394 protein-coding genes, 6 rRNA genes, 3 pseudogenes, 5 riboswitches and 1 other annotated feature (2 of these 409 running past the window's edge) are annotated in these 461,373 nt (G+C 48.4%); of the genes and pseudogenes, 291 read left to right on the forward strand and 112 right to left on the reverse strand.

Translation table 11 applies throughout. The features are described 5' to 3' along the window. On the forward strand, positions 1-2,501 hold the 3' portion of the coding sequence (locus tag AC3RCI_RS02510; protein WP_492529777.1) for an S-layer homology domain-containing protein. It extends 211 nt beyond the left edge of the window; the window shows 2,501 of its 2,712 coding nt (coding positions 212-2,712); its start codon lies beyond the left edge, outside the window; its stop codon occupies positions 2,499-2,501. 166 nt (positions 2,502-2,667) lie between these two features. Here the strand turns inward: AC3RCI_RS02510 and AC3RCI_RS02515 are convergent, their stop codons facing one another. Then, complete coding sequence (locus tag AC3RCI_RS02515; RefSeq protein WP_492527456.1) at positions 2,668-3,555, reverse strand: hypothetical protein; 888 nt, start codon at positions 3,553-3,555, stop codon at positions 2,668-2,670. 111 nt (positions 3,556-3,666) lie between these two features. On the opposite strand from AC3RCI_RS02515, the gene AC3RCI_RS02520 reads away from it, so the two are divergent. The 3 genes from AC3RCI_RS02520 to AC3RCI_RS02530 all read left to right on the forward strand — a co-directional run bounded on the left by AC3RCI_RS02520 (position 3,667) and on the right by AC3RCI_RS02530 (position 6,730). Then, positions 3,667-4,092, forward strand: coding sequence for a GNAT family N-acetyltransferase (locus tag AC3RCI_RS02520; RefSeq protein ID WP_492472326.1), 426 nt, complete (start codon positions 3,667-3,669; stop codon positions 4,090-4,092). A 251-nt stretch (positions 4,093-4,343) separates the two neighbouring features. After that, positions 4,344-4,976 (forward strand): NAD(P)-dependent oxidoreductase, encoded by a 633-nt coding sequence (locus AC3RCI_RS02525; RefSeq protein WP_095361535.1) that lies wholly within the window; start codon positions 4,344-4,346, stop codon positions 4,974-4,976. 80 nt (positions 4,977-5,056) lie between these two features. Continuing rightward, positions 5,057-6,730: an NAD(P)H-hydrate dehydratase gene (locus tag AC3RCI_RS02530; protein WP_492527457.1), complete on the forward strand. Its 1,674-nt coding sequence runs from the start codon at positions 5,057-5,059 to the stop codon at positions 6,728-6,730. A gap of 144 nt (positions 6,731-6,874) precedes the next feature. Here AC3RCI_RS02530 and AC3RCI_RS02535 read toward each other — a convergent pair whose 3' ends face one another. The 4 genes from AC3RCI_RS02535 to AC3RCI_RS02550 form a co-directional block, all read right to left on the reverse strand. Then, the gene (locus AC3RCI_RS02535; protein ID WP_492527458.1) at positions 6,875-8,527 is read right to left on the reverse strand and encodes a methyl-accepting chemotaxis protein; all 1,653 of its coding nucleotides are present in this window, start codon (positions 8,525-8,527) and stop codon (positions 6,875-6,877) included. A 26-nt stretch (positions 8,528-8,553) separates the two neighbouring features. Then, positions 8,554-9,561 (reverse strand): BMP family lipoprotein, encoded by a 1,008-nt coding sequence (locus tag AC3RCI_RS02540; RefSeq protein WP_492472329.1) that lies wholly within the window; start codon positions 9,559-9,561, stop codon positions 8,554-8,556. A 405-nt stretch (positions 9,562-9,966) separates the two neighbouring features. Then, entirely contained in the window at positions 9,967-11,577 is a 1,611-nt protein-coding gene (locus tag AC3RCI_RS02545; protein WP_492529779.1) for a gamma-glutamyltransferase family protein, read from the reverse strand. Between the two features lie 167 nt (positions 11,578-11,744). Continuing rightward, the gene (locus tag AC3RCI_RS02550; protein ID WP_153976719.1) at positions 11,745-12,644 is read right to left on the reverse strand and encodes an SDR family oxidoreductase; all 900 of its coding nucleotides are present in this window, start codon (positions 12,642-12,644) and stop codon (positions 11,745-11,747) included. A gap of 155 nt (positions 12,645-12,799) precedes the next feature. Here AC3RCI_RS02550 and fosB point away from each other — a divergent pair, with 155 nt between their 5' ends. Together fosB and AC3RCI_RS02560 are read left to right on the forward strand one after the other, a co-directional pair. After that, entirely contained in the window at positions 12,800-13,219 is a 420-nt protein-coding gene (fosB, locus tag AC3RCI_RS02555) for a metallothiol transferase FosB (protein WP_095291785.1), read from the forward strand. 23 nt (positions 13,220-13,242) lie between these two features. Further along, positions 13,243-13,563, forward strand: a complete 321-nt coding sequence (locus AC3RCI_RS02560) for a hypothetical protein (protein ID WP_251643316.1) — start codon at positions 13,243-13,245, stop codon at positions 13,561-13,563. Between the two features lie 96 nt (positions 13,564-13,659). Here AC3RCI_RS02560 and AC3RCI_RS02565 read toward each other — a convergent pair whose 3' ends face one another. Next, positions 13,660-14,910 carry a helix-turn-helix domain-containing protein gene (locus AC3RCI_RS02565; protein ID WP_492527459.1) on the reverse strand — a complete coding sequence of 417 codons (1,251 nt, stop codon included), beginning with the start codon at positions 14,908-14,910 and terminating at the stop codon, positions 13,660-13,662. A 185-nt stretch (positions 14,911-15,095) separates the two neighbouring features. Between AC3RCI_RS02565 and AC3RCI_RS02570 the strand changes: the two genes are divergently transcribed. The 17 genes from AC3RCI_RS02570 (at position 15,096) to AC3RCI_RS02650 (ending at position 33,034) form a co-directional block, all read left to right on the forward strand. After that, positions 15,096-15,317, forward strand: a complete 222-nt coding sequence (locus AC3RCI_RS02570) for a hypothetical protein (RefSeq protein WP_492527460.1) — start codon at positions 15,096-15,098, stop codon at positions 15,315-15,317. 117 nt (positions 15,318-15,434) lie between these two features. Further along, positions 15,435-16,403, forward strand: a complete 969-nt coding sequence (locus AC3RCI_RS02575) for a 3-oxoacyl-[acyl-carrier-protein] synthase III C-terminal domain-containing protein (protein ID WP_492527461.1) — start codon at positions 15,435-15,437, stop codon at positions 16,401-16,403. Further along, on the forward strand, positions 16,384-17,772 hold the full coding sequence (locus AC3RCI_RS02580; protein ID WP_492527462.1) for a preATP grasp domain-containing protein: 1,389 nt from the start codon (positions 16,384-16,386) through the stop codon (positions 17,770-17,772). The genes AC3RCI_RS02575 and AC3RCI_RS02580 overlap by 20 nt, the downstream gene beginning before the upstream one ends. Beyond that, positions 17,773-19,062, forward strand: a complete 1,290-nt coding sequence (gene lysA / locus AC3RCI_RS02585) for a diaminopimelate decarboxylase (protein ID WP_492527463.1) — start codon at positions 17,773-17,775, stop codon at positions 19,060-19,062. It abuts the gene before it with no gap. Between the two features lie 15 nt (positions 19,063-19,077). Beyond that, complete coding sequence (locus tag AC3RCI_RS02590) at positions 19,078-19,338, forward strand: acyl carrier protein (protein WP_336783730.1); 261 nt, start codon at positions 19,078-19,080, stop codon at positions 19,336-19,338. Then, on the forward strand, positions 19,338-20,210 hold the full coding sequence (locus AC3RCI_RS02595; RefSeq protein WP_492527464.1) for a hypothetical protein: 873 nt from the start codon (positions 19,338-19,340) through the stop codon (positions 20,208-20,210). The genes AC3RCI_RS02590 and AC3RCI_RS02595 overlap by 1 nt, the downstream gene beginning before the upstream one ends. 31 nt (positions 20,211-20,241) lie before the next feature. Next, entirely contained in the window at positions 20,242-21,192 is a 951-nt protein-coding gene (locus AC3RCI_RS02600; protein WP_492527465.1) for a 3-oxoacyl-[acyl-carrier-protein] synthase III C-terminal domain-containing protein, read from the forward strand. A gap of 22 nt (positions 21,193-21,214) precedes the next feature. Then, positions 21,215-21,949, forward strand: coding sequence for a hypothetical protein (locus AC3RCI_RS02605; protein ID WP_492527466.1), 735 nt, complete (start codon positions 21,215-21,217; stop codon positions 21,947-21,949). After that, the gene (locus tag AC3RCI_RS02610) at positions 21,946-23,103 is read left to right on the forward strand and encodes an acyl-CoA dehydrogenase family protein (RefSeq protein ID WP_492527467.1); all 1,158 of its coding nucleotides are present in this window, start codon (positions 21,946-21,948) and stop codon (positions 23,101-23,103) included. Before AC3RCI_RS02605 ends, AC3RCI_RS02610 begins: the two co-directional genes overlap by 4 nt. After that, positions 23,096-24,070, forward strand: coding sequence for a hypothetical protein (locus AC3RCI_RS02615; RefSeq protein WP_492472338.1), 975 nt, complete (start codon positions 23,096-23,098; stop codon positions 24,068-24,070). Before AC3RCI_RS02610 ends, AC3RCI_RS02615 begins: the two co-directional genes overlap by 8 nt. A 19-nt stretch (positions 24,071-24,089) precedes the next feature. Then, complete coding sequence (locus tag AC3RCI_RS02620) at positions 24,090-25,475, forward strand: MATE family efflux transporter (protein WP_492527468.1); 1,386 nt, start codon at positions 24,090-24,092, stop codon at positions 25,473-25,475. A 30-nt stretch (positions 25,476-25,505) separates the two neighbouring features. Beyond that, positions 25,506-26,678 (forward strand): arginase family protein, encoded by a 1,173-nt coding sequence (locus tag AC3RCI_RS02625; protein ID WP_492527469.1) that lies wholly within the window; start codon positions 25,506-25,508, stop codon positions 26,676-26,678. After that, positions 26,675-27,652: an LpxL/LpxP family acyltransferase gene (locus AC3RCI_RS02630; RefSeq protein WP_492527470.1), complete on the forward strand. Its 978-nt coding sequence runs from the start codon at positions 26,675-26,677 to the stop codon at positions 27,650-27,652. The genes AC3RCI_RS02625 and AC3RCI_RS02630 overlap by 4 nt, the downstream gene beginning before the upstream one ends. A gap of 23 nt (positions 27,653-27,675) precedes the next feature. Next, positions 27,676-29,031 (forward strand): M16 family metallopeptidase, encoded by a 1,356-nt coding sequence (locus AC3RCI_RS02635; protein WP_492527471.1) that lies wholly within the window; start codon positions 27,676-27,678, stop codon positions 29,029-29,031. Positions 29,032-29,046: 15 nt separating this feature from the next. After that, positions 29,047-30,273 carry a M16 family metallopeptidase gene (locus AC3RCI_RS02640; protein ID WP_492527472.1) on the forward strand — a complete coding sequence of 409 codons (1,227 nt, stop codon included), beginning with the start codon at positions 29,047-29,049 and terminating at the stop codon, positions 30,271-30,273. Between the two features lie 170 nt (positions 30,274-30,443). Further along, positions 30,444-31,094 (forward strand): 4'-phosphopantetheinyl transferase family protein, encoded by a 651-nt coding sequence (locus AC3RCI_RS02645; protein ID WP_492527473.1) that lies wholly within the window; start codon positions 30,444-30,446, stop codon positions 31,092-31,094. A gap of 122 nt (positions 31,095-31,216) precedes the next feature. Beyond that, positions 31,217-33,034: a S9 family peptidase gene (locus tag AC3RCI_RS02650; RefSeq protein ID WP_492527474.1), complete on the forward strand. Its 1,818-nt coding sequence runs from the start codon at positions 31,217-31,219 to the stop codon at positions 33,032-33,034. A gap of 118 nt (positions 33,035-33,152) precedes the next feature. Here AC3RCI_RS02650 and AC3RCI_RS02655 read toward each other — a convergent pair whose 3' ends face one another. The 4 genes from AC3RCI_RS02655 to AC3RCI_RS02670 all read right to left on the reverse strand — a co-directional run bounded on the left by AC3RCI_RS02655 (position 33,153) and on the right by AC3RCI_RS02670 (position 39,065). Next, positions 33,153-34,187: an aminoglycoside phosphotransferase family protein gene (locus tag AC3RCI_RS02655; RefSeq protein WP_492527475.1), complete on the reverse strand. Its 1,035-nt coding sequence runs from the start codon at positions 34,185-34,187 to the stop codon at positions 33,153-33,155. Positions 34,188-34,204: 17 nt separating this feature from the next. Next, positions 34,205-35,176: an SMI1/KNR4 family protein gene (locus AC3RCI_RS02660; protein WP_336783715.1), complete on the reverse strand. Its 972-nt coding sequence runs from the start codon at positions 35,174-35,176 to the stop codon at positions 34,205-34,207. Positions 35,177-35,329: 153 nt separating this feature from the next. Beyond that, positions 35,330-36,361, reverse strand: a complete 1,032-nt coding sequence (locus AC3RCI_RS02665) for a ribonucleotide-diphosphate reductase subunit beta (protein WP_095291792.1) — start codon at positions 36,359-36,361, stop codon at positions 35,330-35,332. A gap of 370 nt (positions 36,362-36,731) precedes the next feature. Then, complete coding sequence (locus AC3RCI_RS02670) at positions 36,732-39,065, reverse strand: ribonucleoside-diphosphate reductase subunit alpha (RefSeq protein ID WP_183525542.1); 2,334 nt, start codon at positions 39,063-39,065, stop codon at positions 36,732-36,734. 753 nt (positions 39,066-39,818) lie between these two features. Between AC3RCI_RS02670 and AC3RCI_RS02675 the strand changes: the two genes are divergently transcribed. Continuing rightward, complete coding sequence (locus AC3RCI_RS02675; RefSeq protein ID WP_095291795.1) at positions 39,819-40,145, forward strand: MTH1187 family thiamine-binding protein; 327 nt, start codon at positions 39,819-39,821, stop codon at positions 40,143-40,145. A gap of 69 nt (positions 40,146-40,214) precedes the next feature. Here AC3RCI_RS02675 and AC3RCI_RS02680 read toward each other — a convergent pair whose 3' ends face one another. Further along, complete coding sequence (locus AC3RCI_RS02680; RefSeq protein WP_492529781.1) at positions 40,215-40,733, reverse strand: stalk domain-containing protein; 519 nt, start codon at positions 40,731-40,733, stop codon at positions 40,215-40,217. A gap of 485 nt (positions 40,734-41,218) precedes the next feature. Here AC3RCI_RS02680 and AC3RCI_RS02685 point away from each other — a divergent pair, with 485 nt between their 5' ends. From AC3RCI_RS02685 to AC3RCI_RS02710, 6 genes are all read left to right on the forward strand, one after another. Continuing rightward, complete coding sequence (locus AC3RCI_RS02685) at positions 41,219-41,323, forward strand: sporulation protein YjcZ (protein ID WP_192262833.1); 105 nt, start codon at positions 41,219-41,221, stop codon at positions 41,321-41,323. 50 nt (positions 41,324-41,373) lie between these two features. Continuing rightward, complete coding sequence (locus tag AC3RCI_RS02690) at positions 41,374-41,478, forward strand: YjcZ family sporulation protein (RefSeq protein WP_212677023.1); 105 nt, start codon at positions 41,374-41,376, stop codon at positions 41,476-41,478. Positions 41,479-41,712: 234 nt separating this feature from the next. Further along, a complete protein-coding gene (locus AC3RCI_RS02695) occupies positions 41,713-42,030 on the forward strand; it encodes a hypothetical protein (protein WP_183525959.1) in 318 nt (105 codons plus the stop codon). Positions 42,031-42,551: 521 nt separating this feature from the next. Beyond that, positions 42,552-43,148: an RNA polymerase sigma factor gene (locus AC3RCI_RS02700; protein ID WP_492527476.1), complete on the forward strand. Its 597-nt coding sequence runs from the start codon at positions 42,552-42,554 to the stop codon at positions 43,146-43,148. Next, positions 43,145-44,128 (forward strand): anti-sigma factor domain-containing protein, encoded by a 984-nt coding sequence (locus AC3RCI_RS02705; protein ID WP_336783711.1) that lies wholly within the window; start codon positions 43,145-43,147, stop codon positions 44,126-44,128. The genes AC3RCI_RS02700 and AC3RCI_RS02705 overlap by 4 nt, the downstream gene beginning before the upstream one ends. A gap of 232 nt (positions 44,129-44,360) precedes the next feature. After that, positions 44,361-45,884, forward strand: coding sequence for an HD domain-containing phosphohydrolase (locus AC3RCI_RS02710; protein WP_154896593.1), 1,524 nt, complete (start codon positions 44,361-44,363; stop codon positions 45,882-45,884). On the opposite strand, the gene AC3RCI_RS02715 is transcribed toward AC3RCI_RS02710, so the two are convergent. Beyond that, positions 45,877-46,530, reverse strand: a complete 654-nt coding sequence (locus AC3RCI_RS02715) for a phosphatase PAP2 family protein (protein WP_492472349.1) — start codon at positions 46,528-46,530, stop codon at positions 45,877-45,879. The two genes, AC3RCI_RS02710 and AC3RCI_RS02715, sit on opposite strands and share 8 nt — an antisense overlap. A 231-nt stretch (positions 46,531-46,761) precedes the next feature. Between AC3RCI_RS02715 and AC3RCI_RS02720 the strand changes: the two genes are divergently transcribed. From AC3RCI_RS02720 to AC3RCI_RS02735, 4 genes are all read left to right on the forward strand, one after another. Next, a complete protein-coding gene (locus AC3RCI_RS02720) occupies positions 46,762-48,177 on the forward strand; it encodes a sensor histidine kinase (RefSeq protein ID WP_336783709.1) in 1,416 nt (471 codons plus the stop codon). A 205-nt stretch (positions 48,178-48,382) separates the two neighbouring features. Beyond that, positions 48,383-49,543 (forward strand): MFS transporter, encoded by a 1,161-nt coding sequence (locus AC3RCI_RS02725; protein WP_336783884.1) that lies wholly within the window; start codon positions 48,383-48,385, stop codon positions 49,541-49,543. 25 nt (positions 49,544-49,568) lie between these two features. Continuing rightward, positions 49,569-50,249 carry an oxidoreductase gene (locus tag AC3RCI_RS02730; protein ID WP_492527477.1) on the forward strand — a complete coding sequence of 227 codons (681 nt, stop codon included), beginning with the start codon at positions 49,569-49,571 and terminating at the stop codon, positions 50,247-50,249. A 72-nt stretch (positions 50,250-50,321) separates the two neighbouring features. Continuing rightward, positions 50,322-50,696: a RidA family protein gene (locus AC3RCI_RS02735; RefSeq protein ID WP_127539207.1), complete on the forward strand. Its 375-nt coding sequence runs from the start codon at positions 50,322-50,324 to the stop codon at positions 50,694-50,696. A 106-nt stretch (positions 50,697-50,802) separates the two neighbouring features. On the opposite strand, the gene AC3RCI_RS02740 is transcribed toward AC3RCI_RS02735, so the two are convergent. After that, positions 50,803-51,561, reverse strand: a complete 759-nt coding sequence (locus AC3RCI_RS02740) for a TspO-related membrane protein (protein ID WP_336783707.1) — start codon at positions 51,559-51,561, stop codon at positions 50,803-50,805. A gap of 226 nt (positions 51,562-51,787) precedes the next feature. Here AC3RCI_RS02740 and AC3RCI_RS02745 point away from each other — a divergent pair, with 226 nt between their 5' ends. Further along, a complete protein-coding gene (locus AC3RCI_RS02745) occupies positions 51,788-52,735 on the forward strand; it encodes an arsenic resistance protein (protein WP_336783883.1) in 948 nt (315 codons plus the stop codon). Positions 52,736-52,744: 9 nt separating this feature from the next. Here AC3RCI_RS02745 and AC3RCI_RS02750 read toward each other — a convergent pair whose 3' ends face one another. Genes AC3RCI_RS02750 through AC3RCI_RS02760 form a run of 3 tightly spaced genes read right to left on the reverse strand, consistent with a single transcriptional unit; the run spans position 52,745 to position 56,704 of the window. Further along, complete coding sequence (locus AC3RCI_RS02750) at positions 52,745-53,230, reverse strand: AAA family ATPase (protein ID WP_492527478.1); 486 nt, start codon at positions 53,228-53,230, stop codon at positions 52,745-52,747. Between the two features lie 4 nt (positions 53,231-53,234). Continuing rightward, positions 53,235-54,869, reverse strand: coding sequence for a response regulator (locus AC3RCI_RS02755; RefSeq protein ID WP_492472353.1), 1,635 nt, complete (start codon positions 54,867-54,869; stop codon positions 53,235-53,237). Positions 54,870-54,874: 5 nt separating this feature from the next. Further along, entirely contained in the window at positions 54,875-56,704 is a 1,830-nt protein-coding gene (locus tag AC3RCI_RS02760) for a cache domain-containing sensor histidine kinase (RefSeq protein ID WP_336783704.1), read from the reverse strand. Between the two features lie 143 nt (positions 56,705-56,847). Here AC3RCI_RS02760 and AC3RCI_RS02765 point away from each other — a divergent pair, with 143 nt between their 5' ends. From AC3RCI_RS02765 to AC3RCI_RS02820, 12 genes are all read left to right on the forward strand, one after another. Then, a complete protein-coding gene (locus tag AC3RCI_RS02765; RefSeq protein ID WP_095361509.1) occupies positions 56,848-57,729 on the forward strand; it encodes a carbohydrate ABC transporter permease in 882 nt (293 codons plus the stop codon). Then, the gene (locus AC3RCI_RS02770) at positions 57,730-58,566 is read left to right on the forward strand and encodes a carbohydrate ABC transporter permease (RefSeq protein WP_095291844.1); all 837 of its coding nucleotides are present in this window, start codon (positions 57,730-57,732) and stop codon (positions 58,564-58,566) included. 613 nt (positions 58,567-59,179) lie between these two features. Beyond that, positions 59,180-60,481, forward strand: a complete 1,302-nt coding sequence (locus tag AC3RCI_RS02775) for an ABC transporter substrate-binding protein (protein WP_492527479.1) — start codon at positions 59,180-59,182, stop codon at positions 60,479-60,481. A 407-nt stretch (positions 60,482-60,888) separates the two neighbouring features. After that, positions 60,889-61,509, forward strand: a complete 621-nt coding sequence (locus tag AC3RCI_RS02780) for a TetR/AcrR family transcriptional regulator (protein WP_492527480.1) — start codon at positions 60,889-60,891, stop codon at positions 61,507-61,509. 60 nt (positions 61,510-61,569) lie between these two features. After that, positions 61,570-63,537 (forward strand): alpha/beta fold hydrolase, encoded by a 1,968-nt coding sequence (locus AC3RCI_RS02785; RefSeq protein WP_492527481.1) that lies wholly within the window; start codon positions 61,570-61,572, stop codon positions 63,535-63,537. A 117-nt stretch (positions 63,538-63,654) separates the two neighbouring features. After that, positions 63,655-64,602, forward strand: a complete 948-nt coding sequence (locus tag AC3RCI_RS02790) for an aminopeptidase (protein WP_492527482.1) — start codon at positions 63,655-63,657, stop codon at positions 64,600-64,602. A gap of 527 nt (positions 64,603-65,129) precedes the next feature. After that, positions 65,130-65,573: a chemotaxis protein CheW gene (locus AC3RCI_RS02795; protein WP_336783700.1), complete on the forward strand. Its 444-nt coding sequence runs from the start codon at positions 65,130-65,132 to the stop codon at positions 65,571-65,573. 229 nt (positions 65,574-65,802) lie between these two features. Further along, positions 65,803-69,003, forward strand: a complete 3,201-nt coding sequence (locus AC3RCI_RS02800) for a DEAD/DEAH box helicase (RefSeq protein ID WP_336783699.1) — start codon at positions 65,803-65,805, stop codon at positions 69,001-69,003. Positions 69,004-69,050: 47 nt separating this feature from the next. Then, entirely contained in the window at positions 69,051-69,818 is a 768-nt protein-coding gene (locus AC3RCI_RS02805) for a hypothetical protein (RefSeq protein ID WP_492527483.1), read from the forward strand. 62 nt (positions 69,819-69,880) lie between these two features. Next, positions 69,881-70,057, forward strand: a complete 177-nt coding sequence (locus AC3RCI_RS02810) for a hypothetical protein (RefSeq protein WP_164764301.1) — start codon at positions 69,881-69,883, stop codon at positions 70,055-70,057. An 81-nt stretch (positions 70,058-70,138) separates the two neighbouring features. Next, positions 70,139-71,104 carry a M15 family metallopeptidase gene (locus AC3RCI_RS02815; protein WP_492527484.1) on the forward strand — a complete coding sequence of 322 codons (966 nt, stop codon included), beginning with the start codon at positions 70,139-70,141 and terminating at the stop codon, positions 71,102-71,104. 217 nt (positions 71,105-71,321) lie between these two features. After that, positions 71,322-71,723 (forward strand): RidA family protein, encoded by a 402-nt coding sequence (locus AC3RCI_RS02820; protein ID WP_336783696.1) that lies wholly within the window; start codon positions 71,322-71,324, stop codon positions 71,721-71,723. 136 nt (positions 71,724-71,859) lie between these two features. Here AC3RCI_RS02820 and AC3RCI_RS02825 read toward each other — a convergent pair whose 3' ends face one another. Next, entirely contained in the window at positions 71,860-72,936 is a 1,077-nt protein-coding gene (locus AC3RCI_RS02825; RefSeq protein WP_336783695.1) for a copper amine oxidase N-terminal domain-containing protein, read from the reverse strand. A gap of 284 nt (positions 72,937-73,220) precedes the next feature. On the opposite strand from AC3RCI_RS02825, the gene AC3RCI_RS02830 reads away from it, so the two are divergent. Then, on the forward strand, positions 73,221-73,697 hold the full coding sequence (locus AC3RCI_RS02830) for a GNAT family N-acetyltransferase (RefSeq protein ID WP_127539222.1): 477 nt from the start codon (positions 73,221-73,223) through the stop codon (positions 73,695-73,697). Between the two features lie 42 nt (positions 73,698-73,739). Then, complete coding sequence (locus AC3RCI_RS02835; RefSeq protein WP_336783694.1) at positions 73,740-74,810, forward strand: Gfo/Idh/MocA family protein; 1,071 nt, start codon at positions 73,740-73,742, stop codon at positions 74,808-74,810. Positions 74,811-74,895: 85 nt separating this feature from the next. Here AC3RCI_RS02835 and AC3RCI_RS02840 read toward each other — a convergent pair whose 3' ends face one another. From AC3RCI_RS02840 to AC3RCI_RS02850, 3 genes are all read right to left on the reverse strand, one after another. Beyond that, entirely contained in the window at positions 74,896-75,264 is a 369-nt protein-coding gene (locus AC3RCI_RS02840; RefSeq protein ID WP_492527485.1) for a hypothetical protein, read from the reverse strand. Between the two features lie 98 nt (positions 75,265-75,362). Continuing rightward, positions 75,363-75,677, reverse strand: coding sequence for a hypothetical protein (locus AC3RCI_RS02845; protein ID WP_492527486.1), 315 nt, complete (start codon positions 75,675-75,677; stop codon positions 75,363-75,365). A 205-nt stretch (positions 75,678-75,882) separates the two neighbouring features. Next, on the reverse strand, positions 75,883-78,459 hold the full coding sequence (locus AC3RCI_RS02850) for a UvrD-helicase domain-containing protein (RefSeq protein ID WP_492527487.1): 2,577 nt from the start codon (positions 78,457-78,459) through the stop codon (positions 75,883-75,885). A 338-nt stretch (positions 78,460-78,797) separates the two neighbouring features. Between AC3RCI_RS02850 and AC3RCI_RS02855 the strand changes: the two genes are divergently transcribed. Together AC3RCI_RS02855 and AC3RCI_RS02860 are read left to right on the forward strand one after the other, a co-directional pair. Continuing rightward, entirely contained in the window at positions 78,798-79,592 is a 795-nt protein-coding gene (locus tag AC3RCI_RS02855) for a zinc ribbon domain-containing protein (protein WP_154896613.1), read from the forward strand. 67 nt (positions 79,593-79,659) lie between these two features. Continuing rightward, positions 79,660-80,457 (forward strand): TrmB family transcriptional regulator, encoded by a 798-nt coding sequence (locus AC3RCI_RS02860; protein ID WP_492527488.1) that lies wholly within the window; start codon positions 79,660-79,662, stop codon positions 80,455-80,457. A 250-nt stretch (positions 80,458-80,707) separates the two neighbouring features. Here AC3RCI_RS02860 and AC3RCI_RS02865 read toward each other — a convergent pair whose 3' ends face one another. Beyond that, a complete protein-coding gene (locus tag AC3RCI_RS02865; RefSeq protein WP_492527489.1) occupies positions 80,708-81,367 on the reverse strand; it encodes an NUDIX hydrolase in 660 nt (219 codons plus the stop codon). Positions 81,368-81,447: 80 nt separating this feature from the next. Between AC3RCI_RS02865 and AC3RCI_RS02870 the strand changes: the two genes are divergently transcribed. After that, positions 81,448-81,750 (forward strand): hypothetical protein, encoded by a 303-nt coding sequence (locus tag AC3RCI_RS02870; RefSeq protein WP_095291879.1) that lies wholly within the window; start codon positions 81,448-81,450, stop codon positions 81,748-81,750. Positions 81,751-81,903: 153 nt separating this feature from the next. Here AC3RCI_RS02870 and mscL read toward each other — a convergent pair whose 3' ends face one another. Then, positions 81,904-82,398: a large conductance mechanosensitive channel protein MscL gene (gene mscL, locus AC3RCI_RS02875; RefSeq protein WP_095291881.1), complete on the reverse strand. Its 495-nt coding sequence runs from the start codon at positions 82,396-82,398 to the stop codon at positions 81,904-81,906. A gap of 244 nt (positions 82,399-82,642) precedes the next feature. Next, positions 82,643-82,742, forward strand: a riboswitch (purine riboswitch). A gap of 249 nt (positions 82,743-82,991) precedes the next feature. On the opposite strand from mscL, the gene AC3RCI_RS02880 reads away from it, so the two are divergent. Both AC3RCI_RS02880 and AC3RCI_RS02885 read left to right on the forward strand, forming a co-directional pair. Then, complete coding sequence (locus AC3RCI_RS02880) at positions 82,992-83,579, forward strand: xanthine phosphoribosyltransferase (protein ID WP_336783687.1); 588 nt, start codon at positions 82,992-82,994, stop codon at positions 83,577-83,579. Between the two features lies 1 nt (position 83,580). Then, on the forward strand, positions 83,581-84,942 hold the full coding sequence (locus tag AC3RCI_RS02885) for a nucleobase:cation symporter-2 family protein (protein ID WP_095291884.1): 1,362 nt from the start codon (positions 83,581-83,583) through the stop codon (positions 84,940-84,942). Between the two features lie 191 nt (positions 84,943-85,133). Here AC3RCI_RS02885 and AC3RCI_RS02890 read toward each other — a convergent pair whose 3' ends face one another. Both AC3RCI_RS02890 and AC3RCI_RS02895 read right to left on the reverse strand, forming a co-directional pair. Continuing rightward, positions 85,134-85,472 (reverse strand): DUF4870 domain-containing protein, encoded by a 339-nt coding sequence (locus AC3RCI_RS02890; protein WP_336783686.1) that lies wholly within the window; start codon positions 85,470-85,472, stop codon positions 85,134-85,136. 243 nt (positions 85,473-85,715) lie between these two features. Continuing rightward, positions 85,716-85,997 carry a transposase gene (locus tag AC3RCI_RS02895; protein ID WP_095291887.1) on the reverse strand — a complete coding sequence of 94 codons (282 nt, stop codon included), beginning with the start codon at positions 85,995-85,997 and terminating at the stop codon, positions 85,716-85,718. 398 nt (positions 85,998-86,395) lie between these two features. Here AC3RCI_RS02895 and AC3RCI_RS02900 point away from each other — a divergent pair, with 398 nt between their 5' ends. The 19 genes from AC3RCI_RS02900 to rrf (AC3RCI_RS02990) all read left to right on the forward strand — a co-directional run bounded on the left by AC3RCI_RS02900 (position 86,396) and on the right by rrf (AC3RCI_RS02990) (position 106,041). Beyond that, positions 86,396-86,584 (forward strand): hypothetical protein, encoded by a 189-nt coding sequence (locus AC3RCI_RS02900; RefSeq protein ID WP_017690840.1) that lies wholly within the window; start codon positions 86,396-86,398, stop codon positions 86,582-86,584. A 192-nt stretch (positions 86,585-86,776) separates the two neighbouring features. Further along, positions 86,777-87,538, forward strand: a complete 762-nt coding sequence (map, locus tag AC3RCI_RS02905; protein WP_095361486.1) for a type I methionyl aminopeptidase — start codon at positions 86,777-86,779, stop codon at positions 87,536-87,538. A 583-nt stretch (positions 87,539-88,121) separates the two neighbouring features. After that, complete coding sequence (coxB, locus tag AC3RCI_RS02910) at positions 88,122-89,174, forward strand: cytochrome c oxidase subunit II (RefSeq protein WP_095361485.1); 1,053 nt, start codon at positions 88,122-88,124, stop codon at positions 89,172-89,174. A gap of 71 nt (positions 89,175-89,245) precedes the next feature. Beyond that, on the forward strand, positions 89,246-91,096 hold the full coding sequence (gene ctaD / locus AC3RCI_RS02915; protein ID WP_419720066.1) for a cytochrome c oxidase subunit I: 1,851 nt from the start codon (positions 89,246-89,248) through the stop codon (positions 91,094-91,096). After that, the gene (locus AC3RCI_RS02920) at positions 91,093-91,719 is read left to right on the forward strand and encodes a cytochrome (ubi)quinol oxidase subunit III (RefSeq protein WP_095291892.1); all 627 of its coding nucleotides are present in this window, start codon (positions 91,093-91,095) and stop codon (positions 91,717-91,719) included. The genes ctaD and AC3RCI_RS02920 overlap by 4 nt, the downstream gene beginning before the upstream one ends. A 3-nt stretch (positions 91,720-91,722) precedes the next feature. Next, positions 91,723-92,043: a cytochrome C oxidase subunit IV family protein gene (locus AC3RCI_RS02925; RefSeq protein WP_095291893.1), complete on the forward strand. Its 321-nt coding sequence runs from the start codon at positions 91,723-91,725 to the stop codon at positions 92,041-92,043. A gap of 107 nt (positions 92,044-92,150) precedes the next feature. Next, a complete protein-coding gene (gene ctaG / locus AC3RCI_RS02930) occupies positions 92,151-93,071 on the forward strand; it encodes a cytochrome c oxidase assembly factor CtaG (RefSeq protein WP_492527490.1) in 921 nt (306 codons plus the stop codon). Between the two features lie 36 nt (positions 93,072-93,107). After that, entirely contained in the window at positions 93,108-93,572 is a 465-nt protein-coding gene (locus AC3RCI_RS02935) for a DUF420 domain-containing protein (protein ID WP_154896621.1), read from the forward strand. 113 nt (positions 93,573-93,685) lie between these two features. Further along, positions 93,686-94,057 (forward strand): hypothetical protein, encoded by a 372-nt coding sequence (locus AC3RCI_RS02940; protein ID WP_127539234.1) that lies wholly within the window; start codon positions 93,686-93,688, stop codon positions 94,055-94,057. 342 nt (positions 94,058-94,399) lie between these two features. After that, complete coding sequence (locus AC3RCI_RS02945) at positions 94,400-95,113, forward strand: hypothetical protein (protein ID WP_154896622.1); 714 nt, start codon at positions 94,400-94,402, stop codon at positions 95,111-95,113. Positions 95,114-95,200: 87 nt separating this feature from the next. Next, positions 95,201-95,599, forward strand: a complete 399-nt coding sequence (locus tag AC3RCI_RS02950; protein WP_336783882.1) for a GntR family transcriptional regulator — start codon at positions 95,201-95,203, stop codon at positions 95,597-95,599. Between the two features lie 6 nt (positions 95,600-95,605). Next, positions 95,606-96,499: an ATP-binding cassette domain-containing protein gene (locus AC3RCI_RS02955; protein WP_336783683.1), complete on the forward strand. Its 894-nt coding sequence runs from the start codon at positions 95,606-95,608 to the stop codon at positions 96,497-96,499. A 20-nt stretch (positions 96,500-96,519) separates the two neighbouring features. Continuing rightward, entirely contained in the window at positions 96,520-97,422 is a 903-nt protein-coding gene (locus tag AC3RCI_RS02960) for an ABC transporter ATP-binding protein (RefSeq protein ID WP_127539257.1), read from the forward strand. Then, positions 97,415-98,713 (forward strand): ABC transporter permease, encoded by a 1,299-nt coding sequence (locus AC3RCI_RS02965; protein WP_336783682.1) that lies wholly within the window; start codon positions 97,415-97,417, stop codon positions 98,711-98,713. The genes AC3RCI_RS02960 and AC3RCI_RS02965 overlap by 8 nt, the downstream gene beginning before the upstream one ends. A 97-nt stretch (positions 98,714-98,810) precedes the next feature. Next, positions 98,811-98,993 (forward strand): hypothetical protein, encoded by a 183-nt coding sequence (locus AC3RCI_RS02970; protein ID WP_154896625.1) that lies wholly within the window; start codon positions 98,811-98,813, stop codon positions 98,991-98,993. Positions 98,994-99,128: 135 nt separating this feature from the next. Beyond that, entirely contained in the window at positions 99,129-100,346 is a 1,218-nt protein-coding gene (locus AC3RCI_RS02975; protein WP_492527491.1) for a TraB/GumN family protein, read from the forward strand. 524 nt (positions 100,347-100,870) lie between these two features. Beyond that, positions 100,871-102,422: ribosomal RNA gene (locus tag AC3RCI_RS02980) — 16S ribosomal RNA — on the forward strand. A 307-nt stretch (positions 102,423-102,729) separates the two neighbouring features. Next, positions 102,730-105,779, forward strand: a 23S ribosomal RNA gene (locus AC3RCI_RS02985). Between the two features lie 145 nt (positions 105,780-105,924). Next, positions 105,925-106,041 (forward strand): 5S ribosomal RNA (gene rrf, locus AC3RCI_RS02990). Together the 16S, 23S and 5S rRNA genes form the textbook arrangement of a ribosomal RNA operon. A gap of 614 nt (positions 106,042-106,655) precedes the next feature. Here rrf (AC3RCI_RS02990) and AC3RCI_RS02995 read toward each other — a convergent pair. Then, positions 106,656-107,982: pseudogene (locus AC3RCI_RS02995) on the reverse strand (MATE family efflux transporter). 167 nt (positions 107,983-108,149) lie between these two features. On the opposite strand from AC3RCI_RS02995, the gene AC3RCI_RS03000 reads away from it, so the two are divergent. The 10 genes from AC3RCI_RS03000 (at position 108,150) to AC3RCI_RS03045 (ending at position 116,649) form a co-directional block, all read left to right on the forward strand. Further along, positions 108,150-108,881: a class I SAM-dependent methyltransferase gene (locus AC3RCI_RS03000; protein ID WP_336784328.1), complete on the forward strand. Its 732-nt coding sequence runs from the start codon at positions 108,150-108,152 to the stop codon at positions 108,879-108,881. Between the two features lie 190 nt (positions 108,882-109,071). Next, complete coding sequence (locus tag AC3RCI_RS03005) at positions 109,072-109,650, forward strand: RNA polymerase sigma factor (protein ID WP_336784327.1); 579 nt, start codon at positions 109,072-109,074, stop codon at positions 109,648-109,650. Beyond that, positions 109,647-110,897: a hypothetical protein gene (locus tag AC3RCI_RS03010; protein ID WP_492527492.1), complete on the forward strand. Its 1,251-nt coding sequence runs from the start codon at positions 109,647-109,649 to the stop codon at positions 110,895-110,897. Before AC3RCI_RS03005 ends, AC3RCI_RS03010 begins: the two co-directional genes overlap by 4 nt. A gap of 57 nt (positions 110,898-110,954) precedes the next feature. Further along, positions 110,955-111,413 carry a 2-thiouracil desulfurase family protein gene (locus AC3RCI_RS03015; RefSeq protein ID WP_492527493.1) on the forward strand — a complete coding sequence of 153 codons (459 nt, stop codon included), beginning with the start codon at positions 110,955-110,957 and terminating at the stop codon, positions 111,411-111,413. 231 nt (positions 111,414-111,644) lie between these two features. Then, positions 111,645-112,322 carry an NAD(P)H-dependent oxidoreductase gene (locus AC3RCI_RS03020; protein WP_492527494.1) on the forward strand — a complete coding sequence of 226 codons (678 nt, stop codon included), beginning with the start codon at positions 111,645-111,647 and terminating at the stop codon, positions 112,320-112,322. 144 nt (positions 112,323-112,466) lie between these two features. After that, positions 112,467-112,889, forward strand: a complete 423-nt coding sequence (locus tag AC3RCI_RS03025) for a MarR family winged helix-turn-helix transcriptional regulator (protein ID WP_492527495.1) — start codon at positions 112,467-112,469, stop codon at positions 112,887-112,889. 115 nt (positions 112,890-113,004) lie between these two features. Continuing rightward, entirely contained in the window at positions 113,005-113,586 is a 582-nt protein-coding gene (locus AC3RCI_RS03030) for an NAD(P)H-dependent oxidoreductase (RefSeq protein ID WP_154896892.1), read from the forward strand. A 92-nt stretch (positions 113,587-113,678) separates the two neighbouring features. Further along, the gene (locus AC3RCI_RS03035) at positions 113,679-113,990 is read left to right on the forward strand and encodes an ArsR/SmtB family transcription factor (RefSeq protein ID WP_492473796.1); all 312 of its coding nucleotides are present in this window, start codon (positions 113,679-113,681) and stop codon (positions 113,988-113,990) included. 160 nt (positions 113,991-114,150) lie between these two features. Then, the gene (locus AC3RCI_RS03040; RefSeq protein ID WP_336784321.1) at positions 114,151-115,185 is read left to right on the forward strand and encodes an LLM class flavin-dependent oxidoreductase; all 1,035 of its coding nucleotides are present in this window, start codon (positions 114,151-114,153) and stop codon (positions 115,183-115,185) included. A gap of 303 nt (positions 115,186-115,488) precedes the next feature. After that, a complete protein-coding gene (locus AC3RCI_RS03045; protein ID WP_492527496.1) occupies positions 115,489-116,649 on the forward strand; it encodes an AI-2E family transporter in 1,161 nt (386 codons plus the stop codon). A gap of 104 nt (positions 116,650-116,753) precedes the next feature. On the opposite strand, the gene AC3RCI_RS03050 is transcribed toward AC3RCI_RS03045, so the two are convergent. Then, positions 116,754-117,125: an ArsR/SmtB family transcription factor gene (locus AC3RCI_RS03050; RefSeq protein WP_095362085.1), complete on the reverse strand. Its 372-nt coding sequence runs from the start codon at positions 117,123-117,125 to the stop codon at positions 116,754-116,756. 227 nt (positions 117,126-117,352) lie between these two features. Between AC3RCI_RS03050 and AC3RCI_RS03055 the strand changes: the two genes are divergently transcribed. From AC3RCI_RS03055 to AC3RCI_RS03085, 7 genes are all read left to right on the forward strand, one after another. Then, positions 117,353-119,722 carry a heavy metal translocating P-type ATPase gene (locus tag AC3RCI_RS03055; RefSeq protein ID WP_492527497.1) on the forward strand — a complete coding sequence of 790 codons (2,370 nt, stop codon included), beginning with the start codon at positions 117,353-117,355 and terminating at the stop codon, positions 119,720-119,722. 108 nt (positions 119,723-119,830) lie between these two features. After that, a complete protein-coding gene (locus tag AC3RCI_RS03060) occupies positions 119,831-120,193 on the forward strand; it encodes an SdpI family protein (RefSeq protein WP_095362087.1) in 363 nt (120 codons plus the stop codon). 178 nt (positions 120,194-120,371) lie between these two features. After that, complete coding sequence (locus AC3RCI_RS03065; protein WP_154896888.1) at positions 120,372-120,827, forward strand: MerR family transcriptional regulator; 456 nt, start codon at positions 120,372-120,374, stop codon at positions 120,825-120,827. A 159-nt stretch (positions 120,828-120,986) separates the two neighbouring features. Then, positions 120,987-122,204: an MFS transporter gene (locus tag AC3RCI_RS03070; RefSeq protein WP_492527498.1), complete on the forward strand. Its 1,218-nt coding sequence runs from the start codon at positions 120,987-120,989 to the stop codon at positions 122,202-122,204. Between the two features lie 17 nt (positions 122,205-122,221). Further along, the gene (locus AC3RCI_RS03075) at positions 122,222-122,644 is read left to right on the forward strand and encodes a universal stress protein (protein ID WP_492473804.1); all 423 of its coding nucleotides are present in this window, start codon (positions 122,222-122,224) and stop codon (positions 122,642-122,644) included. Between the two features lie 154 nt (positions 122,645-122,798). Then, positions 122,799-124,223 (forward strand): aldehyde dehydrogenase family protein, encoded by a 1,425-nt coding sequence (locus AC3RCI_RS03080; RefSeq protein WP_492527499.1) that lies wholly within the window; start codon positions 122,799-122,801, stop codon positions 124,221-124,223. Positions 124,224-124,517: 294 nt separating this feature from the next. After that, positions 124,518-125,309: a MerR family transcriptional regulator gene (locus AC3RCI_RS03085; protein WP_492527500.1), complete on the forward strand. Its 792-nt coding sequence runs from the start codon at positions 124,518-124,520 to the stop codon at positions 125,307-125,309. Positions 125,310-125,465: 156 nt separating this feature from the next. On the opposite strand, the gene AC3RCI_RS03090 is transcribed toward AC3RCI_RS03085, so the two are convergent. Further along, the gene (locus AC3RCI_RS03090) at positions 125,466-125,945 is read right to left on the reverse strand and encodes a GAF domain-containing protein (protein WP_492527501.1); all 480 of its coding nucleotides are present in this window, start codon (positions 125,943-125,945) and stop codon (positions 125,466-125,468) included. A 198-nt stretch (positions 125,946-126,143) separates the two neighbouring features. Between AC3RCI_RS03090 and AC3RCI_RS03095 the strand changes: the two genes are divergently transcribed. The 4 genes from AC3RCI_RS03095 to AC3RCI_RS03110 all read left to right on the forward strand — a co-directional run bounded on the left by AC3RCI_RS03095 (position 126,144) and on the right by AC3RCI_RS03110 (position 129,687). Further along, complete coding sequence (locus AC3RCI_RS03095) at positions 126,144-126,440, forward strand: hypothetical protein (protein WP_095293227.1); 297 nt, start codon at positions 126,144-126,146, stop codon at positions 126,438-126,440. Positions 126,441-126,636: 196 nt separating this feature from the next. After that, positions 126,637-127,209: a GNAT family N-acetyltransferase gene (locus tag AC3RCI_RS03100; RefSeq protein ID WP_186812161.1), complete on the forward strand. Its 573-nt coding sequence runs from the start codon at positions 126,637-126,639 to the stop codon at positions 127,207-127,209. A gap of 45 nt (positions 127,210-127,254) precedes the next feature. Then, positions 127,255-128,781, forward strand: coding sequence for an MDR family MFS transporter (locus AC3RCI_RS03105; protein WP_336784333.1), 1,527 nt, complete (start codon positions 127,255-127,257; stop codon positions 128,779-128,781). Positions 128,782-129,507: 726 nt separating this feature from the next. Beyond that, the gene (locus AC3RCI_RS03110; protein WP_153976809.1) at positions 129,508-129,687 is read left to right on the forward strand and encodes a hypothetical protein; all 180 of its coding nucleotides are present in this window, start codon (positions 129,508-129,510) and stop codon (positions 129,685-129,687) included. Positions 129,688-129,772: 85 nt separating this feature from the next. Here the strand turns inward: AC3RCI_RS03110 and AC3RCI_RS03115 are convergent, their stop codons facing one another. Further along, the gene (locus AC3RCI_RS03115; RefSeq protein WP_095362097.1) at positions 129,773-130,234 is read right to left on the reverse strand and encodes a MarR family winged helix-turn-helix transcriptional regulator; all 462 of its coding nucleotides are present in this window, start codon (positions 130,232-130,234) and stop codon (positions 129,773-129,775) included. A gap of 490 nt (positions 130,235-130,724) precedes the next feature. Here AC3RCI_RS03115 and AC3RCI_RS03120 point away from each other — a divergent pair, with 490 nt between their 5' ends. The 4 genes from AC3RCI_RS03120 to AC3RCI_RS03135 all read left to right on the forward strand — a co-directional run bounded on the left by AC3RCI_RS03120 (position 130,725) and on the right by AC3RCI_RS03135 (position 134,795). After that, complete coding sequence (locus AC3RCI_RS03120) at positions 130,725-132,044, forward strand: MFS transporter (RefSeq protein ID WP_492527502.1); 1,320 nt, start codon at positions 130,725-130,727, stop codon at positions 132,042-132,044. Between the two features lie 281 nt (positions 132,045-132,325). Beyond that, positions 132,326-133,057, forward strand: a complete 732-nt coding sequence (locus tag AC3RCI_RS03125) for an ABC transporter ATP-binding protein (RefSeq protein ID WP_492473814.1) — start codon at positions 132,326-132,328, stop codon at positions 133,055-133,057. A gap of 19 nt (positions 133,058-133,076) precedes the next feature. Continuing rightward, positions 133,077-134,327, forward strand: a complete 1,251-nt coding sequence (locus AC3RCI_RS03130; RefSeq protein WP_492527503.1) for an ABC transporter permease — start codon at positions 133,077-133,079, stop codon at positions 134,325-134,327. Between the two features lie 84 nt (positions 134,328-134,411). After that, complete coding sequence (locus AC3RCI_RS03135; RefSeq protein ID WP_127540773.1) at positions 134,412-134,795, forward strand: hypothetical protein; 384 nt, start codon at positions 134,412-134,414, stop codon at positions 134,793-134,795. A 77-nt stretch (positions 134,796-134,872) separates the two neighbouring features. Here the strand turns inward: AC3RCI_RS03135 and AC3RCI_RS03140 are convergent, their stop codons facing one another. Next, entirely contained in the window at positions 134,873-136,147 is a 1,275-nt protein-coding gene (locus tag AC3RCI_RS03140) for a BaiN/RdsA family NAD(P)/FAD-dependent oxidoreductase (protein ID WP_492527504.1), read from the reverse strand. Positions 136,148-136,446: 299 nt separating this feature from the next. Here AC3RCI_RS03140 and AC3RCI_RS03145 point away from each other — a divergent pair, with 299 nt between their 5' ends. The 5 genes from AC3RCI_RS03145 to mutY all read left to right on the forward strand — a co-directional run bounded on the left by AC3RCI_RS03145 (position 136,447) and on the right by mutY (position 141,835). Next, positions 136,447-138,144: a two-component system sensor histidine kinase NtrB gene (locus AC3RCI_RS03145; RefSeq protein WP_492527505.1), complete on the forward strand. Its 1,698-nt coding sequence runs from the start codon at positions 136,447-136,449 to the stop codon at positions 138,142-138,144. 221 nt (positions 138,145-138,365) lie between these two features. Beyond that, on the forward strand, positions 138,366-138,800 hold the full coding sequence (locus tag AC3RCI_RS03150) for a BrxA/BrxB family bacilliredoxin (protein WP_095293217.1): 435 nt from the start codon (positions 138,366-138,368) through the stop codon (positions 138,798-138,800). Positions 138,801-138,938: 138 nt separating this feature from the next. Next, a complete protein-coding gene (gene nadE / locus AC3RCI_RS03155; RefSeq protein ID WP_127540767.1) occupies positions 138,939-139,748 on the forward strand; it encodes an NAD(+) synthase in 810 nt (269 codons plus the stop codon). 319 nt (positions 139,749-140,067) lie between these two features. After that, positions 140,068-140,466: a holo-ACP synthase gene (gene acpS / locus AC3RCI_RS03160; protein ID WP_127540765.1), complete on the forward strand. Its 399-nt coding sequence runs from the start codon at positions 140,068-140,070 to the stop codon at positions 140,464-140,466. Between the two features lie 52 nt (positions 140,467-140,518). Next, positions 140,519-141,835 carry an A/G-specific adenine glycosylase gene (mutY, locus tag AC3RCI_RS03165; protein WP_492527506.1) on the forward strand — a complete coding sequence of 439 codons (1,317 nt, stop codon included), beginning with the start codon at positions 140,519-140,521 and terminating at the stop codon, positions 141,833-141,835. A 68-nt stretch (positions 141,836-141,903) separates the two neighbouring features. Here the strand turns inward: mutY and AC3RCI_RS03170 are convergent, their stop codons facing one another. Next, the gene (locus AC3RCI_RS03170; RefSeq protein WP_153976821.1) at positions 141,904-142,515 is read right to left on the reverse strand and encodes a superoxide dismutase; all 612 of its coding nucleotides are present in this window, start codon (positions 142,513-142,515) and stop codon (positions 141,904-141,906) included. Between the two features lie 521 nt (positions 142,516-143,036). Between AC3RCI_RS03170 and AC3RCI_RS03175 the strand changes: the two genes are divergently transcribed. The 8 genes from AC3RCI_RS03175 (at position 143,037) to AC3RCI_RS03210 (ending at position 149,863) form a co-directional block, all read left to right on the forward strand. Continuing rightward, positions 143,037-143,462, forward strand: a complete 426-nt coding sequence (locus AC3RCI_RS03175; protein ID WP_095293213.1) for a GNAT family N-acetyltransferase — start codon at positions 143,037-143,039, stop codon at positions 143,460-143,462. Positions 143,463-143,690: 228 nt separating this feature from the next. Continuing rightward, complete coding sequence (lepB, locus tag AC3RCI_RS03180) at positions 143,691-144,296, forward strand: signal peptidase I (RefSeq protein ID WP_261780176.1); 606 nt, start codon at positions 143,691-143,693, stop codon at positions 144,294-144,296. A 171-nt stretch (positions 144,297-144,467) separates the two neighbouring features. After that, positions 144,468-146,303, forward strand: a complete 1,836-nt coding sequence (gene queG / locus AC3RCI_RS03185; protein ID WP_127540759.1) for a tRNA epoxyqueuosine(34) reductase QueG — start codon at positions 144,468-144,470, stop codon at positions 146,301-146,303. A gap of 15 nt (positions 146,304-146,318) precedes the next feature. After that, the gene (locus tag AC3RCI_RS03190) at positions 146,319-147,350 is read left to right on the forward strand and encodes an HD-GYP domain-containing protein (RefSeq protein WP_336784305.1); all 1,032 of its coding nucleotides are present in this window, start codon (positions 146,319-146,321) and stop codon (positions 147,348-147,350) included. A gap of 225 nt (positions 147,351-147,575) precedes the next feature. Further along, a complete protein-coding gene (locus tag AC3RCI_RS03195) occupies positions 147,576-147,839 on the forward strand; it encodes a YneF family protein (protein WP_095293210.1) in 264 nt (87 codons plus the stop codon). Between the two features lie 93 nt (positions 147,840-147,932). Next, on the forward strand, positions 147,933-148,526 hold the full coding sequence (folE, locus tag AC3RCI_RS03200; protein ID WP_336784304.1) for a GTP cyclohydrolase I FolE: 594 nt from the start codon (positions 147,933-147,935) through the stop codon (positions 148,524-148,526). A 178-nt stretch (positions 148,527-148,704) separates the two neighbouring features. Continuing rightward, the gene (locus tag AC3RCI_RS03205; RefSeq protein WP_492527507.1) at positions 148,705-149,568 is read left to right on the forward strand and encodes a lipoate--protein ligase family protein; all 864 of its coding nucleotides are present in this window, start codon (positions 148,705-148,707) and stop codon (positions 149,566-149,568) included. 70 nt (positions 149,569-149,638) lie between these two features. Beyond that, positions 149,639-149,863 (forward strand): hypothetical protein, encoded by a 225-nt coding sequence (locus AC3RCI_RS03210; protein ID WP_095293207.1) that lies wholly within the window; start codon positions 149,639-149,641, stop codon positions 149,861-149,863. 153 nt (positions 149,864-150,016) lie between these two features. On the opposite strand, the gene AC3RCI_RS03215 is transcribed toward AC3RCI_RS03210, so the two are convergent. Further along, complete coding sequence (locus AC3RCI_RS03215; protein ID WP_492473832.1) at positions 150,017-151,315, reverse strand: Fe-Mn family superoxide dismutase; 1,299 nt, start codon at positions 151,313-151,315, stop codon at positions 150,017-150,019. Positions 151,316-151,474: 159 nt separating this feature from the next. Continuing rightward, positions 151,475-152,503, reverse strand: coding sequence for an alpha/beta hydrolase (locus tag AC3RCI_RS03220; protein WP_154896871.1), 1,029 nt, complete (start codon positions 152,501-152,503; stop codon positions 151,475-151,477). Between the two features lie 361 nt (positions 152,504-152,864). Between AC3RCI_RS03220 and AC3RCI_RS03225 the strand changes: the two genes are divergently transcribed. Then, entirely contained in the window at positions 152,865-153,608 is a 744-nt protein-coding gene (locus AC3RCI_RS03225) for an IclR family transcriptional regulator (protein ID WP_095293204.1), read from the forward strand. Between the two features lie 121 nt (positions 153,609-153,729). Next, positions 153,730-153,843, forward strand: a riboswitch (TPP riboswitch). Positions 153,844-154,196: 353 nt separating this feature from the next. Continuing rightward, on the forward strand, positions 154,197-156,002 hold the full coding sequence (gene thiC, locus AC3RCI_RS03230) for a phosphomethylpyrimidine synthase ThiC (RefSeq protein WP_492527508.1): 1,806 nt from the start codon (positions 154,197-154,199) through the stop codon (positions 156,000-156,002). An 80-nt stretch (positions 156,003-156,082) separates the two neighbouring features. Here thiC and AC3RCI_RS03235 read toward each other — a convergent pair whose 3' ends face one another. The 4 genes from AC3RCI_RS03235 to AC3RCI_RS03250 all read right to left on the reverse strand — a co-directional run bounded on the left by AC3RCI_RS03235 (position 156,083) and on the right by AC3RCI_RS03250 (position 159,609). Beyond that, positions 156,083-156,772, reverse strand: coding sequence for a hypothetical protein (locus AC3RCI_RS03235; protein WP_492527509.1), 690 nt, complete (start codon positions 156,770-156,772; stop codon positions 156,083-156,085). Positions 156,773-156,951: 179 nt separating this feature from the next. Continuing rightward, positions 156,952-157,119, reverse strand: coding sequence for a hypothetical protein (locus AC3RCI_RS03240; protein ID WP_176476234.1), 168 nt, complete (start codon positions 157,117-157,119; stop codon positions 156,952-156,954). Positions 157,120-157,811: 692 nt separating this feature from the next. Further along, positions 157,812-158,585 (reverse strand): zinc ribbon domain-containing protein, encoded by a 774-nt coding sequence (locus AC3RCI_RS03245; protein ID WP_492527510.1) that lies wholly within the window; start codon positions 158,583-158,585, stop codon positions 157,812-157,814. A gap of 73 nt (positions 158,586-158,658) precedes the next feature. Next, positions 158,659-159,609 (reverse strand): helix-turn-helix transcriptional regulator, encoded by a 951-nt coding sequence (locus AC3RCI_RS03250; protein ID WP_336784296.1) that lies wholly within the window; start codon positions 159,607-159,609, stop codon positions 158,659-158,661. 84 nt (positions 159,610-159,693) lie between these two features. Between AC3RCI_RS03250 and AC3RCI_RS03255 the strand changes: the two genes are divergently transcribed. The 4 genes from AC3RCI_RS03255 (at position 159,694) to AC3RCI_RS03270 (ending at position 163,013) form a co-directional block, all read left to right on the forward strand. Continuing rightward, the gene (locus AC3RCI_RS03255) at positions 159,694-160,389 is read left to right on the forward strand and encodes a response regulator transcription factor (protein ID WP_336784295.1); all 696 of its coding nucleotides are present in this window, start codon (positions 159,694-159,696) and stop codon (positions 160,387-160,389) included. Continuing rightward, entirely contained in the window at positions 160,382-161,470 is a 1,089-nt protein-coding gene (locus AC3RCI_RS03260; RefSeq protein WP_336784294.1) for a HAMP domain-containing sensor histidine kinase, read from the forward strand. The genes AC3RCI_RS03255 and AC3RCI_RS03260 overlap by 8 nt, the downstream gene beginning before the upstream one ends. Positions 161,471-161,569: 99 nt before the next feature. Beyond that, positions 161,570-162,433: a M15 family metallopeptidase gene (locus tag AC3RCI_RS03265; RefSeq protein WP_492527511.1), complete on the forward strand. Its 864-nt coding sequence runs from the start codon at positions 161,570-161,572 to the stop codon at positions 162,431-162,433. A gap of 28 nt (positions 162,434-162,461) precedes the next feature. Then, a complete protein-coding gene (locus AC3RCI_RS03270; RefSeq protein WP_354479500.1) occupies positions 162,462-163,013 on the forward strand; it encodes a VanZ family protein in 552 nt (183 codons plus the stop codon). Positions 163,014-163,252: 239 nt separating this feature from the next. Here the strand turns inward: AC3RCI_RS03270 and acnA are convergent, their stop codons facing one another. Then, positions 163,253-165,967 (reverse strand): aconitate hydratase AcnA, encoded by a 2,715-nt coding sequence (acnA, locus tag AC3RCI_RS03275; RefSeq protein WP_095362124.1) that lies wholly within the window; start codon positions 165,965-165,967, stop codon positions 163,253-163,255. 383 nt (positions 165,968-166,350) lie between these two features. Here acnA and AC3RCI_RS03280 point away from each other — a divergent pair, with 383 nt between their 5' ends. The 14 genes from AC3RCI_RS03280 to AC3RCI_RS03345 all read left to right on the forward strand — a co-directional run bounded on the left by AC3RCI_RS03280 (position 166,351) and on the right by AC3RCI_RS03345 (position 181,928). Then, a complete protein-coding gene (locus AC3RCI_RS03280; RefSeq protein ID WP_336784288.1) occupies positions 166,351-167,349 on the forward strand; it encodes an amidase domain-containing protein in 999 nt (332 codons plus the stop codon). A gap of 132 nt (positions 167,350-167,481) precedes the next feature. After that, entirely contained in the window at positions 167,482-168,582 is a 1,101-nt protein-coding gene (locus AC3RCI_RS03285; protein WP_154896862.1) for a D-alanine--D-alanine ligase, read from the forward strand. Positions 168,583-168,644: 62 nt separating this feature from the next. Beyond that, positions 168,645-168,968, forward strand: a complete 324-nt coding sequence (locus tag AC3RCI_RS03290; RefSeq protein ID WP_095362127.1) for a hypothetical protein — start codon at positions 168,645-168,647, stop codon at positions 168,966-168,968. 156 nt (positions 168,969-169,124) lie between these two features. Next, positions 169,125-170,126 carry a UV DNA damage repair endonuclease UvsE gene (uvsE, locus tag AC3RCI_RS03295; protein WP_336784287.1) on the forward strand — a complete coding sequence of 334 codons (1,002 nt, stop codon included), beginning with the start codon at positions 169,125-169,127 and terminating at the stop codon, positions 170,124-170,126. Between the two features lie 107 nt (positions 170,127-170,233). Next, positions 170,234-171,097, forward strand: coding sequence for an inositol monophosphatase family protein (locus tag AC3RCI_RS03300; protein ID WP_419720075.1), 864 nt, complete (start codon positions 170,234-170,236; stop codon positions 171,095-171,097). A gap of 231 nt (positions 171,098-171,328) precedes the next feature. Continuing rightward, positions 171,329-171,595: a hypothetical protein gene (locus tag AC3RCI_RS03305; RefSeq protein WP_492527512.1), complete on the forward strand. Its 267-nt coding sequence runs from the start codon at positions 171,329-171,331 to the stop codon at positions 171,593-171,595. A 221-nt stretch (positions 171,596-171,816) separates the two neighbouring features. Then, positions 171,817-173,139 (forward strand): stalk domain-containing protein, encoded by a 1,323-nt coding sequence (locus AC3RCI_RS03310; RefSeq protein ID WP_492527513.1) that lies wholly within the window; start codon positions 171,817-171,819, stop codon positions 173,137-173,139. A 208-nt stretch (positions 173,140-173,347) separates the two neighbouring features. Then, on the forward strand, positions 173,348-175,135 hold the full coding sequence (locus AC3RCI_RS03315; RefSeq protein WP_492527514.1) for a sensor histidine kinase: 1,788 nt from the start codon (positions 173,348-173,350) through the stop codon (positions 175,133-175,135). Beyond that, positions 175,110-176,663 carry a response regulator transcription factor gene (locus tag AC3RCI_RS03320; protein WP_492527515.1) on the forward strand — a complete coding sequence of 518 codons (1,554 nt, stop codon included), beginning with the start codon at positions 175,110-175,112 and terminating at the stop codon, positions 176,661-176,663. Before AC3RCI_RS03315 ends, AC3RCI_RS03320 begins: the two co-directional genes overlap by 26 nt. A gap of 222 nt (positions 176,664-176,885) precedes the next feature. Then, the gene (locus tag AC3RCI_RS03325; RefSeq protein WP_492527516.1) at positions 176,886-178,169 is read left to right on the forward strand and encodes an ABC transporter substrate-binding protein; all 1,284 of its coding nucleotides are present in this window, start codon (positions 176,886-176,888) and stop codon (positions 178,167-178,169) included. Between the two features lie 138 nt (positions 178,170-178,307). Then, positions 178,308-179,210: a carbohydrate ABC transporter permease gene (locus tag AC3RCI_RS03330; RefSeq protein WP_492527517.1), complete on the forward strand. Its 903-nt coding sequence runs from the start codon at positions 178,308-178,310 to the stop codon at positions 179,208-179,210. A gap of 2 nt (positions 179,211-179,212) precedes the next feature. After that, positions 179,213-180,052, forward strand: a complete 840-nt coding sequence (locus tag AC3RCI_RS03335) for a carbohydrate ABC transporter permease (protein WP_095293181.1) — start codon at positions 179,213-179,215, stop codon at positions 180,050-180,052. Positions 180,053-180,171: 119 nt separating this feature from the next. Further along, on the forward strand, positions 180,172-181,335 hold the full coding sequence (locus AC3RCI_RS03340) for a rhamnogalacturonan acetylesterase (RefSeq protein WP_492529783.1): 1,164 nt from the start codon (positions 180,172-180,174) through the stop codon (positions 181,333-181,335). A 176-nt stretch (positions 181,336-181,511) separates the two neighbouring features. After that, positions 181,512-181,928 (forward strand): sensory rhodopsin transducer, encoded by a 417-nt coding sequence (locus tag AC3RCI_RS03345; protein WP_336784281.1) that lies wholly within the window; start codon positions 181,512-181,514, stop codon positions 181,926-181,928. A 65-nt stretch (positions 181,929-181,993) separates the two neighbouring features. Here the strand turns inward: AC3RCI_RS03345 and AC3RCI_RS03350 are convergent, their stop codons facing one another. The 5 genes from AC3RCI_RS03350 to AC3RCI_RS03370 form a co-directional block, all read right to left on the reverse strand. After that, positions 181,994-183,151: a Ger(x)C family spore germination protein gene (locus tag AC3RCI_RS03350; RefSeq protein WP_492527518.1), complete on the reverse strand. Its 1,158-nt coding sequence runs from the start codon at positions 183,149-183,151 to the stop codon at positions 181,994-181,996. After that, positions 183,148-184,617, reverse strand: coding sequence for a spore germination protein (locus AC3RCI_RS03355; RefSeq protein ID WP_336784279.1), 1,470 nt, complete (start codon positions 184,615-184,617; stop codon positions 183,148-183,150). Before AC3RCI_RS03355 ends, AC3RCI_RS03350 begins: the two co-directional genes overlap by 4 nt. Then, positions 184,598-185,704, reverse strand: a complete 1,107-nt coding sequence (locus tag AC3RCI_RS03360) for a GerAB/ArcD/ProY family transporter (RefSeq protein WP_492527519.1) — start codon at positions 185,702-185,704, stop codon at positions 184,598-184,600. The genes AC3RCI_RS03355 and AC3RCI_RS03360 overlap by 20 nt, the downstream gene beginning before the upstream one ends. A 127-nt stretch (positions 185,705-185,831) precedes the next feature. Beyond that, complete coding sequence (trpS, locus tag AC3RCI_RS03365) at positions 185,832-186,827, reverse strand: tryptophan--tRNA ligase (protein WP_492527520.1); 996 nt, start codon at positions 186,825-186,827, stop codon at positions 185,832-185,834. A 157-nt stretch (positions 186,828-186,984) separates the two neighbouring features. Next, positions 186,985-187,312: a binding site (T-box leader), on the reverse strand. 27 nt (positions 187,313-187,339) lie between these two features. Beyond that, positions 187,340-188,275, reverse strand: coding sequence for a DMT family transporter (locus tag AC3RCI_RS03370; RefSeq protein WP_492473859.1), 936 nt, complete (start codon positions 188,273-188,275; stop codon positions 187,340-187,342). A 168-nt stretch (positions 188,276-188,443) separates the two neighbouring features. Here AC3RCI_RS03370 and AC3RCI_RS03375 point away from each other — a divergent pair, with 168 nt between their 5' ends. Then, positions 188,444-189,814, forward strand: a complete 1,371-nt coding sequence (locus tag AC3RCI_RS03375) for an aminotransferase-like domain-containing protein (RefSeq protein ID WP_336784275.1) — start codon at positions 188,444-188,446, stop codon at positions 189,812-189,814. A gap of 93 nt (positions 189,815-189,907) precedes the next feature. On the opposite strand, the gene AC3RCI_RS03380 is transcribed toward AC3RCI_RS03375, so the two are convergent. Further along, entirely contained in the window at positions 189,908-191,227 is a 1,320-nt protein-coding gene (locus AC3RCI_RS03380) for a glutamate-1-semialdehyde 2,1-aminomutase (RefSeq protein ID WP_127540695.1), read from the reverse strand. A 95-nt stretch (positions 191,228-191,322) separates the two neighbouring features. Then, entirely contained in the window at positions 191,323-192,366 is a 1,044-nt protein-coding gene (locus tag AC3RCI_RS03385; RefSeq protein ID WP_127540692.1) for an LCP family protein, read from the reverse strand. Positions 192,367-192,579: 213 nt separating this feature from the next. Here AC3RCI_RS03385 and AC3RCI_RS03390 point away from each other — a divergent pair, with 213 nt between their 5' ends. The 4 genes from AC3RCI_RS03390 to bcp are packed head-to-tail and all read left to right on the forward strand — an operon-like array spanning position 192,580 to position 195,721. Continuing rightward, positions 192,580-193,626 (forward strand): ABC transporter ATP-binding protein, encoded by a 1,047-nt coding sequence (locus AC3RCI_RS03390; protein ID WP_336784274.1) that lies wholly within the window; start codon positions 192,580-192,582, stop codon positions 193,624-193,626. Next, entirely contained in the window at positions 193,627-194,421 is a 795-nt protein-coding gene (locus tag AC3RCI_RS03395) for an ABC transporter permease (protein WP_336784273.1), read from the forward strand. It abuts the gene before it with no gap. 4 nt (positions 194,422-194,425) lie between these two features. Beyond that, entirely contained in the window at positions 194,426-195,211 is a 786-nt protein-coding gene (locus tag AC3RCI_RS03400; protein WP_336784272.1) for an ABC transporter permease, read from the forward strand. A 45-nt stretch (positions 195,212-195,256) separates the two neighbouring features. After that, positions 195,257-195,721, forward strand: a complete 465-nt coding sequence (gene bcp / locus AC3RCI_RS03405) for a thioredoxin-dependent thiol peroxidase (protein ID WP_336784271.1) — start codon at positions 195,257-195,259, stop codon at positions 195,719-195,721. 57 nt (positions 195,722-195,778) lie between these two features. Here the strand turns inward: bcp and AC3RCI_RS03410 are convergent, their stop codons facing one another. Genes AC3RCI_RS03410 through AC3RCI_RS03430 form a run of 5 tightly spaced genes read right to left on the reverse strand, consistent with a single transcriptional unit; the run spans position 195,779 to position 201,022 of the window. Next, positions 195,779-196,897 (reverse strand): GerAB/ArcD/ProY family transporter, encoded by a 1,119-nt coding sequence (locus tag AC3RCI_RS03410; protein WP_336784270.1) that lies wholly within the window; start codon positions 196,895-196,897, stop codon positions 195,779-195,781. Positions 196,898-196,912: 15 nt separating this feature from the next. After that, complete coding sequence (locus AC3RCI_RS03415) at positions 196,913-198,025, reverse strand: GerAB/ArcD/ProY family transporter (protein ID WP_336784269.1); 1,113 nt, start codon at positions 198,023-198,025, stop codon at positions 196,913-196,915. 17 nt (positions 198,026-198,042) lie between these two features. After that, a complete protein-coding gene (locus AC3RCI_RS03420; RefSeq protein ID WP_095293165.1) occupies positions 198,043-198,276 on the reverse strand; it encodes a hypothetical protein in 234 nt (77 codons plus the stop codon). A gap of 7 nt (positions 198,277-198,283) precedes the next feature. Further along, positions 198,284-199,486, reverse strand: coding sequence for a Ger(x)C family spore germination protein (locus AC3RCI_RS03425; RefSeq protein ID WP_336784268.1), 1,203 nt, complete (start codon positions 199,484-199,486; stop codon positions 198,284-198,286). A 21-nt stretch (positions 199,487-199,507) separates the two neighbouring features. Beyond that, a complete protein-coding gene (locus tag AC3RCI_RS03430; RefSeq protein WP_336784267.1) occupies positions 199,508-201,022 on the reverse strand; it encodes a spore germination protein in 1,515 nt (504 codons plus the stop codon). Between the two features lie 176 nt (positions 201,023-201,198). On the opposite strand from AC3RCI_RS03430, the gene AC3RCI_RS03435 reads away from it, so the two are divergent. Beyond that, positions 201,199-202,452, forward strand: a complete 1,254-nt coding sequence (locus AC3RCI_RS03435; RefSeq protein ID WP_336784266.1) for an MFS transporter — start codon at positions 201,199-201,201, stop codon at positions 202,450-202,452. A gap of 41 nt (positions 202,453-202,493) precedes the next feature. Here AC3RCI_RS03435 and AC3RCI_RS03440 read toward each other — a convergent pair whose 3' ends face one another. Next, the gene (locus AC3RCI_RS03440) at positions 202,494-203,144 is read right to left on the reverse strand and encodes a DedA family protein (protein ID WP_095362154.1); all 651 of its coding nucleotides are present in this window, start codon (positions 203,142-203,144) and stop codon (positions 202,494-202,496) included. A 307-nt stretch (positions 203,145-203,451) separates the two neighbouring features. Here AC3RCI_RS03440 and AC3RCI_RS03445 point away from each other — a divergent pair, with 307 nt between their 5' ends. From AC3RCI_RS03445 to guaA, 5 genes are all read left to right on the forward strand, one after another. Beyond that, a complete protein-coding gene (locus AC3RCI_RS03445) occupies positions 203,452-204,771 on the forward strand; it encodes a polysaccharide deacetylase family protein (protein WP_492527521.1) in 1,320 nt (439 codons plus the stop codon). Positions 204,772-204,870: 99 nt separating this feature from the next. Further along, complete coding sequence (locus AC3RCI_RS03450) at positions 204,871-205,863, forward strand: AAA family ATPase (RefSeq protein WP_336784263.1); 993 nt, start codon at positions 204,871-204,873, stop codon at positions 205,861-205,863. Then, the gene (locus AC3RCI_RS03455) at positions 205,860-207,134 is read left to right on the forward strand and encodes a DUF58 domain-containing protein (protein WP_336784262.1); all 1,275 of its coding nucleotides are present in this window, start codon (positions 205,860-205,862) and stop codon (positions 207,132-207,134) included. The genes AC3RCI_RS03450 and AC3RCI_RS03455 overlap by 4 nt, the downstream gene beginning before the upstream one ends. Then, positions 207,121-209,433 (forward strand): DUF4129 domain-containing transglutaminase family protein, encoded by a 2,313-nt coding sequence (locus tag AC3RCI_RS03460; protein ID WP_492527522.1) that lies wholly within the window; start codon positions 207,121-207,123, stop codon positions 209,431-209,433. Before AC3RCI_RS03455 ends, AC3RCI_RS03460 begins: the two co-directional genes overlap by 14 nt. A 286-nt stretch (positions 209,434-209,719) precedes the next feature. After that, on the forward strand, positions 209,720-211,258 hold the full coding sequence (gene guaA / locus AC3RCI_RS03465; RefSeq protein WP_154896834.1) for a glutamine-hydrolyzing GMP synthase: 1,539 nt from the start codon (positions 209,720-209,722) through the stop codon (positions 211,256-211,258). A 196-nt stretch (positions 211,259-211,454) separates the two neighbouring features. Here guaA and AC3RCI_RS03470 read toward each other — a convergent pair whose 3' ends face one another. Then, on the reverse strand, positions 211,455-212,378 hold the full coding sequence (locus AC3RCI_RS03470; protein ID WP_127540658.1) for an ArsR/SmtB family transcription factor: 924 nt from the start codon (positions 212,376-212,378) through the stop codon (positions 211,455-211,457). Between the two features lie 296 nt (positions 212,379-212,674). Between AC3RCI_RS03470 and AC3RCI_RS03475 the strand changes: the two genes are divergently transcribed. The 9 genes from AC3RCI_RS03475 to AC3RCI_RS03515 all read left to right on the forward strand — a co-directional run bounded on the left by AC3RCI_RS03475 (position 212,675) and on the right by AC3RCI_RS03515 (position 226,035). After that, positions 212,675-213,658, forward strand: a complete 984-nt coding sequence (locus AC3RCI_RS03475) for a glycoside hydrolase family 43 protein (protein ID WP_336784260.1) — start codon at positions 212,675-212,677, stop codon at positions 213,656-213,658. Between the two features lie 309 nt (positions 213,659-213,967). Further along, positions 213,968-215,185 carry an extracellular solute-binding protein gene (locus AC3RCI_RS03480; RefSeq protein ID WP_492473873.1) on the forward strand — a complete coding sequence of 406 codons (1,218 nt, stop codon included), beginning with the start codon at positions 213,968-213,970 and terminating at the stop codon, positions 215,183-215,185. Positions 215,186-215,294: 109 nt separating this feature from the next. Beyond that, on the forward strand, positions 215,295-216,170 hold the full coding sequence (locus tag AC3RCI_RS03485; RefSeq protein WP_095293154.1) for a carbohydrate ABC transporter permease: 876 nt from the start codon (positions 215,295-215,297) through the stop codon (positions 216,168-216,170). 45 nt (positions 216,171-216,215) lie between these two features. Next, positions 216,216-217,061 (forward strand): carbohydrate ABC transporter permease, encoded by an 846-nt coding sequence (locus AC3RCI_RS03490; RefSeq protein WP_095293153.1) that lies wholly within the window; start codon positions 216,216-216,218, stop codon positions 217,059-217,061. A 213-nt stretch (positions 217,062-217,274) separates the two neighbouring features. Further along, a riboswitch (purine riboswitch) is annotated at positions 217,275-217,375 on the forward strand. 178 nt (positions 217,376-217,553) lie between these two features. Continuing rightward, positions 217,554-218,930: an NCS2 family permease gene (locus AC3RCI_RS03495; protein ID WP_492527523.1), complete on the forward strand. Its 1,377-nt coding sequence runs from the start codon at positions 217,554-217,556 to the stop codon at positions 218,928-218,930. Positions 218,931-219,714: 784 nt separating this feature from the next. Continuing rightward, a 16S ribosomal RNA gene (locus AC3RCI_RS03500) occupies positions 219,715-221,266 on the forward strand. A gap of 271 nt (positions 221,267-221,537) precedes the next feature. Further along, positions 221,538-224,464 (forward strand): 23S ribosomal RNA (locus AC3RCI_RS03505). 184 nt (positions 224,465-224,648) lie between these two features. Further along, positions 224,649-224,765: ribosomal RNA gene (gene rrf, locus AC3RCI_RS03510) — 5S ribosomal RNA — on the forward strand. A 265-nt stretch (positions 224,766-225,030) separates the two neighbouring features. After that, positions 225,031-226,035 (forward strand): ketoacyl-ACP synthase III, encoded by a 1,005-nt coding sequence (locus AC3RCI_RS03515; RefSeq protein ID WP_492527524.1) that lies wholly within the window; start codon positions 225,031-225,033, stop codon positions 226,033-226,035. Positions 226,036-226,162: 127 nt separating this feature from the next. Here the strand turns inward: AC3RCI_RS03515 and AC3RCI_RS03520 are convergent, their stop codons facing one another. Next, positions 226,163-228,100, reverse strand: coding sequence for an amidase family protein (locus AC3RCI_RS03520; protein ID WP_492527525.1), 1,938 nt, complete (start codon positions 228,098-228,100; stop codon positions 226,163-226,165). Positions 228,101-228,449: 349 nt separating this feature from the next. Between AC3RCI_RS03520 and AC3RCI_RS03525 the strand changes: the two genes are divergently transcribed. The 25 genes and pseudogenes from AC3RCI_RS03525 (at position 228,450) to AC3RCI_RS03645 (ending at position 258,060) form a co-directional block, all read left to right on the forward strand. Further along, entirely contained in the window at positions 228,450-230,579 is a 2,130-nt protein-coding gene (locus tag AC3RCI_RS03525) for a DNA topoisomerase III (RefSeq protein ID WP_492527526.1), read from the forward strand. A gap of 125 nt (positions 230,580-230,704) precedes the next feature. Further along, a complete protein-coding gene (locus AC3RCI_RS03530) occupies positions 230,705-230,842 on the forward strand; it encodes a hypothetical protein (RefSeq protein ID WP_167301682.1) in 138 nt (45 codons plus the stop codon). A 130-nt stretch (positions 230,843-230,972) separates the two neighbouring features. Continuing rightward, a complete protein-coding gene (locus tag AC3RCI_RS03535; RefSeq protein ID WP_095288452.1) occupies positions 230,973-231,236 on the forward strand; it encodes a DUF1294 domain-containing protein in 264 nt (87 codons plus the stop codon). A 151-nt stretch (positions 231,237-231,387) separates the two neighbouring features. Next, the gene (locus tag AC3RCI_RS03540) at positions 231,388-231,822 is read left to right on the forward strand and encodes a universal stress protein (RefSeq protein ID WP_095288453.1); all 435 of its coding nucleotides are present in this window, start codon (positions 231,388-231,390) and stop codon (positions 231,820-231,822) included. 268 nt (positions 231,823-232,090) lie between these two features. Then, positions 232,091-232,192: riboswitch (purine riboswitch) on the forward strand. Between the two features lie 193 nt (positions 232,193-232,385). Further along, the gene (gene purE, locus AC3RCI_RS03545; RefSeq protein WP_336781495.1) at positions 232,386-232,871 is read left to right on the forward strand and encodes a 5-(carboxyamino)imidazole ribonucleotide mutase; all 486 of its coding nucleotides are present in this window, start codon (positions 232,386-232,388) and stop codon (positions 232,869-232,871) included. Further along, on the forward strand, positions 232,868-234,064 hold the full coding sequence (purK, locus tag AC3RCI_RS03550; protein WP_492527527.1) for a 5-(carboxyamino)imidazole ribonucleotide synthase: 1,197 nt from the start codon (positions 232,868-232,870) through the stop codon (positions 234,062-234,064). Before purE ends, purK begins: the two co-directional genes overlap by 4 nt. After that, entirely contained in the window at positions 234,061-235,359 is a 1,299-nt protein-coding gene (gene purB / locus AC3RCI_RS03555; RefSeq protein WP_492527528.1) for an adenylosuccinate lyase, read from the forward strand. The genes purK and purB overlap by 4 nt, the downstream gene beginning before the upstream one ends. Before the next feature lie 235 nt (positions 235,360-235,594). Beyond that, entirely contained in the window at positions 235,595-236,467 is an 873-nt protein-coding gene (locus tag AC3RCI_RS03560) for a phosphoribosylaminoimidazolesuccinocarboxamide synthase (RefSeq protein ID WP_492527529.1), read from the forward strand. A gap of 555 nt (positions 236,468-237,022) precedes the next feature. Continuing rightward, positions 237,023-237,268 carry a phosphoribosylformylglycinamidine synthase subunit PurS gene (gene purS, locus AC3RCI_RS03565; protein ID WP_090904903.1) on the forward strand — a complete coding sequence of 82 codons (246 nt, stop codon included), beginning with the start codon at positions 237,023-237,025 and terminating at the stop codon, positions 237,266-237,268. A 4-nt stretch (positions 237,269-237,272) separates the two neighbouring features. Beyond that, a complete protein-coding gene (purQ, locus tag AC3RCI_RS03570) occupies positions 237,273-237,962 on the forward strand; it encodes a phosphoribosylformylglycinamidine synthase subunit PurQ (protein WP_095288457.1) in 690 nt (229 codons plus the stop codon). Continuing rightward, positions 237,940-240,183, forward strand: a complete 2,244-nt coding sequence (gene purL, locus AC3RCI_RS03575; protein ID WP_127538321.1) for a phosphoribosylformylglycinamidine synthase subunit PurL — start codon at positions 237,940-237,942, stop codon at positions 240,181-240,183. The genes purQ and purL overlap by 23 nt, the downstream gene beginning before the upstream one ends. Beyond that, complete coding sequence (gene purF, locus AC3RCI_RS03580; protein WP_492527530.1) at positions 240,168-241,646, forward strand: amidophosphoribosyltransferase; 1,479 nt, start codon at positions 240,168-240,170, stop codon at positions 241,644-241,646. The genes purL and purF overlap by 16 nt, the downstream gene beginning before the upstream one ends. Before the next feature lie 12 nt (positions 241,647-241,658). After that, positions 241,659-242,102 (forward strand): immunity 26/phosphotriesterase HocA family protein, encoded by a 444-nt coding sequence (locus tag AC3RCI_RS03585; protein WP_492527531.1) that lies wholly within the window; start codon positions 241,659-241,661, stop codon positions 242,100-242,102. A 207-nt stretch (positions 242,103-242,309) separates the two neighbouring features. Beyond that, the gene (gene purM, locus AC3RCI_RS03590) at positions 242,310-243,350 is read left to right on the forward strand and encodes a phosphoribosylformylglycinamidine cyclo-ligase (RefSeq protein ID WP_095360921.1); all 1,041 of its coding nucleotides are present in this window, start codon (positions 242,310-242,312) and stop codon (positions 243,348-243,350) included. After that, complete coding sequence (gene purN, locus AC3RCI_RS03595) at positions 243,350-243,967, forward strand: phosphoribosylglycinamide formyltransferase (RefSeq protein ID WP_492472891.1); 618 nt, start codon at positions 243,350-243,352, stop codon at positions 243,965-243,967. The genes purM and purN overlap by 1 nt, the downstream gene beginning before the upstream one ends. A 221-nt stretch (positions 243,968-244,188) precedes the next feature. Continuing rightward, positions 244,189-245,736, forward strand: coding sequence for a bifunctional phosphoribosylaminoimidazolecarboxamide formyltransferase/IMP cyclohydrolase (gene purH / locus AC3RCI_RS03600; protein WP_127538326.1), 1,548 nt, complete (start codon positions 244,189-244,191; stop codon positions 245,734-245,736). Between the two features lie 119 nt (positions 245,737-245,855). After that, complete coding sequence (gene purD, locus AC3RCI_RS03605) at positions 245,856-247,121, forward strand: phosphoribosylamine--glycine ligase (RefSeq protein WP_154893027.1); 1,266 nt, start codon at positions 245,856-245,858, stop codon at positions 247,119-247,121. 650 nt (positions 247,122-247,771) lie between these two features. Then, on the forward strand, positions 247,772-249,109 hold the full coding sequence (locus AC3RCI_RS03610) for a hemolysin family protein (RefSeq protein ID WP_492527532.1): 1,338 nt from the start codon (positions 247,772-247,774) through the stop codon (positions 249,107-249,109). A 257-nt stretch (positions 249,110-249,366) separates the two neighbouring features. Continuing rightward, positions 249,367-250,449 (forward strand): hemolysin family protein, encoded by a 1,083-nt coding sequence (locus tag AC3RCI_RS03615; RefSeq protein WP_492527533.1) that lies wholly within the window; start codon positions 249,367-249,369, stop codon positions 250,447-250,449. A 269-nt stretch (positions 250,450-250,718) separates the two neighbouring features. Next, positions 250,719-251,669 (forward strand): ring-cleaving dioxygenase, encoded by a 951-nt coding sequence (locus tag AC3RCI_RS03620; RefSeq protein ID WP_492527534.1) that lies wholly within the window; start codon positions 250,719-250,721, stop codon positions 251,667-251,669. Between the two features lie 14 nt (positions 251,670-251,683). Further along, positions 251,684-252,289: an alpha/beta hydrolase gene (locus AC3RCI_RS03625; RefSeq protein WP_492529785.1), complete on the forward strand. Its 606-nt coding sequence runs from the start codon at positions 251,684-251,686 to the stop codon at positions 252,287-252,289. Positions 252,290-252,698: 409 nt separating this feature from the next. Beyond that, a pseudogene (locus AC3RCI_RS03630) lies at positions 252,699-254,990 on the forward strand (beta-glucosidase family protein). A gap of 215 nt (positions 254,991-255,205) precedes the next feature. Further along, entirely contained in the window at positions 255,206-256,066 is an 861-nt protein-coding gene (locus AC3RCI_RS03635) for an alpha/beta fold hydrolase (RefSeq protein WP_492472896.1), read from the forward strand. A gap of 93 nt (positions 256,067-256,159) precedes the next feature. Next, the gene (gene ilvA, locus AC3RCI_RS03640; RefSeq protein WP_095360928.1) at positions 256,160-257,452 is read left to right on the forward strand and encodes a threonine ammonia-lyase IlvA; all 1,293 of its coding nucleotides are present in this window, start codon (positions 256,160-256,162) and stop codon (positions 257,450-257,452) included. 11 nt (positions 257,453-257,463) lie between these two features. Further along, complete coding sequence (locus AC3RCI_RS03645; RefSeq protein WP_492527535.1) at positions 257,464-258,060, forward strand: GNAT family N-acetyltransferase; 597 nt, start codon at positions 257,464-257,466, stop codon at positions 258,058-258,060. An 85-nt stretch (positions 258,061-258,145) separates the two neighbouring features. On the opposite strand, the gene AC3RCI_RS03650 is transcribed toward AC3RCI_RS03645, so the two are convergent. Further along, positions 258,146-259,114, reverse strand: a complete 969-nt coding sequence (locus AC3RCI_RS03650) for a hypothetical protein (protein ID WP_492527536.1) — start codon at positions 259,112-259,114, stop codon at positions 258,146-258,148. A gap of 290 nt (positions 259,115-259,404) precedes the next feature. On the opposite strand from AC3RCI_RS03650, the gene AC3RCI_RS03655 reads away from it, so the two are divergent. Continuing rightward, positions 259,405-262,617 carry a stalk domain-containing protein gene (locus tag AC3RCI_RS03655; RefSeq protein WP_492527537.1) on the forward strand — a complete coding sequence of 1,071 codons (3,213 nt, stop codon included), beginning with the start codon at positions 259,405-259,407 and terminating at the stop codon, positions 262,615-262,617. Positions 262,618-262,829: 212 nt separating this feature from the next. Continuing rightward, positions 262,830-263,738, forward strand: coding sequence for a helix-turn-helix domain-containing protein (locus tag AC3RCI_RS03660; RefSeq protein ID WP_492527538.1), 909 nt, complete (start codon positions 262,830-262,832; stop codon positions 263,736-263,738). Positions 263,739-263,811: 73 nt separating this feature from the next. Here the strand turns inward: AC3RCI_RS03660 and AC3RCI_RS03665 are convergent, their stop codons facing one another. Next, entirely contained in the window at positions 263,812-264,621 is an 810-nt protein-coding gene (locus AC3RCI_RS03665) for a DUF1129 family protein (protein ID WP_492527539.1), read from the reverse strand. A gap of 122 nt (positions 264,622-264,743) precedes the next feature. Between AC3RCI_RS03665 and AC3RCI_RS03670 the strand changes: the two genes are divergently transcribed. Both AC3RCI_RS03670 and AC3RCI_RS03675 read left to right on the forward strand, forming a co-directional pair. Then, on the forward strand, positions 264,744-264,899 hold the full coding sequence (locus AC3RCI_RS03670; protein ID WP_492527540.1) for a hypothetical protein: 156 nt from the start codon (positions 264,744-264,746) through the stop codon (positions 264,897-264,899). A gap of 137 nt (positions 264,900-265,036) precedes the next feature. Next, complete coding sequence (locus AC3RCI_RS03675) at positions 265,037-265,285, forward strand: hypothetical protein (protein WP_492527541.1); 249 nt, start codon at positions 265,037-265,039, stop codon at positions 265,283-265,285. 16 nt (positions 265,286-265,301) lie between these two features. Here the strand turns inward: AC3RCI_RS03675 and AC3RCI_RS03680 are convergent, their stop codons facing one another. Both AC3RCI_RS03680 and AC3RCI_RS03685 read right to left on the reverse strand, forming a co-directional pair. Next, entirely contained in the window at positions 265,302-266,765 is a 1,464-nt protein-coding gene (locus AC3RCI_RS03680) for a HAMP domain-containing sensor histidine kinase (RefSeq protein ID WP_492527542.1), read from the reverse strand. Further along, positions 266,762-267,460, reverse strand: a complete 699-nt coding sequence (locus AC3RCI_RS03685; RefSeq protein WP_492527543.1) for a response regulator transcription factor — start codon at positions 267,458-267,460, stop codon at positions 266,762-266,764. Before AC3RCI_RS03685 ends, AC3RCI_RS03680 begins: the two co-directional genes overlap by 4 nt. Positions 267,461-267,844: 384 nt before the next feature. Between AC3RCI_RS03685 and AC3RCI_RS03690 the strand changes: the two genes are divergently transcribed. Together AC3RCI_RS03690 and AC3RCI_RS03695 are read left to right on the forward strand one after the other, a co-directional pair. Continuing rightward, on the forward strand, positions 267,845-268,675 hold the full coding sequence (locus tag AC3RCI_RS03690; protein ID WP_336781473.1) for an alpha/beta hydrolase: 831 nt from the start codon (positions 267,845-267,847) through the stop codon (positions 268,673-268,675). Positions 268,676-268,843: 168 nt separating this feature from the next. Beyond that, the gene (locus tag AC3RCI_RS03695) at positions 268,844-269,632 is read left to right on the forward strand and encodes a DODA-type extradiol aromatic ring-opening family dioxygenase (RefSeq protein WP_336781472.1); all 789 of its coding nucleotides are present in this window, start codon (positions 268,844-268,846) and stop codon (positions 269,630-269,632) included. A gap of 149 nt (positions 269,633-269,781) precedes the next feature. Here AC3RCI_RS03695 and AC3RCI_RS03700 read toward each other — a convergent pair whose 3' ends face one another. Together AC3RCI_RS03700 and AC3RCI_RS03705 are read right to left on the reverse strand one after the other, a co-directional pair. Next, positions 269,782-269,994: a hypothetical protein gene (locus tag AC3RCI_RS03700; RefSeq protein ID WP_336781471.1), complete on the reverse strand. Its 213-nt coding sequence runs from the start codon at positions 269,992-269,994 to the stop codon at positions 269,782-269,784. A 137-nt stretch (positions 269,995-270,131) separates the two neighbouring features. Beyond that, complete coding sequence (locus AC3RCI_RS03705; protein ID WP_336781470.1) at positions 270,132-270,671, reverse strand: DoxX family protein; 540 nt, start codon at positions 270,669-270,671, stop codon at positions 270,132-270,134. A 341-nt stretch (positions 270,672-271,012) separates the two neighbouring features. Here AC3RCI_RS03705 and AC3RCI_RS03710 point away from each other — a divergent pair, with 341 nt between their 5' ends. The 4 genes from AC3RCI_RS03710 to corA all read left to right on the forward strand — a co-directional run bounded on the left by AC3RCI_RS03710 (position 271,013) and on the right by corA (position 275,308). Continuing rightward, positions 271,013-272,089 (forward strand): DUF3048 domain-containing protein, encoded by a 1,077-nt coding sequence (locus AC3RCI_RS03710; RefSeq protein WP_492472904.1) that lies wholly within the window; start codon positions 271,013-271,015, stop codon positions 272,087-272,089. A gap of 282 nt (positions 272,090-272,371) precedes the next feature. After that, a complete protein-coding gene (locus AC3RCI_RS03715) occupies positions 272,372-272,986 on the forward strand; it encodes a DUF47 domain-containing protein (protein WP_095288482.1) in 615 nt (204 codons plus the stop codon). 14 nt (positions 272,987-273,000) lie between these two features. Continuing rightward, positions 273,001-273,990 (forward strand): inorganic phosphate transporter, encoded by a 990-nt coding sequence (locus AC3RCI_RS03720; protein ID WP_154893010.1) that lies wholly within the window; start codon positions 273,001-273,003, stop codon positions 273,988-273,990. A 358-nt stretch (positions 273,991-274,348) separates the two neighbouring features. Continuing rightward, positions 274,349-275,308: a magnesium/cobalt transporter CorA gene (corA, locus tag AC3RCI_RS03725; protein WP_492527544.1), complete on the forward strand. Its 960-nt coding sequence runs from the start codon at positions 274,349-274,351 to the stop codon at positions 275,306-275,308. Between the two features lie 137 nt (positions 275,309-275,445). Here corA and AC3RCI_RS03730 read toward each other — a convergent pair whose 3' ends face one another. The 4 genes from AC3RCI_RS03730 to AC3RCI_RS03745 form a co-directional block, all read right to left on the reverse strand. Further along, positions 275,446-275,916: a MerR family transcriptional regulator gene (locus tag AC3RCI_RS03730; RefSeq protein WP_492527545.1), complete on the reverse strand. Its 471-nt coding sequence runs from the start codon at positions 275,914-275,916 to the stop codon at positions 275,446-275,448. Further along, a complete protein-coding gene (locus AC3RCI_RS03735) occupies positions 275,888-276,616 on the reverse strand; it encodes an SDR family oxidoreductase (RefSeq protein ID WP_492472906.1) in 729 nt (242 codons plus the stop codon). The genes AC3RCI_RS03730 and AC3RCI_RS03735 overlap by 29 nt, the downstream gene beginning before the upstream one ends. A 261-nt stretch (positions 276,617-276,877) precedes the next feature. Beyond that, positions 276,878-277,960, reverse strand: coding sequence for a DNA alkylation repair protein (locus tag AC3RCI_RS03740; protein WP_492527546.1), 1,083 nt, complete (start codon positions 277,958-277,960; stop codon positions 276,878-276,880). Between the two features lie 186 nt (positions 277,961-278,146). Then, the gene (locus AC3RCI_RS03745) at positions 278,147-278,788 is read right to left on the reverse strand and encodes a tyrosine protein kinase (protein ID WP_492527547.1); all 642 of its coding nucleotides are present in this window, start codon (positions 278,786-278,788) and stop codon (positions 278,147-278,149) included. Between the two features lie 458 nt (positions 278,789-279,246). On the opposite strand from AC3RCI_RS03745, the gene AC3RCI_RS03750 reads away from it, so the two are divergent. Together AC3RCI_RS03750 and AC3RCI_RS03755 are read left to right on the forward strand one after the other, a co-directional pair. Then, on the forward strand, positions 279,247-279,537 hold the full coding sequence (locus AC3RCI_RS03750) for a YerC/YecD family TrpR-related protein (RefSeq protein WP_017690665.1): 291 nt from the start codon (positions 279,247-279,249) through the stop codon (positions 279,535-279,537). Between the two features lies 1 nt (position 279,538). Next, positions 279,539-280,324, forward strand: coding sequence for a sirohydrochlorin chelatase (locus tag AC3RCI_RS03755; protein WP_492527548.1), 786 nt, complete (start codon positions 279,539-279,541; stop codon positions 280,322-280,324). A gap of 90 nt (positions 280,325-280,414) precedes the next feature. Here AC3RCI_RS03755 and AC3RCI_RS03760 read toward each other — a convergent pair whose 3' ends face one another. Beyond that, complete coding sequence (locus AC3RCI_RS03760) at positions 280,415-280,984, reverse strand: TetR/AcrR family transcriptional regulator (RefSeq protein ID WP_492527549.1); 570 nt, start codon at positions 280,982-280,984, stop codon at positions 280,415-280,417. A 209-nt stretch (positions 280,985-281,193) separates the two neighbouring features. Here AC3RCI_RS03760 and AC3RCI_RS03765 point away from each other — a divergent pair, with 209 nt between their 5' ends. The 6 genes from AC3RCI_RS03765 (at position 281,194) to AC3RCI_RS03790 (ending at position 287,680) form a co-directional block, all read left to right on the forward strand. Beyond that, positions 281,194-282,117: a ketopantoate reductase family protein gene (locus AC3RCI_RS03765; protein ID WP_492527550.1), complete on the forward strand. Its 924-nt coding sequence runs from the start codon at positions 281,194-281,196 to the stop codon at positions 282,115-282,117. Positions 282,118-282,216: 99 nt separating this feature from the next. Further along, the gene (locus tag AC3RCI_RS03770) at positions 282,217-282,633 is read left to right on the forward strand and encodes a DUF4395 domain-containing protein (RefSeq protein ID WP_492527551.1); all 417 of its coding nucleotides are present in this window, start codon (positions 282,217-282,219) and stop codon (positions 282,631-282,633) included. Between the two features lie 429 nt (positions 282,634-283,062). Continuing rightward, positions 283,063-283,944: a diacylglycerol kinase gene (locus AC3RCI_RS03775; protein WP_095288492.1), complete on the forward strand. Its 882-nt coding sequence runs from the start codon at positions 283,063-283,065 to the stop codon at positions 283,942-283,944. A gap of 150 nt (positions 283,945-284,094) precedes the next feature. Next, positions 284,095-285,837 carry a 23S rRNA (uracil(1939)-C(5))-methyltransferase RlmD gene (gene rlmD / locus AC3RCI_RS03780; RefSeq protein ID WP_492527552.1) on the forward strand — a complete coding sequence of 581 codons (1,743 nt, stop codon included), beginning with the start codon at positions 284,095-284,097 and terminating at the stop codon, positions 285,835-285,837. Positions 285,838-286,874: 1,037 nt separating this feature from the next. Further along, on the forward strand, positions 286,875-287,444 hold the full coding sequence (locus AC3RCI_RS03785) for a TetR/AcrR family transcriptional regulator (RefSeq protein ID WP_492527553.1): 570 nt from the start codon (positions 286,875-286,877) through the stop codon (positions 287,442-287,444). 14 nt (positions 287,445-287,458) lie between these two features. After that, entirely contained in the window at positions 287,459-287,680 is a 222-nt protein-coding gene (locus AC3RCI_RS03790; RefSeq protein ID WP_492472914.1) for a hypothetical protein, read from the forward strand. Between the two features lie 212 nt (positions 287,681-287,892). Here the strand turns inward: AC3RCI_RS03790 and AC3RCI_RS03795 are convergent, their stop codons facing one another. Further along, positions 287,893-289,659: a leucine-rich repeat domain-containing protein gene (locus AC3RCI_RS03795; protein ID WP_492527554.1), complete on the reverse strand. Its 1,767-nt coding sequence runs from the start codon at positions 289,657-289,659 to the stop codon at positions 287,893-287,895. A gap of 283 nt (positions 289,660-289,942) precedes the next feature. Beyond that, positions 289,943-290,824 carry a GNAT family N-acetyltransferase gene (locus tag AC3RCI_RS03800; protein WP_492527555.1) on the reverse strand — a complete coding sequence of 294 codons (882 nt, stop codon included), beginning with the start codon at positions 290,822-290,824 and terminating at the stop codon, positions 289,943-289,945. 423 nt (positions 290,825-291,247) lie between these two features. Between AC3RCI_RS03800 and AC3RCI_RS03805 the strand changes: the two genes are divergently transcribed. From AC3RCI_RS03805 to AC3RCI_RS03815, 3 genes are all read left to right on the forward strand, one after another. Next, positions 291,248-295,723 carry an endo-1,4-beta-xylanase gene (locus AC3RCI_RS03805; protein ID WP_492527556.1) on the forward strand — a complete coding sequence of 1,492 codons (4,476 nt, stop codon included), beginning with the start codon at positions 291,248-291,250 and terminating at the stop codon, positions 295,721-295,723. A gap of 335 nt (positions 295,724-296,058) precedes the next feature. Then, the gene (gene cysD / locus AC3RCI_RS03810; RefSeq protein ID WP_110755561.1) at positions 296,059-296,958 is read left to right on the forward strand and encodes a sulfate adenylyltransferase subunit CysD; all 900 of its coding nucleotides are present in this window, start codon (positions 296,059-296,061) and stop codon (positions 296,956-296,958) included. Between the two features lies 1 nt (position 296,959). Continuing rightward, complete coding sequence (locus AC3RCI_RS03815; RefSeq protein WP_492527557.1) at positions 296,960-298,633, forward strand: GTP-binding protein; 1,674 nt, start codon at positions 296,960-296,962, stop codon at positions 298,631-298,633. A 216-nt stretch (positions 298,634-298,849) separates the two neighbouring features. Here the strand turns inward: AC3RCI_RS03815 and AC3RCI_RS03820 are convergent, their stop codons facing one another. Continuing rightward, positions 298,850-299,056 (reverse strand): DUF2536 family protein, encoded by a 207-nt coding sequence (locus AC3RCI_RS03820; RefSeq protein ID WP_154892995.1) that lies wholly within the window; start codon positions 299,054-299,056, stop codon positions 298,850-298,852. A 244-nt stretch (positions 299,057-299,300) separates the two neighbouring features. On the opposite strand from AC3RCI_RS03820, the gene AC3RCI_RS03825 reads away from it, so the two are divergent. The 3 genes and pseudogenes from AC3RCI_RS03825 to AC3RCI_RS03835 all read left to right on the forward strand — a co-directional run bounded on the left by AC3RCI_RS03825 (position 299,301) and on the right by AC3RCI_RS03835 (position 301,227). Then, positions 299,301-299,825 carry a hypothetical protein gene (locus AC3RCI_RS03825; RefSeq protein WP_492527558.1) on the forward strand — a complete coding sequence of 175 codons (525 nt, stop codon included), beginning with the start codon at positions 299,301-299,303 and terminating at the stop codon, positions 299,823-299,825. A 61-nt stretch (positions 299,826-299,886) separates the two neighbouring features. Next, positions 299,887-299,970, forward strand: a pseudogene (locus AC3RCI_RS03830) (SF0329 family protein); the annotation flags it as partial. A 264-nt stretch (positions 299,971-300,234) separates the two neighbouring features. Continuing rightward, entirely contained in the window at positions 300,235-301,227 is a 993-nt protein-coding gene (locus AC3RCI_RS03835; protein WP_492527559.1) for a tRNA dihydrouridine synthase, read from the forward strand. Positions 301,228-301,374: 147 nt separating this feature from the next. On the opposite strand, the gene AC3RCI_RS03840 is transcribed toward AC3RCI_RS03835, so the two are convergent. Beyond that, entirely contained in the window at positions 301,375-302,286 is a 912-nt protein-coding gene (locus AC3RCI_RS03840) for an endonuclease NucS domain-containing protein (RefSeq protein ID WP_492527560.1), read from the reverse strand. 124 nt (positions 302,287-302,410) lie between these two features. Here AC3RCI_RS03840 and AC3RCI_RS03845 point away from each other — a divergent pair, with 124 nt between their 5' ends. Beyond that, complete coding sequence (locus AC3RCI_RS03845) at positions 302,411-302,977, forward strand: SF0329 family protein (protein WP_492527561.1); 567 nt, start codon at positions 302,411-302,413, stop codon at positions 302,975-302,977. Between the two features lie 219 nt (positions 302,978-303,196). Here the strand turns inward: AC3RCI_RS03845 and AC3RCI_RS03850 are convergent, their stop codons facing one another. Further along, positions 303,197-303,256 carry a putative holin-like toxin gene (locus tag AC3RCI_RS03850; protein ID WP_492529787.1) on the reverse strand — a complete coding sequence of 20 codons (60 nt, stop codon included), beginning with the start codon at positions 303,254-303,256 and terminating at the stop codon, positions 303,197-303,199. Positions 303,257-303,489: 233 nt separating this feature from the next. On the opposite strand from AC3RCI_RS03850, the gene AC3RCI_RS03855 reads away from it, so the two are divergent. The 3 genes from AC3RCI_RS03855 (at position 303,490) to AC3RCI_RS03865 (ending at position 308,789) form a co-directional block, all read left to right on the forward strand. Continuing rightward, complete coding sequence (locus tag AC3RCI_RS03855; protein ID WP_492527562.1) at positions 303,490-304,650, forward strand: cobalamin-independent methionine synthase II family protein; 1,161 nt, start codon at positions 303,490-303,492, stop codon at positions 304,648-304,650. A 341-nt stretch (positions 304,651-304,991) separates the two neighbouring features. After that, entirely contained in the window at positions 304,992-308,363 is a 3,372-nt protein-coding gene (locus tag AC3RCI_RS03860) for a HEAT repeat domain-containing protein (RefSeq protein WP_492527563.1), read from the forward strand. Positions 308,364-308,459: 96 nt separating this feature from the next. Continuing rightward, positions 308,460-308,789 (forward strand): ATP-binding cassette domain-containing protein, encoded by a 330-nt coding sequence (locus AC3RCI_RS03865; RefSeq protein ID WP_492527564.1) that lies wholly within the window; start codon positions 308,460-308,462, stop codon positions 308,787-308,789. Between the two features lie 373 nt (positions 308,790-309,162). Here AC3RCI_RS03865 and AC3RCI_RS03870 read toward each other — a convergent pair whose 3' ends face one another. Both AC3RCI_RS03870 and AC3RCI_RS03875 read right to left on the reverse strand, forming a co-directional pair. Further along, positions 309,163-309,867: a hypothetical protein gene (locus AC3RCI_RS03870; RefSeq protein WP_492527565.1), complete on the reverse strand. Its 705-nt coding sequence runs from the start codon at positions 309,865-309,867 to the stop codon at positions 309,163-309,165. A 63-nt stretch (positions 309,868-309,930) separates the two neighbouring features. Beyond that, a complete protein-coding gene (locus AC3RCI_RS03875) occupies positions 309,931-310,521 on the reverse strand; it encodes a hypothetical protein (protein WP_492527566.1) in 591 nt (196 codons plus the stop codon). A 600-nt stretch (positions 310,522-311,121) separates the two neighbouring features. Here AC3RCI_RS03875 and AC3RCI_RS03880 point away from each other — a divergent pair. The 11 genes from AC3RCI_RS03880 to AC3RCI_RS03930 all read left to right on the forward strand — a co-directional run bounded on the left by AC3RCI_RS03880 (position 311,122) and on the right by AC3RCI_RS03930 (position 323,009). Beyond that, positions 311,122-311,706, forward strand: a complete 585-nt coding sequence (locus tag AC3RCI_RS03880) for a TetR/AcrR family transcriptional regulator (RefSeq protein ID WP_492527567.1) — start codon at positions 311,122-311,124, stop codon at positions 311,704-311,706. A gap of 38 nt (positions 311,707-311,744) precedes the next feature. After that, on the forward strand, positions 311,745-313,034 hold the full coding sequence (locus tag AC3RCI_RS03885) for a cytosine permease (RefSeq protein WP_492472926.1): 1,290 nt from the start codon (positions 311,745-311,747) through the stop codon (positions 313,032-313,034). Positions 313,035-313,038: 4 nt separating this feature from the next. Then, entirely contained in the window at positions 313,039-314,154 is a 1,116-nt protein-coding gene (locus tag AC3RCI_RS03890) for an S-methyl thiohydantoin desulfurase family protein (RefSeq protein ID WP_492527568.1), read from the forward strand. Then, positions 314,151-315,734 (forward strand): ROK family protein, encoded by a 1,584-nt coding sequence (locus AC3RCI_RS03895; RefSeq protein ID WP_492527569.1) that lies wholly within the window; start codon positions 314,151-314,153, stop codon positions 315,732-315,734. The genes AC3RCI_RS03890 and AC3RCI_RS03895 overlap by 4 nt, the downstream gene beginning before the upstream one ends. Before the next feature lie 494 nt (positions 315,735-316,228). Further along, positions 316,229-317,407 (forward strand): DUF4317 family protein, encoded by a 1,179-nt coding sequence (locus tag AC3RCI_RS03900; protein ID WP_154892986.1) that lies wholly within the window; start codon positions 316,229-316,231, stop codon positions 317,405-317,407. Between the two features lie 33 nt (positions 317,408-317,440). Further along, positions 317,441-317,833, forward strand: a complete 393-nt coding sequence (locus tag AC3RCI_RS03905) for a hypothetical protein (RefSeq protein WP_492527570.1) — start codon at positions 317,441-317,443, stop codon at positions 317,831-317,833. A 51-nt stretch (positions 317,834-317,884) separates the two neighbouring features. After that, positions 317,885-318,592: a DNA alkylation repair protein gene (locus tag AC3RCI_RS03910; RefSeq protein WP_492527571.1), complete on the forward strand. Its 708-nt coding sequence runs from the start codon at positions 317,885-317,887 to the stop codon at positions 318,590-318,592. A gap of 252 nt (positions 318,593-318,844) precedes the next feature. Beyond that, on the forward strand, positions 318,845-319,654 hold the full coding sequence (locus AC3RCI_RS03915) for an ABC transporter ATP-binding protein (protein ID WP_095360968.1): 810 nt from the start codon (positions 318,845-318,847) through the stop codon (positions 319,652-319,654). A 52-nt stretch (positions 319,655-319,706) separates the two neighbouring features. Then, positions 319,707-320,501, forward strand: a complete 795-nt coding sequence (locus AC3RCI_RS03920; protein WP_492529789.1) for an ABC transporter permease — start codon at positions 319,707-319,709, stop codon at positions 320,499-320,501. A gap of 104 nt (positions 320,502-320,605) precedes the next feature. After that, positions 320,606-321,616 (forward strand): ABC transporter substrate-binding protein, encoded by a 1,011-nt coding sequence (locus AC3RCI_RS03925; protein ID WP_492527572.1) that lies wholly within the window; start codon positions 320,606-320,608, stop codon positions 321,614-321,616. Between the two features lie 34 nt (positions 321,617-321,650). After that, positions 321,651-323,009, forward strand: coding sequence for an LLM class flavin-dependent oxidoreductase (locus AC3RCI_RS03930; protein ID WP_492527573.1), 1,359 nt, complete (start codon positions 321,651-321,653; stop codon positions 323,007-323,009). 112 nt (positions 323,010-323,121) lie between these two features. On the opposite strand, the gene AC3RCI_RS03935 is transcribed toward AC3RCI_RS03930, so the two are convergent. Beyond that, positions 323,122-324,063: an AraC family transcriptional regulator gene (locus AC3RCI_RS03935; RefSeq protein WP_336781442.1), complete on the reverse strand. Its 942-nt coding sequence runs from the start codon at positions 324,061-324,063 to the stop codon at positions 323,122-323,124. A gap of 401 nt (positions 324,064-324,464) precedes the next feature. Between AC3RCI_RS03935 and AC3RCI_RS03940 the strand changes: the two genes are divergently transcribed. The 4 genes from AC3RCI_RS03940 (at position 324,465) to AC3RCI_RS03955 (ending at position 329,020) form a co-directional block, all read left to right on the forward strand. Next, the gene (locus AC3RCI_RS03940; RefSeq protein ID WP_336781441.1) at positions 324,465-325,484 is read left to right on the forward strand and encodes a glycoside hydrolase family 88/105 protein; all 1,020 of its coding nucleotides are present in this window, start codon (positions 324,465-324,467) and stop codon (positions 325,482-325,484) included. Between the two features lie 12 nt (positions 325,485-325,496). Beyond that, a complete protein-coding gene (gene gnpA / locus AC3RCI_RS03945; protein WP_336781440.1) occupies positions 325,497-327,677 on the forward strand; it encodes a 1,3-beta-galactosyl-N-acetylhexosamine phosphorylase in 2,181 nt (726 codons plus the stop codon). A gap of 166 nt (positions 327,678-327,843) precedes the next feature. Next, positions 327,844-328,305: an NUDIX hydrolase gene (locus AC3RCI_RS03950; protein WP_336781439.1), complete on the forward strand. Its 462-nt coding sequence runs from the start codon at positions 327,844-327,846 to the stop codon at positions 328,303-328,305. Beyond that, positions 328,289-329,020, forward strand: coding sequence for an SMI1/KNR4 family protein (locus AC3RCI_RS03955; RefSeq protein ID WP_336781438.1), 732 nt, complete (start codon positions 328,289-328,291; stop codon positions 329,018-329,020). The genes AC3RCI_RS03950 and AC3RCI_RS03955 overlap by 17 nt, the downstream gene beginning before the upstream one ends. A 105-nt stretch (positions 329,021-329,125) precedes the next feature. On the opposite strand, the gene AC3RCI_RS03960 is transcribed toward AC3RCI_RS03955, so the two are convergent. Continuing rightward, complete coding sequence (locus tag AC3RCI_RS03960; protein ID WP_492527574.1) at positions 329,126-330,046, reverse strand: alpha/beta hydrolase; 921 nt, start codon at positions 330,044-330,046, stop codon at positions 329,126-329,128. A gap of 215 nt (positions 330,047-330,261) precedes the next feature. On the opposite strand from AC3RCI_RS03960, the gene AC3RCI_RS03965 reads away from it, so the two are divergent. Then, positions 330,262-331,251: a phosphotransferase gene (locus tag AC3RCI_RS03965; RefSeq protein WP_492527575.1), complete on the forward strand. Its 990-nt coding sequence runs from the start codon at positions 330,262-330,264 to the stop codon at positions 331,249-331,251. A 103-nt stretch (positions 331,252-331,354) separates the two neighbouring features. Here AC3RCI_RS03965 and AC3RCI_RS03970 read toward each other — a convergent pair whose 3' ends face one another. Continuing rightward, entirely contained in the window at positions 331,355-332,347 is a 993-nt protein-coding gene (locus AC3RCI_RS03970) for a DUF4003 family protein (RefSeq protein ID WP_492527576.1), read from the reverse strand. Positions 332,348-332,381: 34 nt separating this feature from the next. Further along, positions 332,382-332,531, reverse strand: a complete 150-nt coding sequence (locus tag AC3RCI_RS03975) for a DUF6713 family protein (RefSeq protein ID WP_492527577.1) — start codon at positions 332,529-332,531, stop codon at positions 332,382-332,384. 198 nt (positions 332,532-332,729) lie between these two features. On the opposite strand from AC3RCI_RS03975, the gene AC3RCI_RS03980 reads away from it, so the two are divergent. The 7 genes from AC3RCI_RS03980 (at position 332,730) to AC3RCI_RS04010 (ending at position 340,692) form a co-directional block, all read left to right on the forward strand. Continuing rightward, positions 332,730-334,109, forward strand: coding sequence for an amino acid permease (locus AC3RCI_RS03980; protein ID WP_154892969.1), 1,380 nt, complete (start codon positions 332,730-332,732; stop codon positions 334,107-334,109). A 225-nt stretch (positions 334,110-334,334) separates the two neighbouring features. Next, positions 334,335-334,754, forward strand: coding sequence for a hypothetical protein (locus AC3RCI_RS03985; protein ID WP_095288570.1), 420 nt, complete (start codon positions 334,335-334,337; stop codon positions 334,752-334,754). 15 nt (positions 334,755-334,769) lie between these two features. Next, the gene (locus AC3RCI_RS03990) at positions 334,770-335,117 is read left to right on the forward strand and encodes a hypothetical protein (protein WP_095288571.1); all 348 of its coding nucleotides are present in this window, start codon (positions 334,770-334,772) and stop codon (positions 335,115-335,117) included. 598 nt (positions 335,118-335,715) lie between these two features. Beyond that, positions 335,716-336,618, forward strand: coding sequence for an SDR family oxidoreductase (locus AC3RCI_RS03995; RefSeq protein ID WP_095360984.1), 903 nt, complete (start codon positions 335,716-335,718; stop codon positions 336,616-336,618). A 260-nt stretch (positions 336,619-336,878) separates the two neighbouring features. Next, entirely contained in the window at positions 336,879-337,298 is a 420-nt protein-coding gene (locus AC3RCI_RS04000; protein WP_492527578.1) for an ester cyclase, read from the forward strand. A 224-nt stretch (positions 337,299-337,522) separates the two neighbouring features. Then, positions 337,523-339,904, forward strand: coding sequence for a GH36-type glycosyl hydrolase domain-containing protein (locus tag AC3RCI_RS04005; protein ID WP_492527579.1), 2,382 nt, complete (start codon positions 337,523-337,525; stop codon positions 339,902-339,904). A gap of 104 nt (positions 339,905-340,008) precedes the next feature. After that, on the forward strand, positions 340,009-340,692 hold the full coding sequence (locus AC3RCI_RS04010; protein WP_492527580.1) for a 2'-5' RNA ligase family protein: 684 nt from the start codon (positions 340,009-340,011) through the stop codon (positions 340,690-340,692). Positions 340,693-340,779: 87 nt separating this feature from the next. Here AC3RCI_RS04010 and AC3RCI_RS04015 read toward each other — a convergent pair whose 3' ends face one another. Further along, positions 340,780-341,547 carry a GNAT family N-acetyltransferase gene (locus tag AC3RCI_RS04015; RefSeq protein WP_492527581.1) on the reverse strand — a complete coding sequence of 256 codons (768 nt, stop codon included), beginning with the start codon at positions 341,545-341,547 and terminating at the stop codon, positions 340,780-340,782. A gap of 174 nt (positions 341,548-341,721) precedes the next feature. Between AC3RCI_RS04015 and AC3RCI_RS04020 the strand changes: the two genes are divergently transcribed. From AC3RCI_RS04020 to AC3RCI_RS04035, 4 genes are all read left to right on the forward strand, one after another. After that, a complete protein-coding gene (locus AC3RCI_RS04020) occupies positions 341,722-342,384 on the forward strand; it encodes a M48 family metallopeptidase (RefSeq protein WP_492527582.1) in 663 nt (220 codons plus the stop codon). A 50-nt stretch (positions 342,385-342,434) separates the two neighbouring features. Next, a complete protein-coding gene (locus AC3RCI_RS04025) occupies positions 342,435-342,821 on the forward strand; it encodes an iron chaperone (protein WP_492527583.1) in 387 nt (128 codons plus the stop codon). Positions 342,822-342,992: 171 nt separating this feature from the next. Then, the gene (locus AC3RCI_RS04030) at positions 342,993-344,576 is read left to right on the forward strand and encodes a glycosyltransferase family 39 protein (protein ID WP_492527584.1); all 1,584 of its coding nucleotides are present in this window, start codon (positions 342,993-342,995) and stop codon (positions 344,574-344,576) included. 4 nt (positions 344,577-344,580) lie between these two features. Further along, on the forward strand, positions 344,581-345,165 hold the full coding sequence (locus AC3RCI_RS04035) for a hypothetical protein (RefSeq protein ID WP_492527585.1): 585 nt from the start codon (positions 344,581-344,583) through the stop codon (positions 345,163-345,165). A gap of 121 nt (positions 345,166-345,286) precedes the next feature. On the opposite strand, the gene AC3RCI_RS04040 is transcribed toward AC3RCI_RS04035, so the two are convergent. Continuing rightward, positions 345,287-345,703: a hypothetical protein gene (locus tag AC3RCI_RS04040; protein ID WP_492527586.1), complete on the reverse strand. Its 417-nt coding sequence runs from the start codon at positions 345,701-345,703 to the stop codon at positions 345,287-345,289. Positions 345,704-346,113: 410 nt separating this feature from the next. Here AC3RCI_RS04040 and AC3RCI_RS04045 point away from each other — a divergent pair, with 410 nt between their 5' ends. The 7 genes from AC3RCI_RS04045 to AC3RCI_RS04075 all read left to right on the forward strand — a co-directional run bounded on the left by AC3RCI_RS04045 (position 346,114) and on the right by AC3RCI_RS04075 (position 351,165). Further along, positions 346,114-346,686, forward strand: coding sequence for an RNA polymerase sigma factor (locus tag AC3RCI_RS04045; RefSeq protein ID WP_492527587.1), 573 nt, complete (start codon positions 346,114-346,116; stop codon positions 346,684-346,686). Next, positions 346,661-347,515, forward strand: a complete 855-nt coding sequence (locus tag AC3RCI_RS04050; protein ID WP_492527588.1) for a hypothetical protein — start codon at positions 346,661-346,663, stop codon at positions 347,513-347,515. The genes AC3RCI_RS04045 and AC3RCI_RS04050 overlap by 26 nt, the downstream gene beginning before the upstream one ends. After that, positions 347,496-348,371: an ABC transporter ATP-binding protein gene (locus AC3RCI_RS04055; protein ID WP_492527589.1), complete on the forward strand. Its 876-nt coding sequence runs from the start codon at positions 347,496-347,498 to the stop codon at positions 348,369-348,371. Before AC3RCI_RS04050 ends, AC3RCI_RS04055 begins: the two co-directional genes overlap by 20 nt. Next, positions 348,368-349,438, forward strand: a complete 1,071-nt coding sequence (locus tag AC3RCI_RS04060) for an ABC transporter permease (protein WP_336781420.1) — start codon at positions 348,368-348,370, stop codon at positions 349,436-349,438. The genes AC3RCI_RS04055 and AC3RCI_RS04060 overlap by 4 nt, the downstream gene beginning before the upstream one ends. 144 nt (positions 349,439-349,582) lie before the next feature. Next, positions 349,583-350,242 (forward strand): hypothetical protein, encoded by a 660-nt coding sequence (locus AC3RCI_RS04065; RefSeq protein WP_492527590.1) that lies wholly within the window; start codon positions 349,583-349,585, stop codon positions 350,240-350,242. Positions 350,243-350,272: 30 nt separating this feature from the next. Next, the gene (locus AC3RCI_RS04070; protein WP_336781419.1) at positions 350,273-350,722 is read left to right on the forward strand and encodes an SMI1/KNR4 family protein; all 450 of its coding nucleotides are present in this window, start codon (positions 350,273-350,275) and stop codon (positions 350,720-350,722) included. Further along, positions 350,719-351,165, forward strand: a complete 447-nt coding sequence (locus AC3RCI_RS04075; RefSeq protein ID WP_127538397.1) for a hypothetical protein — start codon at positions 350,719-350,721, stop codon at positions 351,163-351,165. The genes AC3RCI_RS04070 and AC3RCI_RS04075 overlap by 4 nt, the downstream gene beginning before the upstream one ends. 125 nt (positions 351,166-351,290) lie before the next feature. Here the strand turns inward: AC3RCI_RS04075 and AC3RCI_RS04080 are convergent, their stop codons facing one another. From AC3RCI_RS04080 to AC3RCI_RS04100, 5 genes are all read right to left on the reverse strand, one after another. Beyond that, positions 351,291-352,502 carry an alginate O-acetyltransferase AlgX-related protein gene (locus AC3RCI_RS04080; protein ID WP_492527591.1) on the reverse strand — a complete coding sequence of 404 codons (1,212 nt, stop codon included), beginning with the start codon at positions 352,500-352,502 and terminating at the stop codon, positions 351,291-351,293. 16 nt (positions 352,503-352,518) lie between these two features. Beyond that, positions 352,519-353,940: an MBOAT family O-acyltransferase gene (locus tag AC3RCI_RS04085; protein ID WP_492527592.1), complete on the reverse strand. Its 1,422-nt coding sequence runs from the start codon at positions 353,938-353,940 to the stop codon at positions 352,519-352,521. Positions 353,941-354,046: 106 nt separating this feature from the next. Continuing rightward, entirely contained in the window at positions 354,047-355,204 is a 1,158-nt protein-coding gene (locus tag AC3RCI_RS04090) for a hypothetical protein (protein WP_492527593.1), read from the reverse strand. Positions 355,205-355,222: 18 nt separating this feature from the next. Beyond that, complete coding sequence (locus AC3RCI_RS04095; RefSeq protein WP_492527594.1) at positions 355,223-357,499, reverse strand: glycosyltransferase; 2,277 nt, start codon at positions 357,497-357,499, stop codon at positions 355,223-355,225. 364 nt (positions 357,500-357,863) lie between these two features. Next, positions 357,864-358,268 (reverse strand): CBS domain-containing protein, encoded by a 405-nt coding sequence (locus tag AC3RCI_RS04100; RefSeq protein ID WP_095288594.1) that lies wholly within the window; start codon positions 358,266-358,268, stop codon positions 357,864-357,866. 148 nt (positions 358,269-358,416) lie between these two features. On the opposite strand from AC3RCI_RS04100, the gene pbp4 reads away from it, so the two are divergent. The 6 genes from pbp4 (at position 358,417) to AC3RCI_RS04130 (ending at position 365,651) form a co-directional block, all read left to right on the forward strand. Further along, complete coding sequence (gene pbp4, locus AC3RCI_RS04105; RefSeq protein WP_492527595.1) at positions 358,417-360,534, forward strand: penicillin-binding protein PBP4(5); 2,118 nt, start codon at positions 358,417-358,419, stop codon at positions 360,532-360,534. 77 nt (positions 360,535-360,611) lie between these two features. Beyond that, a complete protein-coding gene (locus tag AC3RCI_RS04110; protein ID WP_336781542.1) occupies positions 360,612-361,031 on the forward strand; it encodes a VOC family protein in 420 nt (139 codons plus the stop codon). A gap of 186 nt (positions 361,032-361,217) precedes the next feature. Next, on the forward strand, positions 361,218-362,462 hold the full coding sequence (locus AC3RCI_RS04115; RefSeq protein ID WP_492527596.1) for an FxLYD domain-containing protein: 1,245 nt from the start codon (positions 361,218-361,220) through the stop codon (positions 362,460-362,462). Between the two features lie 14 nt (positions 362,463-362,476). Continuing rightward, entirely contained in the window at positions 362,477-363,625 is a 1,149-nt protein-coding gene (locus AC3RCI_RS04120) for a S1C family serine protease (RefSeq protein WP_492527597.1), read from the forward strand. Positions 363,626-363,738: 113 nt separating this feature from the next. Continuing rightward, positions 363,739-364,338 carry a TetR/AcrR family transcriptional regulator gene (locus AC3RCI_RS04125; RefSeq protein WP_336781409.1) on the forward strand — a complete coding sequence of 200 codons (600 nt, stop codon included), beginning with the start codon at positions 363,739-363,741 and terminating at the stop codon, positions 364,336-364,338. A 92-nt stretch (positions 364,339-364,430) separates the two neighbouring features. Then, on the forward strand, positions 364,431-365,651 hold the full coding sequence (locus AC3RCI_RS04130; protein ID WP_154892943.1) for an MFS transporter: 1,221 nt from the start codon (positions 364,431-364,433) through the stop codon (positions 365,649-365,651). A gap of 98 nt (positions 365,652-365,749) precedes the next feature. On the opposite strand, the gene AC3RCI_RS04135 is transcribed toward AC3RCI_RS04130, so the two are convergent. The 3 genes from AC3RCI_RS04135 to licT all read right to left on the reverse strand — a co-directional run bounded on the left by AC3RCI_RS04135 (position 365,750) and on the right by licT (position 370,152). Continuing rightward, positions 365,750-367,159 carry a glycoside hydrolase family 1 protein gene (locus tag AC3RCI_RS04135; RefSeq protein WP_492527598.1) on the reverse strand — a complete coding sequence of 470 codons (1,410 nt, stop codon included), beginning with the start codon at positions 367,157-367,159 and terminating at the stop codon, positions 365,750-365,752. Positions 367,160-367,198: 39 nt separating this feature from the next. After that, positions 367,199-369,106: a beta-glucoside-specific PTS transporter subunit IIABC gene (locus AC3RCI_RS04140; RefSeq protein WP_492527599.1), complete on the reverse strand. Its 1,908-nt coding sequence runs from the start codon at positions 369,104-369,106 to the stop codon at positions 367,199-367,201. A gap of 185 nt (positions 369,107-369,291) precedes the next feature. Continuing rightward, a complete protein-coding gene (gene licT, locus AC3RCI_RS04145) occupies positions 369,292-370,152 on the reverse strand; it encodes a BglG family transcription antiterminator LicT (RefSeq protein ID WP_095288603.1) in 861 nt (286 codons plus the stop codon). Between the two features lie 308 nt (positions 370,153-370,460). Between licT and AC3RCI_RS04150 the strand changes: the two genes are divergently transcribed. Beyond that, positions 370,461-370,628, forward strand: coding sequence for a DUF3934 family protein (locus tag AC3RCI_RS04150; protein WP_127538405.1), 168 nt, complete (start codon positions 370,461-370,463; stop codon positions 370,626-370,628). An 83-nt stretch (positions 370,629-370,711) separates the two neighbouring features. Here AC3RCI_RS04150 and AC3RCI_RS04155 read toward each other — a convergent pair whose 3' ends face one another. Then, the gene (locus AC3RCI_RS04155; protein ID WP_492529790.1) at positions 370,712-372,451 is read right to left on the reverse strand and encodes a methyl-accepting chemotaxis protein; all 1,740 of its coding nucleotides are present in this window, start codon (positions 372,449-372,451) and stop codon (positions 370,712-370,714) included. Between the two features lie 430 nt (positions 372,452-372,881). On the opposite strand from AC3RCI_RS04155, the gene AC3RCI_RS04160 reads away from it, so the two are divergent. The 3 genes from AC3RCI_RS04160 (at position 372,882) to AC3RCI_RS04170 (ending at position 374,877) form a co-directional block, all read left to right on the forward strand. Further along, positions 372,882-373,505: a deoxynucleoside kinase gene (locus AC3RCI_RS04160; RefSeq protein WP_127538406.1), complete on the forward strand. Its 624-nt coding sequence runs from the start codon at positions 372,882-372,884 to the stop codon at positions 373,503-373,505. Further along, positions 373,502-374,158, forward strand: a complete 657-nt coding sequence (locus AC3RCI_RS04165; RefSeq protein WP_110755678.1) for a deoxynucleoside kinase — start codon at positions 373,502-373,504, stop codon at positions 374,156-374,158. Before AC3RCI_RS04160 ends, AC3RCI_RS04165 begins: the two co-directional genes overlap by 4 nt. A gap of 236 nt (positions 374,159-374,394) precedes the next feature. Beyond that, positions 374,395-374,877 carry a hypothetical protein gene (locus tag AC3RCI_RS04170; protein ID WP_251641164.1) on the forward strand — a complete coding sequence of 161 codons (483 nt, stop codon included), beginning with the start codon at positions 374,395-374,397 and terminating at the stop codon, positions 374,875-374,877. Positions 374,878-375,076: 199 nt separating this feature from the next. Here AC3RCI_RS04170 and AC3RCI_RS04175 read toward each other — a convergent pair whose 3' ends face one another. The 7 genes from AC3RCI_RS04175 to AC3RCI_RS04205 all read right to left on the reverse strand — a co-directional run bounded on the left by AC3RCI_RS04175 (position 375,077) and on the right by AC3RCI_RS04205 (position 381,055). Beyond that, the gene (locus AC3RCI_RS04175) at positions 375,077-375,820 is read right to left on the reverse strand and encodes a MerR family transcriptional regulator (protein WP_492527600.1); all 744 of its coding nucleotides are present in this window, start codon (positions 375,818-375,820) and stop codon (positions 375,077-375,079) included. A gap of 182 nt (positions 375,821-376,002) precedes the next feature. Next, positions 376,003-376,668, reverse strand: a complete 666-nt coding sequence (gene thiE / locus AC3RCI_RS04180) for a thiamine phosphate synthase (protein WP_492527601.1) — start codon at positions 376,666-376,668, stop codon at positions 376,003-376,005. Next, a complete protein-coding gene (gene thiD, locus AC3RCI_RS04185; RefSeq protein WP_492527602.1) occupies positions 376,668-377,480 on the reverse strand; it encodes a bifunctional hydroxymethylpyrimidine kinase/phosphomethylpyrimidine kinase in 813 nt (270 codons plus the stop codon). The genes thiE and thiD overlap by 1 nt, the downstream gene beginning before the upstream one ends. Then, positions 377,477-378,289 (reverse strand): hydroxyethylthiazole kinase, encoded by an 813-nt coding sequence (gene thiM, locus AC3RCI_RS04190; RefSeq protein ID WP_492527603.1) that lies wholly within the window; start codon positions 378,287-378,289, stop codon positions 377,477-377,479. The genes thiD and thiM overlap by 4 nt, the downstream gene beginning before the upstream one ends. Before the next feature lie 50 nt (positions 378,290-378,339). Beyond that, entirely contained in the window at positions 378,340-379,401 is a 1,062-nt protein-coding gene (locus AC3RCI_RS04195) for an ABC transporter substrate-binding protein (protein WP_492527604.1), read from the reverse strand. A 93-nt stretch (positions 379,402-379,494) separates the two neighbouring features. Then, the gene (locus tag AC3RCI_RS04200; RefSeq protein ID WP_492527605.1) at positions 379,495-380,307 is read right to left on the reverse strand and encodes an ABC transporter permease; all 813 of its coding nucleotides are present in this window, start codon (positions 380,305-380,307) and stop codon (positions 379,495-379,497) included. Next, positions 380,294-381,055, reverse strand: coding sequence for an ABC transporter ATP-binding protein (locus AC3RCI_RS04205; protein ID WP_492527606.1), 762 nt, complete (start codon positions 381,053-381,055; stop codon positions 380,294-380,296). Before AC3RCI_RS04205 ends, AC3RCI_RS04200 begins: the two co-directional genes overlap by 14 nt. Positions 381,056-381,221: 166 nt before the next feature. Beyond that, positions 381,222-381,324: riboswitch (TPP riboswitch) on the reverse strand. Positions 381,325-381,526: 202 nt separating this feature from the next. Here AC3RCI_RS04205 and AC3RCI_RS04210 point away from each other — a divergent pair. Continuing rightward, complete coding sequence (locus AC3RCI_RS04210; RefSeq protein ID WP_336781539.1) at positions 381,527-382,402, forward strand: radical SAM/SPASM domain-containing protein; 876 nt, start codon at positions 381,527-381,529, stop codon at positions 382,400-382,402. A 347-nt stretch (positions 382,403-382,749) separates the two neighbouring features. Further along, positions 382,750-383,418 carry a pectate lyase gene (locus tag AC3RCI_RS04215; protein WP_336781400.1) on the forward strand — a complete coding sequence of 223 codons (669 nt, stop codon included), beginning with the start codon at positions 382,750-382,752 and terminating at the stop codon, positions 383,416-383,418. Between the two features lie 166 nt (positions 383,419-383,584). Here the strand turns inward: AC3RCI_RS04215 and AC3RCI_RS04220 are convergent, their stop codons facing one another. Beyond that, on the reverse strand, positions 383,585-384,538 hold the full coding sequence (locus tag AC3RCI_RS04220; protein ID WP_492527607.1) for a copper amine oxidase N-terminal domain-containing protein: 954 nt from the start codon (positions 384,536-384,538) through the stop codon (positions 383,585-383,587). Positions 384,539-385,021: 483 nt separating this feature from the next. Here AC3RCI_RS04220 and AC3RCI_RS04225 point away from each other — a divergent pair, with 483 nt between their 5' ends. The 7 genes from AC3RCI_RS04225 to AC3RCI_RS04255 all read left to right on the forward strand — a co-directional run bounded on the left by AC3RCI_RS04225 (position 385,022) and on the right by AC3RCI_RS04255 (position 392,790). Beyond that, positions 385,022-385,615, forward strand: a complete 594-nt coding sequence (locus AC3RCI_RS04225) for an ECF transporter S component (RefSeq protein WP_095288623.1) — start codon at positions 385,022-385,024, stop codon at positions 385,613-385,615. Beyond that, on the forward strand, positions 385,616-387,139 hold the full coding sequence (locus tag AC3RCI_RS04230) for an ABC transporter ATP-binding protein (RefSeq protein ID WP_492472981.1): 1,524 nt from the start codon (positions 385,616-385,618) through the stop codon (positions 387,137-387,139). Beyond that, complete coding sequence (locus AC3RCI_RS04235; RefSeq protein ID WP_492527608.1) at positions 387,114-387,908, forward strand: energy-coupling factor transporter transmembrane component T family protein; 795 nt, start codon at positions 387,114-387,116, stop codon at positions 387,906-387,908. The genes AC3RCI_RS04230 and AC3RCI_RS04235 overlap by 26 nt, the downstream gene beginning before the upstream one ends. Positions 387,909-388,006: 98 nt before the next feature. Further along, positions 388,007-390,292: an outer membrane protein assembly factor BamB family protein gene (locus AC3RCI_RS04240; RefSeq protein WP_492527609.1), complete on the forward strand. Its 2,286-nt coding sequence runs from the start codon at positions 388,007-388,009 to the stop codon at positions 390,290-390,292. A 130-nt stretch (positions 390,293-390,422) separates the two neighbouring features. Next, complete coding sequence (locus AC3RCI_RS04245) at positions 390,423-391,211, forward strand: methionine ABC transporter ATP-binding protein (protein ID WP_492472985.1); 789 nt, start codon at positions 390,423-390,425, stop codon at positions 391,209-391,211. After that, positions 391,184-391,876 (forward strand): methionine ABC transporter permease, encoded by a 693-nt coding sequence (locus tag AC3RCI_RS04250; RefSeq protein WP_492472986.1) that lies wholly within the window; start codon positions 391,184-391,186, stop codon positions 391,874-391,876. Before AC3RCI_RS04245 ends, AC3RCI_RS04250 begins: the two co-directional genes overlap by 28 nt. Before the next feature lie 74 nt (positions 391,877-391,950). Continuing rightward, positions 391,951-392,790 (forward strand): MetQ/NlpA family ABC transporter substrate-binding protein, encoded by an 840-nt coding sequence (locus tag AC3RCI_RS04255; RefSeq protein ID WP_153977011.1) that lies wholly within the window; start codon positions 391,951-391,953, stop codon positions 392,788-392,790. 121 nt (positions 392,791-392,911) lie between these two features. Here the strand turns inward: AC3RCI_RS04255 and AC3RCI_RS04260 are convergent, their stop codons facing one another. Next, complete coding sequence (locus AC3RCI_RS04260) at positions 392,912-393,778, reverse strand: helix-turn-helix transcriptional regulator (RefSeq protein ID WP_492527610.1); 867 nt, start codon at positions 393,776-393,778, stop codon at positions 392,912-392,914. 140 nt (positions 393,779-393,918) lie between these two features. Here AC3RCI_RS04260 and fabF point away from each other — a divergent pair, with 140 nt between their 5' ends. Next, the gene (gene fabF / locus AC3RCI_RS04265) at positions 393,919-395,163 is read left to right on the forward strand and encodes a beta-ketoacyl-ACP synthase II (protein WP_492527611.1); all 1,245 of its coding nucleotides are present in this window, start codon (positions 393,919-393,921) and stop codon (positions 395,161-395,163) included. Between the two features lie 72 nt (positions 395,164-395,235). Here the strand turns inward: fabF and AC3RCI_RS04270 are convergent, their stop codons facing one another. Then, positions 395,236-396,465: a nitrate/nitrite transporter gene (locus AC3RCI_RS04270; protein WP_095361195.1), complete on the reverse strand. Its 1,230-nt coding sequence runs from the start codon at positions 396,463-396,465 to the stop codon at positions 395,236-395,238. Positions 396,466-396,896: 431 nt separating this feature from the next. On the opposite strand from AC3RCI_RS04270, the gene nirB reads away from it, so the two are divergent. The 7 genes from nirB to AC3RCI_RS04305 all read left to right on the forward strand — a co-directional run bounded on the left by nirB (position 396,897) and on the right by AC3RCI_RS04305 (position 412,452). After that, a complete protein-coding gene (gene nirB / locus AC3RCI_RS04275) occupies positions 396,897-399,080 on the forward strand; it encodes a nitrite reductase large subunit NirB (RefSeq protein ID WP_492527612.1) in 2,184 nt (727 codons plus the stop codon). A 31-nt stretch (positions 399,081-399,111) separates the two neighbouring features. Beyond that, positions 399,112-401,244, forward strand: a complete 2,133-nt coding sequence (gene nasC, locus AC3RCI_RS04280) for an assimilatory nitrate reductase catalytic subunit NasC (RefSeq protein WP_492527613.1) — start codon at positions 399,112-399,114, stop codon at positions 401,242-401,244. Between the two features lie 282 nt (positions 401,245-401,526). Beyond that, positions 401,527-401,946, forward strand: coding sequence for a hypothetical protein (locus AC3RCI_RS04285; protein ID WP_492472993.1), 420 nt, complete (start codon positions 401,527-401,529; stop codon positions 401,944-401,946). Between the two features lie 22 nt (positions 401,947-401,968). Then, on the forward strand, positions 401,969-406,939 hold the full coding sequence (locus AC3RCI_RS04290) for a DUF4132 domain-containing protein (RefSeq protein ID WP_492527614.1): 4,971 nt from the start codon (positions 401,969-401,971) through the stop codon (positions 406,937-406,939). A gap of 641 nt (positions 406,940-407,580) precedes the next feature. Beyond that, positions 407,581-410,292 (forward strand): beta-glucosidase, encoded by a 2,712-nt coding sequence (locus tag AC3RCI_RS04295; protein ID WP_492474162.1) that lies wholly within the window; start codon positions 407,581-407,583, stop codon positions 410,290-410,292. A gap of 12 nt (positions 410,293-410,304) precedes the next feature. After that, a complete protein-coding gene (locus tag AC3RCI_RS04300; protein WP_492527615.1) occupies positions 410,305-411,909 on the forward strand; it encodes a glycoside hydrolase family 30 protein in 1,605 nt (534 codons plus the stop codon). A 108-nt stretch (positions 411,910-412,017) separates the two neighbouring features. Further along, positions 412,018-412,452, forward strand: a complete 435-nt coding sequence (locus AC3RCI_RS04305) for an acetyltransferase (protein ID WP_492527616.1) — start codon at positions 412,018-412,020, stop codon at positions 412,450-412,452. A 55-nt stretch (positions 412,453-412,507) separates the two neighbouring features. On the opposite strand, the gene AC3RCI_RS04310 is transcribed toward AC3RCI_RS04305, so the two are convergent. The 5 genes from AC3RCI_RS04310 to AC3RCI_RS04330 all read right to left on the reverse strand — a co-directional run bounded on the left by AC3RCI_RS04310 (position 412,508) and on the right by AC3RCI_RS04330 (position 415,630). After that, the gene (locus AC3RCI_RS04310) at positions 412,508-413,296 is read right to left on the reverse strand and encodes a formate/nitrite transporter family protein (protein ID WP_095288637.1); all 789 of its coding nucleotides are present in this window, start codon (positions 413,294-413,296) and stop codon (positions 412,508-412,510) included. A 141-nt stretch (positions 413,297-413,437) separates the two neighbouring features. Then, a complete protein-coding gene (locus tag AC3RCI_RS04315) occupies positions 413,438-413,845 on the reverse strand; it encodes a hypothetical protein (protein ID WP_492527617.1) in 408 nt (135 codons plus the stop codon). Further along, entirely contained in the window at positions 413,842-414,357 is a 516-nt protein-coding gene (locus AC3RCI_RS04320; RefSeq protein WP_492527618.1) for a HEAT repeat domain-containing protein, read from the reverse strand. The genes AC3RCI_RS04315 and AC3RCI_RS04320 overlap by 4 nt, the downstream gene beginning before the upstream one ends. A gap of 29 nt (positions 414,358-414,386) precedes the next feature. After that, positions 414,387-414,605 carry a bacteriocin immunity protein gene (locus AC3RCI_RS04325; protein ID WP_492474156.1) on the reverse strand — a complete coding sequence of 73 codons (219 nt, stop codon included), beginning with the start codon at positions 414,603-414,605 and terminating at the stop codon, positions 414,387-414,389. 35 nt (positions 414,606-414,640) lie between these two features. Beyond that, positions 414,641-415,630 (reverse strand): zinc-binding dehydrogenase, encoded by a 990-nt coding sequence (locus tag AC3RCI_RS04330; RefSeq protein ID WP_492527619.1) that lies wholly within the window; start codon positions 415,628-415,630, stop codon positions 414,641-414,643. A gap of 135 nt (positions 415,631-415,765) precedes the next feature. Between AC3RCI_RS04330 and AC3RCI_RS04335 the strand changes: the two genes are divergently transcribed. After that, on the forward strand, positions 415,766-416,632 hold the full coding sequence (locus tag AC3RCI_RS04335; protein WP_492527620.1) for a LysR family transcriptional regulator: 867 nt from the start codon (positions 415,766-415,768) through the stop codon (positions 416,630-416,632). Between the two features lie 234 nt (positions 416,633-416,866). On the opposite strand, the gene AC3RCI_RS04340 is transcribed toward AC3RCI_RS04335, so the two are convergent. Continuing rightward, complete coding sequence (locus AC3RCI_RS04340) at positions 416,867-417,907, reverse strand: PocR ligand-binding domain-containing protein (protein ID WP_154892905.1); 1,041 nt, start codon at positions 417,905-417,907, stop codon at positions 416,867-416,869. A gap of 317 nt (positions 417,908-418,224) precedes the next feature. Here AC3RCI_RS04340 and AC3RCI_RS04345 point away from each other — a divergent pair, with 317 nt between their 5' ends. From AC3RCI_RS04345 to AC3RCI_RS04370, 6 genes are all read left to right on the forward strand, one after another. Continuing rightward, on the forward strand, positions 418,225-419,364 hold the full coding sequence (locus tag AC3RCI_RS04345; protein ID WP_095361055.1) for a glycerol dehydrogenase: 1,140 nt from the start codon (positions 418,225-418,227) through the stop codon (positions 419,362-419,364). Continuing rightward, on the forward strand, positions 419,364-421,133 hold the full coding sequence (dhaK, locus tag AC3RCI_RS04350) for a dihydroxyacetone kinase subunit DhaK (RefSeq protein ID WP_492527621.1): 1,770 nt from the start codon (positions 419,364-419,366) through the stop codon (positions 421,131-421,133). The genes AC3RCI_RS04345 and dhaK overlap by 1 nt, the downstream gene beginning before the upstream one ends. A gap of 214 nt (positions 421,134-421,347) precedes the next feature. Further along, the gene (locus AC3RCI_RS04355; protein WP_492527622.1) at positions 421,348-422,526 is read left to right on the forward strand and encodes an alanyl-tRNA editing protein; all 1,179 of its coding nucleotides are present in this window, start codon (positions 421,348-421,350) and stop codon (positions 422,524-422,526) included. A 172-nt stretch (positions 422,527-422,698) separates the two neighbouring features. Then, a complete protein-coding gene (locus tag AC3RCI_RS04360; protein WP_492527623.1) occupies positions 422,699-424,003 on the forward strand; it encodes a DUF1963 domain-containing protein in 1,305 nt (434 codons plus the stop codon). A gap of 229 nt (positions 424,004-424,232) precedes the next feature. Continuing rightward, on the forward strand, positions 424,233-425,537 hold the full coding sequence (locus tag AC3RCI_RS04365; RefSeq protein ID WP_492527624.1) for a WXG100 family type VII secretion target: 1,305 nt from the start codon (positions 424,233-424,235) through the stop codon (positions 425,535-425,537). Between the two features lie 19 nt (positions 425,538-425,556). Continuing rightward, complete coding sequence (locus AC3RCI_RS04370) at positions 425,557-426,012, forward strand: hypothetical protein (RefSeq protein WP_492527625.1); 456 nt, start codon at positions 425,557-425,559, stop codon at positions 426,010-426,012. A gap of 359 nt (positions 426,013-426,371) precedes the next feature. Here the strand turns inward: AC3RCI_RS04370 and AC3RCI_RS04375 are convergent, their stop codons facing one another. Both AC3RCI_RS04375 and AC3RCI_RS04380 read right to left on the reverse strand, forming a co-directional pair. Continuing rightward, positions 426,372-426,713, reverse strand: coding sequence for a DUF1801 domain-containing protein (locus tag AC3RCI_RS04375; RefSeq protein WP_492529792.1), 342 nt, complete (start codon positions 426,711-426,713; stop codon positions 426,372-426,374). A 5-nt stretch (positions 426,714-426,718) separates the two neighbouring features. After that, positions 426,719-427,291: a GNAT family N-acetyltransferase gene (locus tag AC3RCI_RS04380; protein ID WP_336781375.1), complete on the reverse strand. Its 573-nt coding sequence runs from the start codon at positions 427,289-427,291 to the stop codon at positions 426,719-426,721. A 253-nt stretch (positions 427,292-427,544) separates the two neighbouring features. Here AC3RCI_RS04380 and AC3RCI_RS04385 point away from each other — a divergent pair, with 253 nt between their 5' ends. The 5 genes from AC3RCI_RS04385 to AC3RCI_RS04405 all read left to right on the forward strand — a co-directional run bounded on the left by AC3RCI_RS04385 (position 427,545) and on the right by AC3RCI_RS04405 (position 431,826). Next, positions 427,545-428,012 carry a GNAT family N-acetyltransferase gene (locus tag AC3RCI_RS04385; protein WP_492527626.1) on the forward strand — a complete coding sequence of 156 codons (468 nt, stop codon included), beginning with the start codon at positions 427,545-427,547 and terminating at the stop codon, positions 428,010-428,012. 213 nt (positions 428,013-428,225) lie between these two features. Further along, positions 428,226-429,578, forward strand: coding sequence for an amino acid permease (locus tag AC3RCI_RS04390; RefSeq protein WP_492527627.1), 1,353 nt, complete (start codon positions 428,226-428,228; stop codon positions 429,576-429,578). A 490-nt stretch (positions 429,579-430,068) separates the two neighbouring features. Further along, positions 430,069-430,167, forward strand: coding sequence for a hypothetical protein (locus AC3RCI_RS04395; RefSeq protein WP_492529794.1), 99 nt, complete (start codon positions 430,069-430,071; stop codon positions 430,165-430,167). Continuing rightward, positions 430,145-431,008, forward strand: coding sequence for a prohibitin family protein (locus tag AC3RCI_RS04400; RefSeq protein ID WP_492527628.1), 864 nt, complete (start codon positions 430,145-430,147; stop codon positions 431,006-431,008). Before AC3RCI_RS04395 ends, AC3RCI_RS04400 begins: the two co-directional genes overlap by 23 nt. A 68-nt stretch (positions 431,009-431,076) precedes the next feature. Then, positions 431,077-431,826, forward strand: a complete 750-nt coding sequence (locus AC3RCI_RS04405; RefSeq protein WP_492527629.1) for an endonuclease V — start codon at positions 431,077-431,079, stop codon at positions 431,824-431,826. Positions 431,827-432,022: 196 nt separating this feature from the next. Here the strand turns inward: AC3RCI_RS04405 and AC3RCI_RS04410 are convergent, their stop codons facing one another. Continuing rightward, entirely contained in the window at positions 432,023-432,934 is a 912-nt protein-coding gene (locus tag AC3RCI_RS04410; protein WP_492527630.1) for a LysR family transcriptional regulator, read from the reverse strand. 131 nt (positions 432,935-433,065) lie between these two features. On the opposite strand from AC3RCI_RS04410, the gene AC3RCI_RS04415 reads away from it, so the two are divergent. After that, a complete protein-coding gene (locus AC3RCI_RS04415) occupies positions 433,066-434,109 on the forward strand; it encodes a 2,3-butanediol dehydrogenase (protein ID WP_492527631.1) in 1,044 nt (347 codons plus the stop codon). Between the two features lie 130 nt (positions 434,110-434,239). Here AC3RCI_RS04415 and AC3RCI_RS04420 read toward each other — a convergent pair whose 3' ends face one another. Continuing rightward, positions 434,240-434,752 carry a GNAT family N-acetyltransferase gene (locus AC3RCI_RS04420; RefSeq protein WP_492527632.1) on the reverse strand — a complete coding sequence of 171 codons (513 nt, stop codon included), beginning with the start codon at positions 434,750-434,752 and terminating at the stop codon, positions 434,240-434,242. A 159-nt stretch (positions 434,753-434,911) separates the two neighbouring features. Then, a complete protein-coding gene (locus tag AC3RCI_RS04425) occupies positions 434,912-435,679 on the reverse strand; it encodes a helix-turn-helix transcriptional regulator (RefSeq protein ID WP_341173928.1) in 768 nt (255 codons plus the stop codon). Positions 435,680-435,882: 203 nt separating this feature from the next. On the opposite strand from AC3RCI_RS04425, the gene AC3RCI_RS04430 reads away from it, so the two are divergent. From AC3RCI_RS04430 to AC3RCI_RS04450, 5 genes are all read left to right on the forward strand, one after another. After that, positions 435,883-438,204 (forward strand): beta-L-arabinofuranosidase domain-containing protein, encoded by a 2,322-nt coding sequence (locus AC3RCI_RS04430; protein WP_492527633.1) that lies wholly within the window; start codon positions 435,883-435,885, stop codon positions 438,202-438,204. A 78-nt stretch (positions 438,205-438,282) separates the two neighbouring features. Continuing rightward, entirely contained in the window at positions 438,283-438,849 is a 567-nt protein-coding gene (locus AC3RCI_RS04435; protein WP_492527634.1) for a Uma2 family endonuclease, read from the forward strand. Positions 438,850-439,221: 372 nt separating this feature from the next. Continuing rightward, the gene (locus AC3RCI_RS04440) at positions 439,222-439,959 is read left to right on the forward strand and encodes a hypothetical protein (protein ID WP_492529796.1); all 738 of its coding nucleotides are present in this window, start codon (positions 439,222-439,224) and stop codon (positions 439,957-439,959) included. A gap of 12 nt (positions 439,960-439,971) precedes the next feature. Beyond that, positions 439,972-441,660 (forward strand): vWA domain-containing protein, encoded by a 1,689-nt coding sequence (locus tag AC3RCI_RS04445; protein WP_492527635.1) that lies wholly within the window; start codon positions 439,972-439,974, stop codon positions 441,658-441,660. Positions 441,661-441,877: 217 nt separating this feature from the next. Beyond that, positions 441,878-443,017, forward strand: a complete 1,140-nt coding sequence (locus tag AC3RCI_RS04450) for a toxic anion resistance protein (protein ID WP_492527636.1) — start codon at positions 441,878-441,880, stop codon at positions 443,015-443,017. 176 nt (positions 443,018-443,193) lie between these two features. Here AC3RCI_RS04450 and AC3RCI_RS04455 read toward each other — a convergent pair whose 3' ends face one another. Beyond that, on the reverse strand, positions 443,194-443,808 hold the full coding sequence (locus tag AC3RCI_RS04455; RefSeq protein ID WP_492527637.1) for a hypothetical protein: 615 nt from the start codon (positions 443,806-443,808) through the stop codon (positions 443,194-443,196). A gap of 160 nt (positions 443,809-443,968) precedes the next feature. After that, positions 443,969-444,562 (reverse strand): TetR/AcrR family transcriptional regulator, encoded by a 594-nt coding sequence (locus AC3RCI_RS04460; RefSeq protein ID WP_492474134.1) that lies wholly within the window; start codon positions 444,560-444,562, stop codon positions 443,969-443,971. 192 nt (positions 444,563-444,754) lie between these two features. Between AC3RCI_RS04460 and AC3RCI_RS04465 the strand changes: the two genes are divergently transcribed. After that, the gene (locus AC3RCI_RS04465) at positions 444,755-445,513 is read left to right on the forward strand and encodes an SDR family oxidoreductase (protein ID WP_492527638.1); all 759 of its coding nucleotides are present in this window, start codon (positions 444,755-444,757) and stop codon (positions 445,511-445,513) included. A gap of 150 nt (positions 445,514-445,663) precedes the next feature. On the opposite strand, the gene AC3RCI_RS04470 is transcribed toward AC3RCI_RS04465, so the two are convergent. Further along, entirely contained in the window at positions 445,664-446,698 is a 1,035-nt protein-coding gene (locus AC3RCI_RS04470; protein ID WP_492527639.1) for a LacI family DNA-binding transcriptional regulator, read from the reverse strand. A gap of 444 nt (positions 446,699-447,142) precedes the next feature. Here AC3RCI_RS04470 and AC3RCI_RS04475 point away from each other — a divergent pair, with 444 nt between their 5' ends. The 4 genes from AC3RCI_RS04475 (at position 447,143) to AC3RCI_RS04490 (ending at position 452,103) form a co-directional block, all read left to right on the forward strand. Continuing rightward, entirely contained in the window at positions 447,143-448,432 is a 1,290-nt protein-coding gene (locus tag AC3RCI_RS04475; protein ID WP_492527640.1) for a sugar ABC transporter substrate-binding protein, read from the forward strand. Between the two features lie 45 nt (positions 448,433-448,477). After that, complete coding sequence (locus AC3RCI_RS04480; RefSeq protein WP_492527641.1) at positions 448,478-449,833, forward strand: carbohydrate ABC transporter permease; 1,356 nt, start codon at positions 448,478-448,480, stop codon at positions 449,831-449,833. Then, positions 449,830-450,666 (forward strand): sugar ABC transporter permease, encoded by an 837-nt coding sequence (locus tag AC3RCI_RS04485; RefSeq protein ID WP_127538467.1) that lies wholly within the window; start codon positions 449,830-449,832, stop codon positions 450,664-450,666. Before AC3RCI_RS04480 ends, AC3RCI_RS04485 begins: the two co-directional genes overlap by 4 nt. Positions 450,667-450,816: 150 nt before the next feature. Continuing rightward, positions 450,817-452,103, forward strand: coding sequence for an MFS transporter (locus tag AC3RCI_RS04490; RefSeq protein ID WP_492527642.1), 1,287 nt, complete (start codon positions 450,817-450,819; stop codon positions 452,101-452,103). An 82-nt stretch (positions 452,104-452,185) separates the two neighbouring features. Here AC3RCI_RS04490 and AC3RCI_RS04495 read toward each other — a convergent pair whose 3' ends face one another. Next, on the reverse strand, positions 452,186-454,342 hold the full coding sequence (locus AC3RCI_RS04495; protein ID WP_492527643.1) for an alpha-amylase family glycosyl hydrolase: 2,157 nt from the start codon (positions 454,340-454,342) through the stop codon (positions 452,186-452,188). Positions 454,343-454,841: 499 nt separating this feature from the next. Here AC3RCI_RS04495 and AC3RCI_RS04500 point away from each other — a divergent pair, with 499 nt between their 5' ends. From AC3RCI_RS04500 to AC3RCI_RS04510, 3 genes are read left to right on the forward strand one after another with little or no spacing between them, the layout of a single operon-like run. Further along, positions 454,842-456,218: an alpha/beta hydrolase gene (locus AC3RCI_RS04500; RefSeq protein ID WP_492527644.1), complete on the forward strand. Its 1,377-nt coding sequence runs from the start codon at positions 454,842-454,844 to the stop codon at positions 456,216-456,218. A 2-nt stretch (positions 456,219-456,220) separates the two neighbouring features. Continuing rightward, positions 456,221-457,654: a cysteine peptidase family C39 domain-containing protein gene (locus AC3RCI_RS04505; RefSeq protein WP_492527645.1), complete on the forward strand. Its 1,434-nt coding sequence runs from the start codon at positions 456,221-456,223 to the stop codon at positions 457,652-457,654. After that, the gene (locus tag AC3RCI_RS04510) at positions 457,651-459,072 is read left to right on the forward strand and encodes a class I adenylate-forming enzyme family protein (RefSeq protein WP_492527646.1); all 1,422 of its coding nucleotides are present in this window, start codon (positions 457,651-457,653) and stop codon (positions 459,070-459,072) included. Before AC3RCI_RS04505 ends, AC3RCI_RS04510 begins: the two co-directional genes overlap by 4 nt. Positions 459,073-459,282: 210 nt before the next feature. Here AC3RCI_RS04510 and AC3RCI_RS04515 read toward each other — a convergent pair whose 3' ends face one another. Next, a complete protein-coding gene (locus tag AC3RCI_RS04515; protein WP_492527647.1) occupies positions 459,283-461,055 on the reverse strand; it encodes an alpha-glycosidase in 1,773 nt (590 codons plus the stop codon). Positions 461,056-461,300: 245 nt separating this feature from the next. Next, positions 461,301-461,373, reverse strand: the 3' end of a protein-coding gene (locus AC3RCI_RS04520) for a hypothetical protein (RefSeq protein WP_492527648.1). 506 nt of this gene lie beyond the right edge of the window; the window shows 73 of its 579 coding nt (coding positions 507-579); its start codon lies off the right edge, out of view — the gene reads right to left on this strand; it ends in the stop codon at positions 461,301-461,303.

The raw sequence follows: 461,373 nt of genomic DNA on the forward strand, positions 1-461,373 counted from the left end.
CGAGAGCAGAATTTATGAATCTGGTGAATGGTGCTTTTGGATATGCGGGACAAGCTGCAATTAACTTTAATGATGTTTCTGAGGATGCATGGTATTATCAGGCCGTTTCTACAGCTAGTGCGGCTGGATATATGGATGGTTATGCGGATCAAACGATGAAACCTCAACATCCGATCACACGTCAGGAAGCGGCCAAAATCATCGCTGGCATTCTGAATCTGGACCTGAATGAGGGAGCAGCGAATGCATTTAGCGATGCTTCGTCCATAGCGGATTGGAGCAGAGGAGCTGTAGGTGGAACTGCAGCAGCCAAAATTATATCCGGATATTCAGATGGAAGCTTCAAACCACTGCAATCGATCACTCGGGCAGAAGCGGTAAGTGCACTTTTTAATGCCTTGGAAATAGACTCGAGCGCAGATGCTAAACCATTCAAGCCAAAGGGCACGGCTAATGTGCTGAATGTGGAACCCCCTGCCGAAGAAGCTCGTCTGTCTGCAGTCGAACATGGAGCCAATGCGGACGACGGCACGTTGAAAAATATTGCGGCAACGAATCCATTTATTGATATTTTGGACGGTTTCGAACAAGTCTGGTCCATGAACCAATCGGATTGGAGAGATGGAACAGCAGCGACCAAACCGGGAGTTAAGGGAGAGGTTGCAAAGTATGGCGATGGACCGACCCCCTATTATGATGGCTTTAAAAATGATCAAAAGACAGCAGTCGCAGACCAAAAAACATTTGCGAACGAAGAAATTCGAAATCAAGCGACTTGGGTTGCTAACATCAAATATGTAGAAGATGTGACGCAAAATCGTACCGATGAAGAGGCGTTAGCAGCGTATTACGATGACCAGAGAGATAAGATCTACAGTATGATGGAAGCTTTTGGCCCACTGGCTAACACATATGTAGACATCGTCAAGCCAACGACAAGCGTCGAAAGAGATATCAAGGATATGGATGTTGTCTTGACAGAAGAAACGGCAGAAGACCAAAGCCAGGGAATGGGAAGTGATTGGGCTAAGACGGAGCTTGCAGACATGGTAGCTCTGGTGGATCTGGTTCGATTCAAAATTCCTTCATCCTCCAACCCTTCGAAATACTTCTACTCTTCCCCAAGACCATGGAGAATGAATTCGAACGGAGAAGTGAAAGAGGTTGTCGATGAGAATGGTTTGGCTGTGTGGGAAACCTTAGGCAAGGGTGAAGTGACAGAAGAGCCTTTGGCTTCAGGAGGAACAAAAACAACGGGAGAAAAGCATTTCCAACAATACGAAAGCAACGTGGAAATTATCCCTGCATTAAGCTATGTACGAAGAATAGCGGAGGATGGACGAGGTAAGGATGGAGCATTCCCAAGCGGTCATACCAGTGCTTCGTATCTGTCTGTGCTTCCTTTTGCCTACGCTACGCCAGAACGATTCTCTGAATTTTTAACAAGAGCTGCTCAAATGGGTGAAAATCGCATTGTGACCGGGATGCACTCGCCGCTTGATGTCATAGGTGCAAGAATTCAAGCGACAGCTATGGCAGCATATGCATTCAACAAGGAAGAAAACCAGGAATTGATGGAAAAGGCATATACCAATGCAGGAGAAGTGTTCGGAGCATTGGCAGAAAAAGAAAATATGAGTTTGTACGAATATGCACACACGGTAACAGAGGATTATACCTTCAAAAGTGCATATGACGAAAAGAAATGGGAAGATCATGACGCCAATAAAGCCTTCTATCGCGATAAACTCACATATGGACTGCCACAAACAGGAATCAAAGGTTTGGCTCCTGAAGTACCATTAGGAGCAGAGGCGCTATTGAAGACACGCCAGCCTTATTTGACCGATGAGCAGCGTAGAGAAGTGTTGTATACGACATCCATTGATTCCGGTTATCCGGTTCTGGACGAGTCTAACGGTTGGGGCAGATTGGACTTGGTGACGGCAGCGGATGGCTACGGTGCATTCATAAACAATGTAACTGTGGATATGGATGCTTCCAAAGGGCGCTTCAATGCAGAGGATTGGTGGAGAAATGATATCTCCGGCAGTGGGATGCTGACGAAAAAGGGAACAGGAACACTTACCATGACAGGCAATAACAGTTACACAGGCGGAACGCTGCTGCAGGCAGGAACGCTGGTGGCTGAATCTGCAACTGCCTTTGGTCTAGGTGATCTGTATGTGGAGAATGGAAAAGTCATCGTTCATGCGGATGGAGCACTAAAATTAAACAGAAACCTTACCATGGACAATGGAACGTTGGAATTGGTTATGGACGATGATCACAGTAAGGTTAATGTTGGCAAAAAGCTGTATCTGGATGGAGGAAGCCTCAATCTGGACTTGTCCAATTATAAGATCGAAGGTTCCAAAGATATTACTTTAATTACGGCTGGCGTAATTAAAGGTGAATTCGACCAAGTCACAGCGGATGGTTATGACGTTCAGGTTACTTACGAAAAGGATCGCATCATTGCACATGTTGTAGCCAAATAAGCTATGTCATTGATTGAAGTAATACTATTATTATATGGAAAAGGACTGAACTACGTTGTAGTTCAGTCCTTTTTCCATCTTGAGCAACACGAGGGATCAGTAGTGAGAGTTCTGCTTTACCCATTTGATTATCATAGATTACATGAAAAAAAGGGAATGGTCCTCACTATTCGCCCGTGTAGGCACCAGCTTTACGTGCTGCACTCACTTCGATTTCAGTAGGTGGCTCATTCGTTGGCTCCAGCTCGGTATGACCTACATAAGGGCGATCACTCCGTGGGCGAGTTCCAGTAAACCCGAAACCTGAAGTGAACAGGACCAGCTGTAATCCCAAGGCATAAGGAGCAGCAGCAGGCCCAATCAGATGGAGCAGCGAGCATAGCACGATCAGCAAGAAGAGTAATTTGTTAACTGTACCTGATGGTTCGCGGCGAAGGCTGGCCCAGAGCAGATAACCATACATGATGGCAATCATCAAGGAAACTGCACGCAACCACGGGAGGACGCTCTCCCATGAATCTACAGAAACGTCCAACAGTCGCTGACGGAACACAAGATCAACAACCAGCAACAGGGTAGCTGCCAGTGCAGCTGGTTCGGCCAGAGGCCGAAAGATTGTCCAGATGGCCTCGCCCCAATGATCTGTTCGGGTATCTTGACCAAGTTCATCTGATAATGCGGTGCATTCTCGTTCCAATGCTCTGTGCATCAGCGCGAGTCTGGCAGGATCATGCTCCTTGATGCAGTCGCGGATCTGATCCTGTAACGTAGAGGAGAGGTCAGATGCTGATTTGCAGGCCAGCATGGCCATGAACAGATCATGTTGTTCATTTTGTGAGAATGAATACTTTTTATGTTCCAGAATGGTGAGTTTTCCCAACAGGGTTGTGCTTATGTATAATGTATTTTGTATCCTTCGCATTCGCCTTTCGTGGCTGCGGCGAACTTTAGTGGCGGACCATATATATATCCCAAGCAGCAAAGCTATGACTCCAAACAGCACAGCCTCAGCGCCGGGGCGCGATAGTAGCTCTTTGATCCAGGGTTGAAACACACGTTTTCCTCCTTTGCACAAACTTGACGTATCTTGAAACACGCTTCACGTAAGCTTTCTCTCACTATTACACAGGAAGTAGATGAATTCAAGCAGAAAGGGGCACAATTCATGGACCAGATCAGCATGGAACACATTCCACCCACAGCAGCAGAGTATCTTGCCTTGCGACAGATGGCGGGTCTCAGTGCGATGAGCAAGGAGGGAGCAGAAATTGGACTGCCGAACAGTCTTTTTGCCGTATGTTTACGTAATAAAGATGCACTCGTAGGCATGGGTAGGGTTATTGGGGATGGCGGTTGTTTCTTTCAGGTGGTGGATATTGCTGTTCACCCGGATGTTCAAGGCAGGGGATATGGCAAGTTGATTATGAGCGAGATCATGAAATACTTGCGTGAACATGTGCCTGCTCGAGGCTTGGTGAGTCTTCTTGCAGATGTACCTGCAGATCGCCTTTACTCCCAATTTGGTTTTACCTATACCAGCCCGAAATCGGAAGGCATGTGGTGGAGGCAGGGAGAGGATGAACGGATATAATTAAGATATCCCGATCTTGAAGCCGCTATAGCGGCTTTTTTTGCTGTGTAAAAAATGCAGTGGATGCAGAAGATAGGTGCAGCGCTGCTTATTGGATGTGTGAAATTTGTCGGTTTATTAACTTTGGTTTACAAGTGACTACATACGGTTTAAGATGGCGTGAGCCGTTTAAGGTATATAACAATAGGATTAAGTATTACAATATAACGGTATGTTGACGAGATGATATCTACTGAAAAGAGGGATTGAATATGAAAGTTGCGATTTTTGGTGCGACCGGAACAATTGGAAAGACGATACTGTGGGAGCTTATGGACCGCGGGCATGAAGTGACTGCGATTGTGCGTGATCCGTCCAAAGTGGAAATGGTTCATGAACGTCTGCGTGTGGAAAAGGGCGATTTGTTGAACCCGGATCAGGTAGCCGATTTTACAGCAGGCCAGGAAGCTGTCGTTAGTGCCTATGGTCCGAAATTTGGAGAAGAAGAGGAGCTGCTGGAAGTTACACGTTCACTGATTGAGGGTGTTCGCCGCGGCAAAGCCAGCCGTCTGGTTGTTGTTGGCGGAGCTGGCAGCTTGCTGACCGATTCCGGTGAGATGCTGATGGATACGCCTGGATTTCCGGAGGAAGTTAGAACCCTGGCTAAGGCACATGTGGATGCTTATGGCTTAATCGAGGAATCGGATATCCACTGGACGTATATGAGCCCAGCGGCAACAATTACATCCGGACCGCGGACAGGCCATTTCCGGATCGGGATGAATCGTTTGGTCACCGATGATCTGGGAGAGAGCACGATCTCGGTTGGCGACTTTGCTGCGGCATTGGTGGATGAGCTTGATGATCCGCAGTTTATTGGTTCCCGTTTTACGGTAGCTTATTAAGGGAAAGTGTGCCGGGAGCTAGTAGAATTGAATGATGCCAAACGCAGAATGAGAAGTTACTCACCGTGGAGGGATGAACCTTGTTTATCGTCACCGCTGAACAGATGCGAGCTGTAGATGAGCACACCATCCATAAGTTGGGCATTCCTGCTGCGAGTCTGATGGAGAACGCGGGCAGAGCCATAGCGGAGGAAGTTATCGCCTTGTGCCGGGAAGAGGCTACGGACGGTAGGGTGGCTGAACACAAAAGGCGCCGGGAGCAGGGAGATGCACAGCGAGCACACACCGGGCCCGGTGATCGCCAAGGCTCCGGGGGCGACATCATCGCGGATCCGGCGCTGGTGATGGCGCACCCCGCTGATCAGCATTGGTACATGCTGATCGGTAAGGGCAATAATGGCGGGGACGGGCTGGTTGCGGCCCGCCATCTGCTTGAAGCGGGGCTCGGCGTGACCTTGATCTACGCCGATGCGCCCGAGTCACTGCGGGGCGAAGCCGCAGTGCAGCGGGATGCCGCTGCGCAGCTCGGCATCCCTGCCCTTGTCCACGGCCGTGAAGCCGTGGACTTCAGCCGGTGCACAGGCATCGTCGATGCACTGCTGGGCACCGGCTCGCGGGGGGCGCCGCGAGGAGCTTACGCGGTGCTGATTGAGGCAGCGAACGACAGCGGCAAGCCGGTCGTGTCCGCCGATGTGCCAAGCGGGCTGAATGCCGACACCGGGGAGGTATACGAGCCTTGCATTCAAGCGCGGGTGACTGTATGCCTCGCGCTGCTGAAGCGCGGACTTGTACAGTATCCGGGCGCGACGGCCGCAGGGCGCATCGTGGTGCGCGCCATCGGCATTCCGGCACGGCTTGCGCCGGAGCAAGGTCCTTCCGTTCGTCTGTTGACGGAGGAAGTGATGCGTGGTGCCCTGAAGGTGGATACGGATCGTCTGCGGGCACCTGACGGGCACAAGGGTACCTACGGCCACGTACTGCTGGCCGCAGGCAGTCTGCCGATGAGCGGCGCAGGTCTGCTCTCGGCCAAGGCTGCGCTGCGCGCTGGCTGCGGACTCGCCACATGGGTGCTGCCGGCGGCACTGCTGCCGCATGTCATCGGCAGTGTGCCTGAGCTCATGCTCGCAGCCGCGGCAGATGGCGACAGCGGCGAGTGGAACGCGGCTTCCGCCGAAGCCGTGCTTCGTCTTGCGGAGAGCCGCGACGTGATTGCAACCGGGCCAGGCCTCGGCCGCTTCGAGGGCGACACCGGCTGGCTGCGCCGGCTGTGGCAGCAGACGGATCGCCCGCTCGTCATCGACGCGGACGCTCTCAACATGCTTGCAGACGCGGGCAGAGCCGGGCCTCGCGACTGGGGCCGGCGCAGTGCGGCGACCATTCTGACGCCGCACCCCGGAGAGATGGGCCGCCTGCTGGGCATGCCGACCCCCGAAGTGCAGCGTGACCGAATTGGTCACGCTGCACGGTACGCCCGCGAGCAGGGCGTGACCCTGGTGCTCAAAGGAGCACGTACGGTCATCGCAACGCCTTCCGGCGAGGCGTACATTAACACCACCGGGCACGCCGGTATGGCAACGGGCGGCGCCGGGGACGTATTGACCGGCATCATCGCCGGTCTGCTCGCTCAAGGACTCAGCGCGGAGCAGGCCGCCGCTTTTGGTGTATACCTGCACGGCCAGGCCGCCGAGCAGGCTGCGCAGCGGCGCGGCGACCCGGCGTCTCTGCTGGCAGGAGACATCATTGACGCCCTGTGATGCTCTTCGCAGAGAGAGCCTTAATCTCTACGGGTGACCTGAATAATAATCTGTGTATTCGCACGCTCATTAAAAACCTCCACTTCTCTCATACCAAGAGAAGTGGAGGTTTCTTGTTTAGATTATTGAGGCTGAGGCATACCTTTACAAGCGGAAACGCTGCAGCTCCTGATGCATTTCCTCACTGATGTCACGCAGCGATTTGACCTTGATGCTGGCTTCTTCAAACGAGCGCTGCTGTTCCGTCGTCGAAGCCGTAATCTCTTCACTGCTGGCTGCTGATTGCTGCGTAATCGCACTGATGTTTTCAATGGCCTGCTGCACCTGTGTACTTAGCTGACTGGATAGCTGCATATCTTCGGCCAGCTGGTTAATGCCCGTACTGATCTGATCTACGCTGTCACGAATAGCGGAGAAGGAATCCCGGGTTTGTCCGGTCGCCTTTTCCTGTTCAGCGAAGAGCTGTATACTCTGCATCACAGAACCTTTCACCTTGTTCATGGCGCTTGTGATTTCACCCACAGCCGCATAGATATGCTGCACGGATTGTGCAGACTGCTCTGCGAGCTTGTTGACTTCCCCTGCAACCACGGCAAAACCGCGACCGGCTTCGCCGGCACGAGCCGCTTCGATTGAAGCGTTCAGGGAGAGCAGCGTGGTCTGCTTAGCGATCTCGGATACATAGCCTGTCATCGTGGTAATGCGCGCTGCGCTTTCTTCCAGCTCCTGTACAGTCTGTTCAACCTCAGACATGGCTACACGGTTCATTTCAGCGAGGCGAAGCTGCTCCTCAATGGCCGTGTGTCCTTCCTCAACCGTGCTCATCACCTCGTTGCCATGGATCGCCGATTGGGAAGTGGCATGAAGGTTGCTGCCGAACGTGTGCTGCATCTTGTCCACGACCATCACCGTTTCACTCAGATCCTCCGCGATCTTCTGGCTGCCGATGGACAGCTCTTCCGTCGTACGTGAGACCTGCTGCACAATGGCCTGCATGGTGTCGTTGCCGCGGTCAATGTCCTGAGCCATGCCATCCACCCGTTTCCCGGCGGTATCAATCGATTGGATAATATTGCGAATGTTTTCTGTCATAAGACGGAAGGAGCGGTTCAGCTCATCCAGTTCATCCTTGCCCCGGGTTTCAGGCAGCTGCTGGGTAAGGTCGCCAGCTGCAATCTGTCCTGCAGCGATCTTCAGCACTCCAATACGTTTGGCTAGCTTCCGGGAAGTATACATGTTGAACAGCATCGCAGCGACGAGCAGGAGGACAGCGCCGCCCAATGCAATTTGCCAGGTCTGCTGAATGTCCTGCTCCAGATTAATCGTGTATTGATCATACCGTTCCTTGGTTATTTCATCGAGCATGTAGATATCATTTTGAATGCCCTGCACACGTGTGCTGTACCGTTTGGCTTCCGAGCTGTCCAAGGCTTGCATGGCTTCAGCTGCCCCCTGATCCAGTGCAGTCAGTTTCGTCTGAATGGACCCCATGAGTCGAAGCTGTTCATCGGTTTCCAGTAATCCTTCGGTAAGTTCTTGAATCATCGTTTTACCTTCGTCCAACAAGCTGCGTACGGCATTCTGATTGCCGGCTGTCATCGAGAAAGAGAACACATCCAGCGCCTGCTGTGTCTGAATCTGATTGGCTTTAAGCTCACTGACCTTGAGCATGGCAGGCACTAAATTTTGATTTTTGGCGTTGATGCCCAGTAACTGAAAAATGATATAGGCTACCAACACAAGACATAAAAGCAATGAAATTAACGCATTAATAATCAGTTTGCCTTGCAATTTCATAAGCGTATCTCCTCTAATCCGTCAATTTAGGGTTCAAGTGTAATTTTGGTTTTGCCGGATATGATCTCAGCTTTCCGATCTTCGAAGGTTTGCTGCTGTTCCGCGCTGAGTGTGATGTTATGTAATGCGGTCAGGCCTACGGCATCTTCTGCCAGCCCCTCAACCATGTTCTGCTCCGGGAAGGAGTGATTGTTTTTCGTAAATGTGTTAACAGCGTTGTAGATGGAGACATTGACATTTTTCAGCATCGAGGTGAGGACAGCCTTTTCCGCCAAAAAGAATTGATCCGTATCCACACCGATGGCGTATTTCCCCAACTTCTGAATCTCGGTTAGTGAGCCTACTCCGGTGAGGCCCGCTGCGACATAAATAACATCGACGTCTTGCTCCTGGATCATTTTCGCTGCCAGCTCCTCGCCAAGCTTTGAATTACCGAAGTCTCCTGCATAAACGACCTGAACTGTAGCATCCGGATTAACGGCCTGTACCCCTTGTTCGAAACCCTGTTGAAAATCGCGGAGAAGGGGAATCTCCATTCCACCCAAAAAGCCTACGTGATTCTCGGTTGTCGCGAAGCCAGCGATCATGCCAGCAAGATAACTGCCTTCTTCACTGCGGAATGACATGGAAGTCACGTTTGGCAATTCGGAGTGTCCGTCGACAATAAGAAACGGCTGCTCCGGATATTTTTGAGCGACCTTTTCCAGATCGGGCAGAAGGGTGTCGCTAAGTCCGATAATCAAGTCCACACCATCCTGAGCGAATTGTTCAAATGCTGTTTCTGCCGTTAAATCTTTTCCGGGCTCCTTATAATCAAACCGAATCGTGTTTTCATTTCTGGCCTGAACCAGTCCTTCAAAGGCAGCATCATTGAATGAACGATCGCCAAGGCCGACTTCAGTAAGGACAATACCTACTTTGGTCCGCTCGTCCTCTGCCGTTTCATTTTCTGTGGAAGAACATGCCCCCAGCATCAAAACCATGACAACCAAAATCATGCTCCATAAAGCCTGGGTGACCCTTTTTGTTTTCATGTTATACCCTCGTTTCTATAGATGTGTGATGTGAGAGGTGAGTCTTTTGCCCTATATGTATATCGGTCAGGAGGAGGATGGGGATTATGGTTAATGATGAAAATTTACGAAAATCTTAAACGATTTCATGATTTATTCATTCCTGTTACAAAATCTGGCAGGGTTGATTAACATACCGTATCTCCATGCCGATCATCTAACCCAAAAAGGCAAAGAAAAGATCAGCGAATGATCTCTTCTTTGCCTTTTTATCTGGATATCTAGTGATGTGAGGATGATAGCTATTCATGAATAATCATCCTATCGATGAAAACCCTCTATATATCAACGGTTTCTCCTGCCACCGAAGCAAGTGGCCAGCTTATGGTTGCTCCTGCTTTAAACTCAGTTCTAAGCTGAGCTGTATTACCATGCCGCCACCGATCCGTCTGTCCGGCTTTCGGTGCCAGCGCATAGTACCCCGCTACCTGGGTCACGCCATATAATCTGGCCGCGTCCAAACATGGAAGGGTCGAGAGCAACCTGAATATCATGCCCTTTGCGGGCAAGTGCTTGTGCAATATGCTGCGGAAAGCCGGTCTCCACCAGTATCGTTTTGCCTTTTGTCCACTGCCACCTTGGAGAATCCAGGGCTGCCTGCGGATTCAGGTGGAAGTCGACCGTGTTCATGACAACCTGCACGTGGCCCTGAGGCTGCATGAACCCGCCCATGACCCCGAATGGGCCAACTGCTTCATCGTCGCGCGTAAGGAACCCTGGAATGATCGTATGATACGTGCGTTTGCCTGGCTCCAAGGCGTTGGCCTGATCCGGATCGAGTGTGAAGTTATGACCTCGATTCTGCAGGGAGATACCTGTTCCCGGTACGACCAGCCCGGAGCCAAAGCCCATATAATTGCTCTGAATGAAGGAAACCATGTTGCCTTCCCCATCAGCCGCAGCGAGGTATACCGTACCGCTTCCTTTTGGATCGCCTGCTTCAGGCATGCGTGCCACGTCTCCAATGAGTTTGCGCCGCTCTTCCGCATACGCTTCGGATAGGAGCTCCTTCACCGTCACGCCCATCTTCCGCTCCTCGGTAATATATTTCTCTCCATCGGCGAATGCGAGTTTTATCGCTTCGAGCTGTCTATGGTACCCAAGCACGGATTCTTTTTCTTCAAAATCGAACCCTTTGAGCAGATTGAGCGCTGAGAGGGCAATCAGTCCCTGACCGTTTGGCGGGATCTCCCAGACATCGTAGCCACGATAGGAAACCGAGATGGGATCGACCCATTCAGGCTGAAAGGCCGCCAGGTCGTCTTTGGTCAGGTAGCCGCCATGCTCTGCCATAAACGAATGAATGCGCTCCCCCAGTTCTCCTTCGTAAAAGTCACGTGCGTTGCTCTCGCCGATTCGGCGAAGTGTAGCCGCATGATCCGGCGAACGCCACATCTCGCCAGCGGCCGGAACACGCCCGCCTGGAGCGAATGTCTCAAACCAGGCACGCCCCGCAGCCGCATCGCCCTGGCGTGCATAAATGTCCGCTGCCCGTGCCCAGTGGCGGGCCAGCCCAGGCGCAAGCGGGTAACCTTCCTCCGCGTAGCGGATAGCCAGTTCCAGCGCTTCCGCCAGCGTAAGCCGCCCGAAGCGGCGGCTCAGCTCAGCCCAGCCCGCCGGTGCGCCAGGCACCGTCACCGGGATGACCCCAAGCTTCGGCATCTCCGAATGACCTGCCGCCTTGAGCGCCTCAATGGATATGCCCTGAGGCGCAGGACCGCTGGCATTCAGGCCGTGCAGCTTGCCCTCGGTCCAGACGAGGGCAAAAGCATCGCCCCCGATGCCATTGGACGTTGGCTCCAGCACGGTGAGCGCAGCAGCCGTTGCGATTGCGGCATCAATGGCGTTGCCGCCTTTTTTTAACACATCCAGACCTGCTTGTGCTGCAAGAGGCTGCGAAGTGGCGACGATGCCTTTGTTGGCATAGACGGGTACACGAAAAGAGGGGTACGGTTGATAGAGAGGATCATAGTTCATCAGACGGTTCAGCTCCTTGTCCCAAGATGTCAGGTTCCGGTATACCGGATGCTTAACTCCTACCCCACTTCGGAACAAGATTATGATTCTCCTGCTGAATTGCCAAATTCAACCTGACATGGACGATAAATCGTTTAAATACCTATTGGTTTTCACCACGCCTGACCTTAGGTGGTCACCATATCGCCGCCGTTGATATGAATGCATTCACCGGTTACGTACGACGAATCACGCGATCCGAGATAGACATAGGCCGCTGCCAGCTCATATGGTTGGCCTGCACGACCCATTGGCGTTTCGGTTCCAAATACCTGCACATCTTCAGCAGAGAAGCTGGAGGGAATGAGAGGGGTCCAGATTGGACCTGGAGCTACACAATTAACCCGAATTCCCTGAGAAGCCAGTGATTTGGCGAGTACGCGTGTCAGCGAGACAACAGCCCCTTTGGTGGAGGAGTAGTCAATCAGCTGCACATTGCCTTTATAGGCTGTAATGGAAGCGGTGTTGATGATGGAAGCCCCTTTGCACATGTGCGGGAGAGCGGCCTGAATCAGAAAAAAATAGGAAAATACATTGGTTTGAAATGTGTGGTAGAGCTGTTCTTCTGTAATGTCGACAATGCTCGGCTGCACATACTGCACCGCGTGATTGTTGACCAGAATGTCTATTTTCCCGAAGGTTTCCATTGTAGAACGAATGACCGCATCACAGTTTTTCTTCAGCCGAAGGTCGATCTCAATGAGCAGACAGCGCTGGCCCAGCTCTACAATACGATCCCGAGTCCACTCGGCATCCGTCCGTTCATACAGATAAGCAATGACAATATCGGCACCTTCCTTGGCATAAGCAATGGCAGCAGCTCTGCCGATTCCACTGTCCCCACCCGTAATGATGGCTACTTTGCCATCCAGTTTGCAGCTGCCGATGTATGCCGGATCCTCGCTAATAGGTTCAGGTACCATGAGGGTTTCCAGACCTGGCTGCCGATCCTGGTGCTGGGGTGGAAATGCCAGTTTTTGTTCTTTGCAGACCGTCTTCTCACCATAAAAAGGGTAGACAGGATTCATTCGCTTGCATCCTCCTCGAGCATTCATTGATAAGCCTAGGCTATGCGTTCGCCCAGAAGAAGGTGCGTTGAGAGAAGAAGTCATTTGTTTTTTGAAGGAGAAATATACCATAATAAGGATGTGAGTAATCAAAATTGTGGAGGTGTCAGGAGCGAGTGAATATACAGGGAATTAATCATCTGTGCTTTTCCGTATCCAATCTGGAACGATCCATTACCTTCTATGAGCAGGCTCTCGGTGCCCGGATTCAAGTGAAGGGCCGCAAGCTGGCGTATTTTGAACTGGCTGGTCTCTGGATCGCTTTGAATCAGGAGGATGTTATTCGCAATTATACGGAACGAACCTATACACATATTGCCTTCACTGTGAAGGAAGAGGAGTTTGATACCTCTGTGCAAGAGCTAAAGGCAGCAGGGGCCGATATTCTTCCTGGCAGAGCACGCGATCCCAGAGATGCAAGGTCTGTTTATTTTACCGATCCCGATGGTCATCTGTTCGAACTGCACACAGGCACCATGAAACAAAGACTGGATTATTATCGTGAAGATAAACCACATATGACTTTTTATACATGATAATGCAATGCAAATGGAGGTAAATGGAAATTAACGTATTTAAAGTCACTGCAATTATCCGTAAAATACGTCTTAGGTTCGCCGAGTATATACGATATGGTCTGCTGCCAAATCATACACAAGGAGAGATGGACGTGGAGAGTAAAGGATTCAAGCTGCAAGGAATTGCAAGTGGACTCTGTATGGCAACGGTTGTGGTCATTTCATTCTTTACAGGGCAGCTTCATGCTTCAGGAGGAGTCGTGCAGCCTCAGGGAGACTTGAGCCATGTATATAAACATATTCAGGAAGAGGTAACTCCACTCGATTTGAATGATCCTGTCCCAGATTTTAAATCCGTTTAGAAATAATGGAAAACGGGTCTCCAGTTCCAAGAGCCCGTTTCCGAAAGTGGATCTAATTTACAACTGTGAGTTGTTAGGTGAAGATCAGGATCACATTTATCTGATATATGACTTGTAGTCATCATATTCCATTTTTTGTTTTTGCTTGCTTAACTGAAGTAACTGGTGGCTGATGTCAGCCTCACGTTCGGCATGAATACGTTTTAGGAGATCGTGGCTCATCCGAAGAAAATAATATCCTTCATCGGAGTTGTCCTTCTCATGGAATACCAAGCCGAGGAGACGATATAATTTTGCCCGTAAGACCCCTTCATCTCGCAGCTCCAGCAACTGTAGAGCTTCTTTGATGACAGTCTCTGCTTGCTGTAGTTCGCGTTCTTCCAAATAAATTTTACTGATTTCCTCCAATATGGAAGCCTTCTTGTGGGGCAGATTGCGTTCGTCGTAAATTCCGGCGCATTCACCCAGCAAGGGAAGGGCTTCTTTTTTTTGCCCCATATGAAGCTGTATGACCGCAAGGTTATGGAGCGCCAGGACATAGGACTCACTTCTTGCCAGTTTATATGAATCTACCGATTTTTTGGTCCAATCATAACTTAACTGCATGTGACCGTCTTGTTCAGACATGTAATAGGCTTTTCCCAAACCAAGCGTAATCTCACCATAGAGCTCCGGCTGGCCTGCCATGCGGGCTTCTTTCTCTGCCTTGAGATAGAACTCCAATCCTTGGTCAATATTTCCTAGACGCAAATGGGTAGTTCCAAGATAGATCAGCGCGCGTATATGTTCATCATGTAGGTATTTTAGTCGGCTGCTGTAGGTATACGCCTGTTCATAAAATTTGCGGGCAGCATGGAACAACTCAGAATGAAAAGCTGCGCGTCCCATTTCCAAATAGTACTGGACAATTCGCTCTCTATCTCCGGTGCGAGTTACGATAAATGCTGCGGCTTCACCATTGTCCAAAGCCTGACGGTATTCTCCTAGTCGATTATAGCTTCGCATGATGAGAAGATAGGCTTCAGTCTGGTCGAGTACATCTTTGGTCAGTGTGAGCACATTATGGGCCATCCGGATGCAGGCACGATCGTTGCGCTCCTTATAATACAACTTTGCCTTATCCAGTACGGCTTCTCCAATATCGGTATCTGTCGCTGTACTTTCCCCCAAAAAATACTCCATGGGTGTATTCAATCGTTTGGCTATGATTTTCAACATTCGCTGAGAGGGGACGGCTCTGCCTTTTTCAATGAGACTGATATAAGAGCGTGTCATATCCTCGCCTGCCAGTTGTTTTTGGGATAGTCCAAGCTGCTCCCGGATTTCCCGGATTTTAGGTCCGAGCATGATCATTTCACCGTCCCTTAAATAAAGATTGAGATATTACTAGCATTGTGATTTGTATGTTGATCATGTGGTGGGCAGAAGCAGGGGGTAAGGAGTGTAAGAGGTCCATTTACCTCCATTTACAGTTTAAATACGATTTGGAAGATTATAGAATGATAGTATCTTAGATGAAAGGAGGAATACCAATGGTCATTAAAGCGACTCCAATTACATTGGAACAATTGAAAAACAAAGAACTGGAAGCGACACAATCGGATGTGAACGTGCTGGGTGAAACACGTGAAGTCAGTGCCCGTGCAGCGTCTTCCCGTGCGGCAGCAGCTCGCGCAGCGGCGGCTCGTGCGGCAGCGGCCCGTGCAGCAGCGGCCCGTGCAGCAGCAGCTCGTGCAGCAGCAGCCCGTGCATAATCTCCTATACTTATTATTACATGATGGTTAGATCAATAGATGAGAGCTTCTGAACGAAGCTCTCTCCCTGTATTCAGAGCGCTCCGTATGAAGGGTATAACGAGGTGTCCGAAACCGATGCATATCAACCAAATCTGGTCTTACATTCCGGAGTTCGCTGTTCCTGTCCGGGAGTTAAATGAACATCTTGGACTCAAAAATGCTCAGACCAAAGTCATGGAGAAAATTCATGGTCTGAAACAGGTCCGGCAAGATAAGGGCGGTGATCTGACTGCACTTCTCGGGCGTGTGCTCGCCCAGGTGGTCAACAGTCCGGCGGTCGTTCCGTCTTCCATTAAGTATATCATTTATTGTCATACAATTCAGGAAAATTTCCCCTTTCCTATGAAGGTGCTTCAAGGCTTGAAACAAGCGTACGGGTTGCAGCATGCGATTGCTTTTTCGCTGACGCAGCAAAATTGTGCTTCGGGTCTAATCGCATTGGATGTCGCCGCCACGTTGTTGCCTTCACTGGAAGAGGATGATCATATTTTAATCTTGACGGGTGAGAAAACATTCAGTCCCATTGTGCAGCTTATTCCCAATACAACGGTTATGGGAGAGGCTGCGGCGGCTGTTCTGATTGGAAATTCCAACAGCGGAAGCCGGATGATCGGACTAAGGAATGTGACCTTGGGGCAATTTTGCAATGTGCTGACAGGGGATCCGGAGACGTTAAAAGAATTCCAGGAGATTTATACACCACAGTTATGTGAAGTCATTGTCCAGGCAGTCAACCAAACCGGGCTCACGATGCAGGATATACGTTATATTGTTCCGCATAATGTGAATCTCTCTTCATGGAAAAAGGTTGCTGCAGCGTTGTCTTTTCCGTTGGAACGTGTATACACCTCCAATGTGCCAGAGATCGGACACTGTTTCTGTTCCGATCCATATATCAATCTGAAAGAAATTTCAGATTTGCAACTTCTACAGAGGGACGACTACTATTTGCTCGTCACCGTTGGTCTTGGAGCTACATTTAGCGTGGCAGTAATGCAGTATGCAGGAATGGGAGGTGGCGTAGTTGACCACGCTGTTATCTGACTTTTCGATCAAGCTGAAGCGTGCACTCACAGGTAGAGAGGATGCGGTATTGGTTTATCTGAACAATTTCGAAGTCGAGGAATACTGGAATGAGCAAGGGGTGCTGAAACTACCATCTCTAAGTATCGGATCTGCTTCAGACGTGGTGAATCGGATGGAGGAGCTGGGTGTCTTTCTCGCAGGGGAACAGGACGTTGTTCTGCTGAAGAGTTTGCCAGATCCCGGTTTTGTGGCAGATGCCCGCGCGGTTGGATTCGGGCGTTCCCGATTTATTGCAACAGAGTCTAATGAACCGGGGATGAACATTACTGCCAGCATCCTGCATTGCCCGCGTACGTTGGAGAAGCTGCGTGAACTGGCTCATGATCGTAGCATTCAGACGTATCTGGTCCCGTTCGGGGTTTCAGATCAGGAAGAAGAATTATCCCGTCAGACAGGCATTCCCCTTGCAGTGCCCCCAGCGAATGTATTTCGTAAGGTCAATGACAAGGGTTATGCCCGGCGTCTTAATGGTGAACTTGGCATTCGGCAGATTCCCGGCTGTGAATGTTCTTCACTGGAAGAGCTGTCCTCGGGATTTGAACATTTGAAGTCTGTATTGGAACAAGGCGGCAGACTAGTATTGAAAGATTCGATGGGTGTATCCGGGAAAGGCATTACCGTTATTGCTGAGGAGTCCCGCTTCCGCAGATGCATGAGTTTGCTCGAAAAGCAGGCTAGCAAAAATGGGACAAGAACAGTCAATTATGTGTTGGAACAATGGATCAACAAGACCTGTGACTTGAACTACCAGATTTTAATTGACCGAACTGGCGAGATTGAGTTTCTCGGTGTTAAGGAATCCTTGGTTGAACAGGGAGTGCATCAAGGGCATTTAATGCCGCCGCGCCTGGATAATAACCAGATTGCAGTTATTCAGGATGCTGCATTCCGTATTGGAGCAGCACTTCATAGAGACGGATATTATGGCATAGCCGGTATTGATGCCATTCTCGATGAAGACGGAAGTGTGTGGCCGAACCTGGAAATCAATGCAAGGTTTAATATGTCTACCTATCAGATCAATATCCAGAACCGCTGGATTTCGGACGGCATGTTCGGACTGGCTAAGAAATATGCACTCCGGCTGAAAGAGCCGCTGGAGTACGAGGACTTACGGTCCGTGCTTGGACAGCTTTTGTTTGATCCATTAAAAGGCGAAGGTTTGCTGATTAACAACTTTGCTACCGTTAATGCTGCATTCAAAAGCACAGGCAGCCTATTCTCAGGCCGTCTGTATGGCGTAATTATTGCGCATTCGGAGGAACAGTTGCGAGCAACTGATATTGCAGTGGAAGCAGCACTAACAACCATAAACGAGGTGAAATAAATGTCAGGGGAATACCATATTCAACAAGTTGCCATCTCCGAAATTGCTGAGCGCTTCGGCACACCATTGTATGTATATGATGGCGATGTATTGGAGCAAGTCTATCAGGAACTTCGAGGATTGCTTACGCCAAAAGTAGAGCTGTTTTATTCCCTTAAAGCCAATCCCAATATCTCCATTGTTCATTTGTTGCACGAGCTTGGAGCCCGGGCTGAGGTTTGTTCCATGACCGAGTTACATACGGCGCTTGAAGCGGGTGTGAAGCCTGAGCATATTATTTTTCTAGGACCAGGTAAGAGTGCTGCTGAGATTATCGCATGTGTAAGGCAGGGCATTTACGCCATCGTATGCGAATCGTTTCAGGAGCTTGAGCGCATTGAAGCAATTGCAGCGGAAGAAGGGCGAGTTGTGCAGGTAGCACTGAGAATCAATCCTTCGTTTGCCGTTAAAGGATCCCGTCTGACCATGGGCGGCAAACCGCGCCAGTTTGGTATCGACGAGAACCATGTGATTCAAGGAAAGGAAAGGTTTGAACGTTGCTCACATGTGGATATTATGGGACTTCATGTCTATATGGGAACTCGCATGCTTGAAGTGGAGCCCATTGTGCAAAACACACGCCACATTTTGGAACTGGCCGAACGGATTGAGCAGCATTTGGGCATCAAACTGCGCATGGTCGATGTGGGTGGGGGTTTGGGAGTTCCGTATCATGAAGGGGAAGAGCCGCTGTCCGTGGGTTCGTTAACGGAGCAACTGAATCCGTTGTTTGAAGAATATAAAGCGAATCATCCTGACACCCGTTTGTTTATGGAGCTGGGACGTTATCTGGTGGGCAAAAGCGGTATGCTTGTGAGCCGTGCACTGTATGTCAAACAATCGTACGGAGAAACCTTTATCGTTACGGATGGAGGGACGAACTGCCATATGGCAGCAGTCGGTATCGGATCGTTTGTGAAGCGGAACTTTCCGATCGCTTCTCTGACACGTTATGGTGAATCCCCAGTAGCGGAGTACAACATCACGGGACCACTCTGTACCCCAAACGATGTCATTGGTAAACGAGTGAATCTGCCTTATGTTGCTCAAGGAGACTTGATTGGAGTATTTCATTCTGGTGCTTACGGTCCTACAGCTTCTCCGACCCATTTCCTGAGCCATGGCAGCCCTGCAGAAGTGATGGTCAGCGGGGGAGAGATGCATCTGATTCGGGAGAGAGATACACCTCAGGATATGCTGGGCAAACAACGTTTAATCCATGTTTCACCGTCAGCAGTAACTAACCTATGAGGAGAGATGATAATCATGACCACTGCATTATTGCTTGAAGAGATTAAGGGAGCCCTTGCCGAAGTGTTGAATATGGAAGCGGACCAGGCTATTAACCTAGATACGTCTTTATTTGACGAGCTTCATCTGGATTCTACTTCCGTTCTGGAGCTGTTGATGACATTGGAGGATCGGATTGATGGTTTGGAAATCGACCCGGATGAATTGGAACCCGATGTTTTTGATACAGTGGGTTCACTGGCTGCATACATTGAGAAGCAGCTTGTAGCTGTCTGATGGCGGCGCCTGTTGCCATCCGGGACATGAAAGTCAGGCTTTTTGCAGACAAGCAGCCTCCGTTTGAACACCCGGAGTTATTACGATTCCATCAGGATATGCTAGCGAATTCACCTGTGGAGGCTCGCTTCGAACTACTGAAGGAGCGCCATAACAATGCTTACCATGACATGAGCACAGAACTTCTGGAGGAAACCGGGATTGATCAGTTCATGAAGGAGGTCGATATTCTCCTGCTGGCCTACAATTTCCCAAACATACGCCCCGATATTTCAATTGTAAACTATTTAATGGACCGCTACCAAGCTCGTTTCCTCAGCTTTGCTGTGAATGATCTGGGTTTTGGTGCTCCTTTTGCCGCACTGCATATGCTTCAGCATTATTTGAGCAATGGCGGCTATAAAAAAGGCATGCTGCTGGTCTTGGACCAAACGGCACTTCCTTATGAAACGGATGAAATCAGTGAAGCTCCAGGTCCAGATACAGCCGCGGTCATGGTTCTGGATCTGGATCAGTTGTCAGGAACAGGTCTTTCACTTCTGGGCGTAGAGATGAGGTATGCAGAGGAATCGATTGAGAAGACGGCAGCACGGGTGCTGGATGGATTATGCAGCCGGGTTTCCGTTGACCCGAAACAGATCGCTTTATTGGTCCATCCATTACTGGAGCAGCAAGTGAAAGGAGCCTCATGGTTCCATGAAACAGGCCGGAGAGGAAGTTATGACCCTTCGCGCTGGAGCGCTGCCCCGTTCTTTGCTCTCGAAGAACTTCTCCAGGAGAGAGACAGGGATCAATATGTATGTCTGATGCATCTGGAGCAGGCGGATTCATTTGTCTATGCACTCCTCATTCGTACAGGCGAGGCAGAATAGATGGAGTTGTAATCCGGAGGAGGCAATGAATATGGGATTCGGCATTGTGGATATCGGCGTATATTTGCCCGACCAGATCGAGGAACCTGAAGTCATACTGGAAAAGATGGGGCTGGGTAAGGGGGAACTTCAGTTACTGCGTAAGTATCATCGACTGAAGGGTGTCCCTATTACTGATGCGAATCGATTCCTGGATGAATCGATGATTCAGGCTATCCGTTACCTTGAGGATAGGCACCCCCTGCCTGCGATAGACCTAGTCCTCTATGCCCACTCTGCACATGTGCAGGCACCTGGAGATTATTTGCCTTTACAGCGGGCTCTTCGTCAGTTCGATCTGGAACATGTGCCGTTCTATAGCATCTCACATATGAACTGTGCTTCATCGATAGCCGCTCTTCAATGGCTTGAACGAATATCCCTTACGCAGCCGGAGATTGGCCATGTACTGTTGGTTTGTGCCGATCAGTTCAATTTTTTGCCATCTGAATGGAGATATATCCGCAAATCGACGATATTGGGTGACTCTGCTGTAGCGGTCCTTCTAAGTAGAGATGAGGGGAAGCATGTTGTACAGGCTACTCACATGCTAAGAGATACGCGGTTCCATAACGGATATTATGCCGAGGCAGAAGAGATGGCGTCGTTTAACAAGTTGTATGTGGATCATATCATTCAAGGCATGGAAGAGCTGCTGTCAGCGGAGGGATTGACACTTCGGGACGTGGATCATATCTTCCCTCATAATGTGAATTTCACGACCTGGAAGGAGTTCTCCAAACGTACGGGTATTGGGCAAGAACGGATCTATCTGGACAATATTCCCCGGATCGGGCATACGTTCTCAACCGATGCGTTCATTAATCTGAGTTCAGGGCTGGATAGTAATTGGGTATGCCATGAGGGACGGTCCGTACTGGTCAGCATTGGGCTGGGCAGCTTTTTTGGATTTGCACTGATTGAGCATGGAAAGGGCAGATAACAAGCATGGAGGAGGAGTGGAAATGTCAGTCGTGGATTCACATATGGCAGGTACTGCGCCCAATGGAGTCGATTCAGCAGCGGGACGCGCAGTTCCTCCTATTGCAAAACTGTTGGAAAGTGCAACAATACGGTACCTGGGGCGTCCGGTATTCCTTTCCCGAGGGACGTATGTATTGGTTACCCGCGAGCTGGTTGAAGAGCAGCCTTTCGTCTGGCATGAAGGAACTGGCCGCATGTATGAATGGAATCAGATCCAGGTTAATAGGGTGGACGATCCAATGTTGGAACCATCTCTTCAGCTGTATCACATCCAGGTGCCGATCAGAGCAGAACAGGATGATACCTTGCCTAAGGAGCCGGTATTCGATACGACTGATCTGATGAAGCAAATGCTCCAGTTCCGCGTGGAACTGTGCAGGGCAGGATTGGAGCAAGTACGAGTACATTTGTCCAGTCGCACATCAGGGGGTCAGTCCACCCTTCAGCATCAGTTAGTGAAAGGCATGATTGCCGACATTCTGACGGTACTATACTTGGCTGAGACTGTGCCTTCAGGACCATTCGCCATGGATCAAGCCCATATTTCACCCGAGCGGACAATTACCTGGGTACATCGAGAGCTTGATGAGGCTTTCCGTCATGTCCAGCGTCTTGGTGGTGGATTCGGTTACCTGAGGCAGGGGATATCAGCCTATGTGTATACCGGTCAACTAATCAAAAATATGATGCTAACTGCCAGGGAGGACGACCAATGATGCAACCATCCACAATTGCTGTGTTTGAACAGGAAATGAGGAAGTATGCAGCCGAATTGCGCGAAATCGGTCTTGTAATAGATCGTGAGCCTGAGCGGATCAATGAATTCACGAATCTGGAATCCATACGAACCATTAATCGCATGATGATCCCCCCGGAATATGGAGGTGAGCCCATCGTGACTATAGGCCAAGAGCGATATTATGGACTTTCCTGCCTGGAGAGGGTGATCGCCATTGAGCAGCTATCGGCAGGTGACGCAGGTGTTTTTCTGGGAAGTCCAGGTCCGTCCATGTCCAGCGTGATTATTTCAGCTCTGGCGGATCCACAGCAGAAGGAGCGGTATTATTCTCATTTTCTTAAGGGAACAGCATGGTCTTTCTTTGCTCTGACAGAACCTGAAAAAGGTTCAGATGCCACCGAAATTGGCACGCGCATTTCACGTAATGGAGAAGGCAGGCTGGAGCTGAACGGGCAAAAGTTTTATATCGGAAATGGGCACCGTGCCAGCATTGGACTGGTATTTGCCCAGACGAACCGTACGCCGCTAGGTATTCAGATTGCGCTGGTAGACAAGTCAATCAGTGGCTTTACTGCGAAGCCGCTCGATACGATGGGTGTAAGAGGAGTGCAGTTAAGTCACCTGACATTTGATGCTTGTCAGCTGGAGGACCATGATATAATCGGACGTCATCTAAGTCCGACCAAACGTGGATTGTGGGGGGCTCTTCAAACCTTTCACCGAATGCGGCCGGGCGTAGCAGCACTCGCGTTAGGTGTGGCTCAAGCAGCGTTTGATTACGTCAGAGAGCAGAGATCCTTCTTCAAGGAAAGGGAGAAGCTGGAGCTGGAGCAGATTGAAATGCGATTGCATGCACTTCGCAGCATGATTCGCAGTGCAGCAGCAGAGATTGATGCGGATGTGCAGAAAGGGTATCTGGCTTCCCTTAGCAAAATCCGGGCCGGAGCCCTTGCCGAGGAGGCAACAGAGCTTGCACTGGATCTAATGGGCCCTGGTTCCATGCATGAGCATCCGTTATTGAATAAGTGGTATCGCGATGCAAGGGCCTTTGAGTTCATGGAGGGCACCACCTCCATCCAGAAGATCAACGTCTTCCAGGCCTACGCTAACGGAAAAATGAAGCATGCCTGATGTTCATAGCCTCAACCGCCGGACGTCTGTATTTGTAAATCATATCTGTTGGGTTACTGCTGAAGATCACTTGTATACCTTGGATAAACCGGATGTGGAAGATTACTATTACCTATCTCCACATATATATATGGAGGAACACTATTATGGGAAATCCACTTTACGTACCCGATCCCTGTTATCCGCTGGAAGGCGCGTAACTGCAGGCGATCTTGCGCTAATTGCTATGGAATCCTTATCTGAAAATGCAGAACTGTGGGATGTGTTGATATTGGCGCAGACTTATCCTGATCGATATGCAATGAACCCGCCACTGGCTCGAATCCTGGAATCGACTTCATGGAAGGTGGATTATCCGCTTGCTTTTTCCCATCTGGGAGCACTCGCGGGTTTGGAAGGAATTCAGGCTGCTCAGTGGACATTGATGGGAAATCAAAGGGGAGCACTGGTTCTAACAGAGCAGCGTGTACTGGAGAGTGGAGTTTTACCGAGGCAAGGATGCTCGCAAACTGGTATACCGGGAGAACGATCGGATATGGCTGTAGCTTTGGACTTAAGCAAGGAGACGGGAGCCCTGGAAGTGGACTACATGGGGAAGGTATTCATGAATTCAGCTGAAGGAAGGAGTATCTCCGAAAAGGTCAGCTCTATTCTTGAAGAGCTGATGAAGTCCTGTCAGACAGATCACGTGATTGTCCAGTCCAGTCTGGTATCACGCATTTGTGCAGACGGAGAACAGCATATTCATCCAGTAAAAACTTTCGGAATACCCCATAGAGATTATCAAAGTGGTGATGTATGGATACAGCTTGGAGAGCAGCTCCAGAATGGAAGCATCCGTCCAGGTGAACGTGTTCTGCTTGTCGCTTGGGATGGAGGCTGTTTGCTGACTGCGTCCTGCGCATTTGTTATAAGGCAACCCAACCTCTCGAAGCTCCCGCTTCACTTGGGAGTTGGAACATCATGACCTGAGGAGGTGCTTCATCGTGCAAGGCCTGGATTATACTTCTGGATCCGTGAACAGATTGTTGATTCGCACCGCAATACCAATGCTTCTCGCTTCTTTGGTCAATGTCACAACGCAGCTGGTTAACGTATTCTTCATGGGCCATACAAGCCAGACCGTACTGTACGTGTTATCGCTGTATATCCCCATTTCCTTCGTTATGATTGCCATTGTGGAAGCAACACAGTTGTCTGTTCAGGTTGCTGTATCTCGCAGTCGAGCAGAGGGATCCCCATACTTTACACAGTTGTTTGCTCACATGATGGGCAGTGCAGGGGTGTTGGCCATTGTTATGGGGGGTCTGGTGATGCTGCTATCACCCTTGCTGTCCTGGTTTTATGCGGTTCCGAGTGATGTCCGGCCACTCTTTGCATTCTATGTTGCTGGCATGATGGCTGCGGGTGTGCCTGCTGTACTCGCAGCAGCCAGTGGAGCTGCCTTGAGAGGACTTGGCAGGGCACAAGCCGCCTCGTGGAATGCTGTTGGTACGGCGTTACTTAATATTCTGCTTGTGTATTGGTTTGTCTCCTTAGTTGGTTTTGATCTAAAGGGGATTATCTATGCCAATCTCATTTCTTCCACGTTGTCCCTGCTTATCTCTGTTCTAATTTTATTTGTGCGTAAAGAACTGGTTGCTGTAAGGCTTGCGTTTGTACAGAGGCACCTTATTGCGCTCCGGCAGGTCGGCATTCCGGTATTCATCTCATACTGTCTAATCTTTGTTAGTACATTTTTCTTCAATAAAATTGTTAGCCACTTTGGTGAAGGGGTTGTAGCAGGATTCGGTGTGGGTTACCGCATACAGACCATGGCGATCTTACCTGGCATAGTCATCGGGTCCGCAATTGGAATCCTGATCAATCATAACCTCCAACAGGCACATCGACCGAGAGCATATGAAAGTTACCGCAGGGGCCTTTTGCAGTCTTTTATCATTTATGCCGTAATCTCTGTAGTGATCTGGATCTGGCGTGATCCTCTTACCGCTCTTCTGATCGCGGATCCTGTATCCCGTACTGAAGCTGCGCGGTATCTTGCGATTGTTGCCCTTTCCTATCTCACCATGGGTCCCATGATGACCACTTTGCTTACCATGGAACAGAGTGGAAGGGGGTATCAGGCTCTTTTATTAAACGCGGTGTATTTCCTGCTAATCATTACGGCAGGTTGGGTATTAACGCGAGTATTTAATCAAGTTGTCTATTTTTATAGTGTGATCGCTTTCGTTAACGCAGCCAGTCTATTCTGCCTCTTACCCGTACTTCGGATGTTCAAGCGGGAGTACGCAGAACAGTCTGTACCCGGAGGGTCGGATCTGGAAGGGCAGGAGGTCATAAACGGCCAAAGTTATTCAACACAGTCATAACTAAATTATTTAATAGCAGGGGGCCCTCTTATGAAAGATCTGGAACCTGTATATCTGGTGCGTCGCCTCGGGAATGCATTAATCGCTGCTGATAACTCGTTCAGCCAGTTTTATCAGATCGAGCCAGCTGAAGAACTGGAGCCGCGCCTTGTACCGCAACTGGCAGGTATTGCACCGCCAGTGATCCCCTTTTTTTCACTGGAGCCACTTGCTAGCCACGCTTCTCCTCGTCTCTATATTCTGGGCATCCCTTATGCTGGAGGCACGGGCATGGAGGAATCCAAGGTTGGGGAGTTTGAACAAAGTCTGCGGGCTGAATCCTGGAAAAAGGTATTATACCCGGCCCTGACGGAGTCCCGGTTATCGGGTTTAACTGATATTGGCAATGGTCAGCGATTGCTTGAATTCATAGGCATGCAGGATCTGGGCTCCTGCGTACCCTGTGAACATGAGGGAGATTATTTCTATATGGAAGGACTCCAATCAGCACTGAATTACACTCAATCAGAAAACGCTTTATTGTGCTGTATTGGTGGCGACCACTCCATCACGTATTCCATTCTGAAATCCATGCTCAGCCAAACGAGCGGGAAGATCATTTTGGTTCAGTTTGATGCTCACCATGACTGCGGGGTAGATGCCATTCATCAGGAGCAGGTGAACCATGCCAATTTTGTTAGGCATTTGCTTGATGAGGATAACATTGCTGCGATTGTACAAATTGGCCTGCGTGGCCTGCGCTCTTTGGATCAGATGTATAGCCATCCTAAGTTGATCCAGATTTCGGCGGAGCAGATGACTCCGGAGAGAGTGCGTACAGTTCTGGCTGAGACTCAGCAGACACATCAGGCAGAAGCGGCGTATTTATCGTTTGATCTCGATTGCCTTGATCCAGGGAGTTTTCCTTATGTCGATTTTCCCATTAGTGGAGGACCCACCTGGTTTAATACCCGAGATTGCGTTATTTCTGCATTGGAATCGCCGTTGCCCTTTGTCGGATTTGATATGGTGGAGGGACAAGGAGTGGAACATGAGGTGCAGATTCCTGGTCAATATGAGATAGCTTTGAGGATGCTCACCTATATGATGGATGGAATGTACCGGAATTGGGAACGCCACAGGAATGATACCCATGAAGCCGTTGGCGTGTCAGCGGGAAGTTCAGTTCCGATCTCACAATCTTCGAAGGAGACAAGCCTATGATGGATTTCAAATCATTGTACACCCTGCATCATGAACAGGTCGAAGACGAGTTGCACAAGGAACGGGAGGAGGGAATCCATTTGGGTTCCTTCTATGCCTTGATGAACATTGTTAAGGAATTCAAACCGCTACAACCAAAGTTGGCTGCTGAATCCATCTGGATTGATTATCTTGCCTTCTTGCGTACCATTGACGAACACAAAAAAAGTCCTTACTCCTTTCTGGAATGGGATGAGGTGGAGGGACGTGAACATCTGCGGGCCACCTTACAGGAAGGTGGTGCACTTTTAACCTGGCACTATGGGTTTGTCAGACACAATATGATTACGATTGGACAAGAGATTCGTGCGGGTCACATGTCGGCCAAACTTCCATTTTACCTCATTGCAGAGCGGGAAACGGTAGAACAGGAGAAGAAGCTGTCCGGCTGGGATGCCATCCGAAAGTATGCGGGAGCAGAACTGCTTAATGCAGAGGATGAGATGATCGGGATCAGGCTGTATTCTCACCTACGCAAGGGAGGATCCTTTAGTCTTTTTGTGGATGGACAGACCGGATACAATACGGATAATCATGCGGCAAACATTCCTTTTCTCAGTTCACGGATTCGAACCAGAAGTGGAATTTTCCGCATTCTGGCCAAGACGAAGAAGCCGGTATGCCCTTATTTTATGACGTTAACCGAAGACTTTCGCTCCAAAATTGTGTTCCTTCCACCTGTCATTCTGGATGAGGATGTCCCATTGGCTGCTGACCGAATTTACGAACCATTTCGCAAACAGCTGCTGGCACAGCCCGCTTTATGGCGTTTTTGGGACAGGCATCATCAGCAGGTTGTTCAGTGGGGAGATGAAGAAAGGCCTGATACAACTGACATAGCTAGTCAAGTCGATTGGATATCCAGGCCGCTAGAAGGTTTTGGTCAACTTGGCCTGAATACAGCTAGCGGTACAGTCTACAGTCTGGACTCATAGCTGGAATGAAAGGAGGAGCAGGGATGCAGTCTTTTATGACAGAGGAACATAACAACTTGTCAGCGCACATTTTGTCCACGCACAAATATGCCAATCACTATGTACATATCAGTCTGATCAATCCACAGAACAGCATACCCGCAGCGGCATTTGTTGTAATTGTCCGTCTTTTGATGAATCATTCCCGACAGTTTCCATCCAGATCTTTGATTCAAAAACAGCTATGGTCGCTGAATGGTGCTGAATTCAGATGTCAATTTGAGTATAAAGGGAACAATCAGATAGGGACTTTGATGCTTCGTGTGCCTGATGTATCTGGTTCCATGCCTGAAACAAATCTAAAGCATGCGCTAGAATTCCTAGCAACTCTACTTTATGAACCAGCTTTTGGAGATGAAGGAAAGTTCGATGAGAGGAAGGTACAGGAAGCGATTGCATGGGTTCAACAACATAGGGAGTATGATTCCTCGGAATGGGACAAGGTTGTGCAGGGGCGATGTCTGGAATGGCTGGGGTATGAGGATCTAAGCCGGCTGCAGCAGCTTGAACCAACGGAACTGTTTGCTGGTGGAGTGGAATGGGTTAAGTGGTACCGGATGTTAATCCGTAACCCCATTCATATTCATGTGGTTGGTAATGTGCAACGTGATCGGATTGTGAACCACATTTGGGATCAATTTATAATCCGGGACCCCGATGCGTATACCGTGCGATTCGCCGAACAAAATCAGACAGGGATTGATGCCCGGCTGCCGAAGGTGCAATCACTGGCTGAAATTCAGCAGATGCCGGAGAAGCAGGAGCATCCAGAGGTTCAACAGGAGGCAGGATCCATGATGATGGAACTGATGGATATCCACCAGTGCAAAATCAATGTTGCCTACAGCACAGGTATTCGGTTCGGATCGCCTTTATATCCTGCTTTGTTTGTATTCCACACATTATTTGGTGCCACACCTGCATCCCGTCTTCAGATCGAATTGCGAGAACGACAGCAGAGGGTGTATCAGATCAGCAGCCAACTTGATGATTATCGGGAAACCCTGCATATCACGACGGGGACGAGCAGCGCTAATGTGGCTGAAGTTCTGGAAGGCATCGACTCCGAGTGGAGAAGGGTCTGTGATGGGGAGATTTCTGTGAAGGAGCTGTATACAACGGTTCAGAATGTGATGCATTTTGTGCAAGTTGGTTTCGATATGCCACAGCAGATCATTGCCAATCATATAGATTTTATTCTGACCGGAAGTGAAATGACTACTGCTCAATTCTTACAGGGGATTGCTGATGTTACCCCCGAATCTGTGGTATCCGTTGCCTCTGGACTGAAGAAGCAGGTCACCTGGATTCTTTACCCCGAGAATGAATATTCCGCATAGTCACAAGGAGGTGAAATGATGAATATTACCGTGCCTCATGCCCCTTTTCGCCGTCGTTTATCCAATGGGCTGTTTGTTAATATCTTTCCACAGCCGGATTATCGGCACACGTTTGTTTCATGGTCTGTGCCTTATGGTTCGATTCATGATATCGACGCAGCGGGTATTGCCCATTTTCTGGAGCACATGATGTTCTATAATCCGGATAAACAGGATCTAAAGGCATTGTTTCACGCTGAAGGTGCTTCAACCTCTGCATTAACACGTTACGATGTAACGACATTTCAGTTGGCATGTACAGGCAATTTGATTAGCAGTTTGGAACTGTTAATGAGTACGCTTGCGACTCCGTACTTTACCCGAGAAGATGTGGAGCGTGAAAGGGCGGCCATTCACCAGGAGCTGGCGATGTACGAAGATCAGCCGACTTGGCTGGCTTTGCAGCAGATGCTGGTGATGATGTATGGCGCAGGGCACCCAATTGGCAAGGATGTTGCGGGTACAACAGAGAGTGTCGACACTGTAACCATAGAAGGATTGACCGCAGCGTATCACACACACTACCAAACTTCCCGTATGGCCGTTTCTGTGGCAGGCCCGGTAAATCCTTTTGAGATCATGGATCTATTGGAGAGATATCCGGCAGATGTACAACAGAAGGCATTCCACGCTCCGTTCAGTCAGCCTGCTCAGAATCAGGAGGGAAATGATAATTATCGGGAAATCCATTACGGATTGCCCGTGCCGCTTGTACGCTTCGGCTTTCGGGCAGGAAGCCCGCCTACTCGGTTGGAGGATCAGGTAGCATTGATGATTGGTTTGGAAGCATTGCTGGGTGAAACATCAACCTTCTTTGCAGATTGTGTGGCCTCAGGTTTACTTGGCAACGGGACCGAATGGGATCACTACTACAGGCAGGATTTTGCCTTTTCCAATGCTTGTGGTTACTCTGTGGCTCCGTACGAGTTGTATCATAGAGTTGCCGAGCAATGCCGCCGTGTTACTGTTGAATCCTTCTCCCTGGATAATCTTGAATATGCCCGTATGAAGTGGATGAGCAGCTATTATGCAGATATGGATTCATTAAAAAAGCGCTGCATGCACATTTCCGAATATGAAGTGATCGGACTGAATTACATGCAATTGGGAGAGTGTGCGATGGCTCTGACGGATGAGGAGGTTCGGGTTCAACTGAAACGTATGGCGAATCCCGAGGATCTTCAAATGTCGGTTGTTCGTTAGATATACAGTTGTGAAGGAGGCGGAGTATCCTGATGCAGAGTGTATGCTTAAGAACGCAGGATTTTACGCTAGAAATGGGTTGCTTCCCATCAGGTGCTAGGTCCACAAGTTTTCGGGCAGATGAAGTACACATCTGGACATGTCCTCTTCCTGATCAGGAGGAGGACTCTTTGTCGACATTGGATATGGACATGTTCCTATTAAGTCCGGATGAAAAGGAGCGCGTACATAGAAAAAAGAAGACATCTTTACTTGCAGCCCATAGTTTGGCGATCTCTAGGACTTTTCTGAGATATGTACTGGCACACTACATGAGTGAGAAAGCTTCGAATATTTTGATCGAATATGGTGCAGCAGGCAAGCCATATGTTAAGGGAGGACCTCAGTTCAACCTGTCTCATACTCAGGGAGTATCTGTGCTTGCATTAACTGCACACAACGCTCTTGGCATTGATGTGGAATATCTACGTCCACTGCTACACATGGATGCCATCATCAAGCGATTTTTGACCGAAGATGAGAGACAATATGTACTGGAAAACAGGAGTGAAGAGCATGAAACTAGATGGCGGCTATGGCATGTGCTTACGAGAAAAGAGGCTTGGATTAAGGCTTGTGGTCAGTCGTTGTGCGGACGTTGGCGATCTCTAAACACATGGTGTGCAGAGAAGGATAATCGGGATGTGATGGCGCTTGAGGGACAGCATTATGTGTTGCAGTCACTGGATGTAGGTCAGGGCTACTCCGCCTCCCTTTGCGTGACAGGAAAAAGAAAAATGTCTGTACGTTGGATGAATACAACGGATGGCATAAGAAGTTAACAACAATGATAAAGGACTATGACATGAGTATTGTGTAAACAATGGAATTTACTGTAATATGGACAAATATACCTTAATTCACCACCGTTAAATACTTTTTTTCATTCCCAAGGAGGTTTGTCATGCTTCAGTTTCCCAAACCGGATGTAGAGCAGTATTTCCAGACGTATCGCATTTCGCACTTTGCCGTATCGGCGGACGAGAAACGTTTGTTTTTTGACAGCAATTTGAACGGTGAACCGAATATTTGGGCGATGGATTTGCCGGGTGGCTACCCGTATCCCTTGACGTACTTGAACCAGAGCAGTCAGTTTATCAAGCCTGATCCACTTGGACGCCATATTCTTACGGGGTTTGATCGGGACGGCGATGAGAACTATCATCTATATGCGCTTAAACCGGAGGGTGGCGTGCCGCTGCCCATTGTGCCTGCAGAGCCGAATGACCGCTGTTATTTCTCGGAGTTGTCCGAGGATGGACAGCGACTGTATTACGTGACGAGTGCGGGTAACCCGAATTATCTCAATTCACGTCGACGCGATCTGGAGACAGGCGAGGATGTGCTGTTGTACAGCGGGGAAGAGGCGACGAGCTATTTGGTTGCGATAAGTCCCGACGAGAAGAGCTTCGTCATTGTGAAAATGTATTCCAATACGTATCAGACAGCGCACCTGCACTTGGAAGGGGAGATGATATCCATTCTGCCCGATTCGGAGAGACAGAGCCAGGTATCCGAAATTCTATTTGCAGATGACCATCGCCTTTTGCTCGTCACCAATGATAAGGAAAAATACTCTTATGTGGCTGAATATAGACTGGATACCCGCGAGTTCCGACCTTTGTGCAAAATTGAAGGGGAGGACGTGGAGATGATTCGCTGGCATAAGGCATCGGAGACATTGTACTTCTGGACGCTTACAGGTACAGAAAACCGAATGTACATCCTGGGCAAAGATGCTGAGCAGCCGCGTCGCCTCGACATGCCTTTGGATACGGTAGAACAGACGCGCGTAACCAAAGCGGGCAATGTGTACATTCTTGGCCGGGGCGCGATTCAGCCGCATAATATCTACCGTTTGCCTGCGGGGAGTGATTCTTGGGAATCACTAACGGCCAACCGGGTGACAGGGCTTGATTCGGATGATCTGGTCTATCCTGACCTGATTCGGTACAACTCCTATGATGGGCTGGAAATCGAGGCACTTTTCTTTAAAGCCAAGCCGGAGCAGGCCAATGGTTACACGGTGTTCTGGCCGCATGGTGGACCACAGGCCTCGGAAGCCAAGTTTTTCCGGCCGATGTTCCAGCTGATGCTGGCACAGGGCTATCATATTTTTGCGCCAAACTTCCGTGGAAGCACCGGGTATGGTGCCGAGTTCGTGAAGATGGTAGAGAGGGACTGGGGCGAGGGGCCAAGGCTTGACTGTGTTGCAGGCATAAATTGGCTGTTTGACCAAGGCATCTCCTCACCGGATCGCCTGTTTGTGGTTGGAGGCAGTTATGGCGGGTACATGACGCTGCTGCTTGCTGGTCGCCATCCCGAGCTGTTCCGGGCAGCAGTCGATATCTTTGGGCCAAGCAACCTGTTTACGTTCCTGGAATCCGTCCCTGAGGATTGGAAACCGATGATGGATAACTGGCTTGGTGACCCCGTTCGCGACCGTGAGCGGTTAACGAAGGACTCGCCCATCACTTACCTTGACCAGATGGTGAATCCGATGCTGGTTATTCAAGGCGCGAATGATCCAAGGGTTGTGAAGGCCGAATCGGATCAGATCGTGGCGGCTCTTCAGGATAAGGGCGTAGACGTGGAGTATATTGTATTGGACGATGAGGGTCATGGCTTCTCCCGGAAGACGAATGAGATCCTTGTGTATCGGCGGATGCTGGAGTTTCTGCAGAAGCATCAGGAAGCGCCTGTATCGCAGGCCCAAGCTTAACTTATCGTTTAACAATTTAGTTAGCAAGACAGGATAAAAAACGACCGAAGCAGGGGCAGTTCCTGATTTCGGCCGTTTTTTTGGTTTATTCTTATTCGTTGCATTCAGATCGGTTGCTCTAATCAATCAATCCAAGCACAGAATCGATATAGTGCTGCGCCCAGACTGCAAAAGGCAGATCTGCCTCCCATGTGACCCGATTGGTTGCTTTGGCTTCTCCCCAGACGAGAATACGCTGATACAGCAGATGAATCCCTAAGCGAACGGCAAAGTGTTTGCATCGCTCTTTGTCATCAGCGCAGACAAGTTCCCGGTAAGTGTACAGAAAGCGCTTGGCAAGCTCGGGCTGATTTTTATGTATATACATGGCTGTCATTTTGGTCAAATCTGCCGTACCGTCCCCGAAATAGGAGGTGGTAAAATCAAACAGGCCACTAATGCGCCAGTCGGAAGCATGGTCGCCAACCTTCTGGATGACAAAGTTCTCTACCTTGAAATCGCCCATGACAAATCCCGGAACGGGCATGGCTTCAAACGCAGCCTCTGCAAGCCTAAGCTGTTCGTCCACCCAAGCTATATCTGCATCCGTAATGACAGAGTACTTCTGGGCATCCAGCAGCCAGTGACGGATGGTTCCATACAGCCAGTCAAGATAAGTCCCCGCAAAGGGAACGATTCGTTCGGCTATGGGGTCATACTCGCCTGCATCCGGTACTTTCCATCGATGCAGTTCGATCAGGCTATGGGCGAGCATGGAGGCAATCTCTTCTTGCTCATCCTGTCCGAGTCCAGCCTGGAGCGAAGAATCATACAGGTGTTTTCCCGGTAAACGAGGCATGATCGCATAACTCCAACCCAGCAAGTCCGTGTTTTTTTGCAGCAGGTAGGGAACGGGTACAGGAATGGCGGTGTGCTGAGCTAACTGCTGGGCGAAAAACTGTTCTTCCTGCAGCTGTCCAACATACAACGGGTTGCCTTTCAAAATATACTCCCCTTGAGAGGTCCGGATGAGCAGTGTCTGGCCCATCACTCCCTTTTCGGTTTGTTTGTATTCTTCAAGGATTCCCAGGTCGAATTCATGGAGTGCTTCTTGAAGTGAAGAGAATGCAACATCGCCAATTTGGTGGGTAGCAAAATAAATTCGGGTTGTCATAAGGGCCTCCTGCCGGTTTAGTCCTCGTCCTCTTCGTCCAGATCGAATGTTTCCTCATCCACCAGTCCACGAACAAATGCTTCAAAGCTCGGTGCCAGGTAAGTGATCTCATAGTCATCTTCCTGGTCCACATGGACAACGCAGGGCTCACCTTGCGGACCGCAGAAACGATAATCCAGCATCACGACATCATGACCGGCAGATGGACAGTCACAGATCACAATGCCCAGATCAGGATATCCCCAGTCCTCAATCATGAAGCGACTTCCCATTTCTCCGGTAAGGGAATAGGACTTGTCATTCCCAATGCCCATCATGCCGGTAATGGCGATATGATTTTCCGCCCAGGATGTAGCTTCTTCTGTAGGGAAAACGGTACGTGCAGGAACTCCACCGTTTTGAATGTTCATTAATTGAATATAGGAAGCAGGCAGTTTGTAACCCAGTTCCTGCTCAGTAGAGATGATTTGGCTTTCATCAAAAGGAGAAGAAACATAGCTGCTCTGTGCATAGTCACTCTGCTCCCAAAATGTGGAGGGATCATAGGAGCCTGAGGCCGCTCTAAGATGGTTCTGGATCCCGCTTTGTTCCCATTCAGCCAGCTTCTCTAGATGACGCTGCCGGTCCCGCTGCATTTTTACAACTTTGGAACGGGTTGAATTCAGGAATTCGAGTGTCGAATCATCATAGGGCTGAAGCCGGTCAGCCTGTTCAAATGCTTGCAATGCCTGATCATATAAGGCCATATGGTAATAGGCATAACCCAGACGGAATTGCCAGAGTGGATCCCATTTGCCTTGCTCTTCAACGGACTTAAGCTGATGAATGGCTTCACGGTATTGTGCATTATTGTTATATGCTCTCGCAAGATGACCTGTCAGGTCATAATTCCGATCAGGTACAGGAATCTGTTCAATGCGTTTGATAATGAGACCAAACAGATCCTGGTCATTCCAGGTGTTCAATTGATCAAGCAGTTCTCGTTCCATCCTTTAGCCTCATTTCAATAGGAGATTCAAACCTTCTCCATTATATCCCAGAATTTTCATCCATGGGGAGAAGGGTACAAATCGTAACAAAAACACTCCCATAGAGGGAGTGTTTTATGGATATATTGTGTCTTCTGTATGTTATATCTGAACTTACAAATCGTCGAATCCGTTGTCGTCGCCGACTTTACCATAGTTACGGGATTTCGCCTCGAAGAAGTCTGTTTTTGTTGCATTGAGTGCTTCGTCAGAGAAAGGCTTGATCCAAGGCATGCAGTTTACATCCACGCCTTCGTAAGCTTTATCCATGCCCATGAGACGCAGACGTTTGTTGGCGATGTATTTGATGTAGTCTTCCAACTCGTTCAGGTCAATTCCACGAACATTGCTGAGCGTGTAGTGTGCCCAGTTGGTTTCCAGCTCGACAGCACGGTCGATTGTTTTATAGACATAGTCCATGTTCTCAGGCGTGTTCAGTTCAGGGAAATCAACAAGCAGCTGTTTGAACACTTCAGCGAAGAAGTAGCAGTGCTGATTCTCATCACGCTGAATATAAGAGATCATCTGGCTGGTTGCCATCATCTTCTGGTCACGAGCCAGGTTGTAGAAGAAGGCGAATGTACTGTAGAAGAAAATCCCTTCAAGTACTAAGTCGGCTACCATGGCTTGGAAGAATGTTTGTGGAGACGGCTCGTCCCGGAAGCTTTGATAGATGTCGGCGATAAACCGGTTACGGTCGAGCAGAACGGGATCATGTTTCCAATATTCAAAAATCTCTTTTTGCTCCCGATCGGACACGATGGAGGACAGCACGTAAGAATACGATTGGTTGTGAACGACTTCCTGTTGTCCGATAATGGCTGAGATCGCTTCAAGCGAAGAATCGGTGAAGTACCGTTTAACGTCACCTACAAACATCGTTTGCATGGAATCGAGAACAGCCAGCAGGGAAATGTTGATTTTGAATGTACGCTGTTCTTCCGGATCCAGTTGGGCGAATTGGGATGCATCCTTGGACATTGGAATTTCGTCAGCGATCCAGTGGTTGAGCAGCAGTACTTTGTACAGCTTGTACATATGAGGCATACGAATGTCGTTCCAGTTCAGGATCCCGGAGCATTCACCTTCAATAATTCGAGTCGATTGGTTAGGTGCTTCTGTATTGAAAATTTTCTGTACTTGCATAATCCGTTCACTCCTTGAATGAATTTACACTGTATAACTACGATGACAGAACAACTTCCGATCGCTGTTATCCCCTGGTTTTCTGATTCCTTCTTTCAAAGGGTAAAATCCCGTGATAGCGTATGCTTCCGAAGTAGCTTTCTTTCAGAAAGCTTTTAGGCGAGCGCTTCGCTTCTCCAGCTTTGTTCTGTCCTCTTCGTTATGGTGTAATATTTAGTTCATTTATACATCAGGGTTCTATATGTGGCATCTATATCAACATCGCTGGGATGCTGTGATCGTAATTTGGGCAAAAAAGTACCAGGGCAGCGCCATTTTGCAATCAAAACAGGATGCCCTGGTGGTCATCGTGAATCTAATAATCTATCGATCAGCTTGCGCAGGAGTCACATTCTTCAATCGTCAATGCACGGCTGCGAACATAGTAGGTCGATTTCAGACCCGCTCTCCAGGCATGCAGGTGCAGTTCAAGGAACTCCGTTGCTTTGATATCAGGACGGACATACAGGTTGAAGCTTTGTCCCTGATCGACGTGACGTTGACGGGCAGAAGCCATGTTGATGGAAGCATGCTGATCCACCAGGAAGGCCGTTTTATAGTACCAGATGGTTTTGTCGGACAGGTCTGGTGCCGGGTTGGCAATCTTGTACGTTGTTTTCTCTTCATAGGACAACAGCTCATAGAGCGGGTCGATACTGGCAGTAGATCCGGCAATAATGGATGTTGAACCATTCGGTGCGATTGCGAACAACCATGCGTTACGTACACCGTTTTGCTGAACTTCAGCCTGCAGCTCTTTCCATTGTTCGGTCGTTACGAATTCGCCTACGCGCTCACCCGTCGTGTAATCCCGTTGTTCGAAGTACTTACCGCTCTCCCAGTCGGAACCTTTGAATTTCGGATAGTGTCCTTTTTCCTTGGACAGTTCCATGCTGGCTTTGACGAGCAGATAGTTGATTTTTTCGTACAGGTTATCGTTGTAGGTTACAGCCTCATCAGATTCCCAACGGATGCCCTCAAGAGCAAGCAGGTGGTGAAGTCCGAATGTACCCAAACCTACGGCACGGTATTGGCTGTTGGTATATTGGGCTTGCAGTACTTCAATGTTGTTAATGTCAATGACGTTATCCAGCATGCGAACCTGAATCGGTACCAGACGCTCCAGCACGTTATGAGGCACGGCACGTGCCAAGTGAATGGAGTTCAGGTTGCAGACCACGAAGTCGCCAGGCACTTTGGAAATCACAATGCGTGTTTGACCATCCTTGGTTACAAGCTCTTCTTTTTCTACTACCGTTGCAGACTGGTTCTGCATGATCTCGGTACAGAGGTTGGAAGAGTACACCATGCCATGGGCACTGTTCGGGTTGGAACGGTTAACCGTATCGCGGTAGAACATATAAGGTGTACCTGTTTCGAGCTGTGATTTCATCACGCGTTTCATAATATCGATGGCTTGTACCGTAATACGGGACAACAGTGGGTGGTTTACCGCTTCTTCATACTTCTCGCGGAATGTGCCTTCGCCGAAGGATTCGTCATAGAAATCTTCCAAGCCGAGTGCGCGGCCGTTTTCGTCTTTCCAGCCCATGACCTTTTTCGTTTCATGCGGGCAGAACAGGCTCCACTCACCGCGGCTGGCTACACGTTCCATGAACAGGTCAGGCAGACATACGCCGTGGAATACGTCATGTGCACGCATCCGCTCGTCACCGTTGTTCAGCTTCAGATCCAGGAACGCCAGAATGTCTTTATGGAAGACGTCCAGGTAAACGGCAATTGCACCTTTGCGTGTTCCCAGCTGATCTACGCTTACTGCTGTATTATTCAATTGGCGAATCCATGGGATTACGCCGGAGCTTGTGTTTTTGTGACCACGGATGTCCGAACCACGGGCTCTGACTTTACCGAGGTAAACACCGATACCGCCGCCCATTTTGCTAAGTCTAGCTACATCCGTATTGGAATCGAAGATGCCTTCAAGGGAGTCATCCACTGTATCGATGAAGCAGCTGGAGAGTTGTCCGGCCACCTTTTTACCTGCATTGGACATGGTCGGCGTGGCAGCCGTCATATACATGTTGCTCATCGCCCAATAAGCTTCCTTAACCAGATGCATGCGGTTCTCTGCAGGCTCCTGGTGCATCAGGTACATGGCGATAACCATGTAGCGCTCTTGAGGCAGCTCCATTACTTTGCCGTCAAAGTCGTGTGCGAGATAGCGTTCTGCCAGTGTGAGCAAGCCAATGTAGTCAAAGAGCAAATCGTTGCGGTAATCAATGCATTCCGCCAATTCGTCAATTTGTTCTTTGGTGTAGCATTCCAATAGTTCTTCACGGTAGATGCCTTTTTTTACAAGGTCTACAAGGAGAGGATGGAATGCACCGTAAGGCTCGTCCGGATAAGATTTGTATCTACGGTTGGTAGCCGCTTTTTTGTAAAGGGACGTAAGCAGCGAGCGTGCCGCCGCGAATTTCCAGTTCGGCTCCTCTTTGGTTACCAGTTCCAGTGCGCTCATCATAAAAGCGTTACTGATCTCGTCTCCGGTTACTTCGTCACGACGAAGTTTGCTGTTAACCCCGCGTACCAAACGTTCCTTGTCCAGCATGTCCAGTCCTTCCAGGATACGGTCGGCATATACCGAGATACGCATATCGTCAAAGGCAAGCTGGCGGTTGTTCGGCTTGATCACAACTTGTGGCATGAATATTCCTCGCTTTCGCATGATTAAGAGATAAATTGGAAAATTCTTATATAAAGAATTGAGTGTCTTCTTACGGTGAGAAAAAAATAGGTACATCAGGGTGGACTGCGGTGGTGACAGTTTGCGCATGCAAAGACCCCGTAACATAGGAGCAGCTTCAGAACATGATCATATAAAAAGCACTCCCCGCCTGACGGCCTGAAAATGCCCATGAATGCACTGGCTTCCTGACAGTCGCAAATGGTATGTCGACCGTAAGGTGCTATTATGTAAGGTTATGTCCATATCTAGTTGCGACTGTCATAGAGGCAACCGGGTGCAGTCCAAACAGCCCCGTTAACCTCGGCGTCAGTTCTGTTTCGAGAAATCGATTTTCACCTACAGGGACGTGCCTTTAAAGGTGATTCCATCCTGTTTTTCGCGAGATTGCAGAAGATGACTTTCAGAAGTGGGGAAACGCTTTGTCACTACATTTTGTTGCTGTTATCCTACTCTAACCCAACATCTTGTGTTTGTAAACAGGTTCAGCACACTAAAACGTAATTCCGAGTATACCATTTACGGCATGAATCCGCAAAGGAAAAGGACTGGAAGATTTGAAGATTATTCAAAAAAAATTTTTGTCCAAATGGAATGACGTCTTCACGTCAGTTTGAATTGTGATGCCTTCAACTGTTAAAATAAAAATAGTCAAAATTGCGCTAAATATAGCGACAACGGTAATCTACGAAGCAAAAAGGGAGGCGGAGCAGGATGGCAATAGCAGAAGTGACCGTAATTCCAATTGGAACAGGAACGACCAGTCTAAGCAGTTATGTGGCCGATATGCAGGCCGTATTGGAAAACCAGCGTGGCATTACATATCAGCTGACTTCAATGAGCACTATTATCGAAGGACCGCTGAACGAGGTCTTCACAGCCATAGCGGCTCTGCATGAAGCTCCGTTTCTATCGGGGGCCCAACGGGTCTCTACATCCGTCAAGATTGACGATCGGCGGGATAAACCGGATGCCTCCAGCATACAGAAGCTGCAATCTGTTCAGGACAAGCTGGCATCCCGTGAGGTACGTCCGAATTAGGGGTTAGAATGGGGATTGGGTTGAAAAAAAAGGAGATCCTTTTTCAGGCGCTCCTTTTTTTTTATGAGGTTATAGCAAACCGGCTCTTTTCAAATCAGTTCTATTTAGAACGATTGAACCTAGGATTTTTTTGTATCGAATAGTTTTGCCAGAAGGATCTGCCACCACTTTCTCTTCATTCTCTTTTAGATCATTTGTGGTTACATTGAATACTAGTTTGGAGTTTTTTGTAACACTATACACATTTGCTGCATCTGGTTTAAGATCAATCTGATATCCATTAGAAGAGGACAAGTCAACTAAAGTAATCCAATCTGCTTGAGTTTGACTCTTTGCAGAGAATTCGATAGAGCGGGTCGCACTTGCGTAATTTACTTCATAACCAAGAATTTTGGCAGCTTCACGAAGTTGTAGGTATGTATTGCCCTTATAAAGTAATTGATCGGATGTTACCGATTTGGACTGACCGTTAACAATGAATTTGAAGTTCGCCAACGTTGCTTGCACCTTTTGGGAGGTTGCAGCCACAGCCATGGAAGAAGAACCAACTAACATTCCTATAGATAAAGCAAGAATAACTTTTTTCATTTTCACCTTTATCATCAACTCCTATGTAAATGTGTTATACCTGAGAATAATACCCTAATCAGGGATGATTGACACGGGTGAAATATATTATTTTTTTACTTCTTAAGAATCATTATGAATACGATTTATCACGGGGAGTTGTACTTAAAAATAAACTAAATATATAGTTGAAGTGTAAAATTGGTTCTTACGATTTGTGTTAATAAAATTATGATTATGACGAGGGGACTATGTGATTTCGTGTTTGTGATAACTAAATGAGGCAGGAAATGAAAAGAACTCAACCTTCTAGGTTGAGTTCTTATTTGTGCAAAGTAAAAAAAACAGAACAAGAATAAGAACGTAATAGGGAGAGCCAAGCAGCTTTGCATCATCCTCTAAATCAGCACTCTTTTTGGACATCAGCCCATTTTTGTCTAGAGCCCGGTCTGGGAAAGGACTTCTGCATATAGTGAACTGTACCTCAAATCAAAGGAGGGTTTTACATGAGTGGAGTTGTAGGTGGATACGGCGGAGCATGGACATCGACTGGTGCCATTTTGGTACTCTTCATCCTGTTGGTCATCATCACTAAATCTTTCTGGGTATAATAGCGTTTATTAGCCCCACACACGAATTCTCTGGTAAAGGAGGGTTCTCCATGAGCGAAGTCGGAGGCGTAGGATACGGCGGCTGGACATCGACTGGAGCCATCTTGGTTCTGTTCATTCTCCTCGTCATCATCACTAAATCTTTCTGGGTGTAATATAGCGAGCTCTGCCGGTTAACCGGCAGGGTTTTTTTGGCTGTGGACAAGCTGGGCGGGTGGCTTGGATAGAAGAAGCATACATAAATTTAGATTGAAAAAACACAGGTATATCTCCACGCCAATCCAAGGCGAAAAGTGCCCATTTTATCCAAATGAGGGCCATAGCCCGGTCCAACCGTAGGCAAAATACATAGCTTAGGGGTGTAGGCAAATGCTAAGGAGGAATGAACAATGAGCGAAGTTAAACCGAATTCACCGAACGGACAGGGACACGTATACGGACATATGGGAGGTCATGAACAAATGCATAGTTACCCATACACAGGTCACGAAATGTACGGTTACGGATGTGGAACAATGCCGCTTGGATACGGATATGGATACGGGTACGGACACCACGCGAACCAGGCTCCAGTCGTGCACGGTTATGGTTACAGCAAAGGCTGTGGAACTTCTTATGGTCACGGTGGGGGAAGCTGGGGATCCATGGGTACCATTCTGGTGCTTTTCATCCTGCTCGTGATTATCTCCAAAACCATGTTCATCTAAGTGAAAACTTTTCGACAAAGCTCGGATAATTAAATTTAAAAATATGTAATCAGACATGGAAAAGCACCCGGAACCCAATTCCGGGTGCTTGGTTTGTGTATGTTTTCAATCTTCTCAAGAATAAGTGACTTCCAAAACAACAAAAGCCCTACCTCTCTTTTGTCCTTGCGGCTCCGATGACCGCGCCAGTGTGAATGGGAAAATCTTGTGAAACTCTGTTATACCGGGTTATTGTGATTCAGGTTCTTCAATCTCCATAGGTTGGTTGTACATATTCGCTGCGGTCGCAGCATGAAGAAAATATTCCGGGGTTAAAAGAAGATAGAAAATCAGTTGAGGTTTAATACCAACTTTAAGAGTATACCACAGTCTGTAATTTTTTGCAAGATAAAGGAAGGGTGAAGTGTGTTGCGAGGAAAATTCATGAAAGGTTTTCAGATTTTTTCTTCCATAAGGTAATCCTCTTCAAATGTTTTTTCGTAGGTTATAATGTTGAGGGAGATCAAGAAAGGGGCCCTCGCATGACTGAATCAATGGAGGACAGCAGGTTAATGCAACAGATCGCAGAGAGGGATACATCTGCACTGGAGCTTTTATATGACCGCTATGAGCGGGCAGTGTATTCGTTTGCCTACCGGATCGTAGGTGATCCAATGACGGCAGAAGAAACGGTACAGGAACTGTTCCTGCGAGTCTGGAATAACGCAGAACGATACGAGGCCTCCCAGGGGAAGCTAACCACATGGATGTTTGCCATAACGCGAAACATTGCAGTGGATATGCTGAGGCGCAAATCGAAAGGTGCCGCGACAATGGCGGTAGAGAACGAATCTCTGGCAGCGTATGCCGACGAACAAACCAATACGGAACAAGAAGTGGAGCGTAAGTGGGAAGGAACCCGAATCAGGGAAGCCTTGTCTCAATTGAATAGCGATCAGCAGCAGGTTATTGAATCCATATATTACGGGGGATTAACGCAGCAGGAAGTATCCAGCCGATACGGGATACCGCTGGGTACGGTCAAGAGCCGGGTCAGGCTAGCAATGAAGCAGCTTCAGAAGCTGCTAGCCGATGCTGAATTGCAGCCGGACGCGGGAAGGGAGGGCATACATCCATGATAGAGCGACATGAAGAGTGGTCTGATCTGGCACCGATGTATGTGCTGGGCGGACTGGAAGCCGAGGAAGTGGAAGCATTTGAGGCACATATGGCTACATGCGAAGCATGCCGCCAGGAAGTGAAAGAATTGCAGGAAGTCACCGGCTCCCTGCCACTCGCGGCGGAACCAGTTGCGCCGCCGCCGGGAATGCGGGCACGTGTGCTGGGCAACGTGCTCGGCAGCGCGCAGGAGAGCGCCGAGGCGAAGCCGGCGGCTGCTCCTGCGGAGCCTGAAGCACCCGAGGTGCTTCAGGCAACCCCGGCGCCGCAGCACGCAGATGCGGCGCAGCCCGGGCAGGGCATGCCGCCGAACACGGCGGTGCCTGCAGCCCGGGCAGAAGAGGCTGCACAGGCACAGCCGTGGCAGCCGCAAGGGCGGGCGCGTGCACGCAGCAGCCGCGCCTGGCGCGTGGCCAGCGTCGGCCTTGCGGCGGCGGCGCTGGTGCTCGGCATCTACGCTGCGCAGCTGCAGAGCCGGATCGATGCACTCACGCAGCAAGCGGCCGGCTCATCAGCTGCACAGGAGCAGCTCGCACAGGCACAGGCGCAGAATGAAGAGCTGCAGCAGCAGCTTGCGGCTGTGCAGGAGCCATCGCGCTCCGTGCGCATGGGCGAAGCCGTGAAGCTTAGCCCTGCAGCACAGGACATCGTGGCGAATGGACTGGCGACCATCGTCATTGACGATAAGGGTACACATCTGGTTGTGCAGGCAGAGAATCTGCCTGATCTGGAAGGAAACGAAGCATTCCAGGTATGGCTGATCAAGGGGGATACACCTCAGAATGCCGGAACGTTCCTTAGCCATGATGGCACGGGTGCGGTGTACTACACATTGGATTCAGTCAATGACTATGACACAGTTGCCATTACTCTGGAACCGGATGCGATGGGCGACCAGCCTCGGGGGACGATGATTCTGGCTGCCAAGATTGAAGGATAAATAGAATAAGTGATGATACGAGGCTGTTTCCTGGGGGAAACAGTCTTTTTTTAGCTTGGAGCATGACTACAAATGGAGATATGCACATAGTGTAATATGCCAGAGATGAATGATTGTGAAGATCATTAATTTTTTGACGCGGCTTGACCGATAAAAAATAAAGGCAATGCCCTGAATCTCCCCCTTACATTAATCGGGAGAACTGGTTGCACATAGAGAGTGAGGGGTTTGGGTGGAGATATACCGTTCATTTATCTTTCGTCTGGTGCGCAATTATCTGGTAGGCTCACTCGCAGCCGTATTTGTTGTTGGTACTGTGGTGATGGTCTCTACCTTGCAAATACCAACTACTGAGCTTGTATATTTGATTATGATTGTGTTTATTTCCCTTCTGTTTATGTTCGTTGCAGAAGGTATAGCTTTACGAATTCAGCTTAGACCAATCAGGCAGTTTTTTGCTCAGGAGCGTTACGAGCGGGCAGAATTGAGCCGAATGTATGAGGTGATACACCGTTTTCCGGGGCGGACCATCTACAGGGTCATGGGGCCCCATCTGCTGGGATTTTCATTGCCAGCTGCAGGGTTAACTCTATGGATGCTTACAGTGGGTTGGTTGGACTTTCCGACAAACTATGTTGCCGTGGCAGCGGCTTGTGCCATTTTGATTGCCATCATGCATGCGTTAATTGAATATTTCCTGACAGTTCGGGCGATTAGACCGCTTCTGATGGAGGCCCGCCGCCGAGGTAAACAGCAATATGGCACCGAGCCGTCATTGGGAGGACGTGTACTCGTATCCATTCAGCGGAAATTTCAGCTAAGCACGGCCCTCATTGGATTATTTCCGCTATTTCTGTTTTTCCTGGCTACATTTATCAGGCTTCAGTATATGGATCAGGAGTTTGCGAAAGAGTATATCCTATGGGGGATTATCGTTGTTGTGCTGGGGGCTGGCTTTGCCTTGGTAGGCAGCTGGCTGCTGATCCGGGATGTCCGTGATCCAGTCGCAGAATTAACAAAAGAGATGAACCGAATTCAGGAAGGGGATCTGGGCAGAAGAGCGCCTGACCTGTATGCAGATGAGTTTTCGGCTCTTATTTCCGGGTTTAATATGATGATTAATCGGTTGGAGATGAGGCAGGAACGTAATCGGCAGCTGCTGCAGAGCTATTTTTCCACGCTGGCTGCTGCACTGGATGCGAGGGATAAGTATACGGCCGGACATTCCATGCGGGTGGCCGAGTATTCACTCATGATCGGCAAACTGAGTGGTATGAGTGAGGAGCAAGCAGATTTGCTGTACAAATCCGCGCTTCTTCATGATATTGGTAAAATCGGAGTGCCAGATGAGGTTCTGCTCAAGGACGGGAAACTGAGTGAGGAAGAATTCGCAATCATTCAGACCCACCCGGTACTGGGCGAGAGCATTTTATTACAGATCGAACCGATGGATGCAATGGCTGATTTTTTGCCGGGCGTGCGGTCTCATCATGAACGTTACGATGGAAAAGGGTATCCGGATGGCAAAGCGGGCCTAGAGATTCCGCTCTTCGGGCGGATTATTGCCGTTGCGGATGCCTTTGATGCCATGACCTCGGATCGTCCATATCGAAACGGCATGAGTCATGAGAAAGCGCTATCTATCCTGGAAGAAGGAAAAGGGACCCAATGGGACCCTTATTTTGCAGGCTTGTTTATAGAAGAGTGGAGAAGGAAAGAGCATCTCCACGGTTCGTCGGAGCGAGGGGTCAGTTGATCCCCTCGGTCCACTTTGACCCTTTCCGGCGCCGCCGGTGTAAGGACAGTCCGGTGATAATGGTGAAGATGCACTCACCAAGGACAATTGCACCCAGAGCATCATAGATCACATGCTGCTTAATCAGCAGGGTGGACAGCACAATCAGCGTTGCGCCAGCGGCTACGAGCCATTTGACATAACGGCGAATGCTCTGTACCGAGAGAACCGCTCGCATCACGAGATAGGAATGAAGTGCATGAATGCTTGGGAAGCAATTATAAGGGCGATCCTGACTATAGAGCCATCCCAGGACGGATGCGCCTAGACCTGTACCTGTAATTTCTGGTCTAGGAACACTGGTCTGAAAGTTGAAATAAATCAGATAACAGATCCAGACACAGATGTTCATGGACAGCAGTACACGATAATAGGTAAGTCTGTCTTTGGCACAGAGGTATGCCAATACACCGAACACAAATGGGTACCAGCCCAGATAAGGAAGGGACATTCCGGGTACGAAAGGAATGAGCCGATCGATCGGGGAGTTGAGCACGGCGAATCCGCGCTCAGGGCTGTTAAGAACATCATATAACAGTCCCATGACAGCCAGAGAAAGCATCAAGCTTAATGACAGCCAGTAGGATTTGCTTTTTAACGTTTGCACTACAACGTTTCTCCTTTCAATCCAAATCCGTCAAGGAAGTGGATCACAGCGATAAATTAAACAACACTATATTCTACTATGTTTCGAGCACAAATTGAATCCGGATTTGTGTATTTTTGTGTATTTTTTTGATGTGCCAAGAATGTCGAAGGCTGTATGGGCATGATATGATAGAAGTACATACGGACAATGGTGTGTCTACGAACAAAACGGGACAACAGGAGTGAGTGAATGCAATTTTCTAAGATGTTCGTATTAAATATGGGGATGCTCATCACCATAGCCTATCTGGCTAGTGTGTTCTATAAATACATTGTGATACGTGCTTCCTCCAGATTTAAACAATGGAGCTCCGTGCTTGTTCTTATTTTTGCGGGTTGGATCAGTACGGTATTTGGCTTTCAGCTAACGGATGAAGTGATTTTTGATCTCCGGTTTGTCCCATTAATCATTGCTGTTCTGACCTTCAGGCAGTCATACAGTTTGATTATTATTGGTGCCGGGATTGGCTTGTCCCGATTAACCTTTGGCATCAATGAGGCTACGCTGGCGGCTCTGGGCAACATGGCGATCCTTGGAGTGTTATGTGCAGGGTTAAATATATGGATGAGACGCAGTGACTACAGACTCATTATCAAGGGCGTGCTGGTTATCGTGATCGTCAATGTCGTCAACAGCATCAACATTGCGCTGCTTGGCGTCTTTCCTCCAACGTATTTTTTCTCCCATATTATGCCCTACACGCTTCCTACCGGTATTTTACTTAGTCTTATTTTTGCTTTTATCCTGCGGGATTTCCAGAATGAACAGAATCGGATTCTGCTTATCCAAAGTACCAACCGCTTATTGTCTGAGCAGAAGGAAGAGCTGCAGAGGGCCAAAATTGTACTGGAAGAGCGAGCCAAGCAGTTGATGCTGGCTTCGCAGTACAAGTCCGAATTTCTCGCCAACATGTCGCATGAGCTGCGAACACCGCTCAACAGTGTGATTAACTTTGCCCAGATGATTAGTGAAAACAGCGATACGATGGACCAGGAGGATATTGCTCGGTTTGCGGCGATGATAGACCATTCCGGCCAAGAGCTGCTTACGTTGATTAACGATATTCTGGATTTGTCAAAAGTCGAGGCTGGGCGGCTTGATATCGTTTATGAGGATTTTAGTGTGTCGCAGCTCGTTGAAGATGTAATGAGTCACTTCCAGTTGGTGGCGGAGAAAAAAGGAATTCAGCTGCTGATGGAGAAATCGCCTGACGCACCGGAGACCATGTGGTCTGACCCACAGCGTGTGCAGCAAATTTTGCGTAATCTGATGTCCAATGCCATCAAGTTTACGCATAAGGGAGCCGTACAATTGACGGTAAGCACCGAACAAGTGGACGAGCCTGAACGTTCGGGGAAATGGCTGGTTTTCTCGGTCAAAGACACGGGAATCGGCATTCCTGCAGATAAGCATCACTCCATTTTCGAAGCTTTCCAACAAGCCGATGGATCGATCAGCCGCAAATTTGGCGGCACAGGACTTGGCCTGTCCATCAGCCGGGATTTGGCGCGTTTGCTGGACGGATCAATTCGGCTTGAAAGTGTTGAAGGCGAGGGAAGCACCTTCCGGCTTTACCTTCCCTTAAACCATGAAAAAATGAGTTGACAACCCTCTTGCTGTGAGTAGAATTTGTGGTGATAACTAGCATCGACCGGTAGTCACAGCCCGGTCTAAGGAGTGTATCCCCATACAGAAGATGGTCAAGGTTAACCCTCCCTCGTTTGCAGGCAAACGTCGCAAGGGTTCGACACAACGTATCAACTTATCGATCGCAACATGGGAGGGTGTACCGGCAATTATATTGCAAACATTGCTGGGTGGACCATTCTTAACGGGATTTCTGCTGTACCTTGGGGCCGGGTCAAGACACATCGGTTTTGTACTCGCCATAACCACGTTTGTGAATATCGCCCAGATTGGAGCAGCCTTCTGGATGCAGCGTATCCGCAGCCGGAAACGCATGCTGCTGTTATTCGTTGGAGTACATCGCATCTTGTGGAGCGCCACTGGATTAATTCCCTTTCTCTTCCCGAAAGAGTGGTGGGTAGGCGTTTATATTGGAATGTACACGGTTGCGTTCATATCCAATACCATCGGGGGCATGATCTGGACCTCTCTCATTGGGGACATCGTACATGCCAAAGTGAGGGGACGTTATTTCGGCATTCGGAATACAATCCTGAATGCACTTGGAAGCGTATGCTTGTTTGTGGGAGGTATCGTTTTGGACCGTTTTCCGGGCGAGATGGGCTTCCTGATTCTGTTTATTCCGGTATGGATCTGTGCGATAGCGAATATCGTGATCTATTTCTTTTATCCGGATGTCCCCTTTGAACGTTCGACCGAGACGGTTTTCTGGCGGATGCTGAAGAAGCCGTTTCAGGATCGGTCTTTTCTGAAGGCTGCCCTATTTCTGGCGGTTTGGTTGTGGATTCAGACTCTGATCGTTCCGCTGTATTCATATGTAATGCTTGACTTGCTTAACATTAATTATCAGATGGTCTCTCTCATTACGGTGGTACAGACCATCGTCATGATGGCCGGATTCTATATTTGGGGTAATCTGAACGCACGATTCAGCAACAAAACCTTATTATTTTGGACATTGCCAATCATCGCACTCTCTTGTCTGTCCTGGGGTTTGATGTCGTTTATGCCTGTTTTGATCGCGCTCTTTTTGTCTCATATCTTTCTTGGTGTCGGTGTCGGAGGATTTAACCAGCTGGCCTTCAACTTTACGATCGGAGATACACCCAAAAGTGAGAGACCGATGTTCGTCGCCGTTTACTCAGCCTTAACGGGGGTAACGTCGTTCCTCGGACCACTGATTGGCGGTTGGTTGTATGAGAAAATGGAAGAGTGGCCGGAGACGCTAACCTGGATGGCTACCTATGGGTTTCAGGTAGGTATTGGTGTTACCATGCTGATTCTTGCTTTTACGCTGGGACGCCGGGTACTTCTGAGATCGTAATCACAGATGAAATGGAGGGATGAGTATGGAAATTAGCGGGCGAAAGGCCCTTGTAATCGGGGCCACGGGTCTGGTGGGCAGCCTGCTCGTCCATCGTTTGCTTCGGCAACCGGAATATGGATTAGTTCGTATTTTGGTCAGGAAGCGACTGGACCTTGAGCATCCCAAGCTTGAACAGTATGTGGTGGATTGGGATCAACTGGGAGACGCCAAGAATTTGTTTTACCCCATGGATGACTTATACTGCTGTCTGGGCACGACGATCAAAAAAGCAGGCAGTCAGGAAAATTTCCGCAAGGTCGATCTTCACTATCCGATAGAGGCAGCCAAACTTGCGAATGAGCAAGGGGTGTCCCAGATGCTGGTGATTTCTTCCATGGGAGCGAATGTGGGCTCGGGAGTGTTTTACAGTCGAACCAAAGGGGAGATGGAGGAAGCTCTATCCTCGGTTGGTTTACGCTCTTTGCATATCTTTAGACCCTCTCTGATTTTGGGTGACCGCGGAGAAAAGCGTGTTGGAGAACAGCTTGCTGCCCGCCTGATGACGTTCATGGATCGCTGGATGAAGGGGAAAGCTGCCAAGTATCGTGCAATACATGCTTCAACCATCGCCAGGGCTATGATTAATATTGCGCTTGTCAGGGCCAAAGGCAACCATGTCTACTCCAATGAAGTGATTCATGCACTTGGAACAGAGAATTCCTGAGATGTTTCTTGGCAGGAGAGGATCATGGTATAATAAGCTTCAAAACTTGAGAACATGAAGGAGAACCAGCCCATGAAAAAACCAATTTCTACAGATCAGGCTCCAGGTGCTATCGGTCCATACAGCCAGGCTGTTGCTGCAGGTGATTTCGTCTATACATCCGGTCAGCTTGGCCTGAATCCCCAAACGGGAGAGTTCGGCGCAAATGTTCAGGAACAGACCCGCTTGTCCTTAAGTAACGTAAAAGCAATATTGGAAGCAGCAGGCACAAGCATGGATAAAGTCGTAAAAACGACTGTATTCCTGAAAGACATGAACGATTTTGTTCCTGTGAATGAGGTATACAGCACATTTTTCGAACAGCCTTACCCGGCACGCAGTGCGGTTGAAGTAGCTCGTTTGCCGAAGGATGCGCTTGTGGAGATCGAAGTTATCGCCCTGAAATAGAACGGGAGCACCCTTTTCTGAGTGTTACAATACATAAAAAGCCGATTCCGAATGAGTTGACCGGAATCGGCTTTTTTCAACGACGTTTACAAAGGACTCTTTCCACTTAATCACGGTCCTGATTACGGGCGAAGAAGAGATATACGGCATAGATCGCAAGCACGATTGCAAGGATAATCGCCGTATAATAAACGGAGGAAACGTCTTTCTGCTTAAGTGCGATGGCAATGTATGCCCACGTAAATACAAGCGGGTAGATGCTGTCCCGATAAGGGAAGCTCACTAATACAGCCAGCACAAGACCTACAATGAGCATGATGATCGTCCAGGTAGGTTCGCTGATACCGAAACCATCCCAGCCAATTTTGTATAATAGAACAGCTGCATTAATAATGGTCGCGACACTAACCCATCCGAGGTAGATGCTGAATGGCAGTTTAACCAGCCAAATCTCCGCTGTTGTTGGGAGGGTGATGGCACGCGTTTTGAGATACAGCATGATCAGGCACAGCAGAAGCAATACAATAATAAGCAGGGCGAGGCCTGTCTGAAGATTTTGAAAAGCGAAGATCCAAGCTACGTTAAAGACGCAGCTTGCCAGAAACCAGTAACCGAGCCGGGTGATGGAATCCCTTTTCCACGATGACGGAAGAAACTGATAGATCACGAAGCCTGCAAGCAGCAGATAGATCAATCCCCAGATGGAGAAGGCGTACCCTGAAGGTGTAAGCAGCACGGGATACATATCGGATACTTCCTTGTTGGTTCTCCCGCCGATGGGTAGAGAATTCGACAGGTAATTCACAACGATAACTGCGATAAATCCAATCGCGTTTAACCATTTGTACGGATTGTTACGAGACATTGTACATCCTCCTTGGTTTACAAAAGAATAAATGAACCACGGGTCAGTCTACAATGAATATACCCAATTCTTCCACATTCTAATAAGGAGCCGCAAAAAATTCACAGGATGCATGATGGATGACCCGTATTTGCTGCTCCCAGATCCATGCTCTGTCCAATGTACGCGTAATGAAAGAAGAATATGCCCCAAATAAGGAGGATGAAGTGTGCTTACAAGAGAGACCATGGAGAAGCAGCAAACCTGGTTCTATATCGTTGCACTGCTTATTGGTGCAGCCATTGGCCTGGGAAACGCTGAATGGGGATCGGCTTTGCGTGACACTGTTTCACCCGTGCTGGCCATTTTGCTATACAGTATGTTTACACAGATTCCTTTTTTGCAGTTGAAACAATCGTTATCCAATCTCAGGTTTATCGGTGCTGTTTTAGCCGCCAATTTTGTCGTTGTACCTGTGATCGTATCGCTGCTAACGTGGATATTCCCGCAATCGCCTGCGGTTCTCATCGGCGTGTACCTGGTGCTGCTAACCCCATGCATCGATTATGTCATTGTTTTTACCCAGCTAGGACGCGGGAATGAAAAGCTTATGCTGGCTGTAACGCCAATCTTGTTCGTGGTGCAAATGGTATTGCTGCCTTTGTATTTGTGGATACTGACCGGGGAAGAGGCAGCCCAGCTGATGAAAGTGGGGCCGTTTGCAGAAGCATTCCTGGTTCTCATTGTTATACCATTACTCCTGGCAATCCTTACTCAAGTGTGGTCGAAGGGGAGAGCGGCTGGGGAAAAGCTGATGGATACAGCAGCCTGGCTGCCAGTTCCGATGATGGCACTGGCGTTAATTGTGGTGGTTGCCTCGCAGATTGGCAAGGTGTACTCAGACTTTGATATTGTCGTGAATGCCATACCTGTTTATGTGTCTTTTTTGATATTGATGCCATTTCTGTCTCGCTTGGTGGCAATTCTGTTCCGATTGGACATCGGTGCCGGACGTGCGCTGATCTTCAGCTCGGCGACCCGGAATTCACTCGTCGTGCTGCCGCTGGCGCTTGCACTCCCGGAAGAATGGGCTACAATAGCTGCTGCAGCCATCGTAACCCAAACCATTGTCGAATTAGCGGGAGAGTTAATCTACATCCGTTTGGTGCCTTCATTTTTCATAAGAGATAAATGAGATAATCATTTAGGTTGTGCTTCGCTTACAAGGTGAGGCAGCTATACGCTCAAGCTCGTCGGTCACTTCCTCGATGGATTTGCGCGTGTCGATCTCAAACGTCGATCCGGCACGCAGCAGCGGCTCTACCGTATGCACATAATGAATAATCTCTTCCCGTTCAGCCTGAGTCTTTCCGTAAGGATTGTTGTGACGGGAAGATACTCGTTCCAAAATAACATCAAGTGGTGCACTTAATAAGACAATTGCATCAAACAGGGGGTAAAATTTTCCTTGGTTAGAAACTGTACCTGAAATAAATAGCGCTCCTTCGTTATGCCCTGCAAGAAGTGCCGTGATCCGTTCTTCGTTCCATAACCAACCGGTGCCGTCTGCGTTCTCGCTCCACTCCCCGTAATCGGTATCCACTACACGATGTCCTTTCCGGGCCAGTTCGGCCAAGGCTGTTGACTTACCGGTACCCGACATTCCTGTAATCAAAATTACTCTTCTCATATGGCTAGGAATTCGCCTCCGTTAAGGTTTTACGGTATTCACCAGGTGAGATGCCCTCCATTTTTTTAAACACTTTGCTGAAGTACTTCTCGTCCTGGTATCCAACCATTTCCGAAATTTTGACGATCCGTAGTGAAGGATTCTGCAGGAGCAGTTTGGCATTGTTGATTCGCAGTTTCCCCAGATATTCGGACCAGTTCAAACCGAACTGCTGTTTGAATTTGCGAGATATATACTCTCGGCTGAGATAGAACCGTGCAGCGATCTGCTGCAGGGACAGATCCTCTTGATAATGGGCATCCGTGTAGCGCGCAATATCAGTCATCGGATCAGAATGGGTATTAGGGTGAAAAGTAAGAGCTTTCCCCGCTGCCAGCAGTCGCTGTTCCAGCAGAGACCGAAGCAGAGGCAAGGACAGCAGCCCTTCGGAGTCCAGTGGTAATTCTGCAAAGGGGATAGACTGTTCCTCTACTGCATCCTCATCGCTTGCTGGCGGAGAGTCTGCCGCATCATCAAGCCACCGCCCAAGGATCCATTCCATTTCTTCCATCCACTGATGAACCTGTTCGGCGGAGATGATCTGAAGCTGCGTTATGGGCTCGATCCACTCTGCCACAGCATGGGCTACACTGGAAGCACGCCCACTAATCGAGGCGAGCCGCATGGATTCTTCATAAGCATTTAAACGTAACCCTTTATTATTCCCTGAGGAAGTCTCTAGAGAATCGTGGAATCTTTGTGCGTTCTGGAGCGTATTACGCCTCCATAACCGGAGGCTGGCTTCCTGATAGGCAGCCGCAACACCGGAAGGATAGGATTCGCACGCGGAGACACCAAAGTGAAGCCGGCGCTGGATGGTTTGCTGCAATCCAGCGTTTATCTTCTCAAGCAAGGGGCCAAGAGCGGTACAGCTTCCCCAATGCAATAATACGATCTCATCAGGCTGATCCAAGTGGCGGAATGCTACGCCTTCCTCAGGTGTGGATAACATCTCGGCGCAAATATTCAGAACGGAGAATACAAGCAGATCGGGATGGCTGCGGTATTTGGCCAGACATTCTGCGTCCAGATGGGACAGGCTGGTGACAGCAATATTGCAATTTCCAGCCTTAACCGGGAGATTCAGCTCATCCCGCAGCCGCTGAATCTGAGCATGCCCATTGCCGCGTCCGGTGACAAGTTCTGTCAGCAGCCTGTCATGATAATGGGGACGCATGCGGTTGACCACAATGGACTGGCGTGCTGCCTGCAAACGGACGGCTTCTTCTTCCTGCCAGGCGTTCACGGCCTTGGATAGGGAGGCATTCAACTCATCCGCTTCTACGGGCTTGAGCAGATAATCCATGCCTCCGTAGCGAATCGCATGCCGGACAAGCTCAAAATCGTCATACCCACTGATAACCAGTACCTTGCTCTGCGGAGCGTGAACCGATATCCATTCCAGCAGGGCCATGCCATCCTGACCGGGCATGCGCATGTCACTAAGAACAATCTCCGGTTGGTGGGAAGAGATCGCTGCTGCGGCTTCATGACCGTCTGCGGCTTCAAGGAGGGTATCTATCCCCAGGTCATCCCAATGCCCAAGCAGCCGGATTGCGTCGCGGACGTGCTTTTCATCATCAACAATAAGTGCTTTCATGTTGTTCACTCCCCCGCGTAAATGTTGAGCTTAATTATGACACCGTTTGGTTCCAGGTTGCTGATCTCCAGCATAGCCGTATGCTCCGGCGGAGAGTTCAGTTGCAGCCTGCGCATCACATTCCGTAGGCCGATGGATTCCGATGGGTCGGAATCCTGAGCGGCAAATCCGGAAGAGGTGTGAATCAGACTTAGCCATCCCTGAATCTCGGACAACTTCTCCTCTGGTATGGGAGGTCCGTTATTCTCCAGTTGAATTTCAATCCAGTGGTCAGATGTCCTGCGACTGCTTATACGAATGAATCCTTTACCTGGCTGGACATCCGCCCCATGCTTGAAATAATTTTCAATCAATGGCTGCAGGGTCATTCTCGGCAGTTCGGTGCGTAATGTATCTTCGGCAAAATCAAGTTGTACCTCAAGGCGGTCGCCAAACCGCTCCTGTTGAAGTTCCAGATACAACCTTGCATGCTCGGCTTCCTCTCGCAAGGTGACACGAGTTTGGTCCCGCATGCTGTAACGCAGCATTTTGGAGAGGGAGGAGAGGAGCACGTACACCCGCTGCCCTTGATGCTGGAGGGCGAGTGTGCCTATGGATTGCAATGTATTGTATAGAAAATGTGGATGGATCTGCGCCTGTAATGCTTTGAGCTGGTTGGTTTTGTTGGCAATCTCCAGTCGGTATTCTCGCAAAATCAGGTTATTTACCGTATCCATCATATCCCGGAAATGACGTGCAAGTACTCCAATCTCATCCTGGCTCTTAAGCCGTATGTCCACATGCAGACGTCCCGCCTGAATCTGATTCATATAACGCATTAATTGCTTGAGTGGTCCGGTTATGCGGATCGAGATAAACAGGGTAGCCACGATAACGAGCAGAAGCGCAGCAATGGCAATCATGGCATTATTCCATGTCAGTGTGGTAGCCCTGGCATATAGCGTCTCATTCGGAATTTGTTTGATGATCGTCCAGTCGGCAAAGGTGCTGCCCATTTGTTGATAGACATACATGGAATGCTCTTGTTCAAAATGTCCTGCAGCGGTGCTGCTTGTTCCCGTTCCGGTCCGTGCTGCATCAAGCTCCCTGGATGCTTCCTGCCTTAATTGATCTGTTCCACTGATCTCAGAACGACCTTGGTATATGATCTGATTCTGACCATCCACGACATAGATTTGTTCCTTCTCCGGATCGTACAGCCTGCTGCAGATGGCCGCTATGGTATCCATGTTCAAGTCTATGGCGAGCACCCCCAGACGCTCGGTTGATGGAACATCCTTGATTACACGATGTAATGTAATTACTGTTCGTGCAGGATCATCGGCGGAAGCTGCCTTGAAGCCGTAAGTATGACTCATATGTGCTGATTCTACCCATATATCCGGGCTCTCACCACCTGTTTTTCCATGGAGGGTATCGGAATAGGCCTGTTTGCGTTCCTCCCGCTTTGGAAAAGGGCTCATAATTAAGGTAGATTGATTGGCTGCAAACGAGTGCAAATAGAGCTGGAACACATCCGGTACAGCTGAGCGAATGGTCTGCAGCGTTGTATACACCTCTGCTACAGCGCGATAATCGCCAGGTATTTTTGCCAGATTACGTAGGAAATTAGGGTCACTGTATACGGCAAGTGATGCTCGCGCCACATTATCCACATAGTTGTTGAGGTTGGTGGAAGCCTGATAGATGAGACGTTTGTTCTCGGCAACGGCCTGCTCGCGCAGGGCTGTTTTGGTCTGGATGAATGTCATGCTGATGGAAGCCAGCAGGGGAAGTGTGGTGGCTATGAGCATGAAAGCGATTAACTTGGTGCGAATGCTGTAGTATTTTGACATTGGGACACCCCTTCTGGTTGCAGGATAAGAGAGGACAATATTTTACACCCAACTGTTCACGAGGGTCAGTGTTTCCAACCGGAATATTGGGGTTTAATAGAAAAAGAGACCAATTCCATCCATCTATAGAAGGGGAGAACGATATGAAGCATCGCAAATCTTCGCAGCTGTTACAGCAGCTGGTGTTCGTGGGTCCCTCCATCGTGTTCTTTATTCTCATCATCGTGGTCCCTTTCCTGCTGGGAATGTATTACTCCTTTACAGATTGGAACGGGGTGTCAGAGAATATCAATTGGGTAGGGTTCGACAACTTTCTTCATATTTTTGCGAATGATCCCAAGTTCCAAACAGCGTTCTGGTTCACGGTACGTTTTACGGTGGTCGGTGTAGTATTAACCAATATCATCGGTTTTTTCCTGGCGTACTTCCTGACCAAACCGCTTAAGACGAGAAACATTCTGCGCACGATCTTTTTTATGCCTAACGTGATTGGTGGACTGTTGCTCGGCTTTATCTGGCAGTTCATATTTGTGAAAGGGTTTTCAGCAGTTGGCGACGTGACCGGCTGGTCCTTCTTCAACCTCCCTTGGCTGGGAGACGAGCCGACCGCCTTCTGGGGAATCGTCATTGTATTTGTCTGGCAGACCGCAGGGTATCTGATGGTCATCTACATCTCGTCCCTGACCAATGTGTCGCCGGATCTGCTGGAAGCCGCTGAAATTGATGGAGCAAGCCGCTGGCAGGTACTGCGGAGCATCATTCTACCGCTCATTATGCCTGGGGTAACGATCTGTCTGTTCCTGGCGATCTCCTGGTCATTCAAAATGTTTGATCTCAATCTGTCACTGACCAAAGGTGGACCGTTTGGATCAACGGAGTCCGTTGCACTCAACATTTACAACGAGGCATTCGTGAACAACCGTTACGGCATTGGTACGGCAAAAGCACTCATTTTCTTCGTGATCGTTGCGATCATTACGATGATTCAGGTCCGTCTGACGAAGAGCAAGGAGGTAGAGGCATAGATGGAAACGACAAAAAACTACCGCTTCAGTACGATCATAACCGAGATCATCATGGTACTGATTGGACTTCTGTTCCTGGTTCCGTTCTACTTCCTGTTTGTCAATTCGGTCAAAACATTTGGTGACCTGCTTACCAATTCGGCAGCATGGCCGGAAGTCTTCCAATGGGGCAACTATGCAAACGCCTGGGAGAAAATCAAATTCCCTTCGGCACTGATGAACTCGCTTATCGTTACAGTGGTCAGCAATCTGCTGCTTGTATTGATCAGCTCCATGGCTGCATACCGAATGGTTCGCAGTGATACCCGGTTCAACCGAATTCTGTTCGGCATGTTCATTGCCGCCATGGTGATTCCGTTTCAGTCTATCATGATTCCTCTCGTTACGGTAACCAGTAATCTTGGCCTGATCGACAGTCTGGGAGGATTAATTATCTGTTATCTCGGATTTGGTGCACCCATGTCGGTGTTCCTGTTCCACGGGTTCGTTAAATCGGTCCCGGTTGAGATTGAAGAAGCCGCCCGGGTGGATGGCAGCTCCGTATACGGGGTATTCTTCCGAATTGTCTTCCCGCTCATGAAGCCGATGTATGTCACGGTCATTATCCTGAACACCCTCTGGATCTGGAATGACTATCTGCTGCCATCCCTGATCTTGCAGAGTTCCAACCTGCGTACGATCCCGATTGCGACCTTTGCGCTGTTCGGTCAATATACGAAGCAATGGGATCTGGCACTGCCTGCCCTGGTGCTGGGCATCATGCCAATCATTATCTTCTTCCTGCTGATGCAGAAGTACATTATTCAGGGCATTACCGCTGGATCAGTTAAGGGGTAGGTGCGAGAGTAGGTTGCTCCGGGATCATGGAAAGTGCGAGGGATAAGGTCGCTGTCGGTTTCATGTACGCTTTCAATCGCTGTTGCTCCTCGGTAGCCTGATTGAATGGGGGGGGGAAGGAAGCCACCGAGTATCAAAGGCGAACGCTTCGCTTTTCCAGCGTATCATGATCCCTTTGCTCCCACCTCGCACGGAGGTGGGCATAAGGAGTCTTGCCCGCATAACCTGGGCCTGACTCCTGAATGGAAAGGGCCAAAAACTAAAAGATGTAAAGCTAGAATGAGTAAGGCCAAGAGGGGAACTTCCTTTTGGCAGAAAAAGAATGATTACTTTAGGGGCGAAATTCTAAACGAACCTAGCGCATCTTAAAAGGTGAGTAATCAGGGCATGCAAAGATTAACGAACCCCAGTAACGTTATTTAGATATCAACAAGCATCAGAACCCAAAAAAATCTCAAATAACGTCTCTATAATTCGTTAAACCGCAAACCTGAACAAACAAAGCCAGATAGTATGCGCTCAGTTCGTTAGACGCTGCCTGCGCCCATGTGCCTGAATCAAACCAACAAATTGGTAAACAGAAAACAGAAACTACTATAGGGAGAGTGTATGTATGAAAAGAATGACAAAGTTGACGTTGCTCATGCTGATTGCTTTTTCGGTAATGCTCGCAGGTTGTGGCAACGGGGACAAAAGCGGCAGTCCGGTCAATACGGATGCTCAAACGGGCGGAGGAGACACTGCTGCAGGGGACAAAACCATCAAAATCTTTCAATTCAAAGTCGAAATTGCGGAAGCGCTTAACCGCCTTAAGGCAGAATATGAATCCTCGCATCCAGGCATCAAGCTGGACATTCAGACGGTTGGTGGCGGCAGTGACTACGGTGCAGCACTGAAAGCCAAATTTGCCGCAGGCGAACAGCCGGACATTTTCAACGTTGGCGGATACCGCGAACTGGACACTTGGCTTGAATATCTGGAAGACCTGTCGGGTGAAGCTTGGGCCAAGGATGTGCTTGAAGTGGCCAAAGAGCCAATGACCAAAGACGGTAAGCTCTATGGACAGCCGCTGGCACTGGAAGGCTACGGATTCATTTATAACAAAGACCTTTTTGAAAAGGCAGGCATTACTGAAATTCCAACAACGCTGGAACAGTTGGATCAGGCAGCTCAGAAGCTTCAGGCAGCCGGCATTACACCGTTTTCGAACGGATATCAGGAGTGGTGGGTGCTTGGCAATCATAACGTAAACGTTGCATTTGCAAATCAGGCAGATCCGGTAAAATTCATTCAAGGCCTAAATGAAGGTACAGAGAAAATTCCGGGCAACCAAGTGTTCACAGATTGGATGAACCTGCTCGATTTAACGCTGAAATACAGCAACAAAAACCCACTTACTACCGACTACAATACACAGGTAACCCTGTTTGCAAGCGGAGAAGCAGCGATGATGCAGCAAGGGAACTGGACTCAAGTGCAGATTGATGGAATCAACCCCGACCTGAATCTCGGTATTCTGCCGATGCCAATTACGAATGAACCGAATGATAAATTGTTTGTAGGCGTACCTAACTATTGGGTTGTAAACAAAAACTCGCAAGTGAAGCCAGAAGCGAAGGAATTCCTGGAATGGCTCGTAACATCGGATATCGGGAAACAGTACATGACCAAAGAGTTCAAATTTATCCCGGCGTTCAGCTCCATTCAGGCCTCGGAAGAGGATTTGGGCGATCTGGCGACAGAGATCATGAAGTACAGTCAGGAAAACAAAACGTTAAGCTGGAACTTCAACCGCTTCCCGGAAGGTGTTCCACAGGAGTACGGCAGCACCATCCAGGCATATGTGGCAGGCAAATCGGATAAAGCCGGATTGCTTGATGCCTTGCAGCAAAACTGGGACAGTCTGAAAAAGTAAAAATTTCAGAATGACGTTTATACGTAAGTGGAGATAGGAGATGGACCAGTATCACTAAATGTTATCCACAGAAAACAATATCCACAGGCCATCTAATTCCGTTCGACAATCCACTACCATGACTCATTCAATAGGTCAGCCAGAATATCGTTCTGGTTGGCCTATTTTTTTATTTTGAGAACCATCCGGAAAGGATAAAATGGCTATCTGTATTTCGATTGTGGATAACAACAATGAATATAAATAGGTAAGCTAAAACTTTAGCCTAGTACTTGATACTATATGTGGATATCCTTTGTGCATAAGTGTCTACATATGGATGAGAGCTGTGTATAAGTCATGGCTCGTATCCTATTCTGCAAAAAGAAAGCTTGCAATGAAGTATTTAGTACTATATAGTTCTAAATATGACAAATCAAACATCAAGCTCAGGTTCTGCCAAACCGAGAAGTGCCAATCCGGTTAACCGGACCAAGGCGATTGAAGTGGCAGCGCAGTTATTTTTGCGTCAGGGATACAGCTATGTCAGCATGGATGAAGTTGTGCGGGCGAGCGGGGTGTCCAAGTCCAATATTTATTATCATTTTAAAAATAAGGAGGAACTGCTTCAGGCAGTGGTACAATACTGGATCGCCCAGTATGAGTCACAAGTCTATGTATTGCTCAGTCAGAGGGAAAGAAGCGTCGAAGAGCGCGTTAACTCGTTTATAGCCACGTTATCGGCAGGCATTGAAGGGCGCAATTTCGAAGGCAGCTGTCCTTTTATAACGCTCTATATGCAGACACCCGCTAGTGCCCCCGACGTGAAGGCCAGTATCTCCCGATTCTTCCGGGAATTGCAGCCCATGATCGAGAAGCTGTTTCAGCAGGGGGTGGACAGTGGAGAATTCCGTGAAGGCATGGATGCAGGGGCGGTTTCTTCGCTGTTTGTCGCCGCACTGGAAGGATCTCTGGTTCTGGCTGAGACCGCGCGGGATACCGGGATTATAGAACAAACGGCACGTACATTTTGTCAGATGCTTCGTTAAGCGAAGCTCTTTTTTTGGATTAAATTAGTACCATTTAGTTCTAATTAGGAGGGAAGAATAATGAACGTAAATTCTACATACTTAAAAACAACTGACCAGATGCTTACCCATAAGGTGGACTCAATGGCTGCATCCATTATTTTTATGACAGGTAGCACCGGATTTATTGGTAAGGAGGCAGTGAAGCAGCTGGTCGATGAAAATCTGCAATTGCTGCTGCTTGTCCGTTCAGAATCCAAAGCCAGGCAAGGCCTGACTTCATACGGAATATCGGATTTCAGCAGAATTACGTTTGTACAAGGAGATTTATCGGTGGAGGGACTTGGTCTTACTGCAGCAGATCGTAGGCGCGTGCTGGAAGCAGACGTCATTATTCATGCTGGAGGAACGATGGATGTCACCCTGGGGCGTAAAGTGGCGGAACAGATATTCATGAATGGAGCGCGAGAGGTTGCCGGGCTGGCTGAAGAGATTCAGCAGATAAGAGGTCTGAGGCATTTCATTCACGTCGTTGGATTCATGAGTCCCTATGGCCTGCGTAATGAGAAAGGTGAAGACATCCCCACTGGCAAGGTGGCCCCGAATGAAAGTGCATATGAAGAAATGAAGTTCCACGCCGATCTGTACCTTCGTGAGCATGCTGTAAAGAATCAGTATCCATTGTCCGTTGTAAACCCAAGCACAGTCGTTGGACCGCGCCCCACAGGTGAGACTGAGCAAACAGGCGGTATCGGGCTGCTCATCCAGGCGATGCAAAAAAGACTTATGCCCGTTGTACCCGGAGGTTCGTCTTATTGGTTACCGCTAGTGGAGAATGATGTGGTGGGGCGGACTCTGGTCTTCCTGGCCAAAGAGGCGGTCCCAACAGGCGGGACCTATCCACTTCTGGCACGCAAGGAAGCCAGTCCCAATATGAAGGAACTTCTTCATCTTCTTGCGAAGCAGCTGGACGTGCCGAAGCCCAAATGGGCTGTACCCCTATCCTGGATGCAATTCGCAATGAGATCAGGAGGGGCGCGGATCAGCGGTGTCCCTGTGGAATCCGTTTCCTTTATTACAGACAGAATATGGCATGTGGAAGAGACGGAAGATTTATTTAAACGCATGGGTCAAACATGGCCCGATATCCGGGAGCAGCTTCCATCGGTTACGGCGGATCTGGATTATCGCCTGAGCCTTCAACCTTACGAAAATCTCTCTTCCGGTTGGACTCGAACCCGGATAGGAAACCTGGCAGCGCTAGGCTGGGAGGGCGAAGGTGAACCGTGGCTGATCGTGCATGGAATGCTGAATTGCGCGGATGAAATGCTTCCTTTGGGAGAAGAGCTCCATCAGCTGACTGGAAACCCGGTTTGGCTTGTCGACCTGGCAGGGTTCGGACGTTCCGCTGTACATCAAGGGGAGGAGGCCTTTGACGGCCAGGTGGATGAACTGGTTACGGCCATTGGCAAGTTTGAAGGTCCGATGAAGCTGGTAGGCCATTCCATAGGTGCAGCGATTGCATCTGCGGCGATGCAGCGCAGCGGACGAATGGATATCCGTCTTGGCTTGCTTCAGCCTGTCGCTCACAATACGAATCCAAACATGCTGCGGTGGATCTCCCGCTTGCCCAGAGGAATAATACGTACCCTCCTCAGCCGAAGGTCGGAAAAAAGCTGGCGGCACATGTTAAATCCATACAGCACTCAAGCTGAAGGAAGCATTACGGCATCTGCACTGGCTGAAAGAATCAGGTCCAGTCTGCAGTCCCCCCGAATCGCGGGAGCACATGCTGACTTGCTACGATGGATTTACTCCGGCAAAATAAAAAGCAGCACCTCCACGTTTGGAGGGAGCACGTGGAATCGGGCAGACATCGCCAATAGTACATTGGTGGTATGGGCTGGAGAAGATACGGACTATCATTACCCTGAGGAGTTGAATCCACAGTGTAAACGAATCGATGTCCCTTATGGACACTACTTTCCGGTCTTTCAATACCAGGAAACGGCTGCAATTCTCGTCAAATGGGCGGATTCGAAACATTGATTTTAAATTTCAGTCCGAGGTGGGAATGTGCAGGATTCCCCTACAGATTGCCCAAAGGCTTCATTTAAGCGTCTAGAACTATAAAGGGTTTTACCAATGACAGGAGAGATTAGTGAAATGAATCAGCAGCGTGTGGAAATTAGTAAAAATGTATTAACCGAATGTCTGGGTCTGCGTGAGGGAGAAAATCTCGTGGTTGTGGCAGATGATGCCAAAAGGGAACTCGCAGAATCCATTTATGAAGCGGGGAAAGCACTTGGAGCGGAATCTGTGCTGATGATTATGGCGGAACGCAGCAGATCCGGGGAAGAACCGCCTGCACCAATTGCACAAGCCATGATCCAAGCCGATGTAGCCGTATGTGTGACAAGATACTCCTTAACCCATACACAGGCTCGGAAACAGGCCGCTGCATCAGGTACACGTGTCGCAACCATGCCTGGCATGACAGAGGATATGTTCATGAATGGTGCCATTACAGCCGAATATCCGCAGGTGAAGGCACTGACCGAGAAGGTCACTGCTTTATTAACTGGGGGAAGCCAGGTCCGGATCGAAAAGGAAGGGCACAGTCTGTCCTTCTCCATCAAGGATCGAAGCGGAGTACCCAGCACAGGGATGTATTTGAACCCTGGTGAATCGGGCAATTTGCCTTCAGGGGAGGCCTACATTGCACCGATTGAAGGAATAGGTGAAGGCAGCATTGTCGTAGATGGATCTGTTGCGGGAATTGGAGCACTTCGTGAACCGATGACTTTGAAGGTAGAAAAAGGCCGGCTGGTCTCGGCTGAGGGTCCGGATGGACAGCAGCTGCTGACGATGCTGGGTGATGAGGATGGCCGTTATCTCGGCGAATTTGGTATTGGCACCAACAATAAGGCGCGAATTACGGGAGTCGTTCTGGAAGATGAGAAGGTGTATGGAACGATCCACGTTGCCTTTGGCAGTAACAACACCTTCGGAGGCACGATTGCGGCAGGAGTGCATATCGATGCAGTAGTGCAGAAGCCTGATGTCTATATTGATGACAGGTTGATTATGAGACAAGGCGAACTGGTTAATTAATCAGAGATAAAGACTGCTGCAATCCACAGTGTGTCCACAATGATGCATAAATGAAGTAGATGTTTAAGGTTTTACGTGAGATTTACAAACAAGTACACAACATGTCCACATCAAATTGTTGTATATCCACATACTTATGCCCATTTATCCACAAACTGTGTGCAATATGTGCACAACTTATCCACAAACGGGGTATAACTTGATCATTTTGGCGTGAATTTCACTCTCTTCAGCCGATATGTATAGTTATCCACAGTGTCACGTGCAAAAAAGACCAGAGATTTGGCATATAGCCAATCTCTGGTCTTTTTGATGTAGTTTACATTCGTTAGTTTACATCGATCTTATTTATCTTTCGTATTGAAACGACTGACTGGGCACTATTTTTCATGGCAAGTAGGGGCTTGATTGTTTAAAGAGCAAAGAAATAGGCGAGAGCCGCCAAAATCAGTGAAGCTCTAAATATTTCGTGGAAAATAGCCGATACACCAAGTAACCTTTAAAAGTGAGAGGGTATGGGGACAACTATGAATGAGGAAGCTCAAGTTCAATACATTAATTTTACAGTTGGAGATCAGTTTTTCGCGCTTCGCATTGAGGAAGTACATGAGATTATCAGAATGATTCCCGTGACAACGGTTCCGTTCGGCAGTCCGGAGATCAGAGGCTTTGGCTCTTTGTACGGCAAGGTGGTTTCCGTCGTTAGTCTGCGGGTTCTGCTGGGTATGCCGGATAAAGAAGACGATGCTTCTACGCGTATTATTGTCGTGCCGTATAAAGGTGGATATGTGCCTCTAATTGTGGATACGGTGGATTCTGTGGTGACCTACGATCGGTTTGAAGAACCTGCAGAAGAGCATAAGCGTTTCATGACAGGTGTATTCAAAGAGATTGGACATGCCCCGGATCATACAGCGGGAATTTTGAACCTGGCAGTATTGTTGGGCCTGCTGACAAGCTTAGGTGAATAAATCGTTTGGTGTCATTAACTAGCAGGTGAAGACCTGCACAAAATCTTAATGTTCCTAATCCCATGGAGGGGAGAAGGAACATTTTTTTATGCGAATTGAAGTGATCAGGAGCGTATCAGTAGCGTATCAAGAGATGAATAAAGCAATTTTTGTGCGTAAAGGTTTTTAAATCCGGGCATTTTCGTATATGATGGAGAGTAACAATGCGAAGGGATGACGGGAGACTGTAATGATGCAATCGCTGTATGGAGTATGGCTTGGTGACGTATTTTTTTGTTTTTCCGGTGAAACATCGGAGCCGCGTGTGGATGCGTGGACCCACGTGGTAAGGAGACTGAATTTTGGCGACGGAGGTCGTCTGTTTCAGCCTGCCGCTCTTCGCCTTGCGGAGCTGCGCTGGCCCAATCCGATGCGTAATGCTGCGGAAGCCAAGAGTACGAAGCGGCGCCAATTGCTTGGACGGACGCTGGAAGGGCTTGCGATCTCGCCCAAAGATACATTTAAACTGCTGCTTCATTGGGATGACAGCATATTGAAGGCCGCAGGGATTCAGGCAGGTGAGGAGATAGGCTACTGGATAAAAGCAGCACAGTTCACACAGGAGCTGCTGCTGCGCGGAGAGATTGCTCCTTCTGCCGAATTTGCTGCCAAGACTGGGGCGCGGCGACGGACGGGACAAGAAACGCTGACAGGGGTATGGCGACCTCGTCTGTCTCAGGAAGCGGATGTGGAACGTTTCCGCGAACTGGCGGAAGCCATGCCGCCAATCGGTTTGTCTGCACCTGGTGCGTACGCTTCCTCCGAGCCGGAATCCCGGGAGGAGGCAGGTGCTGCTGTCCTGTTTTCATTCATGAGCGGCATGATTCATGCTGTCGTGACAGGAGAACTGGAAGGGATGGACAGTGACTTGTCAAGATACCGCACCCCGTTTCGGCGCGGATCTTCTCCTGCAGCCGAACTGTGGTGGAACAGCCTGATCTCGATGTTCCGTCCCGTGACTGTACAGGGGCCAACGGAGGAAATGGCAGAGCTGATCGAGACATTGCGAGAAGCAGGGGGCACAGGGATGCCGGTAATCGGCAGTGAGGAAACTGCCCCTGCTGAAGGGGAACTGAAGCTGGTGCTTCGGCTTGAACCGCCTCTTGGCGAGCATGAAACGTTGTGGGGCATCACCTTTTGGGCAGATAGTGCACAGGAGGCTGGGCTGAGATTGCCTGCACGAACCATTTGGGCTCATCCGGATCGAGACCTGGATCGGGGAAAGGTGCGCTACGTATCTGCAGCAGAGCAGCTGCTCATGGCCCTCGGTTATGCCAGTGAGCTGGCACCTGAACTGGAGATAGCCCTGCTTCAACCCCGTCCGGAAGGGATAAAATTGGAGCAGCAGTCCTTTTTTGAGTTTTTAACTCATGCGGTACCGCGTCTACAGAAGGCAGGAATAACCGTACTTATGCCATCCCGCTGGAGTCGTGCGGGTCGGCGTAGAGCCGGGCTGCGTTTACAGATGCTCAATCGTGGCACGGAACGGGCGCCTGGCGCTCCGAATGCACTGGGGATGGAACAACTGGTTGCCTTCAAGGCGGAACCGATGCTGGACGGCAAACCTGTTACAGCGGAGGAGCTTGCTGCGTTAGCAGAAGCTTCGGTACCTTATGTGATGTTCCGCGGCGAATGGATCGAAGTCGACACGAAGGAAATTCGCCAGGTTCTGCGTTATATGAAAAAAGAAGAAGAACAATACATGCCTTTATCCGAATGGCTTCATCTGGCTGCAGAGGAAGGCGAGGATGCAGCCTGGAAGGGATTATCCGTCTTTGGTGCAGAGTCCCAAGGCCTGCTCTCCTTCCTGCTGGACGGACAGGTGCTTCGCAGTATCGAACCGCGGCAAGTGCCCGCGGAGCTGCATGGGGAACTCCGGCCATATCAGGAGCGCGGCTATCAATGGTTGTCTGCGATGCGTGAGCTTGGCTTCGGAGTTTGCCTCGCGGATGATATGGGTCTCGGGAAGACGATTCAGGTGATCACGTGCCTGCTCGACTTGAAACATGAGGAACAGCAGGCAGCGGTGGAAGAAGCACGTGAAAATGAAATGTATGGTTCAGGTGATCCATCGGAGTCTGGCGAGATTGTACCTGCAGAGGCAGTCAACTTGCCAGCACTCATCGTCTGTCCCACCTCTCTGCTTGGCAACTGGCAGCGTGAGCTCAAACGATTCGCGCCAAATCTGTCTCTGTACATCCATCATGGGGGACAGCGGCTTCATGGCAGTGCGTTTCAGGCCGAGGCACAGGCACATGATATCGTGCTGACGACCTATCATTTGGCTGGCCGGGACGGACCTGACCTTGCATCATTGCACTGGTCAACCGTGGTCCTTGATGAAGCGCAGTATATCAAAAACTATCGTACCAAGCAGGCACAGAGTGTGATGCGCTTATCGGCGCCTCACCGGATTGCGATGACTGGTACACCGGTCGAAAACCGTTTGAGTGAGCTGTGGTCCATTTTCCAATTCCTCAATCCTGGATATCTTGGAACGGCTTCATCGTTCCGCCAGCGATACACCGGAATGGGGACATCCGAAGAAAACAGCACGTCCCTGCGGGAGCTTCACCGGCTTGTTTCGCCGTTCATGCTGCGCAGGCTCAAAAGTGATCCGGACATCCGCAAGGATCTGCCGGAGAAGCTGGAGCTGAAATCATACTGCTCACTTACACCGGAGCAGACGATTCTGTATCAACGTGTGGTGGATGACCTAATGGGTGGACTGGATGGCAGAAACGGCATTGCCCGCAAAGGGATTGTATTATCGTCGCTCACCAAACTGAAGCAAATCTGCGACCATCCGGTACTGGCAGACAGCAGCCGCAAGGATCATGCAAAAGTCGAGGCATCCGGTAAAATGGAACGCTTGCTGGAATTGGTTGATGCGATCCGTGACAACGGAGAATCGGCACTCATTTTCACTCAATATGTGGCAATGGGCGAGCTGTTGGTATCGCGCCTGACGCAGCGTTATGAGGAAGAACCGTATTTCCTGCACGGCGGCGTGTCCAAGGCGCAGAGGGACGAGATGGTGGAGACATTCCAAAAGGGCGAGGGCCCATCACTATTCGTTCTATCCCTCCGGGCTGGTGGGGTAGGTCTGAATCTGACGCGTGCCAGCCATGTCATCCACTATGATCGCTGGTGGAATCCCGCGGTGGAGAATCAGGCAACGGACCGGGTGTTCCGAATTGGTCAGAATCGCAACGTGCAGGTTCACAAATTGATCTGCCAGGGTACGCTGGAGGAACGCATAGATGAGTTAATCGAGAGCAAGAAGGCACTTTCCGAACAGGTGGTTGGTTCCGGGGAGAACTGGCTGACCGAAATGTCGGATGATGAATTGCGCGGACTGATCTCGCTACAGGGTGAGACGTGGTTATAAGCTTGACAAGTATATTGGTGGGCGATCATATGAGAAGGGGGAAGGTTATGAGCGAAAAGTGGAATGTGGAGCTGCATATGTCCCCCGGTGGATGGACAGCGGGGGTAAGTCAAGCTGCGGAGGCGCGTCAGAACGCATCAGCAGCCGCGGAGCAGGCTGGAACAGCTGCCAGCCTGTTCACGGTAACAGGTACGCTGCCGCAGCTCAGCGAAGAGGCTCGCGAGGCCGTGCTGGCCCAGCTGCGCAATCGGCCGCTGGCCCTGTACGCGCTGCTTCGCGGCGGCCCGGCCCCGGCGGAGCTCGCGGGGCTGCTGCCTGCTGCACCGGCCGCTGCGGCATGCACCTGCGGCCGCGCAGACTGCGCGCATGCTGTGGCTGCGGAGCACGCCATCGCTGCGCGCTTCGCGGCCGAGCCGCTGCTGCAGCTGGCGCACGCCGGCCTGCCGCGCGAAGCGCTGCTCGCCGGCGTGCTTGGATCATGGGCAGAGGAACTGGCCCATGATCCAAGCGGCGCGGGCCGCGCAGCGGAAACGGCGGGCCGCCCGCAGGCACGGGGCGGCGAAGGCGGCGCTGCCGTCGGCGAGTGGATCGCCGAGGCTGCCGCAGACGGTGCCATGCACCAGCCAGGCCCCGGCTTCGGCGCGGTGCAGGTGCGGCTGGCGCAGCCGGGCAAGCCCCCGGCAACGCCGGAACTAGCCGCGCTGCTGCCGGGAGTACCCGTGGCAGCAGGTCTGACCATGATTCGCGAGCGTGTAGCTGCGCGGATCTGGCAGGCTGTCCAGAAGAAGAAGGACAGCCCGGCAACCAAATCATAACAGGCATGAAGCGGGGGAGATCTTGGATCACCCTCGCTTATTTGTCTGTGTGAGATGGCCTTATGGCGAGCATGGTTGGAAAGGATATCAATCCTGACTTTAATCTGGATCTGCTGATTAAACGTTGGGATGATGCCCTAAAAGTCCGAAAAATGGCCGTATATGCCGTGCGACCCTTTTCACATGAAGGCTATTCCCTGCCAGTAAGCTTGGAGCGGTGGAGCTCCACTGCAATTTGATGTATACTGTCGCAGGGGATGAAATGCCCCGAAGCGTATTTTATTTTTTTTAATGATTATATTGCGATAGGAGTTTTTTAGATGAAATCACGAACAGGAAGACAGCGCCATATGGCGGTATTGCTGTCCTCGCTTATGATATGCGGAGCATTGCTGTCCGCCTGCCAGGATGGCTCGGGATCAGAGGAAAGTCAGGATCTGAACGCAGCAGGCAATATGCAGCAGGAAACAGACGGAACTACCGTTCATTTAACCGAGGACACAGGGGATGACGGCGACAAGACAAACGGCAGCGAGACGGATCAGCCATCATCTGGTGAGAACGGGGATTCCGGCAATGCTTCTGCGGGTGAAGAGCAGGACTCTTCAGATGCTGGCAATGAGACAAATGCGGGTGACCCTCTGCTGGAGAAACGAAGCATTAGTGCGATGCAAAATACGATTGACAGTCAATCCGTTGTTACCAATGCAGAGTCCATGACGGTTATCGTGAACAAGCAGCGCAGCCTGCCGGAAGGCTATGAGCCAGACGATTTGGTAGAGCCGAATGTGCCATTTTCCTTCGATGGTCCTCACGAGAAGCGCCACATGCGGAAGGAAGCTGCAGAAGCGCTGGAGAAGCTGTTTGCAGGAGCTGAGGCGGACGGCATTGAGCTGCGCGCGGTGTCTGGATACCGTTCATATGAACGCCAGGTTTCCATCTATAACAACAATGTGCAGACCAAAGGACAAGAATATACAGATCGTGTGAGCTCTAAGCCGGGCAGAAGTGAACATCAGACGGGTCTTGCGATCGACGTATCCAGCCCGAGTGTAGGTAATGCCCTGGAAGAAGTGTTTGGCACCTCGAAAGAAGGCGAGTGGCTGGCAGAACATGCTGCAGACTATGGCTTCGTTATCCGCTACCTTAAGGGTGAGGAAGACATTACGGGTTACGTCTACGAGCCTTGGCATATCCGGTATGTCGGAACCGATCTGGCTCCGGACATTGTGAAGAGCGGGTTAACCCTTGAAGAATACTTTGATGAGGCTAATATTAAACTGTAAGCCGAATGTGCAGCGTATTTAGTTTGTGCTTGAATACCTAAATGAAAAAAAAGTCCTGTAAACGTGTCTGGTTGTGCAGCAGCTGGTTATGTACACGGGACTTTTTTTCGTGCATTTATAACTTCCAATTACCTAATTTCTGGTACCTGGATTGAATCCGGCCTGTTATAATGCAGAGATTATCCAATAAAAGACAAGCAGAGCAAGGGAGGACACAATGAGTAAACAGCAGGTATTTACCGGTTCACCATGGGAACCACTTGTGGGTTATTGCCGGGCCATCCGGGTAGGAAACCGGATAGAGGTGGCAGGAACGACAGCCATGCAGGACGGTGTTGTAGTGGGAGCGGGTGACCCATACGCTCAGACCAGATTTGTTTTGCAAACGATTGAGAAGGCGCTCAATGAACTGGGAGCAGACTTGTCGCATGTGATAAGAACCCGCATGTTCGTGACGGATATCTCCCGCTGGGAGGAAGTTGGCAAGGCCCACGGCGAATTCTTTGGGCAGATCCAGCCTGTAGCCACTATGGTTGAGGTGAGTGCACTCATTGATCCCCTGTTAATGGTTGAGATTGAAGTTGAAGCCATTATTGAAAGTGATCCAGAAGCCCAATAAACAAAGGCTACATAGCAAGAACGGAAAATAACCTTATCCCATGTCTGTAAAAGAACAGACCGGGTAAGGTTATTTTTTGCAATGGGAAGGTTATAGGTTTAATTGGTCTAATTTAATCAACCTGTGACACTCCTGCTTATTGAAACGGCACAATCTCTGCACCCGAAGTATCCACGACCACTTTCCAGGCATTTCCGATCGGAGGCAGGCTGCGAGTCAGCATCGGACTATAGAATCCAATGACTTTCGCGTCTTTCGTCAGTTCCTCTGCTTTGATGGCCTCACCTTTTTGGTTGACCAGCTTGGTATCTTCCGAAATGTTGAGGATGACATGGTCAGGCGATGTTTCGGTCAAGCGAATGCCCGAAATTTCGATTTGAGTCCCTTGTTCTTTCGTAGTTCTTACATTTTCAATGGTACCCGAAGTACCCAGAACATCTTCCGATTTCGTAACGGATTCCTTAGCAACGGTATCCACAACAGTCACTTCGTAGGTCGGTGTTTGCGGTGGAAGACTCATGGTCATGATGGGTGCGTGCACAGCTTCTACGGTCATGCCAATGGTCAGATCAGTAAGTTCGATCTCCTTGCCATCTGCTGACTTGATGACTGTATCCTCGCCCAGATTAAGTACCAGACCTTCAGTGCCTGCGCCACCAATATGAATGGATGGATACTTCGTATCCGGGTTCATGCCAGTAATGACACCACGCTCCGTAACTTCTTTCACGTCCTCTTCATTTGTAATTGTGACTTGGTTACCCGTTGTATTTACTTGGGTATGTAGTACCTTTTCTGCAAAAGAAGCGGGTACAAACATTTTACCATCGGTGATTTGAGGGGCAGTTCCCAGTGTAAGCAGCATTTTGTTGATGGAATACTGATCCTTGTCTGCCATGACCAGTGTCCAAAGGTTACCTTTTGTCAGCTCAGCCGACTTGTTCTCTTTGTTCCACTTCAACTCAATACCCAGTGCATCCGTAAGATCACGCAGTGCGATCATGGCTTCCTTGCCGTCCTTATTCCAATAGCCATCAGCTATACCAGTGCCGTTCACGGACACTTTTACAGCTTCAGACAATGAATGATCTACAGTTACGGAAGTTTGATTCGCGGACGGTGTAGTGTCCAGTGTTGCTGCGTATGCTGCACCTCCGCTTAGGGCCAAGGAGAGGACCATTAGGGCACTTACTTTTTTCATGTTGTTGTTCATTGCTGCTCATCCCTTCTAATCTTGGTTATATCGCGGTAAACTCCTAATTAGGGCCGCGCTTATTCTTATAGACGGGACAACTTGGTAAATTGTTGCACCTGAATACTCGGTCATGTAAGTGGCGTGTCAGCTTATTATTTGCAGCATGTGGCAATTTGCAGGTTACAGGCAACGGGATACGGTTAAATTTCAGGTGAGTGGTACAACCTGTGATCCGCTTCCTGTTCGCTTCGTTGTTTGAAAAGAAAGCATTATCACATTCAATGAGGAGAGGAATGGATTAAATGAGCGATATGTTGGTAGCACTCTACGATTTACCGGAGCAGGAGAGTGGTTTGAAAAAACTGGAGCAATCCTCCATCGTCATCCGAAGAGCCATCGCCCCGGAGAAGCAGCTCGTGCTGGATTGGGTTGGATTGCATTTTAGCCAGCCTTGGGTAGATGAGTGTGATGTATCCTTTGCACGCCAGCCCGTATCCTGTTATATTGCCCTCGAACATGGAAAAATGATTGGCTTCGCCTGTTACGAAGCGACATGCCGCAATTTTTTCGGCCCAACAGGGGTGAATCAGGATGCACGGGGCAAAGGTGTGGGCACAGCGTTGCTGCTCGCTTGCATGCACGCCATGAAGGCAGATGGATATGGCTATGCGATCATTGGATCGGCAGGGCCAGTGGATTTTTATGCCCGAACGCTCGGTGCTGTGAAGATCGAAAATTCTACACCGGGTATTTACAGAGGTATGCTGCGGGCAGACTAGAGAGATCATGAAGCTTCCGGAAAAAGGGAAGGGAGGACAAAGATGAGTACAAGCAAAATGCTGCACATCGGAATGATCGGCACCGGATCCATCTCGGATCTGCATATGAGGTGCTATGCCAAAAACGAGAATGCTGTCATCTATGCCATCTGTGATCTGAACGAACAGCGTGCAACAGCTGCGGCTCAGAAATATGATGCACAGTCCGTCTACACCGATTATAGGGAAATGCTAAAGGACCCGCACGTGGATGCAGTCAGCATCTGTACATGGAACAATACGCATGCCGAATTTGCCATCGCGGCACTGGAAGCGGGTAAGCATGTGCTGCTGGAGAAGCCTGTGGCAACAAATGTGGAAGATGCCTTACGAATCGAGGAAGCCGTGAAGAAAAGCGGCTGTACCTTCATCGTTGGATTTGTGCGGCGCTACGACAACAATATGCAGATGCTGCGGAAATTTATCGATGCAGGGGAGTTTGGTCAATTGTATTATGCCAAGGCATCCATACTTCGCCGTCTGGGCAATCCCGGAGGCTGGTTCGCGGACAAGAACCGCTCTGGTGGAGGTCCTCTGATTGATCTGGGCGTACATATCATCGACCAATGCTGGTACCTCATGGGCCGCCCGAAACCTGTTTCGGTAAGTGGGAACACCTATCGGAAGCTGGGCAATCGTGCTCATATCGAAGACCTTTCTTTCTACAAGGCAGCAGATTACAGTTCCGCCGTGAATAACGTAGAAGATATGGCAAACGCACTGATTCGCTTCGAGAATGGAGCTTCGCTCGCAGTGGATGTGAGCTTTACCTTGCATGCTCGCGGGGAGGAATCCTATGTCAAATTGTACGGTGAACGTGGAGGCTTTGAAGTTGAACCTGAGACACTGATTGTCACGGAAAAACACAACACCATCCTGAATATCGAGCCGCAGACAGATCATACAGGGCTGCATATTCATAGTGCATTCCAGAATCAGATTGATCACTTTGTGGACTGCTGCTTAAACGGGACCGGACCGATCAGCCCGATTGCGGACGGGGTAGCTTCTACCAGGATGTTATGCGGAATCTATGAGTCTGCTGAGAAAGGGCAGGAGATTCGTCTGGATTAATTTTATCGCAGCGTTTGATGGAGTGTTCCAATCACACAAAAGCATGCGGGTCCGCATCGTGCGGCATCGCATGCTTTTGACTGTGTCATTTGTTCATTGGAGAGTTCTCATACCCGGGGTCATCGTAGTCCGTATCCTGCAGCCTTGGCAGCACATTCATGCTCTCAATCGCTTGCCGGGTATCAGGAGTTCCGTGGTCGTACAGGAAACTGTACAGCAATGTCATACCATCCGAAAACTGTTCGGTTGCTTCATCGTGATCTGCTGATTTGTAGGGTACAGGCGCGCGCTGCAGTGTATAGGCATCGTCGTCCTCCAGCACTTTCATCAAGTCTTTCAGCCGATTTAACTGTTCATCATCCACCACAACTTCAAATGGTGTTGATTCATTCTGAGTCTGTTCAATGAGGTTATGAGTTACGGATACAAAATAATGCGTTTTACGCTCCTGCATAATCCAACCTCCATTCTAAAATGGAAAAAAGACGCTTCTACTGTTAATAAACAGCAGCAAGCGCCCTGAAACGAGCACAGCTGTTCACCCGTGCCTATTCATGAGACTGCTCGATTACAATTCCCCATCCATTCCCCTTTGCCTTCCAACCGACCCTGTTCGAAAAAATCGATCCCGTCTACAGTAATGCAAACGGCAACCTGTTCAGGTTCATTGCTTACGGGGGTGGCAACAATGTACCCTCTGTCCAACAGATAAGTAATTGCCCTGTGTTTCTCTATGTGATCTTGCTGATAGAACCTTTCTTTGGGTGCAATATAGGCAGGGTTTTCTGTGAACCAGATATCATAAAGCTCATGTAAAATATCATAGCGCTCCTGGATCCGCTCTCTAATTGCAATCTCCAATTCCATAAGGCACCTCTTTCGTTTCGATTAATCAGTATCATTTAACTTAAGTTTATATTGTAACAACACGGATTGAATCAAGATTGTTCCCATCCAGAAATTTATCTTGTCATCATGACATAAAAAAGCCTATCCACCAATAAACCATGGTGGATAGGCTTTGCTGCCAATCTGGCATTTTATCTAGATTTCATGCCGCTTAAGTAGCAGCTTATCGCCCTGTCCGTCCAGTTACAGGCACCTCGCGTTTTCCAGCTTCCATGGACCCTGAACACAGGGGGCATGGCGGCGGTCCGACTGCTGCCCGTTTAGCTGCTTTTGCAGAAGGTACGGCGGGTTTCTGACGAAGCCATGCCTTACAGGTAGATGAACTGCATTTCCAGATCGCTACCGTCTCTGTGCGTTCAGAACGTCCTGAGGACGATGATCCTGAACTGGATGAAGCTGAGGCAACCTGATTTCCCTGACGAACACCTGTTGTGCTGAACGCCTTATGGTTGCGAATTTGTCCGCTGCCACGACGTTCACTGAGGCGATCCTCGTCACGTTCGTTGTGCACGTCATGGTCACGATCACTATAACTGATTGCACGACGATGTACCACATTCCGGCCCTCGGAACGAGTACCAGAGCGGGCAGATTGTCCATTGCCTTTGCCATATGAAGCTGAATGGCCTGTTCGGCTATCGTCGCGTTCTTTGCGTTTGTCTGGTACCTCCAGCCCGAAGGCTTCGAGCAAAAAGCGGGATACGTCTGCCGGTTTCCCGTGATGACTGGCAGGAGAAGTGACGTATAAGTACTTTTTCGCCCTTGTAATCGCAACATAAGCGAGCCGTCGTTCTTCTTCCAGAGCCATATCCAGCTCCGCATCGGTCTGTTGAACTGCCAGAGCTGCCTTTTGATCTTCAGGGATATCCTGCCGCAGTGCTGTACTGTGAGGCACGATGCCCTCGCTGGCACCGATCCAGTACACGCATGGGAATTCAAGTCCCTTGGCCCGGTGGATGGTCATCAGCTGCACTGCATCGCTGTCCTGGGAGCGGCGCAGGGATTCCATTTCACGGTGTCTGCGGGAGAGCTCATCGGCAAACTCTATAAACGCTTCTACCGTTTCGAACTTTTTGGCTGCAGCTTCGAATTCGTCCAGTGTCTCCAGCATCGTTTCCTTGTAGTGGGTGAAGATGCTGGGATCGCCGCTTTCCATATATTTGTCGTAAAACTGGCGACGCATTTCCTGGATGGCGATGACCGGTTTCATTTTGTGCAGCGACTTGATCAGCTTGATGCGTTCCTTAACCTGTTCCTGCTGGAAGGGCTTGAGCTTGTCCCATTTGGCCAGATGGATCAGCGGATACTTTTTGGCTTGCTGCTGTTCGCTGCGCTGAATCCACTCGAGCCCGGCATCACGGGATACGTACAGTGGTCCAAGTGCACTTGGGAGAGCATCTACAGCGCGTGGATTGAGGGAAAGGCGCATATGATCCATCAGGGGCCTGATGAGGGACTGGTCGTAGAATACCGGGGAAGCCCCATGCTGAACAAACGGCACATCTTTCAATACCAGCTGCTCAAATACGGCCCGGCTGCTGCTGGCTGTTCGGTGCAGAATCGCAACATCGCGATAGGTGTGCATCCCTTCCTCAACCTGCTGACAGATCTGGTTCACCACCCAGGCTGCTTCCTCCTCTGCGTTCGAAGGCGTGGCGAAGCGTGGTGCGTCTCCGCGGTGACCGGCTGCACGCAGCTGCTTATCCCGTCTTCGCTTGTTGCGGGCCACCAGTTCACTGCCAAGTCCGAGGATGCGTGCATCACTGCGGTAATTAATATCCAGCGTCACGATGCGTGCCCCGGGGTAAACTTTATCGAATTCAAGAATAGATTCCTGGCGCGCTCCATTGAACGTATAGATCGTCTGGTCGTCGTCACCCACTACCATCAGGTTGCGATGGGCCGAAGCGAGCTTTTGCACAATTTCATACTGCAGTTTATTCGTATCCTGGAACTCATCGACCATGATGTACTGAAAACGCTGCTGAAGCGGCTTCAGCACGGCGGGATCACGAAGCAGGACAGCAGCCCGCAGCAATATATCGTCGAAATCCATCTTGTTACGCTCTCGTTTCCAGTTCTCGTAACCGAGGAGGACCCGTTTGGCATCACGTTCCTCCTGCGATTTATCAGGAAGGTCGGTCGTTTCGGAGCCCTGCATCTTCCATGCAGACAGCATGGACAGCAGACTTTCGGGTTGGAAGGCCTCACTCATGCCGTATTGCCGCAGAAGCATTTTGATAACGGTATGCTGGGCACGTGGTTCCCCAAAGATCTCTTCCTGTACACCGTAATGACGCAGCAGTGTCAGGGCGAAGGAATGGAACGTGCGAGCCTGTACTGCTTGTGCGGCTGCTGGGCGAATACCTGGCAGTGATGCAATCCGGTCTTTCATCTCGGCAGCGGCCTTGTTGGTAAATGTCACGAGCAGGATACTGCCTGCATGAACGCCGCTGACTTCCATGAGATAACCGGCTCTGGCTGCCAGTACGGTCGTTTTGCCGCACCCGGCTCCGGCGAGAGTCAGCAGGGGACCTTTGCCGTGACGGACGGCTGATATTTGTGGCCCGTTCAGACGGATGCCTGCCTCTTCCAGTGAGCGGAAATAAGGCGCATCCTGATGATCATCGCCCACGAGCTGCCGACTGGTCTCCAGTGGAGCAGACGGGGACTGGGGCAGGGATGCCGCCGGAGTGACACCGAGCGGACGGGCGTAGAACGTTGAGTTCGGACTTAACATGTTTCATCCACCTCTATATGCATTCAGGGATAGGACTATCCCGCTTAAAAGTAAACCATTTGCCCTTTTCACAATCACAATGTAAATTGGTATGATAGAGTTAGTCGCCTACATCGGCGGTTATGTCGGGCCAAAGCTTCATTATACCCGAACGTATGGTCCTGACGAAAGCCCCCGAATTCATCCAACATCGGCAGAAAACGGGCACTCACGCGCGTATGCGCAACTTTTTGGCATGATATCGTATAAGTTATATACTATGAAAATTAAAAATTAAAGAACAAATTGCAGTTGAACCCGAAGGGTTCAACGTCTGACGGGACAGAGGAGGAGATGTCATGAAATTGCTTCAACGAATCAAGAACGGAGCGAACAAAGCAACGGAGCGTGCACAGCATGCTGTTGAGATTGGGAAAATAAACAATCAAATCGTGGGCTTGCAGCAGGAACAGGAAGTCCATTTTACAGATATGGGTCGCATCTTCTATGAGGGTTACCGTGCACAGGATATGACGCGCGCCGAAAAAGAAATGGTTGATCTGTCACACCTGTGCGATGAACTGCAGGATGAGATTGATGGTTTGCGCAGCAAAATTGCCGAACTCAAAAATGAGCGGTTGTGCGAATGCGGGCACGTTGCTTCACTGGATGCGAATTTCTGTCCGAAATGCGGACGTAAACTGGGTGAATTCAAGTCTGCAGCATCAACTGCAGGTCCGGCATCTGTGCGGCAAGAAGCGGCAGTGGCTCAAAGTGCGGAACGCCCTTTCTATGAGGAAACGACAACAATTCAAGATGAAGCGGATGAAACTGAACCTTATCATACGGTAATTCCGTCCATCGCAGATCTGGAGACCGAATCCGAATATAACAGTACCGAATTCACGCAGGAGGAGAAGGAGGCTTTTGATGCAGAATGGGAACGCCGCCGGGAAGAAGAGATGCTGCGTGAACGGGAAAGGCAGCAGGAACTCGATGAACGTATCCGTTACTGGAAAGAGAATAATCCGATCGTAAACACGGTTGACGTACAGACTGAAGTACCACGGGAGATGGTGAAATGCCAGATTTGTGCATCCGAGCTGCCCAAAGGCTCCAAATGGTGCCCGCGCTGTGGTGCGGAACAGATCTGATGCAGTAGAACCACTGCCGCAGTAAGATAGGGCAGTGTGGTTGCTGACAGCATGGGGGGACGGGAATATGGACCAACTGCTGCATCATCTGAATCATCTCGGGTTTACCGAGATGGAATCCAAAATTATGGTGGAACTCGCGCGCCAAGGTTCGGCCTCCGGCTATGAGGTTGCGAAGCGCCTCGGCGTGTCCCGTTCCAATGTGTATTCCACCTTGCAGCGGCTCTCACAGCGCGGATTTCTGCGCTGCAGTGCCGGAGAACCTGCGAAGTACAGTGTGCTGAAGCCCGAGGAGATGACTCAAATGATCTCCGGGCAAATGCGTGCTTCTCTTGAGTATGTACAGAGCAGCATGCCACAGCATGAACCTGAGAAACCGGTCTTTTACAATATCGAAGGGGACAAAAACGTATTTGATAACCTGAGCCGTGAGCTGGCAGAGGCCAAACACGAGATTGTCGTGGATGTTTGGCGTGAGGAAGCCGAATTGCTGCATGATCTCCTGAAAAAGGCAGAGGATCGCGGTGTTAGGCTGTTATGGTCATGTGATGGTGGCGAGGGGATATTGGATCAGCCTGCACCTTGGCCTGGCCATCCTCTGTACGGTAAAGGAAACGGGAGAAAGTTCTCTATTGTCGTAGATCGGCGCTGGTGCATGCTGGGGATGCGCGGGGAATCCTGTGCAACTCAGGCTGTTGTAACAGAACATCCCGTCATGACAGGATTGCTGCTGAATCATTTTGCGCAGGAATTGGTATTGTACGAGCTGGAACAGGATATGGGCGAGGATCTGGAATCCCGCTATGGACGCCGTTTTGAACAGCTGTCCGCACGTTATTGGTCTGTTCCTGCGGCAGGAGATTAAGGTTTGGCCAAAGGTATTGAGGCATCTGCCTTGATTAAGCTGGAACAGAGCGATATTTTAAGACTTTAATCTATATTGAAACAGAGCAGGCGCTGCCTTATGGCAGTCGCCTGTTTTGCGTTTTGAAGTAAATCAGTGATGTTCATCACGGCATCGATGCCCTGTTGAGTTAGAGTTAAGGTATGAAGTTATACCAATTATGAGAAACTGGAATTATAAGTACAGGACTCGATTTTGGGTAAATGATGAATCAGCCTTTGGGCACGTGATATAGAGCTTCGAGTACGCCAGTGTAATACGCTGTCCCATGTGGGACGAACTCGGAAGCATGGATTGTGCGAGTATGACGTTCCGGAGCGGGATACGAAGAATCCAGGGTAGAAGTCTGTTCCGCATGTACTCCAGTGGCCTGAATCGTATCCGTTTCACCACGAAACAAGGCAAGCAGATCTTGTAGAGGCGCTTCATATAGGCTGTGCACTTCACTGGCCTGCAGGGTGTAAGCCTCGAGTGGCTGGTTGAGACATAGGCCGTATACCGAGCTGAATTCCCGGTCCATAAATGGTACACCGCGAACCTCGCCTTGCAGCTGCTGCTTGGCAGTGAGCAGGTAAGACAGGGATTCAAAAGGAGCATGTACGCCCAGTTCTTCCTCCAGTTCTCGACTTGCCTCCTCAAGCTGCTCACCCGCAGTGAGATGTCCCGCTGCTGTAATGTCGTAACAACCCGGGAAGGTATCCTTGATATCACGGCGACGCTGAAAAAGAACCATCCGTTGATCAATGTCATCACGAACGATCCAGCAATGGAATGAACGGTGCCAATAGCCTTTGGCGTGTACCACACTGCGAAGCTCTGTGCCGATCCAATTTTGCTGATCATCATAAATGTCGAAACGTTCTGGGGTCATGATACGTATCTCCTTATATAGCAAGTTTTAAAGTTCAAAATTTCACAAAGTGTGTTTTTAAATGAAAGGGGAACGAACGTATGGAATGCATTGTACACTTTCAGGTTATCTATCCGCAACCACAGGAACGTAAAAGTCTAAGAGGACTTATTTTTGTCGGGCAAGGTCAGGAACCGGCCAACAACCAGCTGACGACCATGTTTAAGGATATGGGATTCAATGTACGTCTCGAAGATGAAGCGCAATTGCTGTTTAAACCAGTAGATGCTTCGGCAAACTTTGAATATATTCGGGTAACCGAACTCGATACCGGGGAAGAAGTATACAAGGAAGATAAGGATCTGAAGTCGATTCTGGAGCATCTGCTGCCGCGTCGATTCTAGTCCGTAAGGAATGTAATAAGAGAGCATAAGTTTCAGCCTCCTTCACTTACTCTTGGTCATCATGAAAAAAAGGCCCCACCTCTAAGGTGAGACCTTTCATGTCGGAGCGATTTCCTTACATCAAAAGGGTCTAATCAGGAGTAAACCTGTTGACTAAGCGGGAGCGCCGCTGCCTTCTGCCTCCAGCTCTGAAGTACAATGTGAACAGCGGGTAGCTGCAGCCGGTATTTCGGATAGACAGTACTTGCAAGCCTTGGTTGTTTTTTTCGGCTCGGGCTTTTTGTGCTCTTTGCTTTTAATATAATTGACACCCTTGACGAGCATGAAAATGCAAAATGCAACAATGAGGAAATCAATAAGTATGTTTATAAATTGACCGTAGGCGATGACTGTAGCGCCTGCCTCATTGGCTTGAGCCAACGTTGTAATTTCCTGACCGCTCGCAGTAGTCATATCCCGGTCCAAATTAATGATTTTCTGACTGAAATCAATGCCTCCAAGCAGCTTCCCGACAGGGGGCATGATAATATCATTCACGAGGGACGTGACGATTTTACCAAAAGCAGCCCCGATGATGACACCGACTGCCAGGTCAATCACGTTGCCGCGTACGGCGAATTCCTTAAATTCCTTAAGTATGCCTTTCATCTCTGCAATCTCCTTTAATCAATAAATTCATAGTTTAGGCCGCGCATCCGTTATCATATTGTACAAAAAAAACACGCTCCAATCACCCCCTGTCTACAGATTAAGACATGTTTTCACAATTTCCATGAAAATACTTCTTTATTTCACGCCGCCAATTCGGTATACTTCTAACATTGTCAGTTACCTTTACACTTTTATATTCAGGTTCGCGATCATATATTGTAACGAATCTTGGAGCCAAAAATGAATTAAATATGCCGTTACTCGTATATGTGCAGGAATAGGCCTGCATGTCTCTACCCGATCACCGGAATGATCGGACTACGGGAAAGATCTGCATGATCGCTATGATTGGGCAACCTTATACAGGCAATGACTGAAGTTTTAAGCCTAGGGGTTACCATATTCGGATGTCCATTATATCCATGCGTACATGCAGCATTCAATACGGCTTGTCCTGATAAGTACAAGTCCGTCTTTTCCCGTCTCCGGTTTTTCCGCAGCGTGTGAAAAGGCGGGCTTTTTGCTTTTTTACCATCGGAGATGGACATGCTGGCAGGCTGTATAGAGGGCACACAGGGGGAAGAATCACGATGCAATTGTTAAAAGACAAAGTGAGACAGGAAGGAATCGTCCTGTCCGAGCAAGTACTCAAAGTGGATTCATTCCTGAATCACCAGATGGACCCGGTTCTCATGAAGGAAGTAGGCAAGGAATTCATCCGCCGGTTCGACGGAGAGAACATTACGCGGGTGCTTACCATTGAATCGTCCGGGATTGCACCGGGCATCATGACTGCACTGGAACTGAATGTGCCGCTGATTTTTGCACGGAAGCAGAAGTCGCTCACACTCACAGAAGACATTCTGGTTGAGAAGGTGTACTCATTCACGAAGCAGGAAACGAATGAAATTACGGTAGCCAAAAAGTTCATGAAGCCTGGCGATCGTGTGCTGATCATTGATGATTTTCTGGCGAATGGTGAGGCAGCCTTTGGTCTGGCGCGCATCGTTGAGCAGGTCGGAGCTGAAGTGGTTGGTATCGGGATCGTCATAGAGAAGGCATTCCAGCCGGGAGGCCGCTTGCTGCAAGAAGCTGGATACCGTGTGGAATCGTTGGTTCGCATTGGGGCTCTGTCGGATGGACAGGTTACATTTGCGGATGAGGAGGGCTCGAACTAATATGGCACGCGAGCGCATTTTCCAGAGGCATCGGCATCCCATCAAAACGTTCTCGCTCGGTCTGCAGCATGTCCTAGCGATGTACGCGGGAGCGGTAGTCGTACCACTTATCGTTAGTAATGCATTGGGCTTCACTCAGGAACAGCTGACGTATTTGATTGCCATTGACCTGCTGGCTTGCGGTGTGGCAACGCTGCTGCAGGTATGGGGTAATCGTTATTTTGGGGTGGGACTGCCGGTTATGCTCGGCTGTGCATTCCAGGCGGTATCTCCAATGATCTTGATTGGTCTGAACAGCGGGGTGTCTGCCATTTACGGGGCGGTCATCGCGTCAGGGATTTTTGTAGTGTTGTTCTCGGGGCTATTCGGTAAACTGATCCGCCTGTTTCCGCCGGTTGTGACAGGTTCAGTCGTGACCATAATTGGTCTGACACTGATTCCTGTAGCATTCAGAGACCTGGGAGGCGGTCAGGGAGCGGAAGACTTCGGAAGCGGGACGAATCTATTACTCGGCTTCGGCGTATTGGTGTTTATTATTCTTATGACTCGTTTCACGACAGGATTTATCCGTTCAATCGCCGTTCTGGTCGGTCTTCTTGCCGGTACGGTAGCAGCCGGATTTATGGGTGAGGTTAATTTTGCCCCGATTCGTGAAGCAAGCTGGTTCCATGTGGTGAAGCCATTTTACTTTGGTACGCCAACGTTTGAGATTGTTCCCATTCTGACGATGATCCTGGTGGCCATTGTGAGCGTAGCTGAATCGACAGGTGTATTTATGGCTCTAGGCAAAATTTTGGACAAGGATTTGTCTTCCAAGGATTTGGCCCGGGGGTATCGAGCGGAAGGGCTAGCAATCGTACTTGGAGGGATTTTCAACTCGTTCCCATATACCACCTATTCACAAAATGTAGGGCTTGTACAGATGACCCGTGTTAAAACTCGGGATGTTATCGTGGTAGCAGGCGGACTGCTGGTCGTGATCGGATTCGTACCGAAAATTGCTGCACTCGCACAGCTTGTACCTGGTTCTGTGCTGGGCGGAGCGATGGTGGCACTGTTCGGGATGGTCGTTTCATCCGGTATTCGCATCATTGGCAGCCAGGTCGATCTGAATCGGCATGAGAACCTGTTTATCATTGCTTGTTCCGTAGGCATGGGCTTGGGTGTCACGGTTGTGCCTGAGCTGTTCGCGGGTGCACCGGACTGGGCACAGATTATGCTGGGTAACGGAATCATTGCCGGCAGCTTTACCGCCATCTTTATGAATTTGCTATTTAATGGCCTCGGTACGAAGGCGACAGCTGCAAAAATGGCTGAGAAGCAGGCAGATGCGATTCTTGGAGAGACGGAGAAATCAGCATAAATATGTAGATGTGGTGAGGTGGTATCCGGAATGGATGCTATGTTAACTTACAAAATGAATAAGTTACGTGATGAATGAATGAAGTTAATGGCATGATTAATTCACGGAATAAATGTTATACCACCTTAACATCCGGATCGCTGCACGAGAGCAGTGATTCGGATGTTTTTGTTTTATTTTAGGAGTAAATGCTACAGATGTCTCATCTGTTTCTCTGCAAAATCCCCTACCCAAGGCAGTTTCAGCCATTTTCCCTGCAAGCTGGTGACGACCATGATAATCCAAACGACGACTCCCAGCAGTGATAATAAGGATGCGACCAGAGGTCCGAATAGAGGCAGAAATGCCGACAATACATGGCCGATCATAATAATGCCAAAGACCGTAACGGATTGAAGAGCGTGAAACAGTACAAACCGGCTGCGTTTCTCCACTGCCAGGAAGACGATTCCACCTATAAAGGTAAACAGATAACAGAGCATGCCGGCGATATTCTCATCCAGACCGCTTGAGGATTTCATGGGGGACATCCGGTCCAGCCTCCTTTGTCCTTTTTTTATACGTTATGAAGAAGGTGGACAGAACTGAACCGGGTTTAATAACGAATGTTACGAGATAAAGCATAAGACACGGAAAACTTATGGGCGCCATAGGAGTAAAGGCGGGTTAGACCGTGCAATCGACTTATATGGAAAACAAGGGCGCACCAGCCATAGGTAATGGCGTGATGTGCCCCGGTCAGTTTGCGAGATATTCAACAGGCTTAAACGAATCTAAAGATCTTTTCGTTGAAAGTTTCTGCGTGGAGAAGTAACTTTGCCGATTTTATCGGTATCGTTCTCTTTGGGTACCAGACGTTCGTCCGTGCGGCCCTCGTGATGATTCTCAAACATGAACTCGGTCAGCTTCCATTCCGATTTGCCCAGAACCGGATCAGCCGGGAAATGTTGACCACGGTGCAAATGTTCCTCGCGACCCGCTTCATTGATGTAAACTCCGTCGACTTCCACCTTTTCATGCGAAAGGGGCAGCATATCCTGTTCTTTGCGGTCCATGAAACAGCGCCTCCTTTGATACCAGTAATTTAACTGTATGAGTTGTCCGTGATAATATCCCCCGAATAGTTCCGTGTTATGCTGGATAGAATTAATTCCGTACAGAAGGGTCATATTCATAAAATATGATTCGGAATTAAACTTTTTGGGCGTAAAAACCGTTATAAATAATAAGCAAAATCGTCAAGTCGTAACATACTCCCGAATATGCTACAATAAGATTATGATTCAAACTGAATCATATCGGGTATTTATAGTGTCAGGTACTTGCTTTCAGCGAGGTTCCCGACCTAAAGCTTGCTTTAAGCCGCGCACACAACTTCATGGATGGCATTTAAGACTTATTCGGCGTTCTCTAAACGGAGCATTCACTTTCAACGTTTTGGGAGGGAATTACAATGGCAACGAAAGGTCACAATGAGGTCAAAGAAAGTTTGAGGGAAATGACTCGGATTTTCCGTCCTAAGGATCCAAAAAAATTCGTGAAGGAGTACGTGAGAAAATACCGGATTACGGGTGGATATGAGGAAGAATTGACTTCTGTGGTCGAGCACGAGCTTGTCAAGATGGATTCTTCCGTGTCCTGAAACACATCATTGAATTATACTGTTCCGATATGAATAGAACCGTCTCCCGGGCGATATGCTCCGGCAGACGGTTTTTTTTGCTGTTCTGGGATTTACTCCTGGAATGAAAGGACATGAAGCATTGTGTCACTTTTGGGCTGTGTGGCATTTCTTCTGCATATACATGGAAGTACACATAGGCAGGAAGGATGAATGCATGTGGACCCTATTTTGAAAACGAGAGAAGAGATTGGCTACATGCGGGAAGCAGGCCGTATTCTGCGAAGCTGCCACGAGCATATTGAACAATGGCTTACCCCTGGCATAACCACAGGTGAGATTGACAGACGGGTAGAGGCATTTCTGGCCGAACGAGGGGCCACTCCGGAGCAAAAGGGATATAAGGGTTATCCGTATGCGACTTGTGCTTCAGTGAATGAAGTTGTCTGTCACGGCTTCCCGGATGAACGGGAATTGGTTGCTGGGGATGTTGTGACCATTGATATGGTGGTAAACAAGGATGGCTGGCTTGCTGACTCGGCATGGACTTACGGAATTGGCGAACAACGCAGATCCATTCGCAAGCTGATGAAACGCACAGAAAGGGCCCTCCACCGGGCTATAGCACAGGCTGTACCGGGAAATACGCTAGGGGATATCGGCAACGCGATTGAACGAACTGCAAGATTGTACCGCTATGGCATTGTTAAGCCGCTCATTGGTCATGGGATTGGGCAGTATATTCATGAACCACCCAACGTACTGCCTTATGGTAAACGCAGGACCGGCATGATGCTTACGGAAGGCATGGTTATTACAATTGAGCCCATATTTACGAGAGGCAGTTCAGGAGCCGTCTTCTGGGATGAAGATGGATGGACTGTCCGGACGGTCGACGGAACATGGGGAGTCCAGTATGAACATACAATTGCGATAACCCGAGATGGACCGCTTATACTAACCGATGGAACGTAAGTCCTTTGATAGGCTGGTAAGGTTTGTTCAAATGATCGTTTAGGAGTGAAGCCAACATACAGGGTCAGACGCCAAAGCCAGTTCATCGATGTGAATAGAACAGAGTGTAGGATTTGGCCCTGTAGAAGCTGGGAAAAATGGAAGCTGAGAAAAGCTCGTATTCTTTTGCATAATACTGCATGTTTTTCACGTGAGAAAAGTCACTGAGAATTCACGATAAATCGCCGAAATATGGCAAATATTTTCAAATTAAGAGGTTTACATTTATAACTGAAATCGTTTGCAAACTAAGTTGTGGTGCGGTTTTTATACATAAGTGAACAATTTGTGAACATGTGTCCAAAGATTGACAAAATCATACCCTCAACTTATATTTAATAAGTGATTGAACCATATAGAATGAATTGGAAGAATGCGCAGACATGCCCTTTGAAGGAAATGAAGGGGGTTCTGGAAGCGTTATTTTTGGAAGCGTTCTGTATGACGGACAGGATTATGCGGATCGGGCTGAAGTGACCTTATCAGGCTAAACTTCGAACGATAAACGTAATCTACGAAAATGTTAAAAAAGTGGGGTAGATCAATGATGAAACAGTGGCAGGTTGCAAAGCGAATTCTCCCCTTGCTGGCGGTGTTCTCTTTGCTGCTATCCGCATGCGGGCGGGAAGACTTGTCGGTAATGAAACCTCAGGGTCCTGTGGCACAAGGCCAATATGATCTGATGAAGCTGTCCATTGCGATTATGATCGTAGTGCTCATCATTGTATTTGCCATTGCTGCGTATGTGCTGATCCGGTTTCGCAGACGTGCCGGGCAGAATGAGGTTCCCGAACAAGTTGAAGGCAATTTCAAGCTGGAAGTGATTTGGACAGCCATTCCGCTATTGCTGGTTATTGTACTGGCTGTACCGACAGTTCAGACGATCTTTGCCCAAGGCGAAGATTTGTCCAAGGACAAAAATGCAATTCAGGTCAAAGTTACCTCACATCAGTATTGGTGGGAATTCACTTATCCTCAATATGATGTTACCACCTCTCAAGATCTCATCATTCCGACCGGCAAAAAAATCGCATTCGAATTGAAAACCGCGGACGTGCTTCACTCCTTCTGGGTGCCGTCACTTGCGGGCAAAATGGACACAAACCCGGATGGAACAGTAAACAGATTTAGTTTCTCGGCACCTAATGAAGGCGTTTACCGCGGGAAATGTGCGGAGCTATGCGGAAGGTCGCATGCCTTTATGGAATTCAAGGTAAAAGCAGTCAGCCAGGAATCCTTTGACAGATGGGTCAATGAGATGAAGGCACCGGCAGTGCTGCCGGAAGATACACAGCTTGCTGAAAAGTTCAAAACGAACTGCCTCTCTTGCCACGCCGTTGGCGATCAGGGCGGACCTGTTGCCCCGAATCTCACAGGAATCGGCGGCAAGGAAGCTGTCGCAGGTATTTTGCTGAACCAGCGTGAGGGACAGGAAGAAGGTAATCCGGTGCTGGATAACATGAAACAATGGCTCCATGATCCACAATCCGTGAAGCCAGGCAATACGATGCCGAATCCAAAAGATCTTGGCCTTACGGATGAAGAAATCGACGGAATTGCCGAATATCTAGCCAACTACAAATTGGACTATGAATAGAACAGCAAGGACGAAGAAGGGGGTACACTACCTTGGCTCATGCTCATAGCGTCAAGCGGTACAGGGGCTTGATGGATTGGATCACCACCGTCGATCACAAAAAGATTGCTATTCTTTATTTAATTGCAGGTGGATTGTTTTTCGGAATCGGCGGGATTGAAGCCATATTAATTCGGATTCAGCTGATGAAACCGATGAATGATTTTGTATCGGCTCAGGTCTTCAACGAATTGATTACGATGCATGGAACAACGATGATCTTCCTTGGTGTCATGCCAATCATATTTGCCATCATGAATGCTGTTGTTCCTTTGCAGATTGGTGCCCGGGACGTCGCCTTTCCATTTATTAATGCACTAGGATTCTGGACGTTCCTGTTTGGCGGACTGCTGCTGAACCTGAGCTGGATCATGGGCGGGGCGCCTGATGCAGGCTGGACGTCATACACGCCGCTCTCCAGTAGTGAGTACAGCGGAACCCATGGTGTGGACTTCTATACGATTGGTCTACAGATAGCTGGTCTAGGAACACTCATCGGCGGTATTAACTTTCTTGCCACGATCATTACGATGCGTGCACCCGGCATGTCCTATATGCGGATGCCGATGTTTACATGGACAACATTTATTACTTCAGCCATTATCCTTTTTGCATTCCCTGCCATCACGGTGGGATTAGTACTGTTGACGTTTGACCGTATTCTGGGAGCCAACTTTTTCGATGTCGCAAATGGTGGTAACCCGGTACTCTGGCAGCACATTTTCTGGATCTTCGGACACCCGGAAGTGTACATACTCATCTTGCCAGCGTTTGGAATTATCTCGGAAGTTATTCCGACCTTTGCACGCAAGAGATTGTTTGGTTACAGTTCCATGGTGTTTGCAACCATCCTGATTGCCTTCCTGGGATTCATGGTATGGGCACACCACATGTTCACAACGGGTCTCGGCAATGTGGCCAACGCACTCTTTTCGATATCAACCATGCTGATTGCCGTACCGACAGGGATCAAGATCTTTAACTGGCTCTTTACGATGTGGGGTGGACAGATCCGCTTTACGGCTGCGAACCTGTTTGCTGTCGGATTCGTTCCAACCTTCGTCATGGGTGGTGTCACCGGTGTCATGCTCGCATCTGCACCAGCTGATTTCCAGTTCCATGATACGTACTTTGTCGTAGCCCACTTCCACTACGTAATCGTTGGTGGCTTGGTTCTTGGATTGTTCTCGGGCCTGCATTACTGGTGGCCGAAGATGTTCGGTCGCGTTTTGAGCGAAACACTTGGTAAATGGACATTCTGGACATTCATGATCGGTTTCCAATTAACGTTCTTCGTGCAGCATTTCCTCGGTCTCATGGGGATGCAGCGCCGGATCGTTACATACTTGCCGAATCAGGACTTTGACCTGCTTAACCTGGTCAGCTCCGTTGGAGCATTCCTGATGGGTGTCGGGGTGATTATGTTCCTCGTGAACATCGTCATTACAACGAGAAAACCGGTGAATGCACCAAATGATCCGTGGGAAGATGGCCGTACGTTGGAATGGTCCATCCCGTCTCCGCCGCCGGAATATAACTTCAAACAGACTCCGCTTGTTCGCGGAATCGATGCATATTGGAAGGAAAAGATGGCAGGACACACGGAGATGACTCCTGCTGAACCGGTAGGTTCGATTCATATGCCATCTGCAACACCGCTGCCGTTTATCATGTCTGTCGGTATTTTCATTGCCGGACTGGGCCTGATGTTCAGCAAAGACGATTTTGGCAATGCCTTTATGAACGGACTTTTCAATAATTATATTGTGGTTATTATCGGCCTTCTGATTACATTCGGAGCGATGGCAATGCGTTCACTTTATGATGACCATGGCTGGCATATCGAGCCCGAGGATCAGGATGAGAAGGGGGTTAGAACATGACAACTTCACATGCCGAACCGGTAAGCGGCCAACTGCCGCATGAACCGGAGAAAGCAACGCTGGAGGGACGCAACAAGCTCATTGGCTTCTGGTTGTTCCTTGGCGGCGAGACGGTATTGTTCGGTACACTCTTCGCAACCTTCCTGGCTCTTCGTGGCCAGACGAATGAAGGGCCATCGGCGAACGAACTGTTCCATCTGCCGCTTGTGGCAGCAGCGACCTTCATACTCCTCGTCAGCAGTCTGACAAGTGTATTTGCGATCCAGGCCATGCATCGGGGCAACCGAAGTGCTTTGGCACTTTGGCTCGGAATCACGGTAGTGCTGGGCCTTGGATTCCTTGGTATTGAAATTTATGAGTTCTATGAATATGTGGTGCACAAAGAGTTCGGGATGACAACCAGTGCATTCAGCTCCGCTTTCTACACGCTGGTTGGATTCCATGGAGCCCACGTTGCATTCGGTATTCTGTGGATCGGACTTATTATCGGGCAGCTGTTCAGAAAAGGATTAACGGTCGTAACTGCACCAAAAGTATACGTCTCAGCAATGTATTGGCACTTTATTGACGTGGTCTGGGTGTTTATCTTTACGGTCGTCTACCTGCTCGGAAAGGTGGGTTAACACATGTCGGTACAGGATAAGAGTGATCAACAACCTGTGAAACATCGTCACCGGACAGAAGGACCGCAGAAGCATGTCGTTGTGTTTATATTCTCCATCATCCTGACACTCATTGCGTTTGCAGCCGTTAAGGCAGGGGGCGTCAATACATCCTTTACCATCATTCTATTGGTGGTTATGGCCATTCTTCAGGTTTTTGTCCAGCTGGGATACTGGATGCACATGAAGGATAAAGGCCATCTGATGCCCATCCTGTTTATGGCTTTCGGATTTTTCGTAGCATTCACGTGCATCATTATGGCACTCTATTGGGTTTGGTGGTAAATGAGATGGCGGCGGCGCAGTGCCGCCGTCTTTTCCCCTTTTAGGCGATGGAATGAAAAAGATGGTTTAAGGCTACAACCAAATCAGGTCACCGGGAGGTTTCCCGTATGCTCGGGTTGCAATACTTCAGTTTCAACGATTTATGGAGTCCCTTCATTCTTGCGTTATTTTTGCTCATTGCAGCTGTGTATCTGTTTATCGTAGGTCCGTTAAGTGAAAGGGTTACTGATGCAGAACCTGCTACCCCTGCACAGAAAATCATGTTTATTACGGGTCTGGCTGTGTTCTATCTTGCTCAGGCTGGGCCATTTAATTTGCTGGGGCACGTCATGTTCAGCTTTCACATGGTAAGCATGGCTCTGTCTTATCTGGTTGCTCCACCTTTATTGATGAAAGGGCTGCCTCTCTGGGTGTGGCGAAAGATCATTCAGTGGCTGCCAGCGCGGCAGTTATCCTTTTTAGCTCATCCGATTGTCGCGGCATTACTCTTTAATGGTTTATTTTCGCTGTATCATCTGCCCGTTGTCCATGACTATGTCATGCTGAATTTTACGGTTCACCGCCTGTATTACTTGGTTCTCTTTATAACCTCTATGCTCATGTGGTGGACACTTCTTAATCCGCTGCCGGAGGCAAGACAGGCGTCAGGGCTGTCGAAGATTGGATTTATCTTTCTTAATATGGTGCTGTTAACACCAGCCTGCGGCCTGATTATTTTTGCGTCCGAGCCATTATATGCAACGTATAGCAATCCGACTGTATGGGCGGAAGCAATGAGATATTGTGTGTCAGGGGACTCCTCGGCATTATTGCGTACATTCGGAGGTCCAGGTTTCTTTAACTTCCTGTCTTCTGCCAAAGAGGATCAGCAGGTGGGTGGTATTGTGATGAAGTTTATTCAGGAGGGTATCTTCGTATCCATGCTGGCATATGTTTTCTTTCAATGGTACCGCAAGGAAAAACGCGAAGATGATGATGATCCGTATCCTGTAGAACGTTCAGGTGGACCGCTTAATCCTGCAAAATAAGCCTTAGTTATGTTCAGACAAGAGGGGGAACACACGATGGATATGCATTTTTTGCTACCTACGATCAGTACTTCTTTCATTGTGATTAGCGCTGTACTAGTTGGGATCGGTTGGGTGTTAATCGTTCGCGGCAAAAAGGAGGCTCATCAGTCCATGATGATAGCGGGAGCTGTCGCGGCTCTGGTATTCTTTATCATCTACATGTCCCGAACGATATTTGTAGGAAATACTGCTTGGGGCGGTGATCCGGAGATGGAGATCTTCTATCGAATCTTTCTGATCTTTCATATTATTCTCGCCACAGCAGCTGCGGTCTTCGGTATCTCTACCCTGGTGCTGGGATTCAAGAAGAAATTTGCTACACATCGTCGCTGGGGACGATTTACATCCATGATCTGGTTCAGCAGTGCACTGACTGGCGTCATTGTGTATGTTTTATTATACCTCCTTTATCCTGGCGGGCATACACGTCCTGTGTGGGAAGTCATTCTTGGGGTGTAGATTAAAGATCGTTTCCTATGAAAATATGAAAAATGGATGAATCTATCGGTTGATTCGTCCATACCTTCTCTCACATCCGTTCATAGAATGAGATCGAGAGGGGGAAACAACAAATGAAAAAAACAGTCCAAGTCAGTCAAACGTATCCACGTCTCACGGTGTATTCAGAGGAGAATTACAGAGGGAGAAGCCGGATTTACCGTGGCAACACGGGTCTCCGCAACCTGGACAACATTCTGGGTGGGGTAGAGAGCCTGCGCTTTTTCTCAACAAGTTCGAATGCAACGCTGGTAGTGTTTACGAGACCAAATTTCCAAGGCGGATTCCGAGTCTTTCGAGGTAATACGAATCTGAGAGATCTGGATGATCTGATCCGGGGAAATGACGTGGAATCTCTGATCTCCACCAATCAACGTCTCACACTGGCTCAAATTCGTGCCATCCGCAGCAGTCGTAGTTTGCCAAGCGGCTACGATCTGGTTTAAAAGGTAGACCTCTTCTGCATACAGGTGCCGGAAAAATAAAAGAGCTGATTCCGATTTGTGTCCGCACAATATTGGAGTCAGCTCTCTTTTTTTGCCTGCACACCTTTAGTTCGTTCGAAGCAGTTGTTAAACAAACATCGTGGTAACTGCCCTAAGCCTGCCTTTCATACTCCATCATCTCAGTGTCCAAGGGAATAAATTCCTGTTATATTCCTGATTCAGGAAAAAAAGGGTTGACGGTACGAATTGAAGGTCTGTATACTGTGTATATTGATATATACAGTAAACACAGTGAACACAGCTTGCATAGTAAATGTGTGAGATGGAAAGGCAGGCAATGTTATGAATGATTGGAAGCAGGCTTGGTGGCTAACCCGCAGCGAATGGAGCAAGGATCGGTATCAGTGGGTATGGTCTGCACTGTTTATGATCTATGTTGGAGCTATGGGGGGTGTCATGTTATATGGACAGAGGGAGGAAAGTGCGCTTAACACGATTTCCGATTCCTACTTCTTGCTTATGATTCCATTTCAGGGATTCATCTTCTCCAGACGTTCTTTCCGCTACATACAGGAAGATTCGTATACACAGATGCTGACCTACTATCGCAGACTTCCCATCTCGGCAGAGACAGTCATGTGGGGACGCATTCAGCAGGCTTTGCTGGCCTTCATCTATAATGGAATATTCTACTATGGTGCGTTGTATGTCTCGGTGATGCATCTGGAAGAGTTTCGATGGGATCAGTATCTAGCCTTTGCCCTAACGTGTACAGGTTACGGGTTACTGATTACAGGGTTCTACATCTTTGGGGAATTTCTACACACAGGCAAAAAGTACTTGTTAATCAGCATGCTGTTTATACCCGTAATTGTCCTCATTGCGCTCTTCATTCGAATCATGGGTGGAAACGGATTGCAATATGCCGTAGAAATCAGCAAAACCTGGGGGTTATTATCACCATTTATGTGGGGCTCGCTAATATTGGGATTTGCGGTGTTGTGGTTGCTTAGTCGCTTAACACTAAGGAAGTTATCGAAGCGGGATTTAAGTTAAAGGTAAGTCAAATATAGAACGACATCGAGGATGACCGGCACTATCGTGCAAGTGAACTGAAGTGTACGGGAGGGTGAGGTGCAGGACTTGAATATACCGATTCAAATTAATGAAAATAGTGCTGAACCTTTATATCACCAAATTGAAAACCAACTAAGATCTTTAATTATAACGGGTCAATTGGGGGAGGGAACGCATTTGCCATCCATTCGCGAATTTGCAGGTTCGTTGAATTGCAGCGTGATTACTGTTCGCCGGGTTTACCAGGATCTGGAGAATGAAGGCTTACTTCGAACAAAGCAGGGTACGGGGACGTTTGTAGCCAAGGTTGATGCAGGAGATCGGGAGAACTACAAATTGACAGCAGCAAGAGAGGCATTGCAGGCAGCTGTGCAGTCTGGTAAATCCGTTGGATGCAGTGAAGAGGAAATGGCAGGATTGTTTCAAGAGATTTTGCAGTTGATCTACTATCCGAGTAAGGGGTGACCAAACATGGAACCAATTGCGGTTCAGCTAAACGGTGTATCCAAAATGCGCAAGCGTAGAATCATTGGCCCTATTGATCTCGTCATTCCCGAGGGATACGTGGTCGCCATATTGGGACATAACGGTTCGGGAAAAAGCACGCTTCTGAATATGCTTCAGCGGGTAGTACTACCAGATTCCGGTCAGATCATGTGGTTCGGACAGCACCACGAAGGTGAACTTCCTACAGAGCTGAGAGAGCTTATTGGTTTTGTTGCAGACGGTGGAGGTTCGGAAGAAGACAATATAACCGCAGTTGAAGCTGCCAAATTCCGTGCACATTGGTATACCCGTTGGGATGCTAAGCTGTTCAACCAGCTAATGGATGATATGGATGTTCCCTATGATGTAAAACTGAAGAAGTTGTCCAAAGGAGAACGTCGCAAATTCGAAATAGCCGCTGCGCTTGCTGCACGGCCGAGATTGCTCCTGCTGGATGAGCCTTCTTCTGGGCTTGATCCATTTGCCTGGAAGGTCATGGTTGAGCAGTTCCGCAATTTCATGGCGGATGGAGATACCACCATTTTAATAGCAACACATATAGCAGATGAAGTGAAGCGTCTGGCGGATTACATCGTACTGATGCACCGGGGCCAATCACTTGGCATGGCGGAAAAAGATGTCGTGCTCGATCAATGGAGAGAAATCTGGTACGAAGGCGATTTAAGACCTGAGAGTATACCGGGGGCTGTTGAGTCGAAGCAGGAGGCTGGAGCCATGCGGGTGATCACGACCCGGGTAGTTGAAGCACAGGAAAGGCTGGAGCTTGCGGGTAACCGCATCATGAAAATCCGAAACCTGGAGTTGGACGAAGTGCTGCAATATTGGATAGCAGGGTATGCTCCGACACTGTGGAGATAAACGAAGGAGGATGATAGATGATGAACAGATTGGAACTGAAGCAGGTTGTGAAGCAATATGCAGATAAGACGGCTGTTAACGGGGTTACGCTTAATGTGGAAGAAGGAGAAATCTATGGATTGCTGGGTGCCAATGGTGCGGGTAAAACAACAACGATGCGCATGGTACTTGGTCTGATTCATCCCGATGGTGGAGAGATTCGATATAACGGCAAGCCTTATAGTACCGAATTGCAGCAGATCATGGGTTATCTTCCGGAAGAACGCGGACTGTATCCCAAGGTGAAGGTCAGTGACCAGATCAATTATTTGGCCCGCCTTCGCGGAATGAATGGCAAGGATGCAGACAAAAGCCTAAGATACTGGCTTGATCGATTCGAGGTCCCTGAGTATTACGACAAAAAAATTGAGGAGTTATCAAAGGGTAACCAGCAAAAGATGGGCTTTATCGCTGCGGTGGTGCACCGTCCTCAGATTCTTATACTTGATGAGGCGTTTAGCGGCTTAGATCCAGTAAACGTAGAATTGCTCAAATCCACTGTTAAGGAATTGCGTGATGAAGGAACGGCTATTCTGTTCTCGACACATCGTATGGAGCATGTTGAAGAACTTTGTCGTCAGATAACAATTCTACATCGCTCCAACACCGTAGTTCAGGGAGAGATCAAGGAGATCAAGAGCCGCTATCCGCGTGAACAGGTTTCCCTGAATACCACTGGCAATGTGGAACGTTTGGATCAATTGGCTGGTGTGAATAAGGTGGAGCGGAACGAGCGTGGATATCTTATTCATATTGCACAGGTTGAGGCTGCCCAGGAGATATTGAAGCACGCAATGAATCAGACGACTGTAGAGCATTTTGAGATCAAAGAACCAACGCTTAACCAAATCTTTATTCGTGAGGTGGGTGAGTCGAATGAATAAAATGGGAACGATCATCGGATTTACGTTCAAAAACAAAGTCAAAACGAAATCATTTGTAGTTACGACCATTGTGCTCGCACTTTTAATTTCAATCGGACTTAATGTACCTTATTTCATTACCTTGTTTAACGGTGGATCTATCGGTGGTGGAGCTGCAGGAGACCATCCTGTAAATATTGGGCTTCTAAGTGCGGGACAGCCGGAAGTATCGGAGAAGCTGGAGAAGTTCTCGTCCGCACAAGGAGATCAGGCGTACCGATTCATTGCTGATGATACTAAAGATGAAGCTGCGCTGAAAGCAGATGCAGAATCCGGACTTACTGATGGGTATCTGAAGTTTGAAGCGGCCCAAGGACAGGAGTTCCCGCAGCCGATCCTGTATTCAACAGAAGAGGTGTCCCCTCAAATTATTGCTTCTATAGAAGCGGCGCTACAGAGTGTGAAGCTGGATGTCGTCGTGAAGGACGTACTCACGGCTGAGCAAAAGGAATTGATTAATACTCCTGTTAAGGTTAGTGAGCAAAGCTTGAGTGCAGAAGAAGCAGGAGCTGATGCAGGGTCAGAGAATGGCATGAGCCCGATCAACTACATTGTGGTATACCTGCTGATCATCCTTCTGTTCACATCTACTATGATGACAGGTAATATGATCGCATCCGAAATCACGGCGGAGAAGAGTTCCCGCATTATGGAGATTTTGATTACCAGCGTTTCTCCACTGAGTCAGATGTTTGGTAAAATCATCGGGATATTTATGGTAGGTATGCTTCAGATTGGTATCTTCGGTGCGGTGGTTGCAGGAAATGTGCTTCTTCCTCACAACCGTGATGTCCTGAGTGATTTCAGCTTGAACCTGAGTGATGTAAACATCGCCGTTATTGTATACGGACTAATCTTCTATATCCTGGGTTACTTCCTATATGCAGTGATGTTTGCTGCAATTGGTTCGATGGTTAGCCGTACAGAAGAACTGGGTCAAGCGGTGCTGCCGATTACGATGCTTTCACTCGTTTCCTTCTATATTGCCATCTTCAGTATCGCAACACCGAACATTCTGCTATTAAGAGTTGCCAGTTTCATACCGTTTACCTCGCCTACGGCTATCTTGGTGCGAATCGGGGCAGGGGTTGCTCCAACATGGGAGATACTAGTGTCTTTGGCCATTCTGGTCGTATCGATCTTTATCTTCGGCTGGCTGGCTGCCAAAATCTATCGCACGGGTGTGTTGATGTATGGTAAGCGTCCAACCTTCAAGGAACTTTTTAAGGCAATGAAAGCTTACAAAATTTAATTAATTTAATTACTTCTTCTTTCTTTCTTTTCTTTCTATAAAAAGAAATGATCTCAAGTAGGCCCAACGTAACAATAATTTACTGGAGGTGTTGAGTGTGATTAAAAGCATAGATTCAAAATCATTCATGATGTTAAGTGCTGGTGCAGCCGTACTTTTGCTAGGATCGCTAGTAAGTGCAGAAGGATCTTCAATAAAGGATGCTGTGCAGGGTGTTCTAATGGGTGCTGGAGCTGTTATGGCTGTTGCTGGGCTGTGGATGGCTGGAAGTAAGAAGTAACTGTTAAAAGGGAGAAGGGGGCCATCTCAGGAAAAAGGTGGAACCCCTCTTATCCTAATCTCGTAATAATGATGTATGTTTATTCTTTGAACGAATAGATTTACCCTACTATATATCTAAAGGAGAATACATAATATGAAAAACTGGAAACGCATGCTCCTGTCACTTACCATCTCGGTTGGTTTGCTCGCTTCAGCGGCACCGGCCATGGCAGCACCTCAAGAAACTTCCGTTAAAGTCAATGACCAGGCAGTAGAGTACACTGTAGGGGCACCAATGAATAACAAGGGAACAACATTGGTTCCGCTTCGCTCCACGCTTGAAGCAATGGACGTGAAGCTGACGACTGCGACAGATGATACAATTACGGCTGTGGTAGATGGCCAAACGATTACACTCAAAAGCAAGCTTACACGCATTAATGGTGTAACCTATGCACCGATTCGTATTGTTGGGGACGCTGCAGGCTATGAAGTAAACTGGGATGCGAAGACGCGTACCGTTTTGCTTAAGTCCAAGGGAGCGGAAACAGCTGCACAAACGGGTGGCCGCGGCTTCATGTGGGAAGTGGAGAGCAACGGTAACACGGTATATCTGGTAGGCTCTATGCATATTGCTGATGATAGTTTCTACCCATTGCGCGAGGAATTTGAAGAAGCTTTTGCTGAAGCGGATTACCTGGGCGTGGAGATCGACATCAGCAAAGCGGCTGATGAGGCACAACAGAAGTTGATTCTGGATCTGGGATCTTACCAGGATGGAACAACGCTCAAGGATCATGTTTCAAGCGAGACTTATACCAAGCTGGGGGATATCCTGAAGAAAAACGGATTGGAGCCTAATGCCCTGGATGCATTCAAGCCTTGGGTTGCAGAGAGTACGCTTGCTAGCCTGAAGTCGGCGACGGCTGGATATGAAGCCTCGGCGGGCGTGGATTTGTATTTCATTCAAAAAGCCATTGAGAGTAAACTGCCTATTATCGAGCTAGAATCGTACGAGTCCCAACTGGGCATGTTTAACGACTTCTCCAAAGAGCTGCAAGAGGAAACGTTGAAAGCAACATTAGACAACTTCGATGTTCTTGATGATAGTGTGAACCAAATGGCTGAGATGTGGAAAACGGGTAATGATGAGCAGCTGCTTGATCTGACCAATAACTTCTCTGATAACGAGGAGTACAACAAAGCAATGCTGATCGACCGTAACATTGGCATGGCTGACAAGATTGATGGATACCTGAAGAGTGATAAGAAAGAGGAGTACTTTATCGTTGTAGGTGCTGCCCACTACCTGGGTGAGCACGGCATCGTGAAGCTGCTCGAAGATAAGGGTTATACTGTAGAACGTAAATAATATTATATCATCACTAGATACAACCCTCTCACTTCTGAGTAGAAGCGGAGGGTTGTTTTCTTTATATAGAAGAAAGATATGATATAAGGAGGGCTGATGTGTACTCGTGTCCAAGTTGTTAGAAAATGTGGAAGTATGAAAAACATCATGATATTCAATGTACAAATTATTTTTATAAAACACTTTACAAGATATTGTGATATATGATATATTAATTTTCCGGCCAAGAAAACACGAGAAACACGGTGCGGTAAGCAAACTGAAAAGGTTCGAAAGAAACTTAAAAAAATGCTTGCTAAATTGGTTGGAACATGATAATATATAAGAGTTGCTGAAGAGAACAACACTCGGATGCAAACAACGTTTGATCTTTGAAAACTGAACAACGAGTGAGTAATCATCCTGCTTGCAGGATGAACGTGAAGGTTTTTGGTACATGTCATCTGACTGTATGAAAACTGGAACAACAATGAGATTTTTAATCTCGTCAGATTCAAAATGAGCTAATCGCTCTTTTCAATACTTTATTGGAGAGTTTGATCCTGGCTCAGGACGAACGCTGGCGGCATGCCTAATACATGCAAGTCGAGCGGACTTGATGAGAAGCTTGCTTCTCTGATGGTTAGCGGCGGACGGGTGAGTAACACGTAGGCAACCTGCCCTCAAGCTTGGGACAACTACCGGAAACGGTAGCTAATACCGAATATGTGCTTTCTTCGCCTGAAGGAAGCTGGAAAGACGGAGCAATCTGTCACTTGAGGATGGGCCTGCGGCGCATTAGCTAGTTGGTGAGGTAACGGCTCACCAAGGCGACGATGCGTAGCCGACCTGAGAGGGTGATCGGCCACACTGGGACTGAGACACGGCCCAGACTCCTACGGGAGGCAGCAGTAGGGAATCTTCCGCAATGGGCGAAAGCCTGACGGAGCAATGCCGCGTGAGTGATGAAGGTTTTCGGATCGTAAAGCTCTGTTGCCAGGGAAGAACGTCCTTGAGAGTAACTGCTCAAGGAGTGACGGTACCTGAGAAGAAAGCCCCGGCTAACTACGTGCCAGCAGCCGCGGTAATACGTAGGGGGCAAGCGTTGTCCGGAATTATTGGGCGTAAAGCGCGCGCAGGCGGTCATTTAAGTCTGGTGTTTAATCCCGGGGCTCAACCCCGGATCGCACTGGAAACTGGATGACTTGAGTGCAGAAGAGGAGAGTGGAATTCCACGTGTAGCGGTGAAATGCGTAGAGATGTGGAGGAACACCAGTGGCGAAGGCGACTCTCTGGGCTGTAACTGACGCTGAGGCGCGAAAGCGTGGGGAGCAAACAGGATTAGATACCCTGGTAGTCCACGCCGTAAACGATGAATGCTAGGTGTTAGGGGTTTCGATACCCTTGGTGCCGAAGTTAACACATTAAGCATTCCGCCTGGGGAGTACGGTCGCAAGACTGAAACTCAAAGGAATTGACGGGGACCCGCACAAGCAGTGGAGTATGTGGTTTAATTCGAAGCAACGCGAAGAACCTTACCAGGTCTTGACATCTGAATGACCGGTGCAGAGATGTGCCTTTCCTTCGGGACATTCAAGACAGGTGGTGCATGGTTGTCGTCAGCTCGTGTCGTGAGATGTTGGGTTAAGTCCCGCAACGAGCGCAACCCTTGATCTTAGTTGCCAGCATTTCGGATGGGCACTCTAAGGTGACTGCCGGTGACAAACCGGAGGAAGGTGGGGATGACGTCAAATCATCATGCCCCTTATGACCTGGGCTACACACGTACTACAATGGCCGGTACAACGGGCAGTGAAGCCGCGAGGTGGAACGAATCCTAAAAAGCCGGTCTCAGTTCGGATTGCAGGCTGCAACTCGCCTGCATGAAGTCGGAATTGCTAGTAATCGCGGATCAGCATGCCGCGGTGAATACGTTCCCGGGTCTTGTACACACCGCCCGTCACACCACGAGAGTTTATAACACCCGAAGTCGGTGGGGTAACCGCAAGGAGCCAGCCGCCGAAGGTGGGATAGATGATTGGGGTGAAGTCGTAACAAGGTAGCCGTATCGGAAGGTGCGGCTGGATCACCTCCTTTCTATGGAGAATCGTCTTCTGTAATGAAGACATTCAAATCTAAAATCTAGCCAGGTCGGCTAGTTACTCACTCGTTGCTCAGTTTTGAGAGCTCAAACTCTCAAACAGCTTGCTTTTGCATGGAGCTTGTTCTTTGAAAACTAGATATCGAAACGAAAATTGCGAATTAGAACATTCCTTTTAGCTGAACTTGTGTTAAAACAAGTTTCAATAAATAGTGATACTGTATGAGCGAGTGATCGAATGGAACGACTTTTGGATTTGCGCAAGCAAACCAAGGGAAGAGACAGCTCGAACACGAGCGAATTGGTTAAGCTACTAAGAGCACACGGAGGATGCCTAGGCGCTAGGAGCCGATGAAGGACGTGGCGAACAACGATACTGCCTCGGGGAGCTGTAAGCAAGCTTTGATCCGGGGATGTCCGAATGGGGAAACCCAGCTGGGGTAATATCCAGTTACTCATAACTGAATACATAGGTTATGCAGAGGCATACCAGGGGAACTGAAACATCTAAGTACCTTGAGGAAGAGAAAACAATAGTGATTCCGTCAGTAGCGGCGAGCGAACGCGGAACAGCCCAAACCAGAGAGCTTGCTCTCTGGGGTTGTGGGACGTCTCACATGGAGTTACAAAGGAACCGGTTAAACGAAGAGGTCTGGAAAGGCCCGCCAAAGAAGGTAAAAGCCCTGTAATTGAAAGTCTGTTCCCTCCGAGACGGATCCCGAGTAGTGCGGGGCACGTGAAACCCCGTATGAATCCGGCAGGACCATCTGCCAAGGCTAAATACTTCCTAGCGACCGATAGTGAAGCAGTACCGTGAGGGAAAGGTGAAAAGCACCCCGGAAGGGGAGTGAAATAGAACCTGAAACCGTGTGCTTACAAGAAGTCAGAGCCCATTTTAGGGGTGATGGCGTGCCTTTTGTAGAATGAACCGGCGAGTTACGTTCCCGTGCAAGGTTAAGGTGAAGAGCCGGAGCCGCAGCGAAAGCGAGTCTGAATAGGGCGATGTAGTACGTGGACGTAGACCCGAAACCGGGTGATCTACCCCTGTCCAGGGTGAAGGTGCGGTAACACGCACTGGAGGCCCGAACCCACGCACGTTGAAAAGTGCGGGGATGAGGTGGGGGTAGCGGAGAAATTCCAATCGAACTCGGAGATAGCTGGTTCTCCCCGAAATAGCTTTAGGGCTAGCCTCGGAAAACAGAGTCGTGGAGGTAGAGCACTGATTGGGTGCGGGGCCCGCAAGGGTTACCAAGCTCAGTCAAACTCCGAATGCCATAGACTTACTTCCGGGAGTCAGACAGTGAGTGCTAAGATCCATTGTCAAAAGGGAAACAGCCCAGACCATCAGCTAAGGTCCCCAAGTGTGTGTTAAGTGGGAAAGGATGTGGAGTTGCACAGACAACCAGGATGTTGGCTTAGAAGCAGCCACCATTGAAAGAGTGCGTAATAGCTCACTGGTCGAGTGACTCTGCGCCGAAAATGTAACGGGGCTAAACACACCACCGAAGCTATGGCTTGGATCGACTTCACTGCTTCTTTGAGGCGGTGTTTACCACAAGGACATTTTTGTCAGACAAGGTTGTATGATCTTGGATGACCAAATGCTTCCCAGGGGATAAACACAGGGCTTCGAAGCTGGAGTGAAGTCGATCCAGGGGTAGGGGAGCGTTGTATAAGGGTTGAAGGTGTACCGTAAGGAGCGCTGGACATTATACAAGTGAGAATGCCGGTATGAGTAACGAAAAGATCAGTGAGAATCTGATCCGCCGAAAGCCTAAGGGTTCCTGAGGAAGGCTCGTCCGCTCAGGGTAAGTCGGGACCTAAGGCGAGGCCGAAAGGCGTAGTCGAAGGACAACAGGTCGAAATTCCTGTACCACCGTAAATCGTTACGAGCGATGGGGGGACGCAGTAGGGTAGTGACGCAGGCTGATGGATGCCTGTCCAAGCAGTAAGGCTGATGTGTAGGCAAATCCGCACATCTAAGGCTGAGCTGTGATGGGGAGTGAAAATTACAGTAGCGAAGGTCATGATCTCACACTGCCAAGAAAAGCCTCTAGCCAGATGAAGGTGCCCGTACCGCAAACCGACACAGGTAGGCGAGAAGAGAATTCTAAGGCGCGCGGAAGAACTCTCGTTAAGGAACTCGGCAAAATGACCCCGTAACTTCGGGAGAAGGGGTGCCCCGGTAGTGTGAATAGCACGAGGGGGCCGCAGTGAAAAGGCCCAAGCGACTGTTTAGCAAAAACACAGGTCTGTGCGAAGCCGTAAGGCGAAGTATACGGGCTGACGCCTGCCCGGTGCTGGAAGGTTAAGGGGAGCGGTTAGGGAGTAATCCCGAAGCTGTGAACCGAAGCCCCAGTAAACGGCGGCCGTAACTATAACGGTCCTAAGGTAGCGAAATTCCTTGTCAGGTAAATTCTGACCCGCACGAATGGCGTAACGACTTGGGCGCTGTCTCAACGAGAGATCCGGTGAAATTTTAATACCTGTGAAGATGCAGGTTACCCGCGACAAGACGGAAAGACCCCATGGAGCTTTACTGCAGCTTGATATTGAATTTGGGTACGATCTGTACAGGATAGGTGGGAGCCTTTGAAGCATGAGCGCCAGCTTGTGTGGAGGCACCGTTGGGATACCACCCTGATCGTATCTAGGTTCTAACCTGGTGCCCTAAGCGGGTACGGGGACAGTGTCAGGTGGGCAGTTTGACTGGGGCGGTCGCCTCCTAAAGAGTAACGGAGGCGCCCAAAGGTTCCCTCAGAATGGTTGGAAATCATTCGAAGAGTGCAAAGGCATAAGGGAGCTTGACTGCGAGACCTACAAGTCGAGCAGGGACGAAAGTCGGGCTTAGTGATCCGGTGGTACCGCATGGAAGGGCCATCGCTCAACGGATAAAAGCTACCCTGGGGATAACAGGCTTATCTCCCCCAAGAGTCCACATCGACGGGGAGGTTTGGCACCTCGATGTCGGCTCATCGCATCCTGGGGCTGAAGTAGGTCCCAAGGGTTGGGCTGTTCGCCCATTAAAGCGGTACGCGAGCTGGGTTCAGAACGTCGTGAGACAGTTCGGTCCCTATCTGTCGTGGGCGTAGGAAATTTGAGAGGAGCTGTCCTTAGTACGAGAGGACCGGGATGGACGTACCGCTGGTGTACCAGTTGTTCCGCCAGGAGCACCGCTGGGTAGCTATGTACGGACGGGATAAGCGCTGAAAGCATCTAAGCGTGAAGCCCCCCTCAAGATGAGATTTCCCAGTATGTAAGACCCCTTGAAGACGACGAGGTAGATAGGCTGGGGGTGGAAGTGCAGTAATGCATGGAGCTGACCAGTACTAATCGGTCGAGGGCTTATCCAAATTGCAGGTTCTAGTCGCAAATTTCGTTTCGGATCTAGTTTTCAGAGAATAATCTCTGAAATGAAAATCGGTACAACACTCCAATGTGTGTATGATTTTCAGTTCCACTTTTGATTTCAAGAAGCACATGCTTCGACAAATCACGTTTGGTGGCGATGGCGGAGGGGTTCCACACGTACCCATCCCGAACACGACCGTTAAGCCCTCTAGCGCCGATGGTACTTGGACCGAAGGGTCCTGGGAGAGTAGGACGCTGCCAAGCAAAGAACCACTGCCGATGAACTTCGGTCGTGGTTTTTATTTTATATTCAATTATGATTATTATAAGAATGACTATTAAATAAATACAAGAGGAGGCACTATTCAATTAGAATAGTGCCTCCTTATATTATGAATCATAAACACACTTTTAGTTAAGAAATATATAGGGACCTACCCGGTGGGGATGTTGCACTAATTCATTTTTTTTTACTTAAGATGAAATTCTTATCTATTTGTGACTTCTTATATGTTTACGACCAGTTAGCAGCCTGAGGCTCTTTTTTCTTGCGGAGATGGAGTAATCGGGAACGTTTGATGCGCTCCTTTTTCAATTTCTCTAATAATTGTTTAACGCCTCTAATAAGAAGCCGATATCTTAATTCATCATCATGCCCAAGTTTATGCATTTCTTCGAAGTATGCCTTTTCCATTCGTTCGTGCACCATCCAATCAGGTTAATCATTCAACTGTACCATAGCGATCTATACAAATTCTGAACAAGAATGGGCTCGACGCAACAACGGACAGCAAAGGCAGGTTCGATATTGGAAATATGATGTAAAAGACCTGTCTAATCCATGGATTAGACAGGTCTTTTAACTGTAAAGTTAACATCTATTCAATAGTCAGACTATGAATCCTCTCCGAAACAGTACGTTTCCTATAATAAACAGCGATGGTCACAAGAACAAGCATCTCAGAGAGAGGGACAGCAAGCCAGACACCTGTTACGCCCCAGAAAGATGGAAGGACTGCAATGAATGCAATCATGATGATCATCTCACGTGCAGCCGTGATCCAGATTGCCATTTTGGCATTCCCCACCGATTGGAAATATGTGCTCATCACAAAGTTGATTCCCATAAACAGGTATGCGAAAGTAAATATCCTCAAACCGTACACAGCATTGCTTGTAACACTCTCACTGAAGTTTCCGAAGATCTGAACGAAGTAAGGTGCTCCCCATTGCACAACAAGCAGTAGTATGACACCACAGGCCAGAGCCGTTCTGGAGGCTATGCGAATGGTTTGTTTTTCACGCGCCATCTGTTTGGCTCCATGATAGTAACTGACCAGAGGTTGGGCAGCAGATGCTAGGCCTAGAAAGGCGAGCAGGACAACGCCATGGATGTAACGTACCTGCAATCCGGTCCAGTGAGATATTGTGTGAGATGGAGAAGACAGACATGCCGAGTTCGGCAAGAAAGCTTGGAAAACCAATAAGAACAATGGTTCCGAGCAGTTTGGTTTTCCATTTGAACCGAGTGAAGACAAGATTATTGGATTTTTTGAAAAAGTGAGACAACAGGACAAGCAGGGCTAAGGATGCCGAGACGATTGTACCGATGGCCACACCTTGCACACCCCATTCGAGTACATACAACGTTACATAATTAAGAACGATATTGGCTACGGCAAATGTGATCTGTGCGTACATGGAGGTGTTGGGATCACCGTCGTTACGGACAAAGATCGTCAGGGCATTTTCAATGGTGAAGACAAACCCGAACAACAGCATGATGTTTATATAGTCAGCGGCATAGGGAAACGTCTCTGCATTGGCACCCAAAGCATAGACCAGCTGGTCCTTGAACGTGAATGCGGTATATCCTATAGCCATCGTAATTAACAGAATAATCGTAATTGATTTCGTGAATATTTGTTTGGCGGTGGTCATATCCCTTTGACCCATATGGTTGGAATACAGGGTAGCTCCGCCCATGCCGATCCATAACGACATCGCTACAAAAAGGGTGTATACCGGTGAAGCAATACCAATTCCGGCGAGCGCAGTGGATCCAAGTTTGTGCCCTACCATAATGCCATCGATAATAAAATTAAAAGCAATGACCAGCATCCCAAGTATGGATGGCACAAGGTAGCTTACAAAAGCTTTTCCTACAGATTGCCTTTCGAGGGGATGCGTCCAGTTCGTGTTCATAATAACCTCCATTTAATAAACTGAATGTTCATTCTGTAATAAATAATACTGAACGTTCGTTCTGTATAATAACACGGGATGAATTTGCTTGGCAACTTTTCCTCAAAAACCTCGTTTATGTAGTAGAGTTACTGTGGTCTTTTTTAATAAAGAAGGGGAGCTGTTGTATGAAGCAGAACAAATATGATGAGGCAGAGTTTTTCAGGAACTACAGTCAGATGGCTCGTTCTACTCAAGGGCTTGAGGCGGCAGGTGAGTGGTATAAACTGCGAACCATGCTACCTGAATTAAAGGACAAAAATGTACTGGATCTGGGCTGTGGCTTTGGCTGGCACTGCCGATACGCACGGGAGCAGCAGGCCAGATCAGTTATTGGCGTGGATCTATCTGAGAATATGCTGCAGCGTGCACGGGAGATGACGGATGATTCACGAATTGAGTACAGGCATATGGCCATTGAAGATATTGAATTTGCCCCTGAACAATTCGATGTGGTCATTAGCTCACTTGCGCTGCACTACATTGAACATTTGGATCAGGTATTTGCTCAAATCCATGCTTGTCTTGTCGAGGGTGGTACATTGGTATATTCAGTGGAACATCCGATCTTCACGGCTCGTGCTGCGCAGGATTGGCACTATGGGCCTCAAGGTGAGATTATGCATTGGCCTGTGGATGACTATCATCAGGAGGGAAGGCGTGTAGCCAATTTCCTGAATCAGGACGTAGTTAAGTACCACCGGACGTTGGAAACCCATTTGAATGAACTGATCCAGGCGGGATTTGTGATTCAGCAGGTTGCTGAGTCCAAACCTTCACCTGAGATGATGGAAATCCCGGGTATGCGAGACGAGAATCGCCGTCCCATGTTTCTCATGATCGCAGCAGTTAAAGCATGAGCTATCTGTAAAGTTGGCTAGAATGGTTAGTATTAGGCTGCATAGCCTGGATATGGCTTAACCAGTAGGTTCAGATCGTTGGAACCCTGCTGGTTTATTTTATTTAATTTTAGAAAAGGAAATGAGAAAATGATCGGATTGGGAACCAAACCGGAGATGATACAGTCTTATTAAGTGAGGTGAACATCCGTTGGAATATCAATTTCTGGCCCAGGCCCAGACGATCGACAATTACACACTCAGCAGCATGATGGATGACTATGGAAATGATGTGTGGAACTATGCATACTTTTTGACCAAAAGTACGGAGCAGGCAGACGAAATATCACAGCAAGTATTTATTCGGGCATACTCCGGGATCAAACACTTTCGCGGGGATTGCTCTCTGAAAACCTGGTTGCTCACCATTACTAGAAATACGACATTTACATACCGGAAATCGAGGTTTTTTCGCAGCAGTTTATGGGGGGAGACGCTTCCGATCGAATCAGAACAGGGACCTTCACATATTCGTGAGATGACGCCTGCACCATATGCCCATCCCTCAGCTGAAGCCGAGGTAATAAGTAGGGAGCATGTACATGAAATATGGGATATCGTTCTGGCTCTGCCGGATAAGTTTCGTGAAATCTTGTTGCTGCATCTGAAGTATGAGCTCACCATGAACGAAATTGCGGAAATGCTGAGAATCAGTACAGGTACAGTGAAATCGAGATTATCACGGGGCAAAGATAAAGTGCGGAAACAATGGGAGGAGAGAAATAGATGAGGTTCAAGGATGAGGACTGGGAAAAAGAAATCCGCAAGGAGCCGTTTGCATCGTCTCCTTTTCAAGACCAGCACAAGCAGAATGTACTTCGCCAGGTGGAATGGATGAAAACGGGTGAGAAACATGTCAATGATGCTCCAGATCACAAGCAGAAACAACATACTATGAAGCGTAACCGTCGTACTGTTCGTTCACGTCCCTGGAAAGTTGTTGTAGTTACAACAGTTGCGGCAGTAGCTGCAGCAGCTATCTTATGGAATGGACAGGTTCTGGAACCCATTGTAGAGAAGGTGTATCCTGTGTCTGCTCTGCAGCTCTCGGAGGACCCTAGCATGAACCTGCTAACTAGCGAGATGAAGCAAACTGTGGCTATGACGATGAGAGACTATCTAGGTAAACAACTGGAAGTCCATTACGCTAAGAAAGGGCCAATTACCGGGTGGGTATATATCGAGGCTGGCAACGTGAATAAATCAGAGTATGCCAAGATGTGGCTGGATGGGAAGACTGGAGCATTGGTGGAAGCTGATATGCGAAGTGAGATGCCTGGGAACGAGCTGGAGCACCGATTTTTGCGTCAAGTCCCTGGGCTTCTTAAAGGAATTAACAGTGATCCAACGCTGAAGCCGATCTCAGCCAGACGTTATGTGAAGATGAAACAGGGTCAGGAGAAGCCTGTATGGTTTACCACATTATTTTTGGAAAATGGGAAGAGCAGTGGCAGCATTGAGTGGACACGGGATGAAGCAGTTTCGGTTTCTGGTACAGTGAGTAGCGACACAGTGTCCACAGATCTGATAACCAATGCGAGAAGCTCGATTGAAGCCTTGTCTGGTGAGCCAGCACCAGCTTTGAAAAGTGTAACGTTTACTCAAAATGATAAGCAGCTTGAAGAAACAACGGACCTGTATTTTGGTGATCGGTATTTGGTAAGTCGTGTTGGTGGGAGATATAGCAATGAATATACTGTAATGGATTTTCAGAGGGTGGTTCCAGATTTCGTCACCATAGAGGATCATGAGCAATATATTGAGAAATTACTTACCTTGGACGAAGAAGAAATAAGGCAGAATGCAGCACCCATAATCCAAAAAATGTTAGGTATTGATCTTGATAAATATGTCTTTGAGCGGGATACAAACAATATTGGCATGGCGACATTCCGCTTGAAAGAGATGGCCAATACGATTCAAGTTCGTTATGAAGAAGATGCACGCATTACCATGATTACAATATCAGATTTTTAAGTTTAATCCGTATGGTACAATCCTAATAGCTGAGGAATTGAACATAAGGAGAGCATAATGAAATATTTGGTGAGTTCATGCCTGGCAGGAGTAGCGTGCCGTTACAACGGAACAGCGAGTCTGGATGAGAAGATTCAGGAGCTCGTAGCGCAAGAGCAGGCCATGATGGTCTGTCCTGAACTGCTCGGTGGATTCTCCACCCCGCGGGAACCGGCAGAAATTATCGGAGGTACAGGCAAGGATGTGCTCGCAGGCACAGCCCAGGTGATTGAGAGAGGTGGCAGGGACGTTACAGATCTGTATATCAAGGGAGCCTATCAAACGCTGGAATGGGCCAAAAGACTGGATGTTACTTGTGTAGTGTTGAAGGAATTCAGTCCTTCCTGCGGCACACAAGCCATCTATGATGGTAACTTTGTTAATCACAAGGTACAAGGGGAAGGCGTCACATCCGCTCTGCTTCGGCAAGAAGGCTATGAAGTCATTTCGGAAATTGAATTCATGGAACAATTGTAAAGCATACAAGGTATGGAACAAGCTGCCCAGGAGAATAATCAACTTCTCGAAGCAGCTTTTTTATTTGTAACTACACAATACTTACTTTTAAATACTGAGAAACAATAATGTGCGTACTTTTAATTTGTGATTATAGATTCTAAACTAATACTTAAGCAAATGATGAAAATAATGAAGACACCGAGAGTCAGCATACCATTCAACTAATACAAGAGAAGGACGTGGAGTTTCATGGAGCCTACAACACAAGCAATTAAAAAGGAAGAAATTTTGAACGCGTATCATTTCCGGCACGCGACGAAGGTATTTGACAATTCACGCAAAATTACAGCGGAGGATTTTGAATTTATTCTGGAAACAGGAAGGTTATCACCGAGTTCGATCGGATTCGAGCCATGGAAGTTCTTGATCGTGCAAAAACCGGAGCTCCGCCAGCGCTTGTCTGAAGTATCCTCTGGAGCGCAGAAGCAATTGGCGACGGCAAGCCATTTCGTGGTCATCCTGGCCCGGACCGATGCAAGTTATAATTCCCCTTATGCGGAGTACATGCTCAAAGAGATTAAGGGCATGCCGGATGATGTGTTCGAGTTAACAAGTGCGGCTTATGGAAATTTCCAAAACAACCAGCGTCTGCTTGAGAACCCAAAAACGCTATTCGATTGGTCATCCAAACAGACTTACATTGCTCTCGGCAATATGATGACCTCGGCAGCTCTTATTGGCATCGATTCTTGCCCGATTGAAGGTTTCAGCTACCAGGATGTACATCGTATTCTCGAAGAAGAAGGTTTGCTCGAAGATGGAGCTTGGGACATTTCGATGATGGCGGCTTTTGGCTATCGTGCAGAGGAACCAAAACGCGAAAAGTCAAGGCAGCCTCTGGACAAGATTACACAATGGATTGAGTAAATAAAATCATCCGAAGTAAGCCTCGGTTATCTTCTGTTACATCAGGGAGGTAGCAGGGGCTGCTTTTGCAAATGCCAACGCTCATATAAAACTTCTATAGAAATGAAGCTTGCTTATATATAGATATCTATGTATAATGAGGACATGCCAAAATATAATGCAATTGCACTAATCGCAAGGATTAGGGATCATGTAAACAAACGCATTGTTCAGGAACTCGAGCAGCATGACGTTACGGGGATTGTTCCCTCCCACGGTGACATTTTGATGTTTTTGTACCGTGAAGATTCACTGTCCATCAAGATGCTGGCTGAACGTGTCCATCGTACACAACCAACAGTCACCGTGCTTGTGAACAAGCTGGAGAAGCTGGGTTATGTGGAACGCAGCAAGAGTGTGGAAGACAGCCGGGTGACGTTGATTCGCCTCACAGAGCAAGGATGGCAACTGAAGCCCATTTTTGAACAGGTATCGGAAACGATTCAGGACATGGTCTATGGTGGAATGACAGATGAGCAGGCGGAACAGCTGGAGAGTCTTTTGATTGGAATTGTGCATAAGCTATAAAAAAAGAAAAAATTTTTTTAGACAAAAACATAGATATCTATGAATATGTCTAGTAAGTATCAATTGCTCCACTATGCAGCAGCATAATTTAACAATAACCTGGAGGTACTTTATTATGAAACATCTTATCGTATATGCACATCCCCACGCAGACAGCTTCAATCGCGCCATTCTAAACACAGCTGTAGAAGCACTCGAAGCCCAAGGTCATGAGGTTGTTGTTCGTGATCTGTATGCCCTTGAATTTCAGCCTGTATTGAGCGCAGCAGACACGGCATCCATGCGCGCAGGACAGAATCCACAGGATATTGCGACAGAGCAGAAGTTTATCACGGATGCCGATGCAATTACGTTTATCTACCCAATCTGGTGGACTGGGCTGCCGGCAATTTTGAAAGGGTACGTTGACCGGGTATTTGCATATGGTTTTGCTTATGCTTCAGGCGAAGCAGGAATCGAGAAGCTGTTAACAGGCAAAAAAGGACTGATTATCAATACACATGGAACGCCTAGTGACATTTATGACCAAATTGGCATGACTGCCGGCATGAAAATGACCTCCGATGTCGGGATCTTTGATTTCGTAGGAATTGAGTCCGTGGATCATTTGTTCTTTGGCAGTATCGGATATCTGGATGATGCGGCTTATCAATCCATGCTGGAGCAAGTGAAGCAAACGGTAAGCACCAAATTTTAACGAATACTAAAGCAACAATTGGCAGGTCGATTCGCATGATGAATCGACCTGTTTGGTTTGCAAAATACAAGAAAGGGGGTATAATCTTACCCATGGAACCTTTACTCATATTTAAAGCTTTGTCCAACGAGACACGCAGGCAGATACTGTCATGGCTCAAAGATCCGCAGCAGCATTTCTCACCTCTGGAATTGTCCCAGCATCCCGATGGAGGGAAGAGCGGGATCTGCGTCGGGACCATTCAGATGAAGGCTGGATTGGCTCAATCCGTCATATCCAGTTATTTGCTGACCATGCTCAAAGCCGGGCTGCTGCTCTCCGAGCGCAGGGGCCAATGGACGTATTATCGCCGCAACGAAGAAACCATTCGTCAATTTGCCGAGTATGTACAGCACGAGTTATAAAGCCGGACGCCAGGACGGAAGCAAGAATGCAGCAGCAGGCGGGGATTCCGTCCGGATGTAAACGGCGAAGAACAATGCTGTTACTCCTATTTCTATGTGTTTTTACATCTATATATCTGGATATACAAAAATATATCTCACCAAAGGAGAACTTCTCATAATGACTACTGATAACCAAGCTTCATCCCATAAACAACATATTAGCGACGTTAAGCTGTCCATCCTGGATCTGGCTCCTGTCGTTGTGGGTGCTACACCTGCAGATGCTCTCCGGAACAGTCTGGATCTGGCACAGCATGCGGAGCGTTGGGGATACCATCGCTACTGGGTAGCTGAGCATCATAATATGCCCGGTATTGCTTCTTCCGCTACATCCGTAGTGATCGGATACCTGGCAAGTGGCACGAATACGATTCGTCTCGGTTCCGGTGGCATCATGCTGCCCAACCATGCACCACTCGTTATTGCCGAGCAGTTCGGAACACTGGAATCCCTGTATCCGGGCCGTATCGATCTTGGACTGGGCCGTGCACCAGGTAGTGACCGCCGTACCTCTCTTGCACTGCGCAAAGATCTGAACAGCGGAGAAGACTTCCCGGAATTGCTGGCTGAGCTGAGAGCGTACTTCGATGCATCTGCTACATCCTACCATGCACCTGTACGTGCGGTGCCGGGTGAAGGGTTGAACATCCCAATTTACCTGCTCGGTTCCAGTGATTTCAGTGCACGTTTGGCAGGGCGGCTTGGATTGCCGTTTGCTTTTGCCAGCCACTTCTCGCCAGATTATACTCGCATTGCCCTTGAAACATATCGAAGCAGCTTCCAGCCTTCCGACACACTGAAGGAGCCGCATGTTATTGTAGGTGTGAATGCAGTTGTTGCAGATACAGATGAAGAAGCAGCTTGGCTCGGCACAACAATGCAGCAGCAGTTCCTGAACATCATCCGCGGGACGACAGGACTGGTACAGCCACCAGCTGACATGGAAGGCAAATGGACCGATCGCGAGAGAGCTGGAGTGGAACAGACGCTGAAAGCAGCCGTAAACGGCTCACCTGAGACGGTACGTGGACAGCTTGAATCATTTATTGCCCAGACACAAGCGGATGAGCTTATTATTACATCCATGATTTATGACCATCAGGCACGTCTGCATTCTTATGAATTGATCGCACAATTGGCGGGTAAGGCATAACTTCAACAGCACATGAACAAGGATTAGAATATCGGATTCAATAACGGGTCGCCCTTGCAAGAGGCGGTCCGTTTTTGCTTATTAAGAACTCATCCCAATGAATATATGAGGCAGTTCTGATTTTTTAGGGTAAAATGACATTACGGTCTATTTTGAAACGGTTAAAAGAGCCGTACGTATAAACCAAGAGCATTATACATATGTTGGCTTGTACAAGTTTCTTTATTCGCATGTGCATGAGGCATGCAGTATGAAAGCTTATTTTTTATCATGATCAGATACATAAGAGAGGAAGACATGCCCATGGAGCAACCCGAACAACCCCGCATTTGGCCGGATCGGTTTAAGCGGTTTTTTCTGAACAACAAGTTTGTCCTATTTCTGCTGATTCTGCTGCTGGTCGGATTAAACGTGATGGTGCTAACGAAGATATCCTTTGTTCTACATCCGATTGCTGTGCTAATCAAGACGATTGTACTGCCGATCATTCTGTCTGGTATCCTCTACTATCTGCTGAATCCGCTGGTGGATGTGATGGAAAAGTGGAAGATTAGGCGCGGATGGTCGATACTGATCCTTTACCTCGTGATTGGTGGTATTTTGACAGTTGTGGTATTGGCAGTCATTCCAGTGCTCCGCAATCAGATTATGGGGCTTATCGCCAATTTCCCGATGTATAGTGAAAATGTCAGACAGCAGTTCGAGGAGCTTACCGGCAGTCAGCTGTTCAGTCAGGTCCAGGAAACGGTGAACATGAACTGGCAGGACTGGTGGGGAACGATCTCCGAGAAAGCAACAGAGATTCTGAATTCCACCTGGAACAAACTCGGCGGTTTCCTTGGAGCTTTTACCGAAACGGTATTATCCATTGTAACGGTGCCATTTATTCTGTTCTACCTGCTTAAGGACGGGAAGAAGCTTCCGGAGAAGATCCTGTCGTTTCTGCCGATCAAAAGCCGTACGGGTGCCATGGAGGTACTTCACGACATTAACCACCAGATCAGTTCCTTCATTCGCGGACAAATTATCGTGAGCTTCTGTATCGGTATCCTGCTCTATATCGGTTATATGATTATTGGACTGGATTACGCACTGATTCTGGCCATTATCGCTTCCTTTACCAGCGTGGTGCCATATCTGGGACCTGCAATTGCCATTACGCCTGCACTCATTGTGGCGCTGGTGACTTCTCCAGTGATGCTGCTGAAAATGGTGGCGGTATGGACGATTGTGCAGCTGATAGAAGGGAAGTTTATCTCTCCGCAGATCATGGGCAAAACGCTCAAGATCCATCCGATCACGATTATCTTTGTCATTCTGACATCAGGCAATCTGTTCGGTGTAGTGGGCATTCTGCTGGCAGTACCGGGTTATGCGGTGCTTAAGGTCTGTGTATCCCACATCTTCAACTGGTTCAAGAGCCGTTCCGGTCTGTATGACCCGAATAAAAACAATTTACTGTAAGGTTACTGCATATGGAAAACGGTACCCTTAACAAAAGAGAACCCCTGTCATCGGCAACAGCCGAATGACGGGGGTTCTCTTTGTCTGAACAGGCTGGCTTACATCTAGCCATGTTTAATATGCTGGAGCGTTTGCAGGAAGATTTGCTCAATGTGTGTATCATCCAGAGAATAATACACCGTCTTGCCTTCCTTGCGGCGCTTGACGATCCGCATGTTGCGGAGTGAACGCAGCTGGTGTGAAATGGCCGACTGTCCCATATCAAGCAGCACCGTCAGATCATGTACACATAATTCCTTCTGCAACAGCGCATCAATAATACGTAGTCGGGTTGGGTCACTGAACGCCTTGAACCAATCCGCCATTTCGGAAGAAGTCTCCCGATCTATAAGGGAAGTGCGGATGGACTCTACGTCCGCTTCCGTTCCCGAGCAGGCCGCATCACAATCCGCTGGCGCTTTAACCGGTTGTTCCATTTCCTATCACCGCCTATGCTAGCAACTATACGCCTATTATATCCAAAAAACGTCTAAAGCGAAATGATTACTATTAGCATATTCTGTCTGTAAAATCAACAATCAATCGTTGACACTCCAGTTTAGGCGTGCATATAATAGGTTAATCAAACATATGAATGATTGCTCATATATTAACTTCAATTAAAATGTTCATGCTGCTTCGAACTGCAAAGGGGAGAATTCACATGGGAACCGGTCAGGAACAGGTGAAACGAGAACTGCTGCTGGATGGATTGGATTGTGCCAATTGTGCGCTGAAGATTGAGAATGGTGTCAAAAAAATTAAAGGTATCACGGATTGCTCCGTTAATTTCGTAACCAAAACCTTACTGGTGCATACAACTTCCGATATGGATGAGCAAGTTCTGGAAGAAGCGAAGCGTAAGGTCCTGCGGCTTGAGCCGCACATTCGCATCTCGGAAAAAGGGAGACCACCGCTTGGCAATCAGGCTTCTGCCGGGCTGGGAGATCAATTGGAAGGCCAACTGCACACACATGCAGGAACTGCGGCCGAAGGACATTATCACGAACATACAGGTCATTCTCATGACCATGATCACCATGAAGGAGCGTATCACCATAGCCACGGCCATAGTGCTCATCATCATGAGCATGATCATCACAGTCATGCCGGGCATGACCACGGTCATTCACATGATCATGATGCGCATGCCGGGCATTCGCACGAGCATGGTGCAGGACAGACAAAGGTGCTGCTAGCCCGGCTTGCTGCCGGCTCTGCCCTACTTGCTGCGGCCATCTGGTCCCCGCTGGACGGATGGGCACAACTCGCTCTCTATATCGTTGCTTATCTGATTGCAGGAGGAGATATCGTTCTCCAGGCGTTCAAAAACATTATTCGTGGTCAGGTATTCGACGAGTACTTCCTGATGTCGGTTGCAACGATTGGTGCTTTTGCCATTGGTGAGTATCCTGAAGGGGTAGCGGTCATGCTCTTTTATCAGCTTGGGGAGCTGTTTCAGGGGATGGCGGTTAACCGCTCTCGCAAATCGATTCAGTCGCTTATGGATATTCGTCCGGACTATGCCAATATTCTGGTCGGTTCTGGCGATGAGACCAAGCGTGTCTCTCCGGAAGATGTGCGTATCGGTGATCGCATCGTTGTCCGTGCGGGTGAGAAGGTCCCGCTGGATGGAATAGTGAAGGCAGGACATTCCATGGTGGATACGTCTGCTCTTACAGGGGAATCCGTCCCTCGGGAACTGGAGCCTGGAAGTGATGTACTCAGTGGTTTTGTGAATAAGAATGGTATGCTGACGGTTGAAGTGACCAAAACCTTCGGAGAATCGACGGTATCCAAGATTCTGGATCTGGTGCAGAATGCCAGCAGCCGCAAAGCGAAAACGGAACATTTCATCAGTAAATTTGCCCGTTACTACACCCCGGTCGTCGTTACTCTTGCAGCGTTGATTGCGTTTGTACCTCCGCTCGTGCTTAGTGGTGCAACATTTGCCGATTGGATCTATCGTGCACTGGTCTTTCTGGTCATCTCCTGTCCATGCGCACTGGTGGTTTCCATTCCACTCGGATTCTTCGGCGGGATTGGGGCTGCTTCCCGTAACGGGATTCTGGTGAAAGGCAGCAATTACCTTGAAGCATTGAATGATGTGAAAATAGTTGTTTTCGATAAAACGGGTACACTAACCAAAGGTGTATTCAATGTAACGGCTATTCGTCCGGAAGGTGGACGTACAGAAGGTGAACTGATGGAACTCGCAGCGATCGCGGAGGCCCAATCGAATCACCCCATCGCCGAATCCATTCGTGCAGCCTGGGCCCAAGATATCCGTACAGAAGGTGTTGAAGGATATGACGAGGTTGCCGGGCATGGGATCAGAGTCCGTGTGGATGGCCGTGAGGTGCTGGCAGGGAACGCCAAACTGATGGAACAGGCGGGTATTCTCTATACCAAGCCTGAAACGGTGGGAACAGTGGTACACGTTGCTGAAGCAGGTGCATATGCTGGCCATTTAATCATTGCGGACGAAGTGAAGGATGATGCTGCAGCAGCGATACAGGCACTGAAGACACTTGGCATCCGCAAAACGGTCATGCTCACAGGTGATGCCAAAGCTGTTGGTGAAGCCGTAGGCCAGGCGCTGGGAGTCGATGAGGTATACGCTGAGCTTTTGCCGCAGCACAAAGTTGAACGGCTGGAAGAACTTGAAGCGGGCAAGTCTCCCAAGGAGAAAATGGTGTTCGTCGGGGATGGCATCAATGATACACCTGTGCTGGCTCGTGCGGATGTAGGCGTGGCCATGGGAGGACTCGGGTCTGATGCTGCCATCGAAGCTGCAGATGTGGTCATCATGACGGATGAGCCATCCCGATTGGCAAGTGCAATCCGCATTGCGAAGCGGACACGAATGATTGTCTGGCAGAATATCGGTTTTGCCTTGGGCGTTAAGGTGATCTTCCTGCTGCTGGGAGTGTTCGGCATAGCTACGATGTGGGAGGCCGTTTTCTCCGATGTAGGCGTAACGGTCCTGGCCGTTCTGAACGCCATGCGGGTGCTGCGCGTAAAGAACATTTAAGTTTTCGAAACGAACGACGCGGCTCTTCGTATATACGTAGAGCCGTTTTTTTATTTTTATGGCTGCAGGCATGTTTAGAGGCACGTTTGAAGAGAAGGGGAGAACAACTTGGCAGGAGCAATTGTAGGGTTAATATGCGGAGTGTGCTATTTCGTGCTCGGGTTAATGCTGTTCAAAAAACCGCCGAAAAAGATTAATGGCATATATGGTTATCGTACCCCGCGCGCCATGAGTGATCCCGATTTATGGGACGAAGCTCAGCGTTACAGCGCCAACCTGATGATGCAGTTTGGGGTCATTATTACGGTGTTTGGTATTCTTGGATTCTGGTTTACCGATGTACAGGCTCTCGTACTCAGTCTGTTTGCAGTTGCGTTCTACACGTTCAGACTGTTTACAAAAGTGGAAGGGCGCTTAAAGGAAGTACAGCATGCTCAGAAGCGGAAGCAAAGCGAGCAAGGTGCATCATAGAAAATCGTTGTTCGATGTAAATAAGGGTAGAGGCAGAGGATCCGCGAAAGCGGGTCTTTTTGTGTTCGGTGACGTTCATGTCGCTGCTGCGATTGAAATCTAACGTTGACGTTAACGTTATAATTATATATAATTATGTACATAACATTATAGACATATTAAAAGTGAGGTGAAGGAAATGAGCTTGTATAAGATCGACGACGTAGCCAAGGAATGTGGTTTGACGAAGCGTACCATCCGGTATTACGAAGAGATTGGTGTCATGCCTTCACCTCAGCGGACGGACGGTGGCACGCGGCTGTATACGAGAGCGGATATCGACTATTTGAAAAAGGTTGTCCGTGCCAAGGAAGTGCTTGGCTTCTCTCTACAGGAACTGCATACGTATATCGCAACGGCTGATGTGCTGAATGAGCAGCGATTTGATTACCAGCAGACAACCGAAGTGAAGGAACGGATTGAAAAACTCACGAGTATGGATGAAACGCTGGGTGGTCAACTACAGTTAATTGAACAGAAACTGCAGAGTATTCATGCCGTACAGGCAGAGCTGGAGGAATTGCGAGAACGGGTGCAAAACGGGATTGAGCGATTACAGAAGAATGAATCTATGGAACATCCCGAAGACGGATAAGCAAGAGAGCAGCACATCACTCCATACAAACGAAATCGTGCAAGCACCGGGTAATCCGGTGTCATTTTGTGCCGTTTTGTTTCACTTGCTTTTGAAAGTGAAATGAAAAATTTCATGTATTACAATCGAATTTCAATTCATAACCAGGAGGTATCATGTATGAAAAGAGAACCATCCTTACCTGACGAACTGCCGTCATCACGCGGAGGATTACTGTCCCAACCACGGGCTGTATGGGCTGTCGCCTTCGCGTGTATCATTTCATTTATGGGACTGGGATTGGTTGACCCCATCCTGCCTGCCATTGCAGATCAGCTGCATGCATCCAAAAGCCAGGTTTCCCTGCTCTTTACGAGCTATAACGCCGTAACCGGGATTGCCATGCTGATTACTGGCGTTGTTTCCAGCCGGATCGGTGTCAAATGGACGCTGCTTAGCGGGATTTTACTTATCGTCATCTTCTCCGCTCTGGGCGGAACATCAGATACAGTTGGTGCCCTGGTAGGTTACCGCGGAGGCTGGGGGCTAGGTAATGCCTTGTTTATCGCTACAGCGTTATCTGCCATTGTTGGTCTGTCCACATCGGGGACAGCCAAAGCGATTATTTTGTACGAAGCCGCCCTGGGTCTTGGGATTGCCGTAGGTCCACTGCTTGGTGGTGAGCTTGGTTCCATCTCATGGCGTGGTCCATTCTTCGGCGTTGCCGTCCTGATGATTATTGCCTTTATCAGCATTACGTTTATGCTGCCCAAAATGGCCAAGCCAAAAACACGCAGTTCCCTGTCCGATCCGTTCAAGGCGCTGAGTTATCCATCTCTGAAAACACTGGCGATTACGGCCTTTCTGTATAACTTTGGTTTCTTCACGTTGATGGCTTATTCACCTTATGTCATGAACCTGGATGAGCACGGACTTGGTTATGTGTTCTTCGGTTGGGGCCTTATGCTTGCGATTACGTCTGTATTCGTGGCACCAAGACTGCAGCGTCGATTTGGCTCGGTTCCTTCCATGAGTGTGATGCTGACCCTGTTTGCGATTGACCTCATTGTTATGGCCGTGGGTACAGTCATGGGATCGTCCACCACAGTCATTGTTGCTGTTATCGTTGCCGGGATCTTCCTCGGTATCAACAACACATTGATTACGACGGCTGTTATGGAGGCTGCTCCGGTTGAACGTTCGGTTGCTTCGGCTGCTTACAGCTTCGTACGTTTCCTTGGCGGTGCGCTGGCACCTTGGCTTGCAGGTAAATTGTCGGAATGGTTCCTGCCGGAAACACCGTTTTATTTTGGCGCATTGATGGTACTGGTTGGTGTCGTGGTTCTGCTTGCACGCCGTAGACATCTGCGTGATATCGATGCAGCAATTACACATTAATGGATGGGGGAATTGAAATGCTGGAACGAATCGTAGTGGCTGTTGATGGGTCGGATCATGCTCATAAGGCATTGGAAACAGCTGTAGACTTAGCTGAAAGTTTGAAGCATCCCGCCAGATTGATTATCGTGCATGTGAATCCTTCCGTATCCTTGAATGAGCCGGCTCTGGGAGTAGATCTGGAAGCACGAATTGCGGAAGAAGGGCAGCATATTATTGCACCGGTAGAACAATTATTGTCCGAACATTCTATCCCTTATGAGACACTGCTCATTGCCGGGGACCCGGTAAACGAGATCTGCCGGGTGTCGCGCGAAAGAGAGTGCAGCCTCATTGTCATGGGTACGGGCGGCAAAAGCGTGCTGGCAGAAATCGTCGTTGGCAGTGTCAGCCACGGTGTATTGAAACAAGCAGCATGCCCGGTATTAACGGTGAAATAGGGCACTGCCGGAATTCAGGCTGGGTTGAAGATGCTGCTGTGGTGTATAAATAGATAATGGATAACTGCGATCACAAGGTTGTTATGTCATGGACTTGACCCGCTGTAACTTCATAGGTCGGACTTGCAGCAATGATGGATTGGAGGATTCAATAATGAAAAAACAACATCTGTTTATCGGTGGTAAACCCACCGAATCCGTAGAATATAAAGCACTTCAGGCACCGTATTCCGGAGAAACATTGGCGGAAGTGTCTTCCGCTTCGGCGGAGGAGGCAGAAGCAGCCATAACAGCTGCCGTTCAGGCCGGTAAGGAGATGCGCAGCATGCCTGCTCACCGACGTGCAGACATCCTGTACAAGCTCTCCGCCCTGCTGGAAGAGCGGAAGGAAGAGGCGGCACGAGTGATTGCGCTGGAAGCATCCAAACCGATCACGGCTGCGCTTGCGGAAGTGGACCGTACGGTGGAAACGTACCGTTTTGCCGCAGAAGAAGCGAAGCGGCTAACCGGGGAGACCGTTCCCCTGGATGCAGCCAAGGGCGGCGAAGGACGCATCGGATATACCATGCGACAGCCTCTGGGTGTCATCGGGGCGATTACGCCGTTTAATTTTCCGATGAATCTGGTGGCACATAAGGTTGGACCTGCACTTGCAGCAGGCAATACCATCGTTCTGAAACCGGCTGAGCAGACACCGTTGTCTGCCTACTATATCGCGAACCTGCTTCAGGAAGCCGGGTTGCCGGATGGTGCATTAAACGTGGTAAGCGGGGAGGGAAAAACGATTGGTGATGTGCTCGTATCCGATCCACGCATAGCCCATATTACATTTACGGGCAGCCCAGCGGTAGGGACAAGCATTCGCAGTCAGGCGGGATTGAAACGGGTAACGCTGGAGCTTGGGTCGAATGCAGCTGTCATTGTGGATCAGGATGCGGATTTGGACAAAGTGGTCCCAAGATGCGTGACAGGTGCCTTTACGTATCAGGGTCAGGTATGCATTTCATTGCAGCGCATTTATGTACACAGTGCCATTGCAGACGAATTCATACGCCGCTTCGCGGAAGCAGCGAAACAAGTCGTGACAGGAGATCCGCTGAACCCGGATACGGTGGTTTCGGCACTTATTACAGCCAAAGACGTAAAACGGACCCTAGATTGGATCTACGAAGCGAAACAGGCAGGAGCTACGGTCGCCGCAGGAGGAGAGGCCGAAGGAGGCGTGCTGCGTCCAACCGTGCTCGTTAACGTGCCGCGTGACGCCAAGGTGTCGTGCCAGGAAGTCTTTGCACCGATTGTTGTTATTAACACCGTGGATTCAGTCCAAAAAGGCATTGAGTACGTGAATGATTCCATCTATGGACTTCAGGCAGGTATTTTTACGAACAATATCCATACTGCACTGCATGCAGCTGATCATATCGAGGCTGGAGGGGTCATGATTAACGACATTCCTACGTTCCGGGTGGATCACATGCCATACGGTGGTGTGAAGCAGAGCGGTATGGGACGTGAAGGTGTCAAATACGCCGTTGAAGAAATGACAGAACTCAAGTTTGTCATGTTCAATAAAAATTAAGGATGTTTGCAAGCAGGCTGTTTTGCCTTGTCTAACATGAAGTAATGATAAGATCCTGCACCCAATGTAGTTGGTGCGGGACTTTTTATTATATCGATCCATAGGAAATAATGAAAACACTTTCGATTTCCCTACTGACCCCCGGTTCACATCCCATCAGACGGGTATAAATATTTTACATACCGCAAAACAATCGACTAATTGTTGTTCCAATCTTGTACCTAACTTAATCAACATAAAAAGCAGTATGAATCAAACTGAATCTTAATGCAGTGTAGACAGGAGGTGTTGCGAATGGCGTATACCATGGCGGACGTATCCGGCATGTCCGGTATCAGTCTGAATGAATTGAGCCAATATGTGAAATCAGGTTGGCTAACACCTGCATTTGCAGGTAGAGACCAAAATGAAGTTTATTATGAAAAACCGGAGCTGTTGAAGCTTCAGCAGATTCTGTTCTGTAAGGAGCTGGGAGTGGAACACGAAGAGATTGGCTCCATGCTGCAGGAAGACCATCATGATATCATTCATATGATGCAGCAGCAGCGCATTCAGCTGCTCGAGAAAGCATTGCATTTGCATGGCTTGATCCAGACTCTGGACAAAACCATTTCCCATTTGCAGGGAGAATATGAGCTTGAGGTCCGGGAGTTGTATCAGGGTTTTATCAAAAAAGGGCATCACAGTATGCTGCCTGATTCAACGGAGACACCGAGCCATGAACCGGTCATAACGAAAAACTGGCATCCAGTACAATCTGAATCAGCCGTTTCTTATGACGGGGAACTCAAAACCAAAGAAGATTACCTGGATTCCCAGGAAAAAATAGACCGAATCAACCGGGACTTGCAGCGGGCGATCGAAGATGGCCTGACACCTGAATCCCCGGAAGTTCAGCACATCATTGGCAGACATCTCGAATGGGTCAAGGATTATTACACGCCTACTGCCGAAATTTATCGTGATTTGGGCAATCTGTATGTGGAGCATCAAAATTTCCGCCAAATGTACGACGGTTATCATCCGAAGCTGGCTGAATTTTTGCGAGACGGCATGATGATCAAAGCGGAACAGGAATTGACCTAAATGCATAGAGTAACCATGGGCGAGCAGAACATGGATGTAAAGGCATAAACCAAAAAGCACAGACCACTCATGGTCTGTGCTTTTTGGCTATCTTCAGTACGTATTGCTGTAACGACCTGCTTATTATAGGTACAATGACCTTCGGCAGAACCGTGGTTACAGCTGCTCTGTGAGCAGTTTGACGGCCTGTTCCAGGAAAATACGATCTTCGTCGTCAAAACGGTTTTTGATCGGGCTGTCGATGTCGAGCACCCCGTATAATTCGCCGTTTTTGATAATGGGCACGACAATTTCACTGTTCGATGCGGCATCGCAGGCGATATGACCTGGGAAAGCATGAACATCGTCTACAACGAGTGTACGCCGTTCCGCCGCAGATGTGCCGCACACCCCGCGTCCGAGCGGAATACGGATGCAGGCAGGCAGCCCTTGGAACGGACCAAGGACAAGTTCTCTGCCATCATACAGATAGAATCCGACCCAATTGGTATCGGTTAAAAATACATTGAGCAGCGCCGCAGCGTTTGCCAGATTGGCAATGGCGCTTGGTTCATCGCGGATCAGAGCACTTAACTGTCCCAGGACGGCGGTGTGCTGCTCGCTTCGTGTTCCTTCATAGGAAACAGCTTGAAACATGGTGAATCACCCTCCCGAGCAAAAATGGTACTTATTTTCAAGATAGTGCAGTGCATGCCTTTAGTCAAGCGGAGGATTTCGGTAGAATGTTGATTAAGAAGGGGAAACCCCTGTAAATTCATCCTGTTTCTCAGCTTCTCGCACGGGGTAATTACTTAGCAATCACGGAGGGCTATAACCCTGGAAGGAGTTTGGATTATGCACGCAGAGGTACAGAATCTTTTTGTACGGATTCATCTTCTATATTTGGCCCAAAATCAGGATTTAACCGTTGGTGACGCACTGCCTCTATTGGAGGAGCGCGGCTATCGTGTTGGCGAGCGGGAGATCAAGCAGGAGCTTGAACATCTAACGCAGGAGAACTTCCTGACCGCCCATGGCGATCAGTGGAGCCTGACCGGGACAGGCATTGAAGAGTATAAGGAAATTACGGCTGTGCTTGGCCGGGTCAGTGATGAGCTGCTGGGAGCGGATAAGAAGGCTTCAACCGCCTGAAGATGAAACTCTGGCAGGACAAGCTGTTACAGGACAGCTCGATTGAATCATACGTACAACAAGACCGGGACCCTTGCGGCCCGGTTTTTTTGATATCTAGCCGATGACTGAACTGTTGCCATTCGGCGCAGGTTATGTTTAGATGACTATTGAATCTTATGGTCTGCAGAGATGGATCGGATCGGAGTGTCTTTTCATGTATAAATCTAAAGGGAGAATTCCCGAACTCGAGACAGCACGACTTCGCCTGCGCAAAATGCGCCGCCGGGATGCGGCTCAGATGTTCGCATACTGGTCAGACCGGGAGGTGACCCGTTATATGAATCTGGCACCGATGATCGGGACAAGTGAAGCTGCGGATATGATTGGATTGCTTAATCATATGGCAGGGGAAGAGGAGGCGATTCGCTGGGGCATCGAACTGAAGGAAACAGGCCGTCTTATCGGAAGCTGTGGATACAATACATGGCAGCTTGAAGGCGCATTCCGCGGAGAGATTGGTTACGAGCTGGGTCGTGACTACTGGCGGCATGGATATATGACCGAAGTGTTCTCGGTGATGCTGCCTTTCGGGTATGAGACCATGGGGCTTAACCGGATTGAAGCATTGGTCGATCCACGAAATGCCGCCTCGGGAGAGTTCCTGATCAACAATGGCTTTACGCGGGAAGGTCTGCTGCGTCAGGTACAGCATACTTCCACCGGATTTAAGGATATGGTGATGTATTCCCTGCTGTATGATGAGTGGCTTCGCAAGCATAGAAAATAAACAGAGAACAAAGAGAGAAGGGTTTGTGTGAATACAACCGGAGGTTTGAAACGCAGTTTCATCTTGGCGGGATTGTTGCTGGCAACCTTTTTGTCGGCGATTGAAGGAACGGTCATTGGTCCGGCGGGACCAACGATTGTCAGTGAGCTGGGAAGTGTGCAGCTGCTTAGCTGGATCTTTACCGCTTATCTGCTCACGATGGCTGTCAGCACGCCGATTTTTGGCAAGATCAGTGATCTGTACGGCCGAAAGCCCGTGTTCCTGATTGGCTGTGCATTGTTTTTGCTCGGTTCATTGCTGTGCTGCTTCTCACAGAATATGGAGCAGCTGATTATTTTCCGTGCCATTCAGGGGATTGGGGCAGGAGCGGTTGTGCCTGTGACGTTTACGATTATTGGAGACATCTACCGAATTGAAGAACGAGGCAAGATTCAGGGCTGGATCAGTTCAGTGTGGGGCATATCTTCCCTGGCAGGGCCGCTGCTTGGCGGTTACTTTGTCGATAATCTCGGTTGGCAGTGGATCTTTGGATTCAACGTGCCATTTGGCCTGCTTGCGATGTGGTTTGTATTTCGTTATTTGAAGGAAGACATCTCACCTCGTACCGCCAAAATCGACTACATCGGTGCACTGACCTTCACGGTGGGCATAACGGCATTACTCTTTGTGTTGTCAGCAGGCGGGCAGTATTATGCCTGGAGCTCTACGCTCATTTTGGGGCTGAGTGCAGTTGCTGTTGTATTCATGATCTTATTCTTTGTCGTTGAGAAAAGAGCCCAGGCGCCGATGGTTCCACTGCATCTGTTCCGTATTCGGGATATCCGCGTTGCCAATATTGCGGGACTGCTCACCAGCACGTTGATGATCGGCCTGACCAGTTATTTGCCGTTATGGGTACAGGGCGTTCGCGGAGGCAACGCGACTGAATCCGGACTGCTGCTCGCGCCGATGTCCGTAGGCTGGTTAATCGGTAGCGTGCTGGCGGGTCGTCTCCTGATGAAAATCGGGTCACGTCTGACTGCACTCATTGGATTGACCGGAATCGCGATTGGCTCGGGAGGACTTTTCCTGGTAGGGGGAACATCCCCGCAGGCCGTGCTGTTTATTTTGACCTTTATTTACGGACTTGGCTTTGGATTTGCGTTTACGATATTTACCATCATTGCACAGTCCTCTGTAGGATATCAGGAACGCGGATCTTCAACGGCACTGCATACGTTCATGCGTACTCTGGGACAAACAATCGGCGCGGCCGTATTTGGCACATGGTTGAACTACCGGATATCGAAATTATCCAGTGAACAGCACTTGGCCGATGCCGGCATTTCCGAAAGTGACTTGAATGAGCTGCTCGCACCGCATACGGACGCTGCTTTGTCGGATGACAAATGGGCATTACTTCGGAATGTGCTGGAAGGCAGTCTGCATTCCCTGTTTGTCATCATGTTCGTCATCGCGATTGTATCCTGGTTAACCACATTAGCATTACGCAAACGTCTAATCGTACCGGAAGAGGCAGAGGCAAAGGCAGGGGCAGGAATGCCAAAACAGGCCAAAGTTGCCGGGAAGTGATTGTCGAACCCATGCGATACATAAGACGAATACTTTGTTGATTAGTACAAACGAGATAAAGCATTGATTTTCACAAGAAGGCAGCTGTGATCAGCTGCTTTTTTTGTTGGTTCTAAATGGAAATTTGATATAATTTACAGTAGGTTTCTAATTTTTCACCGTACCAGATGGAGATATCTGATATGAATGGGGCTGAGGTGTATTGAATAAGCCAAGGACTGAATCTCTTTGGTTCATGCCATTTTCAATTAAATTATTTGCAGCCTTGCTGACCGTCATAACCATTTCTTTGTACGTTGGGACTTCAAGAGTGGTTACTTTGGCGGAACGAGCAGAAGGTACGTATTACTATCCTTTTTGGTATTTATGGATCATAAGCTTGCTGATCAATGCAGCCACAATGCTATTCCTCATTCTGCCTCTCTCTCTGTTCATCGATCCTGTGCTTGCTTCAATGAAAATGAAGGGAGCTGGTACAAGGTTGATTTATGTAACTGTGTCTTATTTCCTGTTGGGGACGGGATGTGGTCTTCTATTCGCAATCTTCGTACTCCGGATGGATGCTTTTCGGCATACAGGGCCGTATTTATATGTTCTGATCGTTACGTTTGTTTATTTGTTTTGGCAATATATATTCGAATGGGCCGGTAAGCCAAGAAAGCTCAGAGCATAAATATATAAGAAAATGTGTTGAAATGTGGATATACTACGAGTGAAGGAGGCGGAATGTTGTTTCCCAATAACCTGAATTCGGTCCAGGAAGATGAAGCCAAGCACAAGTACGAAGAGACACTTAGGGAGATCGAGGGGCATAGTGAGTCTGGCATGTCCAGATACGTGGTGAATTTGCTTATTGCAGGAGGCCTCGTTATCGTTGTTCTCGCCGTATTGATATGGATAAGATAGAGTTGATTCAACAACAATAACCGGTTACGCCGAAGAATGGCGAGACCGGTTATTTTATTTTTCACTATTCTTCCGGGTTATTTCTTCAACCATTAGCGGATAGACGGTCTGCGCCAAGCGCAAGCCTTTCCAACAACTCAGACAGCAATGTCTTGTCACCCTCGCTCAGACCACTGACTGCACGGTCGATCTTATGTGCATACCCTGGATAGATATCATCCATGGTCCGGTGACCTTCCTCTGTCAGCTCCACAAATATAATCCGTCTGTCCTGTGGACAGTGTTTGCGATGTAAAAGCCCTTTTTGCTCCAGCTTATCAATGACATAGGTTACGTTCCCGCTCTGCAGCAGAAGTTGTGCGCCTACTTGTTGAATCGGCTGTGCCCCTTTCATATACAGTACTTCCAGCACCCCGTATGCCGTAGGGTTGAAGCCGTGCACTTTGCTACCGGATACAGCGTGTTCATTCACGCTCTTGAATGTTTTGGCCAAGGTGCGGTACAGATGAAGTGAACGTTCGGTTCCGATTTCTTGTAATTCCAGCATGCTGATCCCGCCTTTTCAGTTTAGTGATATAAGTTGAAATAATATGGTTACGATCTACCACTATGATGACAGAACAACCCTCCAATCACTGTTATCCCCAGATTTTTTTGAATCTTTTTCAAAGGTAAAATCCGGTGATAAAGGTGAACGTGTTGCTTTTCCAGGTTTTTTCTGTCCTCTTCGTTACGATTAACATGCAAACGATATATTCAACTTATATAGGGTTGAGTAGGTTACATTTGACGATTCAGATTGTCGCCATATCCTTATTGTAAGCTTCTGTTTCCACAAAAAACATGCGATATGTCACAAGATCTGCATTTTTAGCTTTTAAAATTTAAGCATTCGTCCTCTTCCAAGGCAGCTTGCACCTGAGAAAGTTCATCCTTCGGATGTTAGCACTTCTCCGTCTTCGGAAGGAGGTTGGTATAAGTTCCAATTTATATAATTAAAGCCATATCAACATTCCGGCACGTGGAGGAGAAGCGAAATGGAAATGACAATGAAGGGACAACGCGGACTGAAGCATAACCGTCCGTTTGTAACACTGATGGTGGCACAGGCCATCTCCAATCTGGGCGATTGGCTGCATCTGTTGGCGATCTTGACGTTGGTGGGGATACGTTGGAATGCTACGCCGTGGGAAATTACGTTTACTACACTTTGTGCGGCACTGCCTGTGCTGATCACAGGGCCGTTTGCAGGCGCGCTGGCGGATCGGATGAATCGGAAATGGTTGATGATCGCGGCGGACGGTGCACGAGTCGTGATTGTTGCCGGGTTCATTTTCGCCGATCAGATCTGGCATGTATACGTATTGCTTATTCTCAAATCGTTATTCGACGTCGTATTCTCACCCGCCAAGAACGGGAAGTTGAAGGAATTTGTGCCGCATGGGCAGCTGGCTCAAGCCGTTTCCATCAGCTCGGTGATCGAACAGATGTCCAAAATTATAGGTCCTGCGCTTGGCGGATTGCTGGTGGCCGCCTTTGGGATTACCTGGTGTTTTATTCTGGATTCAGCCTCGTTTCTCATCTCGGGTATTATTTTGCTGTGGATTCCGGGTAAGCGGGTGATCCAATCTGCAAGACCGTCCCTACAAGAAAGTAAGGGAGAAGGAAAAAGGGGCATTTCATCCCGAGAGAATGGTGCTTTCTTAAAGGATACGCTGGAAGGCGTTCGTATGCTCGCTTCACTTCCACAGGTAGGGTCTTCTCTCATTTTGCTGGCATCCGCCATTCTGTTCCTGCAATTTGCTGATTCCCAGACCGTTGTTTTGTTTAGACAGCTGCCTGGAATTTCGAGTGATCTGTTGGGGTGGTGTGTTGGTGCCAGTGGCGTTGGAACGTTAATTGCAGCCCTGAGTGTGAGGAAGTGGAAAAGAGCAGGACATGTGCTGAAGATGGGGCTGGGAACATCGATAACGGGGCTTGTCATTGGTGCAGCAGGAGTCGTTGTCGGCGTATGGCCGCATGCTGGTCTGGGTGCCAACCTGCTGCTGATATCGATGTTTGCCCTGGCAGGAATCGGAATTGGGTTCGCCGTGGTGCCCTTTCAAATTTTGCTGCAGGAACAAACTCCTGAAGCGATGACTGGGCGTGTATTTGGGACTGTTGGCAGCGTCATGACAGCAAGCAATATTATGGGGCCTGTTGTAGGGGGATTTCTGGTCACATCGTTTGGTGTTATCCCGGCCTTTGTATGTTCAGGCATTTTGATGACAATTCTGGGATTGGCCTATGTATTAAAACGCAGATCGAAAAAGATGGATGTAACGGTGGCGAGTGAGGCAGTGGCTGTAAGCGAATAGCATCATTGTGTCAGTACTTGATTGACAACCATCATAACCAGCGTGTGTCCACGAGCGAAACCACAACGGTGGTGGGTTGTAATCGGTAAGATGATTTTCCACTGGATAATCATGAAAAAGCAGGGGCTCCGGAACCCCTGCTTTTTTTGTGTGTTTGAAGGTTTTTCATTGTCCACCTCTAATTCATTAAAGATGCTCAAAATGATCAAACACAAAGCTAATAACTCCATTACAATAATGGAGAACACACTGGACAAGTCATTAACCGGGGAGTGAAGGCCATGAAGATTGAAATTGAGGAGTCAGCATCGAAGCAGTCCATACTGGACGTACATATAGCCGAGGCAGGATATGAAGCAGGCAAGTCGACGATACAAAACATCCAAATCCAGGTGTATCCAGGAGAACTGGTAGGTATTATTGGTCCAAACGGGGCGGGCAAAAGCACGACCATCAAAACGATGCTTGGCTTGCTGGAGCATGCCGAGTTTGAGATTACAATTGGAGGAGAGGGCAGATATGCCTACATCCCGGAGCAGCCTGTCTTTTATGAATATATGACTCTTTGGGAGCATCTTGATCTTGCGGCAGCGGCGTACGAAATGGAGGAAAGGGACTTTGTTGCGAGAGCGGAGGAATTGCTGGTCCGTTTCAGTATGGATCATGTACGCGATGATCTTCCTGGCAGTTTTTCCAAAGGCATGCGTCAGAAAATGATGCTGATGATCGGCTTCCTGGCCTCACCTGATGTATATATTGTAGATGAGCCTTTTATTGGACTGGATCCGCGCGCAACGAAGGATTTCCTGCAGTTGCTCGATGAGGAACGCCGCCGCGGGGCAGGGGTGTTAATGTCCACGCATGTACTTGATACAGCGGAACGGATCTGTGACCGATTTGTACTGATTGCAGCAGGCAGATCGGCCGCTGAAGGCACGCTGGATGAGATTCGCGCTGTCGCCGGGCAGCCCGAATTATCCTTATTCGACTGTTTTGATATACTGACATCCTAGTCAGGGAGGTGAAAGAGGGATGGGAAACTCTGAGCGATATACACCACTTCGTTTATATAGACGCAGGCGTCGAGAGCATTTCAATGGACAGTTGAAAAATCTGAGATTGGCAGTGGACTGGACGGTATGGTTGTATCTGCTGGTTCCGGGGCTGCTGTATCTGATCGGGTGGTATTCGAGCCTATGGACCAAACCGCTGCCAACATGGGCGACTGAACTATCTGTGCCTGTCCTGACAGGGCTGATCGATATCGTTATGCTTTCAGGCGGTGTACTGATCTTTGTGGAAGAAGCGGACATGCTGTTTCTGAAATCAAGACCATTATGGATGCGGACTTTAATGAAGCAAGGGCTTTTCGGGGCCTGTGTGCTGCATTTGGGCAAAATGATTGTGATTACGGCCTTGACCGCACCCTTGTGGTCTCGTGTTTATGACATGTCATTTACACCTATCGCGCTTCTTGCGCTCTGGTTTGGTATCGTAGCTTCAATTCAGGCGATCGCTCTGCACATCATTAAGGTGCGAAATACCGGATGGAGACGCTGGATTCGACTCATCCCTGCCGCGATTGCCTTGGGACTTTTTACGATCCGTACAACGTCATGGATGGACGGAGAGATCTGGAGACAGCTTGCTGGAATCTTTGTCGGAATCCTTATCCTTGTCACTCTGATCCAAATGAGGCTGTTGATGAAGGGCACGTTTGAGGGGGATGTACGGGAGGATTTACGAGGTCGTTTGAAGCTAACAGCGCTTATGTTAAGTCAGTCTGTTTCCAAGCCGAAGGTTCCTCGTACAAAAACAGTCGTTTTTCGCAAAAGGCGCAGGCTTCTGCGCAATCGTTCCATGTCCAACCGGACAGCCGAAACGGCTTTCAAAGCTTTCTTTCGAGACTCTTCCTCGATGAAACTGTATTTGCAGCTGGGTAGTCTCTCCACAGCAGCAGTCATGCTTCCCCCTTTTCCCGTTAATGTCATCGTGTGCTGCTTGCTGATTATTATGCTAACCCTGCTGTTTTATCGCTCATGGGATGTGTTCGTGACTTCAGACTACGTGCAGCTCCTATCCTATGACCCGGCTGCTCTGCACCGTGCAGGATTGACAATGGTTCGGATGCTGTTTATCCCGCTGGGCCTTATCATGGGTTTGGCTTTGGGAATAACCTGGCTTGGCTGGCTGTTAAGTGTCATTGTTGCAGCAGCTGTTGTGGTCTTTGGACTCTTCTGCCTTTCCGTGGGAGGATGGATTCGATTGACCCGTTCAAGCTAAAGTATTCCAGTAGAAATCGCATATCGTTTTCCATTAGTGACCATGCTATAGGAGAGATCAACTGTAGCGAGGAGGAAAAAACGAATGATGGACGATAGTGAACTTCAGGTACATTTTTCTGACCATTCAGCATTGCTTGCGGCGGAGGCCACGCTGAAGGAGCTTGGATATAAGCCGTATCAATCGGGGCCGCTGGAATTGTACATTCCTACCGATCGCCAGGATATACAGTCGGCGGTGGAGATTGTGCAGTCACACGGAGGAAGCGCAGCGTTCCTGGCTGAAACAGACGGGTTTGATCAATTTCAGGATATATCCATTCCGGCTCATATCATTAACGAGGATTGGCAAGAAGGTTATGCAAATGGAAATCAGGACAGTGGGCTTCAACAAGGATTGCATAATCGGGACGATGACCCAACCTTTGACGATTCAGTGGATGGATTCTCCGGCAGTGTAAAAGCATAATCAGATGAATAGTCAAAAAACCTCGGGTCCCACAGCATGTGGGCACTTCGAGGTTTTCTTGTTTTTGGCATGTTTATTTATCTTAAACTACTGGCGTTTTTGTACTCTGCGGCATGCATGCCAGCGGTGTATCCGGTAGAGAATGCAGCGGTAATGTTATACCCACCAGTGTAGCCGTGGATGTCCAGAACCTCACCGCAAAAGAATAGACCCGGCAGCAGCTTGGATTCCATTGTTTTTGGGTATATTTCCTTTAAGTGCACACCTCCGCCAGTGACGAATGCCTCTTTGAGAGAACGCGTGCCATCCACGCGGAAGGTAAAAGCCTTCATCAGCCCGCATAACGTGCTCAGCATGCCCTTAGGAAAATGGTGGAATGTCAGCTCTTCGCTGATTTCGGCACGTTTCATCAGTAATGGAATCATGCGTTCAGGTACCCATGCTTTCAAAATGTTCTTAACTGCCTTGCGTGACTCTTGCTCCAGAACCTGCTGGACCTGTCTTTCCAGTGCAGCTGGAGTGAGATCAGGAAAGAAATCAATGCTCATCGTGACCTGAGTGCTGCCGGATTTCATTTGTACCTTACGAATGAACTGACTGCAGCGGAGGGCGATAGGACCCGATACACCAAAATGCGTGAAGATCATATCACCACGATGCGAAATCACAGTCTTGCCTTTGGCATCCAGCACGGATAACCCTACATCCCGCAAAGATAATCCCTGAAGTTCTCTGGATTGGATCCAGCTCTCACCGGAAACAATGGGTACCTCTGTCGGGTAAAGCTCCGTAATTGTATGTCCGGCTGATTCAGCCCAAGGATAACCATCCCCGGTTGAACCGGTTTGAGGTACGGATTTGCCTCCAGTTGCTATAATGACCGCATGGGCTTTGACGCTCTTCCCCGAGGCAAGCTTGACACCCTGTACATGCTGTCCATCATGAATCAGCTCCTTGACAGGCTCTTTGGTACGAATCTCCACACCCAGAGAAACCACCTTCCCGACCAGAGCATCGACCACCGTTTTGGCCTTGTCTGTAACGGGAAACATTCTTCCATTGTCTTCTTCCTTCAGGGCAATACCCAGGTTTTCGAAGAAACGCATAATTCCCTGATTGTCCAGATTTTGAAATGAACTATATAAGAAACGTCCGTTACCGGGAATATGCCTGATCAATTCATCTGTCTCTTTGGCATTGGTCACATTGCATCGACCACCTCCGGAGATTCCGAGCTTGCGGCCCAGTTGATCTCCCTTATCCAACAGAAGCACAGAGGCTCCGTGCTCGGCAGCAGCAACGCATGCCATTAAGCCTGCGGAACCGCCACCAATTACAATGACATCGTACATATATTATTACCCTCTTTTTCCATTGATTTTGTCTACTTTATTGCTCTTAATTGAACACTGGTAAGAAATTGAATAAACCACATATAGATTCCAGCTATTTCCGTTTTCTATATATAGTACACTTGGACGTTAAAAATCGAATTATGCAGGATAATAGGACAAATGGTACACATTTTTAACCATTTATAATGAAAGCAACTGTTCTATTATGCAGTCTCAAGGGATATATTGTAATATACTGTCGCCTATGTTTTAATCAGAAATACATGAGGGAATGTGCGGGCGAGGAGGGAGATGGCATGGTGGTTGCGTTAAAGGACATTCTTTTACAGGTGCTGCTTGCAGGTTCTGCGGTATTCCTGATTCCCTTTTTTTATCTGGGGCTTCCCAAACAAGTTCAGGCCAAGACAGATCGTAGTAGAATGATGCTGAACAGCCTGGCAGTGACAAGTGCGGCCAGCATGCTGCTCTGTTTGTTGTTTGCCCATTATGCGAGTCCCGCGGCCGTTCCCATTTCATTGGGTGTGATACCTCTTACCATCAGCATATTGTACTGCCGGCCTGTGATAGGCCTCACGCTTACCCTTCTCCATGTAATCGCTTATTTTCTTATTGGACATCCCTATACCTTGTACGAGTTTCTCCTTCAAACAGGCATTCTTCTCTATCCTATTGTATGGTTGACGGCCAGACGATTCAAGCACTATACGCATTCACGCAAAATTACGATGGTCAGCTCGTTGATCGCAGCAGAATTGATTGGTTCCGCCCTGCTGTGCATTCCTTTGATGGATGGAAATTCTACGTTATCCCTAGCTCAAGGAATAGGCATCATGCTGGGGTACATCATTGGTGCTGTTTTTGCAGGCAGCTTTAGTATGCTCTGGATTGAGCATATGCATCATCATCAGGGGCTTGAACAACATCTGTCCGAAGTTCATCATCAATACATATCCGAAACGGAAAAGCTTCACCAAATACTGAACGCAGTTCCATTATCCATCGCTACAGTGGACCCGGAGGGAACTGTACAGTTTGTTAATGATACCATGGAGCAAACAGCAAGAAATCAACTGCCCTGTACGACCACTTCCAATCTGATTGGGCTCCCTGCAAGCCAATTTGTCGAACAGGGGCAGGCTGACAGATTGGAGAACAGTATACGTAAGGCGGTTGTGGATGGGGAAATCAACGGTATGACCGTACGTTACGGCTCCTATGTATTCCAGTCGCGGACCGTGCCGATCTATTCCCTTTCTCATGAAAGGTCAAGAGAGGTCACGGGAGCCATGCTCATAATTCAGGACATTACTGAGCTGGAAATGCTGCGAAGCGAGCTGGACAATGTGGATCGTCTCAGTTTGGTGGGGCAGATGGCTGCCAGCATAACTCATGAAGTGCGGAATCCGATGGCGGTTGTACGCGGTTTCCTTCAATTAATGCAAGAGAAGAGTCCTGATTCGCTAGATCACTACTATCAGATTGTACTGGAGGAGCTGGACCGGGCAAACAGCATCATTAATGACTTTCTCTCCCTAGCCCAGAACCGGATCTCAGAAAAGGAAGAGTCCCAGCTGCACGACATTATACATGAATTGAGCCCGCTGTTATGGGCAGATGCCAATCTGCGTGGACAGAGTATCGAACTCATGCTTGACCATAATGTGCCGAAGCTGCACCTGAATACGAAAGAAATCAAGCAGGTAGTGCTCAATCTGGCTCGCAACGGCATGGAAGCCATGACAGAGAAAGGGGTTCTGACGCTCGAAACGCGGATGGTGGATGACAAGGTCGAGCTGTGTGTACACGATACAGGTGCAGGCATAGCGCAACAGAAGCAAGAGAAGCTATTTGAACCTTTTTATACGACGAAAGCCAAAGGGACCGGGCTCGGGTTATCCATGTGCAGAAGCATCGTAGAACGACACAACGGAACGATTACGGTGGAGTCGCAGGAAGGCGAGGGCACGACCTTCAAGGTTTCGTTTCAACGATAAAAGCGCAGCATATTTTGCCAGAGATCAAGACATAATAATATGAATGAAGCCTTACCGCAGGCGGAGTCTGAACCTTGCTTTCATTGCTTGGCGATGTATAATAGGGATAGCACATCATTAAAATCCATGTTTTGTATGGCGGAGCATTGATGATTGTTGATTCCGAGGCAATTACATGTTCCCCGAAATAATAGAACAACCATTAATAAGGAGTGAAACGAATGTCGATGTCATTTGATCAATACATGAAAGATATGGTTCAACCGATGCGGGATGAGCTGACTCGCCTGGGTATTCAGGAATTGCGTACCCCTGAGGAAGTAGAAGCTAGTCTGCCAGATGCTAAAGGAACAGCACTTGTCGTGATTAACTCGGTGTGCGGATGTGCCGCAGGCCAGTGCCGTCCGGGTGTATCTCAAGCCCTTCAGCACGATATTACACCGGATCACCTGTATACGGTATTTGCCGGACAGGACAAAGAAGCTACAGCAAAAGCACGTGAGTACTTTGCACCGTATCCTCCATCTTCACCTTCCATTGCTCTAATGAAAGACGGTGAACTCGTTCACTTTATCGAGCGTCACCAAGTGGAAGACCGTTCTGCGGAGGAAATTGCGGCTGATCTCACGAATGCATTTGACCGTTACTGCCGTTAATTAGCTCTAGGAGCGCCCCGCCCTTCGGATGACCGATGCCGGGGCGTTTCATTTTGAGCAAATAAGGTTATTGAAGCATTCGGACCTTTCAAGCTGGACATCAAATTTCATTTATGTAGAAACGGGGTGTGTTGAACGATGAGTTTGCAACAACAGATCATCGCTGAGTTGAAGGTTAAGCCAAGCATTAATGAAGAAGAGGAAGTCCGCAAACGCGTTGACTTTCTGAAATCCTACGTGAAAAATTCCGGTACCAAAGGATTGCTTATTGCCATCAGTGGCGGAATTGACAGTGCGGTTGCTGCAGCGCTGTGCAAAAAGGCTACAGACGAACTCACAGCCGAGAACAACCAGGAATACAAAACACTGGGAGTGTTCCAGCCATACGGTGAGCAATCCGATATCGATCACAGCTACGCGGTTGCAAAGGCATTTGACCTGAAGCATGTGGTGGAAACCAATATTGAAGATGCGGTCAATGAGATCGCGCTTGAAGTGGAGCAAGGCTTCAAATCCATGGGCAGCCCGCGTCATATGACTCCACAAGGCAAAGGGAATGTAAAGGCAAGAACCCGCATGGTCATGCAATACGCACTTTCTTTTGAAGAAAACCTGCTGGTGGTAGGTACGGATCATGCTTCCGAAGCCATCACCGGTTTCTATACGAAGTGGGGCGACGGGGCGGTTGACATTACACCGTTGAGCAGCCTGAACAAACGTCAGGTTCGTCAGCTCGCTGCATATCTTGGTGTTCCGCGCGAAATTTTGGACAAGGCTCCTTCAGCAGGGCTTTGGGAAGGCCAGACAGATGAACAGGAACTGGGCATTTCCTATGAGGATAACAGCGACTACCTGGAAGGCAAACAGATTGATCCTGCTGCGCAGGAGCGTCTTGAGTCATTCTATACACGCACTCACCATAAACGTAATGCCATCCCAGGCATCTAAAATCTTGGTGTAAGGTTTACAGGGTGAATGATTTAACCTGTTAATGAAAAAAAAGAGTCACTGCATCAGGCAGTGACTCTTTTTGCTGTAGTATCGGTTGGATGATATCCATTATGTTCAATTCTAGGTTTCCATCTGACGAAGCTGCATGCCCAGCTATATCTTCCCTGATTCTTATTTTCACATAAATGGGAATGTCGGTGAGGTACTCGCTTCTCGCTCTTCCTCCTGCTACAATAGAATACGTGTTCGGAGCAGTGATAAATAGAAACCATTCAAGATTCTACACAGCATAAAAGATTAAGCGGGTGAATCGTTAATGATATATGGAGTTGGAAACGATGTACTGGAGATCGGACGTATGCAGAAGCTGCTGTCTGGTCGTCATGCCGAAGCATTTATGAATCGAATTTTGACTCCGGCTGAGCGGAAATTGGCAGCTGAACGAGGGAAAAGGATGACTGAATTTGTGTCTGGCCGGTTTGCAGCAAAGGAAGCAGTGTCCAAGGCGTTTGGCTGCGGCATCGGCCGTGTGATGAGTTTTACAGATATCGAGGTGCTTCCTGACGAAAAGGGACGCCCGGTCGCAACGTTGTCTAGTCAGGCATGGGAACGGCTTCAATTGCCATATGACCAGCAGTATGATATTCATCTCAGCATTACGCATCAGACAGAGCTTGCAGCAGCTTTTGCCATCGTGGAGAAGACAGACAAATAGTCGGTAAGAATAGAGCAATAGGAATAGCAAGGTAACAGGAGAGGACGGAAATATGGGTTTAATGGAACAAAAGCAACACTTTAGTGTGAATTTGCTGGATTGGTACATGATTAACAGACGTGACTTGCCGTGGCGTCGTCACAATAATCCCTATTTTACGTGGGTATCGGAAATCATGCTTCAACAGACGCGTGTGGATACGGTCATCCCGTATTTCAACCGGTTCATCGCCAATTTCCCGACCGTTCAGGCCCTGGCCGAAGCAGCGGAAGAGGATGTGCTGAAGAACTGGGAGGGACTTGGCTACTATTCCCGTGCCCGTAACCTTCAGGCAGCTGCCCAGCAGGTGATGGAGCTGCACGGTGGAGAGATGCCGCAGGATAAACAGGCCGTATTTGCATTAAAAGGAGTGGGTCCGTATACAGCCGGGGCCATTCTCAGTATTGCCTTCAACCAGCCGCAGCCTGCGGTAGATGGCAATGTCATGCGGGTTCTGTCCAGATACTTCCTCATTGATGAGGACATTATGAAGGGCAGCACCCGGGTGCTTATGGAAGAGCTTGCCGGAGAGCTCATTCCGGAAGGGCGAGCGCGTGATTTCAACCAGGCGCTGATGGAACTTGGCGCGCTGGTATGTACGCCAAAAGCGCCGCACTGTCTGACTTGCCCGGTCATGGAGCAATGTTCCGGCCGCATCGCCGGACGGGAGCTCACGCTGCCGGTCAAGACCAAGGCGAAGCCGCCGCGCCCTGAGCAGCGGCTGGTCGCTCTGGTCGAGGGCCGCGGCGAGCATCGCGGCCAAGTGCTTGTGCGCCAGCGCCCAGCGACGGGCCTGCTGGCCCGCATGTGGGAGCTGCCGCATGTACTGGCGGCGCCCGCCGCAGCCGGCAAGGCGGCGGGGCCGCTGGCCGATGAGCCAGCCATGGCACTGCTGGCTGGCAGTCTGTGGGCGGAGGGCTTCGCTGCCCGCCCGGAGGGGCTGGCTACCCATGCGGAGCATGTGTTCAGCCACATCGTTTGGAACCTGCAGGTGTACAAGTGCACCGAGCAGGACCAGAGCAGTGAAGAGCTTCCGCTAATCGCTGCGGAAGCAAGAGCCGCCTATGAGGCAGATACCCAGGCGGCTGCCAAGGAGATGGAGGCTTCCGTGCTGGAGGCTTCCCCCTCAGCATCCGATCTGGACGGAGAGATCCTTGCGGAAGCAGCGGATATCTCCCCTGACTCAGCTCTGACCCAGACAGGCAAGGGGGACGGGCTCATCTATCGCTGGATTGGACCCAAGGATATGGACAAGCTGGCCTTCCCTAATGTCTTTTTGAAGCTGCTCAGCAGTTACTTTGCTGGGGCTTATGATGAAGTAAAGGAATAATCCCATAAAGAAAAGAGCCTGATTCAGTCATTAAGACCGAATCAGGCTCTTCTTATTGTCAGGCAGTCTTATTTCGCTGCTGCGTAACGTTTGTTTACTTCATCCCAGTTGATTACATTCCAGAAAGCGGAGATGTAGTCAGGGCGTTTGTTTTGATATTTCAGGTAGTAAGCGTGCTCCCATACGTCCAGACCCAGAACCGGAGTCAGGCCTTCGAAGAGCGGGCTGTCTTGGTTAGGCGTGCTAGTGATGGACAATTTGCCATCTTTGCCTACAACGAGCCAAGCCCAACCGGAACCGAAACGAGTAGTAGCTGCTTTTGCAAAGTCTTCTTTGAACTTGTCAAAGCCGCCCAGTTCGCTGTCGATTGCAGCTGCGATGTCACCTGTAGGAGCGCCGCCGCCGTTAGGTCCGATGATTTCCCAGAACAGGCTGTGGTTAGCATGTCCACCACCATTGTTGCGAACCGCTGTGCGGATGCTTTCTGGTACGCTGTCAAGGTTAGCGATCAGATCTTCCAAGCTTTTTTCTTGCAGTTCAGGAGCGCTTTCCAGAGCTGCGTTAAGGTTAGTTACATAAGTATTGTGATGGCGATCGTGGTGAATTTCCATCGTTTGTGCATCGATATGTGGTTCCAGAGCGTCGTTAGCGTAAGGAAGTGCCGGTAATTGAAAAGCCATAGTGAAAATACCTCCTGAGATTTTAATTTTTTTAAGCATTTTGCACAACCAATTGAACGCTCCCGGGCAAGATTCAGACGAAGATAAGCACTACAATCTATGTCTTGCTGAGAGTCACTCAGTGAATGGATGCAAACTGCTCAGGTACATATGTAATAATACCCTTGCCACTAATATTAAACCGCATCCGGGCTAATTAAGCAACATTTTTGTTTATTAAGTCCCCCGCAACGTTGATCAAATGCATGACTCGGGATAACAAACATATTTTACCCATTATGAATATATTTATGTGATATTAGCCGATTTAATAGACAAAAAAATTAATATTCGGATGTAAACGGTTACAATTAAGCGCTTTCAAAAGAAAATGCGTGTTTTATGGCGGAAAGTATGGTTTAATTGACGAAGAAGCGGTATTTTCTCGTTTTTTGTCATTATTCGAACATTGGGTTTTTGGTAAAAAGGGGAGCCCCTTTTTGTAAAACCTCATCAAGCTAACGAAAAGGGAGATTTAAGACATGCACGTTCGTTCCTTTCAGTTGAGTGATGCAAGCCAGATGACGGAGCTTCTCCAGGTTGCACTATCGGAAGAGTGTTATGAGAACACGATGGGCCCGTTTGCCCGTCAATTGTCATGGGATTCTGACCTGATTATGGTTGCGGAAGAAGAGGGAGACCTCGTCGGCGCCTTGATCGGTACGATTGATCACAACCAGGGATGCATCTACCGTATTGCGGTCCATCCAGACTATCGTCGCCGTGGAGTCGGCAAAACACTTGTCGAGGCCATGGAACAACGTTTCCAACAACGGAAAGTCAGCCAAATATGGGTCGCGGGTGATGAGCACAACAAAGCAGCCATGCCTCTATATGAAGCTATGGGTTACGGCGCCAATAAAATATTAAGTGCCTTTCAGAAACTTAGTATTTTGTCCAAAGCCTAGGTTTGAATGATTAAAAAAGAAATAAAACAGATTCTCATTTTATATTAGGCATATCCCTTTAACGTAACCACGTAGGGATATGCCTTTCTATTTGTATGATCCTAAGCTGCGGATTATGCCTGAGGTGATTGGTGTTCATAACCAATTGTTTCACTCCGGCAAATAAGATAGACTTAGAGGGAGTATGAACGCCTTTATTGGAACAAAAATGATAAACGAGGTGTCCCTTTGAACTCCAATATACCTTCTACAGAGCGTATGAATTCCGAAGATCGAAGCAACCAGACAGGGTCTGGACAGCCGGGGAAATCCTGGGCTGCAGAACTATGGGACTGGGTGAAGACAATCGTTGTTGCTTTTGTGATCATGATGCTGCTGAATCTGTTTGTATTTAACCTGTCGATGGTCAAAGGTCAGTCCATGCAGCCGACACTTGTCGAGCGGGATCGTTTGTTCGTCAACAAGATTGTCTATGATATTGGAAAGCCATCCCGGTTTGACGTTATTGTACTGCGGGATCCGAGTGAAGGTGTGGAGAAAAAGGAATTCCTAGTTAAACGCATTGTTGGGCTTCCGGGCGATACGGTTGAAGTACGTGACCACCATTTGTTTGTGAATGGAGAACAGCAGGCAGAGACGTATACGGATACCGAGGTGCAGGATCCTGATTTTGGCCCGATCACGCTGGAAGATGATCATTATTTTGTGATGGGTGATAACCGCCATGAGGGGAAAAGCAAGGACAGTCGCGTCTTTGGCAGTATCACATCCAGTGAGATTGTTGGTAAAGCTGAATTTATTTTCTGGCCGTTTTCCGAGATGAAGAAACTGTAAAATGTTGGTTTGGAAACTTTGGACTTCATTTTGCGTCAAATATATGGACCCTTATCACAATTTAAATGCGGTACACACGGAAGTGTACCTTTATAGACGCCTGTCCTCTCAAGCGAGGCGGGCGTTCACTGTTTAGTGAATATGAGTGGAGAAGAAGAGAGGGAAGAGAACATGACGAGCGTACAGACCGGGGCAGCTCAGGCTGGTTCCGTGTGGGAACAGTTAAAACAGGAGATCAAGGCAGCTGCCCCCGGGCTGGGCATTGATGATGTCGGTTTTGCTTCGGCAGAGCCCTTTGTTTCGTTAAAATCACTGCTGGAGCAGCATCGGGACAACGGTTATGCATCCGGTTTTGAAGAACCGGATATCGAGAAGAGGGTGCGTCCTGCCTTGAAGGAGGGCGAGCCCGCTTCGCTTATCGCCATCGCTGTGGCATATCCATCGAAGATGGTTAATCCGCCGAAGTCGGAACCTGGTGCATATCGCGGCATTTTGGCCCGTTCGGCCTGGGGCAGGGATTATCACCATGTGCTGCGCGAAGCCATGGACAAGCTGGTTCAATTTATACGGGAACGGGTGCCGGAGGCCATGATTGAGAGCATGGTGGACACAGGGGCACTTGTTGACCGGGCAGTATCCCAGCGAGCGGGCATTGGTTTCAGCGCCAAAAACTGTTCCATCATTTCACCCAAGTTTGGATCGTGGATCTATCTTGGTGAACTGGTGACCAACATTCCCTTCCAGCCGGATACGCCGGTAACGGAAGATTGCGGGGAATGTACAAAATGTATCGATGCCTGTCCGACAGGAGCACTGGTGGGTCCGGGACAATTGAATGCACAGCGGTGTATTTCTTTTGTAACGCAGACCAAAGGGTTCGTGGACGAAGAGTTCATGTTGAAAATAGGCAACCGCCTGTATGGTTGTGATACTTGTCAAATCGTCTGTCCGAAGAATCGGGGCAAAAACTGGGACCACCATCCCGATCTGCAGCCCGATCCGGAGATTGTGAAGCCGCTGCTGTTACCGCTGCTGGACATCGGCAATCGTGAGTTCAAGGAACGCTTCGGGCAGAGCTCTGCCGCCTGGCGGGGTAAAAAGCCGATTCAGCGTAACGCAGTGATAGCACTCGGCAATTTCAAGGACAAAAGCGCTGTACCGAAGCTAACGGAGGTACTGAAGCGTGATCCGCGTCCCGAGCTGCGGGGAACCGCAGCCTGGGCGTTAAGCAGAATTGGAGGAGAAGACGCAATGAGAGCAATTGGGGAAGCTGCCGCTAACGAACAAGATGGGAACGTACTAAGCATGCTGCAGAAGGCCAAGGAACGACTCAGTTCGTCCGGGTCCTTACCCGAAAAGCCGCAGGTTGGGCTAATGAGTGACAAGCAGCAAGAAGAACAGAAGAATGAATCAACCGATACGGATTCGAATGCATCCGGACAATCGGTGAAGCAGGAGGCGGCTGCGTGGAAACCTTCGCCCGTAACAGGGCTTCATGGTACGCCGGTATTTTATGATGAAGTGCTGACACCTATTGGTACACTTACGCTGTGTGCTACGGAAAAGGGACTATGTCATATTGATTTTGGAGCATTTCATGTACGTGAGGCTCACCTGCAGCAATGGGCCCGAACCTGGATTGGCGAGTACCGATACGAGAAAAACGAAGAGAGGCTGAGCGAAGCTGCGAAGCAGCTGCAGCAGTACTTTGCCGGGGAGCGAAAATCCTTCGAGTTGGAAATGGATCTGCTCGGAACACCGTTCCAGCTTCAAGTATGGCAAGTCCTGTCCGATATATCTTATGGAGAGGCCTCAACACACCAGCAGGTTGCAGAAACGATCGGAAGACCCAAAGCTGTTCGCGCAGTTCTGGATGCCATTAGCAAAAATCCGATTCCGATCATTATTCCCTGTCACCGCATCAGCGGCAAAGACGGAACCCTGGTAGGTTATGTAGGCGGTCTGCAAACCAAGGAGCAATTGCTCGCATTGGAGCAGCAATCGTAAGAGCGGGGGACGTTCATGAAGTATGTAAACGTGGAAAGTGTGGAGGCGGGCGAGTGTCTGGGCAAAACCGTATATTCAGGCAACGGAACAGTCCTGTTGTCTGCAGGAGTCCAGCTCACCGTATTTATGATTAATACGCTGAAGCGTATTGGCGTAACCATGCTGTACATCCAGGATGAAGCGTATAAAGATGTGGAGACAGAAGACATTCTGGATGAAGCCACGAAGCGGGCTATTATTAATGAAATGAGCGTGACGCTGGAGGCGGTGCGCTCCGGGAAAGACTGGAGCCCGAAAAAGGTTGCCCTTAGCATAGACAAGCTGCTGAACGACGTATTAAACGGGCGGGAACTGCTTGTCCAGTTAACGGATATCCGAACCAAGGACAACGCCCAGTACGTACATGCCATGAATGTATGTTTGCTTTCATCTGTAATGGGACTCAATTTGGGTTTGAACTACAATCAGCTGAAGGATCTGGCGGTGGGTGCGCTGCTTCATGATATCGGCAAAGTCGGAGAGCCTCCCGGCAGCGCTTCGGCGGCAAATGCTTCCCTTCACCATACCTGGCGGGGGTTCGAAGTCATCAAGTCCAAGCGGGAGTTCAGTCTGCTCGTGGCTCATACGGCCCTTCAGCACCATGAGCATGTGGATGGTACCGGGCTGCCGAGAGGCATTATGGGCAAGGACATTCATCTGTTTGCCAAAATAGTCGCTGCCGCCAATATCTATGATAATCTGATCAACGGCTCGTCTGGTCCAAGCCTGCTGCCGCATGAAGCCTGTGAAGAGATGATGGCCATGTCGGGTACGAAGCTGGATCGGGACATCCTGATTGAATTTAACCGCAGCGTATCCGTATATCCGAACGGAACAGCCGTCAGGCTGTCCACTAGAGAAACTGGAGTCATTGTCCGGCAGCATCGGGGGCTGCCAGGCAGACCGGTCATTCGGGTTGCACGCGGAAGCACGCGTTATGATCTGGATGTGGTCGAGGTGGATCTGGCCAGGGAAACGACCGTTTTCATAGAGGCGGTTATGACCTAGGTTTACATGGAGCTTGATGAGAGGTTTACCCCCAGGTTGAAGCGAAGTTTGGGTTCACCGATTTTTAACTATTAGCTGGAAAATCCGTTTGCTCCAATCGTGCGGAAATGCTATGATAACTTTCAGGAAATCCGGTCCGTGACACGTGTACAAGCAGGCAAGTGGACATCAGGTGCTGACACGGATTATCAGGCTTTTTAGATTGCATACAGAGGTGTCTAAGAGATGGAAATAGTTATACCGATTATCACATTGATTGTAGGTTTGGTCGGGGGATTTTTCATCGGGGTGTACTACTTGCGTAAACAACTCGAGAAAATGCAAAGTGATCCCGACATGCTTCAAAAAATGGCGAAGCAAATGGGTTATAACCTGAATGGCAAGCAAATGCAGCGCGCCCAGCAGATGATGAAGAACCAGCAGCCAGGCGCGAAGATGCCTCAGCCGGGGCAGCATCCTGCGCGTAAAAACTCGGGCCGCCGAAAATAATAGTTGTAAGCAAGCAAATTGCATAATCGATTATGCATAATGCTGAAGTGAAAGAAGGCTTACACCAAGTGGTTCGAAAGGAGGCGTTCGGCAGTGGCTGGCGTGAAAGATTATTTGAATTCAAAAGTATCCGACAATCGGGAGAAGATCGAGTACCATGTGGAACAGATCCTCAAACTGATCGGAGAAGATAGTACGCGAGAAGGGCTGCTTGAGACGCCTGCACGCGTAACCCGTATGTATGAAGAGATTTTTGGCGGGTATGAAGTGGACCCGCGCGATGTACTCGGCGTGACGTTTGACGAGAATCATGAAGAGCTTGTCATTGTGAAGGACATCGTTTATTACAGCCAGTGTGAACATCATATGGCGCCCTTCTTCGGCAAAGTGCATATTGGGTATGTACCCAGCGGCAAAATTGTCGGGTTGAGCAAAATGGCTCGGTTGGTCGAGGCAGTTACCCGTCGTCTGCAAGTTCAGGAACGTATCACTTCACAGATTGCCGACATCCTGAACGATGCTGTTGAACCGCATGGTGTCATGGTCGTTGTGGAAGGTGAGCACTTGTGCATGTGCTCCCGCGGCGTGAAAAAGCCTGGCAGCAAGACGGTAACTTCCGCGGTCCGTGGTTCCTTCCGGGACAATACGGCGCAGCGTGCTGAGTTTCTGTCTCTGGTTAAGGACTAAGACCCGAACCGGACAAGCTTTCAAGCCGTGTCCAATCATTAAAGGTTCACCTAATAAGCCGAGTTCCCTGGGAACCGGCTTATTTATTTATATGAGCATTTGTGTACATCCAGCGATGTTTAAAACCCTTTCCTTGTCTTATCCTGATTCAGATTCGTTTAGTCGGAGGTTAGCAAATATGAGTGTACCTTTGAATTCAGACAATACCGGACAGCCTGGAGCAGAGCAGGCGCTTCCGTCCAACTCGTCATCCAGGCTGCATCGTATACAGATCTGGGAAACCCCATTACTTCGGTATGGAAGCAGTGTGCTAGAGGCATTTGCATGGGAAGAAGTGATGTGCCGCCGTGTAGGCGAAGGGCATCTGCCGGTTGCCCATATTTGGCGTCATCCTGACGCATTTGTTGCAGGTCTGCGGGATCGCCGGCTTCCCAAGGCTGTAGAGGCAATGGAAGGCATAAGAACGCAGGGAACCGCTGTCTGTGTTCGTCCCTCGGGAGGTGCAGCTGTTCCTCTTCATCCTGGCGTGGTTAACATTTCATTGATTTTGCCTAACCCGGCCCGAGCTATCAATATTCACGATGACTTCCGCGAGATGGCAGCTCTTATTGCCGAGTCGTTAACACCATGGTCGAATCAGGCGCGAACCGGAGAGATCGAGGGTGCCTTCTGCCCCGGTGATTATGATGTCAGTGTAGGCGGACTGAAATTTTGCGGTATTGCCCAGCGAAGGCAGGCCAAGGCGTATATTATAACGGCTTTTATTATCGTCGAAGGGCAAGGAGACAAGCTGGCGGCAGATGTACGCAAGTTCTATCAGCATGCAGCAGACGGCCTGCAGGAAGGGTATCCCGATGTTCGTCCGGGCACCATGGCGAGTCTTCAAGAGCTCGCAGGAGTGCCTTCTGCAGCAGCTTACACCGCTTCCTTGGTCCGTACGCTTCGTAATCGATACCCTATGGCTGAGACTGACCACGTATTGTCCGTTGATCGAGAGGCAGTCAGGCAGACGGCAGAGCAGATGAAACTGCGCTACGATTAGTATCGTTCGAGAACACTTGGAATTGGTTAATAGAGATGATATGATGTGATTTCGGAAGGAGAGTGCCAAGATGGAAACATTAAGATATACATTTGAATATGAGGTTGTTTCTTCAGGCGAGAAGTCTGAATTCAGCCAAATGGCAACAAGCAAGGAAGAAGCTGCGGCTTTGATCGTTGCACGTATTGCCGACCTGGAGTTCACGGGTGAGGAAGATATCAAGCTGGGGGATCTGATTGCCATCAGCAAACAGGTTGGGGACAACTATGTTGCGTGCGAGGGCTGTGCTTCCTAGTCTAGCATGACGCGTCATTGACCTTATCTAAATACAAGCAAGTCTTCTTGAATCAAGAGGCTTGCTTTTTTTATTGCAAATGAAGAAGAGATATCTGGCAGTCTACCGGCTGGAGATATCTCTTTTCTCTTGTTCCCTTTTCCCTTTTCGTTTCTAGTAGGGTGGCCACAACAGCTTGCGTGCCGTTTCATAACGTTCAGCCACCGCAGGCCAATAGACGACATTCCACCAGTCCTCGATATATTTCTTGCGCTCATTCTGATGCTTCAGATAGTAGGCATGCTCCCATACATCCAGCGGCAGGAGAGGTACGATGTCGGACTGGGACAGGTTCTGGTGCTTCTCCGCCTGTAAAATCTCCAAACGGTGAGCCCGTGGACTCCAGACAAGGAGAGCCCAGCCGCTGCCTTCCACTTTGTTAGCGGCTTCAGTGAATTGATTTTTGAATGCCTCATAACTGCCAAAATCCCGTTTGATCTGTTCAGCAAGTAATCCGGAAGGTTTGCCGCCGCCTCTGGGATTCATGATCGTCCAGAAGATCGTATGAAGGTAGTGGCCTGCACCATTGAAGGCAAGTTCTCGTTCCCAATGTTTGACGAGTTCGAAATTATTTTTTTTACGTGATTCTGCCAGTTTCTTCTCGGCTGTATTGAGTCCGTCCACATAGGATTGATGGTGCTTATCGTGATGAATGCGCATCGTCATTTCGTCAATATGTGGTTCGAGTGCGTTGTAGGCATAGGGCAGAGGAGGCAGCGTGTGTCCTCCAATCGGAACAGGTCTCTCCTTCACAGGAGGTGTAGAAGGCAAGGTGATGCTCTCTGTAGTACCGGAAGATGGCGATAGACCGGAGACCTCTGAAGACTGGACCTGTGAAGAAGAAGATGAAGGTGCGGGAGCTGACGGAGCGTTAGTTTTTCCAGCCATGGATGATGGCTCCTCCGCTGCTTCACGCTCGGTGCGTCCTGACAATTGAACATACTTATCCAAAGAAAAGGGAGCATCACTTGCCGAATCTCGCATGATTCCAGGCTGAATCAAGGTATCGAGTACACCGAGGAAATACTCCGATTCGCGGATAAAGTGCAGAATGACTGCCTTAGCGAGCGGGACAGCTTGCACGGCGGCACTTTGCTCAAGCAGGACGTACAGCTGCCTGATGAATTCCCGCGATTGTGAACGTGCAGAGGAGACAAGCTGTTCTACGCTTCCGATGATGTAAGGGGCAGGGGGATGGGTTCCGGGTAACAGTTGTTTCAACAGCTGGTTGGCTACCTTCTCGGTATTTTCAAACGTCACTGCCCATTCTTCAAGCAGCTTCACATAAGTGGGCTCCAGATCGGGAACCAGTGCCCGAATAACGAGCGTATGCTCTTTCTCCTGCTCCTTCCAGAACCTGATCTCCTCCAGAATGCGGAGAGGCAGCAAGGGTCCATAGCCAGACCAATTCATATGCGGCAAACCTCCATTCAATTAAAATGTCATATCGGCCTTCAAGGGATAGGGTGTGATTAACCTTTTATAATCGTCCCAAAAGTATATTCACCTGCCATGTTGTCCTATGTGTGCATAAAAAAAGAGCCCCATAGGGGCTCTGATCACCGGAAGATTTTATTCTCCTCCGGCATTGGTATTTTCCACATCGTCGCTGCTTGTTTTCGTCACATGACTCAGGAACGTAGAGACACGGCGGAGATACTCCTTCGGATGTTCCCTGAAGATCAGCTCATGATGCGCGTCCTGTACGATCCATTCCTCTGAGTAGGTGTTCGTCTGGTTGGCGGCGAGAAGCTCGGCGATCGGATATGGAGCCTTCTCATCCTCCGTCCCGTGAATGAAGAAGATGGGGAACGGATAGTCTTTCTTTTTGACTTCCTGATACGGAATCTGCTGTAATCCGGTGCCATTCAGAACCGGGAATAACAGATTCATGATCTGCAAAGTGGGTTGTCGCGGCAGATCGATCTGATTATGAATGTTGTGATACAGCGTATCCGGCTCCAGCAGGAAAGTGCTGTCGAGAATCATGGCATCCACGTTCTCGGTGAGCAGCCCCGTCTGTAATGCTGTGCCTGCGCCCATCGAGAATCCCCAGACGACAAGCTCCTGAGCACCGCGCTGCTTGGCGAACTGAATGGCACCAAGCAATTGCTGGGACTCGGCTTTGCCCCCTGTAGCGACTGCCTTGTTCACCTGAGAGGCGAAACCATAGTCAAACATCACTACATTGAACCCGAGCTGGTGGGCATAGTGAGCCAGGTCATACATGGGAACCCAGGTTTCCTCCCGATTGGCCCCATATCCATGACTGAAGATGATGGTTTTGTTGACATCCGTGTCTGCGGGGATATACCAGCCCTGCATCGTACGGCTGCCATCTGCTGCCGGGAACGTGATATCCTCGTACTTCATGTTCTTGGCCTGCATTGGATTGGAGAACACGGGAGCTACGGTCGGGTTGGATAGTACCCAGGCAATATAGCCGTGTAAGGCAATGAAGCAAAAGAGCAGAAAAAATACAACGGAGAGCAGCAACGCTACGATAATATGTTTGAACCGGATCAGCCTCGGTGATAACGAAGAAGGCAGATCGGACACTTTCGTTTGCAGCGGGGCTTCGCTCTGGGATGTCGGAAACATGATTGCCCCTCCTTATTCAGATCAATTGAAGATAACAACGAGTTCAGATCAGATCATATGGCTTGATGTCCTTGCTTGCCTATGCAGCAAAGTCTTGCTTTTATATCTTTATCGTATGTTTCCATATAGTCAAAGTCAATTGATTGGAGGCATTTGTTACGCAATTGTTATATAGTCCGAAAGATATATGGGTAACATTTCCTGATGGTGCAAATTGCAGGGGATTTAGTCTTATAAAAAGAAAATATATACACTTCATATCGTCATGATTTGGCTCATTTTGGTTTACAGATGAGATTGTTTCTCATATAATTTATGTAACCAAGTTTCATGTGATGAAACATGAGGAGGGCATTATGCCATGGAAGACCGCAAATTAACCGTCCGGGCTGTGGAACGGGCGCTGGATATATTATTATGTTTTACCACACGCAGCGATCTTGGACTCACAGAAATTGCGAGCCAGATTGGTTTGCACAAAAGTACGGTTCATCGTCTGATGGCGACGCTGGAGGAGAAGGGCTTCGTCATTCGCGATGCGGCCACTGAGAAATACAGGCTCGGCATTCGAATCTGGGAGCTGTCTGCTCATATGTCCCGCAGTGATGATCCTGCCATTTTGCTGCTTCCTGCAATGGAGCGGCTCAGAGATCGTTTGGGAGAAACGGTCAGTCTGTACCTGCGGGATGGCAGTGAGCGTATCCGTATTCAGGCTGTTCAGAGTGATCAGGCCATCCGGCGGGTGGCTCCGGTTGGCGTACGTCTTCCTCTATCCGTAGGGGCATCCAGCAAGGTACTCATGGCATTTGCGACGGAAGAAGATAGGGAGGAACTGATGAATGGCCCTGAATGGCCCGTATTTATCGATCCCGAAGTTTATCTGGCTCAGATGGGCGATATTCGGGAGAATGGATATGCGACCAGCTACGAAGAACGTGAGCCTGGAGCGGCTGCAGTATCGGTTCCTATTATGGATCGAAAGGGGAATATTGCTGCTGCACTATCCGTATCGGGTCCCGTTAGCCGCCTGTCCCAGGAAACTTTGCACGAATATGCACCTGTACTGAAGGAAGCAGCCGCGCAGATGGGCCTCATGTTGTCCTGATCCGGCGTTTCTGGAAGAAAGAGGGTTGTATTTCTGACTGGCTTGCGCTAGTCTGTAATGGACAGCCCAGCGGGGCTGGAATGAATTGAATATGGAACTGCGGTACACATACCGCAACTGTTAACGTTACTGGGGGAGTCCGAATTGTCCGGACTGAGACGGGATCGCATGAGATTCCGGACCCTTTGCACCTGATCTGGATCATACCAGCGTAGGGAAGTAATCGGCGATACAACCACGAACACTGCATAATCCAGCCTTTGGCATGTCTCCACTTGAGGGAGCTTGGCATCAGGCTTGTTATGGGGTGATGGACATAGGCCGGTTCCCTCGGGAACCGGCTTTTTTATATACAGTGTCAAGCGATCATCCGCAGCAGAGGTGGTTACCTTCTTTTGCGGGAGAGCTGGAGTAGGGTATAACCCAATTATGCCTGTGCCAGATTCTGTCTGCGCTATGCCGCTGTAATGTTCTTTCTTTGGAAGTTGGCCGCTCTTTTCTTGCCTATGCGTGGATGATATGGAACGGGTGCACGAGCGATCAAACTGGCCCATCCATGGGACGACCAACGAGGAGGAAGAGGTAGCGATGAACACAAACAACAGAACAACGGCACAGGAACATTCAGGACAGGGGTTGGAAAAGGGAACAGTAGCGGCCGGACGGGTTCAACCGTTTCCCGGCAGCCGCAAAGTTTACATTCAGGGCTCACGGCCGGACATTGCTGTACCGGAGCGTGAAATTGCCCTTCATGACACGAATACACCCCAAGGGGTGGAGCATAACGAGCCGCTGCGCGTGTACGATACGAGCGGCCCTATGACGGACCCTGGATTTCACGCCGATATCCGGGCAGGCCTGCCAGCTTTGCGTGCACGCTGGATCACAGAACGAAACGATGTAGAGGCGTACCAGGGACGTACCGTCAAACCGGAGGATAACGGATTGAAGCCTGGAGGGAAGAGAACCGGAGCTGAAGAATATCCAGGCCTCCGCGGCAAACCGCTCCGTGCACAATCCGGACGCTGTGTCACCCAAATGCACTATGCGAGGCAGGGCATCATTACGCCTGAGATGGAGTTTGCAGCTATTCGTGAAGGCGTGGAGCCGGAATTCGTCCGGCAGGAGCTGGCGAGCGGCAGGGCCATTCTGCCATCCAATATTAATCATCCAGAGAGCGAACCGATGCTGATCGGACGTCACTTCCACGTGAAGATCAACGCGAATATTGGCAACTCTGCCGTATCCTCTTCGATTGAAGAAGAAGTGGAGAAAATGACTTGGGCGGTACGCTGGGGGGCCGATACGGTAATGGATCTTTCCACGGGCAAGGATATCCATACCACCCGGGAATGGATCATCCGCAATTCTCCGGTACCAATCGGGACGGTGCCGCTGTATCAGGCGCTGGAGAAGGTGAATGGCGAAGCCGAGGCACTCACCTGGGAGTTGTACCGGGATACGCTCATTGAGCAGGCAGAGCAGGGTGTGGATTACTTTACGATCCATGCAGGCGTACTGCTGCGTTACATACCGATGACAGCCAAACGGATGACCGGCATTGTATCCAGAGGTGGTTCCATTATGGCGGCATGGTGCCTTGCACACCATCAGGAGAACTTTTTGTACACGCATTTTGAGGAAATCTGTGAAATCATGAAAAGGTATGATGTAGCCTTCTCTCTCGGGGATGGACTCCGCCCGGGCAGCATCTATGATGCCAATGATGAAGCCCAGATGGCTGAACTTGCTACGCTTGGTGAACTGACACAGATTGCGTGGAAGCATGATGTGCAGGTGATGATTGAGGGGCCAGGACATGTGCCGATGCACAAGATTAAGGAGAATGTCGACCTTCAGATGGAGATCTGCAAGGAAGCACCGTTTTATACACTTGGTCCGCTGACAACCGATATTGCACCAGGCTATGACCATATTACCTCAGCCATTGGAGCGGCGATGATCGGCTGGTTCGGAACGTCGATGCTCTGCTATGTGACACCAAAGGAACATCTGGGCCTGCCGAACAAGGATGATGTCCGGGAAGGCGTTATTGCTTACAAGATTGCGGCACATGCCGCTGATCTGGCCAAAGGCCATCCGCGTGCACAGCGCCGGGATGACGCGCTGTCGAAGGCCCGCTTCGAATTCCGCTGGCGGGACCAGTTCAACCTGTCCCTGGATCCGGAACGTGCGCTGTCCTATCACGATGAGACACTCCCGGCTGAAGGGGCCAAGGAGGCCCATTTCTGCTCCATGTGTGGACCTAAATTTTGCAGCATGCGCATTACGCAGGATATTCGTGCGTTTGCCGCGGACAAAGGATTATCCGATAATGAGGCTGTGGCAGCCGGAATGCAGGAAAAGGCTGAGGAATACCGAACCCGAACCTAAGCGCCATTACAGCCCAATTTGGGCAGCCTAAGATATATAAAAGCCGTTCTCTCCACTACTGGGAGAAGAACGGCCCCTAACTAACGCCTACCAATATTCAATTGCTGCTCCAAATGAGATGCCAGCGATGCGAGCGGGCTGTATATCTCACTTCCCGTATTTGCTGAAGCAAGGGCAGCTGCGGGAGCCATGGATAGCTGAGCAGCTACAATGGTTTTCTCTGGTGACTGTGCAGCTAGTTGCTGCAAGCCCGTTGTCACTGCCTCCATATATCCTTCCTTATCGCCGCGCATAATCAGCTCAAATGTACCAGGAATTAATGCGGCCTTTGTTCTCGAAGCAGCCACAACGTTTGCCTGCCCGTTAGTTTCACCTTGCTGTAGTGCTTCATTCACCCGCGCCATCGTTCCTTCAACCGTTGCAGGATTGGTAAAAGCTAAAATGTATTCCTGCGAATCCTGCTGCAGCTTCTGCAATAATGGATCATCAATACCGATAACGGGGATGGAGACTTGCTGTGCTTCGTGCGCCAGTACTGCAGCAAATAGAGTACAGGTGACTAGAATCGCATCTGCATGACATTGGGCAATCCACTTTAATGTCTGGGATACCTTTTCCCGAATGACAGCCTCTGAGAAGTCCGTATCCTGCTTAAGGCGATCCAGACCAGGATCGACATAATGCACAAGTTCCACTTCATAGGGGGCGAGCACTTCTTCAATGAGTGCGATGTTGGAGTAGTGAGCGTGATAACAGCCGATTGTGATCATAATGACTTCCCCTTTGCCAATGCTTCTTTTTATGAGCCGTAAGTGCTGCAGATATTTAATCCATTATAGGAGCGCGACCGGGAACTGTACAGCGTTTAAATCAATGCCAATAACCGTCCCTCCGCCACATGGCAGAAGGACGGTTCTATAGTCAGACTCCAATACAGTCAGGTTTCATTTTATCGCATGGAAGGAGATACGTTCTTTTGAGCCATTTTTTGCTGCAGAATCTCGTGAAAGGATAGACCTTGAGTGTTCTCATTCTCCTTTTTGGGAGCAGTGGTCGCCGTGTTGCGCGGATATTGGTGGTGGTACGGGATCATTTGCTGAATAGGCATGCGGATCATCTTGGTTCCTCCTTTTGGTAGATAAATAAGTTGAGCCTATAAACGTTACAATTAACACTGCGATAGCAGTACCCTCTTCCGATCGCTGTTATCCCCAGATTTTTTGAATTCCCTCTTTAAGGGGAAAATCCGGTGATTGCCTGTGCTTCCGATGTAGCTTTCTTGCAGAAAGCTTTTAGGCGAGCGCTTCGCTTCTTCAGTGAGTCCTGCCCTCTCCGTTGGGGTGTAAACATTAAATTCATCTTATATGGGCTATGTATTTTGATTGGTAGTTGTTCCAAGTGCGCATATAGGTATATGTGACTTGTTAGACGAAATCGGGAAGTTATGACGTAATTCCAATTGGATTGTAGTGATTTTACCCCGTATTCAGAGGATGTAAACGGTTTTAGGGAAATTCAGGAATAAAGAACCTGAAATACAAGGTTTGATATGGGAGGATCGAATCGGGTGTTAAGTGAATAGTCCCAGTTTCAGGAATGTCAATTGTGTCGAAAATAAGACAAATTGTCTGGGAGAGTAGGTATCATTGAAGCTAACTAACTTGGTACCATAGTCGGTTGTCGTGAGTGTGATGGGGGTGGTTTTATACGTGTTTTGCAGGTGAGAGAGGGGAGCAGCACCCAAAAAAGCCATCCAACGAGCTGGATGGCTTGTGCAACGTTAATCAAGAAATGTAAAGATAAATATCATTATTCTGTAGTTGGCCTAGCTTGTTTTACCGCAATATAGATATCGACCTGAACTTGGGCAGGATCCATACTCCGTTCATCATATAACTCGAAATCACCGGTAAACGTTCGCTCGTTCTGATGGCTCCAGCCCCAAACGGCGCCCCATGCTTCACCTACAACTTCTGCCATTGGACCCTTGCGGGAGGTGAAAACGGCGTATGTTGCTGGTGGCAATTCGATGGAGTTCATGCCAGCTGGTAACGTTTCATCTGCAGCTACCTCGTGGCCTACGAGGATGGTGTATTCCCCGTGTATACCATCGGTATAATCTGTGTAGCAGCCGTATCGGGGTGCTTCCGGTGCAGGAATGTGCTCTGACGTGAAGTAGCGGCTCCATAGATCCTGAATACAGCCTTGGCCGCTCATCTCGATCGCGTTGGTCGTTCTGGCTGATATGCCAGCCAGGCGTTTGCCAGGAAGTGTAACATATCGAACAGGTTGAACGGAGTGCGTATTGTTGTTACCTTTCGGATTGGAGGCGCTCCATCGTTTCAAAAAGGGAAGCTGATTGCGCAGCATTGCCCGCGCTGATTCCTCATCCATACCTTCTTCGATGAGGATCGCGGTGCACATCTCAATCATGCCTTCCAGCGTAATATTGGGCTGTTGGAACATGCCTTCTTTATAGCAATAGATGCAGTATTCACGGGTTGCACTTCCATCTGCTTCCGTTCCGAATTGGGTAGGGGTGGTCAGCGGCATTCCGCAGCTCTGGCATATCGTGACGTTCATTTATCATTTCCTCCTCGTTATGTACAGCTTGAATATAGATGAAGTATACCGAGAGGAACTGGACATCAGTCTGTCAGGTTTGCGAAGGGGCAGCGTAATTTTGCACGATTTGTTCTGCAATTCGGCGAATCTCGTCACGTATATGAAGAGGCTCCAATACCTCGGCATCTGCGCCGAAGCCAAGAATGAACCCGTACAGCCAGTTATCTTCCGGAAAAGCCACCTGACTTATATAATATCCCTTGCCGTCGGGGATCACGTTCTCTATGCCAAACCACTCTTCAGCGGTATGACGGACACGGGAGTGGAACCTCATCGTCATGGCAACTGTGTTCCCTGGAGTCGCCCACTCCTGCTGCCAGGGCCTGTCCTGCAGGTTGATGGGTTTGCGTTCAAAGCTTCCATGAGCAAGTGTCACGTCCTGCATACGCACCAGTTTGAACATGCGAAACTCATTACGCTCATGACAGAACGCATAGAGGTACCAGGAGTGCTTTTTAAGAACAAGGGTATGAGGATCGACGGTTCTGTGAGTTTGGGCTCCTTCGGCGCTGCAATAGGTAAAGGTGATTGAACGCAGCTGATCCAGTCCCTGTTCAATGATTTGCAGTTTGTTTTGCAGCGCTTCCGGGTGGGTCCACATCGAATAATCCACAATGAAACGATTGGTTTCGGCCTGAAAGTCGTCGTTTTTGGATTCCGGAACAATGCTGCTTAGTTTCTCCATCAACAGTTCCCGTGCTACATTGGTATGCGATGTGGAGACGCTGCGCAGTGCGGTAACAATAGAGGCCAGATCCCGGTCAGTCAACACGTTTCGATCCAGCCGGTAACCTTCCGCAAGGCCGATACCACCGCTCATGCCCTGGTACGTCACGACAGGAATGCCTGCCTGGCCCAGGGTATCAATATCTCGATAAATGGTACGGACAGAAACTTCAAACGTGTCTGCCAGATCCTTGGCCTGTACACGGCCGCGATTGATTAGTAGTACAACGATGGCTAATAAACGGTCCAATTTCATAAAAAAGGTTTCCTCTCAATGATTTATATGTTGGATCCAGATATGTTATACTGTTGAGCATCACATATAGGAGTGGGATAAGCAATGAAGCGAATTACGATTCTGATTGCGGACGATGAAGTGGAGATCGCTGATCTGGTTGCTTTGCATTTGCAAAAAGAAGGATACCACATCGTCAAGGCATACGATGGCAAGTCGGCCCTGCACGCCATTCAGACGCAAGCGATCGACTTGGCCGTTCTGGACATCATGATGCCAGGCATGGACGGTTATGAGGTCACCCGCAAGATTCGGGAACAGCACCACATGCCCATCATTTTTCTGAGTGCCAAAACGTCGGATATGGACAAAATTACGGGTCTCGTGATGGGCGCTGATGATTACATGACCAAGCCGTTCAATCCGATGGAGCTTGTAGCCCGGGTGAACTCCCAGCTTCGTCGTTCCTTGCAATTCAGCCAGTCTATACCTGTCCAGCGTTCCATTCTGGAGAAGGGCGGACTCGTCATCGCGCCGGATCAGCATAGCGTAACACTCTACGGCAAACCGGTGGAACTAACACCGAAGGAGTTCGACATTCTGTATCTGCTCGCTAGTCATCCCAAGCAGGTGTTCAGCGCGGAAAGCATTTTTGAACAGGTATGGGGAGAGGCCTATTACGAGAGCGGCAATACGGTAATGGTCCATATTCGAACCCTGCGCAAAAAGCTCGGAGAAGATCTGGACAAGAACAAGTTTATCAAAACGATCTGGGGCGTGGGGTATACATTTAATGACTAAACAAAGAAGTTTTCGGACAACCATGATTATGCTGCTGGGTCTGAGCATGCTGGCCTCTGGCGCGATCACCTATGGGATTTACAAGCTTTTGCAGGCTTACTATTCAGGTGTGAGAGCAGAAGATCAGCTTGCCGAATATCGCCATTTTATGAAAAGCATTGGAGATATCTATTTCTTCCTCATTTTATTCATCCCGCTCGCCATTCTGTTCTTTTTCTGGTTTACCAAGCCCTACGTGACCTATTTCAAGGATATTTCCACAGGGATCAGGCATTTGGCAAATGGAGATTTTCAGCATCGAGTCCAGATCTCTTCGAAGGATGAACTGGGTACAATCGCGGAGGATGTGAATTTGGCGAGTGAGAAGCTTAGGGAGGCAGTAGAACGGGGGGATTTTGCCGAAACCAGCAAGGACCAGCTCGTCGTTAATCTGGCACACGACCTGCGAACACCGCTGACTTCTGTGCTTGGGTATTTGGATCTGCTCATGAAGGATGATCAGCTGACAGAGGAACAGGTCAGACACTTTACATCGATTGCCTTTACCAAATCCCAGCGGCTGGAGAAGCTGATTGATAGTTTGTTTGAAATTACCCGGATGAATTATGGCATGCTCCCAATACAGAAAACACGGCTGGATCTTAGCGAACTGCTGAAACAGATGAATGAAGAATTATATCCTGTATTTGAGAAAAATCGTCTGCTCACCCGGTTAACTATCGAGTCGGATTTGACCATCTCCGGAGACGGAGAATTGCTCGCCAGGGTGTTTGAGAACCTGCTGATTAATGCTGCACGCCATGGCAAGGATGGCATCTATGTGGACCTGAAGGGATACCGGGAGGCAGATCAGGTCGTCATTCAGGTTATTAACTATGGAGGGCATATTCACCCGGAGGATTTGCCGCATATTTTCGATATGTATTACACCGGAGATCGTGCACGGACCCCTCAGGAGGGTGGGACAGGCCTCGGCCTGTTTATAGCCCGGAATATTGTGGAACAGCATGAAGGGACCATTTCGGCCCAGAGTGATGTGGTACGGACCTTATTTGAGGTGCGCCTTCCAGCAATGGAATGAGGTTTGCCGTCAAATTTAAGAAAAACTTTAAAAATGCCCTGCTTTTTCTTTAACTAGTTTTCTCTATCCTTGATTGTACGAGGCAAAGGAGGAGTAAGGATGAAGAAGTGGGGCTTTTTGCTATGCGTCATTTTGATCGGGTATGTGATGACAAGATCGCCGGCATCTTTTCAGCAGAAGGATGAGATGATCATTGAAATTCAGGATAAGCATGAAAACCATACGGGGTATACAGTATCCATCACCGGTAATATTCAGGATCAAGTACATAAGGGGAACTTGCTGCTTGTTAATACAACCTATCCGGTTCATCCGGAAGGCATAAGAACCGATATTATAAATGTGGCGCAGCAGGACGATCTGGTCCGTGGATACGGATTGCTGGATCAAAACATATTGCTCTCAAGAGAGGTAGCCCAGGCTTTTCAGAAGATGATTGAAGCGGCGGGTGAAGAGGGAGTACGTTATTTTCTCATCAGCAGCGGATATCGGGACTTTGCCAAGCAGGATGAACTTTATCAGGAAAAGGGATCAGACTACGCGCTTCCGGCAGGACACAGTGAGCATAATCTCGGATTATCCATGGATATCGGCTCTACGCTGACCACCATGGATGAAGCGCCGGAAGGTGCCTGGCTCGAGAAAAATGCCTGGAAATATGGATTTATCCTACGTTATCCAAAGGACAAGGTGAGTGTCACGGGGATTCAATATGAACCCTGGCACTTTCGATATGTCGGACTTCCGCATAGTGCTGTCATGTATAAGAATAACCTGGTGCTAGAAGAGTATCTGGATTTGCTAAAAGAGAAAGATAACATTATGGTTGAAGTGGAGGGTGAAAAGTATCATATCCGCTATTACCGGGCAGCCGGGGATACGACCGTTTACATACCTGAGCATGGCCATTATGACATATCGGGAGACAACAGGGATGGAGTCATTGTCACCGTAAAGGAGTAACAAGGCTGCACAAAGGAGGTTCTTCAACATGAGGCAGAGAAAAATCAAACATAAAATCCTTTGGATTGCCGCGTTAATCATCTATTTATATCTGCTAACCAAGCTTATTCTCTTTAAAGGGGGGGCGGTCGACTTTGAAGTAGTCAAGGTCCAGCTTATGGCTTTCCTTCATCAGCCGGATCTGATTCATACACGTACCGTCAATCTGACACCATTTCAGGAAATCTCAAGAGATTGGAACAGCCTGTCACTGCATCGTCCAGGTACTGCAATCCATCTGGTGGGCAATGTGATGGCTTTCATTCCACTGGGGATGTTTATCCCGATGCTGATGGGCAACAAGCTGCTGTCAGGGGCGAACGTATTTCTGTCATCTCTACTTCTAAGTTTAGGCTATGAGGTAACACAGCTGCTCACTGGCATGGGCATATTCGATGTGGACGATCTGATGTTGAATACATTAGGCGGGGTGATTGGATATATTCTGTTTACCATGGCTCTCGGCATGAAACGGTTGTTAATTGGAGGAGAATCCCGAACGGTGAAGAAGGAGTATAATCCTAAGGAGAGTCCTGTGTAAGGAGGGAGATTATGATCCTTATTTATGGACTGGATCAACGTGGAGAAATTAAAACATAGGGGGATATATCGCATTCCTTCACCGCCTGATGATTCGGAAGTTGGAATAAGAATAGATTTTTAGAAGTATGCCGCTTATTAGAAGAAAAAACATCAAAAAAAAAAGCTCCCCATCTCGTGCAGAACGCACGTGGCGGGGAGCTTTTCTATGTTAATGCATCAGCTTAATTGTTAATGCAATTAAGCTTTTTTCATCATTTGACGCAATACAGTTTGCAGGATACCACCGTTGTGGTAGTAGTCTACGTCAACCATGCTGTCCAGACGGGCGATAACAGGGAAGTCGAACTTGGTTCCGTCTTCGCGGGTTACCGTAACGGTCAACTCTTGTCCAGGCTTCACATCATTGCTCAGACCTGTAATGTCGTACGTTTCACGTCCGTTCAGACCCAGGCTGGACCAGCCGTGGCCTTCCTGGAATTGCAGTGGCATTACGCCCATGCCCACCAGGTTACTACGGTGGATACGCTCGAAGCTTTCTGCGATAACGGCTTTAACGCCGAGCAGGAATGTACCTTTAGCCGCCCAGTCACGGGAGCTGCCTGTACCATACTCTTTACCTGCAATAACGATCAGGTTCTGACCTTCGTCTTGATACTTCATGGAAGCATCGTAGATGGACATCTCTTCATCGGTTGGCAGGTACTTCGTAATACCACCTTCCGTACCCGGAGCCACCTGGTTACGAATACGAATGTTGGCAAACGTACCGCGCATCATGACCTCATGGTTACCACGGCGTGATCCGTAGGAGTTGAAGTCTTTGCGCTCAACGCCATGCTCTTTCAGGTACAATCCGGCTGGACTGGTTGTAGCAATGTTACCCGCTGGAGAGATGTGGTCCGTTGTTACGGAGTCACCAAGCAAGGCCATAACACGTGCAGAGCGGATGTCTGCAATATCAGTCAGCTTGTCTCCAAGGTTTTGGAAGAACGGCGGGTTTTGAATGTACGTGGAGTTAGGATCCCACTCATATAGTTCGCCTTCCGGTACAGGAATGTTATTCCAGCGCTCATTGGCTGTAAACACGTTCTCGTATTTGTTGCGGAACATCTGAGCATTCAGTGAGCTTGCAATGGCATCCTTGATTTCCTCGGAGCTAGGCCAGAGGTCTTTCAGGAAGACAGGCTCGTTATTCGTATCATAACCGATTGGATCGGTAGCAAAATCAATATTGACCGTACCTGCGAGAGCGTAAGCTACCACGAGTGGAGGAGAAGCCAGATAGTTGGCTTTTACCTGAGCATGTACACGGCCTTCGAAGTTACGGTTACCGGACAATACAGCCGCTACAGTCATATCGTTTTCGGCAATCGCTTCGCTTACTTCGTCTGGCAGTGGACCGGAGTTACCGATACAAGTTGCACAGCCATAACCCGCAACGTTAAATCCGAGCTGGTCGAGGTATACGTTCAGGCCTGATTTTTCGAGATACTCGGTAACAACGAGGGAACCTGGGGTCAAGCTGCTTTTCACGTAGCCTGGTTTGGTCAGACCGCGCTCAACCGCTTTTTTCGCAAGTAGACCCGCTCCGAGCATAACGCTTGGGTTGGATGTGTTGGTGCAGCTTGTGATGGCCGCAATAACAACCGCGCCTGCTTTCAGTTCGCTTGTGGAACCGTCAGGGTGCTTCACAGGCACTGTTTCTTCAATCTTCTCATCGCTCAGTCCGTATCCGCCTTTATCGACCGGAGTACGAATGATGCTGTTGAAGCTTTCTTTCATTTGCGTCAGTTCGATGCGATCCTGTGGACGCTTAGGACCTGCAAGGCTCGGTACCACGGAAGCAAGATCCAGCTCGATTACATCTGTGAATTCTGGATCAACTGTGCTGGAAGTACGGAACATGCCTTGTGCTTTGTAATAAGCTTCAACCAGATCCACTTGCTCGTCGGAACGTCCTGTACTGCGCATGTAGTTCAGTGTCTCGCTATCGACAGGGAAGAAACCAATCGTAGCGCCGTATTCCGGTGCCATGTTGGCAACGGTCGCACGGTCAGCAAGGCTGATATTGGCCAGGCCTGGACCGTAGAACTCGACGAATTTGCCGACTACGCCTTTTTTACGAAGCATTTGAGTGACAGTGAGTGCCAGATCCGTAGCTGTTGCGCCTTCGCTCAGGCTGCCTGTCAATTTGAAACCGATAACGTCAGGGGTTACAAAGTACAGTGGTTGACCAAGCATTCCTGCTTCGGCCTCAATTCCACCAACACCCCAACCAACAACGCCGAGTCCGTTGATCATGGTGGTGTGGGAGTCCGTACCTACGAGGGAATCCGGGAACACGACGGTTTCGCCGTCAACCGTTTTGGTTGCAGCGACGGAAGCCAGGTACTCCAGGTTAACTTGGTGAACGATCCCTGTGGATGGTGGTACAGCACGGAAGTTGTTGAATGCCGTTTGTGCCCAGCGCAGGAAGCGGTAACGCTCTTCGTTACGCTCGAACTCAACCTTGATGTTGTAGTCGAGAGCGTCGTTGGTTCCGAATGCGTCAACCATAACGGAGTGGTCGATAACGAGGTCAACCGGCACGAGCGGGTTGATCTGTTTTGGATCGCCGCCTGCCTTTTTCACTGTATCGCGCATCGCAGCAAGATCCACGACAACCGGTACGCCAGTGAAGTCCTGCAGGACGATACGTGCAGGGATAAACGGAATTTCCTTGTTATTGTCACGGCCTTCTGCCCAGCCGGTAAGTTGTTTCACATGTTCTTCGGTAATTGCGCGTCCGTCGAATTGACGAACTGCTGCTTCGAGCAGCACTTTAATGGAGAAGGGAAGCTTGGAAAGGTCGCCGTAGCCGCCTTCCTGAAGAGCATCGAGACTGTAGTAGCGGTAAGACTTGCCTCCGACCTCAAGACTGCGGGCTGCGGAGAAATGGTTCTTGGCTGACATACATGTACCTCCTTAAAATGTGTCGGTGAGATGAAGATAAAGTTCATTTAAGTGGAAGAACAGGCCTTCATCGTTCCGTGTCCTTGTTCGCTAGTTTCATCAGATGAAACGTAATTTCATAATTGCAACTTTAGTATTAAGTATACCGTTTTCACCTCCGTACGTAAAGGGCTTTTTGCCTGTCCAAACAAGCTTTGCGAACAATGAAGGCGTTTTCGTGAATATTGCCTTGTTACGATACTTCCTGCTGTCCAAGTCTCCAATTTTCGGCACTCGATCCCTGAGCGGAACACATACAACCGTTATACGCCTCATATGAATAGAAGTAGTATGCACAGCTGAATTTTCCAGAGAGAACTCAACTGCCAAAGGGGGACACAGGCTTGGAAAGGGAATGGAAGAGTGCCTTATACACCTATGTGAACCAGTACAACCGATGCGAAATCGACTATCGTCCACAGACGAGCGAGCGGATTGTCACGGATCCGGCATTTGTGCTGGAGCGGGGAGAGCGTATGGCCAGACTGGACGATTGGTATCGTAAACGGCGTGCAGTGCCTCTTCGCAGCGAGACCAGTGCCAAGCTTGTGCGAACGGTTACGGAAGGTCCGGAAGAATCGGTGGTAGATATTCAACTTTACAGCAGGCTTTTCTATGAGAAAAGCGGAATTACCCACCGGGAGGATCGGATTGAGAGGGAACGGTTGACCTTTATTAGGCAGGGTGGAACCTGGATGATTGGACGGGTCGAAAGAGAAGTTCCGGAGCGGCGTCCGGCAGGGGAGGGGAGACCCTTTCAGCAAGCGAATTTTGTACAGGCGATTAATCGGCCACTGCTGAACAGGGAAGTGCTTGGCCAGGGTAGAAGTTCAAGGCAGCAATTATACCGGCGGGACCTGGCAGTTGCTTATGCAGATCGGTGGTGGAATGCGGGAAACCCCGCATTTGAGGAATTCGAGGTAGACTGCACCAATTACGTCTCCCAATGTCTCTTTGCAGGGGGAGCACCCATCCACTATACTGGTAGAAGAGAAGCGGGCTGGTGGTACAAAGGCTATGTGAACGGCACTGAAATGTGGAGCTACAGCTGGGCCGTATCCAACAGTCTGGAGCGTTATCTGGGAAGCAGTAGCTGGGGGCTGACAGCAACCGAAGTGGATCGTCCGGAACAGCTGATGCTTGGCGATGTCATTCTCTACGATTGGGACGGAGACGGCAGGTTTCAGCATAGTACTGTTGTGACAGCCTTTGATGCGGGAGGCATGCCGCTTGTCAATGCACATACGGTCAGCAGTCGCCACCGCTATTGGGATTACCGGGATTCTTACGCTTGGACAGAGCGGACGGTGTACCGGCTTTTTCATATTGCAGATGAGTTCTAATGAGGAAAGATATACAGGGATTTGGTGACGTGGACATTCAGTTCCGTGTAAAATAAGCCCTAAGACAAGAATAAAATTGATGCTGATTATACAGGTATGACGGCATCATGCACAGATAATCGGAGGTTACGCATGAGCATGGATAAATTAACAGTTGGCGTCGTTTACGGCGGGAAATCAGGGGAACACGAAGTATCGCTGCAAACGGCGTTTGCTGTAACGAACGCTTTTGATTATGAAAAATATGAACTGGTTCCTTTCTATATCTCCAAGCAGGGAACATGGAAAAAGGGATCTGTGATGCACGCGCCATTCGCGCAGATTGAGGATCTGAAGCTGGAGCAGGCAGCAGGTGGAACCCAGGAAGCGCTGAACGCATTGTTTGCACGTCTGTATGGCGGAGAAGATGCACTGGACGTTATGTTCCCGCTGCTGCACGGCACGTTTGGTGAGGATGGTACGATTCAGGGGATGTTTGAGATGGCGGATATGCCTTATGTGGGTGCAGGTGTACTGGCTTCGGCAGGCGGTATGGACAAAGTGGTCATGAAAAAGCTGTTTGCGCAGGCTGGAATTGACCAATGTGCCTTTACTTATTTTAATGCGACCCAGTGGAAGCAGACCGAGCACGACATGATTCTGCAAGTGGAGGAACAGCTGGGCTACCCATGCTTCATCAAACCGGCGAACCTCGGCTCCAGCGTAGGAATCTCCAAAGCACGCAACCGGGATGAACTGAAGACGGCCGTCGAATTTGCGCTGCGATACGATACGAAGGTTGTTATTGAGGAGTTTGTTGAGGCACGCGAAGTGGAAGTAAGTGTACTTGGCAATGATGAGCCGATGGCCTCGGTGCCAGGAGAAATCGTATCCTCTGGTGAATATTATGACTATGCAGCCAAGTATATTGATGGCCAATCACAGATGCTGATTCCCGCTCCGCTGGATTCTGAAGCCGCTGATCGTATCCGTGAGGCAGCCCTGCAGGCATTCCGTGCGATTGAAGGTAATGGGATTTCCCGGGCAGATTTCTTTATTCGTAAATCCGATGGTGCATTGCTTATTAATGAAGTAAACACAATGCCTGGCTTTACTCCGTACAGCATGTATCCGTTGCTGTGGCGTGAGACGGGCGTATCGTATGCGGAACTGCTGGATCGCATGATTGAGCTGGCATTGGAGCGTTACAACCGCAAGCAGGCGCTGAACTATGAGAACGGCGTACAGGCTTAAATTTCGAATGTTGAAATTCTAGTCACACTTTAACGTAGGAGACTATTCAAGGAGGGGTATGGATGGGATTTCAGACTGAATTCAATTCCGTATGCAAATTCAAGAGCGAGCAGGAACTGTTTGAACTGCTGGAATACGGCCGCGGCAAAATGGTGAAACAGGGCTTCCGGGTCTTTCCGACCGGACAGAAGGTTATTGCCTATACGCCTGATAACGTGGCTGTAGCCATCGTCAAGATCGTTGCTTCGATTGCAGAGATCAACTTCCAAGGACAGGAAGTAACGGAAGTGGAGATGCAGCTCATTCGCAAGCTGAACGAGGAAGAATCCCGTGTTCAGACTGCACTTGCGGACGAAATGTTCTTTGGTGAGCAGGCACAGGGATAAACCTTACTTCATCATATGGGACCAATGAACGGAATTGTAAGGCGAGCGATTACGGACTTTCTTTTAGGGTAAAACTTGGTTATATACAGTGACAGGAAAATCTGACGGCAGCAGATGCCAGGCAGGAATTCCGCCCTAATAGAGAGGAAGAACACCATGCTTGTACGTTTTGGTTATGTGGCGATGTCTGTGCTGGTCGAGAATGCATCTCCTTCCCGCACGATGACCATGGCCAGCTTCAAGAAAATTGATGACAGGGAGGCAGCCATTCGCAAGCTGGAACGGATTGCGGCCGAGAATTTGCATAATACGTTACGGTTGCTTAGACATAACAAGGGCAGCCATATTCATGTATATCGTTTCTCTTCCAAATTAATTCCACTGGCGACACATGAGGATCTGATGGATTGGGATCCCTTCCCGGCCCTCCAGTCCGATTTTGCTGCCATTGGTGATTTTGTGAAGGAGAACGGAATGCGCGTATCCTTTCATCCGGACCATTTTACCGTTCTAAGTACGCCGCGGGAGGAAGTGCTCCGGAACTCCATGCGTGACCTTCGTCATCATGTGCGGATGCTGGGTGCCATGGGACTGAATGCCACTGCCAAGAATAATATACATATTGGTGGTGCATACGGGGACAAGCCTAGTGCAGCGCTGCGCTTTGAAGAAAATTTTCTGAAGCTTGATCGGGATATCCAGGAACGGTTGACCCTCGAGAATGATGATAAAACATTCAACGTTCCCGAAACGCTGGCCGTATGTCAGCATCTGGGACTGCCGATGGTGCTGGATATTCATCATCAGTGGGTCAATAATGAAGGCGAACAGCCATGGGATTTGTGGCCTGACATATGGAAGACGTGGCAGTCGCCGCTGGCACAGGCAGATTCCCCTGCAGACCGGCCATTACCGCCGAAAATTCACGTATCCAGTCCGAAGAGCGAGAAGGATATCCGTGGGCATGCCGATGGCGTTGAAGTAGAGCCTCTGTTATCCTTTTTGCGTCATATAGCTGCAGATACGCCGGAACTTGATGTCATGATCGAGGCGAAGCGCAAGGATGAAGCCCTGGTGCAGCTCATGCAGAAGCTGGCCTTCTACCACGAAGAAGGCGTGGAATGGGTGGACGAATCTACAGTCATTATCCATCCCTAGAGCCAAAAGGGGCCTGGGCAGCAAGAAACTTTATAACCAGTGAGGCGTATACTTTTAACAAGTATTTTAACTTTTCGTAGATTGATATAGAAAGTAGAGTGAACGCTTTGAATGAGAAGGAAAAAACACCTTATGTCGTGACGAGCAAAAGCTATACTGCTGTTGCCATTAATGCAGCTTCCAAAGCGGGTGAATGGATCAAGAGCCGTCTCGGAACCATAGGCGAGCCTGGAACCAAATATTCGCCGCAGGATCTTGTGACCGAAGTGGACAAAGGAGCGGAGCAGATGATCCGCCGCCTGATTCTAACCCACTTTCCGGGCCATGCCATTCTCGGTGAAGAGGGTGTTGAACCGGGACCGGAAGCTTCGGCCAAAGCACTGAAAGAGGCTCAGGAAGAAGAATTCCTGTGGATCGTGGATCCAGTGGACGGAACAACGAATTTTGTCCATGGATTTCCGTTTTATTCAGTGTCTATCGCCTTGGCTCATCATGGTGAGGTCATTGTAGGGGTCATTTACGATCCTTCCAGAGATGAACTGTTTGTAGCTGAAAAAGGAAAAGGTGCATACGTCCACGGCAACCGAATGGCTGTATCCAATGAACAGGGCTTGGGCCAGAGCCTGGTCGCAGTGGGCTTCCCGGCAGATACTACCTATGCCCTGCCAGTCAATATGGCGGCTGTACAGGCTCTTGCACCGCAAGTACGAAGCCTGCGTGCAGGTGGATCAGCAGCGCTGCACTTGGCATACGTTGCTGCAGGTCGCCTCAGTGCATACACCGAAGTCGGACTGAAACCGTGGGATATCGCAGCAGGTGCCCTGCTCGTTGAAGAATCCGGCGGCAAGGTCACCGATACAATGGGTACACCTTATAAGCTGTCTGTCAGTCATGTGGTTGCCACGAACGGCAAGATTCATGATGCACTGACAGATGTACTCAAGGAAGCCAAAGCAACCGGCTTGGAGTGAGTTTATTAATTTCTTAAATGATTCAACAAACGTATATTGCACATAAACGTGGGTCAGAAAAAATCTGGAGAAGCGAAGCGTTCGCCTTTATCCCTGAATTTTTTCCTTTGAAAAGAAAACACTAAAATTCGGGGATAACAGCGATCGGAAGATTGTTCTGTCCATCGAAGTAGAGGTGCAATAGTATATTTGATGGTGCATTTATGAACTTAATTGAAGGAGCGATGAACGATGGATGAATCCAAGGAACTGGAACGACGTTTGAGTGAAATGCTGACTGAAGGGGAGATGGAAGAGTCCGGCGAAGCGGACAAGCGTGAACGCCAGCTGATTCCTCCCAAATATGAGGTGCGCATACAGACAGAAACGGACCCGATTGTACAGGAAACGTTGATGTATCGGAGTATAGCTTGTGAAGTGGACGATCGCTATGATCGCTATCTGGAACGTTCTGCCGAGAAAAATAACTCCTCAGATACGGAAAAGAAAGACCACTAAACCACCGTTGTAACGAGCGATCACAAAGCTAGGATCATAGGTTAACAGACTTCCCGCAGAGGGGAGTCTGTTGTTTTGTGAGCAGGCTGATGTTCATACGACATCTATACTTTTTAATGCTAGAATAGAAATAGGGTGAACTTCTCCCACCGGAGAAGAATCTGTGTTATAAAGTTCAAGTTATTATCTTATAGATGTGAGAAAAAGGAGTGTTCCCACGAATGAAGCGTACACGTACATGGAGTAACACGTCGGCTGCATTGACAGCATGCATGCTGGCTGGAATGATGCTGCTTGCATCAACGGCATTACCGGCACATGCAGCGGATACAAGCACCAGCACATTACCTGCCGGCACAACAACCGCAGCCGCCAATGTGAAGAAGGATGCTGCAGCTGTAACGAAGGAGTTCAGAATCGTTACTTTGGGAGATTCGATTACGGTAGGATACGAGCCGAATGCTAAGGGCCTGCCTTATGGTTATGTAGAGCGCTTGCAGGAGCAAGGGCTGCTCCATGGTCGTATTCAGGTGGATAACTATGGTATAGCCGGCTTGAAGAGTATTGGATTGAAGAACTTTATGTCTGCAATAAATGAAGGCAAAACATTGACCTCTGAAGCCATTCAGCCGAGTTTGCCAGATCCAAGAGCGGGGCAGATGGGAGCCAACATAGCTGCAATCCGCGAAAGCGTAGCAGGAGCCAATCTCATCGCGATTACCATTGGAGGCAATGATGTATCCGAACTGCTGGGTACAGCCAATACCCTTAGTGACTCGGAATTGGAAGCTAAGGTGAAGGCGCTGCTGGCAGCGTATACCGCGAATGTTAGCGAGGTAATCAATACAATTCATGTCATTAATCCCGACGCTAAAATTGTCATTGCCGACCAGTACCAGCCTATGCCTGAAGTAGCGGGTAAAGCATTGTATGCCAAGCTCATGGAAGCATCCAAAGGTTTTACGGCAACCATTGACGGCATTGCATCCCAAGTCACCGCACAGGGGATGGATGTAAAAGTGGCACATGCAGCCAAGGAGTTTGTTGGCGGTGAGGGAACCATGACACATATGATCAAGGATCGTGATTTTCACCCGAATCAGTTTGGATACGAAGCGATCGCCAAGGTCTTTGCAGAAACGATCTGGGGCGAATATACGAAACTGACCGCGCCTGCAGCTGGTGAACCGATGAACATCATCGTTAGCGGCAAAACGTTGAATACGCCCTATAAACCCATCATTCGCAATGGGAAAAATTTTGTTGCGATTCAGGATATCGTAAACGCTGTAGGGGCTACCACGGTTTGGGACAATAAAACCTCCACAGCAACCATTACATACGGAGACCGTAAGGTAGCTGTGAAGATTGGTGCAAGTGCGGTTCAGGTGAATGGTGCATCTGTTGCCGTAGATACACCTGCGTTCCTGAACAAGGTGGGCAAGGAGTCCAAAACGTATGTGCCACTGGCCATGGTAGCCGAAGGTCTTGGCTTTGATGTGCAATATGTTGCCAAGTTGAAGACGGTATTCGTTAATCCGTAAACCAATGTGAAGTTATTCTATTCGAGAAGCCGGGTTGATCTGACGATCAATCCGGCTTCTTTTCTCAGTGCCTTTGAATAGGACGCTATATGTTGCATAAATATGACTTGTCATCTGCCCATGGATGTGTAAATATGAAAATAACTTACAGTAGAACGAGACTCTCACACCTGCCTGCACCCTTCGCGGGGCCAAAGGAGCGCTTTGGATGAGAAAAATTAAAAACGCTTTCACATCGCTGCCGATCCATCACAAAACCATTCTTCTCATCGGATTTTTGATGCTGATCAGCTTCACGTTTTACGTTTCTGTCCTAGGATACGTATTCAGAATCTATGATCGCCAAATCTATGAGAAGTCGTCCCAGGTACTGAATATGTCTTCCGTGGGCATCGAGAATCAGCTGCGCGAAATCGCCAATCTTTCCTTCAAGGTCATGTCGGACGAGGCGCTCCAGCAGTATCTTCTGCAGTTGGATAAGGCAGAATCCGGATACGAGAAAAATGGGCTGCTCAAAAAGATAACCAACCGACTTGTCGCATATGCAGGATCAGAGAAGTACATCTATTCCATGATATTTATCGATAATGATCATAACGTTATGGCTGCGGGAAACCGTGAGGGAATATCGGAGTCCATGCAGACGGAACTAATTGCACTCGGACAGCAATATTCAGGATCCAATGCATGGTATACAAGCGGAGACCAGCAAGCGAGGCTCATATCCGTGCGGCAGGTCAAGTCCTTCACTGGTGGAGCCTTCACATTGGAGAAGCTGGGAACACTGATTATCCGTGTACGGCTGGATCGTATTGTTCAGGACCAGATGCAGCATCCCGCAGAGGACTCACAGCTGCTGATTACCGATGGGCGTGAAGTCATCTATCCCACCCAATCGTCAGTGACCGATTCCGAGTTGGAATCGGAATTGAAGCGTACCCAGCCTTACGGGATTGCGATGTTTGAACAGGGAAGGAACTTCGTCGCCCGTGCGCATTCATCCTATACGGATTGGGCGTACCTTTATATGACACCGTTTGACCAGATGTTTAAGCAGATACAGTTTGTCAAACAGTTGGTTACTGTCATTTTCTTTATGATTTTGCTGGTGGCACTTGTATTTGGAGCCAAGCTATCCCGCAGCATTACACAGCCGATTGCCCAGTTGATCAAGAAGATGCGCAACATTGAAAAGGGTGATCTGGATAAGCTGGAGGAGGCTGCCCTGGGCAATGTTCCGGTATCTTCCCAAAATGAAGTTGGGCTGCTTCATCGTACGTTCAAAATGATGCTGCAGCGCATCAGGGAACTGATTGACGAGAATTATGCGAAGCAGCTGGTCATTCGGGAGACAGAGTTGAAAGCGCTTCAAGCACAGATCAATCCGCATTTTCTCTATAACACGCTGGAGTCCATTAACTGGCTGGCCAAAGTGCAGAAGCAGCGGCAAATTTCCGAAATGGTCGAAGCACTCGGCTTCCTGCTGCGCAGTTCAGTGAATATGTCCGAGAAGTGGATCACGCTGGAAAGGGAGCTGGATATCGTCCGCAGTTATGTGACCATTCAGCGCACGCGATTTGAGGAAAGGCTTGATTTTGATATGGATATCGCTCCTGAGGTGGGGAGTGCACGTCTTCCGAAGCTAACGTTACAGCCTTTGGTGGAGAATGCCATTCACTATGCGCTTGAACCAAGTATACATCCGTGTAAAATTCGGATTCGAGCCAGAGCGGAAGATGACAAGATTATCATTGAAGTAGAGGATGACGGACCGGGCATGACCCCGGAGTTTTTGGAGCAATTGCAGGAAGGGCGCATTCAGACAAGAGGGCAAGGCATAGGTTTATCCAACATCCAGGAACGGATCAGACTGACCTTCGGTGAGGAGGGCAGTATGGTCATGAGCAGCAATCCCGGTGCCGGGACCGTAGTATCGATCAGAATACCTTGGATCAGAGAGGACGATGACGATGTACAAAGTGATGCTCGTAGATGACGAACGTGTGATTTTGGAGGGGATCTCCCAAGTGGTGGATTGGGCGGCAGCCGGTACTGAATTGGTGGACACCGCCAGGAATGGGATTGAGGCATTGGACAAAATCGGGCATTCCAGACCTGATATTATTATTACCGATATATCCATGCCGGGTTTGGATGGACTGGGACTTATAGAAAAGGCTTCTGAAGCCTACCCTGGGCTTCGGTTTATCATGCTGTCCGGGTACAAAGAGTTTGAATATGCCCGACGGGCCATGCAATATGGCGTGAAGCATTACTTGCTGAAGCCCTGCAATGAAAATCAGATTCATGATGCCCTGTCGGAACTGCTTCAAGAGCATCAGGATGCACAGGTAAAAGAGCATGTGGCTGGGGAGATGAAGCAGCGGCTGCAGAGGGTGCTTCCCCATGTAAAAGAACAATTTTTGCTCGAATTCATGACCAATCGGACATATGGTCCGGTCGATCTGGAGTATTATCAGGAGCTGTTCAATCTGAAACTTGAAGCAAGTCAAGTTCGCTTGTTATTGTTCCATATCTCGGACGAACATGACTACAGTCATTTGTTTGCCATCAAGAACATTGCCAGCGATCTGCTGCCGTATGTCTTATTAAGCACAACCATTGAAGGCAAGCTGCTGATTCTGCTTGAAGATTCGGCTGATTACGCTGACTTAAGGGAGAGAATTGAGGAAGTGAGATCGGCTTTTACCAGGCTCTATAAGTTACAAGTGACGGCTGCACTTAGCGAAGCGGACCACATGGTCCAGTCACGGCGTCTGTATCGTGAGGCGCTGCAATGTCTGAACCATCGCTTTTTCATCGGAGAAGGTAAGTTGATCACGAAGAATGATGTAGCTATTGCCGGGGAATGTGAAGGCGTTCATGCCGAGCAGGATGCCGAACAATTGTGCCAACTGATTAAGTCGGGTAATAGCGAGGAAGCCAGTGCCGAAGTTGATCGCCTGTTTGAGCGCTTAGCCGGACAGCAGCTTGATATTGAGGTCACCCGATCTTATGTTGTTCAGCTCTATTCGGCCATGATTCATGTCTGTCCGCCTGAAGAGGCCACGGAGTTTACGCAGCGGATGGCAGAGCTTCCTCACATGGATACTTTGTCCGGACTGAAGTCTTTTATCGCCAACAGCACAGCCAATCTGACATCAGGCTACTATAAAAATCATATAAGCCGTCAGTCTTCCGCCGTGGAGAAGATGATGGATATTGTAGATAGACACTACGGTGAGGCTGATCTTTCACTGAATGGTGTTGCCCATCAAATGCTGTATATGAATCCGGATTACCTGGGTAAAATTTTCAAAAAAGTAACAGGAGAGAACTTCTCCAACTATGTGAATCGTCTGCGTATTGAGCGTGCATGTGAGCACATTCGCCGAGGCGGGGATGTAAAGGTATTCGAGCTTGCGGAACTGTTCGGCTTCGGAGGTAATTCGCAATATTTCAGTCAGGTGTTCAAAAAGTGGACCGGCATGACACCAACCGAATACAGAAGATCCGGCATATAACAATGAATTGCAGCTCCTTGGACGTTGTATGAGGGGGACAAACAACACCGTGAAGGGTGAATGTTGTCCTCCTCTGTTTTTTGAACCAACAAGACGGATTTGTGTATTCAACTCTGGTCGTACATTTGCGAAAATGACAATATCAAGTTTGTGAAAGCGTTATCAGAAAGGTAAGGATAACCCGTTCACATAACCATATCCACACAAAAAGGGGAGATTGGCATGGTGAAAAAGGCAATATTCCTGATGATGGCAATGCTGCTGGTATTTACGGCGGCGTGCAGCTCAGATGGAGATTCGGGAGGAACATCCGCGGATGGCTCGGTGACGCTGCGTATCGCGTGGTGGGGCTCGGATACACGTCATGAATACACGCAGAAGGTCATTGACTTGTACAAAGAGAAAAATCCGAACGTCAAGATTGACGTCGAGTACGCCTCCTTTGATGACTACTGGAAGAAGCTCGCTCCACAAGCAGCAGCGAATCAGCTGCCAGACATTGTACAGATGGATATTTCCTACATCAGCCAATATGCACAAAATGGTCAGCTGGAAGATCTGGCTCCTTACCTCGGCAATCAGATCAAGGTGGATGATGTTTCCGAAAACGTCATCAGTACTGGCGTAATCAACGGCAAGCAGTATGGTGTACCTGCCGGGGTTAACGTACTCGGTTTCCATTATGACCCGGAACTGCTCAAAAAGGCAGGAGTAGATACATTCCCGGAAAATCTAACTTGGGAGTCATACGAAGCACTGGGTAAACAAACCGCAGAAAAAGGACTGTACTTGGATGGCGGGGTAGCTCCGGATATTTTCTTCCACTATTTCCTGCGGACCAAAGGCTTGTCACTTTACAATGCTGAAGGTACAGGACTTGGATATGACGATGATAAACTGTTTGTCGAGTTTTTCGGTTTGATGCGTCGCATGATCGAACAAGGAGCGGCACCTTCACCGGATATCGCTAACCAGACGAAGGGGATTATTGAGGAATCCGATCTGGTCAAAGGCAAAGGGATCGGAATCTGGCAATGGTCCAACCAGTTCGTAGCCGTACAGCAAGTTGCTAACCGTCCACTGGAGTTTGCTCCAATGCCTGGACCGGACATGGAGAAGGGTCTCTACATGCAGCCAAGTATGTACTGGGCAGTCACTTCGAACTCGAAAGTGAAGGAAGAAGCCGCGAAATTCATTGATTTCTGGGTGAACGACGTGGAAGCCAACAAGCTGATCAAGGGTGAGCGCGGTGTGCCGATCTCCGGCGCAATCAAGGATGCCATTGCACCTGAACTGAGTGAGCCAACGAAGCAGGTATTTGACTTTGTAGCAGCCATGGAGCCAAAAGCATCACCAATGAGCCCGCCACCACCAGTGGGTTCACCTGAAGTCATTGCGTCTCTGGCAGATGCTGTTGAGGAATTGAATTTTGGCAGAATTACACCGGAACAGGCTGCGGAGACATTCCGTAAAAACGCCGAAGCGGTTCTGGCCAACAATAAATAACAGTTGAATGATTGCTTGCTCATCCCACCCGGGATGACGGGACTGGGGCTGCTCGCTAACCGCGGGGGCCTTTCCCCGTCCAACTGTTAATCCCCCGTTTGTCGGAAGCAGGCAGATCAATAAAGGAGGTTCATTCCATTGAGGCAGTATTCGTCGTTGCGCAGAAACCTGACCGGGTACGCATTTATTAGTCCGTTTATTATCGGATTTCTGGGCTTTACGCTGATCCCGATGTTTGTGTCCCTATATATGTCGTTCACAAGTTATAACCTGTTCACTTCTCCCCGGTGGATTGGGATGGACAACTACACCAAAATGTTTTTTGAAGACCCGAAGTATTGGAACACGGTTAAGGTAACATTCCTGTATGTATTCATTGGTGTTCCTCTGAGACTGGTCTTCGCACTCTTCGTTGCCATGATCCTGAATACCGGTTCCCGTATGGTCGGAACGTACCGTACGTTGTATTACCTCCCATCCATTATTGGTGGTAGTGTGGCGGTGTCGATCATGTGGCGTAACCTTTTCAGTAATGAAGGGGTTATCAACAGTGCATTAACCGCTATCGGAATCGGGCCAATCAGCTGGTTCGGTGATCCCGATGCGTCCCTGGTCATGTTGATCTCGCTGTCCGTCTGGCAGTTCGGTTCCTCCATGTTGATCTTTCTGGCAGGCCTTAAAAATATCTCTCCTGAGATGTATGAGGCAGCAGGGGTGGATGGCGCCAATCCGATACGCAAGTTCTTTAGCATCACCTTACCGCTGCTTAGTCCAATCATCCTGTTCAACCTGATCATGCAAACCATCGGTGCCTTCATGACCTTTGTGCCTGCATACATCATCTCCAAAGGAGAGGGTGGTCCAATGGACGGTACAATGCTCTACTCGCTGTATCTGTTCCGTCAGGCCTTTATGTTTAACAATATGGGTTATGCTTCAGCAATGGCCTGGATTATGCTTATCATGATCGGTATCCTCACTGTAGCCGTGTTCCTGACATCCAAGTTCTGGGTGTTCTATGAATCTGAAGGAGGGAAGTAACGATGGTTTGGAAAAATGTAAAGTGGCCGATTTATCACCTGTTCGTTGCAGCGTTAGCCCTCCTGATGCTTTATCCGGTGCTTTGGATGTTGTTCAGTTCATTCAAGGAGAGCCGCACCATCTTCGTTACTGCGGAGTCCCTTTTCCCAGCAGAGTGGATCTGGAGCAACTATGTCGATGGCTGGAAAGGCGCGGGCGGAAGACCGTTTATGGACTACATCACCAATTCACTCGTTATCGTAGTCATTTCTACCATCGGTGCAGTATTATCCTCGTCGCTTATCGCCTTCGGTTTTGCCAGACTGAACTTCAGGGGCCGCAGCTTCTGGTTCTCCCTGATGATGTTGACTCTGATGCTGCCACATGACGTGGTGTTGGTTCCGCAATACATTATCTTTACGAAGCTGGGCTGGTTGAATACGATTCTCCCCATTGTTGTACCTACATTCTTCGGAATGCCGTTCTTCATTTTCCTGATGGTACAGTTCATTCGTACGATTCCGAAAGAGCTGGATGAAGCGGCAACCATTGATGGATGTAACAAATTCAGATTGTACATTCAGATTATCATGCCGCTGATTAAGTCCTCGCTCGCGACTGCCGCAATCTTCTCCTTCTACTGGAGATGGGAGGATCTTCTGGGGCCGGTACTATATCTGAACTCACCGGATAAATATACGGTATCCATGGCGCTCAAAATGTTCCTGGATAGCGAATCAGCCTCCAACTGGGGAGCGATGTTCGCCATGTCCATCGTCAGTCTGATTCCGGTTGTAGCCGTATTCTTCATTTTCCAGAAACAAATTGTACAGGGCATGAGCACGAGCGGACTGAAAGGATAATAACTTCTTTCACTGGATTAACACTTCATCCAAAATGCTGAACAGGGAGGTTGTTCCTATTGGATAAGGCTCTGGGTAATCAAGCCGTTGCCACGGAGGCAGCGGCCCACAAGGAAGAGATTATTACGCATTGGAAATTCGACTTCGGCCCGGGTGAGGGGGTTGAAGGGTACCAGAAAGTGTCAGCCGGCAGCATCTACGGGAATATGACCGGTTACGGTTTTGAGCCGGATTCCCTTGTTTATGAGAAACAGCGCTATGGTGAGACAGAAGATCGGAGTGTACAGCAAAATCAGGAGTACTCGGGGCAGGCCAATGTGTCTGCCCGATTGCGTTCAAGCTTCTGTATTCCACTCAAGGCATCGTTTATCGTTGATGTCCCGGACGGCACTTATCAGGTACTGCTCATTGCCGGAGATGAACTGGCTGAAACGGTCACCAGAGTCAAGGCTGGTGAAGGCAGATTGATGGTGCCAACAATTCGTACTCTGCCGGGACAATGTGCCGAGGTCAGATTTTCGGTTGTGGTCAGAGGCGGAAGGCTTCGTCTTTCCTTCTCCGGTCCGGCCCCGCGGATCAACGCTTTGGAGATTACGCTTGCCAATCAGACGATGACCGTATTCTTGGCGGGAGATTCCACGGTGACGGATCAGCCGGAGAGCGGGTACCCATACTGTGGCTGGGGACAGCTGCTGCCAGCCCAATTCAAGCACGATGTTGCCGTTGATAATCACGCACAGTCGGGACGAAGCTCGCGCAGCTTCATCGATGAAGGCCGATTGGATGCGATAATGAAGCATATCAAGCCGGAGGACTTCTTGTTTATCCAATTCGGACATAATGATGAGAAGCCGGACCCGGAGCGGGGGACGGATCCATTCACAACCTATAAGGAATATTTGAAAAAGTATATCGATGCAGCCCGCGGGGCCGGTGCTCGACCGGTACTAGTGACGCCCGTTCACCGGCGTTATTTCACGGACGATGGCACGCTGACCGATACACACGGTGATTACATTGTCGCCGTAAGAGAGCTGGCGCAAGAGGAAGATGTTCCGGTGATTGACCTCGCTGAGCGCAGCCGTATTCTGTTTGAACAGGCGGGGATCGAAGGCACCAAGGAAGATTTCATGTGGGTGCTTCCGGGTGAGTATTTGAACTTCCCGGCAGGCGTAGAGGATAACACGCACTTTCAGGAACGCGGCGGACGGCGCCTTGCCGCACAGGTAGGGGAAGCTATCCGTGAGCTAAGGCTGCAGCCGCTGCAAATGTTTTTGAGGTAGCCTGAGAGTAAGAGACTCTGCACCGAAGCGTCTGCGTCCGAACAGTTATCTCTGCCTGGAAGAGAAGATGGGAAGGATGCCGGAGCATTCAGCGTTTGAGCGACGATATATCTGTTAAGTGTCAGCTGCGCAGCTCTAGGCAGTTAAACATCATAAGTCATAGAGGAGGATCACGTATGACAAGAGAGCATACTGAAGCAGCCCGTTTGGCAAAGCGTGAGGCAGCAGTGCCGACAGGCCACACCTATTGGGTTATTCCAGACGGATACATACCGCCAGATAGTCGGGGCTCGCTGGAGAGTCATGAGAGCATTTGTGTTCTCAATACCGGTCAGGAGCAGGCAGAACTTGATATAACCATCTTCTTTGAAGACAGAGAACCGATCGAGAACATCGAAGCAAGCGTGCCGGGAAGAAGGACCAAGCACATCCGTACGGCATCTCTTCATTCCGGAGATCAGTCTATTCCTGCGGGTGTCCCGTATGCCATCACCGTTTCCAGCAATGTTCCCGTCATCATCCAGTATAGTCGGCTGGATACCACCCAGCCTGAACTGGCACTGATGAGTGTCATGGCTTTTCCGCTGACTTAAATTTTCATGCCAAGACGACGAGCCACCTTGCAACTGCTGCAGGTGGCTCGTCGTCTTTTCACATTTTACTCCGTGTATTTGTATGTGCTGGCATTAATTATTTTCACATGGACTTTCACTTTTCCAAGTTTGAAGTGTTTGATCGGATCTGCCCGGTTCTGAACCTGCTCTTTCCATAGAGCGAGATCATGACGATACAGATGTTCCACTAGACCGTAGGAATCGATCTGGCGTGATTTGGTTTTTTCGAACGTATCACGAATTTCGGACTCAATCTGTTTCCCGGCTGCTTCCTCCATCGCTTGGGGAGACTGGTGAGGATCATGTTCTTCAACGATGATGGCTTTTGCCGAAGTAACGAGGTCGAAGGTGATCCCGCTTCCTTCCTTTCTTGCTGAAATTTTGGTATGCGGGTCATGGAGCCTAAGAGAGAGAGCAGGAGTTTTACCTCCATTCTTGTAAACGTACAATGGATACTGGTGGACGTGATCATAATTAACGAATCGGGTACCATTGGCTTCCTCACCGGCCACTTTACCTTGATTGACGCCGTTTGAAATGACAAAAAATCCATCCGTTTTAATTAGAGGAGGATTATCATCTCCATTAAACCAGGTTTGGTTCCTGTTCGTTATTGATGGTAACAGGATGACCGAAGCGGGCTCACGAAACCCATCAAGAAGCTGATGAAGACGGATCGGTTCGAAGGAAGAGTACTGCTTATACAGCTTAATCGGCTCAAATAGCTCAATGGTCTGGGTCGATTGGTTTAGCAGGGCAGCGGGAGCAAGAACATCGGATATGCTCTGTTCTGTACCGTAAATCCAAGGTGTATATCTTAGCTCACCGGAATGCAGCAGTGTATTAAAAATATCTTCCAGCCTTCCGTTCAGGGCGTTTTTGGATAAAACGATTGCTTTTACATGGGTCCATAAGGTTTGTTGCTGTGAAGTTTGGTAGAGGTCATTAATAGCCATATTTAACGTTGTGCCTTCGCCTCGCCCAATCCAGATATCGCTTTCTTGCCGTGAAGTTGGGCCCTCTTGCTTGGCAATACCTGAGAAATCGATCAGTTGGGCATAAGCGATATATTTATTATCCTCGTAATCTATCCCGATTCCCGTGATAAAGTTGATGCTCTGGACCTCTTTGGAATCCCAGCAACCCGTCAGCAGGACCATGCAGCTTATAAGCAAGCCCCCCAGGGAGATCCATCTGTTCACGAACCTTTCCTCCGCCGGGTAGAGTCCTGAGTATGGAGTGCTGCCGGGCGTTTGGTCCTTTTCAAGGAAGGACGCATGGATACGGATTGGGTGAAGTCACCGGGAATATAGGGAGATACGGGGGACAGATAGGATACGCCATAACATTCCAAGGAAACGAGATGTACCAGTAGAGCAAATAGTCCAATCATGAAACCGAACAATCCAAGGAGGGACGACATGACCAGCATTCCGATACGAACCTGGGCTGTAGCTCCACTGAGTACCGTATTCACCAAAATGTAGCTGGAAATGACCGAGATAGCCACGGATACAATGATGGTCGGGGAAGTAATTCCGGCACGAATAGCTGCATCACCAATGATGAGTCCACCTACCACGCTGACAGTCTGGCCCAGTGCTCGCGGCAGTCTACGGCCTGCTTCGTTGAATAGCTCGAACATAAAGATCATCAGAAATGCCTCCAGTGTCACTGGCAAGGGCAAGCCCATTCGTGTTCCAGCAATGGTTGCCAGAAGCGGTAAAGGGATCTGCTCCACATTAAAGCTGGTTAAACCGATATAGAAGGCTGGAAAAAAGCAGGCGATTAGCAGTCCCGAGATCCTCAAAATCCGTTCAAAAGTCACAATAAAAAATGGCGTACTTTCGTCTTCCGGTGATTTCAACTGATTAAACAGGGTTGTTGGGGCAATGATGGCCACTGGTGAACCCTCAATCAGAACAGCAAAACGACCATTTAAGAGTGAGTCTACGACATAATCGGGTCGCTCTGTGTTATCAGTGAGAGGGAAAATGCTGCGGATGCCTCCCATGATGGACCGTTCCATAACGGAAGTACCAAGAATGCCATCGATTTCAATCTCGTCCAGGTTTTTGCGAGCTTCCTTCAGAATTTCGGGATTAATAATGTCTCTCACATACAAGAGGCCAATAGAGGTCTGGGTTCGGCCGCCCTTTACATATTTTTCGTAACACATGGAAGAGGTTTTCATTCGTTTGCGAATGAGTGCAATATTTACGCTTAATTCTTCGGTGAATCCATCACGAGGCCCTTTGACCGATGACTCAATAGCGGATTCCTCAGGGTTTCTCCCAGGTATACTCGCAATATCCAGACTGCAGGATTGTTCACCGTCTCCGAAAATAAGCAGTAATTGTCCACTGAAAATCAGAAGGTTTATATTTTCTGCATCTGTAAGATCATCTATCGGATTCAGTGTTAATCCCAATTCTTTGGGATGGGCTTCTTCGATAAGCAAAGAATGCTCTTCCAGCCGGGGAATAATGAACTGGTTAATTTGTTTACCATCGGTCAAGCCGTCACAATATAGCATAATGACCGACTTATCGGTTTCATCTTTGGCAGGAAAAGTCTGAATAACGACATCCGCACAAGGATCGAATTGTTTTTTCAAAGAGGCAAGCAGTGTTTCATGGGACGTAATGTCAATCGCTGGGTGCTCCATGATGTTTCCTCCTCTGATGGCGTGAACTGATGAATGCTACGGTGGTTGCGATAATGGCTAATCCGCTTAGATAGATGAGATTGAATGGGAAAATATAGTCAACAAGCATTTTCTCAAATGTCATATCGTCCAATCGGTACAGCATGGAAAGAATAAACAAAACAGCGATTGTAACCATGCTGATTAACCTTCTGGAGGCGCTTTTAATATTCCAAATTTCTACCACAATATACATGGCGAGACTGATTCGGGTGAATGAACCGGCAAGCCACTGATAGATGGAAAAGAAATCCGTCTGTGCAATGTATTTGCCCAAGGAGGCAATTCGCCATTCCTCAAAAGCGGGATAACGCATCTTGGCCGCTTCAAAAGGATTAAATTCTACGATTGCACCAATAAGTGGGCCAAGTGTCAGCCCAATAATGATAAATGCGAGCATAAGATACTGCCATATACGGATTCGTTTAGCCAAATGGGGCTGGATGTACCAGATAAAGAGCAGCTCAAACATGCCTGAAAGACTGTACATCATGCCATGGAAAACGGGCTGCCAGCCCTGTTCGAGTACGGGAAGCAGACGGCTGTAATCCTTGTATTGGGTATTTACGATGGCGACATAGAATCCAAGTATCACAACAAGTGGCAGAATTAATCCAGCTGTAAACGCCAGAGATCGCATCCCTTTATAGGCTGCATAAGCACTTAGGGACATCAGGGCAATGCTAGTAACTAGTATCGGTGTCTCTGTCAGGTAATTGGTTTTGGCCCACGTGGTGGTATCATGCAGGGTGAAATAGATGACAGACAGGAAAAAGAGGCTGTTTCCGATCCGAAGGATGAAGCCCAGAGGCTTGCCCAGATGGGAAGTCAGCCATTCGTGCAAGGTTTGATGCTGAAGAAAACGGGAGACATAGGCAAGCATGAGCGCAAATACAAGATAGGGTCCTGCCGATATCAGGACGGAAATCCAGGAGTCTCTTTTCGCCGCACTTAACAAGGCAGGAATGATCAGGACGTGGCTAATCAGACCAACGGATAACATGATTAACATCATGGCTTGCAAAAAAGAAGGCTGTCTAGGTTTCATGCTGAGGGGTCCCCTTTTCGCGATAGACTGTCCTCAGCAGTGTTAACGTGATTGGTTCTCTTCATACAGGCGGGCCTGTAGTTCATGATGTTTTATCTCATCCTGATATCTAACTTCATCGTTATGCTTACAAATCAAAGTAACGGATACCCATGGCCTCCCGTATTTCGAGCATCGTTTCCCGTGCGACTTTGCGGGCTTGGCGGGTGCCCTCAACCAGAATTTCTTTGACCTCGTCCCCTCGTTGCTCATAATGGTTCCGCCGTTCTCGAAAAGGGGCAAGCAGTTCATTAATCGCAGCACCTGCAAACTGCTTGCAATCTCTGCATCCAATGGAGCCCTGGCTGCAGCTGGCATGAATCTCTTCAGCGTGCTCTTTCCGGAATAATTGATGGTATGCAAATACCGGGCAGATATCGGGATGGCCTGGATCGGTACGATGGACACGTGCAGGATCGGTCTTGGCCTTGGCCAGTTTGGCATGCACATCTTCCGGACTCGCATTTAAGGAGATGGCGTTGCCCATGCTTTTGCTCATTTTGCCGATGCCATCGAGCCCGCCAAGGCGCTCACCAGTCAAAATGCGTGGTTCAGGCAGGACCGGAGCGTAGAGCTCATTAAATCTGCGGACCAGTTTGCGTGCAGTCTCGACATGTGGAATCTGGTCCTCGCCTGCTGGAACGAGCGTCGCTTTACAGAATGCAATATCAGCAGCCTGACTGACCGGATAGCCCAGGAAACCGTAGTATAGATCCGTATAGCCGCGGTCACGCGCCTCCGTTTTGATGGTAGGGTTGTGCCGAAGCGTGTTCACGGTGACAAACATGGAGAAGATCACCGTTAATTCTGCAATTTCCGGAATCATGGATTGGATGAACAGCGTGGCTTGGTTAGGATCAATACCTACAGCGAGATAATCGAGAGTCACTTGAAGGACACTGTCTGCAATCAATCCTGGCTGATCATAGTGGGTGGTTAAGGCCTGCACATCTGCCAGTAAAATATATGTTTTGTACTCACTTTGCAATTGCACCCGGCTGCGCAGGCTGCCCACGTAATGGCCGAGATGAAGCTGCCCTGTGGTCCGGTCTCCAGTTAAAATAACATCCTTGTTCATATTCATAGTTCATTCTCCTTTGATTTTGTAATTGTTCGAGCATCCTAATCTGCTGACGCCACCAGCCGTCTTCCACGACCATCACCCCCTTTCAGCCTGTTACAGTATGCAGATATCAAAAAAAAGCCTCGTCCTTCATCCTGATTCCCGTGAGGGAACAGAACAGAAGGACGAAGCTTATGCTTCGCGGTGCCACCTTAATTGGCCGCTGGTTGCGGCCCGCTTAGAGATACGGATCAAGATTTATGGTCAGGCTGATTGAAAAACCAGACCTGAACCAGCATATCTATTGATCGATATCCTGTCCTTGGATAACGGCTGAACATGCCGCCTTACCTACTTACCGTCCTGCACCCCGATTACAGGATACAGGCCGTGTTCAGCTCGGAACTCCGAAGCCCATTTCCATACGACCCGTGCACCGGCTTCCACCATCCGCCGGCTCTCTGGAGCACGCTGCCGTATGTACTTCTCTTCATCATCGTTGATAACGTCCGTTTACAATTTTTCACATTGTATCATGCTTTGACTTCACGGACCAGCCTGTTTTTTCTGCCACTCATATTGGTTCCGAGCACACCTGCGATAATCAGGATGGCTCCGACAAAATGGTATCCACTGACGGGTTCATGCAAGATCCAGGCTCCACCCGCGATGGAAATCAAGGTAGAGAAGTTGCTGAATACACTCATCTTCGAAGCTTCCAGATGGGTTAACGCATAGCTGGACAGCAGCGTCGAAATCATGGTGGAGAGGATGGCCAGGTAGGCCAGCGCCCCTAGATAAGATGCATCCCCGAGAGGTTTTACATAATCGCTTATCGTACCGCTGGATAAATGACGGATGACGGCGGAGACGTTAAAAACAAGACAACCGACGAGCAGGGTAACCCATGTTAATTCCATCGGCTTATACTTCTGGGTGAGCGGTCTGGCAAGCACGCCATACCCTGCAAAACAAATTGTAGAGAGCAGCAGCAGGGCAATTCCCTTGAAATTACCTGAAGTCATTCCGCTGCCTTTCATCAGGAAGATGAAGACCACTCCGGCAACAGAAAGAAGCAGGAATAGCTTTTGCAGCACAGATGTCCGTTCTTTCAAGAATACTGAAGCCAGAATAAGGGTAAAGACAGGGGCCATGGCCTGAATGATTCCGGCCTCCGATGAATTGGAGGATACCAGCCCAAATGCCTGAAAGGCAAAAAATAAAACCGGAGAAAGCAGGCCTAGCGGTATGATCCGCCACAGATCCTCTAGGGTGAGCCGAATTTTAATCCATCCCAGGACGACCGGGATGCTGACTACGAGAAGAGATATGGCGAATCGATGTGCAAGCACATCGATCGGGTGTGCCACATTGACGGTCATTTTGACAAATAGAAAAGATAAACCAATGATAGCCGCATACATTACGGCTGCGGTATAGGCATAAGCCCGGGTACGCGTCGTATTCATATTGTTCCTCCATATAGCTTGATTATCTCGGTTGGACTAGGCAACCCCCTTGTTATCACGTGCTGTAAGGTCTTTGCTTCATTCAATATACTGTCAGTTCAGTCGTGGTACAATGATGAAAAGAATAGATTGTACCGGTACAGCTATGTGGAAAGGAAAATCATCTATATGAAAAAATATGAAATAATTGCGGAGTCGCTGCAGCGTTGGATACAGAAGCAGCGGGGGCGTCAGCAATCGATTGACAAGGGAATTAAACTTCCCGCAGTGCGTGTGCTGGCTGAACAATATCAATGCAGTGTAAGCACGGCTATTCGTGCCTATCAGTGGCTTGAGCAGCGACATCTGGTATATGCAGTTCCTCAATCGGGTTATTACGCTGTACAGAATGGAGTAGGAGTAGAAGATGTCGATTGGAAAGGGCCACTGGATTTTGCCTCTGCTGCTCCGGACCCCCGGGTATTTCCGTATTCCGATTTTCGTCATTGTGTAGATCAGGCCATGGAGAACAACCAGGCGGAGCTATTTCTGTACGGTACGGAGCGGGGGCTGCCTTCATTGATCAACCTGCTGCAAAAGCAATTTGCCGACTATCAGGTGTTTGCCCCTCCGGAACAGTTCTTTATTACATCCGGCGTGCAGCAGGCGCTCGCTGTGCTGGCGCTGATGGCTTTTCCGAATGGCAAGAGACGGGTTCTGGTTGAGCTACCAAGCTATCATCTTATGCCATCCCTGCTGGAAGGCCTGAATGTACCTGTTACCGGAGTAAGACGTACGCTGGAAGGTCTTGATTGGGAGTCGCTGGAACGGCAATTTGGTGAAGGCGATATTAAATTCTTTTACGTCATGCCACGCTTTCACAATCCGCTGGGGACATCCATGACCTTAGCCGAGAAGAAGAGGTTAATCAAGCTGGCAGAACGATATGACGTGTACTTGGTGGAGGACGATTATTTAGCTGATCTGGAGGAAAATACAAAACAGGACCCGCTATTTTCTTATGATACGGTAGGCAGGGTCATCTATTTGAAAAGCTACTCCAAAATTCTGTTTCCCGGCCTGCGCATTGGTGTAGCGGTCCTTCCCGCAGCTCTTGCTCCTTCGTTTGGGGGACACAAAAAAATGCTGGATATCGACACCTCGGTGCTGTCTCAGGCTGCGCTGGAGGTCTATATTCGCAATGGCATGTTTGCACATCACGGGAAAGTCATTCGCAGTCGTTATGCAGCCCGGATGCAGAAGGTTCATGAGCAGCTTGCTGCCGATCCGGAGTTTAGTCCCTTTGCGAATGCTCCGCGAACAGGTGGGGAGCATACCGTGCTGCCATTGGCCAGCAATATGCCGCTTGGCGTGTTGTTATCAAGGCTGGAAGAACGGGGAGTAATAGCAGGTACAACCGAGCGTTACTACCTTGAGGGAACGCAGCAGGATAAAATGCTGAGGCTGAATATATCCAATGTGCCGAAGCAGCGGATTGAGGAAGGCATGCGGATCATTCGTGAAGAGATCGTGAAGCTGCAAAGCGGAAACGTGAAATGACTTTTAAGCGACCCGAAAATACAAAAGGCGTGCAGCCAAGCTGAATATTCAACCTGATTGCACGCCTTTATCTGGTTCACTGAAATCTTAGGACTACTCCTGAGCCATCGCCTTGAAGGAGGCTTCAGCTGCTTCCAGTGTTGCCTGCACGTCCTCATCTGTATGAGCTGTAGTCAGGAACCAGGCTTCATACTTCGATGGAGCCAGGTTGATACCGCGGTTCAGCATATGCCGGAAGAAGGAGGCGAACCGTTCACCGTCTGTATCTTGAGCTTGATCATAATTTGTTACAGGGTGATCACAGAAGTGTGTGGAGAAAGCGCCACGAATCCGGTTGATCGTCAGTGCGATGCCATGACGATCGGCAGACGCCTGCAGACCCGATGTCAGGTCGATGGCCAGTCGTTCCATTTCTTCATACACGCCTTCGCCCTGCAGTACTTCCAGACAAGCGATACCCGCAGAGATGGAAGCAGGATTGCCGGCCATTGTTCCGGCCTGGTAGGCGGGTCCGAGCGGAGCAACCTGCTCCATGACATGCTTGCGTCCGCCATAGGCTCCGATTGGCAATCCGCCACCGATAATTTTGCCGAGTGCAGTCAGATCGGGTTCAATCTCGGCATGATTGGCAAGCCCGGCATACGTTTGCGTAGAACCGTAGTGGAAACGGAAAGCCGTAATGACTTCGTCATAAATCACAAGCGATCCGTTGGCACGTGTCATGGCACACAGACCTTCCAGGAAGCCTGGCTCTGGCATAACCATGCCGAAGTTGCCGACAATGGGCTCCACCATTACTGCTGCAACATCATCCCCCCAGCGCTCCAGGGCATCTTTCAGGCCATCCAGATCATTATAAGGAACCGTGATCACTTCATGTGCGATGCTGGTCGGAATTCCTGCACTATCCGGAATCCCGAGGGTGGAAGGGCCGGAGCCTGCAGCAACCAGCACCAGGTCGGAGTGACCATGGTAACATCCGGCAAATTTTACGATTTTATTGCGTTTGGTGTAGGCGCGGGCCACGCGGATGGTAGTCATCACTGCCTCGGTACCGGAGTTGACAAAACGTACCTTATCCATGGAGGGAATGGCTTCCTTCAGCATTTTGGCAAGCTTGATTTCAAGCTCGGTTGGTGTACCGTACAACACACCATTTGCTGCTGCTTCACTAATGGCTTGGGTAATATGAGGATGAGCGTGTCCGGTTACAATGGGGCCATACGCTGCCAGATAATCGATGTAGCGGTTGTCGTCAACATCCCAGAAGTGTGCGCCTTGCGCCTTTTTCATAAAAACGGGTGCGCCTCCGCCAACGGCTTTGAATGAGCGGGAAGGACTGTTTACGCCGCCTACAATATGTTCAAGTGCCTCTTTATATAAGATTTCGGATTGGGGACGAGATGAGTTCATGGGTTTATTTCCTTTCGGCTATGAATTTTGTTGCAAACTTTTTTAACACAACACAGCGAGAGGGCAGCATAATGGCTGCCCTCTGCGTGTTTACATTACTGAGCCGGTTGCTCCGACTGTTGGTCTTCACCGCTTGCTGTTTTATCTTCGGTTCCAGTCGTACTGTCTTCCGGTTCAGCGGGCGGATGAATAATATCCTGAATATGCTGCTTCAATTTCTCTTCATTGGTTACCGTCAGGACTTGTGCTCCACCTGCGGTCCGCTCTTCCTTCAGCATGTTCATCGGTGGAATTTGTTCGCTGCCGTTCATGCTGCTCTGATATCCAAGACCCCCGAGCTTCCACATATCCGAGAGTGTCAGGTTTGTATCCACATAAGGGCTCACCTGTTCCAGAATGGTAGGAAGCTTGGCAATGGTTGTCGTGGATTGCATTTTGGCCGCTACGGCTTTCAGGAATTCACGTTGACGCTCGGAACGAGCGAAGTCGGACATCGCATCATGACGGAAACGAACGTACATAAGCGCTGTTTCACCATCGAGATGCTGATAGCCTTTCTTCAGATCAATGTCGTACTCGTTATTGTCTGCTTTGCTTGTATAATGCATGTCCTTCTCTACGTCAAAGTCCACACCGCCCACGGCATCCACCAATTTGATGAATCCTTGGAAATCGGTATACACATAATATTGGACAGGGATCCCCAGCAGGTCGCCAGCCGCTTGCATTGCTGCATTTGGTCCGTGGGTGATAGCGGTGTTAATCCGCTCCTTGCCAAATCCGTCTATATCGACGTAAGTGTCTCGTAGAATGGAGAACAAGTTGATTTTTTTGGTGAGTGGATCGAGCGATACAACCATCATGCTGTCCGAACGGGGAATTTCCCCTTCTTTGAGGCCACGGGCATCAACACCCATAACCAATATATTTACTGTTTCAGTGCCTTCCCATTTTGGAGGGTCCGGTGTATTCACTTTTTCGACATTTTCAATACTGGCGAACGGAGATTCGTCGCCTTCCTTCTGCAAGCCATTCAACTGATTGAGAATAGAACCGAAATAAAATGCCGCTGCGCCTCCAACGATCAGAACAAAGGCGGCAAGAGAAATCCATATGGTTCTCTTCGTCTTTCTGGTCATGCTAGCTCTCCTTTGTATTTGAGATGAAATAAAAAAACGAGTTCAGTTTCCGTAGTAACATAGCCTGAAGCCTTCCGTACACGTCTCTTCCCAAACAGCAGTCAGAGGACGCAGCTTCAGCTATTTTAAAAGCTTGCTGAATTTTGACTGATACCATTATAATTTCTTTTTGGGCTACAAGCAATTTCAACAAAATCCAAGTGAGGTATAATCATGCTGGCGATTGATGTCAAAGATTTGCGCAAGTCGTTTAGCGTCCAGAAAAGTCGGGGTGGACTGAAGGGCGCATTTCAAGATCTGTTTAAACGCGAATACCAGGAAGTATTGGCGGTGAACGATATTTCGTTTCAGATTCCACAGGGTGAAATCTGCGGATATATTGGAGAGAACGGTGCCGGTAAATCAACAACGATCAAGATGTTGACCGGCATTTTGGTGCCTACTTCAGGGCAGATATCGGTTGGTGGATATGTTCCGTATCAGGAACGGGAGAAATTTGTACAGAATATTGGTGTCGTATTTGGTCAGCGGAGCCAGCTATGGTGGGACATTGGTGTCATTGAATCCTTCCATCTGCTGCGCAAGGTATACCGTGTGGACGAATCCGATTTCCGCAAACGGCTGGATGAGCTGGTTGAGCGGCTGCAGCTGCAGGATCTGCTGAATCGTCCGGTGCGCAAGCTCAGTCTCGGGCAGCGGATGCGCTGCGAACTGGTGGCCGCATTGCTTCACAATCCCGATATTGTTTTTCTGGATGAGCCAACCATTGGTCTGGACATTGTCGTCAAGTCGGAGATCCGTGAATTCCTGAAAGACATGAATAAGGAACATGGAACAACCATTTTGCTGACGACACACGATCTGCAGGATATCGAAGCACTGTGTTCAAGAGTGATCATGCTTGATGCCGGGAATATCATCTATGATGGCGGTCTGGATCACTTGAAATCCCAATGGGGCAAGGAACGGGAGATTCGCTTCAAGTTCGGCACGGGTCACACAATAGCCCATATGCAGGAATGGACTGCCGCCATGCCCGTACGCTGGACGGTAGAGAACGAGTTGTCCGCATCAGTCTGGATTCCGCTGGAACTCAATGTGTCCGATGTCCTTGGCCGAGTGGTGGGACAGGCTGATATTACGGATATTCAGATTATTGAGATTAATACCGATGAGATTGTACGGAGTATCTACCAATCCGGTTCTGCCGAGCGTCCCGAGATTGTGGGAGCAGGGAAAGAAGCGGCGGGTGTATCCTAGATGAATAGTGCATTTTTTGATTTTATGCGAATCCGGTTTCTAACGATGCTTGCTTACCGGGTGAATTATTATTCCGGCATTTTGATATATACGCTGAATATTGGCGTGTATTACTTTACATGGCAAGCCATTTATGGCGGAAGTGGAGAACTGGGTGGATTTACGGCAGCTCAGATGACCACGTATGTGGCGGTATCCTGGATGGCGCGTGCATTTTATTTTAACAACCTGGACCGTGAAATTGCCGCAGATATCCGTGATGGATCCATTGCGATTCAATTTATAAGGCCGATCAATTACGTTATGGTCAAAATGATGCAGGGTCTCGGTGAGGGCGTTTTCCGTTTCCTGCTGCTGATGATCCCAGGCATGCTCATCGCGATCCTGCTGTTCCCGGTTGAACTGCCTACTGCGCCTTCAGCGTGGATCGGATTTCTGGTCATGCTGTTCTTCAGTTTCCTCATTAACTCCCAGATTAATGTCATTACGGGACTGGCTGCGTTTTTTGTAGAGAACAATGAAGGCATGATGCGCATGAAACGGGTCGTGGTCGACTTGTTCTCCGGACTGATCATCCCGATCAGCCTCTATCCGGGCTGGATGTCCGCGATCATGAAGGTATTGCCTTTTCAGGCCATCACGTATCTGCCAGGTTCCGTATTCACGGGAAGAGTGGAAGGCACCGGCATTTGGAGTGTACTCGGCATTCAGGTGCTCTGGTTTATCATTCTGCTCGTACCAATGATGCTGATCTGGCGTCAGGCGCGCAAGCGTCTGTTCGTGCAAGGGGGTTAACAGCATGTACTACTTAGGTCTAATTGGGGAATATTTAAAAAACTACATGAAAACACGACTGACGTATCGTGCCGATTTCTGGGTCGAGATCATTTCGGATCTGCTGTTCCAGGCAACGAATCTGATCTTTATCTTTGTTGTTTTCCGCCACACGGATAACCTTGGGGGCTGGAGTGAAAGTGAAGTCCTGTTTGTATACGGTTATTTCATGGTGCCGTACGGCATCTTCAGCTGTTTTATCAATCTCTGGGGGTTCAGTGAGCGGTATATCGTTAAGGGTGAGATGGATCGCATTCTGACGCGTCCGGCGCATAATCTGTTTCAGATATTGCTCGAAAATGTGGACCCGCCTGCACTTGTGGGTTCGTTTATCGGATTGATTATCATGATCTTCAGCGGGGCGGAAATGGGACTTGTCCTGGAATGGTGGCATATTCCGGCGCTAATCATTCTGGCGCTAAGCTCTGTGTTAATTTACGCGGGGATTTATACTACGCTGACGTCGCTATCCTTTTATTCGGATGCTCCGACAGGTATTCTTCCATTGATGTACAACATTCAGGGTTATGGACGTTATCCGGTAACGATCTACAATCGAGCCATTCAGGTATTGTTAACCTGGGTCATTCCGTTTGCCTTTGTCGGGATCTATCCGGCAGCATTGTTCCTGGATCGATCAGAGATGCATCGCATGGCATTGCTGACCCCGGTAATGGGACTTGTTTTCGCAGCGATTGGACTTACGCTCTGGAACTACGGCGTGAAACGCTACCGTGGTGCAGGCTCGTAGAGAGAAGCCCGATAATAGAGGGTAAGACGAGAAGGAGGAATAGAGATGACGTTAACTGAAGGTAAGCTCGCTCTGGATTTTGAGCTTCCGTCCAGCACTGGTGAGACGGTGAAGCTCTCCGATTACCGTGGACAGCGGGTATTGATCTACTTTTATCCCAAGGATATGACTTCGTCCTGTACACAGCAGGCATGCGATTTTCGGGATCGCCATGAGGAGTTTAAGGGGTTGAACACGGTTATATTGGGCATTAGCACGGACCCGATGAGCAGGCATGACAAATTTATCGCCAAATACGGATTGCCGTTCACCCTGTTATCGGATGAAGAACATCAGGTTGCCGAGAAATACGGGGTATGGCAGCTCAAGAAGCTGTACGGCAAGGAATACATGGGCATTGTCCGTTCCACATTTCTCATTGATGAAGAAGGGAAACTGCTTAAAGAATGGTCTAAAGTCAGAGTGAAAGGGCATATTGAAGCAGCTTTGGAGGCTGTGAAGTCCCTGTAAAAAGCGGAAATTCAACGAAGGCAGTGTTCTCGGGTATCACCGTGGCCACTGCCTTTTTTATGGTGTTACACGTTTGGTGGGCCGGTTCTTTCTCTGGAAGCGAAGCCGATGAACGAGCAACAGGAAGAGCGGGATGATCAGGCTGACCGTCACATTCCAGTCGAGCCATGCGGGCATGACGGTGTTGGTATAGAAGATGATATTGGGACCGATCAGAACGGCTGCAGCAAATATCAGCAAGGCCGAGGGCAGGATCAGGGGCTTATACGCTTTTAACTTGAATAACTGGGCTATTCCCAGAACAAAACCGAACATATACAGCATGCCCTTAAAATAGGTCGAGATCAGCCAGGAGATGGCCATTAATGCTTCGATTCGTTCAAAAAAGTTACCGATATTGATTTTCTGTGCCAGTGAATAGGAGATATAGAAACCATGCTGCGTAAGGATTGGACCGAATACCATGAGAGAAAAGAGTTCAAGCATACTAAGCAGAATTCCCCCTCCAAGCGCAGCAAGCAATATATCCCGTTTAAGATGAGATGCCCTTGTCACATAAGGAAGGAACATGGACAATATGATCAACTCACCAAATGAGGAGAAAGCACCTCTAATCGTGCTGTGCATTAATTTGATCCATGGCGTTTCAAGAAAGGGCTGGAGTTTGGCAGGCTCTACTTGTGGCAGCAGCCCCAGTAGCAGAAGAATCATGAAGACAACGACAATGGGAGCGAGAAGTTCACTGCTCAAGCCCATGGTCTTTAGACCATGTATAATCCCCCATACCATGGGGGCAAGGAACAGCGTCAGAATGACACGGATGGGGGTTTGAAGATAGATCTGTGTGGTCATAAAGTCCCCCACTTCGCGCAGACATATGGCAGCACCCATGCTGAAATAAAACAGGTATCCGGCAGCCAGGACGGAACCCATCCATGAACCAAGCAATTTTTTGCAGATTTCGATCAGGGACAAATCGGGATGGGTACGATGGAGTTTGAACAGAATCCAAATCATCAATAAACCGATCGGTTGGCTTAGCAAGGAGCATATCCATGCATCTTGTCGGCCATATGCAGTTACGAGTGATGGATAGATGAGAATCATGTCCCCGACCATCGTTAGGAAGGTCAGCAGGGTAAATTGCCTTACCGTCAGGCGATCTTTAATCAGCATGGTACTTCTGCTCCTTCAACATTGATCAGTTGGATATCGATTTTTTCCTTTTTTAAATATCATGATAAGCAGCAGCATCCCCGGCAGCAAAATCCCTAGAGTTGTATCCCAATCCACCCAGTATGGAACGATGGTAATGACAATAAAGGTCAGGTTAGGAGCTACTACATTGGCCATTCCAAATACCAGCATGCATGCTGGCAGAAGAAGAATCCGATACTGTTTAAGATTGAAGAGCTCTGCAATTCCAACGATAAACGCATAAAAATAAATCATTGCTTTGAAATAGGTTGAGATCAGCCAGGAGGTAGCCATAATGGCCTCGATACGTTCAAAAAACCCTCCGATACTAATTTTCTGAGATAAAATAAACGATGCATAGATACTATGCTGAGTCAGAAATGCACCGAGCACTAGGAGGGAGATCGTGACCAGCATCGCCAACATCAAGTTTCCCAGACCAGCGGCAGCGACCACGTCCCGGGTTCGGTGAGCTTGTCTCGCGGTATAGGGTAAGATCATGAGGATCGGGATGGCCTCGCCCACTGGGTAGGTAACACTTACGAGTATTCCTTGTGCCAGAGAGACCACATCGGTATCTGTGAAGGGCTTCAGATGACTGATTTCTACCTTGGGCAGAAGGCAAAAAGAAAGCACGAGGATGAAGATGATTACAATTGGCAGCAGCAGTTCACTTGTCCGCCCGATGGCTTCCAAGCCGTTGTATATCCCCCAGCCAAGGGTAATGACAAACATCAGGATAATGATTCGAATAGGTGTGAATTGAAAAATCTGGCTGGTCATAAAATCACCTATTTCTCGGGAATGCGTGGATGTACCCACGAGAAAATAAAATAAGTATACGATAGAAAAAACGGTTCCTGGCCAAAATCCCAAATACTTACGGGCAATCTGAACCAGGTTCTTGCCAGGGTGCATATTGCCAAGTTTAAGGAACATGGCCATGAGCCCCATACCTAGCGGAATTCCGATGAGGGCACAGATCCATGCGTTTTGCTTGGCGTAGGACGTGATGACGGAGGGATAGATAAGCATCATATCTCCAATAACCATCAAGAAAGTCAGGGTTGCCAACTGCCTTGTTCCAAGCCGTCCTTGCTCCAACATCCGTTTTACCCCCTTGCCTAAGTTCCGGTGATAGTAGCCAAAAATTGATTCACCGGTTCGTAAATCCACATAATGATATAGAGTGGACTTGGGAATTCCCATAAATTCGCTGCGATCACGCTAAAGAAGGTGGCAACAAGCAGCATGCTGCTGTATACTGCAGTCTCTTTCCACTCCTTGCGACGGATTAGACCAGGAAGATCGATCAATCCTACGATAACCCCCACAACAATGACCGTGATCGTAATCATTCAGATCTCACTCCTTCAGTTCATCTTTGAATGAATTGTCCAGTGTTCCCGTACGTTTTATCTGTACGTTGGCTTCGTACTTTATGTCCAGATTGTCGAAGTGCTTGTTCCAGTCATCCTCCATCTTTTTAAAAAGCTTGGGATCCGCATGGTAAACTTCCTGCCCGAATCCAAAAATATCTGCATGATATTCTCGCCTCACGGAGTTCACCGAAGTCTGCATGAGCTCGATTAATCGCTCCTCGCTCTCCTCTTCCAGTTTTCTGAGCGTTTCCATCGAACCGATTTTGATGCCACATTCAACGGAAGCAATGGAAGAAACATTTTCAAGTTTGATATGAATCACAGGCTGACCATCAACGATTTTCGCTTTGCGTTTCGTTGAGGTCCGAAGAGCTTTGAAGGTAACTGTTCCTCCATTGCCGCAGGGAAGGTCACTAACTGTGGATACCACATTATCCCGAATGTAGTTATATCCCTTGGACTCCTCCTCGGTTAACCAGCCAATCAGCTTGTCCTTTTTAAAGACACTTAGTCCGGTCGTGTGAAGGCTGGCTGGGGTTCTAATGGAAGAGATATTGTCCTTGCTCCCACTTACATCCTGATTCCCAATGATCTCTACACCGGTAATTACAGGCTGTATACCAGGAGTCAGCATATAATCAAGCAGTTGATCTCCAGTCACGGTTGTTGTAGGGGACCAAGTCTTGGCGGACACGTCCAGGGAAGTAAATAGCTTCTCAGCAGGAATGTTCTCCAGTGGTGTAAGCAGATCCAGCACTTTGGAGGCGGTTGTCTTGCGGGCAACCATGACGTAATAATCCGGCCGTACAGAAGGTTCCCGCGTCATGGCTTCCATGACATCATATATCCCATCTTTACGTGCGTATTCTTCACCAAAGACAAGAATTCGCACATGAGCCATGAATATGCGACGTGGGCTGGTCTCAGTCAGCTTCTGAATGGCTTCAAATAGTGTGTCTGCAGTAGCCTGATATTGGGTTACAGGAGTGCCTTTCCCGCCTCCAGATTTGGAGGATACCTCATTGGGAACGACCACCTGGGCACTAACTTTAATTTTATCTCCATCCTTATCTACCCCGAGGCCCAGCATAATTCCAAGGTCATTGAGTTCCTTGCGATCCCAGCATCCGGTAAGGAGAGGAAGCAGAACCACAAGGGATAAAACGAGCCGGATGTATTTGTTCATACGGTGTTCTCCTTGCCGCGATCAGCGTTTCATTTTTTTGTTGGACTGCCTTGTTTTGTTCGGTGTACCCGTACTCAGAGGACGAGTTTTCATATGAGACCAGGGTACGCGGAAGATTGTATCCTTAAGATCCTTCTGAACCAGCGGAGCAAAGGGCGACATGTAAGGTACTCCGAACGAGCGAAGGCTGCACAAGTGAGTCACTGTAATGAGCAGAACGACCAGAATGCCATAGAAACCAAAGGCAGCCGCCAGAATCATCAATACGAAACGCAATATCCGAACCGAGATGGATAATCCGTTCTCCGGAATGACGTAACTGGATATCGCGGTAATCGACACGATGATAACCATTGCTGCAGACACAACCCCCGCATCAACCGCAGCTTGACCAATGACAAGTGTTCCCACGATGGATACAGCCTGACCGACCGTTTTCGGAATCCGAATGCCGGCCTCCCGCAAGATCTCATAGGTAAGCTCCATCAAAATGGCTTCGATAAAGGCAGGAAAGGGAACACCTTCACGCTGAGCTGCCAGACTAATCAGCAGGTTTGTCGGCAGCATTTCCTGGTGGAAGGTCGAGATGGCGATGTAGAAGGACGGAGCAAGCAAAGCGATAAAAAAGGCCAGGTAACGAATCATCCGAATTAATGTACTGATATCAGCACGCTGATAATAGTCTTCTGCAGATTGAAAAAAATGTACAAACAGGGCTGGTACCAATAAAGCGAATGGAGTACCATCCACAATAATGGCAACACGGCCTTCCAGGAGTGCAGCAGATACCGTGTCGGGCCGCTCCGTGTTATATACCGTTGGAAAGATCGTCCCGGTCTTATCCTGAACCAATTCCTCGATATATCCGCTTTCCAGAACGCTGTCGATGTCAATCTCATCGAGTCTGCGCCGGAGCTCCTCTACCACTTCCGTATCCACGATATGCTCCAGATATAATACGGCTACCTTGGTCTTGGTCACTCGTCCGACCTCTCTCTCTTCGATCCACAGATGAGGGTCACGAATCCGTTTACGGATCAAGGAGGTATTGGTACGCAAGTTTTCATTAAAGCCTTCCATGGGACCGCGTACGACGGTTTGGGATACGGGCTCGGAAACAGCGCGATCTTCCCAGCCGGCTGCACCAATCTTCAGACCTTTGGTTGAGCCTTCAATTAGCAGTACTGCAGAGCCGGACAATAAGGCATTAAGCACATCCTGAATATTCTCTACCAGCAGCACGTCACTAGCAGCAAGGATGTCATTTTGAAGATAGCTTAGGCGTTCGTCTTCAGCTGAGAACTCTGGAAGATCATGTGTCTGAAGCAGGGATACCAGAATGGCCTGATTCAGTATCTGAACATCGACTAACCCATCAATGTACAGCAGAATCGATGGCCACTTATGTAAACATTGGAGCGGGCGGATCATCAGGTCGTTGCTCTGGCCCATCACTTGTTTGCAATATTCCGTATTGTCAATCAGATTCGGAGAGATCAGTTTCTGTTCATGGTCGCTCTGCGCTGCAGAACTCATACTTTCACCCCCATACTTCCCTATATTTGCAAGTTAGTATGACCTGGATGAAATCAACTTATGACAAAAAAGAAGTGACATCAGAACGGTGCACATACAAAAGGTGATTGCCAACTTCAAGTTATTAGAATATTATCTAATTAGATTATTATCTAACTAATAAGTGAGGTATCGTAATGACATTCAGTTTTGGTTTTAAACGCTTGCTGCACGCAGAACCCGATTACAGGAAGCTTTTCATGGCAGGATTGGTAAACGGAATTGGTGATCGATTCAGTCAGGTTGCCATGCTGGCCTTGATTCTTGGTACAACCGGTTCAGGTCTTGCCGTAGGTTTGGCGCTCGGGTTGAGGGTGTTTCCTTTTCTTCTTCTGGCACCGCTAGGTGGTGTATTGACGCTGCATTTTAGCCGGCGAACGATTATGATTGTGACCAATCTTCTAAGGGTACCCGTGGCTTTAAGCTATCTGTTCGTACACCGAGCAGATGATCTATGGATTCTCTATACAGCAAGTACGTTGCTTGCATGCGCAGAAGCGCTATATGCGCCTGTCCGCAAATCGGGAATCCCCTTGCTGGTACGTTCGGAAAACTTGCACCAGATTAATGGGCTCGAACAAGTCATGAACGGATCGGTTCTCATTGTGGGCGCTTTTGTAGGGGGGATCGTCTCGGCTACATTGGGCCCTCAGGCTGCTTTTGTAACCAATGCACTTGCTTTCCTGATTGCTGCTGCTCTGATCCGCAAGATTTCGTTCCCACCACTTGGAACCGAACAAGTAGATGAAACGGTGGGGAAACAACCTGCACATGCTCCAAAGCGTAAAAGCAAAGGAGGTGCCCGTCTGCTGTGGCAGTTCATCTGCTCATCGGTCCCTTTGCAGATTCTTATTGCATTTGAGTTGTGGGTTCCCGTTATTAATGGGATTGATAATGTACTGATCAGTGTATATGCGATTGACGTATTCAAACTCGGAGATTGGGGTGTGGGTCTATTTTACGCAGCACTGGGGATTGGACTTGTGCTCAGCAGCTGGGCTTCACGTTATTTGCAGCAGTGGCTGCTCCCTGGCGTTATAGCATGTCTGTTGATCGAAGGATGCTTATTAATGCTGTTAAGTGAGACCAGGTTCGCATCGATTGCTGTACTGATGTATATTTTGCTGGCCTTTACGTCAGGTATGGGGAACACGTGTCTCGATACGCTGCTTATGCGGGAAACACCAGAGAAATACCGCGGAATTATCTATGGTTTAGTGACGGCATGCAGCAGTACGATGCTTGGGCTATCTATGTTTGGCGCAGGCATACTGCTGGAGGTGATAGAACCGCGCAGACTTGGTTTTGCAGGGGGAATGGGGTTCGCATGTATTGCGTTCTTGCTCGCGGCTTATGCATGGATTCGAAGGGATGCTTTTAAAAGGAGTTAATTAAAAAAGAGTCGCACTGGTGGCGACTCCGGGGATATGCTTCATTCTGCATTTTGTTTCTGCCTGATTGGAGAAGACTTGCGGATTGAGCGTCGCCCCCAAGCTTTCCGATAACGGTACAGCACGGCAGCGATCAGTAACAATCCAATGCCTGCAACGATATATGCTGCATATTGATGCGCAAGATGGAACACCGCGTTCCACTGTGGACCGAATACTTTTCCAATGCCCAGAAATAACACGACCCAGAACAGTGCACCCGAGTATGCATATAGAGCGAATTTACGGAAAGGAACAGCCGCTATACCTGCAAAGTATCCAGTAAAATGCCTAACTCCCGGTATGAAGTATCCGATGAAAATCAAAGCATTACCGTATTTAGCGAACCACTTCTGCGTTTTATCCAGCTTGTCCTGTTTAAAAAGAAACCATTTTCCGTAACGGACAATGAAGGGCAGACCGGCTTTGGCACCAATGAAGTAAGTAATCGTCATGCCGATGGTCGTTCCGAGAAAGGCAAGGATGGCAAGAATCCCGAAGTCCAGTTGACCCTTGTATGATAGGTATCCTGCGTAAGCCATGGTTGTTTCTCCCGGGAAGGGAAGAGCGATAAATTCCAGCAACAAGCCAAAAAACAAAACGCTGTATCCGTAGGATCCGAACAGATGTTGGATCTTTTCAAGCAATTCCAATAGATTCACTCTCCTGAAGACAGGGGAATCGGATGACTCTCCATGCTGTCTTGTATACGATCATTGCAGTCCGCCGTCATGTGAAACGTTTGCAGTGCTTATCCCCGTACTAGCAGTGATTTCGGTAATAAGTGCCTGTTCATTATGCTACCCAATCCGAAGCCAAGAATCAATCACGAGCTAACCCAAATTGTGAAAAATATAAAACAGAAACGCGTCTTTTTTCTGGTAAGCCTCCATATAATTCTAACAAATCTGCTAAAGTCTATCAGCAGAATCACTAGAGACGTTGGAGGATGATTCGTAAATGATGCAGAGACCGGATTTCACAATGGTGGAAAAAGCAGAGCAATCCGTAAAAGCCAAATCCATACATAAGCATGGTTTCCCCGCATGGACATCGTGTCTGCTTCGGCTTGCGGTAATAATATGCGTATTTGCTTCTTATGTCTGGACAGCATATCCTTCATACGCTGCTGGCGCTGAAGCAGCTGCACCTAACAAAGAGAGCAGTAAGGATAAGGTAGTCTATCTGAGTTTTGACGACGGACCAGGCAAGCATACCCGTGAAGTATTGGATATTTTGCGCGAGGAACAGGTAAAGGCTACATTTTTTGTCCTTGGAGAGCAGGCAGAACGTTATCCCGAGTTGATTCAGGCTGCTGTGGAAGAGGGACATGCGCTTGGCAATCATACCTATAACCATCATTATGATGAACTGTATAGTGATTTTAAATCGTTCTGGAAACAGGTGAAGCAGACGGAAGACATCGTGAACCGGATCACCGGCTTCCGCCCCAACCTGGTACGTGCACCTGGCGGGACATATGGACATTTTGATCAAAACTATTTCGATCTACTCGAATTGGGCGGGTATGCCGTCATGGACTGGAACGTCGATAGCGGTGATTCGAAGCGCAAGGGTGTGCCAGCCAAAGAGATTTTGCGCAATGCCACCAAGGTGCCGGCCGGTACCGGTTCAGTAATCTTGTTAATGCACGATGGCGGAGCTCATGCTGAGACGGTTAAGGCACTACCCGGAATAATCAAATACTATCGTGATCACGGATATCGTTTTGATACCATGAAAGCGGAGGATCAACCGGTGCAATTTCGTGTTCATCCTGAAGGAAAGTATAAATCTCGCAAAGCACCTGGCGCCGAGTGGGTGGCGGAGCATGTGAAATTCAATCGTAACCTGTGGTTATCCGGCAAGGAACTCAAGGTAGAGATTGGTCTAACTGCGGGGACACTGAAGCCAGGGGAATTTCGCGTGGAAGATCTGCGAATCATGGTGCCATTAAGACCGTTTATGAAGAAGTTTGGCGGAAGCATTCGCTGGGACGTGGAATCCAGAACGGCGACAGCGCTATGGAAGGATAGAGTGCTCCAGGCGAACAGCGTCAGTGGTGAACTGAAATCCACATCAGCGAATCTATCGAATGATAGAACGATACAGGGAGCAGTGCAGAGTCAAGGGGGGACGATATGGGTTCCACTGCGAGAATTGCTGGAATTAATGGGGCTGGATGTATCTTCGCTTCAGTCCAATGAATCCGAGTGGATTGTGAAGGCCAATATGCCTCTTGCGGCAGCGTTAAACTTCTACCTGTACAGAACGATATGAATTAACGCATCCAGACAGGACTAATCTCTCTACTTCCGGGCAACAATGAATCATAGATTACTATGGCTCTGTATGCCCAGAATGGAAGGAGAATGAGGGATGTCGTATATTCGAATGGAACATGAACATGCGGTCGAGCTGCTGAACAGGGTGATCAAGCGGGTCGAGAGTGTAATTATAGGCAAAAAACAAGAGATTCAATATGTCCTTACTGCAATGCTAAGTGGGGGGCACGTGCTTCTGGAAGATGTACCGGGTACAGGAAAAACAATGCTGGTTCGGGCTGTCGCCTCATCTTTGAGCTGTTCCATGGGCCGGATTCAATTCACCTCCGATGTCATGCCTGCAGATGTTACTGGGACATCCATGTATCACCCCCACACGAGTGAATTCACATTCCGGCCTGGTCCTGTGATGTCCAACATTGTACTGGCTGACGAGATTAATCGGGCATCGCCCCGGACCCAGTCAGCCCTGCTGGAAGCAATGGAAGAACGACGTATTACAGTGGATGGTACGACACATGCCTTGCCAAGGCCGTTCTTTTTGCTGGCAACGCAGAATCCGCTGCAGTTCGAGGGCACGTATCGGTTACCCGAAGCGCAGCTGGATCGTTTTCTAATGCGAATAGGGCTCGGTTACCCGGAGCCGGAACAGGAAGTCGAGCTGCTAACCAGAGGGCAGAGCAGAGAGTTACTGGATGAACTTCGTCCAGTGGTGCTCGCTGAAGAAGTGAATGCGATGCAGCGTGAAGTTAGACATGTGCACGTTGATTCCGTAGTCAAGCAGTACCTGGTTGCAGTGGCTGTAGCTACTCGTAATCATCCTGCCGTGAGGCTCGGCATCAGTCCACGAGGAACGCTTGCCTGGATGGTTGCAACACAAGCATATGCCTACCTGCAGGGGCGAAGCTATGTCATTCCGGATGATGTCAAAGAGGTGGCTCAGCCTGTGCTTGCCCACCGAATCGGGTTGAAAGGCCAGAACAGGACGGAGGCATTCCGGGGTCAGGAACAAGTCATTCAGGATGCACTAGCATCGGTTCCCGTGCCTGTGCAAATGACAGGTCAGGGAAGGGGCCGGCGATCATGACCGCGCCTGTTCAATGGCTGTTCCATGCAGTCTTGGCAGCAGCTTTTGCTTGTCTTTACCTATGGCATGGAGGCAAGGCGGCACTGTTTTTGTCCATTACGGCCTCTCTCATCCTGATTAGCGGTCTGGTCATTCATCTATTGGGGCCGCGCCGAATTCGCATTCGCCGGCAAATGAATTCGGAACGAATTATGGTTGGGGAGATGGTGCGAGTTCAGGTGGAAGTGGAATTCGAATGCCGAATTCCACTGCTTTGGATCATGCTCTGTGAGGATACGCCCGCTGGAGTGCATCGAAAATTACTTTTTCCGGGAATGAGACGCAAGTTTGCTTACCAATATCAAATGTCCGGCTTGCGAAGAGGGTTGTATCAATGGGGTTCAGGCCAACTGTACTGGGGAGATGTATTCGGATGGAACACCGTCTCTGCGGAAACGGTGGGTGGGACATCTCTTGCTGTCGTTCCGTCTGGATCAACATTCGGTGATCGTGAATCTGCAGCATTTGCGGCTATAGATGAGGGGAATTCGGCAAATTCAAAAACCAGTCAAGGTAACCGAAGTCCCGAGTACCGCGAGTATCAACCAGGAGATCCATTGGGACGCATACATTGGAAAAGTACGGCCAAGACGGGCAAGCTTCAAACCTTTTTGCCTGAATTATCGGAATCAACGTCTTTAGGTATTCTGCTCTATGAAGGTAAGACTGGCTACGAACGACGAATTCAGGGGGCGAAGGAGCATCCGGGGTTTGAACGTGCCATTAACATGGCTGCCCGCTGGGTGTTTACAGCTGTTCGCGATGATGTTCCCTATCAACTCTGGGGGACAGGGATAGAGCCTGGTCCGGATAAGCAATCCGCGTGGTTAAGTGATCTGATCCATGCCGAGCATGTCAATCTGTCACTGGACAGCCTGGCCCAGGCAAGCATATCAAGTGCTGACTTATCCAATTCATCCTTGGCCGATACAACCATGCTGAATCAGTGGCCCGCGGGGACACGCATTGTTGTCCTCACTGGCAGATTGGATGCCGTACTGACGGGATGGGTGCTGGGTGCGGCTGAGTTGGGACATGAAATAGAAGTGCAGTTAACCGAAACACAGATGGGTGAGGAACAAGCCAAAGGGAATAGAGTTCAGGGAGGGCTTGGGAATCCGGCTGAGCAGTGGACGGAACAGCTTCGGCTTAGCGGCGTAAGAGTCAGCTCAGTCGCAGACCAATCCATGCCTTTCGTTGGAAAGGCGGGTGTCTCGGATGTGGGCGCGTAATCGTGGTGATATGACGGTTGTCCAATCTGCCGAAGAAGTTTCGGTACTTGGTCAGGGATCCAAATCCCAGCGTTCTAAGAGAGAGCCCGTCGTGTATAAGATAAGCATTTCAGTTCTTCTGCTGCTTCTCTCCCTGGAATGGATCTACCCGATTACTTCCTCGGGACAGCAGGGAAGTGGGCATTTTCTGACGGTGATGGCCGGACTTACGGGTGCGCTCCTGATGGCAGGATTATTGCGTACAGACTGGATGTTGGGGATAGCGCTTCGACTGCTTGTGGCTCTTACTGCTCTATGTCTGATGTATGGAGGCAGTGATCCTGCCGGTTGGGCTCTCGGTTACCCGGAAACATGGATGGAGGATATCCGCTCATTCATGGAAAGTGGACGCTTTTATTCCATCAGTACGGAGACAAGAGGTTTATTGATGATGTGTGGTTGGAGCATGCTCATGGCTTCCGTGCAGTCCCTTGTGTTGATGCGTCGGAGTGTGATGCTGTTCGGCAGTGCTACCCTGCTTTATTTGCTGCTCCTGGAAACATTGGCCGGGCTGGATGTCTACGCCTCCGTAGTGCGATCCGTTCTATGGATACTGCTGATCCAGACCATTCTCCAACTGCTCCGTCTGTTGGAAGGGGGCACAACACCGACCTTTCACCGATATCCCTATGTTCGTTGGTGTACGGTGGCTGCTGCTGCAGCAGCGGGGATGGTATTGCTTGCTGCTCTGCCTGGTCGTGTTGTCCCAGTGCCTGAACCGGAACGGATATCGCTTGATCAGATTGGAGAACGCCTTGCCCGCTGGGCAGGCTATACACCACGCGGCAGCATCCCTGCTTCGGCATCTGTCACGGGATACAGCACATCTGATGCGCCGATGGGATCTCCATTGGTACAAGGGAATGCCGTCTTTTTTACAGCGAAGAGTCCTCAAGTCACGTATTGGCGCGGGGAGACTCGTTCCTATTATAACGGCAGTACATGGAGTGATCCTGCACAAAACTTTCAAAAGGCCAGCCCGGCAGGTCTGTTTCGTGCCGATGGCTGGGAGAACCAAGCCTACTGGACACGCATTCGCCAAACGGTCACGATGGAGCGTCCGTGGAGGGGACCTAATCCGCTCTTTACGGGAGGAGTACCTTTGAACCTGTCCTTTCAGGACAAGAATGAACAGAACGCAGAAAATAGAATGGCCCTGCTCTCCGATGCAGACTCGGCTACGCTCTGGCTTGCCGGATCCAGCAGTCGTGAACCGGTCAAAACGTATACAACCGACGTCATGATTCCCGCGGCATCGCCAGAACAGCTTCGTCTATTGGGCGAGGCGCGTAGTTCGAGTCAGGATCCGGCAGCCATCCGCAGAACCTACCTGCAGCTGCCCGAATCTCTCCCTGGGCGGGTACGATCACTTGCAAGTGACATTATCCAGAAGAGCGAAACGCGTTATGATGCAGTCCAGGCAGTGCGAACCTACCTGGCAGAGCATGCCGAATATACACTGGACACTCGCATGCCGCCTCGCGGAATGGATTTCGTTGATGACTTTCTGTTTGTCACAGGGGAAGGCTATTGCAATCACTTCTCCACGGCGATGGTTGTATTGCTTCGCGCAGAGGGAATTCCCGCTCGTTGGGTAAAGGGGTTCAGTGCAGGTTCACCGGATCCTGAGGTACCGGGCCAGTATGTCCTTACCCAGGGGGATGCACATTCCTGGGTGGAGGTGTATTTCCCCGGCGCAGGCTGGATGCCGTTTGAGGCTACGCCGGGCTTCGCATTGCCGCAAGGCGATGGCACGGACGCCGCAGTAGTCGCCGGGGCACAGCCCGGCGAGGAGATCCCGCCACAATCTGGCGGCGGGATAGACGGTGCGGGCGCCTGGCTGCTGGCGCGCGCCCGTGCTCTTGCCGCGGAGCCATGGCTCGCAGCAGCCCTTGCGGCAGCGGCGCTGCTGGCCGCTGCCGTGGCCTTGCGCATGCGGCGGCTTCGCCCCGCGCTGCGGCTCAGGCTGCTGCTGGCATGGCCGCGCAGCAGCTTCCCGGACCGTGAGCGGCTGCTCAGCGCCGCAGCTCCGGTCTGGGCCGCGCTCGCGCGGCGGTACGGCCCGCGGCCGCCCGGGATGACGCTGCGGGAGTATGCAGCGTCACCCGCCTTGGCCGCAGGCACGGACGCCGCGGACATCGCGCGGTTTGCAGCCGACTGGGAACGGCTGCTGTACGGGCCGGACCGTCCGCTGCGCGCGGACAGTCTTGAATTCCTGCGCCGGGCACTTCGCCTCGCCCGGCGCCTGCAAGTACCATAAACATTGCCCAGGGACGTCTTGCTCGCCGAAGTGCGGACAAGGTGTCTTTGGGCGATTTCTTTCTATTTTGGCTTGTCATCGTAGTGTCTGTATTACATACGGCTTGGCATGAAATACTCATTTGAACATGAAGCGAATGGAAGTGGGGGATTTGTAGAAAACTCACAATGAAGGGGTCTTCATATCGAATGTTGCAAACTGCCCACAAAAAGGAGTTTCGTCTTTCCTTGACGGTATGTTTTGTCGTTGCGTATAATTAGTTTCATTAATTGAGGGAGGCACGGTAATGAATAAGCAAAATGAAATTGTGGTTGTCCTTGACTTTGGGGGCCAATACAACCAGTTAATCGCCAGAAGAATCCGGGATCTTGGCGTATACAGCGAGCTTTTGCCGTATAACACACCGGCAGAGAAGATCGCAGAATTGTCACCAAAAGGTATTGTATTCTCCGGAGGTCCTTCCAGCGTGTACGCTGAGAACGCTCCGCATGTAGATCCAGGTGTGTATGATCTGGGACTTCCAATCTTCGGGATTTGCTATGGTATGCAGCTTATGGCACAGCAGCTTGAAGGTAAAGTAGAACGTTCCGAGAAACGTGAGTACGGAAAAGCAGACCTTGAATTTGCCGCAGGTGCTGCACTGGCACAGGGCATTGAAGGTGAACATACGGTATGGATGAGCCATGGTGACCATGTAGTTACATTGCCTCCGGGCTTCAAACTGGATGCAGGCACGGAGAGTGCGCCGATCGCTGCGATGAGTAACGATGAGCGCAAATTGTATGCTGTTCAGTTCCACCCGGAAGTACGTCACTCTGTTCGTGGTAACGATATGATTAGCAACTTCCTGTTTAACATCTGTGGTTGCGAAGGCAACTGGACGATGGAAACATTTATTGACGACACGATCAAGGATATTCGTGAAAAAGTGGGCGACGGTAAAGTACTGTGTGCACTTAGCGGTGGTGTGGATTCTTCCGTTGTGGCTGCATTGCTTCACAAAGCGATCGGTGACCAGCTGACATGTATGTTCATTGACCACGGTCTGCTGCGTAAAGGCGAAGCCGAAAGCGTAATGGAGACGTTTGTTGGCAAATTTGACATGAAAGTTGTCAAAATCGATGCACAGGAGCGCTTCATGTCCAAGCTGGCTGGCGTGGATGATCCGGAACAAAAACGTAAAATTATCGGTAACGAGTTTATTTACGTATTTGATGAAGAGTCCAAGCAGTTTGATGATTTCGAATTCCTGGCGCAAGGTACACTGTATACGGACATCGTGGAAAGTGGAACAGCAACAGCACAAACGATCAAATCTCACCACAACGTGGGTGGATTGCCTGAAGATATGAACTTTAAACTGATTGAACCACTGAGCACCCTGTTTAAGGATGAAGTGCGCAAAGTGGGTACAGAGTGCGGCCTGCCGGACGAAATTGTACACCGTCAGCCTTTCCCGGGTCCGGGTCTTGCGATCCGTGTTCTTGGAGAAGTGACGGAAGAGAAGCTTAAAATCGTTCGTGATTCGGATTACATCCTGCGCGAGGAAATTGGCAAAGCGGGTCTGGACCGCGAAATTTGGCAATACTTTACGGCTTTACCGAACATGAAGAGCGTAGGCGTTATGGGTGATGCTCGTACGTATTCCTACACTGTAGGTATTCGTGCCGTAACATCCATCGACGGTATGACGGCCGACTGGGCACGTATCCCTTGGGATGTACTGGAGAAAATCTCCGTGCGTATCGTTAATGAAGTCGATAACGTTAACCGGATCGTCTATGACGTGACTTCCAAACCACCTGCAACTATCGAGTGGGAATAGTTTACGAATAAACGGTATTGAACGAAAAGAAACTCCCTTTGATCATGTATTACACATGTCAAAGGGAGTTTCTTTGTTGTGCAGTAATGTTGCGCCAGTGATGACTAACTCAGAAGCGCCGATGGAGAGAAAGTATACTACAACCACGCAATCGGTTTCTATGAAGCCTAGTCTCCATAGGCCTACAAACGTTAATTCACTCAGGCTTTTCAGTTTTGTCGGTGTAGTACAGCCGGAAAATGATGTCCTGATTATGGTTACCGAATCCTTCTCCGAATAACGTAACGCCACCGATGTGCTCTGCATCCTCCTTGACGGCAATGCGAAGCGACCAGTAGCTGTTACGGATACCAATATCATCGATGGTAACGTCAGACAATTTCACGCCATCCATAAATGTGCCTTCCTTTTTGATAATGAGATGTTTCAGGAGGCCGTACTGATTTACACTCTCAAACCACCAGGGTGGATTCAGTTTGCCTTTTCCTCCAAAGTCACCTGGGCTCGTCCACATCCCTACCTCAACGCCATTAACGATAAACGAAATATCTGAAGGCCAGTTATTGTTGGTCAGTGGTGCCTCCGAGGAGATTTCCATTGAAATCTCCAATTCCTCCGGATTCTCATCACCCATGAGATAGTTCGGTACCTTGTATTCAATAAACCCTTGTCCAAACCACAAAATTTTGGCCTTTAATCGATCAGGGTCAAGAAAATACCGGGGATCATCAAAAATACCAATGATGGAATCCCTTGTACAAATGCCACAAGTCGGTTTGATCTGCAGATCAGTGAAATGTCCTACCGAGATTTCAGTTTTGTGAATCTCACGTTGGATGACATCCTTGGTCGGGAATGCGATTTCAAGAGTGTCCATGCGAAGAGAGCAGACCTTTTGGGCCGCTCCACCTTTGCCTGGGGCCATGTTGGATTCGATAACACCGGCTTTTTCAAGTTTTTTGACATGCATGGTCATAATGGCACTGCTGAGTCCAAGCGCTTCGGCCAGTTCTTTTATATTCATAGAGTTCTTGGATAGCAGATGAACGATCTGAATGCGCACACTGCTAGAAAGGGCTTCGAAGATATGCAGGTTTTTTTCGTTCAGGTCGATTTTCAATGTAATTCCTCCGAAGAAATGAAATATTAACATTTATGTGAATAGTAAACGTAGAATATTATAATATCGGAATTCGAAAATAATCACAACGTTTTTATATAAATAATACCAGATATACAACATAAAAACAGAAAAATTCGGAAAAATGTAAAAACGAACCATGAAATAACCAAAAAAACCCTGCCAACTCATTGACACGTGTAGCTTAATAACTTAATATTTAGGTGAATTAATAACAAATTTACGAATATATAAACAAAAACATTAACCTATCGTGCAGAACAGGAGATGACAGCGTGAGTACAGTTTCGAAGAAGGAATCATTTGTTAATCCGATTATACCGCAACGAGCCGATCCATGGGTATACAAACATACCGACGGCTATTATTATTTTACAGGTTCCGTGCCTGAGTATGATCGAATAGAGGTTAGAAGAGCTCGCACTGTTCAAGAGCTGGATAGCGCTGAGCCCGTCGTTGTATGGCGCAAATATGATGAAGGACCGATGAGTGCCAACATTTGGGCACCGGAAATCCATTTTGTCCACGGTAAATGGTATATCTATTTTGCTGCAGCACGAACAACGGCTACGGTGGAAGGTCTTTTTGACCATCGCATGTTCGTGCTGGAAAATGCCTCGGAGAACCCACTTGAAGGAGTGTGGGAAGAAAAGGGGCAAATCAAGACAAAATGGGAGAGCTTCGCACTCGATGCGACCTCATTCCTACATAATGACGTTCAATATCTGGTTTGGGCACAGAAAGATCCCGACATCGTAGGTAATTCCAACTTGTATATTGCATCCATGGAAAATCCGTGGACACTCGCTTCCGAACAGGTGATGATCGCTGAGCCGACACATGATTGGGAAAAAATCGGTTTTTTGGTCAACGAAGGCGCAGCGGTGTTGAATAGAAATGGCAAAATATTTATATCCTTTTCCGCGAGTGCAACTGATCATAATTATTGCATGGGATTGCTGTATGCAGAGGAAGGGAGCGACCTGTTGTCACCGAAGAGTTGGACAAAGCTTCCGGCCCCTGTATTCCAAACCGATGTAGAGGCGGGACAATACGGCCCTGGGCATAACAGTTTCACCGTGTCGGAGGACGGAAGCCAGGATATTTTGGTCTATCATGCTCGCAATTATAAAGAAATTGAGGGAGACCCACTCTATGATCCGAATCGCCACATGCGGGCACAGGTCTTTGGTTGGGATGAGTTTGGATTCCCGTACTTTGGCAAACCCGTTCCAGATGGTCGTCCGGTGAACGTATAGAGCTATAGCATAAATAAAAAATAAAAATGGAACAAAGTGGTTGACAAATGTAAGCGCTATGAATTACGATAAATTCACACAAACATTAATGATTAATTCATTTATTAACGTTTGTGTGATGGAGCGAAGGGAGTGCTCCTAGGCAAGCTTCCTTCAGCAAGTATACACGGTATTCAGGGACAGTTTCCAAAGAAAAACTGCAGATCCCTGTGATTTTCTCAATAATATGAATGCGTTTACAAATGTGCTTAGGATTGATCATTCTAGGGGGGTTCTTGTGTGAAACGTACAAAAAAAGGTTTTATTCTCATGGTATCGACGCTGTTTCTGCTGGTGATTGTGTTGTCGGGCTGCAGCGCAGACGACAAAAATACGATTACGTTCTGGACGCCTCTGACTGGAGAGGATGGGGCCTACATGGACCAGTTGGTTAAAGAATACAACGCCACCGAACCAGAAATCAAAGTAAAACATGTGATTACGTCTGATATGTATACCAAGCTGTCAACGGTAATTAACTCCGGTAAAGGTATTCCTGATCTGGCTATTATCCATGCTGACCGAGTTCCGGGCTTTGTGAAACAAAATGTGCTTGAGCCAATGACTTCAATGCTGGCTGCGCAGCCGGAAATTAAGGAAGAGAACTATTTACCGCAAGCGTGGTCAACAGGAACAATTGATGGGACACAGTACACTGTTCCTCTCGATATTCACAGTAATGCCATGTACTACAACAAGGATTTGCTGAAAAAGTATAACGTGGAATCCTTCCTGGATGATGATATTGTCACGATTGATGAGATGCTTTCCTTGCAAGGCAAACTGGACGAAGGAGACTTCGTCGTCAATGATGCTTTGCTTGGCTGGGTCATTCTCGGACAACTGCAAAATGTAGGCGGGGATGTACAGAAGGATGGAAAACCAGCGCTCAATACCCCTGAGATGAAGGCTGCTTTTGAAAATGTCAAAAAGATCTCCGATGCTGGTCTTATGACTCCGTTCGGTGAAGATGGTTACCTGATGTTCCAATCCGGCAATGTTTTGTTTTCCACAGATGGTACATGGAGCTCGACTGCTCACGCCACTGTTGAAGGTCTGAATTTTGGTGTAACCAATGTATATTCACCTACGGCTGATAAGTTTACAAACCGTTCTTCATCTCACTTGTTTGCCATGCTGAACAATGAAGCGAGAACGGACGAGAAGGAACAAGGGATCGGTAAATTCCTGGAGTTTATCCGTCAGAATTCAATGGAATGGGCCAAAGCTGGACAAACCGTTGCGAGTAAACAGGTTATTGAGAGTCCGGAGTACAAAGACTACATGCAGTCTTTCTTTACTTCAAACGAGAAGGAGATTGAATCGCTATACATCTACACTTACGAGTATTACCCGTATGTAGCTGAAGCAGTTGACAAATACGCGGCTGATATCGTTCGTGGCAATGTGGAGCTGGATGCGACACTGCAAACGATGCAAAAAGAGGTTGAGGACAAAATTGCTCAAGGAAGCAGTGGGGCCCAGTAAAACCTGAATTGCATTTCGGATGTATTGTACATCTTGCCAGTCTACTGTAATAGAAGCAATGTGTCGCGAGGGTGGCACATTGCTTTTCCCAAAGGAGAAATGAAAGGATATGAATAAACGATCATTTGCACCGTTCTTATTTGTTGGTCCTCATCTAATCCTGTTTTTGGTGTTTATACTGCTGCCAACGATCTACGGGATTTATGCCTCTTTCACCAGATGGAACCTAATTAACGATCCGGTTTGGGTCGGTTTTGAAAATTATAGGACGATCCTGTTCGACCAGGATTCCTCATTTCATTTTCAATTCTTTAATGGTTTGAAGAATACGTTGATTTTCGTGGCACTGAGCGTTCCGCCTTTAATCATTATTCCGCTGCTTGTTGCGGTAGCCCTTGAACATAAAAAGGTGAAATTCAAAGGCTTCATGCAGGCGATTATCTACATTCCAGGTATGATCTCCATATCTGCCGCAGCGCTCATCTGGTCACTTATTTTCAATAAACAGCTCGGCATCACTGGTAACGTATTTGGATCAGAGATATCCTGGGCAGCCAATCAACCGTATGCTTGGATCATTATTATTGTGATATCTGTGTGGGGAGCGGTCGGAGGTAACATGATTATCTATCGCGCTTCCATTAATGGTGTACCTAGCGATCTGTATGAAGCAGCCGAGATGGATGGTGCGGGTCCGGTACGCCGATTCTTCAGCATTACGCTGCCTTCCATCCGTTTCCCGTTGATTTTTACATTTGTCATGACAACAGCTGGTTCGTTTAACGTATTTGGTCAGCCGCTGATGATGACCGATGGTGGACCACAGCAGACTACGCATGTTCTCATGATGTATATTCGCCAGCTTGCGTTTGGCTCCGGTGAGTCAGTGGCAGGTATGGCTTCCGCCATGGCTGTGCTGTTAGGACTGGTTATTCTGGTCATCTCCGCATTGCAATATTACGTAATGAACCGGAACGCCAATTAGAGGAGCAGGATCGAACGTGGATCGGGAAGGAGCAGGTATATCAACATGGTCAAAAAAATAAGTATCTCTAAATATATATCCTATCTATTTTTGGTAACCATTTGTGTCATATGGGTGGTGCCCGTTATTTTCGGGATTACGACTTCGTTTCGCTCACAGGCAGAAGTGGTGTCGGCCGGGTTCCGGTTATTTCCCAAAGAGTGGGACTTTAATAACTACGTTGCCATACTGGACAATACATCAACCGCTCCGATTCTGAGATGGCTGAGCAACTCGCTGCTCATTGCAGTATCTCACACGGTGCTTGTCGTTTTTATCATTTCCCTTACAGGCTATGGATACACAAGGTTGAAGTTCAAAGGGAGAGATGCCTTATTTTTCACGCTTCTTGGGATTTCATTTTTCCCGGGTGTCGTTAACCTGATCCCTTCCTACAAAATCATTGAGGCGCTTGGATGGGTCAATACAGCTTGGGCCATGATTATTCCGGGGCTGGCTGGTATGGGGAATATCTTCCTCGTTCGTCAGTTCATGAAAGGAATACCTGGCGAACTCGACGAGTCTGCTAAGGTAGATGGTGCAAGTGATTTCCGGATTTATTACTCCATTATTTTACCCCTGGTGAAACCGGTATTGATTGTGTGCGGTCTATTCTCGTTCATTGGGTCCTGGAATGACTTCCTATGGCCGGTTATCGTATACACAGATGTCGAGAAAATGCCGATTACCGCGGGACTATTGTTGTTGCAGGATATTTACGGCAATTATCGCATGATTGGACAACTGATGGGTTCGGCGATTCTGGCCATTATTCCAACACTCGTGCTGTTTATTTTTGCACAAAAGTATTTCCTGCAATCGATTAACCTGAATTCGGGAATTAAAGGATAATGTTGAGTTGCTGCATTGTTTGTTAATCTGTTGTTTTACAGTAGAAACAATGTATAGGTTGGATTATGAGCTGCCGTATATACGGTGGCTTTTTTTGCGATAAAATGTATAGCGCTTTCAGAACACGAACGTTTCCGTACAAACATATAATTAACATTCGTTTTTATCATTGACAGAAAAGGTCGGCGCTTCTAAAATAGGGATGGGAAAACAAACAAATAGCGCATACTACTTCGTATAATCCTGGGGATATGGCCCGGGAGTTTCTACAAGATCACCCTAATGATCTGGCTACGAGCAGGAGAGGCTAAGCACAGCAAAAGTTCTATATGACTGCGTGGTTAACTATAATGGACGCACATTAGAATTTTTTATGTTCTTGGCAATAGGCACACCTCTCCTTATAGCTAACCCTGGGTGAAGTAAGTCCGTCCAGGGTCTTTGTCGTTTTTCAAAATGGCTTCAGCATCTCTAAGGGGGAGTTAGTGGATTATGGATCGTTTCTTTAAACTAAAAGAAAACGGAACGAATGTTAGAACGGAGATTGTTGCGGGTCTTACTACCTTTATGACCATGGCGTACATCCTTTTTGTTAACACATTGTTCCTCGGATCAGCCGGGGCGGGGATGTCGGATAACGCAGTGTTTTTTGCAACAGCCGTAGGTGCTGGGCTTATGACCATCATTATGGGATTGTTCGTTAACATCCCGATTGCCCTCGCGCCGGGTATGGGATTGAATGCATACTTCATGACGGTGGTGCTGAGTTCTAATGGGGCAATTACCTGGCAAGCTGCTCTCGGAGCGGTATTCCTCTCGGGTATCGTATTCATTATCTTGACCGTGACGAGAATTCGTCAGATGCTGCTTGTGGCTGTACCTCAAACATTGAAAATGGCCATTACGGTCGGTATCGGTCTCTTTATTACTATTGTAGGTTTCAAATTGGCCAACCTTATTGCAGTTACGGTTAATGTTGCGCCAGATGCAGACCTTAGCCAGCCGATTCCCGGCAGCAGTTTCAACTTGTCGCTCGGTAATTTTGTAACGCATCATGATGCGCTATTGGCACTGATTGGATTGATCCTTATTGCTGTACTGATGGTTATGCGTGTAAAAGGTGCACTGCTCATTGGTATCGTTGCTACAACTCTAATTGGTATTCCAATGGGTGTTACGAATCTTAGCGGACTATCCGGTGCAAGTTGGCTGCCTAATTTCAGTGATTTGGCTGTTGGGCAGTTGGACCTGAAGGGCGCAATCAGCCTTGGATTGTTTGAAATTATCTTCATCTTTACCTTCGTTGAATTGTTTGACACGTTCGGTACAATGGTTGGGACTGCGACCCGGATGGGGATTATGAAAGACAAGCAAAAAGGCGAGAAAACAATTGGTAAAGCAATGCTCGTCGATGCAGTAGGTGTAAGTGCGGGTGCGGCATTGGGTACGAGTACTATTACGGCATTCGTCGAGAGTGCTTCCGGCGTTGAAGCGGGTGGACGTACGGGTCTGACTTCGGTAACGACTGGGATCTTGTTCATTTTGGCGCTGTTCATTGCTCCGCTTGCGTTGGTTGTTCCATCTGCTGCTACAGCTCCTGCCCTGATTATCGTAGGTGTATTGATGATGAGCCAGGTGCGCAGCATTGAGTGGGATGATTTCCTTCAGGCGTTCCCTGCATTCCTGACAATTGTATTGATGCCTTTCACAGGCGGAATTGCAAACGGGATCTCAGCAGGTATTCTGTCTTATGTCATTCTGGCCGTATTCAGCAACCTGGTTACGGATCGCAAAGTGAAGATTCACTGGTTGATGTGGATTCTCGCAATCATTGTTCTTGCTCGCTATATCTTTATGGGCGGAGAATAATTCATTTCTACTATATAGAAGGACGAAAGCTCCTGGGCTTGATCAGGGCTTTCGTCTTTTTTTATTAAATAGAATCAGAATTTAATCTCGCTTGAGAAATATAATACAGTTCCTTTCATTATATAGTGGGTAAGTTACGTTCTATATATAGAGGGAAAGTTGGTGAGAGATATGGTGAGGTGATTTATAGCTTGGAAAGGTACGTCAATAAAGATACACAGTTTGATCAATAAAAGGATTCTTGTAGAACTTTATGTTTATGTGATGTTAAAGAGTTCTTGGACAAGCTGCAGCGTTTATGGTCAGGACCTTATTCGGTTTGATCTTTTGATGGTTGAGATCATATAGCTTCTCTTGTTGTAAACTTCGTATCTTTATATAGAAGAAACTATTTGAATAGAAGTCTGTATACTCTTTCTTAATTTCTTATTGAAAAAAGTACTTGCATAAAAAAACTGTACATGGTATATTCTAATTCCGGCCAAGAAAACACGAGAAACACGGTGCGGTAAGCAAACTGAAAAGCTTCGAAAGAAACTTGAAAAAAAGTGCTTGCTAAATTGGTTCGGATATGATAAGATATAAAAGTTGCTGAAGAGAACAACACTCGGATGCAAACGACGTTTGATCTTTGAAAACTGAACAACGAGTGAGTAATCATCCTGCTTGCAGGATGAACGTGAAGGTTTTTGGTACATGTCATTTGACTGTATGAAAACTGGAACAACAATGAGATTTTTAATCTCGTCAGATTCAAAATGAGCTAATCGCTCTTTTCAATACTTTATTGGAGAGTTTGATCCTGGCTCAGGACGAACGCTGGCGGCATGCCTAATACATGCAAGTCGAGCGGACTTGATGAGAAGCTTGCTTCTCTGATGGTTAGCGGCGGACGGGTGAGTAACACGTAGGCAACCTGCCCTCAAGCTTGGGACAACTACCGGAAACGGTAGCTAATACCGAATACTTGCTTTCTTCGCCTGAAGGAAGCTGGAAAGACGGAGCAATCTGTCACTTGAGGATGGGCCTGCGGCGCATTAGCTAGTTGGTGAGGTAATGGCTCACCAAGGCGACGATGCGTAGCCGACCTGAGAGGGTGATCGGCCACACTGGGACTGAGACACGGCCCAGACTCCTACGGGAGGCAGCAGTAGGGAATCTTCCGCAATGGGCGAAAGCCTGACGGAGCAATGCCGCGTGAGTGATGAAGGTTTTCGGATCGTAAAGCTCTGTTGCCAGGGAAGAACGTCCTTGAGAGTAACTGCTCAAGGAGTGACGGTACCTGAGAAGAAAGCCCCGGCTAACTACGTGCCAGCAGCCGCGGTAATACGTAGGGGGCAAGCGTTGTCCGGAATTATTGGGCGTAAAGCGCGCGCAGGCGGTCATTTAAGTCTGGTGTTTAATCCCGGGGCTCAACCCCGGATCGCACTGGAAACTGGGTGACTTGAGTGCAGAAGAGGAGAGTGGAATTCCACGTGTAGCGGTGAAATGCGTAGAGATGTGGAGGAACACCAGTGGCGAAGGCGACTCTCTGGGCTGTAACTGACGCTGAGGCGCGAAAGCGTGGGGAGCAAACAGGATTAGATACCCTGGTAGTCCACGCCGTAAACGATGAATGCTAGGTGTTAGGGGTTTCGATACCCTTGGTGCCGAAGTTAACACATTAAGCATTCCGCCTGGGGAGTACGGTCGCAAGACTGAAACTCAAAGGAATTGACGGGGACCCGCACAAGCAGTGGAGTATGTGGTTTAATTCGAAGCAACGCGAAGAACCTTACCAGGTCTTGACATCCCTCTGACCGTCCTAGAGATAGGGCTTTCCTTCGGGACAGAGGAGACAGGTGGTGCATGGTTGTCGTCAGCTCGTGTCGTGAGATGTTGGGTTAAGTCCCGCAACGAGCGCAACCCTTGATCTTAGTTGCCAGCACTTCGGGTGGGCACTCTAAGGTGACTGCCGGTGACAAACCGGAGGAAGGTGGGGATGACGTCAAATCATCATGCCCCTTATGACCTGGGCTACACACGTACTACAATGGCCGGTACAACGGGCAGTGAAGCCGCGAGGTGGAACGAATCCTAAAAAGCCGGTCTCAGTTCGGATTGCAGGCTGCAACTCGCCTGCATGAAGTCGGAATTGCTAGTAATCGCGGATCAGCATGCCGCGGTGAATACGTTCCCGGGTCTTGTACACACCGCCCGTCACACCACGAGAGTTTATAACACCCGAAGTCGGTGGGGTAACCGCAAGGAGCCAGCCGCCGAAGGTGGGATAGATGATTGGGGTGAAGTCGTAACAAGGTAGCCGTATCGGAAGGTGCGGCTGGATCACCTCCTTTCTATGGAGAATCGTCTTCTGTAACGAAGACATTCAAAAAGTCTTCAGGAAGTATGCTTCCGAAGCGAGCTTTACTTCGTAAAGCTTTTAACTCACTCGTTGCTCAGTTTTGAGAGCTCAAACTCTCAAACAGCTTGCTTTTGCATGGAGCTTGTTCTTTGAAAACTAGATATCGAAACGAAAATTGCGAATTAGAACATTCCTTTTAGCTGAACTTGTGTACAAACAAGTTTCAAATATTAGTGATACTGCATTGCTCAACTTGAGCAATTGGTTAAGCTACTAAGAGCACACGGAGGATGCCTAGGCGCTAGGAGCCGATGAAGGACGTGGCGAACAACGATACTGCCTCGGGGAGCTGTAAGCAAGCTTTGATCCGGGGATGTCCGAATGGGGAAACCCAGCTGGGGTAATATCCAGTTACACCTAACTGAATACATAGGTTAGTGTGAGGCATACCAGGGGAACTGAAACATCTAAGTACCTTGAGGAAGAGAAAACAATAGTGATTCCGTCAGTAGCGGCGAGCGAACGCGGAACAGCCCAAACCAGAGAGCTTGCTCTCTGGGGTTGTGGGACGTCTCACATGGAGTTACAAAGGAACCGGTTAAACGAAGAGGTCTGGAAAGGCCCGCCAAAGAAGGTAAAAGCCCTGTAATTGAAAGTCTGTTCCCTCCGAGACGGATCCCGAGTAGTGCGGGGCACGTGAAACCCCGTATGAATCCGGCAGGACCATCTGCCAAGGCTAAATACTTCCTAGCGACCGATAGTGAAGCAGTACCGTGAGGGAAAGGTGAAAAGCACCCCGGAAGGGGAGTGAAATAGAACCTGAAACCGTGTGCTTACAAGAAGTCAGAGCCCATTTTAGGGGTGATGGCGTGCCTTTTGTAGAATGAACCGGCGAGTTACGTTCCCGTGCAAGGTTAAGGTGAAGAGCCGGAGCCGCAGCGAAAGCGAGTCTGAATAGGGCGAGTTAGTACGTGGACGTAGACCCGAAACCGGGTGATCTACCCCTGTCCAGGGTGAAGGTGCGGTAACACGCACTGGAGGCCCGAACCCACGCACGTTGAAAAGTGCGGGGATGAGGTGGGGGTAGCGGAGAAATTCCAATCGAACTCGGAGATAGCTGGTTCTCCCCGAAATAGCTTTAGGGCTAGCCTCGGAAAACAGAGTCGTGGAGGTAGAGCACTGATTGGGTGCGGGGCCCGCAAGGGTTACCAAGCTCAGTCAAACTCCGAATGCCATAGACTTACTTCCGGGAGTCAGACAGTGAGTGCTAAGATCCATTGTCAAAAGGGAAACAGCCCAGACCATCAGCTAAGGTCCCCAAGTGTGTGTTAAGTGGGAAAGGATGTGGAGTTGCACAGACAACCAGGATGTTGGCTTAGAAGCAGCCACCATTGAAAGAGTGCGTAATAGCTCACTGGTCGAGTGACTCTGCGCCGAAAATGTAACGGGGCTAAACACACCACCGAAGCTATGGCTTGATGCTTGCATCAGGGGTAGGGGAGCGTTGTATAAGGGTTGAAGGTGTACCGTAAGGAGCGCTGGACATTATACAAGTGAGAATGCCGGTATGAGTAACGAAAAGATCAGTGAGAATCTGATCCGCCGAAAGCCTAAGGGTTCCTGAGGAAGGCTCGTCCGCTCAGGGTAAGTCGGGACCTAAGGCGAGGCCGAAAGGCGTAGTCGAAGGACAACAGGTCGAAATTCCTGTACCACCGTAAATCGTTACGAGCGATGGGGGGACGCAGTAGGGTAGTGACGCAGGCTGATGGATGCCTGTCCAAGCAGTAAGGCTGATGTGTAGGCAAATCCGCACATCGTAAGGCTGAGCTGTGATGGGGAGTGAAAATTACAGTAGCGAAGGTCATGATCTCACACTGCCAAGAAAAGCCTCTAGCCAGATGAAGGTGCCCGTACCGCAAACCGACACAGGTAGGCGAGAAGAGAATTCTAAGGCGCGCGGAAGAACTCTCGTTAAGGAACTCGGCAAAATGACCCCGTAACTTCGGGAGAAGGGGTGCCCCGGTAGTGTGAATAGCACGAGGGGGCCGCAGTGAAAAGGCCCAAGCGACTGTTTAGCAAAAACACAGGTCTGTGCGAAGCCGTAAGGCGAAGTATACGGGCTGACGCCTGCCCGGTGCTGGAAGGTTAAGGGGAGCGGTTAGGGAGTAATCCCGAAGCTGTGAACCGAAGCCCCAGTAAACGGCGGCCGTAACTATAACGGTCCTAAGGTAGCGAAATTCCTTGTCAGGTAAATTCTGACCCGCACGAATGGCGTAACGACTTGGGCGCTGTCTCAACGAGAGATCCGGTGAAATTTTAATACCTGTGAAGATGCAGGTTACCCGCGACAAGACGGAAAGACCCCATGGAGCTTTACTGCAGCTTGATATTGAATTTGGGTACGATCTGTACAGGATAGGTGGGAGCCTTTGAAGCATGAGCGCCAGCTTGTGTGGAGGCACCGTTGGGATACCACCCTGATCGTATCTAGGTTCTAACCTGGTGCCCTTAGCGGGTACGGGGACAGTGTCAGGTGGGCAGTTTGACTGGGGCGGTCGCCTCCTAAAGAGTAACGGAGGCGCCCAAAGGTTCCCTCAGAATGGTTGGAAATCATTCGAAGAGTGCAAAGGCATAAGGGAGCTTGACTGCGAGACCTACAAGTCGAGCAGGGACGAAAGTCGGGCTTAGTGATCCGGTGGTACCGCATGGAAGGGCCATCGCTCAACGGATAAAAGCTACCCTGGGGATAACAGGCTTATCTCCCCCAAGAGTCCACATCGACGGGGAGGTTTGGCACCTCGATGTCGGCTCATCGCATCCTGGGGCTGAAGTAGGTCCCAAGGGTTGGGCTGTTCGCCCATTAAAGCGGTACGCGAGCTGGGTTCAGAACGTCGTGAGACAGTTCGGTCCCTATCTGTCGTGGGCGTAGGAAATTTGAGAGGAGCTGTCCTTAGTACGAGAGGACCGGGATGGACGTACCGCTGGTGTACCAGTTGTTCCGCCAGGAGCACCGCTGGGTAGCTATGTACGGACGGGATAAGCGCTGAAAGCATCTAAGCGTGAAGCCCCCCTCAAGATGAGATTTCCCAGTATGTAAGACCCCTTGAAGACGACGAGGTAGATAGGCTGGGGGTGGAAGTGCAGTAATGCATGGAGCTGACCAGTACTAATCGGTCGAGGGCTTATCCAAATATGCAGGTTTTGATCGCAAGTTTTGTTTCGGATCTAGTTTTCAGAGAATAATCTCTGAAATGAAAATCGGTACAACACTCCAATGTGTGTATGATTTTCAGTTCCACAGACGCTGAACCATTCATCCACACCGATGTGTAGGACCGAATGGAACGCGAATGCATTTGGTACACAAATGCTCGTTTGGTGGCGATGGCGGAGGGGTTCCACACGTACCCATCCCGAACACGACCGTTAAGCCCTCTAGCGCCGATGGTACTTGGACCGAAGGGTCCTGGGAGAGTAGGACGCTGCCAAGCAAAGAACCACTGCCGAAGAAACTCGGTGGTGGTTTTTATTTGTTTATAAATATAACAAATTATAATTTTAACAGCCCGATAGTGATTAATTGGGCTGTTTTTTGTTTTTTCAGAGAACTTGTTAATTGACTCTCTCAGGTGCGACGTGCAGTAGGCATGGTTTCAATAAGGAAAAACAAAAATAAACTACTTTTTATCATTTTTTAGTACCAAGTACTAATACTTAGTGCTATAATAGTAAAAAACTAACGAGGTGATTACCGGTATGATTCAATCGAAAGCAACGATTACGGCCATGGGCACTTATGTACCGGATCGTATATTAAGTAATACTGATTTGGAGAAATTAGTTGAAACGAACGATGAATGGATCGTGCAACGAACAGCGATGAGGGAGCGGAGAATTGCCGCAGAGGATCAGTTCGTTTCTGATCTGGCAGTTAAGGCTGTGGAAGACATGATTCGGCGGTATGGAGTTGACGTTCATGATGTGGATATGATCCTCGTAGCAACAAGTACGCCTGAGTATGCATTCCCTAGCACAGCTTCCAGAGTACAGGCCAGTCTGAACATTACTCAGACAGGAGCACTGGATTTGAGCGCAGCGTGCGCAGGCTTTGTCTATGGGTTGCAGCTGGCCGATAGCATGATTACAAGTGGCATGTATCGCAAAGTGCTCGTAATCGGGGCGGAGACGTTATCCAAAATTACGGATTACACCGATCGTACGACATGTATTTTGTTTGGGGATGGAGCAGGAGCGTTTCTGTTGGAACGAACCGAAGGGCAGGGCAGTGCTCTGGCAGCACTTTCCGGAACTCAGGGTGATGGTGGGTTACATGTTTATAGCAGTGGGCTTTCCTCCGAGATGAATGGGGTACCTCTTCAAGGTGACGGACGTCTTGTGCAAAACGGCAGGGAAGTATACAAATGGGCTGTACGGCTGATACCCGAGCAATTGCCGAAACTTATCGCGAACTCAGGGTTGCAGACGGAGCAGATCGACTGGTTTGTACCGCACAGCGCCAATATGAGAATGATTGAAGCTGTCTGCGAGCGCGGACCTGTACCGTTGGAACGCACGCTAACCAGCATGGAGTATCGTGGGAACACATCGGCTGCATCCATACCTCTGGCCATTCAGCTGGCTGTCGATGAAGGGAAAGTGAAGCAGGGTCAGCGCCTTGCCTTATTCGGTTTCGGTGGTGGCTTAACTTATGCAGGCCTTGTGTTGGAATGGAGTGTTCCAGACACTGATTCAATGAAGTAACGTAGAAAGTTGAGATTAAGCAGATAAGACAGTTTGTCTTACCAGGATAATAAAAAAAGTACACTTTCCTCCGATGTGGAGGCGAAGTGTACTTTTTGTCTATTAGCTTTTTAAATTCAATAAAGAGTTATGGCGTAAGTTTAGGAGCTTGGCGGTGGTGGGTTCCTTGCTCATAACTATATGCGAGTTTAATCAATGTTCCTTCATCAAAGGCACGGCCGAGGAATTCAATGCCTACAGGTAGACCCTCTGTAGTGAAGCCGGCAGGTACGGTGATAGCCGGGAATCCGGAGAATGGGCTTAGTCGGTTATTCCCGCCGGAATTTTGACCCTCCCCAATCACGGCTGCAGCCTGGGTGGATGTGGGATAGACAATGGCATCCAGGTTATTGTCAGCCATCACTTTTAGAATAGCTTCGCGTGTGATTTGAGTACGTTTTAATACGATGTCTTTGTACTCGGTTGTCTCCAGCGTTTCCCGTGCATCGCGTGCCTTCATGGATTGTTCCTGTGTTTTATCAAATTCACCTGAAGCGATGATCTCCGACAGACTGTGGTATGGAGCATCTTCACCAAGTGACTCCAGATAGTCGTTGAGCTGGAATTTGAATTCATATCCGCTCAAGCTTGGGTATTTGTTGATTTCGTCCAGATTTGGAATACTAATGGGTACAGCAGTTGCACCCAGAGATTTCAATTCTTCCACTGCATTGTTGATGACATCAGCAACGGCTTTCTCTTCTGCTTTGGTGCTTGGGATCAGTTCAGTAGCTACACCAATACGCGCGCCTTTAAGTCCATTCACGTCCAGGAAGTCAGTGTAACTGGAAGGGATTTTGCCTACAGCATAGGCTGTAGCCACATCGTCCTTGTCATAACCTGCTGTAGCGTCCAGCATGATCGCAGCGTCGCTAACTGTACGAGCCATAGGGCCACCTACATCCTGAGTCAGAGCAAGCGGGATAATGCCTTCACGGCTGGATAGTCCAATCGTTGGACGAATTCCGACAAGGCTGTTGAAGCTGGATGGAATACGGATGGATCCACCCGTATCTGTACCCATGCCTGCTGCAGCAAAGTTGGAGGCAATCGCTGCCCCTGTCCCGCCGCTGGAACCGCCAGGATAGTGATCTAGTGCGTAAGGGTTCAGGGTTTGTCCACCCAATGAACTGGATGTAGTAATGCCAAATGCAAATTCATGCAGATTTGTTTTACCGAGGATAATGGCACCCGCTTCTTTGAGTTTTTTCACTTGCTCAGCGTCTTGGGCAGGCACGGAGTCCTTCAGACAGATACAGCCGGCAGTGGTAGGCATATCATTCGTATCGAAGTTGTCCTTCACAAGAACCGGAATACCATGCAGCGGTCCGCGTGCGCCTTTGGCTGCACGTTCTTCGTCCAAAGCCTGGGCAAGTTCAAGTGCTTCCGGGTTTAAGGCTAGTATGGAATTAATGCTAACTCCCTGATCATCGAATTTCTCAATCCGATCCAGATACATTTGAACCAATTCCTTAGATGTAAGCTTTCCTTGCGTCATTGCAGCCTGGAGTTCCGTAATCGTTGCTTCCTCCAGAACAAATGGTTTTATGTAGTTATAAATGCGATCTTTCAATATAGCGACATCATTTTCCGTCAGGAAAGCGTTAGGTAGAAAGAGGGAATCAGTATAACCTTTCATCAACCCTGCAGCATTCAAGGCACCGATGGCACCTGCATAGCTGGATTGGTCCGGTACGTCTTTGAATGACTCTGTGGTGGACTCCAGCTTCAACCAGGTTTGAAGAGCTAGAGCAGCATCCTTACGCTGAACGGTTTTGCCTGATAGCTCGTCCATTGAAAAAGGCACACCTGCAAGTGTCGCTGCTTCTTCCATGGCTTTAATAAATGCGGCAGGCGTGGCAGGTGCCTTCCCTGCAGCTGTTGCTGCGACCGTTGTTTTGCTTGATGGGGTTGCTGCTCCGGCTGATGCCAGCGGTACGGAAGCTCCTCCCCAAGTTGTAACCATTACTGCTCCTGTCAGTAACAGAGCTCCACTCTTTTTCAATACAGATCCATGATAAGTCATGTATCCACGCTCCCTTCTGTCGCAATGATGTGTGTGATGAAACGGCTGCATATGCTTTTGTCACATTCTAATAACATGTGAGGTATTCTTACAACATTCATATTTATCCAAAAAAACGTATACAATTTGTATTAATGTGATTATTTCTTTCGGATGCTCTTATTTTCATTCCTAAAAGAAATTTAAGTGTTCATAAATGTGTTATATTATCTTACATACAATCTAGAACAGTAATTTATCAGGCTAATCGTTCACCTGGGATAGGCCAAGAAACGATTGGTATGAAATGATATAATGAAAGGATAGGAACGTGGGTTACAAGGTGTATGAAGAAAGGAAGAGATACGAAGTGAAAACATTGGTACTCGCTGAGAAACCATCTGTGGCACGTGAAATTGCCAGAGTTATGGGAGCGCGTGATAAACATAAGAGTTATTTGGAAGGTCCTAAATATATCGTAACGTGGGCACTTGGGCATCTGGTAGGGCTGGCGGAACCTGAAGATTACGACAAGAAGTACGCCACCTGGAATCTTGAAGATCTGCCGATCCTGCCGGAGCGGGCGAAACTGAAGGTGCTAAGAGAGACGAATCATCAATACAAGGCCGTACAGCAGCTTATGAAACGTCAAGATGTTGGTGAACTTGTCATCGCAACGGATGCTGCCCGGGAGGGAGAGCTGCTTGCTCGTTGGATCATGCAAATGGCGCAGTGGAAGAAGCCCTTCAAACGACTGTGGATTTCTTCTCAGACGGATAAGGCAATCAAAGAAGGATTTGCTTCGCTGAAGCCAGGGAGTCAGTTTGACCGTCTCTATGAATCGGCATGGTGCCGGGCAGAAGCGGACTGGATGATTGGGCTTAATGTGACACGAGCGCTGACCGTTCGATTTAATGCACAGTTGTCTGCAGGACGGGTACAGACGCCAACCCTGGGCATGATCATGGACAGGGAAAATGAAATCAATGGTTTTCGGTCACAGGAGTATGAGACATTAACTGCAGATTTTGGAGGTTTTCAAGCCGTGTGGCGGGCCTCAGGCGGAGATTCACGCATCTTTGATACTCAAGATACCCAGGCATTGAAGAAACGAGTGGACGGACGTAAGGGAACCATTGCTCAGGTCAAAAAGAGTGAAAAAGTGGAGCCGCATCCTCTGGCCTATGACTTGACGGAGCTTCAGCGTGATGCCAACCGCAAGTATGGCTTTTCAGCCAAGCAGACTTCCAACGTCCTGCAGCGTCTCTATGAGCAGCATAAGCTGGTTACATATCCGCGTACGGATAGCCGTTACCTGACATCGGACATGACAGGTACGCTGAAAGAAAGGCTGGATAGTGTAGCTGTTGGACCTTATGCATCATTGGCGCGTCCGTTGCTGCGGAAAAACTTGAATATCACCAAACGAATTGTGGATGACAGCAAGGTAACGGATCACCATGCAATTATTCCGACAGAACAGACGGTGCTGCTGAATCAGCTGAATCCGGAGGAACGCAAACTGTATGATTTGATCGTACGCCGATTTATCAGCTTGTTCTATCCAGCTGCCAGATACGATTCAGTAGCGATTACTGTGCAAGTGGGTGAAGATTCCTTCCATGTTAAAGGGACAACGGTAAAAGACAGTGGCTGGCGTGAAGTATACGGCGGCGACTACAGTGATGAAGATGATGAGCGCACAGATGAGCAGGCAGACAACGGCCGCACTCTTTTGCCAGACGTACAGCAAGGTCAGTCGGTTACCGTTCAGCGTTGTCATATTAAAAGTGGAAGAACCATGCCACCTAAACGGTACACGGAGGCAGCATTGCTCGCACAAATGGAGAAGCACGGACTCGGTACCCCGGCTACGCGTGCAGATATTATCGAGAAATTGGTCAGCTCGGATACCATCGACCGCCAAGGCAACAGCATGCATCCTACAGGTAAAGGGAAGCAATTGATTGAGCTGGCTGCTCCGCAGCTGCGCACACCTGAACTGACGGCGCGTTGGGAGGCTGAACTGGAACGGATTGCTCGTGGGCAGGGGAAACCAGGTCCTTTCCTGGAAGGCATACGTTCGATGGCTAAAGAACTGGTGTCCACTGTAAAAGGAAGCAAGGCAGAGTATAAGCCGCATAACGTTTCGAGCAGCCACTGCCCGGATTGCAATGCGCGCCTGCTTGAGAAGAAAGGGAAACGCGGCAAGTTTCTCGTATGTCCCACGGAGGATTGTGGCTATCGACGCTCGGCAGAGAAGCGGTTATCCAACCGTCGTTGTCCGCAGTGTCACAAGAAGATGGAAATGAAAGAAGGCAAAGCGGGCCTTTATGTTCAGTGTCTGCCTTGCGGAATCACGGAAGCATTGGATAAAGATAAACAGCACGTCAACAAACGCGAACAGCAAAAGCTGGTCAAACAGTATGCCAAGCAGGAATCCATCGGATCCAATCTCGGAGACTTGTTGAAAGCAGCGATGGAGAAAAAAGGGGAATAGTGCCCCTGAAAGAGTTTGGTACAAGTTGAATGGATACTGGCGAAGTCATGCTCAATAAACCGCTTCGCTTGGTGTCGTATAAGATCCCTCCTTTTCAGGCAACGTAAGCCAAGGAGGTGACACAGATGCCACACAACAAACCAGAGAAAATTCATAATCAGCAGAATAAGGACAGTATCCGCGAAGAAAGCATCGGAGCACGTCCAACCAAGGCGGGTAAAAGAGTTCCCAGCCTGAACGGTATTCCGAAACAGGAGTCTTAGGTTCTAACCGGAACGGATGATTCCATTAAACAATCTATGCGGCTCCCTTCTCGCGTTGATCATGTCCCTGCAGAGGACTATAATGGAGGAACAGGGAGATGTCCCGGGATAGGGGGACCGCTAGAATTATATGCAAACCGGACTCATATTGTGGTTTTTATTTATTAACGTGGTAGGTTATCTGGTGATGTCAGATGACAAAAAGCGGGCGCAGCGACGCCGTGACCGTACACCCGAACGGACGTTATTCCTGCTGGCGTTTATCGGAGGGGCACTTGGAGTCTGGATTGCAATGTACCGGAAAAGGCACAAAACGAAACATCCGAGCTTTACCATTGGGATTCCACTTCTGCTATTTCTGAATGCTGTAATCTATGGCTATTTTTTGAAGTAGAACCTAGGGGTGTAGACGCTGTAAAACAAGGCAAATGGTTCATATCGCATGAAGAACGTTTATAGGGTTACATGGTGCTGGTTTTAGTTTTACGTCAGACCGAAGCTTCCAGCTTCGGAGTTTCTACATATAAGGAAGGGACGGGATTTACATGTTATTCTCCAAAATTTTAGTAGCTTATGATGGATCAAAAGCTTCAAACAAGGCGCTGGATCGTGCCATTGAACTGGCTAAAGTGTCTCCGGATTCAGTCATTGATGTCATTCATGCCTTTGACTTCCCGCGCGTATTTATTGGAGAAGGACTTGCACCACTGCCACCATCTCTGAATAACGATTACTACAACCTGGCTGTGCAAACAACCGATGAAGCGAAAGAACGACTCAAAGCTGCGGGAGTTACGGCAAACGTAGACCTGATTCAAGGAGCTGCTGCTGAAGTGCTGCTGGATTACGCTAAGGAAAATGGATCGGATGTTATCGTCATCGGAAGTCGTGGACTTGGCGGCATTCGTGAATTCGTATTGGGCAGTGTCAGCCATAATGTGGTGCAGCATGCTCAAATTCCTGTATTGATCGTTAAATAATGCATAAATTTTGAGCTCCAAATATTCACTGAGCCGGCTGTCTTCATTCCATTGAAGAGAAGTCGGCTTTCTTTTATGGGATGAAATGGATATGAAGCCCAAAAGAAACACCTCAATCACGAACATTATATTTGTCAATATGTTAAATGTTCGTCTTTAAGTTGACATTAGCTGTAGGGGATTGTTAGAATGTTAGATGTGTCGATCAGGTGAGAATAAGGTCGAGTAGGAACGAAAGATGGACCAAGGTTGACCGAAATGTGTCACTTGGATTGAATAGATATTTGCTCGTATAACGCCGGGGATAAGGCCCGGAAGTCTCTACCCGGAGACCGTAAATTTCCGGACTACGAGGAGATACGGCTGAGAGTCGCATGAATATGGATGCGGACAGCAAGCCCCCTTTTGGCATGCCCAAATGAGGGATACGTATTTCTTGGAGTCCGGTGTCCGGAGAAAATGTGATGTTTTCGCGGGTAGCGGATTTTTTTGTTTCAAAAGGGAACGCGTATGGCAAGAGTGGTTGTTATCAAAATAAGCTCAGACGGGAGTTGGATGTATTCATGTCAGTGCAGGTCGCTGTAATTATGGGCAGCAAGTCGGATTGGGAAACGATGAAGCATGCGTGTGAGGTGCTGGATGAACTGGAGATCGGGTATGAGAAAAAGGTTGTATCTGCGCATCGCACACCGGATCTGATGTTTGAATATGCCGAGCAGGCTGCTGAGCGCGGATTCAAGGTTATCATTGCAGGTGCAGGCGGAGCAGCACATCTCCCTGGCATGGTTGCTTCCAAAACGATGCTGCCGGTAATCGGCGTACCTGTGCAGTCCAAGGCACTGAATGGTCTCGATTCCCTATTATCGATTGTTCAGATGCCGGGCGGCATTCCTGTCGCAACGGTAGCGATTGGCAAGGCGGGTGCTACTAATGCAGGGCTGCTTGCAGGCCAGATGATTGGTGCGTTCGATGAGGATGTCCGTAATCGCTGCGAAGCCCGCAGAGAGCGGATCAAACGTGAAGTACTCGAAAGCAGTGATGAGCTATGAGTAAAACTGAATTAAATCTTTCCGGCATGGCTGGACGTGTGCTGCTCCCAGGAAAAACAACCATTGGCGTTCTCGGGGGCGGACAGCTTGGACGAATGCTGACGCTTGCCGGGACAGCGATGGGATACCGATTTGTCACGCTTGATCCGGCGCCAGATTCGCCTTGCGGACAGGTTGCCCGCCAGATTGAGGCCGGATATGACGATGAAGCTGCAGCGCTTGAACTGGCCCGTCAATGTGATGTGATCACGTATGAGTTTGAAAATGTGGATGCAGGTGTAGCGGGCTTGCTGGAACGTGAATCCTATGTGCCGCAAGGAAGTGTATTGTTGTATACAACCCAGCATCGGTTGCGTGAGAAACGAGCCATAGAAGCTGCTGGAGTAAGAGTAGCGCCTTATCGGGAGATTACGAGTAAGGATACGATGCAAGCAGCCGTAAGCGAGCTTGGTGTACCATGTGTTTTGAAGACGGTAACCGGAGGATACGATGGTAAAGGCCAGCGGGTCATCCGCGAAGCGAGTCAGGCTGTACCGGTTTACGAAGAGCTTGCGGCAACCGGAGCGGAACTGGTACTGGAGCAATTTATCAAGTTTGACTGCGAAATCTCCGTCGTGGTTGCCCGAAGCACAAGTGGCGAGATCAAGACATTCCCGCCAGCGGAGAACATTCATGTGAACAACATTCTTCATGCCTCGATCGTACCGGCCAGAGTGGCTACGGACATACAGATTGAAGCCCAGAAGCTTGCAGCGGCTGTGGCAGAATCCATGCAGGCTGTTGGATTGCTGGCGGTGGAACTCTTTGTTGCGGCAGACGGAAGATTGTACGTGAATGAACTGGCTCCAAGACCTCATAATTCCGGTCATTACACGATGGAAGCTTGTGCGACGTCACAGTTCGAGCAGCACATTCGTGCCATCTGCGGGCTGCCATTAGGAGACACTACACTGTTAAGTCCGGTGGTTATGGTCAATGTGCTTGGAGAACATCTGGAAGGAATTATCGCCAGAACGGGTCAACCTGATGCAGAAGCAATGGAACTCGGTGTTATTCCCAAGCTTCACATATATGGCAAAACCGAAGCAAAAACGGGACGGAAAATGGGGCATGTCAATCTGCTCTGTCAGGACGTAGAAGAAGGATTGCAATGGATTGAACAAACTAATATCTGGAGGAATACAAATTCATGATCGAACGTTATAGCAGACCCGAAATGAGAGCCATCTGGACGGAGGAAAACAAATTCAAGTCCTGGCTGGAAGTTGAAATTTGTGCATGTGAAGCTTGGGCGGAACTCGGAGTTATTCCTAAGGAAGAAGCAGCATTGCTTCGTCAAAACGCTTCTTTTGATATCGATCGCATCTATGAAATCGAACAGGAAACGCGCCACGACGTTATTGCTTTTACACGCACGGTATCCGAGAGTCTCGGTGCAGAACGCAAATGGGTGCACTACGGACTGACATCCACGGATGTGGTCGATACGGCTCTGGGCTACGTACTGCGCCAGGCCAATGAAATTCTGGAACGCGACATCGTGAACTTTATCGAGATCTTGCGTGAGAAGGCCCTCGCTTATCAGCATACGCCAATGATGGGTCGCACACACGGGGTGCATGCCGAGCCAACAACCTTTGGTTTGAAAATGGTCCTGTGGCATGAAGAGATGAAACGTAATCTGGAGCGTTTCCGCCATGCGGCAGACAATGTGCAGTACGGTAAGATCTCCGGTGCGGTAGGAACTTACGCGAACATCGATCCGTTTGTTGAAGAGTTTGTCTGCGAGAAGCTGGGCACGAAGCCTGCGCCGATCTCGACACAAACCTTGCAGCGTGACCGTCATGCAGAATACATGGCTACCCTGGCATTGATCGCAACATCATTGGACAAGTTTGCTACAGAAGTTCGTGCACTGCAAAAGAGTGAATTCCGTGAGGTGGAAGAAGCGTTTGCCAAAGGTCAAAAAGGATCTTCCGCTATGCCGCACAAACGTAATCCGATTGGTAGCGAAAATATCTCCGGTCTGTCCCGCGTCATCCGTGGACATATGGTGTCAGCATACGAGAACGTAACACTGTGGCATGAGCGCGATATCTCACACTCTTCTGTAGAGCGTGTCATCCTGCCGGATGCAACGATGCTGCTGAACTACATGCTGAACCGTTTCGGTAACATCGTGAAAAACCTGACAGTGTTCCCTGAGAACATGAAGCGGAACATGGAGCGTACCTTCGGCGTTCCATTCTCTGGACGCGTACTGACGAAGCTGATCGACAAAGGCTTCAGCCGTGAACAGGCATATGATACCGTTCAACCACGTGCCATGCAGGCATGGGAAGAACAGCGCCAGTTCAAGGATATCGTGAAAGCCACACCGGAAATCACCGAGGTGCTGAGCGATGAGGAAATCGAAGATGCATTCAACCCGTCTTGGCACCTGAAGCATGTTGATACCATCTTCAAGAAGCTTGGTTTGACCAACTAATTAACTCCAATAAGGCTAGAGAGCAGAATGATGGACCAGCAGGGAACGGAGATTACAGAGCAAATCTGTAGAAGCGAAGCGCTCGCCTTTATCCCCGGATTTACACTTTGGAAAAAGTGGATCAAAAAAATCCGGGGGTAACAGCGATCGAAAGATTGTTCTGTTATCGGAGTGTAGTCTGCTCCATCGCGGTTCTGTCTGTAGCCTTATATCTCCTGAAAGAAGGTGAGCCTCCATGGCACTGTCCACAGCGGCAGATCTCGTTAAAGCACCTCTGTTATACAAAGGAAAAGTACGTGAATTGTACGATCTGGGGGAACATTTTCTGATCGTGGTTACGGACCGGATTTCAGCTTTTGATTACGTGCTGGACCCAGCGGTGCCCGAGAAGGGCAATGTGCTGAATAAACTCAGCAGCTTCTGGTTTGAACTGACGAGCGACATGATGGACAACCACATAGTTCATACGGACGTAAACCTTCTCGGTGATCTGATTGTGGACCCTGAGCTTCTGAAAGATCGCATTATGGTAACACGCAAAGCCGAACGCATCGATATCGAGTGTGTCGTACGCGGATACATCACTGGCGGCGGATGGAGACAATATGAGAATAGCGGAGAGGTAAACGGCATCAAACTGCCGGAAGGACTTCGCAAAAACGCCAAACTCGAAAAACCCATCTTCACTCCGGCTGCCAAAAATGATGTAGGCCATGATGAAGACATCCCGATGGACCGCATGAAAGAACTGGTTGGCAATGAGCTCGCAGTTGAACTTCAGGAAAAAAGCCTGCGTCTGTACGAGTTTGCTAGGGATTATTGTGATCAGCGTGGCATTATTCTCGCAGATTGCAAATTCGAGTTCGGTATCGTCGATGGCAAGGTCATCCTGATCGACGAAATCTTCACCCCGGATGCTTCACGCTTCTGGGCAAAAGAGAACTACGCACTAGACATCGAGATCGACAGCATGGACAAGGAGCCGGTGCGCACCTATCTGGCAGGAACCGATTGGGACAAAAACAGTAAGCCTGACCCGCTGCCACAAGCGGTGGTGGAGGCAACAACAGCAAGATACGTCGATATCTATAACCGTTTAACGAAATAATAAACGGGAAGTTTGAGGTGAGCTGCGGGGAAGTTTGGCTTTCGATCGCTGTTGCCCCGGAATGTATTGATTGGAATCTTTTTTCAAAAGAAACATTCCGGTTGCAAAGGCGAACGCTCCGCTTCTCCAGCTCAATCTTTCCCTCCGCCAGTATCAAACTGGGGGATGAGGTAATTAAGTGCGGAGGCTTCCCACAGGTAGGAAGCCTGAAAAATTACGAGAATTAAATTCTTTGATTACTAAAGTATTTTATAGACCATTTATTATTTAAATGTAATGGTCAGACTATACCATCACCCACCGTGCAACGTAAAAGATTTAGGCCTTTCAAAAAAACGCCGCATGGACTAGCGGAGGGGCGGAATTGTTCTTAAAGGAGCGATAGCGTTCGCCTTTGTCCCCGGGTTTTGACCGCAGAGCGGGCCAAAACAATTCAGAAAAACCTGGGGACAACAGTGACCGGAAGAACAATCCGCCCCGGAGCAAGCTCCCAAATCCTTTTTTTAACAGCATAAAGCATTTATCCCGTTCATTACTGAGGAGGAACATAGGATCATGATCAAAGCAACCGTCTATGTCACTATTAAGCAAAGCGTACTCGACCCGCAAGGAGTAGCCGTTCAAGGTGCCCTGCACTCGATGGGATTCAATGAAGTGGAAAGTGTACGGATCGGTAAAGTCATGGAACTGAACCTGGATACAACTGATCGCGCAGAAGCGGAAAAACGTTTGACTGTGATGTGTGAGAAGCTGCTGGCCAACACCGTTGTTGAAGATTACCGCTACGAATTGGAGGGTTAATCCCATGAAATTTGCAGTTCTTGTGTTCCCTGGCTCCAACTGCGACATTGACTGTTACAAGGCAGTGGAAGATGCCATTGGGCAAGAGGTTGATTATGTATGGCACACGGCAACGGATCTTTCGGCGTATGACTGTATCCTGGTTCCGGGTGGTTTCTCCTATGGAGACTACTTGCGTTGTGGGGCGATTTCCCGCTTCGCACCTGTAATGAATGAGGTAGCCAAAGCTGCTGAACAAGGCAAATATATTCTGGGGATCTGCAACGGATTCCAGATTCTGACTGAAGCCGGATTGCTTCCGGGTGCGTTGATTCGCAATATGTCACTGAAATTCCGTTGTCACGATACGGTATTGAAAGTAACGAATGCAGATACACCATTTACACGTGATTATGCACCTGGGGAAGAGATTATCATTCCGATTGCTCACGGTGAAGGTAATTATTACTGCGATGAAGAGACGCTCGCGAGCTTGCAGGCGAACAACCAGATCGTATTTACGTACGGCAGCAACCCGAACGGTTCCCTGGGCGATATCGCAGGAATCTGTAATGAGGGTGGAAACGTGGTTGGCATGATGCCGCATCCGGAGCGCGCGGTGGATTCACTGCTGGGCTCGGAAGACGGCAAACGAATGTTTACATCTATTTTGAAAGCATGGAGGGATCGACATGACGCAGCAGCTATCCGCTAAGGAACCGACGGCAGAACAGGTCGCAGAACATAAACTTTACGCACAAATGGGCGTGTCGGACAGCGAGTATGAGCTGATCTGTGAATTCATGGGACGCAAGCCGAACTACACGGAAATCGGTGTATTTAGCGTTATGTGGTCCGAGCACTGTGCATACAAAAACTCCAAGCCGCTGTTGCGCCGTTTCCCAACCAGTGGACCGCGTGTCCTGATGGGACCAGGTGAAGGTGCCGGGATCGTTGACATTGGCGACAACCAGGCTGTTGTTTTCAAAATTGAAAGCCATAACCACCCTTCCGCGGTAGAGCCTTATCAAGGGGCAGCAACAGGCGTGGGCGGTATCATCCGTGATATTTTCTCCATGGGTGCAAGACCGGTAGCCCTGCTGAACTCGCTTCGTTTCGGGAAATTGGAGAGCGACCGCGTGAAATACCTGTTTGAGCATGTCGTATCCGGTATTGCCGGATATGGTAACTGTATCGGGATTCCAACGGTAGCCGGTGAAGTGATGTTCGACGAAAGTTATGAAGGCAATCCACTCGTTAATGCCATGTGCGTAGGCTTGATCGATCATGACAAAATCCAGCGCGGTGTAGCCAAAGGCGTAGGAAATCCAGTGTACTATGTTGGTCCTCCAACGGGTCGTGATGGAATTCACGGTGCAACGTTTGCATCAGTAGAACTGACAGAAGAATCCGAATCCAAGAAGACAGCGGTCCAAGTCGGCGACCCGTTCATGGAAAAACTCGTCATGGAGTCCTGCCTTGAACTGATCGACACGGGTATCGTACTTGGTATTCAGGATATGGGTGCAGCTGGCCTGACTTGCTCCAGTGCGGAGATGGCAAGTAAAGCCGGTAATGGTCTGGAACTGTATCTGGATCAGGTACCGCAGCGCGAAGAAGGCATGACGCCTTATGAGATGATGCTGTCCGAGTCTCAGGAACGGATGCTGTTCGTGGTTGAGCCGAAGGATGAGGCGCAAGCAATGGAGATCTTCGAACGTTGGGGCGTAATCTGTGCAAAAGTCGGTAAAGTTACCGATGACGGACGTCTGAAGCTGTACCATCACGGCGAAGTGGTTGGGGATATGCCAGTGAAGGCATTGGTCGATGAGTGTCCAGTGTACAACAAGCCATCTTCTGTACCGGCTTACTACGAGCAAAGTGCTTCAATCGACACGCTGCGTTACGATGAAGTGTCGGATCTCGGCGGTGCGTTGAAACAGGTATTGGCTTCGCCAACGGTAGCAAGCAAAAAGTGGGTTTACGATCAATACGACTACATGGTTCGTACAAGTACAGCAGTTCGTCCGGGTTCGGATGCTGCCGTGGTAACAATTCGCGGAACACGCAAAGGTCTGGCGATGACAACGGACTGTAACGGACGTTATGTATATCTGGATCCTGAAGTGGGTGGCCGCATTGCAGTTAGTGAAGCGGCTCGTAACATTGTATGTTCCGGTGCGGAGCCACTGGCGATTACGGACAACCTGAACTTCGGTAACCCGGAGAAGCCGGACATTTTCTGGCAGATGGAAAAAGCCGTTGATGGTATGGCAGAAGCTTGCCGCGTACTGGATACGCCGGTTATTGGTGGTAACGTGAGTCTTTATAACGAAAACGCCAAAGGCTCAATCTATCCAACGCCAGTAGTCGGTATGGTAGGTCTCGTTCATGATACGGATCATATCACGACACAGGGATTCAAATCCGAAGGTGATGTGATCATCCTCCTCGGTGAGACCAAAGCGGAGCTGGGTGGCAGCGAGCTGCAGTACGCGGTTCATGGCAAAACGGAAGGCCGTCCGCCGCAGCTTGATCTGAACACGGAGAAAGCACTCCTCAGCACCGTGCTGGAAGCTATCCAATCCGGACTTGTTCGCTCGGCACATGACTTGTCTGAGGGCGGATTGGCTGTAGCTTTGGCTGAATCCTGCATCAGCGGCAACGTGGGTGCACAGGTGAATGTGGAAACTGCACTGCGTGCGGATCATGCACTCTTCAGTGAGAGCCAATCCCGCATTCTGCTGTCCGCTTCGCCGGAGCAAGCAGGTAAACTTGAAGCATTTGTACGTGAGCGCGGTGTACCCGTAGCTGTTATTGGACGTGTGGAAGGAAGCAACTTGACGATCGAATTGAACGGAACATCAGCCGTGAACGAACCCGTAGGAGGTTTGGCTCAGGTCTGGGAGGATGCGATTCCATGTCTCATGAACTGACGACAGGACAGTGGTGGACAGGCGATTATTATAACGAAGGGTCCGGTAAGGAAGGACTCGATAAATTAAAGGAAGAATGTGGGGTATTCGGAGTGTTCAGACACCCTGATGCTGCTTCGCTCTCCTATTATGGACTGCATGCGCTTCAACATCGGGGCGAAGAAAGTGCAGGTATGTGTGTGAGTGATGGTACCCAGTTTAACTACCATCGTGGTATGGGTCTGGTGAAGGAAGTCTTCACCAAAGACCTGATGCAGACCTTGTCTGGTGATATTTCCATCGGTCACGTTCGGTATTCCACGAGCGGCGACAGTAAACTGACCAATGCACAACCCCTGGTTTTCAAGTATCGTGACGGGGATCTGGCCGTTGCCACGAACGGGAATATCGTGAATGCACCAACGATTCGCCGGGAGCTGGAGCAGAGCGGGTCGATCTTCCAGACAACCAGCGATACGGAAGTTATTGCGCATTTGATTGCACGTTCATCGAAGGGTTTGGTGGAAGCAGCAAAAGATGCCTTCCAACGTATTGTGGGCGGTTATGCATTTCTGATCATGACCAACGACAAGCTGCTGGTGGCTTCTGATCCGCACGGTCTGCGTCCGCTGACGATGGGCAAGCTCGGAGATGCATATTTGTTTGCATCCGAAACGTGTGCACTGGAAACGATCGGCGCAGAATTGATTCGCGATATTGAACCTGGTGAACTGCTGGTGCTCGACGCAGATGGTCTGCACAAGGATCGCTTCGATCATCACAAGCACCGCAAGGCACTGTGTGCGATGGAATATATTTATTTTGCCCGTCCGGATAGTGACATGAACGGGGCCAACCAGCATGCTGCCCGGAAGCGGATGGGTGGACGCATGGCGATTGAATCTTTTGTGGATGCTGATCTGGTAACAGGTGTACCGGACTCCAGTATTTCCGCGGCAATTGGATATGCTGAGCAAACCGGTATTCCTTACGAGATGGGCATGATCAAGAATAAATACACCGGACGTACGTTTATCCAGCCAAGCCAGGAATTGCGTGAACAGGGCGTGAAGATGAAGCTGAGTGCCGTGCGCCGTGTGGTTGAAGGCAAACGTGTTGTTATGATTGATGATTCCATTGTACGGGGCACCACCTCACGCCGGATTGTGAACATGCTGCGAGATGCCGGAGCAACCGAGGTGCATGTACGTATTACATCGCCTCCATTTAAAAATCCATGTTTCTACGGCATTGATACGCCTGACAGCCGTGAGCTTATTGCCTCGCAGCTGTCGGTGGAGGAGATCTGCCGTGAGATCAACGCGGACTCTCTGGCGTTCCTCAGTCCCGATGGACTGATTGCATCCATTCAGGGAGATAATCAGGATGATTACAAAGGCGGGCTCTGCCTCGCTTGCTTCGATAATGATTATCCAACCAACCTTGACTTCGGTGGCGAAGAGAAATTTGGCTGCAGCTGTTAGGAGGTCAGGCTTATGGGAAGAAAAAGCTATAATGAGGGCGATGTTTTCCTGATTCCAATGCATGATGGACGGTTCGCCGTGTGTCAGGTTATATGTGCTCTGAGAGACCGCTTCAAAAAGGCATTTTCGTTTGGCGTGATGAGCATTCAGCGTGACGAAACCGTAAGTTTGAAAGACGGCGAGTTCCTCGTTTATTCTTTCGGTCAACGTAAGAGCAGCGTGATTTTCACCTCACCCAAGCTGCTGAAAGATGGCACATGGAGAATTATCGGTAATCTCCCGCTGACACCTGCGAAGAAGGAACTGCAAGTATTCCAGTGCGCCGGGAGTTTGTATGACGGAGACGAATTCATTCGAATGATTCCACCAGCAGAGTACAGCCTGTACATTACATTGGGTGCAGCTGGATTTGAGTTGGTGCAGAACTATCTGTTAGAAATGGGCAAAAATCAATAAATTGGACTATCCTTTTACACAAAAACGGAGAGGACAGAAAAAACCTGAAGAAGCGAAGCGTTCGCCTTTATCACCGGATTTTCCCTTTGAAAAGGGAATCAAAAAAATCTGGGGATAACAGCGATTGGAAGGTTATTCTGTCATCGGAGTATTACGGTGTAAATATCTTTAGTTCAATTTATATAAGATACGAAGGGTGCGATGGTAGTGTCAGAAGCATATAAAAAGGCCGGCGTCGATATCGCGGCAGGTAATGAAGCGGTTGAACGGATGAAAAAACACGTGAAGCGTACCTTCCGTCCGGAAGTGATGACAGATCTGGGCGGATTTGGAGCCCTGTTCGGTTTGAACAAAGACAAATATGATGAGCCGGTGCTCGTTTCCGGCACTGACGGTGTGGGAACCAAGCTGAAAATCGCGTTTGCCATGGACCGTCACGATACCATTGGAATCGACGCTGTGGCCATGTGTGTGAACGACATTGTGGTGCAGGGGGCGGAGCCGCTCTTTTTCCTCGATTACCTGGCATGTGACAAAGTCATCCCTGAGAAGATCGAAGCCATCGTTGCTGGTATCGCTGAAGGATGTCACCAGTCCGGATGTGCGCTGATTGGCGGAGAAACGGCAGAAATGCCGGGCATGTATAGTGAAGGGGAATACGATATTGCCGGATTTACCGTCGGAATCGTGGATAAAGCCAAAATCATCAACGGCACGACCATCTCTCCAGGTGACACGGTAATTGGACTGGCTTCCAGTGGTGTACACAGCAATGGATTCTCACTGGTCCGCAGACTTTTGCTGGAGGAAGCCGGGCTGGATCTGCATGAGGAAGTATCTGAACTGGGCGGCAAGCTGGGTGATGCACTGCTGGAGCCGACGAAAATCTATGTGAAACCACTTCTGTCCCTGCTGGAAAAGGTCAACGTCAAAGGCATGGCACACATAACGGGTGGCGGCTTTATCGAGAATATCCCACGGATGCTGCCGAGCAGCGTCAATGTAGATATCGATTACGGCTCATGGCCAATCCTGCCGATCTTCAACCTGCTGCAGCAAAAAGGGTCGGTCTCGAACCGGGATATGTTCACCACGTTTAACATGGGAATCGGACTTGTGCTTGTCGTGAACGAAGCAGACGCAAATGAAGCTCTGGAACAGCTGAAAGCTTCTGGTGAAGAAGCGTACATCATTGGACGTGTGACTGAAGGAGATGCGCGAGTAACCTTCACGGGAGCGGATGTTTAATGGCGAACTACCGGATTGCCGTATTTGCCTCTGGTGAAGGGTCGAACTTTCAGGCATTGGTGGATGCAGCGAAAAACGGAGAACTGGATGCGTCCGTAGACTTGCTGGTGTGTGACAAACCTGCTGCACGTGTTGTGCAGCGGGCCAAGGATGCAGGCGTGGATTGCCATCTGTTCACTCCGAAAAATTACGATTCCCGCGAGGCCTACGAGGCTGAGATCGTGGAAGTGCTTGAATCCAAAAACATTGACTTGGTTGTTCTTGCCGGATACATGAGGTTGCTGACTTCAGTCGTTGTGGATCGGTATGCAGGACGGTTGATTAACATCCATCCCTCCTTGCTGCCCGCATTTGCTGGTAAGGATGCAATCGGACAGGCATTGGAGTACGGCGTTAAAATCACTGGGGTAACCGTACACTTCGTGGATGGTGGCATGGATACGGGGCCTATCATTGCCCAGCATCCTGTGCCGATTCTTCCTCAGGATACGGCAGAATCGATCAGCCGTTCCATTCATGCAGCGGAACAGCAGCTGTATCCGGAGGTTGTTTCCTGGTTTGCTCAAGGATTGGTTCAGCTGGAGGGCCGTCAGGTTACAGTTCGGAAAGCGAACTAAGCATGTACAAGATAACGGAGAAGTTAGCATTTCATCCGGGAGTGAAGGCGATCGCAAGATTGTTCTGAACTCTCAATGGTTCTGATATGAAATCATTCATTCACCTTATATCGTAGGAATCGTCGAAACTTGGTACGCATTTTGTGATATTTCTCGGGAAATAAATCGGCTGTGTTTCGTCATGAAACGCGGGGCTATGGGACATTAAAGGAGGACATATTGTGAGTATCAAAAGAGCTTTGGTCAGTGTGTGGGATAAAACAGGCATCGTGGACTTTTGCCGCGAGCTGTCGCAAATGGGAGTGGAGATTATTTCGACAGGAGGTACAAGCAGCCTGTTGTCGAAGGAAGGCGTACCTGTGATCGGGATCTCGGATGTGACTGGATTCCCGGAAATTATGGACGGACGTGTCAAAACGCTGCATCCAGCCGTTCATGGCGGTTTGCTGGCTGTACGTGACAGTGAAGATCATAAACGCCAGATGGAAGAGAATGGACTGGATTATATCGACCTGGTAGTCGTAAACCTGTACCCATTCCAGGACACCATTGCGAAGCCGGATGTAACCTATGAAGATGCGATTGAGAACATCGATATCGGTGGTCCTACCATGCTTCGCTCAGCAGCCAAGAACCATGCTTTTGTTAGTGTTGTTGTCGACACGGCAGACTATGGCAAAGTGCTGGAGGAAGTGCGCAGCAGTGGGGATACCACGCTGGAAACACGCAAACGGCTTGCGGCAAAAGTTTTCCGTCATACGGCGGCTTACGATGCAGTTATCTCTGATTATCTCTCCAACCTGAATGGTGATCCACTGCCAGAGCGTTTGACGGTGACTTACGAAAAAATCCAGGATTTGCGCTACGGCGAAAATCCGCATCAACAAGCGGCATTCTATCGTAAACCGCTTGCTGCTCAAGATACGTTGACAACAGCCGAGCAATTGCACGGCAAAGAGCTGTCTTACAATAACATCAACGATGCAAACGCAGCATTGCAGATCGTTAAGGAATTTGTAGAGCCTGCTGTTGTGGCGGTTAAGCACATGAACCCTTGCGGCGTGGGCATTGGTGAAAGCATCTATGAAGCCTACAGCAAAGCATATGCTGCTGATCCAACATCCATCTTCGGTGGCATTGTGGCAGCGAACCGCATAATCGACAGCGACACAGCTGCCAAACTGAGCGAGATTTTCCTGGAAATCGTGCTTGCTCCTGATTTTACGCAAGAGGCACTGGATATCCTGACGAAGAAGAAAAACATTCGTTTGCTCAAAACGGGTGAATTGAATGCAGCTCGTGACCGGGCGAGCCAATTCGCGGTGACCTCTATCGACGGCGGCATGATCGTACAACAGAGCGATGTGCATTCCATTGAAGCAAGTGAACTGAAAGTCGTTACAGATCGTGCACCTTCCGAAGAAGAATTGAAACAGCTCCTCTTTGGCTGGAAAGTCGTTAAGCACGTGAAATCCAATGCGATCGTGCTTGCAGCGAATGACATGACCGTAGGTGTGGGCGCTGGACAAATGAACCGCGTTGGTGCAGCCAAAATTGCCATTGAACAAGCTGGCGAGCAAGCAAAGGGTGCTATTCTCGCATCGGATGCATTCTTCCCGATGGGGGATACGCTCGAACTGGCAGCCAAGGCTGGAATTACAGCTGTTATCCAACCAGGCGGTTCCATTAAGGATGAAGAGTCCATTAAAGTAGCGAATGAGTATGGTATTGCCATGGTCTTCACAGGCGTTCGCCATTTCAAACACTAAGAGTCGAAATCAAAGCTTCACACGTCGATGAACAAGCGAATAGGCTTGTTCATCCTCATTTTCAGCACATTAAATGATGAATGAGCGAATTCTGGAATTCATGAGGGGGAACGGAACGAATGGATATTCTGGTAGTAGGCGGCGGCGGCCGGGAGCATGCGATTATCTGGGCATTGGCGAGAAGTCCGAAGGCGGGCAAGATTCACTGTGCGCCAGGAAATGCAGGCATTGCACAGCTTGCCGAATGTCACCCGGTGGCAGTGAATGAATTCGATAAATTAAAGGCTCTTGCCGTGGAACTCAAGGTGGACCTGGTGGTCATTGGTCCGGATGATCCGCTGGCAGACGGGATTGTGGATGCATTTGATTCCACAGGCATTCCGGTCTTTGGACCGCGTCGCAATGCAGCAGAGATCGAAGGAAGCAAAACATTCATGAAGGATCTCCTGCATAAATACAATATCCCAACGGCAGCCTATGAGAAATTCGACAATTACGAGCAGGCTCAGGCTTATCTGAATGTACAGTCAATTCCCGTGGTCATCAAGGCCGATGGCCTTGCAGCCGGTAAAGGTGTAACGGTCGCTTATTCCCGCGAGGAAGCGGATCAGGCACTACGCAGTATTATGGTAGAGAAAGTCTTCGGGGAAGCAGGAGCCAAAGTAATTATTGAAGAGTTTCTGGCAGGGCAGGAGATGTCGATTCTGGCATTCGTCGACGGCGAGACCGTTCGTCCGATGGCCGCTGCACAGGATCATAAGCCAGTCTACGACGATGACAAGGGGCCTAACACAGGTGGTATGGGTACATATTCACCACTGCCACATATTCCGAATTCAATTATTGAAGAGGCTGTTGAAACCATTATCAAGCCAACGGCCAAAGCCATGGTGTCCGAGGGACGTCCATTCCGCGGTGTACTGTTTGCCGGGCTCATGATCTCGCCGGATGGCAAACCGAAAACAATTGAATTCAATGCTCGTTTTGGTGATCCTGAGACACAGGTTGTACTGCCGCGCCTCAAAACGGATCTGCTCGACATTTTCTGGGCCACCGTGCATGGCAAATTGGCAGACATGGAGATTGAGTGGAGCGAAGAGTCTGCTGTATGCGTGGTCCTGGCATCGGGAGGATATCCGGGGCCGTATGCAAAAGGCGTAGCCATCGAAGGTCTGGATCAGGTCAGCGATGCTGTCGTCTTCCACGCAGGGACGGCGCGCAGCGAATCCGGAGAATGGGTCACGAATGGTGGACGTATTCTTGGGGTTGTGGGTCTTGGAGCTGATATTGCCGAAGCTAGAAAGAAGGCTTATGCAGAGGCGGAACGTATCCGCTTCGAAGGCAAGCATCAGCGATCTGACATTGCTGCCAAAGCTCTAGTCTAAATAGTTAATATGGAATATGGGTCCGCCCGAGGAATGCCTTCAGATTGAAGCCTGGCATTCATTGGGCGGGCCTTTTTTTACGCTGGATCATTCTGTTAGAAATATGTTTCAGCTGGATAACTCCAAGGGTAGTAGTGTTATAAAATGGGTCTATTCTATACATAGCTTTGTTAGGCATATAAGTAACTTATTACATGAATTAAGCCATTTGTGAACAAAATATTCATGAATTTACGTGCAAGATAATCCAAACCATGACGTACAACTGGATGGTTTGATTCGGAACATGTTATACTTTTCTGAAACAGGAATGAACAAGAGGGGAGGTGGATATCTATTGGGAAGGCGATATTGTAAACTGTCCAAATGGAGAATTAAGGTGGAGTAAATCGGAGAAACAATCTGACAGCATGAGGGTTAGCCCTAATTATAGTGAAGTGGTTTCTTATTGTGATTGACTTCATCCTGAATTCCTGTTTTGCAACTTACAAGGTCTGTGTGCAGCATATAGCAATCTGGTCATTATTAAATTTGATTTTATATATGCATACGCCCAATTTAACTACAATCAGCCGTGCAGCCGTTAACGTGGTTAACGAGCGCTGCTGTAACTATTTCTGGAGGTGAATCCCTGAGAATCGGGGAAATCATTGGACATAATTACCATCTTGAATTTAGCATTACTTGTGCTCTTGATTGCTTTGACTGCTTTTTTTGTGGCATCCGAATTTGCGGTTGTTAAGATTCGTACATCAAGAGTGGATCAACTGGTTGCCGAAGGTAACAAAAAGGCAGTACTCGCCAAGAAGGTCGTTTCCGATCTGGATTACTATCTGTCTGCCTGTCAGCTTGGTATTACGGTAACGGCTCTAGGACTTGGTGCATTAGGTAAGCCGACTGTCGAGAGGCTGTTATATCCGGTATTTGAGTACCTGAATATTTCACCGGCCATTTCGTCGGTTGCCTCCTATGCGATTGCCTTTATCCTTGTGACGTTCCTTCACGTGGTTGTCGGTGAGATGGCACCTAAAACCATGGCGATTCAATTTTCGGAAAAATTGACGCTGATGCTCTCGCCATCGCTATACTGGTTCGGAAAGATCATGTACCCTTTCATCTGGGCACTCAATGGGGCATCCCGCGTCCTTCTGCGGATGTTCGGTGTGAAGCCTGCAGGACATGACCAGGCCTATTCCGAGGATGAGATCAAAATCATCATGAACCAGAGTTATGAAGGCGACGAGACGAATCAAACCAAGTTGTCTTACTTGGAAAATGTGTTTGTGTTTGATGAACGGGTTGCAAAAGATATCATGGTTCCGCGGACGGAACTTGTCACATTGGACCAGGAGATGACTTACGACGATATCATCCCCGTGCTTGATGAGCATAACTATTCCCGTTATCCAGTCATAGAGGAAGGGGATAAGGACCGCATTGTCGGCATGGTCAATGTCAAAAAGATTCTGCCGGATATGGTTGCCCTGAAGCAATACCAACTTGCCGACTTTGTTCGTGAGATTCCATTTGTTTCCGAGATTACACGTATCCAGGATGCCATGATTAAAATGCAGCAGGAACGCGTGCATATGGCGGTGGTAGTCGATGAATACGGCGGTACCTCGGGTATTCTGACGATGGAGGATATTCTGGAGGAGCTTGTTGGTGAGATCCGTGACGAATTCGATGCTGATGAAGTGGCTGACATTCAGGAGACCGGAGAGAATCAATATCTGATTAACGGCCGGGTGCTTCTGGACGAAGTGGAGCGGCAGTTCGGATTGATTTTCGAGGGGAATGAAGAGATGGACACCGTCGCTGGCTGGATTCAGTTCCAGAAGGGTGTGCGTGTGGAAAATGGTGATACGGTTGCCCACGGTGACTATGTCTGGACCGTTGTGGATACCGAAAACTATCAGATCAAGCAGGTCCTGCTTGAGCGCGTGAACGCAGCCCCGGTGGAGGAAGCCACAAGCGATCTGGCTTAACTAAACCTGCTTTGCATTTTTGATAATATTTCTGCGTAGTAGTGTAGGGGACGGAATCGATTCTGGAGAAGCGGAGCGTTCGCGTTTGTAAACAAATTTTAAACCTTTGAAGAGATTAGTTCATTAAAAATTTGGAGACAACAGCGATCGAAAGAACGATCCGTAACCGGAACGGCCACCCACAACCTTTCGTAGTCATCTAAAATAACCATTAAAATGTTTAACTTGGAGGTGAATCCCTCACTCGAGGGAAATCATTGGACGGAATAATAGCATTGAATTTATTTTTGGTAGCCGTATTTATAGGGCTCACTGCCTTCTTCGTCGGCGCTGAATTCGCCATTCTGAAAGTGCGGATGTCACGAATTGATCAGCTGATCTTGGAAGGCAACAAAAAAGCGGTCATGGCCAAGAAAGTCGCACACAATCTGGACTATTACCTGTCGGCATGTCAACTGGGGATCACGATTACGGCTCTCGTTCTGGGGGCTTTGGGTGAACCGACGGTTGAAAAAATGCTTCATCCGCTGTTCGAGCGACTTGAAGTACCGGCAGCCGTGTCGACGGTATTATCCTACGGGATTGCCTTGGCGATCATTACGTTCCTGCATGTGGTTATTGGTGAGCTTGCACCCAAAACGCTGGCGATCCAATTTGCAGAGAGAATGACGCTTTTACTTGCACCACCGCTGTACTGGTTTGGTAAGATCATGAATCCGTTCATCTATGCGCTTAATGGAGCAGCACGGGTGCTGCTCGGAATCTTTGGCATCAAGCCTGCCGGACACGATACCGTCCACTCCGAAGAGGAGCTGAAGCTGATTGTGGCCCAGAGTTACGAGAGCGGGGAGATCAATCAGACCGAGCTGGACTATCTGAAAAACATTTTTGCGTTTGATGAGCGTCTGCTGCAGGAGATTATGATTCGCAAAGAAAAAATCGTTACGCTGAATAAGGAAATGCCACTGGATCAGGTTATTGAAGTGCTGAATCGGCACGAGTATACGAGATACCCGGTCATTGCGAATGGGGATGCGGCTCGCTTTATCGGCTTCATTAATACAAAAGAAATGTTGACCAGTGTGGCTGCAGGAAGATCGTTCAGCATGGATACCTACATTCATGATATGCCTGGATTTTCGGAGAAGTCTCCGATCAAGGACGTTCTGATCCAAATGCAGCAGAGTCGTGTTCATATGGCCGTTGTGAATAATGAAGAGGGTGCGGCCATTGGTTTGGTTACGATGGAGGACATTCTGGAGGAAATCGTTGGGGATATCAAGGATGAATACGAGCATAGGGATCTGGTGAATCCGCCCAAACGATTGAAATTGACTTAAAGTAGATTTAAGAAAGACAGGTTTCCGATTCATTCGGAGACCTGTTTTTGTTTTGCTCTTTTCTGCTAATCAGGAGTTAACAACATCAACGATGAAACAATCTTAATTTTAAAACAAAAAGCTTGCAATTGGACCAACAATGGATTAATATGAATTTAAAGAATCTTAAATTAAAGATAAATAAACAACAACAAACGCACACAAACAACAATGAATAACAAACCGCTAAATTCAACCATGATAAAATTAAAACCAAGGGAGTGGAGATTATGTTCAGAACTTCAGGTATCCATCACGTAACGGCTTTTGTAGATGACGCACAGAAAAATGTGGATTTTTACGCAGGGGTATTGGCCCTGAGACTGGTGAAAAAAACAATTAACTTCGATGCACCGGATGTGTACCATCTGTATTACGGAAATGAGGGTGGGGCGCCAGGTACAATCATCACCTTCTTCCCGCACCAAAATGCCATGAGAGGTGTCATTGGTTCCGGACAGACTGGGGTAACCGTATATGCGATTCCGGTAGGAAGTCTGCCATTCTGGAAAGAACGTCTCGCTTCCTTCGATATTCCGTTTGAAAATAAAACCAGATTCGGTGAGCAATATATTCGCTTCTTCGACAAAGGCGGCCTGCTGCTTGAACTGGTTGAACGTGAAGAGGGCCAGCCAAGTAAATGGACATTCAACGGGGTAACTCCTGAGCATGCGATCAAAGGTTTTGGCGGCGCAGTTCTGTTCAGCCAAGTTCCTGAGAAAACCACCGACGTACTGGTTTCCATGCTCGGCCTGGAACAGGTAGGGGAAGAGAATGGATTGATTCGCCTTCGTGCGACCGGTGACATCGGGCAAATCATCGACGTTCAATCTACCGGATTCCAGCGGGGCATTGGGGGAGCAGGTACGGTGCACCACATTGCATGGCGTGCAAAAGACTATACAGAGCATGAGCAAATGCAGCGGGATCTGGAGAAAGCAGGCTACCATCCAACCCCTGTAATCGACCGTCAGTACTTCAATGCGGTGTATTTCCGGGAACCGGGCGGCATATTGTTCGAACTGGCTACCGATCCTCCGGGATTTGCACGCGATGAACCTCAGGAGAGCATGGGTGAGAAACTGATGCTGCCTGAATGGTATGAACCACAGCGTGAACAGATTGAAAAATTGCTTCCACCAATTGAAGTACGTGAATGGAAAGGAGAGTCCAAATCATGACAACAACCAATACGATGAAACATATTTATAAAGCAGGTGCACAGCCGGATTCCCCAACACTGCTGCTGCTTCACGGGACAGGTGGAACCGAGAATGATCTAGTAGGTCTTGGCGAATTGATTGCGCCAGGAGCAGGCATGCTGGGTGTACGCGGTAACGTGTCGGAGAACGGGATGCCCCGTTTCTTCCGCCGCTTGGCCGAAGGGGTATTTGACGAAGAGGATCTGATTGCACGAACAGCGGAGCTGGGTACATTTGTGGATGCAGCGGCTGTAGAGTACGGATTCGATCGTGGTAATGTTTACGCACTCGGTTACTCCAATGGTGCCAATATTGCGGCTAGTTTGATGTTCCACCAGGCTAACGTATTCAAAGGCGCAATTTTGCATCATCCTATGGTACCTCTGCGTGGACTCGAACTGCCGAATCTGAACGGATTGCCTGTCTTCATCGGTGCAGGAGAGAACGATCCGATTGTACCGAGACGGGAAACGGAAGAACTGGCTTCACTTCTTAGCGGTGCAGGTGCCGATGTGAAAACGCACTGGGAGCGTCAGGGGCATCAACTGACCCGTACCGAGGCATTGGCTGCGGCAGCATGGTTTAAAGCTCAGGCGTAAACCTGATTATTGGATCTGGGTAATGAATCCGGAGTCAGACTATATCGGCAAGACAAGGGACAGCTTGATCTGAAAGGATCGGGCTGTCCCTTTTTTGTTGATCTACCCGAATGAATTACAAGTGTTATGTAAACGTTACTAACCGGGTAATCATTTCAATGCGTACTACATAAGCTTGTATGCTTAGTTACTATAGCAAATAAAAAAGTGAACTGTTACAACCTACAGAGTACGGAGCGGACAGAAAGGACTGGAGAAGCGAAGCGCTCGCCTTTATCACCGGATTTCCCCAAAATAAGGGATTAAAAAAATCTGGGGATAACAGCGATCGAAAGTTTTTCTGTCAGTGGAGTTTATTCTAGTAGGAGAATCAGTTTCTTAAGCACCATCATGAACTGGAGGGGTTATTATGGAACGAAACATCAAGGAACTGGTACAGCAGATGACACTGGAAGAAAAAGCAGGCATGTGCTCAGGACTGGACTTTTGGCATTTGAAAGGGGTGGAGCGTCTCGGTATCCCATCCATCATGGTGACAGACGGGCCGCATGGCCTGCGGAAACAGGATAGAAGCGCGGATCATCTGGGCTTGACGTCAAGTGTGCCAGCGACCTGCTTCCCATCCGCAGCAGGCTTGGCGAGCTCTTGGGATACTGAACTGGCGCGCCAGGTCGGAGTGGCGCTGGGTGAAGAGTGTCAGGCATAAGAAGTAGGCGTATTGCTGGGACCCGGTGTTAATATTAAGCGTTCGCCACTGGGCGGCCGGAATTTTGAATACTTTTCCGAGGATCCGCTTTTGTCTACGCGCATGGCAACCGGCCATATCCAGGGTGTGCAGAGTCAGGGTGTAGGAACATCGCTGAAACACTTTGCGGTGAACAACCAGGAGGCGCGGCGCATGTCCATTGATGCAATGGTAGATGAGCGCACGCTCCGTGAGATTTACCTTGCCAGTTTCGAAGGTGCGGTGAAGGATGGTCAGCCTTGGACAGTGATGTGCTCCTACAACAAGGTGAACGGTACATATGCAGGTGAAAATGAGTGGTTGCTCACCGATATTCTGAAGGAAGAATGGGGACATGAGGGTCTCGTTGTGTCCGACTGGGGTGCTGTGAATGAACGTGCGGATGCGCTTTCCGCAGGGCTGGAGCTTGAAATGCCTGCAAGTGGTGGGATCGGAGAGCGCAAGGTTATTCAAGCCGTCGAGAGTGGCAAGCTGTCCCTGGAGAAGCTGGACCGGGCGGTAGAACGTCTGCTTACACTCATCTTTAAGGCTGCGGATCAGCAGCGTAAGGGCGCTACCTACAATAAGGACGAGCACCATCAGCTTGCCCGTAAAGTAGCATCAGAGAGTATGGTCTTGCTGAAAAATGAAGATCAGCTGCTTCCGTTGAAACGTGAAGGCAAGCTTGCGCTGATTGGAGCCTTTGCCCGCAAACCACGCTTTCAGGGTGGAGGAAGCTCTCACATCAATCCGACCCAAGTCGATGATATTGTGGAAGAGATGACCCGGATTGCAGGAACGGGGACAGAGATCTCCTATGCCCCGGGTTACCGCATTGAAGCGGATGATATCGATGATCAGCTTATGGCAGAAGCGGTTCAGGCTGCGAAGGATGCGGATACAGCGGTCGTTTTTGTCGGTTTGCCTGACCGCTACGAATCCGAGGGATATGACCGCTCCCATCTGCGCTTGCCGGTTAACCATATCCGCCTGATTGAAGAGGTGGCCAAGGTTCAGTCACGTATCGTTGTTGTGCTCAGCAATGGTTCACCAGTGGAAATGTCTTGGCTGCCACAAGTGAAGGCTGTACTCGAAGCTTATCTGGGCGGGCAGGCTGTTGGCGGAGCGATTGCTGACTTGTTGTACGGCGAGGTAAATCCCTCAGGCAAACTGGCAGAGACGTTCCCCGCACAGCTGAGCCATAATCCATCTTTCCTTAACTTCCCTGGTGAAGGAGATCGGGTAGACTACAAGGAAGGTATCTTCGTAGGTTACCGGTACTATGACAAGAAACAGATCGAGCCGTTATTTCCATTTGGCTATGGACTGAGTTATACAACATTCGAATATACCGATCTGGCAGTGGACCGGACTGAACTGACAGACCAGGATGAAGTTGAAGTACGCGTTAAAGTTACCAATACCGGAGACAGGGCGGGCAAAGAAGTCGTGCAGCTGTACGTCAGTGATGTGGAAAGTACGGTGATTCGTCCGGTGAAGGAACTGAAGGCATTTGCCAAAGTGGAGCTGGAGCCGGGGGCTTCCGAGGTAGTTCGCTTTACGTTAAACAAACGGTCGTTTGCTTATTACAATGTGGATATGAAAGACTGGCACGTAGAGACTGGAGAGTTTGATATTCAAGTGGGCAGTTCCTCCAAGGACATTCATCTGATCAAACGTGTTAAAGTGGAATCCACAGCAACATTCATTCCCACATACACGCGTAATAGCACGCTCGGAGACATACAGCGCGATCCAGCCAACAAAGAGCTATTGGAGCAAGCCATGCAGCAATTCCAGGAAGCCAGCGGCATGGGTGGAGATGATGCGGGAGAGCATGCGGATATGATGGCTGCCATGATGAAATATATGCCGCTGCGTGCCTTGGTCGCTTTCAGTGGGGGAGCGATGAGTGAAGAAGCCATGAATCAATTGCTCGATCAGTTGAACAGCAGAGATCATGGAATTCGGGCGTAGCACACGAATGATATCGTAAGTAAGTGAAATGCAATAGGTAGTTGATACAATCGACTTATTCTCCAGTTTATTAAGAACCCGACCCTTGAATGGATCGGGTTTTTGGTTTGCTTTTACAGGAGGAATTATCCTATACTTAAGTAATTGATAATCATTTTCATTTAGAGCGATAGGACTAGAAATGACAACGTTCGTAAACAGGGCAGGAGGGGACCATGAACGCTATTCATTCCAATCATTCGTATGGTTCAAGTGCATTTATCCACACACGAGATGGCCGCAAGCTTCATTATATGTCGAAGGGAGCCGGTCACCCCATCGTTGTTTTTGAATCAGGCATGGGCTTTTCCAGATCAGCGTGGGGACTCGTGGCGCCCCAAGTAGCTGACCATACACAGTCTGTGGTCTATGATCGTTCCGGGTTGGGAAGGAGTGAGGCCGACACGGAGCAGCGGACTCTCCGCAGGCTTGCAGAGGATCTGGGCGATCTGCTGACGGCACTAGGGCCAGGCCCTTTCATTCTGGTGGGACACAGCTGGGGAGGGCCAGTCGTCAGAGCTGCGGCAGCTGCGAATCTGTCTCGAATTAGAGGACTGATACTGGTCGATCCATCCGACGAGAACTGTGAATTGTATTTTTCCTCTATGGCCAGAATCAGTTTTGGCTTGAACCGTTTCCTACTTCCTTGGATGGCACGTACAGGGCTGTATCGGAAAATGGGCAGTAAACCGGGTCAGGTTCAACCAGAAGATGTTGCACGAGATCACCGAGAGGAAGACTTCACTGTACAGGCAGCAAGTACGATGGCTGCTGAATCGGTGGCGTTTTTGGATGATTTGGCCTCATTGCGGAATACTCCTCCTAAGTTGGGAGATCTGGAAGTCCGGATTATTTCTGGCACCAAGGCAGGACAGGGAGAGCATAAAATTAGACCTGCCATTGTGTCAGCTCACCGCAAGACAGCCCAAGGGCTCGCGAACGGACATTGGATTGAAGCAGGTCAATCGGGACATATGGTCACTTTTACCGACCCACAGATTATTATTGATGAAATCTTGCGGATGGCAAATCGTTGAGGCCTTGGCGCAAGCTTAGGTCAAAAGTGATACAATAACAGAAAAAGCAATGCTTGCATTGCCAACCAAGACAAAGCGGAGTGTGGAGAAGAGATGAAACCAGTGGAACAAGAATCAACGGAAAATAAAAATTCCGGCCATGCCGGTGTTGGCATGGAAGATATCGTACGTGCACATCATGTGCTGCGTGAAGTTATTGTAAGAACGCCTCTGCAGCGGGATGCTGTATTGTCGACCAAATATAATTGCAATGTGTATCTCAAGCGGGAAGATCTGCAAGTGGTGCGCTCTTTCAAAATTCGGGGTGCCTACAATATGATCCGCAGTCTGACTCCGGCTGAACTGGAGAAAGGTATTGTCTGCGCAAGCGCAGGGAACCATGCACAGGGTGTTGCCTTTTCCTGTAACGCCCTCGGAATACACGGCAAAATCTTCATGCCGAGCACGACACCGAATCAAAAGGTCAAACAGGTACGGCGTTTCGGCGGCAGCAATGTAGAAGTGGTGCTGATCGGGGATACGTATGATGATGCGTATGCAGAAGCCATGCGTGCATGTGATGAACAGGGGATGACGTTCATTCATCCGTTTGACCAACCCAAAATTATTGCGGGTAATGGTACGGTTGCGATGGAGATCATGGAAAGCCTTGATGAGGATGCAGATTATGTTTTTGTTACGATTGGCGGCGGTGGTCTCGCTGCTGGCGTCGGAACCTACATGAAGACGGTCAGCCCGGAAACGCGCATCATTGGTGTGGAGCCTCTTGGCGCTGCTTCCATGAGTGAGGCCATGTTCCGTAAACAGGTTGTCACGCTTGATGATATCGATAAATTCGTGGATGGCGCTGCAGTGAAGCGGGTTGGAGACCTGACCTACAACATTTGCAGCAGCACGCTGGATGACATCGTGAAGGTGCCGGAGGGCAAAGCTTGTACGACCATCCTGGAGCTGTACAATGAAAATGCAATCGTGGTTGAACCCGCCGGTTCATTGGCTGTTGCTGCACTGGAGCAATACCGTGAGCAAATTGTGGGTAAGACTGTAGTCTGCGTCATTAGCGGCGGTAACAACGACATCGACCGGATGCAGGAGATTAAGGAACGCTCCCTGATCTATGAAGGTCTGAAATATTACTTCATGGTGAATTTCCCGCAGCGCGCAGGTGCATTGCGTGAATTCCTGGAGGAAGTGCTCGGACCGAATGACGATATCACCCGGTTTGAATATACGAAGAAGCATGATAAAGAGAACGGCCCTGCCTTAGTAGGCATTGAGCTAATGTACAAGGAAGACTATCAGCCTCTGATTGAACGCATGAATCGCAAAGGCATTGCCTATACCGAGCTGAACAAAAATCTGAATCTCTTCAACATGTTAATCTGATGAGTAATCAGATGAAGCAACCGGGCAGTAGTGAACCCCATCTTCAGCTGCGGCCAGCTCGCAGGGAGGATGCAGATCAAGTCATTCCGCTGCTCTATCAGGCGATAGGCGACATTGCTTATGCACTGGCGGGTGAGTCCAATCACGAGCAGGCGATGCAGATTCTGAAGCAGTTTTATATGCAGGAGGCCAACCGGATCAGCTATCGCCATGTAACGGTGATGGAACATGGTCAGGACATTGCCGGTATTCTCGTAGCCTACGATGGTAGTGAAGCGGATCGTCTGGACCAGCCGATTCTGGATCGGCCTGGACGCAGTCAGGATGAGAAGTATGCAATTATTAAAGAAACTCGTCCCGGCGAATATTATCTGGATACTTTGTCGGTAAGCGAATCCTATCAGGGACAGGGGATCGGCCGGGCTCTGATGGCTGCGTTTGAACAGCAGGGAAGGGAGCTTGGGCATGAACGGGTGGCTCTTATTGTCGAACGGGATAATGGACGTGCCTTGATGCTGTATGAACGGCAGGGCTATACAAAGGATGATGTCATTGTCATTGCAGGACATGAATATAATCATATGATCAAGCCGATTCAGCAGGATTGATCGCACTGAAAAACCGCCATGGGAGCGTATCCTGTGGCGGTTTTGTATTTTTGCATCGGATGCGTCCTTAATGGGATGAATGGTTTTAGAATCCGGTGTAGCTGCCGGTAGGAACTTTCTGTTCCAGCCACTTTTCTACAGCGGAAGTCTTCTGGTATTTGGCATCGGTTACGACGTCCATGAAGGCACCCAGTTTAGCCAGCAAGTCACTATCCTCGGATGAATTCCGCTGCAGGACAGCCTTGTACCCTTTTTGGGCATTGGCCACCATGGTGTTGGTTTCGTAATCAAACAATGGTGTATTGTTCAGGCCATAAAAGGTATATAGCGTATAATTGTTCAGCAAATTTCGTACCTGTTTGACCCGATTAGACTTCGGATAATCCTGCAGGAAACGTTCCTGATTGAGTGCCCGATTCAGAATCTCCTGATACCCAATGATGAGTGCGCCATCCTCAGCAGCCAGGTTGCCTGTCTCGACCGCCATGATGTTGATGTACTGTTTGATATCTGGTTTGACATGTGAATTATATTTTTGAAAAGCCATATAATTCATGATCGGATAGAGGGAGCCTTCCAACATCACAAGGCGGTAGCCGCTGTCCCGAGCTTCCTTCAGCAGTGCACGCAGTTCCGAGTCTTTGGTACGCTCCATCAGTTGGGTGAAACTGTCGTTCCACTTGTATGCTTTGATCATCTTGTCCTGAACATTGGGTACCAACATGCGGTCTGTCATGGCTGATAATCCCTTGATGCGAGCATTCTCCAGCTGCAATACCATGAGGGTCGCATGATGGGTGGTTACTTTATCGATATTGGATTCCAGATAGGTGTCAGCGGCGGATAAGCCGTTCTTTTTTTGGAGTGTGGATTGAAATGTGTTATAAATGGCGGTCGAACTACTGGTGGTTACTTTGGCATCGGGATCGGAAGGGGCTGCAGCAGCCATTCCCATGATCCCGGCGGCACCGGTCTGCATCAATACAGCAACGGTTGTGACAGTCATGAACATACGGAGCCCTTGGCGTCTGGCAGATGAGTACAATGATGTCATTGTTGTAAACCTCCCGTGAATTTTGAAAATCAAATGGATTTATTCTTTATACATTAACCCAATTTTCTGCGGATGTTGTTTCGGAATAATGACAAAATGTTCTGTTATTTTTAACCTTTGGCAGGTAGATGGTGGAAGAACTTTTCTGCGAAAATATTTTTTGAGCGATTGGAAACTTTTGATCAGATCCAGACGTCTTAGATGTGCACAGGAAATTACAGGAATAAAATCAAGTGAAATCCGCTCTAATACAATTCAATTCATCTAAAAAGAGAATGGGGATATTCAATATGAAAAAAGCCGGAGGACGTCAAGTTAAAAAGGTCATGTCCGCACTGGCCGTATCAGCCATGCTGATGTCAGCCTTGCCAGCAACAGTAATCGATGCAGCAGCGAGAATCAGTATCTACATCAATGATGCCGAGCTGTCTTCTGCACAAGCGCCTGTCATGAAAGCCGGACGGGTGTTGGTTCCGCTGCGGTCCATTTTTGAAGGACTGGATGCCACCGTGGGGTATACCAACAAAACCAAAACCATTACAGCCACTCGCGGAGATCAAGAGGTCTCACTAAAACTGGGTTCCAAGACAGCTTACATTAACGGGGAAGCAGTCTCGCTGGACGTTCCTGCGAGTACGATTAAGGGCAACACGATGGTTCCTATTCGCTTTGTAAGTGAAGCATTTGGAGAGAAGGTATTCTGGAACTCCCGCAATCAGCGGGTGGATATCAAAACAACATCCACGCCTCCTGTCGATGACACGAAAGCTGCGGCATGGAACATCTACGGATCCGTTTCGGGAAGTAACGGAGATGGTCGGGATCTGACGGTCAGCTTCACGCGCCCTACATCCGAGAAGGCTGTGTCCGAATATCGCATTATGCTGGTGAAAACCCGTGATGTGAACAGCTTCAACGAGTCAGCGGCTTCGGTTGTGCCATCCGGCAATTATACTTCGGTTTCTCCAAATGGCAGCAACCCGAGGTTGACGCTGAATGCCCAGACGCGTGATGTTAACGGTGATTTGCTTAACTCAAGTGAAACGTACCGTTTGTATGTCCTGACCATGGGCAACAGCAGCAATAGTTACAAAAATGTACTTGCATGGTCTGCCCAATCCTTGAAATTAAACAATGTGAAAACGACAGTTCAGCCGGTCACCAGTCTTCGCATTGCCGATATCAGTGACTACGGAGATGGCCGTGACCTGGAGATTAACTTCAATCAGCCAAGCAGCACGTCGAATATTACCTATTATCGTGCATTTGTCGTCAAAGCGAAGGATGCTTCATCATTCAATCTGACTGCGGCGAATAAAGTGTCCAGCTCAAATTCAACGATCATCTATAAAGGAAACAACACAGCGGTCAAAAGTCAGCTGACCTCTTCAACGCGTGATACGTCCGGGGAATTGATTCGCAGCGGCACCGCCTATGTCGTATACATCATGTCGGTCAGCTCCAATGCGGCAGCTGCAGACCACAAGCTGTCTTCCGTATCCTCTTCACTGACACTTGGTGTCAATACGGCAACGGCGCCTGTCATTACGCAAGTCAAGGACAATTCGGATTATGGTGATGGTCGTGACATTCTGGTGAGCTTCAACCGGTCTTCCGACGAATCCAAGGTAGCGAGCTACCGCATTTTCGTTGTGCGCAACTCGGTGGCCAGCAGCTTCAATCTGACGACGGCAAGCAATCTGTCTTCGAGCCTGTACTATACCGTGAACAAAACAGGCAGCAATATCACCACAACGTTACCTTCATCAATGAAAGATACAAGCGGGTATAACGTAACGAATCTGCAGGATTACCGGATTTACGTCATGGCTGTGGGCAATCAGCAAAACAACTACACCAATGCCTTATCCTCTTCATCCAACTTATTGAGATTGACGACGAATGGAAATGCAGGAGCTGTTAATAACCTGGCAGTCTCGGATGTGAGTGACTATGGTGATGGACGGGATCTGCGGGTATCTTTCAACAGAGCATCGGATGAGTCTAGAGTTTCAGCCTATCGGGTGTACGTGGTTCGTTCCGGTAACGCAGGAAGCTTCACCCTGAGCGCGGCTAACGCTTCGAACAACTACTACCAAGTGAACAAAACGGGTGGTAACCTGTCGGTTACATTGCCAAGTAACATGGTGGATACGAATGGGTACCGAGTTTCCAATAACGTGACTTATCGGGTGTTCGTCCTGTCGGTAAGCACAAGCGGCAACTCCAGTCAGAACGCGTTGTCTTCGTACTCGTCACAGATTACATTGAGTCCAAATGCAGCGATAACAGCTCCAAGCAACGTAGCGGCAAGCGATATCGGCGATAATCAGGACGGACGCGACCTGCGCGTAACGTTCACCAAATCGGCGGATGAGACCAATGTGAATCACTACCGGGTATTTGTCGTGAAATCTACGAATACCAGCTTCAATCTGTCGGCTGCAAATGCTGTGGGCAGTGCGAATTATAGAACTGTCAACAAAACGGGAGCTAACCAAACTGTTGATCTCCTTAGCAGTACAAGAACGGTCGATGGTGATACCATCCGTAATGATGTTAGTTACAGGGTGTATGTCATGGCGGTGAACGGTAACGCTTCTCTTGCCAATGCATTGTCCTCGGCCTCCAATGTAATTACACTTTCCTCCAATACGGCTGTAGGCGCAGTGAATAATGTAAAAGTCGAAGTTCAAAAAGAAGAACAAGCAGTTGGGGATGCAACGGATGTAACCGTAAATTATAATGAACCTTCTTCTAAAACAGGAATTGGACGTTATGTTTTGATGGTTGCTCCTACGGGCAGTGCATTCGATCTTAATACAGCAAAATCCATTGCAAAAGGAAATAACAATAGATCTGTAGAGATTAAAGGAAGTCCTGCCTTGCTTACAAATGCTTTGCTTGATATCAACGGCCAAACTATTGTAGCAGGCAAAGCATATACTGCTTACATTCTCTCTGAATCTTCAGACAGCAAACGTGAATCCAGCTTGGCTTCATCGCCAACCTTCACGATTAATGCTAAGAAGCAGACACCAGTACCTGTGGAAAAAGTAACGAGTGTGTCAGCCACGGTGAGTGGTTCGTCCATTAATGTTAATTTTAACAAGCCTAGCAATGAGTCGGGAATTTCGCGTTATGATGTATTCATTGTTAAAGCATCGAACGATAAAGTGGATGCTGGAAAAGCAGTAACAAGTGTAAGGACTGGTGGAGATAACCCGGCAACAGTGACCCTTGATATGGCTACTCTAGATTCAGATGGAGCTACTTTTTCTGCAGGGAAATACAAAATTTTGGTCGTGTCCGTAGCAAGTGATTCGAAAATTAATACTAATACCAAGTCGGACGAATCCAGCTTTGACATTCCGGCACCTAGCACCGATCAAGGGAGCGGCAATCCCGGTACACCAATAACCAATCCGGAGAGCGGTACGAATGGTTCAGGTGATACTCAAGCACCTGCTGGAAATGAATCGTCTATCAACAATCCAGCCTGATAGGCAACAAACAGAGTTAACTCTCAATCATACTAATTAACTGGATAAATAATCCCTTTCTCAGACCGAGAAAGGGATTATTTGATTATGAAAAAATCGAAGGTCGCTGTTACAAAACTTGTCGTCAAAAAGGTTCTCTAGGCCATTGCTTGCCCCACCCCAGCAGGGGGATAATGGAGGGAAGAAGCGCATGATCCGAAAGGAATGATGGGATGCTTGCATTTCGCTTGACCGGGCTGCCGGATTCCCGGCTGCCTCTGTATCTGTATTGTATTGGAACACACGAGCAGAAAGTGCAGCTTAGGCCGGAAGGATTTCCGGTGCATCAGCTCTTCCTGTCGCGCAGCGCCGTAGGCGAACTCAAGATTCAGGGTAAGGGGTCATGGCCTGTAGGAGCAGGGCAATTGTGGGTAGGCGAACCAGGAGTAGCCCATGAATTTTACCCGCATTCCAGAACAAACGGGGAACTTGGATATATCGGCATTGGCGGCGGTTCAGCCGGATCAGTGCTTCAGGCGGCCGGGTTACTAAATGAGGGTCCAAGGGACCTATCCGACTTTGAACAGTTCTGGTTGCGAATGGCGGACCTCTGGCATGAGCTGGACAATGATAAGTCGGATATCTGGAGCACCTCACTCATCGTCTACCAGCTCATTCTGGACATCGCGAGGTCCGTATCCACGACTCATGAGAAGGCAGACCTGACCGGAGTGGTTGGTGTTCCCATGTCCCCTGGTCAACGTGAGGCGGATCCGGGGAGTGAGGCATTTACCCGTGCGGTTGCGTTGATGCATGCCCACTACCAGGATGATTTATTATTAAAGCACGTGGCCGAAGCTGTGGGATACTCCGTGCAGCATCTCAATCGTTTGTTTCATCAGCGTGAGGGCGTGACAGGGCATCAATATATGCAGCGATTGAGACTGCAGAAGGCATCCGACTGGCTGGACAAGCATCCACGTGCAAGCGTGAGAGAAGCGGCAGAGATGGTTGGCATGGAGGTTAACTATTTTATCCGCATGTTCAAACGGGAATTCGGTGAGACGCCTGGCAAGGGGATCAAACAGCGGAACCAGTCTAGTAGCGAAAAAGGCGAACCCGATGTGACGCCAACGCTTTGAAAGGTAACTTTCGAGGATAGGTGTGAAAAAAGATGAGTAATGAAGAAAGGGGCCATCATGGCCCCTTTTTGGTTTATTTCTTTTTTTGCCCGAAGAGCGGCCTCAGTAGAGCAAGCCCCACAATACCAATCACAAGACTAACCCAAGGGGCTAAGTAAAATACCGGAAGACTGTCCCGCAGCGGATAACCAACGAACAGGACAAGCACAACAATGACGATATAGATCGCAATGCCCTTCAGGTTAACCTGGGGCTTGGTCGTCATATCCTTGCCTTGATCATCCGGCCGTTCCGCGAGGCGGCGAAGCATCTCAACTAGAGCAATCCCGCCAACGGCTGAAATGATAATCGAAAACAGACTGATATGACTGAATGGTTCCGTATCTCCACCGCTCCAGCCGATAAAGAGCCCGGCTGCGCCCTGAATGAGCATGACAAAGGAAATGGCTGCCCAGGCAATCATCACATACCACTTGGGAGTACGTTTGACTGGACCGGAAGCCTCACCGTTCACATTATCATCGTCCTTAGGTGCCACAGCTGGCTTCCACGGTTTATCAGCTTTCGATTTTTTGGTTGTGGCTTTACCTACAGATACGGACGAAGAACTTGATGCTGCTGCACCTTCATCCAGGCGTGCGTGGATATCCTGTTCCAGGTCCGCTCCGTATAATTCCCGTGCGGATTGTCCATCCCGTTGGGCCTGTACAATGGCCTTTCCCTCAGACAAAATCCACTCTTCCTGTGTTCTTTCATCTGCGTCGGTACGGCGGGCAATGCCGCTAATCTGGTCGAACAATTTTACATTTTCAGGCGTCATCCGGCTCATCTCGGTCATCTGCCGGTTTTGTATTTCTTTAAGCTTTTTATAGGAAATCCCCAATGATTGCTCCCCCTGTCTGAACACTACAGATCCCCAGTTCTCCTGAAGACCCTGACGGTATTTTAGTATACGGGAAGGGCTCTCGTTTCGCAAAGTCATTCCTTATAAAAGAGCTGAGTGTGATGTATCCAGAGCCATATACAGGCCAGAATGACACAAGTGCAGAGCAGCGCCAGTTTGCCGTGAGTACGTACCCATTCAAACAGAAGTTCCATGAATCCAATCCCTTTCGCCGGAAGGAGTCCGAGGTCAATTTGCATGTACATATTATCGATTAATTTCCCCATTTTTCCTGTGAAATATGCATAGGCCGAGCCTAGATCCAACGATTGTGTGAAGGATGAATAAAGGCTGGCCGATTCCAACACAATAGTAGCATTTCAAACGAAAAAAACAGTAATGGGAGTGTGCAGACATGAATCAAGCCAACGATAAAAACAACGAATTAACACGGAAGCTGCTGCTGAACAGCAACTCCCGTGGTGTGAAGGATGAAGTGGTTCCCATGGGACAGGGAGCAGTAGAGGACACCGAATTTGCAGTCGAGCTTGGTGAGGGGCCTGATAAGACGGGCAGCTTCTGGGAGAGTTCCGATTTTGCCCGTGAGCATCGCTGGGAAGGTCAAGTAGAGACACATGAGATGTTTCGCCGGAGCTACGAATAGCACAATGAATCCGTGATCACCCTGCAGTATTGAGTGTAAAAGAGATGCGTGCACCACCTTCAGGCAGGTTACTGGCGCATATGGTTCCACCGTGCTTCTCCACGATGCGTTTGGCCGTGAACAGGCCCAGTCCGGTCTGTCCCTGGTGGCCATGATAGAACTGGTCAAACAAATGCGGCAGATCCGCATCTCTAAAGCCTGGACCCGTATCGCAGACGGTAACCTGCATGATATGAACATTTTGTATATTCACAATTAGTCTGATTTCCCCTTGTGGGGGTACATAACGCAAGCTGTTAGCCACCAAGTTATCCAGCACCTGACCCACCCGCTGTACATCCAGCTGAAGGGGCGAGGAACTGTCCGCCCTTCGATCCACGAGTTTGAATTTCAAGTGCACACGTTGACTGGAACACAGGAAACCAATCTCCCGCTGCTTCATCTCCCAGAAGGAGGAAGAATCCACCGCTTCACGTCGAAGCGGAAAATAATCAAAATCGGTACCTGCGGCTACCGTCATATCCTGAATGAGCCGATTAATTCGCTTCACATTATGGTCAATGACGTCCAGATGATTGATCATGCTTTCGGCAGTATGTACCACATGTGCGGGTGAATCCTTAAGAAGTTCCACATGACCCTGAATTACCGTCATTGGCGTACGGAAATCATGGCTGATGGCGCCCATCAGTTCACTCCGTTCCTGTTGAAGCTTCCACTCCCGGGTTAGGGCGCTCTTCAGTTCCTTGCGCATATCCTCGAAGGAGGCGGAGAGGAGCCCAAGCTCATTGGGGGCGTGGTTATCCAGAGTAAAGTCCAGGTCCTGCTCCTTGATGCGTTTGGAAGCCAAAATGAGGTCCTCAATCGGCCGGTTCACATTGCGACCCACTCTGCCCGCCACAAACCAGGTCGCTGCCGCAATATATACGAATGGAGAAGCCAGCATAAGTACGAGAAACGTATTTGTCCAGACGGGCGATATGGATGGAGAAGGGCTGGTTTCCAATCGGTACTGGAGCACCAGAGCTCCTGAATACATTCCGTGATCTCCGCTTAGAGGCGAGATGAGTGTAACCAGTCCGCCTAACCCAAGTGTACTATCTGTAATTGTTTTGCTGTTCAGCCTGCTCAGTAGATCCACTTCATTCTCCACGATCTGCTCCTGAATCGTTCCGTATCTTCTGCTTCCACGGGTATCCATAATCTGATAGGTGATGCCTTCCGGAGGGAGCAGCTGTTCCAGCTTGGCCTGATTGGCGGTGTCGGTCCACTTGATCTGCTTCTTCGCCAGCTCCTGCACAGTGTGCTGAATGTCGGGGATTCGAGACTCATAATAGTTGGCAGGCTGCAGCCATTGGCTGGAGAAGAGGAACGTTATCCCCGCTGCCCAAGTCAGGAGTGTCAATACAATGCTGATTCCCATAACAAGTGCAAAAGCCCAGACGAGTTGTTTTTTGATCGGCCAGCGTTCCTTAATCATCGTACGGGCTCCCATTTGTACCCGACACCCCATACCGTCGAGATATACGCATGATCCGGGTCAGCTGCTGCCAGCTTGGCCCTTATTTTTTTGACATGTTCCGTGATTGTGGTTGTATCCCCCGTTGCTTCGAGACCCCAGATGCGGTCATACAGCTGTTCCTTGGAGAAAACCTGCCCTGGATGCGTGGCCAGCAGTTCCACCAGATCATACTCCTTAAGAGTGAGCGGGATGGCATGCTGCATAATCATCACCGTGCGCCCCTTCAGGTCCATTTGCAAAGATCCGTATCTGTAGAACGCAGGCTCATTCCCGCGCGGCTGAACGCCATCGCGACGGGAACGGCGCAAGTGGGCAGCCACTCTTGCTTTCAACTCCCCGAGACTGAACGGCTTCGTCATATAATCATCGCCGCCGATGGACAACCCTTGAATCCGGTCGATTTCGGCCTGCCTCGCACTGAGAAAGAGGATGGGGCAGCTCACCTCATCCCGAATCAGCCGGCAGAGCTCGAACCCGCTCATGCCGGGCATCATAATGTCCAGCAGAATCAGATCCGGCGGATTACCGAGAAGCTGTAAAGCCTCGGTGCCGCTTGATGCCGTGGACACGTTATACCCTTCCTGCGCAAGTGTCTGATGAATCAGCGCCACAATATCCTTTTCGTCATCTACAATTAGAATGTTTTCGTTCATGATGATTTCCGGCAGTTGTGTTCAAGGCTGTTACTCCTTACTGCCGTCTCCGTTTCCTTCAAATAGTTGAGTATATATTGTACCTAAAATTACCATGTTCGTAAAAACAAGAATGCCTAAGGAAATTCGTTTTTCTTCATTCACTCCAGGCATAATCTTGCCGATACATTGAAGATACGCGCAAATTCTAAAGATTTTATAACGTTCTTCTTTTTTAAGACATAATAGCCTCTTGAACAGGTATTCCTCACGTTGACTTGAGGTTCCCAGGATGATATTATACTAATAACTTCTTAATACACATTAAACTTATCGGATTTATATACAATCAATTAATTGACGAACGAGTGAAGGTAAAGGTAAGCATGGAAAGGGGAAATCGGCATGGAGCGTCAGATCAGCATCCGTCATGGACAGGAAGAACTAACAGCTACGATTCATTATCCCGTGGTTAGGGATATCAAGGAGGGGAACAACCAGCAGCGTGTGCCTTTGGCGGTCATTTGCCATGGTTTTGTCGGCAGCCGGATTGGCGTGGACCGCCTGTTCGTGAAGACTGCACGTGAACTGGCTGAGGATGGATACCTTGTGCTGCGCTTCGATTACATCGGCTGCGGGGAGAGCAGTGGTGAATATGGAGCTGAAGGGCTGGATTCCATGATTGCGCAGACTCGTTCCGTGCTGGATTACGCGGTGAACTGCAGCGATGTGGATCCAACCCGTGTGACCTTGATCGGTCACAGTCTGGGCGGAGCAGTCGCTCTGCTCACGGCCATCCGTGACAAACGTGTCAAGAATCTGGTCATGTGGTCTGCCGTGGGATATCCGTTCAACGATATCGTGAAGATTACCGGACGTGAGGTGTACGATCTGGGCGTGAAGCAGGGCTCGGCTGATTATCTCGCTTATAAGTTCACTCCGGCTTTCTTTGAGTCTCTGGCTGAGCATCAACCATTCCAGGAAGCCGTTAAGTTTAACGGCGATGTTCTGGTCGTACATGGGACATCGGATGACATCATTCCTGTAGACTATGCTTTCCTATATCAGAAGGTATTCTGGATGCGTCAGGAAGGACGCTGCGACAAGGAGATTATTTTCCAGGGGGATCATACCTTTTCTTCCGGCAAAGAGCGGGAGCAGCTGATCACGCGTACCCGGGAATGGCTCGGTGAACGTCAGAAGATCGAACAGGATTGGCAGCACTGGATGATCTAATGGCTTGGAGGACGTCTGAAGCAATTAAATATTCAAATGAATCAAGAACCAGATTGGGTGGTTTTAGCAGTTTCGGGATGTCAGCTTGGAAAAGCGCCTTCTACGCGGTAGAATAGAGGAGTAGTATAGAAGCGTGACCATTCTATCCGTGTCTGGAGGTTGGCAGCAATGACATTACCCGCATTTTTCATTGCGCATGGTTCTCCCGCTATGGCGGTGGAGAGCAATGACTACACTCAATTTCTGAACCAGCTTGGAAACAGGCTGCCGGCTCCAAAAGCCATTGTTGTATTTACGGCGCATTGGGATTGTCCCGAGCCGTCCGTGACGATGGATGATACACATCAGACCTTGCATGATTTCTACGGATTCCCCTCTAATATGTATACAATCGATTATCCGGCACCAGGACAATCCGAACTTGCGAATGAGATCTGCGCTCTCTTTACCCGCAGCAATCTCCCGCACCAGCCTGTTCGAGGCAGAGGTTTGGATCATGGAGTCTGGGTCCCGCTGCTGCATATGTATCCGCAGGCAAATATCCCTGTCGTTGTTGTGTCTGTAGATTCGCTGCGTTCACCGCAGGAACAGTACGATATTGGCCGGATGCTGGAACAGCTGCGACATGACGATGTGCTGATCATAGGCAGTGGTGGTACCGTTCATAATCTGCGATTACTCGGTGGTAACGAAGATGAACCGCAGGATTGGGCGGTAGAGTTCGATGATTGGATGGAAGAGCGGCTGGAGAAATGGAACACGAGAGAGCTGTTTCAATATGACAAAAAAGCTCCGAATGCCCGGACTGCGGTTCCTTCTTATGGAACAGAGCATCTGGCACCCCTGTTCTATGCCATGGGTACAGCAGACATGTCCCGCAAGGCGAAACGCCTGTTTCAATCATACCCGTATGGAACGCTCAGTCTAAACTGCTGGCAATTCGGTGACGGCGTGTAACTTGGAGCAGACAAGAGGGATAGCTGTACAGTAATGCCATCCCTATACGATGACATTCAGACATGAACCGCTAATGAATATAAAAACAAAAGGTTCCTTTACCCAGCAATACTCCGGGCGAAGGAACCTTTTTTGGTGTAAGCCTATATCTATTTTCGAATTTCGAAGAACTCACAGTCGGTGCGGGAATGATAGGCAAGTTCACTGACACTGGACTGGACAACAATCGTTTGGCTGTCAAAACGGATAATGATACCACCGGAATCAATTTGATGGTTATCTTTAAATACCCGGATCTTGTGCTGCAGTTCCATGGCTTCCTGGAAGTCGGCCTCGGTCTCAAGACGGCGGTTGGTCGGCATGTGGGGTACTCCTTTTAATCATGTACTTTAGTTCCTAGTTCCATCATAATACGTGATTCCGTACAGGGGCAAGTCAGGCATGAAAAAGCCCCGTTCCCCGGGGGATGGGGAGCAGGGCTAGTATATCTGTTCGTGCTTTAAGCTGTTTTTTGGGTTGGATTCAAGGTTGGTGTATCTTTGGGATGATGGCCTTTGCCCCGGCTGAACAATCCGCGAAGGTAAGGCAGTACCCAACGATCCAGACCGATTTTACCAGCATTGGCACCAGCAACGACGAGGAAGATTTGCATCAGTACCAGTTGTGCATTCGTGCTCACGGTACCCGAGAAGAGGAACGCGAAGTTCATCACGAGTGCCATTAGTGCAGCCAGTGTTGTGAAGCAGCCAAGGATGAGACCAAGACCTACCAAGAATTCGCCGAGAGGGATAAGGAAGTCGAACAATCCGGCATTCGGTACTGCGAATTTCTCAAGGAACGTTGCCCACCAAGCCTGAACTGCCGGGTGATCACCTGTTGCTTTTTCTACTGCCCCGGCAAGGAAGCCTCCAGCCTCGAAGCCGCCTGTCAATTTGCTCCATCCATGAGTCATCCAGTCATAACCGATATACACCCGAAGTACTGTCAAAATCCACATTGCCACTTTGTTTTCTCTAAGCCATTGGTTGAAGCTGAACATATAAACCACTCCTTCATGGAATCTAGTGTGTGTTGTTTGTTTTTGTTTTTTCTAAGTGATCACCTTTGATGTCTTTATTGTATAGTTCAAAAGTCTTTTTGTTTGTGATAAAAATCACAATCTAGTTCAAATTTTAATTAAGCTTTGATGAGTTCACATTTAAGACATAAATGATTTCAAATCAACGTTTCGATTCCTTGCATCAGGGGTAGAGAACCACCTTAATATCGAAGACAAATGGTGGAGCTTGTGATTAAATGGAAAGAAAAACGTGAAATGGTTATCCGCATCCAGAAATCATCACACCGTAGACCTAGGCCATTGTACAGGAGGTACAACGATTGAAGTCATTGAAATGGAATAAGGCAGCCTCTGCTGCATCCTTGCTGATTCTCGCCATAAGCCTGGTAGCTTGTCAGAATAAGGAGGCAGCGCAGCCGCCGAAGCCGGAGTCTGTTCCTGCGCCTGTAGAGGAGCAAGTGCCAGAAGAATCAGCAGCGCCTCTGTTCACCGCACCGCTGACTGGACTGCCGGTGGAGAAGGCCGTTACGCAGAGACCACTCGCGGTCATGATTAACAACGCACCTGCAGCCCGGCCCCAGTCCGGTCTGAGCTCGGCAGATATTATTATTGAAGTTCTCGCAGAGGGCGGGATCACCCGGTTCATCGCCATCTTCCAGAGTCAGGGCGGTGCCGAGACTGTGGGACCCGTGCGAAGCATTCGTCCGTATCTGATTGAGCTGGGCGAGAGCTACGATGGGGTGCTTGTCCATGCGGGCGGAAGTCCGGATGCCTACTCCATTTTGCAAAAGCAGCAGAAGCAGCACATGGATGAAATTTCGAACAGCGGACCTTACTTCTGGCGTTCTTCGGATCGGAAGGCACCGCACAATCTGTATACTTCAGCGGACAAGCTTCGAGAGGGAGCGGATATCAAGGGTTACAGCCACGATTCGGAGTCTCCCGTCTATATCTATAATGAGGACGGCTCCACTTCAGCAGGAGAGCCTGCAGCTCAATTCGATATTCATTATTTATTGGATAGTTACCGGGTGACGTATGATTATGATGAAGTTAGCGGACGATATATGAGACTGGTGAATGGGAAGCCCGATCAGGATCAGGATAATGGAGAGCAGATTGGAGCAGCGAATATTATTGTAGCGGGCGCAGATCACAAGGTGCTCGACAACGTTGGCCGATTATCCGTCAATGTGGACCAGGGCGGAGAAGCAATGCTTTTTCAAAAAGGCAAGATGGTTCGCGGTCAGTGGGTGAAGAAATCGGGTGATATTATTCGTTTTGTACAAAATGGGACAGAGGCGGCTCTGGTCCCAGGTCAGACCTTTATCAGTATCGTTCCGAACCAACCTGACTTTGCAAGTCATATTGAAGTCCAAAATCAAGTTCAAAATTAAGGTTGAATCTAAGATCAAATTCCTTCGCTTGCTTCATTAATATGCGGACCAAAATCGAAAGTCGGATCCTGTCGGTTCGTGTTTTGTAAACGCAGTGTAAAATCTGAGCATCATTTTTCCATCCATTCCAAATAATTAAGATTCATTTCAGATTAATGTGATAAGAATATAAAAAAGGATCGCAGCTTTTGTACAAACCATGAAACAAATATGATAAGATATCAAAGGTTGTCATTTCATGTTTCACGGTTATCAGCAATTTCTCGTAAAGGGGATAGGACGATGAAGATAAAGAAGAAGGATATATTTTTCGAAACATTAGAGAATATGGCGGATACTGTCGTACAGGCAGCTGACTATTTCTCTGAGCATGTTTCCAACCTTCAGGATGTAACTCTGTTTACCAATGAAATGAAAAAATATGAGTCCAAGTGCGATGACTATGTGCATACGATCATTATGGAACTCAACAAAACATTCATTACGCCAATCGAGCGTGATGACATCATGGAATTGACAACAACACTTGATGACGTATTGGACGGGCTTGAAGCAACAGCTTCCCGTTTCTATATGTACCAACTGACTGATCCGGATGAATTCATCGTGCAGTTCGCTGAGATTTTGCGCCAATCGGCCTACGAAATTCAAAAAGCGATCCATTTGCTGTCCCAGAAAAAATTGCTGGCGATCCGCGAATATACCATTCGTCTGAACGATCTGGAGAACCAGGGCGACGAAGTATTGCGCATGTGCATCAAGCATCTCTTCGCTACCGTGTCTGATCCGATTGAACTGATCAAGCGCAAGGAAATTTACGAGCGTCTTGAGACGACAACGGATGCGTGTGAAGACGTAGCCAACATGCTGGAATCCATCATTATGCGTAATTCTTAAGGAGCCAGAGAATAATGGAAACAACGATTTGGGTATTAGGTATAGTCGTCTTCCTTGCGCTGGCGTTTGACTTCATCAACGGTTTTCACGACACTGCGAATGCCATTGCAACTTCGGTATCCACTCGGGCGCTAACCCCGCGCCGGGCGATCATTCTCGCAGCGGTCATGAACTTTGTCGGTGCGATGATGTTTACGGGAGTAGCGAAGACGATCGGAGGAAGCGTTACAGACCCCACGAAGCTGGATAACGGGATAGAGGTCGTCATAGTCACCTTGATTGCCGCAATTATCTGGAACCTCGTGACCTGGTGGTTTGGGATTCCTTCTTCTTCCTCACACGCATTGATCGGGGCACTTGCCGGTGCAGTATTTGTTGGTGCAGGTTCCGATAAAGTAAAATGGGGCGGCTTCATTGAGATCGTCGAGGGGCTTTTGTTATCCCCGCTGATTGCATTTGCCATAGGTTATGTGGTCATGACCGTTCTCAAATATATTTTTGCCAAACGCAGTCCGCACACCGTGAACAAGGGTTTCCGTACGGTACAGATTTTCACGGCTGCACTGCAGGCGTTCACGCATGGTACGAATGATGCGCAGAAGGCGATGGGGATTATTACATTTGCGCTCGTCGCAGCAGGTGTGCAGGATCATCTTGAAGTTCCGCTGTGGGTTAAAATTTCTGCAGCAACGGCGATGGCACTGGGTACTTCCATTGGTGGTTGGAAAATCATCAAAACAATGGGAACCAAAATCTTCAAAATTGAACCGATCAACGGTTTTGCTGCCGATTTGTCTGCGGCTTCCGTTATATTCACGGCAACACTGCTGCATCTTCCAGTAAGTACAACGCACGCCATTACATCCGCCATCTTGGGTGTAGGTTCCGCGAAGCGTTTCTCTGCTGTTAAATGGGGCTTGGCCGGACGTATCATTATTACGTGGTTCATTACCATTCCGATTACGGCTGTACTCGCAGGCTTGTTGTACTGGATTATTTTCTAAGAACGTGATCCGGAGGCAAATTCGGTTCCGACAGGCACAGTTGTTCATAACTGTGTGAATATCGGGATATGTGGACAATTTTTTAATCATAAGATAGAGAAGCCTGTGCACGAACGTGTGGACAGGCTGGATATGTGGATAGCCATCCGTGGAATGATAAACCAAACGTTAGATTATCCTGTGGATACAGGGAACTGTGGATAGGGAATGAGAGAAGCCAACAGGGTTGGCTTTTTTTGTTGTCCCTGCAGCAAGAGGTTGTGTGGATAATATGGATGTTATGCGTTGGCAGGAGACGGTTCGAGGATTAAGTTATACAATAGCGTAAAGGATATAGGACAAGGACGTGGTCTAATTTATGATTCGTACACTCGCCATCAAAAGAGATCATCAGGTCTCCATCAACACTCCGCTGACACAGCTGGACCTGCAGGATTATGCCTGGGTCTGGGCAGATTTCAACCAGCCTTCGGAGGAAGAAAGCCGATTGCTGGATACATATTTTCATTTTCACCCCTTAGCGATCGAGGATTGTCTGCATGTGCTGCAGCGCCCGAAGCTGGACTATTACGACAATTTACAGTTCCTTGTGCTGCACGCGCTTAATCCAACTACACTGGAAGCGGAAGAAGTGGATCTGTTCCTGGGGTCGAACTTCCTCGTTTCCTTTCATCATGGTGTTCTGGAAGAAGTGGATGAAGCGTGGGAGCGGATACTGCATCATGCACATGAACGCACCATCTGGGCGCGTGGACCGGTGGCCGCTGCCTATACCGTGATGGATAAGCTCGTCGATCATTATTTCCCGTCACTGTTTGCGATTGAGGATGAGCTGGCTGAACTGGAGAACCGAGGGAGTCAGGAATCGGTGGAAGACTTGATGAATCAGGTGTTTGACCTGCGCGGCCGGCTGCTGAAGCTTAGACGAACCGTGGTACCTATGCGGGATCTGCTCTATCGGGTAATCAACTCGCAGCACGTGCAGCGGACGGGGGAGCATACTGCGTATTTTACAGATATCTATGACCATCTGCTGAAGCTGACGGACATGATCGAGGCGGACCGGGAGATGACCTCCGATCTGCGGGACAGTTATATTTCCTTGAACTCCAACCGGATGAATCAGATTATGAAGACACTTACCGTTATTACAACGGTATTCATGCCGCTGACGCTGATTGCCGGTATTTATGGCATGAACTTCGCCTATATGCCGGAGCTTCAGTGGAAGTTCGGGTATGGTGCCGTGCTGCTGCTGATGTTTGTGCTCGGTGGAAGCATGGTGGCCTGGTTTGTGAAGCGCGGATGGTTTAAATAAAAGATTCGCTCATATAGACAGACTAAGGATAAATAAATAAGATGTGACCAAACGATGGTCTTTTTTTGTCAGTTGTAGCTGCGTAAAAAAAAGATCATCGTTTGGTGTCTGCAAAATTGGATTACGATTTTGGAGAGTTAGTGTTGGGTGTCGCAGTTTGTATCTTCAAGATCAGGATGCTCTGAAAGCTCCCGGTAATGCTGAAGCTTATAGGCTATAATCTCTGATGTTTCATGTAAATTAGCTATATCTTGTTGAATCTTACGCTGATGTTCCTCCAGGATCGCATACCTGGTTGCAAGGGTATCGGAACCTTGCTCAGACAGCTCCCGGTAATGCTTCATCTGTTCGATGGTCATCCCGGTGGCTTTCAGTCGGGTCAAAAAAATAATGCCGAGAATCTGGTCTTTACTGTATTGTCGATGACCGTTTGTTTTGCGTTCTGCATAAGGGAGCAGACCTACCTTTTCATAATAGCGGATTGTATCTTCTGTCAGGCCCGTATGCAGAGCAGCTTCGCGAATCGATGTAACGATGTCGGGTATGTCATGCATGTCATGCAGCTCCTCAGTATCGAATTTACCAAGGTATTTCTCCATTATTCCCATAGAATCCTCCTGTCGGGCCATCGTCCCCGAGAACAGCCAGCTCCAGAACTGTAGCCGCTGCTTGCTGCACGGTATTGATTCCTGTAAAACCGTTTAGATCGGTTGCTGTAAAGCCTGGATCGACAGAGTTAATCTTAAGCGACGTATCTCTGAATTCCTTGGCAAGAGTAACGGTAAACATGTTAACAGCTGCTTTGCTGCTGTTGTAAGCGAGCAGATTGAATTGTGCATGTTCATGCTCGGGATCACTATTGTAGGTGAGTGAGCCCAGACCGCTTGTCAGGTTAACGATTCGTCCTGCTGGGGACTGCTGCACCAAGGGTAACATGGCTTGGGTAACGGAAATCATGCCGAAGAAGTTCGTGTTATAGGTTTCTCGTATATCATCCACAGCGATTAAGCTTGGCGGGGCAGCTCCACCCACAGAGATCCCTGCGTTATTGATCAGAATGTCGAGCGAGCCATACGTTTGTTCAATGTGATTGACCGCGGTCTCAATGGTGCTTTGACTCGTAACATCAAGCTCGATTCCATAGGCTTCGATTCCCTCGTTTAGTAGTCTCTGTGCGGCTTCCTCGCCTTTACGCATGTCTCTTGCTCCGAGGAGAACAACATAACCCAAGTTTCCCAGCTGCCGGGCCGTTTCGAATCCGATTCCTTTGTTTGCTCCTGTGATGAGGGCCGTTTTTTTAGTTTGCATCTGTCATTCCTCTTTTCAATAATAATGGTCAAGCATGGGGGTGATGATCTTCGAATGGTACAACTTGGAGTATGCTCCAAGTCAACAGATGATTTTGGAGGAGACGTACATAGGGGAAATGAGGGGGAAAATAAATAACCGAAGCGCGTCTGTGACAGACAGGGCATTCGGTTAAAGGGAAATATCAATCCTATCCACATGTGAATATCTTTTTATCCGTAGTTGTGAGCTGTGAATAACTTATGGATGGCAATTCTGTTTTTATTCAAGAATGAAAGCTGCCGAAGCAGTAGGTTGTCCATTGACCACAATCGTTAATGTGTGAAGTCCGGCATAGTAACGTCTGGTGGTAATTACTTTGAACGATTGCTTTGTAGCGACCTTGCTTCTCCCGGCAGGATACGTTTTATCCGAGCATTTGAAACGTTTGGGTGCCTGCTTGCCACTCGCCTTCATATATCCAATCTCATATTCAATCCGCAGCATTTGAGGCTGCCCACTCTCATTGACCACGTCGAATGTGAATTCCAGCTCTTCACCAACGGCAATCGTATCCCGTGCAAGCTGAAGCTGCTCAACGTGCACCGCATCCTGCTCAACATAGCCAAAGAGGGCGAGAGCTTTGGGATGTCCCTTTTTGAGCAGTGAGCGGCTTGCATGGCGGACAATCCAGTCGGTATGTGGATGCTGACCGTACCAGTTGGAGGCCAGATCCAGGACCAGATCAGGATGGTCTTTCGAGATATCGTTGAGATGATTGGCTACACTTTTCCGTACATAGAGAGACTCGTCCTGCTTCAAGGCATGGAGAATGGGAAGTGCTGGCGTTGGATCCGCAATCAAACTGCGCAGCTTGGAACCCCACGGCAGGCGAGGGCGACTGCCTTCGCTGGCAAGCCTGCGAATATGCTCGTTCTCACTACTTGTCCATTCCATCATCCGTTTCAACGTCTCAATCGGATACCGTTCAATAAACGGGCGCACCGCGAACTCCGAGCTGGAATAAGGTGTGAAGACCGCCAGGTACTTCATGGACAATTCATAATGTTCAGGCGCTAGTCCGTTCACCTCGATAAAATCAGGGACAAACAAATACTCGACCCCTCGCAGCTGCGGTACCGCCTGTTCGAGGACATGCAGCGCCTCTTCATAGGAAGAGGGTAGTACTTCGGTCAGGGCCTGTGTAATGCGGCGAATACGTGCCTTGAATTCTGCCTGTTCCCAGCCTTCGGCAAACACGAGATCACGAAAGTGTGCCTTGTCCAAGGCAGGGTAATATTGATACAGCAGTTCGCCGGTCCGATCAATTAATCCGGGGGTATATTTATCCTTAAACAGTTCCATGGTCCGCCTCCTTTATCTACTACCCAGTATACCTTAATTTACAGAAATAAGAACATAGGTTCTTGTAGATTTTATTTGAAATACTTTAAATCGGATAGGAGTGTGCAGCTAAGGCAATAAGTGGGCATGCTCATAAAGAGGTGAAGGCACCTTCCTTATTCAAGGGAGAGGTGCCTGAGAAAATGGTTAACGTTTGCTGCCTGAGGGACGGCGCTTGGTGGAAGTTGTTTTGCGACGAGTGGTATTACTGCTGCGGCGACGTGGCGTAGTCGTAGTGGACTTTTTGCGGCGTTTGCGCGGGCGAGACCGGGGCGGCGTGTATTCCTCATAGTCGGCCTCGGCAGGGCTGCTCTTGTTTTTCCCTTTTCCAAAAGGCAGGATACCCATAACAAGCTTCATCATAGGAGCCATTTGCTGAATGCCGCCGACAACCTTCTGCATTTTTCCAATGCCGTTCATGATGCCGTCGATTCCGCCGAAGCGGTCGATCATTCCTTTTAATTCACCTAGATTGGCCAGTGAGAACCCGGAACTGCTGGAAGCCGCAGGTGTCTCAACAGGTACTGGAGGAGCAACGGGTACACCGCCGCCATACAAGTTGCCGCCAGGTGCACCTTGACCATAAGGTACAAGTGCAGATGCTTCTACTTCACCGTACACAGGATAATAGGGCTCTACCCCTGGGTACATCGGCTGAACTTGGGTTTCATTCAATGAACGCTGTACCGCACTGGGCGGAGCATAGCCAGAAGTGTGCGCCTGTCGCTGTGAATAGGAAGACGGACGCTGCCGTGGTGTGGGCTGGCGATGATAATAATGCTGTGGCATGAACGATCACGTTCCTTCTATATTGGATTTCGGAAATGTGTTCCTTCAACTGTCAGGTCCAAGGGCGTGAACAGACCTTGATGGAACTCCCTTTTGCTATACTGTATGTCATTCGCGGAGAGACGGCGTAGGCGGGTGTCACGGAAAACGGGATATTTGCGGAATTGGGCGCAGGGGACAAGGAGAGATTAATAATCATCGAAAAGGGAAGCTTGTACACAAAGTTGTAACAATTAGAAGGGGTAAATCCCTACATAAGTAATCGGGAATATACAGGTGAAAAATGGGATTTATTGCGGTAATATCGGGTGGTGTCCACCAGTGGAGGACAATAGTACCTAATGGAAGCGGTAACATGTATTTTTATTCTGTAGTGCGTGAAATCGTTAACGCTTGAAATACCAACTCAGTGTGAGTACAATGAAGGTACACAGTAACCGCTAGGGGATGATGATGAAATGCAGCTGAAAAAGCTAAATGATAAAAGTATTGAACAACTATTCGAGGCCATTCTCACTCTGAAAGATATCGAGGAGTGCTACGTGTTTTTTGATGACCTCTGCACGGTAAACGAGATTCAATCCATGTCCCAGCGGCTGGAAGTAGCTCGCATGCTTGGCAAAGGCAACACGTACAATCAGATTGAAGCAGAGACAGGAGCTAGTACAGCTACCATCTCCCGCGTGAAGCGCTGCCTGAACTATGGCAATGATGGTTACAAAATGACATTGGAACGTCTGGGTCGCTGAGATGAAGAAACCGGGTGTACTGATCATTAGTCACGGTTCTCAGGAGCAGACCTGGGTAGAATCCGTCGATGACGCGGTCTCCCGGCTTAATCTGCCTGACGATCTGCCTGTTGAAGCTTCATTTCTTGAACTTGTGGAAGGACGCCTGATCCAGGACGGTATCAACCGACTGGAAGCACAGAGCGTAACCGATATATTGGTCGTACCGCTATTCGTTTCATCTGGCAGCACTCATGTGGATGAAATTGAATATGCGATCGGTGCGAAGGAAGCACCGGAACGGGAAACGGATCTGGAACCCTTTCAGGTAAATGCAAGGGTACACTTTGGTTATCCTGTGGATAACGATCCGGATATTGCCGTGATGGTGTGGGATAAGGTAAAATTGCTGTCCCGGGAGCCGAAGCAGGAGACGATTCTGCTGGTTGGGCACGGGAGTATTCACGACGGATTCCGTCAGCGCTGGGAGAACGGCATCTCCTCACTCGCGCAGCGGGTACAGGATGTCAGTGGCGTTGCCCATACGGATTATGCACTCCTCAATCCGGAGAGTGTATATGACAAGGCAAAATACTGGAGCCAGGAGAAGGGAACCCGCGTTATTGTGGCGCCGCTGTTTTTGAGTGCCGGTTATTTTACCATGAACGTCATTCCAGGCAGGCTGAAGGAACTGGACTATGCATACAGCGGTGAGACACTGCTGCCGCATCCGCTCCTCGGGAACTGGCTGGAGCGTCAAATTCAACTTTTACTGGACAAATGTAATGAGGGTAAGGCCCTTTCTTAAGAAGGGGACGAGCACTTTAAAATTATAGACAAGGAAACCACGTCCGCCGGACGTGGTTTTCTTATTTGCTGGTGTTGCTTGAGGTGGAGCTTATCCTTGAACCACGAGTGCAGGCAGGCTCAGATGAAGCTCCAATAATGCAATTAATTGGTCGACCATATCCTCTGCAGAATAAGGCATGGCATTCATAATCCACCATTCCAGCAGACCCACGGCAGCAGAAGCCAGAAACTGTACATTGACTTCTTTGCTCATACCTCCCTGAACGCCGCACGCATCCATCTGTTCCTCAACGCCCTGAACCATGATCGTCATGAGCTTGCTCCGAAAGGCTGGAATCCCCTTTTTCGTGAGGAGGGTGGTATAGATGGCTGCATGTTCCTCGAGATACCGGAAGGTTCGCAGCAGCGCGTCCTTTGCCGTCATTGGCGTTGGATAATGATCGATCATGCAGCTGTCCACCAATTGCTGCAGGTACGTCTCGATACAGCGGTCCAGCAGATCATACTTGTCTGTATAGTGCAGATAGATCGTTCCACGGTTAACATTGGCGCGATCTGCGATATCATTGATCGTTATTTGCTCGAAATCCTTCTCATCCAGCAATCCGACAAAAGCCTCCATGATGGCCTTTCTGGTTTTAAGTAAGCGTCTATCCATGGCGCCTCCTCTACATGTTTCTTCGTTTTCTGTATATGTCTCTATAAATAGCTTACGCTTTTCAACAAAAAGGAGTATTTCGTTGATTATTCAACGAAAGCGGTTTTTTTAGCGATTGAAGCCCCGAAGAGGCTTTGATACTCTTATTTTATCAACAACTGTTCATAAAGCAACGATTATTCATAAATAACGAAACTGAGGGGAATCGGATGAAAATATTGGTCTATGGTGCGGGTGTGCTAGGCAGTCAGCTGGCCCACGTTCTGGTACGTGGAGGAAATGACGTTACGGTTATGGCGAGAGGGAAACGGGCGGAGGAATTGGAGAGGGATGGCGTGGTCATTAGGCATGTATTTCAGTTTAGAACGACGGTTGATCCGGTTCGGGTAACAAGAGAATTAAAGGCGGAAGATGTTTACGATCTCATTTTCGTGGTCATGAAATATAATGATTTTCCATCGGTGTTACCTATTCTCGCGAATAACCTGAGCACCAACATCGTGATTGTAGGCAACAATGCAGATGCACGAAGCATGCAGACCTATCTCGAAGACAACAGCCAAGTGGATAAGCAAGTTGCGTTTGGTTTTCACGTTAGCGGCGGGAAGCGTCACCGGGAGCGGATGATGTCCATAGGCGGAGCAAAGGGACTGATGGTAATTGGCGCACTGGACGGGAAGATCCCTTTTCAACCTCAGCTGGATCAGGCCTTTGCAAAAGCAAAGTATAAGCTGGATGTGATGAAGGATATCGACGCTTGGCTGAAGAGTCATCTCATTCCGATTCTGATGCTGAATGCAGTAAGCTTCAATGAAGAGCGAGAGTTGAAGAAGCTGGAGGGAAGCCGAGAGCAGCTCCTGCACATGATCGGCGCCATGGATGAAGGAATTGCCTTACTGGAGGCAATGGGCATCGATATGATTCCCCGAGCACAGGCGAAGCTGATCCGCAAGCATAAGCGGCTGCTGTATCTTTTGCTGAAGATCTACAGCATGCTTCCGGTGCATAAGCTCGTTGCAGGTTCTTATGGCGAAATAGAGGCAATGGACCGAGCATTTACCGAGTGGAAAAGCGTCACGAAAGTTCCTACACCCCATTGGGATGCACTCCGAAGGGATTTTACCATCCTATAATAAGATATGCATATGTTCAAATCATCTTTCTGTTGCTCAAAACTTCGATCCCGATTACAATAAAACCAACTAATAAAATGGGGATAAGGAGATATGAGGATGCGGGAAGTGCCTATGCGTTATGTCAAAGCGAATCAGGTCGGGATCGTGCTGTTTGTACTCCTGTCGTTTGGGTTCAATCAGCCGCTGATCTTGGGTGCGTTATGGATCATTCAGGTGGTCGGGCTCGTCTCTGGCGGGAAGCTGAATCTATTTGTCCAGATCGGGAAGACTGTACTTAAGGGAAAAGGTAAGGAAACCCAGGCGGTAGAGCTGCAGCGCTTCAATAATATTCTGGCGGTTGTGTTCCTGTCACTGGCTCTCATCTCATTCTCCTTGAGCTGGCAGGTAGCCGGTTATCTGTTCTCCGGAATGCTCCTGCTTGCAGCAAGTGCTGCTTTGCTTGGTTATTGTGTGGGCTGCACCATTTATTTCTGGTACAAACAGCTTCGTGCAGGCAGACGAATCGGCTTCTAAACCATTGATGAAGGTAAAATATAAGGTAACGTTGATGCGGCTTCGGGATTCGGAGCCGTTTCTTTGTGCTTTTTGAAGGAGAGAAAGGTTAAATTCTTGTCAGACGGGCAGAATGGGTGTCTATGAAATGGGTTAAATACAGTTGAAGAGAAAATCGCTGAATGTGTAAAATGAGAGGGAACCTGCTTGCTGGATAGCGTAAATACGTTACAGGCTAGGACATCTTCACATTTGATGATATGATAGAATATAAAGGCTCTGGAATGAGATGGAATTCCTTATGCATAGATATAGGTATGGATGAAGATTCGGGCAGGATTAACGGACGTGGGTGATCATGTAAAAGGTTCCCCGGTTGTGGACGCTCGCAAGTGAAAGAGAATGAGGTCGTTCAGACTCATGGATAATGTGGAATAGGTGGCGTATGAGATGAAAAAGGCTCGCTTAATATATAATCCGACCTCAGGCCGGGAAGAAATGAAGAAACGTCTAGCTGATGTGCTGCAGCGTTTGGATCAAGGTGGCATCGAAGCTTCAGTACACGCAACAACGGGTGAGGGAGATGCAACCCGTGAAGCGGAGCTGGCGATTGAACGTGGATATGACATGATTATTGCCGCAGGTGGCGATGGTACGCTGTACGAAGTCATCAACGGCATGGCCGAGCGGGAGAATCGTCCGCCGCTGGGTGTTTTCCCTTTGGGAACAACGAATGATTTTGCGCGTGCGCTCGGGATCCCAAGACAGTGGGAAGATTATGTGGATCTGGTCATTAATCAGCAGACCCGTCCGCTTGATCTGGGTAAGGCAAATGATAAATACTTCATTAATATTGCAGGCGGCGGCTCGTTGACCGAATTGACATATGAGGTGCCCAGCCGTCTAAAAACGATGATCGGACAGCTCGCCTATTATATGAAGGGCATCGAGAAAATGGCCAGTCTGTCTCCGCAGGAGCTAATTATCCGCGCGGCAGGCCAGGAAGAGATTCATGATGAATTCATGCTGTTCCTGATCGCCAATACAAATTCCGTCGGGGGCTTCGAGAAGCTTGCACCAGGCGCGACGATAGACGACGGAATGTTCGATGTCATCGGTGTGCGAAAATGTAATCTGGCCGACATGATCCGCCTCGTTACACTCGCGCTGCGCGGGGAACATCTGAACGATAAGAAGGTACTTCATTTCCAGACGGATTATATGGAAGTGACATCGCCAGGATACGTACAGCTGAACCTGGATGGGGAGCTTGGCGGTACTTTGCCTGCGACGTTCCAGAACCTGCAGCATCACCTACTGCTGTATCGTTAAGAGAATAGGTGGTGGCGCGGTGGGAGTGCGTTTTTCCAGTTGCCGTTTGCGTGGGGATCACGTATAATCTCAGGGTGAAATTGAAAAGATGAAGTGGAATGAACTCCCCATACGTGGGGTGATATATAAGAAGAAAGAAGTGAATGTACGTTGTCTAATACGAACCGCAGCGGTCGTGGAAAAAACCGCCGGAATTCGGCTGCCTCTCAGGGGCAAGGGAATGCGATGGCATCCCGTCAGCCAGGTAAATCATCTCGTCCATCATCACGTCAGCAAGGGAAAGAGGTGCGGCCACAAGGCGCATCTCTTTCTGCCGTTCGTCCGAAGGGACGTGGACGTGAATCCGCGCCAATCGAAGGACTTCCAGTCAGCAAAAACGAAGAGACCGTCATCGACATCATTGGCATGAACCATGACGGTGAGGGTGTAGGCCGTGCGAATGGATACACGCTCTTCGTGCAAGGTGCGCTCCCTGGTGAAACCGTCCGCGTACGCGTGATGAAGACCAAGAAGCAGTACGGCTATGCCAAGCTGCTTGAGATTGTGAAGGCGAGCCCGGATCGTGTATCCGCGCCGTGTCCGATCTACGATCAGTGCGGTGGCTGCCAGATTCAGCATATGAGCTATGCCGGACAGCTTGCGTGGAAGCGCCAGCTGGTGGTGGATAATTTGCAGCGGATCGGGAAGCTGAACGTGATGGTGGAGGATGCAGACGCTCAGGGTGATGAAGCGAACCAGAGGGAACGTTCTGATAATAGCGTGGGTCAGGAAGCTGAACCAGCTATTTCCGAAGAACAAGGGAACGGCAGCAATCGTATTCGTCTCCGGCTGGAAGGTGTCATGAACGAAGAAGCTGCTGCGCAAGGTATTCGTGTGCTGCCAACCATGGGTATGGACGAGCCGTGGCGTTATCGGAACAAGGCACAGGTGCCAATCGGCGTGACCGAGGGCGGCTTGGTGGGTGGATTTTATGCCAAAGGAAGCCATCGGATTATCGACATGGAGTCCTGCCTTATTCAGCATGAGCATAACGACGAAGTGGTAGCGAAGGTGAAGGAGATCGGCAGTCATCTCGGGATCAGCGCGTATAACGAAGAGACAGGGCGCGGTCTGCTGCGTCATGTGGTCGTGAAGAAGGCATTCCGCACAGGTGAGATGATGCTTGTTCTGGTCACCAATGGCCGGGATATCCCTCATAAGGATGAATGGATCGGAAGTATTCGTGAAGCGATCCCGCATGTGGCGAGCATCTGCCAGAACGTGAACAAGAAGCAAACGAATGTTATCTTCGGCGACGAAACCCGCGTCCTGTGGGGCCGTGATGTAATCTACGATTATATCGGGGATGTGCAGTTTGCCATCTCTCCGCGTTCGTTCTACCAGGTCAACCCAGTACAGACGGAAGTGCTGTATGGTAAGACAGTAGAATATGCTGGGCTGAGCGGCAAAGAGACCGTCATTGATGCCTATTGCGGCATCGGTACGATCTCTCTTTTCCTCGCGCAGCATGCGGATCAGGTGTACGGGGTGGAGATTGTGCCTGAAGCCATCGAAGACGCTCGCAGCAATGCGCTGTTGAATGAGATGAAGAACGTGAAGTTCGAAGTAGGTGCATCGGAAGATGTCATCCCGCGTTGGAAAGAGCAAGGCATCGAAGCCGACGTCATCGTTGTCGATCCGCCGCGTAAAGGCTGCGATCCACGCTTGCTGGATACAATCCTGGAAATGAAGCCGGAGCGCGTGGTATACGTGAGCTGTAACCCAAGCACCTTGGCACGTGATCTGCGTGTGCTGGAGGATGGCGGTTATCGGACGGTGGAGGTAACGCCAGTGGACATGTTCCCGCATACGGTGCACGTGGAGTCGGTGGCGATGTTGGTCAGGAAAGTGTAACCAACAATTAAACCCGTGATATTCGTAATAAACCTCTGCTAAAAATCGAATAAAGATGTGATAACAACGGACACGGGATGCAAATGCCCCATCAATTTATGTCTCCAACCGTCCTACAATTGTAACGACGAAGCCGACCGATCTTCAGGCATTCCACCTGATCCTCGCTCGGCTTTTCTTTTCCCCAGGCTCGCTTTCTACGAAGCCTCAGATGCCATCTAAACCTTTCTTCAGGCTCTTCTTCCTGCATATAAAATAACTGCAATGCCGCATCAGACCTGGATTTCTCAGGCTTCTCCTCGCTCTTTTTCTCCCGCTTTAAATGCTTCCCAGATCTCTCTCCGCATCTATAATTAGCTCATTACCTGGCTTTGTTTCCTGCTTGCAGTAGTCCTTGAACTGTCCCTAATCCCTATCTTTTTCCCTTGCCTTTCCCTTGCACTGTTGTCACGACATTATTCAGATTATAATAAAGTTGTGATACAAAAAGTTGAGTCAAAAGTGGAGAAAAACACGGTTTTGTAGCATGACTTTATTTATGAGGGCAACGGTGGAATGCGGGTTTGAGGGCTGTTATTTGGCAGGAGTTTATTCATACTGAACAGAAAGACTAATAGTTGAGGTGTATTGGCGGAAATAGTAAAGAGGGGTGGCGAACTCCTCTTTTTTGTTGAATTTATGTCGATTCTTGATTAATCTATAACCGTAATTCGGCGGTCATGGGAATACATCTATTGAATATTCAATAAGGCGTTCTTGCTTCAACTGCCGCTGTGATTGTCTGTTTATCTTTCCGCTTTAGACTACTCCAATCACGCTTACCGTTGGTAACGCTTTTGAGCAAGCATCGAAGACCTGTGAACTCGTTTGTATTGGGAATGCGCAGTAATATACGCTCCAACGGTAAGGATCGTTCATCAGGGCGGTTTTTCTTAATGTATTTTGAAAGATGATATTCAATTAATAAATAAGTTGACAAATTAGTACGATCGTACTAATATCGTTACTACGACCGTACTTACGCGAGGTGGGCCTAAGTGGATAAAAAAAATCAGATCATAAATGCTGCCTTAGAATTAATTATTGAAGGGGGATTTTCAAATTTTTCTGTCGGGAAAGTTGCAAATAAACTTAATATGAGCAAAGGTGTATTCACGTATCATTTTCCTACAAAAGACTCACTATTAAGATCAATGGTTGTAAGTTTTTATGAAGAAGCAACCGAATATATGCAACAGCATATACGAATCGATAAAAACGCTATTGATACCTTAGATAGTTATATCGAATCATGCTTATTTTTCGCAGCTAAAAAAAATAAACAAACGATCGCAGTAACTGACATTATTTTAAATGGTCGTACACAAGATGGTGAACGCCTGTTTAAAGAAGGTGACGATAGCATATATAAACCTCTAATGGAAATATTCAAATATGGGCAGGAAACCGAAGGGATTTTCAGAGATTTCTCACACGATATTATGGCTAGAAGCGTGAGAAGTGTTATCGACTCTATAGCATTAGCAATTGCTAAAGATGAAATCGAAAATGTCGAGCAAGCGGTTAGCGAGGTAAAAATGATTTTCAATGCCGCTACACTAAAATAACCGGAGGTATGAAAATGAAGGTTTTCTTGAGAATTTTAGCAATGGTATTTTTGGTTGCATCAGCACAGCAATTAATCAGAGGGGTATGGTCAGGCCTTTTTGGGCATGGTTATGATTTTTCGGCATTTGGTCTATCTAGCATAGTGGTGTTAGTTGCTTCAATCGTGTTGATATTAATAAGTCTGTTTCTATTTCGTGTTACAGAACCTTACTTTAAGAATGGAAATAAGGATTAATTATTATATTCTCTATTTACTTGCAATCACTTGACCTATTCCGCTTGTTTTACAGTAAGCACTCGACACATGTGGAGTCGGTGGCGATGTTGGTTAGAAGCTAAACATAAACAGAAGGGGTTCGAGAATTCATATATGATTCTCGAACCCCTTCTTGTCTTTGTTTTAATACCATCCATTAATTTGTGAGTAATTCTGGAGTGAGACGGTAATTAATATACGTGCACACCCGTACCAAGCACGGATTTGTTTTGTACGGAATTACCGGATAGATATACCTTTTGCAGATTAGGCAGCTGGCTTAGGGTCTCGATATTGGAAATGGCATTGTTCTCGAGATGAAGCTCTTCTATGGCCTGCCAGTTACTCATAAATTCGAGAGAAGCCAAATTGCTGTCTTGCAGAGTGAAGGAACGCAGAGCGGACAGTTTGGCAAAGTAAGGCATCATTTGGTCAACCTCAGAAACAGAGGTATTATTTATGCTGAAATACGGCTGCTCTAAGGTCAAATGTTCAAGCACGATATTCTCCGCGGCCGCCTTTTGTTCGAAGTTCAGCCGGCACTCGGAGCACATCAGAGATTTGACCTGTTTCAAACGAAATAAAGCATCGCTCTCCTGATATAGTGACGAGTCGTAAATGTATAGGGCCTCCAGGCTGGACAAGCGGTCCAGGGCGCCAAGACCGGTTACTTCACTGACCTCCGAGAGGGAGAGTTGCTTAAGTTTCGGAAATTTCCCCAGCGCTGCCAAATTCAACTCTCCGCTTCCGCCACGGAGCGTCAGGCTGGTTGCGGCGGGCGCATTCAGCCCGGGGAGAAAGGAGCTCGGAATTTCCACTCGCTCTACTTTAGGCAGTGTCAGGACTTCTGCATTCTCGTAATAGCCGGACAACGTTAAATCTCGCAGCGATGAGAGGGTGTTGATGGGTTTGACCGAGCTGAGCTTGCTTAGAGAAGCCAGGCGTAGTTTCGTGATGGAGGCCTTGCCGGTCAGGGGCTTCAGACTGGAGAAGTTTACATTTTCAATATCTAACGTTTGTAGAGCAGGCATATTTTGCACAAAGTCGATGGACTTTACATTCGTTAAAAAGGACAACTGGAGCTCCTGAAGCTGAGTTAAGGCGTACAGCGGCTGCAGGTCTGTGGCTTCACTGTAATTGATGGACAGGGAAGTCAGCCCGGTCATAGACGACAACCATCCCAGTTCATTGGTATAGGTGAGCGACAGGGACTTGAGCGGCAGTTTGTTCAACAAAGAAAAATCCGTTACCGATTCATCCACATAGGTAATGGATAACGAGTTCAGATTAGGGAATTCCAACAGCAGGGCCAATTCCTGATTGCTTCGTAACTGGGTAGAGAGGTGCGTAACTTTGGACTTGTCACCAAAGAAGTCAGAAAACGTGCTGAAAGATTCGTTAAAAGCGCCTCCGTAGCTTTTTAATCCGGACATATGAGCAAACGTGGTTTGGTTCGACTGGGAGATTTCATAGGTATTCGTCAGGTCCAACGCCGTCAGTCCCTTAAAAGCTTCAAAATCTCGCTGTTCAATCTGCTGGCTATTCAGTTTTTTGTCCTGAGTAACATACGTAATCTTCTCGGCCTGTTCATCGCTGAAGGGATCGGAGAGGCTATATGTAAACTTCCACTGATCATTCTCCGAACGCTCTACGGTTAAATAGCGAAGGCGAGCCAATTCCTTCTCTGTTGGCAGGGCAGATCCTTTATCGAAGATATCTCGCAAAAAGGAGAGCAGAACCTCGCTTTCAGGCATCTTCCGCACAGGCAGATTGGCTTCTGCTTGGGGATGAGTGGAGCTGACGCTGTAATAAAAATAAGTGCCGATGGCCCCGGTTAGGAGCAGCATCAATATCAGCAGCAGCCTTACAGAGACGTTCAGCTTCGGTGCTGTTTTTGGGGGTGTTCCGTGGTAATGATTAATGGTCTGGTCCACGTAATAGACATGATTTTGCTTCAATAATAGCTCTGTTTCACAATAGGGACACTTTAATATCTCACCCTCTTTGTATTCAATTCTTCCGTTGCAATTGGGACAGTTTAACGGGATAAAAGCCACAAATGTCCCCTCCTTCATTATGATGGTCGTGAGATCATGCTGAACGGTCAGCTAATTGCATTATACCTTGTGAATTTACGTTTGATGAGAGAAAGAAGTTTCGAATAGCGAAGGAGCAGGGAAACCCTGCTCCTCTTTGATCTTTTTAAAGTACGGTTGGTTGTGGGCATGATTACATAAGTCATTAAGCGATCGAAGTAATTGGATGTTTAACTTGCACAGGGTAGAGAAGTTCACCAGGGGTTTTGACAAATAAGCCGTCATTGGTGAGGGTACTTTTTAGAACGAGATGTTCTGTTGCATCGGGTGTAAAATGGAAGGTTATTGTCTCCGTATCCTCATCTGCAATCTCATGTAAAATATCGATCATATGGATTTCGTTTAAACCAATAACATCGAAGAGGTCAATATGATTGTCTTCCTTCTGATAAATCACGATGACATTTTTATTTTCCAAATGATAAGTATCGTTACTGAACACATTCAGGCAGTAATACATGAGTATGCCTTGAGTCTGGGCGGTTCCGAAATGTTGCGAAACAGGTAGCCTTTCGGATGCAAATTTAAGAATAAGGCGTAAATCCTCCGCGTTAGTAACATCGAGCTTCCGAAGATTCGCAGGCTCGGGTAATTTTTTTGCCTTATAATCCATTGAAAAAAGATGTTCTTCCACCGGTTTAAACCCAAACTTTGGATAGAAATCAAGCACGGATTCATTGGCAAAAAGGTACATTAGATCGTACTTATTGTCGTATTCCTTTAAAATCTTGTTCATTAAACGAGTGGATAGTCCTTTCCCTCGATAATGGGGATGTGTCATCACCGTGCCGATTTGAATTGCTTTTTTCTTCTCCCCGTGAATGATGAGTTCAATGATGTTAACAGAAGCGTTGGCAATAACCTGGTCTCTATCTACAAATGAAAAAGGTATGTATCCTTCTCCCCAGAACCCTTGTTGGTACCAATTTTCAAATTTTAAATCAAAAGTGTTAGCAGCAAGTTCGAAGAAACTCTTTCGAAGGACTTCATTGTTTTTATAATCCTTCTTAAATATAAATTCCTGCATTCTATGCCCCCCCTTAATGCTCAAAAGTGACTGTCTGTATATTATTGGTATTATCTAGTACATAACCTGATATATCAAGCATCGAATTCACGGAAACGCTTGACTGTGGATTTGATGTATTTGATAGAGATTGATCATGATATTGAACATAACAATTTCGTGACGAGTAATGAATCAACGTTTCAGCTTATAAAGCATATCGAGTCTATCTACCACTGCCTGATCAGCGGAAGCGAAGAGCATGACCATACCCATATCAGAATTGGTACAGTTCTGTAAAAAACTAAGATTCACCTTTAATTTGGAGTAAGAATTCTCTTCCATGAAGTGGTATTATCTGGTGAGAAAGGAGGCTGGTTACAGTAAATTATGTAAGCGCTTTACATGGTTTATAAAAAATTTGGTATGGGGGGAAGGCTTCGAATGAGGAAATCATTTAAGCAGGTCGTTTCCGGGTTACTCGCAGTGGCTCTGCTTCTTCCGGGCGGCTTGACGGCTTCGAAAGTTAGTGCAGCAGATCCAGCAGCATCTAATTCACAGATTGTCTATCAGGAAACATTCCAGAATGGTCAAGGCAAAGCAACTCAATCCGGCGGTGCCCAGCTGGAAGCTGTCACAGACAAGTCATTTGAGGGCAATGATGATGGAGCAGCGCTAAAAGTCAGTAACCGATCCAAAAACTATGATGGTGTGGATCTTGCATTCACCGATCTTGGTTTGACCGATGGCCAAGAGTATTCTGTAACCGCTTCCGTTTATGTCGATACTGATGCCAACCCACCTGCAGACGGGAAAGCCGTTCTGGAAATTGTAAGCAATAAGGGCGTTGATGGATCTGAGGCATACACTGGAATTAGCTCTGCTGACTTTATAGCCGGCCAAGGCATTACGCTAAGCGCTGATCTCTCCGTTAACAGTGTGGACAAGACAGCTCTGCGAATCAAGTCTGATGAAGCAGGTAAGGGTGTCTCTTTCTATATTGGAGATATCACGATTACCCAGGCAGCAGCACCTGTCGAACCCACGGTAGTGCTTAACCAAAGTTTTGAGGACGGCAGTACTGGTGGTTGGGGCAAGCTGGGTTGGGGATCAAGCGGCGATACTGCGGTCGTTGACGACGTAGCCTCCGAAGGTACGAAGTCTCTGAAGTTCTTCAATCGGGCCGATGAGAAAGCCGTTCCTGCCCTCGTACTTACAGGCAAGATGAAATCCGACCGTAAGTACGATATCTCCCTCAAGGTTAGACTCGGTTCTGGTGAAGGCCAGTTCCATCTGGCTTCCAAGATCGATTCTGAAATCCTAGCGGATGATCAGAAGTATCCTTGGATTATTGGGAACAAACTTGTAAACGCTTCCGAATGGACTTTATTTGAAACCAAAGGCTATGAAGTGCCTTCTAAAACAAGTGAGGTCATCATCTATGTTGAACCATCAAACAATTCGTTAACCTCCGATATTTACATTGACGAAGTTATCATCACAGATGTGACCCCTGGTGAAACCGCACCAGAGATTGTGGATAAAACAGGAATCACTGCAGACTTTGAGAGTGGTCTGGATGGATTCAAAGCACGCAACGGCCGTGAAACGGTAGTCCTATCCCAAGAAGCGAATCATACACCTGACGGCAAGCAAAGCTTGCTTGTAACGACTAAGGCGCAATATGATGCAGCCTTGGTTGATGCTACAGGTAAAATGGCGAAGAATCATGAATATGAGCTGTCTGCATGGGTGAAAATGGCACCAGGCGAGGCGCCTACAACACTTCGTATTAGTGTTCAATATGCGGAGAGTGGCTATGCGAACGTTTCACAAAATGCAACCGTTACAGATCAAGAGTGGGTACATCTAACAGGGAAGTATACACTCACGACGACTCCAAGCGTACTCAATGCGTATATTGAAACGGCAAATGACGATGGTGGGAACCGTACCTTCTTCCTGGATGATTTTGCTCTAAAATATGTGGGTCCTGTAACTGCAGCACCTCCGATTCAAGAGGACCTTCCTGATCTGAAGGAGGTTTACAAGGATCATTTCCTGATCGGTAACATTGTTAATCCGGCGACCTTTGACGAGACCCGGCTCAAGCTGCTGACGAAGCATCACAATGTCGTCACGTTTGAGAATGATATGAAGCCGGATTATGCATACAACACGGATAGACAATTTGATTTCACCGCAGAAGATGCCCTTGTCAAAAGAGTACAGGATGCAGGCCTTGATCTGCACGGTCACGTGCTCGTATGGCATGCGCAGTCTCCTACATGGCTGCATACGGCAGCAAACGGTGAACCTTTGAGCCGTGAAGAAGCTCTGACGAACCTGAGAACACATGTTAAAACGGTCGTTGAACACTTTGGTGACAAAGTCATTTCCTGGGACGTTGTTAACGAAGCCATGAACGACAACCCGGCTAATCCGCAAGATTGGGAAAATGCATTGCGTAATTCCGGCTGGTTACAGGCTATCGGCCCTGACTTTCTTGAGGAGGCATTTCTTGCAGCCAAAGAAGTCATCGACGAGAATGGCTGGGACATCAAGCTTTACTACAATGATTACAACGATGACAACCAGAATAAATCTACAGCAATCTACAGCATGGTGAAAGAGATCAATGAAAATTACGCGAAAGATCACCCTGGCGAGAAACTGATTGATGGCATCGGCATGCAAGCCCACTACAATCTGGGCACGAGATTGGATAATGTGAAGATGTCACTCGAACGTTTCATTTCCTTGGGTGTGGAGGTCAGTGTCACCGAATTGGACATTATGGCAGGCACGAACTCTGCAATCACTGAAAAAGAAGCGAAGCAGCAGGCTTATCTGTATGCCTCATTGATGGATCTCTATAAGAAGAACAGCGAGCATATTCCGCGTGTTACTTTCTGGGGATTAAATGACAGCACGAGCTGGAGAGCCGAGCAGAATCCAACTTTGTTTGACAAGGATTTTCAAGCCAAAGAGGCCTTCTACGGGGTCGTTGATCCGGAGAAGTACCTGGCAGAACATCCACCCGAAGAGCTTGATTACAAGAAATCAACTGCCTTCTATGGGACACCATCGCTTGATGGCTCTGTAGACAGCATATGGAGCAAAGCTCCTGAGTTAAAACTGGATACGAAGCAAATGGCGTGGTCCGGTGCAACAGGAACGGCAAGAGTACTGTGGGATGACGACAATCTCTATGTGCTCGCGCAAGTCAGAGACGATCAACTGAACAAGACCAATCCAAATGTATGGGAGCAGGATTCCGTCGAAGTATTCGTCGATGAGAATAACGGCAAAACGTCCAGCTTCCAGGATGATGATGGACAATACCGAGTGAACTTCGAGAACCTTGCTACCTTTAATCCAGCAGAAATCGCAGCAGGTTTCGAATCCAAAGTCGCTGTTTCCGGTACCAACTACACGGTCGAGATGAAAATTCCATTCAAAAAGGTGAAGCCTGCGAATAATGCGAAGATCGGCTTCGATGCGCAGATTAATGATGCCAAAGACGGCAACAGAATCAGCGTAAACGCATGGAATGATGCATCCGGTCAAGGTTACCAGGATACGTCCGTATTCGGTGAATTGACGCTCACGGGCAAACCTTCTCCAGGAGGAAACGACGGTGGCGGCAACAACGGTGGAGGGAACAACAGTGGAGGCAACAACGGTGGCGGGAATAATGGTGGCAGCAGTGGCGGATCGAACTCCGGTACTACTCCGCAGCCTCAACCACAGCTTCCAGGCAGCGACTCGGCAATTGTGCCAGTAGTTAAAGTCGAAAATGGAACAGCCACAGCAACCATTTCAAGCGACAGCCTGAATAAAGCGATTGAACAAGCTTCTCCAAGTGCAAATGGCAAGAAGCAGGTTAACATTGAAGTGCCGAAGCAGGCGAATGCCCAATCCTATGTGATGCAGCTGCCAACTTCAAGCCTGCAGAGCAACAATAATGTTGAGTTTGTACTTAAGACAGAGCATGCAGCACTTCAAATTCCGTCCAACATGCTGTCTAACCTTACGGAACAAGCGGATCAAGTCTCTATTCAGATTAGCAAAGTCTTGGCAGATCGCTTGAGTGCAGAAGTCCGCGCCAAAGTGGGCAGCCGTCCGGCGATCGACCTTAGCATCAAAGCTGGGGACCGTGTGCTGGCCTGGAATAATCCAGCAGCGCCTGTAACGGTATCAGTGCCGTATACACCTGCTGGCCAAGAACTTGCCAATGCACATCAACTGGTGGTCCTGAATATTGACAGTCAAGGAAAGGCAGCAGTCGTACCGAACGGACGATATGATGCTAAATCCGGATCGGTTGTGTTCAAGACAACAGAATTCAGCACGTATGCCGTAGCCTACGTAACGAAGTCTTTTGCCGATGTACAGCATGTCCTGTGGGCAAAAGAAGCCGTTGAAGCAATGGCTGCTCGCGATATTATTAAAGGCATTTCGGATGAGAGCTTCGCTCCAGCAGCTACCATCACGAGAGCTGACTTTATCACCCTGCTGGTGAGAGCCCTTGAATTGAAGGGCAAGGACACGAACACGTCAGCCTTCAGTGATGTACAGCCTACTGCTTACTATGCACAGGCCGTGGCCATTGCCAAGGAGCTGGGGATCGCCTCTGGATTTGAAGACAACACATTCAAACCAGGCAGCAGCATTTCCCGTCAAGACATGATGGTTCTTACAGCGAAAGCCCTGAAAGCAGCAGGTAAGTCATCTGTCGGCAGCGGAAATCTGGCTTCGTATTCCGATGCTGCGAGTATTTCTACTTATGCGGTGGATAGTGTAACTTCCCTCGTAGGAAGCGGAATCGTCAACGGAAAAGGTGGCAAAATCGCACCAACTGAATCATTGACCCGTGCTGAAGCAGCGGTGATTCTGTCCCGCATCTGGAACATGTAAGTGATTGTAAAGGAAATTTTGGAATAACGAGGCAACTCATTAAAGCTGCTGTCTGTACTTTACAGACGGCAGCTTTTTTCAAATCCCATGGCCCTCTCGATCATGATTGTAATATAGATCGTTAACCAACCAATTCCAGTTGCAGTTCAGCAAAAATCATTCGTTTAAGCGATTTATGATAGGAGGGAGCCGCTACTCCATGCTGAATATTGTCGATCCAACACATAGACATCATAAATTTTACTTTTTTCCACTTTGCAATAAAGATGGAATCTGATAGGATAAGTTTATAAATACGATGGTTTTAGTGAGGATTAAAAGGAGGCCGCCTTGCCATGCAAGAACTAACACATCTGGATCAACTTGAGGCTGAAGCGATATACATTATCAGAGAAGTAGCAGCGGAGTGCGAGAAACCGGTCATGTTATATTCCATCGGCAAGGACAGCTCGGTCATGCTGCACTTGGCCCTAAAGGCTTTTTACCCCGAGAAGCCGCCATTCCCATTCATGCATATCGATACAACCTGGAAATTTAAGGAAATGATAGAGTTCCGCGATCGAAAGGCGAAGGAATTTGGTATCGAGATGATCGTGCACTCTAATGAAGAGGCTATTCAACAAGGAATCAACCCTTTCGACCATGGTTCCGCATATACCGACATTATGAAAACCACAGCCCTGAAGCAGGGATTGGATAAATACGGATTCACGGTTGCGTTCGGTGGCGGAAGACGTGATGAGGAGAAGTCGCGTGCGAAGGAGCGGATTTTCTCCTTCCGGAACAAGAACCACTCGTGGGACCCGAAGAACCAACGTCCGGAGATGTGGAAGCTGTTCAACACACGAATCAACAAGGGTGAGAGCATTCGAGTCTTTCCGCTGTCCAACTGGACTGAGAAGGATATCTGGCAATACATTCGTCGGGAGAACATCGATATTGTTCCGCTGTACTCCGCAGACGTAAGACCGATCGTTAATCGTGACGGGCATATCATCATGGTGGATGACGAGCGGATGAAGCTTGAGCCTGGCGAGAAGGTAGAGATGAAGAAGATTCGCTTCCGCACGTTGGGTTGTTACCCGCTCACGGGCGGAGTCGAGTCCGATGCCGTTACGCTGGATGAGATCATTGAGGAGACATTGGGTGCGTTATCCTCCGAACGGACCAGTCGGGTTATCGATCAAGAAGCAGCGGGAAGCATGGAACGACGCAAACGGGAGGGCTATTTCTAACATGAAGAGTCTACTTAAATTCATTACCTGCGGAAGTGTGGATGACGGCAAGTCCACGCTGATCGGACATATGCTCTATGACGCCAAGCTGCTGTTCGCCGATCAAGAGCGCGCGCTTGAGCTCGATAGTCGATTGGGAAGCCGAGGCGGCAAAATCGACTACTCATTGCTCCTCGATGGTTTGCTGGCCGAACGCGAACAAGGGATTACTATTGATGTGGCTTATCGTTATTTTACGACGTCTCATCGTTCCTTCATCGTGGCTGACACACCGGGACACGAGGAGTATACGCGCAACATGGCTGTAGGTGCTTCCTTTGCCGATCTAGCCATCATTCTGGTGGACGCTACAAAAGGCATCATTACCCAAACCAAGCGCCATGCCCGGATCTGCGCCCTGATGGGGATCAAGCATCTCGTATTAGCTGTGAACAAGATGGATCTGGTTGGCTTTGATCAGGGGACATTCGAGGCTATTAAGGAAGAGTTCATCCAAACGACGGCCGAATTCCAAATCAAGAGCATTCAGGTCATTCCCGTGTCTGCTACGGAAGGGGACAACATCACAACTAAGTCGCCAAATAGCCCTTGGTACGAAGGGTTAGCTTTATTGCCGTATCTGGAAAATATAGATGTTCATACTACCGATGATACGAAGCCTTTCATGATGCCGGTTCAGCGTGTAAGCAGACCGGACCATACGTTCCGTGGGTTCCAGGGCCAGATCGAGGCTGGAAAGGTTTCGGTCGGAGACGAACTCATGACGCTGCCAAGTCGGGAAAAAGCAAAGGTTAAGCGGATTTTGGTGACGGACCAGGCTCAGGATTCGGCTTATGCTGGCCAACCGGTTACGATACAACTGGACCGCGAAGTTGATGTCTCGCGGGGCTGCGTGCTCACGACGGACAATCAAGTCCAAGAAGCAGACAGCTTCGCTTCTACGATCCTGTGGATGGACGATTCTGTTCTGACTCCGGGCAAGCATTATTGGGTCAAGGTCGGAACGAAGACTCTTCCAGGCACTGTAACCGCAATTACCCATAAAGTTGACATTAACACGGGCCAGACCGTTCCGGCGGATCAGATTGTTAAGAACGAATTGGCCAAGTGTGAATTCACGCTGTCGGATCAGATCGTCTTCGATTCCTTTGAACACAATAAGAGCATCGGAGGGTTTATCCTCATTGATCGTGTCACCAACATGACGTCCGCTTGCGGAGTCATTGATCAAGCGCTGAAGGGAGACAGCCGATTTGCCACGCTGGATACGGGGATCACGAGAGAGGTTCGCGCCCAGCAGAAAGGACAATCTCCGCTCACGGTCTGGTTTGCTGGCTCGGATACGGTAGCTCTCGCCAAGGAAGTGGAGAAGCGACTAGTGTCATCCGGTTACCATACCATGCTGCTTGAGAGCGTCAGTGGAGAAACGCTCCGCGGCACGGCGGAGATGGCAAAGGTGTTGAACGACGCCGGCCTGATCTCACTGGTATCCCATGATTCTATCAGTGCGGGCGAACTTGAGACAGCCCGAGAGATCATTGGGGGCAAAGGATTTATCGAAATTAACGCGGATGAGATCGGCGGAATTTCCATCCAGGATGCCGCGAAATCTGTGGTTAAACGAGTCGTGCAATCCATTATCGATCACAGTCCTTCGAATAACTACGACATTTAATAAGCATGTCAGATACAGCGGTTGCCGATCAGGCAGCCGCTTGTTTGTTTAAGATTAATGAGCAGTTAAAAGTCTGGGAATTCTTATGTAAGAATCGGTGTGAAAAAAATATAAAGCACAAATTTGAAAAAAGTATGATCACAAAACAAAGCAAAAACCGGATTGAATATAGATTAATCCGGTTTTCGCTGTTCCCATTTATTTACCTGTACTCCATCAATCAACGGCAAAATGCACAACGGCACTATATAACATCTTGTTGTTAATGGGGTGGTACGTCACCTGATGCTGAACCTGCTTCACTCGCAGCATCAGCGCTTTGTTGATTCCAATTCGGTCTTCGATCGTACGCTCCAGTTCTTTAAAGTCATAAGCTTGCAAGCATTCAACTTTGTCTTTGATCATATCCAATGAAATTTCCATGTTTGATCCAGGCCACCTTCATGTCACGATTTGCAGGTACAAAAGCCTGCCGAGCTTTAATTGTAGAGGAGCTTGTTCGGTTCGGCAAGAGCGTACAGCAAGATAATCAGAACGATGGAGACGGTTTGATTTTCTATGCTGGGAGAGACAAAACGGGCAGGTGATTTAGGCTTATCTTAAAAGTTGGATTCCACACCATATGGTACAATGAATCTGGATTCAATATGAGGGTTGTGATTATATAGTGATTGATTATCTGAAGAATATAGGAATAAAGGCATTTTACGAGATATCGACGATTGCAGAATATCCGAACCTGTTATTCTCTAATGACAGGGAACAATACTTTTCCGAGGCTCAGTTTAATCTTTATACCGTTCAAAAGTTGAACAAACTAATTAAAAAGCACAAGCTTTCGTTAAATGAATTACAACAGATTTTTGGCTATATTGAGACGTCTTGGACTAATTATTTGAGGAAATATTATCGAGGTAAATCGTTTATCTTTTACCTATGGGGTGACGAGCAGATTCCAGCAATACGTTTTTCTGTCGTTTCTTATTATGAGGGTGTGGAATTACCTTTCAGATGTAGCTTAAACAAGGTCCATGACATGAGTGAGGTTTTATCGCTGTATGTTAATAAAACTCAATTTGATGGAGTGACTATTATTGAGCTAGACGAAGTAGATGAAACGGATAATATCCCTTCTTCCGGATCAGACTACGGTTATACGCTTACGGTGTATTCCAGGAAGATCATTTGTTGAAATAACGAATGCCTAAGAGTCACAATTAAAGATAATAGGCTTTGAAAACATATGAGGAATCATGTCCTGGAGTAAATTGAAACAGAATTTGGAGAGTTTCCTCTCTCCTGCATCAAATGAAAGGGTCGAATTGTGCAGTACTTCTATGAACTGCAGTGCAGTACGTTATATAAAATGGCAGGGAGGGACCGTGCCCTTCCTTTTTTTACGAGTCTTTGAGGGAGTATGCTTCTCTCCTAGGTATGATATACTCATTTAGATGTCTACTATATAGAATATGTGTTGCTGTCGTTTGAACTGCTTTGCTTAAAATGCAATATGAGTGAAGATGAAGTAAAGGCATGAACAGATTATAATTACTATTTTCGAGGATAAAGAGTTGTCCTGATATGTATAGAGGGGTTTTGAGATGACGAACAATTTTTGGCGTGAATTGCCGCGACCATTTTTTATATTGGCACCGATGGAAGATGTAACGGATGTTGTATTTCGTCACGTTGTGAGTGCAGCGGCCAGACCGGATGTGTTTTTTACGGAGTTTGCGAATACGGAGAGTTACTGTCACCCGGAGGGCAATAAAAGTGTACGTGGGCGTTTGACGTTTACAGAGGATGAACAGCCCATGGTAGCTCATATCTGGGGAGATAAGCCGGAATTCTTCCGGGAAATGAGCATCGGTATGGCAAAAGAAGGCTTTAAAGGCATCGACATCAACATGGGTTGTCCTGTAGCCAATGTGGCGGAGAACGGGAAGGGCAGCGGGTTGATCTGTCGTCCAGAAACGGCTGCGGAAATTATCCAGGCTGCAAAAGCCGGGGGACTGCCCGTAAGTGTAAAAACAAGACTTGGTTTCACTGAAGTGGACGAGTGGCGCGACTGGTTGACCCATATTTTGAAACAAGACATTGTGAATCTCTCGATTCATCTGCGCACAAGAGAAGAAATGAGCAAGGTAGATGCTCACTGGGAACTGATTCCGGAAATTAAAAAACTTCGTGATGAGATAGCACCCAATACGCTGCTGACCATTAATGGGGATATCCCTGACCGTCAGACCGGGTTGAAGCTCGCTGAGCAATATGGCGTGGATGGCATTATGATCGGGCGTGGTATCTTCCAGAACCCGTTTGCTTTTGAAAAAGAGCCGAAGGAACACACCAGCGAAGAATTGCTTGGTCTGCTGCGGCTTCATCTGGATCTCTATGATCAATATTCCGCACAGGAGCCGCGTTCGTTCAGCCCACTTGCGCGCTTCTTCAAAATCTATGTACGTGGATTCCGCGGGGCAAGTGAACTCAGAAACAGCTTGATGAACGCCAAATCCACAAAGGAAGTGCGCACGCTGCTAGATGAGTTTGGAAGCAAGAATCATGATGAGGTAGAGGTACAAGGGGAATTATGATAAAAGAAGTAGATTGTTGCTTAATGAGTCTGTCGAGAATGTGACGATAGATAGCATATATGTTAAAGAAGCCAATATGTGAATTCACTATATTGGCTTCTTTTAACTTTATGTAAAAAAAACTAAAATAATTAAATAAATCTGAGGTTAATTCATTGCGAATCTCCAGCCGTAAGTTCTAGTTGTAATTCCGTCTTTTTTCGCATTTATGATTTCAGTTTCATAATATTTTGAAATGCTGCTACCAATTATAATACCTTTTACATTTGAAAGACCCAATTCTTTTTGACACTGTTTTATATAATGCTTAATTTGATTCAATGCATTTCGATCTATGGCTCCTTTTTTTATTTCTACTACGATGTACTCGTTGTTCGTAGTATCTTTTAACAACAAATCCAAGCGGGAATCATCCGAAAATACAATTTGTGATCCCTCAAGTAAATAGTTATCGTCTAAAATATTTGGTTGTGAAGCAATTAGTTTTTCAATATCCCGTTCTAACACTTGGAAAACTTCATCACTAGCTAATATATTATTTGTAAGGCGTCCTTTATCTTCATTTTTATTAATTTCATCCAATAAGAAAGCAATGTCATTATTATTTAATAGTTTCCATGTACGCAAGGCAGAAGAGATAGCAGCCAATGGAAGTTGGTTGGAGTTAAGATTTGCGGGTTTAGATAATTTGCTAAGTAGCTGTGGCGTTATTTCTAAAGGCACATCCAACTTTTTTGAGAAGATTGGATTACCGAATGCAATACATTCATTTTTTGTTAGTAGACTGGGTGCCTTTTTTAGATGTGGATTGTTGAACTTGTTTACTATTAGAGGATTACGTTGTGCAATATTGACTAACATAACTTCTTCTACGTAATAGTAAGCCGTAATATAACGTTTCTCGTGAATGGTTTTATGGAAGAAAAGGTAATCTCCTGTGCCAACATTTAGCAAGTTTGTTGTATTACTTGAAGATTCTCCATACGTAAATTCATTTAGCATAGGGTCCTCATGTCCATTGTTACGATCTGCGTCCTTATAGCCTATTAAGTAATTCATTTTAAATCACTCCTTTTCTCTATAATACAATTTGTTGTAAAAAAATTGGTGAGTAAAAAATGAGAAATATGATGTTTTCTAAAATTGATAGCATTCATCAATCCAACAAAATATAGGAGGTCACATGTCCTGGAGTAAATTGAAGCAAAATCTAGAGAGTTTCCTCTGTCCAGCGTTAGTAGGAAGAGTAGAATACCGGTCAACCAGCTATCGCTATGCATCTGATCGACCAGGAAACTGTTACCTTGCCGTAGATAAGAAGAACATACTCAATATGAGTGACACAACAACTCCAATCCGCTGGTATCAGACGGAGCAGGAGATCAAGAACGATCCGAATATTGAAATTCCTGTAGATAACGAAGAGATTGAAGCGATTCGAAAAGATAGTAAAGGAATTCCGGAGGATCGCCTGCACGTCATTGCAAGAAGCAGAAAAATCTCTGTCCTGGCCAAAGAGCTTTTGTCGGCGCAGTCATCATTGAGCAAATCCAATTTTACGGTTGCAGCGACGACGTTTTTATCAAGACCTATAGAGGAAAGTCTGGAGAGTCAGGATATTTTGCTTAACATTCTGGCTTTGATAGACAGACGCGTTGGCAAAAAGCGAATTTTGAACATGTCCGAGAAGATCAAGTTAAAGCATCCAGCCGTGCAATATTTTTATGAAATTCGGCGTAGGACGTTGTGAATTAGTTAAAAGTTAGATGTTTATCGTTTTTATTCTACGCTTGTTAAGCCTTGAATTGAATTCCTCATTCGTCATGTTATAATAAGGGCATGAACAGCTTATAATGCAAAGAGAGCCGTGCGACAACACGACTCTCGGAGCAATAGCCGCTTTTAAGGGCGGTGGGCTTAACAAGAGGATATACGTCAAGTAGACCGCAACCTTTGCACGGGGGGCGGTCTACTTGTGTTTATTGGAACCGAAGGTAAGCATCAGCATAATTGCTTCAAACACTGTCACAAGGCATCACCTCCCTTCCGGGAGATTAGCCGACCGCCCATATCAGCCTTTCTATTGCTATCCGATTATACCATAATCTTCATTTCTCTCGATAGGCAATCAAAGTAAACAGATAGCAAAGGATAAGTGATTTTGCTATAGCTTTTAGCTATAACTAGTTATCTTCTTTTGGTTATTCTTCGAACTCCGCTCGGCGTGCTATGATAGCCCTATACAACGAGGGGGTTATTTACATGACTGATAAGTTCCAGATCGTAGGAAGTTTGTTGCGGCCCGAAGAGCTGCTGAAATATAAAACGCAAATTGAGCATCGTGATGATATCCAATATCCATTCTATGAAAATTTTGAAGGATATGAGCAATGCGAGACCGAGGCAATCAAAGAGGTTGTGAAAAAGGAAATCGATCATAACCTGTCGGTTGTTACAGATGGCGAGTTCTCCAAGTCGATGTGGCATCTGGACTTTGTCTGGGGCTTTGACGGAATTGAACGTTATATCGCGGACCACGGTTACTTTTTCCGGGATGTGGATGGAACATCCAAATATGAAACTCGTAAAGATATCGGATTGCGCATTACGGGTGAACTGAGCGGAAAGAACCATCACTTCATTACGCTATTCAAACAGCTGCAGGATACAGCAGGTGATCAGCAAACAAAACTTTGCGTACCGTCACCTTCCCATATCTTCGGTGAGCTGTCATGGTCGGATAACATCGGCGGTACGGATGCTGTATATCAGAACAAACAGGAGCTCAAAGCGGGTCTTGAGAAGGCATATAAAGAATTCGTAGCGGAATTCGCTGCGGCTGGCGGCAAAATTTTGCAATTCGATGACTGCCTCTGGGAGCTGTTTGCAGACGACAATCCGAACTCTCCATTTACCGGCGAGCATATTGATCAAGAGGAAGTAAAGGGTCTCGCTACTGAATTTATTGATATTAACAATACTGTAATTGACTTCGGTCACAGCCTGGGCTTGAAAATGTGGACACATAACTGCCGCGGTAATTACGATTCCCGCAACATGGGCGGTGGATCTTATGCGAAAATCGCCAACCTGTTCCTGAAACAGTTGAAATATGACCGTTTCTTCCTGGAGTGGGATGATGACCGTGCAGGTTCGATTGAAGCGCTGGAAGTGTTCAAGGACAGACCGGAAACGGAGATTGTTCTCGGTCTGCTGTCTTCCAAAACAAGTACACTGGATGATGAAGCACGCGTCATCCGTCTGCTTGACGAAGCATCCAAAATCATTGATAAGGATCGCCTGCTGCTCTCCCATCAATGTGGCTTTGCCTCCTGCGATGGCGGTAATGAGCTGAGCGAGGCTCAGCAATGGGCGAAGATCGACCAAGGTCAACGCATTGCGAAGCAATACTGGAATAACTAATTCAATAGAAGCAATATTTTAGATAAAAGGGATGACTCCAAGGGCCGTTTACGGACCTCATGAGGCATCCCTTTTTGTGTGCAGCATACTGCCTCGCTCAAACGCACAAACCACGACGTAGTACATTGAATGTGGTTATTGTCCAGCTGCCGCCATATATGAATCTAGGCTACGAGGATAGGCTCCGTGCGCTAACTTGGTTTGAAATGTGGATTCAAACAGGAGAAGCGGCTGCTTACCAAGAAGTTATACTATTCCAGGAATACCCTGTGAAGTATGTTTGTGGAGTTGTTTTGATCACTTATAAAGAGCTTATTAGAGACATGAGGGGAGAGAAACTGATGACAGATAACCATGATCTGATAAATAGAGAACAATTGCTTACAGAGCTCGACTCGCTGGGGTATTCGGAAAGAATGAAACGGATGGCACTTCTGGGGCGCCAGCATGCAGGAAATGCGGATTATTCCGCGCTGCTTGTATCCTTGCTCGAAAGCGGCACCGCCTATGAGGCACATCTGGCCTTGACGGGTGCGGGTGTAGTGAATGACGCCCGTGCGGTTGTACTGGCCCTGCAGCATCCCAAGGCAGGGGTTAGGGGCCGGGCGGCTGGACTACTGCCAGAAGTGGTGACGGACCCGGACTTTTCAATTGAAACCGAAATCACCCTGATGTCATACCACTGCCGCCGCCAATTGCTGCGGAGCATCGTGAATTCATACCGTCAGGATTGGGCGGAGCGGCTGCTGCCGATCGTGCTTAACCGCTGGGGAGCACAAGAAGCGGCCTTGTTACTGGCTGTGTGCAGCGAAGAGACGGTACGCAGCAGGCTGCCAGAGCTGGGATATGCGTTACTGAACTGGCGACTCCTAACGAAGTACCACCCCGATCTGGTGGCAGCGTACTTCAAGAATGCTTTACAGCATGCAACGCACCGGGAGAAGACCCATGTATGGTGGACGCTCTCTTCCGCGATTGAAATACTGAGTTTTTCAAGACCGGCGATCGTGCTGGAATGTGCGCTTACGCTTGGGCCATCGGATACGATTCACCCTGTACTCAAGCAGCAACTGGGGATTCTGATTCAGGCCAGCCCAGAGGACGTTTTTGAGCTGCTGACTCGTGAGGAGACAAGGGAATATCTTCTGAATCATGGCGTTCCGGCAGGTGTTTTGAAAAAAAGAAAATGGTTCACCACTGCGCAGTGGATGACACTGGCTGCATTGCTTGCAGATCAGCCTGTGCACCTGGCCAAGGTGCTGGATACCCTTGCGCCGTCACATCGCGAAGCGATCTTTGATGCGACTTATCAGGAAGATGAGCGGAAGACACGGATTTTCCCTACGTTGCTGCTGGATGTACTGCCACACCAGCTGCGTGACAAGGAAGCTGCCCGCATGCTGGAACTGCGTGACATTCGTGATGATCGGGACCGCATGCTCGAAACGACGGCACGCCTTACCATCGATCATGCAAGGGAGGAGCTGGAACAAGCCGTTCAGGTGTCTAATAGCGACGAGCGTGCTGCAGCCTATGCCCACCTCGTTCGAAGCACAGCACTTTCCCGGCGTGGTATGGACGAGACGCTTCGTTTCCTGACCCGAATCAAGAATGATCAGGATTCGGTACGCTTCATGGTTATGGCTCAGCTCTCCAACTGCCCGGCTCCCATGTTCAAGGAAGAGCATATTGATGATCTGACGGTGCTGGTGGATAGCGTGATTGAAGCCAGAGACACGTCATACGGGACAAGGTCCGCAGTGGAGAGACTGGCTTTTGCTATACTGCGTGAACATGTACTAGAGCCGAAGGGCACCCTATTCAAGTTTGCTCTGAGGACATTTGGAAGATTGACGATGCGGGACGGACAGTTTGCATTGTATACGATGGATTGGGATAGCATACCGAGTTCTGCACTGGAGGCGTTATTCGATGAGGTCTATGCCTTTGGTGTGGAAGCGAACAAGCGCGAAAACAAGAGCGTAATTCTGCGCATGGCAGATTTGTTCGGGAAAGCAGTGGATCGGTTGCCGAAGCTCCAGCTTCTGCTGGAAGAACTCCTGCAGGCAAAAAACGTATCCCCACAGGCGGTCCATTACTGGCTGGCACCCTATAAAACCCGGGATGCAAGGGTTAGAGAATTGCTGGACAGAGACCCATCCTTCATCTCATTCCATGACGTATTCATGCATCTGCATCTGAAGCGTCAGGAGTGGCTGGACCCGTTTATCTCAGGGGAAATCATCAAAGGCAAGCATTTATCGGGAAAAACAATTTATGTTGTGCCTGCGCATAACGGGTTTCATCGGTGGCTGCCGCGTCAGCAAAAGGCATTCGCATCCCTGCTGGAACGGGTGGCACTCGACGCCAAACGAAGCTTCCATGAACGTGCATCCGCGATGCGCAGCTTAGCCAGCATGCCCGATTATAGTTCGGACCAACTGGAAGTCCTATTGCAGGATGAGGAAGTGCATGTTGTGGAGGCAGCGCTGTATGCGTACTCGTTATGGGAAGAGCCAGAGAAGGCACTGCCTGTATTGCTAAACAATCTGGATGGAGACCGGGCCCGGGTTGCCATGTACTCGATCCCCAGATGCATGCGCAGGGTCAGTCCGGTGATGTTGACGTCCATGCTGTCCGAGCTGCTCCATCGGGAGAAATTGAAGATCACGGTCAGAAAAGAGGCCATTAGGCTGCTTGGGGCTTATAAAAGTGAGGAGAGCATGGCGCTTCTCATCCGTGAATACGAGAAACCGAATGTACACAAAGACGTGATGATCGCCATAGGCCATGCGGCCAGACAATGGCTGGATGATGAACGCAGCTGGGCCATGATGAGTGCCATGGCTGCTTCCCCGCAGCGCGATATCGCACGAAGCCTGCTTAACCAGTATTCTGGCGGCATTCCCGTAGAAGCCCGGCCAAGGTATTTGCAATTGATTATCGAGATCTCCGGACATGCCGATCCGGTTGTGGCCAGAGAGGCATTCCAAGCGATGAGCCACTGGGTGAATGGAAGTGAAGAGAAGGTGGCAGCTTCGGCCAGCAAAACGATTCTGGATCTGGAGGACAATGCCAGGTGGAAGGCAGCGATGGATACACTAATTACGGCTTGTCGTGACGGAAAGGTGAATGATCAGGTCATTAACGTTTGCACACAATTGGCGGGCACGGAGACAAGATCCGAATGGAATGCCAGCCCGGAGAGAGACCTTCCAAAGCGGCAGCGTCTGGTCGCATTGATAGACAAGCTAATCTCATTGCCTCCACTTACGAAGCGGGGACTCATTCCTTTATATACAGGCATCATTGCTGCTCTTCAATCCCAAGAAACTCTCAAACCGGCCGTGATCAAGTTACATTTGGCATTTGTGGAATGGAACGAGGTGGATCAGGCTGCCCTGCAATTGGACCCTGTGATTCACATGGTGGACAAGCATCCGTATCTATTGGATGTGGCCTACAGGCAGATTAATCGTGCAGCTAATGCCAGTCAGGCGTATTGGAAACCGGAAGCGATTCTGGATCTGGTGGATCAACTGAGAGGCCAGCAGCGAATTGCGGCCCAGTATCTTGGGCTTTCCCTGCTGAAGATTGCGGGAACCGCATTACTGTGGAATCAGGCTTGTACCGAACGCTTGCGAGCATACCGGAATCATGAGCATGAGGCCATTCGTATGACGGCATTGGATATTTGGACGGTTCTCGAATAGAAAAGCTGTTTGGATCGGGTGGTTACAAGGATAGACTGTTCGTTATGAATCTTCTACAAGAAGTCATTTTATTTTATCCGGGAGGGGAGCGAGACGATGCTGCATATAAGTAACTTCAAACTCTCTTCTGTCATTTCCAGCAACCCGAATATCTATCCGGATCATGTGTTTAGGCACATGGCAGGGGAGGTTCTGCTGTTTGACCGAATCACGGTACTCTACGGAAGTAATGGCTCCGGCAAATCCACTTTGCTGAATCTGATCGCGAACAAGTTGGGAATGGCGGGCGCTGAGCGAATGTCCACTTATGGCTGCTATACTTGTGGTATTAAACCACTTATAAAGGAGAGGGCATATAAAAGCAAATTCAAACAATTGTTAAGTCAATATGCTACATTAGTGATGAAAAGATTATTGCACTATTAATCAATTTCGGACTGATTAAATTCGTATATGGCTTACTGTTATTGAAGAAGAACATTAAAAATAAATGAGCATTATCTACTTTATGGTAACGAACTTTATTAATGCTGTATTAGCACAGTTCAGAATGTAAAAAGCCTGATAATTACGAGTGTTGAAACAAACTAGATAAATTTATGAAATGCGGACAGAGAATCTGTTATATTTCAAAATACATGTAGAAACATGAATAAGTGACGATGTAATTAAAGTGAGAGAAAAGATTTTATTTTGATATAAATGTGGAATAAGCTAAGTCATTACAAACATCCAGATGAATCATCTATTTTAAATCAAAAAAGACCATCTCATTAGAGAATGGTCTTTTTTTTTGATTTTAGTTAATTTCAATATTCACATCAGGCTGACTTACCACGGTTCCACCGACTGCTTCGGTGTAAATCCCTATTTGTGAAGTGCCGCCTGGTGCATATTTTTTGTAGATCAGTTTACCAGCAGTATTGACACCCACTGCGTAGTTGGTCAGATAGACTGTAGAGTACGCAGGGATCGTTTGTTCAACACCATAGGTTCTACCTGCAGTATAGGTTTTTGCATCTGTCAGTGAAACTCCCATCTCCAAAGAGGCACCCGCTAAGAACCCAGCTTTAATATTTGCAGAATTTTTAATACTACTTGTGACATTCCAAGTGGCTGTGTCTGTATATTGCTGTGTGTAAGTTGCCTTAGCTGTACCAGCATTGTTATTGGCTACACGGAATGTACCCATATCTTTATAGCGCCAGTTCCTTACAGCACTGTCTGCATCGTAACGGTCAAAAGAGTAGACATTACCATCATTGGGTGGAGCCATTGTTTGTATGCGCTTACTCAAAGGAGTTACTTCGACTGTATTTCCATTCATATCAGTTTCCCAGGCTCTGTGTTCTGGAATCTTAAATTCGTTTTGTTTAACATTTTCATCAATTTTTTGCTGAATTTCTGCAGGTATTGTTTGTTGTGCAAAAGCAGCTTGAGGAGTTAGCAACGTAAGAGATAAGACCGAAAGAACAGACAATTTTAAAAACGTCTTCTTTTTCATTAATATACCTACTCTCATGTTATTTTGTTTTCTGCTTAAATTTACTATAATATACTATAAATGTCAATGTTTGTTTAAAAATTTCACTATTTCCTTCATTGCGGCTCTCATTGTAACAATACTTGCGTCCTTCTCGGCGTTTACCGTGATCGAAATGACAAGATTTTTATATAGATAGGTTGCTACATCAGTAGTTCTTGAGAGTTTAGGATTCGTCTCTTCGAAGCCTTTAGATGAATCCCAGATAACCAAGTCTTTGTCCAAGTAATTTGTTGTGTAACCCATTCTTACATGTATTTGTGTTGTTTGATCTGCGTTCTCATAAACATAAATTTGTTGAGTTGGACGCATATCACTAGTATCTCCATCTACCGTTAGGGATTCTTTTTTGTCGAATGTGAGTTCTTTTTCAACAAGCACTAAACTTTTAATGAGAGGTGCATTCTTCAGGGTATAGTTTGGTATGTTAACGCTTTCGGAAAAGGATTGTACTAAAGACTCATATTCTTCATAAGTGTAGATATCGGGCTTTGGTAATTCATTATCGACTTCAGTTTGTATAGTAGGTTCGTTTTGGACCGCACGGTTTTCAGAATCACAACCTACAGCGAAAGAACATAACATTGCAACAAATATAATCATTTTCTTATTCATTGAGATACCCCTTGTGAATTTATTTGGATTGCTTAATATAATATATCAAATCTTTTCCAATTAGGCATGTTTTTTCATTTTACAATATATTAACGTTAATTAGATCGAAAGGTTTGAACTTATCTCTACTAATGAGGTGTATTTAATTTAAGGGCGAGAGATTCTAAAATAGGTTGAATCAATTAAGTCTCTATTGATAGGTATGAAACAAAATTTAGAATCAATATACTTGTAAATGAAATAAAACTATAGTTTTTTCTCCATAATAGGTCTTGGCTTTTCTTAGAGTTTTATATCTCCTACTTGGTTTGGATTACTGAAACAACTAGACCCCTGAAATTGGATCAATAACAAAATGGAGATTATCAAAAATTCCTTCCGAATTGTGTATAATGTAGTTAAAATTGACGCTTACTACTATTGTTGCAATCTACTAATTCATTCCAGCCCAAATCTGCGAGGATATTGTCCCACTTGAATTTTGGCCGTATAACATTGAAATAAAAAGCTGACATAGCAATTAATTGCATTGATTTTTATGCAGATAATTGTATAATCTACTTAATTAACGTTAATTAGAATGGAGAAAAGGGGATGACCATGACCACCAGAACGAAGCTGAAGGAAGCCGCGCTGAGATTATTTGGGCAGAAGGGCTACGATGGGACGGCATTATCAGAAATTGCGAAGGAGGTCGGGGTCAAGACACCGGCAATCTACGCCTTTTTTGAGAGCAAGGAAGATCTGTTCATGACGGTCTTCGAAGAATCGATGAGCGCCTACAACGAATATATCCAAGCGATGGCGGAAACCAGCAAAGGAATGAATACGGAGAAAAAACTGCATGCGCTGCTGCTTCGCCAATACGATTATCACCGAAACAAAACAGAGCTTGCCGTGTTTGCCTTCCGGTATTTGATTTTCCCGCCGGATTTCCTATTGGAAAGAATGCAGGAGGCTTTCGGGCGTTTCGATACATTGCTGAGCAGCATTATTGGCGAGATCATGCAGGAAGGTCTGGATCGCGGCGATTTGGCTGCCGTTCCGATGGAGACGCTGGTGGATTCGTTCCTCACCTTGATGGACGGGCTGGGCATGCAATATTACTACTATAAATCGCCGGAGCTGTTCGAACGGAAACTGAAACATGCCTTTGAGATGTTCTGGAGATCCGTCGCAGCTTAGGCAATCAACAAGATTGTACAGAAAGCAGAGGGTGGAACATGAGCAACGATACGAAAATAGAAGATTACGAACGGGAACCCGTACCCCAGCATTTAAGAAAATCATGGCTGTCAATGGCATTTGTCTGGATTGCGATCGGGATTGATCTATCCGCCATGTTTCTGGGAGCACAGCTCGGCGCAGGCATGAGCATCGGTGACTCGCTTACTGCGGTCATCGTAGGTTCCGTCATTTTGGGTATTATCGGGGCAGTGTGCGCCTATGTTGGGGCCAAAACAGGCTTGTCCACGGCCATGATCAGCCGGTTTCTGTTCGGGAACAAAGGAGCACTCATTGTCTCCGTCATTCTCGGAATTTCATCGCTGGGCTGGTTCGGCGTACAGGTCGGCTTCTTCGCTTCCAACTTCCAGACGGCGTTAAGCGAGCTGTGGGGTTGGCACTGGTCGCTCTGGGTACTGTCGATGATTGGTGGACTGCTCATGATGTCCACGGCGATCTGGGGCTATCGGGCCATTGAGAAACTAAGCGTCTGGTCGGTACCGCTGCTCGTTGTATTTATTATTTTCGCGCTGGTCTTGGCGCTGAACGGCGAAGGCGGAAGCACGGTCTGGTCACCGTTCGAGGGTGAGGCAGTGCCGATGGGAACGGCGATCTCGCTGGTCATTGGAATCTTTATCCTGGGGACAGCACTGTCTCCTGACATAGCACGCTGGGCCAAGACACCCAAACATGCGATTACGGCTGCGTTTGTCGGTTTCTTTGTCGGCAACAGCTTCATGACGATCATTGCCATCTTCTTGTCTCGGTCGATGGATTCCGACGATCTGACCGGCATCTTCCTGACGCTCGGACTCGGCATTCCCGCCATTCTCGTGCTGACACTGGCACAGTGGACAACCAACACGAACAATTTGTATTCCGCAGGATTGGGTTTCTCCGTCGTATTCAGACGAGTGCCCAAATCCGTCATTACAATCATTGCAGGTTTGATTGCGACAGCACTCGCTTGCTTCGGCATTTATGACCGTTTCATGACGTTCCTCACATATATCACGATGCTTGTTGCACCGCTGGGCGGTATATATACGGCAGAGTATTTGCTGGTGAACAAAAACAGATTCTCGTTTGAAGGGCTGGACAATAATCGGAGCTGGATTCCTCGCTCCATCGTGGTATGGGTTCTTGCCACATTCTTCGGATTCATGACAACGATGGCTCCGGATGGACTTGGTTGGTTCCAGGTGACGCAGGTTCCGGCGCTGGACAGCTTCTTGATGGCATTTATCGTACAAGCCATCATAGGCAAATGGGTAGCAAAGAAGGGATGAAAGCATGAACAAGGCAGCAAGATTAACTACACTTGATGAACAGGCTATTGAATATATTGCAATTGGCGCAGCGGTGCTGGGCACAGGCGGCGGGGGCGACCCGCATGTCGGTAAATTGATTGCCATGGAGGCCATCCGCAAGCATGGGCCGGTCCGAATCGTACACCTTGAAGAACTGGATGATGAAGGACTTGTCGTACCGGTATCGATGATTGGTGCACCTACAGTGATGCTGGAGAAAATCCCTTCGGCAGAACAGCTGACCAAGCCGCTGGATTTGATGGAAAGAGAGCTTGGCCGTAAAGTGGATGCCGTCATGCCGATCGAGGTCGGTGGCGGCAATTCACTCGTTCCGGTCATTGCGGCGGCGCAGCGCGGAATTCCGCTTGTGGACGCCGATGCGATGGGGCGGGCTTTTCCCGAATCGCAGATGGTCACGTTCCATCTGGAAGGCATCCCGTGCAGTCCAGTGGCGATGGCAGACGAGCGCGGGAATAGCGCGTTGATGCATACGATTGATGGCGTATGGGAAGAGCGCATGGCACGTGCGCTGACCGTAGAGATGGGCGGTTCTGCTTCCATCTGCGATTATCCGGTATCTGGAGCGCAGGCGAAGCAGAGCGCCATCGGGGGGACGCTGACGCTCGCTTATGAGATCGGGCGGACGCTTTTTGAAGCGAAGCAGGAGAAGCTGAATCCTGTGCATGAACTGCTCACGAAGCTGCATGGACATGCCTTGTTCCATGGGAAGGCCGTGGATATCCGCCGCCGTATGGATGGCGGTTTTACACGGGGCGAAGCGGTATTTGAAGGCACCGGGGAGAACAAGGGTAAAACGATGCGGCTGTTCTTCCAAAACGAGTTTTTGCTCGCTACCGTTGACGACCAACCGCTGGCGATTACGCCTGATCTGATCACACTGTTGGACCAGGATACGGGTATGCCGGTAACGACGGAGAATCTGAAGTATGGTGCCCGGGTGACGGCAGCAGGCTTGCCATGCGATGACAAATGGCGTACACCAAAAGGTATTGAGACGGCGGGGCCGCGATACTTCGGATACGATTTCGACTATGTGCCGATTGAGACGTTGGTTTTGAAAGGAGGTGCGGCGCAATGACCAAGGGTACGATGACTGAACCAAACACAAACCAGGTTTACCGGATCGGCATTGATGTAGGGGGCACGAATACGGATGCCGCCCTGCTGGATTCCAACTTGCACTGCGTGCACAAGGTCAAGGTTCACACTACGGCTGACGTTAACGAAGGCATTGTAGAGGCTGTTCGCCGCCTGCTGCAGGAGAGCAGTGTGAATGGCGCGGACATTCGCTACGCGATGCTTGGCACTACGCACTGCACGAATGCGATCGTGGAGCGCAAGCATCTCGGCCGGGTCGGCCTGATTCGTATCGGCGCTCCGGCAACGACAGCCGTTCCGCCGCTTGCTGGCTGGGACGAATCGCTGCGCGCGGCGGTTGGACCGCATAGCTATATCGCCTCTGGCGGTTATGAGTATGATGGACGTAAGATCGCGAGTCTGGATGAAGCTGAGATTGCTGAACTGGCCAACCGGATGAAGGGCGAGGTTGACGCTGTAGCGGTGTGTGGGGTCTTTGCCCCGGTGAACCGTGACCAAGAGAAGCGGGTTGGCGAGATCATCCGCGAAGTGCTGGGTGCTGACATACCAGTTACCTATTCCAGTGAGATTGGCAGCATCGGACTCCTTGAGCGAGAGAATGCATCTGTGCTGAACGCGGCACTGCTGCAAGTCATTGCAGGTGTCGTACGCGGCTTTGAAGAAGCGCTGAACGGCTTCGGCATCCATGCGCAGCTCTACATTTGCCAGAATGACGGCACATTGATGAAGAGCGAATATGCACTCCGTTATCCGATTCTGACGATTGCCTGCGGACCGACGAATTCCATTCGCGGCGCTGCACACCTGTCCGGTCTGACGGATGCGCTGGTCGTTGACATTGGCGGTACAACAACGGATATTGGTGTGCTTGTGCAAGGCTTCCCACGCCAATCGTCGGCTGCGGTGGATATCGGCGGCATTCGCACGAATTTCCGGATGCCGGACATTTTGTCCATTGGTCTCGGCGGCGGTACCATTGTCCGGTTGGATGACGCTGACGGCGTAACGGTTGGCCCCGACAGCGTTGGCTATGAGCTGACGAAACGGGCCCTCATCTTCGGCGGTGATACGCTGACAACGACGGACGTGGCGGTGAAGCTGGGCCGGGCCGTATGGCCGGGCACCAACGCGGATGCGGTGGACGAAGCCGTGTGCCGTAAGGTGGATGCCGTCATGCAGCAGAGCCTGGAGGACGCCATTGACCGGATGAAAACGAGTGCCGATCCAGTTGATGTCATTCTGGTTGGCGGCGGCAGCCTGCTGGTGCCGGAGACGCTCGCCGGGGCGAGCCGAATCATCCGGCCAGACAACTATGATGCGGCGAATGCGATCGGCGCAGCACTGGGAGAGGTTAGCGGCGAGTCGGAGCGTATCTATTCACTGGACGACTGGAAATATGACGATGTCATGCAGGATGCCAAAGAGAGCGCCGTGAACGAGGCGACGGCAGCTGGCGCGAACCCGGAGACGGTACAAATTGTGTCCGTCGAGGACATTCCAATTGCCTATTTGCCAGGCAACGCACTGCTCGTGAAAGTGAAGGCTGCGGGCAAGCTGTAATACCATAAACGATATGCCCTCTATGCTCTGTAGCATTATCTGCTGCATGAAAAGCATGGCACAACCAATCAGGCATTCATTTAACGCTTCTCGGCGCGGAATGATGCATAAACAGAATAATATGAATATGAACTGGTGGTACGGATCAAATTCCGTATCACCTTTTTATTTGGGAGGATAGTTTTACTTGATGAGATAGGATTAAGAAATGCAGGGAAACTGCAGATCCATACTCCAGTGGATAGCGTTCTTTTTTTGATATCACCGTAATGGTTCAGGTTCGGGAAAAGGAAAATAAGCACAATGAAGTAAGATGTTTATTTCAAGGAAATGCCCTCGACTCGGGTATCTAAATATGCCACAATAGAGGATCAGGTGCACGGGAGAATGGACCCGCAGGCACAGCAATGCAAGCCGCAAATCGCTAACAAAATAACGCTCAATAATTTATACTAAATAAGCCAGAATATATCGAAGGAGCTGCCGAGCCCGCTATGAACAAAAAAGAAGTTGCCAACATCCGCAAGCAATTTAAGATGGATCACGATCTACTGAATATTTACGATATCCTCAATGTCTATATTACGAAGGAAACGAATGAAGTCTATCACTGGGAGCGCCATCCGTTTGAACTGGTGGACCGGGAGAAGCAGGAGTTATACATGGGAAATTTCAAAAAACTGCTGACCGGCGAACTGGATCAAAAATTGTTCGAACTGAAGTTTCAGGAAGAAGCCGAAGAGCCTGCGCAGGTACTGCTTCATCAGGCACTCGTAACGGGTGATCCGGAAGAATGGCAGGACATGATGCTGCTGCTCGTGGACCGAATGCTGGCGGATGCCAAGTATGAGCGGGACATGGTGGTCACATTTGTTCGGGGACAGTATTATTTGCCGACCAAGGCGAGAAACGATGAAGCGGAAGAGAGCGAGAAGAATGAGGTGTTTGCCCATCCGTTTATCTTATGCAGTGTGAACTCCACGGAGAAACAGCGGAAAACTCTCCTGTTCGATTATGTGGAGCGGGAGTTCAAGTACAATGTCATTGTCGATCCGATTATCAAGTTAAGCACGCCGGAGCAAGGATTCCTGTACCCTAGCGTGACAGACAATTATTCCGATGTGAATCGGATTCTATACTGTACGGGAAAATCGAATTTCCCGGATCCGCATTTTGTCGAACAGGTATTGAATGGAGAAAGATCCGTGACGGCACTTGAAGAGCGAGCGATCTTCGAAGATATCGTCAAGGAAGTGGCTGGGGAAGAGCTCGATTCAGCTACCATTGCTCAGGTGTACGAAGAGATTAACCGGGTGATTGAAATCAACGAAGAGTCGAAGGAGGAAGAACCTCCGAAGCTGGATTATAAAGATCTGGAGCGTGTACTGAACGCCAGCGGGGTGGAGGATGTGACGACCGAGAAGGTGGAACGGGCATTCGAAACGATCGTGGACAATAAAAACTATGAGATGAAAGCGACCAGCGTTATGCCGAAGTTTACTTCCAAGTCCATCAAGATCGAAACCAAGGTCGCTACGATTTCGATCAGTCCGCAGGATTTGAGATACGTCAAGCAGGTGAATTTCCAAGGGAAACGCTGCATCATGATTGAAGTGGACGAAGATGTTGCGATTGAAGGCTTTACGCTGGCGTCAGAGACACTTATCCAATAAAAAAGCATTAACGCAGGCAGGAGATGACTTACGATGAACAGACTGCTTATGATCCTGATTGCGGCCGCAACGATGTTGACGGCTTGCCAATCGAACCAGACGGATACCGTGAACCCCTCGGGGAGCAGCGAACAATCCACACAGACCGAGACGGCGCAGCCAAACAACGAACCAACCGAAGAAAGTACAAGCCAGAGCGAGTGGTCTTCCCTTCCCGAATATGACATGATTGTTCAGAAGGTTGATTCCCAGGATTATACCTTTCGAACGGTAACCGATAATGAAAATGAACGGATTCTCTTACTCACGAACCAAGATGGTAAGGAGAAATATAAGACCATTTTTATCAAAAACACAACTCGTCTTAAAATCATTGACATGGATGGAGGCGGACAGCTCTTCAACGATGTTTTGGAAAATAACTGAGGCCTGGAGTAGACAAAATAGCCCAATTTCAATATGAAGGAGCGCTGCGTAATGAATTTGGAAGAAGTGATGCAGGAGCTTGAGGCACTTGGCAAGGAGCGCACGAAAAAGATATACATGTCGAATGGTGCTCATGAACCACTCTTCGGCGTGGCTACAGGTGCGATGAAGCCGATCGCCCGCAAAATCAAAAAGGACCAGGCATTAGCCGAGCAGCTGTACGCAACAGGGAATTACGATGCGATGTATTTTGCGGGCGTTATTGCTGATCCAAAAGCGATGACGGAAGCGGATTTCGACCGTTGGATCGAGGACGCGTATTTTTACATGATCTCTGATTTCATCGTTGCCGTCACGCTTTCCGAGACGGATATTGCCCAGCAAGTGGCGGATAAATGGATCGCCAGCGGTGAAGAGCTGAAGATGTCGGCAGGCTGGAGCTGTTACTGCTGGTTGCTGGGCAATCGTCCGGACGCTGAGTTCACTGAGGATAAGCTGAGCGGGATGCTGGAGAACGTGCAGGCCAAGATTCATCAATCTCCTGAGCGCACCCAATATTCAATGAACAACTTTGTATATACCGTGGCCGTATCCTACGTTCCGCTGCATGATAAGGCTGTCGAAACGGCGAAGGCAATCGGTCCCGTCGAGGTCCAGAAGGACAAGCCCAAGAGCAAATTCCTGAATGCTTCCGACAATATTCAAAATGCCGTAGATAAAAATCGGATTGGTTTCAAACGTAAATATGTAAGGTGTTAAAGGAAGAAAACGTAGCTGTTTTCATCTGGATTTCACTTGACAAAAATACATTATTTTCAAGTAGTTGTTGACAATCCAACAGGTCTAAAATATAGTAAACACATCAGATTAATGTAAATTGTGAATGTTCAAATGTTAACCATTGAATGGAAGCTGACTGGTTTATCCAGAGGCTCAGAGGACAGCGCTAGTCGTTGTCAGCTGAGCCTTTTTTGCTTAGGTACCCCAATATAAATTAGAGAGGTGAAGTCAATGGCTGCTGCTGAAAAAATCAGATTTGAGAGTGTCACCAAAACGTTCACGGTCCGCGATCCCAAGCAAAAGGAAGCAACTCAGGCCTTTACAGCTGTAAAAGACCTGGACTTTTCGGTAAGAAAAGGCGAGTTTATCACCATCGTGGGTCCGAGTGGCTGCGGAAAATCAACCTTGCTTGATATGATCAGTGGACTATCGTCACCGACACAGGGGCGCATTTTGATTGATGGCCAACCCATTACTGGCCCAGGGCTTGACCGGGGCATTGTCTTTCAGCAGTACGCTTTATTTCCGTGGAAGACGGCGCGCGGCAATATTGAATTTGGTTTGGAAGCCAAGGGTATTCCGAAGCAGGAGCGTAAGGAGCAAGTAGAGCATTTTCTGTCGCTGGTGGGGCTTACTCACTTCGGAGACCGTTATCCACATGAGCTATCCGGGGGGATGAAACAGCGTATAGCGATTGCCAGAAGCCTTGCCTTTAATCCGGATGTCTTATTGATGGATGAGCCCTTTGCTGCATTGGACGCCCAGACCCGTGAATCCTTGCAAAGTGAACTTTTGCGTATTTGGCAGAAGACCCAGAAGACCATCATTTTTATTACCCATGGTATCGATGAGGCGGTTTATCTAGGAGAACGAGTAGTGGTATTGACGCCAGGACCCGGTATGGTAAGACAAATTGTGGATATTCCGCTTCAATCGCGATTGGAAGATGCGGATATTCGCTCCCATCCCGACTTCGTGAAGGCCCGCCATGAAGTATGGAGTCTGCTGCATGAACCTGAATACCGCGGTGCTTATATCTAATTGATTAAAGGAGTGTATTCCCATCGAATCTGTAAAGCCTGCCCATTCAACCCTGCGGCTTGGTAAACGAAGTCCTGCTGCCTTTTCTGGTGTGCTGAAGTTGTTCAAACAGTCGATCGTGTTAATTGCCTTGGTCTTACTGTGGGAGATCGCACCAAGGACAGGCTTGGTAGATGCAGCATTTTTCCCTGCTTTTTCCGAGGTCATTCGGGCATTATGGAGTTTGATCATCTCAGGTGAACTTTTCACTCACTTTCTGGCAAGCATCATTCGTTCATTCAGTGGTTTCGCCTTAGCCTTACTTATTGCAATCCCATTAGGATTACTGATTGGCTGGTATCCATTAGCCAGACAGCTGTTGAATCCCGTGCTGGAATTGTTTCGAAATACGGCTGCATTAGCGCTGCTTCCGGTATTCATGCTGCTGCTGGGAATCGGTGAAACCTCCAAGATTGCGATCGTCCTCTTTGCCTGCACATGGCCCATTCTTCTCAATACGATTGCTGCTGTCGGCAGCGTGGATCCCTTGCTGATCAAGGCAGCAAGATCGATGAATATTAAGTCCTTTAGATTATTTCTCAAGGTTATACTGCCGGCATCGGTTCCCACGATTTTTACCGGTATTCGCATGGCAGGGACAGGGGCGATCCTGGTACTTATAGCTGCTGAAATGGTAGGGGCCAAAGAAGGCTTGGGTTATCTCATTACGTATTCCCAATATAACTTCCAGATTCCCCAGATGTATGCCGGGATATTAACCATTGCTTTGCTCGGGTTGTTAATCAACCAAGGGCTCAGCATGCTGGAACGTAAATTTTCCAAATGGAAACAGCAAGTGAATGAATAGTTCTGTTCTGGTATTCCCTCATTATTTTTTTATCACTAATCCTTACTAATTCAATTGAATTAATGTGTTATAAATGAGACATCGTTTGGAGGAGGAGAAGCGAGATGAAAAGAACGTTAGGCTTTCTTGTACTTGCAGGCTTGGTCAGTGGTGTCCTATCAGGCTGCTCAGATCCCAAGACCTCCGCGAAGAGCGGAGAAGAAGATCAAGTTCTGCAATATCAGTCTTCACCTGGAAGTGTTTCTTATCCGGAGCTGGCTGCAGATTTGGGTTACTTGGGGGACTTGAAGTTGGAATCCATAGGTGACAGCGTTGGGGGACCGGAGAGCATTCAATTAACGGCGACGAAACAAATCGACTTTGGATCAGCTTTTAATGGAGCCATTATCAAATCCTACTCCCAAAACGTAAAAATAAAATCGGTCGTCGGATCATACGGCAGTGATGAACATACGTACATCGGCGCTTATACCCTTGAGGGAACGCCAATCCAATCGGCCAAAGATTTTATCGGGAAAAAGGTAGGCGTGAATATTCTCGGGGCCCATCTGGAATTTGTCCTCAAAGACTATTTACGACAAGGCAACCTGACGGAAAAAGAGATCGAACAGGTCACGTTGGTGACCGTCCCAAGTTCAAGTGCGGAACAGGTGCTGCGGAATCAACAGATCGACGTGGTGATGTTAAGCGGAATCGGCCGGGACAGGGCTCTGGCAACAGGAGGAATCACTGAAATTTTCAGAGATATCGATGTGTTTGGCAAGGAGTTTACGGCAGGCGACTATTTCTTCAGTGAGGATTACATCCGGGAGAATCCGAATACGGTGAAGCAATTTGTTGACGGGGTTGCCAAAGCCATTGACTGGGCTCAGACCACGCCTAGGGAGGAAGTCATCTCGCGGTTCGAGGACATTGTGAATCAGCGGGAACGCAAGGAAACGACGGAAAACCTTAAATATTGGAAGAGTACAGGCATATCGGAAAAGGGAGGCGTCATTACTCCATCGGAATACGGAACCTGGATCGACTGGCTTGTGGCGAATGGTGAGTTAAAAGAAGGTCAGGTGAAACCGGAAGATTTATATACCAACGAATATAATCCATTTGCTCAATAATGTTTAACCAAAATCAGATAAGGGAGTGGTTCGTATGACTAGAAAACAAATGAAACTGGGAGCTTTCATTAATCTGCCGGGACATCATGTAGCAAGCTGGCGTCATCCTTCTTCAGGTGCAGACCGTGCATTCGATCTGGATTATTTAACGGAGATCGCACAGACAGCTGAACGAGGCAAATTCGATATGGTGTTTTTCGCTGATGTCCTGGGTCAGAGGCTTTCCGGTAATGCACACTCCTCACTGAAGCTGGACCCGGTTATCATCATTTCGGCCCTCGCGGCCGTGACGAGAAATATAGGGTTAACGGCCACGCTGACCACGACCTATAACGATCCGTACCATGTCGCGCGTAAATTCGCAGCGATTGATCATCTATCGAAGGGGCGGGCTGCCTGGAATGTCGTCACATCCGCCAACGAAGGAGAAGCCCTTCTGTTCGGTAAAGAAAAGCATCTGCAGCATGCACTCCGTTATGAACGTGCTGAGGAATTCGTGGACGTTGTCAAGCAGCTGTGGTTGTCCATCGAGGATGAGGCGCTGGTCATCGACAAGGAAAATGGCCGATATTTGGATGTAGAGAAGGTACATCCGGTTAACCATGAGGGGGCATGGTTTAAGGTGCAGGGATCCCTGGATTCCCCAACAACACCGCAGGGGCATCCCGTGATTGTTCAGGCCGGGTCTTCGGAATCCGGCAAAGAGCTGGCAGCGAAGACGGCTGAAGTCATTTTTACAGCTTGGCAAACGCTTGAAGAGGCACAGGTCTTTTATCGGGATGTCAAAGGCCGACTGGCTAAATACGGACGCAAGCCGGACGATCTGAAAATCATGCCTGGCGTGTTTATTACGGTGGCCAAAACCGAAGCAGAAGCCCTGCTGAAGCAGCAGCAGTTAAACAGCTATATCCTGCCTGAAGTGGGATTAGCATATCTCTCTGCTTTTACGAATATTGATCTGTCGGGGTATGATGTCGATGAACCACTTCCGGAGGCAAGCTCCATCGAAGATGAGACCAATCCCCGAATCCGCTATAACATCATTCGGGAAATTGCGAAACGGGAGAATCTGCAATCGATACGTGCTATCTATGAACGAATCGCAGGAGCACGCGGTCATCGGGAGATTGTCGGGACTCCGGAACAAATTGCGGATCAATTGGAAGAATGGTTCCTGAATGATGGTGCAGATGGCTTTAATATTATGCCGCCTCATTTCCCGGAGGGCTTCAACGATATCATCGAACTGGTGGTTCCCGAATTGCAGCGGAGGGGATTATTCCGTACCGAATATGAGAGCAGTACTCTGCGAGGGAATCTGGGGCTGTCTATACCTGCCGTAAAAACACCCGAAAAGGCATTAACCGGTGCGAGCACAGGTGAAATTGTGTAAGGCATTGGCATTAACATAACGCAACCGTTCATGGTTGCGTTTTTTTGTTGGGCCAACGAAGTGACCTCCATAGGGAGGAGGAAGCTTATCTTCTCGCCTTTCAAGCCTGGTCTTAGACCCATCCCGTAAACTCGAGTATGGATGCTTTGGCAGACTGTACTTCGGTTTGTGCACTTTTGCGCCATGCTTTGGGGGACTGCCCCATTAGTTTGGAGAAGCAGCGATTGAAGCTGGAAATGGAATGAAAACCGACTTGCTCGGAGATCGACAGAATGGAATGGTCGGTGCTCTTCAGCTGCTTGCAGGCCTCTTCAATTCGTGTGCTGTTGATGAATTCGAGAGGTGTCGTTCTCATAATCTCATAAAATTTTCTGCGGAAATGCGTTGTGCTCAAGTGGCACAGATCGGCCAAAAAGTCGATGGTTATGGGGGTCATGTAGTTCTTGGTGATGTGCTCGAGTACAGGGGAGATGACAAGGTCCCCTTTCAAGCCATGATCTGTACCCTGTTCTGACAGAGGGCGATTCCGGGAATGAATTCGAAGGAGCTCGATATACAGAGATAGCATCATGCCGTAGGCACTTTCCTGATAATAGGGATTCTGCTGTCTCAACTCCTCTACGATCGATGTGGCAAGCGTGTACACCTTGGGATGCTGCTCCTTGCTGAGCACACAGTTCATTCCCTGTACTGCCCACAGATTTGGCTCAAAATCACGGTATGTACCTTTTAATGAATGCTGAAACAGGTCCTCTGGCGAAAAGAAAATATAAGCCCACAAACTGGCTGTGCCAGGTGTGCTGTACGTTGTATGAGGAAGATATCGCGGAATGAAGGTCACATCGCCGGCCTGAAAGGGGACGGATTCTCCCTTGATCTCCATAATGCCGCTATCGGAGTAGCAGATGCCAATCTCCAGATGGTTATGAAAATGAAGATGCTCGCTCTTGATATCGGATATTTTCCAGCGTTCACCGCTTAATAGCAGAACGGGAAAATGGATGGGCAGGCTGTAATGACGATATTCAATAACAGGCTTCTTTTTTTTAGGCATATACGATCCCCCTATTTGTTAATTGGAGTCCATTTTAATTAGAAACTACGGTAAAGGTAACCTTTAAAAAGGATGAACTTCTACAATTACACGGTAACGGAGAGGGCAGAACAAATCTGGAGAAGCGAAGCGTTCGCCTTTATCGCCTGATATTTCCCATAGAAAAGGAATCAAAAAATTCTGGGGATAACAGCGATCGGAAGATTGTTCTGACAGCGGAGTGACTTAGTCTAAACCTTTGAGTTTATTCATAAATGGTTGAAATTGCACAGTTTTGTTACGAATATGCTTAGATTGACACCATTTTACTGCGTAGAATGGAATAAGTAAAGCGTTTACAATACGAACGGACACCTCTCAGGGCGCACTTGGGGGCATGTGTCCAGGAGAGGGGAATACCGATGCTTCAAGTGAAATATGACAGGGAAGAGATTTTAAAGGTCATCGATAATGTCACCCAAAAAACACTATCCATGGATCTGACATGGGACTGGCCTTGCGGTGTAGCCTATTACGGTGTAACCAGAGCCTACCAGACGACAGGTAACAAGGAGATTTTGGACAGGCTGGTTCAGTGGGCGGATGAATATATTGAGCTGGGCCTGCCGAGCTGGACGGTAAACACCTGTGCCATGGGACATATGCTGATTACGTTGTATGAAGAGACAGGGGACCAGAAGTATTGGGATATCGCGCTGAGCAAAGTGGATTATCTCCAGAATCATGCGCTCCGCTTCGGAGACAACGTGCTGCAGCATACCGTATCCGTTGCCAATGACTTTCCGGAACAGGCGTGGGCGGATACCTTGTTTATGGCTGCATTTTTCCTGCTGCGCGTAGGCAGCAAGCTGAAGGATGAAGCCATGATTCAGGATGCGCTGAATCAGTATTACTGGCATATCAAATACCTTCAGGACCCAAGCACAGGCTTTTGGTATCACGGGTATAACAATGTCAATAAGGACCATATGTCCGGATTTTACTGGGGAAGAGCGAATGCCTGGGGTGCCTACACAATGTCACAGGTGAAACCTCAATTGAAGGACTGGTATTTATATCCGCAGTGTATGGACATTGAGTGCTCACTTCGGGACCAACTGGCAGCCTTGAAGCTGGTTCAGACGGACAACGGCTTGTGGAGAACGGTGCTGGACGATGAGGAGTCCTATGAAGAAGTATCAGCGTCTTGCGGTATAGCGGCGGCCATGATCAATAACGGCAATCCGCTGCATACCAAGTATGTACAGAAGGCATTGGACGGTGTACTGAAAAATATCACTGAAGATGGACGTGTACTTGGCGTATCTGGCGGCACGGCAGTCATGAAGGATCGGGAAGGGTACCGCAAAATCCCCAAAGACTGGATTCAGGGCTGGGGTCAGGGCCTGGCACTCGCTTTTCTGTCCGACATGTTGAGATAGGAGGAGATCCAATTGTCCAAAAAAACAACGGGAGCCTTCACCCTGCCCGGAGAATCGGGTTATGAGGCGCTGACACTGGAACTCGCTGAACGGTGGGGTGCCGATGTCATTCGTGACAGCGACGGGACGAAATTGTCGGATGAGATTATCAATGCCGGATACGGCATTTATTCGACGATCTGTATCATCCGGGATCATAATGAGTGGGCATCCCGCAATACGGATAAGCTGCAGCAATGTTTTCTCATAACCAATCCCAAGGTGGCCGTGCAGGATTACCTGTCCATCTACCTGATGGAGGATTTCTTCGCTGAACAGTTCAAGGTGAACGATTCCCGGGAAGCGTTCAAGTATTGGCAGGTCTATGACCGGACGACGGGGGAAGAGGTGCCGAGAGAACAGTGGAATTATGAACGGGAATCCGGGAATGTGGTCATTACCGGCATTGTTCCGTGGCATAAATACACCGTCAGCTTCATGGTTTACCGAATATGGGAAGAGATTTCGATGTACAACCATACGACGAATGACTGGGACAAAGAGCATCTGATGCAGATCGATCCGATCTATCCGGAGACACAAGCTTATTTGCTGAATTGGATGGAAAATTGGTGTCAGGAGCACAAGGAAACGACCGTTGTTCGGTTTACTTCCCTGTTCTATAATTTCGCCTGGATCTGGGGCAGCAGTGAGCGAAATCGTCATCTGTTCTCGGACTGGGGTTCATATGATTTTACGGTGAGTTCAAGAGCGCTTGATCTGTTTGCCAAAAAGGCTGGCTATTCCCTCACGGCTGAGGATTTTGTGAATGGCGGTAAATACCGGGTCAGTCATATCCCTGCGAATCAGCGCAAGCTGGATTGGATGTCATTCATCAATGATTTTGTGATTGAATTCGGTAAAAAGCTGATTGATATTGTACACAAAAATGGCAAGCTGGCCTATGTTTTCTACGATGATAGCTGGGTCGGCATGGAGCCTTACAATGACCGCTTCGAAGAATTTGGATTCGACGGCATGATCAAATGTGTATTCTCCGGGTATGAGGCAAGAATGTGTTCGGGTATCAACGTGGATACGCATGAAATCCGGCTGCATCCATACCTGTTCCCGGTTGGTTTAGGCGGGCTTCCTACCTTCAAGGAGGGCGGCGACCCTACGCTGGATGCCAAGAAGTATTGGATTCATATCCGGCGTGCTCTGCTCAGAGAACCGATCGATCGAATCGGACTTGGCGGGTATCTGCATCTGGTGGAGCCTTATCCGGATTTTGTGGAATACATCGAGAAGATTGCCAATGAATTCAGGGAAATGAAGGAGCTGCATCAGGCTGGCATGCCTTATCAGATTAAGACCAAGGTAGCCGTGCTGCATAGCTGGGGCAAACTGAGATCATGGACGCTGTCCGGTCATTTCCATGAAACGTACATGCATCATCTTATCCATATCAATGAAGCATTGTCGGGATTACCGGTTGAGGTGCAGTTCATCGATTTTGAAGACATCCGTCAGGGCGTACTGCATGACTGCGATGTCGTGATCAATGCCGGTTCTGCCGGTTCCGCTTGGAGCGGTGGGGAGCACTGGAATGACCATACGTGTGTGGACCTACTGACAAAGTGGGTGTACGAAGGTGGTACATTTATCGGCATCAGTCAGCCTTCGGCGATCGAGGGATACGACAGCTTTTTCCGAATGGCACATGTTCTTGGCGTGGATGAAGATACAGGGGCCAGAGTCGTTCACGGAAAATGGTCGTATGAGGTACGAGATGAGCATGGTTTGGTACCGGATGAAGCCAGCATAACGCCAAAGAAAGGCATCTATCTTACGGATGGCACAGCTGAGGTGCGGCATGAAACGGATGGTCACATTACATTGTCTACGCATGCATTCGGTAAAGGAAAGGGGATTTATCTCTCCGCATTCGAATTCAACTGGGAGAATACCCGATTACTGCTGAATCTGATTCGTTATGCAGGCGAGGAGTACGAAGAAACGAAGTATATCCCGGATAACCTGTACACCGAGTGTGCGTATTATCCGGAAAGTAACATATTGGTTGTCATCAACAATAGTGACCAGGTTCAGACAACAACGATTGATACAGAGTTTGGAAAACAAACGCTGGAACTGGCTCCGTATGATACGGTTATCACCAAGATTGGTGCAACCAACTCGGTATCCTCATAGGATATCTTCTTCATAAAAGGTAGCCCAAATAGACCGTTTCCCTGGCCAGGGAGCGGTCTATTTGGGCTAAAAAGGAATTTTGCTCATGAATATTTTATAATGTAAATCATACAAGCAAACCAATCGGATATCTTGCTCTAGACTTAAGATTGTGGGGGTGTAATCAATGATTCGTATGGCTGTCGGTGCGGTCATTCAAAAGGATGATAAACTGCTGTTAGTTCATAAGGTAAAAGGAGCACAGGGGAAAATCAAAGGAACGTGGGATTTCCCAAAAGGCGGGGTAGAGCCGCAGGACGAGAGCATAGAGGCGGCACTGCTCAGGGAATTAGAAGAAGAAACGGGATCAACAAAATTTACAATTACCAAACCGTTCAAGGACCGAATTGCCTTTCGTTTTGACGCTATAACACAGGAGAAATTGGGATATCAGGGCCAGGAAACGGCGATGTTTCTGGTCGAATACACTGGAGACGGGACTGATCTGAAGCCTCAGGATGATGAGATCGATGATATTCGGTGGTTCCCCATAGACCATGTCGCTCCACTGTTATTTCCGGAGGCCCGTGTGTTCTTTGAAAGATACGTTCTGGTGAGAGGAGAAGATTGGCTTGAATGCAGATTTTAGAGTGTTGACCGAGTTCCTCCAAGGTCATGATGAAGCAAGGGGTTCCATTTCAGAGGAAGACATTCAGGAGCAGGAGCGCCATCTTGGCAAGCCTTTTCCGGCCGCTCTGCGTGAATATTATAAGAGGTTTGGGCGGTCACAATATATTAAGCAGCACTGCAATAATCAGTATGAGCCGATGCTTCTGGAGGATATCTTTGTACCGGGTTCGGATTTCTTTACAACGGACAAGGCGTTTTTGATCTTTTATCAATGCGAAGAATCAGTGATCTATTGCGGCATACGTTTCAGTGATCTGACGAAGGAAGACCCGCCGGTGTATCTATGTGCCTGGAACCATCCGGATTGGTCGCTGGAGAATGAATCACTCACCAATTTCCTGGTAAGCAAAGCATTTATTCAGATGGGGGTGGAGGACAGGCTGCCCTATTGGGTGATTTTTGATGAGAACATGTGGGGGTTATCGGACTATCGATCCTATTGGGGATTAAGTGACGGAGCATATGAAATTCCAGAAATGTCCTCTCTCCAGGCTTGGCGGATATTTCGTAAAGAGGATGTCATTCTCCTGTTCGAAATGGCTGTTGGTGAAAGCGAGGATGATATATTAGCTGTATATCTGGCTTCTTTTGACCGGGAGCGTATAGCGAGCCTGTTGAATCGTACAGCGCAGGACAGGCAGCTGCCCGACTATAGAACCAATCTTGGTTCATAGCTTCAGATGGATTGGCCTAACTTCCCAATCGCTTTTCCGTGCTGGACAGCCTCATTAAGGTTCATATTATTTTTCATATTTCTCAATCTCCTTTAAAGCGACTGATCAATACTTAATAATGTCGATGATTTTGCGCTGAGCATTCTTGGCTTCCGGGATGGGATACAGGACAAAAACATGATTCATTTTGGGATAAACAAAGGTATGATGGTCAATATCCTGGTCAGTTAGCATCTTGTCGAGCTTCATGATGTCGGGGAACAGCCCTTCATGCGTTCCGACAAACATGGTGATTTTCCCGAGTCCTTCGAAATCTCCGTAGATCGGACTAATCAGCGGATCATCCAGCGATTTGTCAGCTGCCCATATCTGCCGGATTACATCATATCCTTCTACAGCGAGCATGGGGTCTCTCGACTCATAATCAAATATGACCGGGTTGTCCAGAACCATATCCACACATGGAGACAACAAAATGATGTCTTTGGGCTGCGGAAGATGATTCATCTGAATGTAATGTGCCAGACTTAGCGAAATATTCCCACCCGCTGAATCTCCCATAATCGTAAGTTGTGAGGGATCTTGTACCGATTCAATGATTTCACGATATAAGTTTAGAAGTCTTGGATACGTATGCTGATAGTTGTAGTGAGGCACTTTGGGATAAATGGGAGCGATCACTTTGGCGTTCAGTGCCTGGGCCAGGGTGTCCATGAATCTCCAATGCAAGCTTAAAGGCTGATGCGTATGAGCACCGCCATGTATATATAAGATGACTTTTTGTGCTAAATGCTGGTCATTTAATGTAAATACCTGCATGTTCTCAAAGGAACGCTCTGATCGGGGAGATGTGAGTTTCACCTTACCTATCTGATAAGGCTTAATATTCTCAAGACCCACTTGGTCGATGTGCTTCCGGGTGTTGTCCCGCGTGGAGAAATTCTTCTTGGTGCCTGATAAAAGAATAAATTTTTCAAATAGATAGCTCATTAGAGAGCGTCTTTTGTTATAAACATTCATACTCATCTGTATGCCACCTCTCGTCTAGATTACGATATCTACAGTATAAAGGTTGAAGTGTACTTCAAGGTCAAGGGTGAGATTCAAAGCGAGAACAACAAAGGTTGTAAACGAGCTTGTCAGAATGCACACTTCTTTTAACTCGTCTTCCAAAATGTACCTATAACCTATATATTAAATGATAGGAGTATCAGAAATTATTAAACTGAAGGAGCATTAATATGCTTAATTTTAATCAACCCATGGCATTGCGCTCGATTTTAAGCCCGAAATATTTGGAGTTTGCTCTAAGAGATCAATATGATATGGGTCAATGGGAAGAATGCTTGTTTTGGCTGCGAGGATTGAATGATACATACCGGGTAAAGACGTCCACGGGCTTGCACATCCTTCGGGTATACCGTGCCGAGATCGGGGAGGAAGAAGTGATCACGGAGTTGTCCGTTTTATCTCAATTGAAAGCGCTATTGAATTCTTCGGTGCATGCAGATGTTGGAGATTATATGAAGAAGAAGGATAGTAGTGATTACACCGTTCTGGATGCGCCGGAAGGCAAACGTGTGGCCGTGATGTTCCGCTATATTGAGGGGACCGAGAATAACCTTGAGGATGAGGCGTCCTGTTATGCTTTTGGTCAATCTGCGGCTGAGCTGCACAAGGCTATGGATCAGGTGGTAGTGGAGCAGCCCAGATATGAGCTGGATACACGATTTCTGATTGATCAGCCGCTGGCGCTCGTTATGGCATATATCGGAGAGTCGCATGAAGCAGGACCGTTTTTGGTTGCGTTTACTGAGGAGCTGAAGAAGCGGATTACAGCATCTGCCCGTAGTCTGGAATGGGGACTGTGTCATGGCGATATGCATGGCAACAATAATGCCTTTCAGCAGGGAGGATCGTTTACGCATTATGATCTGGAGTGGACAGCCAAAGGCTGGCGTGCCTACGATCTGGCTCAGGTAAAGGCTAGAAAGAGGCAATCCGGTGAGCAAAAAGCACAATTATGGAATGCACTCATGGCAGGTTATCGTTCGATACGAAGCTTCTCTACAGAGGACGAGCAGGCCGTAGACCTGTTCATTATCGCTCGCAGATTCTGGGTCATGGGTCTGGATGTTGCTTTTATCGAAAATGATATGGGTGCACTGGATTATGGTGACGATTGGCTGAACAGTTTCATTGAGGAGTTTCGAGAAACGGGAATCATATAGTTTCGGAAGATGATGAACTGTTCTAGACCTATTTTGAATCATCTTAAGCCCCCTCTGAATCAATCGGAGGGGGCTTTTTCATAATAAGCTGCCTTGGCGAACGTTAGCTTGAAGATGATGAAGCGGCAGCAGCAGCTGAAGCCGCGGCAGCGGAGGCCATGGCGGCCTGCTGTGCGATGATAATGTTGGTGATGCTGGTAGAGAGTGTCGTGGTCAGCACACCGCTTCGCAGATTCTCAACATGCTGAACAGCCACCAGGGCAGATGAGAATAGAAGCAGCTCCTGTTTGGTGATTGACCATGTCCCGAAGCCCTTTTGATCACGCAGCCAGTCGAACGTTTCTTGCACCTGATCCACCAGTGTGTCCTGGTGGACAGGCAGCAGAGAGAGCACTCCGAGGGAGGATAGGGTATACGTTTTATCCAAGCGGATGCTGCGTTTACGGAACGCCTCCTGTAATGCCAATACCCGTGCGCTTGATTCAGGATTGTCATCTCCAAGGACCAATACCTGGGTCAATGCCTGCACGCTGTTGCCAGGGGAGAATTCTGGCTTCAGTTCACGATAGAGCTGCTCCATGCGGGCCACACCGGATTCCACATCGAGATCTGAGAGAGCCAGCATGGCTGCGAAAATATAGTCATCCTGTCCGGTGAGGAAGCGGTGTTTTGCTTTCATTTGATCGTAAAAAGCCTTGGCACGCTCCACCGTGTACTGAAACTGGTCAGGCGCTGCCTGGGCAGCAATCTGATAGGCAGCCACGGCCAGGAAATCTGAAGTGCGGAACTTGATCTGTTTCATCAGATCGTAGACATGCAGGGTGTCCGCCAGCTTCGTCTCCTGATCCGTGGTAAGAGAGAGCATGGCAGCAATACTGATAGCCGAATTGCCCCTGAATACGGAAAAGAGGTTTGTATTTTGCTTCATCAGATCATGACTCTGGCGAATGGCCTCACCATCGGCCGTTTTATTTTCTCCTGCATAGAGAAGTGCCGCCAGGCGATGCATCATCGGATTTTGCCATTTGAACGACTTCTTGATGATCTGTGTATTGGAAACGAATAATTCGACTCGTGCTGCGTGCTGCTGCTCCATAATGCACACCTCCCGAAATGAGTAGTTGTTATCCCTAGTTTATTAGGAAAATCAAATGGATTAAAGCAAAAATTCCCATGGGGTAGATAAATAACCTTGAGAACGAATTTTTAAATGGGTTGCGAGGGTGCTTCTCAAACCTGAAATGCAATATCGTATGTATGATGAAAAAGATGTCCAGCACCCAGAATGTAATCGTTTGTTATCCAGAAACCATTATAAATGATAAACATTCTCATTAAAAACGCTTCCTTACATTCCTTGTTGTATTTCTGCGGCACATCTCGTACAATTTGGTGAAGCAATTCTGCATTGCGTTAATGTGAACATAAAATGTAATTATGACAACACGAAGCTGCACACAAGAAAAGGGGAGAATCGTTTGGAATCGAAGCAACTATCTAGAGGGCTTAAGCCCCGTCACGTTGAGCTGATTGCACTCGGGGGTACAATCGGTGTTGGATTGTTCATGGGGTCGGCGAGTACGATCAAATGGGCAGGTCCTTCGGTGCTGCTGGCCTATCTGCTGGCCGGGATCATTATCTTTTTTGTCATGCGTATTATGGGTGAGATGTTGATTCAGGAGCCTGTCACCGGATCCTTTGCCACATTTGCTCATAAATATATCAGTCCGCTTGCCGGGTTCCTGACCGCCTGGAGTTACTGGTTCCTCTGGGTAACGGTGGGGATGGCGGAAGTTACGGCGATCGGTATCTATGTCGGTTACTGGTTTCCGGATATTCCACAATGGCTGCCGGCACTGGCTGGTGTGCTCATTATTGCGGCGGCGAATCTGGCTGCGGTGAAATATTATGGGGAGTTTGAATTCTGGTTCGCCATGATTAAGGTAACAGCCATTGTGTTCATGATCGTGATCGGAACGGGCTTAATCTTCTTCGGTCTGGGTAACGGCGGACAGCCGATCGGATTATCGAATTTGGTGAGTCATGGGGGCTTCTTCCCTGGAGGGATCAAAGGATTCCTGTTTGCTCTATGTATCGTAACGGCTGCCTATCAGGGCGTGGAAATGGTCGGTATTACGGCCGGGGAAGCGGAGAATCCGAAGCATACGCTGCGTAAAGCGATCAAAAATATCGTATGGCGTATCCTTATCTTTTATGTAGGGGCTATCTTTGTCATCGTGACACTGTACCCGTGGAATGAAGTGGGGCAGACGGGAAGCCCGTTTGTACTCACATTTGCCAAGGTTGGTATCGTGGCTGCTGCGGGCATTATCAACTTCGTGGTGCTCACGGCTGCGATGTCGGGGTGTAACAGCGGAATTTACAGTGCGGGACGTATGTTATATACGCTTGCGGAGAATGGACAGGCACCTGCCTTCTTCAAAAAGCTGTCCAAAGGCGGGGTTCCACGCAACAGTATTATTATTACGATCTCCCTGCTGCTGATCGGTGTAATCTTGAACTACCTGATGCCGGATTCCAAGCTGTTCTTGTATATCTACAGTGCAAGTGTTCTTCCAGGGATGGTGCCTTGGTTCGCACTGGCCTTCAGCCAGTTTCGGTTCAGAAAGCGCTGGGGTAGTGAGATGGGGGAACACAACTTCAAGTCCAAATGGTTCCCCATCAGCAACTACATTATTATTGTGTATCTGATCCTCGTTATCATCGGGATGGCGTTTAACCCGGATACGCGTTTGCCTCTGATTGTGGGTGCGACTTTTATGGCCATCGTGGTGATCGGATATTTTGTATTCGGCGTTGGGAAAAAGCAGCGTGTAGACGGTGGAGAAGATCAATAGATTTACGTTATAAAACTGTGGTGTGAATTGTTCAGTGGGTGCCCAAAATGCATTTCTTGAGTACATCGAAGAATTTTTAGAGATTCGGTGTCATTCAAGGATGCATTTTTTGTTTTTTTTGTAACAATGAGTCGAAATAACAACTTAATTTATTGATCAGTATTAAGGCTTACCTTATAATCAAGGAGATTGAAGAATTTGTAAACATACTGGGGGAGTTTGCTAATGTTAGTAGGAAAAGGCGCAGTGCGTGAGATGTCAAATGATATCGACAAAGTCATCAGAGAAATCGACCAGATCACCCAATCCAAAATTGACCGGGTATCGGATAAAATTGATTCTGAATTGAACTCTTGTGGTCGTGAGCTTTCAAACGCTGCAACGACATTATCTCAGATCAAGCCTCTGATTGACAGATTGGTCGCACAAGTTGGACAAGATGCTCCTGATCATGTACAAGTACTGGTAACATCGATTGCACAGGAAGTAATGTCCAAAGTTATAGCTACTAGCGGCAACATTGACGAGGTTCAGAAGAACATTAAAGATGTAGATAAGTTAACCAACGAAATTGATAGTCTCACGGACGAAATTGACAAGTTGACAGATAAGATTGATGAAATTACCGATAAGTATCAGAAGTAGGGAGGATAGGTCTCTATGAGCGATTATACACCACCTGTAGGTCAGCCCAATTACATATCGGGTGGCTGGGGCAACAAACAAGCAAAAGAAACGGCTTTAAAGATAGATCATATTGCAGATAAGGCCAAGTTTGGCATTGAGATGCTGGGCACAGGATTGGATGGAATAGATGCTATTGAAAAAGAATTGATTGAAATCTCCCATGCGCCGCAGCCTCCTACACAAGAGCAGATTCGATCGATGGCTCATCGCCTGGATGCGCATCAAAAGCAACTCCAACTGGCTTTGGACCGGATTAAAGACATGATGACAGATATAGAAAAAGAAACGGATGCTATTCAAAAACCACGTACATCCTGGTAAGAGTAAGTTTACGTTGTTTACGAATTAGAATATGTAGAAAGAGAGGGGAGTTCCCTCTCTTTTTTTATTTGTCTTTTGAGCAGTGTCACCCTCTAAAAAATATCTCTTGAATCTCCTGTTACTAGAGTTTTTAGAATATGAACTAGAAGAGCTGCTGCACGATCAATATCAATTCCATTGCAGCAGACAAGGGGGAATAAGCAAGATGAGGACGATGTAAACGATCCAGCGGTTTACGGAAAATCCTTCAATTTAAATGCTGCAGCTACCTTAAGGAAATGATCAAGCCCAGTTTAAATTTCACCCATCTCGGTTACAAAGAAAAGAGTGCAACGTTTATGAAAACCAACTATAAATAAATTGAAATTTACACATTCTATCTAAATTGAACTTCACATCTACACATTAACGTAGAGGGCAGAGAAAACCTGGAGAAATGAAATGTTCGCCTTTATCACCGAATTTTCTCCTTCTAAAGGAATAAAAAAAATTGGGGGATAACAGCGATCGGAAGGTTGCTCTGACCGCGCAGTGACCCGTGTAGAATGAATTCGTTCTATTTTTATAGCGTGTAAATTTAACCGAGGAGGAATTGAACATGGCTAATCAAGACCAGCATACTGTACAAGATCCGACGACACAATATCCGAAGGCTACATCAGAATGGAAACAGCAGCAGGAAGAGCCGGGACTTCAGCGCGAGATGACACCCGTGCCTGATGCAGGCGAAAAGAGTTACAAAGGCAGTGGACGTCTGACTGGACGCAAAGCCGTAGTAACCGGGGCAGACAGCGGAATTGGCCGTGCGGCGGCCATTGCATTTGCCCGTGAAGGCGCGGATGTTGTGCTGTCTTATCTTCCTGAAGAAGAAGCGGATGCCAAAGAAGTGGTACAGCTGATTGAAGAAGCAGGCCGTAAGGCTGTTGCGATTCCCGGTGACCTGAAGGATGAGAACTATTGCGAGCAGCTCATTGAGTCTGCCGTTAAGGAGCTTGGCGGGATCGATATTCTTGCCAACGTGGCAGGTAAACAGCAATTTGTGGAGCAGATTGCGGATCTGACTACAGAGCAGTTCGATGCGACATTCAAAACGAATGTATACTCCATGTTCTGGCTCTGCAAAGCGGCTGTAAAACATATGAAACCAGGCAGCTCCATCATCAATACGTCGTCCATCCAGGCATACAGTCCTTCGCCAATCCTGCTGGATTATGCGACGACGAAGGCGGCCATCAACACGTTCAGCAAAGCACTGGCCCAGCAGGTCGGCAGCAAAGGTATCCGCGTGAATGTTGTAGCGCCAGGTCCGGTATGGACACCACTTCAGGTGGTTGGCGGACAGCCCGTCGAGAAGCTTGCTAGTTTCGGCTCCAATACGCCACTTGGCCGGGCAGGACAACCTGCCGAGATGGCACCTGCCTTTGTATTCCTGGCGAGCCAGGAATCCAGTTACGTGAGCGGTGAGACCCTGAATGCCAACGGTGGTACCGTTAGTCCGTAACAGGAGACCTTAAATGGGCCCAAATGGATTAGCTTGTTAAGCAAAGAACTCCATCCCCGATAAGGGTGATGGAGTTCTTTGTGTTGTATATTCATGTGCCGAAGCATCTTCGAGTTCATTAGGATAATAGGGATAATAGTCCTGCAGAACAGTAGAACAGATTGATCTCCCACCATGGAATGGATGATAGAATAAGGGAAGATATCGAAGGCTGCGTTTAAGATGTAGTAGAAAATCCAATGTAAACGGAGTGGCGTGCAATGACCCCTGAACAGATTGTCAGAGCTTTTTTCAAAGAGGTACGGTCAGGTCGTAACCTTGATTATGCTGATACATTGATGGCAGAGCAGGTACTGGCCCATCAGGTGGTATCCGAAGAGGAAGTGACCGTAAACAGGACACCTTCCGAATATGCGGATCATGTACGAGAGATGATTCAGGCTTACGGTGAATTCTCACTTGAGATTCAGGAACTGATCGTACAGGGCGATAAAGTGTATGTGCGCTGGAGACAAGAGGGTATACATATGGGAGAAGTGGATGGATACACACCAACCCATCGGCCGGTTATTGAAATTGCCAGTGCTGTATATCGAGTTGAAAATGAGCGGATTGCAGAATATTGGATTCAGATTGACAGGCTGGGCATCGAAAAACAATTGGAGCGCAATAAGAGCTGAGAATTCAGCTCTTTTTTTGTTAAATCGGAGCACCCAATCAGAAGTTTTATTTTTAATAGAATGTTTTGCGATGTTTATGAGCTGAGCAGGTTAATTCACATGAATTTTTTGAACATTTATCCGTGACTGTAAGCGTTCCCGTGTTATAATGAATGAAGTTGTATACAAGTTACTAAAACGTTTTCTGTCATTCCAATTTCATAACCCGAAAGAGAGGTTCAGTGATGATCAGAGCAACGAACGATAATGAATATTATGAGCTGACCAGTCCGACAAGTATGCCCAAGGCATCCGGATTCCTATGGAACGAAAAGATGATGATCCATATGAATTGCCGCGGATATGCTGTGGCGCAATTCATGCAGCCGGAGCCTGCCAAGTACTCGCATGCACCCAATCTGGAAGCGAAAACATTTATGCAGCCAGAGCAGCCGTATTATGCGCATCATCCGGGGAGATTTGTCTACATCAAGGATGAAGTAGGCGGAAACATTTTCTCGGCTCCATATGAGCCGGTGCGAAAACAGGCGGACAGCTATACATTCGCCGTGGGTAAACACGATATCCGCTGGAATGTTGTAAGCGATGACATTTCCATTGAGATGAGCCTGCGTCTGCCCAAAGCGGATGCCATGGAGCTGTGGCAAGTGAAGGTGAAGAACCTTTCCTCTCATAAACGCAAGCTGAGCATGTATCCGTATTTCACGGTTGGTTATATGTCTTGGATGAATCAATCCGGTGAATATGTGGATGAGTTGCAGGGAATCGTCTGCTCGTCCATTACGCCGTATCAGAAATATCAGGACTATGCCAAAGTCAAAAATTACAGCGACAAGACCTACCTGCTTGCGGATCGCAAGCCTGCTTCATGGGAAGTGAATCATGAGCGTTTCGAGGGCGAAGGCGGCCTTCATGCTCCATCGGCATTGCAGCTGGACACCTTGGAGGGCGGGGATGCAAGGTATGAGACACCTGTCGCTGTCCTTCAGTACAGGTTGGAGCTCGAAGCAGGAGCTGAGCGGGAATACCGGTTTATCTTTGGGCCAGCTCATGATGAAGCAGAGATCGAACGCATCCGGCAGCAGTATTTTATCAAGCGGGATCATGAAGGATTGGATGGTTTTGCCCTGGCCGAACAGGAGTATGCGGCTTACGTTGCAGAAGGACAGGGAAATATCCAGATCCAGACCCCGGATGACGGTTTGAATAATTTTGTAAACCACTGGCTGCCGCGCCAAATGTATTACCACGGCAAAACAAACCGTCTGACGACAGATCCGCAGACCCGAAACTATCTGCAGGATAACATGGGCATGAGTTACATTCAGCCTGGGATCGCACGAGATGCCTTCCTGACAGCCCTGGCTCAGCAGCATGCAAGCGGCGCCATGCCGGATGGAATCATTTTGCACCCGGATGCTGAGCTCAAATACATCAACCAGGTTCCTCATACGGACCACTGTATCTGGCTTCCGGTCTGTATGCGTACGTATCTGGATGAGACGAATGATTACAGCATTTTGGAGGAGCAGGTTGCATTTGCCGACAGTGAAGAGAAGGCCTCGGTGCTGGAGCATATGAATCTGGCCATGCGCTGGCTGATTCAGGATCGTGACCATCGCGGCCTCAACTTCATTAATCAGGGCGACTGGTGTGATCCGATGAACATGGTGGGTTATAAGGGCAAAGGGGTATCCGGTTGGCTCACCATTGCAACGGCGTATGCGTTCAAGGTATGGGCGGATATTTCGGAGCAGGCCGGGCATACCGAGACAGCGAAGCAATTCCGTGAGGAAGCAGACCGGACCAATGCTGTAGCGAATGAGTATCTCTGGGATGGCGAGTGGTATGCACGCGGAATAACGGATGATAATGTCGTTTTTGGCATCAGCAAGGATCAGGAAGGACGCATCTATATTAATCCTCAGGGTTGGGCGCTGATGAGCGGCGCAGCCGATGAGGAGAAGCGGAAGAAGCTGATTCGGGCAGTTGAGGAGCAATTGGAGACGCCATATGGTGTGGAAAAACTGGCACCGTCCTTCACATCTATGCGGGAAGATGTCGGCCGGGTTACGCAAAAACATCCGGGCAGCGCCGAAAATGGGGCAGTCTACAACCATGCGGCTGCGTTCTACATCTATGCACTGTATTTGGTTGAGGAAAAGGAGAACGCCTACCGACTCCTTCGGAAAATGATTCCTGGTCCCAATACCGAAGATATCCTCCAGCGGGGACAGTTACCTGTATTCATCCCCAATTATTATCGCGGGGCCTACAGACAATTTCCACGTACAGCCGGGCGCTCCAGCCATCTGTTCAACACAGGTACGGTACCTTGGGTGTATCGCTGCCTGATCGATGGACTGTTCGGATTGCAGGGTCACGCCGAAGGGCTGCTCGTTCGTCCGCAATTACCTGCGGATTGGGATAAGGCTTCTGTGACCAGGTTGTTCCGTGGTGCGGAGCTGCAGGTGGAGATGAAACGGGATGCGGCTGTCCGAAAGACTGAAGTGTATGTTAACGGTCAATTGATTGAGGGAGACATGATTAAGGATATCCAGGCTGGCAAGTCATACGAGGTATTGGTCAAGCTTCCTATATCATAAGGAATAGAAAATATGAAAATGCCTTTCTTGTTCTTTAAGAAAGGCATTTTTTTATTCAAATATTTTATAGGCTAGGTTAGACCGTATGTGGATATTCGATAATTGTGAATCAACGTTCTATAGCGAAGCTGGCAATTCCAATCGGAGATGATATGCGGGCAGGATTGCTCAATGGTGCCGTTGAATACTCTCCATTGCAAGGCTTTATAGTTATGGAGGGGGTTAGGGAGTTGTACGGAGTAGTTGCTCATTTTGACCAGGATACAGAGCTCTATATTAAGCAGGTTTGGAAAGAGTTGAGTGATAATGTAGTTTCCAGGTATGCAGAAGAAGTACAGAATAGACGACCTCATATTACCATAGCAGGTTATGACTCTGACGTAGATATCGACAAATTCATAAGTGATTTTGACTGCTTTTATGAATCTAAAGGACAACTTTCAATCACTATGAACTCAGTAGGGACTTTTTTGAACACAGGAATTGTATTCCTTGCCCCTGTTCCTTCCCAAGAATTTTTAACGTTTCATGCTAATCATCACCAATTTTTTGAAAAATATCGAATGAATGCTGAGTCTCAATATCTCCCCAACAATTGGATACCTCACTGTACCATAGCAAACAGATTAAACGATGAGAATTTAAAAGAAGCGATGGTTTACTGCACTAAAAGAATCGAAAGACTACGTGCTACTATTGTTGAAATATCAGTAATCAAAGCTATATACGAGAATGGGAAATGTATAAAATCACCATCTATACATACGAAAGCTTTGGGCATTTTCTAAAATTACAATATAAATCGCCTCCCAAGACAACCGCCTTACTCACCAAGGCAGTTGTCTTAGCTCGAAAATCAACATTTGAATGTAGGATCAAAATTCGCTGAAATCCTTAACTCTATACCAATACGAGTAGATTTTCGAATAGCCAAGCTTGGCGTAGAGCTTTATAGCGGGAGCGTTACCGGCTACAACCTGCAGATAGCTCGATGTTGCGCCTTGCTTTTTCCCCCAATGCAGGAGATGTAATATCATCTGTTCAGCGAACCCGCGATTCCGATAAGCGGCATCCGTAATGATATCATACAAGCCGATATAGCCACGCTCGACAACGCCCAGCCCACAAGCAACGACTTGTCCATCGACCGAGAGGGAAATGAAACCCGTACTTGTACGGATATTGGACAGCATCTGTGTCATTGTTTCCCGCTTCCCTTCCTGTACCTGATTCAATCGGCAAAAGTGATCCAGCCACTCCTGTGTCAACTGCTCATCGATTTTTACAAAAGGGTACTCCGGTTCCCTCAGCTCTTCCAGACTGCACACCTGCATGTTGGTGTGATCCACAATGGAATACCCTCTGTCCTGCAAAAGCTGATCCAAGTGATCCGGCTGGATAAACGGTGTGATTTTGAAAATGGTACTCAGCTGATGGGAAGCGTAGATTTGCTCGCACTCATCGATCTTAGCAAACACATCCTGGGTAGAATCATAGATGGGTTGTATGGAGTTGGCACGCTTCGTGTATCCGTTGGCAAAACGTAAAATCCATCCATCATAGAACAAGGTGGATAGGGACTGCCAGTGATTGAGGGATAATTCCTCAATGATTTTGTGGCCATTCTCAGTGATTTGCTTCATACGGTATCCTCCATTTACATGAGACTGAATTCAGTATTTTTTAAATAATAATACATAATAATGAATAATAATACAGTTTTATTTAACGAATATCGATCTATTGTTTGTGCAGATTACCTTAGGATGATATACAATCGTAATAAATGGATAACAAAAAAAGAAGCGGAGCACAGCATGCTAACGATTAAACTAAACGAACACGTCATTCAATGCCATATGGTATATGGCAAAGGCAAGAAGGTTTCCATCACGATGGACCTACCCTACATGGTAACGATTAAGGCACCCAATGGCACGAGCGATGAGATGATTCAGCAGCTTGTAGCGCAGCATGGTGAAATCATATTGAAGAAATCGGCGCTAATGCAGCAGGCCCTGGAAGGACCGCAAGCCAAAGCCTACGAGGAAGAAGGCAGCGGGAAGTTTTTGTTTCTGGGCAAGGAATATGCACTGCATGAGTTAATTAAGGTTGAAGGGTTGTCCGAGGATGAGCTGCGGGCGAATCTGAAGAAATTTTATTTTGCCGAGTGTAAGAGAGTCATTGGTGAACGCATTGGTCCATACCAACAGCAGCTGAAGGTCAAGCCAAAGTCCATAGACATTGTGGAATCCCCGACCAAGTGGGGCAGCTGCAGCTGGGACAAAAAGCTCACATTTAACTATCGTCTGGCCATGGCACCACCGGAAGTCATTGATTATGTCATTATCCATGAGCTGTGCCATATTCATCATATGAACCATGATCGCTCCTTTTGGCGCCGCGTTGGCAGTATCATGCCGGACTACAAGACGAAGGAAGATTATTTGATGCGCAATGGCCGGTCCATGACGTTGTGAAAAATAAATCCATATCACGAGTCCATGAATCGTGGTGGAAGGAGTTCAGGATGGCTGAGGGTAACCATTATTCTGCACTGGTCGATGAATATATTTCGGGGTTCGCTCCGGATGTACAGGTCAGACTGCAGGTATTAAGACAAATTATTCGTGAAGCTGCTCCGAAAGCGGAGGAGAAGATCAGCTATCAGATGCCAACGTATGCGCTGCACGGGAATCTGGTCCATTTTGCCGCATATAAGAATCATATCGGATTCTATCCTGCTCCCAGCGGAATCGAGGCATTCCGGGATGAACTCTCCGTCTACAAAGGCGCTAAAGGTTCAGTGCAGTTTCCCCTGAATCAACCCTTGCCTGAAGAGCTGATCCGCCGGATTGTGGAATTTCGGGTGAAGGAAAATGTAGAGAAGGCAGTGGAAAAGAAACGAAAGAAGTAGCATTGTATTAGAGGAATAGATAGACCGCTATCTTTGGCGAAGAGGGCGGTCTTTTTTGTGTTTAAAATCATGTTCTTGGGGTCAGCGATAGCCGACTGGTTGAATTCAGCGATTTTTCAGTTAGAGCCATTATACTGTTTTCGAATCCTGTACTCGAAAAGGAGTTTTGGCATGTCTAAGGTGATTCATAAGACGCTTTATCTCATTCTTATTTTCTTTGTTAGTTTATTTATTGTTTCGTCTCTATTCGTTCGAGCGCAGTATAATTATGGCCTTTATGGAGACAATCCGATCCTGGGAGCCCAGCAATGGAGTATTTTCCTTCCGGTCATCCTCCTGCTTCTGTTAGCGAGTATCGGGCTATACCGTCTCTGCCTGAGATTGAACAAGTACAGTCCAAAGGTCGTCATTCCTGTGGTTCTGCTATGTTCCATGGCGATTCAGATCGCGATTATCTTTGTGTTTCCAAGAGTGCCGACGGATGACTCCCAGACGGTCGTTTCTCTGGCGATGAGCATGCTCTACGAACAGGATTATTCCTCGTTTGAAACGGGTGGATATCTTCACATGTTCCCGTTTAACTTTTCCATCGTGTTATATCTAAAGACACTGCTATACCTGTTCCCGGATAACTATCTGGTGATCAAGCTGTTTAATATTCTGTTTTCAACGTTAACCACCTTTATGATTAATCTCATTTATAAGCATCTGAACCCCCAATCTAAGGAACGGGATTACGGCGTTTTGATTTTTGCAGCGACGTACCTGCCTTCCTTATTCTTGAACAACCTGATTTATAACGATGTTATTGCGACGGCATTTCTGACAGCTAGTTTATACCTTCTACTTCGATTTGTACGCGAAAAATCATGGAAGGCTGTTCTCTGTGCTGCGATTCTTCTCGCCATTGGAAACTACTTCCGCAGTATCGGTGCGATTGTGCTGATTGCCGCTATCCTCTACATCCTGCTGAACATGCGGAGTATCGGGTTCAAGAAGGTGCTGGGCTCCATCGCCGTACTGGCTGTTCTGTTTAATGTCCCAGGCTGGACCCAGAATGCCGTGCTGCAGTCCACAGGTACGGTAAGCGAACCGGTCGGCGAGAATTCGGCCCCCGTCTATATGTGGCTGAACATGGGGATTAACCTCGAACGATTCGGATTCTGGGACAATATGGAGAGCTACCAAATATATCAGAGACAGGCCAATTACAATAAGGCCGACAGCACAGCACTATTTAAGCAGAAGATTGAGTCGAAGCTGTCGGAAGCGAGTGCCAGCGAACTGATTCAGATGTATTACAAAAAGATCATATGGACCTGGACTGAAGGCACGTACCAGATGGATCGATACGGAATCGGCAATGAAAGTGCCTCAGGTATGGGGAGAGGAAGAGCAGGCGGAATCGCAGGTTCCTACAGCTATACCAATGGGATAACGGACTTGTTCCAAGGAGATTCCATCTATCGAACGGGTGTGCTTTGGGTCGTATATGTAATGAACTTCATGATGTACTGTTTTATTTTCGTTCGGTTGGTCCGGGGGATTCGTCTTAAGCGATATGATGAGGTCTCCCTGATTCTGGTGGTTCTCGGATTTATCGGTTTTTATATCCTGTGGGAGATCAAATCGCGCTATATCTATCCGGTATACCCTTTGCTAATCGTGTTGTCCTATATGGGATTCAAGGATACGTATGAATTGATGTTCCAAAGAAAACTCGGCTGGGGACGGGCATCCCTGGGAAAAAGGTGATCTTATGAGAAAAAATATGGTTTTCACATCCGTTCTGATTCTACTGGCAGGTTGTGCTGTTCTGCTTGCTGCCTGTGATGTCATTACAGCACAAAACATTACGAATACCGGCACCGCACCAGGCATGAATGGTGGGGGAATGATGAATGGTGGTCCAGGTATGAACGGAGGAATGGAGAGAGGCGGAGGTATGAATGACCGAACAGGTGGACCGGATGAGATGCGTGGTGCAATGAATGCTGATCTCACAGGCCGGATTGTCTCCATAGACGGAGATACTGTTACTGTAGCGTTACTTGAGTTTCAGGGCTTTTCTTCACAGAACTCCAATAATCAGGGGCAGCAGGACGGTTCTCCTGGCAGCGGAAGCAGGGGGATGAATGAAACTGGCGTTGAAATGAAATTAAAGCTGAATGCGGATGTTAGCATCACTGAAGGTATGGAGATGGGAGGACGGGGTAACACCAGTTCAGATGCCAACGGGGCAATTCAGGTATCTGATCTGAAAGAGGGAGATGTCGTCATGGTATGGTATAAGGAAAACACGGAGACAGTGGAACGAATGGCAGTTGCCAGTCTGAATAAGTGATGAAGACAGCGGCAAAGAGATTTAGCGAGAAAATTTGAATTTGGTCCACCTTAAATGAGCACAGGCTTACTCCCGGTAAAAGGGAGAGTCCTGTGCTCTTTCTCTTTATGTATTCTCAGATCTAGTCCAGACTCAGATCAAAATCAGGCTCACACATGTAATCGATCGGATAGAGATCATCTCTAGCTGAAATTAATGCACGAAGGTGAAGATAAACATGGTTGGGCTGTACGACCACACCATCCATACGATAGGGAGCAAGTTCAGCAACGACGAACACGTCTTCCGCAGCGTTACACTTGAAAATGACGTTATTCGGGTTGCATACTTCCTCCATGTAGCTGTAAGTCATCACGTGATAAGCTTGTCCACGCCAATTGGTTTTGATGACTTTATAGGATTGTGTTGCCACAAGATCAATATAGCGTTCCAAGGGAAACGTATGTTCAAATTGTGTGATGTACCCTTTGTTATCCACATCAATTGTAAATTCCACATCATAGCTCACATGAAACTCTTCCTTATAGGTTCCCTTCATGATTGTCATAGCATCCAAATGTGATCCAAAATCAGGGTCTTCCATGTAGGGGATTGCAATGCGTTCAGGATCAACATGATCGGTAATTTGGCTGGTGCTTGAGATTCCTTTCATAAACTTTGATGGCTGAAGATTAATAGAACCAATCATTTTTCCAGCATATGCAGGGCTGCAGGTTATTCGCATAGTCATCTCCTTTGTTGTTCATCAGTAATTAGACGAAAGGCAGAAGAGAAAGTTTCACCAGAATAAGGAAGTGGGCTTGAGGACAATTTTAATAAAATAGGACCTGCATGGAGCTGCATTTAGTTGGTGCAGGCAACTTGTTAATTTCCAAATAAATGAATTAAACATTTTTGATCTTTTATGATCAAGTTATCGTTAATTGAATTGAGGGGGGTGAGGGAGCGTTGGATGATGAAGAGTTGATTCATGAGATTCGCAAAGGCAGCCGGGCTGCAATGGAAGTATTAGTGAAGCGGCATTATCATTCGATATTTACTTATGTGTATCGGAAAACGGGAGACTATCATACCGCTTATGATCTGACTCAAGAGGTATTCGTAAAAATGATGAAGTCACTCGGCAGTTACCGTGATAACGGAAAATTCAGTCACTGGCTGCTGAAAATTGCAGTGAATCATTGCATGGATTATTTTCGCGGACGCGAATACAAACAGCAAAACAGGGAAAGCGAGTTAACGGAAGAGGCGCTCCCTGCCAGTGAGCATCAGAATGTGTGGAATATCTTCTACAAACGGCTTCAGAATGACCAAGTCAGGCAGGCAGTGTTGCGTTTGCCTGAGCAGCAGCGGGACGCAGTCATTCTGAATTATTACAACGGGCTAAAGATCAGAGAAGTCGCCGAGCTGACGGGAACCAATGAATCGACGGTGAAATCACGCATACGCTTGGGCATAGCCAAATTAAAGGAGATTATTGTGGGAGGTGAGCGAGATGAAACGTACCGAAAACCAAAATAAAAAGAAGCACACCACTGAATTCGAGATGGAAGAATTCAACGAGATTGCCCCTTATCTGGATCAATATGCGGTTGAATTTCCTTCCGAGATGGAGATTGATCAGACGATCCGGACACTGGAGGCATATATGCCTGCACAGGTGGACCAATTGAACGAACAACTACAACCATCACCTGGGAGGTCGTTTACAGAATTGCTCCAGGTTGTTCGAGGAGAGGTCGCAATTTTTCACAGATCCTACTGGGTAATATGTGCATTGCTCCTGATCATTGGCTTCTGGTTAGGGGGGCACAGCACGATCGATCCCTATTTGAGCGGGGTTGTTCTGGTACCTGTTCCTTTTATTCTGGGGCTGCTGGAAGTGTTTAAAGGCCGGGATCAGGGACTGATGGAAATGGAACTCACCTGCAAAATAACATCGCAGCAGCTAATGCTCACCCGCTTGATCGTTGTACTCTCAGCAAATATGGTGTTTGTACTGCTGCTTATGCTGGCCATTTCCGGGGGGACTGGTGGTTCCATTTCATGGAGCGCCATGGCGCTCTGGTACGCCCAACTGATGGCTGCTGCAGGAGCTAGTTTGTGGCTGGCCATGCGTGTCCGGGGTGGCACAGCCGTTAGCCTTTTTTTGGTCATATGGTTCGGACTCATCTGGCTTATATTAAGCAATCCACGATTCATTAGTCTGGTGCAGACGATTCAAACGCCAGTGTTTATTGTGCTTGCCATAGGCGGAATCCTGCTGTTGATCAGCCAAATACACCAGATGACACGTAAATATACATCACAAACAGAAAGAGGTTATTCCTTTGATATTGACCATGGATAACGTATCCAAGAAATACAGGAACAAGTGGGCCGTGAAATCATTCTCGCTGGAGCTGTCCAGCGGTGGTGTTTACGGTCTGCTCGGACCGAATGGGGCGGGCAAAACAACGCTGCTTCGCATGCTTGTCGATATCGCCAAGCCGACATCCGGCCAGATTTTGCTGGATGGACAACCGATTGAGCGGATGGGGGATCGTTATCGAAGTCTGCTGGGCTATATGCCGCAGCGATTCGGATTTTATAACCGTTTCACGGCTCATCGATTTCTGATGTACATGTGTTCGCTCAAAGGGCTGAGTGCGCCTCAGGCCGCTGTTCGCGTACAGGAGACATTACGAATGGTGGATCTGGAACAGCAGGCCCAGCATAAAATCCGCACGTTCTCTGGGGGCATGCGGCAGAGACTGGGCATTGCTCAAGCCTTGCTGAATGATCCGCACATTCTGGTTCTCGACGAACCAACGGCTGGTCTGGATCCCAAGGAGCGTATTCGATTCCGTAACATTATCGGCGAGCTGGGAAGAGACCGGATTGTTCTGTTATCGACGCATATTATTTCTGACCTGGAGTTCTCGTGTAAGGAAATGATTCTGATGAATGATGGTCAGCTGATCACTCGGAACACACCTGAGCAGATCATGAGCAGGATGCAGGGCAGTGTGTGGAAGGCAACGTTAACGCAGCAGCAGCTTGCAGAGCTGACTTCACATTTCAAGGTAAGTGGCTTGTCCTATCAGTCAGATGGCATCGTAGCCAGAATTTTGGCCAAAGAGCAGCCCGTACCGCAAGCTGTACCGGAAACTCCTCGTCTCGAAGACGTATACATGCACTATTTTGACGAGGAGGCGACATCGTGATTCGTTTAACCCAATATGAATTTGTTAAAATCATTACGCGTAAAAGCGTTTATCTGGCACTCGCCGGACTGATTGTGCTTCTTGCTTTATATGCCTGTTTCGGGCATCCCGGGCCGTTGAACGGTACATCATACTATAAGCCTTACGAAGGAGCGATTACGGAGGAGAAGGTTCAGACCGCACGGGATCAGATGCAAACCGAGGGTTACAGTGACGAAAAGAACCAGACTCGTTATGGTGTATTTTATGAAATATCGATGTTCTCCCCGGAATCCACCAAAAATTTCACCCGATATGATGACAGCGGGAATGCCATGGAACGAACCGTAACCGTCTCCGAGATTCATTACAATAAGCCATGGGGCTATCTGCTGGAATACATTGATCAATTTGGAGTGCTCTTCATGATGATCATCATTCTGCTCGGACTGGCGCCTGTATTTGCAGAGGAATATGCACGGGGAACCGCAGCATTACTACGCAGCAGCAAACGGGGGAGAAGCCAAGTTGTATCGGCTAAATTGATGGCTTCCATGCTTTATGTCGTGCTATGTGTCATATTGTTTACAGGTATCAACCTGTTGATCTACTGGTTAAGGTTTGGAAATTTGGCTGGTGCAGATACACCTCTACAGAGTGTTGGCATGTATTTTCAGGGCTTTTATTATGACTTCTCTCCCTATCACTTATCGGCGCTTCAATATTATGGAGTACAGCTAGTCACTCACTTGGCAGGAAGTCTGGTCTTTGCTTGTGTTGTGTTATGTATCTCGGCGCTTTGTTCAACGTCATTTGTTGCCATGGTCATTAATGTTGCGATTGTAGGCGTGCCTTATCTGGCATTTGATGTGCTGAACTTCAACCCGGGATGGGCCAAGTGGATTGAGGAGTTTTCATTCAGTACCATGATGCGGGTAACGAGGTTATTTCAAACACCGGCTAGTTACTCTGTATTTGGACTGGAGCTGTCCTATTTAAATTTGTATATGATCTTCATGGCTGTAGTTACGATTAGCGTTGTATTTGGAATGTATCGTACATTCCGTACCCGCGAGGTGTTTTCCTGATCGAAGCCTTCTAGGGGAGATGAATATTCAATTGGAGTCCGCAGACATGCGGGCTTCTTTTATATGAAGGAACAGGATGTGATATTTCCAAACGTTCTTCAATTTTGATACATTGGTTATATACGTTTCGGAGGTATAAAACATATGGAACATTCGCTCCAGGAGCTCATGCGCAACGCGCGAGCGGAAGAGAATACCTTTTTATACATGCTTCATGAGGAAGCACGTTTTGATCAGTCGTTATTCTGGAAATATGTGAATAGTATTATGGAACTGACCCGTCTCACTGCGGACCAACCGCTGAATCGGGAAGTGGCAGGCGCTGTCAGCTTCACCTATTCCAAAATCATGGAGTACCTGCAGTGGCATCACTCGGACACCGATGTCTACGAAATTGAATATTTTCCTTACGTATATGCCCATCACATGGTGAGCCTTCTCGGCGAAGTGGTTAACGGTTTTTACAAGGGGATTGTTCCGGATGAATCCCATTTCAATGAGGAGTTTCCTAACCCGGCCTTCGCGGGCTTGGTGGCAGTTGAACAACCAGCAATACTGCAGCTGGGCTATTATAAACAAGAAACGAATGTGCACGCCCTCGGCTTCCGCGAGGAGGATGGGACGTACCGAATTGAGCTCAACGAAGAAGAGGACAGAGACCTGGTTGATTCCAAAGTGAGCCGCCGGGAGGTGGAAGGAACCTATCTCTTCCATGCCCCGGATGCCAGCAGCGCTCACCAATTATTTCATGAATGGGTAATAAGTACTTATGCACCCTACCGTTCTGCACTGAATCGATCATAATTGCGCCGTCAGTTGATTAGGAGGATGAATATGTTATCTAGTAAAGTTATTGAGTTTTGCCAAGGTAAGGGCTGGTGGCATGAAGATGTACCGAAGGAGTATGAGGAAGCACTGCAGAAGCTGAATATTGATCTTCAGTCGGATTTTGCCCAGTTTTATCTGCATGCAGATGATGGCCCGACCTTCTATAGCAGGCATCAGGAGATCTATCAGATCTGCTGGGTGATGGAGAATACCGTGTATTTGGAAGACATGACGGTGGCCCAACTCACCCTCGGATTGCCTGAAGCTTACATACCGCTGGATAGCTTTGAAGGGGAGGGTGGATTCTTTTATAACCGGCAGACTGGTGAAGTGGTGCTGGTAGAGCTTGGGGAGTCGATTGAACGCTTTTTGAGCGGCGAGAGCAGCCCGCAGTGGCCTGATTTTAATACATTCCTGGAATGGTATTTTCAACTGGAGGAGGAGAAGGCGCTATGAAGGAATTGACACCGGAACATCCCGAACTGGAGAAACAGATTATTGAAACTGTTGAAGCAGGCAATGTGCTGGACGACACGCAGCAGCATGAACAGGCCCTGATCTATTATGATCAGGCATGGGGAATGCTGCCTGAGCCGAAGACAGACTGGGAAATAGCGAGCTGGATTGCTTCCTGCCACGCGAATGCACATATGAACTTGGGACAGTATGCGCTGGCGAAGCCCTGGGCGGAATTATCGCTGCAAACGCGAGGGTCAGATATTAATACGGGTCCGCTCATTGAGCTGGGGACCGTCTGCATGAGACTGGAACAGCATGACGAGGCGTATTCTTATCTGCATCAGGCCTATGAGTACGGCAAAGAACGTGCTTTCCAGGGCAGCCCGCCTGACGTGCTGCACTATTACAAGGAACAGAAGCTGAAGCATGAACGAAACTGATTCTACTGGATCACAAAAAGAAAAGGGTACCCTGTCAGCCAAATCATTATTGGCTTTGGGTTACCCTTCTTTTATTTTTCAAGATCATACTGGAACGGAGGGGCATCGTATGATCGTTCACTCACTTAATCTTTCGCCCCATAAGGGAAAAATTCTTCCACCAGATCCTGTGGTGAGATGGATACGAAGACATGATCCAGCTCGGTCTTGCTGGCAAAATCCATAATGTCCTCGGTGTAATACCTCGGATCAATGACGTAAATCTCGGACACAACCGTGGACAGGAAGGAGATCATCGGCACGGCGAGTGAGTCCTTGATGAACATGACTTTCAGTCCATTCGGGTTATCCTTGTTCACCACATGAACAATCCCCTGATTCCCGTACAGATACGTGAAGTACTTGTCCGCAGTCAGATCGTAAGTTGCTCCCTGCACATTGAGTGGATAGGTAGTCAGCAGCGCATCCTCGAAGCGTCCGTTGAGTGTGGCTTCGGTCTCGCCGGTCTTGAAGTAAAAGGAATAGTTCGTCTTAAACTTCGGATAGATCAGGTCGAAGTCATCTGCACCCGCGAAGTATTTACCTGCTTTGCGGCCCTGCGATCCGATAAAGATGTCCTCATAGGGAATCACATTGTAGTTATGAATGTCTGTGAAATAATGATCCGGATCCAGCGATTTCGTGTACATGCCGTCCATATGATTCACGAGCTGGCCGAAGGCCCAGAACGCTGTCCTGATTTTCCAGTGATGGTCGGTTGTAAAGAACAGATCCTCCGGCGGAATGCCGCTCTCCAGCAAGCCTTCACGCAGGTCGAGTGTATCAATGCCGTCCTGCTTCAGATTGGCCAGAAAGCCATCGGCAGTTTCATTGTTATAGTTGTACGGAATGCCTTTCGGGAATGTGGTATAGCCACGCACGTATTTGTCCGGCGTCATGACATAAGTCAGCTTCGTTTGTGGATCCAAATGCGCTCCAAGCGCAGCAACCCGGTCGGACAGATCCTCCGTGTACGTTGGCCCGGTGGCAAAGTAGGTATAGTGCAGCTTGCCCTCCATGTCTTTGACAACCTCGAAATTATTCTCCTCGTTTTTCCACATCAGGGACTGCAAGTATCCATAGGCTTCCACGAAGCCAAACTTCTCGAAGACATGTTCATTGATGTCCGCATCGAGCTGATGGATCAGTCCTTTGGTTTCAGAGATATCGTAGTCTCCGGAGGCCAGTGTTTGTTTGATTGGTCCGAAGGACTGAATGATATTCAGAACAGAGAGCGTCACCAGCACGAGAATGAAGAGGAAAGCGGTGATTCTCTTTTTCGCAAGAAAGTTATGCATGCTTGTGTGCCTTCTCTCAGAAATTAAAATAGATAAATGGATTGTATGTACCCTTAACCAGATACGATACGCAGACCAGGAATAATAGAATGATTGTCAGCGGATAGACCAGCTCCAGCGGTTTGCGGAAACGGGCGCCATCGACCATTAATTTGTTCATCCGGGTGGCGATTGGCATGCAGAACAGAATGCCCAGAATGAAGAAGAATGCATATTCCTTGAGGAACATCCAGGTCGTGTTGCTCCAGAATCCATTGCCGTACAGTCCAAACATATTACCCAGATAGTGACCTGCCTGCAGAAGATCCGGTGACCGGAAGATGACCCAGCCAATCACAACGATAAACATGGCGTAGAGATGCCGCAGCGGGATGAAGCGTGTTCCTTTGTCAAAGCTGAAGATTTTCTCCAACGCGATGAACGCGAAGTTAATTAATCCCCACACGACGAATGTCCACTCCGCACCATGCCATACACCGGTAAGTCCCCAGACGATCAGCAGGTTGCGAATCATTTTATCCTTGTTGGTGACACGGGAACCGCCCAGCGGGAAGTAAACATATTCCTTGAACCAGGTACCCAGCGAGATGTGCCAGCGGCGCCAGAATTCGGTGATGGATCTGGAGATGTATGGATATCGGAAGTTCTCCTCGAACTTGAAGCCGAACATCAATGCCAGACCAATGGCCATGTCGGAATACCCCGAGAAGTCAAAATAAATCTGCAGTGTATAGGCAATCGCCCCAAGCCACGCCAAACTGGAGGACACTTCGGATGTGCCTCCCATGCTGAAGATGTGATCGGCGACAATAGCCATGCTGTTGGATAACAGCACCTTTTTGCCTAAGCCTACAATGAACCTGCAGCAGCCTACCGCGAATTTGTCCCAGCTCTCTTTGCGATTCACCATCTGATCTGCAATCGTGTTGTACCGCAGAATCGGTCCGGCAACGAGCTGAGGGAAGAAGGAGATATACAATGCAACGTAAAAGAGATTTTTCTGTACAGCGCCGTGTCCACGATAAACGTCAATCACGTAAGAGATGCCGTGGAAGGTGAAGAAGGAGATACCCAGCGGCAGTGCGATGTTCGGAATGCTGAGTCCGAAGCTCGTATTTTCGTTCACAATGCGCAGGGCAAAGGCCAGGTATTTGAACACAAACAGCATCCCAAGGTTGACGATCAGCATCATCGTAATGATGGTGTAGGCCGCTTTGCGCCTTTCCCTGAACTTGTCCACAAGCAGAGCGAAGACATAGTTGAAACAGATGGAGGCCAGCATGATCAGGACGAACCAGGGTTCACCCCAAGCATAGAAGAATAAACTCGCGACAAGCAGCAGCATGTTTTTGAGCGTAACCGAGAATCTCAGTATGTAATAGAGCCCGAGTACAAGCGGCAGAAAATAAAATAAAAAGACTACACTGGAAAAGAGCACTGCCTTTCCTCCTTGAGAATCATATAAGAATGCAGCATGCATTAACGCTAAATTAAGGCAGGCTGTACTCACATCCTGGGATGTGGTCCAGCCTGCCACAGTTCAGCTACATGCTGAATGGACGTCTTGCCCGGCGCTGCTCGCGGCGGGCACGCCTTTGTTGGGCACGAGGTGTGTTCCTGCCCTTCCGCCACAGCCAGTAGGCCACAAGCGTAAGGATTCCGGCTGCCGACAGGGCAATGCGGATAAACCATGCCATCCAGGGCTTCATCAGCGGATCGGCGGGGTTTACCACCTTCGTTACCTGATCGGGAGACGGAATGGCGCGCTTCGTTCCATCCTTCTCCTGTACATTCATGGCCGTAGAACGGTCCAAGATAACGGGATAAGTCAGATTCCATTTTCCGTCCACGAGTGCGTGTATGATGAGACTTTCAGGTTGAACGGCAGTCTGGAGTGTAAGTAAGCCATCCGGTGTAATGGATGCCCCTTGCACAGGACTGTCCAGTTGAAAGGATGCATTCGGAATTCCTTTGCTGGAAGAAGAGTGAACTTCATATTGTGCAATGGCTTCACCAGCCTCCGGCTTCACCATTCGTTCTTCTCCCGTAATCTGCAGCGTGGTTAGCTCATTCTCTGCAGCAGCTTCCTTCCGGGAAACCGGCTTGATGTTTCCGACCCGTAAGTTTAGCTTGGCATTCTCGGTGGTGGTCGTCGTAATGCCCCAGCCAGTGATTTTGCCCAGCTTGACCTGGCCTGCCGTCTTAGCCTTGTCCTGAACCATCAGACTGGAGAAGGGGATGCGGATCTGTCCGACAAAGCCCGGCTCCAGTTCAATCAGACCTGCTGTAGGGTGAACCAATGTGGCTTCCTTGGTTGCCTTCGGAACGACGATGACATTTCGCTTATCCGCTACGGTAAGGGAGCTTTGATCTGCCCGGGTGATAACGACATTGAACGGTAATGTCATCTCCGATTCATTACGGATGGAGAAGGTCAATGCACCGTAGCTTGTCCAGTCCCTGTTCCGCAGTTCATAGATGTAAGCGGAATAATAGCCTTTTTTGAGTCCCTCGGTAGAGGTTTGAATCTGTATACTGCCGTTCTTATCCATATGGGTATCTACTTGGGCCCCGTTATTCCATTCACGGAGCGTACTTCCGCTCAGCTTAAGCTGTTCTGCTTGAACAGCCTGGACTGGAAGCAGGCTCGATAATGCAGCGAAACTGGCGGCAAGCATTAGTTGTTTCCACTTCTTGATCATGTGTACCTTGCCTCCGCTCTATAAATAAGCCATCTCGTTGAGTTCATCATTTGAGACGCTTTTGTCTTTGGATGTGACATTTGATCGGCCTGACTGCTGCTGCTCTCTATTCCACTGTGTAAGTAAAGACTCGAGAGCGGCCATCTGATGCTTGCGGGCGATGTCCTGGATGTTGGTCACCCGATACAGGTTACCTCGTTTGTTCCGCAGGGATTGTACCCATACACACTCCAGCGTCAGATCTTCACCAATGGGCAGGTTCAGCTCATAGATCAGATCCTGGCGGGACGTCTCGAGCAAAACATACTCATAGTTGAAATCAAGCAGGGTAACCGTACCATGTGTGGACGTTTCCACCGTACGGTTCAATGCAATACGTGCCAGCTTCCGGTTAGACATGAATTCACTCTGACCCCGGCGCACAAAATTCAGACGAATATCCTCAAATGTGCTGATATCCTTGTCCAGCTTCTGCGGCAGCGTTGGCTCACGATCATAGATCAAGTGCAGCAGCTGCCGCTGCTGCTCTTCTGTCATTTCCTTGACTGTAAAAGCATACTTCCAGCGATTTCCGATGGATGCCACATGAGCGATCTTGCCTGTGAATTCACTTGCATATCGATCGTTAACCAGCTTGATGCCGACCTCCATATCACTCGGAATATATTTCGGCGTATCCAGCATCACGGATATTCCGCCTTCCGAGAGATCATGCGTCAAGCAGGAGATCGTCTCGCCTTCAGTCGTAATCGTGCAGTCCACAGAAGCGAGTGAACGCTCGTGGTTTCGGAACACTTTACGTCCCGCTAGGAAGAAGATGGACATCATGATGTTATAGAAGTTGATCAGCAGCCAGTACAGCACGACCAGGAAACCGATGGTGCCCTGACTGAACGTCCAGTGAATGCAGTTCACGATACCAATGATGGACAGCACGGCCAGGATGAGATGGGGAATCATTTGTTTTATTTTGTATTTACGGTCATCGTTTTGCGCACCATCCTTGCGGGTAACGACGAATTTGTTCATGGTCATGCCAATCGTCTCCATAATAACGGCAGGCAGCAGGGACGGGAACAGGATCGTTTCATAGACGTTGGTCCATTTGGTTGTTCGAATATTGCCCGACAGCATGCGCAGACAGGTATTGGTCAGGAGATACATCGGCAGCCAAAAAATCAAAATTTCAAGTATTGTACATTTCACAACAAGAATGCCGAAGACGGCAAACAGAATCGGCGACATGATATACAGCAATCTCTTCAGCCCGGAATACCAGTAGGTTATGGAAGAGATATAATTTAATTTTTGGGCAAAACTCAAACCTTTCTTGAACAGCAGATTCATCTTCTTACCTGTCTGGATACAACCGCGTGCCCAGCGCTGACGCTGCTTGATTAAGCTCTTCAAGTCGCCAGGGGCAAGCCCGGATGCCAGTACCTTGTTGGTTGCGAAGCAGCGATACCCTTTGCTCTGCATTTCTATGCCTGTTGCAAAATCCTCCGTAATGGAACCTGTGTAGAAGCCGCCTACGTCTTCCAAAGCCTGTCTGGAGAGCACGGTATTGGTTCCGCCGTAGATTACGGAATTGGATTTGTTGCGTCCAACCTGCACGTCACGGTAGAAATAATCCTGCTCATTCGGAATCCGGTTCTCGGAGTACAGATTGTACTGGAATTGATCGGGATTGTAGAAGCTTTGCGGTGTCTGCACGAAACCGATCTTTTCTCCTGTCAGAAAATACGGAACACAGGACGTCAGAAAATCATGCTTCGGAATCATGTCGGCATCAAAGGTGACGATCAGGGGGGAAGAAGTATGTTTCATGGCGTTGTTGAGATTGCCAGCCTTGGCGTGTTTGTGCTCAGTCCGGGTCAGGTAGTTAATGCCCAGATGGGCGGCAAGCTTCCGCATCTCGGGACGATTGGAATCGTCACACAGATGGATATGTACCTTGGAACGGTCCGGATAATCCATATTGAGACAGCCGTTAATCGTTTTAAAGAGCAGGGAAGTGGGTTCATTGTAGGTCGCAATAAAGACATCCACATCCGGATATAACGCCTCTTCTACTACGGGAAGCTCCGGGTATTCAAGCCGGGTCATATTGTAAAAGTGGACGGCCAGTTCGAACATGCCGATGAGTTCGACAATAAGGAGGGCAAGACCAGCGGTCACGGCGAGAGGGCCATGGCCGAAAGGAATGGTGAAGAACGTACGCCAAATGACGTAAATACAAGACATGATCACCGTAGCTGTGACCAGAATCTTGTTGCGTGTACTTAAATAATTCAATGGAATACCTCTCTCTGATGTTTCTGAAATGGAGCTGCGCTGGAACCAAAAAGAACGTGCTTATTGTACTAAAGCATTCTGAACAAATTCTGAAAAAAACAATAGGACCCCTCCGGCGTAAGGGTTAATAAACAAGATTTATCCACTTAAATGTGTCGTATGATGATAATCATTGTAGTTATTTGTCGAATAATGCGCAATATGTTTATTGTTTTCATACACTAAAATAGCTTGAGAACGAGTTGACAGAAGAGAGCGTATGGAAGAAAAAGGGGAATATGGGCAGCAAAAAAGCGAGCAAGAAGTGCTCGCCTTTTTCTTCATCCATCTGCAGGGAAAACTGCAGGTGGCTTTCGTTATTGAATTAATCAGAAATGTTGCGCGTGTAATACTCAATAATATCCTTGCGCCGGATAATGCCAAGAAAGACGCGGTCCACGTCCACGACAGGCACGAAATTCTGGTCCGCTGCCAGTGTCAGCATATCCTCCATTTCTGCCTTGATGAAGACGCATTCATTATATACCCTGTTGCTAATCTCATGCACCTGGACCTGATCCATGTTATCAAAAGTCAGTCCGGGGGTGCTCCGCATTTTCCATAACAAATCGCCTTCGGACAGAGTCGCAACATATTTTCCGTCCTGATCAATCACGGGAATGGCGGTATAATGCTGTGCTTCAAGCTGTTCGAGTGCTTCCTTCATGGAAGCGGAGGACTTGATATAAGCCACTTCGTCTTTGGGGAGTAAAAAATAGCTGATTTCCATCATCGGGCTCCTTTGCCTGTAGTTTCACTCTCCTTATTTAAACATATTATGTGAGCATTCGGCTATTTTTAATGATAAATTCGTCAGATTTGTTCCATTGTTTCAGGAGCTCTGGAAATCTATAGTATATCGTAGAGGTGATCTGACTATGAAAAAATCAAAACGAAAAATCATATATGGTTTGCTCCCCCTTCTGTTCGCTGGCGGAATTGGAGCGTATTTATACATGCAAAGCAGCAAGGCAGAGGAAGCAAAACCGGAGACAACCGTAGATCAATACATACAGCATCTGCAGAAGCAGGAATTTGATCAGCTATATACTTTAATGACGCCCGCGTCGCTGGAAGAGTCCGGCATGAACCGGGAACAGTTTGTAGAGAAGTACAGTGCCATCTATTCGGGAATGGAGGTCTCAGCCGTCAAGGCGGAAGTGAAGCCCAAGGTAACGGACACGGCGGAAAGTGGCAGTACATCAGAGAATCAGGACAAAGGGGAGCAGAACACGGGCAAACCGGATCAGAATCCGGATGCCTATGAAGTGGATTATCACTTGCAGCTAACAACCTTCCTTGGGGAAGTAAACGAGACACAAACACTCAAGCTTGTCCGGCAGGAAACCGAGGACGGCACAAAGGTGTGGCGGATTAACTGGCAGCCTTCCATGATCCTGAGTGACATGATTAAAGGAAGCAAAGTCAGGGTGAGGACACTCCTGCCGGAACGCGGTGATATCGTGGACCGGGACGGTTTACCTCTTGCTACCAAGGGAACGGTGAACGAGTGGGGCATCGTGCCGGAGAAGCTGGGTGACAACCCGGATGCAATGATTGCCCGAATTGCGAAATATTATAAGATATCAGAAGATGTGATTAACAACGCCCTGTCGCAAAAGTGGGTGAAGCCGGAGTATTTTGTCCCCATCGGTTCAACAGAGGATTACAATATCCCTGAACAATTAAGTGGGGTGAAGCTGCAGTCCAAGGAAATCCGCTATTTTCCGCTTGGTGCATCGGCTGCGCATCTGATTGGTTATGTGCGCAAGGTTACTCAGGAAGATCTGGAGAAGGATACGGAAGGATATTATCGTGCAGAGGATTGGATCGGAAGAGCCGGACTGGAGCAGTCCATGGAGAAGCAGCTCCGCGGCGAGCGCGGGGGCGTAATTGAAATCATGGACGAAGGCGGCAAAGTCCTCTCGGAGCTCATTCGCAAGGACGCGGTAAACGGACAAAAAGTGCAGTTGACCATCAGCGCGGAAACGCAGTCGGAACTGTATAAGGCGTTATCGAGTGACGGAGATGCCGGAGCGGCCGTGCTTATGAATCCGGTCGATGGAGACCTGCTCGCTCTGGCCAGTGCACCTGCCTACAATCCGAACAAAATGGTTACAGGACTCACTCAGGCGGAGTGGGATGCGTATTCTGCGGATGAACGGCTTCCTTTTATCAACCGATTCACCAATAGGTATGCACCAGGTTCAACCTTCAAAGCGATTACGGCAGCCGCGGGATTAATGGAGAAGGTCACAACGGCGGATAAAACCCATGATATCTCCGGTCTGCAGTGGCGCAAGGATGAGAGCTGGGGCGGATATTATGTCAAGCGGGTGAAAAGTGTAACTCCGGTGAATATGGTTGATGCACTTGTCTATTCCGATAATATTTACTTTGCCCAAGAGGCCCTGGAGATGGGCAGCCAACGGTTTATTGATGGTATCCAGAAGTTTGGTTTTGGAGATAACTTCGGCCTGGATGAATTGTACTTGAAGCCAAGTCAGTATGCGAATGAAGCGAATCTGGATCTGGCTTCCGAAGTATTGCTTGCCGACACGTCCTATGGACAGGGCGAAATGCTGATGTCGCCGATTCATCTGGCGTCGTCCTTCACTCCTTTTATTAATGAAGGAAAAATGGTGAAGCCTGTTCTGATCAAGGGAAAAGAGACCTCCGAACCCGAGGTGATTATTACTCCTGAGGCTGCGAACACGGTCAAGGATGCCCTGGTCCAGGTGGTGGCCCGTTCGGGAGGAACGGCTCACACGCTGAGCTCGCTTCCGGGGGAGCTGGCAGCCAAGACTGGAACAGCCGAGCTGAAGGCGAAAAAGGGCGAAAACGGATTGGAGAACGGATTCGTTGTCGTGTTCGACACGCAATCCCCCAGATTCCTGATCTCGGCGGTCATTGAAGGCGTGAATGGCCGGGGCGGCAGTCACTATGTAGTGGATAAGCTTAAGCCTTTCCTGAAGCAGATGGAGTCTACTCCGTAAAACCTTTGCATTGACAGGCCCTGTCGGGGATGTTATTTTGTGGTAGAATCTACTCTATTGGATTGAGGTGGTCGATGGTGGCTGTTCGCGCCAAGCAGATTTTTGTCAATTTACCTGTCAAGGATTTGAAGAAATCGGTTGAGTTTTTTACCAAAGTAGGATTTGAGTTTGATGCGAATTTTACAGATGAATCTGCTACCTGCATGATCATTGGGGACAATATTTATGCCATGCTGCTGGTGGAGGAACGGTTCCAATCCTTTATTTCGAAAGACATCTCGAATGCGGCAAGTACGGCAGAAGTCATTGTAGCCTTATCGGTGGATAGCCGCGAAGAGGTGGATACCATCGTCCAAGCTGCTCTGGATGCTGGCGGCAAACCATATAATGATCCCCAGGATCATGGATTCATGTACGGATGGAGTTTTCAGGATCCGGATGATCACCTCTGGGAAGTTACCTATATGGACCTTAGCGCATTTCCAACACAAGAGTAGAGTAGAACATACTTGGATAGATCACGCCTTCCTACTTCATAGTAGGGAGGTTTTTTTGCATCCAAGGAAAGGCACCATTTACATCAGAATAACATATGGTGTATTTTACCTTTTTGCTATATGATAAGTGTCGATTCATGTAAAAACAGCAAACATACATACGTTCTTTTTGATGGAGGGATCAGGGTGTATTGTCACGTATGTGGGACCAAAAGCAGTCCGGGGGATAGCACATGCAGAAAGTGTAGAACAAAATTATTAGATCCAAGCTCTACAGAGGAACAGATTTGGGCCGAAACCGCAGTGGGTCTGGAGACCGGAACGGGAAACACCGATCATTCGTTATCGAGACAGCAGCAGCCTGCACCCCAGCAGAGCCACAAAGGTCCGGGGCGAGCATTCAGCTGGATCATCCCATTGCTGTTGGCAGCGTTAATGGGAGCCCTGCTGACGTATTATTACAACCAGGAAAGCCGTGTGAATGCAGAGGTACAATCACTGCATCAGCAAGCGGAAAAGGCAGCCCTGAACGGGGAATATGCAGAAGCTCTGCAGCTGCTGGACACAGCCATCGCCAAACGCCCGAACTACAATGCGCTGATTAAGGATCGCCAGATTACGGCGAAAGCGTCCAATCTGATGAATCAGTTAAATGAAGCAGCGGTGAGTTTGAAGACGGGCAAACTGTCCGCAGGAGATAAAACCATTCAGGCGGTGGCCAAAGAACTGAAAGAGCGGGAGGAACCCGTTTTTGGCAAGGTACGAGCAGCATTGAACAATAGAAAGGTCACACTTTCCGTATTGAAGGTGAAGAAGGAAATCGATGGTTTGACCACTGTAGAGGCTCTCGCGGAGAAGCTGGATACGGTGTCGAAGCTGAAAGGCAATGAAGCCCAGGCCGTGGAGAAACAAATTATCGACAAGCTGGCGGGGATTAGTTATAAGCAGGCTGAACAGCAAGTGAAGAAAAAGGATTTTACGGCTGCCCTGCAGACCGTGGATCAAGGACTATCCTACGCACCAGAGGATGACAAACTTACGGCGTACCGTGAGCGGGTGCTGAGTGAGAAAAAGGCGTTTGAGAAAGCGGAAGCGGAACGAATTCAGTTGGCTGAGCAGCAGGCTGCGGAAGAGGATTTGAAAAATCGGACGGCTGCCGTAAGCGTCGTAAACGTAGATGCGGCACTGGATGACTATGGAGACCTGTACATCAGCGGTTCAATCGTTAACAATGCGACGAGACCGATCTCATCCGTCACGATTATGGTTGATATCTATGGAATAGATGGCACCTATCTGGGTCAGACCTATGTCGATGTGTATCCAAGCTGGCTGGAAGTGGGCGAAGAAGGTTTCTTCGAAACCTACTATTATGGTGTGTACGAGGAAGCACAAGTCTCTGTTGTGAATGCAACGTGGTATCTGGAATAGGAGGACAGGTTGGAATGGCCAAACGAACATGGAGTACGATCATATCCTGTGCCATCATTATTGGTGCGGGAGCAGGAGGCGTGTTCTGGATACATCAGCATTCGGAGAAGCAGCTGCAGGGTGGCCCCAGACTGGCTGTCGTCGCAGCACAGGAAGCAGAAACGAAGGCAGCGAAGACGGCTTCCGATTCCAAGGTGAAGAAGACACGCAAACAGATCATTGAAGATAGCCAGAAGAAGGTAGTCACGATTGAGAGCGGCATCGGGCTGGGTTCGGGCTTTCTCTACAATGACAAAGGCGATGTGATAACCAACGCACATGTGGTGGAAGGCTCCAAAGAGGTAACCGTCCGCACACTTAACCATGAGGAATATCAAGGAACGGTGATTGGAATCGGGGAAGAGACGGATGTCGCTGTCGTCCGAGTACCGGGTCTACAAAAGCTTACGCCGCTAACCATCGCCAAATCCAAAGCCGAGACCGGGGACGAGGTATTGGCTTTGGGGAGTCCGCTAGGGCTCGAAAATACGGTGACCACAGGTATTATTAGCGGAGTGGGCCGAAGCTTCGAGATTCCGCCTTACATTTACAGTAATCTGTATCAGATTTCGGCTCCCATTACGCATGGCAACAGCGGGGGACCGTTGATCCACGCGGAGACAGGTGAAGTACTCGGCATTAATTCCGCTGTTGTGGAGCAGGAGGGCGGCATTGGTTTCAGCATTCCGATCACCAGTGTATTGAAGCAGGCGCAGGCCTGGTCCGAGAAGCCCAACGCGACAACGGTGGTACAGACGAATGGTGGAGGTAACAAGGCGGCATCCGGAGCCTCTGCTGAAGCAGAGGGATTGGTGACCAGCTTCTATCTGAGTCTGAACGAGAGTGATTATGTTACCGCATATGCACTGCTGGGCAGTGAATGGCAGAGCGGTACGAGTTATGCCAAGTTCCGCGAGGGATACCTGAATACAAGCTACGTAACGATTAGCGGAATTTCTTCCTCCAATCATGGGAATGATGAGATGGAAGTTACGGCTACCATTACGGCGGATGAACGCAGGGACGGGGAATATGTGACCACGAAGTATAAGGTAACGTATCAACTCGGTTACGAGAATGGTCAGTTGAGAATATTGCATGGTCAGGGAAAAAAGATTAAATAATTCAAGCACAGGAGAATCGGCACCCGGGCCATTCTCCTTTTGCATTGCTAAATTTCCAGCGATCTGTTAAAATACAGAACGAATGTTCAGTATGTGAGAGAGAGTGTGATGGGATGAACAAAAAGCAACTTCAAACCGAGCAGACCAAGAAAAAACTTGCGGATGCCTCAAGAGCTCTTTTTGTACAAAAAGGCTATAAAGCGACGTCCATTGAAGATATTGTAGCTGCGACTGGCAGCAGCAAAGGAAATATTTATTACCATTTTAAAAGCAAAGAAGGCCTCTTTCTCTATCTGATTGATGAATGGGATCGGGAATGGGAAGAGAACTGGGCTTCCAAGGAACATCTCTACAAGACATCCACGGAGAAGATCCATGGACTGATGGAGCAGCTTGTTCTGGATGACATGAACCACCCGCTGACGAAGGCAGCCGATGAGTTTTTCACGGGGGAAAAGAAGGAGAACGATATTGAGGAGCGCATTGCCTTGATGTTCGAGCGGCATATCCAGTTCAACAGACAACTGGTTCAGCAGGGCATTGAGAACGGTGAGTTTAAGGAAGACAATGTCGATCATCTGGCGCTGATTCTGGAAAGTGCCATTATTGGACTTAGCCAATTGTCCCGCGGGATGAAGTCAGAAGAGGCAGTGGCTTTATATCGCCAAGCAGCAAATGTATTCTTACATGGGATCTCCAGAAACAATAATTAAGACGGATTGAGCACATCCATGACACCCATGAAACCATTCGTTTGCTCATTTATATAAACAGCAACATTTGACAATCTACGGAGGATACAATCATGGCATTACTAACAAGAAACAGGGGCGCACTCCTGTTGTTGATGTTTAATATTTTTCTCGTATTTACAGGTATTGGTTTGGTCGTACCGATCATGCCTGCGTACATGGATCTGCTGCATATCACTGGTTTCACAGTTGGTTTGCTGGTCGCGGCATTTTCCTTTACCCAGTTTCTATTTTCTCCAGTAGCGGGCAGGTGGTCCGATTCATTCGGCCGTAAAAAGATCATTGTCGGCGGTATGCTGATTTTTGCCGTATCGGAATTCATGTTTGGTGCGGTCAATGCTCCCGTGCTGCTCTTCGCAGCCCGGATGCTCGGCGGGGTCGGTGCAGCGATGATTTTCCCTTCCATTATGGCATACACCGCAGATATTACGACGGAAGAAGAGCGCGGCAAGGGGATGGGATTGATTAATGCAGCCATTACGACCGGATTCATCATTGGGCCGGGGATCGGTGGATATATCGCGGATTTCGGTATTCGGATTCCATTTTATGCGGCAGGGGTTGCCGGATTGCTGGCAGCGATTATTACCCTGATTATCCTGCCGGAATCGACAAGGAGCACTGGAGAAGCAAGTAAACCTGCCACTGGTGCAGCAAAAGCCAAAACGCCGGGAATGGTATCCCAGCTGCTGAATTCCTACCGGGAACCTTACTTTTTCAGTCTGATTATCGTATTTGTCATGGCGTTTGGCCTGGCTAACTATGAGACCGTATTCTCTCTGTTTGTGGATCACAAATTCGGCTTCACGACCAAGGATATTGCATTTATCATTACATTCGGCTCGATCGCGGGTGCGGTCGTGCAGGTATCCCTGATCGGGTGGCTGCTGAACAAGTTTGGGGAGAAGAAAGTGATTTCGGTATGTCTGTTCTTCGTGGCAGTGTTTGTACTGCTGACCCTGTTTGTGCACACGTACTGGCTGATTCTGGTGGTCACCTTTATTGTATTCCTGGGTATGGATATTTTGCGTCCTGCCATCAGCACGCAGATGTCCAAACTGGCAGAGGAACAGCAAGGTTTCGTGGCTGGATTGAACTCTGCCTACACAAGCTTGGGTAATATCGCAGGTCCGATTGTGGCTGGTGCCTTGTTCGATGTAAATATCAACTATCCGTATGTTTCAGCTGCTGCTGTTCTGGCAATCTGTTTCCTGTTATCACTCCGGGTTCTCAGAGGGGTTAGACCCGCAGGGCAAGCGAAGACGGAGATGTAGTCGCAATTCATATCAATACGATGTAGAGCTTAAAAAACCAGTCGGTTACACATGATACTTTGTGTAATCGACTGGTTTTATTTTTTGGATTTGTATGATTAACGGACTTCACCGTTTGTCTTAATTAGCTTTTGATACCAATAGAAGCTCTGTTTACGGATACGTCTTAACTCCTTAATATCAAATTCCTCGCGGTCCACATAGATAAACCCATATCGTTTGCTGGACCCCTGATGTGTACTCACCAGATCGATCGCAGACCAAGGACAGAAACCAAATACATCCACACCATCCGTAATGGCCAGTTGAATCTGTTCAATATGTTTATTGAAAAATTCAATGCGGTAAGGGTCGTTGACCACGTCGCCTTCTTCCAGCTTGTCAAAAGCGCCCAGACCATTCTCTGTAACGATCAATGGCAGGTTATAACGGGAATAAATCTGGCGAAGAGTGGAGCGGAAGCCCACCGGATCAATCTCCCATCCAAACTCGGTCTTCTGCAGATTTGGATTCACAGATCCTCGGTATGCACCAGGTTCACCCACAATTTCATGCTGATCTCCTGTGTGGGAGAAATCATTCCCATCATTCAGACTTTCGCCGACCGTCTGCGAAGTATAGTAATTAAAAGCAATAAAATCAGGGTTTCCCTGAGCCAGAATATCCATGTCGCCGTCCTCAATGACCGGAGTATACCCTTTCTCTTCAAGATAACTCCAGGCAATGTGATTGTAGCGACCGTATACAGCCATATCGAGATAGAGCCAGTTGCGGATTGCTGCATAGTTATCGGCTGCGAGGGTATCTTCCGGTCTGGAGCTTGCCGGATAGATCACGCCAATATTGGGAGCCGGACCGATTTTGGCACCTGGAAGCATCTCATGACATAGGACCATTGCTTTGGCTTGCGCGACGAGCATGTGATGATTTTGCTGATACAGTGTTTTTTGCGGGTCAGTCATCGTGGTATCCAGTGTGCCCAAAGAGCCAGGATGCAGGATGAGCATATTTTGTTCATTAATGGTCAGCCAATATTTGACCCGGTCCCCGTAGTTCTCGTACAGGGTTCTGGCGTATTGCTCAAAGGCATCGATTGTTGCCCGATTGGACCAGCCGCCTTGCTCTTCCAGTGCATAAGGAAGATCAAAGTGATACATGGTCACAATTGGTTCAATACCGTATTTGATCAGTTCATTAATTAATGAGTCATAGAAGGCAAGGCCTTTGGGATTAACCTCGCCTGCGCCTTGCGGATAGATCCGCGTCCAGGCGATGGAGAAGCGATAGGCTTTGAAGCCCATCTCCGCAAGCAGGGCCACATCCTCCTTATACATATGATAGTGATTGCTGGTCACCTTGAAGTCGGTTACACCTTCCACATGGTTTCCCATGTCAATAACGGAAGGACCTTTGCCATCTTCATTCCAGGCACCTTCGATTTGATAGGCTGACGTTGAACCTCCCCAGAAGAAGTCTTTGGGAAATGGTTTGAGTTGAGTATGTTTCATTGTCGTTCCTCCTAGTTGAGTTTTGAATAAGCAAGCTGATCAGACAACAAGAGTGAGCAGGACATCATTTTTCTGTACATGTTCCTGGGATGTTTCGAATACATCCACCTCGTGCTGTGTGAGGGTAACAATGACGGGAGTGACAGTTTCGTACCCGGCCTGCTTAATTTGTTCGATGTCAAATTGAATGAGCAGCTCGCCCTGTCTGACGATGTCACCTTCCTGCACGACAGGAGTGAAATGTTTGCCTTTTAGCGCAACGGTATTAATCCCGATGTGTATCAGAATCTCGGTGCCGGTGCCAGTCGTTAACCCGATGGCATGCCCCGTTGGGAAGAGTGAAGTGACTACGCCATCCACGGGAGAAACAACTTCGCCAATCTCGGGAACGATCGCTAGTCCCTTGCCCATAGCACCAGTGGAAAAGGCAGGATCGTTGATCGTACTCAAAGCAACAGCTTTGCCCGTAAGTGGGCTATGAATTTGTTCTTTTTTGACCTCGGCAGTTTTTACCTCTGGAGCAGCAGGAACTTCTATCGTTTTACTTTCGGACATTGCACCTGTGTTCGTATCATTCGCATCCTTGACTTCTGAAACGGCGGCCTTGGCTTTGGTCTCGTATCCGAACATGACGGTTAATACCGCTGCAATGGCGAAGGAACACACAATTGCAATAACATAAACTACGGTTGGTGTGTATACCGGTATAGCGAAAATATTATGGAACACATATGCCGTCATTTTAACGCCAAAATGACCATTAATAGCACCACCGATTGCACCTGCGATGACAACGATTGGGATGACGCGTTTATAACGCAGGACCAACCCGTATACGATAGGTTCCGTCACACCTGCGAGCAATCCCGTAAGGCTCGTTGAGCCTGCAAGCGTGCGGAGTGTTTTATCTTTTTTGGCTTTCAGGAAAATACCGAATGCAACACCGATTTGGGCAAATACGGCTGCAGCAGCCATCGCTTCGATTGGATCTCCGCCAACCCCGATATTCTGGATCGTGATCGGAGTGAATCCCCAGTGGAGACCGAAGATGACCATGAAGGTCATGAATCCGCCCAGGACAATACCTGACAATATCCCGCTGACGTCAATGAGCCACGTTACACCAGAGGAAATCCAGTCTCCTACGTTGGTGCCAAATGGACCGAAGGCCATCGCAGACAGAGGAACCATAATCATGAGGGCAATCATTGGAACCAGGAACAATTGCAGATCCTTCAGAATAATTTTCTTCAGCAGCCTATCGAGAAGGGCATAGATGCTGATGGAGATGAATATCGGAAATACACTGGCTGAGTAGTTCATCATGACGACAGGTATGCCCAGGAACGATACATCGGAACCCTTGTCCATCAATCCGGTGAAGTTCGGTTCCAGCAGGGCGGCACCGATGACCCCGGCAACATAAGGATTGGCTTTCAGCTTCATGCCCAGCGTAATGCCGAGGAAGATAGGCAGGAAGTAAAATACGGCATTGCCGGCTGCGGATAAAATAAGATAGGTATCACTCGTGTCTGACATCCAGCCAAGCATGGTTAGAACGGTCAGCAGAGCTTTCAACATGCCTGATCCCGCCATGGCCGGAATTAACGGAGAGAAGCTTCCCGAGATAATTTCAAAAATTTTGGATAAGACCGAGGTTTTTTCACCTGTTGTCTCTGCGGTGGAGGAGGATTCTCCTCCAAAATCCCGATTCTTCATAATCTCTGCATACACATGAGCAACATGACTCCCGACCACAACTTGAAATTGTCCACCGCTTTCCACAACGGTAATTACGCCATCGTGTTTTTCAAGCGTTTCGCGCTCGGCTTTTTTGGAATCCTTGAGGTTAAACCTCAGCCGGGTCGCACAGTGGACAAGTCCGTTGATATTGGCTTCACCGCCGACGAGGCGTACGATGTCATCTCCCATTTTTTTATGATCCATGTTCATTCTCCTTTGTGGTCGAACTGCCCCAGAAAACAAAAAAATACCTAAACGGAGGGCAGTGGCCATCCAAAAATGGATGGGGTGCCAATCGTTTAGGTATCGCCTGCTTGACCAGTAACAATCCTTGTCGTTAAGTTGTGAGACCTACTATAAATGACAGCGAAATCGTTTGCAAGCTTTTTTTATTTCGTGTCCTGCATTTCATTTCGGGAAGTAACGCGGTGAATATGGATCGTCAAATACACCTTTTCATCAATGGACATTGCACTTTCGAATTTGTCCTCAAGGTAATGGTTAATCAATTGGGTACACTGAAAAGCCTTGCCGTATTTGTCTTTGACCTGATCATATAGAAAGTTATCACCAGACGCCGTCTGTTCCTGTTCATTGCTCACCATGCGCTGGACGAAATATTGCAAATGGGTAATAAACCTGGAGTAATTAAACGAATTTTCATCCAGGGTTATGCCATATTGATTGGTCACGATGTTGAATATGTCATCGATCACTTCGGTAATTTCAACCGTTTGCTGCATGCCCTGACCATCCTGTCTGGCGTTGACAAAATGCATGGCGATAAAACTGGCTTCATGTTCGTCCATCTGTATGCCGAATTGTGAATCGATCAACTCCAGCGCATTCATGCCGATCATGAATTCCTTTTTATAAAACTTTTTGATCTGCCATAACAGCGAGTTCTTCAGTCCGACGGACTTCCTGTACCGTGAGATGGCAAATTGGATATGGTCAATGAGAGAAATATAGATATTGTCACTGAAAATATCGCCCATTTCCCGCTTGGCATAGCCTACAATCTTGTCAGCCAATGTTAGATACTCCACGGAGGTTTCGCCCATCAGGTCGATCAGTTTCTGGGGGATCTTATCCGATTTGAGAACAAAGGTTTTCTCGATTTTATCCTCATCAACAGGCTGCCCATTTTTCTTCTTGAAGCCCAGACCATTTCCAATGACAACAAATTCATGACCCACCTGGTTCTCTGCCCGGATGACGTTATTGTTGAAAATCTGTCGAATGATCATCGTTGTTCACCTCTATTGCCGTTATAATAACAAAAAACCCAAACAAAGGCTTATCACACAGCCTTTATTTGGGTATCGCCTGCTTACCAGTAACAATCCCGAAGAAGACACGGCTTCTTCTTTCAATTATGTACACTATACCGCTTTCATAACAGAATAACAATACAATCATTTTTGGAAATGAACGTAAAGATGTTTATTTTTGTTATAATAAGAAATGCTGGAAGTGAATACGATGGGCTGGGTTACGATAAAAGGTACCGAGGACGGTCATTTTTAAGCATATACAGGATTATTGGAGTGATAACATGAGCAAAGCAAAGGGTAAAGGCGGCACGGGCCGCGGTACCGGCAAAAAAGGCTGGAATCGCTGGCAAGCCAGTGCCAATCGGGCGAAAAGTGCCCCAAAGCCTTATAAAAGCAAAGGCACGAAGAAGAAAGACGATGCCGAAACTTCAAGTGACAAGTCCCTGTAAATGGGCACAAGATAAGATAGAAAAAGAGATCTCCCATGAAAAAGGGAAGATCTCTTTTTTTGTGAATGGCATCGTATATTCGATTAATTTGCTTGCTTAACTTTGAAGAATGAAATCAGCTCCTGCAGCTGTTTGGACACGGCAGAGAGTTCATCCGAAGCGCTAACAATGGACGCCATGGAAGCTTCCTGTTCAGCGATCGACTGTTCAATCTGCTTGCTGCTGTTAGCTGCCTTGCTAACACTTGCGGACAGCTCATCTGCTGTTGCAGACATCTCTTGTGTACTGGCGGAGATTTCCTCCGTAGAACTGGAGATATCCTGGATCTGATTCGCGACTTTGTTCGTGGCTGTCAGGATATCGCCGAAGAATTCACCTGTCTCCCGGGTAACCTGGGAACCTTTCTCTACTTCACGCGAACCAAGCTGCATAGCTTCGGCAGACTGCGAGATGTCCCGCTGAATCTCGTCGATTAACGAGCGGATCTGATCAGCCGATTGCTGCGATTGTTCTGCCAATTTGCGTACTTCTCCTGCCACGACGGCAAATCCTTTTCCTTCCTCACCCACGCGTGCAGCTTCGATGGAAGCATTCAGGGCGAGCAAATTGGTTTGTCCTGCAATGTCCGTAATGAGATTGACAATACCGCTAATCTCATTGGAACGGTTTTCCAAAGACCGGATGGACTCGGATGTGTGTTGTACGGCTCCCGAGATCAGATCCATTTGCTCAATGACTTGCTGCATAATCTCATGGCCCGTATGGGACCGCTGCTCCATGCTCTGCGCTTCATCGGCAACCTCTGAAGAACTGCTCGCGATGGTTTGGATAACGGTGGACATTTCCGTCATGGCACGCGCGTTTTCAACGGACGCTTGGTCCTGCGAGCGAAGGCCGAGGGAAATATCCCGAATATTTGTACTGATCATTTGTATATTGCCATTGTTATTTTCGGAGATCTCCAATAATTTCTTGGAAGAGTTGGACAGGTGATGTGAAGTCAATTGGACTTTGGACATCGTATCGTTGAAGCATTCAATCATCGTATTGAATTTCTGATTAATAATCCCCAGATCATCTCGTCCTGTCTGGATGGATACATCCAGATTCCCCGAGCTGGCCACATCGATGCCCTTCATCAGGTTACGGATCGGAGTTAACGTTTTCTTCAACAGGACATATTGCAGAATCATGAACAAAAGCAGGAAACCTATAAGGAACATGCTGCTGTATGTAATCAGCTTATGGAGACCACTCGGGATGGCGTTGGCATCGACATCAAAGTAAATGGCGGCGTAAATTTCACCCGCAGCATTCTTGATTGGATACATAATGGTTGTCCAGGTTCCATATTCATCTGTATAAAAGCTGCTTAGTGCAGGTTGCCCATCCTTCTTCATGCCTTCCAGTGCTTTCACGTTTTCTTGTGGGAGTGGGTACATGGAGCCTACAGCCAGATTCAATTCTTCAAAAGGCTGTACCAGGTTGGTCGGAACGGCGATGATGGACGTTTGGTTGCCTTCCGCCAGTTCGGTTCCAAAAATATAGGTCTGGGCAATGTTGGGGTAAAGTTCATGGATGGAATCCAGATAGTCCCGCAGTTCTTTTTGCACCGGACCGTCATAGCTTTTTTCATTAATGGCTTCAAGCACTTTGGCTGTGTCCAGATCGTCCGACCACTTCTGGGTGGTCACTTTGGCCTGATCATAGAGCTGCTGGCTGAGTACGTTTTTCTGCAGCTGATATCCAGCTGTAATCAGGATAATTCCAATCAACATAATACTTCCGAAAGATATAACGAGGTTTTTGGCAAAGAAAGGCATGGTACTCCATCGAATCTTAGCTAACAACTTGTTTCTCTCCTTTTTTCTGGTTAATTTGATCTATTCGTACGTATATGTGAATCATTCCAGACTCTTCTAGGACCTCCAGACATATTGTATTCATGGAATATATCGTAATAAAGTCATATGAATGTTAGTAATGAAAATAAAATGATGCTTTAGCACTAAAATTTTCAGATTTTTTTCGCTTTTTTCATCAAAGTTGGAGAAGGATGGAGCAAAAAAATGGTTTATTATGCAAGCAGTCCTCTTCATCGTATGATGTAATCAGGCCATTTGCGGGAGGGGTATTTAACAGAGGCTGACTTTACATAAAATACTGGCCTTCGATTCTATGGGCTGTGATACAATAGGTGAGGTCTGTACAGAAACGGAAACACGCATGAGGTCGAGGAGGAGCAGAAACACGATGAATTCAGCCCCGTTTATTGCGGTGGAGGGTGCGATTGGAGCAGGGAAAACCACCCTGGCAACGATGCTTTCCAAGGAATTAAACCTTCCGCTGGTGAAGGAAATAGTAGAAGAGAATCCCTTTCTGGCTTCCTTCTATCAAAATATTGATGAGTGGAGCTTCCAGCTTGAAATGTTTTTTCTATGCAACCGGTTCAAGCAATTGGAAGACACAGGTCTGCACTATATTGAACAAAATACGCCCGTCATATCGGATTATCATATCTACAAAAATATGATCTTTGCCGAACGTACCCTGAAAGGGACCAAACGGGACAAGTACCGTCAAATCTATCACTTGTTAACCGACGATCTGCCTAAACCCAATCTGGTGTTATATATCGAAGCCGAGCTGGACACATTGATGTATCGCATTAACAAACGTGGACGTTCCTTTGAACAGGACATGGACCCGGCATATATGGAACAATTGATCGCGGATTACAAAACAGGCATGGCCTACCTGGCGGAAAGTACCAACCCGCCAACCATTATTAAAGTAAATGCGGAGCAGCTGGATTTTGTGGAGCATCCTGAACATTTCAGGCAGATTGTTAACCAGGTAAAGGAGTATATCAGATGAATAACTATGGCATTCCGGCGAATGCATTAATTACGGTAGCAGGTACGGTTGGCGTGGGCAAGTCCACGTTAACGGCAGCACTTGCACAGCGTTTGAATTTTAAAACATCTCTGGAGCAGGTCGATCATAATCCGTATCTGGAGAAGTTCTATCATGATTTCGAACGTTGGAGCTTCCACTTGCAAATCTACTTCCTGGCGGAGCGTTTCAAGGAACAGAAGAAGATCTTCGAGCTTGGCGGGGGATTTGTGCAGGATCGCTCCATCTATGAAGATACGGGAATCTTTGCGCAAATGCATGCGGATCAGGGCACGATGTCAGCCACGGATTTTGAAACGTACAGCAGTTTGTTTGAAGCGATGGTCATGACACCGTATTTCCCTCATCCCGATGTGTTGATCTATCTGGAAGGCAGTCTGCCGTCCATTCTGAACCGAATTACGGAACGCGGACGTGAAATGGAAATTCAGACCGATCGCTCGTATTGGGAACATATGCATGAACGTTATTCGGTATGGATTGATCAGTTCACCGCTTGTCCGGTACTGCGTCTGAACATTGATCAGTATGATGTACATGATCCGGCTTCGGTAGATGCCATTCTGGCACAGATTGCTGCAGTCATTCAACCTTCCAAAGAAGCGCAAGCATAAGATGTCAGCAGAGTTTGGATTATAAATGATTCCGAATTAAAGATCCCTTCTTCAGCTTAAGGCTGGCAGAAGGGATCTTTGCGTTGCTGTACTATATAATGCTAATCGCCGTGCTTTCTTTCTTTTAATTTTCAGAAAAGAATAGAAATTTGTTGAAAGAAGGCACATTTTGTGGTTTCATAAGAAAGGTGAATTCTGGAAAATAAGCATAAGCATGACTCAGGAGGGAAAAGTACGTGGAAGAGAAACAAGGAATTCGAATTGGCTTGCCGATCATCGGCGGGTTGATTGCCGCGATTGTAGGGGGAGCCGTGTGGGCAGCAATTGCAGCATCGACCGAATATGAGGTAGGGCTTATCGCCATCTTGATTGGAGCACTTACGGGGTATGCGGTTGTGTTGTTCTCCAACAAACGTATTGCAACGGTACATAAAATCATTGCGGTTATTTTCGCACTTCTCGGTATTTTGCTGGGTAAGTATCTTACCGTGGTTTATTTTACATCCCAGTTGTTCGGAGATATCGGAATGATGGAACTGGCGTTTGATGTTGAGATCATCCGCGAGTTCTTCGCAACCATTACCGATTACTTCAGTGAGCCGATCGATCTGTTGTTCATCGTGCTCGCTATTGTATCCGCATGGCAGATTCCGGGACGCATGGCGAAGACAAGCCTAGCATCCACAGCTTCGTCATCCGATCAAGCGCCAAGAGCTTAATAGGAGAACACTGCCTCGGTAATCAGAACGGTGCTATGTAGTCACTGGTTATACCATTTAAAAAGTACTCAGAGTGAAGGGCCGGAAGGGGTCCATCACATTGCGGCTGAGATACAGGGAAAGGGACGTAACGCCTATGGCGTACGTCCCTTTTTTATACTTGGTGTGGAATTGAATTTTATAAGAAAAGCATATAGCATTAGCTCTTACGGTCAGCAAAGACTGCCATCGCATCCTTCATAAACATGGCCAATCCTTCGCCAAATTGATCGATATTACGAGTGAAGCGTTCATCATCCACATACATTTGTCCCAATCCTCTGAAAGCCTCCGGGGAATAGTTCCCCAGGTTGTTCAGATAGGCATACCATTCGGCGATTCCTGCTTGAGCCTCGTTCGAGGCAGGGTCCGTGTGGCGAAGTGCTGCCAGCCGTGTATAAATTTCATTCATTTCATCGGACAGGGCTTTCTGTTCTTGGGCAGATTTGCCCTGAAGTTTCTGGTTTGTTTTTTCTACAGCTTCGTCTCCCCAACGTTCTCTGGCTTCCTGTTCATACGGATTTTTGCTGAAGTCGAATCCTTCGAACTGTTCTTTCGTTGTCATGTGTATCTCTCCTCTCATATGCAAAACGCTTCGATCAATGGTAGCGATCATTTGATCAAGTCGCTGACGCTTTTCCAGCAAAATACGGCGGTGCATCTGAAGTGCTTCCTCCCGGTTAAAGGAAGGGTTGGTGATAATGCTTTTGATCTCTTTCAGGGAGAAATCAAGCTCTCTGAAAAATAAAATCTGCTGCAGCGTTTCCAGATTGGCATCCGAGTACAGCCGATATCCGGCTGAAGTGACTTCGTCAGGGGTTAATAATCCGATCTCATCATAATGATGCAGTGTGCGCACACTGATCGAGGCAAGCTCGGCAACTTCTTTGACTTTCATGGCCATGATCAAACCTCCTTACACCACCGATTGTATAGCGTCACGTAACGTGAGAGTCAACAGATAAAAAAAGATGCGAGCCAGGAGGCCGCATCCAAAAAGTATGAACAATGATGAATGTTGGGAAGCGGTGAGGCAGCCAGTCTGAAGGAGCAGCCTGCCCCAGCGTGTGGGGAGGGGAGGCACGGCTATGCCTGCATCCCACGCACCGCGGCAGCGAACTGCGCAGCCGCTGCGCGCACATCGGCCGCGCCCGCGATGGCGGAGATGACGGCTACGCCGTCGGCTCCTGCCGCCATCACGGCGGCCGTGGTATCGGGCGTAATGCCACCGATACCCACCACCGGAACTGCGATGCCTGCGGCGCGCAGTTCCGCCACCCCGGCGGGGCCCAGCACAGCGTGGGCATCCGCCTTGGAGCGCGTCGGGTACATGGGCCCGACGCCAAGATAGTCGGCGCCCGCCTGCACGGCACGGCGCGCCTCAGCCACGGAGTGGGCGGATACGCCAAGCATCCGCCCCGCTCCGATGCGGGCGCGTACCAGCGCCGCGTCCGCATCGTCCTGGCCGACATGCATGCCGTCGGCCTCCACGGCCACAGCCAGCTCCACATCATCGTTCACGATGAACGGAATCCCGTGCTGGCTGCACACCTCGCGAAGCTGCATCGCAAGCGTGATGCGAGCTTCGCCAGCAAGTGCGCCAGTTCCCTTCTCGCGGAACTGGAACAGCGTGATGCCGCCGGCGATGGCTTGGCGCAGCACATCCACAGGGTTCAGCGCTGTATTCACGCTGCCCATCACCAGGTACACCTGCATGGCCTGGCGTACCGCCTCTGCATCCCATCTGCGCATCACTGCTCACCCCGCTGTCTGCGCTGATACGCAAAATGATTCGTTGGCCCGTGTCCGCTCCCAATCCCCAGTTCATCCTCAATGGCTGCCTGAATGAACGCTCGCGCGGTTGTTACGGCAGCCAGGACAGACGAGCCCTTGGCCAGTTCGGCCGTAATGGCGGCAGAGTACGTACATCCGGTCCCATGGGTGTGGCGTGTCACAATGCGTACGTTCTCAAGATAATGAAAGGACGTGCCGTCATAGAGCACATCAACAATCATCCCGTTACCTTCAGCATGTCCGCCTTTGACCAGAGCATACGCGGAGCCCATGTGCACGATTCTTCTAGCGGCTTCTTCACGATCCGCCAGATTGCGGATGGTCATTCCGGTGATCAGTTCGGCTTCCGGAATATTCGGTGTTGTGATTAATGCATGTGGAAGCAGATCCGTGATCAGGGCGTGTACCGCCTCCTGCTGAAGCAAAGGGGCACCACCTTTCGCTACCATGACCGGATCAATGACCAGATTGGTCCAGCCGAATTGCCGCCATTTCTCGGAAACCAAGCGAATGGTTTCTGCGCTGAAGAGCATGCCTGTTTTTACCGCTCCGGGCTGGAAGTCTTCACCTGTGGAGTCGAGCTGCTGGGCAATGCCTTCCAAAGGAACCGGATAGACTCCCTGAACGCCTAGTGTATTCTGTGCGGTAACCGCAGTAATAACAGACAAGCCGTAAGCGCCCAGTTCCTGAAAGGTTTTCAAATCCGCTTGAATACCGGCCCCGCCGCCATTATCCGACCCGGCAATCGTGAGTGCCTGCGCCATACTCATTGGGTATCACCGCCAAGCTGTCGCACCTGAGCCCGCTGTGCAAGCACGTCCGGAGTTACCAGTGCAAGCTGGTTTAACAGCTCGATCTGGAAACTGCCTGGCCCGAGGTTGGCTGTGCGCTCGGCTGCGATCTCGGCTGCAACGCCATAGAAGGCAAGTGCTTCAACAACACTGCTTAGCAATTCTTCTCCAGACGGTGCAACCGCAGCAAAGGCACCGATGATGGAGCTAAGCAAACATCCTGCGCCAGTGACCTGGGTGAGCAGGGCATGGCCATTTTGCGTTAGGAACGTGGTCCGCCCATCCGTAATGACATCCTCGCGTCCAGTGATAACGACAACACAGCCAAGCTTCTGTGCTGCCCGCTCGGCGATCCCGGTACGGTCACCTTCGCCGTGGCCTGCATCGACACCCTTGATGCTCCAGTTCTCGCCTATGACATTGGCGACTTCCGCCACATTACCCCGCAGTACGGTAAGCCGAAGCTCACGTACGAGCATCTGAACCGTATCTGTGCGATAGGCCGTAGCACCAGCTCCCACCGGGTCAAGTACAACTGGCACATGATGGGCATTGGCCGATTGTCCGGCGAGGCGTATGGCTTGAACGACCTGGTCATCGAGTGTGCCAATGTTGAGCACGACCGCTCCGGCCATTTTAGCGACATCGGCTACCTCTTCATGTGCGTAGGCCATGAAGGGAGAGGCGCCCAGTGCGAGCAGACCGTTGGCCGTAAAGGGAGCAACCACGAGGTTGGTGATATTGTGAACCAGTGGATTTTGAGTACGAACACGTGCCAGATATGACATTTGAAATTCCCTCCTGATAAGCGATTATTTTTTAGCAGCAACTGTACTTTTTACTTCTCCTGCAAGTTGATAAACGCATCCTCGGCCTGTACCGAATCCGGAATCAATTCACGTTGTACCAGCCACTTCCGCACGTTATCCCAGGAGGAAGGTTCCTGCCAGCCGAACGGAATACCTTCTTCAGTCATGAGCGGAAGCAGAATGTCCAGGCTCTTTGTTTCAATTTCCCGATCCAGCGGGGACGTCTCATTTTCGTGTGTGAGCAGGATGTTCAAAGCTTCATCGGGATGCTCGGTCACATAGTTCTGACCTTCCTGGATCGCTTTGACGAAGCGGGTGAGCTGATCCTTCTTCGCCTCAATTCCCTCGTCACTTGCTGTAAGAACAAGTTCGTAATAATCCGGCACGCCGAAATCAACGGGATTAATCGACTTGACGGGATGACCTTCTTTCTCGAGAATCAACTGTTCATGATTGATAAAACCACCCATGATCGCATCGGCCTGACCGGAGGCCAGCGAAGGGATCAGATCAAATCCGACATCCACCAAATTCATGCGGTCTGGATCGCCGCCATCCTGACTCATCATCGTACGCACCATGGCTTCATATAGGGGAACGGAGGAATACCCTACCGTCAGTCCTTCAAGATCTTTGGGTGAGTTCACCTTCCCCTCCGTTTCCGTCAGCAGATGAACGAGTGGATGCCGAACGACAGCGGCAATGGATCGTACGGGAATGCCTTCTCCACGGGCTAGCAAAATTTGCGGCTGGTAGCTCAGCGCCAGGTCCACTTTGCCAGCAGCAACAAGTTTGAGCGCATCATTCGTATCGGCAGGCATCTGAATATCCACATCGAGACCTTGGTCTGCGAAATATCCATTCTCCTGCGCTGCGTAGATAAAGGAATGGACAGCGTTTGGATACCAGTCGAGCATGATGGACAATGAATCATGGTCACCAGACGACGATTCGGTTGATGTTGAATCTTTGCCCTGTACCTGGGAATCGGACGATGATGGGTTCGCACCCGTATTGCCACAACCGCTGCCGATCAGTAATAAACAGATGAGGGCAGGAAGCAGAGTGTGAATGAGTTTCTTTTTTCTCATGGATAAATGGGCCTCGTTTCGTTCATTTTTGTTTGGTTCCAATCGCTGATATGTTCCAAAGAGATCGACAGGAAGGAGCAGCACTTTGTTATCTCATTGCGATTGCTTTTTTATCGACTTTCCTCTTCGTGCATGGTCTGCATTCCGCTTCAATCCGAGGACTCGCTCCAGCCAGGCAATAAGCACGAACAGACCGATGCCCAGCAGGGATAACAGCAGAATGGAGGCAAACATGGCATCGGTATTCATGCTGCTGGACATTCTGCGGCTGAAATAACCAAGTCCTTTGCTGCCTCCGAGCCATTCGCCAATGGTTGCCCCGACCACGCAGTACACCACCGACATCTTCAATCCTGAAAAGAAAGAGGGCAGCGCAAGAGGTACCTGAAGCTTGCGGAACAGATCCCACTTGCTTGCTCCCATGGTCATCAGCAGTTCGCGCTGTTCCGGGTCGCCTTGACGGAGACCATCATAGGTGCTGACCACAATCGGGAAGAACGCGATCAGAAACACCACAGCGACTTTGCTCCAGAGCGTGTAGCCAAACCACAGAATGAACACAGGAGACAGGGCAATCAGTGGAATCGTCTGGCTGATTACGATGAAGGGATACAGCGCCTTTTCAATCGAACGGCTGAGGTGCATGCCTGCTGCCAAAGCGCTTCCGGCCACGATGGACAAGCCGAAGCCAACTGCTACCTCCATCAATGTGGCAGGCAGATGGGTTCCCAGGAGCAGATGCCGATGCTCAACTAGAGAACTCGCTATGGATGTAGGTGCAGGGATGATGAAAGAAGGGACCCAGCCCAATCGCACGATGCATTCCCAGCTGACCAGCATCAGGAGGAGAAGCGCAGCGAACAGGCCATAGCGGGCAAACCATCTGCTGACGTTAAAGCTTCGCATGTAGTTGTTCCTCCAACCGTTGTCGCATCTTTATAAGGTCCGGATCGTAGACCATGCCCGAATGTCTCGGACGGGGCAGAGGCACCGTCATGTCCAGCAGCTGCCGACCGCCAGGAGTCAGAAGGACAATCCGGTCACTTAATAACAGGGCTTCTTCGATATCATGCGTAATGAACAGCACCGTTTTGCCGAGGCTTTCCCACAACTCAAGCAGCCAGCGATGCATCTCTCGCTTGGTCATAGCATCGAGTGCGCCGAAGGGCTCGTCCAGCAGCATCAGCTGTCCTCCCGTCAACAACGTGCGAAGCAGGGCAACCCGCTGCTTCATGCCGCCGGACAGTTCGTCCGGGTAGGCATGCTCATAGCCAAATAAGCCGAATCTGTCGAGTCCGGCCATAATGTCAGCGCGCAGCTTCACCTTGTCCTGCTTCCACGGGGCAAGCTCCGATGGAAGCAGGCAGTTCTCCATGACCGTCCGCCAGGATAACAGCAAATCCTTCTGCGGCATGTAGGCGACTCGACCAAGTCGCTGTCCTGGCGGCACCCCAGCAATTTCGATCGTGCCGTCCGTCGGTTCAAGCAAGCCTGCCAGCAGCTTGAAGAGCGTACTCTTGCCCGACCCGCTGGAGCCGATCAGCGAGACGAATTCTCCCTTTTTTACACACATCGACACATTGGAGAGGACGGGGGAATGTCTCTGATCCGGAAAAGTGAAGGTCATGTTGTCAATCTGTACATCGTTGCTCATTTGGTTCCTTGACCCCCTTGGAATAAAAACTGCCTGAACGGAAATGCACGTTGTATGCGATCTGTATGTAAACGCGAAAAAGCCCGCCCATTTCCGGAGAAATGAGTGGGCCTATTAAGTTCAACCGACATTCATGTTCATATGAATATGAAAAAAATCCGTTAACTGAAAGTCCGCTCCACTTCCCTCCGCTGGTATGATCCAGATCAGGTTCAAAGGGTCCGAATACGTTCATTCGTCTCAGCCGCAAGGCTCCCCTAGTGCAATCGTTCAAGATATGCAGTTGTGTACACAGCATATATCACGTGCCCGCGAGATGTAAAGAGGGCTTAGTGACAAAAGTTAAACGTTAAACCCATTCGCGGATTTACCTTGGCTTCCTAACCCGATATAATGGTGATGGCACCTATGGGCCGGATTACAAATGAGGGTGGGACTGTTCTCCCTCCTAAGCAGAATGGGGACCCCGAGTTGAAAACGTTCAAGAAAGTATATATTGAAATTACAAGCATATGTAACCTGGCATGCAGCTTCTGTCCGCAGACCAAGCGTGCCAAAGGATTCATTGACCCTGAAGTCTTCAACAATATATTGGATCAGATTAAGCCACATACCAAACACATTTATTTGCATGTCAAAGGGGAGCCGTTACTTCACCCCAAAATTGATTTGTTACTGGATTCCGCACACGAGAAGGGATTCAAGGTAAACATAACAACGAACGGAACATTGCTGCCCAAGACCCAACATAAGCTGCTTGGCAAACCGGCGTTGCGACAAATGAACTTCTCGCTGCACAGCTTCGACGGGCACGAGGGATCGACGGACCGTGAGGGATACCTCAATAATATTTTGTCCTTTGCGAGAGAAGCGGTGAAGCACAATGTGATCATCTCGTTCCGGCTCTGGAATCTGACGCAGGATAACTTCACGAATGCCCAGATGAATCGGAACCGGGAAACACTGGAGGTACTGGAGCGCGAGTTCAACCTGGATTTCCGCATTGAGGAAAAGGTGGTTCCAGGCAGCGGCGTCAAAATTGCGCCGAATGTCTATCTCAACCAGGACCATGAGTTCCAGTGGCCAAGTCTGGATGCACCAGAGGATGATGGCAAAGGCTTCTGTCATGCGCTGCGCAGTCAGGCGGCGGTCCTTGTGGATGGCACGGTTGTTCCGTGCTGCCTCGATGGCGAAGGTGTCATTAATCTCGGTAACGTCCATGAGAAGTCTTTCTCGGAGATTGTCGAAGGTGAGCGGGCGAACAATCTGGTTTATGGTTTTTCCAAGCGGGAAGCTGTGGAGGAACTATGCCGGAAGTGCGGATATCGTCAGCGGTTCGGAGCCTAGTCAAATAAGCTGGAAAATGAATTGTTCTTGCCTAAGATCATGTTGTCTGGAAACAGATAACGTGGTCTTTTTTAATTTTCGGCTAAAATCCTGCAGTCTTTACAAGCTGTAAATGAAGCATACCGAAAGTTAAGATCAGCACATTCCACGCGGAACGGATCGACAAATAATGCGAAGAATGCAGGTATCATGCCGACAATTGGATATCTAATCTAATGATTATTATCATTACACTCCTGTTTTGGTAGGATCAGGGTAGGGTCCAGGAAAGAGGTGCACCTCTTAAGGGATCCGGGAAGACAAGCTGGCTTGAACACCAATATATCCGTATAAGGGAGGATTTACGCATGAGAAAAATGTTATCGCTGCTGCTCTCCGCAGGTCTGGTCGCTTCTGTATTTGGTGCATTACCCGTGTCTGCTGCTCCCGAAATTGTGAAGACAACGATCATTGTCAAAGCAGGTGAGACTTATGATGGCAAAGGAAAAAGCGTAGCCGCTGATCCAAACACATTGGGAGATGGCAGTCAGGCCGAGAACCAGAAACCCATCTTTCGTCTTGAGGCAGGAGCTACACTGAAAAATGTAGTGATCGAGGCACCGGCAGCCGATGGCGTCCATTGTTATGGCAGCTGCAATATTCAGAATGTGACCTGGAATGATGTCGGTGAAGATGCACTCACGCTTAAATCCGCCGGTACCGTTAATATTACGGGTGGAGCAGCATACAAGGCATATGATAAGGTGTTCCAGATGAACGCTTCGGGGACAATTAACATTAAAAACTTCAGAGCAGATGATATCGGCAAGCTGGTACGACAAAATGGGGGAACCTCTTACGCGGTTACCATGAACGTGGACAGCTCCAACATTTCCAATGTGAAGGATTCCATTCTGCGAACAGACAGCAGCTCTACGGTCGGCAAAATAACGAATACCCGCTATTCCAAAGTGCCTACCCTGTTCAAGGGATTCGCATCGGGTAAAACAAGTCAATCGGGGAATACGCAATATTAAGGATAGCATGTCAACGAAAAGATAGACCGGGGACAATTGCATTGTTTAGACCCTTTTCTATATCATTACGCAAAAAGGCACCCTCAAGGATGCCTTTTTGTGTTTGCCATAAAACTAGATGAAAAGAGTTTAGAAAATATTATATGTCTCTGAGATTTCTCAGTAGTCATTCGTTTTCTTCTGGAACGGCAACGATGATTTTGTCTTTTTGCGTGGCAATGGAACCCGAATCAATGGAGCCAGACTTGTTCATGACCTCATAGGAAGTCTCTTCCAGCATCTGAGAGTATTTAAAAGATACAAGAGTTTGGCCTGCTACCGATGGTCGTTTCCCTGCTTCTGCTACAGCTTTGGTTTTGATGAAGAACAGATCTCCGATAGTTCCGGCTGCACTGCTCACGTTGGCCTGCCATTTCAGCAGGGCAGCTCCATTTTTGATTTCGTAGTAACTGACGAGATCATTATCTTCGTTGACGAAAAAGCGGTCCTTCTGCTCTTTTTCAAAAATGTAAGTCACCGATGAGTCGACAGGACCCAGTGGATTACGGATGTCCAGGCGTGCCTGTTTTAAATCGGAAAAACGTGGAAGACGGAGTGCTGCCTCACGTGCGATAGTCAGATCAGAACTGTTGTACTCCTTAATAATCGATACATCTGGCGTATAAATATAAGCTTCCTTGGTAGCCTGATTCCATCGAACTTCTGCACCGAAGGTTTCACCGATTGCACGAAGTGGCAGCATGGCTTTGCCATTTACCAGAATAGGAGCGGAGGACAGTGCTGCAGCATGGCCGTTTTTCTTGATGGTTTTGCTGTTAGGGGTGAGTACATACTTGTCGCTTCCTGTACTAATGCTAATTTGTTTTGTTTTGTTGTTGTACCCGAAAGTATAGTCACCCAGAAATTTCAGTTCAGTGAGCGCCACATACGTAACTCCCTGGCGAATAACCACATCATATTCAGCAGGAACATTGTTAATATAGGCTGCAGGCTGGTGTATCGCTGCCGCTTCCACTACATGGGAAGACATCAGTGCAGGTGCCGTTCCTGCGGTAACGATCGAAGCGGCAAGGATCCATTTCCATTTTTTTTGCTGCCAGGTTGTGTTGGTTGTATTCATATGATCAATCCCCTTTCCCGTATATAGACGGCTAATATCTCCTAAATGTTTCATATTAATGGAATTGGCATCCTTTCTATACACGGAATTCTCCAGTGTGAAACCTTGTCCGACTTATATGTTATTGCCACAAATACCCATGTGGTGTACATTAGTAGCAATGAAATAAAGTGAACCGGGAGCTCAATGAAGTTGGGCTGAGATTGGGGCCTTATGCCGCTGACCGTATATCTGATCTGGGTAATGCCAGCGTAGAGAACATGAATTCATGATAAGTAACTAGGTGGACGAAAATGGGGACGGTTGATCTCGAAATGCGAGCGGAAGCAGGCTTGCCTCTTGATTTGAACCGGATTTCATTTTATTCTGAGTTACTTCAATCATGATATTTCACACTGTGCGTAAGGCTTTCCCGGAACCGGGGAGGCTTTTTTTATTTTCATTTCATAACCTCATGGGGAGCAGAGAAAGGAAGTAGAGAACATGTCAACAACAGTGCGCAGCAACAAATTGAAGTTAACCGATATTTTGGTGACGATCGTGATCGCAGTCGTATTCGGGGTCATCTACAAGATATGGGGACCGACGTATGATCTGATGAAGCCTTTCGGCGTGCATGCGGAACAGATGATCTATGGCATGTGGTTTATGGCGGGCACGTTCGCCTATGTCATCATTCGCAAGCCGGGGGTGGCCATTCTGGCTGAAGTAGCAGCCTCAACCGTCAGTGCTTTTCTCGGGAGTGAATGGGGGATGTCCACCTTGGTATACGGTCTGTTACAGGGGCTGGGCGCAGAGATCTTCTTCGCAGCATTCCTGTACCGCAAAACGAATCTGTTCGTCACCTGTCTTGCAGCCATTGGGGCAGCAGCAGCTTCGCTTTTGCTCGATTATCAATATGGTTACATTGACTCGTTATCGGCGTGGAATTACACATTATTTATCGGCTTCCGCTTCATTGGAAGCATTCTGATTGCAGGTGTATTTGCGTATTATCTTGCGAAAGCACTTGAACTCACAGGCGTGACCCGGTCATTGAGACCAGTCTCCAAGCAGGATTATGAGGCACTGGACTAGATGAACGGAGAAGGGAATCCGCAGGCGGTAGGCGTTACCAATCTAAGATGCAAGTTCCCGGGAGAGCAGGACCTGGTATTCCAGGGCTTGTCTCTCTCCGTGCGTAAAGGGGAAAAAGTGCTGCTGCTCGGTCCAAGTGGTTCAGGCAAGTCCACGCTGCTGCAAATATTGAGCGGTCTTATTCCGCGGTCCGTGGAGATTCCGATGAAATGCGATGAGATTCAGGTGCCGATTCAGCCAGGCATTGTATTCCAGGACCCGGATACCCAATTTTGCATGTCCTATACGGATGAAGAGATTGCGTTTGTGCTTGAAAATCGGAATATCCCAAGGGACCGGATGCCTGCGCTGATTCAACATTATATGGAGCTTGTCGGGCTTTCTTTTGAACATAATCGTGCATTCATTCAAACGATGTCCCAGGGAATGAAGCAGCGCCTTGCGATTGCCTCTATTCTTGCCATGGAGCCGGATGTCTTGTTTCTGGATGAACCAACCGCACTGCTGGATGATGAGGGAACTACGCAGGTGTGGGATACGGTGAAGCAGGTCGCACAAGATAAGACGCTCATTATCGTGGAACACAAAATTAATGAGGTGGTGGACGTGGTTGACCGAATCATCGTGCTATCACCCGAAGGGAAGATTGTGGCCGACGGACAGGCGGAACAGGTTTTTGCGAACGAGAGGGATATGCTCAAGGAGTATGGCATCTGGTATCCGGGAGTATGGGAGGAACGTGGAGCCCGGAAGCTGGAAGCGAAGCCGCAGGATTCTCAAGATGCCTTTAAGCATGTGACGTCCGGATCCAGCAATCGAGCAGAAGTCGAAGAAGATGATTCCAGGGCATCAGACTTATACCATCCAGCACTCGAATTGAGGCAATTCGCAGGGCTGCGAGGGAAGAATCCGGTTGTACAGATCGATCACGCTGAGGTATTTCACGGGGATTGGGTAGGAGTCGTTGGAGCTAATGGTGCTGGAAAAAGTTCATTATTGCTTTCCCTGATGAATATCCTGAAAACAACGGGGCATTATCGTGTTGAAGGACAACGGCCCGGCAGGACCAGAGAGCTGGCTGACCGCATTGCATTCGTATTTCAGAATCCGGAATTTCAATTCGTTACGAATTCGGTTCTGGATGAGGTGGAATTTTCCTTACTTGGCGGAGAACTTACTGCGGAAGAACGGCGGGCCAGAAGCATCGATATGCTGGAGCAATTTGGACTCAGCGAGCTGTCTGGGAGGCACCCGTATCAATTGTCGATGGGACAGAAACGCCGTCTGAGTGTAGCTTCTGCTATGGTTCGCAGACAGCGGATATTGCTGCTGGATGAGCCCACATTCGGACAGGATGCACGTAATACGTTTGCCATGCTGGGACAACTGGAGCGCCTGCGCCGCGCTGGGACGGCCGTTGTCATGGTGACACATGATCAGGAGATTGTGAACCGATATTGTACTAAAGTGTGGACTGTAGAAGAGGGGAGGGTTACGCATGCAGCTGTCGTTTCCTCATCGTGAAACCTGGCTGCACGCCGTGAATCCGGGCCTTAAAGTTATTTTCCTGACCCTGATGTTTATCTTAGTTATTCTTATTCACAATCTGAACGTCATGATCAATGTAGCGGTTGTGATGCTCCTGTTACTATGCTGGACGGGTCATCCTTGGGATCGGCTGCTGCTCTATGCGTCGCCTTTTATATTGATCTTTATCTCTACCTCCACAGGCATGATGATGTTTGGTAAAGGCGAGACGACGTGGTACAAATATGGATTGATACATATCACGGAAGAGAGCTTCTATCGTGGGCTGCACCTGGGGTTTCGTTCCCTGAGCATGGCGGCTGCGGGATTGTTGTTTGGCCTGACCACCCGTCCAGTTCGTCTATTCTACTCGCTGATGCAGCAATGGCGTCTGCCACCCAAGTATGCCTATAGCTTTTTGGCCGCCATGCGCATGATTCCCATTCTGCTGGACGAATTCCAGACGCTGCGTTATGCCATCCGCATTCGCGGTACGCAGCAGCGTGTCTCGCACTGGAACGTATATGGCACCTTGAAGCGGTATGCGATTCCGCTACTCGCGCAGAGCATCCGGCGGGCAGAGCGCATGGCCATCGCCATGGAGGCCAAAGGATTCGCGGACGGCGCCAGCCGGACGTATTACATCCAGACCGGGTATTCCCGTGCAGATCTGTATTTTGTGTTTTATTTTTTCGCATCCCTTACGATGGCTTATACCCTAGGCTGGGAATTCCCTTATTATCCGGCGATGCTGGATGTCAGATGAAGAGAAGGCACAGACATTTTATTTTGATAGTACAGTAACTTTTTCTTGTTCAAAACGTCTTTAATGGAAATAACTTCAAATGGATGGAGTGAACAGGCGTGAAGACAGGCGGGAACTGGCGCAAAAGAGGCTACAGGTGGATCACTATTACCGGAGTAGCTGCTGTGATCGTTACAGGATACATGCTGTTGGATCTGAATGTGGCTGCCCGTGAAGGCCAAGCCCCAATATCAGTTACACAAGCCTTATCAGCATCCATAACCTATAAAGCTGGAGAAACTGTCACATTGGGAAAAGGCCTGCCTATGTATGACCAAACGGTTGATCACAAGGTTCCCATTGATCTGATGAGAATATCTACATATACCTCCGGCGGAGAAAAGATGAAAGTACAGATTGTTCGCGGAGAATGGATCCGATTGAATCATAGCGAGTTCGGGAGTTTCTGGGTACCGGGATGGTACGCATCAAAGGAAAGCCAAACGCTGAAAAGGTCCGTTCCGCAGAACTTTACACTCCGGACGGGAAGTAAACTGTATCTGTACCCTGGTAGCCAGACAAGCTGGCCTTCTGCCGATTCTCTAACGGATCATGCGCTAATCGTTGCAGCGACGAAGGATTGGTATGGTGTTTCCGTTGCCCCGCGAACCTGGAACAAAGAGTCGAACGTATACCGTCCAGCCATAATCTGGGTGAGGGCGAATGACGTACAGCAGCGGGTGAACGTAACGGACGACTGGTTCGGGAAGCAGGCTTCCATGTCTACAACGGATGTGCGTCATCTGACGGATATTTTATTAGATAAAAGCACGACCTCAAAACAAGCTGCACAGTGGCTCGGCGAGCCGGATTGGAAAGAGCATTCCCAGAATCTGAATGAAACCAATCTTTCCATGAGTATTGGACAGACCTGGCGATATGAGCGGGAAGATGCACAGTTTCTGGTCACGTTCAACAAGACGGGAAAGCTGGTGCAGACACGCTGGAACATCCCGGTGGATGATCGTAATAATGTGGTCCCTTCGGATTGGAGTTTCAGTCGTGCGGACGACTATCAGTTCACAACCCAAATTCTTGGCCAAGCACTCCCTGCAACGTTACCGTGGAAATCCACATGGACCAATCAGGGCAAGCTGAATTATCCCTTTCTGCAAGCAGCAACAGAGGATGTACTTCTGATGAAAGGAGACGACGGTGGATTTAGCGGTATGCATTATGACAAATCCGTGTATGCTCTTAATCGACATAACGGGGAAAATGTGTGGGAGATCCATGCAGGCTTCGGTGCACTCCAAGCGCAATTGGATGCGAAACGCGAGGGCGTAACGATCTTTACATCCTATGCTCCGGGAGATAAGGAGTACAAGGATCGCATACGTCACATCAAACTATCGGATGGGAAAGTGCAGTGGGAGTACAAAACCGGCTCCAAACTTTCACTTCGTGGGATTACAGCTGCGGAGAATGTTGTGGTGGTAGATAGCCCGGTTGCGGAAGGCTCCAGTCAGGGACGGATCACCGTGCTGAACAGTTCTAATGGCAAAACCCTCTGGACTAAGAAGCTAAGTGCCGGATATCAATTGTTTAACCAGACAGCAGCTGACCCGTATGTGATCTATTGGGAGAAAAATCAACTGGTCGCAGCTGACCCGCTATCAGGTCGTACGGTATGGAGTATCAAAACCGTTAATCCTACTGTGGATCATATCGAGAATGATCCGTACTTCGACGGAATAACCCGTCTTGATCCATTCGCGGAGGCAAAGCCTGAACGTTGGATGCTGCTCGGGGATCAGTGGGTGTTGGTCGATCTGAATTCAGGCAAGAAACTTGCTCACTTTCAGGCCCGGAACGGACTGCGTTTCGAAGTGCTGAATGATGGCATGCTGTTGATCCGCGAAAATAAGCAAGGTGAGCATTACGGGGATTATTCGGATTTTACAACGACGCTGTATGATGCCAAGAACGATAAAAAACGATGGACGTTAAACGACAAGGTTGAGCGAGGGCTTGTGGCAGACGATCGGATATATGTAATCAAGAACGGCTATCCGGCTGCACTGGATTATCATACGGGAAAAACACGCTGGGACGCACAATATACCATCTCTTCCTTGAGATACCCTACCAACCAGGGAAGTTACCTGGTTATCGATGATCAACTCCTGTTACCCATGGGTGAGGATCTTCTGATCATGAACAAAGAGGATGGTACACTGGTCGGCCGTGTGCATGACGTGGTCATGGGATCGCCGGAACACCGGGATCGGGATGCCAAAAATGGCACAATAAATCGGGTAGGAGATGAAATCTACATTGGTTCTTCGAACGGCAGATTCAGCTTGTATCATGTAAACGATTTAAAAACAGATATCTCTCGTTAAGGCTTGTCTCACACAGAATGTTGCTTTATTATAAATGAACAGGATTGCTCGCGCTCCGGTTATCGGCTGTGCGGGCTTTCTTCATGTGTTCTCGAAGGACCATGCATGATTAATCGCAGGAGGAATCTCCATGATTTCATTATACGGCGTAAGCAAGCGTTATAACGAACGCGGGTCCCGGGCTGATCAGGGATTCGAGGCGTTAAGCTCTGTCTCGCTTGAAGTGGGACAGGGAGAGGTTCACGGTATCATTGGCTCCAGCGGTGCGGGCAAATCAACGCTTCTCCGCATGCTGAACGGGCTTGAGAAGCCGGACTCAGGTGAAGTAACTGTTGGCGGACAGCAGCTGACCCGAATGAGCGAAAGAGCCCTTCGTCAGGCGCGTCGTTCCATCGGCATGATTTTTCAGCACTTTAATCTGGTGAGCAACCGAACGGTGATTGGCAATGTATGCATGCCTCTTGAACTGGCGGGTGTTTCCCGGAGAGAACGGGAAGAACGAGGACTTGAGGTGTTGAGATTCGTGGGTCTCGAGGATAAGGCGAAACAATATCCCGCCCAGTTAAGCGGAGGACAGAAGCAGCGCGTGGCTATTGCGAGGGCTCTTGCGAGCCGGCCTGATGTATTGCTCTGTGATGAACCAACGTCCTCGCTCGATCCTCAGACAACGAACGGTATTTTGGATGTGCTGCGCCATGTCAATGAAACATTGGGTGTGACCATCGTACTGGTTACACATGAGATGGAGGTTGCGCGCAGACTCTGCCACCAAATTTCCGTGATGAGGGAAGGGCGCATTGTCCGAACGCTAACGGAAGCGGAAGTACGCAGTATTCCCGCACCACAGCCGGATTTGCTAACGTCCTTGCTTACAGGTGAAGAGGCGGAGCCATGGGAAACGGAGGACGAGGAACGATGATACCTGAATCCATATTGAAGTATCAGGATGAGATATGGAAGGCGATCGGAGAGACCTTTGTCATGGTTGGCATCTCAATTGGAGCAGCTGTCCTGATTGGGCTTCCACTCGGTACGCTGCTGTATTTGTTCCGAAGAGGACAACGATATGAGAACAGGCCGCTGTTCACGATTCTGGGCAGCCTGGTCAATATCATTCGTTCGTTCCCTTTTCTGCTGCTGGTCGTATTCATGATTCCGTTCACGCGGATGATTGTGGGAACGGCGATGGGGACATTGGCAGCGGCGGTGCCGCTTTCCGTTATTGCGATTGCCTACTATGCCCGCCTAGCAGAACAGGCACTGCTCGATGTGCCCAAAGGTGTGGTTGAGGCGGCATCCTCGATGGGTGCATCAACCATGCAGCTTGTGCTGAAATTTTTGTATGTGGAAGCACGTTCAGGTCTCGTACTCGGACTGACCACGGCAACGATCAGTTTTATCTCCTATTCCACGGTGATGGGCATTGTAGGCGGTGGAGGCGTTGGCGATTTTGCCATTCGTTACGGATATCAGCGGTTCGAGACGGAGATCATGGTATTTACGATCATCATTATGATCATTCTGGTGCAGATGATCCAGTTTACCGGAAGCAGATTATCCCGCTGGCTTGATCGCAGATCATGAGGCAAACAAGGTTAAAGGGCGAGAAGAATTTAGGATGACATTACAGATTACACGATGAAGGGGCTAGAATGAAAATGAAATCAAAAATGATCCTTATGCTGCTCGCAGTCATGCTGGTTGTATCCGCATGCGGCAAAAAAGAAGAGACACCTGCTGCGGAAGGAAACAATGAAGGCAGCCAAGCGACTCAGGAAGTTACGTTGAAAGTGGCTACATTGATTCCGCCAATGACGGATGTACTGGATATTGTGAAGCCGCTGCTTAAGGAAGATGGCGTGAATTTGGAAGTCGTCGTTCTGTCCGATAACGTTCAACCGAATACAGCATTGAAAGACAAGGAAGTTGACGCTAACTTCTTCCAGCACGTGCCTTATATGAACCAATTCAACGAAGCCAATAATGCGAACCTGGTAGCTGTACAGCCGATCTACAACGCGATCTACGGTGCGTACTCCAAAAAGTATAAAACCACTGAAGAACTGCCTGAAGGAGCAACGGTTGCTATTGCCAATGACCCTTCCAACATCGGACGTTCACTGGTGATGATGGAACAAAACGGTCTGATCAAGCTGAAAGAAGGCGTAGGATTCAACGCAACACAGGCGGATATTATCGAGAATCCGAAGAACTTCAAGTTCCAGGAAGTAGACCTGCTCATGCTGGCCCGCATGCTGGATGATGCAGATCTGGTTGCCATGACACCGGCGTATGCAAGCCCGCTGGGACTTACACCGAAGAAGGATGCACTGTTCACAGAGAAGGATGATTCCCATTTTGCCATCACTTTGGTTGCGCGTGAGGACAACAAGGATTCCGAAGCCATTCAGAAGCTGGCCAAGCGTATGGCAGGCCCTGAAGTGAAGGCTTTCTTCGAAGAGAAGTATGCAGACATCGCCATTCCGGCGTTCGAATAACATTTGCTATGCATAGATTGACCTGATCCATGTCCAATACAAAGGGCTGGATGATCAACAAAAAGATCCGAGCGGAAACCGTTCGGATCTTTTTTTGCGTTTTGTAGCATGGGAATACTGTTTAAACGTTAGGTCTGGCTTGACGTTCCTTCTCACGTTCCATAAGGCGCACCAATTTCCGCTCGGTGGCCGTCTCCTGTGCAGGTGTGTAGATACTGCATCGCAGATCGGTATTACCCTGAACCTGTAACGAAGTCAGATTGAACAACATTTTACCAGCTCTGGAATGTCTGAATTCAATCAGTACGTCTGGTGCGCTGCTCACGCTGCTTTGTTTCCACAGGGACTGGAACTCCGGATATCGATCCATCATTTCATTCAGAAACAGATTGTACCATTCGTCGTCGACATATTGGCCGTAATAGGCACGGAAGATCGCAAGGTATCCGAGGACAAAATCCTCCCAGTTGACTGCCAGTCTCCGAAATTCCTTTCGTTCAAATAATAGACTAATCATGTTTCGCTGTTCGGCAGGAATCTGCTCAAAATCAATGAAGACATGACTGGCTGCTTCATTCCAGCCAACAATGTAGCAGCGGCGATCGGAAATAATGGTGGGACAATTCTGGAGCTCCTGCAGTATTTTTTGCAGGGAAGGATGGAGCTGGTAAGGTTCTTCCTCACGGATATGAAGTTCGGAGTAATGCTCCATGGCAAGGGAGAACAAGTACTTGCGTTCATCCGGGGTCAGTTTGAGTGCGGAAGCAATGTTATCCAGCACCGAATGGGATACCTGAATATCCCTTCCTTGTTCAAGCCAGGTGTACCAAGTTGTGCTTACACCCGCCAATTGGGCTACCTCTTCTCTTCTAAGACCCGGTGTTCTGCGCCGGGTGCCTTCCGGCAAACCGACTGCTGACGGAGCTATTTTGGCACGTTGAGTTTTTAAAAATACGGATAAAGCCTGAAGCCTGACATCCTGGTTCATCTCATTCCACCCCAACCTCAGTTATCATGGTAGTCATTATACTATTATAATTCACAACTTGTAATAGGATACTGCACGTGCCAATATAGATGCAGAAGTTCAGTCGGTTAGCCTGAATGGCTAGGGAGGATGAGTTAGATATGGAACGCGAACGTGTTGTGATTACCGGCATGGGAATTGTCTCACCGCTTGGCAATGATGTAGATACATTTTGGAACGGACTTGTGAAAGGGCAGTCAGGAATATCATTAATTGAAAGCTTCGATACCACTTTATATAAAACCAAAATGGCAGGTGTTGTCCGAGATTTTGACGGAGAGGGTCGCTTCGGACGCAAGGAAGCCCGCCGTATGGATCGATTTTGCCAATTTGCTGTAGCGGCAGCTGACGATGCTCTTGCGCATTCAGGACTGGATATGGAGAAAGTGGATAGGGAACGGGTTGGGGTATACATTGGTTCCGGCATCGGCGGCATTCAAACACTGATGGAGCAAGGAAAGCTGTTGTCCGAACGTGGTCCTGGCCGAGTTAGTCCGACCCTTGTGCCAATGATGATTTCCAATATGGCAGCTGCCATGGTGAGCATGAAATTCGGATGTTGGGGACCGACGCTTTCACCTGTGACTGCCTGTTCCATTGGGAATACGGCCATAGGTGAAGCCTTCCGGCTGATTCGTGACGGAGGTGCAGATGTCATTATTGCAGGGGGAACTGAAGCAGCCATCACGGAAGTTTCGCTGGCCAGCTTCGGTAATGCTACCGCGTTATCCACAAGAAACGAAGCCTATGAAACGGCGAGTCGCCCCTTTGACGCTGGAAGAGATGGGTTTGTGATGGCAGAAGGTGCGGGGATTGTGGTGGTAGAGTCTCTATCACATGCCCTGGCTAGAAACGCAAATATTCTCGCTGAAATTGTTGGATATGGTGCCAGTTCTGACGCGTATCATATGGTAGCAACCCATCCGGAAGGGCGCGGAGCATTCCTGGCCATGAGAGCTGCGCTTGCTGACGCGAAGCTTCAGCCTGATGACGTGGATGTGATTAACGCCCACGCAACCAGTACCGAAGCGGGAGATCTCTCCGAGACTCGAGCAATCAAACAACTCTTTGGTGAAGCTGCTTATCATATTCCTGTGACGGCCAATAAATCGATGACGGGGCACATGTTAGGAGCTGCCGGTGGAGCGGAAGCGATCTCACTGATTCAAACCTTGCAGCATGGCATCATTCCACCAACGATTAACCAGGAGCGCCAGGACCCGGAGTGTGATCTGGATTATGTACCTAATGAAGCCAGAGAGGCAGAGATGCAGATCGGAATGTCCAATTCTTTTGGTTTTGGCGGGCATAATGCCGTCGTTGTTTTTCGCAAATATTCGTCCTGACAAAAAGAGAACAGCAGCAGCCGAAAGGCTGTGCTGTTCTCTTTTTTAGATGCTGCTGGTCACCTGTATTCTCTATGAAGAGAGGGATGTGGATTCCGTTTTGCTCGTAAAAGATTTCTTCAGCCATTGGCCGCGCCATTTGGACTGCATAACCAGTACAAGCAGCATGGACGCGGCTGCGATCAGACTAAGGATGACGAATCCCGGCGTATAGGACTGGTAGGAGCTGTACAGTTGACCAAGAATCAACGGGAGTGCGTATCCGCCCAAGCCACCTGCCGCGCCGACAATGCCTGTCATCAGACCGATTTCATTGCCGAAACGCTGCGGAACCAACTGGAACACGGAACCATTACCAGCCCCAAGGCACATCATGCCCAGGAATAACATGACGACGACCACAGGAAGTGGAGGGAGGAAAGATACACCTACAAGCATGACACAGGCACCAGTGTATAGGAATGTCAGCATCCGCGTACCACCAATCTTGTCTGCCAAGTAACCGCCAACAGGTCGGAAGAAGCTTCCGGCAATAACGCAAAAGGTTGTAATATCAGCGGCTCGGACAGGTGATAGGCCATACTGGGTGTTGAAGAAGATGGTCAGATAGTTACACAATCCCACGAAACCGCCAAAGGTAACACAATAAAATGCACAGAATACCCAGGCATCCCTTTGTTTCAGCAAGGTGCCGTACTCAGACAGCTTCTTCGGTGCTGGCCGGTTGGGACTGTTACGGGCGAAGATGGAGAACAGGATAAAAACGACCACGATTGGAATGATGGCGAGTCCAAAAACGACTTCCCAGCTGCCGAAATGAGTAGCCAGTCGATTGGCAAAAAGGGTAGCGAGTACCGTCCCGCTATTCCCTGCTCCGGCGATTCCCATGGCAAGTCCCTGGTGCTCCTTGGGATACCATTGTCCCGCAAGTGGAAGGGCGGCGGCAAAAGAGGCTCCGGCAACGCCAAGCAGGAGGGCAACAACGTATAACTGGCTTAGCGAGTCTACCCACAGCCAGCCCAGCAATAGAGGTATGAGCGTGACGCCCATGCCGATCTGAGCCGTGAGCTTTGGACCGATATAATCGGACATAAAACCAAGTACAAGTCTAAGAATGGATCCGCCAAGGATGGGCAGTGCCACCAGGTTGGCTTTTTCAAGAGGGGTCATCGGGTAGTCCATGGCAATAACAACCGCGAGGGGGCCAAGCATGCCCCAAATCATAAAACTGATATCAAAATACAGAAATGCCCCGAAGAGACTGGGCTTATGCCCGCTCTTCCAAAAACTTTTGCTCTCCACCATTCAGCATCGCTCCTCATCCAATTGAATAATCTTACCCTGTCTTTGTGCAGTTCAGGCAGAAAAAGGCCGCAATTCGTCCAGATGATGAACGATTTGCGGCCTCATTGCCGGCAGGCAGGACACGTCATTGTGTTCCTGCACCTGATTTGATCACAGCACGGTGATTTTGATTCAAATTATAAAAAGAGAATTTATTTGTGTCAAGAAAAATAACATTAAATTTTAAATTAAATCGTTTTGAAATTTAATTCAGAAATGTGTGTTAATTTTGTTGACATATAAAATGGTTTGCCGTAATCTGAATTTAATATGAAATCACACAATGGCGTGTGAATTCCGGAGGCAACGGTGCCCTTTTCCGATCCATGGAGAAGGGATTTTTCTGTTTATTTTTTTACTCAACATGTAATAGAGACAGGGGGCAGCCCATGAGCAAGAAGAGACTGGTCGTTATTGGAAATGGAATGGCAGGTGTTAGGTGTGTGGAAGAGATCATAGCCGCATCTCCGGATACATTCGAGATTGTCATCTACGGAAGTGAACCACGTCCCAACTATAATCGGATCATGTTATCCAAAGTGCTGCAGGGCGAGCACGATCTGCAGGACATTATCATTAACGACTGGAGCTGGTATGAGGAGCATGGCATCCGGCTGTGTGCGGGAGAGACGGTCCACAAGATTGATACTCCGTCCAAAACGATTGAAACGTTATCCGGGATGAGGGAGTCCTACGATATTCTAATCCTTGCGACAGGGTCTGCTCCGTTTATTCCGCCCATTCCTGGTATGGATAAAGAGAGGGTCATGTCTTTTCGCACCATAGATGACTGCACACGTATGTCCGCGTATTCCAAAGTACATCGCAAGGCGGCCGTTATTGGTGGCGGCTTGCTTGGGCTTGAAGCTGCCCGCGGGCTGCTGCATTTGGGAATGGAAGCAGTCGTGGTGCATAACGCACCTTATATTATGAACCGGCAGTTGGATCTGCAGGCAGCGACCATGCTTCAACACGAGTTGGAAGCTCAAGGCATGTCGTTCCTGTTAGCCAAAAACACACAAAAAATCGTTGGCCGGTCCCAGGCTCAGGGGCTTCAATTTACAGATGGATCCAGGCTTGAAGCACAGGTTGTCGTTGTTGCCGTGGGCATTCTCCCCAATGTGGACGTGGCACGGCGGAGCGGAATCAGGACTAATCGGGCGATCGTGGTCGACGATTATATGCGTACCAGCGTACCTGATGTTTATGCTGTGGGTGAATGTGCCGAACATCGGGGCATCAGTTACGGTCTGGTAGCTCCTTTATATGAGCAAGGTAAGGTACTCGCACGTTTTTTATGTGGGCAGGAGACAACAGCGTATAAGGGTTCTATTCCCTATTCCCAACTGAAGGTCTCTGGCGTTGACGTGTTCTCGGCTGGAAACATTAGCGGAGAAGAGATGCGGACGGCTGTACAGATGCTTGATGGCGTTCGAGGAACGTACAAAAGGGTTCTAATGAAGGAAGGGCACGTAAGTGGAGCGATCCTGTTCGGGGATACGACGGAGAGTGCCAGCCTATTGGGACTTGTACAGCGTGGGGCTGGCATCGAAGAACTCGCTCCGCGCGAGGAAGGGACGAATCCAGCAGAGATGGCTGCAGCGGCATTGCCTGATCAGGAAACGGTGTGCGCCTGTAACAATGTGAGCAAATTGACGATCATGAGAGCCATACAGGACAAGGGGCTGCAGACGGCTGAGCAGGTCAAGGAACATACCAAGGCCTCGGGTTCCTGCGGCGGATGTCGCCCGATGGTGGCGGCACTGGTGAAGCATACCCTGAATCTTCAGAAAAACGGCAGTGGTGCAGGTGGAACAGCAGCTGCAGCAAAAAAGGCAGAATGGCCTGTTTGCAGCTGTACGGATCTGGGCCATGCCTCACTGAAAGAAGCGCTCAATCGGTTGTCGGATGAAGATCCCTATGAGCTTGCGGCTTCAGTAGAGCATCACCATCTGTATGGAATTCATGAGGGAGATGGAATGAAAAGAATCATGCAGCAGCTGGACTGGAGAACAGAAGAAGGCTGCGGTATCTGCCATCCAGCACTTCGTTACTATTTGAAGATAACCGGAAAGTGGATAAGTGTGCAGCAGCCTGATTGGGCTGGAGACCGGAACGATATCCCTCGGGGTACATTTGTGGGTATCGAGGTCCATGCAGGTGATATGAAGTTCGAAGCCATGGCAGAGGACCTTCAATTCAGGTGGGTCAATGCAGATATACCTGCTCCCGTGAGGGTCGTCTTGTCAGGTGGAGCAAGCTCATGGGTCAGCCCCATCGTGCAGGATATCGGTTTGCAGGAATCTCCCGCCGGCTGGGAAATTTACGCGGGTGGTCATGCAGCCCATCCGGTAAAAGAGGGGGAACTCCTCGGACTTGCCGAGACGGAAAAAGATGCAGTGCGGCTGATCTCGGCATGCGTGGAGTGGTATCGCCGAACCGCCTGGTACGATGAACCCCTCTGGGCATGGGTAGAGCGATTGGGATTCATATCAATCCGCGAAAATCTGCTGGATCCACAATTCCAGAACGAGCTGGCGGGCAGAACGGTAAGCGAATTGACACTTACTTGATCAAAAAAGTAGGGAAGGGAGTGAAGATGGAATGAAGACATCCATGGAACACAGTTCGTTTGTTTCAAAACTGCATGTACGGGAGACACAATGCCCCTATTGCAGCGTGCAGTGCAAAATGACCGTCGAGGAAGTTGCTGGGCCCATCGCTGGTGAGCGCCGTGCCACGTACACCGTTGAAGGCGTGCCGAATGAAGCTTCACAGGGGAGATTGTGTGTCAAAGGCATGAATGCACATCAGCATGCACTGAGTGGACAGCGACTTCTGCAGCCTCTCATCCGCCGGGATGGTGAACTGATACCTTCTTCATGGCCAGAAGTCACTGAATATATCACAGGGCGTTTTACCAGTCTTCAGAATCAATACGGTGCCGATGCAATCGGTGTGTATGGAGGGGGTTCCCTCACCAATGAAACAGCCTATTTGCTAGGAAAATTCGCAAGGGTTGCTCTAGGGACACGATATATTGATTATAACGGTCGCTTCTGCATGTCTGCCGCTGCCTCTGCAGGAAGTAAGGTGTTTGGCATGGATCGGGGGCTGACATTCCGCTTGTCCGACATCCCTCGGGCCGAGTGCATTGTACTTGCAGGGACCAACGTTGCAGAGTGCCAGCCCACTCTGCTGCCTTATTTCAACCAGGCGAAGGAAAATGGAGCATACATTATCGTTATTGATCCGCGCAAGACAGCTACTGCAGCCATTGCCGACCTTCATTTGCAGATCAAGCCGGGTATGGATGCACGGCTTGCGAACATCATGCTGAAGGTCATTATGGAAGCGGGACTTGTGAATCAGCATTTTATTAATGCAAGAACCCAAGGCTATGAGAGTTTGCAGAATGCACTGAGCGAGATAGACCTGGAAGAATCCGCAGTGCAATGCGGGGTGGATTTGACCCTGATCCGTCAGGCCGCAATGGCCTATGGTCAGGCGGAGACAGGCATGATCATGACTGCGCGCGGAGTGGAACAGCAAACGGATGGACATCTCGCTGTCCGTCATTTTCTGAACTTGGTACTGGCGACTGGAAAAATCGGCAGACCAGGCTGTGGTTACGGTGCGATCACTGGACAGGGAAATGGACAGGGCGGAAGAGAGCATGGGCAGAAGGCCGATCAGCTGCCGGGATATCGTTCCATAGAGAATGCGCAGGACCGTGCATATGTAGCATCCGTCTGGGGCGTGGCGCCCGAAACCTTGCCGGGAAAAGGCGTCTCTGCCTACGAAATGATGGAGCGGGTGCATGAGCAGGAAATTCGTGGCCTGCTTGTGATGGGCTCCAATCCGGTCGTCTCCAATCCCAATGTAAGCCTGGTAGAAGAAGGTCTTCGCAAGCTGGAGTTTCTGGTCGTGGCGGATATGTTTCTGTCCGAGACGGCGAAGATGGCCGATGTGGTGCTTCCGGTCACCTCTTATTTGGAAAACGAAGGTACGCTGACCAATCTGGAAGGCCGGGTTCTATTACGTGAACAGGGTAGGCCAGCACCAGGGGATACCCGTCACGATTGGGATATTCTATGCTTCATTGCTGGGGGGCTTGGCAAAGCTTCATATTTCCAATATGAATGTGCCGAGGATATCTTCAATGAGCTCAGACTGGCGAGCCGGGGTGGAATTGCAGATTACTATGGGATGACCTATGAACGTCTGCGAAGAGAAAAAGGGATCTATTGGCCCTGCGCTTCTCTGGAGGATGAGGGTGAAGGGCTGCTGTTCAGTGAGCGGTTTTCCCATGAGGACGGCAGGGCTGCATTTACGAGTGAATTAAGTGTCGGTTGGCAGGATACCTCCCGGGAATTTCCTCTGATTCTGACCAATGGCCGCGTCCTTCCTCACTATCTAACTGGCGTACAGACCCATCGGAGCCCAACGCTGGAAGCCCGTGAACTGGAGAATTTTGTGGAACTTCATCCGGCTACAGCTGCGCGTAATCGAATTATGGATGGAGAGTGGGTCGAGATTCAATCCGTGCATGGGAGCTTCACGGTACGTGCACGTATTAAGGAACATATTCGCGAAGACACACTGTTTGTACCGATGCATTGGGGTGGCATTCAGAACGTCAATCGGGCGACAAGACCCGAACTGGACCCTTTTTGCCGTATGCCAGGCTTCAAAACGGCGGCTGTAACGATTCGCCCCGTGCGATTGGCCAGATGAATCCAAAGCTGTTCATTTTCTCATAACACAAATCAGGTCTGCATGAATGCTGATGTGGCTGGGAGTTCCAAGGTTATTGGAACAACCCGGCTTTTTTTTGCGTAAGTACGTTGGGAGTGCAGTAGTTCGCAGGTTTCAGGTAAACGTGAGGAATGGCTCATGATTGTGGCGGAAATATTGGTTATGATGCTAATAATGGGTACATGTGTACGCATTTTTAGTTTTTTACCAGACTGGTGAGATGTAACTAGTCAGTTCATATAGAAGAAGGGAGGGTGCGTTGTGAACGTATGGGTCACGGTCAAAAGCCTGGGCAAACGCAAGCCTGCACTTGCCAAGCAAGCCACAGCACTTCCGGAAACAACCGGAACGTTACGAGAACTAATCAAACATATGGTACACGTGCAGGTGAACGCTCTTCAGGAGAAGAAAAACAGTGCGGCGTTACTCACCTATCTTATGCCTGAGGAGATTCAACTTAAGGGATTAACGGGAAAAGTCGGTTTTGGTGAAGTGTACAATGAGGAGATTCAAGACCTGGAGCATGCGGTCCAAACGGCTATGATGGCTTATGAAGATGGACTATACAAAGTCTTCCTCAATGATGAAGAATTGTCCGAGCTGGATGCACCACTGAAGCTGCAGGAAGATGACGAATTGGTGTTTATCCGGTTCACCATGCTTGCCGGCCGTTTGTGGTAATAAATGATAAGGAGGAGATTGGATGAATCAGAACGATAATGAACAGGTGTATATCAACGGTCTGCAAGAGAAGGTAGAGTCATTGAACGGGACCTGGCAGGAGCTTGCAGGATATGTGTTGGAGATGGCTGGTTCCACATATTTGCGCGGAGATGAAAAAGTATATCTGAATACAGAGGAATTTCTTCAAAAGCAGGCTGCCGAAACGGGAGAGCCCTTATTCGAACCCTTGCTGAATGTGCTTGGGCAGCTGACGAATGAACGGTTGGTGGAACGATTCCGTTACATTGCTGACCGTGCCACAAATTACCCGTACAGCATCATGTATGAGCGCCGGCCATTTCGCACTTCCGATCCTGAACAGCATATTGGACAGGTGATCCGGAAACTCATTGGACTGCTGCGCATGGAGATGCGGCAATTCTCCCTGAACGAATATGTATCTGTTCGTGAATACAAGTTTGATTATCTGTATGAGATCCGATCTGTGCTTCCGGACTGCATCGCCTATGAACTGGACCATGGCAACGGAGATATGAAGCAGGCATTACACGAGATCATATATGGCGACAATCAGTCGGCGTTGCTTACTGGCGAGATGATCAAAGGCATATTCATGAGTGACCAGACAGAGGCGTACCATATGGTTGGTGAGCTGCTTGTGGCAGCAAGACTGCAGGAAGGACTGCGCCAAAGTATCGTTGAACGGATGGATGAAGGAACCATTGAAGCATTTATATACATATTAAAAGTAATCATCGATCACAATCTGATTCGTTTCAGTTCAGTGGTTCGAGCATTGGCTGTATGGACAGGGCTCGGAATTGAAGCGGCCAATTCGCGCGTTGCATCACAGTTGATTGAGCAAGCCTTTGAAGCGCTGACCGATGCAGCTGTTCGTGAAGATTGGGAGCAGGATTCCAATGCCAATAAGATATTCATCAGTCTGTGGGCGACGGCTGTTATTGAAGAGGACCATCTCAATGACAAATTGATCCGTATTATGGATCAAGGCCAACTGTATCAGAAAATCGTTGCGCAATATGTGCTTGCGAACAGTCAGAATCGTGACCTGCGGCTAAGCATTGCCCGTCGGTATTTGGACGTACAGGATCTGGAGCTGATGCACTGGATTATCCAAAACTATGATGCCATGTACATGCATAACTGGCACTTCGAGGATGGAGAGAATCTGCGCAGCATTCACATTTCGCCCCTGCCTGTCTTTGAAGACAAGGCAATTCGGCGTCAGGACTTCGATCAATTTAAGCAGCTGCTGGAGCGCATTCCTCTGGGAGGGGAAGGTGGACCATCTGGCGTTCTTGAATATGTCCATTACCGGATTGAACGGAATGATGTGGTCAAAAAAATGCTCTATCTGGCTGCGTATGATATGGACCCCGATTGGATCGGAGAAGTCATTGCAATCAAGGACATGCTGAGCCCCGAACTTCGAGGCGAGCTGTTATCCCAGTTCGTTCAGCAGCCCGATAACGAGGTGCAAAGACAGTTTGTGTTTGAGAGCCTGTCCGACAAAAGCATGAGCAACCGGGAGATTGCTTTAGTCAAAGTGAGGAAGCTTGAGCTGATTACTGACGAGATGAAACAGATGGAGGCCTTGCTCAAACTCAAGACCGGTTCACTTCGGCAGAAGGTCATTCAGGTTCTTTTGCTGCAACCTGTGGATCAACTAGTTGTTTCACTGGAACGTTTGCTGAAGGCGAAGAATGAATTGCAGCGTCTGGGCGCACTGGAACTGTTGACCGAGATTTCTGCAGATCCGGAACGTGCAGATCAGCATGAACAATTACAGCCGTTAGCAGGACTGATCCAGAAGCCTACCGCGAAGGAGCAAAAGCTGCTGGACAAGCTGACGGAGGAAGGCAGCCGATATACCTCTTCGAATGGTTTTGGATTGTTCGATCCATCCCGGGTGGAGCCACTGCTGCAGGAGAAGCGTGATCTTAGTGATTTCAATCCCAAGGAGATCTTCACCCTCTCGCTGGAGAAGGCCAAACCGTTTATGGAAGGATTAGATGCACTGGTTCATCAACACAGGGATCATGAATATGAGGTAGAGTATTATGCGGGCTACCGTGAGACGCTTTTGATTGGATCCGGCCTGCGCTCTAGGTTCTCCTATGCGGAACGAAATCAGATGAAACAGATGGAGCAATATCCTCTCCACGACGTTTGGGAGGCATATGTTGCGCAGAGTGATCTGAACAGCCTGGAACTCATGCAGCTTTATTTTATTTTGCAATTTAGCACACTGAGCGGTAACTTAAATGAACATTACAGCTATTATCACGATCAATATGATTATAACGAATTAAGCAAAATCCCATTATTGGAAGGCTGGCGCAAGTCTTTTGCCGAACAGACCTATCCTCTTTCCTATATGGAAGAAATGAAACAGATGGCGGCTTCGCTGACCTACAAAGATCAGGTTGCTGAATTGATTGCAGCAGCGTTCAGGGACAGCAACCCTGCAGATACATTTGAGATCGCGGAGAAGACATGGGCTGCCATTATCGCCAGTATGCCGGACGATCAACTGGAGAAGGAAGCTGGCATGCTTCATATCCTGACGGAACGGTGGAACTACCTGGTAAGAAGCAGAATATATGATGATGCCAGTTTCCAAAGATTCTTTCAAACGGGGTATCAGTTCATCAACCTTGTGGGAAATACACAGCGCTTCTCCCTGTTATCATTCGAGGATTACGTGCGGGCATTCAAATTGCGTTTGATTGATGATCAGACCATGTATCGTCAGTTGCTGACGGGCGGGGAGCGTTTTGCATTCATTCGTGAGCTGACGTCGACACGCACCGAAGGCATCACGGATGATCCGGAACTTATAGAGCTGCGGAATACTGTCGTTGAACGAATTCTGGAGATCGAACTGACACGAGGTGAGCTTTCCACCGAAGTCAGCACACTGGCCATGAAGTTTGAACGAATTGAAGGCATGGAGCATTGGGTGCATCTGGTCTCAGCCATGGATAAGGATACGTTTGTACGAGGCTATATCTACAGCTACGGAGATAACACAACACGCAAGGAGACGTTCAGTCACCTGATTCAAGTTTGCCATCCACGTGAGGGTGAGGATGATACTCTCCTGGGCCAACTACTTGAGCAATATCCGATTCAAGAGAAAAAGCTGTTGGAAGCGGCCATGTACGCACCGCAGTGGATGGAGATCGTATCGAAGCATTTGGGATGGGAAGGACTTCGCAGTGCCGCATGGTACTTCCATGCCCACATTAATGAACGATTTACGGCTGAAAAGGAAACCATTGTCGCTCACTATTCACCGATATCGCCGCAGGAATTCAACGACGGCGCATTTGATATTGCCTGGTTCGAGGAAGCTTATGCTGCTGTCGGCGAGGAACGGTTCAATCTGTTATATGATTGTGCCAAATACATTTCGGGTGGAGCAAACCACCGCAGATCCCAGTTGTTCGCCGATGCAGCGTTAGGGAAGCTTCGTCTGGAGGATATGCGTCAATCTGTACAGGAGAAGCGTAATAAGGACCATCTGCTCACGTACAGTTTGATTCCATTCCAAGCGGAGCAGGAACAGGATCTGCGAGAACGTTATGATTTCATTCAGAAATTCCTGCTGGAGAGCAAGCAATTTGGAGCACAGCGTCGTTCTAGTGAAGGTGCAGCCGCGCAGATTGCTCTTGGCAACCTGGCCCGCAATGCAGGGTATACGGACGTTACCCGGCTGATCTGGAACATGGAAGCGAGCAAGCTGGATGAGATGAAATCCTATTTTGAACCGAAGGCCCTGGATGAGACAACGACAGCACAATTGGTCATTGATGAGGATGGGCAATCCGAGCTGGTTCTTGTAAGTAAAGGGAAGACACTCAAATCGGTCCCTGCACGATTCAAGAAAGAGGGATACATTACGGAGTTGAAGGAATTAAAAGGGGATCTGGTCCAGCAGTATCGCCGGGCAAAACAGGAGCTGGAGCGTTCCATGACAGCAGAGACGGCCTTTACCGTCCAGGAAGTTGCCAGCCTCATGCAAAATCCGGTCATTCGACCGCTGATTCGCACGTTGGTATTCCAGTCAGGTGACCGCTTGGGGTATTTCGATACGGAATCTGCCTGCCTGATTGTACCTGACGAACAAAGTACCACACATGCATTGCAGGAACAGGATCCACTGGTGATTGCACATCCTCTGCAATTATTCCGCAGCGGGACATGGAGCGAATACCAGCGGGATCTGTTCACCCGTCAGGAACGACAGCCGTTCAAACAGGTCTTCCGTGAGCTGTACCTTCCAAATGAGGATGAGCTTGCGAATGGAACCGTCTCCCGCCGGTATGCCGGGTATCAGATTCAACCGAAGAAGACGGTTGCCCTGCTCAAAGGACGCCAGTGGACCGTCAGTTATGAGGAAGGCTTGCAGAAAGTCAGCTATGAGCATAACCTGATAGCTAATCTGTATGCCATGGCAGACTGGTTCTCACCGGCAGATACGGAAGCACCTACGCTGGAGACAGTACAATTTTATGACCGCAAAACGTATAAGCCTGTAGCCTTGAAAGATGTACCGAAGGTCTTCTTCTCGGAGGTCATGCGTGATGTTGATCTGGTGCTCAGTGTTGCACATGTGGGCGGGGTGGATCCGGAAGCCAGCCTGACAACCATTGAAATGCGTCATGTTATCGTGAATGAATCACTTCGTCTACTTAAGATAGACAATGTACGATTGGATGGCAATTATGCACGGATCGAAGGAGACCTCGGCGAATATGCCGTTCATCTTGGCAGTGGCAATGTATTTAAACAGGCAACTGGCGCACTATATATCGTACCTGTGCATAGTCAGCATCGGGGGAGAATCTTCCTGCCATTCCTGGACGAAGATCCAAGAACAGCTGAGATTTTATCCAAAATCATGCTGCTCGCAGAAGATAAGAAGATCAAAGATCCACAAATCCTGGCGCAGCTGAAGAGCTAGAAGTAACTCGAAATCGCAGGCAAGATTAGGACAGAGCAGGTGACATGGTTAGTAAGAATGGAAGTAAGATTTAAGGAAGTTTGACTAGAGAAATGCGATACTATTAGAGTGAGTAATGAAGAAATAGCAGCCGGGGTACCTGTTAAAAGGGACTTCGGTTGCTTTTTATTTTCCATGTGAAACGAAGATATTCATTGCATCCGTTTACAAATAGACTTTGGGCCCAGGTGTTCAATTGAAATTCCTTAATATGATAATTAATTGAATTAAATGTTAAATCAAAAGTGGGACATAACGACTGTTTTTAAAAGTAAATATTTTGTATGATTTGAGTTACAATAATGTAATTAACTCGTTTTCATTCATTGTTATATGAATTAATAATGACATCATACCTGAGAACTAATTCACTCCTTTCGGCTCCATTTCCATATTTAAGGGGATGTAATTGATCCGCAGGTCGGCTATCGTAAGAAAGCGAAATTGCTTGCTCGCTTGTCGAGCCGCACTTTTCGTAGCGATGTGCAGGGCTGCCTGAATGCTTGAAGGGCTGGGACAAGCCAGTTTGCATTCCCTTGTATACATGTATTCAAGCAATGTGTGCAAGAAAAATGATCAAGAGAGAAGGAGAGCTTACAAACATGAACAGAAGACTCAACCTGATTTTCCTCAAACGATGGTTTATGCTATTAATCATCGTGGCGGTTGCAGCCATGCCGTTACACGCCTTTGCCGCAGAAGCGGATTCCGGGGCAGATCGTCCTTGGATGAACAAATCCTTATCTGCGAAGGAACGCACCGAGCTGCTTCTCAAGGCGATGACGCTGGAGGAGAAAGTCGGATTCGTTACTGGTAAAGTAAATAACTATTATGGTTTCTATAATGATGGATTGGAGCGGCTTGGCATTCCGGCACTACAGATGGCGGATGGACCAGCAGGCGTACGTGTTGCCAATCCGGATGTGCAGGACAAAAAGTCCACGGCACTGCCTGCACCGATCGCATTGGCAGCATCCTGGGATACCGATCTTGCCAAACAGTATGGTGATCTGATCGGACAGGAAGCCCATGATACAACACATAACGTTGTTCTTGGTCCTGGTCTGGACATTGCACGTACACCATGGGGATCACGCAACTTCGAATCCCTGGGTGAGGATCCGCTGCTGGCTTCCGGCATGGGTGCAGCATATGTCAACGGAATTCAGAGCAACCCGGTAATTGCAACGGCGAAGCACTACATCCTGAACAATCAGGAAACGGAGCGTTTCACAACGAATGCAACAGCCAGTGAGCGTGCCATCCAGGAAGTCTATGCACGTCCATTCCAGGCTATGGTTGAAAAAGCGGATCTCGGTTCCGCCATGTGTTCATTTAACCAGGTGAACGGTACATATGCTTGTGAGAACAAGGAGATGCTGACCGATCTGCTCAAGGACCAGTTTGGCTTCGAAGGGTTCGTCATGAGTGACTACGGTGCCAATTTCAGTACAGCCAAATCGGCTAACGCGGGTCTGGATCTGGAGACACCAGGGGAGCCTTATGGTAAATGGGGAACGCATCTGCTTGAAGCCGTGAAAAAAGGTGAAGTCAGCGAGCAGACTATTGATGAGAAGGTTCGTCGCATTTTGCTCCAAATGTTCGAGAAAGGGCTGTTCGACAACCCTGTAACCAATACGCAAATTAATGCGAAGGCAGACGGTAAGCAAGCACGGGAAATTGCTGAGCAGAGCATGGTGCTGTTGCAAAATAACAATGACGTCCTGCCACTTTCGAAGAAAGAACTGAATTCCATTGCAGTTATTGGACCGGATGCAGACACGGCTTCTGCGGCAGGTGGAGGCAGCAGCCTCGTTAACCCGACATATACCGTGAGTCCGCTTGAAGGTATTCGTAACCGTGCAGGCAATGGAGTGGAAGTGAAATATGCAGCCGGAACGGACCCTATCTCCGCCGGAGATGCATTTAACGGTCCTTCCGCCGTACCATCCACACTGTTGTCTCCGGCAAATGCCGAGAAGAGCGAGCTGAATTATGGTACGGACAAAGCGGAATATGGTCTTCGTGCCGAATACTGGACCAACACGAACATGGAAGGTGACCCTTCACTGGTTCGTACAGACAATCAGGTTAACATGAATCTTGGATTTTATAACTATGAAGGGTTCAACGCCCAGTCCTCCAAGCTTCCGGTTACACCAACGGAATTCAACAGTAAAATGTCCGCACGTTGGACAGGTTCCATTACAGCACCCAAAACGGGTGATTATAAATTGTCTCTGACCAGCCTGGGATCTGCGAAATTGTACGTGGATGATCAGCTGCTCGTAGAAAATCAAGGTGAAACGCTGAGCACAACAAAGAAAGCAATTACGTTAAAAGAAGGCGAATCCCACAACATTAAGATTGAATACCGTACCGACTTTCCGGTACAGTCAAGCCATGACATGGGTGCCCAAATGCGTTTCGGCTGGGAAGCACCTGAAGATGCCGTGGATGCCAAAATGCAAAAAGCAGTTGATTTGGCCAAAAAATCCGATGTTGCCGTTGTCGTGACACGTACGTATGACAGCGAAGGTTATGTGGACCGTTCCGATCTGGAACTGCCGAACAACCAAGAGCAATTGATTCGTAAGGTTGCAGCAGCAAATCCGAAGACAATTGTTGTTCAAATGAGCGGCCGAGCTGTGGAAATGGATTCCTGGCAAAAAGAAGTTCCATCCATTGTTCAAGCCTGGTACGCAGGTCAGGAACAAGGTAACGCGGTAGCTCGCGTTCTGTTCGGTGATGTAAACCCTTCTGGTAAATTGCCAGTGACGTTCCCGTCGGACGATTCGCAGACGCCGATCTCCACCGCGGAACAATTCCCGGGTGTGAATGGCGTGGGCACATACTCTGAAGGCATCTTTGTAGGCTATAAAGGGTATGACAAAGAAGGCATGACACCAGCGTTCGCATTTGGACACGGATTGTCTTATACCGATTTTGACTACCGCAACCTGCATGTGAAAAATACTGGTAAAGGGGACGATGCTACCGTAGAAGTGTCCCTGAACTTGCGGAACACCGGTAAAGTTTCTGGTGCAGAAGTGGTACAAGTCTATGTAGGCAATCTGCCAACGAGTGTAGAAACACCGAAAAAACAACTTGCTGGCTGGGTCAAAGTCGATCTGAAGGCAGGCAAACAGCAGCGTGTTAAAATCAAACTGGATCGCAGCGCACTGTCCTATTGGGATGAAAAGTCGCATGAGTGGGTAATGCCTAAGGGTAAAGTATCTGTTTATGTCGGCAGTGCATCAGATGATGTCCGTCTGACAGGCAGCGTGAATATCGGAAGTCCATCCGGTAAATAAAAGGAAGAAGTTATGAGTCGTGGCCGAATGGCCGCGGCTTTTTCCACACTTGGAGAGGGGGACGAGATGAACGCGCGATGGAGAGAGAAGAAAACAGGATGGATGCTCCTGCTGCTCGCCGTATGTATTGTGGCTGGTTTCAGTGCATGGTGGATGGCAGACCACAGCGAAGAAGATGCCATCCCGCCACCACCTATAGGGAAGAGCCCGGAAACAGTTGAAGCATGGCTGACAACCGGAGATCAGCAGCATCTACTGGAACCGCAGCAGCCGATTCAATGGACAGAAACAACAACGGAAGAAGCAGATTACACCATCACCATTGATCCACTCCAAACGTATCAAACGATGGATGGATTTGGTGCTGCCATGACAGGCTCGGCCGCCTATTTACTCGATCAGCTTCCGCAGGAACAGCGGGAACGATTACTTAAGGAACTGTTTACAAGCGAAGGGTTAAATCTGGATATGGTGCGTCACACGATTGGTGCTTCTGATTACTCGGTGGATGCATCTGGCGTACCATCAAGTTATACGTACAATGATATCGAGTCAGGCACGGATTATAATATGGATCACTTCTCGATCGACAAAGACCAAGATGTGGTAGATATACTGAGACAAGTAGCCTTGCTGAAACCAGACATCAAGGTGTTGGGCACACCCTGGACCGCCCCGGCCTGGATGAAATACGGTGAAAAAACAATGAATGGCTGGTATCTGGATTACAATAATCCTCAAGTTTATGAAGCCTATGCACGTTATTTCGTAAAATATATCCAGGCTTATCAGGCACAGGGGATACCGATCTATGGAATGACCTTGCAAAATGAACCGGGGTTCACTACCCCTAATTATCCGAGTATGAGTATGGGAGCCGAAGAACAGGCCATGTTTATTCGGGATTACCTTGGGCCTGCAATGCAGGGTGCAGGACTAGACACACGAATCATCACGTATGACCACAACTGGGATCAGGCGGTAGAATACACGGGTAGTGTGCTTGGGGACGAAGCGGCTGCATCATATATTGATGGTTCGGCATTCCATTGTTATGAAGGGGATCCGTCCTCCATGACGGAAGTGCATGATCGCTTCCCGGATAAACATATCTATTTTACCGAGTGCAGCGGGGGGGATTGGAGTCCTGATTTTGGCGAAAATCTAGGCTGGCAGATGTCCAATCTAATGATCGGTGCTCCGCGAAACTGGGCTCAAAGCGTACTGCTCTGGAATATTGCACTGGATCCGCAAGGCGGACCAACCAATGGCGGCTGTGCGAATTGCCGGGGGGTAGTGACCATTGATCCGGAAACGGGTGAAGTGACACGCAATGTTGAATATTATGCACTTGCACATCTTAGCCGTTATGTTCGTGCAGGAGCTGTAAGAGTAAAGTCTACAGAGGAACGGGACGAATTGAAGAATGTGGCATTTCGCAACCCGGATGGAACCATGGTGCTGGTTGCAGCTAACACAGGTAACGTAGGTACTGTTTTCCGTGTCGTCGTGAAGGAAGAGTCGTTTCAATATACACTGCCACCTCAATCCGCTGTCACGTTTCGCTGGAAGCCGGAGGACACCTCGGATAGCGGAGTCGGGATAAAAGGTAGATAAGACCGATCATTACATCAACTTCTACGTCTGAAAAGCAGCATTTGATTTTACCCACTCCTTGGAGTTATGCACTATAATAAACACTACATTGGAGGGGAGGAATTGAAAATGATGGTTACACCATACCGGGCACTGGATCATGCCAAGCTGGTTGCCATCTGGGAACGAGCTGTACGGGCTACTCATACATTTCTGGCCGAAGAGGATATTGTCTTCTATAAAAGTGTGGTGAGTGAAGCTCTGTCAGGCATGGAAGTATGGGAAGCAGTGGACTCGGCGGGAGAACCCGTTGGTTTTATGGGGCTGGATGGCAAGCACATTGAGATGTTATTCGTGGATGTGGATCAGCATGGGCAAGGTGTTGGACGGATGCTTGTTACGCATGCCATTGACCTTAAGGGTAACGATCTCAAAGTGGATGTGAATGAACAAAACGAGGGAGCTGCACGGTTTTATACCCGGATGGGGTTTGTGCAGACAGGCAGGTCGGAGCTGGATGGCTCGGGTAATCCTTTTCCCCTATTACATCTGGAATTAAAATAGAAGTCCCCCGTAACCAACATCTTGAGATGGATGGTCGCGGGGGATTTTTCATACGTTAGTGAGTCTCATCATCGAGAAATGGTTTATTTACTGCATAATACATGAAACCCATCAGCAGCACGCCCCCCACCAGATTGCCGAGGGTTACCGGAACGAGGTTATGGATGACCCCGCCAAACGAGATCGTTCCCGGATGATTCAGTACCAGCGCGATGGCGAACGTGCACATATTGGCTACGCTGTGTTCATATCCCGAGATGAAAAAACAGAAGACAAACAGCATCATGGCGAACATCTTGGCGCCGTTCTCCTTCATAAACATCGGCACGAAGAATGCCAGGCACACAAGCCAGTTACACAGAATTCCCCGGAAAAAGAGCTGCATCGCCGGTGCCTCCATCTTGTGTTCCACCACACTTAGCAGAAATCCATTGACCTGAGATGAATCGAATAATCCCGTCAGATAGATTAATAGAGCAAAGACAGCTGCGCCCATCAGGTTCCCGCTGTAACTGGCAATCCACAGCTTCACAACTTCGAGCCAGCGCAGCTTCTTCCTGAGTGCAGCGTACGTGTAATAAAACGTATTTCCGGTAAACAGGTCACCCCCGCCGTACGCAATCAGAATAATAGCCGCTCCAAACGTGAGTGCTGCCATGGGGTATGTAAATGGGGACTGCTCCATATAGAAGAAGTTACCTGTCTTAAACGCCACGATCACACCAAAGCCGATAAACATGCTGGCTAACATGGAACGTGAGAGGTACCTGATCAAACTTTGTTTGTAAATCTTGTGCTTCTTCAAGGCTAGCTGTTCAACGTTGCGTAAACCTTCGGTTTCCATAATTGCCCTCCCGTTTCTCGGTGTAATGCTTACATTATAACGAAAATTTGGAAGATGTGTGGTATGAGTTTAAACTACCACAGCAGCAGTTCAGTTAAACAATCACGATCTAATCATGCAGATATTCAGACATAATGAATGCTATTTCACTGGAAAAGGGTACATGCAGGCGCCTAGAATTTCAGCCAGTTGTTCTGCTGTTCGTTCACGCGGGGCCAACTCTTCTGCGTAAAAACGCTCCAATTTGGCTCTCATAAAACGTTCGGCATATTCATTGGGACGGAAGTGAAAGTCTTTGGTGTATTCGGCATAGTCATGCGCATCCCGTACCTTTTCCAGCACACTGTTCAGCAGAGGACTGCCCGCGTAGAGCAGAGAGTCGGTTTCCTCGCATTCAAATTTCAGGAACATGATGGCCTTCTGCAAAGCATTGATCTCACCCTGGGTCAGGTAGACAGGCTTCACGGCATGTTCTCCCGATGCTGCATTGGACTGATCCATATTTTCATAAGCTTCATGTTCACGGGAAGAAGGGTCTTGTTTGTTCATAGGTTATCACTTCCTTGGTTCGATTGTAGTACCCGCTTCGCAGAAGTGCCGAAATCGGGATCGGATTGAAGTGACTCTAGCGCCGACTTGGCACCGGAAACGTGTTGATGTGCAGCAAGAACGGCAAAGGCAGCTCCCTTGACCAGGATGTAGGCATTCCCCTGCAAAACCTCAAGAGCCAATTGAATCTCGGCTTCGGTGATGGGCAGTAGGGCCAGAGTCTGCAAAGCGTAGTTTTGTACATCCTCATCTTCGTCCGGGTCACGAACAAGCTTCGCGGCAGCATGCAGGATTTCTTTTAGAAGTTCAGAGGAGCCTGCCAAACCAAGGGCACGCCAGGCTTCGATACGTACCAGATCTTCTTCTTGAGAATTCATGCCGATAGCGAGAACTCGCTGCGTAAGATGGCTATCCGTTAGCTCTGTCAGATTACGAAGAGCCTGCAGCTTTTCTTCTCCATTGACTGCGTCAAAATCTAGCCGTTCAAACTTACTGTGATTCATATCAGACATAGTAAATCATTCACCTCCTGAATGAGAAGCTAGGATTGGGGCGGAAGCTGAATAGGACGGGCAGCCAGTGCTTCTTCCACAATCTGCTCGGGGGTCAGGTCTCGATCATCCCAGAAAATCAGATTACTGATCTCCGCATAGGGCAGCTGTTTCTGCAGCTCATTCAGCATATTATCCAGTTCCGCTTCGGTTCCTTCGGCATTCATCAGCTTGCGAACCTGTTCTACTAATTGTGCATGGTCGGACATATCAAAACCTCCTGAATAATTCATAGTATAAGTTATTACTCAATCCGTATAGCAAGATTGCCAAACTGCTCCCCCTTTTCCATCCGTTCGAACGCCTTAGCTGTGTCCTGTAGCGCATACACTCTATCGACTACAGGATGTATATCATGATGTTCCACCCAATGCAGCATCTGGACAAACTCTTCACGGCTTCCCATGGAAGTGCCGATCAGGCTAACTTGAGGGAAGAAGATGGATCGGATCGGAACAGTCAGATTATCTCCGGAGCTTGCGCCATACATTACGATTCGGCCATCGGGTCGGATAATATTAAAATATTGGGGGAAAAGGGCTTGTCCGACGCTATCCAAAATCAGATCCACGTGGTCAAGTTTGTTATGCTTACTCCAATCCTCATAACTGCCAAATGCTTGTACAGCTCCCAAACGAATGGCTTCATTTCGCTTCATTTCGCTCCTTGAGGTTACGGTCACCTTGGCTCCGGCTGATACCGCCATGAGAAGAGCATAGGTGGCTACACCACCCCCAATGCCGGGAATCAGAACATGTTCTCCATGCTGAAGACCACCACGGGTGAATAATGCACGGTAGGCCGTCAAGGCCGATAGGGATAACACCCCTGCTTCCTCCCATGTTAGATGAGATGGTTTCGGTAATGCATTTTCGACAGGGATGGTAATATACTGTGCAAGTGTTCCATCGGTTGGTCCGCCTACGATCTCAGGTACAATTGGCACATCTGCTGCACACTTCCAACTAAGAGTTGGATGAATAATGACTTCTTCACCTACAGAAGGGTGTACGACTCCTTCCCCAGTTTCTACAATTATACCAGCCCCATCGGAGCCTGGAATGAGCGGAGCGTCATGGGTTGTGCGACCTGCCATAATGAAGAGATCGCGATGGTTAAGACCGGCGGATTTCAACTGAATTTTGACTTCGCCGAACCCCGGTGCTCGGCTTGTGAATGATGTATATTGGAGTCCCCTGAGGCCACTTCGGCCTGAATGTATAATAGCTTTCATAATGTTATTCCTCCCGTTGATGTAATTAAAGGTCATGATTGAACCTCATTGTACAGTTGGGGTGGTTTCACGTAAAATGAACAGAATTGAATGTGGGTATCAATAAAAACAATAGCTAGCAAGCAGGTGATTATCGTGGATGCAGGAGATCTGAAAATATTTCGGACTGTTGCTCGAGAAGGAAGTATTAGTAAAGCAGCATTGGCACTGAATTATGTGCAGTCCAATGTTACAACGCGGATCAGGCAGCTGGAAAGTCAGCTTCAAGTTCCACTTTTTCATCGAACGAACCGGGGAATGGTACTTACACCTGCTGGAGAGCATTTGCTCGGGTATGCGGATAAAATACTGGATTTGCTGCATGAAGCAGAATTGTCGACTCAAACAGGGAGTAAACCCGCAGGGAAGCTTTGTTTGGGTTCCATTGAGACAGCGGCCTCCAGCTTCTTTGCTCCATTCTTAGCTAAATACCAATCCTGTTATCCAGAGGTACAGGCTTCACTTGTCACAGGAGGGACCCATGAGCTGAATCAGAAGGTCATGCAGCATGATCTGCAAGGTGCCTTAGTCTATGGGCCAGTCGATCACCCTGAACTGAACTATATCAAGTTGTTTGATGAAGAACTGGTTCTGATTGCGGCACCCGGCTTGCATCAGATGGCCGAAGTATTAGGTAAACCGATGTTGTTCTTTGAGATCGGGTGTACGCACAGAATTCAAGCTGAAGCTTTTCTGCATAGCCGTGATGTAAATACGCTCAATGTAATGGAATTTGGAACGCTGAACACGATCCTAAGTGGTGTATCTGCCGGAATAGGGGTTTCTTTACTCCCGCGATCTTCGGTTGTTCAAGCCGAATTAAGAGGAGAGGTTTCAGTGATATCTTTGCCAGAGCCATACTGCAGGTTGGAAGTGGGACTTGTACATGCCCGGAGTGAACATCTATCTGCTGCATTACGAGGCTTGCTGGAGATGATGGTAACTAGGAATAACGAAGGCTAAAAAAATCCCATTTCAGGAAACTCCACCGGGATGAAGACCTGAACCCGTTCCCGATTAGCGGTTTTGGAGAAGGAAGCAGTGCTGTTCTGGAACAGAATTCAGGTAAAGTTCTGACGCTTATCTACAACTATGCAGGGGACCATCCATTTCAAGAGGTGGCCCCCACTTTAACGGATTGATGGAGATGTTAGCTGAGTCTGCGATCTGGGTTCAGGAACAGATGAAGTAGTTAAACTAGGTGACAGATTGCTCTTGAATGTATTTGCGATATAGGGCTGGTGTAATCTCTTCGAATTTTTTGAAAATTTTGATAAAGTACCCGGATTCGTTAAACCCCAGCTCATCACTGATCTGTGAGATCGGCATGTCAGTAACCTCCAGCAATTGCTTGGCCCATTTGATTTTGAGCTTGGCCAGATAGGTTGTGAAATTCTCCCCTGTCTCCTTGGCAAACAGTCTGCTGAAGTAGCTTGGACTAAGGTGGCATAGATCTGCCATATGTTTCAATGTCACCTGTTCACTCTTGTGACTGTGAATATATTCAAAAGCAGGCTGTAACGCAGGGCTGGTACATGCATTATCGCTTGGACTGTTTTTGAGATAGGCATCCGCAATCGCATTGGTCATTTCCTTTTTGATGGATTCAATATTGCGAATGGAGTACCCGGGCAAAATCGTGGACAGATTAACGGATTCCTGAGAGCCGGAAGCCTTCTCGAACATCTCCACCAGCAAATTTTTATTGAGAGCTTCCTCTACAATATAGTTGCACAGCAGGGACAGCATGTTGGAAATTTTCACAATCTCTTCATAGGTCATGACAGGCAGTTGATCATAATCGTCCTGCAGTTCCTGCAGCTTCGCTTCATGCATGGGCACGTTTTTGGAAGAGACGATCTGTTCCAGATCAGTTCCTTTATTGGGATCTGCAAGTTTAACTTGCCCTGCGAGCACGGCACCAATGTATTTTCCATCGATGGTGATGGGAATGGCGATATCGATAATATTGAAATGACACAAGTATACATAAGGTTCATTCAACCGAACCGCTTCCAGCCCGCCACGCGAATCGCACTTTTGGCAGTAGGGAAGAAGCTCGGGATCTTTGCGTACATTTTGGCAGAACGCTTGGCAGCTGCTGTGACTGGTCACCGGAATGCCTTTGTAGTCGACGGTCAGGATGGCCAGCTTGGTTACATTCGCCAGTGAATCCTGTAGGCGCTTCCATTTATTTAGGTCGAGAATTTTATTGATGTGCAAGTATTCTTTAATCATTGTGTGAACCTCCATAGCTAACCTGATTAATGACATTTAAGCGCTAAATAGCGCTAAAAAGTTAGCAAGTTGTACATATTAGAATAGGATGCAAACGGGTAATGTAAGATGATGTCAACATTCGACCATCCGATGACAATAACATACCATGAATTCAGAAAAAAGCAAAAAATTACGATTGGAAGTTATAATAATTTGTTATTAAAGTCCAATGTGTCTCTCGTATTCATGAGATATATTTAGGTTAATAGTGAACCATTCAAATTTGATGCATGAACACGACCACCCTATTAACTAACTTTAGGAGGCATACCATTATGAGAAAAGCATTTATCAGCCCAACCAAATATGTGCAAGGCGAAGATGAACTGTTGAACCTTGGTTACTTTGTAAAATCCTTCGGAGATTCCGCGTTGTTGATCGCACATCCGGATGATGTACAGCGTGTAAAGGCGAAGCTTGATGCAACAGCAGAAAAGTTCAATATTACTTTTGTTGAAAGCGGTTTTAGAGGGGAGTGCTCCCGTCAGGAAGTGGCTCGTCTGCAGGAAATTGCGAAGGAAAAAGGATGCACCTGCACCATCGGTCTTGGAGGCGGTAAAGCCATTGATGCAGCCAAATGCGTAGCGGAAGGCGAAGCGTTGATCATTTGCCCAACGATTGCTGCTACCGATGCGCCAACAAGTCACTCGGCAGTATTGTATACACCGGAAGGATCTTTTGATGACTATGCATATTTCAAACAAAGCCCAAGTGTAGTGCTGGTGGATACAACCGTAATCGCTAACGCACCAACACGCTTCCTTGTATCCGGTATGGGAGACGCACTTTCTACGTACTTCGAAGCAAGAGCAACAGCGAAATCGTATTCCCGTGTAAACGCAAGTCTGCCAATGGGATCCCGCGAAGGGTATACTCCGTCTGCTGTAGGTACGAATGCAGCACTGGCGCTGGCAAAATTGTGTTATGAAATGCTGCTGACGGACGGAGCAAAAGCAAAAGTAGCCAGCGATAGCAACGTTGTAACGCAAGCACTGGAAAATATCGTTGAGACCAACATTCTGTTGTCAGGTCTTGGATTTGAAAGTGGCGGTCTGGCCGCAGCACATGCCATCCACAACGGATTGACGGTTCTGGAGGGAACACATCACTTCTTCCATGGTGAAAAAGTATCCTTCGGTACGATTGCACAGCTCGTCCTTGAAAATGCTCCAACCGAAGAGCTGCATGAAGTCATGGACTTCTGCCTTGAGGTAGGGCTGCCTGTAAGCTTGGCGGATATCGGTGTAGATACCATTACTCAAGAAGAGCTGCTGAAAGTGGCGGAGATCGCATGTATTCCGGAAGAATCCATTCACGCGATGCCGTTCCCGATCACTGTTCCTGAAGTGGCTGCTGCCATTGCAGCGGCTGACCGTATGGGTCGGGAATACAAAGCTCGCCGGGAGGCAAAGTAATGAAGAAAATTATCAATCAGGCTGAAAATGTCGTGATGGAAATGTGCAACGGGATTGCGCTGGCGCACCCGGAGCTTGAATTTTTGAAAAAGTATAAGGTCATTAAACGCAGAGAGATTAATGCGGACAAAGTCAGTCTCATCAGCGGCGGCGGCAGTGGCCATGAGCCGGCTCACGCTGGCTATGTGGGGAAAGGCATGCTGGATGCTGCGGTATGTGGAGATGTATTCGCATCTCCCTCCCAGATTCAGGTGTACCAGGCAATTAAGGCAACGGCCAGCAGCAAGGGAACACTCTTGATTATCAAGAACTACAGCGGTGACATGATGAATTTCAAGAATGCTGCACATCTGGCGGAGGAAGACGGTATCGATGTACAGTATGTACGTGTTGAGGACGATATTGCTGTACAAGATAGTCTCTACACCGTAGGACGCCGCGGCGTAGCCGGAACGGTTTTGGTGCATAAAATTGCCGGAGCTGCGGCTGAAGAAGGACGTAATCTGGCAGAAGTGAAGTCGGTTGCCGAGAAGGCAGCCCAGAATGTACGCAGCATTGGTTTTGGATTCACGTCCTGTACCGTGCCTGCCAAAGGGACACCAACGTTTGAAATTGCGGACGATGAAATGGAGTTCGGCGTTGGTATCCATGGTGAACCTGGTATTCGTCGTGAGAAGATTGTTTCTGCTGATGAGCTGGCAGGCCGGATGGTTGAAGCCCTGCTGGCAGACATGAAGCTGGATGGCGACACATCCGCGGAGATTGCCGTGCTCGTGAACGGATTTGGTGCAACACCGCTGCAGGAACTATACTTGCTTAACAACTCCGTTCAGCGCGAGCTGGCAAGCCATTCGGGTCTTCATGTAGCCACCACCTTTGTTGGCAATTACATGACCAGCATCGATATGGCCGGCGCATCGCTGACAATCCTGAAGCTGGATGATGAGCTCAAGTCGTTGTTATTCAAGGAAAGCGACACACCTGCATTCAAGGTTTCCGGACCTCCGGCTGCACAAGTAGCTTACTCCGAAGCACTTGAAGCAGTAGTAGGTGAAGATGCTCCGGTTTCCTACGAAGTGGAGACACCTGCATCGGCTGCAGTCATTAACAACAATCAATTCTCTCTGGACAATATCGTGTACCTGATCGATAAGATGGGTGAGATCATCATCAAGAACGAGGTACCGTTCTGTGAACTGGACTCCCATGCAGGGGACGGCGACTTCGGTATGAGCGTGGCGAAGGGATTCCGTCAGCTGAAACGCGAATGGAATCATATTATCAACGAAGAGAAGAAGAATATCGGTTCGTTCCTCGATGCGTGTTCTCTTGTCATTATGGAATATTGCGGCGGGGCATCCGGTCCAATCTGGGGTTCGGCATTCCGCGCAGCTGGCAAGGCAGTAGGAGATAAACAGCAGCTGACTGTATCTGAGTTTGCCGAAATGATGCAAGCAGCAGTGCAAGGCATTCAATCCACGGGTGAACGGTCCTTTGGACGCGGCGCAGTCGTAGGCGACAAGACGCTGATTGATGCACTCGTGCCTTGTGCCGATTCCTGGACACAAAGTGCAAATGCCGGTGATGACTTCAAAACCGCATTTGCTAAAGGTGCACAAGCGGCAGTCGAGGGTGCGAAGAAAACCGAAGACATCGTGGCACGCATGGGCCGCGCAGGTACGGTCGGAGATCGCAGTCTGGGGTATCCGGATGCCGGTGCATACGCACTGGGAGTTATTTTCACAGAGCTGTCCGAGTCAATGAAATAGATATCCATAACCAACGTTTCGTCCCAATATGGATGCAAGTAAGAAAGACCACTTTGTAGCTTGGTTACAGAGTGGTCTTTTTGGTTTAAGAAGCTATAGCAGCAGAGCAGAAATTTGGTGTCCTAATCCCAAATAGTGTAATCTGTAGAACAGATACGTAAGGAATGTGCATGGAACAGCACCTAAATTGACGAGAAGGGATCAGGATCAGTTAATGACACAGAAGTTATATTACGACTCCGCGTACACGCGGGATTGGCATACACAAATTACCGGCAGAGTGGACAAGGAAGAAGGTACATATATCACGCTCGCGGAGACAGCATTTTATCCTCATGGGGGTGGACAACCCTGTGACCTCGGCCGAATTGGAGGTGTCGCCGTTCTTGATGTAAACATCGAAGATGGCGAGGTATGGCATAAGGTCGACCAGGCGCCTGAGCAGAAGGAGGTTCACTGCGAGATTGACTGGGAGCGCAGATTCGATCACATGCAGCATCACACAGGACAGCATCTGTTGTCAGCCATCACGCTGAAGCTGGCTGATGCGATGACGCTCAGTTTTCATCTGGGGACCGAATATGCAACAATTGATGTAGCCGCTGCAGAATTGGGAGCGGATCAATTGACAGCCATTGAGCAAGAAGTGAACCGCCAGATTTACCGTAATGCCCGCATTAGCAGCTCCTGGGTCACTGCAGAAGAAGCAGCGCGTCTGCCGCTCGTGAAGCAGCCTTCTGTGACAGAGGACATTCGTATTGTCGAGATGGAGGGTGTGGAATACAACGCTTGTGGCGGCACACATGTGGCGGCAACAGGCGAGATTGGCATCCTTAAGCTGCTGAAAACGGAGAAGGTTAAAGGTGGGACGCGTATCTATTTCAAATGTGGATTCAGAGCATTAAACGAATTCACAGCAGCACAGCAGGTGTTAAACGGAATTTCGGTGAAATTAAAAACCAGCAGGGAAGAACTGCTTGACCGTATCGATAAAATGGAAACAGACCAAAAACAGCTTCTGTCCGAGCTGAGTACAGTCAAATCGACCAATGATACGTATTATGCGCAGGAGCTCCTATCAGCACGGGAAGGTTTGGTTATTGCCCAGGTATTCGAGGATAAATCCCTCAAGGACATGCAGAGCCTGGCGACCAAGCTGACGGAAGATCATGAGGGCATCGTGCTCTTTGCCAGCATCTCGGAGGCTAAGGTTGTTTTGGCTCAGAACGGGCAGCCGCCTGAGTGGTCTTGTGGTCCATTCTTCAAGGGCAATCTCGGAGCCTACCAGGGCAAGGGTGGGGGCAGTGACAGAATGGCTCAGGCGGGATTTGCCAGCAGTGAAGATGCCTTAGCCTTTTATGAATTTACCAAGGACCAACTGGGACATCACTAAGATGAGTTTTGTTTCTGGGACGGAGTGATAACAGTAAGGAACAGCACGCCACAATGTGGCGTGTTTTTTCACATGAGGGGACGCTCTGAGGAGTGGAGTCTAATACATCCCATGATTTTCCTGTGATATACTCGGGGGTATATCGATCATACGACAGAGGAGGCACAAAGGAATGACAGAACGTATTCCATGCATTCGTGAAGGATGCACCAATACGATTTTACCGGCAACCGCGGCCAAGACAGGTGGGTACTGCATGCCCTGCAAGCAGGAGATGGAGCGGGAGGAACGCCGGAAATACATTGAAGCGAATCGACGTGACGTGAATTTGTATGAGGGAGTGCATGATCCGGTGGAGATTCTGAAAATCATGCATACAGCTCATGTACGCGATCCATTAATTCAGTATGTGCCATATGAACGTTCCCAAGAGCAAGTCTACCTGTCACTGTCTGCCGAGCAGCAGGAAGAGATGAGAGACTATGCGATGGAGTTGATTCGTACAGATGATATTGATAACGGCAAAGACATTCTCCTGTACCTGGTCTGTTACCATGATATCTCGCTCGTTGCACAGATTCCCGAGTTGTTGGAGCAGGAGATCTACTATCCTGCCATCCTGTATAAAAGTGCTTCAGCGAAAGTGCGGGAGCAGCTCTTGCAGCAGGTGCACACCGATGACGAGAATCGTAACCATATCCTGATTATGTTAGCCTACATCGGCGATGAGGTAGTCGTGGAGCAGTTCTGGCAGTGGAAGCAGTCTCCGCCGGCCTGGGCAGATCAGTTAAACGTGGAACCAGAGCGATACACCTTCGAAGCAGGGTGGGAACTCACCGAGGACGGGAAGCGGAGAGAATTGTTCACCACCCCAAGTTATTCATTATATAAAGGTGATGCAAAGGATGGAACGATTGCGGCTTCAAGCGGCATACCCATTCAAATGCTTCAAACAAGTGCCAGCAGCTGTCCATGGTGTGGAACTGCCTTAACGACTCTGATTGCTCTGGATGTGAGACATCCGGCCTTGCAGAATGTTTCCTGGCAAGCCGAAAAGCTGCAGATTCGAACTTGCATCAACTGCAGCTGCTACGGTGTGGTCTATATGGAGACAAGCTCAGCAGGGGAGCCCTTCTGGAGTTCCCACAATGTCATGCCAGTAGGAATGGATGACATCGATCTGGAAAACTCGTTTGAACCTGCCCCGGATGCTGGTGATTCATTCTACATTTCGACAGAGCCCCGTCAGGCCTTCCATGGCAGTGAGTGGTCCATGGAACCGTCACTATCCCAGATTGGCGGTCATCCCGGATGGGTTCAGGATGCAGCGTATCCGGTCTGTCCCTGCTGCTCCACAACCATGAAGGCGGTTGGGCAGGTAGACTGGGCGCAGATCGAGGAGTATGGCGAGGGCATGTATTATATGTTTCTATGTGAGCCGTGTCAGATGACCGCGGTCACGTATCAGCAATCTTAACTGGATTTCTAAATGATGGGGGCTGGGATCTGAATAGGTTCCAAGTAGTATTGTATTTGGGGATAATTAGGGAAGAGTGGACTATGTAAATACGTCGTGAGTAGCTACCTACTCACGGTGTGCCTCTTTTATAATAATATTTCATACTACGGGCTGCCGAATTCTTGTGCCATTGTAGTGAAGATGAAAGATTCGTTTAACAACGGAAACTTATTATATGAGGTAAGCTATGACTACTATAAAAGTAACACCAGAGCAACTTCTGGCTGTATCCAGACAGTTCGAAGCCGCTAAGAACCAGATTTACCAGATGAATAACAACCTGAAACAACGAATGTTTGAGATTGAGAGTGTATGGGATGGAAGTACAAAAGAAAACTTTTATGCTGATTTTGCTCATGCGCAGCGGGTTATGGATAACTTTGTGACCTTATCCATGTCAGTATCGAAAGAGCTAAGAAGTCATTCCGAAAGGTTCCGGATGGCCGATAGTCAAACGGTACAATCCTATGATCCAAGATGTGCTCCACCTCCACCGGATGAATGTAGTGCTCCCGCAGCTGATACACGTAATGCTTTCCAGAAGTCTGCTGACAGTTTGGTCGAATTGGGACAAGCTTTTATGCAATCTGCAGATGATCGGTATCAGAAGCGTTACGATAGTGTAGGTGGATTTTTGGATTATTGGACGTTCGGCATCCCTAGTGGTCTTGTTCAGGGGTATGTGGATCGAGCGAATAAAGCGTTCGACTCTCCGAATGATACAGCGAATTGGCTTACATTCGGTATTCATGGTACGATCCGTGAAGCTACGTTTCCAACGAATGCTTGGTCTAGTGAGCACTGGGCTAACATTTTTGGCGTAGGTGGATTGATGCTAGGTGGCGGGTATGCTTCTACGATGATTAAGCCCCACAATCTATTTACGTCTACAGGAGGGGGAGCGAAAATCAATTCGTTTTCCCGTCCTGGAACAGGAAATATGACGGGTGGCTTTCATGGTTTTCAGGATCAACGCTTGCGAATCACTGAAAACATTGCCGAAAGCAAAAAGGCGAGAGAGTCCTCGAAATTTTCAGAATTCGTGGAGAAGGAAAAGGAGATTGTTAAGGAGACTGTTAAAGGTGATTGGAATCTCGATGATTTAAAAAATACAGAAGCGTTCAAAAAAGGAACAACGAGCAACGCGTTAAATCATATTTTTGAGGGCGAACTTATAAAAGGACAAGCAGTTGGATTTCATTATGAAGGTATGCCAAATAGTAAGGGGAAAATTGTTGGGAATGTTGATCCCCCTAATGAGTATGGTGTATATAGAGCTAATATAGAAGTTGATGGAGTACTGAAGAAAGCAAAGACAACGTTTTTTCCGAAAGAATGGACATCGCAGCAAGTTATTGACGAGATAAATATAGCTTTCAACAACAAAGTTGTTTTCAAAAATAATAGATATAGAGGGACTGCAAGTACAGGAATGAATATTGAGTTTGTTGTAAAAAGTGGGAAAATTACGTCAGCATATCCGTTGTATTAAAGAGAATGGAGATAAAAACATGATTAAATATTTGTATACAACTGAATACAATGAAGATTTTAATGAGGTTATTTTGGATTTCGGTATAGATACATCATTAAAGAATGGTTATCTGATTAGTAATTCACTAGGTTCGGATATTTTTGGAGATTTTCCTACTGTAAAGGATGAAATTGAAAAATTACTCGAATTATTAAAAGGAAGGGTAACTTTATACGAAGGTGGGGGGAATGTAAACATAATAAAATCAGATGAACGTTTTACAACTATTGAAGACATTTTTGCCGAAGATGATGAAGAGGACAGTACATGTAAAATTGAGACTTTAGAATATACAAAGATCATACTGCTATGGGCAAAAGAAAATTATCAGTATAAGTGCAAACAAGGCGTTATGTTAAGAGAAGATGCGGAATCAGCAGTAGAATGGATAAATAAAAAATGCAATGAGGTGTATGAACTAGAGAGTCGATAGAGCTGCGAAGCATTTTGTGTGTAAACTCTCCACAGTCTCAACAACAAGGATTACAACACCCCCAATGAAGCCACAATATCACTAAATGCTTGTTTCGTAGTTTTTTGATTTTTAATATGAATGTGGGGAACATCGTTATATAAACCAGGCCGAGCATGGTCAGGGCCCACCATGATTGACCTGGTGTATATTATTTTCGTTTTCTTACGCTTTAAAAAAACAAAATCTAGGATTCGATAACCGGATGGATATAGTGTTAAGAGCATTATATTCAAATTACAGGACTACATATATTATCTTGAAATAGAACAAGTCTAACATAGTACACTCACTTATAATAGATTAGTTTGTACATCCTTCTACAATTCTGCAGATGCCTGTGTCACCAGACCAGCGAGCCATTCGTAATCCGGCGTATCCTTTTCCTTGATTTTGATCGTTTTGCGTTCTGCTGGTCCTTCAAATACTCCATCGGGCAGATCAAGAGCAGCCGCATTAAAAATGGTGAAGGACACCGCCTGCTTGGAAGGGGAGATGACGGCCGCATATTTACCGTTCTTCAGGAAGTGAGGCTTCTTGTATTGTATGCGCTCCTGCGCGTCCGGAATGGAATCATGCACCAGCTGACGTAATTGTCCTGCTACGGTGATTTGCCAGGGGATTGAAATCTGTTCGATAAACTCCGTGACTTCTGTATTCAAGGTCATTATTGTTCATCCTCCATTTGTATTGGATTAAGTGCTTCCCACTCCGGCTTCAGAATGCCCATCATCAGGCGGTCATAACGCCGTCCATCACGGTAAACTGCTTCGCGCGCTCGTCCTTCCAACTGAAAACCGGCCTTCTCATAGGCACGAATCCCTTTTGCGTTATACGAAATGACGTCCAGCCCCACACGATCGAGGTTCATCTCATGGAAGGCATATCGCAAAATCAGATTCAACGCTTCTGTTCCATACCCTTTGTTCCGATGTTCGGCAAGTCCGATGCCGATGGCCAGCTGCCCGCAGCGGTTGTTCCATTCAATGCTGTGAATGACAACAAAACCGATTAATGTATCGTCATCATGCGTCCGGAGCCTGAAGTATACTTCTTTGTTTTTCGTTTCCCCCTCATCCTCCAATTGCTTCTCCGAGTAGGGGATGGCGATATCGGTATCCACATTACGAAGATACTCGGGATCTTCATTCCATTGCAGCATCGTCTGCACGTCTCCCTCACGTGGAGGTGTCATTTTCAATCGTTTGCTATAAAACAGGTTGTCCGTTGTCAGTGTCATGTTGGTCTCCTTTGAAGATAAATGAAGCTCGCTTCACCTCAGTACGAAAATGAACTGTATGGTTGGCTCTATATCTTCGCCCCTTTGAAAAATCAGATAGCCCCATCATACTGGAAATTTTAGGTGATCACAATACACTTTTCAGTGGGTTTTCTTCATCTCTTGTCAGTAAACCTGCCACGGTAGTAAGATGGAATCATAAGTTTAAATACAGCGATGGAATACACCAAAATTGTTGGCAGGAGTGGTTGTTATGGAGATCAGAGTGGATGATTTGAGTGGGGATCAGGTTAAGGGGTTGATCGCAGAACATTTGCTGGGCATGGCCGAAGATTCGCCGCCGGAAAGCATTCATGCATTGGATCTGGCTGGGTTGAAGAAACCTGAGATTACATTCTGGTGTGCATGGGAAGGTGAAGAATTACTGGGATGTGGAGCCATGAAGGAATTGAGCGCCGAGCATGCCGAACTGAAATCGATGCGTACAGCCAAGGCCCATCTTCGAAAAGGCGTAGCGAGACAAATCCTGACTCACATCATTGAGGTTGCCAGAAGTCGGGGGTACAAACGTATTAGCCTGGAGACCGGATCGATGGATTCGTTTATCCCGGCACGTCGTATGTATGAAGACTTTGGATTCGAATACTGCGAGCCTTTTGCAGATTATATATTGGACCCGAATAGCGCATTCATGACGAAGGAGTTATCACCGCTCGAATAGTCCTCCTCGTTGTTTCAATTTCATTTACAAAAGGGTAATCAACCAGGATTCTGCCTTGACAGGGTTCTGGTTTTTTGGCGTGGGCGCGTGAATTGAATGAATTTGCCATAACGAATCTCTGTGCTGAGGCATGAACAATAGGGTATACTGGAAATTATGTTATAAAAGCTTGAGAGAAGATTACAGACGTTGTTGACATCAGGAGGACTTGAATTGGCTCAGACAGAAGGAACATTACAGAAAAAGCTTAAACCAAGACACATCAGCTTCATGGCCATGGGTGGTGTCATTGGAACCGGAATTTTTAAAGGCAGTGCCGAAACGATTGGACTCGCAGGTCCGGGTGTTATTTTAACGTACATTTTTGCCGGACTATTACTGCTGGTTGTAATGGCTGCGATGGCGGAGATGGCTACCGTCTATAAAAACAAAAACATGAAAGACTTCGTGCAGGAAGCCTTCGGCAGCAGGGTATCCTTTGTTATGGGATGGATGTACTGCTTCCTATGGTTATCCGTGTGTGTCATTGAGGTGATCGCTGCGGGAAGCTTCTTGCAATATTGGTTCGCGGAGGTGCCGTTATGGATGCTAAGTCTGGCGTGCGCGGCATTTATTATACTCGTCAATCTGCTGAGTGTTGGGGTGTTCGGGGAGTTTGAATTTTGGCTGGCGGGCATCAAGATTGCCATGATCATTATATTTATCATCCTGGGTGCCGCATTGATCTTTGGCATTATTCCAAGTGATAACACACCTTATCTGCAAAATTACACACAAGCCGGAGGTTTCCTCCCGAATGGTTGGTCATCGATCTTCTCCGCACTGCTGGTGGTCATGTTCTCATATGGAGGCTCGGAACTTATTGGTCTGACGCTGACGGAGACGGAAAATGCGGACAAGGTCATGCCGAAAATTGTGGGCAATTTCATGCTCCGAATTATTTTGTTCTTCACGCTGCCGATTCTCATCATCTGTGGTCTCATTCCATGGAATGAGCTCGGGCCGGAGAGCAGCCCCTTTGTACAAGTGCTGGCCTCCACAGGTCTACCTGGAGCAGCGCATATTATGAACTTTATTCTGGTGACTGCCGTCTTATCGGCTGCCAATTCTGGCATCTACGGCGCATCCCGGATGCTTCATTCCATGGCGGTGGGCGGTGAGGCTCCCAAAGCACTGTCCAAAACCAATCGGAGCGGCAGTCCGGTGAATACGCTCTTGGTTTGTTCCGTCATTTTGCTCGGAGGCTCCATGCTTGGACTGTTCGCTCAGGATCAATTGTTCCGTGTATTGCTCGCAGTGCCTGGGTTCGTCGTGATGCTTGTATGGATCTGCATCGCCACTTCCCAGTTAAAATTGCGGAAGAGATACCCGGTCACACCGACATTCAAAGTCTGGGGGTTCCCTTACGTAACCGGACTCGCCATACTTGCACTTGGTGTTATTGCAGTGATGTTCATATTCGATGAGGGCAATCGATTCAGTATCAGTATCTGCCTCGGTGTCCTTGCCGTATTGATTATCTGGTCCCTGATCCGGTTCAGGAAGTCGAATGGACAGGAAGTCTAAGATTTGCAGAAGTAAAATTGATGAGTAGAGGTGTGGACCGCTACATGGACCAAACATCTCGGCATGTATGCCGGGGTGTTTTTTTATGTGCAAAGGAATGGCTCAGAGAGTCGAGATCCCGCCGAAACGAGGACTTGCGCTTTCAAGTTTTTTCTATGTTGAAAAGTGAGACAGAGATCCTTGGTCAGCAAGAAGCATTTAGAGATCATTGAAACCAGATATGAAAATAGAAGTATATAATTAGAAGAATTAAATATTTTAGTTAACGATTAGGAGAAGGGAGAGACGGATGTAATAACATTTTTTAATAAAGTTTGGTTACGAAGGATTAGCAGGGGGAGAGTTTAAGCAGAAGTGTATTTCTAAAAGTGTGAGTTGCTACGTAATGATGAAGTTTGTGTTTGGATACAACCATAGAGGGAGGACGAGTATGCCATTCATTGGAGGAATAATTTTAGTCTTTATCTTAGCATTTATTCTATGGTCATTAATGTTCCCGCTATTCAATATGGTAGGTAGAAGAGTATTGAAAAGATACAACAAATTCAAACCAGAGGAGAATGGAAATGAAGAATCTAAAGACGTTTAAGGTGGGAGCCATTTCAGTAGCATTAGTGATTATTGTAGGAGTAGTATTGGTAAGCTTTTTTGTGACACGAATTCCTAACGGTTATGTTGGCGTTGTCTATTCACCAAATGGGGGCGTAAAAGATAATACGCTGAGTCAGGGATGGAAGTTGGTTGGTGCTTTTGATAAGGTAACCAAATATCCAATTCGAATTCAAACCGTTGAATACAAGGATATTCAGATTGCTACGTCTGACGGAAAAAACATCACAATCGATTTTGCTTACAACTATCAAGTAGAACCAAGCCAAGTGTCTTCAATCTTCAATACCTTTGGACCCATTAGCATTCAAGAAATTGAAGATACATATCTGAAAACACGTTTTCGTGATGCTGCCCGGAAAGGTATTTCTAAATTTACTGTAATCGACGTTTATGGAGAAAAATCATCTGAGGCTGGCGTAGACGTTCAACAACGTTTCGCAGACGATGTCAAAGAGCTAGGTTTCATTGTATCCAATGTGACCGTTGGTGTTCCTCAACCAGATGCGAAAACACAAGAAGCCATAGATAAACGAGTTGAGGCATCTCAAGAGTTGGAACGTAAAACGACTGAGCTTGAAATTGCGAAGAAAGAGGCAGAACGGAAACGTGTGGAAGCACAAGGTAACGCAGATAAACTATTGATTGAAGCAGAAGGTCAAGCCAAAGCAAATAAAGAGCTTCAACAATCACTTACAAGCCAATTGGTCCAATACGAAACGATTAAGAAGTGGGACGGTGTGCTTCCATATGTCAGTGGATCCAATACGCCAATGATTCAATTACCAACTGCAGCTGGAAAGACAGAAGAGGTAAAATAAATGAAGGGGAGTTTTTCTCCCCTACTAGATACAAATATTCCTTAACAAATCCAGCGGAGAGGTGCCCATTGAATCAACTTAACATTTTACCCCCTAAATCATTTAACGAAGAAACCTTTGATCAGATCCAGCGGGAGCTGGTGACAAGAATTAACTTGCAGAACAGCTTCAACATGGAAGATGTCCATCTCGTGGCAGGAGTCGATCTGGCGTACTGGGAGGATGGAGACCGTACATTTGCGGTGTGCTGCATTTGTGTAGTGGACTACTTTACCCATGAGATTGTGGAAACGAAGTCCTTGCAGGATGAGATCAAGGTGCCCTACATCGCGGGGTATCTGTCTTTTCGAGAGCTGCCGCTCATTCTGGATACATTCAAACAACTGGAGAATGATCCGGATCTGGTCATGTTTGACGGAAACGGATATCTGCATCCTCGGCATATGGGGATCGCCACACATGCTTCGTTTTACCTCAACAAGCCTACCATCGGCATCGCCAAGAGTTATCTCCGAATTCAAGACACGGACTATGAGATGCCAGCAAGCGAATCAGGTAAATTCACGGATATTGTGATTAACAGTGAAGTCTATGGGCGTGCACTGCGAACGCATTCACAGGTTAAACCGATCTTCGTCTCCTGTGGCAATGGTATCAATATCAATACGGCTACCGAAGTGACCCTGGCATTAATTAACAAAGAAAGCCGATTGCCTATCCCTGTAAGGCAAGCTGATTTGGAAACGAAAAAGCACCGGGCTGCACTGAAACAAGTAGACGGTAATAACGGCGACAAGGGCCAATCATGCGACGAATAATACCGAAAACTCTGACGCACAAGTTGGAGTTTTTTTATTTGCACTATAGCGTACAATTTCACCTCAAGCAGGCAGCGACAAAGTTCCGTCCAATTGAAGCTGACACAGTAATTGATGTGAAGCGAGACATATCCAGTATTGGCGTGCCTTTTTTGGTGTGAACCAAGACGAACAGATAAAGATATCCTCAAATCCATTAACTCTTGAAATAATCCAGCTCGATCGCCTGTCTGAACTTCTGGGCAAATCGTTCGGCGGCAACGGCAACCTCCTTGGACTCGGTCTGTACGAAGCCGATTTGCATCTTGGGCTGGTCAATGGAGGCAATCTCCACCATTTTCACAAGGCCTTCTTTCCACAATGTGTTCTGGTAGAAAGAGAAGTCGTGGCCGATGCTGGCTGCTATATTGTTTCTAAGCACCGTGTTGATCGCTTCCGAATTATTGGTCTTGAAGAGGATGGACAATGCTCCATAATCGTATGTGAAATCCTTAATGAAATCTTCTATGAAGCCATCGCGGTACAGCGCGAGGGGATGCTCCTTCAGTTGATCCGGCGTCACCCGATTCAGCTTGGCTAGATCAGACTGGTGATGGGTGCCTACAACCAGTTTACCGGAATACATGGGGCTGAAATGCAGTCCGTCAAATTCACGCAGCTGTTTCGTGTAAATGGCAATGAAGCCAAGGTGTGCCTTGTTGTTCCGGATGTCATCGATAATCTCCATGGAACCTTTCTCTTCTATGGAAATGTTCAGTAGAGGATGCTCCCTTTTCATATCGGCAGTGGTCTGGACAAGGTAGTGCATGACACTGGGAAAAGTCGCTACATGCAGATCGCCTGTCAGGCAGGATGCTTCCACATTCAGAGATTTCAATTCATCGACCCGCTGCAAAATGTCCAGCGCCTTGGCAATGAATTGTTTGCCTTCTGTTGTGGGGTGCGTCCCCTGCCGGGAGCGTTCGAACAGGATCAGGCCAAGCTCCTTTTCCAGCCGATGGATAGACTGACTGATGGCCGATTGGGTAACATGAAGGTGCTCCGAGGCGGCGGAAAACGATTGGGTTTTGGCAATTTCAACGACATATTCAAGCTGTTCCAGATTCATGGGTTCATCTCCGTTTTAACATTACTGCTACTAATATTAACATTAGTATCTATAAATATGAATAATAAGTGAACGGCGATATAATATATAGACAAGCTATTTATAAGCTCAATAAAAGGGGATGGATTTACATGAAAGCAGCAGTATGGTACGGCCATAAAGATGTTCGAGTGGAAGAACGTGAAGTTCCGGTTGCTGGATCCGGACAAGTCAAAATTAAAGTGGAATATGCGGGGATCTGCGGCAGTGACTTGCATGCTTATCACCATGGTGTAGGGATTCAGGAAGGTGAGAATCATCCGCTCTCCGGTCAGAAGGCACCATTGACATTGGGCCATGAGTTCGCCGGAACGGTCAGTGAATTGGGAAGTGATGTAAGCGGTATCAGTATAGGAGACCGTGTTGTGGTAGAACCGTTGTATCATTGCGGTAAATGCGAATATTGTATCCAGGGCCGCTATAACCAATGTACCGAATTCGGTTTCGTAGGTTTGAATGGGGATGGTGGTTTTGCCGAGTATGTTGTTGTTGAAGCATATATGGTGCATCCATTGCCAGACAACGTTTCTTTTGAAGAAGGTGCACTTGTTGAGCCTACAGCGGTAGCCTTCCATGCCGTTCGCCACAGCAAGCTGAAAGTGGGACAGAAGGTAGCCGTGTATGGTGCAGGCCCAATTGGACTGCTGACCATTCTATCTGCAAAAGCGGCAGGAGCTTCCACGATCTATGCGGTTGACGTGTTCGAGGAACGCCTGAATCTGGCGGCTAAACTCGGAGCCATTCCGGTGAACAGCGCCAAAGTGAATGCAACGGAAGTCATCCTGGAGCAATCTGGCGGAATTGATGTTGCCTATGAAGCAGCAGGTGTGCAACCTACGATGGATAGCGCTGTAGCCGTAGTCAAAAAAGGCGGAGAGGTGGTTGTTATTGCAGCCATCCCTAACCCACTGCAGGTGAACTTCTTCGATCTTCTGGTGAAGGAAGCGAATCTGACGGCCACACTGGCATATCGCCACATTTTCCCTGAAGTCATCTCCCTCATTGCTGAAGGAGCACTCGATGTGAAACAGGTTATCACGAAGAAAATCAAACTGGATAACATCGTGGAAGAAGGACTGGAACTGCTGATGAGCGACAAGAGCCATGCGAAAATTTTGGTGGAGATCGGCGGTTAATAAGCAGTATTACATTGCCGCATCTTCCAATAGTAAAGGCCACTCGGATGAGTGGCCTTTTTTCATCTTTATCACTTCAATTGAACTGAAGTTTATAGCTTGCGCTTAATAGCATGTGTTCTCATATGAATCAGGCATCGTAACGATAACAAATGGCATTACCGCCGCTGCTGCGTGTACTGAATTCTTCATCCTCCACAAAGCCAAAACGTTCATATAAACGGATGGCATTCGTCATCTGCCCGCCCGTGAACAGATACACCGTATTTTTGCCCATGTCCTTGGCGGATGCAACACACTGACGAAGGAGCTCCCGGGCAATACCGTGACCCCGCCACGTAGGATCCACACCAAGCAGGCGAATGAATGGATAATCAATCGGGAGCTCGAAATTGGGATAGGCATTGTGTGCCGTTTCGAACAATTGCACGGTCCCCACAATCTGATCGTCCACTTTGGCGACCCACAATTGTGTGAGGTAGGGATTATCCAGTGATTCCTCGATGTCTTTCACATAGGCTTCCCAACGCTGTTGATCCTGAAAGGTATCCTTGTACTCTGCGTAACTTGCAATGAGGATATCTACGATCCCTTTATGATCAGCTTCTGAAGCGGGTTGAATCGTGACTGCCGTTGTCGTCATTTCAATTTCTCCTTCTGAAATGGGGTGGATGAAATACAGTTATTTCACATCTTAACACAACTAAATTTATCGGAATAATCAAAATATTCTATTGAATACGCATGAATTTCTATGAGTCAGTCTATGCGACAATCTTATGATTTCATACTAATCCATCGATCATAAACGATTGAGCTGAGTGGAATACAGGTTATTCCGATATTCGGTTGGCGTACTGCCTTCGTACTGCTTGAACATGCGCAGGAACAGTTTGTAATCCGAGAATCCGCATTGTCCGGCTATTTCCTTAACACTGGCATTGGTATTGAGCAGCAGCTGTTTAGCCCGGTTGATCCGCTCGGTAAGGATGTAGGTTTTCAGCCCGATGCCTTTCTCGCGTTTTACCATTTTGGAGATATAATCCTTGTTAAAATTAAAATGCTCTGCAATCTTGCCTACCGTGATATCGGTATGAAGATGAATACCAACCCACTTGCAGATATGGTCAACAACCGCATTATGAGGGCGATAACCAGCCTCTGTGTTGCGTTCCAATTCTTTTAACAGCAGAAGAAGGGCAGCATCGGCCTCTTCGGTGGAGAAGGACGAGACATGCAGCAGCTGCTTGAACAGCTGATTGGCCGTGGAGGGTACCGGGATGGTCGCATGTGTGGGATAACGATCGAACCCTTCAGCTAAGGTGTCATAGTGAACCCAGTAAAAGCTGACAGGGGCATCGCTGACTTGATATCCGTAATGGGTATGGCCGGCTCTCAGAAACAGCAGATCATTGGCGCGAACCACGTAATGCCGCTCCTCCTCCGCAATGTACATTTCTCCCTCCAGCATCAAAATGATCTCATGCACAGGCATGATCCGTTTCATATGTGTCCAATTGCCTTCCGTGATGAACTTGCCGCACAGATAAAATTCGAGTGGCTTCTGCATAAGACGGATTTATCCACCTTTTCTTGGATTATGAGTCTGATGTAGTTGTATTTTATTTGATAATATGTGGATATTCAAGGGTTTGTATGAATTGGGGGTTGAGCAGCAGCTGGTGGGTAGAACGGATTTTACCCTCTCCGTATGATGCCGGAAAGATATCAGGAACGATAACATTCTGTACATAATGAGGAGGAGCATAGTTCATGATTGAAACGAAAAAGGGATTTTTGGGTCCCGAACACGTGCATTTGTTAAATGGGGTTTTCCAAACATCCCAAGAGGTCGGGGAACGGTACCTGTTATCGCTGGACATCGATCGGTTCCTGGCCCCATGTTACGAGGCACACGGATTAACCGCGAAGAAGGAGCGGTATGCCGGTTGGGAAGCGCGGACGATCAGCGGACATTCCCTGGGGCATTATCTGTCTGCTCTGGCTGTGACGTATCAGGCGACAGGCAACAAGACACTCAAACAAACTTTGGACTATGCCGTCACCGAACTTGCGGGAATACAGCAGGCAACAGGCAGCGGATATATCGGCGGATTGACGGAAGAAGCGTTCCATATCGCATTCCGGGCCGAACATATCGGTGGATTCAATATCGGCGAATACTGGGTTCCATGGTACAGCGTGCACAAAATTTATCGTGGCCTGATTGACGCCTATACACGGACAGGCAACGGTCAGGCACTTGAAGTCGTTACTCGATTTGCAGACTGGGCGGTAGAAGGATTGCTCCCGATGACAGAAGAACAGATGCAGACGATGCTTCAAAGTGAACACGGAGGCATGAATGAGGTATTTGCACAATTGTATGGGATCACGGGCAAAGCCGTATACCTTGAGATTGCTAACAAGTTTACCCATCGGTTGATCCTTGGACCCCTGGAACATAAGCAGGACGACCTTCAAGGCAAGCACGCCAATACTCAGATTCCCAAAGTAATCGGAGCAGCCGAAATTTATAATCAGGATCATTCGCATGAGAGCTACCGGACGGCCGCTGAGTTTTTCTGGGACACAACGATTCATCATCGCTCCTATGTGTTCGGTGCCACGAGCATTGCGGAACATTATGAAGCGAAGGGCATGGAGAGCCTGGGTATCAAAACCGGAGAGAGCTGCTGTACCCATAACATGATGCATCTGACGAAGCAGCTGTTTGCCTGGAACCCGGACAGTGCCTACATGGACTATTATGAGAACGCTATCTATAATCACATCCTGGGCACGCAGGACCCTGATACAGGTAACAAAACGTATTTTGCCTCAACCCTTCAGGGCCATTACAAAATCTACGGGACACACGATACCGCGTGGTGGTGCTGCACAGGCTCAGGGATGGAGAACCCGGGCAAATATGCCGAGGCCATCTATTTCGAAGATGAACAGAATCTGTATGTGAACCTGTATATCGCATCCGGGCTGGACTGGACGTCACAGGGACTATCCCTGAAGCTTGAAACCGACTTTCCTTATTCGGAAAAGGTAACCCTGACGATCACCGGAGGCAACGCCTCGGCTAATCTAAAACTACGCGTGCCTTCATGGCTGCAGGAGCCAATGACGGCAACCGTCAACGGGGATACGGCACATCCGTATACACGGATGGAAGCCGGCTATCTCTCCATCCAGCGTACATGGTCCGCCGGGGATGTCGTGACCATTACCCTGCCGATGTCGCTGCGCCAGTACACGTCAAGGGATGATACCCACAAAGTCGCCTTCCTGTATGGACCCATTGTGCTCGCGGGCGCTCTGGGAAGCGAAGGGCTGCCGGAAGATACCATTGTGGATGAGACGGCCCTGAATCCGAAGACGGCCCCGGTACCCGTGATTTGGACGGAGCAGGAGGATGTCCGGGAGTGGATCAGCGTCGTGGATGCCGGTACGTTAACGTTTGAACTTAGCAAGGATGTCACGTCTACGGGCGAACCCGTGAAGCTGATCCCGTTTTACGATGTGCATCATGAGTTTTATACGGTATACTGGCCGTTTAACGATGAAGGTGATGCGCTGGAGAAAGAGCTGAATGATATTACGATCGACAGGGTGCAGCCGGATGGTCAGCAGGATGAGATCGGGCATCATCTGGATAGCAATTGCCGTGCAGAGCACCATAACGGTTCGTACACGGACAGCCGCAACAGGCTGCATATGTGGCGGGAAGCCTTTGGCGTCAGCGGAGCATATTTCAGCTACCAACTGGCCGTGGAAAGTTCAGGTACCAATGTTTTGTGCGTCGGCTATTGGGGCGGGGATCATTCACCATTTGAACGCGAAGGAACGAGGTATACCAGAGAGTTCAACATTGTGGTAGATGGAACTGTAGTCGGTGAGCAGCGAATTCATATGAACAAGATTGGTGAAGTGTTCTATGCGACCTATGATATTCCTCAGGCTGTTACCTTCGGTAAGGAGAGTGTGACAGTTACGTTCCAGGCCATTGGTGATCGTGGGTGTGCAGGAAAAGTTGTAGAGGTGCGAACAACCCGAAGCAAGCCCGAATCTGTAATTTCATAAACAGGCCGAGCATGGAAATCAGCAAACACAATGGTATAATGAGGACAAAGTCGATTAGGGATCAGGGAGGTTGAATGTGTGGCAAAACCGGATAACAAAGGTATCTATAGCTTTCAGGATTGGCTGACCTGGGAAGGAGCATGGGAGCTCATTAACGGCAAAGCCTATAATATGTCTCCGGCACCGACCTCTATGCACCAATTTATCGTGGGCGAGCTGCATTTCTCCTTGCGAACTTTTTTGCAGAACCAAAAATGCTATGTGTTTGTTGCACCCTTCGATGTGTATTTTAGCGAAAATGAACAATACGATGCACCTGATCATGTTGTACAACCGGATCTGTCAGTTATTTGTTCCAAGGACCAAATCTCCAAAAATGGCTGTTACGGTGCACCGTCTTTAATTATAGAAGTATTGTCTCCTTCGACTGCCTTAAAGGATTTTAATGAGAAATTTAATTTGTATCAGAAATATGGTGTACATGAATACTGGATTGTCGATCCAGGCAACCAGACTGTACATGTATATACGCTAGAGGATGGGAGCTATCAAGATCGCAGGCTGTATACGGAAGAGCAGATGATTCAATCGAAAAAGTTCCCGGAACTCGCGATACCCTTTCATCAGCTGTTCAGGCTGGAATAGAATATTATTTAAGTTACTCAAGTTACTCCGGTGCCCTGTGCCCGGAGTATTTTTGGTTGCTTTTTTCGGCTCGTCCTATATAAAAAATGACACGCAATCTCCTTATTCCACGTATTACCTGTAAATCTTTATTTTTCCGTTAACGGATATTTTCGTTTGCCTCCTCCGTCGTAAATCGGTTTAATAGTGAGCCTGTCAAAAATCCGTCCACATGTCCCTATATCGATGAAATGGGATGAGCTTGCGTCACGTATATTAGGAATATCCATATTCATCGACCGAATCAGGGCCACATCATGTACAATAAGTGATATACGCTAGTGGGAAATATCGACAATTGGACCATCATATAGCGAGAAAGGAGGTCAGCGGATTACAATGACCAAATACATAAAATGGCTAGGCCTGATCCTCGGCGTTGTTGTCCTCAATATTCTGTTATTTTCACCAGGCTTCATCGGGCTTGGCTTCGGTGGTGGAGCCTTCTCCACTGCTCTGTCCGTTACCCTGCTGTTCGGAAGTGTGATGGCCCTGTTTTACGGAAGTTACACCCTGCTGTTCAAACAGCCTGTAGTCTTGCCGGTTAAGCAGATCGAGACGCATGAAGATTACGAGGAAGCTTTATCCTTTTACAGACGAATTAAAGTGCTTGAAGAAGATATTACGCTGGGATTGTCCCAATTGAGCCGGATGAAGAAAAAGAAAGAGACGCTCCTGAACGTGCTGAACCAGCGGTTCGATCCGGGGGAGCTGAGTTATAAGAAATTTGCCTCCGTCACGCTTGAAGTGGAGAAGCTGCTGTATCTCAACATTCGAAGCGTGCTGAACAGACTCCATGTGTTCGATGAAGCCGAATACGCCGCCCTAATGAAATCCAAATCCTCCAAGATTCCACCCAAATTAGTTCAGGAAAAGACCAAAGTGTATAACGACTATCTATCCTATGTAAAAGACTCGCTCCATACGAATGAAGAAATACTGCTCAAACTTGACCAGCTGCTGCTGGAAATATCACGCCTGGACAGCTTTGAAGCCGGGGATATTGAACAGATGCCCTGTATGCAGGACATTGATCAGTTAATCAAGCACACCAAATTATACAGACAGTGAGGGGTTGCATTTATGGCGAAGAAGGGGAAGTTTTTTCTCATATCAATTGTGATGCTGGTGCTCGTGTTCGGATTGGTCTATGCAGGAATTACATTGACATCGAATTTTGGCAAATCCAGTACACAGGTGACAACAGAGAATGCAGGCAAAGAATTAGGCAAGTTGTACGCGGACATTGCGCCAGCGACGGCTGAACCCGTGAAGGGGCAGATTGATCTGGATCCGGTTGATGTGGCAGATTCCCTCCCGGATATCTCGAAGTTCCCGATTACCGTTGAGAATACCACGAACGAGTATGTAGAGATCTTCTCTTCCATCGAGAAGTCAGGCACCGGAGCAGATGGCTGGTTGACCGAAGTCAGTGAAGAATTCAACAAGGCTAACATTACAGTTGGCGGTCAACCGGTATCGGTAAAAATCCGTAATATTGCTTCCGGTACGGCAGCCGATTATATCAAGTCCGGCAAATACGTACCTGATGCATATACCCCTTCCAATGAACTATGGGGCGAGATGGTTGCCGCTAGCGGGGTGAAGACGGAGAAGGTATCCGATAGGCTCGTGGGCAACGTTCCCGGAATTGTAATCTCCAAAGCCAAATATGATTCGCTCGTGGATACCTACGGATCCGTTAACGTCAAAACGGTAACCGAAGCGATTGCCAACAATGAACTCGCAATGGGGTATACCGACCCGTTTGCCAGCTCCACAGGACTTAACTTTCTTGTGACGGCATTGACCACGTACGATAGCTCCAATCCGCTGGGGGAAAAAGCGATTGAAGGCTTCGAGAAGTTCCAGGCCAATGTGCCATTTACGGCTTCCACAACCATTCAGATGCGTGAAGCCGCGAAGTCGGGCCGATTGGATGCCTTTGTGCTTGAATACCAGACATACGTCAACACCGCAGACCTGAAGAGCGGATATGTTTTTACCCCGTTTGGTGTAAGACATGACAGCCCGCTGTATGCACTGGGACAGCTGCCGCAGAACAAACAGGAAATCATCCAGAAATTCGCTGAATTCGTCACTCAGGATAAGTACCAGAAGTCGGCAGAAGAGTTCGGATTTAACGGTTTGCAGGATTACAAGTCTGAGCTCGCGACCGTCGATGGGGGAACTCTATTATCCGCGCAGAAGGTATGGAAAGAGAAAAAGAACGGAAGTAAACCGATCGCTGCCGTATTCGTTACGGACGTATCCGGAAGCATGGATGGGGAACCGCTGAACCGGTTGAAGGAATCTCTTCGCAAAGGTCAGAAATATCTCGGTACCGACAATAGTATTGGCCTCGTTTCATATTCCAGTGGGGTAACCGTGAACCTACCGATTGCCAAGTATGATACGAACCAGCAGTCCATGTTCGTCGGGTCCGTGGATAGCTTGCAAGCAGGAGGCGGTACAGCGACTTTTGACGGTATCGTGGTAGCCATGAAGATGCTGGAGGACTATATGGCGGCTGATCCGAACGTGAAACCGCTGATTTTTGTCCTGAGTGATGGAGAGACCAACGAGGGACATACACTGAAAGATATACGTGAACTGGTCGAGACCTACCAAGTGCCAATCTACACGATCGGATACAACGCCGACATCAAAGCCTTGGAGAGCATTTCCAGCATTAACGAAGCAGCCAGCATCAATGCCGATACAGATGATGTCGTGTACAAGATCGGAAATCTGTTTAACGTACAGATGTAAATATTTCTATTAAAATGAATTTCAAATTTACACGAAAACGGAGAGAGCAGAACCAATCTGGAAAAGCGGAGCGTTCGCCTTTATCCCCGGATTTATACCTTTATAAGAAAGATAAAGAAATCCGGGGATAACAGCGATTGGAAGATGGTGCTGCACTCGAAGTGAACTAGTGTAAGTTACATTATTTATATAGCTCTTAATTTAAGGGGGAGTTTGGATGTCGTTTTCGATGGAAATACCCAGCCAGAAGGAGATTCAGAAGGTTATCGAGGAAGAGGTGAAGCCCGTTCCGGCCGAGGTGGCGGAGCTGCAGCAGGTGGCGAACGCCAACGTGGAGATGATCATGTCACTGGATCTGGAATCCCTGGATAAACGCAAGGAGATTTTACAGTCCATTGAAGGCTTTGGCATGAACACCATGAGATCCTCTTCGGAGAAAAACGCGCTGCTTCAAGTCTCTGTTGGACATCTGTCCAAGACGGGAGACGAGGGCGGTCAGGTCGCCAAAGGCTTGACCGAGCTGCATATGCAATTGAAGGATCTCGACCCCAGCGTGGTCGATTTCGCCAAGAGTGGATTCCTCGGTAAATTGTTTAACCCGCTGCGGGCTTATTTTCTCAAATACCAGAAGGCTGATGCAGTCATCGCCGATATTGTGACCTCCCTGGACAAAGGCAGGGCAACATTGCGCAATGATAATACCACACTGGAGATCGAGCAGCAGACGCTGCGGGAGCTGACCAAACGACTGCAAAAGGAAATCCAGCTCGGTGTGCTCATGGATGAATCGATCGACGGACAGATTGAAGCAGCGAAGGTTCGGAATGAGGACCCGGAGAAAGTCCGATTTATCACCGAAGAAGTATTATTCCCGCTTCGTCAGCGGGTCATGGATCTGCAGCAGATGCTTGTCGTGAACCAGCAGGGTATCATGGCGATTGAGGTGGTCATCCGCAACAACAAGGAATTGATCCGCGGAGTCGACCGGGCCAAGAATGTGACAATCTCGGCACTGAAAATTGCCGTAACCGTTGCCAGTGCGCTGTACAATCAAAAGATTGTTCTGCAGAAGATTGAATTGCTCAATCAGACGACCAATGACCTGATTGCAGGCACGTCCAAAATGCTGAAGGACCAGGGTATCGCGATTCAGAAGCAGGCGTATGATGCCAGTATTTCCGTCGATACGATGAAGCAGGCCTTCACGGATGTGCTGTCCGCACTGGACTCCATCAGTGTATACAAGCAGGAGGCACTACCGCGGATGCGGGAGACGATCAACCAGTTCCGTGAACTCGCGGATACCGGAGAGCAGCAGATCCAGCGCTTGGAGAAGGGGCAGAAGCTGGGGCTGTGATCAAGAGTGAAATGGGGATTGCATCACATTTTCCTATACATTCTGTAATTCAAAAGCGACCAGTTCCCAATTTAATTGGAGAAAGGTCGCTTTTTGAATTTTAATAAGATGTGGCATTATCGATGAGCTCGAAAATAACAGCATTAATGACTCCCTGATGATATTCCCTATAACATTTAAATATCATAACCCATTTTTCTTGCATAGGCGTACAGTTGTAGTTGGGTATAATCAAGTAGTTCGTCTCCAGTGGTTACTTTAGCATTGCCTTGATTAAGTAGGGGATAATTCACTTTGGTCTTGGACACTGCTTTCCTGTACAGCAAGTACCCTTCAAGTTGATTATAGCTCCCCTTAATATATGTGGCATGAATCTTCTTCAGTTCCGGATTGGTAGGCTTGATTTGTTTTAACTTGGATACATATTTCGTATAGTTGGGGATAACTGTATTCGTAAGTTTTAAATACATGGATTTACGATTGCTTGAGTTAACACTGGAGCCGATGCTTTCCAAGGCGGCAAAGGCTTTTTCCTCATAGGATTCTAGGGCAAAAACCTGATTAAGATAATTTTCAAATTCCTGTTGCTCTGCCGTTAGCTCTGGTTCTTCCTCGGCGAAATCCTCGTACCAGTTGTCATCTGTTATCGTATCCTCTTCGTAGATATCAAACTCATCCGAATATGTAGAGTATACATCATCTGCTGCAGCTGCATATGACCCCATAGGCATAAGTACTCCACCGAGTAGAGAAAGACTTACAATTGACGATAATAACCATGTTTTCTTCAAGCGAAATGTCCCCTGTCTGTGTATGTAATATTATTCCAGAGGATAATCTAACATAGATTCAGCAAAAGTTACAGGAATGTATTTACATCATTTTGGTAGTGAAGCTTTCTCGAAATTCTTCTCGATTCCCATACTAGATGGCAAATAGCGTTATTCATTTTCAGTCTTTCAACACGACATTGTCAGGCCGGTAATGAATGATCTTGAATAACTCCTCGGCCATGTAAGCGGGGGTGTGCTTGAAATCCTGTCTGATCCACTCCAGGATCATGCCGAATATCGCATGAGACTGATAGCTTGCCAGCAGTTCAGGGTTGATGTGCTGCGGGAAAATTTGATTCAGATCCTGTAAGGAGAGATCCCGAAGAACATCACAGATCATGCGCTGAAAGTTGGAAGAAGCCTCGGATTTCACAACCAGCGTGTAGAATTGTGCGTGCTGATGCACATGCTCAAATATGGTGATTGCCGAAGAGGGCATCAGACCAACCTCGAACTTTTCCATACCTTGATAGGGTTTGCGAAAAGAAGTGACCAGATCCTGTATCACATCATCAATAATCTCATCAAACAGGTCTTCCTTGTATTGATAATGTCGGTAGAAGGTGCCTCTGTTCAGATCCGCAAGCTGGACAATATCCGTGATGGAAATTTCTTTAAAGGGATATTTTTGCATCAAATGGATGAGTGCATCCTTCAGTGCAGCTTTTGATTTCTTGATTCTTCTATCCATTGAATTGGAATTATCAGACATGTGGAATCCTCCTGGGAAAGGCCTATTTAGAATAAAAGTACATTTATGCCCAATAGTGTTGATTAACGTACAATCGGGCAAGCTTTTACTGATTGAAGCGGAATGCTATGACTTATTATACTAAGGATAAGAGTTAATGAACATTTGTTTGTTAACTTATTGTAAACGAATACACAAAGGAGGATACATGAGATGAAACTTCAAGATAAAGTAGCAGTAGTTACAGGCGCAGGTTCAGGCATGGGGAAAGCAATCGCAACGCTCTATGCACAAGAGGGGGCCAAAGTAGTTGTGTCCGATATCAACGAGGAGTCCGCACAGACGGTCGTCAATGAGATCAAAGCCCAAGGCGGTGAAGCCATCGTGGTTTTGGCCAATGTGGCCAAAGAAGAGGATGTGCAAAACCTTATCGATACGACAGTTAGCACGTACTGTACAGTAGATATTTTGGTGAACAATGCAGGAATTATGGATGGCATGGAACCAGCTGCAGAGGTAACGGATGAGAAGTGGGAGCGACTCTTTGCGGTGAATACCACAAGTGTCATGCGTACAACGCGCAAAGTGCTACCGATCTTCCAGGAAAAGCAAAACGGCGTCATCGTGAACGTTGCTTCGGCAGGCGGATTGCATGGTGGACGTGCTGGAGCGGCATATACGGCTTCGAAGCATGCTGTAGTCGGATTCACTAAAAACACAGGGTTTATGTATGCAGAGCAAGGTATCCGCTGCAACGCCATCGCTCCGGGTGGGGTAGCAACGAATATCGGTTCCTCCATGGCAGGGATCAGCCAATTCGGTGCGTCTAGACAACAACTGGGCATGGCGATCAACCCACGCATAGGAACAAGTGAAGAGATTGCCAAGGTAGCGCTGTTCCTTGGCTCGGACGAGTCCAGCTTCGTGAACGGAACTGTGATTGAAGCGGACTCAGGTTGGAATTCCTATTAATCCGTCCATAGTATAAATCGGATAATGATATGTAAACGAGAAGCCGCATGCTGCGGCTTCTTTTTTTGCTGCCATCCATCGCTACTAACTATAGGCAATTCAAGTAATAGGACAAACGTTTGCATTGCTTTAACGAAGCTCAAAAATCGTTCAAATGGAGGCCGGTTTAGACTTCGAAAAGAGAGAAGATTCGCGCACAATTAAACGATGCGGAATAATGACCGGATTCTGAGGCAGCGTTTCCCTGTTGAGAATTTTCAACAACACTTGAACGGCAGTATAACCAAGCTGGTAGGTTCCAATATCGATGGAGCTTAAAGGCGGAGAAGCCAGTTCTGATAAGGCGATGTTGTTAAAGCTGACCACACTGATATCTTCAGGTACACGGTAACCTAGTTCGGCAAGAGCTCTCAGTACGCCAAAAGCAACATTGTCATCAATCACAACGATGGCGGTAGGTCTGTCCGGCAGGGCCATGAACAATGACATCGCTCGGAATCCGCTCTCTTGTAGAAATTCACCTTCCACAATCCAGTCACTATTGGTATGAAGTCCCGCTTCGGCAAGCGCCTTTTGGTATCCTTGCATGCGGTCATGCGATAACGTAATGTCCGGCGGGCCGCTAACAAATCCAATCCGTGTATGCCCTTGGGCGATCAAATGCTGGGTCGCATCATAAGCGGTCTGTACGTTGTCGTTATCAACCATGGGCGCGTCCGGGTGAGCTTCGCTGCGTCCGATCAGTACGAAGGGGAACTTTTCCTCTTCCAAAAAGGAGATGATTGGATCGTCCCGTTTGGAGCCTAACAGCAGAATGCCATCCACTCTTCGTCCATGAACCAGGCGGGAAATCGCATGCAATTCATTGTCTGATGACGTTTCGGTGGTCAGCAGCAGTTCATAACTCATGCGGGTGGCATGCGTAATAATTCCTCGCAGCAGTTCTCCGAAAAAGTAGTTCTGAAACAATTCTTCTGCAGGACGCGGAAGCATGATGCCAAGGGTTTGGGTCGTCTTGGATACAAGGCTTTTGGCCATGATATTGGGATGGTAATTCAGTTCTTTCATAATTTGCTTCACTTTGAGAGACGTCTCGGTGCTGATTCTGGGATGGTTGGAAATCACCCGTGAAACTGTAGAAGGGGAGACACCCGCCATTTTGGCAATATCTTTGATCGTAATCATGTAAAAAATCCCTTCTGATCCATCATTTCAACATTCTCCTATGGTAATGCAACAGATTCGATAAATCAATTGCAAACTGCAGCATGGAGGATACAGGAGAAGTAAAAATAAGGAAGAAGAAGACAGATCAAGCAAACAGGAAATTACTGGCGTTAGAACAAGAAATATGGATGAAATTGAACAAATATGGCTTGTGCAAACGTTTGTGCAAAGAAAGCCTGATATTGTATGATTTGATTGTTGTTGTAGCGCTTACATAAGTGGATTTAGCCTGCATCTTAGAATATTTCTCCCTGAATACATACTTAGAAGTATCCTTGTCTTCCATTTGAGCAAACGTTTGTGCAAAAGCGAACATGGATTGCAAAACCTGCATCAATCGTACCAATCAAGGGTGGAGAGCGCGAGACTGGTTGAACCAAACAGAGGGAAGGGGACATTTACATGAGAAAATGGCAAGGGGCAACATTGTCCGTCATCATGGCCTTTACATTGGCCGCATGCTCGGCTGGTGGTGGAACGAACTCTCCTGCAGCGGGGGGAACCGGAGATACGGAGGAAGTTGTGGAGCTGACAGCCGAAAATCTTCAGCCGGAAGAAGGCGCAACATTGGTCATCTGGGAAGATAAGAACCAACAGAGTTTTGTAGAGGAAAGAGCCAGGCTGTTTGAGGAAAAGTATGGTGTAACCGTGAAGATGGAGGAGCTGCCTCCTACCGATCAGGTAACCAAGCTGACAACGGACGGTCCCGCAGGCCTCGCAGCAGATGTCGTCGTATTCCCGCATGACAAGATTGGAAGCGCTTCAGAGGCAGGTCTTATTTTGCCCAATGATATATTCGAGGCAGAGACGGTAGCGAACACCAGCGAAAATGCGCTGAAGGCCGTCACGTTTAAGGACATCTTATACGGATATCCGTACAGTGTGGAAACGTACGCTCTCTTCTATAACAAGGCACTTTATCCGGAAGCGCCGAAGAATTTTGAGGAGATTGTCAGCTTCGCCAAAACCTTTAATGATGTGAAATCCAACCAATATGCCCTCATGTGGGAATTGCAGCAGTTCTATTACAATTATGCGTTCCTGGCTTCCCAAGGCGGCTATATTTTCGGGGATAACGGAATGAACAGCGAAGATCTTGGCCTGAATAACGAAGGAGCCCAGAAGGGTGGGGAGTTCCTGAAGACACTGAAGTCGGAAGTGCTGCCGCTCAAGATGGGTGACGTGAACTATGATATCAAAAAAGGATTGTTCTCCAGTGGGAAGCTGGCTATGGACATTAACGGTCCTTGGACGATTGCCGACTATCGCAATGCAGGTATTGATTTCGGTGTTGCGCCGCTGCCAGCGATCGATGGCAAGCCGATGACTTCGTTCTCCGGCGTAAAAGCCTATTACGTGAATGCGTTTACCCAGTATCCGAACGCAGCCAAACTTTTCGCGGCCTTCCTCTCCAACGAAGAGGCACAGATGACCAATTTTGAAATGAATGGTACGCTTCCGGCCAACTCCAACGTGGCAGCTGATCCGAAGGTACAGGAGGATCCAATCAACAAGGCGTTCCTTGAGCAGTTTAACAATTCGACGCCGATGCCTTCGCTTCCAGCAATGGATAGCGTCTGGGGCCCGATCACTTCAGCCATGACCGATATCTGGGATGGCGGCAAGGATGTGAAGGCGTCGCTGGATAACGCCGTGAAGCAGATCCAAGAGAGTCTGGCAACGGTTCAATAATCGGACGGAGCACCTGGTAAGGAGAAGGTGGAGAGGAGAGAGCGAATGAAACAGCAGCATGTCCCGGTGTCTGCTCAGCCAAGCAGGGAAAAGCAGCACCGGATGACAGCGGCCATATTATCCATCATACTGCAGGGTCTAGGACAGCTGTACAACCGGCAATGGATCAAGGGAATTTTCTTACTGTTACTGGAGGGGGCAGGTCTTGCTTACCTGCTTCCCCGCCTGTCGCAGGCCGTATGGGGAATATGGACACTGGGGGAAAATACGCAGCGTTTTGTCAAAGTGAATGGGTCTACGGTACTTCAGCGGGGCGACCATTCAATCTTTTTACTGTTAGAGGGAATTATTGTGCTGCTCGTGTTTTTTGTATTTATCATTGTCTACATCCTGAACATCCGTGATGCGTACCTTACGGGACTTGCGAGGGAGGAAGGAAAGAAAACACTGGGAGCGGCAGCTTCACTCCGTAACATGATGGACAAAAATTTTCCATATCTGTTTTTGTCCATTCCTGCTCTGGGGGTGCTGTTCTTCACGATCATGCCGATCCTGTTTACGATCACCCTCGCGTTTACCAACTACTCGGCACCGGATCATATTCCGCCTGCCAAGCTCGTGGATTGGGTAGGGTTCAAGACATTTAGCGACCTGATTCAGCTCAAATCATGGAGTCACACCTTTTATGGCGTATTAACATGGACGGTGATATGGGCGATACTCGCAACCGTGACCACTTATTTTGGCGGGGTACTTGTAGCGCTGCTGATTGAGCAGCGAGGCATCCGGTTCAAAAAGCTGTGGCGGACGATCTTCATTCTCCCTTATGCCATACCACAGATCATTTCCTTGCTGCTCATGCGGAACCTGTTCAATGGTCAATTCGGTCCAATTAATACGTATATGAGAGCTTTTGGTCTGGACGGACTGCCCTGGCTGACCGATCCATTCTGGGCCAAGGTCACGGTCATTGTTGTTAACATGTGGATCGGTATTCCGGTCAGCATGGTGCTGATCCTTGGCGTTCTGACGGCGATTCCACGTGATCTGTATGAGGCTGCTGAAGTGGATGGAGCATCCGCATTCCAGAAATTCCGGATCATCACCATGCCATTCATCCTTTTTGCAACAACTCCGGTGCTTATCATGCAATTTGCCGGAAACTTCAACAATTTCAATGTCATATTCCTATTGACCAACGGTAATCCGTTACGAGGCGACTACCAGTATGCGGGAGCAACAGACCTGCTGGTGACCTGGCTCTACAAGCTTACGCTGGACAACAACAAATACAACATGGCTTCAGCGGTGGGCATCATCATCTTCATTATTATCGCGTCGTTTTCCATCTGGAATTTCCGTCGCTCCAAATCGTTCAAGGAGGAGGACATGATTCAATGAAGAAACGCAATAATCCGCTGCGGCTAACGCTTAGTTATGTGCTGCTGATCATCATTGCCGTGGTCTCCGTCTATCCGGTGTTGTGGATCTTTCTCTCTTCCCTGCGACCTGGTGCGGCACTGTTCAGTGAGCGCTTGTGGCCTGAAGCCTTTACCTTGTCCCACTATGGCGAATTGTTCAACAATCCATCCTTCATGTATGGCAGGTGGTATCTGAACACGCTGAAAATTGCCTTTTTCACCATGATCTTCTCCACGCTCATGGTGACGCTTGGGATGTATGCCCTATCCCGTTTCCGGTTTCGCGGGCGGCAGACGATTCTTTCCACCATGCTGATTCTCGGCATGTTCCCGAGCTTTATGAGCATGATCGCGATCTATATCATTTTGCTGCAGATCAAGCTGCTCGATACGCATGCTGCGTTGATCCTGGTGTATTCTTCCGGAGCAGTACTCGGCGGATTTATCGTCAAAGGATTCTTCGATACGATTCCACGCAGTCTGGATGAGGCAGCACGCATTGATGGTGCGAGTCACCTGAGGGTGTTCACCAGCATCATCCTGCCATTATCCAAACCGATGCTGACCTATGTGGCGCTAACCAGCTTCACTGGTGCATGGATGGACTTCATCTTCGCCCGGCTTGTTCTGCGGACAAAGGAAAACTGGACGCTTGCAGTAGGCATGTGGGATCTGGTCAATCGGTACCAGGACAGTAATTTCACTATGTTTGCTGCAGGGGCTGTGCTGATCGCGATACCGATTACGCTGTTGTTCGTGTTCCTTCAGCGCTTCCTGGTCCAGGGGCTCACAACAGGTGCTTCCAAAGGATAATGCCGTGCCATTAACAGCATAGATGGCCGCCTCTACGCGGCAGCACATTCAGGCACTTCCGCCATGTCATGTCTCTTTTCGACGGACATGACAACGGAAGTGCCTGATTTTGCATAGGGCTCCATCATAACTAGGGGAGGAAAGGGATGTATGGGAATAATACCGTCCACTGAGCCCGAGGCGATTGGATATGAAGATGGACAAGCCGTGCTGCGCGAAAACAGCATTCCACCAAAGCTCTGGCAGCATGTCACTTTCCGCAGGATTTTATACGGCTATGGGATCTCCGTGTTCGGAGACTGCTTTAACGGTATTGCCATCAGTCTATGGGTGCTCCAGACGACGGGAAGTGCCAAGAGCATGGCTGCCGTTCAAATCTGCAACATGGCGGTCAGTTTTTTATTCGGATCACTGGCAGGTACGGTTGCTGATCGGATGGATCGCCGGAAGCTGATGCTGACCTCGGATGTATTTCGGGGTGTGATGGCCATATTCATCGCAGTGAGTTTGTTTGGGCTGCATGTACCATTTCCTGTGCTGCTGCTGATGCTCTCGCTTTCCATGTTCTCCAGCCTGTTTCAGGCGCCTGCATTCCACGCGTCTGTGGCAAGCATGGTGGGCAGGGAGCATATTCAGCAAGCTACGGGGACCATTCATCTGGTGGATAACCTGGCCCGAATCAGCGGACTCGCGGCAGCCGGAGTCGCCGTTGCCGCCTTTGGCGGGTTTGTCGCCTTATTGATTACAGGAGCCACTTTTCTTCTATCGGCGGTATGTGTACTGATGGCCGGTCGTTTCCCGGAGGTAAAGCGATCGGGCGATAAGCAGACCACGTTCGTTCAGGAATGGCGGGGGTCATTCTCCTATATCTATCGCAGTCCTCTAATTCGGTCGATTGTATTGCTTAATCCACTGCTGATTTTATTTTTCATGTCGGCTATGATGCTAGTTCAGGTGATGGCAGTCAAGGTATGGGAAGCGGACCCCGTGCAGTTTGGATTGATTGAAACGTGTATTCCACTCGGTTATATGATTGGTTCGGGAGTGTTGATTGCTTCGGGGAATCGAATGAAGCGAAGAGGACGATGGGTATTCATCGGACTGCTGGTACTGGGGCCGGTCTATATTCTCCTGTCACAAGTAACTTCTCCCATAATGGCACTTCCGCTCATCATGGGCGGGGGAGCAATGTTTGCCTGCTGCACGATGCTCACCCAGATCATGCTAAGAAGAGCGGTACCCGATGAGCTGCAGGGGAGAATCTACGGTGTTGTCGGTACAATTACTAGCACGGCACCTATCCTGGGATTGACAGTTGTCTCGGTGATGGCTGATCAGTGGGGTGCAGCGGCGGTGCTGGAGGGGCTCGGTATGCTTCTGCTCGCAACCGGAATCCTTGCGGCAACCACATTGAAGTCCATTCGAACGTACCGATAAACCAGAAACAGATTAAACGTCAAAACCCGGAGCGTGCGCTGCATAAGCGCTGCTCCGGGCTTCCTTAATGGATCCTGGCTAGTTATTGCCAGTTTACCGTTACAGTGGCAGTACCACTGGTCGGTGTTGTAAAGGTGTGATTGGATCCACCTTCCCACGTAATGGTAGCGCCGTTTTTCTTGAAGAACTTGAATTCCAGCTGTTTCCCGGCTGGAACACTTACGTCATAATACCAAGTCGGGTAGGCGTGAATGACCTGATTGAAAGCCGGTCCAATAGAAGCTGAACCCGTGGTCCAGTTACCGAGTTCGGACACGTTGCCTGTCAGGTAGATATTCTCACCCAGCGCGGTTGTGGCATTATTGATGACGAACCGAACCGAGACCTGATCACCGCTTAGGATGGTGAAGTCGTTATAGGCATTGCTGTTCACACCATTGGCAGCTACTTTCACTGCATAGTCACCGCCTGCTACTGGTGGAATGGTGACTTTGATCTGAGTGTCTTCCCATGAAGTTATGGCTGAGCCCGTAACGGCTGTTGTACCGAAGTAGACGGTACCTTTGGCGGATCCGAACCCGCGTCCGTCGATGGTAACGACGTTACCTGGTTTGCCCATTACAGGGCCAACGTGACCGATGGTTGGCGTCGTTTCACTTGCCGTATACTGCCACACAGCGGTAGCTCCTGCTGCGAGCGTGAAGGAAGAAATATTGCCTCCACTGGACGTGATGTTGTTTCCGTTCAGCACGCCGCCCAGCACATCGGTGTACGTTCCTGATGGAAGCGACGTACTCAGGTTCGTGATACTGGTTGGCGTCGTGAGATTGCGATTAACGGCAACGACGGCAACGCTTTTGCCAAACTTGCGCTCATAGATATATACATCATTGTTGATCCAGCGCTGCTGTGTGGAACCGTAGGCAATCGCCGGGTTGGATTTGCGCAGAGGTGCCAGCTTGCTGATGACGCTGAACGCTGTAGTCGATTTGGAGAAGGAAGGCATTTTGCCCCGGTTATCCGGATCGCCGTTCCCGGTCAGATACTGCTCGGTACCATAATAGATGGCAGGTACGCCGCGTGAGGTCAGGGTGAAGGCCAGCGCCTGTTCCAGACGGCGGTTGTTCACAGCACTCGTTTTGAAACGGTCCATATCATGGTTGTCAATGAAAGTGACTTGGTCATTCACCTGATTGTAATCTGCTGCCGTAGCCGTAAGCATGGAATCCAGCGCGTACATGTTGGATGTGTTATCCCGGAACACGTTGCGCACAGCCGAATTGAAACGGAAATCAAGCAAACTCATGCCGGATTCGTTGGCAAAATCTGTGTTATCCGCATCGGGTGCAGCAGATCCCAGGAACCATTCGCCGAAGGTAAATACCGGCTTGTGTGCATAGATGGATGACATCCAGTTCTTCTGCCAGCCCTGAGGCATGTGCTTCACCGCATCGACACGGATTCCGTCCACGCCCATATCCAGCCACAGCTTGATGGCGTCTTTGAAATATGTATCGATCGTGCTGTTATTGTGATTGAGATCGGCCAGATCGTAGAGGTTTTTGTAAATGCCATTCTCAAGAGTGGAGAAATCGGAGCCGCCATTGTGGTGGAAATATCCGTTCGTATCATTGGTGTACCCGCCAACCAGGCTGCCGTTATCGTACAGTTTGCCGTTCTCGGCGAAGGAGGTATCGGTTTCCATGGCAGGGGACGTATGGTTTGGCGCGAAATCAATAATGATTTTGATGCCTTTCGCATGGGCGGTGGTTACCAGATTCTGAAAATCGGTCATGGTTCCGAAATACGGATTGGTCTTCTTGAAATCCCGTGCCCAATAGCCGTGATAGGCTGTATTGGTTACGCCGCTGTAGTTGATGGTAGCGAAAATATTTTCGACAGGCTGGGAGATCCAGAGGGCTGTGACACCCAAGTCACTGAAATAGTTGTCATTGATTTTGTTAATCAGCCCCTGCCAGTCGCCACCGCAGTACAGCTTCAGGTTGCTGCATGTGCCATCAAAGGCAGCTCCGGTAGGGTTGTTGGATGGGTTACCATCCAGAAATCGGTCCGTAAAAACTTGATAGATGACATCGGTACTAAAATTTTGCTTGTTGGTGACAGCAGTATCTGCATCGGCATAAATCGCGGAAGCAGGCAGGAAAGGCAATGCACTGCCGGCAAGCAGGCTGAACGTTAGCGTGGTACTGAGGAGAACGCGTTTGGCCATTTGAAACATGGTAATCCACCCTTCATGAATGTAGTAGTTTTCAACAAAAACAACTAACCTGGCTCTCGAATAATAGCGCTTACAATTGTACGAGGAGACATTCTGTGGCTTAAAGACTTCCCTCCTTCGACACGCCAACAACCCCGGTATCTCCTGGGGAGTTACCGGGGTTGTCCTAAACCGCTTGGGTTTAAAAGCATGGCCCTCGAGTTATGATCACATCGTTATCGTAAGAAATAATTACATTTATGTCAATAACTTTCTCAAGAGAATTTTTTTTCTATTTTCATATTTACAAATGACGATCCGGGACTTAAACTATTCGCAGATCCACCAATATGAGGGCCATGTATTTTAAGACATTGATGTGTCTTGAAACAACCCCGTCTCTACTGAGGCGGGGTTGTTTGTGCATGCAGCCATGGCGGGGATGGAATAGGGGAATGTTGGGTACCTGAATCATGTATGATTCAGAGCAATTCGGAGATGAGAGGCGGTTGATGATCCATTGAGCACGCATTCGGTCATAGAATGTCTGGAAGGTATTCGTGCGTCACAGCTGGGCAATGTCCGCAACATTTATGTGTACCTCCCGCCAGGTTATCAGGAGCAGACGGATCGGCATTATCCTGTTCTCTATGTTCATGCTGGGCAGCGTGCCTTTGGTCCACCTGGACCCGGTAATGAAACGTGGCATATGGATCGAGCGGTGGACGAGCTAATTACCGCCGGGCAGATCAAGCCACTGATTATGGTTGGCATTGCGCATGTTCGCCCGGTCACGCACAACGAGTTCTACCATTTCATTGCACCTGAGAGGGAAGCGATAAGCGTGGGTTGTTCAGGGGTCGCATACGAACATTTCATCATTCATGAATTGAAGCCCCTGATCGACCATCGATACCGTACGCTTCCGGACAAGTCCAATACAGGGCTGCTTGGTTCATCAGCGGCGGCACTATGTACACTACATATGGGCATGCGGTATCCGGAGGTATTCGGAAAATTGGTCATGATGTCGCCGTTTTTGGTAGATGTGCAGCTGGATGAATGGTCGGACAGCGGTCTGTTGGAAAAAGCGATGTATCGCTTGACGGATAAGGTGCCAGACGTGCAGATGTGGATGGACATTGGGGATGCAGAAGGACTCTTCCTGCCCTCCCAGGTTAGAAAGGTTGCTCATGAATTACTTGAGAGAGGGATTGGAACTCGGGATCGCATGGCTTTTCTGGAGCAACCGGAGGCCTGTCATCAGGAATCCGATTGGGGCGAACGAGTCGACCTTCCCTTACTGTACATGTTTGGCGAAGTAGGCCAACCTGTGGCATTGGAAATGCAAGGCAGAGAGATCATTGGTTTATCCGGTGGAATGAACACGTGCATTAATGCAAGACTTCACTATGATAGCGGCTGGGTGCAGAGCCTGCTCGAAGGGAGCTATACGTCTAGCCACCCGGATGTGCTTCAGGTACGTCCGAATGGTGAATTGGTGCCTGTCGGCCCAGGCAGTGCGCTCATCACCCTGACCGTAGGAGAGTTATCAACGACTCGTCAGTATACCGTTATTCCTGAACTCTCTGCTCGCGTTGAGGTATGCATTTGTGCCGAAGTGGAAAATGAAGAAGAGCCTGCTGAATCCATATATGGAGGGATGGGCATGAAGCTGGTTCGCACGGGAACGGGGCGTTATGAAGGCTGTTACCTTGTCCCACGCGATAGTGGTTTTTCCTTCCGGTTCACACGCGGTTTCCGGCGCTTTGAGACGGACATGAATGGCATGCCAGTAGCCAATCGGGTCATTCGGGCAACAGATAACATGTCAGTGCATTATCACATCCAGTCTTGGGGCAGTTCGACTGCCAAAGCGGGAACAGGAGGTCAATGATCATGATGATCCAATCGTTCGCTCCAGTAATGGACATCCCGTATTACTATCCCTGCAACTTTCCTCTGATTCATGAGGTGCTTCTGCGGCAAGGGTCGATCAGTAGCCTGGCTCTGCTCGCCGCAAGCCGATTGTACTGCCTTCCTTCGTGCGCGGATAACGGACTGGTGAAGCCTTATTTTCACAAGCTGGACTATGAGGAACCGATTTGGGAGATGTATGGCCAGCGGGAGCTGGGCAGCTTCGAGGAGGGGAAGGTGCATATGCGGCAGCATATAGGCGAAGGGGGACTCTTTCTCGCTACGGGAACCAGTTATCACCTGCCTTATTGCGAAGATTATCAGAACCCCGAGTACATCCGCAAACATGTCAAACCAGGCTCTCGTCTGCATCTGGTAGATCACTGGATTGCAGTGTATGGCATCGATGATGAGCATTTTCACGTCTATGATCCGGTTCCCTCGAAATATATCGGAAAGGTCTCCCAAGAAGCCTTTCATGAATTCTGGAAAGGAAACCAAAGCATACCCGAGCTAGCTCCTGCGAAGCGCAAGGAGAAGCTGCGTACCTATGGCACCATGGACGTCCGTGCAACCGGAAAGCTTGATTCCTCCGGTTATCGTGAGATGTTGAGCCAGGCGCTGGGGACACAGATCAGTGAATTTATGACGGGTAGGACCATTACCCAAGGGGAGCGCAGCTATCATTTTGGACAGGGCGTGTCCCTTCATTTGATGAAGGCACTGCAGGAGCGGGAGGAAGGGAATTTAGGGAATCCAGGGAATCAACCGAATGACACGCTGATAGCGGGTCTGCTGTTCGATATGCGCTGGAGCCGCTATTTTCTCCGGGATCTGCTTCAAGAAGCCGCACTATGGCTTGGTTCTCCACTGGATCAGTATTCCGTAGCGTTTGATGCAATCATTGAACGGTGGGAGAAAGCAAACCAATTGCTTCAGGTCAGTCGGATCAAGCAGCGGGCGGATTGGCGGGTACAGCTAACAAGAGTAATACACCAGTTGATCGCCGATGAATGGCGCTGGTACGAAGCTCTCCGAAGTGCTGTTCCGCAGGAGGCATGCTTCAATCGGCAGATGGCCCCGCAAACCGAAAATGGCTATAGAGATGCCCTGCTCCGCATTGTGCTGGATAGCTGCCGGGAACTGAATGCGTACCATAATACGACCATACCCCTCGACAAGGGTGGGAACGCACCGCTATATGGCCGGGATGGACAACTGGATTCACTGGAGCTGGTGTCCTTGCTTGCTGTCGTCGAACAGGGGCTTGAAGACGAATGGGGAACGGGAGCAGGAGCCGCACTTTCCGAGATGGCCGCAGCCTCATTGCCGGAGAGCCCGTATCAAACGGTTGGTTCGCTGGTGGACTATCTTGAACGGCAATGGCTGCCTGATCAGGAGGAGGATGCGGGATGAGCATTCAATTCCTGCTGGAGCGATTCGCAGAACAGGGGGAGCGTCCCGCATTCATCTGGGAAGATAGGGAGTATAGCTACGCATGGCTGCTCGAGCAGATCGTGATGATGGATGAATGGATTGCGGCAGAAGGACTGCATGGGCAGCTCGTAACGCTGGAGGAAGACTACTCTCCCTATGCGGTCGCAGCGTTCATTGCGCTTCTTGGAAAGGGATGCATTGTGCTGCCCATGGACCTTCATCTGGTTGAAGCCAAGCGGCAGGAATATATTCGGCTGGCACAGGTGAAGTGGCGTCTTGGTATTGAAAATGGCAGGTTATCGATCCGGGATGAGTCTGATGCCTGTTCACGTCCTGGTTTACTGGCTGCGCTTGAGCAGGAAGGTGTGGGTGGACTCGTGCTCTTCTCATCCGGATCGACCGGTGTGAGCAAGGCCACGGTTCATCGTGCAGATCGGCTCTTACAGCGTTTCCGGCGGCAGGTGCGGCCATTGCAAACGATTCCGTTCATGATGTTTGACCATATCGGCGGGGTAAATACAATGCTGCAATCGCTGTCCAGTGGAGGCTGCCTGTGCATTATTGCGGATCGTTCCCCCGAGGAAGTATGCCGGACGATTGAGAAGCATCGAGTTCAGGCTCTCCCGGTTTCTCCAACATTCATGAATCTGCTGCTGCTCGGCCGAAATGATGAGGCATACGATCTATCGAGTCTTGAAGTTGTCTCCTACGGGTCAGAGGTCATGCCCGAAACGGTACTGGCCGCCTGGAATCGACGGTTCCCTGGGATACGAACGATACAGGCCTATGGTATGTCTGAACTCGGCATTCTGCCGACAAGTTCCAAGGAGCCAGGATCGCTGCTGTTTGCCATTCATGATGATCACGTCAAGTTCAGGGTAGTTGAAGGTGAACTTCAGATCCGGACAGAAACAGCCATGATCGGTTATCTGAACGCCCCGTCGCCATTTACCGACGACGGATGGCTGCGCACAGGGGATGAAGCGGTACTGGAACAGGGGTATATCCGTATCCTCGGCCGCCGCTCCGAGATCATTAATGTAGGCGGGCGTAAGGTGTATCCGGCCGAAGTGGAGAGCATTCTGGAACAGATGGACTGCATCCAGGCAGCAGTGATTACAGGAGAACCGAGCAGCATCACAGGGCAGAAGGTGAAGGCCACCGTTAAGCTCGCGACAGACTGCACGCTTGCCGAGCTGCGACGATTGATCTGGTCGTACTGCCAGGACAAGCTGCCCCCGTACAAGATTCCACAGAAAATTGTCATTACGGAAGAGGGGCTTGTGAGCTCGAGAATGAAGAAAGTCAGAACACCTGCAGCAGCTGATTCACCCATGGATGAAGTTGCGGCAGCGAGGGAAGAGACATCAGCAGCTTTGGAATCGGAATCGTCGTAAGCTTGTAACCGAAGAAGAGAGATGTTTGATATTTCATTAGGGTATTGGAACGCTTAATGGCTTGCTTAAGAGAGAAGGGCTGGACGTTATTCAACGTTCAGCCCTTTTTTTGCTCGGAAGGAGAATGGAATTAATGAAGAACAAGAAATAAGGTGCAGGGACGGTGAAATGTCTAAGTCTTAGACTGCTGCCATAGGAACGGTCAGGTGATCAGGCTTCTGCAGGTTGTTTCACTTCGAGCTGCAGCAGGGAGAAGCCGTAAGCTTCCAGTTTCAGAGACAGTTTGTTTTGTTTCGCTTCTATAGAAGTGGTCGTAAACAGGTCTCGCCAGACGCTTCGATCTGTCAGAGGCAGGTCTACACTGCAAGCTTCATCACCAGCGTTCAGCACGATGAGGAAACGTTCCCCTGTGGCTGAATCCACTCGTTCCATTGCAATAACCGGATCTCCAGCTTCGGCATGGAGAATCTTCAACTCGGTGCTGCGCAGTGCAGGGTGCGCTTTGCGCAGGGCAATCGTCTGCTTAAAGAAGTCGAGAAGCTCAAGATTCTGCTTGGTTTCATCCCACTCCATACATTTGCGGCAGCCGGGATCATATCCGCCATCCAGACCCACTTCGTCTCCGTAATAGATGCAGGGTACCCCTGGGTACGTGAGAAGCATTGTAACGGCAAGCTTCATCTTGCGGATATCCCCGTCGCACAGGGTAAGCAGTCTGGGTGTATCATGGCTGCCCAGCAGATTGAAGGCAGCTTCGGTCACAGGCTGGGAGTAGGCTGCGAGCAGCTTGCCGATCTCATTCGCGAAGCCGAGTCCATCCAGCTTGCCGTGGACTGCATAGTCCAGCACCGAGTTGGTGAATGGGTAGTTCATCACCGCATCGAACTGATCTCCCTGCAGCCACATCAGCGAATCATGCCAGATCTCGCCGAGCAAATAGGCGTCAGGCTTGATGGCTTTTACCGTTTGACGGAATTCACGCCAGAACTGATGATCCACCTCGTTGGCAACGTCCAGTCTCCATCCATCGATGTCCATTTCCTCAATCCAGTACCGCGCGACCTCCAGCAGATAGGCCTTAACCTCGGGATGTTCCGTATTCAGCTTCGGCATAAGCGGTTCGAAGGCAAAGGTATCGTAGGTCGGTATGCCATCTTCAATGCGTGGCGGCCAATCCCTGACGTAGAACCAGTCCGCATAGGGGGAAGCTGCCCCGTTCGCCAATACGTCAGCAAAAGGCGGGAACTCTCTGCCCGAATGGTTGAAAACTGCATCAAGCACAACCCGAATGCCACGCTGATGACAGGCATCCACCAGCTCTTTCAGTTGTTCATTGGTCCCGAAATGAGGGTCCACCTTCATATAGTCGGCCGTATTGTATTTGTGATTGGTTGTAGCCTCGAACAGCGGGCAGAAGTAGATTGCATTCACGCCAAGCTGACTCAGATGATCCAGATGATCGAGCACCCCCTGCAGGTCACCCCCGAAGAAATTCGTCGGTGTAGGCTCCCCACCCCAAGGCTCAGCGTTCTTCGGACTAATGGAAGGATCACCATTCGCATAGCGTTCAGGGAAAATCTGATAAAATACAGCGTCCTTGACCCAGGCAGGCGGTTCAAAAATGTCGACCGGATTCATAAATGGAAAATCGAAAAATTCCAGCGGATGTTCCGGCAGAGCTTCCTCGAATCCACGTTCGGTCATCCAGACATTTTTCTCCCCCTCGACCAGCTGGAAGCCATAACGCAGTCTCCGGTAGGGAGGCTGGGTTTCGACTTCCCAATAATCGAACAGCTCATCCCGGGCGAAGATTCGCATCGGTGTGTGGGTGATGGTCTGCTCCCAGGCATATTTATCCCCGGTAATGGCAATGACGGCATCCAGATCCCCGCGTTTGGAACGCAGCCGCAGGTGCATGGTGGACCGGTCGTAGGCATAGGACCAGTTTAATTTGGGACGATGGTAAATGGCTTCAAGAATCATGTTGAATCACTCCTTATACGATGAAATTCAGATGATATTCGGCCATGAAAACGCAAAAAAGGCACAACCTCCATTGTTCACGAGGTTGTACCTTTCGGCAGCATAGCCTTTTGATTATACGGCTATTATACGAATTATCCCGGCAAAAGAAAACACTTTTTTTTCCTGAAATCTCATTTTATTTAAATGGCTAGCAGGTGAATGGGCATGCCTCTGCTCGGGCTGTTCGTCTAAAGTTTGCTTCATTAAAAATCGTAGCCCAGTTCTTGGGCGTAGGCTTGGATTTCTTTTTTGTATTGCTCCAGAATTTTAATGCCT

It is taken from the genome of Paenibacillus sp. MT124 (genome assembly GCF_058792755.1).

What these genes read in the sequence shown, in the direction of transcription:
- AC3RCI_RS02520 (WP_492472326.1), top strand. Translation starts at nt 3,667, where the DNA reads ATGGACCAGATCAGCATGGAACACATTCCACCCACAGCAGCAGAGTAT.
- AC3RCI_RS02525 (WP_095361535.1), top strand. Translation starts at nt 4,344, where the DNA reads ATGAAAGTTGCGATTTTTGGTGCGACCGGAACAATTGGAAAGACGATA.
- AC3RCI_RS02535 (WP_492527458.1), bottom strand. Translation starts at nt 8,527, where the DNA reads ATGAAATTGCAAGGCAAACTGATTATTAATGCGTTAATTTCATTGCTT.
- AC3RCI_RS02540 (WP_492472329.1), bottom strand. Translation starts at nt 9,561, where the DNA reads ATGAAAACAAAAAGGGTCACCCAGGCTTTATGGAGCATGATTTTGGTT.
- AC3RCI_RS02545 (WP_492529779.1), bottom strand. Translation starts at nt 11,577, where the DNA reads ATGAACTATGATCCTCTCTATCAACCGTACCCCTCTTTTCGTGTACCC.
- AC3RCI_RS02550 (WP_153976719.1), bottom strand. Translation starts at nt 12,644, where the DNA reads ATGAATCCTGTCTACCCTTTTTATGGTGAGAAGACGGTCTGCAAAGAA.
- AC3RCI_RS02560 (WP_251643316.1), top strand. Translation starts at nt 13,243, where the DNA reads ATGGAAATTAACGTATTTAAAGTCACTGCAATTATCCGTAAAATACGT.
- AC3RCI_RS02565 (WP_492527459.1), bottom strand. Translation starts at nt 14,910, where the DNA reads ATGCTCGGACCTAAAATCCGGGAAATCCGGGAGCAGCTTGGACTATCC.
- AC3RCI_RS02570 (WP_492527460.1), top strand. Translation starts at nt 15,096, where the DNA reads ATGGTCATTAAAGCGACTCCAATTACATTGGAACAATTGAAAAACAAA.
- AC3RCI_RS02575 (WP_492527461.1), top strand. Translation starts at nt 15,435, where the DNA reads ATGCATATCAACCAAATCTGGTCTTACATTCCGGAGTTCGCTGTTCCT.
- lysA (WP_492527463.1), top strand. Translation starts at nt 17,773, where the DNA reads ATGTCAGGGGAATACCATATTCAACAAGTTGCCATCTCCGAAATTGCT.
- AC3RCI_RS02590 (WP_336783730.1), top strand. Translation starts at nt 19,078, where the DNA reads ATGACCACTGCATTATTGCTTGAAGAGATTAAGGGAGCCCTTGCCGAA.
- AC3RCI_RS02595 (WP_492527464.1), top strand. Translation starts at nt 19,338, where the DNA reads ATGGCGGCGCCTGTTGCCATCCGGGACATGAAAGTCAGGCTTTTTGCA.
- AC3RCI_RS02600 (WP_492527465.1), top strand. Translation starts at nt 20,242, where the DNA reads ATGGGATTCGGCATTGTGGATATCGGCGTATATTTGCCCGACCAGATC.
- AC3RCI_RS02605 (WP_492527466.1), top strand. Translation starts at nt 21,215, where the DNA reads ATGTCAGTCGTGGATTCACATATGGCAGGTACTGCGCCCAATGGAGTC.
- AC3RCI_RS02610 (WP_492527467.1), top strand. Translation starts at nt 21,946, where the DNA reads ATGATGCAACCATCCACAATTGCTGTGTTTGAACAGGAAATGAGGAAG.
- AC3RCI_RS02615 (WP_492472338.1), top strand. Translation starts at nt 23,096, where the DNA reads ATGCCTGATGTTCATAGCCTCAACCGCCGGACGTCTGTATTTGTAAAT.
- AC3RCI_RS02625 (WP_492527469.1), top strand. Translation starts at nt 25,506, where the DNA reads ATGAAAGATCTGGAACCTGTATATCTGGTGCGTCGCCTCGGGAATGCA.
- AC3RCI_RS02630 (WP_492527470.1), top strand. Translation starts at nt 26,675, where the DNA reads ATGATGGATTTCAAATCATTGTACACCCTGCATCATGAACAGGTCGAA.
- AC3RCI_RS02635 (WP_492527471.1), top strand. Translation starts at nt 27,676, where the DNA reads ATGCAGTCTTTTATGACAGAGGAACATAACAACTTGTCAGCGCACATT.
- AC3RCI_RS02640 (WP_492527472.1), top strand. Translation starts at nt 29,047, where the DNA reads ATGATGAATATTACCGTGCCTCATGCCCCTTTTCGCCGTCGTTTATCC.
- AC3RCI_RS02650 (WP_492527474.1), top strand. Translation starts at nt 31,217, where the DNA reads ATGCTTCAGTTTCCCAAACCGGATGTAGAGCAGTATTTCCAGACGTAT.
- AC3RCI_RS02655 (WP_492527475.1), bottom strand. Translation starts at nt 34,187, where the DNA reads ATGACAACCCGAATTTATTTTGCTACCCACCAAATTGGCGATGTTGCA.
- AC3RCI_RS02660 (WP_336783715.1), bottom strand. Translation starts at nt 35,176, where the DNA reads ATGGAACGAGAACTGCTTGATCAATTGAACACCTGGAATGACCAGGAT.
- AC3RCI_RS02665 (WP_095291792.1), bottom strand. Translation starts at nt 36,361, where the DNA reads ATGCAAGTACAGAAAATTTTCAATACAGAAGCACCTAACCAATCGACT.
- AC3RCI_RS02670 (WP_183525542.1), bottom strand. Translation starts at nt 39,065, where the DNA reads ATGCCACAAGTTGTGATCAAGCCGAACAACCGCCAGCTTGCCTTTGAC.
- AC3RCI_RS02675 (WP_095291795.1), top strand. Translation starts at nt 39,819, where the DNA reads ATGGCAATAGCAGAAGTGACCGTAATTCCAATTGGAACAGGAACGACC.
- AC3RCI_RS02680 (WP_492529781.1), bottom strand. Translation starts at nt 40,733, where the DNA reads ATGAAAAAAGTTATTCTTGCTTTATCTATAGGAATGTTAGTTGGTTCT.
- AC3RCI_RS02685 (WP_192262833.1), top strand. Translation starts at nt 41,219, where the DNA reads ATGAGTGGAGTTGTAGGTGGATACGGCGGAGCATGGACATCGACTGGT.
- AC3RCI_RS02690 (WP_212677023.1), top strand. Translation starts at nt 41,374, where the DNA reads ATGAGCGAAGTCGGAGGCGTAGGATACGGCGGCTGGACATCGACTGGA.
- AC3RCI_RS02695 (WP_183525959.1), top strand. Translation starts at nt 41,713, where the DNA reads ATGAGCGAAGTTAAACCGAATTCACCGAACGGACAGGGACACGTATAC.
- AC3RCI_RS02700 (WP_492527476.1), top strand. Translation starts at nt 42,552, where the DNA reads ATGACTGAATCAATGGAGGACAGCAGGTTAATGCAACAGATCGCAGAG.
- AC3RCI_RS02705 (WP_336783711.1), top strand. Translation starts at nt 43,145, where the DNA reads ATGATAGAGCGACATGAAGAGTGGTCTGATCTGGCACCGATGTATGTG.
- AC3RCI_RS02720 (WP_336783709.1), top strand. Translation starts at nt 46,762, where the DNA reads ATGCAATTTTCTAAGATGTTCGTATTAAATATGGGGATGCTCATCACC.
- AC3RCI_RS02730 (WP_492527477.1), top strand. Translation starts at nt 49,569, where the DNA reads ATGGAAATTAGCGGGCGAAAGGCCCTTGTAATCGGGGCCACGGGTCTG.
- AC3RCI_RS02735 (WP_127539207.1), top strand. Translation starts at nt 50,322, where the DNA reads ATGAAAAAACCAATTTCTACAGATCAGGCTCCAGGTGCTATCGGTCCA.
- AC3RCI_RS02740 (WP_336783707.1), bottom strand. Translation starts at nt 51,561, where the DNA reads ATGTCTCGTAACAATCCGTACAAATGGTTAAACGCGATTGGATTTATC.
- AC3RCI_RS02745 (WP_336783883.1), top strand. Translation starts at nt 51,788, where the DNA reads ATGGAGAAGCAGCAAACCTGGTTCTATATCGTTGCACTGCTTATTGGT.
- AC3RCI_RS02750 (WP_492527478.1), bottom strand. Translation starts at nt 53,230, where the DNA reads ATGAGAAGAGTAATTTTGATTACAGGAATGTCGGGTACCGGTAAGTCA.
- AC3RCI_RS02755 (WP_492472353.1), bottom strand. Translation starts at nt 54,869, where the DNA reads ATGAAAGCACTTATTGTTGATGATGAAAAGCACGTCCGCGACGCAATC.
- AC3RCI_RS02760 (WP_336783704.1), bottom strand. Translation starts at nt 56,704, where the DNA reads ATGTCAAAATACTACAGCATTCGCACCAAGTTAATCGCTTTCATGCTC.
- AC3RCI_RS02765 (WP_095361509.1), top strand. Translation starts at nt 56,848, where the DNA reads ATGAAGCATCGCAAATCTTCGCAGCTGTTACAGCAGCTGGTGTTCGTG.
- AC3RCI_RS02770 (WP_095291844.1), top strand. Translation starts at nt 57,730, where the DNA reads ATGGAAACGACAAAAAACTACCGCTTCAGTACGATCATAACCGAGATC.
- AC3RCI_RS02775 (WP_492527479.1), top strand. Translation starts at nt 59,180, where the DNA reads ATGAAAAGAATGACAAAGTTGACGTTGCTCATGCTGATTGCTTTTTCG.
- AC3RCI_RS02780 (WP_492527480.1), top strand. Translation starts at nt 60,889, where the DNA reads ATGACAAATCAAACATCAAGCTCAGGTTCTGCCAAACCGAGAAGTGCC.
- AC3RCI_RS02785 (WP_492527481.1), top strand. Translation starts at nt 61,570, where the DNA reads ATGAACGTAAATTCTACATACTTAAAAACAACTGACCAGATGCTTACC.
- AC3RCI_RS02790 (WP_492527482.1), top strand. Translation starts at nt 63,655, where the DNA reads ATGAATCAGCAGCGTGTGGAAATTAGTAAAAATGTATTAACCGAATGT.
- AC3RCI_RS02795 (WP_336783700.1), top strand. Translation starts at nt 65,130, where the DNA reads ATGAATGAGGAAGCTCAAGTTCAATACATTAATTTTACAGTTGGAGAT.
- AC3RCI_RS02800 (WP_336783699.1), top strand. Translation starts at nt 65,803, where the DNA reads ATGATGCAATCGCTGTATGGAGTATGGCTTGGTGACGTATTTTTTTGT.
- AC3RCI_RS02805 (WP_492527483.1), top strand. Translation starts at nt 69,051, where the DNA reads ATGAGCGAAAAGTGGAATGTGGAGCTGCATATGTCCCCCGGTGGATGG.
- AC3RCI_RS02810 (WP_164764301.1), top strand. Translation starts at nt 69,881, where the DNA reads ATGGCGAGCATGGTTGGAAAGGATATCAATCCTGACTTTAATCTGGAT.
- AC3RCI_RS02815 (WP_492527484.1), top strand. Translation starts at nt 70,139, where the DNA reads ATGAAATCACGAACAGGAAGACAGCGCCATATGGCGGTATTGCTGTCC.
- AC3RCI_RS02820 (WP_336783696.1), top strand. Translation starts at nt 71,322, where the DNA reads ATGAGTAAACAGCAGGTATTTACCGGTTCACCATGGGAACCACTTGTG.
- AC3RCI_RS02825 (WP_336783695.1), bottom strand. Translation starts at nt 72,936, where the DNA reads ATGAACAACAACATGAAAAAAGTAAGTGCCCTAATGGTCCTCTCCTTG.
- AC3RCI_RS02830 (WP_127539222.1), top strand. Translation starts at nt 73,221, where the DNA reads ATGAGCGATATGTTGGTAGCACTCTACGATTTACCGGAGCAGGAGAGT.
- AC3RCI_RS02835 (WP_336783694.1), top strand. Translation starts at nt 73,740, where the DNA reads ATGAGTACAAGCAAAATGCTGCACATCGGAATGATCGGCACCGGATCC.
- AC3RCI_RS02840 (WP_492527485.1), bottom strand. Translation starts at nt 75,264, where the DNA reads ATGCAGGAGCGTAAAACGCATTATTTTGTATCCGTAACTCATAACCTC.
- AC3RCI_RS02845 (WP_492527486.1), bottom strand. Translation starts at nt 75,677, where the DNA reads ATGGAATTGGAGATTGCAATTAGAGAGCGGATCCAGGAGCGCTATGAT.
- AC3RCI_RS02850 (WP_492527487.1), bottom strand. Translation starts at nt 78,459, where the DNA reads ATGTTAAGTCCGAACTCAACGTTCTACGCCCGTCCGCTCGGTGTCACT.
- AC3RCI_RS02855 (WP_154896613.1), top strand. Translation starts at nt 78,798, where the DNA reads ATGAAATTGCTTCAACGAATCAAGAACGGAGCGAACAAAGCAACGGAG.
- AC3RCI_RS02860 (WP_492527488.1), top strand. Translation starts at nt 79,660, where the DNA reads ATGGACCAACTGCTGCATCATCTGAATCATCTCGGGTTTACCGAGATG.
- AC3RCI_RS02865 (WP_492527489.1), bottom strand. Translation starts at nt 81,367, where the DNA reads ATGACCCCAGAACGTTTCGACATTTATGATGATCAGCAAAATTGGATC.
- AC3RCI_RS02870 (WP_095291879.1), top strand. Translation starts at nt 81,448, where the DNA reads ATGGAATGCATTGTACACTTTCAGGTTATCTATCCGCAACCACAGGAA.
- mscL (WP_095291881.1), bottom strand. Translation starts at nt 82,398, where the DNA reads ATGAAAGGCATACTTAAGGAATTTAAGGAATTCGCCGTACGCGGCAAC.
- AC3RCI_RS02880 (WP_336783687.1), top strand. Translation starts at nt 82,992, where the DNA reads ATGCAATTGTTAAAAGACAAAGTGAGACAGGAAGGAATCGTCCTGTCC.
- AC3RCI_RS02885 (WP_095291884.1), top strand. Translation starts at nt 83,581, where the DNA reads ATGGCACGCGAGCGCATTTTCCAGAGGCATCGGCATCCCATCAAAACG.
- AC3RCI_RS02890 (WP_336783686.1), bottom strand. Translation starts at nt 85,472, where the DNA reads ATGTCCCCCATGAAATCCTCAAGCGGTCTGGATGAGAATATCGCCGGC.
- AC3RCI_RS02895 (WP_095291887.1), bottom strand. Translation starts at nt 85,997, where the DNA reads ATGGACCGCAAAGAACAGGATATGCTGCCCCTTTCGCATGAAAAGGTG.
- AC3RCI_RS02900 (WP_017690840.1), top strand. Translation starts at nt 86,396, where the DNA reads ATGGCAACGAAAGGTCACAATGAGGTCAAAGAAAGTTTGAGGGAAATG.
- map (WP_095361486.1), top strand. Translation starts at nt 86,777, where the DNA reads ATGCATGTGGACCCTATTTTGAAAACGAGAGAAGAGATTGGCTACATG.
- coxB (WP_095361485.1), top strand. Translation starts at nt 88,122, where the DNA reads ATGATGAAACAGTGGCAGGTTGCAAAGCGAATTCTCCCCTTGCTGGCG.
- ctaD (WP_419720066.1), top strand. Translation starts at nt 89,246, where the DNA reads ATGGATTGGATCACCACCGTCGATCACAAAAAGATTGCTATTCTTTAT.
- AC3RCI_RS02920 (WP_095291892.1), top strand. Translation starts at nt 91,093, where the DNA reads ATGACAACTTCACATGCCGAACCGGTAAGCGGCCAACTGCCGCATGAA.
- AC3RCI_RS02925 (WP_095291893.1), top strand. Translation starts at nt 91,723, where the DNA reads ATGTCGGTACAGGATAAGAGTGATCAACAACCTGTGAAACATCGTCAC.
- ctaG (WP_492527490.1), top strand. Translation starts at nt 92,151, where the DNA reads ATGCTCGGGTTGCAATACTTCAGTTTCAACGATTTATGGAGTCCCTTC.
- AC3RCI_RS02935 (WP_154896621.1), top strand. Translation starts at nt 93,108, where the DNA reads ATGGATATGCATTTTTTGCTACCTACGATCAGTACTTCTTTCATTGTG.
- AC3RCI_RS02940 (WP_127539234.1), top strand. Translation starts at nt 93,686, where the DNA reads ATGAAAAAAACAGTCCAAGTCAGTCAAACGTATCCACGTCTCACGGTG.
- AC3RCI_RS02945 (WP_154896622.1), top strand. Translation starts at nt 94,400, where the DNA reads ATGAATGATTGGAAGCAGGCTTGGTGGCTAACCCGCAGCGAATGGAGC.
- AC3RCI_RS02955 (WP_336783683.1), top strand. Translation starts at nt 95,606, where the DNA reads ATGGAACCAATTGCGGTTCAGCTAAACGGTGTATCCAAAATGCGCAAG.
- AC3RCI_RS02960 (WP_127539257.1), top strand. Translation starts at nt 96,520, where the DNA reads ATGAACAGATTGGAACTGAAGCAGGTTGTGAAGCAATATGCAGATAAG.
- AC3RCI_RS02965 (WP_336783682.1), top strand. Translation starts at nt 97,415, where the DNA reads ATGAATAAAATGGGAACGATCATCGGATTTACGTTCAAAAACAAAGTC.
- AC3RCI_RS02975 (WP_492527491.1), top strand. Translation starts at nt 99,129, where the DNA reads ATGAAAAACTGGAAACGCATGCTCCTGTCACTTACCATCTCGGTTGGT.
- AC3RCI_RS03000 (WP_336784328.1), top strand. Translation starts at nt 108,150, where the DNA reads ATGAAGCAGAACAAATATGATGAGGCAGAGTTTTTCAGGAACTACAGT.
- AC3RCI_RS03010 (WP_492527492.1), top strand. Translation starts at nt 109,647, where the DNA reads ATGAGGTTCAAGGATGAGGACTGGGAAAAAGAAATCCGCAAGGAGCCG.
- AC3RCI_RS03015 (WP_492527493.1), top strand. Translation starts at nt 110,955, where the DNA reads ATGAAATATTTGGTGAGTTCATGCCTGGCAGGAGTAGCGTGCCGTTAC.
- AC3RCI_RS03020 (WP_492527494.1), top strand. Translation starts at nt 111,645, where the DNA reads ATGGAGCCTACAACACAAGCAATTAAAAAGGAAGAAATTTTGAACGCG.
- AC3RCI_RS03025 (WP_492527495.1), top strand. Translation starts at nt 112,467, where the DNA reads ATGCCAAAATATAATGCAATTGCACTAATCGCAAGGATTAGGGATCAT.
- AC3RCI_RS03030 (WP_154896892.1), top strand. Translation starts at nt 113,005, where the DNA reads ATGAAACATCTTATCGTATATGCACATCCCCACGCAGACAGCTTCAAT.
- AC3RCI_RS03035 (WP_492473796.1), top strand. Translation starts at nt 113,679, where the DNA reads ATGGAACCTTTACTCATATTTAAAGCTTTGTCCAACGAGACACGCAGG.
- AC3RCI_RS03040 (WP_336784321.1), top strand. Translation starts at nt 114,151, where the DNA reads ATGACTACTGATAACCAAGCTTCATCCCATAAACAACATATTAGCGAC.
- AC3RCI_RS03045 (WP_492527496.1), top strand. Translation starts at nt 115,489, where the DNA reads ATGGAGCAACCCGAACAACCCCGCATTTGGCCGGATCGGTTTAAGCGG.
- AC3RCI_RS03050 (WP_095362085.1), bottom strand. Translation starts at nt 117,125, where the DNA reads ATGGAACAACCGGTTAAAGCGCCAGCGGATTGTGATGCGGCCTGCTCG.
- AC3RCI_RS03055 (WP_492527497.1), top strand. Translation starts at nt 117,353, where the DNA reads ATGGGAACCGGTCAGGAACAGGTGAAACGAGAACTGCTGCTGGATGGA.
- AC3RCI_RS03065 (WP_154896888.1), top strand. Translation starts at nt 120,372, where the DNA reads ATGAGCTTGTATAAGATCGACGACGTAGCCAAGGAATGTGGTTTGACG.
- AC3RCI_RS03070 (WP_492527498.1), top strand. Translation starts at nt 120,987, where the DNA reads ATGAAAAGAGAACCATCCTTACCTGACGAACTGCCGTCATCACGCGGA.
- AC3RCI_RS03075 (WP_492473804.1), top strand. Translation starts at nt 122,222, where the DNA reads ATGCTGGAACGAATCGTAGTGGCTGTTGATGGGTCGGATCATGCTCAT.
- AC3RCI_RS03080 (WP_492527499.1), top strand. Translation starts at nt 122,799, where the DNA reads ATGAAAAAACAACATCTGTTTATCGGTGGTAAACCCACCGAATCCGTA.
- AC3RCI_RS03085 (WP_492527500.1), top strand. Translation starts at nt 124,518, where the DNA reads ATGGCGTATACCATGGCGGACGTATCCGGCATGTCCGGTATCAGTCTG.
- AC3RCI_RS03090 (WP_492527501.1), bottom strand. Translation starts at nt 125,945, where the DNA reads ATGTTTCAAGCTGTTTCCTATGAAGGAACACGAAGCGAGCAGCACACC.
- AC3RCI_RS03095 (WP_095293227.1), top strand. Translation starts at nt 126,144, where the DNA reads ATGCACGCAGAGGTACAGAATCTTTTTGTACGGATTCATCTTCTATAT.
- AC3RCI_RS03100 (WP_186812161.1), top strand. Translation starts at nt 126,637, where the DNA reads ATGTATAAATCTAAAGGGAGAATTCCCGAACTCGAGACAGCACGACTT.
- AC3RCI_RS03110 (WP_153976809.1), top strand. Translation starts at nt 129,508, where the DNA reads ATGTTGTTTCCCAATAACCTGAATTCGGTCCAGGAAGATGAAGCCAAG.
- AC3RCI_RS03115 (WP_095362097.1), bottom strand. Translation starts at nt 130,234, where the DNA reads ATGCTGGAATTACAAGAAATCGGAACCGAACGTTCACTTCATCTGTAC.
- AC3RCI_RS03120 (WP_492527502.1), top strand. Translation starts at nt 130,725, where the DNA reads ATGGAAATGACAATGAAGGGACAACGCGGACTGAAGCATAACCGTCCG.
- AC3RCI_RS03125 (WP_492473814.1), top strand. Translation starts at nt 132,326, where the DNA reads ATGAAGATTGAAATTGAGGAGTCAGCATCGAAGCAGTCCATACTGGAC.
- AC3RCI_RS03130 (WP_492527503.1), top strand. Translation starts at nt 133,077, where the DNA reads ATGGGAAACTCTGAGCGATATACACCACTTCGTTTATATAGACGCAGG.
- AC3RCI_RS03135 (WP_127540773.1), top strand. Translation starts at nt 134,412, where the DNA reads ATGATGGACGATAGTGAACTTCAGGTACATTTTTCTGACCATTCAGCA.
- AC3RCI_RS03140 (WP_492527504.1), bottom strand. Translation starts at nt 136,147, where the DNA reads ATGTACGATGTCATTGTAATTGGTGGCGGTTCCGCAGGCTTAATGGCA.
- AC3RCI_RS03145 (WP_492527505.1), top strand. Translation starts at nt 136,447, where the DNA reads ATGGTGGTTGCGTTAAAGGACATTCTTTTACAGGTGCTGCTTGCAGGT.
- AC3RCI_RS03150 (WP_095293217.1), top strand. Translation starts at nt 138,366, where the DNA reads ATGTCGATGTCATTTGATCAATACATGAAAGATATGGTTCAACCGATG.
- nadE (WP_127540767.1), top strand. Translation starts at nt 138,939, where the DNA reads ATGAGTTTGCAACAACAGATCATCGCTGAGTTGAAGGTTAAGCCAAGC.
- acpS (WP_127540765.1), top strand. Translation starts at nt 140,068, where the DNA reads ATGATATATGGAGTTGGAAACGATGTACTGGAGATCGGACGTATGCAG.
- mutY (WP_492527506.1), top strand. Translation starts at nt 140,519, where the DNA reads ATGGGTTTAATGGAACAAAAGCAACACTTTAGTGTGAATTTGCTGGAT.
- AC3RCI_RS03170 (WP_153976821.1), bottom strand. Translation starts at nt 142,515, where the DNA reads ATGGCTTTTCAATTACCGGCACTTCCTTACGCTAACGACGCTCTGGAA.
- AC3RCI_RS03175 (WP_095293213.1), top strand. Translation starts at nt 143,037, where the DNA reads ATGCACGTTCGTTCCTTTCAGTTGAGTGATGCAAGCCAGATGACGGAG.
- queG (WP_127540759.1), top strand. Translation starts at nt 144,468, where the DNA reads ATGACGAGCGTACAGACCGGGGCAGCTCAGGCTGGTTCCGTGTGGGAA.
- AC3RCI_RS03190 (WP_336784305.1), top strand. Translation starts at nt 146,319, where the DNA reads ATGAAGTATGTAAACGTGGAAAGTGTGGAGGCGGGCGAGTGTCTGGGC.
- AC3RCI_RS03195 (WP_095293210.1), top strand. Translation starts at nt 147,576, where the DNA reads ATGGAAATAGTTATACCGATTATCACATTGATTGTAGGTTTGGTCGGG.
- AC3RCI_RS03205 (WP_492527507.1), top strand. Translation starts at nt 148,705, where the DNA reads ATGAGTGTACCTTTGAATTCAGACAATACCGGACAGCCTGGAGCAGAG.
- AC3RCI_RS03210 (WP_095293207.1), top strand. Translation starts at nt 149,639, where the DNA reads ATGGAAACATTAAGATATACATTTGAATATGAGGTTGTTTCTTCAGGC.
- AC3RCI_RS03215 (WP_492473832.1), bottom strand. Translation starts at nt 151,315, where the DNA reads ATGAATTGGTCTGGCTATGGACCCTTGCTGCCTCTCCGCATTCTGGAG.
- AC3RCI_RS03220 (WP_154896871.1), bottom strand. Translation starts at nt 152,503, where the DNA reads ATGTTTCCGACATCCCAGAGCGAAGCCCCGCTGCAAACGAAAGTGTCC.
- AC3RCI_RS03225 (WP_095293204.1), top strand. Translation starts at nt 152,865, where the DNA reads ATGGAAGACCGCAAATTAACCGTCCGGGCTGTGGAACGGGCGCTGGAT.
- thiC (WP_492527508.1), top strand. Translation starts at nt 154,197, where the DNA reads ATGAACACAAACAACAGAACAACGGCACAGGAACATTCAGGACAGGGG.
- AC3RCI_RS03235 (WP_492527509.1), bottom strand. Translation starts at nt 156,772, where the DNA reads ATGATCACAATCGGCTGTTATCACGCTCACTACTCCAACATCGCACTC.
- AC3RCI_RS03240 (WP_176476234.1), bottom strand. Translation starts at nt 157,119, where the DNA reads ATGATCCGCATGCCTATTCAGCAAATGATCCCGTACCACCACCAATAT.
- AC3RCI_RS03245 (WP_492527510.1), bottom strand. Translation starts at nt 158,585, where the DNA reads ATGAACGTCACGATATGCCAGAGCTGCGGAATGCCGCTGACCACCCCT.
- AC3RCI_RS03250 (WP_336784296.1), bottom strand. Translation starts at nt 159,609, where the DNA reads ATGAAATTGGACCGTTTATTAGCCATCGTTGTACTACTAATCAATCGC.
- AC3RCI_RS03255 (WP_336784295.1), top strand. Translation starts at nt 159,694, where the DNA reads ATGAAGCGAATTACGATTCTGATTGCGGACGATGAAGTGGAGATCGCT.
- AC3RCI_RS03260 (WP_336784294.1), top strand. Translation starts at nt 160,382, where the DNA reads ATGACTAAACAAAGAAGTTTTCGGACAACCATGATTATGCTGCTGGGT.
- AC3RCI_RS03265 (WP_492527511.1), top strand. Translation starts at nt 161,570, where the DNA reads ATGAAGAAGTGGGGCTTTTTGCTATGCGTCATTTTGATCGGGTATGTG.
- AC3RCI_RS03270 (WP_354479500.1), top strand. Translation starts at nt 162,462, where the DNA reads ATGAGGCAGAGAAAAATCAAACATAAAATCCTTTGGATTGCCGCGTTA.
- acnA (WP_095362124.1), bottom strand. Translation starts at nt 165,967, where the DNA reads ATGTCAGCCAAGAACCATTTCTCCGCAGCCCGCAGTCTTGAGGTCGGA.
- AC3RCI_RS03285 (WP_154896862.1), top strand. Translation starts at nt 167,482, where the DNA reads ATGAGCATGGATAAATTAACAGTTGGCGTCGTTTACGGCGGGAAATCA.
- AC3RCI_RS03290 (WP_095362127.1), top strand. Translation starts at nt 168,645, where the DNA reads ATGGGATTTCAGACTGAATTCAATTCCGTATGCAAATTCAAGAGCGAG.
- uvsE (WP_336784287.1), top strand. Translation starts at nt 169,125, where the DNA reads ATGCTTGTACGTTTTGGTTATGTGGCGATGTCTGTGCTGGTCGAGAAT.
- AC3RCI_RS03305 (WP_492527512.1), top strand. Translation starts at nt 171,329, where the DNA reads ATGGATGAATCCAAGGAACTGGAACGACGTTTGAGTGAAATGCTGACT.
- AC3RCI_RS03310 (WP_492527513.1), top strand. Translation starts at nt 171,817, where the DNA reads ATGAAGCGTACACGTACATGGAGTAACACGTCGGCTGCATTGACAGCA.
- AC3RCI_RS03315 (WP_492527514.1), top strand. Translation starts at nt 173,348, where the DNA reads ATGAGAAAAATTAAAAACGCTTTCACATCGCTGCCGATCCATCACAAA.
- AC3RCI_RS03320 (WP_492527515.1), top strand. Translation starts at nt 175,110, where the DNA reads ATGTACAAAGTGATGCTCGTAGATGACGAACGTGTGATTTTGGAGGGG.
- AC3RCI_RS03325 (WP_492527516.1), top strand. Translation starts at nt 176,886, where the DNA reads ATGGTGAAAAAGGCAATATTCCTGATGATGGCAATGCTGCTGGTATTT.
- AC3RCI_RS03335 (WP_095293181.1), top strand. Translation starts at nt 179,213, where the DNA reads ATGGTTTGGAAAAATGTAAAGTGGCCGATTTATCACCTGTTCGTTGCA.
- AC3RCI_RS03345 (WP_336784281.1), top strand. Translation starts at nt 181,512, where the DNA reads ATGACAAGAGAGCATACTGAAGCAGCCCGTTTGGCAAAGCGTGAGGCA.
- AC3RCI_RS03355 (WP_336784279.1), bottom strand. Translation starts at nt 184,617, where the DNA reads ATGGAGCACCCAGCGATTGACATTACGTCCCATGAAACACTGCTTGCC.
- AC3RCI_RS03360 (WP_492527519.1), bottom strand. Translation starts at nt 185,704, where the DNA reads ATGAAACCTAGACAGCCTTCTTTTTTGCAAGCCATGATGTTAATCATG.
- trpS (WP_492527520.1), bottom strand. Translation starts at nt 186,827, where the DNA reads ATGAATATGAACAAGGATGTTATTTTAACTGGAGACCGGACCACAGGG.
- AC3RCI_RS03370 (WP_492473859.1), bottom strand. Translation starts at nt 188,275, where the DNA reads ATGAATACGACGCGTACCCGGGCTTATGCCTATACCGCAGCCGTAATG.
- AC3RCI_RS03375 (WP_336784275.1), top strand. Translation starts at nt 188,444, where the DNA reads ATGAAAAAATATGAAATAATTGCGGAGTCGCTGCAGCGTTGGATACAG.
- AC3RCI_RS03380 (WP_127540695.1), bottom strand. Translation starts at nt 191,227, where the DNA reads ATGAACTCATCTCGTCCCCAATCCGAAATCTTATATAAAGAGGCACTT.
- AC3RCI_RS03385 (WP_127540692.1), bottom strand. Translation starts at nt 192,366, where the DNA reads ATGACCAGAAAGACGAAGAGAACCATATGGATTTCTCTTGCCGCCTTT.
- AC3RCI_RS03390 (WP_336784274.1), top strand. Translation starts at nt 192,580, where the DNA reads ATGCTGGCGATTGATGTCAAAGATTTGCGCAAGTCGTTTAGCGTCCAG.
- AC3RCI_RS03395 (WP_336784273.1), top strand. Translation starts at nt 193,627, where the DNA reads ATGAATAGTGCATTTTTTGATTTTATGCGAATCCGGTTTCTAACGATG.
- AC3RCI_RS03400 (WP_336784272.1), top strand. Translation starts at nt 194,426, where the DNA reads ATGTACTACTTAGGTCTAATTGGGGAATATTTAAAAAACTACATGAAA.
- bcp (WP_336784271.1), top strand. Translation starts at nt 195,257, where the DNA reads ATGACGTTAACTGAAGGTAAGCTCGCTCTGGATTTTGAGCTTCCGTCC.
- AC3RCI_RS03410 (WP_336784270.1), bottom strand. Translation starts at nt 196,897, where the DNA reads ATGCTGATTAAAGATCGCCTGACGGTAAGGCAATTTACCCTGCTGACC.
- AC3RCI_RS03415 (WP_336784269.1), bottom strand. Translation starts at nt 198,025, where the DNA reads ATGTTGGAGCAAGGACGGCTTGGAACAAGGCAGTTGGCAACCCTGACT.
- AC3RCI_RS03420 (WP_095293165.1), bottom strand. Translation starts at nt 198,276, where the DNA reads ATGATTACGATCACGGTCATTGTTGTGGGGGTTATCGTAGGATTGATC.
- AC3RCI_RS03425 (WP_336784268.1), bottom strand. Translation starts at nt 199,486, where the DNA reads ATGAACAAATACATCCGGCTCGTTTTATCCCTTGTGGTTCTGCTTCCT.
- AC3RCI_RS03430 (WP_336784267.1), bottom strand. Translation starts at nt 201,022, where the DNA reads ATGAGTTCTGCAGCGCAGAGCGACCATGAACAGAAACTGATCTCTCCG.
- AC3RCI_RS03435 (WP_336784266.1), top strand. Translation starts at nt 201,199, where the DNA reads ATGACATTCAGTTTTGGTTTTAAACGCTTGCTGCACGCAGAACCCGAT.
- AC3RCI_RS03445 (WP_492527521.1), top strand. Translation starts at nt 203,452, where the DNA reads ATGATGCAGAGACCGGATTTCACAATGGTGGAAAAAGCAGAGCAATCC.
- AC3RCI_RS03450 (WP_336784263.1), top strand. Translation starts at nt 204,871, where the DNA reads ATGTCGTATATTCGAATGGAACATGAACATGCGGTCGAGCTGCTGAAC.
- AC3RCI_RS03455 (WP_336784262.1), top strand. Translation starts at nt 205,860, where the DNA reads ATGACCGCGCCTGTTCAATGGCTGTTCCATGCAGTCTTGGCAGCAGCT.
- AC3RCI_RS03460 (WP_492527522.1), top strand. Translation starts at nt 207,121, where the DNA reads ATGTGGGCGCGTAATCGTGGTGATATGACGGTTGTCCAATCTGCCGAA.
- guaA (WP_154896834.1), top strand. Translation starts at nt 209,720, where the DNA reads ATGAATAAGCAAAATGAAATTGTGGTTGTCCTTGACTTTGGGGGCCAA.
- AC3RCI_RS03480 (WP_492473873.1), top strand. Translation starts at nt 213,968, where the DNA reads ATGGTATCGACGCTGTTTCTGCTGGTGATTGTGTTGTCGGGCTGCAGC.
- AC3RCI_RS03485 (WP_095293154.1), top strand. Translation starts at nt 215,295, where the DNA reads ATGAATAAACGATCATTTGCACCGTTCTTATTTGTTGGTCCTCATCTA.
- AC3RCI_RS03490 (WP_095293153.1), top strand. Translation starts at nt 216,216, where the DNA reads ATGGTCAAAAAAATAAGTATCTCTAAATATATATCCTATCTATTTTTG.
- AC3RCI_RS03495 (WP_492527523.1), top strand. Translation starts at nt 217,554, where the DNA reads ATGGATCGTTTCTTTAAACTAAAAGAAAACGGAACGAATGTTAGAACG.
- AC3RCI_RS03515 (WP_492527524.1), top strand. Translation starts at nt 225,031, where the DNA reads ATGATTCAATCGAAAGCAACGATTACGGCCATGGGCACTTATGTACCG.
- AC3RCI_RS03520 (WP_492527525.1), bottom strand. Translation starts at nt 228,100, where the DNA reads ATGACTTATCATGGATCTGTATTGAAAAAGAGTGGAGCTCTGTTACTG.
- AC3RCI_RS03530 (WP_167301682.1), top strand. Translation starts at nt 230,705, where the DNA reads ATGCCACACAACAAACCAGAGAAAATTCATAATCAGCAGAATAAGGAC.
- AC3RCI_RS03535 (WP_095288452.1), top strand. Translation starts at nt 230,973, where the DNA reads ATGCAAACCGGACTCATATTGTGGTTTTTATTTATTAACGTGGTAGGT.
- AC3RCI_RS03540 (WP_095288453.1), top strand. Translation starts at nt 231,388, where the DNA reads ATGTTATTCTCCAAAATTTTAGTAGCTTATGATGGATCAAAAGCTTCA.
- purE (WP_336781495.1), top strand. Translation starts at nt 232,386, where the DNA reads ATGTCAGTGCAGGTCGCTGTAATTATGGGCAGCAAGTCGGATTGGGAA.
- purK (WP_492527527.1), top strand. Translation starts at nt 232,868, where the DNA reads ATGAGTAAAACTGAATTAAATCTTTCCGGCATGGCTGGACGTGTGCTG.
- purB (WP_492527528.1), top strand. Translation starts at nt 234,061, where the DNA reads ATGATCGAACGTTATAGCAGACCCGAAATGAGAGCCATCTGGACGGAG.
- AC3RCI_RS03560 (WP_492527529.1), top strand. Translation starts at nt 235,595, where the DNA reads ATGGCACTGTCCACAGCGGCAGATCTCGTTAAAGCACCTCTGTTATAC.
- purS (WP_090904903.1), top strand. Translation starts at nt 237,023, where the DNA reads ATGATCAAAGCAACCGTCTATGTCACTATTAAGCAAAGCGTACTCGAC.
- purQ (WP_095288457.1), top strand. Translation starts at nt 237,273, where the DNA reads ATGAAATTTGCAGTTCTTGTGTTCCCTGGCTCCAACTGCGACATTGAC.
- purL (WP_127538321.1), top strand. Translation starts at nt 237,940, where the DNA reads ATGACGCAGCAGCTATCCGCTAAGGAACCGACGGCAGAACAGGTCGCA.
- purF (WP_492527530.1), top strand. Translation starts at nt 240,168, where the DNA reads ATGTCTCATGAACTGACGACAGGACAGTGGTGGACAGGCGATTATTAT.
- AC3RCI_RS03585 (WP_492527531.1), top strand. Translation starts at nt 241,659, where the DNA reads ATGGGAAGAAAAAGCTATAATGAGGGCGATGTTTTCCTGATTCCAATG.
- purN (WP_492472891.1), top strand. Translation starts at nt 243,350, where the DNA reads ATGGCGAACTACCGGATTGCCGTATTTGCCTCTGGTGAAGGGTCGAAC.
- purD (WP_154893027.1), top strand. Translation starts at nt 245,856, where the DNA reads ATGGATATTCTGGTAGTAGGCGGCGGCGGCCGGGAGCATGCGATTATC.
- AC3RCI_RS03620 (WP_492527534.1), top strand. Translation starts at nt 250,719, where the DNA reads ATGTTCAGAACTTCAGGTATCCATCACGTAACGGCTTTTGTAGATGAC.
- AC3RCI_RS03625 (WP_492529785.1), top strand. Translation starts at nt 251,684, where the DNA reads ATGAAACATATTTATAAAGCAGGTGCACAGCCGGATTCCCCAACACTG.
- AC3RCI_RS03635 (WP_492472896.1), top strand. Translation starts at nt 255,206, where the DNA reads ATGAACGCTATTCATTCCAATCATTCGTATGGTTCAAGTGCATTTATC.
- ilvA (WP_095360928.1), top strand. Translation starts at nt 256,160, where the DNA reads ATGAAACCAGTGGAACAAGAATCAACGGAAAATAAAAATTCCGGCCAT.
- AC3RCI_RS03645 (WP_492527535.1), top strand. Translation starts at nt 257,464, where the DNA reads ATGAAGCAACCGGGCAGTAGTGAACCCCATCTTCAGCTGCGGCCAGCT.
- AC3RCI_RS03650 (WP_492527536.1), bottom strand. Translation starts at nt 259,114, where the DNA reads ATGACATCATTGTACTCATCTGCCAGACGCCAAGGGCTCCGTATGTTC.
- AC3RCI_RS03655 (WP_492527537.1), top strand. Translation starts at nt 259,405, where the DNA reads ATGAAAAAAGCCGGAGGACGTCAAGTTAAAAAGGTCATGTCCGCACTG.
- AC3RCI_RS03660 (WP_492527538.1), top strand. Translation starts at nt 262,830, where the DNA reads ATGCTTGCATTTCGCTTGACCGGGCTGCCGGATTCCCGGCTGCCTCTG.
- AC3RCI_RS03670 (WP_492527540.1), top strand. Translation starts at nt 264,744, where the DNA reads ATGTATCCAGAGCCATATACAGGCCAGAATGACACAAGTGCAGAGCAG.
- AC3RCI_RS03675 (WP_492527541.1), top strand. Translation starts at nt 265,037, where the DNA reads ATGAATCAAGCCAACGATAAAAACAACGAATTAACACGGAAGCTGCTG.
- AC3RCI_RS03680 (WP_492527542.1), bottom strand. Translation starts at nt 266,765, where the DNA reads ATGATTAAGGAACGCTGGCCGATCAAAAAACAACTCGTCTGGGCTTTT.
- AC3RCI_RS03685 (WP_492527543.1), bottom strand. Translation starts at nt 267,460, where the DNA reads ATGAACGAAAACATTCTAATTGTAGATGACGAAAAGGATATTGTGGCG.
- AC3RCI_RS03690 (WP_336781473.1), top strand. Translation starts at nt 267,845, where the DNA reads ATGGAGCGTCAGATCAGCATCCGTCATGGACAGGAAGAACTAACAGCT.
- AC3RCI_RS03695 (WP_336781472.1), top strand. Translation starts at nt 268,844, where the DNA reads ATGACATTACCCGCATTTTTCATTGCGCATGGTTCTCCCGCTATGGCG.
- AC3RCI_RS03700 (WP_336781471.1), bottom strand. Translation starts at nt 269,994, where the DNA reads ATGCCGACCAACCGCCGTCTTGAGACCGAGGCCGACTTCCAGGAAGCC.
- AC3RCI_RS03705 (WP_336781470.1), bottom strand. Translation starts at nt 270,671, where the DNA reads ATGTTCAGCTTCAACCAATGGCTTAGAGAAAACAAAGTGGCAATGTGG.
- AC3RCI_RS03715 (WP_095288482.1), top strand. Translation starts at nt 272,372, where the DNA reads ATGAAGATAAAGAAGAAGGATATATTTTTCGAAACATTAGAGAATATG.
- AC3RCI_RS03720 (WP_154893010.1), top strand. Translation starts at nt 273,001, where the DNA reads ATGGAAACAACGATTTGGGTATTAGGTATAGTCGTCTTCCTTGCGCTG.
- corA (WP_492527544.1), top strand. Translation starts at nt 274,349, where the DNA reads ATGATTCGTACACTCGCCATCAAAAGAGATCATCAGGTCTCCATCAAC.
- AC3RCI_RS03730 (WP_492527545.1), bottom strand. Translation starts at nt 275,916, where the DNA reads ATGGGAATAATGGAGAAATACCTTGGTAAATTCGATACTGAGGAGCTG.
- AC3RCI_RS03735 (WP_492472906.1), bottom strand. Translation starts at nt 276,616, where the DNA reads ATGCAAACTAAAAAAACGGCCCTCATCACAGGAGCAAACAAAGGAATC.
- AC3RCI_RS03740 (WP_492527546.1), bottom strand. Translation starts at nt 277,960, where the DNA reads ATGGAACTGTTTAAGGATAAATATACCCCCGGATTAATTGATCGGACC.
- AC3RCI_RS03745 (WP_492527547.1), bottom strand. Translation starts at nt 278,788, where the DNA reads ATGCCACAGCATTATTATCATCGCCAGCCCACACCACGGCAGCGTCCG.
- AC3RCI_RS03750 (WP_017690665.1), top strand. Translation starts at nt 279,247, where the DNA reads ATGCAGCTGAAAAAGCTAAATGATAAAAGTATTGAACAACTATTCGAG.
- AC3RCI_RS03755 (WP_492527548.1), top strand. Translation starts at nt 279,539, where the DNA reads ATGAAGAAACCGGGTGTACTGATCATTAGTCACGGTTCTCAGGAGCAG.
- AC3RCI_RS03760 (WP_492527549.1), bottom strand. Translation starts at nt 280,984, where the DNA reads ATGGATAGACGCTTACTTAAAACCAGAAAGGCCATCATGGAGGCTTTT.
- AC3RCI_RS03765 (WP_492527550.1), top strand. Translation starts at nt 281,194, where the DNA reads ATGAAAATATTGGTCTATGGTGCGGGTGTGCTAGGCAGTCAGCTGGCC.
- AC3RCI_RS03770 (WP_492527551.1), top strand. Translation starts at nt 282,217, where the DNA reads ATGCGGGAAGTGCCTATGCGTTATGTCAAAGCGAATCAGGTCGGGATC.
- AC3RCI_RS03775 (WP_095288492.1), top strand. Translation starts at nt 283,063, where the DNA reads ATGAAAAAGGCTCGCTTAATATATAATCCGACCTCAGGCCGGGAAGAA.
- AC3RCI_RS03790 (WP_492472914.1), top strand. Translation starts at nt 287,459, where the DNA reads ATGAAGGTTTTCTTGAGAATTTTAGCAATGGTATTTTTGGTTGCATCA.
- AC3RCI_RS03800 (WP_492527555.1), bottom strand. Translation starts at nt 290,824, where the DNA reads ATGCAGGAATTTATATTTAAGAAGGATTATAAAAACAATGAAGTCCTT.
- AC3RCI_RS03805 (WP_492527556.1), top strand. Translation starts at nt 291,248, where the DNA reads ATGAGGAAATCATTTAAGCAGGTCGTTTCCGGGTTACTCGCAGTGGCT.
- cysD (WP_110755561.1), top strand. Translation starts at nt 296,059, where the DNA reads ATGCAAGAACTAACACATCTGGATCAACTTGAGGCTGAAGCGATATAC.
- AC3RCI_RS03815 (WP_492527557.1), top strand. Translation starts at nt 296,960, where the DNA reads ATGAAGAGTCTACTTAAATTCATTACCTGCGGAAGTGTGGATGACGGC.
- AC3RCI_RS03820 (WP_154892995.1), bottom strand. Translation starts at nt 299,056, where the DNA reads ATGGAAATTTCATTGGATATGATCAAAGACAAAGTTGAATGCTTGCAA.
- AC3RCI_RS03835 (WP_492527559.1), top strand. Translation starts at nt 300,235, where the DNA reads ATGACGAACAATTTTTGGCGTGAATTGCCGCGACCATTTTTTATATTG.
- AC3RCI_RS03840 (WP_492527560.1), bottom strand. Translation starts at nt 302,286, where the DNA reads ATGAATTACTTAATAGGCTATAAGGACGCAGATCGTAACAATGGACAT.
- AC3RCI_RS03845 (WP_492527561.1), top strand. Translation starts at nt 302,411, where the DNA reads ATGTCCTGGAGTAAATTGAAGCAAAATCTAGAGAGTTTCCTCTGTCCA.
- AC3RCI_RS03855 (WP_492527562.1), top strand. Translation starts at nt 303,490, where the DNA reads ATGACTGATAAGTTCCAGATCGTAGGAAGTTTGTTGCGGCCCGAAGAG.
- AC3RCI_RS03860 (WP_492527563.1), top strand. Translation starts at nt 304,992, where the DNA reads ATGACAGATAACCATGATCTGATAAATAGAGAACAATTGCTTACAGAG.
- AC3RCI_RS03865 (WP_492527564.1), top strand. Translation starts at nt 308,460, where the DNA reads ATGCTGCATATAAGTAACTTCAAACTCTCTTCTGTCATTTCCAGCAAC.
- AC3RCI_RS03870 (WP_492527565.1), bottom strand. Translation starts at nt 309,867, where the DNA reads ATGAAAAAGAAGACGTTTTTAAAATTGTCTGTTCTTTCGGTCTTATCT.
- AC3RCI_RS03875 (WP_492527566.1), bottom strand. Translation starts at nt 310,521, where the DNA reads ATGAATAAGAAAATGATTATATTTGTTGCAATGTTATGTTCTTTCGCT.
- AC3RCI_RS03880 (WP_492527567.1), top strand. Translation starts at nt 311,122, where the DNA reads ATGACCACCAGAACGAAGCTGAAGGAAGCCGCGCTGAGATTATTTGGG.
- AC3RCI_RS03885 (WP_492472926.1), top strand. Translation starts at nt 311,745, where the DNA reads ATGAGCAACGATACGAAAATAGAAGATTACGAACGGGAACCCGTACCC.
- AC3RCI_RS03890 (WP_492527568.1), top strand. Translation starts at nt 313,039, where the DNA reads ATGAACAAGGCAGCAAGATTAACTACACTTGATGAACAGGCTATTGAA.
- AC3RCI_RS03895 (WP_492527569.1), top strand. Translation starts at nt 314,151, where the DNA reads ATGACCAAGGGTACGATGACTGAACCAAACACAAACCAGGTTTACCGG.
- AC3RCI_RS03900 (WP_154892986.1), top strand. Translation starts at nt 316,229, where the DNA reads ATGAACAAAAAAGAAGTTGCCAACATCCGCAAGCAATTTAAGATGGAT.
- AC3RCI_RS03905 (WP_492527570.1), top strand. Translation starts at nt 317,441, where the DNA reads ATGAACAGACTGCTTATGATCCTGATTGCGGCCGCAACGATGTTGACG.
- AC3RCI_RS03910 (WP_492527571.1), top strand. Translation starts at nt 317,885, where the DNA reads ATGAATTTGGAAGAAGTGATGCAGGAGCTTGAGGCACTTGGCAAGGAG.
- AC3RCI_RS03915 (WP_095360968.1), top strand. Translation starts at nt 318,845, where the DNA reads ATGGCTGCTGCTGAAAAAATCAGATTTGAGAGTGTCACCAAAACGTTC.
- AC3RCI_RS03925 (WP_492527572.1), top strand. Translation starts at nt 320,606, where the DNA reads ATGAAAAGAACGTTAGGCTTTCTTGTACTTGCAGGCTTGGTCAGTGGT.
- AC3RCI_RS03930 (WP_492527573.1), top strand. Translation starts at nt 321,651, where the DNA reads ATGACTAGAAAACAAATGAAACTGGGAGCTTTCATTAATCTGCCGGGA.
- AC3RCI_RS03935 (WP_336781442.1), bottom strand. Translation starts at nt 324,063, where the DNA reads ATGCCTAAAAAAAAGAAGCCTGTTATTGAATATCGTCATTACAGCCTG.
- AC3RCI_RS03940 (WP_336781441.1), top strand. Translation starts at nt 324,465, where the DNA reads ATGCTTCAAGTGAAATATGACAGGGAAGAGATTTTAAAGGTCATCGAT.
- AC3RCI_RS03950 (WP_336781439.1), top strand. Translation starts at nt 327,844, where the DNA reads ATGATTCGTATGGCTGTCGGTGCGGTCATTCAAAAGGATGATAAACTG.
- AC3RCI_RS03960 (WP_492527574.1), bottom strand. Translation starts at nt 330,046, where the DNA reads ATGAGTATGAATGTTTATAACAAAAGACGCTCTCTAATGAGCTATCTA.
- AC3RCI_RS03965 (WP_492527575.1), top strand. Translation starts at nt 330,262, where the DNA reads ATGCTTAATTTTAATCAACCCATGGCATTGCGCTCGATTTTAAGCCCG.
- AC3RCI_RS03970 (WP_492527576.1), bottom strand. Translation starts at nt 332,347, where the DNA reads ATGGAGCAGCAGCACGCAGCACGAGTCGAATTATTCGTTTCCAATACA.
- AC3RCI_RS03985 (WP_095288570.1), top strand. Translation starts at nt 334,335, where the DNA reads ATGTTAGTAGGAAAAGGCGCAGTGCGTGAGATGTCAAATGATATCGAC.
- AC3RCI_RS03990 (WP_095288571.1), top strand. Translation starts at nt 334,770, where the DNA reads ATGAGCGATTATACACCACCTGTAGGTCAGCCCAATTACATATCGGGT.
- AC3RCI_RS03995 (WP_095360984.1), top strand. Translation starts at nt 335,716, where the DNA reads ATGGCTAATCAAGACCAGCATACTGTACAAGATCCGACGACACAATAT.
- AC3RCI_RS04000 (WP_492527578.1), top strand. Translation starts at nt 336,879, where the DNA reads ATGACCCCTGAACAGATTGTCAGAGCTTTTTTCAAAGAGGTACGGTCA.
- AC3RCI_RS04005 (WP_492527579.1), top strand. Translation starts at nt 337,523, where the DNA reads ATGATCAGAGCAACGAACGATAATGAATATTATGAGCTGACCAGTCCG.
- AC3RCI_RS04015 (WP_492527581.1), bottom strand. Translation starts at nt 341,547, where the DNA reads ATGAAGCAAATCACTGAGAATGGCCACAAAATCATTGAGGAATTATCC.
- AC3RCI_RS04020 (WP_492527582.1), top strand. Translation starts at nt 341,722, where the DNA reads ATGCTAACGATTAAACTAAACGAACACGTCATTCAATGCCATATGGTA.
- AC3RCI_RS04025 (WP_492527583.1), top strand. Translation starts at nt 342,435, where the DNA reads ATGGCTGAGGGTAACCATTATTCTGCACTGGTCGATGAATATATTTCG.
- AC3RCI_RS04030 (WP_492527584.1), top strand. Translation starts at nt 342,993, where the DNA reads ATGTCTAAGGTGATTCATAAGACGCTTTATCTCATTCTTATTTTCTTT.
- AC3RCI_RS04035 (WP_492527585.1), top strand. Translation starts at nt 344,581, where the DNA reads ATGAGAAAAAATATGGTTTTCACATCCGTTCTGATTCTACTGGCAGGT.
- AC3RCI_RS04040 (WP_492527586.1), bottom strand. Translation starts at nt 345,703, where the DNA reads ATGAAGGGAACCTATAAGGAAGAGTTTCATGTGAGCTATGATGTGGAA.
- AC3RCI_RS04050 (WP_492527588.1), top strand. Translation starts at nt 346,661, where the DNA reads ATGAAACGTACCGAAAACCAAAATAAAAAGAAGCACACCACTGAATTC.
- AC3RCI_RS04065 (WP_492527590.1), top strand. Translation starts at nt 349,583, where the DNA reads ATGGAACATTCGCTCCAGGAGCTCATGCGCAACGCGCGAGCGGAAGAG.
- AC3RCI_RS04070 (WP_336781419.1), top strand. Translation starts at nt 350,273, where the DNA reads ATGTTATCTAGTAAAGTTATTGAGTTTTGCCAAGGTAAGGGCTGGTGG.
- AC3RCI_RS04075 (WP_127538397.1), top strand. Translation starts at nt 350,719, where the DNA reads ATGAAGGAATTGACACCGGAACATCCCGAACTGGAGAAACAGATTATT.
- AC3RCI_RS04080 (WP_492527591.1), bottom strand. Translation starts at nt 352,502, where the DNA reads ATGCATAACTTTCTTGCGAAAAAGAGAATCACCGCTTTCCTCTTCATT.
- AC3RCI_RS04090 (WP_492527593.1), bottom strand. Translation starts at nt 355,204, where the DNA reads ATGATCAAGAAGTGGAAACAACTAATGCTTGCCGCCAGTTTCGCTGCA.
- AC3RCI_RS04100 (WP_095288594.1), bottom strand. Translation starts at nt 358,268, where the DNA reads ATGGAAATCAGCTATTTTTTACTCCCCAAAGACGAAGTGGCTTATATC.
- pbp4 (WP_492527595.1), top strand. Translation starts at nt 358,417, where the DNA reads ATGAAAAAATCAAAACGAAAAATCATATATGGTTTGCTCCCCCTTCTG.
- AC3RCI_RS04120 (WP_492527597.1), top strand. Translation starts at nt 362,477, where the DNA reads ATGGCCAAACGAACATGGAGTACGATCATATCCTGTGCCATCATTATT.
- AC3RCI_RS04125 (WP_336781409.1), top strand. Translation starts at nt 363,739, where the DNA reads ATGAACAAAAAGCAACTTCAAACCGAGCAGACCAAGAAAAAACTTGCG.
- AC3RCI_RS04130 (WP_154892943.1), top strand. Translation starts at nt 364,431, where the DNA reads ATGGCATTACTAACAAGAAACAGGGGCGCACTCCTGTTGTTGATGTTT.
- AC3RCI_RS04135 (WP_492527598.1), bottom strand. Translation starts at nt 367,159, where the DNA reads ATGAAACATACTCAACTCAAACCATTTCCCAAAGACTTCTTCTGGGGA.
- AC3RCI_RS04140 (WP_492527599.1), bottom strand. Translation starts at nt 369,106, where the DNA reads ATGGATCATAAAAAAATGGGAGATGACATCGTACGCCTCGTCGGCGGT.
- licT (WP_095288603.1), bottom strand. Translation starts at nt 370,152, where the DNA reads ATGATCATTCGACAGATTTTCAACAATAACGTCATCCGGGCAGAGAAC.
- AC3RCI_RS04150 (WP_127538405.1), top strand. Translation starts at nt 370,461, where the DNA reads ATGAGCAAAGCAAAGGGTAAAGGCGGCACGGGCCGCGGTACCGGCAAA.
- AC3RCI_RS04155 (WP_492529790.1), bottom strand. Translation starts at nt 372,451, where the DNA reads ATGCCTTTCTTTGCCAAAAACCTCGTTATATCTTTCGGAAGTATTATG.
- AC3RCI_RS04160 (WP_127538406.1), top strand. Translation starts at nt 372,882, where the DNA reads ATGAATTCAGCCCCGTTTATTGCGGTGGAGGGTGCGATTGGAGCAGGG.
- AC3RCI_RS04165 (WP_110755678.1), top strand. Translation starts at nt 373,502, where the DNA reads ATGAATAACTATGGCATTCCGGCGAATGCATTAATTACGGTAGCAGGT.
- AC3RCI_RS04175 (WP_492527600.1), bottom strand. Translation starts at nt 375,820, where the DNA reads ATGGCCATGAAAGTCAAAGAAGTTGCCGAGCTTGCCTCGATCAGTGTG.
- thiE (WP_492527601.1), bottom strand. Translation starts at nt 376,668, where the DNA reads ATGCGCAGATGGGATGCAGAGGCGGTACGCCAGGCCATGCAGGTGTAC.
- thiD (WP_492527602.1), bottom strand. Translation starts at nt 377,480, where the DNA reads ATGAGTATGGCGCAGGCACTCACGATTGCCGGGTCGGATAATGGCGGC.
- thiM (WP_492527603.1), bottom strand. Translation starts at nt 378,289, where the DNA reads ATGTCATATCTGGCACGTGTTCGTACTCAAAATCCACTGGTTCACAAT.
- AC3RCI_RS04195 (WP_492527604.1), bottom strand. Translation starts at nt 379,401, where the DNA reads ATGAGAAAAAAGAAACTCATTCACACTCTGCTTCCTGCCCTCATCTGT.
- AC3RCI_RS04200 (WP_492527605.1), bottom strand. Translation starts at nt 380,307, where the DNA reads ATGCGAAGCTTTAACGTCAGCAGATGGTTTGCCCGCTATGGCCTGTTC.
- AC3RCI_RS04205 (WP_492527606.1), bottom strand. Translation starts at nt 381,055, where the DNA reads ATGAGCAACGATGTACAGATTGACAACATGACCTTCACTTTTCCGGAT.
- AC3RCI_RS04215 (WP_336781400.1), top strand. Translation starts at nt 382,750, where the DNA reads ATGAGAAAAATGTTATCGCTGCTGCTCTCCGCAGGTCTGGTCGCTTCT.
- AC3RCI_RS04220 (WP_492527607.1), bottom strand. Translation starts at nt 384,538, where the DNA reads ATGAATACAACCAACACAACCTGGCAGCAAAAAAAATGGAAATGGATC.
- AC3RCI_RS04225 (WP_095288623.1), top strand. Translation starts at nt 385,022, where the DNA reads ATGTCAACAACAGTGCGCAGCAACAAATTGAAGTTAACCGATATTTTG.
- AC3RCI_RS04230 (WP_492472981.1), top strand. Translation starts at nt 385,616, where the DNA reads ATGAACGGAGAAGGGAATCCGCAGGCGGTAGGCGTTACCAATCTAAGA.
- AC3RCI_RS04235 (WP_492527608.1), top strand. Translation starts at nt 387,114, where the DNA reads ATGCAGCTGTCGTTTCCTCATCGTGAAACCTGGCTGCACGCCGTGAAT.
- AC3RCI_RS04245 (WP_492472985.1), top strand. Translation starts at nt 390,423, where the DNA reads ATGATTTCATTATACGGCGTAAGCAAGCGTTATAACGAACGCGGGTCC.
- AC3RCI_RS04250 (WP_492472986.1), top strand. Translation starts at nt 391,184, where the DNA reads ATGGGAAACGGAGGACGAGGAACGATGATACCTGAATCCATATTGAAG.
- AC3RCI_RS04255 (WP_153977011.1), top strand. Translation starts at nt 391,951, where the DNA reads ATGAAATCAAAAATGATCCTTATGCTGCTCGCAGTCATGCTGGTTGTA.
- AC3RCI_RS04260 (WP_492527610.1), bottom strand. Translation starts at nt 393,778, where the DNA reads ATGAACCAGGATGTCAGGCTTCAGGCTTTATCCGTATTTTTAAAAACT.
- fabF (WP_492527611.1), top strand. Translation starts at nt 393,919, where the DNA reads ATGGAACGCGAACGTGTTGTGATTACCGGCATGGGAATTGTCTCACCG.
- nirB (WP_492527612.1), top strand. Translation starts at nt 396,897, where the DNA reads ATGAGCAAGAAGAGACTGGTCGTTATTGGAAATGGAATGGCAGGTGTT.
- nasC (WP_492527613.1), top strand. Translation starts at nt 399,112, where the DNA reads ATGAAGACATCCATGGAACACAGTTCGTTTGTTTCAAAACTGCATGTA.
- AC3RCI_RS04290 (WP_492527614.1), top strand. Translation starts at nt 401,969, where the DNA reads ATGAATCAGAACGATAATGAACAGGTGTATATCAACGGTCTGCAAGAG.
- AC3RCI_RS04295 (WP_492474162.1), top strand. Translation starts at nt 407,581, where the DNA reads ATGAACAGAAGACTCAACCTGATTTTCCTCAAACGATGGTTTATGCTA.
- AC3RCI_RS04300 (WP_492527615.1), top strand. Translation starts at nt 410,305, where the DNA reads ATGAGTCGTGGCCGAATGGCCGCGGCTTTTTCCACACTTGGAGAGGGG.
- AC3RCI_RS04305 (WP_492527616.1), top strand. Translation starts at nt 412,018, where the DNA reads ATGATGGTTACACCATACCGGGCACTGGATCATGCCAAGCTGGTTGCC.
- AC3RCI_RS04310 (WP_095288637.1), bottom strand. Translation starts at nt 413,296, where the DNA reads ATGGAAACCGAAGGTTTACGCAACGTTGAACAGCTAGCCTTGAAGAAG.
- AC3RCI_RS04315 (WP_492527617.1), bottom strand. Translation starts at nt 413,845, where the DNA reads ATGAACAAACAAGACCCTTCTTCCCGTGAACATGAAGCTTATGAAAAT.
- AC3RCI_RS04320 (WP_492527618.1), bottom strand. Translation starts at nt 414,357, where the DNA reads ATGTCTGATATGAATCACAGTAAGTTTGAACGGCTAGATTTTGACGCA.
- AC3RCI_RS04325 (WP_492474156.1), bottom strand. Translation starts at nt 414,605, where the DNA reads ATGTCCGACCATGCACAATTAGTAGAACAGGTTCGCAAGCTGATGAAT.
- AC3RCI_RS04330 (WP_492527619.1), bottom strand. Translation starts at nt 415,630, where the DNA reads ATGAAAGCTATTATACATTCAGGCCGAAGTGGCCTCAGGGGACTCCAA.
- AC3RCI_RS04340 (WP_154892905.1), bottom strand. Translation starts at nt 417,907, where the DNA reads ATGATTAAAGAATACTTGCACATCAATAAAATTCTCGACCTAAATAAA.
- AC3RCI_RS04345 (WP_095361055.1), top strand. Translation starts at nt 418,225, where the DNA reads ATGAGAAAAGCATTTATCAGCCCAACCAAATATGTGCAAGGCGAAGAT.
- dhaK (WP_492527621.1), top strand. Translation starts at nt 419,364, where the DNA reads ATGAAGAAAATTATCAATCAGGCTGAAAATGTCGTGATGGAAATGTGC.
- AC3RCI_RS04355 (WP_492527622.1), top strand. Translation starts at nt 421,348, where the DNA reads ATGACACAGAAGTTATATTACGACTCCGCGTACACGCGGGATTGGCAT.
- AC3RCI_RS04360 (WP_492527623.1), top strand. Translation starts at nt 422,699, where the DNA reads ATGACAGAACGTATTCCATGCATTCGTGAAGGATGCACCAATACGATT.
- AC3RCI_RS04365 (WP_492527624.1), top strand. Translation starts at nt 424,233, where the DNA reads ATGACTACTATAAAAGTAACACCAGAGCAACTTCTGGCTGTATCCAGA.
- AC3RCI_RS04370 (WP_492527625.1), top strand. Translation starts at nt 425,557, where the DNA reads ATGATTAAATATTTGTATACAACTGAATACAATGAAGATTTTAATGAG.
- AC3RCI_RS04380 (WP_336781375.1), bottom strand. Translation starts at nt 427,291, where the DNA reads ATGACACTGACAACGGACAACCTGTTTTATAGCAAACGATTGAAAATG.
- AC3RCI_RS04385 (WP_492527626.1), top strand. Translation starts at nt 427,545, where the DNA reads ATGGAGATCAGAGTGGATGATTTGAGTGGGGATCAGGTTAAGGGGTTG.
- AC3RCI_RS04395 (WP_492529794.1), top strand. Translation starts at nt 430,069, where the DNA reads ATGTTCCCGCTATTCAATATGGTAGGTAGAAGAGTATTGAAAAGATAC.
- AC3RCI_RS04400 (WP_492527628.1), top strand. Translation starts at nt 430,145, where the DNA reads ATGAAGAATCTAAAGACGTTTAAGGTGGGAGCCATTTCAGTAGCATTA.
- AC3RCI_RS04410 (WP_492527630.1), bottom strand. Translation starts at nt 432,934, where the DNA reads ATGAATCTGGAACAGCTTGAATATGTCGTTGAAATTGCCAAAACCCAA.
- AC3RCI_RS04415 (WP_492527631.1), top strand. Translation starts at nt 433,066, where the DNA reads ATGAAAGCAGCAGTATGGTACGGCCATAAAGATGTTCGAGTGGAAGAA.
- AC3RCI_RS04420 (WP_492527632.1), bottom strand. Translation starts at nt 434,752, where the DNA reads ATGACGACAACGGCAGTCACGATTCAACCCGCTTCAGAAGCTGATCAT.
- AC3RCI_RS04425 (WP_341173928.1), bottom strand. Translation starts at nt 435,679, where the DNA reads ATGCAGAAGCCACTCGAATTTTATCTGTGCGGCAAGTTCATCACGGAA.
- AC3RCI_RS04430 (WP_492527633.1), top strand. Translation starts at nt 435,883, where the DNA reads ATGATTGAAACGAAAAAGGGATTTTTGGGTCCCGAACACGTGCATTTG.
- AC3RCI_RS04445 (WP_492527635.1), top strand. Translation starts at nt 439,972, where the DNA reads ATGGCGAAGAAGGGGAAGTTTTTTCTCATATCAATTGTGATGCTGGTG.
- AC3RCI_RS04450 (WP_492527636.1), top strand. Translation starts at nt 441,878, where the DNA reads ATGTCGTTTTCGATGGAAATACCCAGCCAGAAGGAGATTCAGAAGGTT.
- AC3RCI_RS04460 (WP_492474134.1), bottom strand. Translation starts at nt 444,562, where the DNA reads ATGTCTGATAATTCCAATTCAATGGATAGAAGAATCAAGAAATCAAAA.
- AC3RCI_RS04465 (WP_492527638.1), top strand. Translation starts at nt 444,755, where the DNA reads ATGAAACTTCAAGATAAAGTAGCAGTAGTTACAGGCGCAGGTTCAGGC.
- AC3RCI_RS04470 (WP_492527639.1), bottom strand. Translation starts at nt 446,698, where the DNA reads ATGATTACGATCAAAGATATTGCCAAAATGGCGGGTGTCTCCCCTTCT.
- AC3RCI_RS04475 (WP_492527640.1), top strand. Translation starts at nt 447,143, where the DNA reads ATGAGAAAATGGCAAGGGGCAACATTGTCCGTCATCATGGCCTTTACA.
- AC3RCI_RS04480 (WP_492527641.1), top strand. Translation starts at nt 448,478, where the DNA reads ATGAAACAGCAGCATGTCCCGGTGTCTGCTCAGCCAAGCAGGGAAAAG.
- AC3RCI_RS04485 (WP_127538467.1), top strand. Translation starts at nt 449,830, where the DNA reads ATGAAGAAACGCAATAATCCGCTGCGGCTAACGCTTAGTTATGTGCTG.
- AC3RCI_RS04490 (WP_492527642.1), top strand. Translation starts at nt 450,817, where the DNA reads ATGGGAATAATACCGTCCACTGAGCCCGAGGCGATTGGATATGAAGAT.
- AC3RCI_RS04495 (WP_492527643.1), bottom strand. Translation starts at nt 454,342, where the DNA reads ATGTTTCAAATGGCCAAACGCGTTCTCCTCAGTACCACGCTAACGTTC.
- AC3RCI_RS04505 (WP_492527645.1), top strand. Translation starts at nt 456,221, where the DNA reads ATGATGATCCAATCGTTCGCTCCAGTAATGGACATCCCGTATTACTAT.
- AC3RCI_RS04510 (WP_492527646.1), top strand. Translation starts at nt 457,651, where the DNA reads ATGAGCATTCAATTCCTGCTGGAGCGATTCGCAGAACAGGGGGAGCGT.
- AC3RCI_RS04515 (WP_492527647.1), bottom strand. Translation starts at nt 461,055, where the DNA reads ATGATTCTTGAAGCCATTTACCATCGTCCCAAATTAAACTGGTCCTAT.